We start from the raw sequence: 461,373 nt of genomic DNA, 5'->3' as shown, positions 1-461,373 counted from the left end.
GCGTTGTAGGTGGTGGGGCCCTTGCAGCCCATCTTGTAGAGGCAGTAGCCCTTGCGCGCGCCCTCGTCGTCGAAGGCCTCGACGAACTGGCCGGCGTCGAAATGCGGCCGCCGGTAGCATTTGTCGTGGATGCGCTGGCTGTAGAACATTTTCGGCCGGCCCTGCCGGTCAAGCTCGGGGAAGCGCTCGAAGGTCAGGATGTAGGTGATGACGGCCGTCATCACCTCGGCGATGGGCGGGCAGCCGGGCACCTTGATGATCGGCTTGTCCGGCAGGCCGGGAACCTTGTGGACGGGCGTCGCCCGCGTCGGGTTCGGCCGCGCCGCCTGCACGCAGCCCCATGAGGCGCAGGACCCCCAGGATATGATCGCCTTGGCGTTCTGGGCGGCGTATTTGAGCTGGTCGACAAAGGGCTTGCCGCCGATGATGCAGAACATACCGTCCTCGTTGAGGGGCGGATTGCCTTCGACGGCGAGGATGTAGTTGCCCTTGTACTGCTCGACCGTCTCGGTGACGATCGCCTCGGCCTGGTGGCCGGCCGCCGCCATGATCGTGTCGTCGTAATCGAGCGAAAGCATCGAGAGCACGACGTCCTTAGCGAGCGGGTGAGCCGAGCGGATGAAGCTCTCCGAGCAGCAGGTGCATTCGAGCCCGTGCAGCCAGAGCACCGGAATGCGCGGCTTCGATTCCATCGCGTAGGCGATCTTCGGCGCGAAGGCCGGGCCGAGGCCGAGCGACGCCGCCGTCAGGCGGCAGAATTTCAGGAAGCTTCGGCGGGTAATCCCTTGCCGCCGCATGACTTTATAGAAGGTCTCTTGCATCGGGCTCTCCTCCACGGGCAGCGGCATCCCTCGACACCGCTGGCACGAAGAGGCAAGCAAGTTTAATGCCGTAGCATGCAAGATTAATGATTTCAGTTATTTATGACTAAGATGCAGAATGCCGGCAGCACAGCGAGCCGGATGCCGCCGGCAAGCTGACTTACAAATTGCAAGGAACCTTCCACTGCCAATGTGCTCGGTCGGGCATCTAGACTTGCGGACTGTTCCGCGCGGGATAGAAGAAGCCTTCCATTGCCCACTTCCTCCGGGATCAATATGTTGACCCTGTTCCCTGATTCGCAATGTGAAACGAAGGCCTTTCTGTCAATTCATGCGGACCGTCAAGAGCACCTTGGCCAAGGGGATCTGGCCTTCAAGGACATGGCGCTCGACCCGCTGGCAACGGCGTTGCTGATACAAAGGCGTGAGTTCAAGCTCATTGAAACTAGCACAATCATCGCCCTCCGCGCGGCCATGAAGCCCGCGGCCCGGCACGCCAGGGTGAGCGGTCTTGCCCTGCCAGCCGCGACACGGTCGGTGGGCCTCTGGCTTCCTGGGCGCCAAAGCCCAACCGGGTCAGACAGGCTCGTGCCAAAGCAGTATTGCTGTCGATGACGATCAATCTCTTCGTAATGTTGAGGCTGGCGGCCACTACTGACAGGTCGGTGCAGCCAAGCAGGGCGGCATCGGCGCCGGCCAATCGGGCGAGATGCAGCGCGCACTCGGTCTCAATCGCCGCATCCGCGATCGAGCCAGCCTTGACGAGAGCGATCGCGTTGTCGATGCGCTCCTGAAACTCCGAGCCCACGGGAAGGCAGAGCTCAAATCCCGCCGCCGATATCCTGTTTTGATAGAAGCCCGAGACGAGCGTGCCGCGGGTTGCAAGGTTCACAATCCGCCCGTGGCCCAAACTGCGACGGATTTCCGTCACCGCGGCGTCGCCGATGTGGATGATCTCCGCACGCGAGTTCGCTGCCAGTCGACCGTACCAATGATGGGCGGTGTTGCACGGCATCGCGATGAAGGTGACGCCGAGCGCATTGAGCGTCGAGACCGCTGCTTGCAGGGGCGCCAGCGGCCCGTCATGGCCGGCAAGGATCGCTTCGGTCCTGTCTGGCAGTTGCGGCACGCTGAGGACGACGGCGGGCACATGCTCGTTGTCGCGGAGCGCCTCGGTCATCCGGGTCAGCTTGAAGTAAAAATCGGCCGAGGCAAGCGGTCCGAGACCGCCGATGATGCCGAGCCGTGGCCGGATGGTCTCGTCGATCATCGGACCGGCTCGGCTTCGAGCTGTTCGGATGCGCTCTCGGCAGGCTGCGCCGCCTCCCTGTGGCTGGGCGCGATCTGTGCCGTGCTCGCCGCCACAGCGGAGATGCTGGCCAGCGTCATGAACGTATCCACGGCTGCATCCGCCGCCAGGGCGAACGCCGAATCGAAGGGAAGCTTCAGATAGCCGCAGAAAATGGACTTCTGAGACAGGATGAGCAGGCCGCCCATACCGCCGGTCGTCAGTGTCACAAGCGCCGATCTCGATGCGCTGATCGGCGACCGTTCCGGCTACAAGCGAACAACCTCATATCCACCGATCCCGCACTCCCGTTCCAGCTGAGGCCGGAGCGCGCAACGTGCATCAGTGTCACCCACTGACCTCTTTGCTGAATGTATCACCCTGAGCGATCTGAGTTCGCAAAGAGTCCGTAAAGTTATGTGAAAGCTTTGCGACAACAGAAAGAATGGGGCCTTGGCTGAGTCAGCAAGTCGCGATTGGCGATGCGCGTGAACGCCGTTGCCGCGCTCATCTCGGACGAGGGCGGGGTCGGAGCCGCTTTGACGGCACCGGGAGCCGAGCCAAGCAGACGATAGTGATTCAGCTAATAAAGGTGCTCTGGTAGACTCGCCAATGGGAGCCAAGGACAGGAATCTCGTCGAATGGCGCGTTCGCTGTCGGCTTGCGAAATCAGCCACTGGGTAAATTCGAACCCGTGGGCAAGCACTGCACGCAACAACGTGGGGCCGTAGGTCACGATCAGGAATGCGACGGGCAGATTGATCGAGCCGTCCACCCGCGCAATTGCAAGCGCCGAACCGAGGAAGATTGGAAGCGTATAGGCGATGGCCACAATCGGGATCGTGGAAAAAGAGGCGGTCCGCCGACGATCATCTCAGCGCTCAAGCAGGTAATGACGACTTGAGCTGCGCTTGTTGCGCCGCTGAAGAACAGAACGGGAAGCGAGCCCCCACCAAGTTCCGAACAAGAAGGCGTTCCGGACCAGATTTTGCGTCGTGCGGCGGTACACCCGATTTTGGTTTTACCGACCGAAACGGATTTCGCTCTGAGGCCCACAATAGCAGCCGGCACGATGATGCCACTCGCCCATAGGATGGCATTAGTTGGTCGGCCGAGCCCCGAAGCGCCATGACCAGAATGGCTGCATTGAGTATGTTCGCAAACATGCCCAGAGGCGTGTTGCGAAGCACGATGCTGACCTGCTCCGCCCTAATTCGGCCGGCAAGCGGTTCAACTGTGGAAGGTCCGCCAACAAGTCGCAGATCTCCCGCCAGCAGGTCACCCAAGCTTACGGCGGCCCGACGCTGCATCACTCTTTCACTCCCCGCGCCAGAGCTCAACGCACCGTTGCTGGTGACCCAGTTCTCAAGATGAAACCGACTGTGTGCTAGTGAATTGTCCTCGCGGCGCTGTAGATGGCATAATGCCCTTTATGCGACTTCTTGAGCACAGAGCGTGAACAGCGAATGCCGCACGAGTTCCGCCCTCCGTCGGCGCCCATCGCGACAGCACGGAGACACTCGCCAGTGCCCAAACCTCTCAATGATGCGCGGGCGAAATTTTTGAGGACACACTTCGAAAGCCGGCCGCAAATATGGAGCACCAAAGATTCTTGTCCTCAAAGGTTCGCCCCTCATGCGTGCCAATGAGAGTAAATTAGTACTTATCGAAACTCGGATTGTAGTCCTGACTGGCGAACTCGCCCAGCACCGACCGGGCCGTTCGAAGCGCTTGGAGAGCGACGGGCGTGGCAATATCCATGGGCGAAGCGACCTCACCACTAAGCGTCGCGATGGTCCGGAGAAGGGCCGCCATCGCCTCGCATACGAGATCGAGCGTGTACTCATCTGCCCAGAAATCCCCGAACTCTCGCTTGCGCACCTCGCCATGCCACCTGGGATTCCGCATATAGGCAAGCGTCTCGCCGATTTTCGTCGGTACGCCATGTGCGATGTTGTGCCTTATGACGAAACCAGAGCGCGCTGCCGCACACCATACCTCAAGCAGCGTCCGCCCATCCCCGGAAGCCATACTGCCTGCGAATTGCTCCAACATTCCGATTAGATCGGAGCTCGGTCTTCCGTCGGTGTCCGGCTTGCTTCCGTTTGAATCAATTCCGTGCAGCTTCCATAGTGCGCGCTCTAGATAGTATTCGATCCCGCCGGCGAACGTGATGATCGCGGCGATTTTCTGGCCGATCGAAGGCGTAAGGCCGAACTTCTCCTGCAATTGGCCAGATCTGCCATATTTTGCCAGCGCGTCAGTCGTGCCGGCTAAGACGCCCCCTTTATCGCCGAGAACTTGTATGGTCGAGGGGACCCCACCTGCCAATCGCTGTTTCCGCGGTCATCCACGTTCGGCATCGAATTTTTCCAGCAGTGACGTCGCGAGGTCTGGTCCCTCCAGATAAAGGCCAATTTCATCCAGCAGATTATCCTGAAGACCCGACTGCGAACCCCAGTTCAAACTGCTGACGACGACATGATCGCTGTCCCAGGCCAGAAACTTCGCGTGCAGCTGCGGTTCGGGCACGCCGGTAAGATCGACAATGCCGTGGAGCCGTTCTCGGTGCTTCGTCACATGGCCGCGTTTCACTGGGCCAGAGCGGCGCGAATAGTAGATCTTGACATCGCTCAACCGCCGGCCCGCGACCTCGGCGGGGTCGAACAAAGCTGGCACCATGTTCGCACCGACCTTGTTCGTACAGCAGACGAAGCGTTGTTGCGCGTTGTGGGCCGCGGCGCGCAAGAGGCGTTCGTGGTCAGTGGCATGCAGGATTGTCAGTGTGGCGGCCGGCGCTTGCATCTCTTCAGACGTCGACAGCACGTTTCGCTGGCGCCGCAGTTCGGACGCGACAAACTGAAGCGCTTCCACAGACCGACTGGCACTGGAGAGTTTGGAGACAATCTCGCGGAGCACATCAAGCGCTGCCGCGACCGCGTTATGCTCTCTGAGTTCGGCCGAGACTTCAACGGCCGAGAACGGTGAGTGGAGCCAATTACACGACCCCATCAACACCACCGCACCATCATCGCCATCGTCAGCGATTAGGAACTTTGCATGGCTGTCGACCGGGTCCCGCTGCACCAGGAGATAGCCTCTGGTTAGCCTTGCGGCGGACAAGCGGAGATAGAGCTCCTGCATGGCCGCGGCGTGTTTGGCCCGATCGAGGGAGGTGCCAAAGAATAGGTGGCATCTCACGCCGCGCCTGCATGCATCTTCCAGTGCTCGCACGATGCGTTCCCGGCGATCCCTACCCTTTTCGTCAGATTGCGAAGCCACGAACGTGGAGAGCACGAATATATTGGACTTGGCAGCGCCGACAATCTTCTCGAAGCGCTGCAAATGTTGTTCGGCACCGACGACAAGCTGACCGGCGTCGAATCGAGTCTCGATGGGTATGGGATGCTCCGGCGGCGGTGTCGTGGTCTTCGGTAGAACACCGGTCTTGATCGTCGCTTTGAGGGCTTCGACGAGTTGGTCGCTTGCGCCTTGTGGGAACACGCCAGCTCCGACCTCATTGAGATCGAGAACGAGAAACTTTGCCTCGAGGAAGGAGCTGCTGGCCTGTACGCCACGCAGCCATTCGCCGGGCCTGAGCATGCCGACCATAAACTCGTTCACGCGCTGCATCATAGAGTAGTGCGTCTCAGGTGACTCGCCTTCCGGAAACCGGATGATTGCGCCCTTGGCGGGGAGCTTGGTGATGGAGATCGTATCGACGTCCCTCGTCCTGAAAACGGACAGTCCGACCTTCTCGTATACGACGCTAATGCCGATCTCGCGATCGACCGAGCGTTCAGGAAGTGGGCGCCCTGTGCGTATGAAGTCATGGCCAATGCTGCTGGTGACCAGAACCGGCTGTGGCGACAGCCGGACTTCGACAAGCCCGAACTGCATGAGCCGCGCGACGGTGGAGCCGACCACCTGCCGGGGAATCTTGAGCGTCTGGGAGACATGACTAATTGTTCCCGGACTTCGGTCTAGTGACAGCAGGATCATTTCCTCGACCGGACTCCAGCCCCAGGTTCGCTGGACGATACCGGGAGCCCGATAGTGCCACGCCGGAATGAAAATGTTGTTCATCGCGATAGCCTCCCATGCTCATCGACAGGGATGACGGAGGCACCTTTGCCGACGGACGGAAAGTCGGCTTCAGACAAGCGGGCGATTTCGTCGAGCATTGCCCGCAGAAAGCCGAGTTCGTCGTTCACCGCGTCAGGGTCAATCCCCTCCACCGCGTTCCTGATAAACTGTCGGCTAGTTGCCAGAACAAGCTTGTGCTTGGCCCGACTGAGCAACACGTTCAGGCGCTGAGGGTTCTTGATGAATCCTAGAGCTCTCGTGCCGACGAGGACGTTGTTGCGCACAAGGCTGGCGACGACAACATCGGCCTCACCGCCCTGGAAACTGTCGCTGGTGTAGACGAACTTTCCATCGTCTCGCGGGCTGGCGAAGCCAAACAGGGTGCCCGCGGCCATGTCGATCTGAGGCTTGAGCAGTCGTTCGAGGTGATTGACCTGCGCCAGATACGGAGACAGCACCACGAGCGTTGGTACTGGTTCGCCCTCGCGGATGATGGGACGCAGGTTCTTTAGGGCGGCTAGAACCGCCGTAGCCTCAACCTCGTTTCGATAGGAGCGCTTCGCCGTTTGCTCGAATGCCCGTCTTCTGACCACGCTCAGCGAGGGCACGTCCAGAATAACGACCGGTGAGGCGGGGAATCTTTCGGCGCATTCAACGACCGGCTCGCGAGCCTTCACGCGATCTGAAGACACCAGTAGGCTCTTGTAAAACGTGTTGGAAACTAGCTCGCATATGGCCGGGTGCATACGACTCTGCTCGCGCAACGTTTTGGCGATCATGCTGAGGCGCCCGGTGTCTCCAGCCCTGATTTCTTCTCGCGCGGCAATCGATTTGAAGGGTTCTTCGAGACGAGATGCGATGGCGAGAACGTCGCTGAGCAGGAATGGATCTTCCTTCAGCGCGTCGAGGGCAACCTCAACCTCGCCCGGAAGGTCGGAGATCGCGGCGAGTTTGTCTTTCGCATCACGCAGGAGCTCGCCAGCCCGGCTGGCATCGTAGAACTTCTGGCGATCCGCCGCGTCGAACGGAGACAGCTGATTGTGATCGCCGATCATCACTCTGCGGTTTCCGAGGAGCAAAGCACCGATCAGTTCCGCACCGTTGGCCCGCGCGGCTTCCTCGATGAAGACCCAGTCGAACTGCTCGCCGTCGGCGATCATCTCTTCAAGAATATATGACGACGTGGTTGCTAGCGTCACATCCGATGAGCGCAGCATCAGATTGTCGGTGTCACGCAGGGCGCGGTCCGCGATCGACTGCTCCGAGGTATCCACAGGTTTGAGCGCCTGGATGATCTGATTGAGCTGGTTCGTCATGATCGCGGCACTGGCTGGGTCCGGCTTCGACACGGAGCGCAACAAAGACTGCGAGCTCCGCCGAAGCGTGCTCTCCTTCTCGCTGGAGCGCGATCGCTCGACGCGAACGACGATGGTGGAGGTCGCAGGGAGGAATTTGCGAAGCTCGTCCTCCATGTGGACGAGTGTCTCATGATTCTGGGACGACACGAGGATTCGAGCATCGGGCGTTTGATGCAGGATGCTCTTCACGAGGTGTGAGATCAAAAAGGTCTTACCCACACCGGGAGGCCCGACAACCACATTAATAGATCTGCCGTCGACGATGGACTCCCATGCCTCGATCTTGGATCGCTCCATGTCCGCGTCGACCGGTGGCGGGCCGGGTGCCGCGGTGTCGTGCAATACCTCATCCATCGCAACCTGCGCTGGATCATCCAAAGCTCTCATAAGCTCGATATTGGACCTGGCTGCCACAATATTCTGCAGCCGTCGCCGGATCGCCCGTTCGGCGCCGGTGTCCTTGCGAGGGCGGAGGAAAAGCCGTTTTCCGGCTTGGATCGACAGATTGGTTCCGAAAGCGAACGCGGTTTTCCCTCCGACCAGGCCGCTGCCTTCGTAGCTGAGTTCAGGCACGCGTTCGCGGCCTGTCGCAAGGCGCGCCGTTTGTGACAGCGCCCAGTTTGCTTTTCCGTCGTCGTACTTGAGCTCGCGCCTAAGCGCCTCGGCTGCTGGCCGCAACCCCATCGTTTCGCGCTGAGCATCACGCCCTGCATCATCCCTGGGCGCCAGCCAGACGACGTTCGCCTCAGCGTTGGCCGGTGTGAGCACATCGACCGGATAGAGGCGAAACTGCTCCCTCAGCAGGGTGAAGGCTTCGAGGAGGATCAGAGCGAACCATATTGGAATATCGGTCGTCCCGTCGGCAGACCGGATGGGTTCCAGGGCGTCGCGCCAGCGCTTGGCGCCTGGCCCGAGGTTTTGGACCCGCTCTTCAGCGCTCGCTCGATTTCGGGAGAGATGCAATCGGTGGACGATGTCCACCGCGCCGTACATCCGTTCGTTTGGGCGACGCCGGTGCGCCTCTTCGATCATCCCAACAGAGACGCTCATGATGCGAATATGGTAGATCGCGAGATCCGTCATGAGGCGCGCCGTGTCCTGTCCGGCTGGGACGAGGCGGACGCCGGTCGTCAGCAGATCGTCGTTAACAAACTGCATGATCGCTGCCCCATCCGCTGCGGGTATTGTACCCGAAGAGAGGGCCGGAAAATCGCTCTGAACCACACCCCGCGAGGGATAGAGAACGAGCTCCCCCTCCGAGCTCGAGCCAATCCTATCGAGTTCGATGACGACAGCTCTCAACTCGTCGAGGACGACCGCACCGTCGAACAGTTGAAACTGCGGTGGACTCGCAAGCCTTTCCAGCATTCGGCGCTCGACTGAGAGGAGGGCCGGCGGGTTGTCACCGTCGAGGCCGAGAAGCGTGCCGGCGACTGCGGCCAGGTCGACCCAGTCTTGCCGAAACGAGATCACGGCAGAGGCGCGAAGCAGATGCCCGGACTCTTTGAGATCGCCATCCGAAATGTGGACGCATGCCTCAACGCCCCCGAGCCGATAGTCCGCACTGTCGCCTCGGTGTGAGAATATCGAATGCAGGCTGACGCCGCCGTGCACGATGCCGGCATCGTGACACAGCGCGACGGCTTCTGCGACGCGAACCATATTACGCCAGAAAACACCACGACTTGCGCTCGTCAGATAGCGCCCCTCCCTCCGGCGCTGTGATGCTCCGGAAATTGGGGGCCCGGGGTCCACCATGACGATGGCCAGCTCGTGCTGGTCTTCCGCAACTTCGAGAACCTCGACCAGAACGTCGCGCGCGCGCCGTGACGAGAGCACACGTCGAATTCGCCGCAGCCCGCGGGCGATAATTGCTCGCAGATCATCGTCGAGCGCAGAACCCGTCTTCTTGAACAGGCGCAGCAGGTACGCCTCGCCATCCGCAATGCCGACAGCAGTGCGCAGGTGAGAGTCCCACCCACCGGTCAACGGCGCAAACGAGTCTTCTGCGAATGTGAAACGTGAATCTAGCGGCGGGTTACTCTTCTTCTTGACTGCAGCCATATAGTTCGATCCCATGAATACTTACCGCTTAGCAGATTCGAGGGTGGTCTGCTGTTCGAGATCGCAACAAGCTGGGGATCATACCAAAAAGACGGGGCGTTGAGTTCGGCTTAAAGCGGTGGGGCCTCGGCTTGATGTCGGTTGCGCGAGTTCGCTAAGCAACAGCCTGTGGTAGGGGGTGTGCGTTGATGGTCTCCACGACAGTGGCTGCGAGAGGAAGATGCGTCCTTTCGGCTTCCCAGATCGATCCATATGCAGCGTGTACTCGACGGCCGCAAGCTGTCCACATTCTATGGCCACCCGGTTGCACCGCCGTGACCCGACTCCGTTTGATGGTAGTTGCTTCGGCGCTGTCCGTGCTGTCAGCGTGCGGCTCTGTGACTTTGCCTGCCGCGGTTCGGCTCTCCGACGGGACGTCGATGGTCGGGACGACGACGGCGGCCGTGTCCGGCGGAACCTTCAAGGTAGCCTCGGCTGACGGGTCGCTGAAATGCAGCGGCACCTACAATGCGTTGGACACAACACCCACCATTTCGGTCCCGGTCACCTGTTCCAACGGCAAATTCGGACGCGCCGTCGTAACGCGCGCTCCCGACGGGATGAGTGGATCCGGCTACGTCGAGACCTCGGACGGCCGAACTGGCCAAGTGGCATTTGGCAATAATGCCGATGCGGTTCTCGGACCTCTGGTGCCGACAAGCACCTCTGTTGCGCAATCCGGAGTCGCGGGAGCCGCGCCGCCGGGATCGGCCCAGCAAAACGTGGCCCTGCCCTCTCCCGGCGGCTACTCACCGTCCCTGGGCGGCTCTTCATCGGGATGCGTGTCCCCTAATCAGTTTGGGGCTGTCAGCTGCCTCACGGGCCTCCCGAAAACGAACTACGTTCGCGGGTATTTCCGCAAAAATGGGACCTACGTACGCTCCTATTATCGGAGCCATCGGTAAGCGGCCGCCAAACATGAAACCTACCGACCATTCCGTACGGGGAGACCGCGCCCTGGGCGCCGGCGACAAGGACAAGCTCGGGTTCCGCGAGGTAGCGAAACGGATTGCAGCCTCCTTGGTCGACCGGGCGTCGGAGGACGGGCTGGTCGTTGGACTGGAAGGGGCCTGGGGTTCCGGCAAGTCAAGCCTGCTCTATCTGGTCGGCGAAGAGCTTGAGAATTTACCGCTTGCCCAACGGCCGGCAGTTATCCATTTCAGACCCTGGCTGATCGGCAATCGGGATGCGCTAATCAGCAGCCTATTTACCGAACTGTCTAATCAACTGGATCAGGTTGCGCTGGACGCCGGCGATGCGACGCGCATATCTGCCAAAAAAGCCAAGAAAGCTGGCGACGCCCTCAGGCGTTTCATGTCCGGGTTGAGCAAGACAGGGGATCTGATTGAACTTGCCGGAGATGTTACCGGCGTTGGGCCGCTCAAGTACGTTGGCAAAGGTGTCAAGGCCATCTGGAGAGCCGTGGCCGGAAAAAAGGCGCCGCCGCAATTGGCCTCTCTCAAGGATGGGCTGGTTAAGTCGTTGCGCGATCTTGGTCACCGCTTCGTCGTGACTATTGATGACGTCGATCGATTAGAACCAGCCGAGATCATCGAGATCCTTCGCCTCGTCAAGTCCGTGATCGACCTGCCAAGTATTATCTACGTGCTTTGCTATGATAGCGACGTGCTCAGCCACAGCATCCAGGAAGCGGCCAGTGTGCAAGATGGCGGCGCGTTTTTGGAGAAGATCGTTCAGCTGACGGTCATGGTGCCCAGGCCGGAGACGTTTCAGCTGCGCCAGTGGTTTACGGAGGACCTCCAGCAGCTCGCTGCCGTAAAGGACGAAGACGAACGCGAGCGGCTTCGCCAGGTGATAGATTACGAAGGCGGGCGGCAACTGCGTACGCCCCGATCGGTGGTCCGGGCTCTGGACTCAGTCCGGTTTTTTTGGCCGCCCTTGCGCGAAATCGGCGCTGATCTGGCAGACCTCGTCTGGCTGCAATTGATCAAAGACGGGAATCCAAACCTGTATCGCTGGATTGAAGATTATTGCGGATCGGCCGCAGCGTTGGCCCTAGGGACGGCGCGCATCGAAGACGCGGAAAAGAACCACCAATCGGCGAAGCTGGAAGCGGCGGCCGGGGGAGCTGCGTTCGACGATCACGTATACCGGCATGTGTTTTCAACGCAGTTGCCGGGCCTCATACCCGACTTTTCCAAAGACGGTGCCCCATTCAAGCTGTTTGAAAGGGTGGATGACCGTTCGAGGGACACCGCGATTCAAAAGCGTCGCCTGGCAAGTCCCGATCACTACCGGCTCTATTTTGCCATGGCGAGTCCGTCACACGCCCTTACGCAGGCCGATTACGACGTCATGTGGCGCGCGCTAGCGTCCGATCCGGAGAAGACATCCGCGATGTTGTTAGCGTTGCACCGAGACAATGCGGCTGGATCGCTGAGCAAATGCGACCTGATGGTCGAGCGGATCAAGGGCGGCGCCTATGAAACTTTGGATGCCGGGCAATGCCGCAACCTGCTTATGGCCCTCGCCAACTCAATGGACGAAGCGTTCCGGCTTCGCCCGTTTGACGGGTTCGCATTCAGTTCCCTTTGGGACAGGACCCTCCCCCTGATCCGCCTTGTGTCTTCGCGCCTCGAAGCGGCCGAACGCGATCGCGTGACCGACGACATGTTTGCCACTGGCGCGGCCATCGGTTGGCTCACTTATGTCTTTAGGCGTGAGGTTTTCGCCCATGGCCGATACGGCGACCAGAGCCGCCCTGTTGGCGACCGGTTGTTAGTCACTGAGCACCAATTGGACGCCGCGACGGGCATCATGCTCAAGCGATATGCGGGAATGACCGTCGCGGAAATCCTGCGGTCTCGAAGCGCCCTCGACATCCTGTACGCTTGGCATCAGGCGGGGGATGAAGAAGGGCCGCGCCAAAAGTTGGCTGATCATATCAGATCAGATGAAGGGCTTTTGGAAGTCCTGAAGGGGCTCACATCAGAAATCAGCAGCAGTGACCGCGGGACATTCAAAATTCTGAAAAGACGGGATATTGAACCGTTTCTCGATTTCGAGGACATCATGCAGCGGCTGGGGGCGCTCAAGTCCAAACCGGAATTCAAAAAAACCGCAACCGATATTCAGGACCTGATCGAGGCCGGCAGCAGGTTCTAACCCTTTCGTCCGCCTTAAAACACGTCGACGTGTATGCCTTTGGATCGGTTTGGATGCCTAGCCATCCTTGCGGGTGGTCAGCACTCGTCTACGTTTACCAGTAAGGGTCGCACCCATCCCCAGACCGCGTCGGCCAGTTCGATACCCTCAAAATTCGCTTGAACTTCACCGCCGGCAGTCGAAAAACTCTAACAGTAAGGCTCATTTTTCTGGCAGAGAGAGTGGGAGCCATGTCGGAGCGCGAAATATGTCAGTTTATGCAATTTGGAATAACAAAGGGGGAGTTGGGAAAAGCTACCTGACTTTCCAGATCGCAGCAGAATACGCGCGTACCCACCCGAATGAGAAAGTACTTGTGATCGATTTATGCCCGCAATCGAATTCGTCTAGTATGCTTCTCGGTGGGATCATTGATGGCGAGAGACACTTGGATCAGATTGCCTTGACGGCGGCAGCCCGTCGTAAAACGATCGCGGGATACATCGAAGAAAGAATTTTAAGTCCTTATATGAGCCCGAATGTTGGAGCTTCATATGTATCCCAGGTGCGGCCTTTCAATGATGCAGTTCCAAGTAACCTATATCTGGTCGTCGGCGATGAGGAACTCGAGATTCAAGCCTCTCGTGTCGCGAATGCAACCACACCAGGGCCAGCCGACGCATGGCGAATCGTGCACTTTTGGATATCTGATCTCATAGCGGATATTCGCCGGTCTTGGGGCGTGCAAGATTCGACCGTCTTCATCGACTGCAACCCCAGCTTCACGGTCTACACAGAGCTTGCAATGTCAGCCTCGGACAATCTCATTATCCCCTTCTCAGCAGATGGATCTTCAAAGCGTGCGGTCAAGGCTGTGCTCGCGCTACTCTACGGAATCACCCGCATTGCTGGTGCTCCGCAGTCCCAGTTTTTCCTTGAATCCCAGCGCTGGAGAATGTCGATACCGCGTATCTACAGTTATGTGGGGAACAGACTGACGCAGATGAATTTAGGAGCTGCCGGCGCGTTCAAGACAGTTGTCAATGAGATCGGCGCCGAAATCTGGAACGTTTGGAAGAGCAACCCGAGCTTGTTCGCCATTCACCCGTCCGGCACACAAATTCCTTCCTCCCAGCGGGACTTTCGGCGCATGTTCCAGGCGGAAATCAACGATGCTAATACCGCCTCTGTGATTTCGGGAGCGCTTGGAATCCCGATTATGGGATTGCATGCCGGCACCAAGAATCTTGCCGGCAGAACCATTACAGTAAATCAGTCGCAGCTCGATCGGCAAAAACCTAACATCAGCGACTTTGTGAAAACGATAGTTTGAAGGGAACGTGACGCAGGCCCTGATCGGACAAGTTTGGTTTGGAAAGCGAGTTGCCCATTTTCGTTTGTGCGGCGATGGGCTTCTCTGATTCCGCGTAAGCCGACTGGCACGACAGCCAGGCAGACCGGTAGATTTCTCCAAAACGGATCTCTCACCTGGGCGACACCGACGTACGAGTTCGGCGGACAGCCCTTCCCTCACCGACTGAAAACGCGATTAGAGCTGGCGCTGAAAGACCTCGAAGGCATCCTTTATGCCGAGATCTTCCTCGGATCGTTCGGACCATCGGTCGGCTCCAGAGCCAAGATAGATCAACAACGATAGGGTCATGTCGTGATACTCAGAAAACACGGCCGACTCGAAGACTGGCTCTGTCGGATTCCATATTCCCGCGGCATGCTCGATTTCGGTGAGGCCACTGCGTCGGCCGAGCGCCGCCAGCGACGACTCGGGGACCTGAATTGTCATCTGCCTGGCTTTGAAGAAAACGCCTGATTTGAACAACGCCTCGCTGCCCCAAGACCAGTCGATGAATCCATCCCGACTAACCACCAGCATCGCGCGCCGCTTGGTATCCTTCAACCAATTGAGCACGGCTGCCGTCAACGATACCTCATACCTTTGGCGTAGCGGCTCGAATTGCGCGAGAGTTGGCCGCCGGAAATCCGCGGTTTGCAGTCGGAAGTCGTCAGGCGGCATGAGTACAAAGGAGGCAAAGCGGTTCGCCTCCGACTCCATCTGGCCATAAGCGGAATCCCAACCCCACATATCCCGGCGCGAGCAGTAGAATGGCTTTCCGCTGAGGTGGCGATGCGTGAGATAGTGGCCGAACTCATGGGCCTGGGAAAAATTGATACGGCCCTTGGATGCGTGCCCGGAGTCGAAGAAAATGGCCCACTCATTACGCTTGTCATTTGGAACGAGGGCGCCTTCAAACTTTCCTTGAAAATCCTGGCCTCGCACCAGCGTGATCGGTTCATTCGGAAAAACGTTTCGGGAATAGTCAGGAGCGATCTCCGCGATGCGAACAGGAAACCTTGGCTGCCCGAGTAGCTCTTTTCCCTGCTTGACATATGCCGATACGCGGGAGGCCCATCCGCCCCAAGTCGTCGGCATCTTCACTTCTTTTTGCTCCAGGTGTCGATCATATCCATGATCTTGCTCTTCGTGTCGTCGTCAAGGCGATTGAACTTGCGGAAAAAGGCTTCCTTGACCTGAGCGTCGTCAAATTCTGCCTTATCATCCGTGAGATAGTCAGTCGTCACATCGAGAACGCGAGCTATTTCCACCAATTTTTCAGCCGAGGGCTTCCGCTCGTCGCGATTCTCAAGTTCCCAAAGATAGCTTTTGCTGGCTCCGGAGAGTCGGGCGAGTTCGTCTAGGGAGTAGCCCTTGGCGGTTCGCAATCTTTTGAGCTTCTCGCGGAGCGTCGCCGGCATGCTTTGCAGATTCTCCCAGTGTTTTGAATGGTTTGCGTCGTTCGATGTATACCGCACGGAGACCTGCTTGACAACCGAACGATTCTGTTGTTCGATATGCAGAACAAAAACACACCTTGAAAGCGTATTTGGACGGCTCACGGAAGACCACACGGTAGCACGACTCCAGCACTGGAAGCGACGTGGCGGCAATCAAGGCCAGCATCATTTAGTTAGTCGAGATACCCGCCTGACGGCGAGGCAATAGTTAGGAGAACCACATGACTGAAAACGATCAAGCATCCAGCGGCGGAGTCAGCCAAGGTAAAGGCAACGCCTCCGCCGGGGACAAAGGTGACAATCAAGGGCATGGTGGAAACCAGGGACTCCAGTTTCACCTGATCGTCAATCGCGTCGAACATAACTGGGCGACGGAGACGATCACTGGCGCCGAGATCAGGCATTTGGCCGGCAGCCCGGCAGACTGGGTCGTGAATCAGATCGTACCAGGCCCGGGCGGAGATCCGGAAATCGGCGACGGTCAAGCTGTGCACCTTGACGAAAAGGCTCCGCCTCCCGGGCGCAAGCGGTTTACCACGCGCAAGCCTGCGACTTCTCCTGGCGCGTGAGCAAAACATGTTCCTGCCCGAAGATGATCAGATATACCTCGCGCAGAAATCGCTGCGGTACACGCTTCGAGAAGAGGCTGCGGGTCAGGATATCCGCAGGGGAATAGAGTTTCCCGAATTCGAAGTTCCGGCGAACCTCGCTCGAAAGGTGAACGGCCAGCCTGTTCCGGGTGGCCAGGTCCGCTTGCTAGTCCTCATCCCTCCGGGATATGCAAAAGTGAGGCTGGACAGCTGGTATGTGTCGCCAGGCCTCTTCCACCTGGACGGGCGTGAGGTCGACAGGGCTAACGGACAGCAGGTTCTGTTCGGGGAAAACTGGCAGTTTTGGTCGCGTCATTTGACTGACGGAGAATGGCGCGCCGACATCGACGGACTCGCAACCTACCTCCAATACATCCATTCGGGATTGCGGGCAGCATGACACATTTTAGCCTGCGGATGCTTGAAGACCACCGCCGACGGCTGCGAGAATTGCTGCTTTCCGATGAAAACGAGGCCGCGGCAATGGCGCTATGCGGCCGCTCGCGTATTCACAATCCCTGGAACGGCGAGGTTGACGAACGATTTGTCGTAAGGGAGGTGGTTGCAGTGCCACCCGAGGCATATCACGAGCGTCGACCGGATGGTTTCACGTGGTCGACCGCGCCGTTCTACGGGTTGCTCAAGAGGGCGGAGAGCCAGGATTTAGCAGTGGCGGTGTTTCACTCGCACCCCCGGGGTGTCCTGAAATTCTCGACGCATGATGACGAGTCGGATCAGGCTCTTTTTTCACTCGCTTTCAATCGCCTCGAAAGCCGGCGGCCGCATCTATCGGTTATCATGGATCGCGACGGAGCTTTCGTCGGGCGCGTGTTCGGCCCCGAACTTCGGCCTGAGATTTTCTCGGACATTGTGGTGATCGGCGAACGTTGGGATTTCGGTGCGGCAGTTGGGGATTCGAATACGGCAGAGTTGGACCGCCAACGTCGCGCTTTCGGTGCCCGGACGTCCGGCCAGCTAGCCAAGCTAAAGATAGGAATCGTCGGTCTGGGTGGCACTGGTTCCGCCGTGGCGGCCCTTGTATCGCGAATCGGCGCGCGGCACCTAGCGCTGATCGATCCGGATCGAGTCGAAGACACGAACCTTGGCCGTCTCCACTTTGCGACCCGCTATGATGCCAATCTAAGACGCCTGAAGGTCGACGTTGTCGGAGAGGGGATCGCTGAGTTGGGGCTGCCCACCAGCATCGTTCGTTTGCCGCACTTCGATTCCCACCCTGAGGCTCTGGCGGCGTTGCGCGCCTGCGACGTAGTTTTCGGTTGCACCGACGATCATCTTGGGCGGGAGGTGCTGAATCGGCTAGCCCATTTCTACTACGTTCCTGTTATCGATCTCGGGCTTCTGATCGAACCGAACGATCAGGGTGGCTACGACACCTTCGACGGACGTGTGACGGTTGTTCAACCAGGCTACCCATGTCAGACGTGCCGAGGCCTGATCAAGGATGAGCAGATGTTCCTGGACAGCCTGCGACGGGACGACGAACTTCTGGCCGCACGACAGCAAGCTGGGTATGTGACGGGCAACCCTGACCCCAACCCTGTCGTGGTGACCTTCACGACAGAGGTCGCTGCAATGGCCGTCAATGAACTCTTTCACCGCCTGAACGGATTTCGCGGGCCTGATGAGCATGCTTCCGAACGGGTGCGGTCTTTCAGATATCTGAAGGATTCGGACACGCTCCCACAGGGCAAGTCTAAACCCGAATGCAAGATCTGCGGCCGCCGGCATTACGATGGACGCGGCGACATGACACCGTTGCTGGATCTGGTGCTGTGATGAAGTTCCGACTGCCTCTATCGTGGGTCGAATGGCTTGGCGCGTGTCGTGTTTTGCAGCGCCCTCATTTTCTGGCGTGCGAAGTACCGGAGGCTCCTGACGTGCTCGCACCTGGGATGCTTTATCACGAGGTCCGCGACGGCTATCCCAAATGGGCCCACCTGGCATGTCCTCGCTGCGGCGAACATATCCAGCTACAGACGGCAGAGGCGCGGCAACGATGGACCTTGCGTATCGACTGGCTGAACCGCCCGACCGTTTCGCCTTCGATCTGGGAGACCCAGAGCTGCGGAGCTCACTTCTTCGTACGGAGCGGCCAGCTTTTGTGGACTGCTGACGACCGTCGTTAGCGAGGACGTGCCTCCGTGGCCGTGGAGTACAGCGGGATCGTGAGCAGAAGCGGCTACTGATCCGTTGAGGCTTGCTCGTCGAGGCCATTTCTTGGCAGCCAATTTTAAGCCGACCGGGCACCCACAACACCGTTCTATCCCGCCCGAGGCGTATGCTCAGGCCGCGTCGACGAACACCCTTGCCAAAGACATAGTTGTCGACGCGCCACTCGACACCACGCTTGCTCGAGCACGCCAAAGCGGCCAAGGTTACTTTGCGCCCTCTACGTGTTTGATGTCATGCCTCCAAGGCAATTGTTTAACAATCTGTTGCAAAATTTCACGCCCGGGACAGGCCTCGGCGAAACGCCGTTTTGTTTCTCAGACTTCGGGAGGAGAGGCCCGTCATCTCCGAAGTCGCGGCGCAGGTCGGCGGCCAGGTGATCCAATGACGCGTCCCCCAGTGAGCGTCGCTTTGTCTGTTCAAGATGTCGCGGCCAATGGCGCGAAAGCACAGGAAGCAGTGCTGCTCCCAGCGAAAACGTGCACGGCAGCTTGGCGTGGGTCCCAACTTTTGCCCTCCGTCGCGCTAGACGCTCGAGGTTACCTCCGGCGGACCGTCGGCATATCCACCGCAAAGGCGCTTCGCGCGCCATCATTTTACCTAACCCGATCCTCATCCCGATCGGAAAACGCGGGCATGACGTCGCCCGCCAAGAGCTTTTCTTTCGACAGCAGCCCGGCGTCCTCGAGCGCTTCGAAATCCGGCAGCTGGCGCAGCGTGTCGAGCCCGAACTGTGACAGGAAGTTTTTCGTCGTCACATAGGTGTAGGGCGCGCCCGGCTGCGGGCTGCGCGGTCCCGAGGCGATGAGGTCCTGCGCGCGCAACACGCCGATCAGGTCGCGCGACACCTCCTTGCCGAAGAAGCTCGACAGATCGGCGCGCGTGATCGGCTGGAAATAGGCGATGCACATGAGGACGAGGGCCTCCGACTGCGACAGCTCTTTGTCCCCTGCCCCGCAGGGGTGCCCAAGGCGGCGTGGATGGCGTCGCCAAAGAGTTTCTTGGTCCGGTGCTGCCAACCGCCGGCGACGGAAACCAACTCGTAGGGGCGGCCGGCGAGCTCGGCGCGGATGTCGTCGATGACCAGGTCGAGATTGCAGTTTTTTCCCACCACCCGCGCCAGCACGTCGCGCGGCACCGGTTCATTTGCCGCAAAGATCACCGCTTCGACGCGGCCCGTCCACTCGCGCCAGCGCAGTTCTGGCGGCAGGTGCTCGAGCTCGGTGTCCAGCAGCACCGGCTGTTCGTTCGGCTTGCGGCGGACGGAGGCTTGGCTCATCGCTACAGCCCAAACAGCCGGAAGGTCGGACGGCCGGAGAGCTCGCGCACGGCCCCGAGGTGCTGGAGGCGCTCGAACAGCCGCCGCGCCGCAAAGCGCGACAGGTTCTTTGTCACAAGCGATCCGGCCACGGCATCTTCATTCAGGAGCAAAACGATCACGTCGCCGGCTCCCTTGGCGCGCAGTTGGGGCGCCACCGCCAGCAGTTTTTCAGCGCGGCGCGACAACTCGGCCGCCAACCGACAAGCCTCGGCCGCTCCCTGAACCAGCGCGACGCAGACCGCGCGCTCAAAACCCTTTTGCCAGGGTCGGATGCGCGCGCCGCCGCCGGCCTCGGCGCGGAAGACCGGCCCAAAAGCCCGCGCTATCAACAGCGGCAACGGCCGAGGCCAGCGCAAGTCCCGCGCCAGCACCAGGTCGGCGAGCCACCAGGCAAACAGCTCGGCATCGGGCCGCATGGCGACGACGTGCGCGGCGATCGCCGCCGCCGCGAACGGCGCCGGGCGTTGGGAGCCCGCCAGTTGCTCGATCTGCGCGCAGAGGTCGGTGAGAGCCTCATTGTCCCAGGCGAGCCCGAGCATCTCGGTCACTTTTGCCAGCCGATCGGCGCTGATCGCCGGCGGCTGCAGCACCAACTGGCGCCAGGCGCCAAAAATGGTGCCGGCCGGACCCGGATCGGCGCCGGCCGGGCAAAGCTGCCAGGCATCGCGCAGCGCGGCTTCATCCTCGGCGCGGCCGGCGAGCCGCATCGAGGCGGCGGCACAGTCGAGCGCCAGCCGCTGGCGCCAGGCGCCGGCCCAAGCAGGTTGCGCGCGGGCAAGCGTGTCCAGCGAAGCCAGTGCGGCTCCCGCCTGGAAGGCGGCGGCCGCGTCACTGGGCGCGTCCCGGCCTAGCGCCCAGGCCGGAACGGTGGGCGGCGTGAGGACGGACGTAGCGATCGCTGGATCGAGGCGAATCATGCTTTCGAGGGTAAAGCGGCGGTGCGCTTTATGCCATCTCTTCCGTCTCAAAACGCACAGCCTGTCGCGCAACTAAAACGAATGATAATGTTGCCTTATCAGTCACTTAGCTTCCCGCCTCAACGCTGTGTCTGTGGCTGCGCACAGCCCCTTTCAATGTCAGATAGTCGAGAATTCACGTTCATCGAGCGGATCGGGCGGGACTGTGTAGTAGAAGTCGTCGGTTTCCGTCGGGTCGGACGGATGCGTCGAGCCAAGGAGGCGCGAGTCTGGAGCGATCGTTAATCGTCGTTCCAGCCTTCCGGCTTTAAATCGTAGATGCGGCGCGTGAGACGGTCCAAAGTGATTTGGTCTGCTCGTCTGCGGAGAGGATGTGTGGTCGCAATTGAGGGCTGTACCAGACTCCTCGAGGTTGCGTGATTGTTGACCACCAGTAAGCAAGCTACCGGTCACGCATATGGTCAAACAACTACCGTCTTCTGAACTCGACATATCCGGTCGGACCGGGCAGCCGGAGCCACTTCCCGTTCTGCCCCACCTTGCGTCGCGACCAGTCGTGCGAACTATACGCCGGTCGCAGTTGAAGGAAATCGTTCCGCTATCCGACACGACCATTTATGAGATGGAACAACGTGGCGAGTTCCCGCGACGGTTCAATCTCACCCCCCGCTGCGTCGTCTGGGACTTGGCAGAAGTCGAAGCTTGGATAGAGCAGCAGCGGAACGCATCATCTGCCGGCAGGACCCAGCTCTCCAATGCTCCCGACGTAAGACTGCGAAAGGCGAGACCTGTTAAGTCGGATCAAGAGTAATCGCCGCGTCCAAGGCCGGCTGAAGTGCGGGCGTGTGCTTCTTCCCTGCCGCCCACGTATCAATCATATCGGCCCATTTTGCAGCATTGGCGACGCTGCGGCTCATACTCGGCCCTGTTGTAGACACCACGTGATGAGCGGCTGTCTTCGTGAGCGAGGCATTTTTCGATCCAGTCCCGATTGAATCCGGTTTCGTTTAACAGCGTTGAGCCAGTGCGGCGTGCCGCGAGTGATTAGTTGAGCGCTGCCGCAATGAGGCCTTCACCTTCCGTGGCCTTGCCGCGGAAACTGGCCGAGCGCGGCTGAAGGTGGGTTTGGGCGTTCGTTCACGACGAGAAGCTCAGTATAAAGACGCTAGTAGTCACCGCCGAACAGAGGCGCCTCCGACATCGCGCGGCCGGCGTCAGCAATGGTTGAAGTATCGCCGACGGATCGACCCTTCCCGTCTGGTGTTCATCGATGAGACCTGGACCAAGACCAACATGGCGCCGTTGCGCGTCTGGGCGAACCGCACGAGGATACATCCGCTATCTCGATGTGTTCTATCCAAACAATCAATTACTCTCATTGTCCGATAAGGCATATGGATGAGTTTAATGGCGGACGTGGTGCTGTTTCATAAGGTGGATTCACAATGGAAAAGGTAATTTCAGGCGGCCAGGGTAGCAACAGTCTCTTTGGCAGCAATGGCGATGATCTAATGCTCGATCCGACGGGAGACGACTGGATCGATGGTGGTTTCGGCAACGACTCCATCTCTGCCGGCGAGGGCAATGACAGGGTATTCGGTGGCGTGGGCAATGACCGGGTCTTCGGCGACGAGGGTAACGACTACCTCTACGGCGACATGGGCCGCGATAAACCGCGCATTCTAGCTGCGAACATCCTCGGTGCGGATAACGACAAGCTCTACGGCGGCGCCGGCGACGACGCCCTCTTCGCGGGCGACGGTAGAGACAATCTGACGGGGGGTGCCGGTCAGGATACCTTCGTGTTCCAGTTCCACAACCCGCAGGGCGGGGTCGATAAAAACTTTGGGCCAAACCCTGACCACACCACCATTGTGGATTTTGACCCATCGCAGGATACTTTCACCTTCGATGCGGTAGGTCTTGGCAGCGATGGTGTTGAAGCTAATTTCGTTAATCACGCGACGCGTGGCAATCACGTGGACACCTTCTACAGCGGCCCCGCCAATGGCGCGAACGGGGAGCATGTCGTAGTGATCACTCATCACAGTTTTGCCGATGGCTCGGCCGCAGCCAAGGGTATCTCCGGCGAGGCTGCAGGCGATATCATTGCCTATTTCAATTATAACACCATGACGGCGGAACTGGGTTATGTTACCTCCGAGAACAACGTGGACGACTTCGCGCACCTTGGCAACGTGCAAAGCTTGCTCGACCTGGCCGACCTGAGCCTGACCGCGTCGGATTTCAGGTTCTGCTGATGCGGAAAACCACTTTGGCGCTCCAGACGCCGAGTCCGACAACCATTCCGTTCTCACCAAGCTTTTTCAACGCCAGCGTGTCCACGACGCCCTTGCACTGTTAATCCGCGATCGCGAGGCAACTTCTCATTGGCAAATGCTTGTCGAGTTGCTCCAGCCAGCTATTGGGGCCCATTGCGTCCCATCTTCAACACAGGTTGCCTTCAGTGCCCAGCAATGTTGTTACTCTGAAGAACGTTGCTCTGGCGAACCTGCATCAGGACGACTTCCACTACGTCGCCGCCTGAGAGTCTGAACTGGAACTCAGGTGACGGTGACGACGCAACTCAGGTCCGTCAAGCCGCCGCGAGCCACGCTTGCGGCAATTCTGGCATCGTTCAAACGGGCGTTCTCAGGCGTGGCCCTGATGAGCGGCGTGGTCAACGTGCTCGCACTGACTGGCTCGTTCTTCATGCTGCAGGTCTATGACCGCGTCATTCCGGGCCGCAGCGTGGCGACGCTTGTCGGGCTCGCCATCTTTGCGACGATGCTTTTCATTTTCCAGGGCATCCTCGAGTTGATCCGGTCGCGACTCCTGGTGCGCATCGGCATGGCGCTCGATCAGCGCATGAGCGGCACGGTCTACGCCGCCCTCATGCGCCTGCCGCTGCGCACCAAGCTGGCCGGCGACGGCCTGCAGTCGCTGCGCGATCTCGACCAGGTCCGGTCATTCCTCTCCAGCGCCGGGCCGACCGCGCTTTTCGATCTGCCGTGGATGCCGCTCTATCTCGGAATCTGCTTTCTCTTCCATTTCTGGATCGGCGTGACGGCCCTGGCCGGCGCCGTCATCCTGTTCGGGCTGACGCTGCTTGCCGAGGCCAGGACCCGGGAGCCGGCCAAGAAGGCAAACAGGCAGGCCGCAGCGCGCAACACGCTGGCCGAGGCGACGCGCCGCAATGTCGAGGCCCTGCAGGCGATGGGCTTCGGCTCGCGCATCGCCGAACGCTGGTCAGGCGTCAATGCCGACTATCTTGACACCAATGCGAAGGCCAGTGATCTGGCTGGCACGCTTGGGACGATATCGAAAATCCTGCGCATGATGTTGCAGTCGGCAATCCTGGCGATCGGCGCCTATCTCGTCATCCGTCAGGAAGCGACGGGCGGCATCATGATCGCCAGCTCGATCATGATGGGACGGGCGCTGGCGCCGATCGAACTCGCGATCGCGCATTGGAAGAGCTTTGTCAGCGCCAGGCAGGCATGGACCCGGCTTAGCCAGCTTTTGGCGTTGCTTCCCGAGACCTCGACAAGCGTTTCATTGCCGGCGCCGGCGTCCAACCTTGCCATTGAGAGCATCAGTGTCACGCTGCCGGATGAGCGCCGGCTGGTCGTTCAGGATGCGGTCTTCGCATTGGAGAAGGGGGAAGGTCTCGGCATTATCGGGCCGAGCGCCTCCGGCAAATCCTCGCTGGTTCGGGCAATTGCCGGAATATGGCAGCCGGCGCGCGGCACCGTCAGGCTGGATGGAGCGGCGCTCGATCAGTGGTCGCCAGACGAATTGGGCAAGCATATAGGCTACCTGCCGCAGGATGTGCAGCTGTTCGATGGCACGATTGCCGAAAACATAGCCCGCTTCGAGCCGCAGGCGCCGTCGGACAAAATATTGGCGGCCGCGCGCGCAGCGGGCGTACACGATCTGGTCATTCATCTGCCGGATGGCTACGAAACGCGGATCGGCGAAGCCGGCTCGACGCTCTCGGCCGGCCAGCGACAGCGGGTGGCGCTCGCGCGGGCTCTGTATGGCGACCCCTTTCTTGTCATTCTCGACGAACCGAATTCCAATCTCGATGCCGAGGGCGAAGCAGCACTGACGGAAGCGATTCAGGGGGTTCGGGCGCGCGGTGGCATTGCGGTCGTCGTAGCGCACCGGCCGAGCGCCTTGGCGAGTCTCGACCAGGTCCTGGTCATGGCGAATGGCCGAGTCCAGGCATTCGGGCCGAAGAACGAGGTCCTGAACAAGGTTACCCGAACGGAAGGCGTTCCCCCGAAAGGCGTGCCGATGGACGAAGAGACTGCATCCTGATGGCCACCGACGTTCAGGCAATCGAAAGAACCATTCACCGTTATTTGATTGGTGGGGTTGCGGCGTGCCTTCTTCTGGTCGGCGGCGGCGGAGGGCTCGCAGCCGTCACGGAGCTTTCCGGCGCGGTGATCGCGTCCGGCACGCTGGTAGTCGATTCCAGCGTCAAGAAGGTCCAGCATCCGACCGGGGGCGTGGTCGGGCAGATTCTCGTCCGAGAAGGCGACGCCGTCAGATCCGGCGACGTGTTGGTTCGCCTAGACGAAACCGTCACGCGCGCCAATCTGGCGATCGTCACCAGGGATCTGGATGAATTCGAGGCCCGCCTCGCGCGCCTCGAAGCCGAGCGGGATGGCCAGGAGAAGATTTCATTTCCCCCTTCGTTGACGTCACGCCCGGACAACCCTGCAAAAGCAAGCGCGATGGCCGGCGAGCAGTCGCTGTTTGAATTTCGCCGGCAGGCGCGAGCCGGCCAAAAGGCGCAGTTGGAGGAGCGCATCGCTCAGCTTTCCGAGGAAAGCTCCGGCCTTACCGAGCAGCGGGTCGCAAAGAGCCAGGAAATCGAATTGATCGGGATCGAGCTCGAGAGCGTCCGCAGCCTCTGGAGGCAGAAGCTCGTCTCGATCGATCGCCTGACCGCGCTCGAGCGGGATGCGGTTCGGCTCAAGGGCGAGCACGGTCAGCTCACCGCCTCAATTGCCCAGGCTAAGGGGCGCATTGTTGAAACTAGGCTGCAGATCATTCAGGTCGACCAGGATCTGCGCAAGGAAGTCGCGACCGAGCTTCGCGACGTCCAGAGCAAGATATCCGAATTCGTCGAGCGCAGGGTCTCGGCCGAGGATCAGCTGAAGCGTATCGATTTGCGCAGTCCGCAGGACGGCGTTGTGCATCAGCTTGCCGTCCACACCGTGGGCGGCGTGATCGCTCCTGGCGAAGTGGTCATGCTCATCGTACCGGTAGCGGATGACCTGACAGTCGAGGCGCGGATAGCTCCGCAAGATATCGATCAACTGAAGCTCGGCCAGGAAGCAGGGCTGAAATTCTCGGCGTTCAACCAACGCGTCACGCCTGAGCTCAACGGCAATGTCAAAGAGATAGCCGCGGACCTCAGTCTCGATGAGCGCAGCGGAGCAGGTTTTTACTCCGTCCGCATCGGTATCGCCCGCCCGGAGCTGAAGAAGCTGAAAGGCCTGACCCTGGCGCCGGGTATGCCGGTCGAGGTGTTCTTCTCGACAGGCAACCGCACAATGCTTTCCTATCTGGTCAAACCGTTGGCTGATCAGATCGACCGAGCCTTCAGGGAGGAGTAAATGGTGTGCTCGTCGTCGAAAGCGATTCTCGCTCCCGCTAGGTCCGACTGGGGACCGGTAACTTCTCCTGGGTCGAATACGGCTTGTTAGGCCCGACCAATCCATGAATCGCTTTGTTTCAAGGAGGCAATGGTGGCGATCGAGTGGACGATCACGATCGAGGGGAAGAACGAATTCGGCAACGTTTGTCGTGAGCAACTCCGGATTGGCAAGAGTCGGGAGCGCTTGTTCGACGGTGAGATCGGCTTCTCTATCGCAGAGGCCAAAAGTTATGGCTGCGCTGCGGATTGCGGTCATAAACCATGAGCAGAGACATACGCGCTTTTGCGTCGGATATGCCCGGACTGTCACACATTCCGGCCGGTTGAGGGTGAGCGTCACGAGCACCCACCTTGCCTGAAGGCTATGCACTGGCGAGATGGTGAAGCGGCCGGATTCCAGCCATTGCGAGTCCAGAACCATGCCGCTTCCGTCCCGAAAAGAAGGTGCAATCTGTCGCGGCCCTTGGGGCGGAAGACAAAGACGTCACCGCAGAAGGTCGGCGGCAAGAGCCGAGGTGACCAGGGTAACGAGGCCATTGATGCCACGGCGAAAGTCGACCGGCTGCGTTACCACCAAGATCTTTACGTCGCCGCCAAGCGCGCGAGACGGTACGAAGTGATTTGGTCTGCTCGTCTGTCGAGAGAAAGTGTGGTCGCAATTGAGGGCTGTACCAGACTCCTTGAGGTTGCGTGATTGTTGACCACCGGTAAGCAAGCTACCGGTCATGCATATGGTCAAACAGCTGCCGTCTTCTGAACTCGACATATCCGGTCGGACCGGGCAGCCGGAGCCACTTCCCGTGCTGCCCCACCTTGCGTCGCGTCCAGTCGTGCGAACTATACGCCGGTCGCAGTTGAGGGAAATCGTTCCGCTATCCGACACGACCATTTATGAGATGGAACAACGTGGCGAGTTCCCGCGACGGTTCAATCTCCCCCCGCTGCGTCGTCTGGGACTTGGCAGAAGTCGAAGCTTGGATAGAGCAGCAGCGGAACGCATCATCTGCCGGCAGGACCCAGCCTCCAATGCTCCCGACGTAGAGCGAAAGGCGAGACCTGTTAAGTCGGATCAAGAGTAATCGCCGCGCCCAAGGTCGGCTGAAGTGCGGGCGTGTGCTTCTTCCCTGCCGCCCACGTATCAATCATATCGGCCCATTCCTGCAGCATGTGGCGACGCTGCGGCTCATACTCGGCCCTGTTGTAGACACCACGTGATGAGCGGCTGTCTTCGTGAGCGAGGCATTTTTCGATCCAGTCCCGATTGAATCCGATTTCGTTTAGCAGCGTTGAGCCAGTGCGGCGTAGGTCGTGCACCGTGAAGGGCGCCAGCGGGAGGTCTTGCTTCTTTGCCCGGTCGACAATCGCCATGGTGACCCGGTTAAAGGTAGCGCGCGACATTGGCTCGTCGGCATCGTAGCGGGAGGGCAGTACATATTGCGAGTTCGACGCACATGTCTTGAGCGCTATCATGATGTCCAGGGACTGGCGCGACAGGTAGACGTTATGGGCCTTCTTTCGCTTCATCCGCTCTTTTGGAATGCGCCACACGGCGTTCTCAAAATCGACCTCGTCCCATGTTGCATCCAGCAGCTCGCTCTTTCGCACCATCGTAAGCAATATTAGCTTTAGGCCTAGACGAATGGTCGGCAGCGTCGGCACATTTTCCAACTCTTTGAGCATGATGCGGATTTCCGCAGGGGACAAAGCTCGGTCCTTCGGCTCGAACGTGGCTATCGAAGAAGGCCCCACCTCATCCGCGGGATTGGAGATCTTCTCGCCGTTCAGAATGACATAGCCGTAGATCTGCTTCACGATATCCCGGACATGGATCGCCGTTGCCGGCGCACCGCGGTTCTTCACCTTGGTGCAGAGTTCGCGCAAATCGTCAGGTGTGATTTCGGTTACAAGCCGCTTCTGCCAGATCGGCAAGATATCGCGATCGTAAATGACCTTGCGCATAGAGCGCGTGCTGTCCGCCATCGCAGCATTCTTGAACCAATCCTTACCGGCATCGCCAAAGGTTCCCACAGTTAGCCGACGCCGCTTAGCGCGCTGCTTTTCATGTGCAGGCGACTTCCCCTCGGCAACGAGCCTGCGAGCGTCGAGGCAACGGTCCCGCGCTTCTGACAGCGTGATGCCGCCCGCGCCGTAACGGCCCAGGGTCACAGTCTCTCGTCGGCCGTTTACCCGATAGTCGTATCGGAATGCGATTTGCCCGGCTGGAGAGACGGTCGCGTACATACCGTCACGATCGGCGACCTTGTAGATTTTATCTTTTGGTTTCAGTCGTTTGAGCGCGATGTCGGTCAGCATGAAGGAGCGAAACCCAGGATAATTTAAGTTACTTTGCACCCCAATTTTACCGTCAGCGATTTTACCGTCAACCCACGAATTAAGCTCTTCATTTTCAATATGTTGGGTGATATTTTCTGCGATAGCTTCCGGTTAGCGCTCTGACGGTATAGAGCATTGGCAGAGAAAGATTAGGAACCCATACCGTCAGGCTTACCGTCAAATGTTCTCGCTTGGAGGCGATCGATACCGATAGCCTCCGAGAGGAAAAATTATAAATTTCAGCTACTTAGGTTATCTCTTCGATAGGTGCCGAAAGCTAGAAAAGCATGCAGCTTCATTCCCACTCGATCGTGCCGGGCGGCTTCGACGTCACGTCGTAGACGACGCGGTTGATGCCTTTCACCTCGTTGATGATGCGGGTGGCGGCGGCGGCGAGGAAGTTCATGTCGTAGTGGTAGAAGTCGGCCGTCATGCCGTCGACGGAAGTCACGGCGCGCAGCGCGCAGACGAACTCGTAGGTGCGGCCGTCGCCCATCACGCCCACCGTCTGCACCGGAAGCAGCACCGCGAAGGCCTGCCAGATGGCGTCGTAGAGGCCGGCCTTGCGGATTTCGTCGAGATAGATGGCGTCGGCCTCGCGCAGGATCTCTAGCTTTTCGCGCGTGATGCCGCCCGGGCAGCGGATGGCAAGGCCAGGGCCCGGGAAGGGATGGCGGCCGATGAAGCTTTCGGGCAGGCCGAGCTCCTTGCCCAGCGCCCTCACCTCGTCCTTGAAGAGTTCGCGCAGCGGCTCGACCAGCTTCATGTTCATGCGCTCGGGCAAGCCGCCGACATTGTGGTGCGACTTGATCGTCACCGAAGGGCCGCCGGAGAAGGAGACGCTTTCGATGACGTCGGGATAGAGCGTGCCCTGGGCCAGGAAATCGGCGCCGCCGAGCTTCTTCGCCTCTTCCTCGAACACTTCGATGAACAGCCGGCCGATGGTCTTGCGCTTCTTTTCGGGATCGGCCTCGCCTTCCAGCGCCGAGATGAAGCGGTCCGAGGCGTCGACCAGGATCAGCGGCAGATTGTAGTGCTGGCGGAACATCTCCACCACGCCCTTGGCCTCGTCCTTGCGCATCAGGCCGTGGTCGACGAGGATGCAGGTCAGCTGATCGCCGACCGCCTCATGGATCAGAAGCGCGGCGACAGAAGAGTCGACGCCGCCCGAGAGCGCGCAGATGACCTTGCCCTTGCCGACCTGCTTGCGGATCGCCTCCACCGCGTGCTCGCGATAAGCGCGCATCGTCCAGTCGCCCTCGATGCCCGCGATGTTGTGGACGAAGTTCCGGAGCAGCCTGGCGCCGTCGGGCGTGTGCACCACTTCCGGGTGGAACATGATGCCGTACATCTTGCGCTCGATATCGCCGAAGATGGCGAAGGGCGAGCTTTCCGACTTGCCGAGCACCTTGAAGCCCGGCGGCAGTTCGATGACACGGTCGCCATGGCTCATCCACACCTGGTGACGCTGGCCGGGCGCCCACAGGCCCTCGAACAGCGGGCTCTCCTTCTCGATCTCAACGAAGGCGCGGCCGAACTCGCGATGGTTGGAGCTTTCCGCGACGCCGCCCATCTGCACGCAGAGCGCCATCTGGCCGTAGCAGATGCCGAGCACCGGCACGCCAGCGTCGAAGACGATCTGCGGCGCGCGCGGGCTGCCGATGTCGGTGGTCGAGGCCGGGCCGCCCGACAGGATCACGGCTTTCGGATTGATGCGCTTGAAGGCAGCTTCGGCCGATTGGAAGGGCACGATCTCGGAAAAGACGCCGGCCTCGCGGATGCGGCGGGCGATGAGCTGCGTGAACTGGCTGCCGAAATCGACAATCAGTACGGTGTCGGGATGATTGGCTGTCGTCGTCATGGCGAGCCTTTAAAGAAAGAAACGAGTCGGCGCAATGGGCTCCGCGCTGCGGCTTTCCGTCCTCTGAAGCATGTCTCCCGAAAGTGGGAACCGGTTTCGGGATAAAGACATGCGTAAAATCAAAAACCTATTAGGGCCTAACCGAGGCGAACCGCGCCGGATTCGATCGCCTGCTCCAGCAAGCCGACGGCCGCAGCCAGCTTCTCGTCGATCACATGCAGATACTCCGTCCAGTCGTTGACGTGCCTGAGATCGGCCGCGCCGTCGGAAATGCCGCGCAGCCCAATCAGCGGCACGCCGAACAGCTGGCAGGCGCGCAGACAGGCGAAGGTCTCCATGTCGACCATGTCGGCATCGATGGCGTCGTAGGCGGCGCCGGAAACGATCGCGCCGCCGGTCGAGAGCGAGGCGGTCTTGATGCCCGGAATAACGAAAGGCAGCGGTACCGTCACCGGCAGGTCGAGGAAAGGCGTCGCCCCCTTCTCGAAGCCGAGCGGCGAAGCGTCCATGTCGCGATAGCCCACCGACACGGCCTGGTAGATTTCGGCCTGCTCCAGCCTGCGGCTGCCGGCCGAGCCCAGCGAGACGATCAGGTCCGGCAACGCTCCCTCGGCCTTCAATGCCGCGAGTTCGGCGCCCAGCCGCACACCTGCCTCGACCGGGCCGACACCGGTCATCAGCGGCGTGAACAGGTTTTTCAGGTGCGGGCCGTATTCGGCCTCCACCGCCATCACGAAGAGAACGGATTTTCCGGACAGGCGCGACACTTCGACAGTCATGAAGCTTTACCCCTATTTTCTACGACGAACAGAAAGGAACAACGTGCCCTTGCCGCCTCCCGCCCCTGCGCGATGGCTCCGGCGTTCGTTGCTCGAAAGCCCATTTAGGGCCTTTCGTCCGCTGCGCTAACGGTTCCTCACCCTTCAATTCCGTCGCGGCCGACCACCGTCATCATCGTGCCGGTCATGGTGGCGATCAGCTTGGCCTCGCCGTCGGCTGCGAAGGCGTAAGCCTGGCCATCCGCGACGATGATGGTGCGTCCGGGCTTCGTCACGGAACCGCGGAACAGGAAGCGCTCGCCCCTGCCCGGCGCGAGCAGGTTCACCTTGAACTCGATGGTCAGCACGCCGGAATTCTCCGGCATCAGCGAGAATGCGGCATAGCCGCAGGCGGAGTCCAGCGCTGTGGAGATGACGCCGGCATGCAGGAAACCGTGCTGCTGGGTGAGCGCGGCCGAGTAAGGCATCTCGATCTCGATGATACCGGGCGTCACCACCGTCAACTCGGCGCCGATCGTCGCCATTGCCTTCTGCCGGGCGAAGGAGGCCCTGACGCGTTCCTCGAAATCGGGAGCGGGTACGATCTTGGCTGCCATGGAGCTTCGCCTCCTATTTGCTGGCGAAGCTTATTGCAGAGGCAGACAGGACAGGCAATCTCTTATGTTGCAGCGCAGCAAAAGCCCCGCATCCTCAACCATCCCTGCGCAAGGCGTGGAAATAGAAGCCGTCCGTGCCGCTCAGCGCCGGCGACAGCGAGATGCCGCCGTTACCGGCGATGCGCGCCGCCCCTTCATGGCCGGGGAAGCGGCTGTCCCAGAGCTGGCGGTGATCGACCGGCGCGAAGCCTTGATGGCGTTCGCGGAACGCCGCGACCTGCTCGCCGTTCTCGGCATCGAACACCGAACAGGTGATGTAGACCAGGAGGCCGCCCGGCCTGACGAAGGCCTGCGCGGTGTCGAGAATCGCCTGCTGCTCTCCCTTTCGGGCGTCGAGCTGCCTTTCCGTCAATCGCCATTTGGCGTCGGGCCGCCGCCGCCAGGTGCCGCTGCCGGTGCATGGCGCGTCTATCAGCACGAGGTCCATATGTCCGGTGAGCGGCGCAAGCTCCGCGGGCTTGCTGACGACCTGGACGTTGCGGTTGTGCGAACGGCGGATGCGCTCGAAGATCGGCGCCAGCCGCACCTTTTCCGCGTCATGGGCGAAGATCTGGCCCCGATTGTCCATCTCGGCCGACAGCGCCAGCGTCTTGCCGCCGGCGCCGGCGCAATAGTCGAGCACCTGCATGCCGGGCGCGGCGCCGGCAAGCGCCGCGGCAAGCTGCGAGCCCTCGTCCTGCACTTCGAACCAGCCTTTCTGGAAGGCGGGCTCGGCCTGCACGTTCGGATGCCTGCCGTCGCCGTCGATCGGCGGGATGCGGATACCGTTCGGCGCGATCGCCGCGGGCGCGGCGCCCGTGCCCCGTAGCTCTGCCAGCACCTTGGCGCGATCGGCCTGGAGCGTGTTGACCCTGAGATCCAGCGGCGGACGCTGGGCGAGCGCCGCGCCTTCCTCGACCCAGGCGTCGCCGTAGGCCTGCTCGAGCAGCGGCGCGCACCAGTCCGGAACATCGGCGCGCACCGCATCGGGCGCGTCGCCAAGCCTGCGCTCGGCCGCCGCCTTCAACTCGGACGCGCTGAGCAGCGGCGGCGCGAATTTGTCGCCGTCCAGCGCATCGTTGAGCGACTGCGCCGTCTGCCCCCACTCCAGCAAAAGCGCGCCAAAGCCGATGGCGCGCGGCGTGTCCTCGCCGAACAGCCAGCCGGCCGAGCGTTTGCGGCGCAGCGCGTCATAGACGATGTTGCCGATCGCGGCGCGATCGCCGCCGCCGGCGAAGCGATGCGACAGGCCCCAGTCGCGCAGGGCGTCGGCCACCGGCCGGTGGCGCCGGCCGATGTCTTCAAGAACCTCTATGGCCGCCGCCAGCCTTCCGCCCAGTCGCATCCCGTTTTCCGTAGCTGTTACAAATCGGTTCCAGCCCGCTCATAAAGCCTTTCCGGCCAGGATTGAAACAGTTCCGCTCGGTTTGCCGATGAAATGGCGTTTCAAGGCCGGACCATTTGGCCGAACGATTTTTCCGTCGCGGGAGCCGGAGTCAGGAAACAAGAACAATCGATCAGAACATGAAAGACTTCTAATGTTTTTGATTGGCGCCTGCAAGAAAGCCCGGCGGCTTAACCTCGCAGCTTTCCAAGTGTTTCCGGCAGGAATACTCTTCCGACGGTGATTCGCGACGCGGGAAACGCGGTTTCGACGGATCCTATGAGGAGAGGGCAATGAAGACTTATCTGGCAGAAGTTCTCGGCACGTTTTTGTTGGTGTTCATCGGCACGGCCTCCGTGGTCACGGGCGGTTTCGGCGGCGCGCTGCCGCTCGGACAGGAAGGCATCGGCCTGGCGTTCGGCATCGGCCTGATCGCCGCGGCCTACGCGATCGGCCCGATCTCGGGCGCGCATCTCAATCCGGCGGTGACGCTCGGCGTGTTCCTGTCAGGGCGGATGCCGGCCAAGGACGTCGTCCCCTACTGGATCGCGCAGATCATCGGCGCCATCATCGCCTCACTGGCGCTGTGGATCATCGTTTCGGGCCAAGCCGGCGGCCACACTGGTGGCTTCGGCGCCAATGGCTGGGACGAAACGAAATGGGGCATGAGCTCGGCCTTCCTGTGGGAGCTGATCGGCACCTTCACCTTCGTCACGGTGATCCTCGGCGTCACCAACGCCAAGCACACGACCGCCTTCGCCGGCCTAGTCATCGGCCTGACGCTGGCAGGCATCCACTTCGCCATGATCCCGGTAACCGGCACCTCGGTCAATCCGGCCCGCTCGATCGGCCCGGCGCTGTTTTCTGGCGGCGCCGCGCTCAGCCAACTCTGGCTGTTCATCGTCGCGCCGCTGATCGGCGGAGCGATCGCCGGCGTCGTCGCCAAGGCCGGCGTCTTCGAAAAGGACTGACAGCTCCGTAGAAACGCAAAAAAGGCGCGGGCATGACCCGCGCCTTTTCATTTGGGAGGTACGACCTTATTTCGCGATGTCGAAGCGGTCGGCGTTCATCACCTTCGTCCAGGCCTTGACGAAGTCCTTGACGAATTTCGCCTTGGCGTCGGCCGAGCCGTAGACCTCGGAGAGTGCGCGCAGCTGGGCGTGCGAGCCGAAGATCAGGTCGGCGCGGGTGCCGGTCCATTTCACCTGCTTCGTCTTTCGGTCGCGCGCTTCGTAGACCTCGTCCGAACCCGGCTCGGAACCAGCGGCCGGCTCCCAGACCGTCGCCATCGAGAGCAGGTTGACGAAGAAGTCGTTGGTGAGCTGACCCGGCCTGTCGGTGAAGACACCGTGCTTCGAGCCGCCGACATTGGCGCCGAGCACGCGCAGGCCGCCGACCAGCACCGTCATCTCCGGCGCCGTCAGCGTCAGCAACTGGGCGCGATCGACCAGCATCGCTTCGACGGACATCGGCAGCCTGCCGCGGGCATAGTTGCGGAAGCCGTCAACCTTCGGTTCCAGCGGCGCGAAGGAGGCGACATCCGTCTGCTCCTGCGAAGCGTCCATGCGGCCCGGCGTGAAGGGCACCTTGACCTCGTTGCCGCCGTCCTTCGCCGCCTTCTCGACCGCGGCGACGCCGCCAAGCACGATGAGGTCGGCGAGCGAGACCTTCTTGTCGCCGGTCTGAGCCGCATTGAACTCCTTCTGAATGGCTTCCAGCTTGGCGAGCACCTTGGCGAGCTGAGCCGGCTGGTTGACCTCCCAGTCCTTCTGCGGCGCCAGACGGATGCGGCCGCCATTGGCGCCGCCGCGCTTGTCCGAGCCGCGGAAGGTCGAGGCCGAAGCCCAGGCGGTCGAGACCAGTTCGGAGACCGAAAGGCCCGACGCCAGGATCTTGGCCTTGAGCGAGGCGATGTCGGCCTCGCTCACCAGCTCGTGGTCGATGGCCGGGATCGGATCCTGCCAGATCAGCTCTTCCTTCGGCACGAGCGGGCCGAGATAGCGCACAGCCGGGCCCATGTCGCGATGGGTGAGCTTGAACCAGGCGCGGGCGAAGGCGTCGGCGAACTGGTCCGGGTTCTGGTGGAACCGTCGCGAGATCTTCTCATAGGCAGGATCGAAACGCAGTGCGAGGTCGGTGGTGAGCATGGCGGGCGCGTGACGCTTGGAGGGATTGTGCGCGTCCGGAACCGTGCCGGCGCCGGCGCCGCCCTTCGGCGTCCACTGATGAGCGCCGGCCGGGCTCTTCGTCAGCTCCCATTCATAGTTGAAGAGGTTGTCGAAGAAGTTGTTGCTCCATTTGGTCGGCGTCGTCGTCCAGGTGACCTCGAGGCCGGAGGTGATGGCGTCGCCCGCAATGCCGGAAGCGTATTTGCTGGACCAGCCGAGGCCTTGCGCCTCGATGCCGGCGCCTTCCGGCTCAGCGCCCACCAGCGAGGCGTCGCCGGCGCCATGCGTCTTGCCGAAGGTGTGCCCGCCGGCGATCAGCGCCACGGTCTCCTCGTCGTTCATCGCCATGCGGCCGAAGGTTTCGCGGATGTCGCGCGCCGCCGCAACCGGATCCGGCTTGCCGTTCGGGCCTTCGGGGTTGACATAGATGAGGCCCATCTGGACGGCGCCGAGATGGCCGCGAAGCTCACGGTCGCCCGAATAGCGCTCGTCGCCGAGCCACTTGGTTTCAGAGCCCCAGTCCACGTCCTGCTCCGGCTCCCACACATCGGCGCGGCCGCCGGCGAAGCCGAAGGTCTTGAAGCCCATCGATTCCAGCGCAACGTTGCCGGTGAGGATCAGAAGATCGGCCCAGGAGATCTTGCGGCCGTATTTCTGCTTGACCGGCCACAGCAGCCGGCGCGCCTTGTCGAGGTTGGCGTTGTCCGGCCAGCTATTCAAAGGCGCGAAGCGCTGCTGACCGGCACCGGCGCCGCCGCGGCCGTCGCCGATGCGATAGGTGCCGGCGCTGTGCCATGCCATGCGGATGAAGAGCGGCCCGTAATGGCCGAAGTCGGCCGGCCACCAGTCCTGCGAATCCGTCATGACCTTGTGCAGGTCCGCGATCACCGCGTCGAGGTCGAGGGTGGCGAACTCCTTGGCGTAGTCGAAGTCTTCGTCCATCGGGTCCGACAGGTTCGACTGCTGGTGGAGAACGGAAAGATCGAGCTGGTTCGGCCACCAATCGCGGTTGGTCCGTCTGGATCCGTGCGCCACAGGGCATTTGCCAGCGCTGTTGTCGTCGGTTTTCGCATCCATCTTGGGGTCTCCCGATTCTGCCGAGGTTTTTGCCGAGGTTGATTTTGCCGAAATTTCCAGGGGCAGCCATTGGCCGCGCCAACCTGGAACGATTCCAGACTAGGCCGGCCAGCCGATAAAGACAAATTGCCTTTCCTGTTTCATTTGATAGGATTTTCTTATGATTGGCCTCACTGTCCGGCAGATGCAATATTTCGACGCGCTGGCGCAGACGCTGCATTTCGGCCGCGCGGCGAAGCTTGCCGGCGTCAGCCAGCCGGCCCTTTCCGCGCAGATCGCCGAGATGGAAGAGCGGCTGAACTGCCTGTTGTTCGAGCGCGGCGGCAAGACGGTGCGCATGACCGACGAGGCGCTTGCCTTGCAGCCGCGTATCGAACGCATTCTGGCCGACATACGTGACGTCGAGACGACGGCTCGGCGCGGCCGCCCGACAATGGAAGGACGCTTTCGGCTGGGCATCATCCCGACAGTCGCGCCTTACCTCCTGCCGCATGCGCTGCCGGAGCTGAGGAAGCACTACCCTTCCCTCCAGCTCGAACTGCGCGAGGCGGTGACCGCATCGCTGGTCGAGGACGCGACCTCAGGCCGACTCGACGCCTTCATCGCGGCCTTGCCGCTCGACCAGCCGGCGATCGTCACCGAAGAGCTTTTTCCCGACCGCTTCTTCCTCGCCGTGCCCGCCGGCGATCCGGCCTTCGCCTCGCCGCCGGTGCCGCCCGAAAGTCCCGCGTTGGAGCGGCTGATGCTCTTGGAGGAAGGCCACTGCCTGCGCGAGCAGGCTTTGGCAGTCTGCGGCAATGTGCGGCCGGTGGCGATGGCGAGCTACGGCGCGACGAGCCTGACGACGCTCCTGCAGATGGTGGCGCATGGGCTCGGCGTCACCTTGGTGCCGGAAATGGCGGCGAGCGCCGCCGGCGTCATGCCGGATCTGCGGATCGTGCCGTTCCAGGAGCCGATGCCGCAGCGCATGATCTGCATGGCCTGGCGCAAGAACAAGGTGCGTCAGGACGAGTGCGTGGAACTGGCGCGGATCATACGCGGGCTGGATCGGGCGGTGCTGGCGGCGTGAGCGCCTTTCGAGGCGCCTCACACATGATGGCCGGCCCGCGACAAGTTCACGGCACGAAGATGAGAAACACATAGGTGAAGAACACCACGACATGGACCATGCCGGTCAGGAAGGTCGTTCTTTCGGTGCTGAAGCTGACGCTGCATATGAAAAGCGCCAGAACCAGAAGCACGGCATCGGAGGCCGGAAGCCCCAGCGTCAGTCCCCTGCCCGTCAGCAGGCTGGCGGCCGCGACCGCCGGTATCGTCAAACCGATCGTTGCGCAGGCCGAGCCCATCGCGACGTTCAGGCTGCGCTGCAGCTCGTTCTTGAACGAGGCGCGGATCGCCGAGATGGCCTCCGGCATCAAAACCAGCGCCGCGATCAACGCGCCCACGATGCTGTCGGCCTGGGTCACCTGATAGGCGGCGAGCGCATCCTCCACGCTTGCGGCAACCTGCTCGGCGAGCAGGACTATGCCGATGAGCCCGCACATCAGCAGCAGGGCGCTCACGGAAACGCTTTCGTGGGCAGTTCGCACCGGAACATCGTGCGCCTGCCCCTGGACGAAATCCTCCCGATGCCGGACGGTCTGAGCGAACACGAAACTCGCATAGAGCAGCACCGAAAGAACGCTCACAAAACCGAGCTGAGCCGCCGAAAACGTGCCGGGATCCGTCGCCTGGGTGTAGGTCGGAAGAATAAGCGTCATCACGGTCAGCGCGACCAGGACCGACAGGTATGCGTTCGTGCCTTGCCGAAGGATCGCCTGCTTGCGGTAGCGCCAGCCGCCAAGCGTGAGACAGATGCCGACGACTCCTGTGGACGTAATCATCACTGTCGAGAAAACGGACTCGCGCGCCAGCGTCGGGTTGTTTTCTCCATGCAGCATCATGGAGACGATGATCGACACTTCGATTGCCGTCACCGCAAAAGTCAGCACCAAGGTTCCATAGGGCTCGCCCACGCGCCGGGCGACCGCCTCGGCATGGTCGAGCACCACGAAAATGGTGGTGAACATGATGGCGCTCGATAGCGCTCCAACGAATATCCTGGCGTTCAGTGATCCTTCGTCGACCGAAATGCCGCTGGCCCTGACAGCGAAAGCCATCGCCAGCGCGGCCAACGGCATCGTGTAGGAAGTGACCGACCGCCCGTAACCAGTCATCCAAGCCCCCTAGATCGTGATGGCGTTTCGTTGAATCGCCCTCACGATCTAACTCTTTGTTGGAGCATGATCTTTCTCCGAAAACCGGTTCCCACTTTTCGGGATCATGCTCTAGCACCGTTCAAAACACGACCGAGGACCGGGCACCATTTCTGGCGTCGACTATGTCGATGGCCTTGCGAACCGCCCCGCAGAATCTTTCCAGAAGTTCCGGCTCGTTCCCCAGTCGGCGGCGCAGCGAGAAGGGTACTTCCAGTTGCGCTCCCTTCCCCGTCGCTCCTCGGTTGACGATGTTCGAATCCTGGATGCCTGGAAAAGGATGGTTGTCCTTTTGCGTCTGGAAGCCAGCTTCCCGCAGACGCCAGGCTATCTCGGAAACCAAAGCGGCGTCCTTGCCGCCTAGGTAGGTTGTCGCAAGATCGTCGCGATCCTGTCGGCCGTGGATGGCGACGACGGTGGACTTCGTCCGCAACAGGTCCAGCGCGGCTTCCTCGTCGAAGTTCCTGGACGTTATGTGCAGCTCCCGGTTGCTCTCCGGCATCAGCCCTTCGAAGCAATACACGTCGAGATCGCCCCCGGCTATCGTCTCGGCGATCAGGGAGGTCCGGGGTTCGATCTTGCCGCCATGCGGGGCGATGACGATCGCGCCGCCGGTTCGCGCGCCGCGCCGGACGACTATGCGATAATCTATGCCTTCGATCTTGGCGGCTCTCAGCGCCGCGAAATTGGGAAACTCGTTGTCCATAAATGCCGCTTCACGCCGTCTTCTGCGCCACCAGCCCCAGTTCCTCCACCATCGCCGCGCGCATCAGGAATTTCTGCGGCTTGCCGGTCACCGTCATCGGCAGCTCGGTGCGGAAGCGGATGTAGCGCGGCACCTTGTAGTGCGCGATCTGACCGGCGCAGAAGGCCTTGACCTCCTGCTCGGTGGCGATCTGGTTGGGCTTCAGCACGATCCAGGCGCAGAGCTCCTCGCCATATTTGTCGTCGGGAATGCCGAAAACCTGCACTTCCTTGATCTTGGGATGGCGATACAGGAATTCCTCGACCTCGCGCGGATAGACGTTCTCGCCGCCGCGGATGACCATGTCCTTCACCCGGCCGACAATGTTGCAATAGCCCTCGGCGTCGATGGTCGCGAGGTCGCCGGTGTGCATCCAGCCGTCGGCGTCGATCGCCTCGCGGGTCTTTTCGGCGTCGTCCCAATAGCCCTTCATCACCGAATAGCCGCGCGTGCAGAGCTCGCCCGGCTCGCCGACCGCGACGATGGCGCCGTCGGCGGCGATCGCCTTCACCTCGACATGCGGATGGATGCGGCCGACGGTGGAGACGCGCTTTTCCAGCGGATCGTCGACACTGCTCTGGAAGGAGACCGGGCTGGTCTCGGTCATGCCGTAGGCGATGGTCACCTCAGACATATGCATCAGGGACACCACCTTCTTCATCACCTCGATCGGGCAAGGTGAGCCGGCCATGATGCCGGTGCGCAGGCTGGAGAGATCGAAGTTCGCAAAATCGGCGTGATCGAGCATGGCGACGAACATTGTCGGCACGCCGTAAAGCCCGGTGCAGCGCTCCTGCGCGACCGCTTTCAGCGTCGCGCCGGCATCGAAGCCCTCGCCGGGGAAAACCATGGTCGCGCCTTTCGACACGCAGCCCATCGTGCCCATCGACATGCCGAAGCAGTGGTAGAGCGGGACCGGGATGCAGAGCCGGTCGTCGACGGTGAGTTTTATGGACGAGGTGACGAAATTGCCGTTGTTGACGATGTTGGAATGCGTCAGGGTCGCGCCCTTCGGCGCGCCGGTCGTACCGCTGGTGAACTGGATGTTGATGGCCTCGCCCGGCTTCAGGCTCTCCGAGATGCGATCGAGGCTGTCGTGCTCGTCGCGGCCGGCCATGGCCAACACATCGCCGAAATTGAACATGCCGGGCGAGTTGTCGTCGCCCATGCGGATGACGATCTCCAGCGCCGGCAGTTTCTTGGCCTTGAGCTTGCCGGGCTCCGCCGCGGCGATCTCCGGCGCCAGCGTCTCGATCATGCCGAGATAGTCGGAGGTTTTGAACTGGGCGGCCGTGACCAGCGCCTTGCAGCCCACTTTGTTCAGCGCGTATTCCAGCTCGGTCAGCCGATAGGCCGGGTTGATGTTGACGAGGATCAGGCCGATGCGCGCGGTGGCGAACTGCGTCACCAGCCATTCCCAGCGGTTCGGCGACCAGATGCCGACGCGGTCGCCTTTTTCCAGCCCCAGCGCCAGAAAACCTGCGCCCAACGCGTCCACAGCATCCGACAGCTCGCTCCAGGTGAAGCGCTTGTCCTGCCCAACGAAGACTGCGGCGTCGAGCGTGGCGTATCTGCTCACCGTATCGGAAAACAGCTCCGGAATGGTCTTGTCGAGCAGAGGCACCGACCGGTCGCCCGATACATGCGCCTTGCCGCCAACCGGAGCAATGAAGCTGTTGCGCGTTTTGCGCAGATTGGTGGCGTTCATGAGCTCGTCGAGTTTGATCGCCATCGCCGTTCTCCTCCCGGGATAGGCCAGCCTATCAGCCGATGGGGATGGTGGAAATCCGTCAAAGGTCCCCCTCTTCTTGAGGCCTCTCAGGGAGGAGGGAGGACGCTCATCTTTACGGCGATGTCGCGCAAGACCGCTTCATCGGCCGCATCGCGCCGCTTCTTCGACGCCACCAGACAGGCCTGCGACTTCAGGATCGTGCCGTCGCCCAGCACCTTGAGGTGGTTGGCGCGCAGCGTCGAGCCGGTGGTGGTGATGTCGACGATGACGTCCGCAAGGCCGGCGGCCGGCGCGCCTTCGGTGGCGCCGAGGCTTTCGACGATGCGATAGACCTGGATACCGTGCTTGAGCGAAAAGAATTGCTGCGTCAGCCGCCAGTATTTGGTGGCGATCCTGAGCCGCCGGCCATGGCGCTGGCGGAAATCGGCGGCGACGTCGTCGAGGTCGGCCATGCTCTCGACATCGAGCCAGATGTCCGGCACGGCGACCACGACATCGGCATGGCCGAAGCCGAGCCGGGCGACGATCTCGGCGCGCGCTTCCCAGTCGGCGAGGTTCTCGCGCAAAAGGTCCTCGCCGGTGATGCCGAGATCGACCGCGCCCTGGCCGATCTCGCCGGCGATCTCGGATGCGGACAGGAAGGCCACCTCGACATTGTCGAGGCCGTCGATGCGGGCACGGTATTTGCGGTCGTCCTCGGGCAAGGTGACGGCCAGGCCGGCCTTGGCCAGCACCTCGAGGGACTGTTCCTTGAGTCGGCCCTTGGACGGGATCGCCAGCGTGATCATTTGGCGTTCTCCCGCAAGGCTTCGATACGGTCGAGCCAGACCGAGAAGCCGACGCCGGGAATCGGCTTCTTTGCCCCCAGCAGCGTCAGCAAGCGGTCGTAGCGGCCGCCGCCGGCCAGCGGCCGATCGCCATCCGCCGACGCGATCTCGAAGACGAGGCCGGTGTAGTAATCCAGCGGGCGGCCGAAGGCGGCATCGTAACGGATGTGCGCCATCGGCAGGCCATGCGCCTCGATCGCTTTGGCGCGGGCGGCGAAGTTCTCCAGCGCCGGCCCCAGCGACAGGCCGGCATCGGCGGCGAATTTTTCCAGCGCCGCGGTCGCGTCGCCGAGCGGGACGTCGATCTCGAGAAAGCCCTTCAACGCCGAGAAAGCCTCGTCGGACAGGCGCACGCTGCGCAGCTGCGCTTTCTCGATCAGCCGGCGCGCGATATCGGCCGGCGCGCGGCCGCCGGAAGCCGACAGCCCGGCCTCCTCCATGCGTTCGGCAATGTGCGCGGCGAGACCTTCCTGATCGGCGTCGAGCACCAGGAAGGCGACGGGACCGGAGAGCTGGCTGTTGCGTGGCGGATTGGCGAGATCGGCAAGGGCGGCCTCCAGCATCGGCGCCGAACCGAAGGCGCGGGCAAGGCGCATGCGCCAGCCGCGCGGCAAGCCCAGCGCCGCCAGCACCGCCTCGAACAGGGTCTGGTCGCCAAGCGTAATCGCCAGCGCCTTGCCTGGCAGCACCAGAGAAAGCAGCGCATGCGCGTCGGCCAGCGAGCGGGCATCGGCGGCGGCCGTATCGCGATCGCCGAGATCCTCGATGCCGGCCTGGAAGAACTCGTTGCCGCCGTCGCGGCGCTGGCGGAACACTTCGCCCAGATAGGAATAGCGGCGCGGCGTGCCGGCCTGGCTGGCGATGTGGTCGAGGCAGACGGGAATGGTGAATTCGGGCCTGAGGCACAGCGTCTTGCCGGTCTCGCTTTCGGTCAGGAAAATGCGGCGGCGCAGATCCTCACCCGCCATGTCGAGGAACGGATCGGCTGGCTGTAGGACTGCGACCTCGACCGCGTGGGTGTCGCGGACGGCGAAGAGTTTTGCGATGTCGGCGGCGATGGCGGGGCGGGTGGTCATGGACAGGTTGGGCGCGAGGCACCCCCCTCTGGCCTGCCGGCCATCTCCCCCGCAAGGGGGGAGATCAGCAGTTTCGGGCTCGGCGCCCATTCTCCAACGCTGGGGATTAGCGAAAGCGTGCGCGACATCCAATCTCCCCCCTTGCGGGGGAGATGTCCGGCAGGACAGAGGGGGGTGTTCAAGCGCCACCCTTCGCGCGATCGGCAGCCTGCGCCGCGAGTATCTTCTTCACCTCGCCAACCAGCTCACCCTCCGCCACCGTCACCTGCGCCGGGCGCGCGGCGCGCCATTCGGCATTGTCGGTGATCTCGGCCGACAGGCGGGCGCCTTCGATCAGGTCCTTGATCTGGACCTCGCCCCTGGCGCGCTCGTCGCCGCCCTGGATGACGGCGACCGGGCTGCCGCGGCGGTCGGCATATTTGAGCTGCGCCTTCATGCCCGCGCCGCCAAGATACATTTCGGCGCGGATGCCGGCGGCGCGAAGGTCGGCGACCATCTTCTGGTAGCGGCCAAGGCTTTCCGTATCCTTGTCCATGACGAGAACCACGACCGGCGCGACGACATCGGAGGTATCGAGCTTGCCGAGGTTCTTCAGGGCCGTCATCAGCCGGGAGACGCCGATGGAGAAGCCCGTCGCCGGCACCGGCTCGCCGCGGAAGCGCGAGACCAGCCCGTCATAACGGCCGCCGCCGCCGACAGAGCCGAAGCGCACGATCTGGCCCTCGTCGTTGGGGATCTCGGCCAGCAGTTCGGCCTCGAAAACAGGACCTGTGTAATATTCGAGGCCGCGCACGACGGAGCGATCCATCACGATGCGGTCTTCGCCGTAGCCAGCGGCTCTAACCAGCGCCTCGATCGTTGCAAGTTCGCCTACGCCTTCCTGATAGACAGCGTTGGCACTGACGCTTGCGTCCTGCGCGGCCTGCCCGTTCCTTGCCGTTGCCAAAAGAACCGCCTCGGCTTGGGTGTCGTTCAACCCAGCGCCCTTGGCGAAGTCGCCCTCGCCTTCCTTGCCGCCGTCCCAGCGTCCGGGACCGAGCAGAAGCCTGACGCCTTCCGGCCCGAGCTTGTCGAGCTTGTCGATGGCGCGCAGAACCGTCAGACGCCGGCCGGCATTTTCGTCGCCGCCAAGGCCGATGGCCTCCAGCACGCCGTCGAGCACCTTGCGGTTGTTGACGCGGATGACATAGTCGCCGCGCTTGATGCCGAGCGCCTCCATGACGTCGGCCATCATCATCGCCATCTCGGCGTCGGCGGCGACGCCCGGCGTGCCGATCGTGTCGGCGTCGAACTGCATGAACTGGCGGAAGCGGCCAGGGCCGGGCTTCTCGTTGCGGAACACCCAGCCGGAGCGGTAGCTGCGATAAGGCTTCGGCAGCTTGTCGAAGTTTTCGGCGACGAAACGCGCCGTCGGGGCGGTCAGGTCGTAGCGCAGCGACAGCCACTGGTCGTCGTCATCCTGGAAGGAGAACACGCCTTCGTTCGGCCGGTCCTGGTCGGGCAAGAATTTGCCCAAAGCATCGGTGTATTCGATCATCGGCTGGTCGACCGGCTCGAAGCCGTAAAGCTCATAGACCGAGCGGATGGTCGCCATCATCTTCTCGACGGCGCGGATGTCTTCGGCGCTGCGGTCGGCAAAACCGCGCGGCAAACGCGCTTTCGTCTTTTCCGGTTTGTCGGCCATGGAGGTTTCCAGTCAGCGGTGACTTACTTCGAGCGGGCGTTTCCTAAACGATGCCGCTTGGAGCGGCAAGGGTGGGCGCCTGAAACAAAACCACACCAAAACGAAACAATTCCGCCATCGGTGCGGCATGCTGCCGACACAATCCGCGACCATAAAGCGCGCCGAAACAAGGGGTTCGGGGCCATGGTGATGGCTGAAGATAGCATCGAGAGCGGCAAGCCCACCACCAGGCTGAGGCCTGCCGGCGGTTTCGCGCTCAAGCCGGCGCAGCAGCCGGCCGGGCCGTTCGAGGTTGCGGCCGAGGCGCGCAAGCCGACCATGCGCGACGCACTGGTGACCGGGCTGCTGGTGATCTATCCGGCCTTCGCAGCCGTGGCGGCGATCATTGCCGGGCTGTTCCTGGCCGGCGCCGGGAGCGTGTGACTTTCATCCAACGATCGGGGGATCATCATGCGGTTGCGATTTGCGGGCGCGCTTGCCGGCGCGCTTTTCTGTGGCATGCCCGTTGCCGCCAACGCATGCCAGCCGGGCGATGCCCGCCTGGTCGGCCACTATTACCTCAACGGCGTCATGGAAGTCGGTTCCGAGCTGCTGTTGAAGAAAGACGGCAGCTTCGAATTCGCGCTCGCCTATGGCGCCAACGACCAGTACGGCAAGGGCTGCTGGGTGAGGAAGGGCTCGACCGTCGAGGTCATCCCGGCCGGCCGCGGCTCCGCATCCACGCACCATACGCCCGACGATCGCGGCTTCAGCGGACTGGTGCTCACGGTGTCCGGCTCCAGGCTGGTCTGGGACATCAATGGCAGCGGCCATAAGGGCAGGTTCGAGAAGTAAGAGCTTACCCTCCCCCTTGTGGGGAGGGTCGACGCACAGCGTCGGGGTGGGGTCTGGAGAAGACTCTTTCTACCCCCACTCGCGCCTTCGGCGCGACCTCCCCACAAGGGGGAGGTAGAGGTACCGCTACTTCGGCCGCTTCAGCTTCTTGCGCTCGTTCTCCACCTCGGCGCGGCAGTAGCAGCCTTCGAGATGGTCGTTGACCAGGCCCATCGCCTGCATGAAGGCATAAACCGTGGTCGGGCCGACAAAGCTCCAGCCTCGCTTCTTCAACTCCTTCGAGATCCTGACCGACACCGCCGTCGTCGGATTGGCGCGCAGATGCGCGAGGTCGACGATTTCGGGACGCTCGTCCGGCCCCGGCTCGAACTTCCAGAACCAGGCGGCCAGCGAGCCGAATTCGTCGGCCATCTCGCGGGCGCGTTTGGCGTTGTTGATGGTCGAGACGATCTTGCCGCGATGCCGGATGATGCCGGCATTGCCGAGCAGGCGCTCGACATCTTCCTCGGTGAAGCGCGCCACCTTGTCGAAGTCGAAGCCGGCGAAGGCCTCGCGGAAATTCTCGCGCTTGCGCAGGATGGTCAGCCACGACAGCCCGGATTGGAACCCTTCCAGGCAGATCTTCTCGAACAGCCGGCGATCGTCCGTTACCGGCCGGCCCCATTCACGGTCGTGGTAATGGAGATAGTCCGGCAGGTTGCCGTGCCAGAAGCAGCGCGCCTTGCCGTCGGGGCCGTCGAGAATACCGGCATTTTCAGTCGCCATCGCTTGCAAAATCCATTCGTTAATGCGCTTCAGCGCAGCTTTACCGTGGCTTTACCAGATTCCTGAACCGGCCGGTAACCACACCAAAAGGTTTACTGGCAAGCGAGCATTTTACGCATTCCGATTCATGTTTTGCTTGCCGCTTAGCGCCAAGGATCGCGAAACCGAGGGCACCTTCTCCGCCCCGGATGAGTTCGATCAAGGTGCGTTCCGATGAAGACAGCGTTTTGTTCCCTGCTCGGTGCAGCGGCGATCCTTGCCGCCGGCACCACGACCTCGCTTGCCAATGACCGCTATGCCGACATGCCGCCGGTCATGGTGAGCCCCGACCTTTCGGCGCCCTGGGTGCTGCAGCTTGGCCATGCGCCAGGCATCGTGCGCCCAACCCGGCAGGCAACGCAGCAGCCGCTGCAGCGCCTGTTCCAGGCGCAGCCCGATCGGCAGAAGACGGCAACCGTGCAGCAGCCGGCCAGGCGCATGGTGATGCGGCCGCAGATCAACCCGATCTACCTGCCGCAGGAAGTCGCCTATGACGGACCGGCGAAGCCGGGCACCATCGTCATCGATACGCACCAGAATTTCCTCTATCTGGTCGAGAAGAACGGCAAGGCGCGGCGTTACGGCGTCGGCACCGGCAAGCCGGGCTTCGAATGGTCGGGCACACACAAGATCACCAACAAGCGCGAGTGGCCGGACTGGCGCCCGCCGGCGGAGATGATCAAGCGCGAGGCGGCCAAAGGCCGTTACCTGCCGACCTATCTCGCCGGCGGCATCGAGAACCCGCTCGGGGCGCGCGCGCTCTATCTCGGCACCACAGAATACCGCATCCACGGCACCAACCAGCCCTGGACGATCGGCGGCGCGGTGTCTTCCGGCTGCATCCGCATGCGCAATGAGGACGTCGTCGATCTTTACGAGCGCGTGAATGTCGGAACCACGGTCGAGGTGATATAGTCGCAGCGAATCAGCCGGTTAGACGGCGCAGCGCTTTTCTTCCGCTGCTGTTGCCGCCAAGTCATAGTGCGATCCCGCGGGATGTGCTTAAACCGGTGACAGAGTTTACGGGGGACGGGCCGTGTGGGGATACGGCCGGTCACAAAAGGGCAGCGCGGGCGACCGCGCTGCCCTTTTCGTTTTTGCGTTTTCCTTTGACGCGGGCGCGGCAAGTCGCTCCGAACGCAGGCGGATTCGCTTTCGGGGCTGATTTCCGGCCGTGCCTCTGCTATTGCAGTGCACAAATCTTGATACACACGCAATTCTGGACGCAACGCCGCTTAAGCCCTTGTCCTTGAATTGCCTTAGAAGTCAGAGGTGCCAACCATGACCCGGACCGACGACAGCCGCTACCTGAAAGGTGGCCCGGTCGCCCAGCGCATCATCGCTTCGGTGCGCGAAGACGCGGCGATCGCCACGGCTGAAGGTTTTCCGCCGAAGCTGGTCTCGATCACCGTCGGCGATACCGAAGCGGTCGACGTCTATGTCCGCAACCAGCGCGCCAAGGCCGGGCTTGCGGGCATCGGCTTCGAGGAGCGGCGTTTCGCCGCCGACATAACCGCCGGCGAGCTGGAAGCGGCGATCCACGGCCTCAACGCCGACCCGCGCGTCACCGGCATCATCATCCAACGCCCGGTGCCGGCGCATATCCCGATCAAGACGCTGCAGGCGGCGGTGCATCCGCTGAAGGATGTCGAGGGCATGCATCCGGCTTCGATCGGCAATATCGTCTACAACCAGCTCGACCTGGCGCCCTGCACGGCGGCGGCCTCGGTCGAGTTGCTCAAGGAAACCGGCCTCGAGCTCCAGGGGCTCGAAGTGGTCGTCGTTGGCCATTCCGAGATCGTCGGCAAACCGATCGCCTTCCTGCTCATGAGCGAAGGCGCGACGGTGACGGTCTGCCACCACATGACGCGCTCGGTGGCGGCGCATGCGCGGCGCGCGGACGCACTGTTCGTCGCCGTCGGCAAGCCCAGGCTGATCAAGGCCAACATGGTAAAGCCGGGCGCTGCCGTCATCGACATCGGCATCAATTCCGAGGTCGGACCCGACGGCGAAACCCATATCGTCGGCGACGTCGACACCGACAGCGTCAAGGAAGTGGCGTCCTGGATCACGCCGGTGCCGGGTGGCGTCGGCCCGCTGACGGTCGCGATCCTGTTGCGCAACACGATGGTGGCGCTCAACCGCCAGCGCGCGCTCTACCGCGCGACCTATGGCGTGCCGGATCAACTCGCAGCGGAGTAAGCGCGGCATTCCCCCTCACCCAGCCTCCGCTTCGCTCGGCTGACCTCTCCCCGAGGGGAGAGGAGACTCCCAGCGCCAGCGCCAACCTCTTCTCCCCGCGGGGAGAAGGTGGCCGCGAAGCGGCCGGATGAGGGGGCGCCGGCGACGAGGATTACTCCGCCGCCGCAAGCCCTCGCTCAGAAACACCCTCAGGCTTTGGGCCACCATAGGCCCAGTCGAGCAGTTTTATCGTATGCACCACCGGCAGTTTCGCCGCGGACGCAATCTGCGTGATGCAGCCGATATTGCCGGTGGCGACGATTTCGGCCCCGGTCGCCTCGATGTTCTTCACCTTGCGGTCGCGCAACTTGGCGGAGATTTCGGGCTGCAGGATGTTGTAGGTGCCGGCCGAGCCGCAGCACAGATGCCCCTCGCGCGGCTCACGCACGACAAAGCCAGCCCTGGCGAGAAGCTCCTTCGGCTGGCGCGTGATCTTCTGGCCATGCTGCATGGAGCAAGCGGAATGATAGGCGACGACCGTGCCCGGCTCGCGCACCGGCTCGGGAAGGTCGAGCACGGCGAGGTATTCGGTGACGTCCTTGGCCAGCGCCGAGACGCGCGCGGCCTTTTCCGCATAGGCCGGATCGAGGCGCAACATGAAGCCGTAATCCTTGATGGTCGTGCCGCAGCCGGAGGCGGTGATGATGATGGCGTCGAGCCCACCCCGGTCTATGGCGCGCGTCCAGGCGTCGACATTCCGCCTGGCCAAGGCAAGGGCCTGATCCTCGCGGCCCATGTGGTGAACAAGCGCGCCGCAGCAGCCCTCACCTTCCGGCACCACGACCTCGACGCCGAGCCTCGTCAGCAGGGAGATGGTGGTTTCGTTGATGGCCGGATCGAGAACGGACTGCGCGCAGCCGGTCAGGATGGCGACGCGGCCCCGTTTTGCCCCCTGCCCGGCATGCGTCCCCGGTTTCGCCATCGGCGATACCGGCGGGATCGCGGACGGCGCGAGCTTCAGCATCGCCGCGACCGGCTTCAACACCGGCAATTTCTCGAACAAGCCGATGAACGGCCGGCCCAGCCCGGCAAGCTTCAGCGCGGCGCGGAAGCGGGATGGGTAAGGCAGCACGGCAGCCAACACGGTACGGGTCAGCCGGTCGATCAGCGGACGCTTATAGGTCTCCTGGATATGAGCGCGGGCATGGTCGACCAGATGCATGTAGTTCACGCCCGAGGGGCATGTCGTCATGCAGGCGAGGCAGGAGAGGCAGCGGTCGATGTGGGTGACGATTTCCTTGTCGGCGGGCCGGCCGTTCTCCAACATATCCTTGATGAGGTAGATGCGGCCGCGCGGCGAATCCAGCTCATTGCCGAGCGTCACATAGGTGGGGCAGGTGGCGGTGCAGAAGCCGCAATGCACGCATTTGCGCAGGATCTTTTCCGATTCCGCGACATGCGGGTCGGCGAGCTGCGCGGCTGAGAAATTGGTCTGCATGTCGCGGTCCTAACCCATGCGGCCGGGATTGAGAATCTGCTTGGGATCGAACTCCGCCTTGAGCCGGGCCGAGAGCGCCGCCAAATGCGGCGGTTGCGGTTCGAACACCGGCAACACCGCGCGCTGCGGGGCGGAGGCGCGCACCAGCGTCGCGTGCCCGCCGCCATATTTGCGGATCAAGCCGCGCAGCAAATCAGCCTCCGGATCGTCCTCGCGCATCGAGAGCCACACCAGACCTCCCTGCCAGTCATAGAAGGCGTCAACGGCCGCCTGCATGCGCAGCGCCATCACCATATGATGCGCCTGCGACGGCGCCATCGAGACGCGCCAGACCGGCCGCGCGCCGCCATCGGCGAAGGGAACGCAGTCTCGGATGTCGCGCCAGATCGCTTCCGACGCCTCGCCGGCGATCTCTTCCAACGGTCCGGCCTTGCCGAGCAGTCGCTTAAGCGCTTCGATGCGATAGACGACCGAAGGACCAAATCCCTCGACGCGCAGCAGCGTGGCTGCATCGCTGCCATGCCTGCCGCCGGCGACCTTCGCGGCGATGCGCTCCGGCAGATGCGCGGCGCTCGATACCTCGGCGCTGGAGCCCAGCGCCAGCGCCATGGCGGTGACCGCCGCATCGTCGAGCAGGCCGCGGATGGCGAGCGTCACCTCGGTTTCGGCCGCCGGCAGCACCTTGAAGGTGACGTCGGTGAGCACGGCCAGCGTGCCCCAACTGTTCGCCATCAGCTTGGAAAGATCATAGCCGGTCACGTTCTTGACCACGCGGCCGCCCGACTTGAAGGCCTCGCCACGGCCAGAGACGGCGGCGACGCCGAGGATATGGTCGCGCGCGGCCCCCGCCTTGAGACGACGCGGGCCGGAGAGGTTCGAAGCCAGCACGCCACTGATGGTGCCCTTGCCTGGTTCGCCGCCGAGCAGAGGGCCGTAATCCATGGGTTCGAAGGCGAATTGCTGGCCGTTTTCGGCGAGCAGCTTTTCCAGGTCCGCGAGAGGGGTGCCAGCTTTAGCCGACAGGACCAGTTCGGCCGGCTCGTATAGGGTAACGCCGGTGAGCTTCGACAGGTCGAGCGTATGCTCGGTCTGCAGCGGACGGCCGATGCCGCGTTTGGAGCCGTGGCCGACGATTTCGAGCGGCGTTTCCTCGGCCACCACCCATTGGATGGTGGAGAGGACTTCGGCGGAAGAGGATGGGGTGAAGGTGGTCATATCTGGCTGGCAATCATTTGAGGACCGCATGAACCAGGGCCGCGAACACCCAAATCTTGTCTCTGTCAGGAGGTTCGTAGCTTTGAAGCTTGAGGCGGCCGTCTTGGGTAATACGTAGCAAATTCCAGCCATGTCTGGGGCCATCACGCTCGCGCTTCAACTGGAGGTATCCGCGTCCCACTAGCCAGCGCATATCTTCTGTGTATGGCGGCCAATTCCGGCGACCGACCCAAAGGCCATCCTTGTAGAAATCCTCAACTGCCCAGAGCAACGCCATGCGCCGACGTATCGCTGGCGGTGAAACGAGCGGGAATGCGGGTAGATTTCGCTGCCGCTCGATCGCCACCCGCCTTTCGACTACCCGCTGCTTCCAGGGCACCGGGCGATTTGCCCACTGTGCCGGTCCTGCCAAGCGGCCCATCTCAAAACCTCGGAATATCCGGAAACGCCATCTGCCCGCGATGCACGTGCATCCTCCCAAGCTCCGCGCACCGGCGCAGTTGCGGAAACACTTTTCCCGGGTTGAGCAGGTGGTTAGGGTCGAAGGCGCATTTGACGCGCATCTGCTGGTCGAGGTCGATCTGGTTGAACATCTCCGGCATCAAGTCGCGCTTCTCCACGCCGACGCCGTGCTCGCCGGTCAGGACGCCGCCGACCTCGACGCAAAGCCGCAATATGTCGGCGCCGAAGCTTTCGGCCTTGTCGAGCTCGCCCGGCACATTGGCGTCGTAGAGGATAAGCGGGTGCAGATTGCCATCGCCGGCGTGGAAGACATTGGCGACGCCGAGGCCGTATTTCTCCGAGAGATCACGCATGCCGGCGAGCACACGGGGCAGTTCCTTGCGCGGGATGGTGCCGTCCATGCAGTAATAATCGGGCGAGATGCGCCCGACGGCCGGGAAAGCCGCCTTTCGGCCGGCCCAGAAACTCAGCCGCTCCTGCTCGGACTGAGAGATGCGGCAAGTGGTGGAGCCGTTGCGATAGGCGATCGCCTCGACGAGGCCGATCAGGTGGTCGACCTCGACGCTCGGGCCGTCGAGCTCGACGATCAAGAGCGCCTCGACATCGAGCGGATAGCCGGCATGGACGAAATCCTCCGCCGCGTGGATGGCCGGGCGATCCATCATCTCCATGCCGCCCGGTATGATGCCGGCGCCGATAATGTCGGCGACGCATTGGCCGCCCTCCTCGCTGGTCGGAAAGCCTATCAGCAGTGCGCGCGCCGTGTCTGGCTTCTTCAGGATGCGGACGGTCACCTCGGTGACGACGCCGAGCAGGCCTTCCGAGCCGGTCATCACGCCGAGCAGGTCGTAGCCCTCCTGGTCGAGATGGCCTCCGCCGAGCCGCACCACCTCGCCATTCATCAGCACCATCTCGACGCCCAGCACATTGTTGGCGGTGAGCCCGTATTTCAGGCAGTGCACGCCGCCGGAATTCTCCGCGACATTGCCGCCGATCGAGCAGGCGATCTGGGAGGATGGATCGGGGGCGTAGTAAAAGCCCTCCTGCTCGACGGCGGTGGTGATGCCTAGATTGGTGACGCCCGGCTGGGCAACGACGATGCGGTTCGGGTAATCGATCGCCAGGATGCGGTTGAAGCGGCTCATGACCAGCAGCACCGCGTCTTCCAGCGGCAGCGCGCCGCCCGACAGCGAGGTGCCGGAGCCGCGCGGCACGACGCGGATATTGCGCTCGTTGCAGTATTTCAGCACGCGGGAAACCTGGGCGACCGTTTCCGGCAGCACCACAACCAGCGGCAGCTGCCGGTAGGCGGTCAAGCCGTCGCTTTCGAAGGCGCGCATCTCATTGGCCGCGTCGACGACCCCCTCGCCCGGCACGATGATGCGCATGTCGGCAACGATCTCGGCGCGCCGGCGCATCGTCTCGGCATCTGGCTTGGGCATGGCTAGGCCGGACATCGGTCATCTCGCTAGACTGGTCAAAATCTTTTACCAGCCTGGCGGTCTTGTTGCAAACGCTGCTTTGGTCGCATCGGGCGGTGAGCGTGACGCCAGGCTTCCGCAGCGGCAATCTGCCGCTGCCTTTCGCCATGCAGGAGAGGATTACTCGCCCGGATGCTTCGCCGGCTCGGAATGCATCTTGCGCACCCGGCGCACGCCCCACCAGACGAGCAGGATGGCGACCGGGACGGAGGCCGCGGTGACGACCTCGGGCGCGAAAGCGTGACCGAAGACCGAGGCGCCCTTGGCGACATAGCCGATGAGGCCGACGACATAATAGGAGACGGCGGCCACCGACAGGCCTTCGACGGTCTGCTGCAGGCGCAGCTGCAGCCGGGCGCGGTTGTTCATCGAGGCGAGCAGGTCACGGTTCTGCTTCTCGACATCGACATCGACCCAGGTGCGCAGCAGCGTGGTGGCGCGGGTGAGTTTGCGCGACAGGTTGGCCTGGCGCTCCTCGACCGAGCGGCAGGTGCGCATGGCCGGCGCCATGCGGCGCTGCAGGAAGCCGGCCCAGGTGTCGTAACCCTGCACCGGCTCCTCTTCCAGCGCCTCGAGTCTTTCGGTGACGATGCCGTCATAGGCGCGGCTGGCGCCGAAACGGTAGAGGCTGGACGCGGCGTCGGCCTCGAGTTCGGCGGCGAGCTCAGTCAGATCGGCGAGCAGCGTCTGGCTGTCGCGGGTCTCGACCGCCTTCATTTCCAGCGTGGTCTGCGCCAGGCGGTCCTCGATGCGGCGGGCGCGGCCGGACAGCGTCAACGCCATCGGCAGGCCGAGCATGGCGAGCGTGCGATAGGTCTCGATATCGATCAGCCTCTGCGACAAGGCGCCGGTGCTGGCCGGCGTCAGGCCGCGATCGAGCACCAGCATGCGGGTCAGGCCGTCGCCGTCCTGGCGGAAATCGGTGATGATGGCGGCGGCGCCCCGCTCGACCAGCGAATAGCACAGGCTGGTCGGATCGAAGCCGGCGATCAGCTTCTCGCTCGCCTGCGTCCATTTGCGGATTTCGAGGCGGATGCCGGAAATCACCGTGCCGGGCGGCGAGAAGCCGTTGCCGAAGGGCGAATCCTCCTGGGCCCGGCCGTTCTCGGCCAGCGGCCCTTCCCAGAGATAGGTCGAGAATTCCGTATGCCGCTCCCAGCGCAGCGTGCCCTTGCCCCATTTCATCGCATGGTGGCGGGCATTGCGCTCGGGCGCGGCGATGCCGAGCCGCCGGGACAGCTCGGCCAGCACGGCATGGTCGACCGCGGCGCCGCCCTCGGTCATGAAGGAAAGCTGGATGAGCACGCGCGGTTTTTCGATCAGCGGGTGCGGGCGCGCATGGACCTCGCCCAGCGCGCCAGGTCGCCCCTCATGCGCCGGGAAGCCCATCACGCTGCCCTGCGCGCGCGGCTGGAATTCGAGCTTCTCGTCCGACACGGCTGGTCCCCCTGGTTTCGACCCATCGTGCAATTCCGTCGTCTTGCGGCAATCGGCGGGACGCGTAAACAGCAAATATCGGCATCGAAGGACGTTGAGCCGCGGCAGGCGATGCGGTTGGGCGTGGGCGAATTGGATAAATAATTTGACCAGTTGGCGACGGAAGCTTTAATCTGGGCTACTTCCGTTCCGTTCCCCAGGCGTCCCTTTGAGCGACATTTTCTCCCGGATCGAGCATTCGCGCACCGCCGACGAGGTGGTGCAGCAGATAGAGAGCCTGATCCTCGAAGGCGTGCTGCGCACTGGCGACCGGCTGCCCGGCGAGCGCGAGCTGGCGCGCCAGTTCGACGTGTCGCGGCCGATCCTGCGCGACGCGCTGAAGGCGCTGGAGGCGCGCGGGTTGCTGACGACCAAGGCCGGCGGCGGCACGCATGTCGCCGACGTGATCGGCCAACTCTTCACCAAGCCGGTGACGGACCTTATCTCCACGAACCGCAAGGCGGTGACCGACTATCTGGAATACCGGCGCGAAGTCGAGGCGGTGGCGGCAGAGTATGCGGCGCGCCGGGCGACGCCGGAGGATCTCGCCCTGCTCGACCGCATCATGGCGCGCATGGACGAGGCGCACCGGACCGGAGACTTCGACGACGAGGCGGAGATCGACGTCGAGTTCCACCATGCGGTGTGCGAATGCGCGCACAACATCATCCTCTTGCACACGTTGCGCTCCTGCTACCGGCTGCTGTCGGAGGGCGTGTTCCAGAACCGGCTTCTGGTGTTCGGCGTGCCGGGGGCGCGCGAGGCGCTGCTCGAGCAGCACCGGTCAATCCATAACGCGATCAGGGCCGGCGACCCGATCGCGGCGCGCAAGGCGGCGATGGACCACATCAGCTATGTCGAACGCTCGATGGCGGAAGCCGAGCGCAGCGGTGACTGGCAGCGTGTGTCCAGGTTGCGCCTCAGGCAACGTTCGGACGCCGGCGACATCGCATCCACACGAAAACGCTCCTAAGCAATCTAGCAGGGACCACCATGAGCGACATCCTCACCATCGCCGATCTCAAGGACCTGGCACGCCGCAGGGTGCCGAAGATGTTCTTCGACTATGCCGATTCCGGCGCCTGGACGGAGAGCACCTACCGGGCCAACGAAGAGGATTTCGGCAAGATCAAATTCCGCCAGCGCGTGCTGGTCGACATGAGCAACCGCTCGCTGGAATCGACCATGATCGGGCAGACCGTGGCGATGCCGGTGGCGCTCGCGCCGACCGGGCTGACCGGCATGCAGCATGCCGACGGCGAGATGCTGGCGGCGCAGGCGGCGGAAGAGTTCGGCGTGCCGTTCACGCTGTCCACCATGAGCATCTGCTCGATCGAGGATGTCGCCTCCGTGACCAAGAAGCCGTTCTGGTTCCAGCTCTACGTGCTGCGCGACAAGGATTTCGTGCTCAACCTGATCGACCGCGCCAAGGCGGCAAAGTGTTCGGCGCTGGTGCTGACGCTCGATCTGCAGATCCTGGGGCAGCGCCACAAGGACGTGCGCAACGGGCTTTCGGCGCCGCCCAAAATGACGCTTGCCAACATCATCGACCTGGCGCTGAAGCCGCGCTGGTGTCTGGGCATCGCCGGCACGCCGCGCCGGACCTTCCGCAACATCGTCGGACACGCCAAGGGCGTGGGGGACGTCTCCTCGCTGTCGTCCTGGACGGCGGAGCAGTTCGATCCGCAGCTGTCGTGGAAGGATGTCGCCTGGATCAAGGAGCGCTGGGGCGGCAAGCTGATCCTGAAGGGCATCCTCGACACGGAGGATGCGTTGATGGCGGTCGAGACCGGCGCCGATGCGATCGTGGTCTCCAATCACGGCGGGCGCCAGCTCGACGGCGCCGCCTCGTCGATCTCGGTGCTGGAAGAGATCGCCGATGCGGTCGGCGACAGGATCGAAGTCCATATGGATGGCGGCATCCGCTCCGGCCAGGATGTGCTCAAGGCGCTCTGCCTTGGCGCCAAGGGCACCTATATCGGCAGACCCTTCCTCTATGGCCTCGGCGCGATGGGCAAGGACGGCGTCACCAAGGCGCTCGAGATCATCCGCAAGGAAATGGATGTCACGATGGCACTGTGCGGTAAGCGTTTGGTAACCGACATGGGCAAGGACCAGTTGCGACGCTAGGTCTTATTCACTGATCCGCCCTAGCTTTCCCGTGGTGAACCACACGGGAAAGACGTACGCCTTGACTGAAACCGGCATCCATTGCCTCGACGCGCGCGGTCCGGACGGCATGCGTCTCTATGCGATCGGCGACGTGCATGGCCGCCACGACCTGCTCGCCGCCATGCACCGGCGCATCGCGAGCGAACTGGAATATGCGCCCGCCTCCGACTGGCGCATCATCCATCTCGGCGACTATGTCGATCGCGGTCCTGACTCCAGAAGCGTCATCGACTTCCTGATCGAGGCGCGCAAGCGCGATGCGCGCAACCTGATGCTTGCCGGCAACCACGATATCGGCTTCCTTGATTTTCTCGACCACCCGAACCCGGACGGGCTGTTCATGAACTATGGCGGGATCCAGACCGCGGCGTCATACGGCGTGAAGCTCTCGACCGGCAGCGGTTGGTTCGGCAGGCCGGACGAGGCGCTGGCGCGCGGACATGCGGCATTGGTCGAAGCTGTGCCGCAAGCACATGTCGACTTCCTGCGCTCTCTGACGTTTGCAGCGACCTTCGGCGACTTCTTCTTCTGCCATGCCGGGATAAGGCCGGGCGTGCCGCTCGACCGCCAGAACCAGCAGGACCTGATCTGGATCCGCGACGCCTTCCACGACCATCCAGGGCTTTTTTCCAAGGTGATCGTGCACGGGCACACGCCCGTCCCGGAAGCCGAGGTGATGGCCAACCGCGTCAATGTCGACACGCTCGCCTGGAAATCGGGAACGCTGAGCGCGCTCGCCGTCAATGGCGGCGACAAACGCATCCTGACCGTCCAAGGCAAAGCGCTTTAGACGCGGTCCCGGCGCGGGCGAGCTTCCGATTTTGATTGGCTTAGTTCAGCGAGGCGGTGACGCCGTAGCCGTCGACGGCACGGTGATTGGTCGCTGCGTCGGCGGCATAAATGCCCAGGCCGCAGAGCACGATGGCAGACAGCATGACAAAAGACAGGAGAGCTGCTTTCACGGACGTCATCTCTGGTTAAGCTTTCTGCATCTGGGCACGAGGCGGTTACCAATGCGTTGAAACGATAAAATGCGTCTCAATGTTTCGACGATTTCGCGCTTCTAAGCAGATTCTGTATCGCCGGTGTGTCGGCTGGATCACACAAAAGGTTCATGGCGGTTGCACCGGCGATACAAAGCGCGCCCTCTTAGGCGAGCGGCCGGACACAAACCAAGGAAGAAGGGGGTTTTCCCCAGACGGAATCGGAACGGCGTGCCAAATATGCCACGCTGCGCTCGACCGGCTCGATAATCAGATGGTGGCCACCCAGGCGCGGGCAATCGCCAGCCCCGCGGCGTCGGCGCCCGGACCGTTGCGGGCCATCTCGTCGGCGAGCCGCTCGTTCCAGTCGGGATGACGCTCGGCGATCGTAGCCGCGAAGGACGTGCTCCAGTCGCGCACCATCGGCGTATCGGCCTCGAAGTGGAACTGGAAGCCATAGACGGCGCGGCCGAGGCGGAAGGCCTGGTTTTCCGCGATCGCGCTGCCGGCGAGCCGCACGGCATTTTCCGGCAGGCCGAACGTGTCGTCATGCCATTCGAAGATAGGGAATTTCTCGGGCAGCGCCGCCAGGACCGGATCCGATTTGGCGGCCGGCGTCAGCGAGACCTTGTGCCAGCCGAACTCGGTGGCGCCGCCGATGTGGTTGTCGCCGCCGAACGCGCGGGCAAGGAGCTGGCTGCCGAGGCAGATGCCGAGCACCGAGCGGTCCCTGTCGGCGAAATCGCGCGTCAGCTCGAGGAGCGCCGGGAAATAGGGATAGTCCTTGTCGGCCAGCGCATTCTGGCCGCCGCCCAGCAAGACCATCGCATCATGCCCGCCTGCATCCTGCGGCAACGGATCCCCTTGGTAAGGACGCCGCAGGTCGAGATCGGCGCCCGCCTCGGCCAGCGCGACACCGACCTGGCCGAGGCCGGTGTTGTCGTAGTTCTGGACCACCAGCACGCGCATCGAGAATCCTGCTGACATGAAAACGCTGGGGCGAGCGATATCATGCAGCCCGCATTTCAGCCAAGATGCGCATCGAGAGAGAAAGCTATGCCACTGCAGAACCGGGTCGACCCCTTCGGCGCCATCCATGCCGTGCCGGAGCGCGGCCTGTTCACGGGCAATCGCGGCATCATCCATGATCCGGAGACCAAGACGTTGCTGAGGAAACGCTGGGCCCTGCATGCCTGGATCATCTGCGCTTGCCGGTTTCGCGACGTGCGGCGCGAGCCGATGGGCCGCAATCGGCCCGGCGGCAAGGCCGGCTGGACGGAACTGTTCTTCCTCGACGAGGTGACGGCATTGGCCGCCGGCCACCGGCCCTGCTTCTTCTGCCGGCGTGAACGGGCGACCGATTTCGTCGGCCGCTTCGGCGAGGCGCTCGGCATTGACGTGCCGCGCGCGCCGATGGTCGACAAACGGCTGCACAAGGAGCGGCTGGCTTCGGGTGGGCAGCCGCCTGCCGTGTCCGCGGAAGACCTCAACGGCTTGCCTGACGGCTCGATGATAGCCAGCGGCGATACCGCCTATGCGACCCGCGCCGGCAAGGCACTCGAATGGTCATTCGCGGGCTATGCAGATCCCATCGCCTTCGATCGCTTCGCCGGTTCTTCACTGCGCCTGCTGACGCCAGCGACCACCATTGCGGTTTTGCGTCAAGGCTTTGCGCCGGTCTGGCATCCGACCGCTGATACTTGACGACAGTCAACGCCTCGCTCATCGCTAGGCAGATATTCGTGGGATGTCCCACGAATATCTGCTTAGGTTCCCTTGTTTTTCGCAGGTTCTAATCGCAAAACCGCAGGACCCCTTTTGCGGAACCTGCTTGGGCCATGCGCGCCAACTACAAAATGCAGCGGCTGTTCGTGCCGGACGATCTCGGGCCGGGCCTCGAATTCGATGCCGGCCAACAGCAAAGCCATTATCTCGCCCATGTGCTGCGGCTCGGCGAAGGCGCCGAGGTGCTGCTTTTCAACGGCCGCGACGGCGAATGGTCGGCTGCGATCGCCGCGAAGTCGAAGAAGGCGGTCCGGCTGAAGGTGCTGGAGTTGCAGCGGCCGCAGCCGCCGCTGCCCGATCTCGTCTACTGCTTCGCGCCGCTGAAGCAGGGCCGGCTCGATTATCTGGTGCAAAAGGCGGTCGAGATGGGGGCCGGCACACTGCAGCCGGTCATCACCCAGCACACGCAGGTGGCAAAGCCCGGCATCGACCGGCTGCGCGCCAACGTGGTGGAAGCGGCCGAGCAATGCGGCGTACTTGCGGTGCCGGAGATGCGCGAGGCGGAGAAGCTGGAGCGGCTTCTTGCCAATTGGGACAAGGAGCGGCGGCTGATCTTCTGCGACGAGGATGCCTCGACCAACAATCCGCTGCCGGCCCTGCAAGCGGTAAGGGAAAAGAAACTTGCGCTTCTGGTCGGACCTGAGGGCGGATTTTCCGAGGACGAGCGCAAGATGCTGAGGGCCTTGCCTTTCGTCACCGCCATCCCGCTCGGGCCGCGGATCCTGCGCGCCGACACCGCGGCGGTGGCGGCATTGGCGGTGATGCAGGCGACGGTCGGCGACTGGTGATCAAATCCTCTTGAGGCCTGGCTCAGGATTTTTTGCTTGATCGTCTGCCGGCATTTCGTCCATCTAGCGCCGGCGGCCGTCCGGCCACTGCAGCACCGCGCCTCCTTTTCGTGGGGCAATGGGCGCTGTAACACTTAAAAGACTTGCGCAGGACGTCCAGCGGAAATCGGTCCCGGTTTTCGGAGATCATGCGCACGGAGGGGCGAGATGGCGCGCGACACAACCGATACCCAGCCCATCGAAGGCATCGACGAACTGGTCGGCTACCTGGCCGCCGGCAACAAGCCGCGTGACAAATGGCGCATCGGCACCGAGCACGAGAAATTCCCCTTCTATGTCGACGGCAACGAGCCCGTGCCCTATGGCGGCGAGCGCGGCATCCGCGCCATCCTGGAAGGCATGCAGGAAAAGCTGGGCTGGGATCCGATCATGGATGCGGGCCGCATCATCGGCCTTGTCGAGCCGACCGGCCAGGGCGCGATCTCGCTGGAGCCCGGCGGCCAGTTCGAGCTTTCCGGCGCGCCGCTGGAGTCGATCCACCAGACCTGCCGCGAGGGCAACGCGCATCTGGCGCAGGTGCGCGAGATCGCCGAGCCGCTCGGCATCCGCTTCCTCGGCCTCGGCGGCAGCCCGAAATGGTCGCTGGCCGACACGCCGAAAATGCCGAAGTCTCGCTACGAGATCATGACGCGCTACATGCCGAAGGTCGGCACCAAGGGCCTCGACATGATGTACCGCACCTGCACGATCCAGGTGAATCTCGACTTCGAGAGCGAGACCGACATGCGCCGCAAGATGCAGGTGTCGCTGAAGCTGCAGCCGCTGTCGACGGCGCTGTTCGCCAACTCGCCCTTCACCGAGAGCCGGCCGAACGGGCTGCAGAGCTGGCGCGGCGACATCTGGCGCGATACCGACAACCAGCGCTCCGGCATGCTCGAATTCTGCTTCGCGCCGGATTTCGGCTTTGCCGACTATGTCGAATGGGCGCTCGACGTGCCGATGTATTTCGTCATCCGCGACGGTCACTATCACGATATGACGCGCTATACCTTCCGCCAGTTCATGGCGGGAGCTGCCCGCAACGAAGTCCCCGACGGCTTGCCGACGATGGGCGACTGGGCCAACCATCTCTCCACCCTGTTCCCCGACGTGCGGCTGAAGCGCTTCCTCGAGATGCGCGGCGCCGATGGCGGGCCGTGGCGGCGCATCTGCGCCCTGCCCGCCTTCTGGGTCGGGCTGCTCTATGACGAGCAGGCGCTGGACGCCGCCGAGGCGCTGACATCGAGCTGGACCTATGAGGAAGCACTGGCGATGCGCAACGCCGTGCCGGAGCTCGGCATCGCCACGCCGTTCCGCAACGCCACCTTGCGCGACGTCGCCCGCGACGTGCTCGCCATCTCGCGCATGGGCCTGAAGAACCGCTGCAAGAAGAACCGCGACGGCTATGACGAGACGTCGTTCCTCAACACGCTCGACGAGGTGGTGGCGCGCGGCACCACCAGTGCCGAAGAGATGCTGTCGGCCTACCACACGCGCTGGGGCGGCTCGATCGAGCCGGTGTTCATGGAATATGCCTATTAACCGTCAGGGATGCGTCGAGCGGTGGGCAGCAAAAGCCGCTTCAATCGGTGATGGAAAGGAACTAGGCTCCTCAGGAGGATATTCTCGGAGGAGAACCCGATGCCTTCCCTGTTCGACATTTTCACCCAGGCCCAGAACGGTGCCGGCATGCAGGCGCTGGCACAGCAATACGGGCTTTCGATGCAACAGGCCCAGGCCGCCGTGCAGGCGCTGCTGCCGGCCTTCTCGCAAGGGTTGCAGCGCAACACCGCCGATCCTTACGGGATGGGCGCGTTCTTGACCGCGATGGCGAGCGGCCAGCATGCCAAGTATTTCGAGGACGCCAGGAGGGCCTTTTCGCCGCAAGGCATCGATGAAGGCAACGGCATCCTCGGCCATCTGTTCGGCTCGAAGGAGCTGTCGCGGGCCGTGGCAGCCCAAGCTGCGCAGGCGACGGGATTGAGCCAGCAGGTGCTGCAACAGATGCTGCCGGCCCTGGCTTCGATGATGATGGGCGGACTGTTCAACCAGACCAACAACCAGATGCGGGCGGCCGGAGGCCTCGGCGGCAACAATCCGCTCGGCGAGATCATCGAGGAGATGATGCGGCAAAGCGGCGTCTCGCCGCCGCCGCAGCAACGCCAGGCGCCGCAGCCGGCGCCAAATCCCTACGGCGAGAACCCGCTCGGCAAAGTGCTGCAGGACATGTTCGGCGGCGGTGCGTCGCAGTCCCAACCCCAGAACCAGCCGCAGCAATCGCCCAATCCTTACGGCGAGAACCCGCTCGGCAAGGTGCTGCAGGACATGTTCGGCGGCGGCGCGGCGCAGCAGCCGCAGCAGACTCGGCCGCAACAGACGCAAAGCTCCTATGGCGACAATCCGCTGGGCAAGATCTTCGAGGAGATGCTGCGCCAAGGCGGCGGCGGTTTCGGCTTGCCCGGCGCGCAACCGGCACCGCAGCCGCAACAACGCCAGCCGCAGCAGAACGCGCCGCAACAGCCGCAGACCAACCCGAGCGGGCGGCCGCGAAATCCCTTCGACGACATCTTCGGGAAGATGTTCGAGACCGGCGCGCAGCAGCGCGACGAGTATCAAAAGGGCGTGGAGACGATCTTCGACCAGTTCAAGCGCGACATGGACCGACGTTAGGTTTCGCAACCTAGGATGTGTCGAGATTCAGGTCAGGCCGAGCCGGAGTCGAAGACGGGCGCGAAACGACCAAAATGCCGGCTTCCGAGAACCGGAGCGGAGCGTACTTAAGGACGTGAGCACCGGAAGCGCAGGAGGCCTGCATTTGCAGGCCGGCCTCACCTGAATATCGGCATATCTTAAAAAAATGCCCGGTCCTGGAGGAGAACCGGGCAATGTGCAGGCTGGCCGGCGGGGAACCGGCAGGGAGTGTGGGAGCCTGCATGAAGCTTGGTCGCGCCGAGCCGCGAAAAGGTTCAATGCGACCGGAAATTCAGGCAACGCGGGCGTTCAGGCCACCCGACGAGCGAGATCCTCGATCGTGTCGGCACGCTCGCTGGCGATGGCGCGCAGCTTCACGGTCGGGTCGCGGCCGAACGGCACGGCGACGGCAACATGGAGGTCGGCGCGCGTCAGGCCGATATCGGCAAGCTCGGCGTCCGACATCTCGCCCAGACGATAGAAGGCGCGGCGGTTTTTCCAGGCTACGTAGGCGTTGGCGAGAGCATTGAGCACGCGCGTCGCAACGGCCGGACGCGTGGTGATGCGCGGGGTCTCGGAAGCGAATTCGATCGTGGTCATGTCAGTCTCTCCTTCCAGGAGTCGAGCGGACGAAACCAGTCAATCGGCGCCTTGGGAGAAGCGCCATCGCGGTTTCGATTCGCTTAAGTGATGCATGTCGTCGCCCCAAAAGCGGGGCCACTTTTGGGCGACACGCAGTGCCTTCATGTGGACGATGCCAATTTGCCATCCTGCGATTGATTAATCCAACGAATGTTTTTAATCTGTAGCATCAACATCAATGATAGGTTGGACCGATGAAAGCGCCGCTCGACCTCGATCAGTTGCAGACCTTCATCTCAATCGCCGACACAGGAAGCTTCACCCGCGCGGCCGAAGAGGTGCACCGGACACAGTCGGCCGTGTCGATGCAGATGCGGCGGCTGGAGGAGCGGATCGGCAAGCCGCTGTTCGAAAAGGACGGCCGCACCAACAAGCTGACCGAGGAGGGCGACCGGCTGCTTTCCTATGCGCGGCGACTGATCTACCTCAACCGCGAGACCTTGGCCGCCTTCGACGACCAGCGGCTCGAAGGCACCATCCGCATCGGCACGCCGGACGACTATGCCGACCGCTTCCTGCCCGAGATCATGGCGCGCTTCTCGCGCTCCAACCCGCGGGTCGAGCTGACCGTCGTCTGCGAGCCGACGCCGGGGCTGGTCGAGCACATCAAGCGCGGCAATCTCGACCTGGCGCTGGTGACGCATAACGACACGCGCGGCCAGTCGGAAGTGGTTCGGCGCGAGCCGCTTTTGTGGGTGACCTCGGCCAACCACGCCACGCATGAGCAGGAAACCCTGCCGATGGCATTCGGCCGGCCGAACTGCATCTGGCGGCGCGCCGCCGTCGACGTGCTCGACCGGCAGAATCGCGACTACCGCGTGCTGTTCTCCAGCTTCTCGGCCACCGTGATCACCGCGGCCGTGCTTTCCGGCCTGGCGGTCTCGGTGCTGCCGGAATGCGCGCTCAGGCCCGGCATGCGCGTGCTCGGCGAGGCCGACGGGTTCGGCCAGTTGCCGGATTGCCGCATCGGCATCATGCGCGGTCAGACCTCGCAGCCGGAGATCGTCGACGCCTTGGCCCGCCACATCGCCGAGAGCCTCGACAATATTTCCGTGCCGGTCAGCGAAGAGGCTGGAAGTTTCGACTTCGCCGCGCTCGCCTTCGCCAAGATGAAGCGGGTCAAGGCGAACCAGATCATGCCTGGGTGGTAACGTCAGGCCCGAGCGACGGAACGCCCCTGATCGAGCGACGAGACACCCGGCAACGCAAGCAACTGGCCGGGCTCCAGGGGCGGCGACAGCAGGTAGCCCTGCAATTGGCGGCAACCCATGCCGACCAGCAGGTTCTTTTGCGCATCCGTCTCGACGCCTTCGGCGGTCACCTCGACCTTGAGCGCCAGCGCCAGTTCGATCAGCGTCTTCGCGATCGCGCGGGCGCTTTCGTCCTCGTCGAGCAAGCGCACAAAGGAGCGGTCGATCTTCAACTTATCGATCGCCTGGCGGCGCAGATAGCTGAGCGAAGAATAGCCGGTGCCGAAATCGTCGAGCACGATGCGCACGCCGGACTGGCGCAGCGCGGCAATCACCGTGCCGATCGTGTCATTGTGCTCGAGCAGCACGCTTTCGGTGGTCTCGAGCTGCAAGCGGGACGGATCAAGCCCGCTTTCCTCCAGGACTGCGGCGACCTGTTCGGCAAAGCCGGTATCGCGCAGTTGCATGGGGGAGACGTTCACCGCGATCCACGGTAATTCGGTTCCGGCGGCGAAGCGGCAGGCTTCGCTCAGCGACCATTTGCCCAAATCGCCAATGAGGCCGCGCTCCTCGGCGATGGCGATGAACTGCGCCGCCGGCAAGGCGCCATGCACTTCATGTCCCCAGCGGATCAGCGCCTCGGCCCCGAGAATCCGATGGCCATCGCTCGCGAAAACCGGCTGATAGGCGAGCTTTATGCCGCCATCCCCCTCAAGCGCCTTGCGAAGTTCGGATTCGACCTTGCGCTTGCGCAACAAAAGGTCGTCCATGTCGCCGGCGAACACCTCGTAGCGGCCGCGACCGTTCTTCTTGGCCTCGTAAAGCGCGATATCGGCCTTGCGCAACAGGTCATCCGCGTCGGTCTCCGATCCAGACGACAGCGCGATGCCGACGCTCGCGCTGACAAAGACCTGGTCGTCGATCAGCCGGAACGGCTCGCGCAGCTTCACGAGCAGCCTTTTGGCGATGTCCTCGGCACTGCCGACATCGGGAACGTCGAGCAGGATGATGGCGAACTCGTCGCCGCCGAGGCGGGCGACGGTGTCGACTTCGCGGATCGTGTGCCTGAGACGCGCCGCCGTCTGGCGCACCAGTTGGTCGCCGGCCGGATGGCCGAGCGTGTCGTTGATATGCTTGAAGCGGTCGAGATCGAGGTAAAGCAGCGCCACGCGCGTTCCGTCCTGGCTGGCGAAGAGCAGCGTGCGCCGCAAGCGGTCCTCGAACAGCGCCCGATTGGGCAGTCCGGTGAGCGTGTCGTGGAAGGCGAGATATTGCGCCTCGTCCTGGCTGGTCTGCAGCGCGGCCGAGGCGCGACGCAACCTGCGCAACAGGAAGACCAGCACGCCACCGGCCAGAAGCAGCGCGATCGCCAGGGCAGGAGCGATCTCGCGTACCATGGCGAGGCCAGGGCGCAGTTGATCCCAGCCGATATAGCCGAGGATGACGCCGCGCGAATCGACCAGCGGCACAGCGGCCGGGCCAACGGGCTCGGACAAAGGCACCAGGCGCGCGCCTTCGAGCAGGTACTTTCCGGCGATGTTGCCGGCGACCGCGTCGTTGATGAACTCGACCGAGATATGCAGATATTCGGTGCCGGGCGCCTGCCTGATCCTGTCAGAGCTCGGCACGAGCGGCGCGACGCTGACGATCGCCGGCCTGCCGTCGATGGGCACCAGATCCTCGGCCGCCATCTTCATAGGCTGGCCGTGCGCCTCGGTTTGCGGCGGTCCAGCCAGCATGCCGCGCAGTTTTCCGATGATGGGAAGAAGCGTGAGCTGGTCTTCGCCATAGGCGGATGTATCGACCACCTTGCCCTCGCGCATGGCGTGGATCGGACGGTCGGCGCTATCCAGAATGTAAATCCGGTTATGGCCGTAATAGGTGTACATCCAGACGCTGAGATTGTCGGCTATCCAGGCCTGGTTGCCGGCCTTTGCATTGACGACCGAATCGTCCCAGACTGAAACGCTTTCCTGCTCCCGCCCGACAGTCGCGATCTGGTCCTGCAGGCCGTCGGCGACGAACCTCTTCTGCCGTTCGAGCGAGGCGTTATCGGCCTGACTGGCGGCGTAGAAGCCGAAACCGACGACAATGGCCAAGGCGAAAGCCGCGAGCGTCAGCACGGTCAGCGTGACCTGACGCGTCAACGGGCTGCTGTTGTGGCGTGCGCTCATCGCGTCCCTGGCCGGCTCTCCTGGCGCGTCAGTCAAAGCAAATCGGGCTTAAAATCGCGTTATAATATTAGCGAGGTTTCTCCGCGCTTGACGCCGGCCGATAAGCGCTCCCCAATCGCCAAATGAGTGAAACAGCAACCGAATCACGCAGCAACGCCACCGAATACACGGTGAGCGAGATTTCCGGCGCGCTGAAGCGCACTGTCGAGGACGCCTTCGGCAATGTGCGGGTGCGCGGCGAGATTTCCGGCTATCGCGGCCCGCATTCGTCCGGCCACGCTTACTTCGCGTTGAAGGACGACCGCGCGCGGATCGACGCCGTGGTCTGGAAGACCACCATGGCGCGGCTGAAATTCCGCCCCGAGGAAGGCATGGAGGTGATCGCCAGCGGCAGGCTGACGACCTATCCCGGAAAATCCAATTACCAGATCGTCATCGACAATCTGGAGCCGGCGGGCGCCGGCGCGCTGATGGCGCTCTTGGAAGAGCGCAAGCGCAGGCTGCAGGCCGAAGGCCTGTTCGATGCAAGCCGCAAGCGGCGGCTGCCGTTCATGCCCAAAGTCATCGGCGTCGTCACCTCGCCGACCGGTTCGGTGATCCGCGACATCATCCATCGCATCAAGGACCGGTTTCCGCTCCATGTTCTGGTCTGGCCGGTGCGGGTCCAGGGCGAGACGACGGCCAAGGAAGTCACCGCGGCCGTCAACGGCTTCAACGCATTGACGTGGGACGGGCCCATCCGCCAGCCCGATCTTCTGATCGTCGCGCGCGGCGGCGGCAGCCTCGAGGACCTCTGGGGCTTCAACGACGAAGGGCTGGCGCGAGCGGTGGCGGCGTCCGCCATCCCGGTGATCTCGGCCGTCGGGCACGAGACCGATACGACCCTGATCGACTTCGTTGCCGATAGGCGCGCGCCGACGCCGACGGGCGCGGCCGAGATCGCCGTGCCGGTCAGGGCGGACCTGGAGGCCACCTTGGCCAGCCTGGGCGCGCGGCTCAACGCCTGCGCCTCGCGGCATCTGGAACGCAAGCGCCAGGCGGTGCGCGCTGCGGCACGCGCGCTCCCCTCGCCCGACCAGTTGCTGGCGCTGCCGCGCCGCCGTTTCGACGATGCGACCAGCCGGCTCGGCCGCGGGCTGACGGTGAATATCGAGCGCAAGCGGGCAACGCTGGAGCGGCAAAGGCTGACGCCGGGCACGCTTTCGCGGCGCTTGAACGAAGCGCGCACCCTGACCGGCCGCGACATCGCGCGAGCCCGCGCGGCGTTCTTCGCCATCGTGCGCGAGCGGCGCCAGCACTTCCAGCGCAATTCGACGCGCCTGTCACCGGCACCGATCGTGCGGCGGCAGAAGCTGCAGGCCGAGGCACTGGCCGGACTGTCGCGCAGGCAGGACCAGGCGCTGGCACGGCGGCTCGACCGGCTGCGCGCCGCGTTGACACAGGCCGACCGGCTGCTCGCGACGCTGTCGCACAAGGCCGTGCTGGCGCGCGGCTTCGCGCTGGTCAAGGATGCCGACGGCACCGTCATCAAACGGGTCGCTGAGCTGGCGCCGGGCGCGGCGCTGCAGCTTGAATTCGCGGACGGCACTGCCGAAGCCATCGCCACTTCCGGCAGCGCACGGCCGAAGCTTGCCACGAAGCCGACCGCCAAGGCCAAAGAGCCGGGCAATCAGGGTTCGTTGTTCTGAGGTCTGCATGAGCAATCACGACCCGCATCTTCGCACCCCGTCCGGCAAGCCGCGCCTGCGCGCCTTCGGCATCGCGCTCGACGGTACGCCGGGCCGTTTCAACGCCATCACCGACGTTCCGGGCGTGTCGGTGGGCTATACGACGCTGATTTCCGGCGACGGTCCGCTGCAGGTCGGCAAGGGACCGGTGCGTACCGGCGTCACCGCGATCCTGCCAAGGCCGGTCGAAGAGCTGGCGACACCGGCTTTCGCCGGCGTGTTCAGCCAGAACGGCAATGGCGAGCTGACGGGCACGCATATCATCGAGGAGACCGGCGCGTTCAACTTCCCGGTCACCATCACCAACACGCATTCCTGCGGCGTCACCCGCGACGCCACGCTGCGCTGGATGCACAAGGCGTTGCCGGCCGCGCTCGATACAGGCTGGGGCCTGCCGGTGGCGGCCGAGACCTATGACGGCTTCCTCAACGACATCAACGGCCATCATGTAAGCGCGGAACATGTGACAAGAGCGATCGACAGCGCCAGCGGCGGGGCCATCGAGGAAGGCAGCGTCGGCGGCGGCACCGGCATGATCACCTTCGGCTTCAAGGCCGGATCCGGCACCGCCTCGCGCGTCGTCGCATGGAAAGACAGGCGCTACATGCTGGGCGTGTTCGTGCAGTCGAATTTCGGCCAACGGCGCAATTTCACCATTCGTGGCCGGCGCATCGGGCAGGAGCTTGTCGAGCCGGCGATCCGCGAGGCGACGGCACGCGCCGAAAAGGGTTCGATCATCGCCGTCGTCGCTACCGACGCGCCGCTCCTGCCGCATCAGATGAAGCGGCTCGCCCGGCGCGTGCCGCTCGGCATCGCCATGACCGGCGGCTATGGCTATCACAGCTCGGGCGACATTTTTCTCGCCTTCTCGACCGGCAATCCCGAGGCGGCGCTTGGCGCTTCCGGGCGCATCGGACGCGCGGAGTTCATCCCGGACGTCGACATCGACCCGTTCTTCGAAGCGGTCGTGCAAGGCGTCGAGGAGGCGATCCTCAATGCATTGATCGCCAACGAGGATATGACCGGACGCGACGGCAATTTCGTGCCGGCGCTGCCGAAGGACCGGCTGAAGGAGATGTTCGGCTAAAGGATACCGCCGCCGGCCCGCGCCTGAGCATTTCACGGTTTCACGGAAACGGTGAAATGCTCTATTTCATTGTTTTACGCAATTCCGGGCGGAAAACCGCTCACATTTTTCCTGGAATTGCTCTAGGCTGGCAATTTATTCCGCAGCCTTGTCGGGTCGTGCTTCGCTGCCGCCCTCTTCGGCGGCCTCCTCGAGGCGCGACGCGATCAATTCCTGGATGTCGCCGACCTCTTCCTGGATGTCCTCGAGCAGAATGCCTGCCTCGGCGGCCTTGGCGCAGCATTCCTTGGCGAGGGTCTCTGCCTGCTTGTCGATCTTGATCGGCGAATGCTGGCATTGGACTTTCTCGCCAATCCATCCGCGCAAAAACTCGATCGCATGTTCACTCATATTGCTTTTTCCCTAGCGGCAAAGCCGGTTGGTAGCCATGAACGTCCGCCCCCCCGCACAGAAGGCATGCCCCATTCGAGCCGAGTCGGCCTCGACCGGCAAGACATCTTGCTCGTGAGACGCGGAGCCGAAGGAATGGAGAGGGTCGAGGTGCACGTTCAGATCATTGAGAATGATGGGATCGCTGGCCGGGAGCGATAGGCCGCTATTGTTGTTTTTGCTTGCTTTTTTCTAACTTTGACAGCGCATTTGTATCACAAACCGTATCGCGGTTTCCCGGTCGATGCCGCCCCGGCCTCAGCCGGAGCAGGCGCTATATAGTGGCATCCTCATGCAATGTCGACTCGGGCTCCGCCGTCCGGGCGGCTACCTCCCCAGAAGATTGCGCTCGACCGTCCTCAGATGCGTCAGCATGGCAGCGCTGGCGCCTTCGGAGTCGCGCGCCAGCAACGCATCCAGGACGAGCTGGTGCTCGCCGCAATAGGTGGCGCGGCGTTCCTCCGAGAAGGAACGCTTCTTCATCTCGAACCATGGCCGCTGATTGCGCAGGATGCGCATGAGATTGTGGATCTCCTTGAGGAAGTCGTTGCGCGAGCATGCGAAGATGCGGTGGTGGAATTCCGCGTCCCAGTGCTCAAAAGTGGGCATATCCTGCGACGCGCAGGCGATCTTGTGCGCCTCGCGCACGGCGTTCAATTCGCCGGCACTGGCGTTGGTCGCGGCGAAGGACGCCGCCGCCGGCTCCAGCAACTGCCTGATCTCCATCATGTCCGCGGGGCTGGTTCCTTCCATGCGCGCGACGGTCGCGGCCATGGAATCGGGGTTGCCCGCCGTCAAAAAGGTCCCGCGGCCCACATGGCGAACGACCGTGCCGTCATCCTCCAGCATGCTGACGGCGCGCCGCACCGTATTGCGCGCCACGCCGAACTCGCTGGCGAGGTCGCGCTCCGGCGGCATGCGGCCGTTCTCCAGCCACTCGCCCAGAGAAATGCGCTTCTTCAAGGCAATGGCGATATCGTTGGCAACCAGTTTAGGCATATTTGGCAGCTTATCTGATCCAATAGTGAACCATTTATAGCAGCTTTTCTTGCTCCCGTCCATCGTGCAAGTCGCAAGCATCTCAGCGTTCGCATGTCTCAGGCGTTGGAATATTTGATGAAACCAATCAGAATCCGGCTTGCGGCCTAAGCCAATTGGCGCTAGCGTGTTTCAAAAGAGCCGAAAATTGGCTCATAATTGGTTCACGGGAGGAACTTCATGCGGGTCGCGACTTTCTCGCTCGCCGGCGAAAGGCGGGTCGGCGTGGTCGATCTTGCCGCCCAGACCGTCGCCCCCTTCGACTTCCCCGTCGAGCGCGCCGCGGCCGGGTTGCTCGCGCTGATCGAGCGCAACGGAGCCGGGCTGCCGCGCACCCTTTCCCCGATCCCGCTGGCGAGCGTGGAGATCGAGGCGCCGATTCCACAGCCGCGCCGCAATATCTTCTGCGTCGGCAAGAACTATCACGAGCACGCGCACGAGTTTGCGCGCAGCGGCTTCGATTCCAGCGCCGGCGCCGGGGCGGTGCCGAAGCATCCGATCATCTTCTCGAAGGTGCCGGAATCGGTCGTCCCCAACCACGCCAGCGTGCTGATCGACTCCTCCGTGTCGACGGCGATCGACTATGAGGCGGAGCTTGCCGTCATCATCGGCAAGGGCGGCCGCGGCATCTCGAAGGAGGACGCCCTCGACCACGTCTGGGGCTATACGATCGTCAACGACGTCACGGCGCGCGACCTGCAAGGCAAATACAGCCAGTGGCTGATCGGCAAATCGCAGGACACGTTCTGTCCGATGGGTCCGTGGGCCGTCAGCAAGGACGAGTTCGACATCGCCAACGCCGGCATCCGCTGTTTCGTCAATGAGGACCTGCGCCAGGACTCCCGGATATCGCTGCTCATCTTCGATATACCGACGATCATCGCCACGCTCTCGCAAGGCATCACGCTGAAGCCCGGCGACATCATCGCCACCGGCACGCCCGTCGGGGTCGGCATCGGTTTCGATCCGCCCAGATATCTCAAGCCCGGCGACGTCGTGCGCATCGAGATCGACGGCATCGGCACGCTGGAGAACCGTTTCGTGGAGAGGCCGCAATGACGAGCGTGACTGTCGGCCAGGTCGTTGCGGAAGTAACCGGCGAAGGCGCGGCCGTGGTGATGATCCACGGCCTCGGCGGAACCTCGAACATGTTCCAGCCGCAGATGGGCGCGCTCTCCGGCTACCGCGTCATCCGGCTCGACCTGCCCGGCTCGGGCCGCTCGCCACGGCCGATCGAGCCGCTCACAATCGAGGGGATGAGCGAAGCCGTGATCCGCGCCATGGGCGGCATGGGTGTCGCGTCGGCGCATTTCGTAGGCCATTCGATGGGCACCATCGTGTGCCAGCAGATTGCCGCGACGCAGCCGGCGCTGGTAAAGTCGCTGACGCTGTTCGGCGCCCTGGCAGAACCCGGCGAGGCAACCCGGCAAGGGCTCGGCAACCGGGCGCGCCTGGCGCGTTCCGGCGGCATCGCCGACATCGCCGATCAGATCGTCGCCAACGCAATCTCGGCGCACACCAGGGAGACGTCGCCGGCGGCGGCGGCCTTCGTGCGGGAATCGATCACCCGTCAGGATCCCGAATCCTATGCCCGCACCTGTGAGGCGTTGGCGAAAGCCACGGCGGTCGATGCGCGCCGGATTTCGGCGCCGACCCTGCTCGTCACCGGCGATGCCGACACGGTCAATCCGCCGGGCGTCGCCCAGGCGCTTGCCGACAAGATCAAGGGAGCCGTATTCTCGTCGATCGATCGGTGCGGACACTGGGCCACGGTGGAAAGTCCGCGCGAGAGCAGCTCGAAGCTCGCCGATTTTTTGAGACGGGTTGATAGGTGAGGATTTCGCATCGGGCGTAATATTACGCGCTCGGCAAGTTGGGAGGCTTGTTATGGCAGACGAAAGCTGGGGCGGAAATGGGTCGGGAAGCACGCTCTTCACCAATGTGCGCGTGCTCGACGCCACGGGTGAATACCCCTACACCGGCGAAGTGCTGGTGCAGGGCAACCGCATCAAGCAGATCACCAAGGGCTCGTCGCGCTTCGGCGCCTCCTCGTCGTCTTCCTACGGCACCTCCGCGCCGGGGGGCGCCACCGTGATCGACGGCATGGGCGCGACGCTGATGCCCGGCATGATCGACGCGCATCTGCATCTGTCCTGGAACAACGCGCCCGGCATCGATCCCATCCAGATGATGGAGATCGAGGAGCACATGCTGGTCACCATGGAGATGGCCAAGCTGGTGCTCGATGCCGGCTTCACCGCAGGCCGGGGCGCTGCCGCCGCCAAGCCGCGGCTCGACGTCGTCGCCAAGAAATTCATCAACCAAGGCCGGTTTCCAGGCCCGCGTTACCTCGCGGCCGGTCCGGAGATCACCACGGTCGGCGGCCTCGGCGATTCCGCGCCCTCGCATATCCCGCATGAGGGCCTCAATCTCGGCATCGTCGTTTCCGGTCCGGAGGAAATCCGCCGCACGGTGCGCCAGTTGATCAAATACGGCGTCGATTCCATCAAGCTCAACCTCTCCGGCGAGAGCATCACCGGCATGGGCGCGGAGGAAACCCCGATGTCCGAGGAAGAAGTGGCGATGGCCGCTTCCGAGGCACGCTGCCGCAACAAGGTGTTGTCGGCGCATGCGCGCTCTTCCGGCTCGGTCAAGCAATGCATCCGCCACGGCATCCAGAACATCTACCACGCCTCCTTCGCCGACGAGGAAGCCCTCGACATGCTGGAGGCGGTCAAGGACAAGCACTTCGTCGCGCCCGGCATCGCCTGGCTGATCAATACCGCACGCCATGCCGAGCAATGGGGCATCAAGCCCGGCTCACCGCTCTCGCTCGAATATGAGCGCGAGCTGGAAATGTGCATCGATACGATGAAGAAGATGCACCGGCGCGGCATCCGCGTCCTGATCGGCGGTGACTACGGCTTCGCATGGACGCCGCAAGGCACCAACGCCAAGGACATCCAGACCTTCGTCGAAATGCTCGGCTTCTCGCCGATGGAGGCGATCCAGGCCGCGACCAAATATGGCGGCCAGATCATGGGCATGGGCGACGAGCTCGGCCTGATCAAGGAAGGCTATCTCGCCGACATCCTTCTGATCGACGGCGATCCGATCGCCGACGTGCGCATCCTGCAGGACAAGAACCGCATCCTCGCCATCATGAAGGACGGCAAGTTCCACAAGGCGCCGCGCATGAACGAGCAGCGACGGCGGCTGACCGCATGAGCATACTCGACCAGCCATCGTCCTCGTCGCTGTCTGGCGGCGGCGTGACGCGCCGCCAGGCCTGGGGCCTTGTCGGACTGCTCGCCGCAGCGATCGTCGCCTGGCTGGTCTTCGCCGTCTGGCCCCAATGGCTGAACGCGGTCCTGATCTCCAAGAAGGCTTTCGTCAGCGCCATCCTCAACGGCCTGACGCTGGCCGGCCTCTATTTCCTGGTCGCCAGCGGGTTCACGCTGATCTTCGGCCTGATGCGCAACATCAACCTGGCGCATGGCTCGCTCTACCTGCTTGGCGCCTATATCGGCTACGAGGTGACCAGCCGCACCGGTTATTGGCTGCTCGGCGTCGCGGCGGGTTTCGTGGTGCTGGCGATCATCGGCGTCGTCATGCAGGTTTTCGTCTTCCGCCGCCTGGAGGGCGACGATCTCAGGCAGACCCTCGTCACCATCGGCATCTCGATCGTCGCCGCCGACCTGATGCTGGCGGTGTGGGCCGGCGGCACCTACCAGATCGCCACGCCGGAATGGCTCGACGGCGCCTTGACCTTGCCGGTCATCACCGCGGTGCGCTCGAACGGCGCCTCCGTTTTCCTCACCTATCCGCTCTACCGGGTGGTGGTGCTGGCGGCGGCGATCGTCATCGGCGTCGGGCTCTGGCTGATGCTCAACAAGACGCGCGTCGGCATGATGATCCGCGCCGGCGTCGACGACCGCGCCATGCTGTCGGCGTCGGGCGTCAACGTGCATGCGGTGTTCGCCATCGTCTTCGCGGTCGGCGCCGGACTTGCGGGTTTTGCCGGCGTCGTCGGCGGGTCGGCCCTCTCCGTCGCGCCGGGCGAGGACGTGCGCTACCTGCTTGCCTCGCTGGTCGTGGTCATTGTCGGCGGCATGGGCTCCATCACCGGCGCGGCGATAGGCGCCCTGCTCATCGGGCTCGCCGAGCAGATCGGCCTCGTCTACTTCCCGACCTATGGCGTGGTGCTCACCTTCGTCATCATGGTGGTGACGCTGGCGGTGCGGCCGCAAGGCATCATGGGGAAGGCAAGATGAGCCTGGCCACTGCCGCCGACGGTGCGGCGCCGCAGCAGAACTGGCTGGACAAGATCGGCGCCGGTCACGTCATCCTTGCTGTCGCGCTCCTTGTCTATCCTCTGGTGGCGTCGGATTTCTTCCTGACGCAGATCGCCGGCTATTCGATGATCTTCGGCGTGCTTTCGCTGTCGCTGATGCTGCTGGCCGGCTATGGCGGAATGCTGAGCCTGGCGCAGATCACGGTCGCCGGGATCGCCGCCTACGCCGTCGCCATCCTCGGCAGCAACAATTCCAACGTGCTGGGCTTCGGTTGGCCGTGGTGGATCGTCGTTCCCTTCGCGGTCGCCGCGGCGGCGGTGTCGTCGGCGCTGATCGGCTGGATCTCGGTGCGCACGGAAGGCATCTACACGCTTATGATCACGCTGGCGATCGCGACGGCGACCTTCTACTTCGCCCAGCAGAATTACGCGATCTTCAACGGCCATTCCGGCTATGCCGGCATCCACGCGCCGGTGTTCTGGGGCGTCAACTGGCGGGACCCGAAGCCGTTCTACTACCTCTGTCTCGGCCTTGCGATGCTGTCCTACGCGGCGGTGCTCTACGGCTCCCGCTCCACCTTCGGCATGACCTTGCAGGCGATCCGCGACAACCCGCGCAGGATGCGGGCGCTCGGCTACCATGTCACTGCGCACAAGGTCTTCGCCTGGTTCCTGGCCGGCGTCCTTGCCGGGCTGGCGGGCGTGCTTCTGGTCTGGTTCAACGGACGCGTCTCGCCCGGCACGATCGGCGTCGACGTGGCGATCGACATCCTGATCATCGCCGTCATCGGCGGCCTGCGCCACCCGATCGGGCCGTTCGTCGGCGCGATCGTCGTCATACTGATGCAGACCTTCGCCATCGACATCGTCGGCGCCGAGCGTTTCAACACGCTGATCGGCCTGGTGTTTTTGGTGATCGTCTTCGTCTCGCCGGATGGAATTCTTGGGTTGTGGGGGAGGATCAAGCCACATCTTGCCCAGGAGTCCTTGCGCGCCGGTCCCTAGCGGCCGACGCAGGATGAGCACCGCAGATCAATCAATTCAATGGGAGGAACCGAGGATGCATAGACGTACATTGCTGGCCCTGGCACTGTTCACCGGGCTGACCGCGCCTTCGATGGCGCTCGCCGCCGACGACACCATCAAGATCGGCCTGCTCGCCACCTTCGAAGGACCGTTCACGGTGCTTGGCGAGGACGGCGAACGCGGCGCCATGACGGCGGTCGCCGAAACCAACGGCACCGTCGCCGGCAAGAAGATCGAGATCGTCAAGGGCTCCTCCGACGCCTCGCCCGACAGCGCCGTGCGCGCGGCGCGCAAGCTGGTCGAGCAGGACGGCGTGAAGGTGCTGGTCGGCCCGCTTTCGGGCGACGAGGGCCTCGCCGTCAAGGACTATGCCAAGACCAAGCCCGACGTGACGTTCATCAACGGCACCTCGGCCGCGCAGGACACGACGCTGCGCAATCCGGCCGAGAACTTCTTCCGCTTCTCCACCGACGGGGCGCAGTGGATGGCCGGCCTCGGCACCTATGCCTTCAACGACAAGGGCTACAAGAAGGTCGCCACCGTCGCCGAGGATTACTCCTTCCCCTACACGCAGGTCTTCGGCTTCATGGCCGAGTTCTGCAAGGCCGGCGGGCACGTACCGTCGAAATCCTGGGTGCCGATCGGCAACAAGGACTTCTCCTCCGTCATCGCGGCGATCCCCGAGGATGTCGACGCCATCTATGTGGCGCTCGGCGGCGCCGATGCCGTCAACTTCCTGACCCAATACCAGCAGGCCGGCGGCACGGCTCCGCTGATCGGCGGCTCGATCACCGTCGACCAGACCGTGCTGACCTCGAAAGGCAAGCTGCGCGACGTGCTGAAGGGCACGCCCTCGGCGGGCCCGACCGCCGACACCAATGACGCGCCGGCCTGGAAGTCGTTCGTCGCGGCCTATGCCAAGCAGCCGGGCGCCTTCCCCTCGCCGTCGCTCTTCGCCCACGGCTATTATGTGAACATGAAGGCGACGCTGCTGGCGCTCGATCAGGTCGGAGGCGACGTTTCCGACGGCGGCAAGAAACTGCGCGAGGCCTTGTCGAAACTGTCCTTCGACACGCCGACCGGAAAGGTGTCGCTCGACAAGAACCGCAACGCGATCGCCGACATCTTCCTGACCGAGGTCACCGAAGGTTCGGACGGCAACCTTCTGAACAAGCTGGTCAAGGTCGTGCCGCAGGTCAACCAGACGCTCGGCATTCCGGAGGACGAGTTCATGAAGCTCGGCGCGGTCAACCGCGACAATCCAAGCTGCCCGTAATCGCACGCGCCAAGAGCATCGTCAGTGACCGAAAACCTGGCCGCGAACCGTCTGCAGAGCTCCGGCGCCTACGCGCTGGAGCTCGATGGCGTGGCGCGGCATTTCGGGGCGCTGGTGGCGCTCTCGGGCATCGACATGAGGATCGCGGCCGGCGAACGGCGCGCGGTCCTCGGCTCCAACGGCGCAGGCAAGACCACGCTGTTCAACGCCGTGACCGGCGACTTCCTGCCGACCGCCGGACGCATCCGCTTCTTCGGGGAGGACATCACCGACCTGCCGCCGCATGAGCGCATCCGGCGCGGCCTGCGCCGCACCTATCAGATCTCGCAACTGTTCAAGGGCTTGTCGGTCCTCGACTCCATCTTTCTCGCCTGCCGGGGTGTCTCGCGCCGGCGCTTTTCGCTGCTGCGGCCGGCCGCCGACGACGTCAACATGGTGCAGGCGCGATCGATCCTCGAGGCGGTCCATCTCGAAGCTCATCGCGACGCGCTGGTGGCGACGCTGAGCCACGGCCAGCAGCGCCAGCTGGAAATCGCGCTGGCGCTCGCCGGCGCGCCGCGCTTCATCCTGTTCGACGAGCCGGCGGCGGGTCTTTCGCCGACCGAGCGGCGCGATCTCATCGCCATCCTCAACGCGCTGCCGAAGCATATCGGCTTTATCATCATCGAACACGATCTCGATGTCGCACTGCGCGTGGCGGACTATGTGTCGATGATGCATAACGGGCATCTGTTCAAGGAAGGCACGCCGCAGGAAATCGAGGCCGATCCGGAGGTCCAGCAGATCTATCTCGGAGGCAAGCATGGCTGAACGCTCCGCCGGCAAAAGCCCTAGGGCGGTGCTGAAGATAGAGGACCTGCAGGTCTTCTATGGCGAGAGCCATGCGCTGCAGGGGATTTCGCTGACGCTGGAGAGCGGCGTGCTCTCCGTGGTCGGCCGCAACGGCATGGGCAAATCGACGTTGTGCAACACCATCGTCGGATTAAAGCGCGCGCGCTCAGGCTCGATCCGCTTCGACGGCCGCGAGATCACCGCGCTCGAACCACACGAGATCCATCGCCTCGGCATCGGCTATGTCCCGCAAGGACGCCGCGTCTGGCCAAGCCTGACCGTCGACGAGCATCTGCGGCTGGCTGCCGGCAATCGGCGGGATGCGAGCTGGACCGTCGAGCGCGTCTACCAGACCTTCCCGCGCCTGGCGGAGCGCCGCCACAACGGCGGATCGCAGCTCTCGGGGGGCGAGCAGCAGATGCTCGCCATCTCGCGCGCGCTGCTCAGCGACCCAAAGCTCCTGGTGATGGACGAACCGACCGAAGGCCTGGCGCCAATCATCGTCGACCAGGTCGAAAAGATGCTGGTCGACCTTGCCGCGGACGGCGAGATGGCCGTGCTCGTCATCGAGCAGAATATCGGCGTGGCGACCGCCGTCTCCAGCCAGGTCGCGATCATGGTCAACGGTCGCATCAACCGGCTGATGGAAGCGGCAGCACTTGCCGCCGACCGCGACCTGCAGCAGCGGCTGCTCGGCGTTGGACGTCATGCCGAGGAAGCGCCCGTCACGCCAGCGGAAGCGGCCCAGGCAAAGGAGCAACTGGCGGCCGTCTATCGCGTCGACCGCGCGGCGGCCGGGTCGGACGAACCGGCGGTGCACGACGGCGTCTACCGTCCGGTCACCGAATTGCCCAACCGCTGGAACGTGCCTGTCACCGAACTGCGCCAGGCGGCCGTCTCGAAGAACTTGCCGCAGGAAGATCCTAAGAAGGTCTTCGCCATGCCGTTCGCCGAGCGCATCGGCAGAACGGTGCTGGTCGCCGGCACCTTCGACACCAAGGGCAAGGAGCTGCGCTTCATCGCCGAGCGCCTGAAGTCGCTCGGCGTTCCGGTCCGCACGGTCGACCTGTCGACATCGGGCAAACCGGCGAGCGCGGACGTGCCCGCCATGCAGGTGGCCGGCATGCACATCCGCGGGTCGTCCGCGGTCTTCACCGACGATCGCGGCGGCTCAGTCAGCGCCATGGCGGAGGCCTTCGCGCGCTGGATCGAACGGGAGCCGCGCATCGGCGGCGTCATCTCGGCCGGCGGCTCCGGCGGCACGACGCTGGCCACGGCCGGCATGCGGGTCCTGCCGGTCGGCATCCCCAAGCTGATGGTGTCGACGGTGGCGGCGGGCGACGTCGCCAAATATGTCGGCGGCGCCGACATCATGATGTTCCATTCCGTCGCCGACGTTCAGGGACTGAACTCCATCACCGAGCGGGTGCTTGCCAATGCGGCGCACGCCATGGCCGGCATGGTTGCGCAGTTGCCCAATGCCGAAGCGTGGGAAGCAAAACGCAAGCTCGCGCGGCCGGCGGTCGGCATCACCATGTTCGGCGTGACCACGCCGGCCGTGCAGGCAGTGACGAAGCGGCTTGAGGCCGACTATGACTGCCTCGTCTTCCACGCCACCGGCATCGGCGGGCGCGCCATGGAAAATCTCGGCGACTCGCGCCTGCTGTCGGCCTTCCTAGATCTCACCACGACCGAGGTGGCCGACATGATCGTCGGCGGCGTGTTCCCGGCGACCGAGGACCGCTTTGGTGCCGCCATCCGCAGCGGACTTCCCTATGTCGGATCGACGGGAGCGCTGGACATGGTCAATTTCGGTCCGCGCGAGACCGTGCCGGAGAAGTTCCGCGGCCGCAAGTTCGTCATCCACAATCCCAACGTCACGCTGATGCGCACGACGCGCGACGAGAACCGCGCTTTCGGCGAATGGATCGGCGCGCGGCTCAATGCCATGAACGGCCCAGTGCGCTTCCTGCTGCCCGAAGGCGGCGTCTCGATGCTCGACGCGCCCGGCCAACCCTTTCATGACCCGGAAGCCGACAACGCGCTGTTCGAAGCGATCGAAAAGACCGTTCGCCGGACGTCGCTGCGCCATGTCGAGCGGGTGCGCGCCCACATCAACGACACGGCTTTCGTCGATGCGGTGATCAGCGCTTTCCACGCGATCGGCCCGAAGCTGCAGAGGCGGGCATGACGAATTGGGCTTTACCTGACGGCGGACGGATCTTTCAATTGGCGCCTGGCGCCGGCCGGATTTTGTAGGGGAGAATAAATCATGGACGCGCAGAGCTTTGGCGCTTTCCTGTTGTGGCTGATCGTCGCCGCGGTCGTGGTGGTGATCGCCGTCTACATTCTGCGGTGGCTCTATCGCCGCTCGACGAAGGAGACGGCATTCGTGCGCACCGGCTTCCTGGGCGAGAAGGTGGTGGTGAATGGGGGCGCCTTCGTCATCCCCGTCCTGCATGAGATCACCCCGGTCAACATGAACGTGCTGCGCATCGAGGTGCGCCGAGAGGACGCGCTGGCGCTGATCACCAGGAATCGCATGCGCGTCGACCTCATCGCGGAGTTCTTCGTCCGGGTCGGCGCAAGCCGCGAGTTCGTCGCCGCCGCGGCGCAGACGCTCGGCCGCCGCACGTTGCAGCCCGACAGCCTGCGCGAATTGCTGGAAGGCAAGTTCGCCGGCGCCATGCGCACCGTCGCCGCGCAGATGACGCTGGAAGAGATGCATGAGCTGCGCGGCGACTATGCCGAGAAGGTCCGGGCGCTTGCCTCGGATTCGCTGGCCGCCAACGGGCTCGAGCTGGAAAGCGTCGCCATCGTCGATCTCGACCAGACCAGCCTTGAATATTTCGACCCGTCCAACGCCTTCGATGCGGAGGGCCTGACGCAGCTGACGGAATCCATCGAGACCCGCCGCCGCATGCGCAACGAGATCGAGCAGCGCACTTTGGTCGATATCCGCAACCAGAACCTCGACACGCAGCGCAAGGTGCTGGAGATCGAGCGCGATACCGAATATGCGCGCCTCGAACAGGAACGCGAAGTCGAGATACGGCGCGCCGCGCAGCGCTCCGAGCTCGCCAGGGAACGGGCCGTGCGCGACCAGGAGGCCGAACAGGCGCAGCTTTCCGCGCGCGAGGCGGTCGAGAAATCGCGCCTCGCCCAGGAACGCAGCATCACCGAGGAACGCATCCGCAGCGAGGAAGACACGCAACGCCGCGAGATCGCGCGCCGCCGCGCGCTCGACGAGGCCGAGATGAAGATGCGCGAATTGACCGAGCGCGAGCAGATCGCTCTCGGACTTGCGCTGGAGAAGGCGCGCATCGAGCGCGAGGGCGCGCAGAGCGGGCTTGAGATCGAACGCAAGAAGTCGCTCGAGATCGCCGAGCTCGAGCGCCAGATCGCTTTGGCCGAAAAGGCGCTCGAGGTGACCAGGGCGGAGGCGGAGAAGCGCCGCGCCGAGATCGTCGAGAACCAGGCGACCGAGACCGCGCGCATCGAGCAGGAACGCGCTATCGACGAGGTGCGGATCGACAGGGAGCGCCACCTCGAAGCGCTGCAGATCGCCAAGCGCCAGGCCTTCGAGGAAGCCGAGATCGCAGCGGCCGAGGAGGTGGAGCGGGCGCGCATCACCACCGAGCGCGGCATCGAGGAAGCCAAGCTCGTCAAGGAGCGCGAGCTGCGCCAGCTCGCCGTCGACCGCGACCAGAAGGTCGAGATCGCCGAAATCCAGAAGGCCATCGACATCGCCAAGAAGACGCAGGAACGCTCCTCCGCCATCGCCGCTTCGGAAGCCGTTCGCGCCAAGGCCGTCCAGGCCGAGGAACAGGCCCTGACCGCCCGCGAACGCGAGATCGCCGAGCGCCGCAAGCTGACCGACCTGATCGCCGCTCAACGCGAGGCGGAGCGCGAGGCCCTTCGTGTGACGGCCGCCGCCGAGGCCGAGATGAAGGCCGCGAAGAGCCTGGCGGAGGCGCAGAAGATCGCGGCCGTTGCCGCGGCGGAAGCGGAGAAGATCCATGCCCTTGCCGCCGCCCAGCGCTATGAGGTCGACGCGAACGGCCATCGCCAGATCAACGAGGCGGAGAACCTGCTCTCCAGCGAGGCGCGCGCCGGCCGCCTGCGCGGCAAGTTGCTCGATCACATGGAAGGCATCATCCGCGAGAGCGTCAAGCCGATGGAGAAGATCGACGGCATCAAGATCCTGCATGTCGACGGCATCAATGGCGGACCGGGCGGTAACCGCAACGTCACCGACGAGGTGATCGATTCGGCGCTGCGCTACCGGGTGCAGGCGCCGATGATCGACAATCTGATGAAGGAGATCGGCATCGAGGGCGGCTCGCTCGGACGGATGACGGATGTGTTGCGCGACGCCAAGGACATTTCGAACCTCGCCCGCGACAAGCGACAAGAAGGACATGGGAAGGGCAAGGCCAAGACCGCCAAGGACGATGATGACGACCGCGACCATTGAGGTGAGGAGCCCGTCGCGGACGGTTCGCGCCCTTCCTCTTCCCCGTCGATCGGGGGAGAGGTGTCGAGCGAAGCTCGACGGAGTGGGAGGCGATCCGGCGCGGCGCGAGACAATGCATACGCGCATGCTCACAGCCGGCTCCCAAGCATGACCAAGGTCTATGTCTCCTCGGTCATCCCGGCCCCGGCCGCGGACGTCTGGAAAATCGTGCGCGACTTCAACGGCTTGCCGGGCTGGGCGCCTTTCGTGGCCGAGAGCCGCATCGAGCAGAACGCGCATGCCGACCGGATCGGCTGCATCCGCAACTTCACGCTCAAGGACGGCGGACGCATCCGCGAAAAACTGCTGGCGCTGTCGGACTACGACCTATCCTGCAGCTATGCGATCCTGGAAAGCCCGATGCCGGTGGAGAACTATGTCGCCACCTTGTCGCTGACGCCGATAACCGACGGCAATTTGACCCTGGCCGAATGGCAGGCGGAGTTCGATTGCGCCCCCGGCCGCGAGGCGGCGCTGACGCAGCAGATCGGCAACGGCGTGTTCCAGGCCGCGTTCACCGCGCTGAAGCAGCGCTTCGGGCGCTGATCCGCCGCCAATGGTCGAGGTCCGCCAGAGCACGATCATCAATGCCCCGATCGAGGAGGTCTGGGCAATCCTGCGCGATTTCAACGGCCACGACCGCTGGCACCCGGCCATCGCGTCGAGCGAGATCGACGGCGGCGAGCCGGCCGACGCGGTCGGCGCCGTGCGTCATTTCCGCCTGGCAGACGGCGGAGAACTGCGCGAGCAGCTTCTGGCGCTCTCCGACAAGGATCGCCGGCTGAGCTACTGCCTGCTCGAAGCGCCGCTGCCGTTGATGGGCTATGTCGCGTCGATAAGGCTGAAGCCTGTGACCGACGGCAACGCCACCTTCTGGGAGTGGCGCTCCGAATTCCACCCGCCGGCACATCGCCGCGACGAGTTGGTGAAGCTGGTCGCCGAAGACATCTACCGCGCCGGCTTTGCCGCGATCCGCAATCTCCTCGGACGCCGAGACGTTCCCACGCCCGAGGCAAGGCCGGTGCCGGCAATCATGCCTCCGGGGCCGACAAGCGTCGCACCCCGCTCGATCCCAACGCCGTCGATCCTCGCACCGCCCTTGGGCGCGAAGGAAACGACGCGCGCGATCCTCGTCGAGCGCTATGGCGGGCCGGACGTGCTGCAGCTGAAGGACATCGCATTGCCGCCGCCGGCGCCCAACGAGGTGCGCATCCGCCATACGGCGATCGGCGTCAACTTCATCGACGTCTATTGCCGCACCGGCTTTTTCGATCTCCTGCAACCGCCCGGCGTGCCCGGCATGGAGGCGGCGGGTGTGATCGAGGCCATGGGTCCGGCGATCTCGGGCCTGTCGGTCGGCGATCGCGTCGCCTATGCCTGCCCGCCGGTCGGCGCTTATGCCGAGCGCCGCAACATGACGGCCGACCTCTTGGTGCGCCTGTCGGACGACATATCGGACGAGACCGCCGCCGCGAGCCTGCTGAAAGGCGTGTCGGCCAGCTTCCTGCTGCATGAAGTCCATGCGGTCCGGCCGGGCGAGGTCGTGCTCGTCCACGCCGCCGCCGGCGGCATCGGCCAGTTGCTGGTGCAATGGGCGCGCCATCTCGGCGCTACCGTGATCGCAACCGTGTCGAGCGACGACAAGGCGCGCATCGTGGAGCGCCTCGGCGCGCACCATATCATCGTCTACTCCCGCGAGGATTTCAGCGAGGCGGTCATACGGCTGACCGCCGGCGCGGGCGCCGACGTCATCTATGACGCCGTCGGCGCCGACACATTCGCCGGTTCACTTGCGGCCCTTGCGGTGCGTGGTCATCTGGTCAGCTTCGGCCAGGCATCGGGGCCGGTCGGCAGTTGGGACATCGACCGGTTCGCCTCCCGGTCGATCACCCTTTCGCGGCCCAATTACTCGCATTACACCGACACCCCTGAGAAGCTCGCGCCGCATGTCGACCGCTTCTTCGCGGCATTGCGCCAACGCGCCGTCAGGATTGCGCAGCCCGTGGCTTACAGCCTAGCCAAGGCAGCGGACGCCCACCGGGACCTGGAAGCCCGCCGGACCAGCGGTGCGCTCGTTTTGTTGCCGTAGCCGCGGATCGGGCTGCTCGCGCTTGTCAGACCGATGAGAAGCTGTTGACGCCGCTGCGCATCGGGTCCTCCGCTTCTCGAGCGGGCTCTCCGATTCCATTCGGCGGCAAAACCTAGAGCGTTCCATCGTTTCACGGAAACGGCGAACCGCTCTATCTCTTTGTTTTTACGCAATTCCGGACGGAAAACCGCTCACACTTTTCCTGGAATTGCTCTAATAGACGGCCTCATAGGCCTTGCATTGATCGAGCACGCTGCGGTCGCCCAGGAATTTCAGCTCGCCGAGCTTGTGGTCGCGGTAGACTTCGCAGAAGCCGGCGGGGAACCAGCCGCGCACGGTCCCGTTGGCCATCATCCGTTCGATTGCCTCACCGAGCGATTGCGGCAGCCGCGTGAAGCCGCGGGCGGCGAGCGCCGCGGGATCGAGCAGAGAGAGATCTTCCTGCGTGGCCTTCGGCGCCTCGAGCTTTTCAACGATGCCCTGCACGCCGGCATGAACGATGGCCGCGAGCGCCAGATGCGGCGACGCGGCGGCGTCGGCCGCGCGGAATTCGATGTTGTACTGCCTGGCGACGCCCTCCGGGTCGCGCGCCGTGGTCGGGCATATCCGCACCGACGCTTCCCGATCGCGGACACCGAGATTGTTGAAGGCGGCGCTCCAGCGATGCGGCGTCAGCCTGAGATAGGAAACCGATGACGGCGCCGTGAAGGCGACGATGCTGTCTAGATATTTCAGCACGCCAGCGACGAACGCTTGCGTGATCGCGGACATGCCGTGCGGACCATTCTCGTCATAGGTCGCGGGACGGCCGCTGGAATCCTCGAAACTGAGATGGATATGGACGCCATTGCCGACGCCGTCGGGATGGCGGATCGGGGTGAAGCTTGCCTCGTCGTCGAAGCGCCGCGCCGTGGCGCGGACCATCTCGCGCATGACAAGGCCGGCATCGGCCACGCGCACGCCGCGCTCCGGGCTGATCGTCACCTCGTACTGGCCGACGCCGTACTCCTTCATGACCGTGTCCGGTTTCAAGCCGGCCGCCTTGATCGCCGCCATCAGCGTTCCGGCGAATGCCGCCCGGTTGCGGTAGCCTTCCATCGAATAGGCGCCGCCGCCGTCGCCGGCCTTGAGGTGGAACTCGTGCTCGAAGGCGCCAACCAGCCGGACACCCGCAACGTCCTCCAGTTTCTTCAGCGCCGATTTCAGGATGGAGCGCGTGCAGCACTCCCAGGGAGCGCCGTCGAGGGTCAGGATGTCGCCGAGCATGAAGTCCTCCGCGGGGCTGCCGTCCTCGAAATCCACCGTCACGCGGCTGTTTTGGTCGGGCACCAGCAAGAGATCGCCGAGCGAGCCATAGGGGCTTTCGGCGATGGCATCGAAGCAGGTGATCTGCACGTTGGTGGGCGTCCAGCCCACGCCGCGCCCTGCCCGCTTCTCGAGGAGTTCGAGGGGAAATGCCTTGCCACGAACACGCCCCGAGACATCGCATGTCGCGACGAAGAGCAAGGGTTCCCTTATCATTTTGTCGGCTTCCTTTCCTTGTCCAGCCGCAAGGCGTCCCAGGCGCGGATGCGGCTGCTTGTGGAATTCCAATCGCGTTCGGAGATATGGGTGATCATCGCGTCCACCGTGACCATGGCGGCGATGTAGGTGTCCCATGCCGTTCCGTTGTCGATCGAGAGCGCGATGACCTCGGTCGCCTCGCTGGAGACCGGCGACAGCCATTTGTCGGTGAAGAGCAGGACCTCGATGCCACTCGCCTGCCTGGCTGTGCGCACGAGCTGCTCGAGGCGCGGCTGATAACGGCGAAAATCGAACACCACGAAGACGTCGCGCGCCTTCATCCGCAGGATGTATTCCGGCCAGACTTCCGGGTCGGGCGGGATGTGGAAGACGTCGCGCCGGATCTGGCGCAGGTGGCGCGAGAAATGCTGCGCCATGGGATCGCTGATGCGGCCGCCGATCAGATAGATCGCCCGCCTTTCGTCCGCCACCATGCCGCAGATGCGCTCGAACTGCACTTGCGTCAGCGCGGCGGGAACCGCGCGCACAATCTGGCTCGCGCGTTCGACATAGGCTTCGAGGAAGTTCGCGCCGTGCGAGCTCTTGCTGTGCAGCTCCACCGGCGAACGATGCCACTCCTTGAGCTCGCCGATCAGCTTATGCTGGAAATCCTGGTAGCCCTGGCAACCCAGCTTGGCGACAAAGCGCGTGATGGACGGCGCCGACACGCCCGTCTTGTCGGCGAGCGCCTGGATCGTCTGCAGCCCGGCAAACGGATAGTCCGCCAGCAGCGTCGAGGCGAGCTTGCGCTCGGCCGGCGTCAGCGCGCTCTCAAGCTCTTCGATTTGTGCCCTGAGTTCCATTCCCGCTTTCCTCCCATGCAGAAAAAATTTAGTCAATTGTCATTTTAGATTTGACATTGATGAAAAACTTTCATCATCCTGGCCCAAACGAAGAAGGCAGCATGAATATTTCCGATCAACCACGACCGACGCTTCTCGGCGCATCCGATCCCGCCCCCGTGGAGATCGTCAATCCCGCCGGCAGCGGCGACGTGCTCCTTGTCTGCGAACATGCCGGCCGAGAGATCCCAACCTGCCTGGGAGACCTCGGCATCGCGGCGAGCGAGATGGACAGGCATATCGCCTATGACATCGGTGCGCGCGATCTTGCCTTGATGCTCTCCGAGCGCCTCGATGCGCCTCTCGTCGCGCAGCGATACAGCCGGCTGGTCATCGATTGCAACAGGCCGACGGAGGCCGACGACTCCATCCCGCCGGTCAGCGACGGGACCGAAATACCGGCCAACAGGAACCTCGGCGCCCAGGAGCGGGCGCAGCGGGCGGCGGAGATCTTCGAGCCGTTCGACCGCGCGCTGGCGCGGGCGATCCGGGATCGCCGGCCGAAGGCTATCTTCGCGATCCACAGCTTCAATCCGGTGCTGCGGGGCGTGTCGAGGCCGTGGGACATCGGCTTGCTCTACCGGAAGGACGAGCGGACCTCCCCGGCGCTCAAACGATATCTCCTCGCGGCTGCGCCGTATCTTTCGATCGGCATGCAGGAGCCTTACTCGATCAGCGATCAATCCGATTGGTTCGTACCGGTGCATGGCGAGCGCAACGGCATCGCCCACAGCCTGATCGAGGTACGCAACGACCATATTTCGCACCCTGAAGGCGTGGCGCGTTTCGCTGGCCTTCTCGCGGGCGCGATCGACGATTTCATGAAGAAGGGCGACTAAGGAATGGAACTGACACGCAACGTTCCGCTGGTGCCGGAACAATCCTGCATCCTGTTCATCGATGTGCAGAATTTCTCGGCGCATCCGGACGGCGGCGAATTCAAGGACCTCGGCAAAGCCGAGTTCGAGGAAAAATACGGCTGGTTCTTCAAGCGCATCCAAAGCGAGACCATCCCGAACATGAAACGGCTGCTGGATGCCTTCCGCGCCGGCGGGATCGAGGTCATGCACACGACGATAGAAAGCCTGACCAAGGACGGCCGCGACCGCAGCCTCGATTACAAGATCACCGGCTTCCACGTGCCGAAGGGATCCTGGGACGGCAAGGTCATCGACGAGCTGGCGCCCGCCGAAGACGAGATCTGCCTTCCAAAGACCTCCTCCTCGGTCTTCGTCTCGACCCATATCGACTACATTCTGCGCAATCTCGGCGTGCGCCAGCTCGTCATATCCGGCCTCCTGACCGACCAGTGCGTGGAAAGTGCGATCCGCGACGCCTGCGACCTTGGATATCTCGTCACCCAGGTGACCGATGCCTGCGCGACCTATTCGCAGGAGCGCCACGACAATTCGCTCCGCACCATCAAGGGCTATTGCCGCCAGGTGACCACCGATCAGCTTCTCGATGAATTGAAGGGGCTCGCGAAATGAGCGACACGATTTCAGCCGTCTGGAAGGCCGTCGAAGAGGACCGGGACTATGTCGTCGGGCTGACCCGGGACATCGTGCGGATACCGTCCGTCAATCCGAAATTTCAGGCCGATCCCGCCATCAACCGCGAGGCCGACGTTCAGACCCGTCTCGCCGGCGAACTGGAAGCGCTGGGCTTCGGCGTCGACCGTTGGGACGTGTTTCCGGACAGGCCCAACCTGACAGGCGAATGGGCGGGCAGCGAGGAGAAAAGCCTTATTCTCTGCGGCCATGTCGACGTCGTGCCGGTGGGCGATCAGTCGAAGTGGAATTGCGATCCCTTCGGCGGCGACATCAGGGACGGCCGCATCTGGGGCCGCGGCGCGATCGACATGAAGGCCGGCGTCGCCGCCTGCGTGGCGGCGGCGCGCGCGGTCCGCAAGGCAGGCGTCAAGCTCGACGGACGGCTCGCCATCCACACCGTGGTCGACGAGGAGGCCGGCGGCTTCGGGGCAATGGACCTCGTCAAACGTTCGCGCCTGGCAAAGAGCGCCATTATCGCCGAGCCTACCTGGGGCAACATCGTGCCGGCCGAAGGCGGTCTCACTTGGGTGCGCGTGACGATTTTCGGCAAGCAGGCGCATGCCGGCTGGCGCTTCAACTCGATCTGGCCGCAGCCGCATGTCGAGGGCCGGCTCACGCCCGGCGTCAACGCGATCGAGCTCGCCACGCGCTTCCTGATGGCGCTGCGCGATTTCGAGACCTCGCGCTGCCGCGACAACTGGCATCCGCTGGTGCCAGCAGGCCTCGCCACGATCAATCCGGGCGTGATCCGCGGCGGCGCGGGCATGGGGCCGGACGGCACGCCGGCGATCATGACCAACGCGGCCATCATCCCCGACATCGTCACCATCGATCTCGACTACAAATTCATGCCGCAGGAGACGTTCGAGGACGTGAAGGCGGAGTTCGAGAACTTCGTCCACCATTTCGCCGCCTCCGACGCCTGGATGCGTGATCATCCGCCAGCGATCGAGTGGGATCTCTTCGGCCTCAATTTTCCGCCGATGAACACCCCGGTCGACGCACCGATCGTGCAATCGCTCAACAAGCGCGCCACGGAGGCGCAGGCCAAGGCGCCGGTGATCAAGGGTTTCGAGGCCGTCACCGATGCAGCGCATTACGCCGGCGCCGGTGTGGTGCCGGTGATCTACGGACCTGCCGGCGACGGCTTCCACGGCGACAATGAATGCGTGGAGATCGAAAGCCTGATCGAGACCACGAAGGTCATCGCCGCGGCCATCATCGACACGTGCGGCACCGCCTGACCTGCCGACCAACAAACCAACAAAGCAAAATATCAAGGGGTAACGAAATGATCACCAGACGCGTTCTTATGGGAGCAGTATCGATCGTGGCGCTCTTCGCCACATCCGCATTCGCCTATGCCGACACCGTGAAGCTCGGTGTGCTCGCGCCGCTCACCGGCCCGGCCGCCGCCGACGGCCAGGAAATAGTCAACGGCGCCAAGCTTGCCGTCGACGAGCTGAACGCCGCCGGTGGAATCGCCGGCCACACTTTCGAAGTCGTCGTGGCCGATGTCGGCGACGGCAATCCCGACAAGGTCGCGACCGCGGTCGAGCGGCTGCTCGGCGACCATGACATGGGCGGCGTGTTCACCAACTATGCCTCGAGCACCAATTTCGAGATCGAGATGATGGCCGAGCAGGAGATGGTCTACATGATCGCCGCCAACTCGCAGCAGACCCACGACATCATCGCGCCGAACCCCGAGAACTTCCCCACCATATGGTCGCTGACCCCGTCCTATGACGGCTACAACACCGAGATCGTCCCGGTGATCAAGGAACTGTCGGAGACGGGCAAGATCAAGCTGCCGAACAAGAAGGCCGCGATCATCTCGTCCGACAACCCTTATTCGAAGGGCATCGCGGAAGGCATGGCCAAGGCCTTCGGCGCCGACGGCTGGGAGATCACGCAGAACGATCTGGTGCCCTTCGGCGAAGTCAGCGACTGGCGCGCCTTCCTCGGCAAGATCCGCAAGGACCCGCCGGCGCTGCTGATCAACACGGACTATCTGTCGGCCAATGCCGCGACCTTCATGACCCAATTCATGGAGAATCCGACCGACAGCCTCGTCTTCATCCAATACGCGCCGTCGGTTCCGGAATTCCTGAAGCTGACCAAGGAGAAATCGTCCGGCGTGGTCTACAACATGCTGGGTGGCCTGCTTTTGTCGCCGAAGAACCCGCGCGCGCAGGAGGTGCTCGACAAGTACAAGGCGAAGTACAACATCGAACCCGGCGGCGCGGGCGCGCTGACCTATGAAGAGGTCATGATCTACGCCGACGCGCTGGCCAAGGTCGGCGACCCGGCCAAGCGCAAGGAAATCGGCGAACAGATCGGCAAGACCGACAAGCAGACCTCGATCGGACGCATCACCTTCGATCCGGCGACCCATCTGTCGGTGCAGAACACCGACGGCGTCCCGCTGCAGTTCTACCAGATCCAGGACGGCAAGCGCGTCCTCTTCTATCCAGGCAAATATGCGACCGGCGACTTCGTCCAGCCGGCCTGGATGAAGTGACACGGTCCGATGAACGACACGATCCTTGAGGTCGTCGACGCCAGCAAGCACTTCGCCGGGTTGAAGGCCGTCAACGGCGTGAGCTTCGGCGTCGCGCGCGGCGAGATTTTAGGTATTGCCGGTCCGAACGGCTCGGGCAAGAGCACGCTCTTCAATCTCATCACCGGTGTTCCTTTTGGCCCGACCTCCGGCGAGATACGCTTCCAGGGCCAGCGGATAGACCGCTGGCCCGCCCACCGCATCGCCCGTGCAGGCCTTGCCCGCACGTTCCAGAAGGATGCGGAATTCCCGGATCTGACGGCCGACGAGACCTTGCTCGTCTGCGGCACCTATAACGGCCAGCTCGGCCGCGCCGCGGCCAGGGCGCGTTCCGACGAGGTGCTTGGCCTCGTGGGGTTTGCCGACACGCGGCGCGGCATCCCCTCGCGCAACCTGTCGGTCTATGAAAAGAAGCAGCTCATGATCGCCTCGGGGCTAATGTCGCGCCCGGCAGTGCTGATGCTCGACGAGCCCGCGTCCGGCCTCACCAAGCCCGAGATCGAGAGCCTGGACAGGCTGCTCGTCGCGGTCAACGCCTCCGGCGTGACCGTGCTCTTGATCGAACACGTCCTCAGCCTGCTCCTTTCGATCTCCCGGCGGCTCATCGTCCTCAACCAGGGTTCGGTCCTGGCCGAGGGCAATCCGGCCGAGGTCGTCCGCAACGAGGCGGTGGTCACCGCCTATCTCGGAGGGCGCAAGCAATGATGCCCCTCCTCGACGTCAAGGACGTGCAAGCCGGCTATGGCGACATGCGCGTGCTGCACGGTCTTTCGCTGCACATCGGACCGCAGGAATCGATCGGGCTCTTCGGCCCCAACGGCCATGGCAAGACGACCTTGCTCAAGACCATTTCCAGCCTGGTGCGACCCACGGCAGGCTCGATCACCTTCGACGGCACCGACATTACCGGACGCAAGCCGCCGGCCATCGTCGAGGCCGGCCTGATCCATGCGCCGCAGGGCAACACGCTGTTCGGCAACATGCGCATCGCGGAGACGCTCGAACTGGCCGCCTTCAGCAATCGGGCAAGCAACGGCGCCGAGAAGCGCCTCGACGAGGTCTACGCCCTCTTCCCGCGCCTCGCCGAGCGCAAGACGCAGCTCGCCAAGACCTTGTCGGGCGGCGAGCGGCAGATGCTGTCGATCGGCTGCGCGCTGATGTGCGCGCCGCGCCTTCTGATGCTGGACGAGCCGACACTCGGCCTCTCTCCCCGCCTCAAGGAAGAGCTCGGCGCGGCGATCGGCGAGATTTCCAAACGTGGCGTGCCGCTCATCGTGGTCGAGCAGGACATCGAATTCCTCCTCTCCCTCACCGACCGCCTCTATCTGGTGGAGCATGGCGTCGTCATACGCGAGATCGACCGCGCGAGCGCGCCCGACCATCAGGAGGTCATGCGGCTCTATTTCGGCGAAGGAGGAACGCATTGATGGATACGCTCCTCGCCACGCTGGTCTCCGGCCTGGTGCTCGGCTCGCTCTATGCCCTGATGGCGAGCGGGCTCAGCCTGGTGTGGACGACGCTCGGCGTCTTCAACTTCGCGCATGGAGCGCTGATGATGGTCGGCGCCTTCATCGCCTGGACGGTGAGCGAAGCGGTCGGCGCCGGCCCTGTCGCGGGCGTCGTCGCCGGCACGCTCGGCGCCGGCCTTATCGGCATCGTCATCGAGCGGCTCGTCATCCGGCCGTTCTATGCCAGCCGCAACATGCTGCTCGTCACGGCCATGACGACGCTCGCCGTGACCATCATCCTCGAACGCGGCGCGCAGATGATCTGGGGGCCGCGCCTGAAGCAGCTTCCGCCTCTCGTCAACGGCGAGATCAGGCTGTTCGGCAATGCAATCTCCGCGCATGAAGCCTTGCTGCTGGTGGCGGCGCCCATCATTCTCGTCGCGCTGTGGCGCTTCACGGTCTCCAGCAAGATCGGACGCAGCCTGCGCGCCGTCGGCCAGAACCAGGATTCGGCGGCGCTGATCGGCGTCGACGTGCCGACCGCCTTCGCGCTCGCCTTCGCCATCTCGGCGGCGCTCGCGGGCCTCACCGGCGCGCTTCTCGGCTCGATCCGCTTCATCACCCCCGCCATGGGCAGCGAGCCGCTGACCAAGGCGATGATCGTCGTCATCTTCGGCGGTCTCGGCAGCCTCGGCTCGACGGCAGGTGCTGCCTATCTGATCGGCTTCATCGAGGCCTTCCTGGTGCTATGGGTCGGCCTCTACTGGACGCCGTTCGCGCTCTTCCTGCTGATGATCCTCGTCCTCCTGCTCAGGCCGAACGGAATATTCGGAAAGAGATGATGACCAGAAACCACCTCCTGCTGCTTGCGCTCTTCGTGGCTCTGGCTTTCGTGCCGCAGGTCTTCACCGACGGCTATGTCAGACACCTCTTCATCATCGCCTTCATCTACGCCATCATCGCGTCGAACTGGAACCTCAGCCTCGGTCATTGCGGCATCTTCAATTTCGGCCACATGACCTTCTTCGGCATCGGCGTCTACACGGCGGCCATCCTGACCAAGACCGCCGGCGTCAACCCCTGGCTTGCGATACCTGCCTGCGCGATCACGGCGGCGATCTCGGCCGTAATCATGGCGGCGCCGGTTGCCCGTCTGAAAGGCATCTATGTCGTGCTCGTCACCTTCGCGGTCAACCAGCTGATGATGCAGCTGGTGCTCAGCCAGGCCGACCTCACGGGCGGCGCCAAGGGCATGGTGCGCCTGCCCTTCCTCACCATCGGCGACTACAGCTTCATCCGCGACTACAAGCTCGGCTATTACTATCTGGCGCTGATCCTGCTCGGCCTGTCCACGGCCTTCCTGATCCTTGTCGCCGCTTCGCCTTTCGGCAAGTCGCTCAAGGCGGTGCGCGACGCCGAGGACTATGCGACCGCGCGCGGCATCTCGGTGGCGCGCACGCGAATTTCGGTGCTGGTGCTGAGCGCCATCTTCACCGGCATCGCCGGCGGCTTCTACACCGTCTATCTGCGCGTCGCCTCGCCCGAGGTCTTCGGCTTCGGAACGATGTCGCTGGTGCTCTCGATGGTGCTGATCGGCGGCATCAATAGCGTGCTCGGCCCGGTGATCGCCGCGCTGGCGCTCACTTTCGCCAGCGAAGCCATGGCGGGGATTGGCGGCTTCGAGGACGCGCGCTACATCGTGATCGCGGTCGCCATGATCCTGGTGCTGAGGCTTGCGCCGGGCGGCCTGATCCAGATCCTCGAAAGGCTGGCGCCGACGGCGCAAAAGCCCGCGACGCCGACGAGGAGCCCAGCCTGATCCGGGAGCAGCGATGGTCATGGGCCAAGAGGAGTTCGTCGTCGAGGGGCTGAGCTTCAAGCCAGCATCGTCTGTATCAAAATGCCGGGGCGGCCCGGCGACCCGCGCTGCTGACCCTGAAGCTCTTGCCGCAACGAGCCGCACAGGGTTCTTCGCAGCCGCGACGGTTCCGAATCGCCTATTCGGCAATATCCCTGATTTAGCGAAAAGCCGATGGTACCGTTGGCTGGGATCGTTGCATACCTGGTATATTGTTTTTATTTCATTTTTTGATCGCGGTCGCGTATTTGTATCACAAGTATTTGTATCACAATATGTTTCACAAATTGTAGCACGCTCTCCACTCAAGCGCCTGTCTGGGACGGCATGACAACGCGGTCGAGCTTCGTTGCGTCAATATTTGAGTGGAGCGGGCGGCTGTAACTCTCTCGAATTTCGAGATACGGCATCAGGGTGACGAAGGACCGAAATGAGGCCGAATGCGAAACGTCGGCTTTCGACCACCACGATTGAGCCGACCCTTGGTATCCGACACTGACGATCTGCCCCTGCGACTGCGATCGAATTCCGGAGCGGCAAAGCTGCTGGCCTGTTCGCAAATTTTGCCAGATGACAGCGAGGTGCGACGGTCATCTGCACCGCCTTTACTTGGTCGCTTCAATCTTGTCGATCGCAGCGCCGAAGCCTTTTAGCGAAACCGGAATGGTGACCGGTTTGCGCGTCACCGATTCCATGCCGATATTCAGCGTGGTTCCGGACCGCATCGCCTTGACCAGTTCCGCCGGCAGCGGCACCGCGGCATAGGCGCCATTCTGGTCGCTGGTCTGGATCGCGACGGTCGCCTTCTTGCCGCCGTCGATCTGGTACGAAGCACCCGAAGGCAGGAACAGCCCGTGCGGCAGGGCAAGCAGCATGGCAAACCCGACGGCGTCCTGCTGGCGGCGCACGGTCACGGTCAGCACCCGTTGGCCAGTCTTGGCTTCGGTCAGGTTCTGCGAGACCTGGCATTGCAGCTCTGTGCCGGTTGGCCCCGAGGAGCAGTTGACTGCCCAGGGATTTGCGTCCGTTGACTTCGTCGCGGTCGCCCTGGATTCTTCGGCCGTGGCAAGGCTCGTCAGCAAAAGAAGCGTACACAGGCCAACGGGCAGACGTCTCAACCACCCATATACATTAACATCCACTAATATACACTCCGATTGTCGCATTTTATCTTCAGGTTCTTGTAGCCGGCTCAGAGAAGCTGGAGTCGTTAGTGATAAACGCGGTGTTGCTCTACTACAACAGGACTCCGATTTTCTGTGTTAGTGCGGCATGTCGACCATTAATTGCCGTGCATTGCCGTGCAATACAATAGTATCCGCCATTCCTGTGAAAGAGAATGGCGGCAGCCGGGACAGGTAGATGCGCTCGCGCGTGGGGCTGACTGAACGTCGGAGGAAGACCGCCGAGCGTCAAACGCGGCTCGGCGGAGCGTTGGCTGCGTCCCACCGGTCAGGCATTTTGCTGCGCACCTCCGCGCTGACGACTGTCGCTCTCGCTCTGTCGAGCCTGGCCGCGCATGCCGAGGATGCCGGGCTGTGGCAGCCGCAGGTCCGCGCCATCATCGGCGCCAACAGCAACAGCGGCTATTCGGCGCTCGAAGGCTTCCTGCCGATCAGGCAGAACCTCGAATCGGTCCTGTTCCTCGACGTTCGCTCGAAATATGATTTCGACAACGGATTCGGCCAGGATGTCGGTTTGGGCGTCCGTCGCATCGTCAATCCGGATCTGATGATCGGCGGCTACGCCTATCTCAACGTCCAGAACGACGACAGCCACCAGTTCGTCGCCACCACGCTCGGCCTCGAGGCGATCACCTCGAAATACGACGCGCATGTCAACCTCTATCTACCGATCAGCAAGGACCGCGGCTCGAACGGCAGCGATTCGACTCTGTCGCTTGTCGGCAACCAGTTGCTCGAAGAGATATCGACGATCGACCATCGCACCTATCCCGCCTGGGGCATCGAGGGCGAGATCGGCGTCCAGGCGCCGATCGACCTGCCGGAAAACCAGTCTCTGCGCTTCGATGTCGGCGCCTATCATTTCGCCGATCCCGATGGCGACGACCATTCGATCACCGGCGCCAAGGCAGGGATCGAATACACAATCGGCGACGTCGTCGGCAAAGGCACGTCGCTGACCTTCACCGGCGAGGTGCGCAACGACAATCGCGACGACACCCAGTTCGCCGGCAGTATCCGGCTGACGGTGCCGTTCAACGTGCCCGGCAAGGGCGGTTCCGCCGATGACGATCTCGAGCCGGTCGCCACGGTCAACCCGGGCCTGCGCAAGCGCCTCAACGAGCGAGTGCGCGGCGATGTCGGTGTCAGGCTGGAGCACCAGGACAGGGTTTCCGACACGACGACGCGCGTGGCGATCAATGCCGCCACCAACGCGGCCTTCGGCCTGTTCTACTTCGCCGATGGCGGTCTGGCCGGCGCGGGTACTTTCGGGGATCCGACGACGCTGGACGACGCCGTCACCAAGGCGGGCGGCAACGGCTTTATCGTCGCGCTCGGCGGCAACGGCAATATCGCCACCGGCGGTGTCAATCTCGCCGCCGGCCAGACCGTCATCGGCGGCGGCGGCAGTGTCCAGGCGAAGCTCGCCGACGGCAGCATCGGCACCTACAATTTCGGCGGCAGCAACGGCACCATCCAAGGCACCAATGCCGCTAACCCCGTGATCACGCTGGCCAGCAACAACACGCTGAGCAACATCACCATAACCGGCGGCGGCGACGGCATCTTCGGCAACAACGTCGCCGGCACGAAGCTGACCGACGTGACGGTCGACGGCGTCGGCGGCAGCGGCGCCGACTTCACTGGCGACTCGCCCACTGTCAGCGCCTCGAACTTCACGTCGCAGAATAACGGTCTTGACGGCCTGCATATCGAAGGCAACGGCACCTACAACTTCACCGGCACGACGACGCTCAATGGCAACGCCGACGACGGCCTCGATATCACCGGACAAGGCACCTACACCTTCGCCACCGTCAATGCCCAGAACAACACCGATCGCGGCATAACGGTGCAGGGCACGTCGAGCGGCGGCAGCTTCACCACCACCGGCGGCGCAATTTCCGGCAATGGCGGCGCCGCCGTCTTCATCGACCCGATCACCGCCCATGTCGTGCTCGATTCCATCACCCAGAGCGGCGGCGTTTCGGGCGTCATTCTCGACCAGTTGTCGGGCAGCTTCACCGTCAACGGCGCCACGACCATCTCGAACACCACTGGTCCGGCGATCGCGATCAGCAATTCCCCGGCATCGATCCGCTTCGGCGACATCGCCATCACCAACCCTGGCGCCGACGGCATGTCGTTCAGCGGCGTCAACGCCACAGTGTTGGCCGGCAACATCGTCATTTCCGGGCTCGGCGCAGGTCAGGCCGGCCTCGATTTCTCGAACAGCCAGACCAATTTCACCGCGCAGTCGCTCAACATCAGCGCTCAGGGGCCGATTGCGGCCGGCTCGATCGGCATCGATCTCGCCAACACCACTGGCGACGCCTCGATCACCGTCACCAACGGCGGCAATATCTCCGGCGTCGACACCGGCGTTCGCCTGGGCATTGCGGGGTCGCTCGCCAATTCGGCCAATGCGGAGTTCACCTTCGGCGGCGGCTCGATCGCTGGCCAAACGGCATCGCTCGACGCGCGCGGGCTGAACCAGACGCTGGGTCACTATGCGTTCAGCTCGACTACGTTTAGCGGCGACCAACTCTTCGACCAGCAGAATGTGATCTTCGTCGGTGCCGCCGGATCGTCCGGTGACGGCTCTTCGACATCAAGCCTGCTCGCCATCGATGAGGCCGATCTTGATACCGACGCCAACGCCATCTTCGTACTGGTCAATGAAGGTTCGCCAATCGACATTGCCGGCGGCTTCTCGCTCAGCGCCGGACAGACGCTGGCCTCCTTCGGCAATGGTCGCACCTTCTCGCTGGGCGGCGTGCCGGTCAACGTTACCGGCGACAACATCCAGCATGACCAGGTCGTCTCGGATGCCGGCGGCGCGGCGACACTGACCAATTCCGGCGCCGGCGATGTCGTGACGGCGGGCAGCGGTAGCGCGCTGCTCGACTTCAACATTTCGGGCGGCAGCGCCGCGGGGATCCAGGCCACCGGCATTGCCGGCCTGACCGTCCAGGGCGTGTCGGTCAGTAATGTCGCGACCGGCCTCGTCCTGGATGGCGTGACCGGCACGGTGACGGTCGACGATCTCGACATCCAGAACGCGAGCCAGACCGGCATCGCGCTGGTGAATTCGAGCGCGACCGCCAATTTCACCGGCGCAACGTCTATCACCAATGCCGGCAATGTCGCCCTGTTCGCCAACAATTTCGATGGCAGCGCAACCTTCGACGATCTCGACATCAGCGGCGGCGGCCGAGGCGTGGCGATCTGGACCGGTTCGAGCGGAACGCTGACCTTCGGCGCCGCGAGTTCCATCACCAACACGGGCGATGTGGCCTTCAACATCAACAGTGCAACGCCCAACGTCACATATAACGGAACCATCAACCAGGCCACAGCGGCCAGCGCGGTGCGTATCAGTGGCATGACAGGCGGCACTGCCACCTTCGGCGGCAAGATCACGGCCAGCACCGGCGCGGCCAACGCGATCGATCTCGTCAACAATGTCGGCGGCACGATCAACTTTACCGGCGGCCTCGATCTGGCAGCCGATGGCGGCTTCGGCTTTAGCGCGGTCAATGGCGGCACGCTGACGGTTACGGGCTCCAGCAACACCGTGGAGACTGGTCTCGGGCCGGATGAGAAGGGCATCCAGATCGCCGGCATGACGATCGGCGCGGCCGGGGTGAACTTCTCCAGCGTCACCGTGGATGGCTCGGGCGGCGGTGTTTCGACCGGCATCGCCATCAGCAACACCGGCGGCGGCAACGTCACCTTTGGTGGCGTCGATCTGTACCGCGTCAGCGGCGTCGCCGTCAGCCTCAATGGCATCACCAGCGGCACCTACAGCTTCAATGGCACGACGAAGATCGACACCGTGGTGGGCGGAGGCCCCGGCTTGCTGGTTCAAGGCAGCGCAGCGACGGTCAGCGTCAACAATCTCGTCACCACCAATGTTGCCAGCGCCGATGTCAGCCTGACCAACAACACCGGCACGATCGGCATTGGCGGCACAATCACCAACAGCGGCACGGGCGACGGCGTGATCGTCTCCGGCGGCAGCGCGGCAGTCACGGTTTCGGCCGCTATCTCCAGTTCGGCGAGCGCGCCCGGCACGGCAGTCAAGGTGGATGGCATCACCGGCGGCTCGGTGGCCTTCAGCGGCCCGATCACCTCGACCGGGACCGGCACGGGCGTGTCGGTTTCGAACACCGCCGCCGGCAGCAGCGTCGGCTTCGGTTCGGTGACGGTATCGGGTGCTGCCGGCAGCGGCATCGACATATCAGGCAATGCCGGCTCGGTAGCTTTCACCGGCACGACCAGCGTGACGCTAGGCCCGACGGCCAACGCGACCGGCATCAATTTCAGCGGCACCAATGCCAATGTCGCCTTCGGCACGACCAATGTGATCATGGGCGCCGGCGCCAACCAGACCGGCATCGACTTCAGCGGCTCGTCCACGACGGCCGATTTCGGCCTGACAACGATCAATGGCACCGGCGATCTCACCTCGCGCGGCATCGACCTTTCGTCGACCACCGGCAACAAGACCATCACCTTCCTGCGCGGCTCCAGCATCAGCAATACCGGTGTCGGCGTCGAACTGTCGTCGGGCGGCACCACGGCAACCTCGGCTAACGCCAACTTCACCTTCGGTGACGGCACCTCGGCCGACGGGCGTCAGTCCTCCATCACTGCAGCGGCTGGCGGCTACACGGTCAACACGATCGGGCTCGATCCGACGCTCGGCAACTATGATTTCGACGACGTCGCCTTCACCGGCCAGGCCCACCTGGCGACCGCTGTCGGCGGCGTCATCATGGTGTCGCAGAACGGCGGCGTGATCACCGCCGGCACGGACGGGCTCAGCGCCGATGTGACCACCATTTCGGTGGCCGCTGCCGATGCCATGGTGGGTTCGCAGACCTTCGCCTTCGTTGGCACCGTCGACCTCAGTTCCACGCCTTTCACGCTCGATTCGGGCCAGTCGATCGACGGCTTCGGCAACGGCAACTCCATCCTCACCTCCGGCACGGTCCAGCCGATCAATGTCCAGGGCAATCTCGGCGCTACCGGTGGCAATGTCACCGGCGACGAGGGCGTGGTCACCGGAACCGGCGACTTGATGCATCTGCTGGGCAACAACCAGGTGAAGAACACTGCCTTTGATTTCAGCGGCGCCAGCGGCTCGGTCTTCCTTATCGACCAGAATGCTGCCGGGTTCGGCAACGCCGGCGGCATCTTCATCGATGGTGTTACGGTCAGCAACGTCGCGGCGGGCCAGACGGCGTTCAAGGTCGACAGCCTCACCACCAACCTGTCGATCACCAACAACAACATCAACGTTGCCGGCACATTGCTGAACGCCGATGGCGGCAATGGCAACATCACGCTCACGCACGGCGCCTTGCCGAACAGTGCGACCCCCGGCACGCTCGCGAGCGGCGGCATCTCGATCGCCAACCGCACCGGCGGCCTGGTCAACTTCACCGACAAGGTGACGGTTGGCGGCAATGGGGTTTCGCTTACCAACAACACCGGCGCCACCGCCAGCTTCGCCGATGTAGACATCACCACGAATGGCGCGACGGCATTCAGCGCTACCGGCGGCGGCACGGTCAATGTCACTACCGGGACGATAAACGCCACGGGCGCGCAAGCGGTGGCGCTCGACGGGATAACGGCCAATATCAACTTCGCCTCGACCGCCGCGTCCTTCAGCACTGGCAACGGCATCGACCTGCAGAACCTGACCGGCACGGCGGATTTCGGCATCGGCACGCTGACCAACACGGGTGCGGGCACGTCGTTCAATGTCGGCTCGGCCACCGCTGCCAGCGGCGGCAACGCGACCATTTCCTATGGCGGCACGATCGCCAGCAACGGTGTGGGCGCGGCCGTGTCGATCCAGAGCATGACCAGCGGTTCGGTAACCTTGTCGGGCAATTTGACCGACGGCCTTGCCGGCGCGGGCGGCAACATCGTCATTGCCGGCAACGACTCGGCCGCGATCACCTTCTCGGGCGCGACCAAGCAGATCAGCTCGGGCGCGACCGATGGTGTCGATATAGGCGTCGTCGGTGGCTACATATCGGGTACGCCGACCCCCAATACCAATTCCACTATCGACTTCACCAATGGTGGTCTCGATATAACGACGACAACCGGCGCCGGCTTCGTCGCCTTCGGAGATTTTGCGACCGGCACCATCACCGTCACCGGCACGGGCAACAAGATCAATTCCGGCGCCGATGGTCTTGTCCTGTCTGGCGCCAATGTCGGCGCTGGCGGCGTTACCTTCGACAGCGTCTCGGCCGTCTCCACGAATGCCGCCGCCGGTGTCCTGCTTGGGGGTATCAGCCTCGCCGGCGACGTCAACATTGGCGGCTTGAGGGATACCGGCTACATCGGCGCTTCGCTGAGCGGCCTGAGCGGCACCGGCGCGGTCAATTTCACCGGCACGACCGATCTCGACGTCAGCTACAGAGGCTTCGATATCAGCGGTCCGCAGGTCGGCACCATAAATATCGCCAATGTCGCCGGATCCACCCTGACCATCGATGGTGGCTCGGTCGGCATTGCGACGAACGGCCTCCAGGGCGGCACCATCAATGTCGGCGGCAACGGCGGCAGCGCCAGCATCGGCGCAACGACAAGCACCACCGGCTCGGCCATAAGCCTGAACGGCGGCAACAACCTCGTCCACGCGACGCTGAACTACAACGGTTCAATCAAGGTCGACACCGGCAGTGTCCTGCAGGCCGGCGGCGGCGACTGGACCGCGCTCAACATGAGCGGCTCGGTCGTTTCGACCACGGCGGCCGCGCCGGGGACGGCGGCTTTCACCTTCAGCGGCAACGCCAACGGCGTCTACAATATTTCGAGCACGATCGATCATACCGGCACGGGCGTCGGCGTCCTGTTCGACGGATCGTCCGAGGGAACGGCCACCTTCTCGAGCACCTCGAAGATCTTCGACACCAGCAGCGGCAGCAACGGCGCCATCGTCAAGGCGCCTAGCATCGGGCCGGGCGAAGGCACCGGCACGCTCAACTTCACCAATGGTGGCCTGGTCGTCACCACCTCAAGCGGCGCGGGATTCACCGCCAGCACCCTCGGCGCCGGTACCGTCAGCGTCAGCGGCGCCGGCAACATCATCACCACGGGAACCGGCACCGCGCTTGACCTCGCCAACGCGACGATCGGCGCCGGCGGCGTCACCTTCGGTACGATTTCGAGCAATGGCGCGGCAACCGGCATTTCGCTCAACAATGTCGGCGGCGGCGCGCTCGATCTCGGCGCGGTCGACCTGGAAGGCATCACCTCGCGCGGCGTCGACGTTTCCGGCACGCTCGGCTCGGCGTTGGATTTCGGCAGCCTGAAAATCGGCATTGCCGCCAGTGCTACCAATGCGGTCGGCCTCGACCTCAACGGCGCCGCGCTCGGTTCGAGCACCATCACGGCTGGCGACTTCGATGTCGATGGCGGCGGCTCGGCAGGCTCGATCGGCATCGACATGGCCGGCACGACCGGCACCGGCACTATCCAGCTCGGCGATACCGTCAACAACAATCCCGGTCCGGCGGGCCAGACCTCGACCATCGCCAATGTCGGCTACGGCGTCCAGTTCTCCAGCACGACCAACGCAAAGCTTGTCTTCGGTGACGGCCAGGGTCCGGCCGAATCGTCGATTGCCACCACCGGTGGCCAGGTCATCCACGCCACCGACGCCTTGCCGACCAATGGCGATTACAATTTCAACGACGTCAATTTCACCGGCGATACCTCGAACCTGGCCTCGATCCACGTCTATTACGTCGACCTCGACGGCAACATTTCGGGAACCGGTGACGGTAGTCTTGCCAATCCAGGCAGCCTTGCGCAGGCCCAGGCCTCGACGGCCAACGTCATCGTTCTGATCGACAAGAACGTCAACGGCAGCCAGGAAACCCTCGACCTGAGCGGCGGAACGTTCCAGCTCGATGACGGCCAAGTGCTGCTCGCCTTCAAGAGCGGCGATGCGGCCATCGATGTTTCCCAGCTCGGCGTCTCTGCCGGCAGCGGCGCGTCGGGGGTGTTCCATTTCACCACGGTGCAAAGCTCGACGATCGTCGATGCGCCGGCCGGCATCGACACGCTGCGGCCCGTGCTGCAGAGCAACAACGCCACCTCGGTGATCAACCTCGCGACCAGCGGCACAGGTATCTTTACCGGCGGCGTCGGAAACCTGATCATCCGCAACATCGGCAGCGGCGACGGCATCTTCGTCAATGCCACCTCGGCCTCCAGCTTCTTCCTCAGGGACAACGACATCGCCGCCGGCGGCAATGCGCTTGACTTCTCCACCACCGGCGCGCCGGCGAACACGTTGCTGCTGTCGATCGACGACAACACGCTGCAGTCGACCGGAGCGGCGTTGGCCGCGTCCTTCGCCGGCCAGAATATCGGCCCGACGAGCAACTCGATCGCTGTCAGGTCCTTCTCCGGCAACACGGTCACCGGCGGCACCGGCGGCGGCATCGCCTTCAGCAATGTCACGTTCGACTCAAACGGCGCCGGCGGCACCGTCAACGCTGGCACGCTGACCGTCGGCACGACGGGCGCGCGCGTGCAGGGCGACGGCCTGAACCTGACCAACACCAGCGGCACGCTCGACCTCGGCACCTTCACCGTCGCCAACAATGCCGGCACAGGCGTGCTTGTCGACACCAAGGGCGCGAGCACCATCTTCACGCTGAACAGCAGCGGCGGTTCGGTCGACACCACCAACGGCGCCGCCTTCAATCTCGATCCGCTGACGGTCAACATGACGGTGGCCAGCGTCAACGCCACCGGCGGGACGAACGGCATCATCTTCGATGGCGTGGCAGGCACCTTCACCGTCACCGGCGCGACGAGCGTCACCGGCACGACCGGCGCCGGCATCAGTGCGGTCAACACCAACACCGGCACCTTCAACTTCAGCACGGTGACCGTGAACAACACCGCGTCGATCGGCGGCGGCATCGGCTGGGCCAGCGGTACGCTTAATGTTGGCGGCCTTGCCAATATCGACACATCGAGCGGGGTTGGTGTCTCGCAGAGCGGCGGCACGACTGGCTTCACCGGCGGCATTACGATCGACACCACCGGCGGAACCGGGATTCTCGGGGTGGCCGGAACCATGAACATCGGCGCCACCGGCGGCAGCGAGACGGTGAATGCGGCCAACGGTCAGGCGATCAGCCTCGTCAGCATGGCCGCCAACGTCTCGCTTGATTCGACATCGTCCGGCGGCGGCACCTCCAATGTCGCCCTGAGCAACGTCACCGGCTCCGTCAATCTCGGCTCCGGCGCGCTGAGCGGCGCCCTCGGGTCGGCCTTCAATGTCAGCGGCGGCACGGCCGATATCAGCTATGGCGGCAGCATCGCCAAGACGACGTCCGGCAACGTCGTCATCATTTCAGGCCGTACCGCCGGAACGACCACATTGTCCGGCAATCTGAGCGCCACCGGCGGCGCGGACAACGGCATCCTGGTCAGCGGCAATAGCGGCGGCACGGTCAATTTCTCCGGCAGTACCAAGACGCTCAGCACCGGTGCCAACGCTGCGGTAAGCCTGACCAGCAATGCCGGCAGCACCGTCAATTTCAGCAATGGCGGCCTGGCGATCACCACCACCTCCGGCACCGGCTTCAATATCACCGGCGGAGGTACGTTCAGCGTCGGCACCGGCGCCAACGCCAACGCGATCTCGACTGGCACCGGCGTCGCGGTCAGTATGAACGCCGCGATAGTCGCGGCTGGCGGGGTCAATTTCGCGTCGACGAGCAATGGCTCCGGCGGCAGCAGCGGGGTCATTCTCACCAATGTCACCGGATCGGGAACGATCAATCTGGGCGCCGGCGGACTGGTGGGCGGCAGCGCCGCGGCCATCGCCGTTAGCGGCGGCAGCGCCAATCTGGTCTATTCGGGCAACGTCACCCAGGCAACCGCCGGCCAAGCCCTACTGTCGGTAGGGAGCGGTCACTCCGGTACGATCACCTTCAACACAGGCACGCTGTCCGCGACCAACGGTACCGGCCTGCAGTTCGACAACGCCGACGGGACCTACAATTTCAACGGCACGACGACGCTGAACGGCGGCGATGCCGGCATCGATATCGTGAATGGCTCGAGCGGCAATTTCACCTTCAACGCCAACACCTCGATCACCAACCCGAGCGGTGTCGGCTTCAATGTCAATGGCGGCGCCGGCACCATCACCTATGCCGGCACCATTTCGAAGACCACTGCGAACAACGTCGTTTCGATCCAGAACCGCACCGGCGGCACGACGACGCTGTCCGGATCGATCACTGCAACGGGCGGCCTCGCCAACGGCATCCTCGTCAACGCCAACAGCGGCGGCACGATCAATTTCTCGGGCAGCTCCAAGACGCTGTCCACCGGCGCCAGCACCGCCGTCAACCTGACCGGCAACACAGGCGCCACCATCAACTTCTCCGGCGGCGGGTTGGACATCGACACCACGTCCGGCGTGGGCTTCAACGCAACCGGTGGCGGCACGGTGACGGTCACAACCGGCGGCAGCCCAAATACAATCAACTCGAGCACGGGCACCGCGCTCAACGTCGCCAACACCACGATCGGCGCCCCGGGCCTGACCTTCAGGAGCATTTCGTCGAACGGCGCCGCCAACGGCATCGTGCTCAACAACACCGGCGCCAGCGGCGGACTGACCGTCACCGGCGACGGCGGGGGCACGAACAACGGCTCGGGCGGTACGATCCAGAATTCGACGGGCGACGGCGTCAGCCTCACCAACACCCAGGACGTCCATCTCGCCTATATGAACCTCACCAACAATCTGGGCGACGGCATCGGCGGCTCGAACATCAACGGCTTCGTGCTGAACCGCTTGAACATCTCCCTCAACGGCGACGACCCGGCGACGGACGAGTCCGGTATCAACATCACCAATCTGACCGGAACCGCTTCCAACGGCGCCCATGCGACGTCGATCAGCAATTCGGTGATCAGCAACAACAACGAATTCGAGATTCAGATCTCGAACAACTCCGGAACATTGACGAACCTGCAGCTCGTCAACAACACGATTTCTGCCAATGGTGTGGGTATAAATGGCAATGCCACCTCACCCCACGGCAATCTCGTCAATTTCCTGGGGCTGGGCTCGTCCGTTATGGGGCTGACGGTGACCGGTGGCACGTTCACCGGCAACACCGTTTCAGATGCAACCCATATCATTACGGGAACCGGCCTGTTCGCCAACTCGGGCGGCACCAGCATGACGGTGAATGTGTCCGGGGCTACGTTCACGAACAACAATGCGGGCGTGGACGTCTCGACCGATCCTGTTTCAACGTCGCTTACCTTCGACATCGAGAACAACACCTTCATCGGCCAGCGTTCGACCGCGATCAATCATTTCGACAACGGCAACGCGCCGTTCACCAGGACGGTCAGCGGCACGATCAAGAACAACATCATCGGCGACAACGCCGTCCTCAACTCGGGCTCTACCGTCGGAAGCGGCATCACGATCCAGAACGAAGGTGCCATCAACGGCAAGTATCTGATCGACGGCAACCAGATCTATCAGATCGCGACGGGTCCCGGCATCACCGTCAATGTCGGCCTTGGCGGTCAGGCCACGGGCGGCGGCGAGACCGATCTTACCATCACTAACAATGTCTTCGATCATATCAACGGCAGCCGTGCTATAACCATTCAGGACAACCAGGTTACCGACATCGCCAGTCCGCCCGGTGCCGGCCCGTTCCCGACCATCTGGCTCAACCTTCAGGGCAATTCCTTCTCGAACATCGCCGGGCAGGCCGGCAATGGCCAATATGTGCGTCTCAAACAGTCTTACGGCGTCTTCAAGGTAACGCAGTCGGCCGCAACTGCCGGCGCAAACGCGGGCGAGTTGGATGACGCAAACGGCATCAACGATCCGACCAAGTTCAGCACCAGCAGCACCAGCGGCAGCATCCAATACGGCCAAAGCGCCGCGCCCTTGCCGACCACCAACCCTCTACCTTGAACCGGACCCGGCTTTGTCACGGAAATCGGGTTTCAATAGAGAAAAGCTAAAAAAACGAGCTTGCAAAGTACTGAAATCGGTTGTTCTATAGAAGAAGAAAAATCTACTCCGATTAGCAGAAAAGTTTAAGCACTGATTGTATGCACACCGCAAGATAACTCTTGCGGATGGACTGACCGTGCTTGTCCATTGACGGGAGGGGCGGCGATGGCGGAACCATTTCTTTCCGAAATCAGGATCATGTCGTTCGGGTTTCCGCCGAAAGGTTGGGCTCTCTGCGATGGACAGCTTCTGCCCATCAACCAGAACCAGGGGCTGTTTTCGCTCCTCGGCACCACCTTCGGCGGTGACGGCCGGGTGAATTTCGCCTTGCCCGATTACCGGGGACGCATTCCAATCCATGTCGGCGGTAGTCATACGCTTGGCGAGCGAGGCGGCGAGCAGGCGCACACGCTTTCCATAAGCGAACTGCCCCAACATACGCATGTTGCGAATGCCTCAACCGCCCAAGGTAACTCCGCCAACCCGAATTTCGCGAATGTAGGCAACGTCCTGGCGAACGACCCAGGAAATGTCTACGGCCTCGCCAACAATCTGGCGGCACTGAACGCGGGAAGCGTGTCCAGCATCGGCGGCAGCCAGGCGCATCTCAACATGCAGCCCTTTCTGGCGCTCAGTTTCTGCATTGCCCTGCAGGGCATCTTCCCCTCGCCGACCTGAGGATTAGCGATCATGGCACAACCCTATGTTGGCGAAGTCCGCATGTTTGCCGGCAATTTCGCGCCGGCCGGCTGGATGTTTTGCGAGGGCCAGCTCTTGCCGATCTCGGAGAACGAGACGCTGTTCAATCTGATCGGCACCACCTATGGCGGCGACGGCGAAAGCACCTTCGCGCTGCCCGATCTGCGCGGCCGGGTCCCGCTCCACCAGGGCAACGGCTTCGTCCTCGCGGAAACCGGCGGTGCCGAAGAGATCACGCTGACGATCCAGCAGATTCCGGCGCATTCCCATCCGTTCTTGGGCAACATCGGCAACGGGTCGCAAGCTTCGCCGGCGAACAATGTCCTGGCAAGTTCGACCCTGGTTCAGCTCTACGCAGCGGAAACGGCCGACGCGATCATGGCGACATCGGCCATCTCCTCTGTCGGTGGCAACCAGCCGCACACGAATTTTCAGCCCTATCTCTGCGTCAATTTCATCATTTCGCTGTTCGGCATCTTCCCGTCGCAGACCTGAGAGAATCGCCATGGCCGATCCGTTCGTCGCTGAAATCCGCATTTTCCCGTTCAATTTTGCGCCCAAGGGCTGGGCGTGGTGCGACGGCCAGTTGTTGCCATTGTCGCAGAACACGGCGCTGTTTTCGCTCCTCGGCACCACATATGGCGGCAACGGCAAGTCGAACTTCGCCTTGCCCGACCTGCAAGGCCGCTCGCCGATGCATCCAGGTCAAGGCCCGGGACTCTCGCTGCATGATCTCGGCGAAACCGGCGGTACGGAAACCGTTTCCCTGATTGAATCTGAAATGCCGATGCACAACCATGCGATGCGCGCGACCGTCGAAAACGGAACGCAAGGCACTCTCACCCCCAACATCACGCTGGCGACATCCATTGGCGGGCAGGTATTTCAAAAGACCACCAATGCCAATTTGGTCGCCATGAACGCCAACGCGCTCGCTCCAGCCGGCGGCGACCAGCCGCACAACAATATGCAGCCTTATCTCACCTGTTATTTCTGCATCGCGCTGCAAGGCGTTTTCCCGCCGAGAAATTGACATCGCGCCAACAGGGCAGGACCGACATCATGGCCAAGGAAGCAGCACCAAAGTCCGAAGCGCCGAGCGCGAAGGCCGCGAGGCGGGCCAAAAGCAGCGCCGGCACCGCCCGCTCGCGGCGGCCCGGCGTCCCGCCGGTCTACCAGCACATGCCTGCAGGCACCTCCTTCTTCGAGCTGTCGCGGCTGATGGTCGTCGGCATCGATTACGCGGCCGGGCGGCTGATCCAGAAGGCGCAGACATCCCCCAACGGACCGTGGGCGCAAGACTGGTCTCCCATCGCGCCGGGCGCCTTCGCCACGATGACGGCGGGCCTGACCAAGGATGGCCGGGTCGCGATCATCGCCCAGATGGCGGGAAACCCTGCCCTCTATTTTATTAGCGAAGATCCGAACCAGGTCGGCCCGATCGAGAAATGGAATCCGCCAGTCAGCATAGGCGCGCCGCCCGGCGCGGTCCTCTATCAGAAGCTCACGATGGCGCGTGACGCCGATGGCCGTATCGAGATATTCGTGACCGACAATCTCGGCCGCATCTGGTGGATCTACCAGAATCCCGACGTCATCGTTCAGGTGCAGAAGACCGTCACGCCGCCCGGCAGCTCGACGCCGATCGTCGTCACCGTCGATGAGCTTGCGCCCCCCGCCAAGCCATGGAGCGACTGGATACAGCTCACCGGCCAGCTCGTGGCGGTGACGTCAATCCGCCAGGCAGACGGCCGCATAGCGCTGTTCGGCATTAACTCCGTCCTTGCTCTCTACCGCTGCCAGCAAGCCAAGGCTCAGGCGCTGACGGTCGCCGACTGGACGCCATGGATACAGATCGACGCCGGCTTCAAGTTCACGGAAATGGCGCCGATCGTGGGGCCTCTCGGCTCTACCAATCTCTTTGCGATGACGCAGCCGGGTCAAGTCCTGCACACCAAGCAGCAGCCGGCCGGCTCCGATACCTGGACCGCCTGGGCAACGCCAGGCTTCAGCAGGGTTCCGAGATACACGCTCTGCGCCGGTATCCAGGGCGACGGCGATATCATGCTGGTCGCTTCCGACCAGCAGCACGTTCACTCCTTCAATGCCCAATATGATGCGGCCACCCAGAATTGGTCGGGATGGCGTGACTTCAACGCTTCTGGCGCCAACACCCGATTGTCGCTCGACTACAATGCCGATGGCCGCCTTGCCTTGTTCTCGATGATGATCACAGGCGATGGCTCGAATGGCCTTTGGACAATCAATCAGATGGCAATGGACAGCTCCGAGTGGGAGTGGGGCTGGACGGCGCTGGCCACCAGCAACCTCAAACAGATCGCAGTGGTGCGCGATCTGACGCCGCCGGTCTGAGACCTCCCGGGCAGGGAATGGCAGCCGTTGAAATCTTCAGGCGTGCGCTAGCGGCCGAGCTTGTGCTGCGGCCTGAGACGGATGCCGATATACCGTTCCTGGGTGCGCTTTACGCATCGACGCGGATGGAGGAACTGGCCGTGACGGCATGGAGCGAGGCACAGAAAGCCGCGTTTCTCGACATGCAGTTCCAGGCGCAGCGCGCGCATTACCGGCGCCACTATCCGGAAGCGGATTGGCTGGTGGTGGAGCGTGGCGGCGAACGGATCGGCCGCCTCTATCTCGAGCGTTGGCCGAGCCAGCACCGCATCATCGACATCGCCCTTCGGCCCGAGCATTGCGGCAAGGGCTTCGGCACCGCTTTGCTCAACGACTTGATCGATGAGGCGGCCGCCGTCGGCAAGGCTGTCTCGATCCATGTCGAGAAGAACAATCCGGCATATCGTCTCTATTTGCGGCTCGGCTTCGAGGTCGTCGAGGACAAGGGTGTCTACGACCTGATGGCGCGGCCTGGCTTACCGGCCGGAACGGACGGTCAGTTGAAGACTGCCTCGTAGGTATAGCTCGTCTGGTCGCCGGAGATCGGCACGATGAAGATGTCATGGGCAAGCTCGCTGCCGACAAAGTGATAGGTCGCCTGTGGCAAAAGCATTTCGCGCGGGCCTTTGAACAGCAGCGAGAAGCCGCCGCCCTCGCGCGGGCTGTTGGCGATCCGCCTTACCGCGCTCAACTCCAGCGCGACCATCTTGCCATTCGTCTCGACGATGAATGTCTGGCCGACGGCCTGATCGAAATCCGCAACCGAAACCATTGTCGTCCGCCCTCGATCACTTGCTTCGGCTGCCAATTCCTGCGAGCCTCGTCTTGTCCATAGCGCGCCGATCATCGCTGGAAAAGTGCGCAGCGGATTTCCGTCCGGAATTGCTCTGGAAAGGAGTGAAGCGGCTCCAAGTTCTATCGGACGTGAACCATTCCAGCCATTGCGCCAACCCCTGCGCTGGCCTAAACCCCTCATAAGTGTCATGCTATCCATGGCTTTTGAAGCACCGCGCGGAGATACGAAGCATGGCCGAAGCCAACACCGAGAAGGCGCCGGCGCCGGGTGCGGCCAGCAATGCGCTGCCGCTGTTCTACTTGAAGCCGGAGGCGCTCAGCCCGATACGCCACGGCTCGCTCGGTTTGACTGCGCGCGCCGATTTCGGCTTTGCCCGCGCGGCGCATGCCATCCCCGTTGCGGCATCGGAAATGCCGGGCGCCATGCGCTCCTATCCGATCGTCTTCATCGGCCCTGCCAAGGCGCCGGTGATCATCACGGGGCTGCGCCAGAACGAAAACCTGTTCGTCGATGCCGACGGCGGCTGGACCGAGCCGCATTACATTCCGGCCTATGTGCGGCGTTATCCGTTCATCCTGGCGGACGAATCCGCCACCTCCGGCCGGCTGACGCTTTGCGTCGATCGGGCCAGCGACCGCGTCGTCGACCAGCTCGTGGCGCCGTTTCGTGACGATGCCGGCAAGCTCGCGCTGTTCTTCAACGGCACCGAACCGACCGAAGCGACCAGGCAGGCGCTCGCCTTCTGCAGCCAGTTCCAGAACGATTTCAACGCCACCCGCGCCATGGTCGAGAAGATCGACGCGCACGGCCTGTTCGCGCCGCGCCAGAGTAAGGTGACGCTGGAAGGCGGCGAGGTGCTGAATCTCACCGACTTCCAAGTGATCGACGAGCAGGCGCTCAACAAGCTGGCCGACGAAGCCTTCCTCGATCTGAGGAAATCAGGGGCTCTGGCGCTGGTCTATTGCCATCTCGCCTCCTCCAACAGCTGGTCGTCACTGGTCCACCAGGCGTCGATCCGCAAGCAGGGTTGGAAATGAGCGGCGACAATCCAGTCGTGTGACGGTACGCCGATGATCGTTGAGCGGCTGTGCGCCCTTTCGGGTGCGAGTGCCGAATCGGTGACTGCGTGCCAGGTCCGACAATGTGGTCGTCTCGATCAGATCGAGACGGCCAGAGATTTATGACAAATTGGTTGCGGGACGCGCAGCCACCAATGCACTGTGTTTCGCACCAAGAGTCACCTTTCTTGTGAAACCATTTCAGTCGCAAGGAAACAATCCGCCACCTGATGAGCACGGCACAATTCGCCGCCGCTTGACGGCGGGAACTTCAGCTTGAGAGAACCCCCAGGCCGCCGATACGCAGCTTCCTCTCGCAAGGTTCAGGCACAGATCACGCCATTTTCTTCAGCTCTGTACCTGTTCGGGCGCGCCGGAGAGAGTTTGTTAGTGCGCAATATGCGCGAGCAAACAGCAATCGACCGATGAGCCAGCCGCAGAACGTCACAATCGTCGAGGTGGGGCCTCGCGACGGCCTGCAGAACGAGAAGACGATTATTGCCAGTGACCGGAAGGTCGCCCTGATCGGGCTGCTGGCGGATGCCGGGCTTACGCGGATAGAGGCGACGGCATTCGTTTCGCCAAAATGGGTGCCGCAGATGGCCGACCATGACGAGGTCATGCGGAACGTCCCGCGCCGGCCCGGCCTGCTGCTCTCCGCGCTGGTGCCGAACGAAGAAGGCGCTGCGGCGGCGATCGCGGCCGGCGCCCAGGAACTCGCAGTGTTCGCCAGCGCGTCGGAGACTTTTGCGCAGAAGAACACCAACTGCACGATCGCGCAGAGCATCGAGCGGTTCAGGCCGGTGATGTCGCTTGCCGCCGCGCACGGGCTCTCCGTGAGAGGCTATGTCTCCTGCGCCATCGACTGCCCGTATGAGGGGGCCATCGAGCCGGAAGCGGTGAGAGATGTCTCCGAGCGCCTGATTGGCATCGGCTGCCGCGAGGTGGCCGTCGCGGATACGATCGGACGCGCGACCCCCGAAAGAGTCGATCGGATGCTGACCGAGGTTACCCGTGGCATTGCTGCCTCGTGCCTTGCCTGTCACTTCCACGACACGTCGGGCCAGGCCCTGGCGAACATCGACGTTGCCTTGGCCTTCGGCATCCGGATCTTCGACAGCGCTGTCGGCGGGCTGGGCGGCTGCCCCTATGCGCCGGGTGCGGCCGGCAATGTCGCCACGGAGGCCGTCGTCGCGCATGTGACGCGGCTCGGCTACGACACCGGAATCGATACCGGAAAGCTCGCGCATGCCCGCGCCCTGGCGCTGCGCCTGAAGGCCGGAGCGGGTTCGCGCGGCTGATCCATAGTTTTAGCGCATGATCCTAATGGACCGCGGCATACATGATTACCTCTTCCGTCGCGTTGCGGCGGTCCATTTCCTCCACGATCTTGCCCTGGCGCGCAATGAGGATCCGGTCCGACAGCGTGAGAATTTCCGGCAGGTAGGAGGAGATCACCGCGATCGCGATTCCCTGGTCGGCGAGCTGGTTGATGAAGGCGTGGATCTCGGCGATGGCGCCGACATCGACACCGCGCGTCGGCTCGTCGAAGATCACCAGCTTCGGCTTCTGCACCAGCGCCTTGGCAATCACGACCTTCTGCTGGTTGCCGCCTGACAGCTCGATGACCTTCGCATTGGGGTCGATGGCGCGGATGTTCAGACGCTTGCGCCAGTCTTCGGCGAGCGAGCGCGCCTGCTTCATCGATATGATGTTCAGGCCGCCATAGGGCTGGCCGCCGAGATAGCCCATATAGATATTCTCGGCGATGCTCATCGTCTCGAAAAAGCCCTCGGCCTTGCGCTCCTCGGTGACATAGACGATGCCGTCGCGGACGGCGGGCGCCGGCACCAGATAGCGCTTGGGCCGGCCGCCGATCTTGACTTCGCCGCCATGGAAGAAGTCGCGCTTGAGCACGCCGCTGACGACTTTCAGCGTCTCGGTGCGGCCGGATCCGACAAGGCCGAAGATGCCCGTCACCTGGCCGGCGTAAAGCGAGAAGGACGTGTTGCGGACCATGTTGCCCATCGACAGGTTCTCGACCGAAAGCACTTTTGGCCCGCGCGGACGCGGCGCGCGGCTCCGCGAAGCGCCGCTGTAGATCTCATCGGTGAGCGTGCGGCCGACCATCGCCTGGATGATCTTCTGGCGATCGAAGGCGGATGCCCTGTCGGATGCGACCAGCCTGCCGTCGCGCAGGACGGTGATGCGATCCGCCACCAGCAGCGCTTCCTCCAGCGCATGCGAGATGAAGATGATGGAGACCCCTTCTTCCTTCAGCTTCCTGATCAGCTTGAAGAAGTAGCTCTTCTCCTCGGGCGTCAGCGTCGCCGTCGGTTCGTCGAAGATGATCACCTTGGCCTTGTGGTGAACCGCCCGGGCGATCTCCACCATCTGTTTCTGGGCTGCGCCGAGCGAGCCGACGATCGCCGAGGGGTCGACATGGAAATTGAGCGACTGCAGGAATTGCTGCGCCGAGATATAGACGCCGCGCAGGCGATTGAGCGGCTTCTCCTTGCCGAGATAGATGTTCTGGGCCACCGTCATCGATGGCACCAGGCTGTTCTCCTGGTAGACCATGGCGATGCCTTTCGCGAGACCCTCGGCGGGGGTGTGGAGGCGTTCTTCCCGGCCATCGATGAACAGCCTGCCGCTGCTCAGCGGATAGACGCCCGCTATGACCTTGGTAAGCGTGGATTTGCCGGCGCCGTTTTCGCCAAGCAAAGCGTGTATCTCGCCAGGCAGCAGCTGGAAATCGACGTCCAGAAACGCCGGATTGCCGCGGAAATCCTTGGTTGCCGCCTTGAGTTCGACGATCGGTGTCATGGTACGGCATCCAAGGTGGAAACGATGTCCGGCTCGCTGGGATCGAGATGGTCGATGGCGATGATCTCGCCGCGGCCTTTCGAGGTCAAAAGCAGCCGCTCTGCCTGCTCCGCGCAGGAAGTTATGCCGTGGCGCTTGCCGTCGGCCCGGCTGTGCGCGCTCCAGATCGGCTGGAACTCATCGTCCAGCCTGATCACGAGCCCGTAGGAGCGCGTTGGCGCCCATGGCTTGTGGATACCAAGCCGGATGATCCCGCCCGCCTGCAGCGGCTCCTTGAAGCTATGGCCGCTCGATAGCGTGGGCGCGATCCAGTATTCGGGAGCGACCGTCTCCATCATCGTGCGCTTGTAGCGTTTTTCACGCAGCACGAACTCCTGTAGCTGAGAGCGCACAGCAAACAGGGTTAGCCAGTACCCTCCCCGGCTCGACGGACGGATGCGGCCCGGATAGGCAGGGAGGTCCACCAGCGGCGTTTCGCTGCCTTCACCGCGGATGCCGACCGTCAGCAGACGGTGCCGCCATGCCTCGCTGACGGCCACACGATCGCGACCGGCGATGCACACGCCGGAAGGATAGCCGAGGCCGCCCTGTATCACCGAAGCGTCGCGGGCACCGATATCGATCTTCAGCACACTGCCGCTGCGGCCGAGCTCCAGCAGGTCCCGCGCCCATTCGCCGACCGGATTGGCGCCCGAACCGTTGCAGACCACGAGCGTGTCTTCGTCGGCGAACACGCCGGCGGTCGGGCAATTGAGCCGTTGATTGCGAAGGCTGGCCGGCAGCCGCAGACCGTCATGCGGTCCGCCCGCGATCGCGATGCCCTGCCCGTCCAACCCGACGGCGATCGCGCCGCCGGCGGAGGCCGCCAGGAACGTGATGTCCGCCTCATAGGTCGCCCGCGTCGCGACGGAACCGTCGCTCGCGATTTCGACCAGGCTTCTGCCTGACGAGGCCAGGACGAGGTCGCCGGCCACCACCAGATTGTCGGCGTCCTTCAGCGTCGCGATGCCGGAGACCTGTTCGAGAAGATTGTTTGGCTTCAGCGCGCCGTCCATGACCGGCACCGTGATGGAATGCTCGCCGCGACCGCCCATGAACCGATCGACGACGACGCCTACGAAACGCGAGAGGCTCATGCGCGTGGTCCCCAATAGGCGGCCTGCGACGTCCATTCGGGATCGGCATCGGGCAATTTCAGCCGGCCGATCCTGTCGTTGTAGAGGCCGCCGAGATAGAGATGGCCCTTGTGCTCGCGCATCGACGTCACCATGGGATGGTTCTTGCCGCCAAGGTCCCAGTAGGATTCGACGATCTCGCCGTCGGGCCTGAACTTCAGCACGCAGCCGGTGTTGATGTTGGGGAACAGCCACTCGTCACGGGCAACCCGCTTGGCCATGCGCTTGCGCAGCGAGGGCATGCGCATGGCGAGGTCCAGCGCCGGCGACCGCATGCCGACAAGGGCCAGCCAGAAATTGCCGTCCGAGGCGCGATTGATGTTGTCGGGGTATCCGGGAAGGTTCGGGATCGTGATCTCGCGCTTGCCCTTGTTCGGCCCCGCGAACCAGTACCGGTTTATGCGGCATCCCCAGGTCTCGGCGAAGAAGAAGGACTCTCCGTCGCCCGCCATGCACACTCCGTTGGGGAACTGCAGGTCGCGCAGGATCGTCGTCGTCGACCGATCCCTCGGGTCGTAGCAGATCAGTCGTCCGTTGCCGCGGCTCTCCAGCGCATCGGTCGGCCAGTCATGCATGTCGTAGCGGATGGTCGCTTCGGAGAAGAAGATGCGGCCGTCCGGCGCGATGTCGAGATCGTCGGCGAGCTTGAGACGGGAATCGTCGATGACCGACAGGACGGTGCGCTTGGTCTCGTCGGTGAGCTTGGTCACCTTGCGGTCGGGCGAGACCTGATAAAGGCCCATGCCGCCGATGCAGACGTCGAGGTTGTCGTCGGCGTCGAACGCCATCCCCAGCGGGTGGCCGCCGATATGCACGAAAATCTCCCACCGCGCATAATCGGGCGCCAGGAAGCGCACAATGTCGCCATGGCGATTGGGGCAGTAGAGATTGTCCTGGCGGTCGAAGATGACGTCCTCTGGCCCCTCGATCTCGCCCTTGCCGATCAGCGTGACATCTTTCAGCCGGTCGTTGAGCGCGTAGGGGCTCCCCGATCCGGCGTCGGTGTCGGGCAGCTCGGGAAGGCGGAAATAGCTTGGCGACACATAGACCTTGTTGAGCAGCTTGTGCCTGTTCTTCAGCCAGCGCACGTCGATGGCCACGACGCAGAGCAGCACGATGCCGAGAATCATCGAGCTGATGCCGCCGGTGATGCCGATGCGCACCATGCTGTCGGTGAGGATGAGCACGACCACCGCGCCCAGCACCGACTTCACGACCGAGCCGCGGCCGCCGCCCAGGCTGTTGCCGCCGAGGACGGCCGCCGTCAGCGCAGCGATCTCGAGGCCGACCCCGGTATCCGAGCCGGCGCTGCCAAGACGCGCCGCGAAAAACACCCCGGCCAGCGACACCAGCACGCTCGACCAGACATAGGTCGAGAAGATGACGAACTTGACCTTCAGGCCGGCATTGTAGGCCGAGCGGCGGCTGCCGCCGACGGCGGTGATGTGCCAGCCCGTCCTGGCGCGCGTCAGCACCACGTGCCACAGCACGATGACGGCCAGGGCCACGAGGAAGGAGAACGGGATCCCGAAGACGCTGCCCTCGCCGATAAAGGCCCAGAGGTCGGAATCCGGGAACACCGCCGAGACGTCCACGGCATAGTGGAGCAGGATGATGTCGACGATCGAGCGGATGATGATCAGCGTGACAAGCGTCGTCAGGAACGCCCGGATGCGCAGATAGCCGATCAGGAAGCCGTTGACCGCGCCGCAGACGGCTCCGACCGCCAGCGTGGCAAGCACGGTCGCCCAAACCGGCCAGCCGAGCAGCGAGATGCAGATCAGGGCCGTGATGTTGGCAAGCGCAAAGACGCTGCCGACCGAAAGGTCGAGCCCGCCCGCGAGCAGCACGATGCCCATCGCGACGACGACCAGCGCGAACTCCGATAACTGACGCGACGTCTCGGTCACGCTGTCGAGCGTGAAGAAATGCGGGTTTTCCAGAAGGAAGAAACCGACCGTGAGAATCGTGGCAAAAACCGGAACGGCATTGTCGCTCCAGCGCTTCGACAGCACTTCGCCAAGCACCTTTTCAGGAAAATAACGAAAATAGAGGCGCTCGATCGCTTCCATCACAACGTCCCAATCAAATCCGGCCTGGGCCGGAGCCGCCGCCTCATCGCGCAGCGGCCCGGCCTGTTCCCTACTTCTTCAACTGATCGAGGTCCCAGCAGCTGTTCGCTGACATGGTGTCCTTGGTGATGAACTTGTTGGGGGTATAGAGCGCGAATTTGAGCGATCCTGCCGGCTCCTTCGACTGCAGCAAGACCTTGATGGTGTTGTTCAGGTCGCGGCCCTGCCCCTCGACGTCATAGGAGATGACCTCGTTGAACGTGCCGTTCTGCACGCCCTGGCACGCGGTCTTGTTCCCGCCGCCCGAGGTGATCAGGTAGATGTCCTTGCCCGACTCCTGAATGGCCGCGCCGGTGCCCGCATCCATGACATCCCAGAAGCCAATGATGCCGCAAAGATCCGGGTTCTGCTGGATCACCGTCTGGGCGATGCCATGCGCCTTGGACTGGTCCCAGTCGCCCGTTTGGCTGGAGACGATCTTGATATCGTCATGGCCCTTCAGCGTTTCGGTGATGGCATTGAGCTGGTAGACGCTGGCCGCCGCCGTTGCCGGACCTTGGATGATGGCGATCTTGCCGCTCTTGCCGCTGGCCTTGCCGCATTTCTCGATCATGCGGTTGGCGGCGTACTGGCCGATCCCGTACCAGTCGGCACCGACGAAGGCGTCGGTCTGATAGCTCGACTTCATGTTGACCTGGACGACCTTGATGCCCGAATCCTCGGCCTTCTTCAGGGTGCGGGCGTAGGACGCCACATCGAAATTCTGCACGACGATGATGTCCGGCTTCTCGGTGATCGCCTGGGTCAGCGCTCGCGTGCCGGTGTCGGTGCTCCAGTTGGCGTCGCGGATGTCGATCGTGTAGCCGAGCCGCTTGGCTTCCTTTTCCATGATCGCGGCCCAGCCTTCCGGCAGGTCGAAGCTCATCGACATCGGCACGAAGACCACTTTCTTGCCGGCAAGCGAATCGAGCGTCGGCTGCCTGAGCGCATCGGCCATGCCCTCCTGCGCCGTCGCGCAGCTCGTGGAAATGATGGCCGCCGTGAGCGCGGCCGCCGCGTATTTCAGGATCATCATCTCGGTTTCCTCCCATTCGATGACTGTCGGTTTCAGATGTCCCCTTGCTGCGATGTTTGTTCGTCTCGGGGGTTGAGAAAGGCGTCGATCACCAGGGCGAAGAGCAGCACCGTGCTCTTGAGCAGGTTCTGGACCGTGTAGGAGATGTTGAGGATGGTCATGCCGTTCAGCAGCAGGCCGATCAGCACCGTGCCGACCAGGATGTTGCGGACGCCGCCGCGCCCGCCGGTGAGGCCGATGCCGCCCAATATGACGACCAGAAGCACGTCGTATATCAGGGTGGAGTTGACCATGCGCATGTTCATGCTGGCCACGGAAGCCGCCGTCGCGCAGCCGGCCAGGAAGGCCATGGTGCTCGAGATCACATATTGCAGGATGATGATCGGCCGGACCGGTATGCCGGTGATCCGCGCCGTGGAGATGTTGTCTCCGATGCCGTAGATGAAGCGCCCGAGACCGGTTTTCCTAAGGAAGAGATAGAGCGCGGCCGAGCAGATCGCGAAGAGCCAGATCGGCATCGGGATGCCAAGCACGGCGCCGCGTCCGAGAAACAGGAACCAGTGCAGATTGTCGGGAATGTTGTTGACGTCGAGCGACGCGATAACCCCTCGCCCGAGGCCATAGACGATCGCCGACACCGCGAGGGTCGCAAAGATGGCCGGGATTTCCACATAGGCTATCAGGAAACCCATCACGATGGCGACGGCGACCGCGAAGGCCAGCCCGAGGGCCAGAGCGGTAGAGAACGCATAGCCATGGTTGGCAAGCACGATCGACAAAGTGAGCGAGACCGCCATCACCGCGACCAGGGAAAGGTCGACGCCGCGGCCGATGACCACCACCGCCATACCGAGGCTGAGCATGCCCAGCATGGCGACGTTCCGGATCAGGTTGAGGATGTTCTCCGGGCTGAGGAATCCATTGAGGGCGACCGAGAAATAGACAAACAGCAGCACCGCGACGACGAACACGATCAGTTCCTGGGTGAGGCCGATCCGGTGCCTGGTCTTCGTCGTCGCGCTCGGCGTCATTTTTTCTGATGCTGTTGCCACGGTCACTTGCCCTTGTTGGCGAAAGCCTCGAGTCCGCGTTTGGCGTCGTCGCTGGTGAAGGTGCGCTGGCCGAGCCGCGCTTCGTGCTGGAAAGCCTCGCCGAGCGGCAGGTGCTGCAATGTCAGCACCGCTTCCTTGATCGTCTGGATGGCTGTCGGGCTGAAGGAAGCTATGCGCTCGGCGATATCGCGCGACACGCGCTCGACCTCGCTGCTCGCCACGGCCTGGTTCGCGACGCCCCTGGCAAGCATGTCTGCCGCCGTGAACCGCCTTCCCGTCAACAGGATTTCCATCGCGTGCGCGTAGCCGATCTGGCGCACGAGGCGCACAAGCGTGCCGCCGGCGGGGACGAAGCCGTGGGCGGGTTCAGGCAGCTGGAAGACGGCATCCTCGGCCACGATCCGAATATCGGTGGCCAGCATCAGCTCGAAACCGCCGCCGATGCACAGGCCGCGAATGGCGCTTACCACCGGCTTGTAGAAACCGGCGGTCTTGATATGCGCCGGGTCCCAAGCGGAAATGTCGAAGCTGTCGGAAGCCAGCGCCGGAATGGACTCTCTCAGGTCGGCACCAACGCAGAACGCACGGTCTCCGGCTCCGGCGAGCACCGCCACCCGGATCCTGTCGTCGTCCCGCACCTCGTCGAAGGCGCGACCGAGATCCTCATACATGGCAAGGCTCAAGGCATTGAGCTTTTCCGGACGGTTGATCCGGATCGTGGCGATGTGCCCGTCGACGCCGAAATCGATCGCCATTCTAGATCGTCCCTTGCGATTTCATGGCGTCCAGCTCTTGCGGCGAAAGCCCAATCAGCCGCGCGAGAACGAGATCGTTGTGCTCACCGGGCGCAGGCGCCTTTTGCGGCGCCGCCTCGGCCATTTCGGAGAGCTTGATGGGCAGGCCGAACATGCCGAGAAGCTGCCGCCCGATCGGCACCTGAACGATCATGTTGCGGGCGGCGATATGCGGATCCTCGACGACCTCCGCGATGGTCTTGATGGCGCTCAGCGGCACCTTGTCGCCGGCGAGCTCCTCGAGTTCGGCCTTGGTGTAGCGGCTGAACCAACGATCGAGCAGCGGCTTGACCTTCGTTTCGGCGACGACCGGATCGAAGCGCTTCTCCATCGTGTCGATTTCGGGGTCCGTCGCCTTGTCCGGCTCGCCGAAGAGGCCGCAGGTGATCGTCCAGAACTTGTCGGTGTAGCCGCCGAAGAACACATAGCCGTCCTTGCACGGAAACTGTCCGTAGGGACGTACGAAAGGATGATCGTTGCCCAGCGGCGAGGCGATCTCTTTCCTCGCCGTATAACGGACGACGGCGTTCTCGGTCAGCGTCAGGACGGAATCCTGCTGCGAGACGTCGACCACCTGGCCGATCCCGGTCTTGTCGACCTGGCGCAGAGCGGCCAGCGTGCCGATCGCGGCATAGAGCGCCGCCGCGAGATCGCCGATGATCGTGCCGACCCGGACCGGCGGCCGATCCGGATAGCCGTTCATCGACCACAAGCCGCCAGCTGCCTGGCCGGTGTTGTCGTAAGCGGGTTTGGAGGAGTTGGGACCGGTGCGGCCGAAGCCGCTGATCGCGGTATAGATCAGGCGCGGGTTCTCGGCCTTGAGCGCCTCATAGCCGAGCCCGAGCTTGTCCATGGTGCCAGGCCGGAAGTTTTCGACCAGGACATCGGCCTTTCTCACCAGCCGCTTGAGCAGGGCCTTGCCTTCGGGCGACTTGAGATTGACGGTCAGGCCGAGCTTGTTCCGGTTGAACTGGGTGAAGAAGGCGCTGAGCTCGGAACCTTCTTCGCCGACAAAGGGCGGAAAGGTGCGCGCATAGTCCGGGTCTTCCGGATTCTCGATCTTGATCACCGACGCGCCGAGGTCCGCAAGCAGCATCGCGCAGAACGGTCCGGCGACCACGCGCGTAATGTCAAGGACGACGACCCCGGCGAGCGGGCCGCTCCGCACCGGAAAATCGCTATTGGGATCCACTTCACTCACGTCTTGGTTTCCAATGGCCTGATGCCGGACAGCTAAGCGGCGCTGATCATCGCACGCTAGTCGAGGCGACGGGTTCACCGCCATCGAGACGAAGGTTCATACCTTCTCCGCCCGCATTTCCTCGAGCAGTTCCCTTGCGCGATCGACGCGCACGTCGTGGCTGGCGGAGAGCGAGGACGCGACCTTGTCGATCTCGTCGCCGGTCGCCCCGGCCACGATGGCGATGTTGCGCGCGTGCAGCGCCATGTGCCCGCGCTGGATGCCTTCGGTCGCCAGCGCGCGAAGCGCTCCCATGTTCTGGGCAAGGCCGACCGCCACGGCCACCTCGGCCAGGGTCTGCGCGCTTTCCACGCCAAGGATCTTCAGGCAGGCGCGCGCTGCCGGGTGCGTCTTGGTCGCGCCGCCGACGAGTCCCAGCGCCATCGGCATCTCCAGCGTGCCGACGAGATGCCCTTCGGCGTCGAGCTCCCAGGTCGACAGGGACGTGTAGCGCCCGGAACGGGACGCCCACACATGCGCGCCGGCCTCGATGGCCCTCCAGTCGTTGCCCGTGGCCACGACGAGCGGATCGATGCCGTTCATGATCCCCTTGTTGTGCGTGGCGGCGCGATAGGGATCGACGATCGCAAGCGCGCACGCCTCGACGATGCCGCGCGCGATCCGGTCGCCCTTGTATTCCGCGGTCTCAAGCGTCTCGGGGGCGATCCTCACCATGGCGCGCGCGATGCGCAGGTCGGCGAAGTTGGACAGGATGCGCAGCCGCACGACCCCGCCGCTAATGGTTTCGATCATCGGCGCCACCGCTTCGGCCATCGTATTGACGGTGTTGGCGCCCATGGCGTCGCGCACGTCGACGATGAGATGGACCACGACCATCGGTCCGGCCGCCGTCTGATCGAACACATGGACCTCGACGTCGCGGCAGCCGCCGCCCAGCGAGACGAGCACCTTGTCCTTGACGTTGGCCGCCGCGATGATCGCGTCCCGCTCCTTCAGGATGCGCGCCCTGGCGCCATGCGGGTCGCGCAGCTCCAGGACCTGCACCTGAGCCCGCATGATGGGACCGGAACTGGAGGTGAAGAAGCCGCCGCTCTTTCTTGCCAACCGCGCCATGAAGGAAGCGGCCGCCACCACGGAAGGCTCCTCGACGGCCATGGGGACGAGATAGTCCCGCCCGTTCACGGTGAAGTTCGTGGCAACACCGATCGGTAGCTCGAAGGTGCCGATCACGTTCTCGATCATCCCGTCGGCGAGCGTCAGCGGCAGGCCACCCGGCCCGAAGGTCGCGCGCTCCACCTCGGTCAGGGCCACGGCATCGGCGACCCGGGCCAGACGCTGCGTCGGCGCAAGGTTGCGCAGATTTTCAAGCCGCGAATTGACGGAGGGGCGCACCGCGCCCTTCTGGGGATCTGTCACAAGCGCCTCCCACGCAATGTGTCATTTTCTTCTTGCGGCAAGATGGATCATTGTTACCATTCACATAAGGTACAGATTGAAGAAATTGTCTTAATCTGTACCCGCAAGAGGGACTCTGCAGATGGCTGCTTCAGGCGGCAGACAAGGCGCCGTCACCCTGGCGGAAAATGTGGCGGCACGGCTGATCGAGCAGATCCAGTCGGGGGATCGGGTTCCCGGCAGCAAATTGCCCTCGATTCGCAACGCCGCACGTGAATACGCCGTTTCGAAAAATACCGTTGTCGAGGCATATGAACGCCTCGCGGCCGGTGGATACATCCTCTCCAAGCCGCGGTCGGGCTTCCTGGTCGCCAAATCCGCGCAGCCGGGGGCCGGTCGGCCCAAGCATCTGTCGGAAGCGGTCGACATCGTGTCGCTGCTCAATGCTCAGTTGGAAGAGAGCTTCGAAATCAGGGTTGGCGACGGCCGCCCGCCCGCCTCGTGGACCGAGGAGTCCGAAATCCGGCGTCATCTCGGCCTCGTGGGCCGGGGGCCGTCCTCGAGCACGGACGGCTACGGCTCGGCATGGGGCTTCCCGCCGCTGCGGCAGCAGATCGCCAAGCGGCTCGAAAAGCAGCATATCCAGGCTTCCGAAAGGAACATCATCCTCACCTTTGGCGCCAACCACGCGCTCGACCTGGTGATCCGAGCCTTCCTGGCGCCGGGCGACGTCGTCCTGGTCGACGAGCCCGGCTATTACCCGCTGTTTGCAAAACTGAAGCTAGCCCAGGTCCGCGTCATCGGGGTCAGGCGGCTCCCCGACGGACCGGATGCCGAAGACTTTGCGAGCAAGGTCGCCACGGAGCGGCCTAAACTGTTCATCACGCAGTCGATCGGACACAACCCGACTGGGGGCAGCATCAGCCTGTCGGTCGCGCACTCGATCCTCACCATGGCAGCCAAGCACAATATTACGATCGTCGAGGACGATCCGTTCGCCGATCTGTCGCCGACACCGCCCAACAGGCTCGCCACGCTGGACCAGCTCAACCAGGTGATCTCGATCGGCACGTTTTCGAAAACTCTGTCGGCCAGCCTGCGTTCGGGCCACATTGCCGGTCATGCCGACAAGATCGCGGCCCTTGCCGAGCTCAAGATGCTGACGACCGTCAACAGTTCGGGCCATGTCGAGCGGCTGCTGCATCGGGTGGCATCGGAGGGGCATTACGATCGCCATCTGAAGCGCCTCGGCCAGCGGATCGAGGCCGCCGCCAATCGGGTCCATGGCACCCTCGCCCGGTCCGGCCATTCGATCTTCGCCGGGAATGGCGGGGGCTATTATCTCTATCTGATGCTGCCTCCGGGCATCAGCGATATCGAGCTGGCAAGGCTGGGAGCTCAGGAAGGGATATTCATCGCCCCCGGCAGCGTCTTTTGCCTGGACAAGCAGAACCCGATGGCAGCCGGCATCAGGATCAATGTCGCTCGCGCCGACGAGGATCGGTTCTTCGATTTCCTGCTGAGGAAGCTTTCCTAGAGGTCAGCGCCACGCCAAGCGCCTGCCATTGCGGCTTGTTGCGCGAGCGTGCTCGACAGGCCCGAGATCGAGCTTTGAGTTGGCGATCTCGCCTTTCGATGTCGGTCACCTGACGTCCCAGGTTGGTGACGCGCTCGCCGAGTTGAATTTCATTCGCTCAATAGTTTCGGCAAAAGCCTGCCGGGCGCGCACGCCCGGCTGGATGCTCCACCAGGCGCGAAACCAGGACTTTAGTCTCATGCGAGCGCGCATTGGTCCCAATCCAAGTTCTAGGTGAAACATTTGAGCCGCAACGTCATTGCTTGGCGTGTCGCCGATCTCGCCCCTGTCGACGGCTCTGCCGGTCCGTCCCCGGCCTTGGGCAAGGGGCACATCGATGGAGAATACTGAAATGAAGACGATGATCACCAATTCTGTCGCCGGCCTGCTGCTCTTGTCCGGCATCAGCGTCGCCATCGCGGATACGGTGGTTCTGGCACCTGAGCAGGAAACGACCATCCGCGAGTATGTGAAGAAGGAACCCCTTGCTTCCATCAAGTTGCCGGGCGTGGAGCTGAAGGTCGGCAGCACCGTGCCCGAAAAGGTCAAGCTCCATAAGGTGCCAAACGTCAAATACGAGTACACGGTGATCGACAATCGGACCGTGGTTGTCGACCCCGGCACCCATACGATCGTCAAAGTGCTGGACTAAACGGTCTTGTTCTGGCGGGAGCGCCGCTCCGGCGCCCCGTCAGCGCAGGAGGCCGTCCATATCGAAATCTTCCCAGCCTCTAAGGCGGGGTGCTTTGCCGATGCCTTCGTCAGCATGACTTTCGGCCTCACGGCCTTTCTTCTGCGCCCGCTTCAGAGCCGCCTTGGCGGCGGCGCGCCGGCGGTTCGCGGCGGCTGTCGCTGCATCTTCCTCGCGCCAGACGGTGACCAGATCGCGGTCGAGCACATCCTCGATGTGGCGCGGATTGAACACGTGGAAGGTGATCTTCCGAGCGCGGCCGCGCAGTTTGACCGTTCTGGTGCCTGCGCTCTGCAGCCGACCGTCCTTCAGCCAGCGGTGCCGCTCGCCGGGCGAGATGGTCAGGATGTCCTCGGCTTCGCGGGGGATGACAGGCAGGTCCTCAATGTCGCGCATGGCTTTGGACACGATCGCAGCCGCGCTTTCAACATCGGCATCCGAGTCCTCAGGAAGGCGCAAGGTAAGCACCCGGGATTCGATATGAAGCAGCTTCCTCAATGGTGGAGGAAGCCGCGCGCGGATCTCGAGGAAAATGCCCCTCGCCCGCATGGATGATCCGAGCGTCGCCGCGGGAGACAGCGGCCACTCTGCAATTAATGTTGCGGTCGGGTCGACCTTTCGGCGCGCAGGCATTCCAGAAAGATAGGGCGTCCAGACCGGGCATGCTACCCAGAGCCGGGCTCTTGCTTCCGTTGAAGGTCAGCGCTGGCACCGAAGCGAATTGCCGTTGGAACAAAGGCTGACGGGGCGCGTCGGCGGCGCCCTCGATGCTACTCAAGGTTGTCCCTGCCCGCCGCCGGACCCGTAAATGTTTCCGGTCGCGAAGCTTGCATCATCGGCCGCCAACTGGACGTAGATGGACGCGAGCTCCACGGGTTGGCCCGGCCGCTCCAGCGCGGTGGTGCTGCCGAATTTCTTGTACTTCTCCTCCGATGCGCCGCCGCTTATCTGTAGCGGTGTCCAGATTGGCCCAGGCGCTACACCGTTGACGCGAATACCCTTGGATCCGAGCTGCTTCGCCAGAGATTTGACGTAGTTCATCGTCGCGGCCTTGGTCTGGGCATAGTCATAGAGCTCTGGCGAAGGATCGTAAGCCTGCTCCGACGTCGTGCCGATTATGCAGGAACCTGGCTTCAGATGTGGCAGCGCCGCCTTAATGATCCAGAATGGCGCGTAGATGTTGGTCTTCATCGTGGCATCGAAATCCTCGCTCGTGATGTCGAGGATGGAAGGCTTCGCCTGCTGCCTGCCGGCATTGCAGACGACGATATCGAGCCCGCCGAGCTGCTGCACCGCATCCGCCACAAGTTTTTGGCAAAAAGCCTCCTCGCGCAAATCGCCAGGCAGAGCGACACCTGTCCGGCCGGCATCACGAACGAGCTGGATTACCTCCTGCGCATCCGGCTCTTCAGAAGGAAAATAGTTGATCGCGACATCCGCGCCCTCGCGCGCATAAGCTATGGCAGCGGCGCGGCCCATGCCGGAATCGCCCCCGGTGATCAAGGCCTTGCGTCCTGCCAGCCGGCCCGATCCCTTATAGCTGGTCTCTCCATGGTCGGGTTTGGGTTTCATGTCGCGCGCCAGACCGGGCCAGGGCTGGGTCTGGGCTTCGAATGGCGGCTTCGGGTACTTGGAGCGGGGGTCTTGCATCGCGGGTCCATTTTCCAAAGGTTTGATGTTTGTTTGCTGGGCGCTCGCCGGGGCCGCGACTCCAGCCGCTATTCCGACTCCTGCCGCAGCCATGACTTCGCGTCGTGACAATGCGTGTGGGTGGTCCTTGGTCATTCGAATTCTCCGAGCACGTGAAGCGCCCGAACCACACTGCGCGCATTAGGTTCCTTGCTTTCGCTCAGAGAGCCCGCGAAAGGCCTTTTCCGCCATTCACCTAAGAGAGGCCGTCGGCGGTGTCCCACGGCGGTTGGGGAGTGCAGAAGCGTGCCAGAGCACCTGAACTCAGGCGCGCTCTGACCTAACCGTTTCAACTAACAAAGATCCCGCAGGCAAGGGCCGCAACAACTCGCTCTCCGGCCTCGACAGATCGAGCCAAGCCTTCCAATTCTCAGGCTGAAGAACGACCACCTGCCTGTTGTGATACGGCGCGACATCAGGCCCGGGATCGGTCGTGAGCATAGTGAAGGTGGGAGGCTTGTTGCCAGCCGCCTCACGCCAGAGTCCGGCAATGGCCAGGAATGAAGCGCCGTTCAGAGTGAAGCGGTGTTTGGCTTTGGGATATTTCGTGCCCGTGAACTCGAAAAACGCCGACGCCGGCACGAGGCAGCGTTTGCTGTCAGCGAAACGGCGGCCTTCAGATCGGAAATTGAACACCGGTCCTCCCTTGGGTCCCGACGGCGGAAAGCCGAACGTCATCGATGCAAGTTCAACGGCACCGCCGGCTATGCGCATGATCGGAGCGAGATCGTTGATGCGGATGTCGTCAGCTTGGGGAAGATCGAGCTCGGTTTGATGGGACGGGACCTTCAGCGCCAGCAACTCCATCATCCGGCAGTACTCGGCCCAAGCGATATGCTGCTCGTAGTCGTTGCACATCTTGGACTCCGCGGCAGGAACTTGAGGAGCCGGCCCGCTTGTGATGCTGACACAGGATTTGCAGGCCGGGCCGCAAGGCAGGTCAGCTCTGGCTAGCCTGCCTTTTCAAGTTCGGCCGAAAGCCGGTCGGGATCAACCAGACCCCGTCGGAAAAGGCAGAGGATTTTCACCGCAACCTGTTCGCGATCGTCAGTCCGGATTATCTGGTACTTTGCGCAGTGGTCCTTGAGGACTTGTGTGAGGTTTGCCAACTCGGCTGAATCCGCCACGCCGTAAGCGGACATTGCCAACCCGCCGAACCGAGACACTCCAGAACCGCCACCGAACATACCCAGACCCCACTCGATACGGCAAAAGATACACCCAGAAAAAGTCAGCTGCGAGTCAATTTGGCTCAGACTGAGGTCCGATGCGCCGCAGCTTACAATTCCCAGTGCAAGCTTGAGACAAAGTTCGTGTGCTGAACGATTGTCGGTCACCTCGGATTCGCAAAGCATTTGTGTCGCGACCGATACGACCGATGGCAACGCCCATCACTGGTCGGGAACCACGCGGGGAGCCGGCCTTGTTTTAGATCGCCTGCTGCGCACGTTACCACCTTGCGCACCCGGAATACGTCCCCACCCGCCCGTCGGCCTCGGCCGGCGGCCTTTTGCTGATGTGAACGCAAACGCGACTATTCGGGAACTTTGAGAATTCGAAGGACATGGGGCCAGTCCACACGCGTCATCTGGTGCTATTGACGGACTTCGTAAGACCTGCCCATCGGCTCCCCTCAAATTTGATTGCGGGGCGTGCCCGATGCCGCTCACAATAAGCATGCCGCGACTTATCCTGACGCAGACAGCCAATAGAGAAGATCAGTCTTGCGGATGCCGACCAGGAAGGTTCCCCGGCGGGACGCAGAGGAGGTCAAGCGCCGGGAACCCGCGCTGCCGTTTGACGTTGTGTCGGTTCGGCGGAAGCGGCCGGAATTTGACCGCCGCTTGCCAGGCTTGAGGGGAAGAAAACATGGCCGACGATCACAGTGGGAGCACCAGACCAGCAAACGGCAATGATGACATTGAAGATTTGGGAGAGAAGCGGGTATCTACGGGGAGTGAGGGGCTGGACAACATTTTAGGTGGGGGGTTTGACCCCGACCGGATGTATCTTTACGAGGGCCGCCCCGGCACCGGCAAAACCACGATCGCGCTTCAATTTCTGCTCGAGGGTGTACGGCTGGGCGAGCGCGTGCTCTACGTAACCCTGTCCGAAAGCCAACGCGAACTCGCATTGGTGGCCAAACGCCACGGTTGGTCGCTCGATGGCATCGACATTTTCGAGTTGATCCCGCCGGAGACGTCGCTCGATCCCAATCGTGAACTGACCATCTTGCATCCGGCCGAAGTCGAACTCAGCGAGACCACAAACCTGGTGTTCGAAAAGGTTGCCGCCCTTGATCCTTCACGAGTGGTGTTTGACAGCTTGTCGGAGCTGCGTCTGCTCGCTCAGAACTCGCTGCGCTACCGGCGCCAGGTCCTTGCCCTCAAGCATTTTTTTGCGGCACGTCGTTGCACGGTCGTTTTGCTCGATGACCTTTCATCGGCGGACACGGATCTTCAATTGCACTCGATATGCCATGGGGTGATCAATCTGGAGCAACTCGCATTGGGCTACGGTGCGGAACGGCGTCGCATACGGGTTGTCAAGATGCGAGGCATTCAGTTCCGCGGCGGGTATCATGATTTCACGATCGTAAAAGGCGGGCTGAGAATATTCCCTCGACTGATAGCCGCGGAGCACCACAAGGAATTCGTGGTTGAAGCTGCGCCGAGCGGGAATGCCGAACTCGACAAGTTGCTCGGCGGTGGAATCGAGCGGGGTACCAATGCCTTGTTCATCGGCGCCGCCGGCGTCGGAAAATCCTCGCTCGCCTTGACCTTCGCCCTGGCCGCGGCGCAGCGGGGCGAGCATGCCGTGTATTTCGCCTTTGACGAGGGCCGCGGCACGATCGAGGCGCGTGCGCAGACATTGGGAATGCCGCTCGACCGAGCACTGGCGAACGGCACCATCAGGCTGCAGCAGATCGATCCGGCGGAGCTTTCTCCCGGCGAATTCGCCGCCGGCGTGCGAGCAAGCGTCGAGCGGGACAAGGCCAGGGTTGTCGTGATCGACAGCCTGAACGGCTATTTGAACGCGATGCCCGACGAGCGCTTCCTGATCCTGCAGATGCACGAGTTGCTGAGCTATCTCGGACAGCAGGGCGTAACGACCATCCTCATTCTCGCACAGCATGGTCTGGTTGGTCCGATGGATACCCCTCTGGACATCAGCTATCTAAGCGACGCCGTCCTCATGCTGCGCTATTTCGAATTCGGAGGTTCGGTCCGGCGTGCGCTCTCGGTCGTCAAGAAACGCAGCGGTAATCACGAGCATACCATCCGGGAATTTCAACTGACACCGAACGGCATAGCACTAGGTCCGCCCCTCACGCACTTCTCCGGGGTCTTCTCCGGAACACCGACCTATACCAGCGACAAGGAACTGCCGATGGTGCGCGGTGCCGACGAACACGCCTGAAATCGACGGCAGGGCGGTTCTTGTTCTCGCTCCAATCGGGCGGGATGGGCCAGCGACGGTCGAGATTTTGTCGCGCATCGGCATCCCAGCAGTCGTGTGTGCCGATTTTAGCACTTTGATCCAAAGACTCGGCCCACAATGTCTTGCCGTAATAGCCGCCGAAGAAGGTCTGTACGGCCGCGACCTCGGCGAATTGATCCGTTGGACAACAGACCAGCCGGTCTGGTCGGATCTTCCTTTCATCATTCTCACCAGCCACCTAACGCACCAGAGGGCCACGGCGTGGCGAGCCGAGCTGGTATCGTCGCTCGGAAATGTCACGCTGCTGGAGCGGCCGGTCGAGTCCATCACGCTTACGAGTTCGACCCGGGCAGCACTGCGTGGTCGCCAGCGCCAATACGAACTCAGAGAGTTGCTAAGCGAACTGGAGCACGGAAATGAGCGCTTCCGGCTGATCGTGGAGAATGCCAGAGACTATGCAATCATTCTAAGTGACCCGGACGATATCATCATCGACTGGCTTCCCGGCGCCGCCGCCGTTTTTGGTTGGAGCGCAGACGAAATGCTGGGAAAGCCGACCTCCTCGATCTTCACACCTGAAGATCAGGCACACGGTGTACCCAGACAGGAACTCAGCCGGGCGCGCGCTGAGGGTGTCGCTCCAAATGTCCGTTGGCACGAGACTAAGGACGGGCGTCGGGTTTTTCTCGACGGCCAGACCGTGGCACTTCGCAACGATGACGGAACAATTCGCGGCTTCATGAAGATCGGCAAGGACATAACCGAGCGCAAGCGCAACGAAGAGCGCCAGGCGGTCCTTACGGCTGAGTTGCAGCATCGCGTTCGCAATGTTCTTGCAACGGTCGCTTCGCTCGTCAGAAGGGGCGATACGACGGGCACGACTCAGGAATTTCGTGAACGGCTGAGTGGCCGAATTGCCGCCATGGCACGCACCCAGACTCTGCTTACACGAGGAGCCGGAGAAGGTGTTGACCTGGACAGCATCGTGCGCGACGAACTCCTGGCCCAAGCAGCCGATCCTTCGCGAGTTTCAGTCGATGGGCCTTCCATCATACTGATGCCAAAGGCGGCTGAAGTTCTAACACTGGCAATTCACGAATTGACAACAAACGCCGCCAAGTACGGCGCCATTGGAGCGCCGGAGGGCAAAGTCAATGTCCATTGGGCACACAAGCCGCAGGAAGGTCAGGACTGGCTGGAACTGACATGGCAAGAGAGCGGCGTCGAAACATCACCGGGTCGCCAGATGCGCAAAGGATTTGGGACCGAGCTAATCACCCGCCGCGTCCCGTTCGAGCTTAAGGGTTCCGGCCAGATGCAGCTTACCGAAAGCGGGCTTTTATGCCGAATTTCTTTTCCTCTGCAGCCGAGCGAAAGCGTGCTGCAGACCGACGTGCCCGCGGAGCACGGCGAGAAAAACAGGAGAGGTTCATGAGCTTCGACCTGCACGGCCGAGCAGTGTTGGTGGTCGAGGACGACTTTTACCTTGCCGACGACACTGGACAGATGCTCGAAAAGGCCGGGGCCGAAGTTCTGGGTCCTGTCAGCGCGGCCGAGGATGCTCTTTCGCTGCTGGAGCTTCAGAGGCCGGACTATGCCGTGGTGGACGTTAACCTCGGCGCTGGTCCCAGCTTCGCGCTGGCCTCCGCCCTTCAGGCGCGGGGAATACCTTTTGTCTTCCTTACCGGCTATGACTCCGACATCATACCGGCCAAGTTCAGGAGCGTCCCCTGTCTGCAAAAGCCGGTCGATCCTGAGAAAGTGCTGGTCGCGCTTTCAACTCTCGAAGTTGGTGGACGGAATCTCCCCTCAAGATAGGCGATGACACGGATCGCAACGTTCAACGTCAACGGTGTCAACGGCCGCCTGCCCGTTCTCCTGAAGTGGCTTGGCGAGACCCATTATGACGTGGTCTCCCTTCAGGAGTTGAAAACGTCCGACGACAAATTTCCGGTCGAGGCCATCCGAGGAGCAGGCTATGGAGCTGTCTGGCACGGCCAGAAATCCTACAACGGCGTAGCTATACTGGCGCGCGTGGGAAGGATCCAGTCGAGCGCCGCCGCGGCTTGCCGGGAGATCCCGACGATACGCACAGCCGCTATCTGGAGGCGGAGATCGACAACCTTGTTATCGGCTGCATCTATCTACCCAATGGCAATCCGGCACCGGGACCCAAGTTTGATTACAAACTTCGCTGGTTCGAACGTCTCCTGACCTACAGCAAATCGCTCATAGGCGAGCGCACGGTCCTCTGTGGCGATTACAATGTCGTCCCCGCTGAAATGGACGCCGTAGTGCCTGCGCGCTGGCTGGGCGATGCCGTCTTCTTCCCGGAAAGCAGGAACGCCTACGCTCGCATGCTGGGTCTGGGATGGGTAGACGCGATGCGCCGGATCTACCCGGGCAAGGGCATCTACACCTATTGGAATTTCTCCTATCGCGGAGGGTACGACCGAAGCTCCGGCCTGCGCATGGACCACTTGCTTGTAAGCCCATCGCTCGCGCAAACGATTGAAGCTGCAGGTGTCGATGTCGAGACCCGTGGGTGGGAAAAGCCCAGCGATCATGCACCCGCCTGGATCGAAGTGCGGGGGTAAAGCCGCTCACGCCTGAAATGCAGTCTTGCTGCGGAACTTCGCCTGCGTCATCCGGCGGCCACCGACGGACAGATCACCGACCCGTTATCTCGAAGAACCGCCGGCGGTCACTACGACCTTCTCGACGCGGCCGTTGCCATGAGGTGGAAGACTTCCTCGCCATCGGTCGGGAACGGCGGCCAGGTGCGTATTGATTTGAACGAGAGGTCCGCAAACGGGTTCTTCTGTTCCGGAAAGCCAAGATAGCGGTAATAGTCGCCATACAGCGTCCGGAGGTTTCGCATGTTGCGGTTGCCGGTCGACGCCGACCGGTCGCCCGGCCCCGGCGCGGACATTCAAAGGCTTACGGGAGAAGCCGATGGTACCGTTGGCTGGGCTCGAACCAGCGACCCCCAGATCCACAATCTGGTGCTCTAACCAACTGAGCTACAACGGCACGCGTGCCTGAGCTGGATCGAAGTGAAGCGTCTTTCTCCGTGATCCGCCCTGTCGTTCGGCGATGCGTCCAATACGGGCTATCGGATTCTAATTCAAGGGCCTTGATAAGGCAAAGACGCGTTTCCTCATCCGCCTTTCGTCAAGGCAAAAGAAAAGGCCGGCGGGAGGAGGTGCCGGCCTTTTCCTGTTACGAGCCAGCGGGAGGAGGTGCTGGCTGGTCACCCCGGAGACGGAGGGAGGAGGTTCCATCCCCGGGTATCTGTTATTCAACCCTATCGCACGACCATTTGTCTGACGAAATGCGACGTTTTGATGCATCGCAGGGTTGTACACGGAAATCAGGCAGCCTTGGCGTCCTTCATCGCCTTCTCGAAGGCGGTCTTGACCGGCTTGGAGACATCCTCGACCGCCTTGGTGGCGACGGTCTGGAACTCCTTGGCCTGTTCGACGGCCATTTCGACACGCTTGCGCAGGAACGCGGTCTGCAGTTCGACGACTTCCGAAAGGGTCTTGGCTCCGACCAGGGCTTCGAGGTGCGAGAAGCTGGCCTCGGCATTGGCGCGCAGCGCGGCGATGGCCTTCAGCGAAACGTCGCTGGAAACGGTCTTGGCGGTCTCGTAGGTCGACTCCAGGACCTTCTGGGTCTCCTCAGCACCGGTCTTCAGCTTGGCGTAGGCTTCCTTCGACTGCTCGACGCCCTTCTCGGCGAAGGCGCGGATCTGGTCGGTGGCCTTGGAAGCGTCGAAGCTGGGGAATTCGACGTTTTCGATGGTCTCTGCGGCAGTCTTGGCAGTGGTCTTGGACATTTTCCAACCTTTTTGGGGTAGCGGCTTTGACAGAAAGCCGTCTCGTTCATGTATGATGGCAATATACAGGATTTTTTGTGCATTGCAACATCTTTGTTGCACCGCACCATAAAATCTTCCCATACGTCAGCCATTGGGCGCGCCATCCCTTGGGCCGTTAACCAAGAGCCCAGAGATTTCGACCGATGCAAGCCTAGGCTTGTGGACCTCGGGGCCATGGGCTTTTATTAACAAAGCGTTAACTGAAATGCCCGCTCCGGAGGGTCGGCCAGCGCATGCCGCCTGAAAACTACTCTTTCCTCGACGTCGCCGTGCTCGATGCGGTGCGCCAGCGCTTTGCCGCAGGCGATGCCTTGGCCATTCTGTCGACCGACCTCGAACAGGTGATCTGGGCGAATGGTCCGGGAGCGTCGGTGTTCGGTTATCCGGATATCGAAGCCATCATCGGCGCCTCGGCGCAGCTGCCGCTGATCGCCCGGCGGCAGATCATGGCGACCAGCGGTTTTCCGGATATCGGCAGCGACCGCGCCATCACGGTGAGGCTCGCCACCGGCATGGCGAGCCGCGCCGTCGGCTTCCTGGCCAGCGCCGTGACGATGCCGGATGGCGAGAAGGCAATCCTGCTCGCGGTACCGGCGGCGCAGACCAGCTCACGCAGCGCCGGCGAGATCGCCGGCCGCGCCATAGGCGGTTTTACCGAGGCCGGGCATTTCATCGCCTTCGTCGATGCGCAAGGCGGTGTCGAAGCAGCCTCTGACGGCTTCGCGGCGCTCGGCATCGAGCCGCGGACATTGGCGGCCTTGGTCGCCGATGTGGCAAGCAGCGGCGACCGTGTCGTCAAGCGCCTGGTGCCCGGCGCCGATACCTCCTATCCGGCCGGCTTCGCGCGGCTCACGGACACCCGCCATCTGCTGGTTGTGATCGATGAGGATCAGCTCGGCGGCGACGACAGCGACCAAGAGGATCGATCGGCTGCCGGCCAGCGCGATCAGAGCAGCGATGAACGGGCCGCGGCGCCAGAGACCGTTAGCGCAACGCCGTCAGATGAAAGCCCGGCAATCGAGCCCGCGCTCCAGTCCGCTCCGGACAAGCCGCTGCCGGCCGCGGCGGCCGGCGAAGAGACCGAGCCGGCCCCAGACGATACCAATGGCGATGCGCGACCCGACACCGACAGCCGGACCTTCGTCGGCCAGCAGCCCACCGCCGATCATCAGGCCGGCGCCGCCGGGTCCAGCCGGGAGCCCGCCGATGCCGGCGCCGGCCAGCACGACCATTGGTACTTCAATGCCGGCAACGAGGATGCCGGGCATGCTCGCCCGGCGACGCCGGCTACGGACGCGCCGGCGAAGGACGCGCCGGCCGAAGACCAGGGACAGGATGGCGGCGAAACCACGACATCAGCCCATCCGCCCCGCGACATCGACCGCTCCGCGCCGCCGCTGCGCTTCGTCTGGCGCACCGACGCCGAAGGCAGGTTCAGCGCGCTGTCGCCCGAATTCGCCAACATCGTCGGTCAGCCCGCGGCCGATGTGATCGGCCGCCGCTTCAGGGATGTCGCCGCCACGTTCGGTCTCGATGCCTCGGGTGAGATCGCCGGCCTGCTCGACCGGCGCGATACATGGTCCGGCCGCTCGGTGCTGTGGCCGGTGTCGGGAACCGGTTTGAAGATCCCCGTCGATCTGGCGGCGCTGCCCGTCTACGGCCGCAGCCGCGCCTTCGAAGGTTTTCGCGGTTTCGGCGTCGCGCGCGTGGCCGACGCCGTGGTCGATCCCGAAGCGCTTGGCATGGCCCTGGTGCCGAATGCCGCCCCGACCGAGGCCACTTCCGGCGGTAGCGAACCGTCGGTCGGGCAACCGGCTGCGGAGCAGACGCCGCCGGAACAGCCAAAGCCCGAGGATCCGTTCCGGGGCGAAGTGCCGGCGCTGACCATCGTGCCGAAGCCGGAGCGCCGCTTCGCCGACAAGGTGATCAGGCTGGCCGAGCATCGCCAGCCGGCGAACGACAAGCAGCCGGGAAGCGACGCGCCGGCAAATCAACGGAGCCTGTCGATCCTCGAGCGCAGCGCCTTCCGCGAGATCGGCGAGCGGCTGCGCAGGGACAGTTCCGCCGAGGAACGCACCCCCGAAGCCGACAAGCAGCCCAATGCGGCCGCCATCGGTAAGGCAAGGGCGAAGGAACCGGCCGACGAAGCGAGGACCGACACAAACCAGCCGCCTGCGCCCGGCACGGCGGAGCGCGACGATTCCACTCGGGAAGCGAGCCCGGCATTCGCGCCGGAAGCCTTGGAAGCCGATGACGCGAAGGCCGATGCGGGGGCCACTGAGGCGCAGACCGAGGCCGAAGACCAGGAAGACCTGGCGAGGCTCGACGGCATCGATGGCGCCGCCGGGACGGACGATACCGGCCAAGCCGGGACGCCGGCCGCTTCCGGCTCGCTGCTCAACTATGGCGATGAGGACAAACCTGTCGGGGTAATCGGGCGCGCGCCGGTTTCCCAGCCCGAACAGGCGGAGGACGCCGAACATGCTACGGCGCAGCCGATCGCGGCCGGGCAGTCCGCACCGCCGGCGGCGGCCGACGACGACAGCATGACCGCCGACGATTTCCGCGATGCGCAGGACAATGAGGATTGGGCAGGCTCCGACGCGGATGCCGCCGAAGAGCAGCCGGAAGCGGCCGTGCCGGCGCGGCCGCGCCTCGACGTGCCGCCGCTCAAACTGTCGGGTTTCGTGCCATCGGCCTTTTCGACCGGAGAAGAAGCCAAGGCACCCGACACATCCATCCTCGCCAGGCTGCCGGTGCCGCTGCTCATCCATTCTGGCGACGTGCTGCACTATGCCAACGATGCCTTCCTCGAATTGACCGGCTACGACGCGCTGGACGACCTCGCGGATGCGGGGGGCCTGGGCGCGCTCTTCGCCGATCCCTATGCCGAGGACACCGCGGCAGATGAAAGCGACCACTCGCTGAAGCTCAAGACCCGCAACGGCCAGGAATTTCCCATCGACGCGCTGCTGCGCTCGGTGCCGTGGCGCGGCGGCAAGGCGCTGATGCTGGTGGTGCGGCGTTCCGGCGAGGACGACGCGGCCGCGCATTTCACCGCCGCCAATGACGAACCGGCGCTGCAGCCGGATGTGCCGGAACTGAAATCGCGCATCGCCGAAATGCGCACCATCATCGACACCGCCACCGACGGCGTCGTGCTGATCGGCCGCGACGGCAACATCCGCTCGATCAGCCGGCCCGCGGAAGCGCTGTTCGGTTTCGACAGCGACGAGGTGGCCGGCAAGCCCTTCGCCTCGCTGTTTGCCATAGAAAGCCAGCGCGCGGCGCGCGACTATCTCGCCGGCCTTTCGGAGCCGGGCGTCGCGAGCGTCTTGAACGACGGCCGCGAGGTCATCGGGCGCGAGGCGCAAGGGCGCTTCATCCCGCTGTTCATGACCATCGGCAGGCTGCCCAACGACAGCGGCTTCTGCGCCGTAGTGCGCGACATCACGCAATGGAAGCGGGCCGAGGAAGACCTGACGCAGGCGCGCGCGGTGGCCGAGCGCGCCTCCTCGCAGAAGACGGATTTCCTGGCCCGCATCAGCCACGAGATCCGGACGCCGCTCAACGCCATCATCGGCTTTTCCGAGCTGATGGTGGACGAGAAATTCGGCCCGATCACCAACGACCGCTATCGCGACTACCTGCGCGACATCAACCGGTCAGGCAACCATGTGCTCGACCTCGTCAACGACCTCCTCGACATCTCGAAGATCGAGGCCGGCCAGCAGGAGATGGATTACGAAGCGGTGTCGCTCAACGACACGCTGGCTGAGACGGTGGCGATGATGCAGCCGCAGGCTAATCGCGAACGCGTCATCATCCGCTCCAGCTTCGCCTCGCGGCTGCCGGAAGTTGTGGCCGATCTCAGGAGCGTGCGCCAGATCGCCCTCAACATCCTGTCGAACGCCATCCGCTACACCCAGGCCGGCGGCCAGGTGATCGTCTCGACCGCTTACGAGGCCTCGGGCGATGTCGTCATGCGCGTGCGCGACACCGGCATCGGCATGACCCAGGCCGAGATCGAGCAGGCGCTGAAGCCGTTCAAGCAGATCAATGCGCTGAAGCGCGGACGCGGCGACGGCACCGGCCTCGGCCTGCCGCTCACCAAGGCCATGGTGGAGGCGAACCGCGCCCGCTTCGCCATCACCTCGACGCCCGGCGAAGGAACCCTGGTCGAGGTCGCCTTCCCCTCGACCCGCGTGCTTGCCGAATAGATCGTCCTGGGCCAGTTTCTGCCAAAGAAAAAAGGCGTCCTGGAGGACGCCTTGAGAAATGGGATGCTGTCACAACGGGGGCTTGAGCTGAACCTCAGGGGACGAGGAACGGGATTTCTCCCTCAAGTTACACGCGACTATCGGGGTCGTCCCTTAACAAGTCCTTACCGGGGCCCAAAAAAATTTACGAATGTGTACCACCCATGAAATCTAGGTAAATTCGGCGGACATATTTCGTTAACCGTTAGCTCGCGAGCTGCGGCAGGTCGCGGAACAGCTCCAGCGCCTCCGGATTGGCGAGCGCTTCCTTGTTCTTGACGGCGCGGCCGTGGACCACGTCGCGCACCGCGAGCTCGGTGATCTTGCCGGACTTGGTGCGCGGAATGTCGGTGACGGCGACGATCCTGGCCGGCACGTGACGCGGGCTGGCGCCGGTGCGGATCCTGGCGCGGATGCGCTTTTCCAGGTCCTCGTCGAGGCCAACGCCGGCGGCGAGCCGCACGAACAGCACGACCCGGACATCATTGTCGAAATCCTGGCCGATGCAGAGCGCCTCGAGGATTTCCGGCATCTGCTCGACTTGGTTGTAGATCTCGGCCGTGCCGATCCTCACCCCGCCCGGATTGAGCGTGGCGTCCGAACGGCCATGAATGATCATGCCGCCATGGTCCGTCCATTCGGCGAAGTCGCCATGGCACCAGACATTGTCGAAACGCTCGAAATAGGCGGCGTGATATTTCTTGCCTTCGGGATCATTCCAGAAGCCGATCGGCATCGAAGGGAAGGCCTTGGTGCAGACGAGCTCGCCCTTCTCCTGCCGGACAGGCTTGCCGTCGTCGTCCCAGACGTCGACCGCCAGGCCAAGGCCAGGGCCTTGGATCTCGCCGGTCCAGACCGGCTCGGTCGGCACGCCGAGCACAAAGCAGGAGACGATGTCGGTGCCGCCCGAGATCGAGGCCAGATGCACGTCCTTCTTGATGCCGTCATAGACGAAGCGGAAATCCTCCGGCGACAGCGGCGAGCCGGTGGAGGAGATGGTGCGCACGCTCGACAGATCGTGGCTCGCGATCGGCTTCAGCCCGGCCTTGCGAACCGAATCGATGAACTTCGCCGAGGTGCCGAAATAGGTCATCTTCTCGGCATCGGCGAAATCGAACAGCACATTGCCGTCCGGGTAGAAAGGCGAGCCGTCATAGAGCAGCAGCGTCGCGCCGGAAGCGAGGCCCGAGACCAGCCAGTTCCACATCATCCAGCCGCAGGTGGTGAAATAGAACAGGCGATCGCCATCGAGCAGGCCGGCATGCAGCCGATGCTCCTTGACATGCTGGATCAGCGTGCCGCCGGCCGAATGAACGATGCATTTCGGGATGCCGGTCGTGCCCGAGGAAAACAGGATGTAGAGCGGATGCGCGAAGGGCAGCCGCTCGAAGCTGACGGTCTTCACCGCAAAGGGCGAGAGCGCGTCTTCGAACGCTGTCGCCTTGCCGATGGTGGCCGCGACGTCCTGAGAGGTGCCGAGATAATCGACGATCAGCACCTTGCGCAGCGTCGTAAGCTTGTCCGCGACGGCGCGGACCTTGTCGGCCACCTCGATCGCCTTGCCGTTGTACCAATAGCCGTCGGGCGCGATGAAGACGACCGGCTCGATCTGGCCGAAGCGGTCGAGAACGCCCTGCTCGCCGAAATCGGGAGAGCATGACGACCAGACCGCGCCGATCGAGCTTGCCGCCAGCATCGCGGCGATGGTTTCGGGCATGTTCGGCATCATGGCGGCGATGCGGTCGCCGGCCTTGACGCCGAGCGACAGGAAGAGCTGCTGCAGCCGCGACGTCAGCGCATGGAGCTCGTTCCAGGAGAGTCGGCGCTCGACCTTGTCCTCGCCGCGGAAGACGATGGCCTCGCCGCCACCGGTCTTCCGCAAAAGGTTCTCGGCGAAATTCAGCCTGGCATCGGGGAAGAAGCGGGCGCCGGGCATCCGCTCGCCGTCGACGAGGCCCCGCTCGCCCTTGTCGCCGACAAGCCCGCAGAAATCCCAGACCAGGCTCCAGAAGGCTTCGCGGTTGTCGATCGACCAGCGGTGGAGTTCGGCGTAGGAGGGAAACCCGGCGCCGGCTTGCGCTTCCGCAGCCTTGGTGAAAGCGGTGAGGGGGGCGGCATCAATCCGCTCCTGCGTCGGGCTCCACAAAGGTGTGTCGGCGGCCATAATCGCTCCTCCCAAAGCGCGTCGCGTTCGAGCCAGTTAAGCTCAACGTCGCCTATGCCATCATCCCAAAAACGGCGCGCGATTGCGGATCGGGATCGTGCAGCCCGCTTATGCATATTGCAGCGCAGCAGAGCAAGATTTTGTTCGGGCGAGCCATGGCTGCCGGTGCGCAAATGCCATCGCGAGGCCATAAAGACTTGAAAAGCGTCGGCGCTCGGTTACACCCGTCGGGCGATTTTATCGGCAATGAAAGCATACGGGGCGAAATGCCATCATCTCTGATCCGGCGCGGAGTGTGGGCGATCGGCGTTGCCGTGCTCATCATCGCGCTCGCGGTCGCGGCGCTGCCGCTGATTGCCTCGACCCGCATCGTGCGCGACCGCATCGCCTGGGAATTGAGCGCCTGGAGCGGATTCAGGGTCACGATCGACGGCTCGCCGCGCATCGAGGTGTGGCCGAAGTTCCGGGCGATCCTCAGCGACGTGACGCTGTCGCAATGGACCGAGACCGAAACGCCGCCGGTGGTCGAGGCCGACCGCGTCGAAGTCGATCTCTCAGCCATGGCCGCCCTGCAGGGCGACGTCGCCTTTTCGACCGCAAGGCTGGTGCGCCCGACGATCAGGGTGCAGCGCACGGCAAGCGGCTTCTATCTGCCGCCACTTCCGACCGGCGGGCGCATCACGCGCTCGATCGATACCGCGCGCGGCGTTGTCACCGCCAACCCGCAGAAGCCGGATCTCGGCAGATTGCCTTCCGATCCGTTCGGCACAGTCGAATTCCGCGATGGCCGCGTGGTGACTTCGGTCGACGGCAAGGACACCGAAATCCTGAGCAGCCTGAACGGCCAGGTCAACTGGGAAGCGATGAACAGCGACGCATCGCTGACCGCGACGGGAATCTGGCGCGGCGAGAGCGTGCAGCTCGATTTCTCCTCGGCGAAACCGCTGGTGCTGTTTGCCGGAGGGGCAGCCCCCGTCACCCTCTCCTTCAAGGCGGCGCCCGCGACGCTGTCGTTCGATGGAACGGCCTCGATGTCGGACAATGCCTATCTGGACGGCCAGGCAAAGTTCGCCGCGCCGTCGCTGCGGCGCGTGCTGGAATGGTCGCAGGCCGGCATCGCGCCAGGCGCTGCGATCGGCGCCGTCTCGATCGCCAGCAAGGTGAACGCCTCGGCGGGGCGTGCGAAATTCGAGAACACCACGGTCACGCTCAACAACAATCCGGGCATGGGAGCGCTGGATTTCTCCTTCGCCGAGGGGCGCCCGGTGATTGCCGGCACGCTCGCCTTCGACACGCTGGACCTCAGATCCTTCCTGTCGGCTTTCACGCCGGTCGCGCCCACCGGCCAGGACGGCCCCGGCGACATCGACACCAGCTTCGCCGACCGCATCAATCTGGACCTCAGGCTGTCGGCGGCGCACGCCACGGTCGGCCCGGTGCAGCTTGCCGACGTCGCGGCGACCGCGCAGGTCAAGAACGGCCTGGCCGTCTTCGACATATCCGACGCGTCGGCCTTCAACGGCAACATCCAGAGCAGCCTGCGCTTCGATCGCAAGCCGGAAGGCACGCAGGTCGAGATGCGGCTCCTGGCGTCGGATGTGGATACGGGTGCCTTTGCCACGGCCGCGGGAATGACGCGATTGGTGCCGGCCGGCACCGGGACGGTATCGGTCATCCTCAAGGGACCGGGCAAGGCCTGGAATTCGATCTTCGAGAATGCCGACGGATCGTTCTCGGCGACGTTCGGGCCGGGCACGATCAACGGGCTCGACCTGCCGGCATTCCTCAAGCGCAACCAGCAGGGCGGCTTCTTCGCGCTCGACGACGTCGCCAACGGTTCGCTGCCGATCGACGGGGCCGAGATCAAGGCAAGCATCTCGAAGGGCGTGGCGCGCCTGGACAAGGCCGAGATCAATGCGCAGAAATACAAGATCTGGCTGTCCGGCATTGCCTCCTATGTCGGACGCGGGCTGGCGCTCTCGGGCGGCGTGATGCCCAGCGGACAGCCGGCGCAGCAGTCCCAACAGGCCAACGGTCAAGCGGCCAGCCCGCCCGCGCCCCCGCCAAACCAGTCGCTGTTCTTCGTCGGCGGCAACTGGAGCGCGCCGTTCATCTCGCCGATCGCTCCCGGCGTCACGGGTCAATAAGTTCGGGGGCGCAAGGAGCGCCCCGCTCCTCATTCAACCGCGTTGCGCGGCCTGCTCGTCGAGCTGGCGCTGTATCTCGCGGCGCTTGTTGGCGATCGAGGCGATGATGACGCCGATCGCCACCACTGCGATCAGGATCGTGCAGGCGGCGTTGATTTCCGGGGTCACGCCGAGACGCACCTGGCTGTATATCTTCATCGGCAGCGTGGTGGCGCCGGGACCAGAGGTGAAGCTCGCGATGACCAGATCGTCCAGCGAGAGCGTGAAAGCCAGCATCCAGCCGGAGATGATCGCCGGCAGGATGACCGGCAAGGTGATCTGGAAGAAGGTCTTCACCGGCGGCGCGCCGAGATCCATCGCCGCCTCCTCCAGCGAGCGGTCGAAGGAGACCAGCCGCGACTGCACGACGACGGCGACGAAGCACATGGTGAAGGTGATGTGGGCGAGCGTCACCGTGAAGAAGCCGCGATCGAGGCCGACGGCGACGAAGAGCAAAAGCAGCGAGAGGCCGGTGATGACTTCCGGCATGACCAGCGGCGCGAACACCATGCCCGAGAAGAGCACCCGCCCCCTGAAGCGCGTGTAGCGCGTCAGCGTGATGGCGGCGAGCGTTCCGAGCACGGTCGCGACCGTTGCCGAGATGACGCCGACCCGCGCCGTGACCCATGTCGCGTCCATCAGGCCCTGGTTGTGGAACAGCGACACGTACCATTTGGTCGAGAAGCCACCCCAGACGGTGACGAGCTTGGATTCGTTGAAGGAAAAGACGATCAGAAGCACGATCGGCAGATAGAGGAAGGCAAAGCCCAGCACGATCGAGCTGATGTTGAAGCGGCTCCAGGTCGAGTTCATCTGCCCTGCTCCTGTGCCTTTGCCTGCGCCTGCTGGAAGAACATGATCGGTATGGTCAGCACCAAAAGCAGGATGACGGCCACCGCCGACGACACCGGCCAGTCGCGGTTGGAGAAGAACTCGTTCCAGAGCGTCTTGCCGATCATCAGCGTCTGCGAACCGCCGAGGAGGTCGGGAATGACGAACTCGCCGACGGCGGGGATGAACACCAGCAGGCAGCCGGCGACGACGCCGGGCAGCGACAGCGGGAAGGTGATCTTCCAGAAGGCGCCGGTCGGCGGACAGCCGAGATCCTGCGCGGCCTCGATCAGCGAATAATCCATCTTCTCCAGCGAGGAATAGAGCGGCAGCACCATGAAGGGCAGGTAGGAATAGACGATGCCGATGAAGATCGCGGTGTAGGTGTTGAGGATGACCAGCGGCTGGCTGATCAGGCCCGTGGCGAGCAGGACCTGATTGAGTAGCCCCTCGGGCTTCAGGATACCGATCCAGGCATAGACGCGGATCAGGAACGAGGTCCAGAAGGGCAGGATCACCAGCATCAGCAAGGTCGGGCGGATCGTGGCCGGCGCGCGCGCCATGCCATAGGCGATCGGATAGCCGACGATCAGCGTGAGTATCGTCGAGATCGCCGCGATGATCAGGCTCGTCACATAGGCATTGAAGTAGAGCGCATCCTGGGTGAGCCAGGTGTAGTTGTCGAAGTTGAGCTCGCGGAAGCCTGCAAAGAATCCCGAGACACCATCCTTGAAGTCGAGCACCGGCGTATAGGGCGGCATCGAGATCGCCGTCTGCGACAGCGAAATCTTGAAGACGATGATGAAGGGAATGAGGAAAAAGAACAGCAGCCAGAGATAGGGGATGATGATGACGAGGCGGTTGACGAAGCCCTTCGTCAGTCTCCCCGGCAATGTCGTGGTCTCGGTCGGTGGGGCGGCAGTCGCTGCGATATCGGTCATTTCAGCCCCTACCTCGTCAGCACAACGCCGGCGTCGGGTCGGAAGGAAACCCAGGCGCGGTCGTTCCAGGTGAGCGGATCCTCGGTGATGCGCGAAGCGTTCAGCGCGCTTGCCCGCACGATCTGACCGTCGTCCAGCTTGATGTGGTAGACGGTCATGTCGCCGAGATAGGCGACGTCATAAACCTCGCCTTGCAGCGCGTTGACGGCATCGGCCGGCTTTTTCGAGGAGACCTTGATCTTTTCCGGCCGGATTGCGAAGACGATGTCGGAGCCGGCGGCTGCGTTGCCGCCATTGTCGACGACGATCTGGGCGCCGGTCGCGCCGGTGATGCGCGTCGTGTTTGCCGTGTGCTCGGCGACCTTGCCCTCGAACATGTTCACATTGCCGACGAAATGCGCCACGAAACGCGAAGTCGGCGCCTCGTAGATCTCGGCGGGAGTCGCGACCTGCATCACCTCGCCCTTATCCATGATGGCGATGCGGTCGGCCATGGTCATGGCCTCTTCCTGGTCGTGCGTGACGACGACGAAGGTGAGGCCGAGTTCCTGCTGCAGATCCATCAGCTCGAACTGGGTTTCCTCGCGCAGCTTCTTGTCCAAGGCGCCGAGCGGCTCGTCGAGCAGCAGGACCTTCGGCCGCTTGGCGACGGAGCGGGCAAGCGCCACGCGCTGGCGCTGGCCGCCCGAGAGCTGGTGCGGTTTGCGCTTGGCGAACTGCTCGAGCTTGACGAGCTTCAGCATCTCGGCGACGCGCTTTTCGATATCGGGTCCGGGCATGCCTTCCTGCTTGAGGCCGAAGGCGATGTTCTTTTCCACCGTCATATGCGGGAACAGCGCGTAGGACTGGAACATCATGTTGACCGGACGTTTGTAGGGCGGGATGCCGCGCAGGTCCTGCCCGTCCAGCAGGATGCGGCCCGCCGTCGGCTCCTCGAAGCCGGCGAGCATCCTGAGCAGCGTCGACTTTCCGCAGCCGGAAGCGCCGAGAAGGGCGAAGAATTCGCGCTCGAAGATGGTCAGCGACAGATTGTTGACGGCGGTGAAGTCACCGAACTTCTTGGTGACCTTGTCGAACTGGATATATGGCTTGGCGTTCGGGTCGTTCCATGGCGCGAAATCCCTGCGGATGCTGCCAAGCGATTTCATGATCCCCACTCCGTTACTTTTCTGAATTCCCCAAAAGAAAGCGACCCCGGCAGTTGGCTGCCGGGGCCGCCTCTCTGTGCTTACTGGCCGGTGACGATTTTGGTCCAGGTGCGCGTGATGACGCGCTGCGTCTTGGGATCGTAGGGCTGAACGGTATAGAGTTTCTTCGTCGTCTCTTCGTCCGGGTAAACCGAAGGATCTTCGAGGATCGCTTTGTCGATGAACTGTTGCGAAGCCTTGTTGCCGTTGGCGTAGAGCACATAGTTCGACGACTTGGCGATGACTTCCGGCGTCATCATGTAGTTGATGAACTCGAGCGCGTCGGCGACGTGCGGCGCGTCCGCGGGGATCGCCATCTGATCGAACCACATCTGGGCGCCTTCCTTCGGCACCGAATAGCCGATCTCGACGCCCTGTTTGGCTTCCTCGGCGCGGTTGCGCGCCTGGAAGACGTCGCCCGACCAGCCGATCGCCAGACAGATGTCGCCGTTGGCCAAGGCGTTGATGTATTCGGACGAATGGAACTTGCGAATATAAGGCCGGACCTTGAGCAACGCTTCCTCGGCCTTGGCGATGTCGTCCGGCGAGGTGCTGTTGGGATCGAGGCCGAGATATTTCAGCGCCGCAGGAATGACGTCGGCGGGAGAATCCAGCACATAGACGCCGCAATCCTTCAGCTTGGCCAGCTTGTCCGGATTGAAGAAGACGTCCCAGCTGTCGATCTTGTCGGTGCCGAGCGCGGCCTGCACTTTCTTGACGTTGTAGCCGAGGCCGACCGTACCCCACATGTAGTTGACCGAATATTCGTTGCCCGGATCGTATTTGGCGGTGCGCTCGGAAATGACGTCCCACATATTGGAGAGATTGGGCAGCTTCGACTTGTCGAGCTTCTGGAACACGCCCGCCTGGATCTGGCGCGCCAGGAAGTTGGCGCTCGGCACGACGACGTCATAGCCGCTGCCGCCGGCGAGCAGTTTCGTCTCCAGTATCTCGTTGGAATCGAAGGTGTCGTAGACGACCTTGATGCCGGTCTTCTTGGTGAAGTCGTCGATGATCGAGCTGTCGATATAGTCCGACCAGTTATAGACGTTGACGACGCGGTCCTCGGCGTGGCCGCTTAGTGTGAAAAGCGTCAGAAATGCCGACGTCGCCGAAAGCAAAAGCGCTTTGCGGATCATGGTGTTCTCCTTTGGTGAGTGTTCCCTCGCCGGCTCGTCGCGACATGGCGGGGCGGCGTTGGTTTGAGACTATTGAGCTTTCCGGAGAGCGACAAGCGCGAACTGACCACGCCAGGCTCTATCATGGCATCAAGGTTCGAGGCGTCCCGGCCTCTCCGGCGAGGCGCCCGGGCGGCGTCAACGGCATGCACCGTGGCGTATTGAGAGCTATGACGATGCTGTCCGGTCCCGAGCAGGCCGGCGGAGACACTTGGCAAGATACGCCTGTCTTGTTGTTGCCGTAGTCGCAGCCTGCCCGCCCGGCGACTGGGTTGTCAATGGGGGGATGCTGCCTAAAGCGCGTCGCGCTGAAAGGGATTCAGGCGACGCGCTTCGAGTGTTGGTTTTGATGCATGTCGTTCTCCCAAAACCGCCGCGCAGTTTTGGGCGACATGCTGTTGTCTTGATGCATGTCGTTGCCCCAGAACCGCTGCACACTTCTGGGCGACATGCTGTTGTCTTGATGCATGTCGTTCTCCCAAAACCGCTGCGCACTTTTGGGCGACATGCTGTTGTCTTGATGCACGTCGTTACCCCAGAACCGCTGCACACTTCTGGGCGACATGCATTGGTCAATTGGGCGACGGCAAGCCGGTGACGCCGGGACGCGCCGGCCGCGCCTGGCGCTTGAATTCCAGGCCGATATGGATGAGCAGCGCCGTGACCACGACCGCGCCGCCGATGATGGTGCGCACCGACGGCACTTCGGAATGGACGAGCCAGACCCAAATTGGCCCAAGGATCGGCTCGAAGGTGCCGAGCAGCGCCGCGATCGCCGCCGGGACCAGCCGCGCGCCCATGGCGAAGAAGGCGAGGCCGACGCCAAGATTGACCACGCCGAAGGCGAAGAGGAAGCCCATGTCGCGTGCCGAGACCGCGAATGCCGAGGCCTGGGAAGCGGCGAAGGCGCCGGCGAGCAGCGCCGCAAGGCAATTGGCCGGCACCATGCGCACATGGGCGAAGCGCCGGGTGATCACGGTCGCGACGGAAAACATCACCGCGATCAGCAGCGCCAGCCCGTCGCCGATCGGTGAGACGGCGCCGCCCAGGGATTCGGAGACCATGATGGCGACCCCGGCGATGACGGCGGCAATCGCGACCCAGGTCGCCGGACCGACCCGTTCGCGAAACAGGAGCCAGGCAAGGAGGGCCGCAAGCAGCGGCACGCCGGCTTGCATCAGGAGGATGTTGGCAACAGTGGTGTAGGCAAGCGCCACCACGAAGCTGGTCGAGGCGGTGGCGAAGCAGAAGGCGACGCCAAGGCCGGGCAGGCCCATGTGCCGAAAGAGGTTCAGCGTGCCGCGCCAACCGTCGCGCCAAAGCATGAATGCGATGAGAAAGGCCACGGCCCAGAGCGAACGCCAGAACACCACGGTCCAGCTGTCGCCGACATGGATGAAACGAGCGATGGTGCCGCCGAAACTCCACATCAGCGCCGACAGGAAGACCAGGAGCATGCCGATCCGCTCCTCGCGCGGCGAGACGGCCGGCAAGGCGGTGGAGGACGGAGCGACGGAGGACGAGGCGGTACCGGTCATGGCGGATGGCTGTCAGCGAGTTGCGTTCGACATGATGCACCAGGGACGACAAAGAACTGCGTCTCAATCGCGTAGCGCAACAGCGCAAAACCGGCGTGATCCAGCATCCGGCGAAGCTTGGGGCACGTCGGCCCGGATCACCCTTGGAAATCGAAGGCGCTGAGACCCGTCACCATCTCGTCGAGGCCGAGCGGGCGCGTCACCGGCGGCTCGGCGCGCGCAAGGCAGCCGACGCGCTCGCAGAGCCTGCAGGCGGGGCCTACCAGCGTGGCGAAGCCTTGCCCGGGCTTGCCGGCGGCTCCGACCGGCAGCGCCGCGCCATAGACGATCTCGTCGCGGAAGCCGATGTCGCAGCCGAGCAGGAGCGCGGTGCGGCGCGGCCGTTCGGAGAAGGCCCCTTGCGGGCCTTCCAGCGTGCGGGCGATGCAAAGGAACTCGGCGCCATCGGGCATTTCCACCGCCTCGACCAGGATCTGGCCCGGCTGCGAGAAGGCCGCATGGACGGGAAGCTTGGGGCAGCCGCCGCCGAACCGGCTCTGCGGATAACCCTGGCTGCCGGCCTTGCGGAAGCGGTTGCCGGCGTTGTCGACCTCCAGCATGAAGAAGGGAACGGCCGAGGCGCCCGGCCGCTGCAGCATGGTCAGGCGATTTGCCGCCTGTTCGAAGGACACGCCGAAGCGGGAGCGCAAGACGTCGATGTCGTAGCGGGCGCGCAGGGCCGCGGCATGGAAAGCCTGATAGGGCATCATCAGTGCGTGCGCCGCGTAGCGGCCGAGTTCGAAGCGGGCGAGCCGCCGCGCCTCGTCGGTGCCGAGCTTCAACGCCTGGATCTCGCCGGCGACGGCCACCGACATGCGGATCAGGCTCGCCTCCATGGCGACTTCACGCAGCTGATCGAAAGGCGACAGCCGCTCGGACAGGAACAGACGCTGCGAATGACGGTCATAACGGCGGCGCCAGTTGGGCATGGTGGCGACCGGCAGCACCTTGACGACGATGCCGTGCTCCCGCCTCAGCCAGGCCTTCAGCGCGGCGAACAGATCGTCCCCGGGATCGAGGACCGATGTGAAAGCCTCGGCCTCCTCTTCCAGCGAGGCAAAGTGGTTCGGGCGCCGCTCGAACACATCGTGGACTTCATCGGCGGGCAGGCGCGCGCCGGACAGCGCGGTCGCCCTGCCCTCCTTGACCAGAAGCTGGTTGAGATCGGACAGGCGCTCGGCCTGCTCGCGGTAGGCGCGAAAGAGCTTCACCATCGCCGCCGAAGCATTCGGCGCCGTCTCGGCGAGATCGATCAGCTCCTGATCGCCAGGCAGCTCGCCGGCAAGAAGCGGATCGCTGAACGCTTCGCGCAAGGCCGCGATCGAGCCTTTTGTCTCTCCCTGAAGTTCGTGCGGATCGACCTTGTAGACCGAGGCAAGCTTGAGGATGAGCTGCACCGTCAGCGGCCGCTGGTTGCGCTCGATGAGGTTGAGATAGGAAGGCGAGATGCCCAGTCCCTCGGCCATCGCCGTCTGGGTCAGGCCCCTGGCGTTGCGCAGCCGGCGCAGCCGCGGCCCGGCGAAGATCTTCTGGTCGGCCATCCCCGCTGTCCTTGACAAGAATTTACATGATCATCGCGCCCGGCTGACGCTTCACGCTTTTACAATCGTGACAAATTTACAGGGAGAGTCTGTCAATGACAATACAGCTTTTCCTCTATTTTCCGAGACATTTGGCGGTTTTCCTAGGTGCCTTTCGCGTCGCAATGTAAATGATGTCACACGCAGACGTCGCAGGATATGCCTTTGCGATGCAGCGCTGACGCAGCCACCAAATGACCCGGAGTGATCAATGACCGATTTTTACAATCTCGTCCCCTCCGCGCCGGAAGGCCGTTTCGACGGCATCGAGCGCCCCTATTCGCCGGAGGATGTGAAGCGGTTGCGTGGCTCCGTGCAGATTCGCCAGACGCTGGCCGAGATGGGCGCGAACCGGCTGTGGAAGCTCATCCACGAGGAAGATTTCGTCAACGCGCTGGGCGCCATGTCGGGCAACCAGGCCATGCAGCAGGTCCGGGCCGGGCTGAAGGCGATCTATCTCTCGGGCTGGCAGGTCGCCGCGGACGCCAACACCGCCTCGGCGATGTATCCCGACCAGTCGCTTTACCCGGCCAATGCGGCGCCGGAACTCGTCAAGCGCATCAACCGCACGCTGCAGCGCGCCGACCAGATCGAGACGTCGGAAGGCAAGGGCCTTTCGGTCGACACGTGGTTCGCCCCCATCGTCGCGGACGCGGAGGCCGGCTTCGGCGGTCCGCTCAACGCCTTCGAGATCATGAAGGCTTTCATCGAGGCAGGGGCCGCCGGCGTCCACTACGAGGACCAGCTGGCGTCCGAAAAGAAGTGCGGCCATCTCGGCGGCAAGGTGCTGATCCCGACGTCGGCGCATATCCGCAACCTCAACGCGGCGCGCCTCGCGGCCGACGTGATGGGCACGCCAACGCTGGTCGTAGCGCGCACGGACGCGGAAGCGGCGAAGCTGTTGACCTCCGATATCGACGAGCGCGACCGGCCTTTTGTCGATTACGATGCAGGCCGCACGGTCGAGGGTTTCTACAATGTGCGGAACGGCATCGAGCCTTGCATCGCGCGCGCCGTCGCCTACGCGCCGCATGCCGACCTGATCTGGTGCGAAACCTCGAAGCCGGATCTGGCGCAGGCGCGGAAATTCGCCGAGGGCGTGCACAAGCACCATCCAGGCAAGCTGCTCGCTTACAACTGCTCGCCGTCTTTCAACTGGAAGAAGAATCTCGACGACGCGACGATCGCCAAGTTCCAGAAGGAGCTCGGCGCGATGGGTTACAAGTTCCAGTTCATCACGCTCGCCGGCTTCCACCAGTTGAACTTCGGCATGTTCGAGCTGGCGCGCGGCTACAAGGATCGCCAGATGGCGGCCTATTCGGAACTGCAGGAGGCCGAGTTCGCGGCGGAAGCCAACGGCTACACCGCGACCAAGCACCAGCGCGAGGTCGGCACGGGCTATTTCGACGCCGTGTCGATGGCGATCACCGGCGGCCAGTCTTCCACCACCGCCATGCATGAATCGACCGAGCACGCCCAGTTCAGGCCGGCGGCCGAGTAACGGATAACAATCAGAGGAAACGCCCGCAGGGCATTTGCATCGAGGAGAAGACCAATGGCATCGATAAGCCGCGTCAAGGAAAGGGCAGAAGAACAATCGAGCGCGATGAGCGTCGACCAGCAGGCGACGATCCGCATGCTCGCCAACGATCTGCACAGGCTCAACCAGTCGGTCATGAAGGCAGTCGAAGCCGGCGTCTCGGTGGAGCTGGTGCGTTCGGCCAGGCACCATGGCGGCGACGGCAACTGGGGAGACCTTTTGATCCCGGTGATCGTCACCCAGCAGAGCCACACTTGACGTAACGTCAACAGTCTCGGCGAGTGTCTCCCGCGCGCTATACGTTCGGGAGACTATCGCATTTTTTCGATTTGCCTTCGTCATCGAGAGGTACGACTTGCGCTGAATTCTGGAATTCTTGCTATATTTTCGACTTCGATCGTTTCAGCTTGACACCGGCCGCGATCTCACCCAATTGTGCCTCAGGTTTCAACCCTGCATTGAACCAGAGTGCCTACCCGCCGATGTGCCCCGCCGACCGTGACGACCGATCCGAAAGACACCCGAAACCGGTAGCCCGGACGGGCGCGATCGCGGCGGACCTTTCCAAAGTGCTCGTCGTCGGAAAATCATCGATCAACCGCGTCGTGGTGTCGAAAATCGTCGAGAAATCGGGACTGAAGCCTATTTCGGAACCGCCAGAGGCCGCCGAGAAGACGCTGACCGGCCAACTGCCCGGCGGCGTCATCCTGGACGGCGGCCCGGACAACAAGGATTGCGACCGGCTGATGTCGACCATCGACGCGCTGCGGCGCGCCTCCGGGAAGTCGCTGCCGGCAGTGATCCTGCTTTCAACCAGAAATGGCACCCCCGAAAGCCTTGGCCTGTCGAGCGTAGTCGATGCGGTGGTTGCCAAGCCGATCACGCCGGAAAGGCTGCAACCCGTGGTCGACCGCCTGGTCGGACGCGGCTAGAGCAATTCCAGAAAAAGCGCGCGCGGTTTTCCGCCCGGGACTGGATCGCAACAAGGAGATGGGGCGGTTCGCCGTTTCCGTGAACTGTGAACCGCTCCAGGCGTTCGGGACAGATTCGGCCGTCAGGCGATATTCCGAAAACTGTTCTCGAGGCTTAGTCAGTCCAGTTCGCCGCGTTCCCTCATTCCTTGCGCGACCTGACGGAAAAAGTCGAGGACAGCCGGATCGAACCAGAGGGATTCGGACCGCGCCTGCGCCTCGGCGAGCGTTTTGACATAGGCGTCGCGTATAAGCTCTTGCTCGGCCTGGGAGGCCGAACGCCTGATGCCGGCGGTACGGGATCGCACACGCCGAACGAACTCTTTGGCGGCTTCCGAATTGACGTCCCCCGCCGCCTTCAGCCGGCTGGCTTCCTCCATGAGAGCCTTCAGCGCGGCCTTGTGGGTGTCCCCATCATATTCCTTCTTTATTCCATCAAAGGTGCGGCTTGCCTGGCCAGTCGGGTCCTGCTCCGCGATCAGAGCTTCGAACCTTGCGAGGAATTTTTTTTTGTCGGTGGGTTGTTGCATGAGAGTCTCCTTGGGGAGGGTTGCCAACTCGTCCAGGGAAAGGTCTTGCCCCTCATCGATCCGACATAGCGCCACCTCGATAAGGCCGATCGCGCGCCCGATCTTGTCTTGTTGGGATTCCAGCGTTTCGCGTTGCAGCCGCAGAATATCCCGAAGCCGGGAATGATCCCCGACGAGCCTCTTGATCGATTTGAGCGGCAGGCCGAGATCGCGAAGCACGATGATCTGGTGCAGGCGGGCGATTTGAGATGGTCCGTATAGGCGCCATCTCGATTCGGCGCGGTGAGGGATAACGAGCCCCTCCCGCTCATAGACCCTGAGCGCCTTGGTGGTGACGCCGAGCCGCCGAGCTGTCTCGCCTGGGCCGAACCATTGCTCTTTTTCGCCGTCCATAGCCGACCTTCCGTTCCGGACCCTCGCTTCTGTAAGGGCGGCCCCAAGGTCCGATGCAAGGGGCTTGTCGGCCGGTTCGCTCACGCACGCCGGCCACTCACCACCTGAGCGTCGGCTCATGCGACGCCGCGAAGGTATGCCGGTCACCCATCGGGTTTCGCGCGGCCGGGATCATCGCCCTCGGGACTTATCAATCCGCCGCGGCGATGCGTTCGATCAATGCCGGCAGTTCGCTCAGGTCGGCGATCTGGCGGAAACGCGGCGCGGCCACCGGCGCCTCGGCATGCTCGGCCGCCCAGGTCAATTCATGCGGGACGTAGATGCCCCAGCCGCCGGCATCGATGGCAGGGACGACATCCGACTTCAGCGAGTTGCCGACCATCACGCTCTTTTGCGGTCCGTCGCCATGGCGGCTGAAGATGCGGGCATAGGTGGCGGCGCTCTTGTCGCTGACGATCTCGACGGCGTCGAAGAGCTCACCCAGTCCCGATTGCGCCAGCTTGCGCTCCTGGTCCATGAGGTCACCCTTGGTGATCAGCACCAGGCGGTAGCTGCCGGCAAGCTTCTCGACCGTCTCACGCGCGTGCGGCAGCGGCTCGATCGGATGGCTGAGCATGTCGCGGCCGGCAACCAGGATTTCCGCAATGGTCGAGCCCGGCACGCGGCCTTCCGTAACCTCGATCGCCGTCTCGATCATCGAGAGCGTGAAGCTCTTGATGCCGAAACCATAGAGGCCGAGATTGCGCTTTGCCGCGTCAAGCAGGGTCGCCGAAACCACGCTTGCCTCGCCATGCTCGGCAAGCATGGCGATGAAGCGCTGTTCGGTCATGCGGAAGAACTGCTCGTTCTGCCACAGCGTGTCGTCGGCATCGAATCCGATCGTGGTAAGAGCGGACATGGCCACCTCATCTTGCCGAAATGGAGATGTAAACGCGTTTGCCTAGTACTGCCAGCCGGTCCGTAAGGAGCGGCTCCTCGAGCACGCGCCTTGCGCCTCCCCTTCCCTTTCCCCGTGACGCCCGGCTATAGTCCGAAATCCGCAACACAATCTGGTGAATGATGCCGCCTGAGAAAAAGGAAGTCCGTCCGTCGAGCCGGGGGGGACGCGCCCGCACGCCTGCCTTCCTGAAAAACCAGCGCGGTGTGAAGAACTGGAAGGAAGCCAGCGCCTGGCTCGAATGGCGCGGCATCGAAGACATCGAATGCATCACGCCCGACCAGGCGGGCGTCGCCCGCGGCAAGATGATGCCGTCGAAGAAATTCACCTCCAACACCTCGCTGGCGCTGCCTTCGGCCGTATTCATGACGACGATCTCGGGCGGCTATCCCGAGGACGGCAATGGCTTCCACTATCCCGAAGATGACGGCGACCTGAAGCTTCTGCCCGATCTTTCGACGCTGACCGTCGTGCCCTGGGAAGAGGACCCGACGGCCGCGGTGATCTGCGATCTCGTCCACCAGGACGGCCGCTCGGTCGAGTTCACGCCGCGCAACGTCTTGAAGCGCGTGCTTGCGGCCTATGACGAGCGCGGCCTGAAGCCGGTGGTGGCGCCCGAGATCGAATTCTACCTGGTGCGCAAGAACCCCGATCCGGACTATCCGCTGACGCCGCCCGTCGGGCGCTCGGGACGGCCGATCGGCGGCGGCGCCGGCTATTCGATCGCCGGCGTCAACGAATTCGACGAACTGATCGACGACATCTACCATTTCTCGGAACGGCAGGGCCTGGAGATCGACACGCTGATCCATGAGGAGGGCGCCGGCCAGCTCGAGATCAATCTGCGCCACGGCAATCCGATCGAGCTTGCCGACCAGGTCTTTATGTTCAAGCGCACCATCCGCGAGGCGGCGCTGAAGCACGAGATCTATGCCACCTTCATGGCCAAGCCGATCCAGGGCCAGCCGGGCTCGGCCATGCACATCCACCAGTCGGTGGTCGACAAGAAGACCGGCAAGAACATCTTCTCGGCCGAGGACGGCTCCGAGACCGACGCGTTCTTCCATTTCATCGGCGGCATGCAGAAGCACGTGCCGAACGCGCTGGTGATGTTCGCGCCTTATGTGAATTCCTATCGCCGGCTGACGCAGCAGGCGTCGGCTCCGGTCAACAACAAATGGGGCTATGACAACCGCACCACCGCTTTCCGCGTGCCGCGTTCGGATCCGGCGGCGCGCCGCGTCGAGAACCGCATCCCATCGTCGGACGCCAATCCCTACCTGGCGCTGGCGGCGTCGCTGGCCTGCGGGCTGATCGGCATGATCAGGAAGGTCAAGGCGGAGCCTCCGGTGCTGACCACGGCCAATGCGGATGAGATCGACCTGCCGCGCAGTCTGCTGGAAGCGGTCGACCTGTTCGAGGGTGATAAGGAACTCGCGGCCATACTCGGCACATCCTTCGCCGCCACCTACGCGGCGATTAAACGGGCCGAATTCGAGACCTTCATGGAAGTGATCAGCCCCTGGGAGCGGGAGTATCTGCTGTTGAATGTGTGATGTAGGGGAGTAGGGGAGTAGGGGAGTAGGGGAGTAGGGGAGTAGGGGAGTAGGGGAGTAGGGACGATTGACCGAAAAAACAAGCTCCTACAAGGATTTGGTGGTCTGGCAGCAGGCGATGGATCTAGCTGTGTCGGTTTACAGCGCGACAAAATCCTGGCCCAAGGAGGAGCTTTATGGACTGACCAGCCAAGTGCGCCGCTCCGCGACTTCGGTCCCGTCAAATATAGCCGAGGGCTACGGCAGAGAGATTCGAGGTTCCTATCAGCAATTTCTCCGCATCGCTCAAGGATCGCTGAAGGACCATGCCCTACCAATCCCCCATCTCTCCCGGCCGCTCGTGGTACGAAGATACGGCCGGGCCTCGGCCCGAATACCCTTCGCTGGATGGTGACCGCCAATGCGACGTCGTCATTGTAGGCGGCGGCTTCACTGGCTTGTCGGCAGCCACGCATCTCGCAAAGGCCGGCGCAAATGTCGTGCTGATCGAGGCCTATCGTTTCGGCGACGGCGCGTCGGGGCGCAATGGCGGCCAGCTCGGCACCGGGCAGCGCGCCTGGGCGGAAGATTTGGAAGCCGAGTACGGCCTCTCCCGCGCCAGGGCGCTGTTCGACATGGCGGAAGAAGCCAAGTCGCATCTGCTCGACTTCGCCGCCGCCAACGCGATCGACATCGACTATATGCCGGGCCAATTGTCGGTGGCGCACAAGCGGCGCTATGTCGACGACTACAAGCGCCATGCCGAGATCATGGCGAGCCGCTTCGATTATCCGCATGTCAGCTTCATGGACGCGGCGGAAACGGCCGAGCGGCTGGGCTCGACACGCTATTTCGGTGGCACGCGCGACACCGGCACCGGACACATCCATCCGCTGAAGCTGGTGATCGGCACAGCGAAAGCGGCTGCGGCGGCCGGCGCGCATCTGTTCGAACAGACACCGTCCACCGGCATCGTTTCCAACGGCGGCAAGGTGACGGTCACGACGCCCAGGGGCACGCTCTCCGCCGACAAGTGCCTGGTCGCGGTCAACGCCTATGGCGGCAATCTGGAGCCGGTGAGCGCGGCGCATATCATGCCGATCGGCTCCTTCATCGGCGCGACCGTGCCACTGGGCTCAGATTCGAAAGTTTTGCCCGGCGGCGAGTCGGTCGACGATTCCCGCTTCGTGGTGCGCTATTTCCGCAAGTCGAAAGACGGCCGCCTGTTGTTCGGCGGCCGCGAGGTCTATGCGGTCAACGATCCGAAGGACATTCATATCCACATACGCAAGCAGATCGCCGAGCTATATCCGGCATTGAAGGATGTCGAGATCACGCATGGCTGGGGCGGCTATGTCGGCATCACGATGCCGAGAAAGCCGTTCGTGCGCGAGGTGATGCCGAAGGTGATCTCGATAGGCGGCTATTCCGGGCACGGCGTCATGCTGTCGAACTTCTTCGGCAAGCTCTATGCCGAGACCGTTGCCGGCAATCGCGACCGGCTGAAACTGATCGAGGATTTGAAAATCCCCGCCTTCCCGGGTGGCCGGCGATTTCGTGCGCCGCTCCTGTTTCTCGCCCTCAACTGGTTCGCGTTGCGCGACAGGATTTGAAGCTAGCTGCCGAGCCGAAACCGCCGAATCGACGCCGGCGGCTGCCGCGCGGCAGGTTGTGGAAGCCTTAACGGACGGCAGAATTTCGCAATTTGGCTCACTCATGCCATAATCAGCAGTGAAAGATGCAATTATGGGCGAAAATCCGGGGATTTCGCGGACCTTGTCCGCAATGATTTCGGGACCGATGCCGATCGAAGCCAATCGTCGCGGCAATGATCGAAAGAACGTCGGCCCGCTTGTTGGAGGTGGTTTGAGTGAACGGGCCCTTCAGTTTCGGCGTGCCGGAACGGCAGCGCTTTACAATGCAGTTCGGCTATAGCGTACGGCCATCCTTCTGGCAGAGGGTGCAGTCGAACGCGCATCTGGTTATTGCGGCGATCGGCACTGCCGCGCTGCTCGGCGTGGCCGCGGTGGCACTGTGGCTGTGTTTTCCGGGCAGTGACCGGCAAGTGGCCGCGGCAAACGCGGCGCAAACCGTTCCGACAATCCCGGTGAAAACCACGAAAATCGCTCCGGCTAAAGCAGCGGTCACCGTGGCTGCGGCAGCGCCACAAGCCGCGCGCAAGGCGGATGCGGTCACGCCCACGACGGCGGCTCGCGAAGCCAGCATTCCGGCGCTGGCGCCGAACAGCCCCCGCTGGACGGCTTCCGATGCTAAGATGCCGCCTTCGTCGACCGAGGACCGGCCGGCTCCGTCCAAGCAGACCGCCGACACCAACCCCACGCAATCGGCCGATACGGCCTTTGCCGAGGCCGATGCCGAGAACGACGCCTCGAATGCGCTGTCGCAGGTCGCGGGCGCTGCGAGCGAGACGTCGACCGCGGCGAAGAAGCCCGGCGACAAGATGGATGGCGCCCAAACCGCCGCCATCCCCGAAGCCAAGCCGCAGCTTCCCGATCCGCAACCGGCAGGGGCCGACGACTCGGCGCAAGCCAGGCCGAAAGCTCAAAAAGCCAGCGCGGCCGCAAACGGGCGGATTTTGCGAGCCGTGACCATGCGCTCCAGCCCGAAGAAAGGCGCAGCCGCAATCACCACGGTGCCGGCCAAGGCATCGGTGCAAGTGATGAATTGCAAGCAATGGTGCGAGATCGTCTATAACGGCAAGCACGGCTGGGTCTACAAAAGCTACGTCAAGACCGGCGCCTGAGGCCGTCTTGACTGCGGTGCGGAGCCGCGATGCCGTCAGCCGCCCAAGAGCCCACGCAGGCGCTGGCGCCGACGATCGTCTCTGCGCTTCTTGACGAACTCCCGATGCTCTTCGAAGGGCACTTCGAAAAGGCCGCAGTCTGGCAACCTTCCTTTTTTCCGCAAGCGGGGACCCAGCATTTGACGTCGTGTGTCCAGGCGAGCGCCAAACGCTCCATATGAAGGCTGGAAGAACTCTTGAGAAGGACGAGTTCGCCGGGAACCGCCGTGCGCCTGAGGTGATCTGAAACCTCTTTAGGCGTGCGCAGTTCGACGAACCGGCCGCTGTCGCGATCGGCTTGGCCAGCCTTCGAGCGATGCGCATGTTCCCCGACATAGATCACTTGGTCGGCAATGTTGCGCGCGCTTTGGTAGGCGCGCGCATATTTCGCGTTCGAGCCGGCAAAGTCCGATAGCTGGCCGAGCACGATTCGCTTTCGCCCGGCCCTTGATTTTGCCACCATGTCGAAGGCTAGCGACAGCGAATGCCACGGGGCTTTGGCGGTGTCGACGATGAAGTGTGGTCCTCCGTCCACGGCCAAAACGTTGCAGCGATTCGCCAACGGCTCGAATGTGGCGATCCTCTGCTCCACTATTTGCGCAGGTACGCCAAGTTCCAGTGCGGTGGCGGCCGCGGCGGCGGTTGGCAGCCAGAAATGCTCGCCTGGAAACGGGGTCTTGAGCTTCAGCGCTCCGCCCCTCCAGTGGAGCGTCAAGCCAAGCGTTCGCGGATACGCGGCGCTGATATCGGTGACGCGATAGTCGGACGTTTCCAACTCGCCGAACGTGACGAAGCGATGCGCAGCGCCCGACGCCATGGCCAGCACATTGGGATCGTCGGCATTGAGCACCGCAAGGCCGCCGGGCTCCAACGCCTCGACAAGAGCGCGCTTTTCGCGAGCGACGTTCTCCAGCGTTTTGAAACTGGAGAAATGCTCAAGCCGCACCATGGTGACAACAGCCACGTGCGGCTTGAGCATCTGCGCCATGGGCCTGATCGTATCGACGCCGAAGGCGCCCGCCTCGAAGACGACGTAGTCGACCTCGCCGCTCTCGTTCATGCGTTTGTAAAGCGTGCTGACCAGCGACTTTATCGTGTTGGCCAAGACTCGCGTGTAAACCCGCGCTTGGCCGGCCAGGATGTGCCCAAGCAGGCTCGCCGCAGTCGATTTTCCTGAGCTGCCGGTTACGCCGATAAAGATGGCCTTGCTTCGCGTCCGCGCGCGCTTTGCTCGATAAATCTTGAGACGGTGCCCGAGTTCTTCGCGAATTTTTCGCAGTCCGAATTTCATGGCCGCGCCCCAAGCCGGACAACCGTTATGCCTTTCGCCGGATCATCGAGTCAAACACGAGCTCCACATTCCATCACTTAAATACAGCGGCCGCCGTCGACCTCCAGCGCCACGCCGGTGATGAAGGCGGCTTCATCCGAGGCAAGCCACAGCGCCGCGTTGGCGATGTCGAGGGGCGTCGAGAGCCGGCCGAGCGGGATCGAGGCGCGGAACTTTTCGCGGATCTCAGGCGTGTCGGCGCCCATGAACTTCTCCAGCATGCCGGTTTCGCCAGCGACCGGACAGAGGCAGTTCACGCGGATGTTCCTCGGCGCCAGTTCGACCGCCATCGACTTGGTGGCGGTGATCGCCCAGCCCTTGGAGGCGTTGTACCAGGTCAGGCCGGGCCTCGGCCGAAGCCCCGCCGTCGAGGCCGTAGTCAGGATGACGCCGCCACCCTGCCGGTCCATGATCGGCACGACGGCGAGCGCGGCGTGGTAGATCGCCTTCATGTTGACCGCTGTGATCAGGTCGAAGGTTTCCTCGTCGACGGCGAGCATATCGCCGTTGCGGTGGGTGAAGCCCGCATTGTTGACCATGATGTCGATGCGGCCGAAGGCGCTTTTGGCGGCATAGATCATCGCGTCGAACTCGGAGCGCAGGGACACATCGGTCTGGGTCCAGATCGCGTTGGGACCGATCTCCTCGGCCACCCGCTCGGCGCCCTTGGCGTTGAGGTCGGCGACGACAACGCGCGCGCCCTCTTCGGCGAAACGCCTGGCCATGCCCTCCCCGAAGCCCGACGCAGCACCGGTGATTATGGCGACCTTGTTTTCCAGACGCATGGTTTTCCCGCTCATTGGATTTCCGCCGTTCTTGATTTCCGGCCGCCGCCCCGCAGCGATATTCTCCCTTAGCTTTCGTCACATTCGCGTTCTATGGTGCGGCCGCGACGGTTGCCGGAAGCCATGGCTTTACCGACAGGCCTATCGGCGGCGCAAGTGTCGGGGAACAGGTGGACCGATGCAACAGCAAGCGATTGGTCCTGCCTGTGACACCATGGCACTGGAAAATTTAAATCGATTAGAATATACCAACCACGCTGCCGGTATCCGGCATCAAATCGGACTGACCATGACCAGCCAGATCATCCCTGTCGATCCCTTCGACTTCATCATTTTCGGTGGCACCGGCGACCTGTCGGAGCGCAAGCTCCTGCCCTCGCTCTATTATCGCCAGCGCGACCATCAGTTCTCCGAACCGACGCGCATCATCGGCACCTCGCGCGCCAAGATGACCGACGCCGAGTTTCAGGCCTTCGCCAGGCAGGCAATTTCGTCCCACGTCAAGCCGGCCGATATCGACCAGAAGGAACTGGAAACCTTCCTCGCCAGGCTTTCCTATGTCCCGGCCGACGCCACCAGCGGCGCAGGCTTCGAGAAGCTGAAGAAGGCGATCGGCGATAGCGACCGCATCCGTGCCTTCTATCTCGCGGTGGCGCCGGCGCTGTTCGGCGATATCTCGCACCAGCTCAAGCAGAACAAGCTGATCACGCCGAACTCGCGCATCGTGCTGGAGAAGCCGATCGGCCGCGACCTGACCTCGGCGCGCGCGCTGAACGACGCGGTGGGCGACGATTTCCACGAAGGCCAGATCTTCCGCATCGACCATTATCTCGGCAAGGAAACCGTGCAGAACCTGATGGCGCTGCGCTTTGCCAACGCGCTCTACGAGCCGCTGTGGAACTCCGCCCATATCGACCACGTGCAGATCACGGTCGCCGAGACCGTCGGCCTCGAAGACCGCGTCACCTACTACGACAAGGCCGGCGCGCTGCGCGACATGGTGCAGAACCATATGCTGCAGCTGCTTTGCCTCGTCGCCATGGAAACGCCATCGTCGATGGACGCCGACGCCGTGCGCGACGAGAAGCTGAAGGTGCTCAGGGCATTGAAGCGCATCAACGGCAACGAAGCGCCCAAGCACACAGTGCGCGGCCAGTATCGCGCCGGCGCTTCGGCGGGCGGCCCCGTCAAGGGCTATGTCGAGGAACTCGGCAAGGACAGCGCCACCGAAACCTTCGTCGCCATCAGGGCCGAGATCGGCAACTGGCGCTGGGCCGGCGTTCCGTTCTATCTCCGGACCGGCAAAAGGCTGGCGAGCCGGGTTTCGGAGATCGTCATCGAGTTCAAGCCGATCCCCTTTTCGATCTTCGACGAGGGCGCCGGACCGATCTTCGCCAACCAGCTGGTGATCCGGCTGCAGCCTGACGAAGGCGTCAAGCAGTTCATCATGATCAAGGATCCGGGGCCGGGTGGCATGCGGCTGCGCCAGATCTCACTCGACATGAGCTTCGCGCAGTCTTTCGACGGGCGCGCGCCTGACGCCTATGAGCGGCTGATCATGGATGTGGTGCGCGGCAACCAGACACTGTTCATGCGCCGCGACGAAGTCGAGGCGGCGTGGAAATGGATCGACCCGATCCAGAACGCCTGGGAAAGCGCCAGGCAGGAGGCGCAGGGCTATACGGCCGGAACCTGGGGGCCGTCGGCCTCGATCGCTCTTATCGAACGCGACGGACGGACATGGCACGAGAGCAATTGAGCGAAGTCCGCTACGGCTGGAACGGCTTTGCCGACCGCCAGGACCTGGCGACGGCGCTTGCCGGCGAGATCGCGGACCGATTGACCAGCGCCATCGCGGAACGCGGCGCTGCGCTGCTCGCAGTATCCGGCGGCACCACGCCGGCGAAATTGTTCGCGGTGCTGTCGACCACGCCGATCGCCTGGGACAAGGTTACCGTGACGCTGGTCGACGAGCGCTTCGTGCCGCCGTCCTCGCCGCGCTCGAATGCCGGGCTGGTGGCGGCGAACCTGCTCCAGAACAAGGCCGCGGCGGCGCGCTTCGTGCCGCTCTACCATGAGGCGGCAAGCATCGAGGACGCCGCGGCGGCGGACAGCGAAGCGCTCAAGTCGCTTCTTTGGCCGCTCGACGTGGTGATCCTCGGCATGGGCGGTGATGGCCATACGGCGTCGTTCTTCCCGGATGCCGGCAATCTCGAGGAATTGCTCGATCCGGCCTCGCAGCGGATCGTGCTGCCGGTGCATGCGGCAAGCGGCGGCGAGCCACGGCTCACGCTGTCGATGGCGCGCATCGTCGCCGCCGGCTTCATCGCGCTCCATATCGAAGGCGAGGACAAGCGCGCCGCGTTCAACGGCGCGACAGGTCCCGGCGCGAAGAAGCCCATCCGCAGAGTGCTCGAGGCGGCGCCGCGACCGATAGAGGTGTTCTGGGCACCCTGATTTCAGATGAGGACTGCCCGGCGGCAGAGGGAGGACGTTGCCGGGCTCGGAAAGGACGGACCATGACAGCCAGACGCGATATCGAAGCCATCACGGAACGCATCCGCCACCGTTCGAAAGCCGGCCGCGAAGCCTATCTCGGCCGCATCGCGGCGGCCTCCAGCCGCACCGCCAATCGCGCGGTGCTGGGTTGCGGCAATCTCGCCCATGGTTTTGCCGTTTGCAGCCCATCGGAAAAGATCGCGCTCGGCGGCGATCGCGTGCCGAATCTCGGCATCATCACCTCCTACAACGATATGCTGTCGGCGCATCAGCCCTTCGAGACGTTCCCGGCGCTGATCAAGGAAGCCGCGCGGGAAGCGGGCGGCATCGCCCAGGTGGCGGGCGGCGTGCCGGCGATGTGCGACGGGGTCACGCAAGGCCAGCCCGGCATGGAGCTGTCGCTGTTCTCGCGCGACGTGATCGCGATGGCGGCGGCGATCGGCCTGTCGCACAACATGTTCGACGCGGCCGTCTTCCTCGGCGTGTGCGACAAGATCGTGCCCGGACTGGTGATCGCCGCGCTCACCTTCGGGCATCTGCCGGCCGTCTTCATCCCCGCCGGACCGATGACGACAGGGCTCGCGAACGACGAGAAGGCCAAGGTCCGGCAGCTCTATGCCGAAGGCAAGGTGGGCCGCGCCGAGCTGCTGGAAGCGGAGTCCAAGTCCTATCACGGGCCTGGCACCTGCACCTTCTACGGCACCGCCAATTCCAATCAGATGCTGATGGAGATCATGGGCCTGCACACGCCCGGCGCCTCCTTCGTCAATCCGGGCACGCCGCTGCGCGACGCGCTGACCAGGGAAGCGGCAAAGCGGGCGCTGGCGATCACCGCGCTCGGCAATGCCTATACGCCGGTCGGGCGCATGATCGACGAGCGTTCGATCGTCAACGGCGTCGTCGGCCTGCATGCCACCGGCGGCTCGACCAACCACACGATCCACCTGATCGCCATGGCCGCCGCCGCCGGCATCGCGCTCACCTGGCAGGACATTTCCGACCTGTCGGAAGCCGTGCCGCTGCTCGCCCGCGTCTATCCGAACGGGCTTGCCGACGTAAACCATTTCCATGCCGCCGGCGGCCTCGGCTTCCTGATCCGCGAGCTGCTCGACGAGGGCCTGCTGCACGAGGATGTGCAGACGGTGTGGGGCGAAGGGCTGCGGCCTTACGCGGTCGAGGCGCGGCTTGGCGACGACGGCAGCGTGGTGCGCGAGGCGGCGCCGCTCGTGAGCTGCGACGAGAAGGTGCTGGCGCCGGTGAAGAAGGCGTTCCAGCCGACCGGCGGCCTGAAGGTGCTTGGCGGCAATCTCGGCCATGCCGTCATCAAGACATCCGCCGTAAAACCGGAGCGCCGCGTCATCGAGGCGCCGGCCAAGGTGTTCGATAGCCAGCAGGCGCTGAACGATGCCTTCAAGGCCGGCCAACTCACCGGCGACTTCGTCGCCGTCATCCGCTTCCAGGGCCCGAAGGCCAACGGCATGCCGGAACTGCACAAGCTGACCACAGTGCTCGGCATCCTGCAGGACCGCGGCCAGCGCGTGGCGCTGGTGACCGACGGGCGCATGTCGGGCGCTTCCGGCAAGGTGCCGGCAGCGATCCATGTGACGCCGGAAGCGGTCGAGGACGGACCGATCGCCAGGATCCATGACGGCGACGTCATCCGGCTCGACGCCGATGCCGGCACGCTGGAGGTGCTGGTGCCGGGAACCGAATTCGCGCTGCGCCGCACGGCGGACGCCGACCTCATCGGCAACGAGTTCGGCTTCGGCCGCGAGCTGTTCGCCGGCTTCCGGCAACTGGTCGGACGCGCCGATCACGGGGCGGCGGCGTTCGGAAACGCCTGACATATTCTTCAACAGCTCTCAAAAAAGGGGCGGCCCGATGCCGCCCCTTTTCGACCGCCTGGCAGTAGCCTCTACTGAACGGTGATCTCGCTCCGCTCGCCGGCCTTGATCGTCACCGGCATTTCCCTGTCCTGGCCCTGGTCGGACGCGTGCCGCACGACCACATAGTCGCCGGCCGGTATCGTCTGCTGCCAGCTATCGCCATAGCTCAGGCCCAGTGACTTGCGCTTGCCCTCGATGTCCTTCTTCGACGAGAATACCTCGATCGAGTAGGCGCCAGGCGCCGACATCGCGAGCACGCCGGCGTCGAGTGTGACCTTGATGTCCTGGTTGTCGCCGGCCTTGATGCTGAAGGGCTGCTCGGCAATGGCAAGATCGAGGGTCGTGAGCGCGACATAGTCGTCCGGCGGCAGCCACAACTTGCTGTCGGGACCATAGGCGTGCTCGACGCTCTCGCGTGAACCGTCGATCTTCTTCTTAGCCTTGACGATTTCGAAGCTAACGCCGGAATTATCGGCCTTGTCGCCGCCTGCCGCGTAGAAGGCGTTGAGGACGGCGTGGCCGACGCCGACAACGACGTCCTTCTCGACCGTCTGTCCGGCAGCAAGCTGGATGGTCTCGGTTACCGTGCCGGCGCCGATCTGCACCGTCACCTTCTGCTCGCCGGCAGGCACCGTGACCTTGGAGTCACCGTAATGGGTGGTGCTGCCGCCCGGATAGGCGAAGTCGACGCGCGCCTCGCCGCTGATCTCCGATCCCTGGCTCGCATGCGGATGGATAACCAGCGTACCGGCGTTGAGCGTGAACAGCGGCTTGTAAACCTGACCAGCCTCTATTCTGATCTTCTGCTCGCTTCTTGCCTCGTCGTCGCGGCCGACGACGATATAGTCGCCCGGTTCCAGATTGGTTTTAAGCTCGCCATACTCGGTCATGACCTGGTCGCCGCGCGAGCCGTCAGCATTGGCCTTGTAAATTTCCCAGGCATTGCTGTTGTCGGATATCTCGGGGCCTCCCTCGGCCATGACCACGCTCGGCATGAAGTTAAATTCAGGCTTGGCGGTCTCGGGCGCCGGCGCGGGTGCCGGAGCCGGTTCGGGAACAGGCTGAGGAGTCGGAGCCGCGACGGTCTCGACCAGAGCTTCCTGCAGCGCCTTCTCGTCGGAGGCCTGGATGTATTTGCCGCCGGTGTTCTCGGCGAGACAGGCGATCTGCTTGCCCTCGTCGGCGGTCAGGCCGAAGCCGACGACATCGGCTCTGAAATCGACGCCGCTTTCCTTCAACTCCTTGCCGAGCGCGCAGGGATCGCCGCCGCAAGTCTCCAGCCCGTCGGTGATCAGCACCACCGTTGCCTTGTCCTCGGTATATTTGAGCGCCTCGGCGGCCTGCTTGACGGCTGCCGTGAGCGGCGTCTTGCCCAGGAATTTCATGCTGTCGGCCGCCGCCGAAATGGCGCTGGCGGAGCCGGCCTGCGGCGGCACGATCAGCTCGATGTCGTCGCAGCTGCCCTTTGTGCGATGGCCGTAGGCCATGAAGCCGATCTCGTCGTCGGCCGGAACCGACTGCAGCACCGTGCGCAGCGATTCACGCGCGATCTCCAGCTTCGGCTTGCCGTCGATCTGCGCCCACATGGAGCCCGACGCATCGAGGATAACGATGACCTTGTTGGCGGCAAAGCCGAAACTGGTCATCGACAAAAGGAGGACCGCCGCAGCGGCGCTCCGTATCAGTCCCGCCATGAAAATCTCCTGAGAGCAACCCTCGTCCGCGCTGCGGAAGCTATTTGAGGCGGGTCTTGGAAACAAGCCCGGCCGAGGGTGAAAGGCGGAGCGCTCTAATAAGTGGTGCGCCGCTCTTCCGATGGCGGGCGGCCGAACTGCAGCCGGTAGCTCTGCGCGAAATAGGAATGCGAGGTGAAGCCGGTGGCGATCGCCACGTCGAGGATCGGCATGTTGGTCTGGCGCAGCAACTCGCGCGCGCGTTCGAGCCTCAGCCGCATATAGTAGCGGCCGGGCGTCACGCTGAGGTGGCGCAGGAAAAGGCGCTCGACCTGGCGCACCGACAGGCCCGCCGACTTGGCGAGCTGCACCGCCGACAGCGGCTCGTCGAGATGGTCGGCCATCAATTCGACGATGCGCCTGAGCTTCTCCGACTTGCCGGTGAGGTCGCGCTCCGGTCCGACGCGCTGGCGGTCGCCGGCCGAGCGGATGCGCTCGTGCTGGAACTGGTTGGCGACGCCGTTGGCAAGGTTGGAGCCGAAATCGCCGCGCACGATCTCCAGCATCAGGTCGATCGAGGTGGTGCCGCCGGCGCAGGTGTAACGCTTGCGGTCTATCTCGAAGACGTTGCCGGTGCAGTTGATGTCGGGGAAGCGCTCCATGAAGCCGGCGCGGTTCTCCCAATGGATGGTGCAACGATAGCCGTCGAGCTGTCCCGCCTCGGCCAAAAGATAGGAGCCGACCGAAAGCGCGCCGAGCGCGTTGCCGCGGCGGCCCCAGCTGCGCAGGGCCGCCAGCACCTTGCTCTTGCCGGGGAACTCCGTGGTAAGGCCGACCGAGACGAACAGGATGTCGACCGGCGGCATGTCGGCAACCGAGTAGTCGATCTTCAGCGGCAAGCCGTTCGACGCCATGACCGCGTCGCCATCGGCCGAAATCGTCGTCCAGCCATAGAAGTCGCGGCCAAGCAGGCGGTTCGCCGAGCGGAAGCAGTCGATGGCCGCGGCAAGCGAGAACATCGAAAACTTGTCGACCAGCAGGAAGCCGAACTGACGGCCGCCCTGAACGGGATCGTTCGTGATCGGCCGTTCGACGGAAGCAGTCAGGTTCGGCAATGCCAGGGCTTTCTCAAATCAGAAGGACGGCCGCTTCAGCCCGGCCGCGAGGTAGGCGGAAGCTACAGTGTTCGCCATCAGCATGGCAATGGTCATCGGCCCGACGCCGCCGGGCACCGGCGTGATGGCGCCGGCAACCTTGGCCGTCTCGGCATAAGCGACATCGCCGACGAGGCGCGATTTGCCCTCCCCCTTCTCCGGCGCCGGGATGCGGTTGATCCCGACGTCGATCACGGTGGCGCCCGGCTTGACCCAATCGCCCTTGACCATTTCCGGGCGGCCGACGGCGGCGACCAGAATATCGGCGGTGCGTGCCAGCGCCGGCAGGTCCCTGGTGCGGCTATGCGCGATGGTCACCGTGCAGTTGGCGGCAAGCAGCAGATTGGCCATCGGCTTGCCGACAATGTTGGAGCGGCCGACGACGACGGCGTTGAGGCCGGACAGGTCCTTGCCGCGCACGCGCTCGATCAGAAGCATCGAGCCCGCCGGCGTGCAGGGAACGAAGGCCGTCTCGAGCTCGCCGGTGCCGAGCTTGCCGACATTGATGAAGTGGAAACCGTCGACGTCCTTCTCCGGCGCGATCGTCTGGATGACCTTGCCGGCGTCGATATGACCGGGAAGCGGCAATTGCACGAGGATGCCGTGGATCGACCTGTCGGCGTTGAGATCGCCGATGATCTTCAGCAATTGTTCCTCGGTGGTGTCGGCCGGCAGCGTATGCTGGAGCGAATGGAAGCCGCATTCCTTGGCGGTGCGCGATTTCGAGGCGACGTAGACCTGGCTTGCCGGGTCCTCGCCGACAATCACCACGGCAAGGCCGGGCTTGGTGGCTCCCTTGGCCGACAGCTCCGCGGTCAGAGCCTTGACCTTCGAAACCACGTCCCCGGCGACACTCTTTCCATCAATCACTTCGGCCATCACCAACCCTCAGCTTCGCTACGAGGCCGATGAATGGCCTCATTCCTCGATCGGCATTGTCGATCCACCAAGGCGAGATGCTTGCGGCCGAAATGCAGCGCGGCATTTTCACGAAAATTCGACAAGGCAATCCCGTCAAAACGTCGTCGGATGCCGTAAACCCGAAACCGGCCGCTTTTATCGGAGCGCGAGCCGTTTAGAAATATGGGCGCTTAGAAATAGCGGCGGCGCGCGCGGCTTTCGGTCAGCTCGCGCACCGCCTCGCGGAATTCGCGCAGGCTGGCGCGGATCTCGTCGATCTCACCCTGCTGGTCGGCGGCCGGACGGTTACCCTCGCCACCGGCCGGCGACTGCGGATCATAGGAGGCGGGCGATGCCACATGATGATCCTCATACGGATCGCTCCGGCCATGGTCCGGCCGATACGAATAGGAATAGCCCTGCTCGTATGGCGGCCGGACATTCTCCCGCGCTGATGGTTGAGCTCCAGGATAGCGCTCCTCCAGCGTAGGCGCACGCCAGACGCTTTCGGGCGGCACAGTGTCCAGATCCACCGTTTCAGTCGGCTCGCGGCGCACGAAATAGCGAACCGCCGAGGCCAGCGATCCGAAAAGCCCCGGACGGCCGGCGTCATTGGCCGGTACCGGCGGCGGTGGTGCTTTGGGTTCAGGGGCAGGCTGCGCCGCAGCCGTCATCAAAGGCGGCGCCGGGGGTGAAGCAGGCGGCGGTGTGTAGGATGCGGCCGGCGTCGGCGCGGATGACGGAGCCGGGGGCGGCGCGACGGGCGCGGCCGGGGGCGGCGCGACGGGCGCGGCCGGGGGCGGCGGGTTGAATGACCGGGCCGGAGGCGGAGCGGCAGGTGGGGCCGGCGGTGTCACGATCGGTGGCGGCGGTGCCGGCGGCGGAGCGGCCCTGTCGGAATTGTTTTCCACCCTGGGGCCACGCTCGTCGGCCCTGCGCCGCGCGCGGTTATCGGCTGTCTCGCGCAGGCTCGCATAGACGCCGCGCAGCCCGCCGAGGCCGATGCCGGCGAACAGGCCGGCGAACAGGCCCGCCAAGGCCATCACCGCGCGTGACGGCCCCTTGGCCTGCAGCGGCGCATAGGCCTCCGAGATGACGCTGATATTGGCGGTGTTGATGTCCTTCTGCTCGCCGGTTTCCTTGGCGCGCAGCAGGAATTGCTCGTAGACGGAGCGCTTGGCGGCCGCCTCGCGCTCCAGCTCGCGCAGCGAGACCAGATTGTTGTTGACGTCGCCGCTCTGCACCTTGGCCTGCGCCAGGCGCGAGGAAAGGTCCTGCTCGAGCTGGACGGAGCGCTTCAGGTCAACCTGCAGCGAAGACGCGATGCGCTGCAGCTCGGCGCTGATGCGCTCGCGCGCCCCGGCAAGCTGGGCGTTGAGCGCTTCGATCTCCGGATGGCGCGGCCCGAGCTTGACCTCGGCGCGGTCGGCTTCCTGCTTCAGCGCCGCATATTGCGAGCGCAGCTCGCTCATCATGTTGGAATTGATCTCTTCCGGCAACGTGCCGCTGAGCACCGAATTGACGTTGAGCGAGCGGGCCGAGGCGGCGCGGGCATTGAGCTCCAGCGTGCGGGCGCGGGCGACCGAAAGCTGCTCGTTGAGCTTCAGCATCTGGTCGTCGCTTATCAGGTGGCCCTGCGCGTCGACGAGGTCGTGCGTCGCCCTGAAATCCTCGACGGCGCGCTCGGCCGTCTCGACGCCCTTGCGCAATTCGTCGAGCCTGGCGGTGAGCTCGTCATTGGCGCGGCCCGCCGTGCTCGACTGGATCTCACTGGAAATCTGCTTGAACGCCTTGACCATGGTGTTGGCGATCAGGGCGGATTTCTCGGCGTTTTGCGTGGTGGCGCTGACCGAGACCACGAAGGTCTTGCCGCCACGCTCGACGTCGAGGCTTTCATACAGGTTGCCGACCGCAAGCGCGCGCTTGCGCGCTTCGTCCGCCGCGCCCGCATCCTGCCGGGACAGAATCGAGCGGAGCGTCGACATCAGGCCGAAGCCGCCACTGCCCTGGCCATTGAATTCAGGGTCGTTGGTGAGGTTGAGATCGGTGACGACCTTGTTGAGGACGGTGCCCGAAGTCAGGATGCGGACCTGGTTCTCGACGATGGCCAGCGTCGCATCCGAGGCGACCACGTTCTGCGTCAGGTCGCGGTCGGTGAGCTTGAGGTCGCGAGGGTCGACGATGACGTCGGTGGTGGCCTCATACTTCTTCGGCGTCGACAAGGCGATGGCGACACCGAGGGCCGCGCCCAGGATGGTCGTCGACAGGATCAGCGCCTTGGATCGCGTGATGCCGCGCACGACCTGCATCGGGTCGATCAGCGGTTTCCATTCCTCGGAATCGCCGCCGGCCGGGGATCGGCTCGTCCGGCGCGGTTCGGGGGCGGCTTGTGGCTGCTGGCTGTCCGACGGAGTTTCATGGAGCGGCACGGACGAATCGGACCGTGTTCTTCCGTGCCAGTCATCTTCGATGTCCACCGGCTCCGATACCGCTTGCACCTGATCCCGATCAAATTCGCCGGCATCGGCAGGCCGCCGGTTCAACTTCGCTTCGCGTTCGGAACGCGCGGCGCGATGGCGCGCGGCAGCGTCCTCGCGCCACGATGAATTGGCCCGGTCGCCGATCGAAACGGTGTTGTCGTCGCCACGCATGGCTTGGCCGAGCGCCAGCAGCGAGCGCTCGCGCCTCCAGTCATCACGGTTATCCCTGTCGACCATTGTCCTGGAACTTACTCTCTGGCGGCTTGGGCGCGGCGATCGGCCAATCGTTAAGCCACGCTAAACGGGCATAGGAAACAAACGGTTAATTTTGCGCCCAGGCCCGCACGGTTTCTCGCCTTGCCCGCGGCATTTCGGCACCGCCAGAACGCGGCGTTAAACTTTCCAACCTATCTATCGCCCCGAACATGACCCAGGCCAGCGACATGCCGCAAAGGCGGAGCTTCGCGCGGATCGGCCACTTCGTGGCCACCCGCCGGAAACTGGTATTCGACTATCTCTCGGCCATCAGCGGCGCCGGCGGCCGGCTGGTGTTTTCACTCGCCTATTTCATCGCCTTGGCCAACACGCTTTCGATCGCCGAGTTCGGCATGTTCGCGACCGCCTCGGCCGCCGGCATCATGCTGTCGCGCATCCTGGCCTTTGGCTTCATCTCCGCGCTCTACCGGACCGCCACGATCCGCCCCAACCTGATAGGCACCTTCACGGCCGGTTTCCTGCTTCTCGGCCTCTTGTCGCTGCCGCTTCTCGCCGCCGCATCCTATATCGTCTACCTGGTCTTCTTCGCCGGCACGATGCCCTTGTCGGCTTTCGCCGCCGTCGTCTTCGCCGAGGCGCTGTTGTGGCGGCCGGTCGAAGTGGCGCTGATCGTCAACAACGGGCTGGGCAAATTCGGGCGGGCGGCGGTGCTCGCCATCCTGGCGACGGCGCTCAGGGCAGCCGGCGCGATCGTGTTCATGCTTGCCGCGCAACACAGCATCGGCGTCTGGTCGCTGTTCTATATCGGCGCCAATGCCGCTTCGCTCGTCATCGCCTTCGTCTTCTTCTATCCGCGCCAGCGGCTGAGGCTGCGCAGCGAGCTCTATTTCCGGCGGCTCGCCGATTCCGTCTATGTCGCTGGGTCCGAGGTGTTGTTCTACCTGCAGATGGAGTTCGACAAGCTGCTGGTGCTGTCGATCGGCGGACCGCATCTCGCCGGCATCTACGCCATCATCATGCGGCTGGTCGATCTCACCGCGATCCCGATCCGGACCTTCTCGATGATGCTGGTGCAGCGCATGATGCGGGCGCCGGAGCTGCTGTCGCGGCTGGCGGTGAAGAGCGGCATCGAAGGCGGTGTGTTCCTGGTCTCGACGCTAGCGCTGCTGGCGCTCGGCATAATCCTGCACTTCTTCCCGAACGCGCTCGGCAAGAATGTCGCGGAGGCCGCACCTCTGGTGGCGCTCGCGGTCTGCGTGCCTGGGCTGCGCAATCTCGTCGAATACCAGGCCGAGCTTCTGTTCGCGCGCGGCCAGACGGCTGTCAGGGCGATCAATCTCGGCCTGCTCGCCGGATTGAAGGCGGTCCTGCTCACCTATGTGCTGACGACGATCCCCGACACGGCCAATCTGGTGCTGTCGCTCAACATCGTCTTCCTGCTGCTCTATCTCGCCTCGATGCTGCTGACTTATTCGGCGATGCGCCGGCCAGCGAAAGCCATCTAGATTGAGGTGAGGCCAGCTGAATGTCGGCCGGCTTACTCAAGCCCGATCAGGCGGCGGATGCGGCCGATATCGGTGCCGATGAAGGATTGCATGCCGATCGCCACCTGTTCGGGCGCCATGGTGTCGACGAAGCTGCGGAATTGGTCATCCGAGAGCGGCTCGCCGTTCCAGTGGACGCGGCAGAACTCCTCCGTCCCGTGGAAATGGCCGGCGCCTTCAAGCACGTCGTCGACATAGCGGCCATAGATCATGCATTCGGAGAACTGGCGCGCCGAGCCGACGACGCCGACCCAGTCGCGGCCATGCACCTTCTCGATGCGCTCGCACATCGCGTTGACGGTCTCGCGGCGCCAGGCGATCAGCGTCGAGATGTAGTCGTGGCTCGATGGATTGGCGGGATCGATGCCGAGTGCGGCACCGGCATTGCGCGACCAGATGCGATGCTCGTCATGGCCATCGTTCGGCAGCACGCCGTCGCGCCGGAACAGCCGCACCTTGCCCTCGCGCCAGAAGGCGTTCGCGTCGAACGGCTTCAGGAAGGCGACGTCGGAATCGCAGAAGACCAGCACGTCTTCCTTCGCATGGCCGGCGATGGCGATCCGGCGCAGCTGCTGCACATGCCAGCCGCGCAGCGGCTGTGTTTTGAGGCTCAGCCAGACACGGCGACGGAAGCCGCTCAGCGGATCGTCAATGACGCGCAGCCAGCGCGGCAACAGGTCCCGCTCGTCGACGACGCTGCGGCGGCTGCCTTCGAGCTGGCGAAACAGCGCGACGTCGCGATGTTCGGTCAGGATGTAGTGATGCGCCATGCCGGTGACGTGGCGGTCGATGGTTTCGCACAACAGCCGGCAGCGCTCGAAATCGGGCGCGTAGCTCGCGGTGACGATCGCGGCCAGGGGAGCGCGCGGCAGCGGTTCGATTGCGGTGGAGGTGTCCGGGACGAAACGGCTGTTCACCGGCGCGCCTCCGCCGGCCGCGGCCCGAGCGACAGCTTCTGCCTGACGACGCGCCACAGGAAGAGCGGATTGCCGACGATGTAGCGGCGCCACAAGCGGCCGGGCTCGATCCAGAGGCGGAACAGCCATTCGAGCCGCAGGCGGCGCAGCCACAGCGGCGCGCGCGGCACCGAGCCGCTCATGAAATCGAGCAACGCTCCGACGGCCACCGGCAGCGTGCAATGGCGGCTGTCGATGTGGCGCTCGATCCACAATTCCTGGCGCGGCACGCCCATGGCGACAAGCAGCACATCCGGCCGCAGGCTGGCGATGCGCTCGAGGATCGCCGGCTCCTCGGCAGCGGAGAAGAAGCCGTCATGGATGACGACGAAATTGTGCTGCATGGCGAGCGTCGACAGCTTCGCGCATGCCGCTTCGGCATTGGCGCGCGTCGTGCCGAGCAGCGCCACCGTCAGCGGATGCGACGAGGCCTGCAGGAAGGCCGGAATGAAGTCCGTGCCGTTGAGATTGCTCGGGAAAGGCGCGCCGTAAAGCAGCTTTGCCGCCATGTCGACGCCGATGCCATCGGGGAGGATCAGGAAGTTTTCCAGGGCCTCGGCGAACACCGGGTCGGTGCAGGCAAGGTTGGCATTATGGGCGTTGAGGAAGCTCACCTTGGTGAAGCGGCGCTCGTCGATCAGCCGGGTGAGCAGAGCGATGGCCTCGTCCCAGCGAATGGCCAACACCGGAATGCCCAGAATGGTCTTGAGCGTGTCGAAGCCGAAGGCGGCGCGCGCGGTGTGCATGTTCATGCGGCGACCTCCTGCCTGACGGCGCCGAGCTTCTCCAGGCCAAGCCCGATCGCCGCGTCGAGCGCCTTGAGCTGGCGGCGGTGGAAGGCGCTGCCATCGACATCGCGGACATTGGCGGCGGCCGCCTGGAGGGCGGCGGCGAAAGCGATCGGATCGTCGGTCACCACGCAATTGTCCGGACGATAGCCGATGCCGCGCAGCGAGCGGCTGGTGGCGACGGACGGGAGGCCGAGCTCGAAGGTCTCGATGGTCTTCAACTGCACCCCGCTGCCGGCGATGCTGATCAAGGGAATTACGGCGGCGCCGCGCACGAAGGCCTGCGCATCCGGAACCCTGCCGACGAAGGAAACGCCGGGATGCGGCGAGCTGACGCCGGAAGGCATGTTGCCGGCGATCCTGATGCGGAAATCCGGCTTCAGATGCGGCACGACCTTGGTCAGGAACCAGTCGAGGCCGATGCGGTTGGGCTGCCAGGTCCAGGTGCCGATCAGCGAGGCGTCGCAATCGATATGGCGCTTGGCCTTGCTTGCCGGCGCCTGCGCGCGGGTCACCAGCGGCAGCACCGCCGAGCGTGTGTCGGAGGCGACGCCGAGTGCCGCGCGATCTTCCTCGGCCAGCGTGAAGACAAAGCGCGCGGCGCTGCAGAGACGCTCTTCCATGACCTTGAGGAGTCTGGCCTCGCGGCGGAACATCCACCGCTGCAGCGCGCTGCCGGCCGCGGCCGCGTTCTCCTCGGCCGAGCGGTGCTCGACATTGTGCGCGACGAAGACGAATGGATGATCGGCGAGGACCTTCTCGAAGGCGCCGGCGAACTGCACCGAATTCAGGACATAGCCGTCGAAGGGACCGGCGCGATCGATCGCGGCGCGAACCTCGGCGTCGGAAACGACACGCAGTTTGGCGGACGAAAAGGTAAGGCCGGAGAGAACCGCCTTGCCCAGCCAGGTAAGTTTCCGCAAAGCCGAAGCGCTTTCGGTGCGGACCTCGATGGCGTCGAGCACGATGGTGTTTTGCGGATCGGAGGGAGCCTTGCCCGGCCAGATGAAGCCGATCACCGTCACGCGAACGCCGGCGCGCCGCAGCGCGTCGATGATCGCGGCGTTAGCGATCTCGTAGCCCGAGGCGAGCGCGCCATCAGGCACGACCGATGTGGCGAACAGCAGATGCATCTCACCTATCCTTGGCTGCAGCCGGTAGCAAAACGCGGTGAAGTCTTGATTAAATGGCACTGTCAAACGCCGAAGACCCGCCTTTTCCGACAGGCGGGCGAGAAGGTGATTAACGAAACGTTATCACCGCGATGCTATCGAAGCTCGAACCAACGCTGCTGGAAACGGATGATCCCTTTGCCGTCCGACGCTTCTGTATCGATCGCGGGACGGTCGCCGGGGCTTGCCGCCGAGGCCGTCGAGGCGGTCGTGACGCTGCCGACCTTCAAGCGGCCCAAGCAGGTGCTGGAAACCCTGGCTTCGCTCAAGGCGCAGCGGACCGGCCGGCGCTTCGCCGTCATCGTCATGGAGAACGAGGCCGAGGCGCGCGAGGGCGCCAAGGCGGTGCTGCCGCTCTTCGAAAGCGGCGAGATGCCTGGCCTTGTCATCATCGCGCATGAGCGCGGCAATTGCAGCGCCTACAATGCCGGCTGGCAGACGGCGATCCTGCAGTTTCCCAATTTTCGCCACCTGCTGGTCATCGATGACGACGAGATCGCCGAGCCCGACTGGCTGGAGCGTATGTGCAAGGCCGCCGAGACCCTTCACGCCGACATTATCGGCGGCCCGCAGGTACCCGTCTTTGCCGATGCCTCGCATGCCCGATGGGCCGACCACCCGGTCTTTGCCCCGCCCTACCGTCAAACGGGCCGCGTGCCGGCGCTCTATTCGTCCGGCAACCTGCTGGTAGGTCGGAACGTGCTCAAGGCGATGGGACCGCCCTTCCTCGACCTTCGGTTCAATTTCATGGGCGGCGGCGATTCCGACTTCCTCAGCCGTTCCGCGCAGAAAGGCTTCGTGCTCGGCTGGTGCGCCGAGGCAAGGGTCAACGAGACCGTGCCGGCCCGGCGCGTCGAGGCCGACTGGATCCGCGCCCGATCCCTGCGCAACGGCGTGATCTCGACGCTTGTCGAAAAGAAGAAGCGGGCCGGTACGCCGTTTGCCGGCCTCAAGGTTTTCATCAAAAGCTTGGCGCTGCTCGCCGCTTCGCCGTTGCGCGGCGCCGTCCGGCTGGCGCGCACCGGCTCGCTGACGAGCGGCCTCTATCCGGTCTATGTCGCGCTCGGCCGGGTGCTCGCCGAATTCGGATATGCCAATGAGCAGTACCGACAGCCTGAGAAGAATTGAGCGCGCGCCGCTCGGCGCCGCCTTCACCAGGGAAGGTGTGGCGACGGCTATCGCCGCGCTTTTGTTCACCGTCATCATGGTCTCGTTCCGGCCCTTCCAGCCGGCGGGCGCTGAACTGACCGGCGACGGCGGCGACATCGTCAACCAGCTCGGCTTCGGCTCGCTTGGCGCGATCTCCATCTTCTCGCTGCTCGCCTTCGCCGACCCGCGCGTGGTGCGCTCGCTGGTGAGCCCATCCTGGGCGCTGATGCTGGGCTTCTTCTTCCTGTCGGTGGTGCTCGCCACCGATCCGCCCGCGGCGATGCGCGCGGCCTCCTTCACCATGATCGGCATCATCACCATGGCGACGATCCTGGTGCTGCCGCGCGACGCCGAGGCCTTCGCGCGCGTGATCATCTTCACCGCCGTCGTGGTGATCGGCCTTTGCTATGTCGGCCTAGTCGTCTTCCCGCATGAGGCGCTGCACACCGCGGACTCGCAGGAGCCGGAGCATGCCGGTCTGTGGCGCGGCGTCTTCACCCACAAGAACATCGCCGGGCCGGTGATGGCCTGCTTCAGTTTCGCCGGGCTCTATCTGTTCCGGCGCAGCCAGCGCTGGTGGGGCGCCGGCATCTTCTGCGCGGCAATGATCTTCATGCTCCACACCGGCTCCAAGACGACCGCCGGGCTGGTGCCGTTCTCGATCATGATCGTCGTGCTGCCCAGCCTCATCGGCATGCGGCTGGGCACGCCGATCCTGTTCGCGCTGGCGATCGTCGCGACCGCCATCGGCACGCTCGGCATCGTCTTCATCGCGCCGGTGAAGCATCTGGCGGCGATCTATTTCCCCGACCTCACCTATACGGGACGCACGACGCTTTGGGAGTTCGCGGGCGACATGCTGGCGAAGAAACCGTGGACCGGCTACGGCTATGAAAGCTTCTGGGGGACGCCGCTTTTGCTCAACCAGGACCAGCCCTTCGACCGGCCCTGGGACATCCGCACCATCGTGCACGGCCATGACGGCTATCTCGACATCGCGGTGCTTATGGGCATCCCGGCGCTCTGCGTCGCAATATACACCTTCCTGGTCGCCCCCTTGCGCGACTACATGCGCATCCCGGCACGCAAGGAAAACATCTTCCTCGGCGATTTCTTCATGATGGTGGTGCTGTTCACGGCGCTGAACGCTTTCCTGGAAAGCTTCTTCTTCCACCGCGGCGATCCCGTCTGGCTGTTCTTCGTGCTGGGCGTGCTGGGCTTGAGACAAGTCTCGCTGCGGCCCATGCTGGTGCGCCGCCCTGGCTGATCGCTGGACGATAAGTCTCAACCGAACTGGACTTTTCCGCCGGCGCCCAAGCAGCTAAGGAATTCCATCTTTCGGAGGCTTTCATGACGATCAGGCTCGTTCTGGCCGGCTGCGGCAACATGGGGTACGCCATGCTCTCAGGCTGGCTGAAATCCGCCAAGCTCGAGCCGCAAGCGGTGTTCGTGGTCGAGCCCAATGCGGAACTGCGAAGCCGCGCCGAGCATCTCGGCTGCCGCACCGCGGCCGATGCCGCCGACATTCCGGCCGATGCCGTGCCCGACCTCGTCGTCATCGCGGTGAAACCGCAGGTGATCCGCGAGGTGACGGCGCAATACAAGCGCTTCGGCGACGGCAGGACCAGCTTTCTCAGCATCGCCGCCGGCACGCCGGTCGCGACCTTCGAGGAAATCCTGGGCGAGCTTGCACCGGTGATCCGCTGCATGCCGAACACGCCTGCCGCGATCGGCAAGGGCATGATGGTGGTGTTTTCCAATCCGCTGGTCTCCGACGACGTCCGGCGCTTCGTCCTTGAGCTGCTTTCGGCCAGCGGCGTCGTGACGACGATCGACGACGAGGGCTTGATGGATGCCGTTACGGCCGTCTCCGGCTCCGGGCCAGCCTATATCTTCCACTTCATCGAGGCGCTGACGGTCGCGGCCGAGAAGGCCGGCCTGCCGGCCGAGGCCGCCAAGCTGCTTGCTATGCAGACCGTCTTCGGCGCCGCCTCGCTCGCCGCCGAAGCGGACGAGGAGCCGGGCGTGCTGCGCCAGCAGGTGACCAGCCCCAACGGCACCACCGCCGCCGCGCTTGCCGTGCTGATGGGCGGCGACCGGCTGACGAAGCTCGTGACCGAAGCCGTGGAAGCCGCGCGGCTCAGGTCCATCGAGCTGGGCAAGTAGCACCCTACCCTATCCGACCAACGGCGTGCCTAGCCTGCTAAGGGCATTATTGACGATTGCCATGCCCCCTAACCGGTTTCCCCAAACAATCGGTGGGTTTCCCTTTGGCCCAAGGATTGCCGGTTGACTTTGGCATAGGCCACCCGGATAAAACTTTCGTTCGCTGACAAAAGCAAATGTTCATTCATTCGACTGAACCTGCTTGTCTGGTCAGCGAGTGGGGAGCGCCTTGGCCGGGAGGGCCGGGGCGTCGTTGAATTGCGGGCATCATCGCGCTTCGAGCCGAAGCCGATGCCCCTGGGGAGGTAGAATGGACACCATACTTGCAGGCTTAAAAGGCGCCATCGACACGCTCGGCGCGACAGTGCTTTTGCCGATCGTCATTTTCATCATCGCCGTGGTCCTTGGAGCCAAGGTCAGCAAGGCATTCCGCGCGGCCATCACGATCGGCGTCGCCTTCATCGGCATCAACCTCGTGCTCGGGCTGATGTTCACATCGATCGGCGATGTCGCCAAGGCGATCGTCACCAACACCGGGATCCATCGCGACATCATCGATGTCGGCTGGCCGTCCGCCGCCGCGATCGCCTTCGGCTCGTCGGTCGGCCTCTGGGTCATCCCGGTCGGCATCCTGGTCAACATCGCGCTTCTGTTGACGCGCATGACACGCACGCTCAATGTCGACGTCTGGAACTTCTGGCATTTCGCCTTCGTCGGCTCGCTGGTTGTCGCCGCCACCAACAACCTGGCCTACGGCATCATCATCGCCGCGCTTGTCGCGGCACTTGCCCTGCTCTTTGCCGACTGGTCGGCGCGCGCGGTGCAGCAGTTCTACGGCGTGCCCGGCATTTCGGTGCCGCATCTCGCCTCGGCGCAGATCCTACCGATCGCCATCATCCTCAACTGGATCATGGATCGAATCCCTGGGATCAACCGTATCAACATCAGCACCGAGACCATCGAGCGCCGCTTCGGCGTCTTCGGTGAGCCGGTGATACTCGGGCTGATCATCGGCCTGGTGCTCGGCCTGATCGCCTTCTACAACGCCGGCGACCTCGGCACGGTGCTGGCCAAGGTGCTCGGCACCGGCATGACGCTGGCGGCGGTGATGCTGCTTCTGCCGCGCATGGTGAAGATCCTGATGGAAGGCCTGCTCCCGGTTTCGGACGCCGCGCAGGAATTCGTGCGCAAGCGCACCGGCGACCGCGAGCTGCTGGTCGGGCTCGACTCCGCCATCCTGATCGGCCATCCGGCGGCGATCTCGTCGTCGCTGATCCTGGTGCCGATAGCCATCATCCTGTCGATCATCCTGCCCGGCAACCGTGTCATCCTGTTCGCCGACCTTGCCGTCATCCCCTTCATCGTCGCGATGACCGCGCCCCTGGTCAGGGGCAACGTCTTCCGCATGGTGGTGATCGGCACGGTGACGCTCGCCGTCGGCTTCTATGTCGCCAACGCACTGGCGCCGCTGTTCACGAGCGCTGCCGTCGCGTCGGGCTTCAAGCTGCCGGCGGATGCGCTGCAGATCACTTCGGTGGTCGACGGCTTCCTCTGGGTTCCCTATGTGATCATCGAAGCGATCCAGGCGCTCGGCGTGATCGGCATCGTCGTCATCGCGGTGGTCATCGCGGCGCTGTTCCTGTTCTACCGCCGCAATCCGCTCGGCTGGGAACGCGCCGCCGGTGCCGAGGACGAGCCGGCCGAAGGCGCTGCCTGAGCCAGCTTGAACTGAATGATCGTGCGCCCAAAGCCGAAGCGGCGGGCGCACGGTCCGCATCGAATGGAGTAGCCCTTGTCGAACAGCCTGATCCAACTGCTGGACCCCGAGGCGGTCGTCCTTGGCTCCGACGCCTCGACCAATGAGGAGATCATCCGCATCCTGGCCTCCAGGCTGGAGGCGCTGGGCTATGTCAAGAGCAGCTACGCCGACGCCGTCGTGCGACGCGAAATGACGATCCCGACAGGCCTGCCGCTGGAGCGTGCCGACAATGTCGCGGTACCGCATACCGACCCCGAACACGTGCTGAAGCCCGGGGTCGCGATGGGCACGCTCAAGCGGCCCGTCATCTTCGCCAATATGGAAGATCCCGACGAGAAGCTGCCGGTGGGCTTCGTCTTCCTGCTTGCCATCAATGACAAGGACAAGCAGATTGACACGCTGCAGACCGTCATGGCCACCATCCAGAACTCCGCGGCGCTGGATGGCTTGAGAACGGCCAGGACCTTCGAGGACGTCCGCGCCATTCTCGGCTGACAAAAGGGAAGAACATGTCCAGACAGAAAACCATTCTTTTTGCCTGCGGCACGGGTGTCGCGACCTCGACCGCGGTCAATGCCGCGGTGACCGAAGCGATGAAGAAGCGGGGCCTGACCTTCCACGCCCAGCAGGCCAAGGCCACGGAAGTGCCCGGACTGGCCGACAGCGTCGACTTCATCGTCGCCACCACGCCAATCTCGGCATCCGTGAAAAAGCCCGTGATCAAGGGGCTCGCCTTCCTGACCGGCATCGGCAAGGACAAGGCGCTGGACGAGATCGAGGCGGAGCTGCGCAAATAGAGCAATTCCAGGAAAAGTGTGAGCGGTTTTCCGTCCGGAATTGCGTCAAAACCGAGATAGAGCCGGCTCAGCCCGGCAGGGCTGGCGAGACGATCTTCGTTCCGTAGAGCATGTCGTCCTGCAGGCGGCGCAGGGCGTAGAGCCTCGTCGTCCGGTCCGGCGCGGCATTGTCCTCGGTCAGCAAACCGCCCTTCTTTACCGGCTTCAGCACCTTGCCGCCTTCAAGCAAGCCTACCGGGACCGCGTGACGGGCTCGGGCGTCGGTGACGGTCATGGTCCAGGAGCGGTAGCAGGTCTCGCCGATGGCATCGAAGGTCTCCCCCGCGGCCAGGTCGCGCTTGGCGACTGCGCAGACTTCCGCCACCGGCCTCGGCAGCGGCACCATGTCGGGCTTGCCGTAAAGCATGATGCGGGCGGCCGTGAGCGGCACCTCCAGCGAGGTCAGGTGATAAGGCCTAAACAGGCCGTAATACGGACCCTGACCGACATGCAGATCGTCCATGCGCTCGACCACCCGCGGATGCATCGCCTCGACGATGACGAAGACGCCGGGCGCCACGCCCTTGCCGATCGTGTAGTCGACCACGCCTTTCCTCGACAGGAGGCCGCCATCCTCTTTCGGGATCAGCACCCGAGCCAGTTGATTGCGATCGGCCTTGGGGCCGTGCATGCCCGGGACATCCGGGACCAAGCCGGTGGCATTGGCGATGGCGCACATCTCGACCATGGTCTTCGAGCCATCGACGAACTCGACCAGCATGCGCGGGTTCATGTTGCGGCGCGCCGCCTCCTCCCTGTAGTCGTCCGGGACGGCATCGTGATTGAGCGGATTGTTCTTGCCCTTGCCGGCCGCGACGACGCTCAGCCCAAGCGCCGAGGCGAACTCGATCAGTTCCATGCAGCTTGAGGGCTCATCGCCGGCGCCGACTGAGTAGACGACACCCAGCCGGTCGGCCTGCTGCTTCAGGTAGCAGCCGATGGTCACATCGGCCTCGACATTCATCATCACCAGATGCTTGCCATGCTCCATGGCCATCAAGTCGAAATCGGCCGCGACGCCCGGCTTGCCGGTGGCGTCGATGACGACGTCGATCAGCGGGTTGGTGACCAGCATCTCGTTCGAGGTGATGGCGATCCTGCCGCCTTCGATCGCCCGGGTGACCTTGGAATCGGTTTCGGCCTCTATCGCCCTCGCTTCATCGCCATAGGCGATGCGGATCGCTTCACGGGCCGTATGCGGGCGCCGCGTGGAAATGGCCGCGATCGAGATGCCCGGCATCAGCATGCCCTGCGTCACCAGATCGGTCCCCATCTCGCCCGAGCCGATGACGCCGATGCGCACCGGCCTGCCCTCGGCGGCGCGTCGGGCAAGATCGCGGGCAAGCCCGGTCAAGGCGATATTGGTCATGCGAGGAAACTCATGGCTTTTTGCTTCCGGCCCGAAATACAGGGAACGATCCGCGTTTGCCAATCAAACCAGGCTGAAATGGCGATTTCTTGCGCTTGCTTTGCAAGGCCGCAGCAGATTTCGCGGCAGCTTTTGCACGGCCGGCACGCGATTCGCCGTTTCTTTCAGACCATTAACCATTGCAGTGCGCTTTGAACGGGAAAAGCTCCGGCGGCCCGGCCGGTTTCTGTGCCATTTTTGCTACAGGCCTTGGTCCTAATGCCGGGAATCACACTTTTAAGGCGTGTCTAATCCATTATATGCTCACAACCGCGAAAAATCTGATAGATACTGGCTGAAAGCTCCGGTGGCAGGCTTGGGCAAATAGCGCCAACAAAAAAACAATGGCGCGGGGATAGTCACGGGGTAGAAATGACCAGGACGGGTAAAGTAACCGTCGGCTGGAGCTTTGCGCTTGCCGTCACGGTGTCGATGCTGGCTTGTGGGAATGCCAGCGCACTCACACTCAAAGAAGCCGTTGCGGTCGCAGTGGAATCCAATCCGGAGATTGGACAGGCGATCGAGAACCGCGAAGCGATCGAATTCGAACTGCGCCAGGCGAAAGGCCTTTATCTTCCCAGCGTCGATCTGGAAGCGTCGACCGGCGTTCGTCGCCTGGACAATGATACAAGGCGCGCGCTCGACGAGGATCACAAAGCCCTCTATCCGAACGAAGCCGACCTCACCGTCTCGCAGACGCTTTATGACAGCGGCGCGCGGCGTGCGGAACTGAACCGCCAGGCCTCGCGGGTCGACGGGGCCTCCTTCCGGGTTCTGGAACGGTCCGAATTCATCGGGCTCGCGGTGGTCCAGGACTATCTTGAATACATGCTGCAAGCCTCGATCGTTGCCGAGGCCAAGAAGAACCTCGGCTTCCATCAGTCCATCCTCGGCGATATCAAGCAAGGCATCGCGGGCGGCGCGCTCAACGAGGCCGACCGGCAGCAGGCAGAGGAACGCCTCTTTGCCGCCAAGGCGCGGATGCAGGAGGCGACCGAGGAACTCGAGGCTGCCAAGATCCGCTTCTTCAAGAATGTCGGCAAGCCGCTGATCAACCCATCGCGCCCGGCCGACGTATCGGCCGCCCTGCCGCGGTCGCTGGACGATGCGATCGGGCTCGCCAGGCAGAACAATCCGCGCGTCCATATGGCTAACAGCGATATCGACGCGGCGGCTTCGCTGGTCGATGCGGCGCGGGCGAAATACGGCCCGACGATCACCGCGGAAGGCGTTGCCCGGGGCGGCTATGACATCGATGGCGACAATGGCGACACGAGCGACCTGCAGGCCCGGGTGGTGCTGCGCTGGAACCTCTATCGCGGCGGCATCGACAAGGCCAACGAGCAGGAACAGATCCGCCGCACCAGCGAGCAGCGTCTTGCGATGCACCAGGTGCTGCGCGAGATCGAGGAAGCCGTCCGCACCTCATGGGACCGCCGCTTCCGCCAGGCGGATCTTGCAAGGACGCTGCGGCAGCAGGCAGCCACCAATGAAAAGCTCGTCGCTTCCTATCGCGAGCAGTTCAAGGTCGGGCAGCGCTCGCTGCTCGACGTGCTCGATGCCCAGAACACACGCTTCAACACCGCGACGCTGGCCGACACGTCGTCCTACGCATCGCTGTTTGCCGAGTACCGGCTGCTCGCCGCGACCGGGGAATTGCTGAAGACGCTCAACATCCAGCCGCCGAAGCAGGCCGCGGCGTATGCGCAGACCGAGTTCGGCGTGCCCGCAACGGCCGATACCGAGACCTACGCGCGCACGCCGTCGGAACAGAAGAACGATCTGCCGTTCGACATCCTCGCGCCGGTCAGGAAAAAGTAGCCGATGTAAGCATCGATCTTCGGTCCTTCGGGGCGGATCGTGAACCAGCAACCGAACATCCTGTCGCCCAAGGAGGCCTTCAAGGCCTGCTTCTGCGCGGTTGCGGCCTACCTCGGCCGGCCGAGCGCGGAAACAGTGCTGTTTGCAGGCGTGCCGATTTCGGAGACGCGCATCGAGCCGGATGAAATCCGCCATCTGGCCGAGCGCATCGGCCTGGAGGTCCAGGATTTCAGCCATCGGGATTTCCTGCGCGGCCGCTTCGACCTTCCGGCGATCGTCTTCCGCGCCAGCCAGTTGCCGATCGCACTGCTAGCGGAAATCGAGGGCGGGCAATATCTGACCGCGCCGCAGGAAAACGGCCGCACCACGATCGGCAGGGCCGAGCTTGCCGAAAGCTATATCAGCGGCGGCACGTCGTTTTCGATCACCTATGCCAACCAGGCCGAGGAGATGACGGTCGGCACGGCCGCGCGAATCGAAAGGCGCCACTGGCTGACCGGCACGATGGGGGCGTTCTGGCGCACCTATTCCAAGGTGGTGCTGTCGGCAGTCTTCATCAATCTGCTGGCGATCGCCTCGCCGATCTTCACCATGAACGTCTACGACCGCATCCTGCCGAACAAGGCGATCTCGACGCTTTGGGTGCTGGCGCTCGGCATCGGCGCGGCGATCCTGTTCGACCTGCTGCTCAAGACGGCCAGGGCGTCGCTGATCGACTATGCCGGCCGCAAGGCGGATCTGCGGATCTCCTATCTGCTGTTCGAGAAAGTGCTGAATTCCTCGCTTTCGGCGCGGCCCGGGTCGACGGGCGAATATGCAAACCGCGTCACGCAATACGAGTTCGTGCGCGAGTTCTTCACCTCGAACACGATCAGCGTCTTCATCGACACGATCTTCGTCTTCGTCTTCCTGGCTGTGATCTACGCCATCGGCGGCTGGCTGGTGATCATACCGGCGCTGGCCTTCGTCATTTCCGTCATTGTCGGGCTGGTCACGCAGCGGCGGATCGGCAAGCGGGTCGCCGCCTCGATGAACGAAGCCTCGCAGCGTCAGGCCCTTCTGGTCGAATCCATTTCCACGCTTGAGACGATCAAGTCGCTGCGCGCCGAAGCCTATCTCCTGCGCAAATGGGGCGAGCACTCGAAGAACGCGGCCAACACGTCGGAGAAGATCAAGGAGCTCTCGGCGGCGGCCGGCAACATCACCGGCGCCATCCAGCAATTCGTCACCGTCGCCCTGGTGGTTGCCGGCGCCTATGCGTTCTCGGAAGGCCAGGTCTCGACCGGCGCCATCATCGGCACCGTGATGCTCGCCGGCCGCGCCGTGGCGCCCCTCGGCCAGATCGCCATCACGCTTGCCCGGTTCCGGCAGGCGATGCTGTCGCTCAGGATCATCAACACGATCATGTCGCAGCCGGAGGACCGGCCCGACACGGTGGGTTTCGTCAACCGGCCGATCCGCAGCGGCGCGTTCGTCTTCAAGAATGTCGGCTTCGCCTATCCGGGCACGGAGAACGAGGTCCTGAGCGGCCTCAACATCGCGGTCAGGCCCGGCGAGCGCGTCGGCATCATCGGCCGCATCGGCTCCGGCAAGACCACGATGGGCCGGCTGATCGGCCGGCTCTTCCTGCCGACGTCGGGAGAGCTGCTTGTCGACGGCATCGACATCCGTCAGTACCATCCCTCGGAGGTCCGCGCCGCGGTCGGCATCGTCGCGCAGGCCGGCGACCTGTTTTCGGGAACCATCAAGGAGAACCTCCTGATGGCGGCGCCGGAAGCCACCGACGAGGAGATCATCGATGCCGCGAAGGCCGCGGGCGTCGACGACTTCGTCTCACGGCATCCGCGCGGCTACGACATGAATGTCGGCGAGCGGGGCACCAATCTGTCGGGCGGGCAAAGGCAGGCGGTGGCGATCGCGCGGCTGCTTCTGACCAAGCCGAAGATCGTCTTTCTGGACGAGCCGTCGGGTTCGATGGACCTCGCTTCGGAACGGCAGTTGATCAAGCAGCTCAAGGTGGCGTTCGACCGCAACACGACCCTGATCGTGTCGACCCATCGCTACAGCATGCTGGAGCTGGCCGACCGCCTCATCGTCATCGAGCAGGGCCGCGTCGTCGCCGACGGGCCGAAGGAACAAGTCATCCAGGCACTGCAGAAGGGCAGTGCCTGACCGGAACGCGTAGACATGCTTGCAAGGGAAGACCGGCCACCTCTTTTCGCCTCGGCCTCCGTCTATATCATCGGAGCGCTGTTCGTGTGCTTCACGGCCTGGGCATCCTTTGCCGAGGTCGACGAGATCGCGCGCGGCGAAGGCAAGGTGATACCCGCTTCGAAGACGCAGATCATCCAGGCCAGCGAGGCTGGCGTCGTACAAGAGATCGCGGTCCAGATCGGCCAGGTCGTCAAGAAGAACGACCTCATCATCCGTCTCGACAATTCGGGCAACACGTCGAGCCTGGGCGAAGAGAAGGCCAAGGCGCGAGCGCTGCAGGCGCGCATCGCGAGGCTGCAGTTCGAGCAGGGCGGCAATGTCGAAGGCTCGTTCCCCTGCCCCGAGGAAATCCAGAAGGTGGCGCCGGAGATCTGCGACAACGAGCAGAAGCTGCTCGTGGCGCGCCGCGACAATTTCGAGGTCAAGCTGTCGGTTCTCAAATCGCGTCTCGACCAGCGCGAGAAGGAGCTGGACGAGGCCACCGCCAATGCCGAGCGCCTGTCCAAGAGCCTGGCCGTGACCGACCAGGAAGCGGCGCTGGTGGAACCCATGGTCAAGAAAGGCCTGATGGCCAAGACCGAGCAGATCCGCGTCGAGCGGGAGCAGACCGACCTCCACGGACAACTGACCCTCGCCGGAGAGACGATCAAGAAGACGCAGGCGGCAATCACCGAGGCGCAGCTTCAGGTGAACGAGCTCGGCCTGCAATTGCAGCAGGAGGCGTTGAGCGACCTGACGCAGGCGCTCGCCGATCTTTCCGTGGTCGACGAGACCATCCGCGGCGCTACCGACAAGGTAGCGCGCACCGACATCCGCTCGCCTGTCGACGGCATCGTCAACACGCTCGACGTCAACACGCTCGGCGCCTTCGTGCAGCCGGGCGCGGTGGTGGCGGGCATCGTGCCGACCTCCGAGACGCTGCTGGTGGAAGCCCGGGTTTCGCCGCGCGACGTCGCCTTCATCCAGCCGGACCAGGAGGCGCTCATCAAGGTCACGGCCTATGATTTCTCGATCTTCGGCGGCATCGAGGGCAAGGTCTCCAACATCACCGCCGACAGTCTCGTCGACCAGAAGACGGGCGAACCCTATTACCAGGTGCGGGTCGCCACCGAGAAGTCGACGCTGACGAGGAACGGCAAGACCTATTCCATCATCCCCGGCATGATCTGCTCGGTCGATATCAAGACCGGCCGCAAGACGATCCTCAACTATCTTTTGAAGCCCATCAACAAGGCGCGCCAGGAGGCGATGAGTGAGCGATAGCGCCGCCGGCCCGGAGAGTTCGCGCGAGCGGCTGCTGCCGGCGCTCGCGGCCGAGGATTTCGGCCCGGAATTCCGCGTCGTGGCGCGCGGCGGCGTGCGCCGCGGCATCCGGCTCGAGCACGCCTTCTGGGTGTCGCTGAAGCAGATGGCGGAAAGCCGCAAATGCACGATCGGCATGCTGGTCGAGGAGATCGCCGAACAACATCCCGACCAGGGAAACCTCACCTCGGCGATCCGCGTCGCCTGCATGCGCGGCCTTGCCGAGGAGAGCATGGAGCTGCGCAAGCTCGCTTCGATCCGCACGATCAACGCGATCCTGGTCGCCTGCCCGTCACCCGCTTTCGCGCTGTCATCCTCCAAGAAGATCCTGGCCTTCAACACGCCGTTCCAGCAATTGGTCAGGCGCCAGCTGCCGAGCGCGCCCGGCGAGGATGGACGGCAGGATTTGAAGCTGGCACTCGACCTCAACGTTCCCGATATCTTCGCGCGGCTCGACGCTAATGGCGAAACACCCGTCACCAGCGGTTTCGTCATCGGCGCCGGCGAGCGCCGCTATCGCGGCCAGCTCAGCGCCGTGCGCGCACCCGTCACCGAGCCGGAACTTTTGATGGCCTTCGTCTTCAACGGGTAGTTCCTCAACACAGACGTTTTGACCGGTTGGTTAGTTGTGCGTTGGCAGATCCCCGGCCTTGGCGATTGGCCGAGACGCCTATCGCGATCGTCATCCACGGGCGGAGCAAGGGCGAGGTTCGGGAGACTTCAGCTCATCGCCGGCGTTTGCGCTTGCGCGACAACAGGCAGATGGGCAGCTTCCGCCGGAAACGTTTAGCCGCTTGGGGCTACTGCCTCAGATCCGAAGCCACTGACGTTTCCGGCGATCCTTCGCCCGGAGCGACCGTCGCGAAGCCGCCGGCAATGTCGGCCATCTGCGCGCCGGACTTCGACCCGTGAATCCAGGCGCGATCGGTACTGAAGGAATAAAGTGGAACATAGTCGGGCAGATCGCTGTCACGCATGACGGCGTTGCCGAGGCTGTCGAGGATGAAAGCGCCGCTTCCCGTGCTCACCGACAGCACGGCATGGAAGAACTTGCGGCGGCGGTCCTGGAGCACCACCAGCGACATGCTCTGCGCCGGGATGCCGGCCCTGAGCAACGCCGCCATCTTCAATATGGCGAAATCCTCGCAATCGCCGGCGCGATGCTCGAGGATCTCCGAGGGCTTCGCCCAATAGTCGAGCTTGCCGTAGACGACGCTGTCCTTGCGATAGGCGATCAGGCGATTGATGCTCGAGTTGACGAAGGACAGCTTCTCGCGAAAACCCTTGTCGGCGGCAATATTGACGATCTCGGCGAAAGCCGGGCTCTCATGGTCGCAGGGGCTGCCGGCGGTGCAATCGACGATGGCCTTGTAGACGGGAGCCCAGCGCGCCGCGACCGGGAAGTTGCGCATCGACAAGGCGACGGAGCCGAAGACACCGGGGATGATCGCGGCGGTTTGGATCGGGTCGATGCCGGGATCGGACGTGGCGGTCGAGCGCGCTCCGAGCGGATAAGGCGCCGTCGGCGCATAGCCCGCCGAAACGTCGGCGATTCGGTAGGCGGCGGCCGGCTGCCAGGGCTGCGGCCGGGCCAGCGAAACGCCGCCGAGGCTCGCCGGCGCGAGCACCTTTTGCAGGGCCGGATCCGCGGCCGAATTCGCGCCGGCTGACGATGGATTTGCCGAAACGGCAAGGCCGATGGCCAGCAAGACAACCTTGATCCCCGTCGTCCCCGGGGCCGCCTTTTGTATTTTCATAACGCCCACCTTTGACTGTGGACGCTACCAATCTTGTCTCAAATTATCGGAAAGGAAGGTGGGTAAAGTTTCGCGAATCACGCTATTCTGTTTTATTTCAAATTTTATTCAAATTTATACTTTCATTTACCGAGCTGGCGCCGTGCACCGCAACCAATTTCGCATTCCTCAAGATAGTGCATATGTGGATATATCATCACGATTTACCAAGTGTAAAAAATGCGATTCTCTACATATTCCAGTATATGAAATAGATTGAAGGTCTGTTGCAAAGTCCGGGCCTGACATGTCTCTTTCCGGGAAATGCCGGAGGGGCTTTTGCTATGACGACCAATATCGAATTCGACGCCGTTTCCAATTCCTGGGACGAGCACACCAGCACCGCTGAAAATCATATCTCGGGTGTCCAGGTCGCGCAGGCGACCACCGGACAGGCGGCGAGCGAGCCCGTGCCGGTCGATGTCGGCAGCGGCGCGCCGGCCGCCAACCAGCCGGCAGCCGATGCGAATGCTCCTGCCGCCAATGCCCCGGCTTCCAATGCCGCCCAAGGAAACGCACCGGCTGGAAACGCGCCGGCGAATGCCGCGGTTGCGAACGTTCCGCATGAATATCACGCCGAAGCCGGCAATGTCGTGAAGCTGCCGGCCAATGTCTCGATCGACAACATCAAGGTCGACGGCCACAACCTCGTGCTGGTGCAGCCCGACGGATCCGAGATCGTCATCAAGGACGGCGCGCTGAACGTGCCGACCTTCATCCTCGGCGATGTCGAGGTGCCGCGCGTGGCGCTGATCGCCGCGCTCGAGGCCAGCCACGTCGATGTCGCCTTCGGCGCCGACGGCTCGATCTCGGCCGGCGGCAACGGCTCGCCGAGCAGCGCGGGCGGAAATTTCGAACAGCCTGCCGGCGGCATCGGCGACGGCTTCGGCCTCACCGCGCTCCTGCCGCCGACGGACCTGGCGTTCGGCCAGCCGGAACATCGCGAGCTGTTTCCGGGGTTGGAACCGAACCACACGCCGACGATCCTCGACCTTACGCCTTCCGTCGAAGGCGGCGACACCACCGTCGACGAGAAGGGGCTGGAGACGGCCGGCGCGACGGGGTCCGGCGAAGCGGGCACTGACGCCGCAGTCGACAACGACCCCTCCGAGCACAACACCGGTACCTTCACCATCAACTCGCCAGATGGCATCAAGACGCTGACCATCAACGGCACCGATATCTCGGGCGCAGCCCTTGCCAACAGTGCCAACGTGCATGTCAACGTCACCACGCCGCTCGGCACGCTGACCATCACCGGATACGACGCCGCCACCGGCCAGGTGAGTTATACCTACACGCTAGAGCACAGCGATCAGCATCCGGACGGCAACGGAACCAATTCCGCCTTCGACAACATCACGGTGACGGTCACCGACGGCAACGGCGACGTCTCGCTTCCCGGCACGCTCTCGGTGCAGATCGTGGACGATGTGCCGACGGCGCACAATGATACGGATACGATCTTGGCCGGCCAGTACGGCGCAGCCAATGCGGCGACCGGCAACGTGATCACCGGCGCGGGCACGCTCGAAGGTACGACCAACGCCGACGTGCAGGGCGCGGACGGAGCGCATGTGAGCAACATCGCCAGCAACAACGTGCCGGCCAACAGCTCGTCGGTCGCCACCGACGGCAGCGACGCGACGGTCAACGGCCAGTACGGCATGCTGACGATCCACGCCGATGGCTCCTACAGCTATGTGCGCAATGCCGGCACGCCCGGTGGCGTCGAAGACAAGTTCACCTACACGCTGACCGATGGCGACAACGACAGCACGACCGCCACGTTGACGGTCCAGATCGGCGACTCCACGCCGACCGTCTCCATCCCGGCGGCGGGCGGCGACCACACCACCGTCTATGAAGCCGGCCTGCCGGCCCGCAGCGGCGAACCGGCCGGCTCCGGCGAGATCGCCGACGGCAATCCCAACAACAACTCCAACAGCTCCGAGACCACCTCGGGCACCATCGGCTTCACCTCGGCGGACGGCCTGTCGGCGATCTCGCTCGGCGGCCATGCGCTGACCACGGCCTCGCAGACCTTCCCCGAAGAGACGCTGGCCAACGGCACCAAGGGCCAATTGACGGCCTGGTACGACTACAGCGCCGCCACCGGCACCGGCACCATCCACTACACTTTCACCCTCACCGACAACACCTCGGGCGACAACACCAACGCCTCCTTCGCTGTCGTGGTCAAGGATGCCGATGGCGAAGCCGCGCCTGCCGGCAACCTGGTCATCAACGTCGTCGACGATGTGCCGACGGCGCACAATGATACGGATACGATCTTGGCCGGCCAGTACGGCGCAGCCAATGCGGCGACCGGCAACGTGATCACCGGCGCGGGCACGCTCGAAGGTACGACCAACGCCGACGTGCAGGGCGCGGACGGGGCGCATGTGAGCAACATCGCCAGCAACAACGTGCCGGCCAACAGCTCGTCGGTCGCCACCGACGGCAGCGACGCGACGGTCAACGGCCAGTACGGCATGCTGACGATCCACGCCGATGGCTCCTACAGCTATGTGCGCAATGCCGGCACGCCCGGTGGCGTCGAAGACAAGTTCACCTACACGCTGACCGATGGCGACAACGACAGCACGACCGCCACGTTGACGGTCCAGATCGGCGACTCCACGCCGACCGTCTCCATCCCGGCGGCGGGCGGCGACCACACCACCGTCTATGAAGCCGGCCTGCCGGCCCGCAGCGGCGAACCGGCCGGCTCCGGCGAGATCGCCGACGGCAATCCCAACAACAACTCCAACAGCTCCGAGACCACCTCGGGCACCATCGGCTTCACCTCGGCGGACGGCCTGTCGGCGATCTCGCTCGGCGGCCATGCGCTGACCACGGCCTCGCAGACCTTCCCCGAAGAGACGCTGGCCAACGGCACCAAGGGCCAATTGACGGCCTGGTACGACTACAGCGCCGCCACCGGCACCGGCACCATCCACTACACTTTCACCCTCACCGACAACACCTCGGGCGACAACACCAACGCCTCCTTCGCTGTCGTGGTCAAGGATGCCGATGGCGAAGCCGCGCCTGCCGGCAACCTGGTCATCAACGTCGTCGACGATGTGCCGACGGCGCACAATGATACGGATACGATCTTGGCCGGCCAGTACGGCGCAGCCAATGCGGCGACCGGCAACGTGATCACCGGCGCGGGCACGCTCGAAGGTACGACCAACGCCGACGTGCAGGGCGCGGACGGAGCGCATGTGAGCAACATCGCCAGCAACAACGTGCCGGCCAACAGCTCGTCGGTCGCCACCGACGGCAGCGACGCGACGGTCAACGGCCAGTACGGCATGCTGACGATCCACGCCGATGGCTCCTACAGCTATGTGCGCAATGCCGGCACGCCCGGTGGCGTCGAAGACAAGTTCACCTACACGCTGACCGATGGCGACAACGACAGCACGACCGCCACGTTGACGGTCCAGATCGGCGACTCCACGCCGACCGTCTCCATCCCGGCGGCGGGCGGCGACCACACCACCGTCTATGAAGCCGGCCTGCCGGCCCGCAGCGGCGAACCGGCCGGCTCCGGCGAGATCGCCGACGGCAATCCCAACAACAACTCCAACAGCTCCGAGACCACCTCGGGCACCATCGGCTTCACCTCGGCGGACGGCCTGTCGGCGATCTCGCTCGGCGGCCATGCGCTGACCACGGCCTCGCAGACCTTCCCCGAAGAGACGCTGGCCAACGGCACCAAGGGCCAATTGACGGCCTGGTACGACTACAGCGCCGCCACCGGCACCGGCACCATCCACTACACTTTCACCCTCACCGACAACACCTCGGGCGACAACACCAACGCCTCCTTCGCTGTCGTGGTCAAGGATGCCGATGGCGAAGCCGCGCCTGCCGGCAACCTGGTCATCAACGTCGTCGACGATGTGCCGACGGCGCACAATGATACGGATACGATCTTGGCCGGCCAGTACGGCGCAGCCAATGCGGCGACCGGCAACGTGATCACCGGCGCGGGCACGCTCGAAGGTACGACCAACGCCGACGTGCAGGGCGCGGACGGGGCGCATGTGAGCAACATCGCCAGCAACAACGTGCCGGCCAACAGCTCGTCGGTCGCCACCGACGGCAGCGACGCGACGGTCAACGGCCAGTACGGCATGCTGACGATCCACGCCGATGGCTCCTACAGCTATGTGCGCAATGCCGGCACGCCCGGTGGCGTCGAAGACAAGTTCACCTACACGCTGACCGATGGCGACAACGACAGCACGACCGCCACGTTGACGGTCCAGATCGGCGACTCCACGCCGACCGTCTCCATCCCGGCGGCGGGCGGCGACCACACCACCGTCTATGAAGCCGGCCTGCCGGCCCGCAGCGGCGAACCGGCCGGCTCCGGCGAGATCGCCGACGGCAATCCCAACAACAACTCCAACAGCTCCGAGACCACCTCGGGCACCATCGGCTTCACCTCGGCGGACGGCCTGTCGGCGATCTCGCTCGGCGGCCATGCGCTGACCACGGCCTCGCAGACCTTCCCCGAAGAGACGCTGGCCAACGGCACCAAGGGCCAATTGACGGCCTGGTACGACTACAGCGCCGCCACCGGCACCGGCACCATCCACTACACTTTCACCCTCACCGACAACACCTCGGGCGACAACACCAACGCCTCCTTCGCTGTCGTGGTCAAGGATGCCGATGGCGAAGCCGCGCCTGCCGGCAACCTGGTCATCAACGTCGTGGACGATGTGCCGACGGCGCACAATGATACGGATACGATCTTGGCCGGCCAGTACGGCGCAGCCAATGCGGCGACCGGCAACGTGATCACCGGCGCGGGCACGCTCGAAGGTACGACCAACGCCGACGTGCAGGGCGCGGACGGGGCGCATGTGAGCAACATCGCCAGCAACAACGTGCCGGCCAACAGCTCGTCGGTCGCCACCGACGGCAGCGACGCGACGGTCAACGGCCAGTACGGCATGCTGACGATCCACGCCGATGGCTCCTACAGCTATGTGCGCAATGCCGGCACGCCCGGTGGCGTCGAAGACAAGTTCACCTACACGCTGACCGATGGCGACAACGACAGCACGACCGCCACGTTGACGGTCCAGATCGGCGACTCCACGCCGACCGTCTCCATCCCGGCGGCGGGCGGCGACCACACCACCGTCTATGAAGCCGGCCTGCCGGCCCGCAGCGGCGAACCGGCCGGCTCCGGCGAGATCGCCGACGGCAATCCCAACAACAACTCCAACAGCTCCGAGACCACCTCGGGCACCATCGGCTTCACCTCGGCGGACGGCCTGTCGGCGATCTCGCTCGGCGGCCATGCGCTGACCACGGCCTCGCAGACCTTCCCCGAAGAGACGCTGGCCAACGGCACCAAGGGCCAATTGACGGCCTGGTACGACTACAGCGCCGCCACCGGCACCGGCACCATCCACTACACTTTCACCCTCACCGACAACACCTCGGGCGACAACACCAACGCCTCCTTCGCTGTCGTGGTCAAGGATGCCGATGGCGAAGCCGCGCCTGCCGGCAACCTGGTCATCAACGTCGTCGACGATGTGCCGACGGCGCACAATGATACGGATACGATCTTGGCCGGCCAGTACGGCGCAGCCAATGCGGCGACCGGCAACGTGATCACCGGCGCGGGCACGCTCGAAGGTACGACCAACGCCGACGTGCAGGGCGCGGACGGGGCGCATGTGAGCAACATCGCCAGCAACAACGTGCCGGCCAACAGCTCGTCGGTCGCCACCGACGGCAGCGACGCGACGGTCAACGGCCAGTACGGCATGCTGACGATCCACGCCGATGGCTCCTACAGCTATGTGCGCAATGCCGGCACGCCCGGTGGCGTCGAAGACAAGTTCACCTACACGCTGACCGATGGCGACAACGACAGCACGACCGCCACGTTGACGGTCCAGATCGGCGACTCCACGCCGACCGTCTCCATCCCGGCGGCGGGCGGCGACCACACCACCGTCTATGAAGCCGGCCTGCCGGCCCGCAGCGGCGAACCGGCCGGCTCCGGCGAGATCGCCGACGGCAATCCCAACAACAACTCCAACAGCTCCGAGACCACCTCGGGCACCATCGGCTTCACCTCGGCGGACGGCCTGTCGGCGATCTCGCTCGGCGGCCATGCGCTGACCACGGCCTCGCAGACCTTCCCCGAAGAGACGCTGGCCAACGGCACCAAGGGCCAATTGACGGCCTGGTACGACTACAGCGCCGCCACCGGCACCGGCACCATCCACTACACTTTCACCCTCACCGACAACACCTCGGGCGACAACACCAACGCCTCCTTCGCTGTCGTGGTCAAGGATGCCGATGGCGAAGCCGCGCCTGCCGGCAACCTGGTCATCAACGTCGTCGACGATGTGCCGACGGCGCACAATGATACGGATACGATCTTGGCCGGCCAGTACGGCGCAGCCAATGCGGCGACCGGCAACGTGATCACCGGCGCGGGCACGCTCGAAGGTACGACCAACGCCGACGTGCAGGGCGCGGACGGAGCGCATGTGAGCAACATCGCCAGCAACAACGTGCCGGCCAACAGCTCGTCGGTCGCCACCGACGGCAGCGACGCGACGGTCAACGGCCAGTACGGCATGCTGACGATCCACGCCGATGGCTCCTACAGCTATGTGCGCAATGCCGGCACGCCCGGTGGCGTCGAAGACAAGTTCACCTACACGCTGACCGATGGCGACAACGACAGCACGACCGCCACGTTGACGGTCCAGATCGGCGACTCCACGCCGCATATCACCAACCTTATGTCTTCGGCTGATGGCGGCGACGCCACGGTCTACGAGGCGGGCCTTGCGGCTCGTAATGGCGAACCTGCCGGCTCGGGCGAGCTCGCCGCCAGCGGCGGCAACGGCAACCTCGACCCAAGCGAGGCGGCAAACGGCGACTTCACGATCACGTCGGGCGACGGCGTCAAGTCGCTCGTCATCAACGGCGTGACCGTCATCCAGAACGGCGCCCTCACCGGCACACTCTCGGTCACGACGCCGGGAGGCAACACGCTGACCGTCACCGGCTATGACGCCAACACCGGCAAGGTGAGCTACACCTACACCCTTCTCGACAACGAGCAGCACGCCACCGGCAACGGTAACAACGCACTGTTCGACAACCTCACCGTCACGCTGACCGACCAGGACAACGAAACCGATACCGGCACGCTGTCGATCAAGATCGTCGACGACGTGCCAACCTTGGGGCCGATCGACCATGGCGTCGTGTCCGACCAGGCCGGGATCGTGCTGAATGGCTCACTGCATCTGGTGGCGGGAGCGGACGGGATTTCGTCGCTGACGATCTCCGGCACCCTGCCGTCGAACCTGACGCTCGATGGCACACATCATCTCCTCTACCAGACGGTCGGCAGCACGCTGACGGCTTATGCCGATATGAACAATAGCGGCACCGTCGACAGTGGTGACACGAAAGTGTTCACGCTCAACGCCAATGCAGGTACCGGAACCTATGAGTTCGATCTCCTGCAGCCGCTAACGACGATGAACAGTGTTTCCGGCTCGACGTCACATGGCGTCGGTCCAAGTCAGGAGCAAGCGCTGGTTTCTGGGACGACAGCCGTCGCGCTACTCTCCTCGTCGACCGGCGTCAATGGTTCGACGGCCGGTTGGGGCGCGGGCAACAACAACAACTTCGATGCCGGCGAAAACATGCGCTTCGATTTCACCGGAACGCATTCCCCAGCGCCTATCGCCGGCTTCAATCCTTCGGCGCCGCAATATGCAAATTTCGAGTTCTCGAACTATAAGTCCGGCGACCAGGTAACGTACACGATCCACTATACGGATAATACGACGAGCGGCACCGTCACTTTCGATCCATCGCAATATGCTGACGCGACGCACGAGTTGCAGCTTGGCCAAGCAGGGAAACTGATCGATTACATCGATTTCGTCGATGTTAAGGGTAGCGGAAAAGTGGATCTGGCGGGCGTAGCCTCAGTCAGCAACGTTTCCCAAGATCTCTCCTTCAACGTCACGGCAACCGACCACGATGGCGATACCGCGACAGGTGCGCTAACCCTTCATATCGAGGGTGGAAGCACGCTTGCAGGCACAACGCTGAATGATGTCCTCGTCGGCGGCGCTGGTAACGACATCCTGAGCGGCGGCGGCGGGACGAATACCATGACCGGCGGCGCAGGCGCCGACACGTTCAAGCTTGACCACCTCGATATCAAGGATCTGATCACCGACTACAGTGGCGCCGGCCCTGGTGGCCAGGGTGACAAGATCGATCTGACCGCGCTATTCGATATGGCACCGGGCGGCAATATAAATACATATGTGCATTATGATGCGAACACGAAGACGCTTGGCGTCGATGTCAACGGCGGCTCCAACTTCGTGGATGTCGCCGTGCTGCAGAACCAGCCGGCTGCCGGTACGATCAACATCCTCTATGATGACACAAACCATGTTCAGCATCCTGTCACCATTTAGCACTTATGCGCGGCCGCGCTTCCATGCTACACATTAGCAACGCGTGAATTCGCAATTCGGAGAGGGGTTTACATGAAACATTCCGCAAGATTTCTGGCATCAATCGCGGCGCTGTTCCTGGCCGGGTCGACGGGCTTCGCCGCCGATATCATCGGCGAGCCGGCGGTGAATTATTGCCGCACAGTTGGCACTTCGGACCTGGTGCTGACCGACAATATGGTCGAGCTCAAGGACCATGTGGTGAAGCTGATGGACGAATCGGTCGCCGTCGCCAACAGCCCGGAATGGATCAACTCGTCGCGTCCCGCCTTCGTCTGGGCCTCGGAAGCCAAGGTCGCCTGCGGCATGGCCTATGGCTACCTCAAGACGAACTACAAGGACGAAGACACGCTCAACAAATGCGAATGCTTCCACGACCGCATGGTCGAGTACATGCACTGAGCTGACGGGCGTGCGCCGCGCCGACCGTTTGCAATGATGGCGATGCAAGCCCGGGTGGAGGCGGATGCCTGCGCGGCCACGGCTGCGGCTGACGCGCATGCCGGCATGACGCGGGCGACCGATCTGCGGCGCAAGCGTTGGCGAGCCCTGGCCCTGGCCGTTGCGGCGGCGCTTTACGGATGTCAGTCCAAGAGCGGCGCGTCGGATGTGCTCGATCCGACGGCGATCGCCGCGCCCGCCGGCCAGGCGGGCGCCGCCGCCGCACCCGCCCAGCAGGCAAGCGTCGAGACCCCAAGCAGTCCGGCATCGGGCACTCCGGCCTTGGGCAGCCCGGCATCTGGCAGCGCGACTTCGGGCGGCCCGACCTCGGCCGCCGCCGCCAAGGCCCAGCTGACGCTCGGCACGGGGCCGACTAAGGTGGCCATGCTGCTGCCGCTTTCGGCGCCCGGAAGCACGGGCGAGAACGGCCGAAAGATGTATGACGGTGCACGCCTCGCGATGGCCGATCTCGGCGACAAGCTTCTGACGCTGACGATCGAGGACACGCGTGGCGACAGCGGCTACGCCAAGGACCTCGCGGTGAAGGCGATCACCTCGGGCACGGCGAAGGCGGTGATCGGGCCGTCCGAGCTTGCGGCCGCGCAGCACCTTGCCAAGCTCTCCGGCTCCAAGCGGCCGCCGGTGCTGGCGCTGGCCGACAATTTCGCCGGCGGCCCCGGCGTCTATTCGGTGCGGCTGAGCGAAGCCGACAGCGCCGCAGCGGGCGCGGCGGGAATCGCCGGCAAGGGCGCCAGGAAATTCGTGCTGATGGTGCCGGCGGGCGCCGACTCGAGCGCGGTCGAATCCCGGGTGGCAAACGCGCTCAGCATCTATGGCGCCACGCTTGCGGTGACGCTGCCCTATTCGCCGACGGACGGCGGCGCCAAGGTGGTGTCGGACATGAGCTCGCTGGTCGAGGCGCCCGACGCCGTGGTCGTCGCCTGCGGCGGCGGCAGCCCGACAGCGGTGCTTGCCGCGCTGAAGGCGAAAGGCATTCCAGGCAAGACGGTGACGCTGATCGGCACCGACCGCTGGCTCGAGCGGCCAGTGGATCCGCTCTACGAGGGCGCCTATATCGCGACGCTCGACGAGAGCGAGACCGGGCCGATCGCCGACCGCTTCAAGGCGACCTACAACTACCAGCCCGACGTCAACGTCGCCTATGCCTACGACATGGTGGCGCTGAGCGCGGGCATAGCGAGCGCGGCCGGCCCCGACGGCTTCAACAAGCAGGTGCTGGAGAACACGACCGGCTTCCGCGGCTCGACCGGCCTGTTCCGCTTCCGCAGCGACGGCTCGAGCCAGAGGTCGATGCCGTTCTTCAAGGTGGAGAAGGGGCGGCTGAAGCTGGTGGAGAAGCAGACGGCGGGGTTTTAAAATCTCTGGAGGCGGGGTTCGGTGGATTTTCTCAAGAAACTTCTCATTCTGGCTGTTGTCAGCGCGGTGGGCGCCGGCGTCGTTGCGCATCTCGAACGCCTGATGTTTGAGACGCCAAAGCCGGCGGCGTTTGGCGATCAACTGCCTCCTCCTGACGTCAAGAAAGCCCCGACGCCTAAATGGCAATGGCCAAGCGCCGGTTGAAGCTGATGGAGAGCAGACCGCGGGTTTTTGAGGACTATTCGGCGGGAACGTCGCCGTGATCACGATCGCTCGGGCGTCGGCGCGTCGAAAGCAAAGCGATCGCGAGTCTTGACCACTCGACGAAAGGCCATAGCGTCAACCTCACAACGTCGTTGCGCGGCACGCCTGTGGCACCCAAGGGGACGTTGCAGGGGCCGGGCACTCTGTAGGTGCCGAATATCCAATCAAAGAACGGAAAAACATTGGCAAGGTTCTTGCCGTAGGCAGCCGGCACATCGGCATGGTGCCAGCGATGGAAACGAGGCGATGCGACAAGCAAACGCAAGGGGCCGTGTCCCCAATCGACATCGATGTGCACATAGATATTGTGGAACAGGACGAGCAGGGCGCCAAAACCGATCGCGTCACGCGGCAAGCCTATCCAACTCAGCAAAAGGGTGTAAGAGACCAACATGACGAGATTCTCCAACGCGTGGACACGGTAAGTGGTCAAACCGTTGACGACCGGGTCGGAGTGATGAATCGCGTGCACGGGCCACAGCCACTTCATATGCATGAGGCGGTGGTTCCAGTAGTTGGCAAAATCGGCCGCCAGGATACCGAGGAAGCTAAGCAGCCACGTGGGAAGACCGGTCCAAACACTGCCTGGGATACTTGGTATGCCAAGCAGATCATAAGCTTGCTTCACGTCATCCGACAGCAGCCAAACTCCAGGAACCAGGAAAATATTTATGTGGAAGATCGCTAGCGACGCCGTTACGCTTTCTATCGCGCGCCTTGACAAGGACCGACGCCACCCTTTGCGAACGACATCGCATGCCAAGACGATGAGCAGAAAGGCGGCCACGAAGTAAAAACTGGGATTGCTAGCCAGTTCGCACCACGCTTCAAAGCGGGCGATGATGTACTCGCCGACGCTCTTCACCCCTGTTCCCCCAACTCCACGTTCCCCTCAGATCGCAGCAACGAAAATCTGAATCCAACCCCTAACGATCAATTTAGCTGCTCAAGAATTCCCGAACTGGTTGCCACCACCACGGCGTGATACATCTGGAACGCTATCGCGCAGATGGTAGCCGCCGAAATCGGCACGCCGAACGGCACGACGCCATCCTCGTCCATGTGCTGCACATATTGGCGGAACATGCCTGCTGGTAGGACGAAGGGATTCTTGATCACCGTCGCTGTGGCAATCGCGAAAACCAGCAGCAACACAGAAAACAGGGCTAGATTGCTTCCGCCAATCAGAAACGGCGTGACGCTCATCAGCTTGACATCGCCGGCACCAACCTTTCGCAAAAGCCAGAACGGAAAAAGCGCAATGAACAGCGCAAGACCGCCAAACGCGCTTATGCCCATCTCCAGCCATGAATGACTTTGCAATGATTGGAATTGAAGAGTTCCGAGGCCGAGGCAGAGAAGCAGCAGCACGTGACGGTTGGATATTCTCTGCGTCGTGAAATCCGTCCAGGCAATCCGCCCAAGCAGCAGAATCGCCAAGCCCTGGAACACAAGCGAAGCAGCGAGCAAAAGACTCATGAGCGCTCGATGTTCCGCACGCTTGACGACAGCAGCTTCAGATTGTTGGCCACGGTCGGATCGTTGGGTGCCAGTTCATAGGCCTTGAGGAAGTTGCTGCGCGCGTCCTGCAGTTTGCCGCGCAACAGATAGGAATAGCCGAGATTGTTGTAGTATTCCGGCGTCGCGCCGAGCAGCTTGAAGGCTCGGCCGTAGGCCATGTCGGAAAGATCAAAGCGACGGATGCGGTCGCAGGAAGCGGCCAAGCCCAACCAGGCGACGCCGTCATTGGGAGCCAGCCGCGTCGCCTTGTAGAACAAAGCGCCGGCATTGCCGTAGTTTTCGGAACGAAATTGGGTCTTGGCCTCTGTGACCGCTTGGTCCGACGCGTAGTAGTCGACGTCGCTGACCGTCTTCAGCCCGTCGAAGGCGTCGCCGAAGGCGGTGTAGTCGCCCTTGGCCGGCTCATTGGTGCGCACGACACCCCCCGTGGTGTCGTTGGTCTGGCAACCGGCCAGGAAGATCAGCAGGAGGCTGGTCGCGACTGCGAGGCGCTTTGTCATTGTGTGTCCCACGAGTCCCCGACTCTATTTTAGAACCTAATCATATAGCGAACTAGAAGAAAATGCCCTTCATGCGGATGAGCACCGGCAGCAAGATGACCATCATCACGACAGGGAAAATGCAGAGCCCCAGCGGGATCATCATTTTGACCGGCAATGCGTTGGCGCGCTCTTCCGCAGTCAGAATTCTTTGGCTGCGCATCTCGGCGCTGTAGACGCGCAAGGCATCGGTGAGGCTGGTGCCGAGTTCTTCCGACTGCCGGAATAGCACCGCCAACGCCTTGGCTTCATCAAGTCCGATACGGTCCGCCAATTCGCGCAAGGCTTCGCGAAGCGGCTTGCCTGCGCGCAATTGCAGATTCATGATCGAGAGTTGGATGCCCAGCCATTTATGGGTGCTGGCCATCTCCTGGCTCACACGCTCGACCGCCGCCTCGAGGCTCATGCCGGCATCGGCGCAAGTGATCATCATATCCATGAAGTCCGGGAAGGCGCGGCGATAGACCTGCTTTTGCGCGTTCTCGAAGCGATCAAGCATGATGCTCGGGATGACGATGCAGGCTAATCCGAACAGCGCCGACCCGGCGAGGGAAACGAATCCCGGTAGCCATGGGGGCAATATCCTCGACAGGAGAGCATATATAACCACAAACCCTATGGCGACGATTCCCAACCGGCAGAGCATGTAGATGAGAGGTGCGCTGGGGTGATAAAAGCCCGCTCGAAAGAGCTTGGCCTCCAGAGCGTCGGGCTCGTTGCGCTCCTTCTCCATCGATCTGAAATAGGCCTCGATCGGCTTTCGCGCCGCGGCCTTGGCGAGACTGTCTTGTCCGAGAATTGATCGGCGATCCACCGGCGTATCGCCGACCAGGCTATCCGTCACCAGCTTGCGCGTCTGCATGGCGGGCAGCAATACCAGCGCACCGAACAGAAACAGGGCTCCAGCAGCAGCGAAGACCGCGAGAGAGACGAGAAAGGTCAGATCGTCCGTATTCGAAAGCAAACTCACGGTCGCTCCTAGAAATCGAAAGTGACCATCCGATACATGATGTAGTCGCCGAGCAATGCCCAAGCCCCAAACGCCAGGAATACCGGCGGGATCAACGGACTGTCCCACACTTGGCCATAGTAGGAAGGCGCAACGAGCAACAAGATCAGAAACATGACGACAGGAAACAGCGAAATGAGCCACGCTGACGTGCGGCCCTCGGCCGAGAGCGCCCTGATCTTCAGTCTGAGTTTCTGCCTTTCGCGCAGCACGGATGAGAGGTTCGCAAGAATCTCGGTGAGGTTGCCTCCCGTCTTGCCTTGGATAGCGAGCGACACGGACAGCAGGTGCAAGCCTTCGAAGCCGACACGCTCTGACAGTTTCCGCACTGCCTGTTCCATGCTTAGTCCGAAAGTGATCTCGTCAGCGACGATGCCGAATTCCGTGCCAAGTGGGTCAGGTATCTCGCGCGCGACAAGACCTATTGCGACGGAAGCAGGATGACCTGCGCGCAGCGAACGAACGATCATGTCGAGGGCGTCGGGCAATTGCTTGGCGAATTTTTGAATCCGTTTGTTACGTGCCCGGCGCAGAACAAGAAGCGGCAACCCCAAGCCCACCACGAGAAAGATGATGACATCTACTGGCGCTGCAACGTGCAGGAAAAACCAAAGCAGCAACGCCATCGCGAGGCCAGCCAGCACAAACGAGGCGACGAAGGTCAAGGGGTTTCCGGTGACACCGGACTGGGTGTACAGCCGATTTAACCAAACGAACCCCGAGATGAAGTCTCCAGAGTCGGTCAGCCCGCGTTCGCGTAATAGGCTTTGCAATGTTTGCTCGGCCGGCGCGTCATTGGCGATAAGCCGGAGTCGATGATTGACCGCGACCCGACGCGAACGCCGGCTGGTCAGCGAAAGATAAAAGGTCTCCCCGGCAAGAATGACCGAGGCGGCCGCAACCACATAGATGAAATAAAGCAGCGCCTGTCCGGTCAGCATTACAGCGGCACCTGCGGGTTAAAAGCATCTTTGGCAAAATGAAGGCCAAGGGTGGCGGCCTCGCCGGCAAAGCGCGGCCGCACGCCGGTGGCGCGGAAATCGCCGATGATCGCGCCGTCGGCGGCAACATCGCGCCTGACATAGTGATAGATTTCCTGCAGTTGCACGATATTGCCTTCCATGCCGGTGATTTCGGAGATGGAGACGACACGCCGTCCGCCGTCCGAAAGGCGCTGCGTCTGGACGATAATGTCGATGGCGGACGCAATCTGCGCGCGGATCGATTCATGTGTCATCGGCAACCCGGCCATGCCAACCATCTGCTCAAGACGCGAGATGGCATCGCGCGGCGTGTTGGCATGGATCGTCGTCATCGACCCTTCGTGGCCGGTGTTCATGGCCTGCAGCATGTCGAAAGCTTCCTCCCCGCGCACCTCGCCGACGATGATGCGGTCGGGGCGCATGCGCAGCGCATTCTTCACCAGTTCGCGCTGGCGGATCTCGCCCTTGCCCTCGACATTGGGCGGGCGCGTTTCAAGTCGGCCGACATGCGGCTGCTGCAGCTGCAGTTCCGCCGCGTCTTCAATGGTGACCAGGCGTTCCTTCGAAGGGATATAGCTCGACAGCGCATTAAGCAGCGTGGTCTTGCCGCTGCCGGTGCCGCCCGAGACCAAGATCGACTTGCGCGCCTGCACGGCAATGCGCAGCATATCGATCATCGGCTGGCGGATCGAGTTGAACGCCATCAGGCGTTCCAGGGAATAAGGGTTCTTCGAGAATTTGCGGATCGAGACCAGCGGGCCGTCGACCGAGACCGGCCGCACCGCGATGTTGACGCGCGAGCCATCCGCCAGGCGCGCATCCGCCATAGGCGCTGATTCATCGACACGGCGTCCGATGGCCGACACGATCTTGTTGATGATGCGCAGCAGATGAGCCTCGTCACGAAAACGAATCGAGGTTTCCTCGATCGTACCGCGACGTTCTATAAAGACGCGCTCGTGGGTATTGATCATGATATCGGCAATCGAGTCGTCCTTGAGCAGCGGTTCGATCGGCCCCAGACCAAGCATCTCGTCGGCCGTGTCGCTGGTCAGTTGATCGAGCTCGCGGGCATTCAGGGGCACGTTCCTGCTGCGCACGAATTCGCGCACGATCGGCCGGATCTCATCCAGGATTTCGTCCTTCGACGCGGTTTCCAGCGCCGAAAGGTTGAAGCGATCGATGAGATGGCGATGCAGCTCGACCTTCAAGGTCAGGAAATCGAGGCCTTGCGGTTCGGCATCCGCCGTCGCAACCGTGGGTGTTCCGTTCGCAATCGCGACCACGGGTGCCGTCTGCTGCGCCCGCTGCTCATTCGGCCCTTTGATGAAGCGACCCAACATGCCGCTCTAGCCCCCTGCTTATCCCAGGATCGAAACTAAGCGTTAACCACGAGGGGCACAAGCAGCGCGGTGGCCGCAAATCGTGTATTACTTGCAACATAGTTAAAAAATCGATCCACGGAAAATCGTTTTACTTGAATTCGAAGCGGAGCGTCGGACCAATGTCCTAAGACCTTTGTCTTAGCACAATCTGATATGCGCTCTAACTTGCTAGATATAAACGTATATGTGCATATCCTAATGAACTAGGGCCAAGGCAGCACGGTGGCCAAATTGTGAATGAATGGTTAAGATGGCTTGAAAAATCAGCCGAATCAAGCGCTTGTCCAAATTAAAAATTCCTGAGGCTGAGTATTGAAAGGTTAAGCTTCCGTTAATCCGTTTGACACTGCTTTTTTACGCGACCTAGGATTGAACGTGACGGGGGATGCTTGGGTATGGGGTTCATCCTTGGCTCTGTCTCGTCGGGTTCAAACCTCCAAAGGGAGAAATTGGCATGAAGAAGCTCATGACGATGGCCCGGCAGTTCCGCGACGATGATAACGGCGCTGCTATGGTCGAATACTCGATTCTGATCGGCATCATCACCGCGGCTGTGATCGCGATCATCATCGGCGTTGGTATCTATGTGAAAGATCAGTGGACCACGCTGTGCACCAACCTGAAGACCGCGGATACCAAGGTGACCGGCTGCTGATCCAGAAATCGACCAGGCCCGGCGACGAACTTCGGGCCTGGTCAATTGGATCCCAAGGGAGAATTAGCATGAAGAAGCTCATGACCTTGGCCCGGCAGTTCCGTGACGACGACAACGGCGCTGCCATGGTCGAATACTCCATTCTGATCGGCATCATTACGGCAGCGGTGATCGCGATCATCATTGGTGTTGGTATTTACGTCAAAGATCAGTGGACCACGCTTTGCACCAATCTCAAGACTGGTGATGCGAACGTGACTGGCTGCTGATGCAGAAACAGGCCAGGCCCAGAGACGACCTCCGGGCCTGGCCGACTTGATGGCAAAGCAATCTCGGCCTGGGTGCCTGTTGGTGCCAGGTGGTTGTTTGAATGGGGCTGGGGGCAAATGCGCGCTAATACACTCATCATGATCGTGCTCGCCGGAATTTTCGGCGTGCTGGCAGTCGTGCTCGTCAATATCTGGCTTGCTGGCCAGCGCAATGCTTTGGCGCAGTCCAATGGTGTGCAGGCGAGCACAGTCGTGGTCGCGGCGGTGCCCCTGAAATTCGGCGACGCACTGAGCGCCGACAATCTGCGTGAGATTGCGTGGCCGGCTGGAGCCGTGCCTGCGGGCGCGTTCAAGACGGTAAAGGAGGCGACGGCCGGCGAAGGGGTGCGCCAGGCCCTGCAATCGATCAGTGCCAATGAGCCGGTTCTCGCCGCCAAGATCACCGGCCCAGGTCAACGGGCCACGCTGTCGGCGGTGCTCAGCGAAGGCATGAAGGCAGTTTCGATCCGCGTTAATGACGTGCTCGGTGTCGCTGGCTTTGTATTTCCCGGCGACCGGGTCGACGTGCTGTTGACCCGCAATGTCCGCAGTAACGACGGTGTAGACAAAAGTTTCGTCGACGTGCTGTTGCAGAGCGTCAAGGTGCTTGCGGTAGATCAGGTTGCCGATGAAAGCAAGGATGCCCCGCAGGTCGTGAAGGCTGTCACGGTCGAAGTCAGCACCAAGGATGCTCAGAAACTCACCTTGGCGGCGGGAGCCGGCCAGTTGTCGCTGGCTTTGCGTCAGGCTGCCGGCAGCAAGGGTGAGACTAATGAGAGAGTCACGCTGGCGGATCTGACGGGCGACACACCGGACGACGTCGCCAAGCGCCAAGCTGAATTAGACAAGCAGAAGGCCGATGAGGCCGCGCGTAAGCAGGCCGACGAGAAGATCGACGGGCTGGCCAAGGCGGTGGAACGGGTCGGCAGCCAGATCGACCAAATCAGCAAGACAAAGCCGGTCACTGTCGTCGCCGCCGCGCCTGAGGCGCAGCCGCAAGTGAAGGAAGTGATCAAGTACGTCCAGCCTGAACCGCCCAAGCTCGCGACAGTCAGCGTGTTTCGCGGCGTCAAGGCGGAGTCATATGAAGTGCCGCGACAAAACTGACGGGGTCAGCGCGGCGGGACTGCCACAGGCAGCAAACGGGGAGACGGGGAATGAAGCGGTCTTGGGTGAGGGTAGCGGCGGTCGCGCTATCCTTCTTGGTTGCACCGGCGATGCTTGGTCATCCGGCCAGCGCGGCGGACCGATTCATCGATGTGTCTAGTCCCTCGCTGCATCGAGTCTTCGTGCCGGTTTCCCAATCGGCCACGATCCAGGTGAACGCCACGCTGGGCGATATCGTGGTCGGCGACGAGAAGATCGCCGACGCGCAGCCGATGACCGACAAGACGCTCTACATCATCGGCAAAGCCGTCGGCACAACAACCGTCAATCTGTTTTCCGAAGACAAGCGCTCGCTGGGCGCCATCCAGATAGAGGTCGGCCAGGATGTCGGCGACATGGCGGCCGCGATCCGCCAGGTGGCGCCGAGGGCGCGCATCGAGATCGGCTCGATCAACGGCAAGGTGCGCCTGAGCGGCCACGTGAAGGACGCCGCAACTTTGGCGCAAATCGTCGAGGTGACGCAGCAATATGGGCCAGACGCCATCATCAACGCCGTGACGATCGACGACAGCGAGCAGGTCAACCTGTCGGTGCGCATCCTCGAGGCCAAGCGTAATGCGGGCCGCGACCTTGGTGTTTCGTTCAAAAGCACGAACAGCCGCGGCACGACAAAGGTCGGAACTGGCATTGCCGCGGTCGATGAAGATGGTGCGGTGCTCGGATCGGGGACTTTGCTCAGTGGACTACTGTCCAACTCCAGTCCGTTTGGCGCATTGCTCACGCGCGTTATCGATAGCAACATCAAGGTCGATATGTACATTGAGGCGCTCGAGTCCAAAGGGCTCGTGAGGCTGCTGGCCGAACCCAACCTCACCACGGTTTCCGGCGAAACGGCCAGCTTCAATGCCGGCGGCGAAGTACCAGTACGCAGCGTCAATTCGCAAGGCGAAGTCGAGATTCAATTCAAGCAGTTCGGCGTCAACTTGAATTTCACGCCGGTTGTCCTCGATGACGGCAAGATACATATCAAGCTTGCGCCGGAAGTGAGTGACCTGACGGGATTCACCCCCGCAGGCGACCCGATCTTTACCAATCGCAAGCTGACAACTGTGGTCGACCTGCGTGACGGCCAGAGCTTCGCGGTCGGCGGCCTGCTCTCCAGCAAGAATACCCGGCTGCAGGATCAGGTGCCGTGGCTCGGCCAGGTGCCGATCGTCGGGGCGCTTTTCCACAATTCGAGCACGCAGAAGGAAGAGACCGAACTTGTCGTCATCGTGACGCCGCATCTCGTGCGGCCGGTCAAGCCGGGCGAACAGTTGGCGACGCCTTTCGATAAGACAAGACCCGCCAATGACCCGGAGCTGATGCTGCTCGGCCAGCTCGAAGTCAGCAAGGACATGATCCGCATGTATGAGCATGGCGATGGTGTCACGGGGCCCTATGGCCACATGCTGGATGTCAAATCAAAGGACAAGCTGGTCTATGTCAAAAAATAAGCTCTTGCTCGTCCTTCTCGGCTCCAGCCTGCTCGCGGGCTGCGCCGCCGACTATCTGAACAATTACGACACGATGACGCTGGCATCTGGCGACTCGCAGAAGGCTAATCAGCTGCTGCAGACAGTCGACCCCTATAACCCGGCTTCCAACAACACGAAGATCGAAGGCGACGGCCCACGCTCCGTCGGTGTCGTCCAGAAATACAAACTTCCGCCAAGCACGTCCGCGCCGGCGACGAACATGACAGTCAATGTCGGGCCGTCGGTTGGGACGAGCACAGCAAACTGAGCAAAAAGGATGCGGGGGTCGCGCCGGGCGACGAGGGGCCGGCGCAGGACGAAAGAGAGTAAGGTCATGTTGGGGACCATACGCAGATTCTGGCGCGATCAGCGCGGCATGGCGCTCATCCTCGTCAGCGTCATGTTGCCCGCGATCATTGGCTTTTCGCTACTCGTCATCGATCTAAGCCGGGCGAACAACATGCATTTCGACCTGCAGAAAGGTGCGGACGCGTTCGCGATCGCCGCAGCAGCCGAACTTGATGGCAAATCGGATAGCATTACCAGAGCCGACCGCGCTCTAGCGACCCTGGTGGCCAACCAGTACTATTTCTCGAACTCCACAAATCCCGGCCCGCAGACCCTTGCGGCCGCTGGCGTGACAAGGCGATATCTTCGGACGATCCCGGCAACCAAAAACGGCGTGGCCGGCGACGCGCTGCCTCTCACCGATTTCATCACCGATGAAGTGACTGATGCCGCGAAGGCCCGATACGTACAGGTGGTGGTGACGCCCGTCGGCTACTCCGCACTCTTCCCTGCCTCATTCTTGAGTTCGTCCGCCACCAACAGCTTCACCATCACGGCCTCGGCGGTCGCGGGGTTTTCCTCGAGCGTCTGCGACTTCACGCCGATGTTTATCTGCAACCCATATTCCAGCATTCAGGCGCTCGGAAACACGTTGCGCGGCAACAGCCGGCCGATGGTCTATCTCAAGGCGCAGAGCGGCGGCGGCAGCGTTCAGTATGGTCCGGGTGACTATGGCTTCCTGAAGACCCCGGATGGTAGCCAGTCGACCCCTGATCTGACAAACATGTTTGCGTCGACCAAGCCGCTGTCCTGCTATAAAGACGATGGGGTCGAGACGGCGCCCGGCAACGTCCCGCCGGTGAACGACGGCATCAACGTCAGGTTCGACATCTATTCGAAGAACGGATTGAGCCCAACGACCTACCCACCAGCGCCCAATGTCCGCAAAGGCATGGTCACGCAGGTCGACAGCAAAGGCAACTGTTCATACGCGGCGCCGACGGCAGCCCAAGCAAGCCAATATATGGGACTTCCCCGCGATAACTGCCTGAATTCCGGTACGTGCGCATCGACTACCGGCTTTGCCAGGCTAGGGGATGGCGTGTGGAATCTTCCAGCATATTGGAGCGTCAACCACGGCACGAGCACGCTTCCATCCGATCTACCCTCGGACTCCAGCCGGTGGACTGTCTACAACTATGAGCTGAACCACCCCGGCTTGGCCAGCGGCCCGGAAGCTACCGCTCCCCAGTGCAACACAAACTGGCTCAACGACCCGAAGCGTAGGATGATCTACGTGGCCATCATCGACTGCGCAGCTAACAATGTGAAAGGATCCGGCGGCCCCTATCCCGTACAGGCCTTTGCGAGTGTGTTCGTCACGGAGCCAGCCGGCTCGCCCCCGGATGCCGATATTTATGGTGAGATCGTCGACATCACGACGAAAGCCGGGAATGGAACGCTCGATAACTTCCTGCGTGACGAAGTGCAACTCTACCGGTGATGGCTATGTTTCGGTCAATTGTCCGCAAGATCAGGAAATTCGGCAGAGACCAAGACGGCACGGTGCTCGTCGAGATGACGCTCGTGGCACCCGTAATGCTGCTTCTGTCGGCCGGTGTTTTCGAATTTGGCAATCTGATCCACGACAAACTTTTGGTGGAAGCGGGCCTGACCGACGCTGCCCGGTTCGGCGCTCGCTGCAACAGCCAGCTGTACACCGATTATGCAAGTTCAGGTTTTTCAGCGATCGACTGCGCCGATATGGCGACAAACATCGCGGTCTACGGCACGGCTTCGCTGACGGTCGTTAATGGCAATGTGACGAATACTCCGCGCGTCAGCGGCTGGCAAAAAGCGAATGTGACTGTGACCATAGGCGCCAGCAGTTCGTGCCATGACGCCGTCGCCGGCGGCGTTACCCAATACCGTTCGGTAACCCCGCAAGTGTGCATCGTCAGGGCGGCAGGTACCTATCCCTATAGCGGCGTAGGTATGCTGTCGCTTCTCAATATCGGTCCGATCACCCTGAGCGGCTACCATGAGGAGCGGTGGATCCGGTTCTGACGATGATGAGGGGCTTCGCAAATTCAGAACACGGCGCGGCCATGGTCGAGATGACCATAGTCGCGCCGATTCTGTTTGCGTTGACGCTTGGCTTCGTTGATTTCGGTTATGCCCTCTATCAATGGAACGGCGCGACAAAGGCCGTCCAGGTCGGCGCAAGACTTGCCTCGATTTCCGATCCCGTGGTGCCGGCAGCCGTACTTGCCGCCGCGGCGCCAACATCGGTGCCGGGAGCGCCGGTTGCGGCCGGCGCCTATGCCTCGTTCGTATGCAAATATACTGGCAGCACCGGTGCCTGCAACGGGACCTCCGCCAACTTCGACGCGAATGCTTTCAGCCGCATTTTCAGAGGCGATACGGCTGTCACCAACAACGATGCGTGCCCGGCCCTCACGGGGACTCAAAGGCCCGGGATGTGCCATTTCTTTCCCGGCCTGCTGAGAACCGACGTCGTCATCACCTACGCGGCAACAGGGCTCGGATACCAGACTAGGCTCGACGGCCCCGTGCCGACGATCACAGTCAATCTTCAGAACCGGACGTTCCACTTCTTCTTCCTGAGCGGGCTGATGGGGTTCGCCAACATCAACATGCCCTCCATGCTGAGCACGGTCACGGGCGAAGACATGAAGAGCACATCTCCATGAACGCCATCGACACCAGAGTTCTCCCGACCAAGCGCAAGCAGGTCGCCCTGTTTTCGGCGGATCCGAATTTCAAGCGCGACGTCACCACGCGGCTCGACGCGCTGGCGATCTATGACGTCAAGGTTTCGGACGCGGCGGAGTTCCTGAAGGGGCCGCCGGCCGACAGCCGGCCCGGCATCATCATCCTCGATCTCGGCAATGGCGAGCTGCTCGGCAATCCGGCGGTGGTCGAGGCGCGCGCGGCCTGGGCCTCGGTGCCGCTGATCGCGATCTCGGACGAGCTCACCTCCGAGCAGACGCGCGTTTTGGTGCGCATGAACGCGTCGGACTGGCTGCACAAGCCGCTCGACGCCAAGGAACTGCTCAACGCCGTTACCTTCCACGACACCGGCAACCAGGGCACCAAGAGCCGCATCATCACCTTCATCGCCGCCAGCGGCGGCGCCGGCGCCACCACGCTGGCGATCTCGGCGGCCGAGCACCTCGCCTCGAAGTCGGCCGAGCGGGCGGCCGCGGCCTGCCTCGTCGACCTCGATTTCCAGAGCGCCAATTGCGGCGCCTATCTCAACCAGTTCAACCAGTTCGATCTGACCGGCATCATCGGCCAGCCGGACCGGCTCGACGTCGAGCTGATGGACGTCATCAAATTGTCGCGGCCGTCCGGCCTCACGCTCTATTCCTTCGAGCGGCCGCAACTGCCGTTCGAGCCGCACGGCTCCGACTTCGTCTTCCGGCTGCTCGATCTCGTCGCCTACCGCTTCGACGACATCGTCATCGACCTGCCCAACATCGAGACGCCGTGGCACGAGTCGGTGCTCAGGACGAGCGACGAGATCTTCATCGTCTTCGAGCTCAACGTCGCCTCGCTGAGGCAAGGCAAGCGGCTCTACAAGAAGATCCGCGAATTGCGCGGCAACAAGGTGAGCATCACGCTGGTCGCCAACAAGCACAAGCGCAAATGGTTCGGCAATCACTTCTCGCGCAGCGAGCTGGAGAAGATCTTCAAGGCGCCGCACATCAAGTCGCTGGCGCTGGACAACGCGCTTCTGGCCGACGCGCTGAACCGCGCCATCCTGCCCTCGGAGGTGGACGGACGCGCGCGCTTCAACAAGGACCTGAAACGCATGTTCAAGGAACGGCTGGACAATGCCCAGCGCTAGGCGCTTCGCTGCGATGCATCTGGCCGGCGCCTGCCTCGCCGGGCTGACGCTGGTGTCTGCCTGCGGTTTGGCGGAAGCCGGATCGGGGCTGCCGCCGCTGCCCGCCATGGGCCCGAGCCTGCGCAAGGCGGTCGCCTTCCCGACCAACGAGCAGCCGGGCACCATCATCATCCGCAAAAACGAGAAGGCGCTCTATCTGGTGACCGCCCCGGGCCAGGCGCTGCGCTACCAGATCAGCGTCGGCCGCGACGGTTTCGGCTGGACCGGAACGGTCAAGGTCGCGTCCAAGACCGAATGGCCGGAATGGCGCCCGCCCAAGGAAATGCGCGCGCGCCAGCCGGAACTGCCGGCGATGGTGCCGGCCGGTCCTTACAATCCGCTCGGCGCCAGGGCGCTTTATCTTTCGCGCGACGGGCGCGACACGCTCTATCGCATCCATGGCACCAACGATCCCAAGGGCGTCGGTTTCGACGGCACGTCCGGATGCTTCCGGCTGACGAACACCGATGTGATCGATCTCTTCAAACGCGTCGCGGTGGGCGCAAAGGTGGTGGTTGAATGACGATGATCAGCGAGCCGGACGTTCCGGCAATCGAACTCGGTCACCGGGAAGCGGCTCCGGGAAAGCCCAGCCGGGCCAAGATGATCGGCGTCATCGCGGTCGGCGCGTTGCTCGTCACCGCCGTCAACGTGACGGCCGCGGTCTATCTCTATCGCGGCGTCAACGACCTTAAGACGATGGAGGCGCGGCTGGACCAGCTTAGCCAGTTCGAGCAGCGTATCGGCGCCCGCATCGACACCGTCAACAACGGTTTCCAGAGCCGGTTCGAGACGCTGGACCGCCAGCTGCAGGCGAATTTCGGCCAGATCAACGGCAATATCGCCAAGCTGGAGCAAGGCCAGCCGGTCGCGGCCAGCGAGCCGGCGATCAGCGCGCCCGAGCCGGCCATGCTCGACAACACCACGGTGGCGGATGCGTCAGCGGCTGATGAAAGCGGCGCCGATCCCGCCGCCGCGCAACCTTCGTTCAAGCGCAAGGTCGTGCCTCCCGGCCCCAATCCGTCCTATCAGCGCATCCAGCAGCCCGACGGCAAGGTCTATTACAAGAAGATCAACTGAGCCCGCGGATCGGCGCCTAAAGCGCATCGCGATCTTTCAGATTCGCTCTATGCGCTTTAGGTTTTGGTTTTACGCATGTCTTTATCCCGAAACCGGTTCCCACTTTCGGGAGACATGCTTTGGGCCAACCGGTTACAGATCGCGCTGCAGCGAAAGCAGGCGGACCGAACGGGCTTCGGCGCGCTGCCTCGCCTCACGCAGGAACGCGACATGGCAATAGGCGCAGGCCGCGAGACCGAGGCACAGCACCAGGCAGTTCTTCAGACTGAAGTCGAGCATGAGCGAGAAGTGCAGGCCGTTCGGTATGGTGAAGGCGGCAATGGTGCTTGCCGTTTCCGCACTGCTGCTCAGCGCCATCATCTTGCCGGCGAAGATCAGGGCGGCGTGATTGGCCAGGAAGAAGCAGGCGGACCTTTTTGCCTGGCAAATCATCCAGCAGGCGCCCGCCGCGAAAACGAGGATAGCGGCATCGGCGGCCATCGACCCGCCGAGATAGACATGCGCCTGCTGCCAGAACATGGTCGAGAACGGGCGCAGCTCGAGCCAGGCCTGCCATGCAGCGGGGCTCGCCGGATAGAAGCCGAGCAGCAGCGCCGCCACCCGCTCCGCCGCCAAGAGAAGCAGCATCAGGGCAGGAAAGGCAAAAAGCAGTATCGGCTTGCGCATCGTGTCATCCCCTCGACATCCGATGGCAGATTCTAGGCCGCATTGGTTGCGCGACACTTAACGCAACGCCTTGCTTTTCAAGGAATGTCGCTCATGTCTAATGTATGATCCGGTTCAACGGTCGGGGGGAGCCATGTCGGCAGGAGCTCACGGGTCGGGCTCGGGCGGCATCAACGACAGCCAGTGCGATCCCGAGGAGTGCCACGTGTGAGCCGGGCGAATCAGCCAAGCCGCCCGCTGCTGGCGTTCGCGCTCGGCAGCCTGGGGCTGCTTGCAGGCATGGTGATGATCGCCGAGGGCGGGCACTGGCTATCGCCAAATCCGCCTTCGATCGCGCCGGTCGAGGACACCGGCGACCCGAACCCGACCTCGCCTGCCCCGACGCATAACAGGCGACCAGGCCAGCCGGCGCGCAAGATCGCCGAGAACCTCATCGCGCCGCCGCCGCTCGATCCATCCGGGATCGAGCGCACCGAGCCGCGCCCTCCGCTTGGCGAGCTCGGGCTTGCAACAGCGCCGAAGACGCCGATGCCGCGGGATTGGCGCGAGACGCTGCTCTTCGGCCCGGTCGCGACATCCTCGGCGGTCTTCGAAGCCATGGGACGCAGGGTCGCCATCAGCGGCACGGTGAACATAGACCCCGACAGGACCTGCACGTTCGACGGCACCGCCTGGCCCTGCGGCCAACGGGCGCGAGCCGCCTTCAACGCCTGGCTGCGGGGCCGGGCGCTCAAATGCCTGCTGCCGCCGGATGCCGACCGTTTCGCAATCGCCGTGCCCTGCGCCCTCGGCAAGCAGGATGTCGGCGCCTGGCTGGTTTCCAATGGCTGGGCGATGGCCGCTCCCACCGGCGTTTACGGCAAGGCGGAAGCTGTGGCGAGAAATGCCCGGATGGGCATTTTCGGCCCACCGCAATAGCGCCGCCGCGGGAAGTCGGCGCCCGTTCCATCCCGGACCTGCGTGAAAGCAGAATGGTCGGGACGGTTCGGCACTTCTAAAACCTGGACCGATCCAACGGCACCCCATGTGCCGGATCCAGCGCCTGCCTTGGAGAAGATGCCGATTTGCATCAAATTGTACGCTTCCTTGAAACCGAAATCGTAACGGACCTCCTGTAAGCCATGCGTCGAACAGGAGATTGGCCCTTGACCACGAAAACACCGACCGCGCCGGCTCGGACATGGAAGCAGCTCATCTTGCTGGCCGTGCTTGGCACCGCTGTCTGCGTCGGCCTTTCGCTCGCGCTGAACTACCTGCTGCTTTTCAGCGACAGCCTGACGCCATTCGGGCGCGGGGCTGTCACGGCAATCATCGTGCCGATCGTCATCGGTCTGCCGCTGTTTGCCCTGGTCGGCTGGCAACAGATCGAGATCCGCCGCTACCGGCAGGAACTCACCAGGTCCGGCACCTATGACCAGCTGACCGGCTGCCTGAACGGCAAGGTGTTCACCTCGATGGTCGACAGGAGGGCGCAGAGGCCGGCCGGTCCGCGCTCGGGCGCCTTTCTGGTCATCCATCCAGAACATCTGGCATCGATCAACCTGCGGTTCGGCCTCGAATGGGGCGACGAGGCCTTGCGGCTGATCGCATCGGCCATCCGATCCGCGGTGCGCAAGGACGATCTGATCGGCAGGATCGGAACCTCGATGTTCGGCGTCTTCCTGCCGGGCGCGAGCGAAGCAGACGCCAGGGACGTCGGCGAGCGCATTCGCGGCACGGTCGGCGAAATCTATTTCGCGCCGAAGGGCGACAAGGACGTGCTTGCGATCAAGGTCGGCGGCGTCATATTCGAGCGTGAGCTGGATTTCGAGGACATGTTCCGCTTCGCGGAGGAAGGCATGGCCGAGGCCGCGGACGAAGCCGGCCTGCGGCTGTCGCATGTCACCAACTGAGCCGGCGCGGGAATCCAACGATCCTCGCGCGACAATTCCGCAGCGCATCATTCTTCAAAAGCGGCATGGTCGTTTATGCCTCAGATACCGCCCATGCAGAGATACTTCATCTCGAGGTAGTCCTCGAGGCCGTGGCGGGAACCTTCCCGCCCGATGCCTGACTGCTTGACCCCGCCGAAAGGCGCGGCTTCCGAGGACATGCGGCCGGTGTTGATGCCGACCATGCCATATTCCAGGGCTTCCGCCACACGCCAGACCCGCTTCAGGTTGGAGGCATAAAAATAGGCGGCTAGGCCGTAGATCGTGTCGTTGGCCTCACGCACGACCTGATCCGCATCCTCGAAGCGGATGACGGGGGCCAATGGCCCAAATGTCTCCTCCTGCGCCACCGCCATGGCGCCGGAGATACCGGTAAGGACGGTCGGCTGGAAAAAAGTACCGCCTGCGCCAATCCGGCCTCCGCCGCAGCGGATCGCGCCGCCCTTTCCCACGGCATCGGCAATGTGGGATTCGATCTTGGCCAAGGCGTGGCTATCGATCAGCGGGCCGATGGCGACGCCCGGATTGAAACCGTCACCGACCTGAAGCTGGCGAACCCGTCCGACGAATTTGTCGACGAACTCGTCATGAACGCCCGACTGCACGTAGAGGCGGTTGGCGGACACGCAAGTCTGGCCGGCATTGCGGAACTTCGCCTGGATCGCCCCGTCCACGGCAGCGTCGATGTCGGCGTCGTCGAAGACGATGAAAGGCGCATTGCCACCCAGTTCCAGGCTGACCTTCTTGATCTGGTCCGAACATTGGCGCATGAGCAGGCGTCCGACCTCGGTCGATCCGGTGAAGCTGATCTTGCGCACCTTGGGATTGTGGCAGAGCTCGCGCCCCACCGCGGCGCCCTCGGAGGCGTAGACGAGGTTCACGACACCGTCGGGAAAACCGGCCTCGGCGGCGAGCGCGAACATGGCGCCTGCGACGAGCGGCGTCTGCTCGGCGGGCTTCAGCACGATCGCGCAGCCCGCCGCCAGCGCCGGCGAGATCTTGCGCGCCACCATCGATGCGGGAAAGTTCCATGGCGTGATCGTGCCGACAACGCCGATCGGCTGCTTGATCACCAGCATGCGGCGATCCGTCGAGGGCGCCGAGATCGTCTCGCCGTAGATACGGTTGGCCTCCTCGGCGTACCATTGCAGATAAGCGGCCGCATGCGAGACTTCCGATCTGGCTTCGGCAAGCGGCTTGCCCATCTCGGCGGTGAGAATTGCGGCAAGGTCGTCGGTGTGGGTGACGATCAGTTGGTGCCACTGCCATAGCATTTCGCTGCGTTCCCGGGCAGTCAACGCCGCCCATTCGGCCTGGGCGGCATAAGCCTTGTCAATCGCCGCGCGCGTTTCCTCGACGCCCATGTCGGGGAGTTCCGCCAACAGCTCGCCGGTCGATGGATTGAAGACCTCAAACATACGCCCGCCAGCAGGCGCCCCAAGCGCCGGCACCCGGTCGATCGCGCCAAACAGGTCAGGGCAGTTCAAGTGGCGGGTCATCGGCAGGCGCAGGGGCAACACCGCTTTCCTTCTCGTCAGGCCGGCATATCGGAAACGCCACCATGTATTGCGCATGCGCCGGTTTCATAGGGCCTGGGAAGGATGGCGGTAGACCCACCTGCCTCCTCGAAATGCATCGGCGCGGCGCAGTTGAAATCGCGTTGGAAAGCTGGTGCTGCGAGAGAGGATTGAACTCTCGACCTCTCCCTTACCAAGGGAGTGCTCTACCACTGAGCTACCGCAGCCTGCGATGGCGGCGCTTCTGCCATATCGAACCGGCAAGCGCAAGGCCAAGAAAAACCCAAAGCGTCGCATGCGATTCTTGCCAACAAACATGCTGCTCGAGCTGCATGCGCGGCTGATCCACCGCCCGAATCCCGCCCGACCGCCAGCTTTCATGACATCGCCAGGCCAAAATGCTACCCTCTGCGGAATCGCGGCCGGCTGACACCGGCCAGGGATCAGATGATGAACGACAAGGCAAATCCACCGAAAAAGGGCGACGACGCGCGCAAGGAACGGCTGGCCGAGGCGCTGCGCGCCAATCTGCAGAAGCGCAAGGCGCAGATGCGGTCGCGGCGCGCGGGCGATGCCGATCAGCGGTCGGAAGGATTGCCGGCTGCTGGAAAAATGCACAGGGACTGACCAAATCAGCCATACTGCCAGGCCATGGTCGGTCCGGTTCCAGGAAATCCTATTTCTTGAACCAAGCCGGCCAATGGTCTAAGCCGGCATACTCAACCGATTGAAGCGGCCTGTTCGGGCCCGAGGGGACATTTTCTTATGGATCGCATCAGAATTGTCGGCGGCAACGAGCTGGCCGGTACCATTCCGATCTCGGGCGCCAAGAATGCGGCATTGCCGCTGATGATCGCCTCGCTGCTCACCGACGACACGCTGACGCTCGAAAACGTGCCGCATCTGGCCGATGTCGAGCAGTTGATCCGCATCCTCGGCAATCACGGCGTCGATTATTCCGTCAACGGCCGGCGCGAGAGCCAACAGAAAGGCTATTCGCGCACCATCAATTTTTCCGCCCGCAACATCGTCGACACCACCGCGCCTTACGAGCTGGTGTCGAAGATGCGCGCCTCGTTCTGGGTTATCGGCCCGTTGCTTGCCCGCATGGGCGAGGCCAAGGTGTCGCTGCCCGGCGGCTGCGCCATCGGCACGCGCCCGGTCGACCTGTTCCTTGAGGGCCTGCAGGCGCTGGACGCCGAGCTCGACGTCGACAATGGCTATGTCGTGGCCAAGACCCGGAACGGCCGCCTTCACGGCAATCGCTACGTGTTTCCAAAAGTGTCGGTCGGCGCCACCCACGTGCTGATGATGGCGGCCTCGCTCGCCAAGGGCGAGACGGTGCTGGAAAATGCCGCGCGCGAGCCGGAAATCGTCAATCTCGCCGAGTGCCTGATCGCCATGGGCGCCAAGATCCACGGCGCCGGCACCTCCACCATCACCATCCAGGGCGTCGAGGCGCTGTCGGGTGCCCGCGTGCGCGTCATTCCGGACCGCATCGAGACCGGAACCTATGCCATGGCGGTGGCGATGACAGGCGGCGACGTGATGCTGGAGGGCGCGCGGCCCGACCTGTTGCAGACGGCGCTCGACGTTCTCGTCGAGACCGGCGCCGAGATCACGCCGACCAATGAGGGCATCCGCGTCAAGCGCAACGGCGCCGGCATCGCACCGGTGGATGTGACGACGGCGCCCTTCCCCGCCTTCCCGACAGACCTGCAGGCGCAGTTCATGGGCCTGATGACGATGGCCAAGGGCAAATCGCGCATCACCGAGACGATCTTCGAGAACCGCTTCATGCATGTGCAGGAGCTCGCGCGGCTCGGCGCCCACATCACGCTTTCCGGCCAGACGGCGATCGTCGACGGCGTCGCCAAGCTCAAGGGCGCGCCCGTGATGGCGACCGACCTGCGCGCCTCGGTGTCGCTTGTCATCGCCGGCCTTGCGGCCGAAGGCGAGACCACGGTCAACCGCGTCTACCACCTCGACCGCGGCTTCGAGAGGCTGGAAGAGAAGCTCTCCGGCTGCGGCGCGGTGATCGAGCGGATTTCGGGCTGACGCGCACCGAACGCGCGCTCGAGACAAAATAAGCCTCGCATGCATTGGGGCGGCCAATTTTCAAAGCCGCCGCTGCCCCTCATCCGCCCTTCGGGCACCTTCTCCCGTGAACGGGGAGAAGGCCGCGACTGCAGCCTTGGCGTCTTTCCTGCCACGTTCGCGATTGGCGAAATTGCTGACGAAAGCGTCCCTTCTCCCCGTCACTAAACGGGAGAAGTGCCCGACCGGGCGATGAGGGGCAGCGCGAACCTGGCGTGGATTGCCCTTGGCTGCATCCGTGCCGAGGTTGCACGGACCGGAAAGACCGCCTAACAGAGGGCTGAAACCAACCTTCAGGTGCGCATTCCGCATGGCAGCTCTCAAGCTAATAGCGCTCGATGACCAGGATCTGAGCATCGTCTCGGCGCATGTCCAGGACGCCGTGATGAAGGTCTCCGACCTCGAATATCTGCCGGCGGCCAAGCGCTTCGTGCTGACCATGAACCGGTTCGTCTGGGAGGCGAAATCCGGCCTGTTCCGCCAGCACAACGAACGGCGGCAGAGCGTCCTGCATTTCGACCGCGTGCTCGGCGCCAAGACCAGCGGCATCCCGCGCGACAAGCCGGCCGAGGTACTGTCGCTGCTGGCGATAAGCTTCATCGCCATCAGCAAGCCGGCCGGCATCGTCGAATTGGTGTTTTCGGGCGGCGGCACCATCATGCTCGACGTCGAATGCGTCGAGGCGCGGCTTGCCGATGTCGGCGGCTCCTGGAAAGCCACTTCGCGACCCGTGCACAGGGGCTGACGATGGCCACTACGCTCCGCCAGCAGGACGCCGATTTCGAGCAGCGCTTTTCGGCCTTCCTCACCACCAAGCGCGAGGTGTCGGCCGATGTCGAGGCCGTGGTGCGCGACATCATCGCGCGCGTGCGCGCCGAGGGCGACAAGGCGCTGATCGACTACACGCTGAAGTTCGACAAGGCCGATCTCGGCGCGCTCGGCATCGCGGTGTCGAAGGACGACATCGCCAAGGCCTATGAATTGGCCGATCCGGCAACCGTCGAGGCGCTCAAATTCGCGCGCGATCGTATCCGCTCGCACCACGAGCGTCAGAAGCCGAAGGATGACCGCTATACGGATGGCGCCGGCGTCGAGCTCGGCTCGCGCTGGACGGCGATCGAAGCCGTGGGCCTTTACGTGCCGGGCGGCACGGCGAGCTACCCGAGCTCGGTGCTGATGAACGCCGTCCCGGCCAGTGTCGCCGGCGTCGAGCGCATCGTCATCGTCGTGCCAGCCACGGGCGGTGTCATCAATCCGCTGGTGCTGGTGGCCGCCGACCTTGCCGGCGTTTCGGAGATCTACCGCGTCGGCGGCGCGCAGGCCGTTGCGGCGCTCGCCTACGGTACCGAGACGATCAGGCCGGTCGCCAAGATCGTCGGCCCCGGCAATGCCTATGTCGCGGCGGCCAAGCGCCAGGTGTTCGGCACGGTCGGCATCGACATGATCGCCGGGCCGTCGGAAGTGCTGGTGGTGGCCGATGCCGACAACGATCCGGACTGGATCGCCGCCGACCTTTTGGCGCAGGCCGAGCACGACGTCTCGGCGCAGTCGATCCTGATCACCGACGATGCCAAATTCGGCAGAGCGGTCGAGCAGGCGGTCGAACGGCAGTTGAAAGTTCTGCCGCGCGGCGAGACGGCCGCGGCGAGCTGGCGCGATTTCGGCGCGGTCATCCTGGTGCCGAGTTTAGAGGCCTCAATGCCACTGGTCGACAGGATCGCGGCAGAGCATGTCGAGCTCGCCTTCGACGATGCCGAGGCATTCCTTGCCAGGATGCGCAACGCGGGCGCCGTATTCGTCGGCCGACATACGCCGGAAGTCATCGGCGATTATGTCGGCGGCTCCAACCACGTTCTGCCGACGGCCCGCTCGGCGCGCTTTTCCTCCGGGCTGTCGGTGCTCGATTTCGTCAAGCGCAGCTCAATCCTGAAGCTCGGCCCGGAGCAGCTCAAGGCGCTGGCGCCCGCCGCGATCGCGCTTGCCAAGGCCGAAGGGCTCGACGCGCATGCCCGCTCCGTCGCGATCAGGCTGAACATGTAGCGATGTCGGGCCGCAATCAAACCCGCGACAGGCTGATCGACGTCGAGCTCGACGAATCGATCGGACGTTCGACGCCCGACGTCGAGCACGAACGGGCCGTGGCGATCTTCGACCTCATCGAGGAGAACAGTTTTCGGCCGGTCAACGACGACGGCGCCGGTCCCTACAAGCTCAAGCTTTCGCTGGCCGAGTCCCGCCTGGTCTTTGCCGTCAGCCGCGAGAACGGCGCCGAGGTGGTCACCCACATCCTGTCGCTGACGCCGCTGAGGCGCATCGTCAAGGACTATTACCTGATCTGCGAAAGCTATTACGAGGCCATCCGCTCCTCGACGCCAAGCCATATCGAGGCGATCGACATGGGCCGGCGCGGCCTGCACAATGAAGGCTCGCAAACCCTGATGGACCGGCTCGCCGGCAAGATCGAGATCGACTTCGACACGGCGCGCCGGCTGTTCACGCTGGTCTGCGTGCTGCACTGGCGGGGCTAGATCAGGATGACGTTTCGTTGAATCGCCATCCTGATCCAGCGCTTTGTTGGCGCATGATCGTTTCCGAAAACCGGTTCCCACTTTTTGCGTGCGCTGACCTCCGGTTCGGGATCATGCTCTTTTGTTGGAGCATGATCTTCTCCGAAAACCGGTTCCCACTTTTCGGGATCATGCTCTTTTGTTGGGGCATGATCTTTCCCGAAAACCGGTTCCCACTTTTCGGGATCATGCTCTAGTGGCCGCCCTGCCTCACTCGATCCTGTTCTTGTGCGGCATGAATGCCGTACGCTCGCCGATCGCGGAACAATTGGCGCGCCGCATGCTGCCCGCCACCACCTTCGTCGCCTCTGCCGGCGTGCGCGCCGGCGAGCGCGATCCGTTCGTCGACGCGGTGCTTGCCGAAGACGGCCTCTCGCTTGGCGAGCGCCATCCGAGGACGCTCGAGGATCTGGAGGATGATTATTTCGACCTGATCGTGACGCTGGCGCCCGAGGCGCACCATGCGGCGCTCGAGCTCACCCGCTCGCTCGCCGTCGAGGTCGAATACTGGCCGATGCCCGACCCGACCGACACCGGCGGGACGCGCGAGCACATCATGGCCGCCTATCGCGACGTGCGCGAGCGGCTGAAGGCGCGCATAAGCCGACGTTTTCTGCTTCCGGAAGCAGAAAACGCGTCGGATTAAGCATGTTCACAAGCGGACGATTATCATATAGGTTCCGCCGCAAATTCCGGCTGGAGTCGGATGATTTCGGGTCTGTCCGACCCGAAATCATCCGACTCCAGATCAAGAGTAGAGCATGATGTCGTCCGAAAACCGCTTCGGCATCTTGCTCTGGGCGCCGGAGCGCAATCCAAGCAAAGGTATCGAATGCCGAAGGAAGAAGTCCTCGAATTTCCGGGCGTGGTCACGGAACTGCTGCCCAATGCGATGTTCAGGGTGAAGCTCGAAAACGAGCACGAGATCATCGCCCACACGGCCGGCCGCATGCGCAAGAACCGCATTCGCGTGCTGACCGGCGACAAGGTCCTGGTCGAGATGACGCCTTACGACCTGACCAAGGGCCGCATCACCTACCGTTTCAAGTAACAGCCTGGCTCCAACCGCGATGAGCACCCTGCAGAAGCTCGTGCTTGCCTCGGGTTCGCCGCGCCGCATCGAGCTGTTGCAGCAGGCCGGCATCGAGCCGGATCGCGTTCTTCCTGCCGATGTCGACGAGACGCCGTTGCGCGCCGAGCATCCGCGCTCGCTGGCCAAGCGCCTTTCCAAGGACAAGGCCGAGAAAGCGCTTATCTCGCTGAAAAGCGAGGACGACTATGCGCCAGCCTTCATCCTTGCCGCCGACACCGTTGTGGCGGTCGGGCGGCGCATCCTGCCCAAGGCCGAGACGATCGACGATGCCGTGAACTGCCTCGGCCTGCTTTCCGGCCGCTCGCACCGGGTCTATTCGGGCATTTGCCTGATCACGCCCGGCGGCAAGCTGCGCCAGCGGCTGGTGGAGACCAGGGTTCGCTTCAAGCGGCTGCCGCGCGAGGAGATCGAGGCTTATGTCGCATCAGGCGAATGGCGCGGCAAGGCCGGCGGCTACGCCGTGCAAGGATTGGCCGGTTCGTTCGTCGTCAAGCTGGTCGGCTCCTATACCAACGTGGTCGGCCTGCCGCTCTATGAGAGCGTGGCGCTGCTTTCCGGCGAAGGCTTCAAGGCCCACCAGAACTGGCACGTCGCGCGGCCATGAGCGTGGTCCACACATGAGCTCGGGCGATAAGATAACGCCGCTGAGGCCGAAGCGGCCCTGCCCCGAATGCGGCAAACCCTCCTCACGCGAGCATTATCCGTTCTGCTCCGCGCGCTGCAAGGACATCGACCTCAATCGCTGGCTGAAGGGCGCCTATGTCATCCCCGGCCGCGACGGCGAAGACGAAGAGGACGACGCACCCAAGCCAAGTCCCTCGCCCAAGGACGAGGATTGAGCGGCCGCCGTCGCCCGATCCAGGGATTTTTCTTTTCCGACAAAGCCGGCGCCTAAGCTAAGTGCCTGTTTTCAAGCAATTCAGAAGCTGGAAGGAGCAGCGCACTTTTCCGGGAATTGCGCATGTTTTTACGCAAATTCCCGGGCGGAAAACCGCTATGCACTTTTCCTGGAATTGCTCTGGACAGCCAAGATACCCGTGCTATAACCCACGCGCTTTCAAGGGCGCCGCCTGGTGCCTTCGTGAAACCCGGCAGGCGATCCCGTTAGCCGGCGCAGGCCCAGATAGCTCAGTTGGTAGAGCAGCGGACTGAAAATCCGCGTGTCGGTGGTTCGAATCCGCCTCTGGGCACCATCCCCTTTTCTCCCGCCATTCCCCTCCGCCGAAGCCTCGACGCTTCGGTCTCTGCAAGTCTCTGAATTTGCGTGCATTTTCGGCGCACAAGCGGCGGGCTGCAGCATAGGTCCAGCCGTCGGGAACAGGCTTCGGCGCCTCGCCTGTCGGTTCGACGGAAAGCAGAAGCTCCTGTCTCTGGGCAGCTATCCTGTCATTTCTCTCGCGGATGCCCGCCAAGCGCGGTGCGAAAGCGCCCGTCCACAGTGCACCGGTCAGGCAGGTACAGCACCTTCGGCTCCGCCGAGATAAAGCCGATGCAGTTCGTCCGGCGATTGCCGCAGCCTCGCGCAGTCGCCGTCATAGACGAGGCGGCCGCGGCGCATGACATAGGCGCGGTTGCCGATCGAGAGCGCGAGCGCCGCGAACTGCTCGACCAGCACCACGGCCAGGCCGTCATCGGCGAGCTTGCGCACCGCCGCCATCAGCCGCGTCACGATGACCGGAGCGAGGCCGGCGGACATCTCGTCGATCAGCAAGACTTTCGGCCGGGTGAGAAGCGCCCGCGCGATGACCAGCATCTGCTGCTCACCGCCGGACAGCAGGCTCGCCTTCACCGCGCGACGCTGCACCAGTTCGGGAAACAGCGCATAGGCTTCGGCGATGTCGGCGCCCGGATGCAGGCTGACGCGCAAATTCTCTTCCGTCGTCAGCTGGCGGAAGACGGTGCGGCCCTGCTCGACATGGGCGAGGCCTTCGCGCGAGCGGGCGCCGGGCCGTGCTTTCTGCAATTCCCGGCCGTCGATGGCGATGGTGCCGCCGGCGACCGGAATGATGCCCGAAAGGCCTTCGAGCAAGGTCGTCTTGCCGGCGCCATTGGCGCCGAGCACGACGCTGATCGCGCCGCTCTCCGCGATGAGATCGACCGAGGTGACGACCGGCAATTCGGCGCGGTTGATCGACAGGTTGGAAACGACGAGCCTGCTCATGCCGCCACGCTCTCTTCCTCGATGCCGAGATAGGCCTTCTTCACCGCCCGCTCGCTGAGGACCTTGGCCGGCGGACCGGATGCGATGACCTGGCCGAAGTCGAGCACGGTGACCTCCGAACAGACCGCGCGCACCAGGTCCATGTCATGCTCGACCAGGAGCACCGCCGAGCCGAACAGCTTTGGGATCTCGGCGATCCGCTGGCCGAGCCGCAGCGTCTCCTCGTGCGACTGGCCGGCGGCGGGCTCGTCGAGCAGCACGACGGCCGGGCGGGCCGCGACGACGCCCGCGACATCGAGCAGACGCCTGGTGCCGGCATCGACCGAAGCCACGAGCGTGTCGGGATGTGGACAGTCCAGCCAGTCGAGCACCGCTTTGGTCTCATTCGCCGACAGGCCCTTGGCTGCCAAGGCCAGATAGCCGCCGACGGTGAGCTCCGGCGCGATGCGGTTGGTCTGCCAGCTGCGGCGCACGCCTCCGCGGGCGCGCAGATGCGCCGGCACGCCCTCGAGCGGCCTGCCGCCCAGCCGCACGCTGCCCTGATAGGAGGACAGGAAGCCGGCGACCGCGTCGATGAAGGTCGACTTGCCGGCGCCGTTCGGGCCGATCAGCCCGGCCACCGTGCCGGCGGCAACGCTCAGGCTGACATTGTTCAGCGCGACGACGCTGCCATAGCGGACCGTGAGCCCCTCGATGCTAAGCGCAGGTCCGACGGGTCGTTCGATTGGTCCCGGCAATTCCGAGGCGGACGCGATGGCGGCTTTTGGCGCACGGGCCGGCAACAGCTTGCGGAACTGGCGGCGGAAGGTCTCGCTCATCGTCTCGCCGGTCGATAGCGCCTGCGTGGCACCGATGGCGAACAGCACGTTGCCGATGTCCTGCGGCCAGTCGAGACGACGCAGGATTTCCGGGAACATCACGACAAGCAGGCCGCCGATGATCGCGCCCTCGGCGAAATGCGCGCCGGTCATCACCGACACCGCGTAGAGCGAGAGCGACTGCATCATGCTGAAATTCTCGGCAACCAGCGTGCCGAGATAGCCGGCGAGCAGGCCGCCGGAAATGCCGGCGACGAAGGCGCTCAGCGCAAAAGCCGAGAGCTTGGCGGTGGCAATGCTGACGCCGTGAGCGGCTGCGGCGCGCTCCGAGTGGCGCACGGCCAGCCAGGATGCGCCGAGCCGCGAGCGGCTGATGACTTCGAGCGCCACGGCAATCGCCACATAGAACAGGAGCACGAAGATGAAATACCCTTCGTCGCTGTCGAACGGTTCCGGCCGCGGCACCTGCAGGAAGTCGGTCTGGCCGGGATACGTCATGGTGGCGAGGATGGTGTCGAAGGCGGTGGCGAAGGAGAGCGTGACGATGGCGAGGTTGATGCCGCGCAGCCTGAGCGCCGGCAGGCCGATGGCGACGCCGAACGGCACGGCCGCGAGACCGCCGATCAGGATCCACGTCGCCAGACTGCCCGGCGCCTCGGCGAGGTTGAGATAGCCGACCGTCCAGGCGCCGACGCCGGCGAAGGACATCTGGCAGAGCGCGATCATGCCGGTGCGGCCGGCGACGAGGCCGAGGCTCTGCAGCGCGACGCCGGTGATCAGCACCGAGGTGGCAAGGAACACCCAATAGGACGGCAGCAGGCCGGCATAGGCGACGCCGCCGGCAACGAGCGCCACGGCGATGAGGATCAACGAGGCCCGAAGACTAGCGCGCTTCATCCCAGCGGGCCTCCCTCTGCGACCAGAGGAGAACGGCAAGCACCACCAGGAACGGGATGGCGCTGCGATACTGGCTGACGCTGTCGATGGAGCTTGCCAGTCCCTCGACGATGCCGAGCGCGATGCCGCCGGCCAACGTCCACCAGAAGCTGCGGAAGACGCCGATGAGCGCCGCGGCCAATGCCGGCACGACAAGCAGGCTGAGCGTCATGAAGTTCGGTGAGCGCTGCGGCGCGATGATCATCAATGCGAACGTGGTGAAGGCGCCGGTCATGCCCCACACCAGCAGCGACAAAAGCTGCACGCGCACGCCGAGCAGTTCCGCCGCCATCGGCCGGTCGGCCAGCGCGCGCAGATTGAGGCCGACCTTGGTGCGGTTGAGAAAGAGGTCGGAGAGGATGGTGAACAGCACCGCCAGCCCGATGGTGAGCACCGAGGCGATGGTCACCTCGACGCCGGCGAGACGGAAAGCCGAGCCCGGAAACAACTCCGGCATGTTGTGCGGATGCTGGCCGCCGGTGAGGCGCAGCCCGACAGCGATCAGGCCGACGAGCAACGCCACCGTCACCGCCGCCTTGGTCGAAGCGCTCGCCTCGCCGAACCATCTGGTCATGATATAGCCGATCGCGACGCCGGTCGCCGTGCCGGCCGCTATCCCAGCCAGCACCGAGGGCCAGATCGGGAAACCGGCCTCGAACAGCGAGATCAGCACGAAGGTGCCGGCGGTGCCGATCGCCGCCCCGGTAAAGTTCACCACGGCGACGAGCCGGTAGGTGAAGACGGCGCAGACGCCGAGCAGGGCATACGTGCCCCCGGCCGTCAGTCCCGCCACGGCGGATGTGAGCAATGCGTTCATCTTTTTCCAATCTGGAAGGCGGGGCATCGGCCCGAATATCTGTCGAGGTCGGCGCCGCCCCTCATTGTCCTGCCCGACATTTCTCCCCCGAGCGGGAGAAGAGGCTGATCACGAGGGACAGCGCCGACACCCGGGAGGATCTCACTTGGCCTGCGGCAGCACGACCCAGTCCGGCGTCTCGACCTTCCAGGCACCGGCCTCAAGCTTCATCACCTTGGTGGCCTGCATCGGCGAATGCGTCTTGGCCTTGCCGAAGACGTAAGGCGAGCCGGCGAGCGGGTTGGTGAGCGGCTGCATGTCGTGCAATGCCTTGGCGACACTTTCGCGCGTGACCTCGCCGTCGATCGAGGCGACCACCTTGAGGAACAGCTCGGCCGCGAGGTAGCCGCCCTGCGAGAAGGCGGTGAGCGGCCGGTTTGCCTTCTGCATGTCGGCAATCCACTGCGCGTTGGCGGCTGAATTCTTCTCCGTATAGGGCTCCCATTCGGTGCCGACATAGATCGGCTGCTTGGTGTCGGCCAGCGCCTTGGCGACCTGCTCGGTGTAGCCTGGCGCCAGGAACAGCCAGCTGATGCCGGTGATCTTCTGCGCATCGACCGTCTTGATCAGCTGCACCACCTGCGGCTCGACCTGGTTGGTCAGAACCGCATCGCAGCCAGCGTCACGTGCCTTGATGACATAAGGCGTCAGATCGCCCTGGAAGGGCAGCGTCAGGTCGATCAGGTGGATCTTCTGGCCGCTGATCTTCTCCCAGTTTTCGATCGCCTTCTTGTAGGCCTCCTGCGTGCCGCCGATGATGATGAAGAAGGCGCAGAGCTTCTTCGTCTTCAGCTCACTGGTGGCGTAGTAGGCCATGGCCGTCGACAGCGTGTACGGGCCGACATTGACGGGCGCGACATTGGGCGAGGAGAAGCAGGCGGCGTCGACGCCGAGACCCTGCACCGATAGGATCTTCTTGCGGCTGTAGGTGGCGGAGTTGACGGCGCAGTCGAGCAGAGAGGCGGAGCCGACCAGGGCGACCGCTTCCTTGTTGTCGATCAGGTCGCGCGCGGCTTGCGCGGCAACCGCCGGGTCGGCCTTGTCGTCGGCGATCGTGTAGTCGATCTTGCAGCCATTGATGCCGCCCGCGGCGTTGACGGCATCGAAGGCGGCCTGCGTCGCCTTCGGCACTTCGGAGAAATCTGCCGGGCCGGTGACGGTCGACACGGCGCCGACCTTGATGGCGCCGTCCTTGCAGGTCGGGCCGGCGGCGGAAGCATGGCCGGTCATGGCGGCAAGGCCCAGGCCGGCAAATGCCGCTGCGAGCAGTCTCGATTTCCAATGCATGTTCATTCTCCCATTTTTGTCATTCGTTTCTTCTTTTCAGGCGGCGGCCAGTGCCGGCGGCGCGATGCTGGCGGCATCGATCGCCGCGAACTTCACCAGCGTGCGGGCGATGGTCTCGCGCTCGATGCCGCGGACGATGAACACCAGCCGGGTGCGTCGGTCTGCCGACGGCCAGCGATCGAGCCGCGCCGGCGGGTGGAAGACGTGCTGCACGCCATGCAGCACACGCGGTCGCTCGGGATCGTCGGTTGTGTGCACGATGCCCTTGAAGCGCAGCAGATCCTCGCCCTTCAGCGCCGCGACATAGTCCAGCCAGCGGGCGAAAGCGTCCCACTCCACCGGCTTGTCGATAATGAAGCTGAAGGACTGGATGCCGTGGTGCGTGTCGTGATGATGATCGTGACCATGGCGGCAATCAGATCCGCATTCATGGTCGTGGTGACCAGCCGCTTCGACCCGTATGGCGATGGTAGCCACGTCCGCCGCAGCATCAGCGGGCAGGCTCGCCAGCAGCTCGAGTTCGACTTCGCCATTGCGGGCAACGGTTTGCTCGACGGCTGGCGCCAGATGCTCAAGCCGATGCCGCAAACCGCCGAGTGCCTCGCTCGAGACGAGATCGGTCTTGGTGATCAGCAGCCGGTCGGCGACGGCGACCTGCTTGGCGGCTTCCGGGTGACGGCGAAGTGTGGCCGCGCCATTCACCGCATCGACCGTGGTGACGACACCGCCGATGCGAAAGCGAGCCGTGAGCTCGGATTCGGCCATCAGCGTGTGCAGGATCGGCGCCGGATCGGCGAGGCCGGTCGTTTCGACGATCACCTGAGAAAGCGGCGGCGTTTCGCCGGCCTGGCTCTTGCGGTCGAGCTCCTTCAGCGTGGCGACCAGATCGCCGCGCACCGTGCAGCAGACACAGCCATTGTCGAGGAGCGTGAACTGTTCTTCGCTGGCCTCGATCAGCAGATGGTCGAGCCCGACGGCGCCGAACTCGTTGACGATGACGGCGGCGCCTGCCAGCGATGGCTTGCGCAGCAGGCGGTTGAGCACCGTCGTCTTGCCGCTGCCCAGGAAGCCGGTGAGCACCGTCACCGGGATTCGCGCATCGCTTGCGCGATCAAGCGCGCTCATAGACCACTCTCCCCTCGAAATATGTCGTCAGAACTTTTGTGTCAGCGAGGTCCTCGGCCGGCGTTTCCAGCACGTTACGGTCGAGCACGATGAGGTCGGCCGATTTGCCGATCTCGATCGAACCGACCGTGTCGGCCAAGCCGATGGCGCGGGCCGAGTTGATGGTGAAGATTTCGAGCGCCGTGGCAACGTCGATCGCCTGCTCCGGCCAGAGCGCAGAGCCCGGAAACTCGCCGCTCGGGTTCCGGCGCGTCACCAGCCCTTCGATGCCGTCCCACGGATCGGGGTTCGGCATCACCGGCCAGTCGGAGCCGCCGGCCAGCAACGCGCCGGCGGCGAGCAGGTCCTTGTTCGGCCAGAAGCGCAGCGCGCGCGCCTCGCCCATCGTCTGCTTGTGGCCTTCGAGGAAGCTCGTCGGATACCACAGGAACGGCGAAAGGTCGGCGACGACGCCGAGCTCGGCGAAGCGTGCGATGTCGTCCGGCGCGATATAGCTCGCATGCGCGATGTGGTGCTTGAGCTTGGTCGGGCCGTTGAAGGAGCGCACGACGTCGATGGCGTCGAGCGCCTGGCTGACCGCGGCATCGCCGGCGCAATGGATCTTCACGCCGAGGCCGAGCTTCTCGCATTTGCCGACCCAGCGGATCAGCTCCGGCACGGTGACGATGGTCGAGCCGCGGAAGCAGCAGCCGAGCACCGGATCCTTGGTGTAGGGGTCGTGGAAGGCGGCAGTGCGGGCGCCCGGCACGCCGTCGAGGAAGATCTTCACGAAGTCCGGCTTGGCATGGACGCCTCGATACTGCTCACGGAGCGCGATCAACTCGTCGCCGGCAATGCCGAACATGAAGGAGGGCTCGACGGCGGGCATCGCCGACACCGACCATGCGGTGAGCTCACCACGGTCGTCGAGGCCTTTCAGCGCCGCGAGGATCGGCTGCATGGCGGCGGCGTCGAGGAAGGCGGTGACGCCGTACGAGTTGAGCGTCGCGATCGAGCGCGCCATCGCCGCGCGGTCCATCTCCTCGGTATAGTGGCCGGAATGCGCGATGGTGCGCTCGACGATGCCGGCGGCGGATTCGATCATCATGCCGGTCAGCGCGCCGGTCGCCGGGTCGCGGCCGATGGAGCCCTTCTCCGGATCCGACGAAGAAGCCGACAGGCCGGCCAAGCCAAGCGCCTGCGAGTTGACCCAGCGGTTGTGATAGGTGTCGTCGCGCAGCATCACCGGCCGGCCCTGGCTCACCCTATCGAGCGCCGCCAGTGCCTCCAGCCGGTCGAGCTTCGGCAACAGGTCGCTGCCCCATTGGCCGCCGATGATCCAGGAGCCTTCCGGCGCCTTGGCCGCCGCCTCGCCGACGCGCGCGATCAGCGTCTCGAAGCTCGCGGTCGGCGGAAAACGCAGCTCGAAAAGCTCGGCCTGGCCGCCCATCATCAGATGCGCATGCACGTCGACGATGCCCGGCATCATCATCGCGCCCTTGAGGTCGACGACGCGGGTAGCAGCGCCTGTCAACGCGGCGACATCGGCGCCTTCGCCGACCGCGACAATGCGCCCGCCCTTGACGGCGACGGCCGATGCCCAGGCCCGCTTGCGGTCGAGCGTGTAGATGCGGCCATTGGTGAAAACCAGGTCGGCACTTCTGTCGGGCATTCTCTTCTCCTCATCTCCCTCGACCGGCGCCCTCACGCCGGCCGAACGGACCAACTTCAAGTCACACCGCCCTGTTCTGCGTCGGCGCGCGGCCGCCACCATCCGCCACCAGCACCGCGCCGGTGACGAAGGACGCTTCGTCGGACGCCAGGAACAGGCAGCAGGAGGCGATCTCTTGCGGTTCGGCGACGCGGCGCAGCGCGATGCGATTGGTCAGCGCCGTGAATTCTTCTTCGGGCGTCGAGCCGTTGGCCCTTGCCGCCACCTTCATCTCATAGACGCTCATTGGCGTGCGCACCCAGCCGGGCGCCACCGCATTGGCTCGGATGCCGTCGACGCCATGCGCGAAGGCGAGCGAGCGGGTGTAGGAGACGAGTGCCGCCTTGCTCGCCGAATAGGCGGCGTTCTGGCCGCTGGCGTTGAAGGCGCCGACCGAGGCGATGTTGACGATTGCGCCGCCGCGTCGCTTGAGAAGCGGCAGCGCCGCGCGGCAGACCATCATCGAGCCGGTGACGTTGACGGCAAAACTCTTGGCCCAGGTCTCGTCGCTCAGCGTCTCCGGCTCGTCGAGGATCATGACGCCGGCAGCGTTGACGACGATGTCGAGGCGGCCGCCGCAGGCTTCGATGGCGCGGGCGATGTCGCGGGCATCGGTGATGTCGCCACGCACGGCGGTGCCGCCGCTGGCCCTTGCCGCTTCATCCAGCACGTCCTCGCCATGCCCGAAGGCGATAACCTTGGCGCCGTGGCGGCCGAATAATTCGGCGGTGGCGCGGCCCATGCCGGTGGCGGCACCCGTGACCAGAGCCGTGCGGCCTTCGAGGCGGCGGCTCATGCGAGCCCCCAATGCCGTTCGACGGCATAGCCGGTCTCCGGCAGGGTGGAGCCGCCATCGACGACGATGGTCTGGCCAGTGGTGTATTTCGCCTGTTCCGAAGCGAGATAGAGCATGGCATACGCGATGTCGTCGGCCTCGCCGAGCCTGCCTATGGGAATGAACTGCCCGAGCCTGTCCGCCACCTCCGGCTTGCTCATCGTGCCGCGCCCGGGCTTGGCGATGAAGCCGGGCTCGACGCCATTAACGGTGATACCGTCGCGGGCGAACTCGAAGGCGGCACCGCGTATGAAGGCGTTGGCGCCAGCCTTGGCCGCCGAATAGTGCGCGCCGCCGGCCATGGCGACCCGCGCCGAGACCGATGAGGTGACGAGGATGCGGCCAAAGCCATTGGCGCGCATCGCCGGGACGGCAGCCTGCGTCAGCCAGACGCAGGCTTTGAGGTTCACCGCAAGCGCCTCTTCCAGCTTGTCGTCGTCGAGTTCCTCGACCGAGGCCCAAGGACAGCCGCCCGCATTGTGGACGACGACGTCGAGCCGGCCGGATTTGCGCGCAACATCGCCGACCAGGGCGTGCAGCGCCGCGCGATCCAGGCCGGCAAGCGCGACGGCGCGTGCGGAGAGACCGCGCGCGGAGAGCCCGGCGGCAAGAGCCTCGGCGACATCGAGCGTTCGATTGGCGATAACGACCGATGCGCCGGCCTCGGCAAAGCGGGTGACGATGGCGGCACCGATGCCGCGCCCGCCGCCGGTCACCAGCGCCACCCTGCCCGTGAGGTCGAACGGGTTCGCCATGGCTCAGACGACGCCCGCGCCGCGAACGAGATCGACGAAAAGGCCGAAGACTTCCGTATGGCGATCGACATCGACAGGCGATGTCGCCGGGCACATGAGGAACATGGTGTGGAAGGGCGTCACCAATATGCCTTCGTTCATGTAGAAGGCATGCAGCAGCGTCTCCAGATCGCCGCGCCGGCCGGCAATGACATCGGCGCCGTTGCGCGGCGGCTTCGGCATGAACATGATCTCGGCTCGGGCGCCGACCTGCGTCACATGCCAGGGCAACCGGTTGGTTCGGATGATGCCCCACGCGGTTTCGGCAAGACGCGTTGCGTTGGCGATCATCCGCTCGAAATTGGCAGGCGTCAGCACCTCTTCCAGCACCGCGCGCATGGTGGCGATTGTGAGCGCGTTGCCCGCCAACGTGCCGCCGATGCCGAGATGCGCCGACTGGCGCACGCGCGGATTGACCATCGGCACGATCTTCCAAAGCCGCTCGGCGATTTCCCGCGAGACGCCGAAGATGCCGGCCGGAATGCCGCCCGCGATCGCCTTGCCGGCGACGAGCATGTCCGGCTCCAGCCCGTGCAGCGCGGTGTAGCCGCCCGGACCGCTGGAGATGGTATGCGTCTCATCGATGATGAGAACCGTGCCGGTGCGGCGGGTGATCTCGCGCAGGGCGGCATGAAAGTCGTCGGCGACCGGGATCATGCCGAAATTTGTCATCAGCGGCTCGGTCAGCACGCAGGCGACGTCGCCATGCGATAGCGCTTCCTCGAGCGCCGCGACATCGTTGAACTCAACCACCCGGGAGACGGCGGAATGGTCGACGCCGTTCGGGTGGATCATGTTGCGCATGCCGATCTTGCCGTCGCGGATCTCGACATGCGCCTCCTCGACGCCGCCGTGATAGCAGCCGGAAAAGACCAGTACTTTTGGGCGGCCGGTGATCATGCGCGCGATGCGGATGGCGCCGCGATTGGCGTCGGTGGCCGAGGTGGTAAGCGTCCAATAGGGCAGGCCGAAGCGGCGCGTGAGCTCGGCCCCGACCCACAGGCTGTCCTCGGTGGGCAGCATCATCGTCGTGCCGCTCTGCAACTGGCGGAGCGCGGCGCGGGTCACCGCCTCCGGCGCATGGCCGCACATTCCGCCGGTGTCGCCAAGCGCGAAGTCGACATAGTCGTGGCCGTCAATGTCAGTGATATGCGCGCCGCTTGCCGAAGCGGCGTAGACCGGGAAGCCGCCGGCCCAGCGCCGCATCCAGTGCGACGGCCCGCCATAAAGGAAGTGCTTTTTGCCTTCCTCCCATGCCGCCGCCGAGCGCGGATGCGCGGTGAGGAACCGCGCCTGCTCGCGGTTGAGCAGGTCCTCGATCATTGCTGGTTGCGAAGCGGTCTTGCTGGCGGCCGTCACGGCGCTGAGCTCTCCCTGGCGCGCCGAAATCCGGAGCGCTAATTGTTCCCAAGACGGTTCACTATTTGAACCAGTGTTTTGTATGTTATAGACACACTGACGGCAGGAATGGCTCCTGTCAAGTTAATTCACATGCGAAGTATCTCGGGGGAACGCGCGATGAGCACGGTGGGCAAGGCGGTGTCGCTGCTGGAGTTGTTCACGTTGCACGAACCGGAGATCGGGCTCTCCGACCTCGCCCGGCGCGCTGGTCTCGACAAGGCCACGGTCAGGCGGCTTCTGATGGCGCTTGCCGCACACCGGCTGATCGAGCAGGAACCGCGCAGCCGCCGCTATCGGCTGGGCGCCGGCCTGTCCCGGCTCGCCCGCATCCGCGACGCGCACTTCCCCTTCGTGCGGCTGGCTGCGCCGGTCGTCCGCGAGCTGTCGCAAGAAACCGGCGAGACCGTACATCTGTCCGAGTTCAGCGCCGGCGCGTTGCTCACCGTCCATGTCGAGCTTTCGGCCAAGGCCAATCGCGTCAATGTCGATATCGGCCAGGTGCTACCGCTGCATGGCACCGCGTCGGGGATCGCGTTCCTCGCCGCTTCGCGCCTGGAAGCGGTCGGCGCCTATCTGGAAAAGCCGCTGCAGGCCTTCACCTCGTTCACGGTGACGCAGCCGGACGAGCTGTTGAAAGTCATCGCGCTTGCCGCTTCGCGCGGCTATTCGCGCAGCGCCCAGGGCTATGAGGAAGGCGTGCACAGCATCGCGGCCGCCATCCTCGGCGCCGACGGCCAGCCGATCGGCACGCTGGCGGTGGCCTCGCCTGTCTCGCGCGTCACGGATGCGGTTGCCGCCAGCCAGGGCAAGGCGGCGATCGCAGCCGCGCGGCTGATCTCGGCACGGCTGATCGGCGAGGCATGACCCTCTCTGCCATTGCGCCGGAAATGGTCAGGCGCTGCCGCAGCGATTCCGGTGACGCCGCCCCCTCGCCAGACGTTCTCGTTGGGGCCGAATTCCTCGCCGTCAGACACCGTCCTCGTAAAGTTCGATCGGAAGTCCGTCGGGATCGGCGATGAAGGTGAACAATCTGCCTGTGTAGGGATCTGTTCGGATGGGCTCCACCTCAACGTCCCGCCGCCGGAGCAGCTCGGCAGTTGCCTCGACCGAGGCGACTGCGAACGCAAGATGTCTTAACCCGCAGGCCTCGGGCCTGCTGGGCCGGCCTGGCGGATTCGGGAAACTGAACAACTCGATCCGGATGGGGCCATGACGCAAATCGCATTTCCAGGACTGCCTTTCCGGGCGCCAGTTTTCGGCGAGAACGGCGAAACCGAGCTTGTCGATGTAGAACTGCTTCGACGCCTCATAGTCACTGCAGATGATTGCAACATGATGGACGGCCAGGAGCATCAAATGGGCCTCACGCGAGCTTCGATAAGGGCGACGCGGTAGACTCGCATCGGCCACGCCTTCGACGCAACCAGCTATCGGCACGGGCATCGAGCGGTCGGAGAAACGTACCGCGCCCCGGCCGCTTGCTAGAGCAACTCCAGGAAAGTGTGAGCGGTTTCCTCCCGAAAATTACTTAAAAAAACAGAGAGATAGAGTGGTCGCCATTTCCACGGCGAACCGCTCTAGCCGAGACTGATCCAGGCCGTCTTGAGGTCGGTGTACTTCTCGATGGCGTGAAGCGACTTGTCACGACCGAAGCCGGATTGCTTGAAGCCGCCCAGCGGCACCGTGATGTCGGCGCCGCCATAGGTGTTGACGTGGACGACGCCGGCATTGATGGCGCGCACCATGCGATGCGCGGTCGACAGGTTCGAGGTCCACACCGCCGACGCAAGGCCATAGACGGTGGCATTGGCGAGCCGCACCGCCTCTTCCTCGGTGTCGAAGCGCATGACCCCGAGCACCGGTCCGAACACTTCCTCGCGGGCGAGCTGCATTGTCTCGGTCACGTTCTCGAAGATCGTCGGCGCCATGTAGTTGCCGCCGGTCTCGGTCAGAATGCGTTCGCCGCCGGTGACAAGACGCGCGCCCTCCTCCGAAGCCTTGGCGACGAAACCGAGATTCTTGGTCAGTTGTTCGGCGCTCGACACCGCGCCGACATCGGAGCCGAGATCGAGCGGATCGCCGACCTTCAGCTTCGTGGTCGCTTTCAGAAGCTCGTCCATGAAGCGGTCGTAGACCGAAGCCTGGATCAGCAGCCGGGAGCCGGCGACGCAGACCTGCCCGGAATTGCGGAAGATGCCGTTGGCCGAGACGACCGCCGCCTGCTTCAAATCAGGCGCATCGGCGAAGACGATGTTGGGCGACTTGCCGCCAAGCTCGAGGAAGACACGCTTGAGGTTCGAGCGCGCCGAATATTCGAGCAGGCGGCGACCGACCGGACCGGAGCCGGTAAAGGCGATGGCGTCGACATCCATATGCAGGCCGAGCGCCTCGCCGGCGACCGAGCCGCGACCGGTGACGACGTTGAAGACGCCCTCGGGCAACCCGGCATCGGCGGCGAGTTCGGCCAGCCGCAGCAAGGTCAGCGAGGCGATCTCCGGCGGCTTGACGACGATGGAATTGCCGGCAGCGAGCGCCGGCGCGATCTTCCAGGCGCCGATCATCAGCGGAAAGTTCCAAGGCACGATGACGCCGACGACGCCGAGCGGTTCCTTGTGGATGAGGCCCAACACATTGTCGGCCGTCGGCGCGATCTCGCCATAGACCTTGTCTATCGCCTCGGCGTAGTAGCGGATGGTGCCGGCGGCCGACAGCGGTTCGGCCTTGTAGGCCATGCCGATCTCGGTGCCGTTGTCGCGCACGCCGAGCACGGCAAGCTCGAGCGCGTGCTTTTCGACCAGCTCGGCGAATTTCGTCAGGACCTTCTTGCGCAAGGCCGGCGCTGCGCGCGACCAGGAGCCTTTGGCGAACGCCTTGCGCGCCGAGGCCACCGCGCGATCGACATCGGCGGCGCCGCCATCGGCGATGCTGGCAAAGGGACGGCCGTCGATCGGCGAGATCACCTCAAGGCTGGCGCCGCTCTGCGCATCCACCGGGGCTCCATCGATGAACAGACGCCGCGCGCCGACCTCCGCCTTGCGCAGCGTGTCGATGGTATCCTGGTCGATCATGATCAGTTTGCTCCAAATTCTCTGGTGGGGCGGCGCGAACGCCGCCCTATCCGTCAGTCACCTGTCCATTAGTCGTTCAGCGGCTGGCCGAGCCGTTCGAAGGCAGCCGGATCCCGGCCCCTCAAGGCGCCTGCCAGCAGCAGGCCGACCACCGCCGCGATCAGCACCAGCGCCGGCAGGAACACGCCGAGGAAGCCGCCCGCGCCCGACAGGCTGCCGAAATTGATGACGATCAGGTAGATGATGATGACGAAGGCGATGAAGGTCAGCGCCGGCAGGATCGTGGTCTTCAGCCCGTTCTCCTGGGCGGACGGATTGGCGCGGAAATACATCACCACGGCAAGCGAGGCCATCGCCATCATGACGATGACGCCGAGCGTGGCGACGTTGGTGAGCCACGAGAACAGTGCCAGCACGGGATCGAGGCCGAGCACGGCGAATAGCCCGACCACGGTGGCCGCGAGCACGGTCTGAAGCACCGAGGCGACATGCGGGCTTTGATGCGCCGAATGCGTCACGCCGATCGACTGCGGCAAAAGCTTTTCGCGGCCGGCGACGTAGATGTAGCGGGCGACCGCGTTGTGAAAGGCCAGCACGCCGGCGAACAGGCTGGAGACGAAGAGGATGCTCATGGCGTGGGTGAGCAGCGTTCCGGCGTAACGGTCGGAGAGACCGAACAGGAAGGTGGTCGGGTCCTGCAAAGCCTGCAGCGACGGCACCAGCTTGTCGACGCCCGCGCCGACCGCCATCAGCCAGGCGGTGATCATGTAGAACAGGCCGATCAGGATGACGGAGAAATAGGTGGCGCGCGGAATGGTGACCTGCGGGTCGCGCGCCTCCTCGGCATAGATCGTAGTCGCCTCGAAACCGATGAAGGCGGCGAAGCAGAACAGGATGGCGATGGCCGGCGCGCCGCTGGTGATCTGGCTCCAGCTGAAGGGCGCGGACGACAGGCCGCTGTCGCCGCCGGTCTTGAGGATGGTGAGATCGAGGATCAGCACGACGATGTATTCGGCCAGCACCAGCACCGTCAGGATCTTGGCTGAAAGGTCGACCTGGCGGTAGCCGAGCACGGCGACGATGGCGATGGCGACGAAACTCCACACCCACCACGGCAGATTGATGCCCCAGCCGGCGAACAGGCCGGCGGTGGCCGCCCCCAGCAGGCCCATGACGCCGATTTGCATGGCGTTGTAGGAGAGGATCGCTATGAGCGCGACGGCGCCGCCGGCAAGGCCGCCGAGGCCGCGCGCCGCATAGGCGTAGAAGGCGCCTGCATTGCCGATGTGGCGCGACATGGCGACATAGCCGACCGCGAACAGAAGCAGCAGCAGCGTCACGATCAGATAGGTGCCGGCAAAGCCGGCGCCGTTGCCCATCAGCATGCCGAGCGGCGTTCCGCCGGCGACGGCCGTCAGTGGCGCGGCGGCCGAGATCACCATGAAGGTGATGGCGCCGACGCCAAGGCTGTTCTTCCTCAGCCGGTTCAGTTCACCGGCTTCAAGTGTGGTCATTTTTCCCTCCATTCCGCGCTGCGGAAACCAAGTGTCCCTGAGATGCCGAGGGCCTTCTGAGAGGGCCGATGTGCGTTTCATTATTTGCAACGACATTTCGATATTAGACTTGCAAAGGAATCGACTTGCTGTCAAGTTAATTCGCACGTTAAGTATCTGATGGAGGATCGGACACGAGATGAGCACGGTGGCCAAAGCCATTTCGCTGCTGGATTTGCTGGGCAGCGGCGCGCCCGAGGTGGCGCTTGCCGACCTCGCCAGGCGTGCCGGTTTCGACAAGGCGACGACTCGCCGCCTGCTGGTGTCCCTGAATGCGCACGGCCTGGTGGAACAGGACGAGACAACGCGCCTTTACCGGCTCGGCGCCGGCATCGCGCGGCTGGCGCTGATGCGCGAGGCGCAGTTTCCGTTCCTGCGCATGGCGGCACCGGTGGTCGAGGCGCTGGCGGCAGAGACCGGCGAAACCGTGCATCTCTCGGAATATTCGAAGCGCGGTCTGATCACCGTTCAAGTCATCGAATCGGCCAAGGCCAACCGGGTCAGCGTGCAGCTCGGCGATGTGCTGCCGATGCATGCGACGGCCTCTGGCATCGCTTTCCTGGCTTTTACCGAAGAGCGCATCCGCGAAGCCGTTCTCGCCGGGCCGCTGCCGGCATTCACCCCCCATACGATCGGCAAGGTGGAGACGCTCGTCGAGCACATCGCCGCAGCCCGCGCCCGCGGCCATTCGACCGGCTCGCAAGGCTATGAGGAAGGCGTGCTCAGCGTCGCCGCCCCAATCCTCGGCGCCGATGGTTTCGCCATCGGCGCCATCGCCATCGCCGCGCCCAGGGTCCGCATCCAGAAAGGCGACATCGAGCGCCACGGCGCGAGCGTCGCCGCGGCGGCGCGCGAGATCGGCGAGCGGCTGTTCGGCCGTCTGCCTGGCCAGAAGCGTGCCTGACAACCAACAGCGACTGCAGGGAGATTGACGTGGAGGAGAAACGCCGAATCCTGGTTATCGGCACCGGCGACACCAAGGCCGACGAGCTGTTGTTCATGCGCGAGCGCATTGAGGCCGTCGGCGGTATCGCCGTGATGATGGACGTCAGCGTGCTTGGCGATCCGCCTTACCGGCCGGAGCACGACCGGCATGCCGTGGCCAAGGCCGCCGATACGACGATCGAGGCGATCATCGCCAGCGGTGACGAGAACACCGCGATGACCTTGATGGCGCTCGGGGCCTCGCGGCTCGCGCGTTCGTTGCACGACAAAGGCAAGATCGACGGCTTCATCGCGCTGGGCGGCTCGATGGGCACCGACCTTGCGCTCGACGTGGCGCTGGCGCTGCCGCTCGGCGTGCCGAAATTCGTTGTCTCGACGATCGCCTATTCGCATCTCGTGCCGCCGGAGCGCATCGCCACCGACCTGATGATGATCCTGTGGGCCGGCGGTCTCTACGGCTTGAACAGCGCCTGCAAGGCGGTGCTGTCGCAGGCCAGCGGCGCCGTGGTCGGTGCCGCGCGGGCTGTCGTCAAACCCGACGCCCCGCAACCGAAGGTCGGCATGAGCTCGTTGGGCAAAAGCTGCTTGCAATATATGGTGACGCTGAAGCCGGAGCTGGAAAAGCGCGGCTATGAGGTGATCGTCTTCCACACGACCGGCATGGGCGGCCGCGCGCTGGAGGCGATCGCCGCGCAGAAAGGCTTCGTCGCGGTGCTCGACTTCAGCCTGCAGGAGCTCGCCAACCAGCTCACCGGCTCGGTGGTGAATTCAGGCAGCGACCGACTGGAGAATGCCGGGCGGCAAGGCATCCCGCAGATCGTCGCGCCCGGCGCCATAGACATGGTGGATTTCCCGACCTGGCAAGCGGTGCCGTCGCGCTTCACCGAGCGGCCCTATCATGCGCATAACCGGCTACTTGCCTCGGTGACTTCCGACGCCGCGACACGCCGGGAGATCGCGCGCGCCATCGGCGACAAACTCGCCGCGGCGACCGGCCCGACAGCCTTCATCCTCCCCGCCGGCGGCATCCAGCAATGGGACCAGGCAGGCGAGCCGCTCTACGAGCCGGAGGCGCTCGCGGCGTTTGTCGAAGAGATGCGAACGAGCGTGCCGAAGAATGCCGAGCTGCATGAGGTGGCTGGCCACATCAACGACGCCGCCTTCAGCGCAAAGGCGCTGGAGATCTTCGACCGCTGGGTGGCCGAAGGCATCGTGCCGCCCGGCGTGACCGGCAGGCGGGCGGCATGAGCGAAGTGAAACCGCAGGCGTTGGTGCTCGACTTCGGCGGCGTCGTCACCCGGACGCTGTTTGAGACGCATGCGCTGACCGAGCAGGCGCTTGGCCTCAAGCCCGGCACGCTCGGCTGGCGCGGGCCGTTCGACTCTGCCTCCGATGCGCTGTGGCGCTCGATGCAGGCCGGCGAGATCAGCGAGCGCGATTATTGGAAGACGCGCACGCGCGAAGTCGGCCGGTTGGTCGGCGAAGACTGGCAGGACATGTCGACCTTCGTGCAGCGGGCGCGTGGCGCCGATCCGCAGGCGGTGGTGCGACCGGAGGCCGAGCAAGCGATCCGCATCGCTCATGAAGGCGGTGTCCGGCTCGCCATCCTGTCCAACGAGCTCGACCTTTTCTACGGCTCGTCCTTCCGCGAACGCCTGCCGCTGCTTTCGCTGTTCGAGACGATCGTCGACGCGACCTATACGAAAATCCTCAAGCCCGACGTCCGCGCCTATGCGATGGTCGGCGAGGCGCTGGAGCTGCCGCTTTCGGCCTGCGTCTTCGTCGACGACCAGAAGCGCAATGTCGATGGCGCGGCCGCCGCCGGCATGCAAACCGTTCATTTCGACGTCGCCCGACCGGCGCAAAGCTATGCCGAGGCGCTCGGCCATTTCGGCCTGACGCTCTCCTGATTGCAAAACCGGAGTTTCTCCCGATGCGTGACATCAACTTCCTCACCGAAAACAACGCCAAGCCGATCTGGCATCCGATGGCGCATCCGGCCGAAATGCGGGCGAGCCCGCCGAAGATCATCATGAAGGGCGAGGGCGTCTCGGTGACCGATGCCGAGGGCCGCACGGTGCTAGATGCCGTCGGCGGGTTGTGGAACGTCAATCTCGGCTACAGCTGCGATCCGATCAAGAAAGCGATGACGGCGCAGCTCGATGCGCTGCCCTATTATTCCGGTTTTCGCGGCACCTCGACCGGACCGTCGATCGAGCTCGCCTACGAGCTGACGGAATGGTTCGCGCCGGAGGGCATGGTGCGCGCTTTCTTCACCTCCGGCGGCTCGGATTCGGTAGAGACGGCGCTGCGGCTCGCCCGGCAATACTGGAAGATTCGCGGCCAGGCCGACCGCACGAAATTCCTGGCGTTGAAGAAGGGTTATCACGGCACGCATTTCGGTGGTGCCTCGGTCAACGGCAATGCCAATTTCCGCCGCAACTACGAGCCGCTGCTGCCCGGCGTCTTCCACACGCCGGCGCCGATGACCTATCGCAACCCGTTCGACGAGACCGATCCGGCGAGGCTGGCGAAACTCTGCGCCAGGGCGATCGAGGAGGAGATCGCCTTCCAGGGCGCCGACACCATCGCGGCCTTCATCATGGAACCGGTGCTCGGCGCCGGCGGCGTCATCGTCCCGCATGAGAGTTTCATGCCGATGGTGCGGGCGATCTGCGACCGCCACGACATCCTGCTGATCGCCGACGAGGTGGTGACCGGCTTCGGACGCACCGGCGCCTGGTCAGGCTCGCGGCTCTCCGGCACGAAGCCGGATTTCATGACCATCGCCAAGGCGATCACATCGGGCTATTTCCCGCTCGGCGCGACATTGATCAGCGCCAAGGTCGCCGAGGTCTTCGAGGCCGACAAGACGAGCTTCGGCGCGATCGGCCATGGCTATACCTATTCGGGCCATCCGGTCGGCTGCGCGGCCGGGCTTGCGGCGCTCGCCGAAACCAAGCGGCTGGCCGTCAACGAGAATGCGGCCGCGCGCGGCATCGAGCTCGGCAAGGCGTTGGAGACGCTGAAGGCCAAGCACCAGCTGGTCGGCGATGTCCGTTACCAGGGCCTGATGGCCGCGCTCGAGCTGGTCTCGGACCGCGCCGGCAAGAAGCCGGTCGACAAGAGGACGATGGCTACCGTCGCGGACGGCGCCTACGAGGCCGGCGTCATGTTGCGTGTCTCCGGCAACAACATCATCCTGTCGCCGCCGCTGATCATCACGGGGGCAGATGTGGCTAAGATTGCGGAAGGGTTGGATGCGGGATTGGCCGCCGCCGCGGCGTAGGGAATAGGGATTAGGCAATAGGTAGTAGGGAAAACAGCACCTACTGCCTACTGCCTACTGCCTACTGCCTACTGCCTACTGCCTACTGCCTAACCGCTTTTTGCGCCACGCCGCCGGCGCCAGTCCAACCGCCTGCCGAAAGAAGCGCGAAAAATAGGCCGGATCATTGAAGCCCGTTTCGTAGGCGATGTCCTCGACGGTGCGTATGGTGAAGAGCAGCAAGCGCTTGGCTTCGACCAGGCGCCTTTCGCCGATCGCCTGGCGCACGCCTGAGCCCAGCACCTGATGCGCCGCCTTGTCGAGCAGATGGCGCGTGGTGCCGAGTTTCTCGACATAGCGCTCGACCGGCCAATCGTCGCGGAAATGCCGGTCGATCAACCGTCTGAGCCGGCCGCCAAGCGCCACGCTCGCCGGCACGGGGACCGCATGCGATTGCGCATCAAGACGGGCGATCTGCGACAGCGACACCGCGATCAGCGGCGGCAGGATCTTTTCCGCGCCGGCTTGAGCCTCGAGATATTCGGCCTGGATCATCTTGATAGTGTCGCTAAGCCGCTTCCACGGCGCCGCGTCACCTCGCCCCGTCACGAAGACGGGCTGGTCAAGCGCTAGGGCCGAGTGCTCGGCGACGGCTGCCAGCGCCGCATCAGCGACCGAAACCACGATGGCGTCGGTGCCCGGCTCGATGTCGAAGCCGTGCACCACGCCGCTCGGCATGAAACTCACCGTCGGTGCCAAAAAACTCCAGGTTTTGTCCTCGATCCGGTAGACGCCCTGCCCGCTCGTCCAGAAAGTGATCTGCGCCATTTGCGGGTGTTTGTGCGCCAGGACCTGGCCGCGATGCACGGAAGCGCGGGCCTGCACGGTCTCGACATGCAGGAAACCGACGTCGAGCACCCGGGCCGGCTCGCCGTAGACGAAAAATTCCGGGATGGCGGTCTGGCTCATGAGGTGCTCGAAAAAGTCCAAGCGGTTTTGCGCTTTCGTCCATAAACCATCAAGCGGCCTACGGCTACTCTCTAAGGATCCAAGGGAGGAACATGATGCGATCGGAAGATTTCCGGGCCGACAAATCGCGGCCGTTCACTGGCGCCGAATATCTGGCCAGCCTTCGCGACGGCCGCGAGGTCTACATCAATGGCGAACGGGTGGCGGATGTCACCAGCCATCCGGCGATGCGCAATTCGGTGCGGTCACTGGCGCGCCTTTACGAAGCGCTGCACGATCCCAATCAACAGCCGGTGCTCACCTCGCCTACCGACACCGGTTCGGGCGGCTACACCCACAAATACTTCCGTGTCGCGCACTCGCCCGCCGACCTCGCTGCGCAGCAGGGCGCGATCGCGCATTGGGCGCGCATGACCTATGGCTGGATGGGCCGCACCGCCGATTACAAGGCGGCGCTGATGAACACGCTCGGCGCCAACGCCGAATGGTACGGGCCGTTCAAGGACAATGCGCGCGCCTGGCACAAACGCGCCCAGGAAGCGGTCCTTTTCATGAACCACGCGATCGTCAATCCGCCGATTGACCGCCACAAGCCCGCCGAGCAGGTGAAGGACGTGTTCGTCCACATCACCAAGGAGAACGACGCCGGCATCTGGGTGTCGGGCGCCAAGGTGGTCGCGACGTCGTCGGCGCTCACCCACTACAATTTCCTGGCACAGAGTTCGGCGACGGTGACGGAGGACCCGTCGCTGTCGGTGATGTTCATCGTGCCGATGAACGCGCCGGGCATAAAGATGTTCTGCCGCGTCTCCTATGAGCAGACGGCGAACAGCGTCGGCCATCCCTTCGACTATCCGCTGTCCTCGCGCTTCGACGAGAACGACGCGATCCTGGTGCTCGACAACGTCTTCATCCCCTGGGAGGGCGTGCTGGTGCTGCGCGACGCGCAAAAAATCCTGTCCTTCCATCCGGCGTCGGGCTTCATGCATGGCTATTGCTTCCAGGGCTGCACGCGCTTTGCGGTGAAACTCGACTTCCTCGCCGGACTGCTCGCCAAGGCGCTGCGCGCCACCGGCGGCGATGCCTTCCGAGGCAACCAGGCGGCACTGGGCGAAGTGATCGCACTGCGCCACATGTTCTGGAGCTTTTCCAACGCGATGGCGCACAATCCGATCCCGTGGGCCAATGGCGCGGTGCTGCCCAATCTCGAGGCCGCGCTCGCCTACCGCACCTTCATGTCGGAAGCCTATCCGCGCGTCATCGACACGGTGCGCCGGGTGGTCGCGTCCGGCTTGATCTATCTCCCCTCCTCTGCACGCGACTTCGACAATCCGGAGATCGACCGCTATCTCGCGCAATATGTGCGCGGCTCGAACGACATGGGCCATGTCGAGCGCATCAAGATCATGAAGCTGTTATGGGATGCGACCGGCACCGAGTTCGGCGGCCGTCACGCGCTCTACGAGCTCAACTATGCCGGCGCGCCGGAAGAGGTGCGGCTGCAGGTGCTGAAAGGCGCCGAGCGTGGGGGCCGGTTGAAGCAAATGGAAGAACTCGTCGACCAGTGCATGGCCGATTACGACGAAAAGGGCTGGACCGGCGACACCTGGCTGCCGCCGCTCGCCGCCCAGCCCAATTGACGGGAGGCCGGCGATGGAGACGGCCATGACAACACAAGTCGCGAGGCTGGAATTCCGCGAGGCGATGGCCAGGGTCTGCGCGCCGGTCAACATCGTCACCACAGACGGTCCGGCCGGGCGCGGCGGCTTCACCGCGACCGCCATGTGCAGCGTCTCCGACGATCCGCCGACGCTGCTGGTCTGCATGAACGAACGCTCGGCGCAGACTGGCATGTTCCTCGCCAACCAACGCTTCTGCGTCAACGTGCTGACCCAGTCGCACATGCATCTGGCGGCAAAATTCGCCGGCGCGATCCGCGACATGGCCGAGCGCTATCGGGCCGCGCGCTGGCAGACCATGCCGTCCGGCATGCCGGCGCTGCTCGACGCCATCGTCAGCTTCGACTGCGAGATCGGCGCGGTGAACAAGGTCGGCACGCACAATGTGATGTTCGGCCGCGTCGTCGACATCCGCCACGGCAGCGACGAGGCGGCGCTGCTCTATGTGGGACGCAACTACATGCAGCCGAGCGCGCTGGGGAGCTTTGGCGGGTGAGGAACGGTCGCGAAGCGGACGAAAAGCCAATTGCTTGGCTTTTCGAGTGACGAACGCCCGGAGCCTGCGACGGGCCGGTCAATCTTACTCGGGAAGCGACTCCGACTGGATCAAGCTCTCCAGCATGTCCAGCAGGCGCTCGTGCTCCGCAGCGCCGTAGCGCTTCTCGATGGCGTCGTAGATGGCGACGCGCTCGGGCGCCAGTTCCTCGATCAAGGCCAGGCCGGCCGGGCTGATGGCGAGCAGCGCGCGGCGTCCGTCGTCCTTGACCTTGTTGCGGGTGATGAACTCGCGCTCCTCCATCGCCTTGATGATGCGGGTGAGGCTGGGCGGCAGGATCGAGGCGCGGTTGGCGAGCTCGGTCGCCTCCAGCGGCCCGGATTCGGCGAGAACGCGCAGCACGCGCCATTGCTGCTCGGTGATGTCATGGCGGGCGAGCATCGGCCGGAAATGCGCCATGATCACCTCGCGGGCGCGAAGCAGAGCCATGGGCAGGGAACGGCGGGTGCTGGGCGGTAGCAAAATCAGGTCTCCGAGAATTCCAGTCCGGTACGACTCGCAACAAGATCAGGGCCAGGATGGCAGCTATATCCGCGATTTTGTCGGGTGCGGCAATCCACCCGGAAGCTGCATACAGACAGAGAACGACGCTTGACATTCCGTCGTCAAGATGTAATTCACATGTTAACTACAAGACCGGTGCTGCCGGCGGAGGAAAACCTTGCCCCATATGGCGATCGAATATTCGGCGAATCTCGACGCGAAGGTCGACATGGGCGAGCTTTGCGCGCTGGTCTCGCGCACAGTCCTCGAAACCGGGCTGTTCGAACCCGGCGCGATCAGGGTGCGCGCCTTCCGCGCCGAGGCCTACGCGATCGCCGACCTTTTGCCTGAGAACGGTTTCATCGACATGAACTTCCGCATCGGCAAGGGCCGCAGCGCGGGGGAAAAGAAAAGCGCCGGCGAGGCGATCTTCGCGGCTGTCACGGATCACCTGGCAACGCTGTTCACGACGCCGCATTTCGCGCTGTCGCTGGATATCCGCGAGATCGACGCCGAGCTCAGCTGGAAGAAAAACGCCATCCATCCGCGACTGCGTGGCAAGTGATCTGGAACGGGAAAGAAATCATGGCGGCACTGGACGACAATCTGAGGAAGGCCGGGGCCTATCTGGAACGCTTCCGGAAGGGCGGCGTGCTCAACCAGATCGGCGGCGAAGCTGTGCCTGCCGCGGACGGCTCGACCTTCGAGACGCTTTCGCCCATCGACCTCAAGCCGATCGCCACGGTGGCGCGCGGCAAGGCCGCCGACATCGACCGCGCGGCGAAAGCGGCCAAGGCTGCCTTTAAGGACTGGGCGGCGATTTCGGGCGATTCGCGCAAGAAGCTGCTCCACAAAATCGCCGACGCCATCGTCGCGCGCGCCGAGGAGATCGCCTTCATCGAGTGCATGGACACCGGACAGTCGCTGAAATTCATGGCCAAGGCGGCATTGCGCGGCGCCGAGAACTTCCGCTTCTATGCCGACCGCGCGCCGGAAGCCCGTGACGGGCGTTCGCTGAGGGCGCCGAACCAGCTCAATCTGACGACGCGCGTGCCGATCGGTCCGGTCGGCGTGATCACGCCGTGGAACACGCCCTTCATGCTCTCGACCTGGAAGATCGCGCCGGCCTTGGCGGCGGGCTGCACGGTGGTGCACAAGCCGGCCGAACTGTCGCCGCTCACCGCCCGGCTGCTGGTCGAGATCGCCGAGGAGGCGGGCCTGCCCAAGGGCGTATGGAATCTCGTCAACGGCTTCGGCGAGGATGCGGGCCGGGCGCTGACCGAACACCCCGACATCAAGGCGATCGGCTTCGTCGGCGAGAGCCGGACCGGCTCGATGATCATGAAGCAGGGCGCCGAGACGCTGAAGCGCGTGCATTTCGAACTCGGCGGCAAGAACCCGGTCATCGTCTTCGCCGATGCCGACCTGGAGCGCGCCGCGGACGCCGCAGTTTTCATGATCTATTCGCTGAACGGCGAGCGCTGCACCTCGTCGTCGCGGCTCCTGGTCGAGGCTTCCGTGCACGACAAGTTCACCGATCTGGTGGCGGACAAGGCCAGGCGGATCAAGATCGGCCACCCGCTCGATCCGGAAACCGTGGTCGGGCCGCTGATCCATCCGGCGCACGAAGAAAAAGTGCTGTCTTATATCGAGATCGGCAAATCGGAGGGCGCGGTTGTCGCTGCCGGCGGCGGCAAGTTCGCGGGGCCGGGCGGCGGCTGCTATGTCAGCCCGACGCTGTTCGTCGGCGCCACCAACAAGATGCGCATCGCCCAGGAGGAAATCTTCGGGCCAGTGCTGACCGCCATTCCGTTCAAGGACGAGGCCGAGGCGCTGGCTCTGGCCAACGACACGCAATACGGGCTCACCGGCTATCTCTGGACCTCTGACGTCACCCGCGCGCTGCGCTTCACCGACGCGCTCGATGCCGGCATGATCTGGGTGAATTCGGAGAATGTCCGCCACCTGCCGACGCCGTTCGGCGGCGTGAAGAGCTCGGGCATCGGCCGCGACGGCGGCGACTGGTCGTTCGACTTCTATATGGAAACCAAGAACATCGCGTTCGCCACGGCGCCGCATTCCATCCAGAAACTCGGCGGCTGACCGGAGACATCAATGGCCCTGCCCCAACCCAAGCTCTACCCCGCCTTCAACATCGTGCGGCTCTCCCATGTCGAGCTTGCCGTCACCGATCTGGCGAAGTCCCGCGCCTTCTACGTCGATACGCTCGGCCTGCAGGTGACCGACGAGACCAGCGGCGCGATCTACCTGCGCGCCATGGAGGAACGCGGCCACCATTGCATCGTGTTGCGCAAGGCGGCGACACCCGAAGCGCGGGACCTCGGCTTCAAGGTTTTCTCCGACGATGACCTCGACAAGGCCGAGCAGTTCTTCAAGGGCAAGGGCCTGCCTCTGGAGTGGGTCGAGCGGCCTTACCAGTCGCGCACCTTCCGCACCCGCGATCCGCACGGCATCCCGCTCGAATTCTATTCCAGAATGGAGCGGCTGCCGCCGATCCACCAAAAGTACGCTTTATACAAAGGCGTGAAACCACTGCGCATCGACCATTTCAACTGCTTCTCGCCGAACGTCGATCAGTCGGTGGCCTTCTACAACGAGCTCGGCTTCCGCGTGACCGAGTACACCGAGGACGCCGAGACCGGGAGGCTGTGGGCGGCCTGGACGCACCGCAAGGGCGGCGTGCACGATATCGCCTTCACAAACGGCCTTGGCCCGCGGCTGCACCACGTCGCCTTCTGGGTGCCGACGCCACTCAACATCATCGACCTGCTCGACCTGATGGCGACCACCGGCTATGTCGGCAACATCGAGCGCGGCCCCGGACGGCACGGTATCTCCAACGCCTTCTTCCTCTACATCCGCGATCCGGACAACCATCGCATCGAGATCTATTGCTCGGACTACCAGACGGTCGATCCGGACCTCGAGCCGATCAAATGGGACCTGAAGGACCCGCAGCGCCAGACGCTGTGGGGTGCGCCGGCGCCGCGAAGCTGGTTCGAGGAAGGCAGCATGTTTGCGGGCGTCGAGCCGCGGAAATCCGATCTGGCGGCCTCGCCGATCGTGGCGCCCTAGGGGAATTTCAGCATGAGCGCGGGACGCCTCGCTACCTTCGCCGTCGGCGGCAAGAGGCGCTACGGCGCGATCACCGACAAGGGCGTCGTCGACCTTTCGGCGCGGCACGCGGAATGGACGACGTTGCGCGAGGTGATCGAGGCCGGCGCGCTCGTGAAACTTGCCGAGGAAGCGGAAGGGTTGGCAGCCGATTTCCGGGTCGAGGACATCGCCTACGAAATCCCGGTCCCCTCGCCGGAAAAGATCATCTGCGTCGGCGTCAACTATCCGGACCGCAATGAGGAGTACAAGGACGGGCAGACAGCGCCCTCGAACCCGTCGCTGTTCATCCGCTTTCCGCGTTCCTTCGTCGGCCATGGCGCGCCGCTGGTGCGGCCGCCGGAATCGCCGCAGCTCGACTATGAGGGCGAGATCGTCATCGTGATCGGCAAGGGCGGGCGCCGCATCGCCGAGGCCGACGCGCTCGGCCACATTGCAGCGCTGTCGCTGTGCAACGAAGGCACGATCCGCGACTGGGTGCGCCACGCCAAGTTCAACGTCACGCAGGGCAAGAATTTCGACCGAACGGGCTCCATCGGTCCCTGGCTGGTGCCGTTCACCGATGAGGCGCAAATCGCCGACATCAGCCTCACCACACGCGTCAATGGCGAGCTGCGCCAGCAGGATCGTACCGGCCGCATGATCTTTTCTTTCCGCAAGATCATCAACTACATCTCGACCTTCACGACGCTGGTGCCTGGCGATATCGTCGTCACCGGAACGCCGACCGGCGCCGGCGCCCGCTTCGACCCACCGGTGTGGCTGAAGCCGGGCGACGTGATCGACGTCGAGGCCGAGGGCATCGGGCTTCTGCGCAACGGTGTCGTCGACGAAGGGGCTGGCCGATGATGACCGACGCCGAAGTCGAGGACGCCGCCCGCAGGCTGTTCGACGCCGAGCGCGAGCGCCGCCAGATCAGGCTGCTCAGTCTCGATTTTCCGCAAGCGACGATGGACGACGCCTACCGGGTGCAGGCGGCGCTGGTGAAGCGCAAGGTCGCGTCCGGCCTCCATATCAAGGGCTGGAAGATCGGCCTGACCTCGAAAGCGATGCAGTCGGCGCTGAGCATCGACATCCCGGATTCGGGCGTCCTGTTCGACGACATGTTCTTCGAGGACGGCGGTTCTGTCCCCCCCGACCGCTTCATCCAGCCGCGAATCGAGGCCGAGATCGCCTTTGTCATGAAGGCGCCCCTCGCCGGTTCGGACATATCGATCGACGACGTGCTCGACGCCACCGACCACATCACGCCGGCGTTGGAGATCCTCGACACCCGCATCGAGCGGACGAACAGGGAGACGGGCAAGATCCGCACCTTCTTCGACACGATCTCGGATAATGCCGCCAATGCCGGTATCGTCGTCGGCGGTCGCGCGGCCGGCCCGCGCGAGGCGGACCTGCGTTGGATCGGCGCCATCGTGTCGCGCAACGGTCAGGTCGAGGAGACGGGCCTGGGCGCCGGCGTGCTCGACCATCCGGCCAAAGGCATTGTTTGGCTGGCCAACCGTCTGCATCGATACGGCATGCGGATCGAGGCCGGACAGGTCGTGCTCTCGGGTTCCTTCATCCGGCCGGTCGAATGCCGGCACGGCGACCAGATCGTCTCGGATTTCGGCTTGTTCGGAACGATCAGGCTTGCCTTTGCCGCTTAGAGCTCCGCTCTTTGAGCCGATCGCCTGTTTACGGGCGGCGCGGAATTTTGGTTCCTCTCGCTTGGACTAGACCATTTCACCGTTTCACGGAAAAGGTAAAATGCTCTATCTCCTTGTTTTTACGCAATTCCGGGCGGAAAACCGCTCACACTTTCCTGGAATTGCTCTAGATCACCGCTTCCTCCAGGAACGGCTCGTTGCGCGGGATCCGTTCATAGCAGAACGGCGATAGGTCGAGCGTCTGGAAGGCGCCGTGGATGATGAGTTCGGACACCGCCCGACCGACCGCCGGCGATTGCTGCAGGCCGTGGCCCGAGAAGCCGTTGGCGAACATGAAGTTCCTCACTTGCGGGTGGAAGCCGACGATGCCGTTGTGGTCGAGCATGTTGTATTCGTAGTGACCGGTCCAGCTGGTCTGGACCCTCAGCGCGTCGAAGGCCGGAATGCGATGCCAGAGCGCCGGCCAGATATACTCGTCGAATTCCTCGAAATGCATCTCGAAGTCGTCGTAGTCGGCCGGGCCGTCGCCCTGCGGCGTGTTGCCGGTGAGAAAGAGCTCGCCTTCGGGGCGTACGAATGTGCCTGAAAGATCGATGACGTTAGGCATCCGTCCAGGGATCGGATTGGCGCTGGCAAAGACGAAACTGTAGCGCTTGTAGGGCGCGACCGGAATGGACAGCCCGGCCATTGCCGCAACCTGCTGCGCGCGCGGACCCGCCGCGTTGACCAGCGTTCCGCAGGCGACCGTCTCGCCGGTCGCGAGCCGTGCCGAGACGACCCGCCCGTCAACGACATCCAATCCCGTCACGGCGTTGTCGATATATTCGACCCCGCTGGCACGGGCGGCGCGACGGAACCCGTTGAGAAGGCCCATGGAATCGAACCAACCCTCGTCGCGGGAACCCCAGGAACCGCCGCCGAGATCCTCGACATTGAGCCACGGAAAGCGCTCCTTCAGCGCGCCAGGCTCGAGGAAGACGGTGTGGGCGCCGAGGCTGCGCTGCAGCTCGACCCGCTCCTTCGCCGCGTCCACCCCCTCGGGCGAGCAACAATAGAGATATCCGTGTTCCTTGAAGCCGAGATCGGGGGCCGTCTCATTCGGATAGAACGGCGCCATCCGCTCCTGGAAGGTTCGGATGATCTCGATGCCGAACTGGCTGATCTTAACGTTGATCGGATTGGAATACTGCTGGCGGATGGCGCTGGTGGAGAGCGCCGTCGAGGAGAATTCGTAGCTCGAGTCGCGCTCGACAACGAGGATCGAGGCGTCATTGCCAAGCGCCTGGCTCAGCCAGTAGGCCGTCGACGAACCGACGACCGCGCCGCCGACGATGACGATATCATAAGCATTGCGCGACGGGGCCTTGTAGGGGGGGATCGCCACTTGTGTACTCCGCTCTACTGGTTGAACGATGCGATCAGGGCATCCGAGCCCCGCGCCAACAGGCCGAGGTCGGATCCGACCGCCACCATCGTGAAGCCATCGGCGAGATAGCGGTCGGCATCGGCTTTCACCGGAGCCAGGATGCCGCTGGCCTTGCCTGCCGATGCGGCGGCTTTGCGAACGGACGCAACCGCCTGCTGTACATGCGCGGCGCCGGGATTGCCCATCGCGCCCATATTCGTGGAAAGGTCGCCTGGCCCGACGAAGAGAACGTCGACACCTTCCACGGCGGCGATCTCTGCCGCATTGGCGACGCCGGCCTCATCCTCGATCTGCACGGCGAGAAGCTGCTGCTCGCGCGCCTTGGCATGATAGCCGGCGATGCGGCCGAAGGCATTGGCGCGGTGACCAACGGAAAAGCCGCGGAAGCCTCCGGGGGCGTAGGTCATGGCGGCAACGATCGCGCGCGACTGCTCGGCCGTGCGCACGTTCGGGATCATCAGGCTGCGCGCGCCGACATCCAGGGCCTGCTTCATGAGATTCGCATCGTCCGACGGCAGCCGCACCACCGTCTCGCAAGGGAATGCAGCCGCGACCTGCAGTTGCGCCATGATGCTGCGCAGATCGTTCGGGCTGTGCTCGCCGTCGATCAGCAGCCAGCCCGCTCCGGAGCCTGCCACCACCTCGGTGGTGAGCGCCGAGGCCAGCGAACACCAGATGCCGATATGAGCCCGGCCGGCCTGAACGGCCGCCTTCAGCGAATTGACACGCTCCTGCATTTTGCGATCGGCCTCCGGCGAAAAGAAGATGCATTGAAATTTGTATGATGTCCTATATCATACGTCCAACTTGAGCTGCAAGGCGCTCTGACGCAGAACGGGAGTTGCTTAATGAAAATCGGCTTCATCGGGCTTGGTGTCATGGGCGCTCCGATGGCTCGGCATCTCGCCGATGCCGGGCATGAGATCGTCACGGCCCTCAATCGCTCCCCTCTTCCAGAGGACCTGAAAGCAACGGTCGGCGCCTCCCCTGCCGAGGTGGCGCGGATGTCCGAGGTCGTCATCACCATGCTGCCCGATACGCCCGACGTTGAGCGCGTCCTGCTCGGGCGGAACGGCGTGCTGGAAGGGGTCTCGGCCGGCAAGCTGGTGATCGACATGAGCTCGATCAGCCCGATCGCCACCGCCGAGTTCGCGGCAAGGATCAGGGAAGCAGGCGCCGGCTATCTCGATGCGCCGGTCTCCGGCGGCGAGGTCGGAGCCAAGGCGGCCAGCCTCACGATCATGGTCGGCGGGCCGGCCGCCGAGTTCCAGCGGGCGCTGCCGATCTTCGAGAAGCTCGGCAAGAACATCACGCTGATTGGCGAAAATAACGGCGACGGGCAGACCTGCAAGATCGCCAACCAGATCATCGTGGCGCTCAACATCGAGGCGGTCGCCGAAGCGCTGGTCTTTGCCAGCAAGGCCGGTTGCGACCCGGCCAAGGTGCGCTCTGCGCTGATGGGCGGCTTTGCCTCTTCGCGCGTGCTCGAGGTGCATGGCGAACGCATGATCGCCCGCAGCTTCGCGCCGGGCTTCCGCATAAGGCTGCACCAGAAGGACCTCAATCTCGCGCTTGAAAGCGCCCGCACGCTCGGCGTGGCGCTGCCAAGCACGGCGCTGGCGCAGCAGCTGATGAACGCCTGTTCGGCAAAGGCGGGCGGCGCGGAGGCGGATCATTCGTCGCTCGTGCAGGCCCTCGAAACCCTGAGCGATCACGAACTGTCAAACGGAAAGGAATAACCGATGCGCGGAACCGGCAAGGCCGATGTCTTCGTCATGCTGGCCCATCCCGTGGGTCATGCGAAGAGCCCTGGAATCTTCAACGAGATCTTCGAGCAGAAAGGGCTCGACAGCCTGATGGTGCCGCTGAGCTGCCGTCCGGAGGATTTCGATACTTTCTGGGCCGGCATTACTGCAGCGGAAAATATCCGCGGCGTGATCATCTCGGTGCCCTACAAGGTGCCGGTCTTCCACAAATGCGCGGCCGCCCATGATCGCGCCGCGCGCGTGCAGAGCGCGAATTCCGTGCGCCGCGAGGCGGACGGCAGCTGGTATGCCGATAATTTCGACGGCGTGGGCTTCATCGAGGGGCTGAAGGCGGGCGGGCACCGGATCGCCGGCAGGCGCATCCTCCAGGTCGGCGCCGGCGGCGCGGGCGCCTCGCTGACCTACTGCCTTGCCGAGGAAGGCGCGGCGGAAATCCATTTGACCGATATCGACAGGGGACGCGCGCAAAAGCTCGCTTCGCTGGTCAACAAGTCCTTTCCCAACTGCCGCATCGAGGTCGGCGAAGCCGATCCATCCGGAATGGATATGGCGATCAATGCCACGCCATCCGGGCTGAAGGCCGGCGACCCATTGCCCATGGATGTGAGCAAGCTGACGCCGGACATGACCGTGGTCGACATCATCATGGAACCGGCCGAGACGCCGCTGCTCAAGGCGGCGAAGGCGATCGGCTGCCGCGTCCAGCCGGGACGCCCGATGATGGATTTCCAGGTCGAGGCCATGGCCGAATTCTTCGACATCGAGCGGAAGGACCGCCGCAATGGCTGACGCGATGACCGCCGTCGTCATCGGCGGCACGTCCGGCATCGGCCGCGCGATCGCGGAGCGCTTCGCCGGGGACGGCTATCAAGTGGTCGTCGCCGGCCGCGACACCATCCGTGGCAAGGAAGCGGCGAACGCATGCGAGAGCATGGGCGCGCCGGGCGCGCTCTTCGTCCAGACCGATGTCGCCGACCCCGCCTCGGTCGAAGCGCTGGCGCAAGCCGTCGGCGATGCCTTCGGTACGCCGCATGTCGTGGTCAACTGCGCCGGTATCCTGCAGAGCGGCAAGCACGTCCTCGACCAGGACCTCGCCGAGGACGAGTGGATGTGGCGCATCAACTACCGCGGCACGCTGCTTGGCTGCCAGGTGTTCGGGCGGTTGATGTCGGCCGCCGGGCGCGGCGCTATCCTCAATGTCGGCTCGCTCGCCTCCTTCGCGCCCCTGTCGCTGCCGGCCTACACGCCCGGCAAACATGCGGTCTTGGCGCTGACGCAAATGCTTGCGGCGGAGCTCGGCCCGCATGGCGTTCGCGTCAACGCCGTGGCGCCGGGCTACACGATGTCGGACGGGCTGAAGGCGAAGATCGCCAAGGGCGAACGCAATCCGGAAGCGATCCAGGCCACGACCGCGCTGCGCCGCTTCGTCGAGCCGCGCGATGTCGCCGAGGCGGCATTGTTCCTCTGCTCGGACCGAGCGGCCTCGATCACCGGCGTCACGCTTCCGGTCGATGCCGGCTGGCTCGTCCAGGCACCCTACGCGCAGTACTTGCAAGGCAATCCTATCCGGCAAACGCCGGCAATCTGAGAGGCATACCGTGGGCGATATCCAGCGCTTCGACTTCGACACCCGCATCCATCACGGCGTCATCCACAACGGCACGCTCTACCTCACCGGCCAGGTGGCGAAGCCAGGCCAGTCCGCGGCCGACCAGATGCGCGAGGTGCTCGGCAAGATCGACGTGCTGCTTGCCAAGGCCGGCACCGACAAGACCCGCATCCTCCACGTCCAGATGTGGCTGGACGACGTGCGCGATTTCGACGAGGTGAACACGGTGTGGGACGCCTGGATGCCGAAAGAGCATGCGCCGGCGCGCTCCTCCGGCGAGGGTCGGATGGCCAAGCCCGGCATGCTGGTCGAACTCATCGTCACCGCGGCGGTTTGAATGGTCTTGCCGGTTCGGGCATCATCCCGAATCTGAACTTGAACGGAAGAAGCTGAATGACGAAGCGCAAGCCGCTTTCCACCGTAGTGGCGGAGAGCCTGGCCGAAAAGATCCGCTCCGGTGAGTTGCAGCCCGGCGCGCAACTGCCGACCGAGGCGGAGCTTTGCGCCGAATATGATGTCAGCCGCACCGTCGTGCGCGAGGCGGTGGCGCGGCTGCGCTCGGAAGGCATGGTGGTGCCGCAGCAGGGACGCGGCATGTTCGTCAGCGAAACGCCGACCCCGCGCAATTTTTCGATTCCCGACGAGGCGCTGCGTACCTTGCCGGAAACCATCGCGCTGCTCGAATTGCGGTTGAGCGTCGAAGTGGAATCTGCGGGGCTCTGCGCGGAACGCCGCACCGACAAGGAAGCGCGCGATATCCGCGTGATGATGGATGATATCGACGCCCGGCACGCCGACCCCGCCGCCGTCCAGATTCATTACGACTACGACTTCCACCTCGCGATCGCCAAGGCGGCGCGCAACGAGTTCATCCACGGCTTCCTCGCCTATCTCGGACCGATGATCGTGCCGCGTTTCCAGCTCGGCTATGTGGTCGAGCCGGCGTTCAAGGACAGCTACTACGCGCGCATCCACGGCGAGCACAAAGCCATCGTCGACGCCATCGAAAGGCAGGACGCAGGCAAGGCCCGGCAAGCCATGCGCAAGCATCTGCAGAACAGCCTGGGGCGCGTGCGCGCGCTGGCCAAGGCATCGGGGATCGAGGCGACGGATGCCGAGCAAAAGGCCGCCGCGGCCTCGCTCTTCACGGGGATGAAAAGACCTTTGCCGACAGGGACATAGACCCCGAGCCTGAGTACGCAAACCGTCGCGCGGTTGCGAAAGCCATGTTTTGCTTGGCCTGGCGGCCGGCTTCTGCTCTCTCGCCGTTAAGGGCACTGTTTTTCTTTGGTTTGCAGCCTCGCGGATCGCGCGTGCGGCACGGAATGTTTCAGGCGCCGAAAACCGGTTCGAAAGTTTATCTTTCCTTTTTGCTGCTTTTCTTGGTTTCGCGGCATCGGCCCAAGCCGCAAACTGAGCATCAAGCAATCGGGGAAGCCCTACGTGACGACAGCCTTCATCACAGGTGCGACGAGCGGCATAGGGCGCGCCATGGCGGTCGCCTTGAGCGATGCCGGCTACGAGGTCTATGCGGTCGGTCGCAGCAAGGCGGCGCTTAAAGAACTGCAGGCCGAACGCCCAGGCATCGTGCCGATCGCCGTCGACGTCACCGATCGCGAAGCGCTGGAATCGGTGTTGGCTGGCCTCACCATCGACGTCTTGATCAACAATGCCGGCATCATGCCGCCGCTCGGCAACTTCGCCGACATGAAAATCGCCGACATCGACACCACGCTGGAGGTGAACCTCAGCGCGGCGATCCTGCTCACCCGGCTGGTCGTGCCGCAGATGCGCGAGCGGCAATCCGGGCACATATTGTTCACCGGCTCGGTCGCGGGCCACGCGGCATTCTCCAACATCGCCGTCTATGCGGCGACCAAGGCCGCCATCTCCGGTTTTGCCGGCGCGCTGCGCGCCGACCTCTCCCCATCCGGCATCCGCGTCACCGAGATCGTCGCCGGCCGTGTCGAAACGCAGCTCTACAACGACATCCTCGACACCAAGGCGCGCGAAGCCATGTACGCCAGCAAAGTGGTGCAGCCGGATGACGTGGCCACGATGGTCGTCGGCGTGCTCGCGCTCCCCGCATGGGCCGACGTTACCCGTTTCGACATCATGCCGACCTGGCCGACCTCGCCAAGCGGCACCAAGTAAGGAACACTGGAATGAAGGATCTTTCCGTTCTGATCGTCGGCGGCGGCGCCGGCCTCGGCGCCCTTCTCGCCCGCATGGCCGTGGAGGCCGGGGCGGCGAAGATCGGCATCATCGACATCAACAAGGAAGCCGCCGAGGGCGCGCTCGAACTGGCGAAAGCCAAGGGCCTGCCGACGGCAGCCGCGGCCTGCGACATCCAGGTCGGCCCGCAGTGCCACGCGGCATTCGATGCAATCGTCGCGAAGCTCGGGCGCGTCGACACGCTGATCAACTGCGCCGCGATCTACCCGCGCCGACCGCTGCTCGAAATCACCGACGCCGAGTGGGACGCCTCCAACGGCATCAACATCAAGGGCACCTACCACATGATGGTGGCGGCGGTTCGCCACATGCAGGCGCAGGAGCCGAAAGCCCAGGTGCGCGGCCGCATCGTCAACCTGACATCCGTCGACGCCTTCAAGGCGCATCCGCAGAACGCGCATTACGCGGCGACCAAGGCCGCCGTCGTCAGCCTGACGCGCTCCTTCGCTCATTACGTCGCCAAGGACGGGATCCTGGTGAATTCCGTCGCCCCCGCCGGCATGGCCACTGAGAAAGCGAAGGCGCTTGGCTTCCTCGAGGAACTGGCCAAGGCGAGTCCGCTCGGCCGCGGCGCCGAGCCGGCCGAAATCGCCGAATGGGTGCTCATGACCGGTGGGCCCAAGAACACCTACATGACCGGCGAAAACGTCATCGTTTCAGGCGGTTACATCTACGCCTGACCCTACGCCAGCCGCGCGCGGCTGACATCCGGCAGTGCATGACCGATGGAGTCTCGAACGAAAGGAGGCGGAATTCACCATGACCGGCAAGCTTCGCCTTCCCTCGCTCAACGCATTGCGCGTCTTCCACGCGGTCGTGCAGCACAAGAGCTTCCGACAGGCGGCGGATGAGCTCTTGGTGACGCCGCAAGCGGTCGGCCAGCAGATCAAGCTCCTGGAGGACACGCTGCAGGTGACGCTGTTCGAACGCAAGGGCCGATCGATCGAACTGACCGAGTCGGCGATCCTGCTCTCGCACTACGTCAAAGCCGGCTTCGACGAATTCTCCGAAGGCGTGCGACGCGTCACCAAGTCGAACTACCGCGACCGCATCAACCTCAACGCCAGCCCCTATTTCGCCACGCATTATCTGCTGCCGAGGCTTTCGCTTTTCCGCGAGATCCTGCCGGGCGCGGACCTTCGCCTGACCACGATGGTCGACCTGCCCGACTTCGGCCGCGACGACATCGACATGACCGTGCAGTGGGGCTACGGCAACTGGCCCGACTACGAAGTCACGCTGCTGGTGCCGGACCCGAAAATCATCTGCTGCACGCCGGCGATCGGCGAGAAGATCAGCTCGGCGCGAGACCTGACGAAATTCACGCTGCTCGACACGGTCAAATCGAAGCGCCTATGGCCGGACATCTTGCGGCACCTCGGCGTCGAGCTGTCTGACGGCGACCGCAGCATCAGCTTCGACGACGCGGCGACCATGCGCCGGGCGACCCTGCAAGGCATCGGCGTCGGCCTGGTGTCCGTCATCGACGCCGAGGAGGATTTCCGCTCCGGCGCGCTGGTCGCACCGATCGGCCGGGATGCCATTGCCGACATGAAGCCGGAGGAAGTTCCCGGCTTTTACCTCGTCGTCCCGCGCGGGCATCTGCGCGTGAAGGCAGTGGCCGCGCTTCATCGCTGGCTCGCCCAGCAGGATTGGCGAAGCGATCTCAAGATTTCCCCACCGAAACCGACCCCGCTCTCCGACTAGCAGGCGGGCTTTGAGACCGGGCTCCGCAAGGCATCTCGCGGGATCCAACAACAAGAAACGAAATAACCTCAACAGTGGAGACAACACATGAAAATGATCAAATGGGGGGCCGCGGCCATGGCCCTGGGCCTCGTTCATATGGCTGCGCCTGCCGAGGCCGCCGGCGGCAAGACGCTGGAGACCGTGAAGGCGCGGGGCGTGCTCAACTGCACAGGCCATGACGGCTCCTATCTCGGCTTCGCAGAGGTGGACGACAAGGGCAACTGGAAGGGCATGGACATCGACCTTTGCAAGGCGGTGGCGACCGCCGTGTTCGGCGATCCGGCGAAGCTGAAGGTCGTGCCGATCAGCTGGGCGCAGCGCTGGCCCTCGCTCCAGTCGGGCGACGTCGACATCATCATCAAGGCCTCCGGCGGCACGCTCAGCCGCGATACCGAGCTCGGCCTGCAATTCTCCAATTCCTATTATCTCGGCACGACCAAGGTGATGGCGCATAAGGAGCTCAACCTGAAGTCGCTCAAGGACGCCAATGGCGGCACGATATGCATCCCCGCCGGCACCTCGCAGGAACAGCAGGTCGCCGCGTATGCCCAGAAGCTCGGCATCAAGCTCGAGCCGGTGCTGATCGAAAAGACCGAGGAGCTCGAGCAGGCCTACTTCTCCGGCCGCTGCGATCTCTACGCGCAGTGGGGGCCGACGCTCGCCATCGCCCGCATCGCCAAGAGCAAGGTCGAGGACCATGTGATCCTGCCCGACGTGCTCGCCGTCGAGCCCGAAGTGATGATCATGCGCCAGGGCGACGACAATTGGGTCGACATCGCCAACTGGACGTTGAGCACCCTGATCTTCGCCGAGCAGGAAGGCATCACCTCCAAGAATGTCGACGAAATCAAGGCCAAGCCGACGTCGCCGCAGGTGGCGAAATTCCTCGGCGTCACGCCCGGCATGGGCAAGGGCCTCGGGCTTTCGGACGACTGGGCCTACAACGTCATCAAGAAGGTCGGCAATTACAGCGAGATCTTCGAGCGCGACCTCGGCAAGGACTCGCCCTACAAGATGGATCGCGAGCTGACCAATTTGTGGAACAATGGCGGTGTCCTGTTCCCGCTGGTGATCGATTGATCCGCTTGATGATCGACTGATCCGTTCCTAACCATCCGCTTTGCGCTCCGCCCGGCTGCCTGCCCGGCGGAGCCGGCGCCAATTCGGGAAGATCCTGATGGTCAGCCTGCTGAGAAATCAGAAGGTCCGCAACGCGCTGTTGCAGGCCCTTTACGTCGGCTCACTCGCCGCGATGGTCCTTGCCTGCGTGATGATCGCCAGGCGCAACCTCGCCGAGCAAGGCATAACCTCCGGCTTCGACTTCCTGTTCAAGTCGACGGGCTGGGACGTGAACTTCTCGCTGCTGCCCGCCACCGCCAACGATCCCTATTGGTGGTTCTTCCTCATCGGCATCGTAAACACGCTGTTCCTCGGCGCCACCGGGCTGATCCTGGCAACGATCGTCGGCACGATCGTCGGCCTGGCGCGGACCTCGTCCAATGAGCTGGCGCAGCTGCTCGGCCGAACTTATGTCGACATCTTCCGCAACATTCCGCTGATCCTGCAGGTCTTCTTCTGGTACGCGGTGATCACGCATCTGCCGACGCCGCGCGCCGCGCATGAAGCCTTCGGCATGCTGCTGACAAGCCGCGGGCTCTATGTGCCGGTCCCCAACGTCGGCGGCATCGCGTTTGCGGCGGCGATACTTGCCGTGATCGCGGCAATCGCGCTTCCGCTCTGGCTGGGCCGGACCTCACATCTGGGTCAACCATTCGGCGAGAGGGTCGGCATTCAACTCACCGCAGCTGCGACCGCGCTGGCCACCGCTGCCGTCATCCTCGCGCTCGGCCGCCTGCCGGACTTGCCGCTGCTCGACTTCCCCGCCTTGCAGGGCCTCAATCTCAAGGGAGGCATGCGCATTCCGCCGGAGTTTTCCGCGCTGGCAATCGCGATCGCCATCTATGGCGGCTCCTACATCGCCGAGATCGTGCGCGGCGGCTTCAAGGCTGTCGGCAAGGGCCAGATGGAGGCGGCGCTCTCGCTGGGCTTGAGCCCGTGGCGCGTCTTCACCCTGGTCAGGCTGCCGCTGGCGCTGCGCGCCATGCTGCCGATCCTCGCCAACCAGTATGTCTGGCTGATGAAGGCGACGACCATGGGCATCGCGGTGGGCTTCACCGATTTCTTCATGATCGTGGCGCTGACGATCAACCACTCGGGCCAGACGCTGGAGGCGATCGGCATTCTGATGAGCGGCTTCCTCGCCATCAATCTCAGCCTCGCCGCGGTGTTCAACCGCATCAACAAGGCCATCGCCCTCAAAGGCAATCAACTGAGGGGATGACAGAGATGGAGATGGTCGTTGTCGCTCCCCCTGCCCCCGGCAGGCTCGAAGACCTGAAGCGCCGCTTCTTCGCGACACCGCTTCAGGCGTTGCTGTCGCTGATATCCCTGACGATCATGGCCCTCATCGTCTGGAAGCTGCTCGACTGGGCCGTCTTCTCGGCCGTGTTCACCACGACCGGCGGGCCCGAGGCCTGCCAGGCGGCGGCCGGCGCCTGCTGGTCGGTCATCGCCGCGCGGTGGCGCATCATCCTGTTCGGCCTCTATCCCTTCGAGGAGCAATGGCGCTCCGCGCTCGCCTGCGTCAGCGTGGTGATCATGACGGTGCTGAGCTGCATGCCTGCCTTCTGGACCGGCCGCCGCATCGCCCTCGTCTGGGGCGCGGGAACAGGCCTCTACTACGTGCTGATGAAGGGCGGCGTGCTCGGCCTGCCCTATGTCGGCGAGGAGGCCTGGGGCGGGCTGGCGCTCACCCTCTTCATCTTCGTCACCACCTGCCTGATCGGCTTCCCGCTGGCGATCTGTCTGGCACTGCTGCGCCGCTCGGACCTGCCCTGGATATCGCGCACCACCGGTCTCATCATCGACGGGGTCCGCTCGCTGCCGCTGATCTCGATCCTGTTCATGTTTGCAGTCGTCCTGCCTTTCGCCCTGCCGCAGTGGCTGCAGGGCGACAAGCTCTACCGGGTGATCCTGGGCTCCGCCCTGTTCTTCTCCGCGTATCAGGCCGAGATCGTGCGCGGCGGCATGCAGGGTGTTCCCGCAGGACAGGAAGAAGCCGCCATGGCGCTCGGCATGAGCTATTGGCAGCGCATCGGCCGCATCCTCCTGCCGCAGGCGATGCGCAACGCGTTGCCGGCGACCATCAACCAGTTCGTCATCTCGTTCAAGGAGACCTCGCTGGTGGTGATCGTCGGCTTCTTCGAGATCCTGGCCTCCGGCAACGCCGCCTACGGCACCGGCGAATGGCGCTTCGCCTATGTCGAGGTCTATGCCTTCATCGCCTTCATCTATTTCGTCTTCGTCTTCAGCCTGTCCCGCTACGGCGCTTACCTCGAGCGCCGCATGGCGGTCGGCGAACGGTAGGAGGCCCGCATGGATTCCACGCTCCCGTCCGGCCCGGCCGTGCATATCGAAGGCCTCGACAAACATTACGGGTCGTTCCACGCGCTGCGGAAGATAAACCTCTCCGTCGGTCGCGGCGAAAAGATCGTCATCTGCGGTCCGTCAGGTTCCGGTAAATCCACTCTGATCCGCTGCATCAACCGGCTCGAACAGCATGATAGCGGCCGCATCGCCGTGCTCGGCACCGAGCTCAACGACGACGTCGCCAATATCGACGGGATCAGGCGGGAAGTCGGCATGGTGTTCCAGCACTTCAACCTGTTCCCGCATATGACGGTTCTGGAAAACTGCATGATTGCGCCGATGATCGTGCGCAAGCGGCCGCGCGCGGAAGCCGAGACGACGGCCAGACGCTTTCTGGAAAAGGTCCGAATCCCCGAGCAGGCGATGAAGTTCCCGAGCCAGCTTTCCGGCGGCCAGCAGCAGCGCGTCGCGATCGCCCGCGCGCTCTGCATGCAGCCGCAGATCATGCTGTTCGACGAGCCGACCTCGGCGCTCGACCCGGAGATGATCGCCGAGGTGCTGGACGTCATGGTGACGCTCGCTTCCGAGGGCATGACGATGATCTGCGTGACCCATGAAATGGGCTTCGCCCGCCGCGTCGCAGACCGGGTGATCTTCATGGACGCAGGCGAAATCGTCGAGGAGGCGCCGCCGGAGGCGTTCTTCACATCCTCCCGAAACGAGCGAACACGTCAGTTCCTGTCGCAGGTGCTGGGTCATTGAACGGCATCCCGAGAGATGCAAGGTTCCGCGCGGAGCACATCAGCAGGAATTTCAATGACCGACCCCATAGTCGCCTTGCGCGAGATACTCGGACCGAAAGGCTGGCTTTCGGACGATGATGCCCAACCCTACCAGCGCGATTGGCTCAACCGCTATGGCATCCGGCCCCTGGGCGTCGCCCGCCCCACCAACACCGCGGAGGTGACCGCGGTCGTCAAGGCCTGCCGGCAGGCAGGATTGGCGCTCGTGCCGCAAGGCGGCAACACAGGCCTGTGCGGCGGCGCCGTCGCCGAGCGGCCCGACGCGGTGATCGTCTCGCTGTCGCGCATGACGGCAATCGGCGAGCCGGATCCGGAGAGCGGCTCGATCGCGGTTGAGGCAGGCGTCGTGCTCGCCTCCCTCCACGAAGCGCTGGAGCCGCATGGCCTGATGTTCCCGATGCATCTGGGAGCCGAAGGCAGCGCCAGGATCGGCGGCCTGATCGGCACCAATGCCGGCGGCAGCCATGCGTTCCGGTACGGCATGATGCAGGACCTGGTCCTCGGCCTCGAGGTCGTGATGGCGGACGGCACGGTGTGGGACGGAATGCGCGCGGTGCAGAAGGACAATGCCGGCTATCAGCTGCGCAAGCTGTTCTGCGGTTCGGAAGGCACGCTCGGCATCGTGACGCGCGCGATCCTCAGGCTCTATCCCGCGCCAAAGCAGCAGGCGAGCGCGCTGCTGGTGATGTCCGACTTCGCCGCTGCCGTGTCGTTCGGCGCCTTCCTGCGTGGCGAAGCAGGAGAATTCCTGGCCGGCCTTGAATTCTTTTCGGATGTCGGCCTGACGCTCGCGCTCAAGCATCTGCCGGATCTTGCCTATCAGTTGGAGACGCGGGGCGACGTCTATCTGCTCGTCGAGATGGCGTCGGGCTCGACGCGCGTTCCCCTCGACGACATCCTGGCTTCGGCCCTGGAATGGGGCATGGAGCAAGGCCTGGTCGTCGATGGCGCGCTGGCCAATTCGGGCGCGCAGCGGGCGCAGTTCTGGCGCCTGCGCGAGGAACAACCGGAGGGGCAGCGGCTGGAAGGCGAGCAGTTGAAGCACGACATCTCCGTGCCGCCGGGCGCGATCGCGCGCTTCATCGAGGCGGGCGCGAAGCTATGCCACGACATTCTTCCGGGCGTGCGGATCAACCCGTTCGGCCATCTCGGCGACGGCAACATCCACTACAATCTGTCGCCGCCGGAGGGCCGCGCCGATTTCGATCGGAAGGCGGGGGCATTCGCCGAGGCGCTGGCCGCTTTGGCCACCGAGATGGGCGGTAGCTTCGCGGCCGAGCATGGGCTCGGCCGCGCCAAGATCGCCATGGCCGATCGGAATCGCAGTTCCAGCGAGCGCATCCTCATGGCGCAGCTCAAGCGCGCATTCGATCCGTCGGGCACGATGAACCCCGGTGTTCTGACGCGGATTTCATAGGAAAGAAAAACTTTCGAATGGACCGCATTTCTTGATTTCGCGTCGGCCGGCCGCGGTGCAGGTATGAATCCGAAAGGCAGGCTTGGTCCGCTTGCCGGCTTGAGAGGATGTCGAAGCATGGTCCGCAATGGCGGTCACCTTCTTGTGGAGTGCCTGATCGCCTTGGGCGCGACCAAGAGCTTCGGCGTTCCCGGCGAAAGCTATCTCGCCGTCCTCGACGCGCTGCACGATACCAAGGGCAAGCTGGACTATGTGCTTTGCCGCAATGAAGGCGGCGCGGCCTTCATGGCCTCGGCCTACGGCAAGCTGACCGGATCGCCGGGCATCTGCTTCGTCACCCGCGGTCCGGGCGTGACCAATGCCAGCATCGGCGTCCATACGGCCATGCAGGACAGTTCGCCGATGATCCTGTTCGTCGGCCAGGTCGGCACCGACATGAAGGGCCGGGAAGCCTTCCAGGAGATCGATTACCGGGCAGTGTATGGAACGGTCGCAAAATGGGCGGTCGAGATCGACGATGTCGCGCGCCTCCCGGAGATCGTGGCGCGGGCCTGGACGACGGCCTTGACTGGAAGGCCCGGCCCCGTCGTGGTCGCGCTGCCGGAAGACATGCTGACCACAGCGACCGAAGCCGCGCCGCTCAACGGTCCTGCTTCGATCTTCGAAGCCGCTCCCTCGCAGGACGCCATCGCGTCGGCGCTCGATATGCTCGCCTCGGCGGAGAGGCCGGTGCTGCTCATGGGCGGCGCCAACTGGACCGCGGATGGACGCGCCGCGCTCCAGGCTTTCGCCGAAGCTTCCGACATCCCGGCCGTTGCCGCCTTCCGCTACCAGGACCAGTTCGACAACCATTCGCCGGTCTTCGTCGGCGAAGCCGGCGTCGGCATGGTGCCGCATGTCAAGAGCCTGATCCGCGATGCGGACGTGATCCTCGCCGTCAATGTCCGCTTCGGCGAGATGACGACCGACGGTTACACGCTGCTCTCCGTGCCCGTGCCGCGCCAGAAGCTGATCCATGTACACGGCTCCGACCGCGAGATCGGCAAGATCTATGTGCCGGCGATCGGCATCCATGCCGGCCCGAATGCCTTCGCCAAGGCGCTGACGCCGGTGAAGGGTGGTTGGGTCGAGTGGCGCGCCGCGGCGCGCAAGGCCTATGAAGGCACGTTCGTGGCACCTGTGCAGCCCGGCCCGGTCGACATGGTGGCGGTCAGCGCCTGGCTGCGCGAGGCCTTGCCGGCCGACGTCATCCTCACCAACGGCGCCGGCAATTTCACGGTATGGCCGAACAAGTTCTTCAAGTTCGGGCCTAAGGCGCGGCTGCTTGCGCCGCAGTCCGGCGCCATGGGTTACGGCCTGCCGGCGGCGATTGCCGCCAAGGTTGCGTATCCGCAGCGCACGGTCGTCTGCTTTGCCGGCGACGGCGACTTCCAGATGAATTGCCAGGAACTCGGTACCGCCATGCAGGCGGGGGCGCAGCCGATCGTGCTGATCATCAACAACGGCATCTATGGCACCATCCGCGCGCATCAGGAGCGCAACTATCCGGCCCGCGTCTCCGGCACCTCGCTGGAGAACCCCGACTTCGTGGCGCTGGCCAAGGCTTACGGCTTCCACGCCGAGCGTGTCGAGGCGACACAGGATTTCGCCGCGGCATTCGAGCGGGCGCTGAAATCCGCGACCGGCGCCGTCCTCGACATCGCCATCTCGCCTGAAGCGCTGACGCCGCGCCAAACCCTCTCCCAGATGCGCGACGCCGCGCTCGCTTCCCAGAAGGCCAAGGCATGACTTCCAGATCAGACGATATCCGCCTTGGCGCCGACATCGGCGGCACCTTCACCGACATCGCCCTCGATGTCAGGGGAGAGATGTTCTCGACCAAGGTGCTGACCAATTATTCCGCGCCCGAACAGGCGATCCTCGACGGCATCGACGTGGTCATTCGCGATGCCGGCATTTCGGCCGCCGATATCGGCATCATCATCCACGGCACGACGCTCGCCACCAATGCGCTGATCGAACGCCGCGGCGCCAGGACGGCGCTGGTTACGACCGAAGGTTTTCGCGATGTGATCGAGATGCGGACGGAAAACCGCTTCGAGCAATACGATCTCAACCTGCAACTGCCCACGCCGCTGATCCCGCGCGAGGACCGTTTTACCGTCAAAGGCCGCATCGGCGCCGAAGGCCAGGAACTGCAGCCGCTCGACGAAGCAGCCCTGGAGGAAATCGCCGATCGCATCGCTGCCGGCAGTTTCGGCTCGGTGGCGGTCGGCTTCATCCATGCCTACGCCAATCCCGACCACGAGCGCCGCGCCCGTGAAATCCTTGCTCGCAAGCTCAGCATCCCGATTTCGATCAGCGCCGAAGTCTCGCCGCAGATGCGCGAGTTCGAGCGCTTCAACACGGTCGCAGCCAACGCCTATGTGCGGCCGCAGATGGCCGACTACCTCGCGCGCTTGCAGACACGGCTGAAGGACATAGGGGCCGAATGCCCGGTCTTCATGATCCATTCCGGCGGCGGCCTGATCTCGGTGGAGACCGCTTCGGAATTCCCGGTGCGGCTGGTCGAATCCGGCCCCGCCGGCGGTGCCATCTTCGCCGCCGACATCGCCCGGCGCTTCGGCCTGGAAAAGGTCGTCTCCTACGATATGGGCGGCACCACCGCAAAAATCTGCCTGATCGAGGATTTTGCGCCGCGCACGGCGCGGACCTTCGAGGTGGCGCGCACCTATCGCTTCTCGAAAGGGTCGGGCATGCCGATCTCCATCCCCGTCATCGAGATGATCGAGATCGGCGCCGGCGGCGGCTCCATCGCCTGGGTCGACGCCATGGGCCGGATCCAGACCGGGCCGGAAAGCGCGGGCTCGGAACCCGGCCCGGCCTGCTACGGCCGCGGCGGCAGACGCCCGGCGATCACCGACGCCGACCTGGTGCTGGGCAAGCTCGACCCCGACAATTTCGCCGGCGGCGCGATCAAGCTCGATACAGCCGCGTCGGAACAAGCGATCCTGCGCGATGTCGGCGAACGCCTGTCGCTCAACGCTCTCTCGACGGCCTTCGGCATCTGCGAGGTGGTGGACGAGAACATGGCGAATGCCGCTCGCGTTCACGCCGTCGAGAACGGCAAGAACATCTCCGACAATCTGATGATCGCCTTCGGCGGCGCCGCTCCGCTCCACGCGGCAAGGCTCTGCGAAAAGCTCGGCATCGACCAGTGCATCGTGCCGCGCGGCGCGGGCGTAGGCTCGGCGATCGGCTTCCTCAAGGCGCCGTTCGGCTACGAGGCGCTGGCCTCTAAGCTGACGCGCCTGTCGCGATTCAAGCCGGCCGAGGTCAACGCGCTGCTCGCCGATCTCAAGGCCTCCGCCGAAGGCTTTGTGCGGACCGGCTCCAGCGGCCGGATCGTCTGCGAGATCACCGCCTTCATGCGCTATGCCGGCCAGGGCTGGGAAATCCCCGTGCCGCTGGCGGACGAGCCGTTCGGCGACGATGCCGTCGCCAAGCTCAAGGATCTGTTCGAGACCAGTTATCAGCGCTTCTTCGGCCGCGCCATCGACGGGCTCGACGGGCTCGAGATCGAAATCGTCACCTGGTCGGTCAAGGCGACCGATGTGCGGCCCGCCGTCGAACGGCACGAGCTCACCACCGGCAAGAAGACCAGCAAGCCGACAACGACCCGCGAGGTGTTCGATCCGGTCAGCGGCGCGCCGCGCAGCTATGGCATCGTCGAGCGCGATACGCTCTGCACGGGCGATCGCATCGCGGGACCTGCCGTCATCGTCGAGCGCGAGACATCGACGGTCGTCACCACCAGCTTCGATGCCGTCATCCAGAGCGACGGCGCGATCCTTCTGACCCGCAAAGGCAGCCAGGCATGAGTGACCCAGGTAAGAACAGCATCGGCGAAATCCGCATGCAGGTCATGTGGAACCGGTTGATCTCGGTGGTCGAGGAGCAGGCGCTGACCTTGCTGCGCACCGCCTTCTCGACCTCGGTGCGCGAGTCCGGCGACCTGTCGGCGGGCGTGTTCGACCCACGCGGCCAGATGCTGGCGCAGGCGGTCACCGGCACGCCCGGCCACGTCAACACCATGGCCGAGGCCGTTCTGCATTTCATGAACGCGATCCCGCGCGAGCAGATGTTCGAGGGCGACACCTATGTCACCAACGATCCGTGGCTCGGCACCGGTCACCTGCACGACATCACCATGGTGTCGCCGTCCTTCCTGAACGGCGAGCTTGTCGCCTTCTTCGCCTGCACGGCGCATGTCGTCGATGTCGGCGGCCGCGGCTTCGGCGCGGACGGCAAGTCGGTCTATGAGGAAGGCATCCAGATCCCGATCATGAAGTTCGCGGAAAAGGGCAAGGTCAATCTCGATCTCGTTCGCATCCTGCGTGCCAATGTCCGCGAGCCCAACCAGGTGATCGGCGATTTCTATTCGCTTGCGGCCTGCAACGAGGTCGGCCATCGCCGCCTCATCGACATGATGAAGGAGATCGGCCTCGCCTCGCTCGACGGGCTCGGCGATTTCATCTTCTCGCGCACCCGCGACGCCATGCTCGAGCGCATCGAGGCGCTGCCCAAGGGAAGCTGGTCGAACGAGCTGGTGACCGACGGCTACGACGAGCCCGTGAAACTTGCAGCGACAGTTTCGGTTTGCGACGATCATGTCGAGGTCGATTTCACCGGCACCGACCCGATGAGCCGCTGGGGCATCAATTGCCCGATCATCTACAGCAAGGCCTATGCCTGCTACGCGCTGAAATGCATGGTGGCGCCCGACATCCCGAACAACGCGGCATCGCTTGCCTTCTTCACCGTGACATCACCGGTCAACATCCTCAACGCCGTGCGACCGGCGCCGGTGGCGCTCAGACACATCTTCGGCCACATGGTTCCCGACCTGGTGCTCGGCGCCTTCGCCAAGGCGCTGCCCGGAAAAATCCTTGCCGAAGGCGCCGGCGCGCTGTGGAACATCCATATCTCGGCGCGGCCCGTTGCCGGCGCGTCTGGCCGCCGAGCGGAAGTGCTGATGTTCAACTCCGGCGGCATGGGCGCCCGCCCCGAGCTCGACGGCCTCTCGGCGACGGCCTTCCCGTCGGGCGTGCACACGATGCCGATCGAGGCGACCGAGCACACCGGCCCGATCGTCATCTGGCGCAAGGAGCTGCGGCCCAATTCCGGCGGCGACGGCGAATTCCGCGGCGGCCTTGGACAGATCATCGAGATCGAGGCGACCGAAGGCCACGAGTTCGATTTCTCGGCCATGTTCGACCGCGTCAACCATCCGGCGCATGGGCGCGATGGCGGCAAGCCCGGCGTCGCCGGCGTCGTCAGGCTCGACGACGGCACGAGGATGCGCCCCAAGGGCTGGCAGCATGTGCCTGCGGGGCGCCGGCTGATCCTCGAACTGCCGGGCGGCGGCGGCTATGGCGATCCGGCCAGGCGCAGCGCCGCCGCGCGTGCCAACGACCGATCCAAGGGATACGTCACGGAGAACGACCGATGAGCTATGTTGCCTCGCGCCTGTCGGCGGTGAAGCCCTCGGCCTCGATGGCGGCCTCGCAGGCCGCCAAGGCGCTGCGCGCCAAGGGCGTCGACGTGATCGACCTCGGATTGGGCGAGCCCGATTTTCCGACGCCGCTCCACATCATCGACGCCGCCCATTTCGCCGCGAAGGCCGGCCAGACGCTCTACACCGCCGCAGCCGGCACGGCCGAAGTGCGCGAAGCGGTGGCCGGAAAATTCCGCCGCGAGAACGGGCTGGACTACACGGCCGACGACATCGTGGTGGCCAACGGCGCCAAGCAGATCATCTTCAACGCGTTGATGGCGACGCTGGAAATCGGCGACGAGGCGATCCTGCCGGCGCCCTATTTCGTCTCCTACCCCGAAATGGTGAAGCTGCTCGGCGGCACGCCGGTCGTCGTAGAATGCCCGGAAACCAGCGGGTTCCGGCTGACGCCGGAGCTGCTCCAAAAGGCGATCACGCCGAGGACGAAGTGGCTCTTCCTCAACATGCCGGGGAACCCGTCCGGCGCGGTCTATTCCGAGTCCGATCTCAAGGCGCTGGGCACTGTGCTGGCCAAGCATCCGCAGGTGTTGATCCTCTCCGACGAGATCTACGAGCACATCCTCTTCGACGGGCGCAAGTTCGTCTCCTTCGGCAAGGCCTGCCCCGAGCTCAGGGACCGCACGCTGATCGTCAACGGCGTCTCGAAATCCTATGCCATGACCGGGTGGCGTGTCGGCTATGCGGCCGGACCGGTGCCGCTTCTCAAGGCGATGTCGACGATCCAGAGCCAGTCCTGCACATCCGTGTGCTCGATCGCGCAGGCGGCGACCGTCGCCGCGCTCAACGGCCCGCAGGGCGAGGTCGCGCGTTTTCGCCAGGCTTTCGAGAGGCGCCGCGACCTGGTCGTCGACGGCATCAGCAAGATCAACGGACTGACGCTGTCGCCACCGGAGGGTGCCTTCTACGCCTATATCGGCTGCGCCAGCCTGATCGGCCGCAAGACGGCCAAGGGCGTCGTTCTGGAGGACGACGCGGCCGTAGCGAACTATCTTCTCAACGAAGGGAGGGTGGCGTCGGTGCCCGGCGTCGCCTATGGACTGTCACCCTATTTCCGCATCTCGACCGCAACCAGCGAAGAGGTGCTGACCGAAGCGATCGCGCGCATCAACGGCGCCGTCGCGCAAGTGGAGTAGAGAATGCCGCATTACGAACGTATTCTGATCACCGGCGCCGCCGGCCGGCTCGGCTCGCAGTTGCGCAAGGGACTGGTGCCGCTGGCCAAGACGATCCGCCTGGCGGGGCGTGAGCCGTTCGGCGATCTCGCGCCGCACGAAGAAGAAGCGGTGTTCGATCTCGCCGACATGGAGGCGACGATCGCGGCGACCAAGGACTGCGACGCGATCGTGCACTTCGGCGGCGCGCCGCTCGAATGCGCGTGGCAGACCATCCTCGATTCCAGCATCCGCGGCTCCTACCACATCTACGAAGGCGCCCGGAAACATGGGGTGAAGCGCGTCATCTACGCCTCCTCGGTCCACGCCATCGGCTATCACGAGATCGAGGCGCATATCGGCGTCGACGCGCCGGTGCGCCCCGACAGCCTCTATGGCGTGTCGAAGAATTTCGTCGAAAGCCTCAGTCGGCTCTATTGGGACAAGTTCGGCATCGAGACCGTGTGCCTGCGCATCTTCTCGTCCTTTCCCGAGCCGGCCGATCGGCGCATGCTGTGGTCATACCTCTCCTTCGCCGACTGCGTGCGGCTGGTCGAGGCATCGCTGACCGCGCCGCGTGTCGGCCACACGATCTCCTTCGGCATTTCCAACAACAAGCTGAAGATGGTCGACAACAGCGGCGCCGATCATCTCGGCTTCGTCCCGCAGGACAGCGCCGAACCTTTCCGCGCGGCCGTCGAAGCGAAAACGCCTGTTCCGGATCCGAACAAACCCTCGGTGAAATATCTCGGTGGCTGGTTCTGCGAGCTTGGCCACCCTGACGACAAGCCGACGTGACGTAGCCGGCGTCGCTTCACGTCGTCGCCATCCGGCTCAACATCACGAAACGACGGACGTCGACCGGACGTGCGACCAGATCGTCGAGGCGGCCGAACAGCGGCTTCAGATGCGGCATCGCCAGATGGCGGTCGAGATCGTCCTTCGAACGCCAGTTCTCATAGAACATGAACACGCAAGGGTCGGCCGGATCGACATGGAGATCGTAGTTGATGCAGCCCTCCTCGGCCCGGGTCGGCTCGACGAAGCCCGATAGGATCGCCTGCAATTCCTCGCGGGTTTCCGGCCTGGCGACGACAGTGCCGATCACCGTGTAGGGAACCGCCATGTCATTTCCTTCCCTGGCTGAGCGCGACGGCGAGGATGATGATGGCGCCGCGCGCGATCAGTTGCTGGCTGAACTCCAGACCCATCAGGATCAAGCCGTTGTTGATAAGCCCGATCATCAGCGCGCCGACGATTGTTCCGATCACCGTGCCGGACCCGCCGAACAGGCTGGTGCCGCCAAGCACCGCCGCGGCGATGACCGACAGTTCGTCGCCCTGGCCGAGCTGGAAGCGACCGGATTGCAGCCGCCCGGCATAAAGCATGCCGGCGAGAGCCGCCGCCATGGCGGAGATGATGAGGACGCGGAACTTGATCGACCTGGTGTCGATGCCTGAATAGCGCGCGGCGACCTCGCCGCCGCCGGTGGCCAGCACACGCCGGCCGAAGCTCGTTCGCCTCAGCACGATGTGACCGATGGCGCCCAGCACCAGCATCCAGATCAGCAGGACAGGCGCCGGCCCGATATTGCCGCCGCCAAAAATCCATGAATAGCTCTTCGATATGATCGGCACGGCGGCCGTATCGCTCATCCACATCGCGGTACCGGTGGCAATCCCCATCATCGCCAGCGTGGTGAGGAAGGATGGGATGCCGATGCGAGTCGTCAGGAGCCCGTTGAAGGTACCGACGACAGCGCCGGTGGCGAGGCCTGCAACGATGCCGGTCACCGGTCCACCGGCGTCGATCGCCATGGCCGTGGTCACCGAAGCCAGCCCCGCCACCGCCCCGACGGAGAGGTCGATCTCTCCAGCCGACAGCACATAGGTCATGGCAATCGCCATCACCGCGATCATCGCCGTCTGGCGCACGATGTTGAGCAGGTTGTTGGGATTGAGGAAGCCCTTGTCGAACAGCGTGATCGCGAACACGATGAAGATCACGACGAAGCCGATATAGATGATGTTCTGCCGCCAGTTGGAGAGACCGAGCCTTACGGGCAGCGAAGGGGCGGTGTCCCGGTCAGTGGACATGTGTTTCTCCCTCACTTTTGTTCAGCGCTTTCTGGATGACGATCTGCAGCTTGCGCTCCGCCGCCTGCAGCTGCGCGACCGGATCATCCTTCGGCGCCCACGGATCGTCGAGTTCGCCGCGGTCTATATCGTCCATGACGCGCCCGTCCGCGATGACGAGTATGCGGTCGCAAGCGGTCAACATCTCCGACAGTTCGGACGAGATCATGACGATGGCCTTGCCGATCTTGGCGAGTTCGCGCACCAGCATGATGATTTCCGACTTCGAACCGATGTCGATGCCGGAGGTTGGCTCGTCGAGGACAAGGATATCCGGCTCGGTCGAAAGCCATTTGCCGATGACGACCTTCTGCTGATTGCCGCCCGACAGCGTGCGCACCGCACTGTCGCGCGAAGCGGTCTTGATCCGCAGCCTTTCAATCTGGCTGTCGGACTGCTCGCGCAACTTGCTGTTCGACACGAAACCGTTGCGGCTCAATCGGTCGAGCGAGGCAAGCGCAATGTTGGAGGCGACCGAATGCTCGGCAATGACGCCTTGCCGCAACCGGTCCTCGGGCACCAGCGCGATGCCGGCCTCGATGGCATCGCTCGGGCTGGTGATCACCACCGGCTTGCCGGCGATGCGCATTTCTCCTTCGATGATCGGCTCGATGCCGGCAATGACCCGCGCGATCGCAGAGCGGCCGGAGCCGAGCAGTCCGGCAAGGCCCACCACCTCGCCGCTGCGGACGACGAAACTGGCATTCCTCGGCTTCGTCACGCCCGACACGTTGTCGAACTCCAGCAACGGCTTTCCTATGCGCGATCCGCCGCGGGCCACATCCGACAAGCCGCGTGAGCGTTTGCCGACAATGTGTTCGATCATCGTTTCGACCGGCAGGTCGGATAGCGGCGCGGTGACGACATGGCGGCCGTCGCGCAGGATGGTGGCGCGGTCCGCGATGCGGGCGATCTCGTCCATGCGGTGCGAGACATAGATGATGGCCACGCCATCCGACCTCAGCTTGCGCAGGAAGGCGAACAGCCGCTCGACATCGGACACGGCCAGCGCCGTCGATGGCTCGTCCAGAACCAGCACCTTCGCGTTCTGCGAGATCGCCTTGACGATCTCGGTCAATTGCCGCTGGCCGGCGCCGAGATCGCCGACGATCGCCTTCGGATCGACCTCGACCTCGAGCATGGCGAACAGATCCCGGGCACGCCGCTCGGCGGCGCGATCGTCGATCAGGCCGAACGCGCCCTTGGCTTCGCGGGTGAGAAACACGTTCTGCGCCACGGTCAATGTCGGGATCAGGCTCATCTCCTGGAAGATCATGGCGATGCCCGCCCGGCGCGAAGCCTCGGGCGAGGCTTCGCCGAGCGGCTTGCCGTCGACAAGGATGGTGCCGCTGTCGGGGGCATGCACGCCGTTCAGCACTTTGAGGATGGTCGACTTGCCGGCGCCATTGCCGCCAAGCAGGGCATGGATCTCACCCTTCTCCACCTGCAGGTCGACATCTACGAGCGCCTTGACGCCGCCGAAGGATTTGCTGACGCCCTTCATCTCCACCGCATGAACGGGCGTCCCCTCGATCATGGCCGGACCTTGACCCACTGGCCGCTCTCGCCGGATTCGATCAATGCGTCGGCGACCCGCTCCGTCTTGTAGCCGTCTTCGAAATTCGGCGACGGCTGCTTGCCTGACGCGATGGCCGAGAAGAAGTCGAAGCACTCGACGATCTTGGTCTCGGAATAACCGATGCCAAGCGCCGGGATTGGCCACAGGCCCGAACCATAGGGATGCGCCGGACCGGAATAGACAGTCCTGAACCCGCGCGCGTCGGCAGGATCATCGGCGAACATGACCTGCAATTCGTCGCGCCGTTCGTAGTTGAAGGCAATGGAGCCCTTGGTGCCGTGGATCTCGAAAGTGATGAAATTGTTGCGGCCATAGGCATTGCGGGTCGCCTCGAGCGAGCCGATGGTGCCGCCGGCGAATTTGAGCAGCGTCACCACCTCATCGTCGACATCGACCTCGGCCCGTTGCGCGCCGGTGTTCCTCTCAGCGGCGCCGAGCCTATCAAGATTGCCGCTCTGGACCGGACGCGTCTTGTTGTAGGTGCGCACCAGCGCGCTGACCTCTGCGATCTCGCCGACAAGGTAGCGGGCAAGATCGACAACATGCGTGCCGATGTCGCCGATCGAGCCGGAGCCGGCGATCTTCTTCTGGAAGCGCCAGGAGAGCGGGGAATCCGGATCCGCCGACCAATCCTGGAGATAGGTGCCGCGGAAGTTGAGAATCCTGCCGATGCGGCCCTCCTCTATGTATTGGCGGGCCAGCGCCACCGCAGGGGTGCGGCGATAGTTGAAGGCGACCATGTGAATGATGCCTGCCTTCTTCACCGCGTCGAGCATGGTCTTCGCCTCGTCGCCGCCGCGCGCCAGCGGCTTTTCGCAGATGATGTGCTTGCCGGCTTCCGCTGCGGCGATGGCGATTGCGGCATGGCTGTCGTTCGGTGTGACGATGTCGACGACGTCGATGTCCGGCCGCTTCACCACCGCGCGCCAGTCGGCGGACGATTCCTCGAAACCGTAGCGGCGGCGGCCTTCGTCGGCCAAGGCATCGGTGACGTCGACCACGACCTTGCGCACGGGAATGGCGGGCGCCGGCCAGAAGAACATCGGCATAGCCGCATAGGCCATTGCATGGGCCTTGCCCATGAAACCGCCGCCGATCATCGCCACGTTGAGCGTTCGGGTCATGAAAACCTCCAGATTGAGCTGAGAAGGAGCGGCCGGCGGGGAGCACGCCGGCCGCGGGGCCGCTACATGCTGCCCTTGATCTTGTCGGTGGCCTCGGCGTGATAGACGGCCTTCCAGCCTTCCAGCAGCGTGTCCTTGGTGACCGGCAGCGCCGGCAGGGCGACGAAAGCCGGCGCCTCCTTGCCGAGCAGGCCATAGCCGGCGAGCTTGGCCTCGGTGACGCCCTGGTCGAACGGACGCTGGGCGCCCAGCCCCTTCACGAAGCCGCCGCTTGCCATGTTGATGGCGACATTCTCGCCGAGATCGCAAGTGGTGATCACGAGGTCGTCGCGGCCGGCGGTGCGCGCCGCCGAGATCACGCCTTCGGCCGGCACGTCCCACACTGCCCAGATGCCGTTGATGGTCGGGTGCGAGGTGAGGATCGCGGACGCCGCCTTCTCGGCGTCGCCGGTGAAGTCCGGCCCGCCGATACCCTGCTCGGCGACGATCTTGATATCGGGATAGTTGTCGGCGATCGTCTTCTTGAAGCCGTCATAGCGCTGCCTGGTGACGAAGAAATCGGCGGCGTGGAAGACGAGGCCGATCTCGCCCTTGCCGCCCAGCGCCTTGGCCATCAGATGCGCGGCCGCGACACCGTTGCCGTAATTGTCGGCCGAGACCACGGAGACGTAGTCCTTGCCGGCGGCGAAGCCCGCCGGAACGTTGTCCATGAACACCAGCTTGGCACCCTTGTCGGCGGCAGCCTTGTAGGCCGATGCCGTGGCTGACGGATCGGTCGGGATCGACACGATGATCTTGGGGTTCTGCGCCATCACCGTCTCGAGGTCGGCGACCTGCTTTTCCGGCTTGAAGCCGGCATCGGTGGTAGCGATCACCTCGATGCCCATCTTGCCGAACTGGTCCTTGAGCCCTGCGATCTGCGCCCTCGACCAGTCGTTGCCGCCATAATGCATGACGATTGCGGCGGTTGCCTTCATGTCCTTGATCTTCGCCAGTTCCTCGTCCGTCAGCGTGACGGAGGCTGCCGGTGCCGGCGTCTCGCCGTTCGGACCCTTCGAAAGCACCGTCTTCTGCAGCTCCGCCAGCGCCGAATCCGGGTCGGCGAAGGCGGGCGCGGCGGCATAGAGACTGGTCGCCAGCAACGCCGTCGTGAAGACCGCGGTCATTGTCCTGAAACGTGTCATTAGGTTCCTCCCTGATGACGGGCGCGAGGCCCGATTGCTTAACGTGGCCCCATGGCCTTGTTGAGGTAGTCCATGCTCAGTACTGCTCCTTGCCTCGGATCCGCCCAGGCATCGAGTTCGGTGGTGATCCAACCGGAAAAACCGATGTCCTTAAGCGCCTCGACGATCGGCGCCATGTCGACGTCGCCGCGATCGAGCGGCGTGAAGGCGAAGGGATCGCGCTGCCAGCCTTTCAGGTGCACGTAGCTGATGCGATCCTTGAATTCGCGGATCTGCGCTGCCGGATCGCCGCCGGCCGCCGCTAGGTGCGCGGTGTCCGGACAGAAGTCGATCGCCGTGTGCCTGAAGATCTCGCGCACCTCTTCGGGGCCTTCCACGATGGTCGACAGATGCGGGTGGTAGTGCGCGCGCAGGCCCGTCTTGGCTCCGATATCGATGACCTTGTCGAGCGCCGCGCCGAGGCGCTTGAAATCGTCAGCTTGCCGGCCATTGGCGCGCTTGGCGCCGCCGCCGACCACCAGATGCTCGGCCCCAAGCTCCGCCGCCACCGCCGCGGCGCGCTCGATGCGAACGAGCTCCTCGCCGAGGATGTCGTCGAAGATGAAATTGGCGCCTGAATAGCCGGCGACGAGAACCACACCCGATTGATCCAAGACGGCACGCAAGTCCCCGATGCGCCCCTCATAGTCGAGGAGATTGCCGTCGAAGAGCTCCGTTCCGACATAGCCGGCCGCGCCGATCTCACGGATCGCCTGCTCCATGTCGCCGAAAGTGCGATAGGTGAGCTGGGTGATCGAGGTGACGCCAACGGCATTGCCGCCAAGCGGACCCCAGCAATTGGCATGATAGGCCAGTTTGACCGGCATCTGGTAACCTCCCATACGGCCGCGACCGGCAAGGCGGCGCGATTTTGCTGGCCGGAGGAAAATTCGGACGGCGCGTGGTGCGCTCAAAGCCCGCTTACCTCGGCCCTCCTCCTAGCCTCCCCCAATACTTATGCGCTCTTTTCCGCGCTCGTCAATTATTAAAATACAAAAGTCGGTCCACTTTTGTTGATAAACGACATAAGTTCCTACTTGATCCGTAAATGGGGCCACGTTACCCATGGCGAGCGACCACGGCTGACGAGCACCGCGGCAGATGAGGCGCCGGCAAGGACATGGACGAACGCAGCATCTCGAACGACGGACAGGCAGCCGTGCCACGCCGCGCCGCCGGCCGGCCGCGCGCCAGCGAATCCGCGCATGGCAGCCTGGCCCTGCTGCTCAACCTCGTGCGAAGCGGAGTGGCGACGACGCGCCAAGAACTGGAAGCCCAGTCGGAAATGGGGCGCGCCGTCGTCACCGACCGCCTCGCCACCCTTCTCAAGCTTGGGCTGATCGAGGAAGGGGAACTTGGTCCCGCCGTCGGCGGACGCGCGCCCCGTCACGTCCGCTTCCGCTCGCGCATGGGCATTATCCTTGCCGCCGTGCTCGACCATTCCTCGCTCGCGGTCGGGGTCTCGGATCTGACCGGACGTTTGCTGGCCGAGCATCACGAGGCCGTCGAGCTGGCGGCGGGACCCGAGCCTGTGGTGCAGCGGCTGGCGACGCTGTTCGCCTGGATGCTGGAGGAGCATGGCAGCGAAGGCGGCATCTGGGGCATCGGCCTCGCGGTGCCCGGAGCCGTCGAGAAGCCCGATGGCCAGCGCCTGTTCGCGCCGCCGCTGACCGCGTTCCAGAACTGGGATGGATTTCCTTTCGTCGAACAATTGGCCACGCTTGTCGGCGCGCCTGTGTGGGTGCGAAGCGGCGTCCAGACCATGACGATGGGCGAGTTGAAATCCGGGAGCGGCATCGGGCTGACGGACATGATCTTCGTCAAGCTCGGACGCTCCATCAGCGCGGGCGTCATCTCGGAAGGCTCGCTGCACCGTGGCGCGCAAGGTGCCGCCGGCATGATCGGCCACACTTTCGTGGAGGGTGGAAATCTCGAAGCGATCGCCGGCAGCGAGGCGCTGACACGCGAGGCCCGTCAGGCGGCTGACAGCGGCCGCAGCGCCTATCTGGCCGGTGTTCTGGCGCGCACCGGCGAAGTCACGGTGACCGATGCCGGCCATGGTGCCCAACTGGGCGACCCTTTCTGCATCGACCTGCTCGGCCGTTGCGGCCGCGCCGTTGGCGAAGTGCTGGCGCCGCTCGCCAATCTGCTGAACCCGTCGCTGATCGTGCTTGGCGGCCCGGTTGCCGAGACCGGAGACATCCTATTGGCGGCAGTGCGCGAGGCGGTCTATCGCCAGTCGCATCCCGTGGTGACGCGCGACCTGCGGATATTGCGCTCGCAAATGGGCGGCTCGGCCGGGCTGGTGGGAGCCGCGCAGGTGGTGGCCGAGGCGCTGTTCGATCCGAGGTTCCTGCAGGGCTGGATCACGCTCGGCTCGCCGCGTGAGCACCCGGAATTCAAGGATTTTCTCGCGCGCGCCGCGCTCGATACCGTTACCCGCCCGGCCAAGCCGCGCCCGCCGGGCGGCTCGCTTGCGTAGAACCTGCGATGGTGCGCCGCTGGCGCCTGGGGAGGATTGAGGAATGGCGATCACCGGGCTAGGACCGCATGGCGAACGAGCGGTTCCCGCCGATCAGGTCGGGCTGTCGGGCGCCGATGCCGATGCCGCGCGCAAACGCAAGTTTTCAGTGGCCGTCGTACTTCACACCACGATGAGCGACTGGGCCAAGGAGGAGCTCGCCGGCATTGTCGCCACGCTTGGCCGCTACGGCGCGGCGGTCGTCGAAGTCATCGACTGCGCCTTCGACGTCGAAAGGCAGGTCGCCGGACTGCAACGGCTCGCCACCGAACCGGTGGACGCCGTCATTTCCATCCCGATCGGCAGCGCCAGGGCGGCCGATGCGCATCGCGCGATCGCGGCGGCGGGAAAGAAGCTCCTGCTGCTCGACAATGCGCCGACCGGCATGCTGCCGGGCAAGGATTACGTGAGCGTCATTTCCACCGACAATTTCGGCCTCGGACAGATTGGAGCGGAACTGCTCGCGGCGCACGTGGCCCCAAGGGGCACGGTTGGCGTTCTTGCCTATGGGGTGGATTTCTTTGCCACGCACGAGCGCGAGATCGCTTTCCGCAAGTGGATGGCCACCCATCGGCCGGACCTGTCCCTGGTGCGCGGCAAGTTTGCCGATGTGACGCAGGCCAGGGCAGCGACCGCCGGCCTGCTGCAGGGAAATCCAGATCTGGCCGGCCTGTTCGCTGTTTGGGACGTGCCGGCGGCTGGCGCCATCGCCGCGATCCGCGATGCGGGAAAGACGATCCCGATCACCACCGTCGACCTTGGCAATGACGTGGCGGCGGACCTTGCCGCCGGCGGCCTCATCAAGGGCATCGCCGCGCAGTTGCCCTACGACCAGGGCGTCGCGGTCGGCATCGCGACGATCCTCGGTCTTCTCGAGCGGCAACCGCCACCCTGGATCGCCCTGCCTGGACTTGGTGTTACGGCCAGCAATGTGGTGGAGGCCTATCAGGTCGTCTGGCGCGCACCGGCCCCTGCCGCCCTGCTCAGGGCCCGCAAGCCGCGAAGGAACATGCCTTGACGGCAAGAGGCGAGCACTAGCTCGCGGCGATGGTCTCGCTTTGACCATTGCGTTCCAGAACGATCTCGATTACGTTATTGAACGATCGTTCAACAGTGTATTCGAGACGCCGCGATGCCGTGCAACCCTCGTTACGAAATCCTGTTCGAGCCGGTAAGAATAGGGCCCGTCACCGCGCCGAACCGCTTCTATCAGGTGCCGCATGCAAGCGGGATGACCAACGCGTTGCCGCGCGTCCGCGCGGCGTTCCGCGAAGCCAAGGCGGAAGGCGGATGGGGCGTGATCTGCACGGGGGCCTGCTCGATCGATCCGACTTCGGACGACGCGCCGCTGCCTTTCGCGACGCTATGGGACCACAACGACATCCGCGCTCACGCGCTGATGACGGAGGCCGTGCACCGCCATGGATCGCTTGCCGGCGTGGAGCTATGGCATGGCGGCGCGTCGGTGATGAACAGGACGAGCCGCCTGCCGCCGCTGTCGCCGTCCGGCATTCCGTGGATGGCCACGCATGTCGGCTTCATGGGCAATCTGCGGCCGAAGACGATGGACAAGGCCGATATCAAGGAGGTGCTGAGATGCCAGGCCGAAGCGGCATGCAGGGCGCGCACGGCCGGCTTCGATGTCGTCTATGTTTATGCCGGGATGGGCTATCTCGGCTACGAGTTCCTGCTGCCGGAATACAATCATCGCGTCGATGAATATGGCGGCTCGATCGGGAACCGTGTCCGCTTCGTGCGCGAGATGATCGAGGTGACGAAGGATGCGGTGGGCAAGGATTGCGGTGTCGCGCTTCGTGTGAGCCTCGAGGAACTGCGCGGCCGGCCGGGGCGCAACCAGCCCTCGGAGGCGCATGAGCTGATCGAACTTCTGGCCGACCTGCCCGACCTGTTCGACGTGAAGATGGACTCAAGCCCGACGGATTGCTCGGCGTCGCGCTTCACCGGCGAAGGCAGCCACGAGCCGGTGATCGATTTCGTCAAGTCGCTGACGAAGAAGCCCGTGGTCGGCGTTGGGCGCTTCACCTCGCCGGACACGATGGTGTCGCAGATCCGACGCGGTGTGCTCGACTTCATCGGGGGCGCGCGACCCTCGATCGCCGATCCTTTCCTGCCAGCCAAGATTCGCGAGGGCCGCGAGGCCGAGATCCGCGAATGCATCGGCTGCAACATCTGCATTTCGAGCTGGCATGACGGCGTGCCGGTGCGTTGCACCCAGAATCCGACCGCCGGCGAAGAATGGCGGCGCGGCTGGCACCCCGAGCGCGCCGGACGCGCCGACAGACCCGAACGCATCCTCGTCGTCGGCGGCGGACCGGCCGGGCTCGAATGCGCCATGACCCTCGGCCGCCGCGGCCATGAGGTGGTGCTTGCCGACGCCGGCCGCAGCTTCGGCGGACGGCTGAGCTTCGAGAAGACATTGCCAGGATTGTCGGCCTGGAACCGTGTCGTCGAGTACCGCCTCGGCCGCATCAGCGAGATGAACAATGTCTCGCTCTATCCCGAGAGCACGCTCGGCGCCGACGAGATCATCGACCTGGCGCCGGAGCGCGTGGTGCTGGCGACCGGCGCGCGCTGGACGAACATGCTCTATTCCTCGATGGAGATCCCCGTCGGCCGGCTCGACCATGCGTGCGTGCTCACGCCCGACGACATCGCCGCCGGCAAGCTCCCCGAAGGGCCGACGCTGGTCTTCGATTTCGACAATTACTACATGGGCGGCATCCTCACCGAGCATCTGGCCGCCCAAGGCATCGCGGTCAGCTATGCGACACCGTCCGGCCAAGCGTCGGCATGGACCATCATGACCAACGAACTGCCGCTGGTGCACCGGGCGCTGGCACGCCGCAACGTACCGGTGACGACGCTGCATCTGCTGAAATCCTTCGATGGCGAGACGGCGACGCTGGCGCATCTGTTCACCGGCGAAGAGACCCGCATGGCGTGCCGCTCGGTGCTGATCGTCGGGCTGCGATTGCCGCGAAACGAGTTGTTCGAAGCGCTGACCGAACGGGCGGACGCGCTAGCGGCGGCGGGCACCCAGAGCGTCGATCGCATCGGCGACACGTTGGCGCCCGGCGCCATTGCCCATGCGGTGCATAGCGGCCACAAGCTGGCGCGCGAGATCGGCGCGGGGCTTCGCTGGCGGCCTTACCGCCGCGACACGCCGATCGTCGATGCGGCAGCGGATTTCGAGATGCGAACGGCAGCCGAATAGATCAATACAGAAAAGGCGTGAAGCGGTTTTCCGTTCGGAGTTGCGTCAGACAGGGAGGTCCAGAAAGCCATGGAGCGTATCGCCGCACGTCGCAGGCCCGGCCGCCCGCAGCGCGAGATCGGCGGCATCGCGCAGCGACCGTGGAAGCAGCTGACGCGGCCCTACGCGCCGATCGAAGTCCTGTCGGCCGACCAGGTGCAGGCAATCCATGAGATGGGACTCACTATCCTGGAGGAGATCGGCATGCGCGTGCTGCAGCCGCGGGCGCGCCAGCTCTACCGTGCCGCGGGCTGCACCGTCGACGAAGGCGAGATGCGCGTGCGCTTCGATCGCGCCATAGTGATGGAGCGCGTCGCCATGGCGCCGCCATCATTCGAACTGCGCGCCCGCAACCCTGAGAAGAACGTCAAGGTCGGCGGGCGGCACTGCATCCTGTCGTCGGTCGGCGGGCCGGCCTATGTCATGGACAATGACCGCGGCCGCCGTCCCGGCACCTATGCCGAGATGCGCGACTATCTGAAGCTCATCCAGTCGTTCAACGTGCTGCATCAGGAAGGCGGGGGGCCGTTCGAGCCGCTCGACCTGCACCAGAACACCCGCCACCTCGACCTCTACTATGCCGAGATCACCTTGCTCGACAAAAACTGGCAGCCGCAGGCGCTGGGTCATGGCCGCGCCATCGACGCGCTGGAAATGGTGGCGATTTCGCTCGGCACGACGCGCGAAAACCTGGCGCAGGAGATGCCGGTGTTCACCGGGATTATCAACACCAACTCACCGCTGCAGCTCGACGAGCCGATGGCCGAAGGGCTGATCGCGCTGGCTGAGCACGGTCAGGTCAACGTCGTCACGCCGTTCACGCTGGCCGGAGCAATGAGCCCGGTGACGCTTGCCGGCGCGCTGTCGCAGCAGCATGCCGAGGCGCTGGCCGGCATCGTGCTGGCGCAGATCGTTCGACCGGGCGTTCCGGTGATGTATGGCGGCTTCACCTCTAATGTCGACATGAAAACCGGAGCGCCCGCCTTCGGTACGCCGGAATACACGCAAGCCGCGCAGATCACCGGGCAGCTCTGCCGGCTGATCGGCGTGCCGTTCCGCTCCAGCAACGTCACCGCCGCCAATGCGGTCGACGCGCAGGCCGCCTATGAGAGTGCGATGTCCTTGTGGGGCTGCCTGATGGGCGGCGCCAATCTGGTTCTGCACGCGGCCGGCTGGCTCGGCGGCGGGCTGACCGCGTCGTTCGAGAAACTGGTGATCGATGCCGAGATGCTGCAGATGATGTCGGCCTATTTCGATCCGCCCGTCGTCGACATCGACACGCTGGCGCTGGACGCGGTGCGAGAGGTCGGCCCGGCCGGGCATTTCTTCGGTGCCGCGCATACCATGCAGCGCTACGAGCGCGCCTTCTATTCGCCGCTGGTGTCCAACTGGGACAATTACGACACCTGGATGGAACGCGGCCAGATCACCGCGCGGGAACGGGCCAACGTGATCTGGAAGCGCATGGTCGCCGAATATGAGCAGCCGCCAATCGACCCCGGTATCGACGAGGCGTTGCGCGACTATATGGAGCGCCGCAAGCGCGAGGGAGGCTCGCCATTGAACTGAGTCAGGCGTCCCGCAAGGGCCCGACCTGCGCCTCGAGCATCTCGAAGCCGGCGGCCTCGGCCGCCTGCGGCGTCACCACGCTTTCGTCGAGACACCATTCGAGCCAGAGCCCGTCGACCAGCGCGATGAAATTGCGCGCCAGCGCGGGCGCATCGACCTGTCTGTCGCGCTTGACCGCAACCGCAGCGATATCCTCGGCAAGTTCCGCGCGGTAGGCGTCGTAGAGCTCGCGATGCGCCGCCTTGAGTCGCGGGTTGACGGCGATCTCACCCCACAGGGACAGCCAGATCAGCAGGTTCTCGCGGCTGAAATATTCCGGCGCGAAGTTGGACCGCACCAGGGCGGCCAGCGCGGCCTCGGGCGGCCAGCCGAACGCCTCGGCGCGGCGGCGCTTGGCTTCGTCGATCTGGTTGTTGACGCTGGCGTAGAGCGAGGATTTGTAGACCTCGACCAGAAGCCCATCGAGGCTTTCGAAGTGATGGTTGATCAGACCGCGCGAGACGCCGGCCTCCTTGCAGATGCGATCTATGGTGAAGGCGCCGATGCCGCCGACGGACAGGCACCGCGTCGCCGCCTCGATCAGCATGGAGCGGCGCACGTCGGCCTGTTCGCGGCTGAAGCGCGGCGCCTTCTTCGCGCCGCGCTTCGTTTTTGCGGCTTCCGGTTGGGCTTGCGTCATGCAACCCAGCTAATCGATTGCGCCGATCCTGTCCATCAAGCGTTCACGCCGTCTTCTTGAACAGCACAGGATTGGGGTGGCCGTCCGGATAGATGACGGGTTCGAACGCGGTCTTATGGATGGCGACCAGCGGCTGGTGACAGATGAAGACGAACCCACCCGACTGTTCCATCAGATCCTCCATGCGGTTGGACAATGCGATGCGCTTGGCCTCGTCGCTTTCGGCAACCAGTTGCTGATAGCTGGTCTCGAATTCGGGACTGTCGAAGCCGGACCAGTTGTAGGCGCCGATCTGGTCGGGGCGGAACCAGACCAGGTTCTCGGACGGATCGACGCCGCCGGCGAAATCCATCAGCGCCAGGTCGATGTTCTTGTAGCCGTCGCCTTGCGTCTTGTCGCCGACGCCCCAGAAAGCGGCTTCGTCGTAAGGCTGGATCTCGACCTTGATGCCGGCCTGCTCGAGGCTTGCCTGGATGATCTGCGCGGTCGCGGTGCGGATGGAATCGTTCATCACCGTCAACGTCAACGACAAGTCGCTGACGCCTGCCTCGGTGAGCAACGCGGCGGACTTCTCATAATCAGGCGCCGCGATCAGATTGCTTGGGCGCGCGAATTTCGTGCCGGGCTGGACGACACCGGTGGAGCGCTTGGTGAGGTCGTCATAGACGCCGGTGAGTATCTGCCCGACATCGACGCCATACTGCACGGCTTGCCGCACCTTCAGATCCTTGAGGCGCGGGCTCAGCATGTTGATCGTCAGCCAGACATAGCGGGTCGACTGCGCCTCGATCAGGCTGGTGTTGGCGGGCGGTTTGGCCTTGACAGCCTTGGTCGCCGAAATGGCGATCTTGGTGTAGTCGAAGGCATCGGCCTCGTAGGCCAGTTGCGCCGCCTGATCGTCGGCGACGACATAGATCTCGACCTTGCCGAAATCGGGCTTCGGTCCCGGCCAGTCCGGATTGGCGGTCAGCGTCACCTTCTGCTTCTGCTGCCAGTCCGAGAAGAGATAAGGACCGCAGGTCGCCGGGGGCTCGGTGGTGAATTTGCCGCCCGCCTTCTCGGTGCCGGCCCGGCTGATGATGTGGCCACCATAGTAAGGCAGGCTGGTGACGAAGATCGGCTGGTAAGGATCCTTGAGGTGGATGATGCCGGATCCGGCGTCGACGACCTCGACACGGTCCAGCTTTTCGAACTGATAAGCCCAAGGCGACGACAGCTTCGGATCGGCTATGCGCTCGTAGGAGAATTTCACGTCTTCGGCGGTGACCGGGCCAAGGCCGTTCGACCATTTCAGCCCATCGATCAGGGTGAAGGCGATGGTCTTCGGATCCTTCAGCTCGAGTTTCTCCGCGCCCCAGAGCGACCACGGCGAACCTTGCCTGAGATCGCCGAGCCGGTTCAGCGACACATAGATGCCACGCATCATGACGTCTTCGATGCCGCCGATCATGAAGGCGGGATCAAGCGTCTGCAGGTCGCCTTCCATGCGGATGCGAAGCGTGTCGCCGGCCGCCGACCAGGCAAATCCTGGTTTCACCGTCAGGCCGGCGCCCAACACGCCGGCGACTTTCAGGAATGCACGTCTGTCCATGGTCCATTTCGTCATCTCAGTTTCCCCTTTGGTTTGCGGAAGCGCGTGAGACGGCTTTCCGTTCTTGCCCGCCGGTCTGCAGCGGGAAATGGCAGCGCACCATGCGATCGGCGCCCACCGGCCGGTAGAGCGGCGCTTCGGTCTTGCAGCGGGATTGCACGAGCGGACAGCGCGTATGGAATTCGCAGCCGGAAGGCCGGCGGAACACGCTCGGGATTTCGCCGGTAATGGCAAGATTGTGGCTGCGCCGGCGTGGATCGGGGATCGGCTCGGACCGGATCAGCGTAGCGGTGTAGGGATGCAACGGAGCGGAGAAGACCTCTTGCGTCGGTCCTGTCTCGACAAGCCGGCCGAGATACATGATGGCGAGCCGGTCGCTGACATGGCGGATCATCGCCAGATTGTGGGTGACGATCATGGTGGCGAAGCCGAGCTCGCGCTTGAGCTCGGCGATCAGGTTGAGCACATCGCCCTGCACCGAGACATCCAGCCCGGCGGTCGGCTCGTCGGCAAGCAGCAGATCCGGCTTCATCGCAAGCGCCCGCGCGACGCCGACGCGACGCGCCTGCCCGCCCGACAGTTCATGCGGAAAGCGGTCGACGAAGGAGGCCGGCAAGCCAACCAGCGCCAGCAGGGCTTTCGCGGCCGCGCGCCGGTCCGGCGTTGGCAGCCCCTGGATGACCTGCGGTTCGGTGAGCAGTGTGCCGACACGCAGGCGCGGGCTGAGCGAGGCGACCGGATCCTGGAACATCATCGCCGAGCGCCGGCGCATGGCGCGAAAGTCGGACCGGGTCGCGATCTCCCTCCCCTCGAAGACGATGCGGCCGGCGGCAGCCTGGACCAGGCCGAGGATGGTGCGGGCGAGCGTCGTCTTGCCGGAGCCGGATTCGCCGACCAGCCCAAGCGTCTCGGCCGGCATCAGCGACAGCGTGACGCCGTCGACGACATTGAAGCCCGGCAGCGGGAACGGATTGATCAGCCGGTCGAGCAAGCTGCTGCGAACGAAGCTGACCGACAGGTCCTCGACGGCAAGCAGCGGGCTCATGGCGTCACCGCATGGCAGCGGGCAGCATGGCATGCGGTGAGCTTCACCAGCGGCGGCGCGATGGTCTTGCATGGCGCGAAGGCCCTGCTACAGCGCTGCGCGTAAACGCATCCCGGTGGTGGTTGGGTCAGGCTCGGCAATGAGCCGGGAATGGTCGGCAGCCTGTCCAGCCGATCATGGAAGCGGGCGGGATCGCATGCGAGCAGCGCCTGAGTATAGGGATGGCGCGGATCGTGGAAGATCGCATCGACCTCGCCGCCCTCGACCACCTCGCCGGCATACATGACATAGACACGATCGCAGAGCTCGGCGATGACACCGAGATGATGCGAGACGACGATGATGATGCCGTTATATTCGCGTCTCAGCTCTCGCAGCAGATGGATGATCTGCGCCTCCATGGTGACGTCGAGCGCGGTCGTCGGCTCGTCGGCGATGAGCAGGCCGGGATCAGTGAGCAAGGCGGCGGCGATCGCCACGCGCTGGCGCATGCCGCCGGAAAGCTCGTGCGGGTAACTCCGCATGCGCCGTTCGGCATCGGCGATGCCGACGCGACCGAGCATGGCGGCGATGCGCGCCCGCTTTTGCGCGCGGCTGAGATCCTTGCGGTGGTGCTGGAAGTCGACGAGCTGGTCGCCGATGGTCAGCACCGGGTTGAACGCCGTCATCGGGTCCTGGCTGACCAGCGCGATCTCATCGCCGCGCAGCAGCCGCTGGCGATGCGCGTCGAGCTTTGCCAGGTCGACGCCGTCGTAACGGATCGCCCCGTCGATGCGGGCGTTGGCCGGCAACAGATTGGCCAGAGCGGTGACCAGCGTGGACTTGCCGCAGCCGCTCTCGCCGACAAGGCCGATGACCTCGCCGGGATGCGCTTCGATATCCACATGGCGAAGGGCGTGCACGCTACCCTGCGGCGTCTCATAGCAGACGCTTAGACCGCTGGCGACAAGCGAGCCGCTCATGCCGGCCTCCGCAGTTGCAGGCGCGGGTCGAGATAGTCGCGCAGGCCCTCGCCGAGAAAGGTGAAGCCGAGCGTCGCCAGCACCAGCGGCAGGCCGCCGAAGATCACCATGAACGGTGCCGAGCGGATGCTGGTATAGCCGTCATAGAGAATCGAGCCCCAGGACGGCGTCGGCGGGCGCACGCCCAGGCCGAGGAAGCTCAAGCCGGCTTCGACCATGATGACGACCGGAATGTCCATCGACAAAAGGATGATCAGCGGCCCGACGACGTTGGGCAGGAGGTGGATGAAGACGATTCGTGCCGCACTCGCGTCGAGCAGACGCTCGGCAAGGACGTAGTCGCTGTTCTTCAGCGCCAGCGTCTGGGCCCGGATCAGCCGCGCGTAGCTTGGAAACGACGTGGCGGCGATGACGATGATCAGCGTGCCGGTACCGGCGCCGAGCACGGTGATGATGGCAAGCGCGAACATGATCATCGGCAGCGAATTCATGCTGTCGAAGCTGAGCACCAGGATGGCGTCGAGCCAGCGCGGACCGTAGCCGGCGATGAGGCCGAGCAGCAGGCCGATGGCGCCGGCTATGGCCACCGAGACCATGGCGATGGTGAGCGCCGTGCGCGCGCCATAGATGACGCGCGACAAGAGATCGCGGCCGAGATGGTCGGTGCCGAACCAGTGATCCGCCGATGGCGGCTGCAGCTTGTGCACCACGTCGATCTTGACCGGCGAATAGGACGCCAGCCAGGGCGCGAAGATCGCGGTGACAAGGAATCCGGCGACCAGGATCAGCGCGACGCGGGTGGAGCGGTCGGCGAGCAATGCGCGCAGCAGCACAAGCCGTTGTCGATCGGGCGTGGATGGAGAAGCCTCAGCCACGGAAGACATCACGGACCCTCGGATCGAGCCGCGCGATGAGAAGATCGGCGGCGATGGTGATGGAGACGTAGATTGCGGTCATGATCAGCACCGTGCCCATGACGACCGGATAGTTGCGGGTGCTGACGGCGTCGGTGATCAGCTTGCCGATGCCGGGCCTGGCGAACACCGCCTCGACGAAGACGGCGCTGGACAGGATACTGCCGAGGCCGACCGCGACCAGCGAGATGGTCGGGATGATGGCGATGCGCAGCGCGTATTTGGAGACGATCTTCCACTCCGGCAGGCCGAAGGAACGCGCAGTACGGATGTGCGGCTCGCCCATCACCTCCATCATCGAGGCACGCACCATGCGGGCGATGTAGCCGATCCAGCCGAGGGCGATCGCCGCGGCCGGCATGACCAGCGCCCTGGCCTGACTGAGCACATCGCCGGCCTCGCCTGCCCCGATGGCCGGCAGCCAGCGCAGCGTGACGGCAAACAGGAGCAGCGAGTAGATGGCGACGACGAAGGACGGCACGGCGATGACGCCGACCGAGAGCACGCCGATGGCGGCATCGGCGCCCGTGCCGGGCCGCATCACCGACAGGCAACCGAGCGGCACGCCGATCAGCAGCGCCACGGCGAGCGCCGTCAGCCCCAGGACAAGCGTGTTCGGCAACGCTTCCAGGACCAGTGTGGAAACGGGCCGGTTCGACCAGACATCGTAGCCGAGATTGCCGGTCAGCGCGTTGCGGAAGAATTCGACGATCTGCCACCAGACCGGCTGGTCGAGCCCCATGCGCTCGATCAGCAGCCGCTTCAGCTCCGGCGTGGCGCGCGGACCGAGCGCCACGGTCGCGGGATCGCCCGGGACCAGGAAGACGGCCGCATACATGGCGACCATGACGAGGACGAGGATCAGGAGACCGAGACCGATGCGCTTCACTGCATATGCGAGCATGGCCTCCCCTCTCTCCTCAGGCGAAATCGCGCCTGATGCGCCGTGTCGCCGAGGCGCTGTGGACGAGCTTGCCCCGTTCCCGGGCTTCAAGACGCCAACTCAGGTCGAAATGCGTTTCATCCGCCGTCAGCTCCGTCACCGCCCTCGCTTCGGTATCGGCATCGGCGCTGGCGATCGCCCATCGATATTCGGTGACGAGCTTTGCCGAGAGGGGATAGCCGCTGCTGATGCTCATCGTGTCGCTGTTGGCGGAAGACACGGTGATGGCGCGATCGTCATAGCGCCTGCTTCCATGGTCCGAGGTCAAGGCGATGATCTGCAGGCCCGAGCCGACATCCTCGGTGACGATACGACGGTCGAAGCCTTCGTCCAGCGTCGTGGTCGGGACGGGCGGCGCGGTTTCGGCCGGTGCGAAGCGGACGTCGCGGTCGCGCGGCGACGGGGGCCGTACCGGAAGAACCAGCTTGCTTTCGCCGCTCGCGACCGACAGCAGCGAAAGTTTCGGTTGCGGCCACAGGATCGGCCAATGCTGGTTGGCCAGGGCCAACCGGACGCGGTGCCCCTTGGGTACGGCGCGGGCGAAATCGTTGAGTTTGAGCCTGACGCGGAACGGCGTTCCGACCGGACAGGGCATCGGATGCTCGTGGCTGTCGCGATGGCTGAGGTTGAGCACGCCGTAGGTCATCAGCGCCGAGGTGCCGTCGGGATAGACGTCGCAGAGACGGGCGGCAAGGTTGACATGCGGCTGGTCGACGCTGACGAGCAGATCAAGCTCGGGCGCGCCGAGCAGGGTCAGGTCATCTTCGAGCGGCAAAGTGTCGAAGCACAGCGCCAGGCCGTCCTCGCGGCGCTGATCGATGGGCATGTCGGGGCACGAGCCACCGTAGCCGCCCCAGCGGCCGCAGTCGCGGCCGGCGGTGGCGGGAGAGCATACCGACAGCGTGGCGCCAGGCGCCGGTTGGCCGCTCAGTGCGGCGGCGTTCAGATGCAGGACGCGGCGCTCGACACGTGGCGACGGCCATTGGTCCTCGGCCGCCCAACTGCCGGCATGATCCGGAAGGTAGAAAGGCCGCGGCCGCTCCTCGCCGGTGATCCAGACCCGGTAGAGCGGCTCGTCCATGATGCCTGTGTCTTCGCCGCAAAGCCAATGACGCCACCAGCGCAGCGCCTCCTGCAGATAGCCGATCAGCGGACCTGGCGCGCCGCGACAGGGATAGGCATGCGACCACGGTCCGACGATGCCGAGCTTCGGTCCCGGCAAATGTTCCAGCAAGCGCGGCACGAAGTTCGAATAGCTGTCCTCCCAACCGCAGACGGCCATGACGGCGCATTCGATCGCGGCATGATCCTCGCATACCGAACCCTGCCGCCAATAGTCGTCGCGACGCTGGTGTGCGAGCCAGATTTCCGACAGCGAGCGTGTCGCTTCCAGTCGGCCCATCCACATGGCCCGCCAGGCGTCGCCAACAATCTGCGGGTCGGGCGCCATCGCCTTCTTCACCAGCATGAAGTTCGACCACATCTCCTGCTCGGTGAGCAGAGCGCCGCCCATATAGTGGATGTCGTCGGCGTAGCGATCGTCGGTGGCGCAGTTGACGATGATGGCCTTCAGCGCCGTCGGCCGGCGCGCCGCGACCTGCAGGGCGTTGAAGCCGCCCCAGGAAACGCCGGTCATGCCGACATTGCCGTTGCACCAGGACTGCGCCGCCAGATGGGCGATGATCTCGCAGGCGTCCTCCTGCTCGCGCGGCAGATATTCATCGGCCAGATCGCCATCGGAATCGCCGGAGCCGCGGATGTCTATGCGGGCGCAGGCGATGCCGTGGCCGGCAAGCCAGGGATGGATGTCGACGTCACGGGCAACAGTGCCGTCGCGGCGCCGGTAAGGCACCATTTCGACCACCACGGGCACCTTGGCGTCAGTGCGCGGGCGCCACACTGTGGCGGCGATTCGCGTGCCGTCAGCCAGCACGATCCAATAAGGATCGACGGTTTCGACGGCAAAGGGAAACTCGGTCCGTACCACTGCGGTGCTCGTCAATGCCTTGTTGAACGTTCGTACAACAAGAGCATTCCGGACGCAATCCCGTTTGAGCCATTTGCGATCCAGGGCACAGAGAAAATTCATTCAGCTGGCCCGGCCGCACTCCAGGAATGCGATCAGGTGGCAGGTGCTCTGGCGTCTGCGATGAGGCGCAAAGCTGCCATTTGCGACCTTGGCTGCAGAGGTCGGCTTAGCGTGCGCGCAGCCGCCTGCACAAACCGTCTCGGGCTATGCCAATCTTCTCGGCAATCGCGCGACAACGGTTTGCGCAACGCACGGCACCGGCAACGATCCTATCTGGCCGTGCGTTTTGCCGTTGCAGGTTGTGGCCGCGGCGAACGACGATCGCCGGGCGACAACCAGCATTTCGGATCGTGGTCACAATACCTACGATGCGGCTTGACCAAATTTCCCTGTCTTGCGGGCCGCTTGCGGCGAGGCATAGAGCTGTGACGGCGCCGTCCAGGCTTCGTCGCCGTCCCTGCGCTCGCCGGTGATCAGGGTGCGCATCTGCGAAAGATAGGTCTCTATGAAAAAGGCGGTCTGCGATTCCAGCGGCGTGTAAGGCCCCGGACGATAGGCGCGCGAGGCGATCCCATCAGCGTTGTCTTCCGTGATCTTCTTGTCTTGAACGGTCGTCACGTCCCACATCCATGAAATCTTGTCGACGTCGAGCGACGGGTCGGCGTCCTTGTCGACCAGCCATGTCAGGATCACGTCGGTCTCGTTGGCGTTGCGCGGGATCATCTGGAACATGGTCAGATAGTCGTTGGGGGCGCTGAGGAACGAAAGCCGGCCGATCCGGAAGCCGTTTTCGCCGCCGTCGAACTTGCCACGTCCGCCCATCAGGCATGAGACGGGCTGACCATCGTCGGAAAGCGTGAGACGGCCCGAGCCGATCGGCTTGCGATGCATGGCGAAGGGCATCGTGTCCAGGCCGCCGGGCTCCCACACGCCCTTGTGGAACTCGGCGTCGCCGATGACGCTGTGCCAGGCGTCGATCTCCTGCTTCCATTCAGCGGCGTTGTAGCCGTCGCGCATGGCGGTCACCTTCACATGGCCGTTGACGCGGAAATATTCGGGGTGGGCCGGGCGGCAGTGGTAGCACTCGAGGAAATTCTCCAGGACCAGCTTCCAGTTCGCCTTGGTCAGGTAATTCTTGCGCGCGACGATACGCGCGTCGGCGACCCCGTTCTCGCGCAGAAGATCGGTCAGGCCGGCCGCCGCCGGCTCGATGTCGGGCAGGCTGGAGGGGTCGAGGCCGCACATCACCAGGCCACCGATCACCTTGGTCGGGACCTTGTGCAGCCCGAGGCTGTCGCCGTCGACGCCTTCGGGCAGGTCGCGCCGGGTCTGCAGCTCACCGGTCAGCCGGAAGGACCAGGCATGGTAGGGGCAGACCAGCAGCTTGCCGCGGCCATCCTTGACGCATAACCGCGAGCCGCGATGGGTGCAGACGTTGTAGTAAGCGGCAATGTCATCCTCGCCATCGCCATGACGAGCGACGATGATCTCCTCGTCGAACAATTGACGGATGATGTAGCTGCCCTTCTCCGCCACCTCGCTGGCATGGGCAACGATGACCCATTGGCGAGGGAACCACAATTCGCGCTCGAGCGCGAAGATATCCGGGTCGAGATAGAAGGCCTGCTGCAGGGACCAGTCCTTGCGGTGCTCGTCGATCAATCTGACCACGCGCGCGCGATCGAGGCCGGACAACGTCTTGTCGTTTGCATACATGGCGGACTCCGGGGGACGGGCTCCAGGGCTGGCTAATGCCTTTTGATCAGGCTTGCAGCGAATTGCGACCCTGATCAACCATGGATTTGGCAGGCTTCCATCTCAAAAAGTCATGCAATACTCTTGCCTTCGATGAAGACGCTCAAAGCCTCGCTTCCCTTGCTCAATGCCATGGTCGCATTCGAAGCGACCGCGCGACGCGGCAACCTGACGGCCGCAGCCGAGGAGCTCGCCATCGCGCAATCGGCCGTCTCGCGCCACATCGCCAATCTGGAAAAGCGGCTCGCGATCGACCTTCTGGCGCGCAAGGGCAACCGCGTCTCGCTGACCGAAAACGGCGCCGCGCTGGCGGAGGCGATCCGGGACGGGCTGGGCACGATCCGCGACGCCGTCGCGCGGCTGCAGGAGGCCGATCGCGGTTCCCTCGTCATCGCCAGCGGCTACGACCTCGTCCAGGCGTGGCTGATGCCGCGCTTCGATCTTGTGACCTCGCTCGTCACCCATGGCCGTGTCACGCTGCTGACCTCCAGCAATCCCGACGATTTCGGCCGGCCAGAGGTGGGGATTTCGATACGTTTCGGGCGCCCCGAGCTTTGGCCCGGCTTCGTCGCCCGCAAGCTGTTCGACGGGGAGTGGTTTCCCGTCTGCTCGCCGGGCTTACTCGAACGGCACCCTGCTCTGGCCTCGGAGGATCCGGCAACCTTCCTCGACGTGCCGCTGCTGCATCTCGCCGCTCCCGAAGACGCGATCGACAATTGGAGATCCTGGATCGGCACCGGCCGGAGCCTGCGCGGACCGACATTCTCCAGCTACCTGTCGATGATGCATGAGGCGATAGCCGGCCGCGGCGCGGCGCTGGCCTGGGCCGGCTTCGTCGAGGAGCAGCTGAAGCTCGGGCAATTGGTGCGGTTGACCAAAACTCCGCGCCGCCATGCCGACGCGTTCTACATCCTCACCCGAAGGAAGGCGACGCCAACCGAACAGATGGTGGCGCAGGCTTTGCTCGACAGCGCAACGGCCCGCTGACCTTCGTCAGCTACTCCGCCGCGGTGGCGAAACGCCTGGCGCCGTGGCGCGCGCTCCACGCGGGCATCGAGGCCTCGACATCTTCCTCGCTCGGGAAGGCGTCGCGCGCGTAGCGGTCGATCCTGAACCGAGCCGGATCGACCAGGCGCGGCGTATCCAGCAGGATCTCGGTCGCCAGCCTGCCGAGGCCCGGTCCATGGCTGACGCCGGTCTCGTTGTCGCCACCCGCGACGACGATGTTCGCGTGGCCCGGCACATGCCCGACCATCAAGCCGACATCGGGCGTATAGCAGGGAATGCCCTGCGACCAGTTCGCGACCTTCGAGCCGCGAAGCGGCGGGAAGACGTCCTGCAGCTTCTCCATCTGGTGGTCGACCATGGACTGCATCAGCTCGCGGTTGTGCGGCTGGCCGGGTTCGAGGTCGCTCTCCTCCAGGCGATGCATCGGCGTGTAGTGGCTGCCCGTGCCCCACATGATGGCGCCGAAGGTCTCCCGCAGCCAAAGCCTGAGCTCGCGGCATTGGATGGTCGGCAGCGTCGAAGGCAAGCCTCGGTCGTCGGTGACCACCCGCGTGGCCAGCACCCGCAGCAGCGGCAGGCGCCAGTCGAGGCCGGCGAGGACCTCGTTGTTCCAGGCGCCCGCCGCCACGACCGCGCCGTCGGCCTCGATGATGTCGTGGTCGGTCTTGAGCGTGACCTTGCCGCCGACGTCGTTGATCTTCCGCACCCTGGTCCTGTCGCGCGCGACGCCGCCGAGCTTCTTGATCTCGTTCACCAGCACGCCGAGCGCTAGCTTGGTGTCGAGTTGGATGCCGTGCGGATTGTAGGCGCCGGAGTGAACCTTCGCCGGATCGACCAGCCCGCCCATCTTCTCGCCGATCCGCGCGGCGTTGAGATCCTGCATCTCCTTCGGCGCATAGGGCGAGCTGAGCACAGGCATGACGAAATCCTCGCGCCCTTGCGGCGTGAGCGCCATGATCAGCGTGCCGTTCGGCCGGTAGCCGATCTCGGTGCCGAGCTCGCTCAGCATCCGGTAGAAGTCGAGGCCGTATTGTTGCAGGCGAAGGCCCTCCTCGCCGGCCGGGATCATGCCGGCCGACCAATGCGAGACGAAGCCGGCGCCGGCGCTGGTCGTTGCCGCGCCGGGCTCGGTCGCTTCTACGAGCGTCACGGTCTTCACGCCCGATTTCAAGAGGTGATAGGCGGTGGAGCAGCCGATGATGCCGCCACCCACGACCACGATATGCTTGCTGTTGGTTGCTGCCGGCATTTGTCTTCCTCCTCAGATCGTCGCGGCCGCAGGACCGCCAACATAGGTGTCGAGCCACCAGACGATGCGGGCGGCTGTGTCGATATATTCCGGATAACCGCGCAGGCTGTGGCCGGCATTCGGATAGATCGCGAGCGCGCTTGGCGAGCCTGAGCGCAGCGCGGCGAAATGGCACTCCAGCGCCTGCCCTGGCGGCGTGCTCTTGTCGATGCCGCCGGCCATGACCAGCGTCGGCACGCTCTTGAGCTGCCTGTGGAAAGCGGGGCTGCGGGTGAAATAGGCGCCGCCTTCCTCCCATGGCGAGGATTCCAGCATCAGCGCGTCGAATTCCGGTATCTGCGTCGTGCGATGCTGGCTGTACCAGTCGCCGACGGGGGAGATCGGAATGGCGGCGGCGAAGCGGTCGCTGCGCGTCGGCAGCCATGCGGACATGAAGCCGCCATAGCTGGTGCCGGTGACGGCGACACGGTCCGGATCGACCAGGCCTTTTCGCACCAGGGCATCGATGCCGCTCAAGATGTCGTCGGCATCGGCGCCGCCCATGTCGCCCTGCACCGCGCGGGCAAAGGCGTCCCCACGTCCCGTGCTGCCCCTCGGATTGGGGAAGAAAATCGTCCAGCCGCGCGCGACCAGAAGGGGAGCCGAACGCATTCGGGCCATCCAGCGGTTGCGATGGGACGAGATCGGACCGCCATGGATGTCGACCAGCAGCGGCGTCGGCCCGGCCGCCGCCGACGGGCGGACAAGCCAACCCTGGATTTCCAGCCCGTCCGCGGCACGCCAGGAAAACGGCTCGGCCTTGCCGCGGCCGGCCATCGTGGATCGCGCGTCGGCCGACGCGAGAGACGCGATCTGCCGCAGTTCGCCGTCGGCGACCTCGGCAAGGAACGGCGCCCGGTCGTAAGCCTCCGCGATGAAGAGCGAGCCCGCGGCGCCGACCGGCACGCTGGAGGGCGCCCACTCGCCGCAGGTCAATTCGGTCGACGACCAGCGTTCGGTCACCCCCGCGCCGGAGGCATCGCAATCGGCCACCACCGTCTCGTGGCCGCGGATGCCCGCCATATGCAGGCTGGTGGCGGAGCGCCATTCGATCGACGTGACGTCGATCGAATTGGTCGGGACGATGGCAACTTCGCCGCCCGCCGGATCGAGGATCGACAGCTGCCCGGCAACGAGGCCGCGGTCGCTGCAGAAGGCCTGGATGAAGGCGATGCGAGCACCGTCGGGCGAGCCGCGCGGAACGCCGATCTGGTCGCGCGGCGTGTGAAGAAGACTCACGGATCCCGACTTCGCATCGATGAGCGAAAGCTTCGCCGCATACCAGCTGCCCTCGACATGGTCATCGCTGGTCACGGCAGCGATCTTGTCGGCGCCGCACCAGCTCGCCTCCCAGACATTGACGGGCGCCGATGTGAGCGGCTCAGGTTTGGCCCTCGTGTCCCAGAGCCAAATCCGGCGCCAAAGATCCTCGCCCTCGCCCCAACCGATTTCGGGCAGCCACGCGGGCGCATCCGTCTTCTGCTTCTGCGCATAGCCGCCGTGAATTCCTGCCAGATCCGCGCCGGCGCCGGCAACGACCAGCAGCAGCTTCTGGCCGTCGGGCGACCAGTCGATCAGCTCGATCCGGCCGGGCACATCCGCCACCGCGATGCCTTCGCCGGCGGACCAGATCTCGATACAGTCGACGCCCGGCTCTCCACCGGCGTAAGCGACCGCCAGGACCTGCCCGTCCGGCGCAAGGCTGATTTGCCTGGTCTCCGCATCGTTGAGCCGTTGAGGAGAGCGATCGCCACGTCGCATTTGGTAGAGACGGCTGACCGGCGCACGGTCGAGGCCGCCCTCGAAGCTCTGGCCGATGAAAAACACCGCCTCGTTGGAGGCATGACCACAAAGAGAGCGGGCCGCGAAGACGTGCCCGTTCAGCCCGAACAGGGCGGCATAGAGGCCCTGCGCCTCAGCGAATTCCGCGGCGGAGCGGAAATCCCGGGACATCCGGCCGGCAACCGGCGCGTCCTCAGATCCGGAATTCCGCGTCCTGCTCATCTCGACTCCCAGCATCGCGCTCAACCGGGCGCCATCGCCGCGGCAAGATCACAGAGCCAACCATAACGGCCGTCGACGCATTGTCTAGACACCAGTGTACATTAGATTGGACCAGCGACCGATGAGCGGTTGACCCGCCCCGATCGGGATGCGCAGATTTCGAAGGCGACGAAACAATCCGGATACAGAAGCGATGAGCCTTGACGACAAAGTCCGGTCGATCCTGACGAGCGAAGTCATCTGGGACGCGCATTCCGGCTTCATGCCCGACCCGGCCGCGGATCTGAACAATCTGCGGATCTGGCGCGACGCCGGCGTCGATTATCTTTCCATCGATGTCGGCTTCGATCTCCTGCCCTGGGAAAAGACGGTCGCCACGCTTGCCTGTTTCCGGCACTGGATCCTGGCGCGCCCGGCCGACTACGCGCTCGTCTCGTCGACCGACGAAATTCTCGCCGCGAAGGCGCAAGGCAAGCTGGCGGTCACCTTCGATATCGAAGGCATGAACGCGCTGAACGGCCGGGTCGAGATGGTCGCGTTCTACCATCGCCTCGGCGTCAGACAGATGCTGTTCGCCTACAACCGCAACAACCTCGCGGGCGGAGGGTGCCACGACGAGGACAAGGGCCTCACAGCGTTCGGCCGGCAGGTGATCGACGAGATGAACCGTCTCGGCATGTTCGTGGACGTAACCCATACGGGCTATCGCACCACGATGGAGGTGATGGAATATACGGACCGTCCCGTTATCTTCTCGCACTCCAATCCGAAGGCGCTCTGCGCCCATGGGCGCAACATCACCGACGAGCAGATCAAGGCCTGCGCCCGAACCGGCGGCATCATCGGCGTCGTCGGCCTCAACCGCTTCCTGGGCGAGGGCCGCACCGATTCCAAACGGCTGGCCGATCACGTCGAATATCTCATCGACCTCGCCGGCCCGCGCCATGTCGGCATCGGGCTCGACTATGCTTTCCCGGTCGAGGTCGAAGGCATCGAGGACATCATCTCCAGCAATCCGCATTTCTGGCCGAAGAACGAATATCCGGAAGGCAAGACCACCTACTCGAGCCCGGGTCAGATGAAAGAACTCATCGAGGTCCTGCTTCGGCGCGGCCAGCCGGAGCGCACGGTTCGCGACGTGATGGGCGGCAACTTCATGCGGCTGGCGCGCGAGATCTGGAAATAGCCCCCGGAACAACCGTCGCGCCGATCGATCAATGGCTGGAACAAGCCTCCGGCTTCGCGATATATGATGTATTTTTTTCACTAGACATATGTGTATAGCCGGGGCAGGCTAACCAAAATGGAGCCGTCGACAGGTCTCCGGCAAGCCGCGAAGCGCGCAACATAACCAAGAGGGGTAGAGGATGACGAAGGCCGCGAACATCAACATGACACGCCGTGGGATGCTGGCCGGCGCCGGGGCGCTCGGCCTCGCCTCGCTGATCTACTCCACCAAACGCTCGCAGGCGGCGGCGTCCGTCCTCAGGGTGCGCTCATATGGCGATATCCAGACGCTCGATCCGGCCTTTCGGCTTGCCGCGCCCGAAGGCGACATCACCAATGTCATTTTCGCCGGCCTGGTCGTCGCCACGCCGGGCGACAGCTGGGGCTGGAAGCCGATGGCCGTGGAAAAGATCGAGCAGCTCGATCCGCTCACCATCGCCTTCAAGCTGCGCGACAATATCGGCTTCACCGACGGTTTCGGCCAGATGACGGCGGAGGACGTGAAGTTCTCGATCGAGCGCCTCGCCGATCCCGCCAACAAGTCCCCCTATGCGGGCGACTGGGCGACGCTCAAGGAAGTCGAGGTCAAGGACAAGCTCTCGGGCATCATCCATCTGAGCAAAGCATTCGCGCCGCTGTGGACCTCGACCTTGCCGACGCCGTCGAGCACGATCCTGTCCAAGCGCGCCGTGACCGAGGCCGGGGGCAAGCTCGGCGTGAAGCCCGTGGCGCAGTCGGGCCCCTATCTGCTCAAGGAATGGACGCCCAAGCAGCGCACCGTGCTCGTTCGCAACCCGGACTGGAAATACGAGCAGGGCGGCTACGACGAGATCCACGTCCACCCGATCGAGGACGAAAAGACCGCCGAGCTCGGCTATGAGGCGGGCGACCTCGACTATACCTGGACGTCCGTGTCCTCGATCAAGCGGCTGAAGGAAACGCCGCCGGCCGACACCGTCGTGGTCGAGAAGCCATCGCTCGCCTTCGTCTGGCTCGGCATGAACCAGATCGCGGCGCCCTTCGACAATCCGGACCTGCGCCGCGCCGTCCAATACGGCGTCGACCGCAAGGCCGTGGTGGACGCAGCCTATTTCGGCGCCGCCGCCACGTCCACCGGCATCATCGCGCCCGGCCTGATCGGCCATCGCGAGAAGAACCTCTACGAATATGATCCGGACAAGGCGCGCGAGCTGGTCAACAAGGCCGGCGCCAGCGGCCTCACCGTCACGCTCGACATCCTCAACAAGGCGGAGCGCCTGTCGGCGGCGCAGGTCGTGCAGGCCAATCTGCAGGACATCGGCATCAACGTTGAAATCAAGCAGAACGACAGCGGCACGTTCTGGACGCTGGGGTCGAAGCAAAACCCTTACTACAAGAAGCTCCAGATGGTGCTGTCGCGCTTCTCGATGCAGCCTGATCCGAGCTGGGCGACGGAGTGGTACACGACCAGCCAGATCGGCGAGTGGAATTGGGAGCAGTTCAGCAACGCCGAATTCGACAAGCTGGTCACCGAAGGCAAGATCGAGCTCGACCCGGCCAAGCGCGATGTCATGTACAAGAAGATGCAGGACCTGATGGAGGAGAGCGGCTGCTACGTCTTCCTCACCCATGAGGTCACCGGCGTGATGTACCGCAAGAGTGTGGCGGCCGGCCTCAAGCCGAACGGCGAGCCCTGCTTCGCGGACTTCAAACCTGCCTGACGTGATGGAAGACCACGGCACGGCGCGGGTCGGATTGGCCGGCTCCTGAGATGCTCCGCTATTCGCTGAAACGACTGGGCCTGGGCATCATCATCGTGAGCGTTGCGATGGTGATGCTGTTTGCCATGATCTATGTGATCCCGGGCGATCCGGCATCGGTGGCGCTCGGGCCGCGCGCCACGCCCGAGATGGTCCAGGCACTGCGCAGCCGCATGGGGCTGGACCAGCCGATCTGGATCCAGTTCCTCAGATTCTATTTCTCCGCGCTGCGCGGCGACCTGGGCACCGAGGTGCTGTCCGGGCGACCGGTGCTCGACGTCGTGTTCGAGCAGTTGCCCTACACGCTTGCGCTGATCGCGGGCGCGATCTCGTGGTCCGTGCTGCTCGGCATTCCGCTGGGCTGCATCGCGGCGGTGCGGCGCGGCGGCTTCGTCGATCGCGTCATCGGCGTGCTCTCGGTCGCGGTGATCGCGGTGCCGTCCTTCGTCATCGCGATCTATTCCCTGCTGATCTTCGCCGTCGCCCTGCAGTGGCTGCCGGCCATCGGCGCCGGCGAACCCGGCAATCTGGCCAGCCAATTGAAGCATCTTGCCTTGCCGTCACTCGCGATCGGCGTCGGCTGGGTCGGCTACATCGCGCGCATGGTGCGTGCTTCCATGCTGGAAACGCTGGAAGCCAGCCACATCCGCACCGCCCGCGCTTTCGGCCTGACCGACCGGCGCATCACCTATTCCTATGCCTTGCGCATCGCCATCCTGCCGACCGTCACGCTGCTCGGCGTCGGCATCGGCAATATGGTGTCTTCGGCCGTCTTCGCCGAGATCGTCTTTGCCCGCCCCGGCATCGGCAAGCTGGTCTACGAGGCGATCTCGGTGCGCAATTATCCGGTCGTCACCGGCGCCGTGCTGGTGACGACCGCTTTCTTCGTCGTCGTGAACGCTCTCGCCGACATCCTCATTGGTGCGTTGGACCCCCGTGTCAGAACAAGCTTTGATTGAGCGGCAGCCGCGCGTGCGCATCGGCAAGGCTGGCCGCGTGCTTCGGCGCATCCTTCGCGAGCCGCTCGGCGCGTTCGGTCTCACCCTGGTCGTGATCGTCGTTCTGTCGGCTCTCTTCGCCGACGTGCTCACCAGCTATCCACCAACCAAACTCGCCCCCGCCGAGCGTTTCGCGCCCGCAAGCCTGCAGCACCTGCTCGGCACGGATCATCTCGGACGCGACCTGTTCTCGCGCGTGCTCCATGGCGGCCGTATCGCGCTCGCCATTGCGCTTGGCGCGACCGGCCTGTCGCTCATCGGCGGCATCGTGCTCGGGCTCATCGCCGGCTACGGGCCGCGCTGGCTCGACAATCTGATGCTCCTGCTCTTCGATGCCATCAAGAGCTTCCCGACCGTGATGCTGGCGCTGACACTGGTCACGCTGACCGGACCGTCGCTGCTCGCCGTGCTGATCGTGGTCGTGCTGGTCAATGTGCCCGGCTATGCCCGTATCATCAGGACACAGACGTTGGTCCTGAAGTCGGCCGAGCATGTCATGGCGGCGCGCTCGATGGGCGCGAGCACCGCACGAATCCTCACCGTCCACATATTGCCCAACGTCATCGGCCCGATCCTCATCCTCGCATCGATGGACATCCCGGTCGTCGTGGCGATCGAGGCGGGCCTAAGCTTTCTCGGCCTCGGCGTCAGACCGCCTCTGCCAAGCTGGGGCGCGATCCTGAACGACGGCTTCGTCAACATCCGCGATTCATACTGGATCGTGGTCGCCGGCGGCCTGCCGATCATCCTCACAACGCTCGGCTTCACCTTCCTCGGCGAGACCTTGCGCGACGTTTTCGACCCCAGGCTGAAGAGGCGCGAATGACCGTCCTCGACGTCAAGGACCTCAGCGTCGACTTCGCCACCGAAGCAGGCACGTTGCAGGCGCTGCGCAAGGTGAGCCTGGAGGTGCCGGCGAACCGGATCGTCGGCGTCGTCGGCGAGTCGGGCTGCGGAAAGTCGACGCTGATCAACGCCGTTCTCGGCCTGCTTGCCGACAATGGCACGGTCACGGCGGGCCAGATCCTGTTCGAGGGCAAAAGCGATCTCGTCCATCTCGACGGCAATGGCATGCGGGCGCTGCGCGGCCAGAAGATCGCGACCGTCTTCCAGGACCCGATGGGAGCGCTGAACCCGGTGCTTTCGGTGGGCAAGCAGATGCGCGACATCCAGTACCGCTCCGGCCTGCCGCGCAAGGCAAAGGACGCGCTCTCGGTCGAGATGCTGCGCAAGGTCCGTATCCCCGATCCCGAGCGCCGGCTGGCGCAGTTTCCGCACGAATTCTCGGGCGGCATGAAGCAGCGCATCGCCATCGCCATGGCGCTGCTGATGCGGCCCTCGCTGCTCATCGCCGACGAGCCGACGACGGCCCTCGACGCCACGCTCGAAGTCGCCATCATCGAGTTGCTCAAGGACCTGCAGAAGCAGATCGGCTGCTCCGTGCTGTTCATCTCGCATCATCTCGGCGTCATAGCCGAGCTGTGCGACGAGATGATCGTCATGTATGCCGGCGAAGTGGTCGAACGCGGCTCGACCCGCGACATCTTCCACAACCCGCGCCATCCCTACACGAAGAAGCTGCTCGCTTGCGATCCGGCAAGGCTCTCGCGACGCGAGTCGCGGCTGCCCACCATTCCCGGTACGCTGCCGGACCTGCGCAACCGTCCCAAGGGCTGCGTTTTCCAGTCACGCTGCGAACTCGCGGACGATGCCTGCGCCACGATGCCGCCCGATAGCGCGCTGAGCGCGTCTCACGTCGCGCGGTGCTGGCATACCGACGAGACGGCCGGAGCGGCCGCATGACGACAGAACCCCTGCTTTCGGTTTCCGATCTTCGGGTACGCTTCCGCGTCGGCGGCATGATGAGCGCGCTCACCGGCCGGCGGACAGAAATCGAAGCCGTCTCCGGTGTCGGCTTTACGCTGGAGCGCGGCCAGACGCTTGCGCTGGTCGGCGAATCCGGATCGGGCAAGACCACGCTGGCGCGCGCCGTCGACGGCCTGCAGCCGGCCGCGAGCGGCTCGATCCGCTTCGAGGGCCGCGAGTTGCGCGACCTGCCGAAGAAGGACTGGAAGCCGCTCCGGTGCAAGATGTCGATGATGTTCCAGGATCCGGTCGGCTCGCTGTCGCCGCGCCTCAGCGTTCGCTCGCTGCTGGCGGAGCCGTTCGCCATCCACGGCCTGTCCGGCCGCAGCCTCGAAGCCGAGGTGGAGCGCCTGCTCGCCCTTGTCGGACTTCCGCGCGATTTCGCTGATCGCTATCCGCACCAGCTCTCCGGCGGCCAGGCACGTCGTGTCGGCGTCGCAAGAGCCGTGGCTCTGGATCCGGTGCTGATCATCGCCGACGAACCAACAGCCGGGCTCGACGTATCGATCCAGGGCGAGGTGCTCAACCTGCTCAACGACCTGCGCGACCGCATGGGTCTGTCGATGCTCATCATCACGCACAATCTGCACGTCGTGCGCCAGATCGCTGACCGGATGGCGGTGATGTATCTCGGACGATTCGTGGAGGAAGGCGAGACCGAGGCGATTTTCCGGGCGCCGCATCATCCCTACACGGCGGCGCTGCTGTCCGCGAACCCCGAGCCCGATCCGGACAAGGTGCATAACCGCATCGCGCTGCCGGCCGAAGTGCCGTCGCTGCTCGACAGGCCTTCGGGATGCGAGTTCCACACACGCTGCCCGTTCGCGCAAGATATCTGCACGACGCAGGCGCCGACCTCTTCCGCAGCCGGCTCGAGCCGGCTCACCTGTCACTTCCCGCTCAATGCCGGCCCGAGCGCCGTCAAGGCAACCGCTGCAAGCTAAGAGAAGGTCCGTCCGATGAAAGACATCCGCGTGGTCACCGATTTCCCGCGCAAGGTCCGCGAGATCGAGAACCTGTGGATCCCGATGCCGGACGGCGTGAAGCTCGCCGCGCGCATCTGGCTACCACAGGACGCCGAAGCCGATCCGGTGCCGGCCATCCTCGAATACCTGCCCTACCGCAAGCGCGACGGAACGGTGGAGCGCGATGCGCTCACCCATCCTTATTTCGCCGGCCACGGCTATGCCGGCGTGCGTGTCGACATGCGCGGCACCGGCGACAGCGAAGGCGTCTGCAAGGGCGAATATCTGAAGCAGGAACAGGACGATTGTCTCGCCGTCATCGAATGGCTGGCGAAGCAGCCCTGGTGCTCGGGCGCGGTCGGCATGATCGGCATCAGCTGGGGCGGCTTCAACGGGCTCCAGGTTGCCGCCCGCCGCCCGCCGGCGCTGAAGGCGGTGATCTCGCTCTGCTCCACCGACGACCGTTACAACGACGACGTCCACTATCTCGGCGGCGCGCAGATGTGCGACAATCTGATGTGGGGCACGACCGCCTGGGCGATCGCCATGACGCCGCCCGATCCGCTGATCGTCGGCGACCGTTGGCGCGAGCTGTGGGAGGGGCGCCTCGAAGGCAACGGCATCTGGATGCAGGACTGGTTCGAGCACCAGCGCCGCGACGACTTCTACAAGCACGGCTCGATCTGCGAGGATTACGCGGACGTCGAGATCCCGGTCTATGCGGTCGGCGGCTGGGCGGACGGTTATCCGAACCCGATCTTCCGTATGCTTGAACATCTGCCGGGTATCCGCAAGGGACTGATCGGCCCGTGGGGCCACAAATACCCGCACTTCGCCATGCCCGGGCCGCGCATGGGCTTCCTCCAGGAATGCCTGCGCTGGTGGGACCAGTATCTCAAGGGCATCGACACAGGCATCGCCGACGAACCTATGCTGCGCGCCTGGATGCAGGAACCGGCGGCACCGGCCGCGATCTATGACGAGCGTCCCGGGCGCTGGGTGGCCGAGCCGTCCTGGCCGGGACCTGGCGTCGGCGAATATACGCTCGCGCTCTCGCCCGGCAAACTTGCCGAGGACGCCGGCAGCGACGACGTGCTGACGATCCGCTCGCCCTCCACGGCGGGGCTCTCGTCCGGCGCGTGGTGTGGCTACGGCGTGCTGCCGACCTTGCCGGTCGACCAGCGCATGGAAGCCGGCAATGCGCTCGTCTTCGAGACCGAGCCGCTGAAGGAAGCCGTGGAGATCCTCGGCTTCCCGGAATTCGAGGTGAAGCTCGCCTCGGACAAACCGGTCGCGCTGATCTCGGCGACCCTGTCATTGGTGCTGGAAGACGGTGCCGCCTCGCGCGTCAGCTACGGCATCCTCAATCTCACCCACAGGCATGACGATCTCGATCTCAAGCCGATGACACCGGGCGAGGCCGAGACGGTGCGCCTCAAATTGCGCTGCTGCGGCCAGCGCTTCGAGAAGGGCCAGCGCATCCGGCTCGCCATCGCCACCGGGCATTGGCCGATCGTCTTCCCGGGACCGGAGAACGCGACGCTGTCGATCCATTGTGCCGGAAGCAGGCTGATCCTGCCGGTGCGCAAGCCGCAGCCGCTCGACAAGACGCTCCCGGAATTCAAGGGACCGGAAAGCGCCACGCCGATGGCTCAGGAGGTGATCAAGGCGGGCGAGCCTTTCCGGCGCGAGGTAACCACGGACCAGATCACCGGGGAATCCACCTACACGATCGTCAGCGACGCGGGAACGGTGCACCATCCCCACACCGGCATGACCCTGTCGCAGCGACAGACCGAGATCTTCACCGTCCATCCGGACGATCCGAACTCTGCGCGCGGAACCGTGACCTGGGACAAGACCTATTCGCGCGGCGACTGGAACGCTCGCGTTTCGGTATCCGCCACGGTGCGTGCGTTGCGCGATGTCTGGCGCATGGAAACGCATCTCGTCGCGCGCGCCGGTGATGAGGTCGTGGTCGATCGCGAGGAGGTCAAGGAATTTCCACGAGACCTGAATTGACGTGGTCGCGGGCGGGGGACCGGTCAGCCGGGGCTTTTCAGCAGCATCTTTTCGGCGAAGGCCTCGACCTCCCCTGCGCGAGGTTCCTTGCCGGTATGCGTGAGCAGGTAGGCCGGGGTCAAGAAAAGACGGTTGCTTACCGGCTCGACGATCTCGAGCGAGTAATAGCCGATCTGCGTGAAATAGAGCACGCGCGCCCGCACGAACGCTTCCGTCTCGGCATAACCGTGCCGTGAGAACATCGCCCGTATGGCGTCGACCCGCGTGTCGTCTTCCTCGTTGACGATCCGATGCACTTCGGCGGACTGGCGCGACCAGGCGCGCACGGCGAAATCCAGCCGCGGATTGAACAGCTTCTCATCCAGCCAGCACTCGAAGACATTGAGCACCGCCTGCGTGATCGACGTGGCCGGCCGTCCGGCCTGCTCGACGATGAAACGGGTGTTGTTGTTGCGCCAGTAGTCCAGCAATTGGTCGAGCAGGTCCTGGCGGCTCTCGAAGTACCAGTAGAAACTGGAACGCGAGACGTTCAGCTTCTGCCCGAGCGCAAGCACGCGCACGGCTTCCACGCCCTCGGAGATCAACGTCTCCAGCGCGAGGCTCATCCAGTCCTCGCGCGTCACCTTGGTGTTGCCGATCAGACCGGACCGCCGCACGACTTCATCAGCATTGGAATCGGAGAGCATAGCGTACCGGCCAAGTTTGAACGCCGGCTAGATAGACCTGAAACCACCACGCTACAACACTTGCACCTGTTCGAGCCACTCCCAGAGATAGGGAGCAAGGCCCCGGTCGACGTGGAGACGCACCCGATCGGGGGTGCCGAACCGGTAGAAGAGAACGCCGACGCCGGCGAAAAGAATCGAAGCCGAGCGGCTTGCCGCTGCCGGATCGAGCGCCGTGCCCCTGGCGATCAGGCGCTCCACATCCGACCCCTCGATCTCGAACACGTGGAGTCCGGCATCCATGACCGTGGCCGCGAAACCGGCCGCGTGCCAACCGGCGGCAACGGGGAACGGCTGTTCGCCGACGGCAAGGAGGCGGTCGCGCGCGATCCGCACCATGTATCTGTCGCCGCTGGCGATTGCGCCGGCGCCTACGCCTTCGCCGGCGAGCCTTGACGCCTTCGACCAGGCAGCGAGGTCGCCGCTGACCAGAAGCTGGTTCAGCCCGCCAACCGTCCGCACGCTGACGCTGCCTTTGCTGAGCGTGGCGCTCGCCCAGTCGGGCGCCGCCGGCCATTTTTCGGCAAGGTTACGCATGGAGCCGCCTCCCCTCCGGATCGAAGGCGCAGGGCGCGACAATCGTCGCCCGCCGCACGACACCCAGGTGTTGAACGTCGATGGTTTCGCCGTGCCGCGCCGCTCCCCGCTCGATGAGCGCGAGCGCAACCGGGCGTCCCAGGGTCGGGCTCCGGTAGCTGGAGGTGACGAAGCCGATGCTTCTGAGCCGGCCGTCGCGCTTCTCGACGCCATGCGCGCCGGTCGCCAGCGGCGCCTCGCCTTCGCGCAGCGCAAGGCCGACGAGCTGATTGCGGTCCGTGCTGTTTGCCGCTTCCGTGAAAAGCGAGCGCCGGCCGACGAACTCGCTGGCGCGTTTGGTCCGCGGTCCGGCGACGCCGAGATCGTGCGGCATTGTGGTTCCGTCGGTGTCCTTGCCGATGACGATGTAGCCCTTCTCGGCGCGCAGGATCATCAGCGATTCGAGCCCAAGCAGCACGGCGTCGAAGGCGCGGCCCTCCTGCCGCATCCTTGCCCAGAGCGCCTCCGCCCGATCGGCTCGGATTGAGATCTCGTAGCTGCGGTCGCCGGTGAAGGAGACACGCGCGATGCGCACCTCGTCTCCGGCAAAGCGGCCAGCGGCGACCGCCATGTGCGGCAGGCTGGCGTCATCCAGTGCCGCGCCCAGATCGAGCGCTTCGACGACCTGGCGCGCATTCGGACCCGACACCGTCAAGGTGGCGTATTGCGCGGTGGCGTTGTGGATATAGACCGCATCGCGGCCAAAGCGGTCCTGCCGCCACTCCTCGAGGCGCGCGTGGACCGCGGCGACATGCGAGGACGAGCAGGAGACGATGAAGCGATGCTCGTCGAGACGAACCAGGACGCCGTCATCGAAGACGACGCCATTTTCAGACAGCATGAAGCCGTAGCGGCAATGGCCCGGCTTCAGGGTCGACATGGTGTTGTAATAGATGAAGTCGACAAACTCGGCCGCGCGCGGGCCGATCACCTCGATCTTGCCCAGCGTCGAGCCGTCGAAGAGCGCCACGGATTGCCGGGCCCGCCGCGCCTCGTCCTGGATCGAGGCACCGGCTTCACCGCCACCATAGTAGGCAGGCCTCAGCCATCCGCCATATTCCTGGAACACGGCGCCTGCGGCGCGATGGTTTGCCTCCAGCGGCAGACGGCGGACCGGAGCGTGCATGCTGCCCCGGCGCGCTCCCGCAAGGCTGGCGAACGGGACAGGCGTGAAGGGCGGCCGGTAGGTCGTGGTGCCGACTTCCGCCATGCCGCGCCCGGTGATGTCCGCCAGCAGCGCTAACCCATTCAAGTTCGAGGTCTTGCCCTGGTCGGTCGCCATGCCGAGCGTGGTGTAGCGCTTCAGGTGCTCGACCGAGACGAAGTTCTCCCGCGCCGCCAGCTCGACATCCTTGGCGGTGACGTCGCTCTGGTAGTCGATCCAGACGCGACCCCTGGCCTTGGGCTTCGGCCACAGGCTGACGACGCCAAGCGTTGCTTCCGCTCCCGTACCGCGAGGCGCGGCCGACGACGAGCCGAAGTCGCCAACGGCCGCGACGCCGCCGGCCAAGGCCTCCGAAAGCGAGACCGTGCCGGCCACGGCGCCGGCGACGCCGATCCCGTCGATGGTTTCGCCGGGAATGAAGGCCGCCAGCTGATCGCTCCAGGCGAGCTTGCCTTTCGCCTGCGAGAACAGGTGCACGGTGGGTGTCCAGCCGCCGGAGACGAGAACGCAGTCGGCGGCAAGCACCGTGCTATCGTCCAGCAGGACACCCTGGACGGCGTTGCGACCGCGCGCCGCCGTGATGGTACGACCCGCCAGGACGCGAATACCGCCCTTCGCTTGCGCAGCGTCGTCGCGCCGGCAGTCGACCACCGTCACCGAAGCGCCGGCCGCGGCCAACGCCGAGGCCGGCTCATAGGCGCTGTCGTTGTTGGTCGCGACGACGATTTCCCGGCCGACAAGCACGCCATGCCGGCGCAGATAGCTGAGCGCGGCATCAGCGGACAGGATTCCGGGCAGGTCGTTGTTGGCGAACGGCACGGGCCGTTCGATCGCGCCCGTCGCAAGCACGATGCGGCGGGGCCGCACACGCCACAGCGTGTCCGGCCGGCCGTCGGAGTGGCGTTGGTTGAGCGCGACCAGATTGTGGTCGTAGAGGCCGAAAGCGGTCGTCTCGCTCAGCACCAGCTGGCCGCCATCCTTCAGCCTGGCAACCGTCGCCTCGACCCACGCCCTACCCTCGATGCCATCGACTTCGCCGGCGCGATGGCGCAGCGACCCGCCGGGATGCGCCCGGTCGTCGGCCAGCACGACCGAGTGCCCAGCCGCCGCCGCGCTGGCTGCCGCGGCAAGGCCGGCCGGCCCGGCGCCGACCACAAGGACATCGCAATGATGGTTGACCTGGTCCGAGACCTGACGCGGCTGCCAGTCTGGATCGACGACGCCAAGTCCTGCCATGGCGCGGATGCGCGGCTCGAACAGGTGCCAGTCCGGCCACATGAAGGTCTTGTAGTAGAAGGCGGCGGGCAGGAAGCGCGCAAAGCGATCCAGAACGGCGTTGCGGTCGTTCTCGGCCGTCGGCGAAGCGTTGACGCTCCTGACCTTCGTGCCTTCCACGGCTTTTACGGTCGTGGCGCGGGCATTCGGCACGCCGCCCGCCGCGCTCTCGACATCGACCAACGCGTTGGGCTCTTCGACGCCGGAGCCCCAGATGCCGCGCGGGCGATGATATTTGAAGCTACGGCCGACGATTGCCTGGCCACTCGCGAGCAAGGCGGAGGCGATCGTGTCGCCCGCGAAACCCTGCACGCGCCTGCCGTCAAAGGTGAAGCTCAGCGGATGGTCGCGATCGATGTCGCTGCCACCGGTTGCGAGACGGGAAGCGCTCATCGTCCGTGCTCCGCTTCGCCAAGCACGGACGAGCCGGACACCTTGTGATTGACGCTGTCGCGGCTCATCGCGAAGAACTCGCCGCAGGTCAGATGCACCCAGATCTCGCGGGCCGGTCCTTTCGGATTGTCGCGCATATGGAGATAACCGGCCCAGCGCTCGGCGGTCACATCACTGCCGTCTGGCCTCAGATTGCCGGCCTCGCCGCCATAATGGAATTCGCTTTCTTCGCGCGGCCCGCAGAAGGGGCAGGGAAAGAGCTGCATTTTGTTCTAAACCTTCAATGGGCAATGCCGGAGCCGGCGGCCTCGTCGATCAGACGGCCGCGGGCGAAGCGGTCGAGATCGAAGGGACGGCTGATGTCGTGATGCCTGCCGGTGGCAAGCAGATGGGCAAGCAGCGTGCCGCCGGCGGGAATCGCCTTGAAGCCGCCCGTGCCCCAGCCGCAGTTGAGGAACAGGCCGGGCAGCGGCGACTCGCCGATGATGGGCGAAGAATCCGGGACGACGTCGACGATGCCGGCCCATTGCCGCATCATCTTCAACTGGCCGAAGATCGGGAACATCTCGAGCATGCCGGCGATTACGCCTTCCAGCACCGGCAGGTTGCCGCGCTGGCCGTAGGACGGGATGCGGTCAAGCGCGCCGCCGATCACCAGTTCACCCTTATCCGACTGGCTGACATAGACGCCCGTGTCCGGCGAGATCACCACCGTGTCGATGATCGGCTTGACCGGTTCGGACACGCAGGCCTGCAGCGCGTAGGAATTGACCGGCAGCCGGAAACCGGCTTTCGCCGCCAGCACCGACGAATGACCGGCGACCGCCATGCCCGTACGCTCGGCCCGGATAGCGCCGCGCGAGGTGACGACGCCGCGGCAGCGCCCGTTCTCGATGATGAAGTCGGTGATCTCGCAGTTCTGGATGATGTCGACGCCGAGACGGCTCGCCGCACGCGCATAGCCCCAGGCGACGGCGTCGTGGCGGGCGGTGCCGCCGCTCGGCTGCCAGGTGCCGCCATAGACGGGGAAGCGTGTGTCCGGGCTGAAATTGTAGATCGGCACGACGCGCCGCACATCCTCGACCGAGAACAGTTCGCAGTCGATGCCGTTGACCTGGATGGCGTTGACCGACCGCGCGGCGGTTTCCATTCCCGCTTCGCTGTGCGCGAGGGTGAGGATGCCGCGCGCCGAAAACATCACATTGTAGTTCAGGTCCGTCGACAACGTCTTGTAGAGGCTGTGAGCCAGCCCGTAGATCGCCGCGCTTTCAGGGTAGAAGTAGTTCGACCGCACCACCGTGGTGTTGCGGCCGGTATTGCCGCCGCCGATCCAGCCCTTCTCGAGCAGCGCGACATTGGTGACGCCGTGATTCTTCGCCAGGTAATAGGCGGTGGCAAGCCCGTGCCCACCGCCGCCGATGATGATCGCGTCGTAGCGCGGTTTCGGGTCGGGAGAGCGCCAGGCCTTTTCCCAGCCGGTCTGGCCGGCGATGCCTTCCTTGAAGAGCGAAAGCGCCGAGTACTGCCTCGTCATGCGCGCAAACCGTCGTCGCAGGCCGGAGACGTCGCTCCACCGCAAGGACCTGGCCGCCGTGTCCCCAGCTCGAACATGTGCATCGATTGCCCCTTATACCTGCTTTGCTGTTGGTGCCGAACATCCCAAAGCAAAGCCGAGCGCACATCTAGCGCGAATGTACACCTGTGTCCATTCAAAGCGTATGACGGGCTTCAACGCCTTTCACAGATTTCGAAGATGTTCGATCCTGCAGGCGCCGGCTCGCTCGTCAGAGCCACTCCGGCACGCGCTCGGTGGAGTGAAGCGAAAGCGCCCGCAAGCAGGGCTCCCGGAGGCTGGAGCTCTTTGGTTGCGCCCGGCTCTCCTTGCAGGTTTCCGGTCTGGATATCAGGCGACCGCGTCGGCGCCATGCCGGCTTGTTGCTTCGGCGGCCTGCAGGAAAGCGGCGAGCTTTTCGTTGAAGATCGCCGGCTTCAGCAGGAAGGGCGCGTGCTTGCCGCCTTGGATGTCGTCCGGCTCGCCGGTCCACTGCTCAAGCTTCAATTCCCGGAAATACTGATGGTTCAGGAACGGATCGTCCGAGCCGTTCAGGATGGCGAACGGCACCGCACTCGAACGCAGGAACCGCATCTGTCGCGGCCAGTCGACGATCTGGAGCTTGCCCAGCGTGTAGGCGCGGGCGCGCCCGTCGGTCCTTCGCACGGCTCGGTGGAAGTGAAGCGTCTCCGCCGTCTTCGGGCCGGTCGTCGAAGCGGCGAAGTCGCGGCTCTCGGCCGGCGACAGGAAGGTCTTGCTCGCAAGAACGAAATGGCTGGTCGCGTCATAGGCGCGGCCGACATCTTCCGGAACGACCCTGAGCGGCGGCGTGCCCGAAATGGCAAGCGCCCGCACGGGATAGCCGCGGGCCGCGAGCTCGATGGCGATATACCCGCCCAGCGACCATCCGAACACAAAAGGGTTTGCCGCGCCGAGCGCCTTCAGCACGTCTTCGGCGACGTCGGCGAAGGCCTCGACGCTATAGTCCTTTTCCGGATCGGCATTGTCGGACACGCCATGGCCCGGCAGGTCGAAGGAGATGACCCGATAGCGGTCGCGGAGCGCCTTGAACTGGTTGGCGAACACCTCCTTGGCGGAGGAGTTGCCGTGGACGAGGAGAAGCGCCGGCTTGTCGCCGCCGGTGTCCGCAACGGCGATCCTGCCATGGCGGGTGGCGACCATCGTCTCACGCGCTCCGGTCATCGCTTCACGTTGGGCGAGACCGAAGCGGCGGCGCAGCCTGGCCGTCGTCTGCGAGCGCGCCACGTCGAGCGCTTCGCGAAGCGTCTGCAGCAATGCCCACAGCCCGCCCGGATAGAAGATCAGGATGACGATCAGCAACAGCGACATGATGATGTTGCGCCAGGCGCCGTAGGCGGCGAAGACCTCCGACACCATGGTCACGAAGAAGGCCGCAAGGATAGGGCCCCAGATCGTTCCGGCGCCGCCGAGCAAAAGCATCGAGAGCAGCAGGCCGAGCAGCCCGAGGCCGAAATTGTCGGGAGAGGCAACCCGCATGTAGGAGCCGTAGAAGCCGCCGGCCACGCCGCTCAGCGCCGCGCTCACCGTCAGCGTGAACAGCCGGGTGCGCGTTTCGGACATGCCGCGCGAGATGGCGTAATATTTGTGGTCGCGCATGGCCACGATGGCGCGGCCGAAACGCGAGCGGGTGATCTTGTAGAGGATGATGGTGGAGGCCACCAGCATCAGCAGGGCCAGGTAATAATAACCGACCTTGCCGCCGCGGTTGAAGCGGTAGCCGAAGAGCTCGAGCGCCGGCAGGCTCACCATGCCCGACGTGCCGCCGGTTATGTCGGATTGGCTGATGATGATCTGGTAGAGCACCTGTGAGGCGGCGATGGTCACCAGGATGATGTAGATGCCTGAAAGCCTCAGGATGGGCAGCGTTATGAGAGCCGCGACAAGCCCCGCGGCGATACCGGCGAAGGCTATGCCCAGCCATGGCGACAGGCCGAGGGTCTGGCCGACGAGTCCGAACGCATAGGTGCCAATGGTAAAGAGCGCGACATGGGCGAAATTGAACAGGCCGCCATACCCAAGGCTAAGGTCCCAGCTCGAGGCGACGATGCCGAACACGAAGGCCAGCACCAGGAGATGCCGCAGATACATGCTCGATGAAAGCAGCGGCACGAGCGCAAGCACGGCCAGGACGATCAGGACCGGGATCAGCCCGGAACTGCGGGCGAAGGACGGGCTGTACCGCATCAGACGGATTTCCTGTATCGGCCAAACAGGCCTTCTGGCTTGGCGACAAGCACGACGATCATGATGGCGAAAAGCACCGTCGGGCTCCAGTAGAGGCCGACGAGGTAGGTCATGACCGCCTCGAGCAAGCCAACGATGAAGGCCGCGTAGATCGGGCCGGTGAAGCGCGCGATGCCGCCGAAGATCACCACGATCAGCGCTTTCATCAGCGGGTCGGAGCCCATCGAGGGGTTCATGAAGCGGGTGGAGCCGATCAGGATGCCGGCCAGTGCCGCCAGCGCCGCCGACAGGCCGAAGGCGATCGCGTAGAGCCGCTCGACATCGATGCCCATGAGTTGCGCCGCCTCACGGTTCTGCGCCACGGCGCGCATGGCGCGGCCAAGCGGCGCGCGCTGCAGGAACACGCCGAGCGCCGCCAGGATGACCAGCGCCAGCGCCACCACCGCCATCTCGTTGCGGGATATGGTGATGCCGAGCATCGACATGTCGCCGCCGAGCAGCGGAGAGAGCTGCTTGTTGCGCGGCCCCCAGACGAGATTGATGACGTTTTCCAGGATGGTGGCGCCCGCGAGCGTGGTGATGACGGATTTCACCACGATGTCCGGGTTTCGTTCGAAAGGCTTGATGAGGAGATAGTAGACCAGCATACCGATGACGAACATGCCGATGATGGAGACCGCCGCCCCGGCCAGCAGGCCGGCGCCCGAGGCCTCGGTGCTGGCGATCTGCCAGGCAATATAGGCGCCGAGCGCAATGAACGTGCCGTGGGCGAAATTGAAGATGCCGAGCGTCGTCCACACGAGCGCCAGCCCGGTCGCCATCAGCGCATAGAGCGCGCCCAGCACGATGCCGCCAAGCAGGATCAGGTTAAGCGTCTCAAGGGTCAATGGTGATCCTCGCCGAACATCAGGTTCATGATCTCTTCATGCGTCGGCATGTCGGCCTTCTCGATGCGGCGCGAGATGCGGCCGTGGTCGAACAGGTAGAGCGTGTCGATCAGCTCCTCGAGGAAGGCGATGTCCTGATCGACCACGATCAGCGGCACGCCGGATTCCCGGATGGTCTGGATCGCCGAAGCGAGTTCCCCGCGCAGCTTGGGCGACAGTCCCAGCGTCGGCTCGTCGAGGATGAGTAGCTTCGGCGCCGCCATCAGCCCGACGCCGATGGCCACCATCTGGCGCTCGCCGCCCGAAAGGAAGCGTATCTTGTGGCCGAGCCGCTCGTGCACCCGGGGAAAGAGCCGGAAGACCTTGTCCAGCGTCTCCGCCGCATTGGCGCGCCCGCGGGAGGCATAGGGTGCGATCGACAGCGTTTCGGCGACGGTCATGTCCGGAAACAGCAGGTTTCCCTGCGGGACATGGATCAGCCCGGCGCGCGCCACCGCTTTCGGATCCATCCGGCGCCGGGTTATGGCGTCGTAGTTGAAATTGCGCCAGCGCCTGCTGCCGCGCGCGCCCGGACGGTTGAGCTGGACACCGTCGAAGAAAATGTCCCCATCCCACGGATCGATGATACCGGACAGGGTCCTCAGGAAGGTCGTCTTGCCGTGGCCGTTCGGGCCGAACAACCCCACGCTGGCGCCCTGCACCAGCGAAAGGTCGATCTTGCGGAAGATCTGCAGCGGCTCGTAGCCGCCATCGAGGCCCCTGACATCGAGGAGAAGCGTGTCCGTCATCGTGCCTGCCCCAGATAGGCTTCGACCACTTTCGGATCGGCAACGACTTCGGAGGGGAGCCCCTGGGCGATCACCCGGCCCTGGTCGAGGACGATAAGCCGGTCACAGACGGCCATCAGCAGCGGCAGGACGTGCTCGATGAGCAGGATGGCGATGCCGCGCCGGCGCAGCCCGAGAATGAGCGCCTTCATATGTTCGATCTCGCCGGGCGTCAGGCTCGACGCCGGCTCGTCGAGCAAAAGCACGCGCGGCGACATGGCCAGGGCGCTGGCTATCATCAGTATCTTGCGGAAGAAGATGGGGAGCGTTGCGGTCGGCGCATTGTGCAGGGTCTGGGGAAAGCCCACCATGTCGAGCACCCCGATCGCAGCGGCCTCATTCTCTTTCTGCCCCTGCCGCTTGCCACTATGCTCGATGGCCACCAGCACGTTGTCGATAGCGCTCAGCGAGGTGAAGATGCTTTCGCGCTGGAAGGTGCGGGCGATGCCGGAACGGCTCACCTCCTCCGGGGCCACGTTCTGGATTTCCCTGCCATCGAAAACGACGCGACCGCTGTCGGCCGGAAAGGGGATGTTGGTCAGTATGTTGAACAGTGTGCTCTTGCCGCTGCCGTTCGGCCCGGCGACGCCGAGTATTTCGTTCTCGGCCAGCGCAAAGCTGACGCCCCCCACGGCGCGCAAGCCGCCGAAGGACTTGGTGAGATTTTCGGCCGTAAGGATCATGCGAAGACTGCTTTGACGAAAGCGGAGCGCTGTTGGGCTTCGGCGCCGGGAAAAAGCGCCGGCGCGACAGGTCGCGCCGGCACATCGAACATTTCGGGTGCCGACCGGAAGGCTTCTGCTACTGCTTGATCCAAGGCGGAAGCTTGAAATCGCCAGTCGCGTATTTCTTCGGCCCGATCAGGAAGCGCTTGCCGTCCCAGATCTGGTAGAAGGTCACCGGAATGTGGTTCTCGTCCTGCACGGCAAGATGAGTCGCCTGGTCGAATTCGACCGGCCCCGGCGCGGCGTCGACCTTGGTTTCGCCGAGCGCCTTGCCGATCGCGTCGTGATCCTTGGGATCGCCGACCTTCTCCAGCGCCGCGAAATACATCTCCGCCTCTTCGTAGAGGGCCGAGCCGTAGACGCCGGAGGCGACCTTGAACTTGTCCTGGTATTTCTTCAGCACTTCCTGTCCGCGCGGCCAGCCGGGCGAGTCGATGGCGCCGCCGATCAGGTTGTAGAGGACGCCGTTCGACTGTTCCTTGGTCAGGTCGACGAATTCGGGCACCGACGGCGCGTATTGCAGGAACACCAGGCTCTGGGTCGGCTGTTCCAGGAACTGTTTCAGAAACAGGGCGGAGTTCGAGGGCTGATAATCGGTGTTGACCACGAGGTCGGGCGGGTCCTGCCGCACCTTGGCAAGGATGGCGCGCCAGTCGTTGACGGGGCCGAACGGCACCATCTCATCCACGGTCACGGTCCAGCCGGCGGCGGAGAAGGACTTCTTCATGCCTTCCGAGATGACCTTGGAATAAGGATTGTCGGACGAGATCATCGCCAGCTTCTTGCCCGCCGGCTTGAACTTGCCGTCGGCGATCAGCCCTTCCACCAGCGGAAGCACGTCCGTCTCGTAGCCCTTGTAGGACGGCGACAGCGACCAGCAGCAATTGTAGTTGCCCGGGTCCTTGCTCACGATGCCGGCAAACGAACCGGACGGGCCGGACGAGATGTAGGGCATGTTGGCGTCGGCGAAGAGATCGACCTCGAAGAGCGACAGGCTCGCATAGCCGGTCAGCACGACCTGCACGCCTTCCGTGTTGATGAGGCGCTGCGCCGCGCTGCTGACATTGTCGGGCGATCCGTCCTTGACGTCCGCCGAGACGATCTCGAACGTGTGGCCGGCCACGCCGCCCTTGGCGTTCCGCTCGTCGACGGCGAGTTCCACGCCCTTGACGAAGTCCGCGCCGTCGGAGGCCGAAGGTCCGGAAAGCGGCGCGAGCACGCCGATCTTGACGACGTCGGCAGCCGCCGCGCCCATTGCCGTGCCCAGGGCCGACGCGCTTAGCGCGCCGACAAGAAGCAATTGTCTCAGTAGTCCCCTCTGCATGAGATCATTCCCCATTTTTGCGATGTTCAGTCTTCGCGGCAGGCCCTTTTCAGGCATGACGCGCATGGTCAATCAGCCGGTCGACGAAGCCGACACAACGTTCGAGCTGCTCGACGGCGATCCATTCGTCGGTTATGTGCGCTTCGCTGTCGCGCCCCGGACCGCAGATGATGGTCGACATGCCGGCGGACTGGAAGATGCCGGCTTCGGACCCATAGTTCACGGCCGTCACCTCGTTGCGGCCGGCAAAACGTTTGGCAAGCGTTTCGGCGTGCGAGCCCGCGTCGGGAATGAAGGGCGGAACGTCATAGGCGATATTGGTCACCACGGCGGAGCCGGCGAAGCCTTCCTTCATGGCCGGAACGACCTTGCTGTCGCTGAACGCCCGAAACCTGTTCACCAGCGTCTCCAGCACGCCGCTGCGTGTGGCGCGGATGTCCCACTGGAAGGCACAATCGCCCGGTATGGCGTTGCGCGCCGTGCCGCCCTGGACGACGCCGACGCTCACCGTCGTGTAGGGCACCTCGAACGGCGAGTCGGCCTCGGGGGCAGAACGAAGTTCGTTCGCGTAGGAGCGCAATTCTCCCATCAGGTCCATGGCGTGGAAGATGGCGTTCACGCCGAGGTCGGGGCGAGACGAATGGCAGGCCTTGCCTGTCACCGTGGTGAGCAGGCCGGCGCTTCCCTTATGGCCGCCGACAACGCCCATGCCGGTCGGCTCGCCGACGAAGACGGCAAGCTGCGGCGGCAAGGTCTTCGCCATGTGCTCGATGATGCCGTGCACGCCCAGGCATCCGACCTCCTCGTCATAGGACCAGGCCAGATGGATGGGGGCGGCAAGCGGCTTCTCCAGCATGGCGGGTACGCCGGCCAGCGCGCAGGCGATGAAACCCTTCATGTCCGACGTGCCGCGGCCATAGAGCCTGTCGCCGTCACGCCACATGTTGAACGGGTCGCGCGACCACTCCTGCCCCTCGACCGGGACGACATCGGTATGGCCGCTCAGCACATAGCCCGGACGGTCGGCCGGCCCGATCGTGGCGAGCAGGTTGGCCTTGGTGCCGGTCGCGTCGGGGATGATGACGCTCTGCACCCCGAAACCGGCAAGGTAGGCCTTGATGAAGTCGATCGCCTCCAGATTCGACCGGCTGCTGACGGTGTTGAACCCGACCAGCCGGCCCAAGAGTTCGATCGCGGAAGAATGTGTCATTATCAGTCCTGGTTCGCCGGTTCGAAACAGCGGTGATTGCCGGTCACAGCCGGTAAAAGCGCTTGGCGTTGTCGTGGAACAATCGCGATTGCTCCTGAGGCGACAGGACGGCGGCGATCTTCTTGAAGGTGTCGTAGATCTGGTCGAAGCTCATCTGGATCTTCGAGACCGGATAATCCGTGCCGAACATGCTGCGCTCGGTGCCGAAACAGTCGATGCAATGCATGGCGACGTCGCGAACGCTTTCCAGCGTCCAGTTGTGGTCGTAGGCGCCCGGGTTCGAAATCTTGATGGCGATGTTGGGACAGGCGCAGATGTGCTTCAGGCCGTCGCGCCAGCGCTGCATGCCTTCCGGATCGCGGTCGATCGGGCTGCCGCAATGATTGATGATGATCTGCAGGCCGGGAAGCGCCTCGGCGATCTCCCGCACGACGCCGGCCTGGTAGGGATACATCATCAGCTCGAGATTGAGCCCATGCTCCTGCAGCCGGGCGATATCGCGGCGCCACTGCGGGTTGCGCCCGAGCTCGGGATCGGTCACGAAGCATTTCTTGGGGTCCGGGTGCCAGCTCAAAATACCCCGGATGCCGGTCATCCGGTCGAACGCCGCCTGTCTCGCGATGGCGTCCGCCGCCTCCGGCTTGCCCAGCGAAGCGCCGCCCACGTAACGCGAGGCCACGCCCTTCGACTTGTCCAGGGTTTCCAGCCAGCGGGTCTCCCCCACCGGATCGCCGGCCCACAACGCCTCGATATGCACCGTGGCGACGATATTATGGCCGCTGGAATCGCGGACATAATCGTCCACCAGATAATTGGTGGCGATCTCGGAAAGACCGGCTACCGCCTGCACGGAAGGGTCCGTGGGCAGCAGCCATGGATGCTTGCCCATGGAAAGGTCCCACAGGTGATGGTGCGAATCGATGATCGGTCCCGAATACATGAATACTCCCGGTGTGGAGACGCGGCCAAACCGGGAAGGTCAGCGTTCACGACTCCTACCGGAACCCGCATGCTAACCGTCCCTGTCCGGTCCGCAACTCAAGCAGTCATAGTGATTGCAACAAAAATGCCGGTATTGTCTTTCCGGGACACGATTTCGCAGAAAGGACTCCACCGGCATCCATCTCAGTCGACAGCGACCGACCAGCCATGCCTGTCGGGCACGGTCCCGGCATGCAGGCCCGTCAGGTGCTCGAACAGCTTCGCCGCCACCGGCCCCGTCCGGCCGCCGTTGACGACGATCTTTTCGCCGCGCCAGGCGAGCTCACCCACGGGAGAGATCACGGCGGCCGTGCCGACGCCCCACATCTCCTCCAGCGTGCCGGCCCTCGATGCCGCCACGACGTCCTCGATGTCGATGGGCGCCTCGGCCACCTCCATGCCCCAGTCGCGCATGAGCGTGAGCACGCTGTGGCGCGTGATGCCCGGCAGGATCGAATCGCTCAATGGCGGCGTGAGAATGCGGCCGCCGATCTTCACCATGATGTTCATGGTGCCGACCTCCTCCAGATAGCGGCGCTGGACGCTGTCCAGCCACAAAACCTGGCTGAAGCCGGCCGCGGCGGCCTCGCGGCCCACCTTGAGGCTGGCGGCATAGTTGGCGCCGGCCTTGGCCGAGCCGATCGCGCCCTTGGCCGCGCGCACGCGCGTCTCGGAGACGAGGATGCGGACCGGGCCGGCGCCCTCCGAGTAGTAAGAGCCGACGGGGCAGAGGAAGATGAGATAGGTGTAGGTGCTGGAAGGCCGCACCACCATGTAGCCCTCGGTCCCCACCATGGTCTGGCGCACATAGATGGCGTTGCCACGCTTGGCCGGCACCCAGTCGCGATCAAGATCGATCAACTTGCGCATCGCGGCAAGCACGAGGTCGGGATCGACCGCCGGCATACACAGCTCGCCGGCGCTGCGGTTGAGGCGCGCGATATGGGCCTGCGGCCGGAAAAGATGGACCGAGCCGTCCTCTCGGCGATAGCCCTTGGACCCGTCGAAGATCGACTGGGCATATTGGATGACGGAGGATGAGGGGTGGAGTTGCAGCGGGCCGAACGGCACGATGCGCGGGTCGTGCCAGCCACGTCCTTCCGTATACTCCATCTGGAACATGTGGTCGGAGAAGTAATCGCCGAAGCTCGCCTTGAGGTCTTGCGGGAGGGGCTTGCGCGCCGCGGCGCGCGTGACGGGAATGTCATGCATGATGCTATGGATATCCTGATTGTCGATGAGGGCCGCGGGCCGTGCCCGCGCAACCGCGGTGTCGCTCAGGCCGGGGACGCCAGATGGCCCAGGCAGTCGCCGGCCTCCACCAGCGAGAAGGTGCGGATGCAGACGGCGAAACCGCCATGCCTGAAATGAACGGACACCGGCTCGGCCCAGGGATTGTCCAGATCGTAGATCAGACCGGCAAGCGCGCCGGCCGGCACCTCGTCGCCGAGCGCGAAGCGCGGCTCGAAGAAGCCCCGGCGCGGCGCGAAGGCATAGAGGCCCGGATCGTCCATCACCAGCCGGCGCACCTTTCCGCGCCGCTTCGGCAAAGGTGTTGCGGGCGCCAATACCTTCAGATGCGACAGCACCGAGCGAAGGCCGTTCTCAACCACGGCCAACCCTTCGATGTTGACCGTCGAGCCGCCGCCGAACTCTCCAGTGACGAAGAAGACGTTGTTCTGGTGCGCATAGTTGCCGATGACGCGGTCTTCGCCGCTCAACGCCCGGATGCTGTCGAAATAGACCACGTTCGGCGGGTCGAAGGCGTCGATGAATTCTTCCAGACGCTCCTTTTGCGCGGGATCGGACCAGCGCGGCGCGAGCAGCGTCGGCAGATATTGCAGCGAGCTGCCGCCGGCGTGGAAATCGACCAGATAGTCCGAGCGAGGCAGCAGCTCGGTGGTCACGTAATGCGCGATCATCTCCGTCGCCGTGCCGTTGCGCTTGCCGGGGAAGGTGCGATTGAGGTTGATGTCGTCGATGGGCGAGGTGCGGGTGCCGGCGACGAAGGCCGGATAGTTGACCGCTGGGACGACGATCAGCCGTCCCGAAAGCCGGGAAAGGTCGAGCTCGCGAACGAGCCGCGCCAGCGCGATCGGACCCTCATATTCGTCGCCATGGACGCCGCCCGTCAAAAGGACCGTCGGGCCATGACCGTTCTTCGCCGCCGCGATGGGGATGGCGATGTGGCCATAGGCGGAGCGATGCACGGAATGCGGCAGCCGCAGCGTGCCCGTCTGCAGGCCGTCGCGATCGAAGTCGATATTCGTTCCGATCATGGACTTGTCGTCGCTCATCGCATCTCTCCCATGCTTCTTCCGCATCGACCGGCAAGCGTAGGGCGAGCGAGAACGGCAAGTCTTGCGCAATAGGGCCTAAAGCGCGTCGCGAATCCTTCAGATTCGTTCCATGCGCTTTAGTTATTGATTTTATGCATGTCTTTGTCCCGAAACCGGTCCCCACTTTCGGGAGACATGCACCGATCTTTCGCAGATCGGCCATGGCCGGCGTCCGTGCGGGCCGGCCTGTCCCTTCAGACGAGCTCGCGCCGCCAGCGCATCGGCGTCAGGCCGGTCGCCTTGCGGAAACTGGTGGTAAAATGGCTCTGGTCGGCGAAACCGCAGGTGAGCGCGACATCGGCCAGTTGCAGCTTCTGTTTCCTCAGCAGATCCTTGGCGCGCTCGACGCGCCGGAGCACGATGAAATTGTGCGGGGTCTGGCCCGTGGACTGGCGGAACATGCGCGTGAAATGCCGCACGCTCCACCCAGCCAAACGGGCGAGGTCGGCGAGCGCGATTTCCTCCTGCAGATGGGCGTCTATGTACTCGCAGACACGCCGCCATTCGCGGGAGGAGAAGGCGCCGGTCGCCGGATGGGGAGTCCCGGCTTTCGCAAGGATGAGAACCTGGCAGATCAGCGCAAGCACCATGCTGTCCACCAGCATGCGGCCGAGCGGACCGTCCGGATCGCCGAGCGTCCAAAGCTGCTGAAGAAGCGTGGTCACAACGGTGTTGGGCGCCGTGGATCCGGACAGCGGCTCGAGCGCCGATGACAGGTCGTCGGGACATTCCGGGCCGAGCAGGTTTCTGACATGGTCGACCGGCACCGCCAGGATGACCAGCTTGCGGGGACCGCCGACGCGCCAACGGCTCTCGACATTGGGCGGCACCACGATGAGATCCCCGGTTCGGGACTTTCCCCCTGCCCACCCGGCCCCCATGTTCCAGTCGTAGGAACAGGCCGGCGCCGACAGCGGCGTCGATATGACGACTTCCTCGACGGCCGGGTCGGCAAGCTCATGCCGTCCCTGCTCGACCAGTATCATGCTGTAGCGTCCGGTGCCCTCGATGGTGCGATGCTGCTGGGGGAAGGCGGAATAGGAAGACTTGCGGTAGAACTCCGCATAATTCTCATACGCTTCCCGCGCGACCTGCGCATTCTCGGTCCTCATGACCGGCCTCCAAGGAACCAAACTTCGCTTCGCAAATTCGACCCGAAGCGCATCGGCGTTTCAAGGAAAACTCGCATTGCCCCGCTCGCGTTAGTAGCATGAACTTTTCCGGGGGTCGCAAGACGCCACCCCCGGACCGCGCTCCAAGCTTTTGTTTATGCATGTCGTTATCCCAGAACCGCTGCACCTTCTGGGCGACATGCAACGCACTTTGCCGGCTCAACGGCCTGGTCGCTCAGACGAGCGGATCGGGAGCCGCGCTTTCGCCGCGACCCTGCTGCAGGATCATCCGTCCGCGGTCAGAAGAGGCGCGGCGGAACTTCGACGCCGCCTGATAGTCGGTGTCGTTGTACCAGGCCCGGGCTGTGGCCTCGTCCGGAAACTCGAGGATGACCATGCGGTCGGTGAAGGTCTCGCCCTCGCAGGTGGTCACCGGATCGCCGCGCGTCAGGAACTTCCCGCCGTATTTCTTCAGCGTGGCGGGGGTGAGCGCGGTGTATTTCTTGTACGTCTCGGGGTCGTTGACCCTCATCGTGCAGATCATATAGGCGGCCATGGATTCCTCGCAGCTTTTCGATCGAGCTTATAGCCTTATCAAAGCGCGTTCACGACAAATTTCGTTTGCCATTATCGATTTTGCGCGTACAACCGCCAAGTTTCGATGAAATCGTAGCTGAAAGCGCCATGGTTCCACTGGACGCCATCGACCATCGCATCCTGCGCGAGCTGCGGCAGGACGGCCGCGTCTCGACGGTGGATCTGGCCGAGCGCGTCGGCCTTTCGCCCACGCCCTGCGCACGCCGGCTGAAGCGGCTCGAGGAGACGGGCGTGATCCAGGGCTACGCGGCCCGCATCAATCCGGCGGCGCTGGGCCTGGGGGTGTGCGTGATGGTCTCCGTGCGCCTGGGGCAGCAAGGTCCGGAGGGGGCCGGCCAGTTTCTGGATGAAGTGGCGAAACACCCGGAGATTACCGAATGCCTGTTGGTGACGGGAAACATCGACTACCTGCTGCGGGTATGGGTGAAGGACATTGCGGCGCTTCGGGAATTCATCAGCAACGTGCTGCAATCGATTCCATCGGTGGCCGAGACGTCGACGATGGTGGTGCTCAATCCCGACGAGACCAATCTCTAGGGAAACGCTGATGCGGAAAACATCGTCCTTAGCGGTCCACAGCTTACGACAAAATTGATCCGGCAATCGGTTAGTGAACCGTCGGACGGGAATGGAGGATCTGACATGGCATTCGATATCATTGGTGCGGCGCAAGCGCTGGTGCGCGCCCATCGGGACAACACGCAGTTCGTGACGATCGAGGGATTGTCGGACCTTGCCTCCGCCTACAAGGTGCAGGACGCCTATGTCGGGGCGATCATCGGCGACGACCGCATAGCCGGCTACAAGATCGGCCTGACCTCGCGCAGCATGCAGAGCATGTGCGGGATCGACCATCCCGTCGCCGGCACTGTCTTCGGGCGCCGCGTGATGCACAGCGGAGCCAAGCTCTCGCTGACCGGTTACGGCCATCTCGGCGTGGAATTCGAGATCTGCGCCCGGCTCGGCCGCGATCTTGCGCCGCGCGCCGCACCCTATACACGCAGCGAGGTCGCCGCGGCGGTCGACGGCGTCTGCGCGGCGGTCGAAGTAGTGGACGATCGCCACGCCGATTATTCGGTGCTGGATGTCCGCTCGCTGGTAGCCGATAATTCGTGGAATGCCGGCGTGGTGCTGGGCGATTTCGTCGCCCCGCCCGAAGCGCTCGAGAAAGTCGAGGCGGTCGTCTATCAGGACGGTGTCGAGATCGGCAGAGGGGTCGGCGCCGATGCGCTCGGGCACCCCTATGAGCCGCTGGCCTGGCTGGCCGACCATCTCGGCGCTTCCGGCAGAGGCATGAAGGCGGGCGACATCGTCATGACGGGCAGCATCGTGCGCACGCGCTTCCCCGACAAGGCGTTTTCCTATCGGTTCGACATTGCCGGTCTTGGCAGTGTCGAGGTCAGCGGCGCCTGAGCGCGGCATCATCGGAGAGGACGGATGGATCTTGGATTGAAGGGCAGGAACGCGCTCGTGCTGGGCGCTTCAAAGGGGTTAGGCCGCGCCGTGGCCAAGGAGTTGCTGGATGAGGGCGCGCGCGTGGCGATCTGTGCCCGCACCGCCGCGGCGCTGGAGCAGACGGCCCGCGAGATCGGCGCGACGGCGCTCGTCTGCGACCTCGCGAAGCCGGGCGCGGCTACGGAACTAGTGGAGCGGACCAAGGCGACGCTCGGTGCCCCGGATATCGTGGTGGTCAACACCGGCGGGCCGCCCACCGCACCCTTCGACGAGATCACCATCGAGCAATGGCGCGCCGCGTTCGACAATCTGTTCATGAGCGCGGTGGAGATCGTGCGGGCGGTGCTGCCTTCGATGCGCGAGAAGAAATGGGGCCGCGTGCTGTTCGTGACCTCCATCGCCGCGAAGGAGCCGATCAACCGCTTCGCCCTCTCCAACTCGCTGCGCGCCGGCATCCACGGACTGATCAACACGTTGAGCAAGGAAGAAGCGGCGAACGGCATCACTTTCAACGCGCTGATGCCGGGCTATACGCTGACCGAGAGGCTGGCGGACGCGAAGCTCGACCTGGAGAAGGTGAGCCAGGCGATACCCGCCAGGCGCATCGGCCGTCCCGAGGAATTTGCGGCGCTGGCCGCCTTCCTCGCCTCCGACCGCGCCTCCTACATCACCGGCCAGGCCGTCGCCTGCGACGGCGGCGCGCTCTGGTCGATCTGACGGCGGCTTCCCTCACGGTCGGGGTCTATTCGAACGAATAGGTAAATCCTTCCGGCGACGCACCCACCGTGACCTTCGCCATCTTCTTGCCCTCGAGCGAGCGGTTGAGCACGCCGCGGCTGAGTTCCGGCAGCAGCGTGTTGGTGAGGATGGCGTCGATCATGCGGCCGCCGGATTCGATTTCGGTGCAGCGCGCCTTGACCAGATCCATCACGCCGTCGCCGATCACCAGCTCGGCGTCGTTCGTGGCCTTGAGGCGGCGCGCGATCTTGCCGAACTGATGCCTGGCGATCGCCTCGATCATGGTATCCGACAACGGGTAATAGGGTATCGTGACGACGCGGCCGAGGAAGGCGGCCGGGAAGACTTTCAGCAGCGGGGCGCGCAGCGCGGTGTCGAGATCGTCGATGCCGGCACGCACCGTACCGTTCTTCGTGCGATCCATGATGACTTCGGAACCGACATTCGAGGTGAGCAGGATCAGCGTGTTCTTGAAATCGATGCGGCGGCCTTCGCTGTCGTCCATCATGCCCTTGTCGAAGACCTGGAAGAAGATCTCGTGCACGTCGGGATGCGCCTTCTCGACCTCGTCGAGCAGGATCACCGAATAGGGTTTCCTGCGCACCGCCTCGGTGAGGATGCCGCCCTTGCCGTAACCGACATAGCCGGGCGGCGCGCCTTTCAGCGTCGAGACGGTGTGGGCTTCCTGGAACTCCGACATGTTGATCGAGATCAGGTTCTGCTCGCCGCCGTAAAGCGTCTCTGCAAGCGCCAGCGCGGTCTCGGTCTTTCCTACGCCGGAAGGGCCGCAAAGCAGGAACACGCCGACCGGCTTTTCCGGCGCGCCGAGGCCGGCGCGGCTGGTCTGCACGCGCCTGGCGATCATCTCCATCGCATGATCCTGGCCGACCACGCGCTCGGACAGGGTCGCGGCGAGCTTCAGCGCCTTTTCGGTCTGGCTGGAGAGCATGCGCCCGGTCGGAATGCCTGTCCAATCCTGCACGACGGCGGCGATCGCATTGCGGTCGACCGACGGGAGGATGAGCGGAGACTCGCCCTGCGCTGTGGCCAATTCCGCCATCAGTTCACGCAGCCGCGCGAGGTCGGCGGCGGCTTCACCCTCCGGCTCGACGGTCGCTGTTTCGGCCTTCGCGGCTTTAGCCGACTTGGCCTTCGAGCCTTTGGTCTTCTTGATCTCTTCAGCCGTGCTCTCGCTAGTCTTGCTATCGGGAGTTTTTTGCTCAGGCACCTTAGCCGCACCCTCCGAACTCGCCGTGTCCGCGGCGGCCTCTTCGCCCGCCGCCTCGTCGAGCGGCACGCCTTCGCCACGCAATCTCGCGCGCAAATCGAGTATCTCGGTGACCAGCGCCTTTTCCCGGTTCCAACGCGCTTGGGCTGCGGCCAAGGTCGTCTCGGTTTCCGCCAGCCCGGCATCGACGCGGGCCTGCCGGTCGGCGACGTCGATGCCGATCGCCGCCTCGCGGCCGATAATGCCGCTCTCGACCTCCAGCGCCTGACGGCGGCGCAATATGTCCTCGACCTCGGCCGGCGTCGCATGCTGCGAGACCGCGACGCGGGCACAGGCGGTGTCGAGCAGGCTGACCGCCTTGTCCGGTAGCTGCCTGGCCGGGATGTAACGATGCGAAAGCGAGACCGCCGCCTCGATCGCCTCGTCCAGGATCTGCACCTTGTGGTGCTGCTCCAGGACGCCGGCGACGCCGCGCAGCATCAGCACGGCCACCGCTTCCGAGGGCTCGTCGATCTTGACCACCTGGAAGCGACGGGTGAGCGCCGGGTCCTTCTCGATATGCTGCTTGTATTCGGCCCAGGTCGTGGCGGCGATGGTGCGCAGTTCGCCGCGCGCCAGCGCCGGCTTAAGAAGATTGGCCGCATCGCCGGTGCCCGCGGCACCTCCGGCGCCGATCAGCGTATGCGCCTCGTCGATGAACAGGATGATCGGCACTTCGGAGGCCTGCACCTCGTCGATGACGGCCTTCAGCCGCTTCTCGAACTCGCCCTTGACGCTGGCGCCCGCCTGCATCAGCCCGACATCGAGCATGCGCACGCTGACGTTCTGCAATGCCGGCGGCACGTCGCCCTGGGCGATGCGGAGCGCAAAGCCCTCGACCACCGCCGTCTTGCCGACGCCGGCCTCGCCGGTGAGGATCGGGTTGTTTTGCCGGCGTCGCATCAGGATGTCGACGATCTGCCTGATCTCCGGATCGCGGCCGACGACGGGATCGATTTTGCCGTCACGGGCGCGCTGGGTGAGGTCGGTCGCGTATTTCGCCAGCGCCGAATCCCCGCCCGGACCGCGCTTCACCGGCGTCTCGGTAGAAGCGGCAGCGGGAGGTGAGCCGGCTTCGAGCGAGCCTTCTGTGACATCGGCGAAGCGGGAAATCACTCCCTCGGCGTCGATCTTGTCGAACTCGGCGCTGATCTTGGAAACCAGACCTTCCAGAGCCGGCGTCTTCAGGCAGGCAAGCAGGATATGGGCGCTGCGGACCTCTTCGACGCCGAACTCCAGCGTCGCCAGGTTCCAACCTTCCTGGATGGCGTGGAAGATATGGTCGGAGAATTCCTCCACGGAGGTGGCGCCATAGGGCAGCTTATCGATGGCGCGGGTCATGTCGGCCGTCAGCCGGCTGACATCCAACCCGGCGTCGGCGACGATCATCTGCACATCCGAGCGCTCGGAGAGCACCAGTTGCTGGATGAAATGGGCAAGCTCGACATAGGGGTTGCCGCGCAGCTTGGCCGTGTCGGCCGCGGCCTTGAAGGCGCGCACCCCCGTGGCGTTGAGCTTGGCGACCAGTTCCTTACGCTTGAAGCTCTGCGATGACCGGCGCTGTTCCATCGAACCTGCTCCCGCAACCTGCCGACCGTACCCTGCCATATAAGCGGCTGCTTGACAAAGCCGTGTGACGGATACGGCCTCTGGACCTACCCGGGCGGCACCGCCCGGTTACACAAGCCTTGCAAACTCGTGGCCAACAAACACGATTGCTGTCCAGGCTATGCGAGCCATTTCACATACCGGGTCCGGCAATCGCGCAATGGGTTTCGCCGAAGAGAACGGTCGCGTTTAGCTTCCGTTAGTTTTTGCGCAGATGCTCAATTGTCGTCGCATGAGGCCAGTGATAACGTTACGTCACATAGGGGTCTCAGGGCCGCTGGCTGGGGGTTAGTGTGATTGATCTCGCACTCTGGCTGAATCCTCTGAACGGTGAGAATCCGTCGGGAGAGGACTTGCGCAACGACCCGGCCTTTCACGAGCTGGAGCGCCTGACCGAGCCCCAGCTCAAGGTCGTTCACGACGGCAACGGCAAGCCGACGTCGCAATCCAGTCCGGTCGATTGGGCGGCGGTGCTCGAAAGGGCCGAAGAGTTGCGCTCCCGCGGCCGGGACCTGCGCCTGCTGGTCATCGTCGTGCGTGCCCTGGCCGGCGAGGAAGGGCTGGCCGGCCTCGCCCAGGGCCTGACGCTCATCGCGAGGACCTTCGACCAGCATTGGGACACGATGCATCCGGCATTGCGGGCAAACGCGCCGCCGCGCGACGCCGCCTTGCGCCGCATCAACGCGCTGCTCGATCTCCAGAACGCCCAGGAAGGCCTGCTGGCGAACCTGCGGGGAACCGTTTTCTTTTCGCCGCGCCAGGTGGGGCCGATCAGTGGGCGCGACCTGGAACAGGGCGCGCTCGACGAGCGCGTCATGCTGCAGGAAGCTGCGTCGGGACTGAACGCCGCCGAAAAGGCGGCATTGGCGAGCGCGCACAACCAGTTGCTGAATCGCGTGCGCGCCGGATGCGCGGCGCAAATCGATCAAGCCGGCGAGGCGATGATCTCGCTGCTGGCCGACGCGCGTGCCGCGATCGCCGCCCTCGACGCCGTGGACGCCGCACTCAACGCCCGCATCGAAGGCCATGGCGCCACCGTCCCGGAATTGAAGAAGTTCCTGCAGCGTTTGCTGACGACGCTGGAGCGGAATTCCGGCGCCGGCGCCACGGCGAACGGCGCTGCGAAGCCCGCTCCGCAGGCGGCAGCAGAGCCAGCAACGCCCGCCCGCAACGGTCATGGAGCCGAGACGATGGCAAGTGTGGCAAGCCCCGTGGAAGCGAGCGCCGGTCTACCGGAGCGCATCAACTCGCGCGACGAAGTCGTCAAATGCCTGGATCTCGTCGTCGCCTTCTACGACCGTACCGAGCCATCCAGCCCCATCCCGCATCTCGCCCGGCGCGTGCGCCGGATGGTGCACATGGATTTCGTGGAACTGATGGAAGATCTCGCCCCGTCAGGGCTGAAGGAATTCCGGCTGCTTGCCGGTGTCGCCGATCCCAAGAAGCCGGCCCAGAAGGATGAAAGGTAACCAGCATGCCAGCAGAGAGCAAAGCGAAGGTCATCGAAAGAAACCGCGCGCCGCGCGTGCAGATCGCCTACGACGTCGAAACCTATGGCAGCCCGACGACGATCGAGCTGCCGTTCGTGATGGCCGTGATGGCCGACCTTGCCGGCGCGTCGCAGACCAAGGAAGCGTCGAAGTCGGTCCTCGACCGCAACTTCGTCGAAACTGATGCCAACCGTTTCCCGAAATTCATGGAAGCGATGGGGCCACGCGTGAAGGCGAGGGTGAAGAACACGCTGCCGCAGGCAGAAGGCCAGGAACGGGACGAAGAGCTCGCCATCGACCTCACCTTCTCCAAAATGGGCGACTTCGCGCCGGACAAGATCGCCGAGCAGGTCCCGCAACTGGCCGAGATCCTGAAGATGCGCCGCCAGCTCGAGGAGCTGCTGGGCTTCATGGACGGCCGCGTCGACGCCGAAAAGCGCATCGCGCAGCTTCTGAACAACGAGCCGCTGCTGAGCAAGATCGCCAGCCAGGCGATGGATGACGGCAAGGGCGAGGAGTAAGTCATGGCCGAACAGCAAAAGACCGCAACCGCCACCGCCGAGGCGGAAGCCATCGATCTCGGCGAGTTCAGCGGACTCCTTGAAAAGGATTTCAAGGTCAAGAAGGATGACAGCGAGAAGCTGCAACAGCTGGTGCGCAACCTGGCTTTGGCCGCGCAATCGCGCTCCGAGACGACGACGATCTCGTCCAACGCGATCAAGTCGATCAAGTCGCTGATCGCCGGCATCGACAAGATGCTGACGACGCAGGTCAACGAGATCCTGCACGCGCCGGAAGTGCGCGAGATGGAAGGCACCTGGCGCGGCCTCTGGTACCTCGTCAACAACACCGAGACGGATACCAAGCTCAAGATCCGGGTGATGAACATCTCCAAGGACCAGCTGGCCGACACGCTGGAAGACTATGAAGGCCAGATGTGGGACCAGAGCCCGATCTTCAAGAAGGTCTACACGGACGAATATTCGATGCTGGGCGGCGAGCCGATCGGCTGCATCATCGGCGCCTACGAGTTCTCCAACCATCCGCGCGACGTAAGCCTGCTGCGCAACATTTCCGGCATCTGCGCCTCCGCGCACACGCCGTTCATAGCCGCCGCTTCGCCGCGGCTGTTCCGCATGGACAGCTGGCAGGAACTGCCGAACCCGCAGGACCTGCAGATGATCGTCAACAATCCGGCATACGCCTCCTGGCAGTCGCTGCGCGAAAGCGAGGATGCCCGCTATATCGGGCTTACCATGCCGCGCGTGCTGGCGCGCCTGCCCTACGGCTCCGAGACCGTTCCGGTGAAGGGCTTCACCTTCGAGGAGGAAGTGGGCGGCGACCACAACAAATATGTCTGGATGAACGCCGCCTTCCCGATGGGCGTCAACATCAACCGCAGCCACAAGCTCTATGGCTGGGGCACGCAGATCCGCGGCGTCGAGAACGGCGGCACGGTGCTCAACCTGCCGGTGCACGCCTTCCCGACCGACGACGGGTCGATCGCGATGAAATGCCCGACCGAGGTCGCCATCGACGACCGGCGCGAGGCGGAACTGGCGAAGCTCGGCCTGATGCCGATCCTGCACCGCAAGAACACCGATCTCGCTGCCTTCATCGGCGCGCATTCGCTGCAGGACGACGAGACGCGCGCCGGGCGCCTGGTCGATCCGGACGCGCAGTCGAACGAGCGGCTCAGCGCCAACCTACCCTATCTCTTCCCGGTCTCGCGCTTCGCGCACTACCTCAAGGCGATCGCGCGCGACAAGATCGGCTCGTTCAAGGAGCGCGCCGACATGGAGATCTGGTTGACCGAATGGATCAACCGGTACGTGCTGGCCAATCCAGCCTTTGCCGACGACAAGGCGCGCGCCAAGCGCCCGCTCGCCGCGGCCGAGGTCCAGGTCGACAGCGTCGAAGGCCGGCCCGGTTACTACAATGCCCGTTTCTATCTGCGCCCGCACTACCAGCTGGAAGGCATCAACGCCTCGCTGCGGCTGGTGTCGGAGCTGCCGTCGGTGAAGGGCTGAACTCGTAAAGTCATCTTGTTTCGTAGCGGTGGAGAAAGACAATGCCAGACAGAACCGATGCGCCTTCGATGAAGATCGACGGCTTCCTGAAAGTCCCGGACATCAAGGGTCCGAGCAAGCGCGACGGCCATGAGGACGAGATCGAGATCCATGGCGTCGATTACAAGATGATCGCGCCCTACGATCCGAATTCGCTGTCGCGGCGCGGCCGCGTGTCGATGGGTATGATCAAATTCTTCAAGCACTACGACAAGTCGTCGCCCTACCTGAAGAAGGCACTGTTCGAGAACAAGGCGCTCGACGAGGTGGTGTTCTCGGCCCGCCGCACCATCGACGGCGAGACGAGCGACTATCTGGTGGTGACGCTCACCGACGCCTCGATCATGGAATACGACATGCGGCAGGCGCACGACGAGCCAGACCTGATCGAGGAAGAGGTCAGCTTCGCCTACAAGAAGATCAAGTTCGTCTACGACAAGGACGACGAGATCGAAATGGACGTCTATGTCGGCAAGTGAGGCCAAGCGGCCGGGCGCGAAGGCGCAGCTCGCCGGCAGCTCTCGTGCAAAGCGCGAGGCGGTCCAGCCCTCCCTCTGGGACCGCCTCGTCAACGATCTGCCCGGGCTGACGTCGGAGATCGACGGGCTGCGCCGCCTGCTGGATGAAGAGCTCGGCGCCGAGCGCGTCGAGGCTCTTCTTGCCGGCAGCGCGCGTGCCATCGATGCCGATCCCGACCTTACATCCGAGCAGAAACGGCGCCTGCACCGGCTGGTGTTCCAGACCGAGCATCGCGCCGAAATCGAAAGCCGCGGCGTGGTGGTGTCGGCGCGCGTTCTGCGCGAAGCCGTCCGGCGCGACATCGAGGCGCTGTTCAACACCGAGCGCTTCGAGTCCGTGCCGATGCTTTCCGATGCCGAGCACGAACAGCCCCTGGATGAGCTACCGTCGCTCGCCGATTTTCCGGAAGTGCGCCGCAGCGTCGTCAATTACGGTGTGCCCTCCTTCTCCGGCCGATCGTCGCGGGATTTCGACCGCGATACCCTGGCGCGTGAGATCCGCGCGGTGCTCGCCACTTTCGAGCCGCGTCTCAAGGAGAGCGCCACGACCGTCAACGTCACGCTCGGCGACAAGAGCGTCGGCCTCAAGATCGAGATCGACGCCGTGCTGATCATGACGCCGACGCCGGAGCGCATGCGGCTGCGCACCACGATCAATCTCGACAACGGCCTGGCGCGAACCGAATTCCGGGAGACCTGAGATGGATCGGGTCTTCGTGGAGTATTACGAAGAGGAACTGACCCATATCCGGGCGCTGGCCGCGGAATTCGCCGACATGCATCCGGCGGTCGCCCGCAACCTTTCCCTCGACACCGTCCCCTGCCCCGATCCCTATGTCGAACGGCTGCTCGACGGTGTGGCCTTCCTTGCAGCGCGCACGCGGCTCAAGGTCGACGCGGAGCGCTCGCGCTTTTCGCGCGCCGTGCTCGACGTTCTCTATCCGGACCTGGTGTCGCCGGCACCCGCGACGGCGATGGCCGTGCTGAAACCTGGACAGCAGGTGCAGTCGATGATCGCCGGCCACGCGGTCGCGCGCGGCACGCGGCTGGTCTCCGGCCTGCATCCGGGATTGTCGACACGGTCGACCTTCACCACCGCGCAAGAGGTCATGCTGTGGCCGATCGCGATCACCTCGGTCAGCTATTTCCAGGACCGCAGCGCGCTGGCCGCCGCCGGCATCGCGCAGGTCGGCGGCGTGCGCGGCGAAGCGGCGTTCCGCATCACGCTCGCGCGGACCGGCAAAGGCAAGCTCAGCGAATTGTCGCTCGACCGCCTGGACCTTTATTTCGCGGGACGCAGCAAGGCGCCGCTCCTCTTCGACGCGATCTTCGGCGCCTGCTCGGCCGCCCTGGCGCGGGCGGAAGGCAAGACCGATCCTCTCACGGCGCTGCCCGAACCCGAGATGATCGGGATCCATGACGATGAAGCGCTGATGCCGCGCACACGCCCGACCTTCGAGGGGTACCGGCTGCTGCGCGAATATTTCATGATCCCGGAGCGCTTCCATTATGTACGCGTCCCCGGCCTGCAACCTGTGGTGCGCAAGTGCGATGCGGGATTGGAGATCATCTTCCTGTTCCGGCGCCCGGTGCCGGAACTCGCCGATGTGACGGTGGCCGATTTCGAACTTTTCGCGACGCCGATCATCAATCTCTTCGAACGCGAGTGCAACGTCATCGAGATCGACCCGCGCCGGACGCGCCAGGTGCTCCATGCCGACCGCACGCGGGCGCGCGACTTCGAGATCTTCCGCGTCACCCGCGTTGAGGACGCCGATGCCGAAGGCAGCGATGCGGTCATTCCCGAATTGTTCAGCCTGGGGCAGAACCGCGGCAGCGGCTGGGTCTATTCAACGGAGCGGCGTCCGCGCCGGGCAACGGAGGACGAACGGCGCGACGGCCTGACCCGCACCTCCTACACCGGCGACGATGTCTTCATCGCGGTCTCGCGCCCGGCGGGAAGCCCGGCAAACCGGCCGCCCAAGCGGCTCGACGTCATGGCGCTCTGCACCAACCGCGACCTGCCGATCCTGGACGACACGCCGACGCTGACGCTGGAGACCGCCGATCCGGTGGAAGCGGTGCGGCTGCTCGGCGCGCTGCGGCCGCCGCAGCCGGCGATCCCGGCAGCGCTCCCGGCCGGCGCGGAAGGCGAATCCCGCGCCGACAATCTCGCCTGGCGCCTGGTGGCGCAGCTCTCGCTCAATTTCCTCAGCCTCGCCAAGGAAGGCCGCGGCGTCGATCCGCTGCATGCCTTGCTCGACCTCTACGCCGATCGCGGCGATCCGAGCCTTGCCCGCAATGTGCATTCGATCACCCGCATCGACTCGCGCCCAGTGATCGAGCGGCTGCAGATCGACGGGCCGATGTGCTTCGGGCGCGGCACGGAAGTGACATTGCATGTCGACCAGTCGGTGCTGGCGGGCCAGAGCACGTTGTTGCTTTCGGCCTTGCTGGCGCGGCTGTTCGCCCGTCATGCCGGGATAAACGGTTTCGTGCGGACGCGTACGCGGCTGCTGCAGAAGCAGGAGGATGTGCCATGGCCGATGACGCCCGGCAATCGCTACCTGATCTAGCGCGGCCGGCCCCGACCGAGGCGGAGCCGCTGTCGGAAGGGTATGACTTCTTCGAGCTGTTGCGCCGGCTGGAGCAGCGGCGCGGACTGTTCGGGCATTCCGGGACGGCGGAGCGCGAGCCGGCAAGGCTCGGCCAACATGTGCGCCTGAGCTTCACGGCCCGGGATGTCGTCAAATTCCAGGATGCCGGGGACAAGGCTCCGGCAAGGGTGACCGTCGCCAATCTCGGCCTGCTCGGGCCGGAAGGGCCGATGCCGCTGCATCTGACACGCTGGGTGCTCGACCGGCTGTCGCAGCGCTGGTTCACCGGCGCCGAAGCCGAGCAGACCAGCGACACGACCTTCGTCGATTTCGTCAACATCCTCCAGCACCGCATGATTGCGCTCTATTACCGCGCATGGGCGGACGCGCATCCGGCGGTACAGGTCGAACGTTCGGTCGGCGGGCGCGTGCGCGCCATGCTGGAGGCCATGGCCGGCATCGGGCTTCCCGGCACGCGGGACCCCGAGCTGGACACCGTGCGGCTGCGCCAAGCCGGATCGCTGGCCAACCAGGTCGACGGCGCCGAGCGGCTGACGCTGTTTCTCGCCACCGCCTTCAAGGTGCCTGTTGAGATAAAGGAATTCGTCGCCGCCTGGATCACCATTCCGAAGGCGCTGCAGAGCCGCATCGGCAAGGCTTATGCGTCGCTCGGCGGTGGCGCGACGATCGGGCCGCGCGTCTTCAGCCGCCAAAGCCGGATCGAGTTGCGCGTCGGCCCGCTCGGCCTCGACGATTTCAAGTCCTTCCTGCCCGGCGAACGGCGGCTTGCCCTGTTCAAGAAGGCGGTGCGCGACATGATCGGCGAGGCCCTCGACGTCGATCTCAGGATCGTTCTCGCGCGCGACGCAGTGCCCGCGCCGAAGATGGGGGCCATCCAGCTCGGCCGGACGTCCTGGCTTTCGCGCCCGGCCGAAAAGGGCGACGCCGACGATCTCAGGTTGCGCACCATCGTCGGCTGGCGGCCGGACATGGCGGAGGCAGCCGCATGAGCCTGCTGCTGACCCTGGAACAAGGCCCGCGCTCGCAGGTGGTCAGGCAAACCCGGCTGGACGAGGGCGAGCTGGTGATCGGGCGCAGCGCCGATGCCGGCTGGCAGATCGACGATCCGGACATGTTCGTCTCGCGCGCCCATTGCAAGATCAGCGGCGGCCGCGACGGCTATTACGTCACCGACACGTCGAGCAGCGGATTGTTCATCGACGATTCCGACAGCCCGCTCGGCACCGGCAGGTCGACACGCCTGCGGAGCGGCATGCGTCTGCGCATGGGCGACTACGTGCTTCATGTCGAGGTGCAGCCCAGCGCCGGCCATACCTCGATCGGTCAGGCGCCGATCGCCAACGCCGCGCCGGCATGGTCGTCGCCGCAGGCGCGGACGCCTGCCAGCCTCGGCGGCGACGACTTCTTCTCGGCCAAGATCGAGGAGGAGCCGCAGCGGCCGCGCCCGGCAGGACTGCCCGATCCGTTCGAGCAGCCCGTGCCCGGAGCCTACGATCGCGCCTCCAACCAGCGCAGCTCGCCGGCCTTTGACGACCCGTTCAGCCTCGATCCGGTGGCGACACCGGCCTCCAACGAAGAGCACGCCGCCGACCGGCCGGACCCATTCGGCTTCGGTGACATGCCATCGCGCAGCGATATGCCCGAGCCTGCGTCGAAACCGTCCGGTTTCGACGATTTCAGCTTCGGGCCAGCCGCGACGCCTGCTTCCGGCCACGGCGCCGATCCAACCGATCGCGTCGAGCAGCCCGCCGAGAAGCCGAAGGCCGCCCGCCCTTGGGAGATGCCTCCTGCCCCGCCATTTCGCCCCGTTTCCGCGCCAAGGCCGTCACGTCCGACGCAGCCGGCGCCGAGCGACATGGCGCTGCGCGCGGCATTCCTGCGCGGCATGGGCGTCGAGGAGGCCGATTTTCCCGGGCGCGATCCGATCGCCGAAATGGAGAAGTTCGGGCGCGAATACAGGCTGATGCTCGACGGCCTGATGCAGCTCTTGCGGAAGCGAGCCGAGGAGAAGGGCAGCGCGCGCGTCGCCCAGACTGTGGTCGGATCTTCGGAAGTCAACCCGCTCAAATTCCTGCCGACGGTCGAGGATGTCATCGTCACCATCATCGCCGAACGCAGCCCCGGCTTTCTCTCCGGCGAGGCGGCGATCAGCGATGCGGTCAAGGATCTCGCGCAGCATCACGTGCGCGCCTGGCGCGGCGTGCAGGCGGCGCTTCGGCGCATGATCGACCGTTTCGATCCGGCCGTGATCGAGGAAGAGCTCAAGTCCAATTCCGCGATCGGCAATCTGCTCGCTGGCGGGCGGAACGCCAAGCTGTGGGAGCTCTACCAGAAACGCCATCGCGATATCGCCCAGAGCGCGGAATCGAGCTTCCTGGGCGAGATCGGCGCGGACTTCAGGGACGCCTATGAAGAGGAGTAGGGACATGATCGACAGACGCGAATTCATCGTTGCCATCGGCGCCACGGGGCTGCTTGCGGCTTGCCAGAGCGGCCCGCCGAAGCCATCGGTGATCTCGGTCAACGTGACCGGCGGCGCCGGCATGAATCCGGGACCGGGCGGCGGCGACAGGCCGGTGACCGTGCTGGTGATGCGGCTTGCCAGCACCGGCAAGTTCAATTCGGCCGATTATTTCGCGCTACAGGGGGGCGCCAGTGGGGCGCTGGGGGCCGATCTGATCGGCATGGACACGATCTCGGTGGCACCGGGCAAGACGGCGGCAAAGACCATCACGGTCGAGCCGAACGCCACGGCGCTCGGCTTCGTGGCGCTGATCCGCGAACCGGGCGGCCGCAACTGGCGCACGACCAAGTCGGTTTCGCCAGGGTCGAAATTCACCATCAATGTCAGCCTCGGCAAGGGCGGCATCTCCGCCTAGCGAACCGACGACAGGGCAGTGCAGAGAGCAGTGGCATGAGCGACGCAAACAGGGTGCTGTGGTCCGAGGGACTCTTCTTGAGGACCCAGCACTTCCAGCAGCAGGACCGGTTCTTCGAGGGGATGGTGCGCGGCGCGTTGCAGGCCGGCCAGCTCCACACGTTCGGCTTCCAGCAGCTGACGCTCGACCAGTCTCTGCTCGACGCCGGCCAGGTGTCGATCGTGTCCGCCCGGGGCATCTTCCCGGACGGCACGCCTTTCTCCATCCCGGAGCTGATGGACGCGCCAAAGCCATTGCCGGTGACGGCCGACACCGGCGCCGGACCGGTGCTGCTCGCCCTGCCGCTGGAGCCGCCCGGCGGCGTCGGGTTCGATCCGGCGCATGCCGCGTCGACAGGTGCGCGCTATCGCGGCAAGATTGTCCCGGTGCGCGATGCCGTGCAGGGCGGCGCCGATCCGGAAGACATCGAAATCGCCCGGCCGCAAGCGGTGCTTCTGGCCCCCGGCAAGTCGGTTGGCGGCTACACGGCGCTGCCGATCGCCGATGTCATGGGCGTGCGCGCCGATGGCGGCGTCTCGCTCGACCAGGCCTTCCTGCCGCCGACGCTGATCACCGGCGCCGTGCACTGGTACCGGCAATTGCTGCAGGAGGTCGTCACCGGCCTCGACCAGATCGCCGAGGCGCATGGCAAGATGGTGATGGGCGGTGCCGGCCGCAGCGTCGAGGACCTCTTGATGCTGCATCTCGCCAACGCCGCGCGGCCACGTCTTGCCCACATGCTGGCGCAGGATGTCTTCCATCCGGCCGAGCTCTACCTCGAGCTTGCCGGCCTCGCCGGCGAGATGGCCACCTACGGCTCGAGCTCGCGGCGGCTCGGCGAATTGCCGGCCTACGACCACATGGCGCCCGGCCCCGCCTATATGGCGCTTGCCGACGCATTGCGTTCGCTGATCCTCAGCCTGCGCTACATCGAGCCGAAGTCGCGTGCGCTGCCGGTCATGCGTCACGCGACCAATGTCTGGAAGGTGCGCATCGACAATCCGAAGCTGCTTGTCGCCAGCCGCATCGTCATCCGCGTCGGCTCCGAGCTTTCGGAAGACGCACTGCGCAAGATCTTCGTCAACCAGGCGACGGTCGGCTCGGCGGACCAATTCGAGGGCCTGTGGAAGTCGCGCCTGCCGGGCATTCCGCTGAAGCCGCTACATTCGCAGCCGCGCGAGATCCCCTATGACGGCGACCGTCTGTGCCTGGAGCTCGACCAGAAGAGCGAGCATTGGGCCTCGCTGCTCGATGCCCCCGGCTTCGTCATCGGCGTTTCCGGCGTGCTGCCCAGCGAGCCGCAGGTCGACTGCTATTCGGTGAACAGGTGAGGCCATGAGCCGGGATGATCCTTTCGGACTGTCGGAGGATCGCGAGCGCACACGCATCCGGCTGACGGGCGCCACGCCCCGGCCGATGGCGCCGCTGGCGCCTGGCGCGCCGGTCAAGCGGGCGCGTTCCCACCCCAACACGCTCATCAACATCTTCGCGCCGTTGCTCGAATTCGCGCCCGAGCTCGAGAGCGCGGTGGCGCCGGAGAACCCGGAAGTGATGCGCACGCGCCTGCTCGACGAGTTGGTACGGGCGCGCGACGCCGCTGTTGCCGCGGGCTCATCGCTGGAGCGCGCCGACCAGGCGGCCTGGGCCGTGGCGGCCCTGCTCGACGATCTCGCGCTCAACACGCCGTGGGGCGGCGCCAGCGCCTGGCCGCGCCAGCCGCTTGTGGTGATGCTGCGCGGCGACGTCGATGCCGGTACCCAGTTCTTCACCCGCCTGGACGAGTTGGAGCGCCATCCCAATCGCGACCGCGAAATGCTGGAGCTGCAATATTACTGCCTGGCGCTCGGGTTCCGTGGCAAGTACCGGGTGCCCGGCCGGGCCGGCGACCGTTCGCTCAATGCCGTGCGCGTAGCGGCGGCACGCTTCCTGCGCAATGCCGACGCCGAGGACGCGCCGCTGTCGCCGAACTGGAAGGGCGTGGTCGCCTCCGACGAACCGCAGCGCTTCATCGTACCGATCTGGGTGATGGCGCTTGCCGCGGTCGTCGTCGCCGCTGCCGCCTATATCGGCCTGTCGATGGGATTGAGCAGCCAGGCGGTCGAGCTCTCCGCGCTGGTGCGCACGCTGCCGCCGGCCTCGCGCGGCGACATCACCCGCGCCGCGCCCAAGCAGGATGCACCCGCGCCCGAGCCCCAACCGGTCGACTTCGCCCTGCTGCCGGAATTCAAGGCCGAAGCGCCGGACAATCTCAAGGGGGCGCTCAGCGGCACCGAGAGCGTCTCGCTGGCCAAGCTTATCATCCAGTCCTCCAATCCCGAGCTCTTCCAATCCTCCCGACCGACACTGACCGAGGGCTATGAGCCGCTGATCGCGTCGATCGCCAAGGTGATCCTGGAAAACAAGGAGCTGATCGGAAAAATCACCGTCGTCGGCCATACTGACAATGTGCGCCTGCAAAAGTCGAATCCGCTGGCCAGCAACCAGCGCCTATCGGAAGCGCGCGCCGAAACCATAGCCAAGCTTCTGGTGCAAGCCGGCGTGTCGCAGGAGAGCATCTCTTCCGAGGGTCGCGCCGAAACCGATCCGGTAGCCGACAATTCCACTCGGGAAGGCCGCGCGCTCAACCGGCGCGTCGAGGTCCTGGTCGAGAAGAGGCTCTGAGATGTTCATCCTGCGCTTCCTCTGGGCGGTCTTCACCTCGCGTTTTCTCTGGACGCTGATCGGCATCGCGCTGCTTTCGCTGCTGATCTGGGTGTTCGGCCCGATCGTGCAGGTCGGCCCTTATGCGCCGTTCGAATCCGACAATGTGCGCATCGCCATCATCGCCGGGCTGATCATCCTGTGGCTGGTCTGGCTGATCATCGCGCAGCGCCGCGCGATCCGCGCCAACCGCATGTTCGTCGCGGAGATCGCAGCGCCAGTTCAGGAAAAGCAGCTCACGCCCGGAGAAGAGAGCGTCGCGGCCGTCGGCGCCAAGTTCGGCGAGGTGATGGCCGAGCTCAAGCGGCGCAAGCTCGGCGGCCGGAAATTCCTGCGCGAGATGCCCTGGTATGTCATCGTCGGGCCACCGGCCACCGGCAAGACCACGGCACTGCGCCAGTCGGGCCTCAATTTCCCGATCGACCTGACCGACGACCTGCAAGGTGTCGGCGGCACGCGCAACTGCGACTGGTTCTTCTCCGAGAACGCGGTGCTGATCGACACCGCGGGCCGCTACGTCCAGCAGGAAAGCCAGCCGGATGTCGACGCGGCGGAGTGGCTCGGTTTCCTCGACCTTTTGAAGAAGCACCGGGGCCGGCGCGCGCTGAACGGCATCATCGTCGCGCTGTCGATCGACGTGCTGTCGGAAGGCGACGAGGCGATCAAGGCGCAGGGCCGGAAAATCCGCCGTCGGCTGGCGGAGTTGAACGACCGGCTCGAGATCCGCCTGCCCGTCTACCTTATGCTGACCAAGGCCGACCTAATCAAAGGCTTCGAGCCCTATTTCGGCGGCTTGTCGACGACGGCGCGCGAGCAGGTGTGGGGAACCACTTTCCCGCTCGACGCCCGCGTCAACGCCGGCACGGTCCAGGCGGAGCTTGCTAAGCTTGCCGCCGAGCTGGAGCGGCGGCTGGTGCCGCGGCTGGAAGACGAGGACAAGCTTGGCCAGCGCGCCGAGATCTTCCGCTTCCCGGCGCAGCTTGCCAGCCTGTCGGAACCGATCCAGGTGCTGGTCGAGGCGATGTTCGGCGAAAGCCGCTATGAGGAGGCCGCCTGGCTGCGCGGCCTCTATCTGACCTCGGCGACGCAGGAAGGCGCGCCGATCGACCGGCTGACCGCGGCGCTGTCGTCATCCTTCGGGCTGCCGCCGCGCCGCGCCATGCCGGCGGCGCGTGTCGAGAAGCGCAGCTTCTTCCTGCGCAACCTGCTCACCGAAGTCATCTTCAAGGAAGCCGGCCTCGGCACATTCGATCCGCTGGCGCAGCGTCGCCGCACCTGGATCTGGCGAGGGGCGGCGGCCGCCTGCGCGCTCGCGGCCCTGCTCGCCGGCGGGCTGTTCACCTGGTCCTATCTCGACAACCGCAATGCGATCACCGAACAGGCGGGCCAATTCGAGGCGCTGCAGCAGCCGCTGACCGACGTCGCGGCGATGCCGGCCGCGGTCGAGCAGCCGACCATGGACGGTGCGTTGGCGGCGATGGACGCGGTGGCGGCGGCGCGTACGGCGCCACCGGATGCGGTCCACAATCTGCTCGGCCCGACCGCTTCGGCCGAGCTGGTGCGCGCGCAGACCGACACTTATGAGCACGCCCTGCGCAACGTGCTCGAGCCGCATATGGTCGCGCTGCTGGAGGCCACGATGTGGCGGCAGATCCGCGATCCGGATTTCATGCTCGGCGCGCTGAAGACCTACCGCATGATGACCGGCCTGTCGCAGATGGACACCGATTTCGTCCAGAACTGGTGGGTGAACAGCCTGCCGCAATTCGCGCCCGCGCCGCCCTTCCCGACCGCGGACGCCGAAGAGCATCAGCTTGCCGCGATCCGCCGCATGGCGGTCGACGACAGCTACATCGCGCCGGACAAGGAACTGGTCGCCGAGGCGCTGAAGACGGTGTGCACGATATCGCTGCCGGAGCGCGCCTACAAGCAGCTTCTGGCAGACCCGGAAGTGGCGGCGGTCAAGGAATGGGTGCCGGCGAATTTCGCCGGACCGAACGGCGCCAAGGTGTTCGCGCGCCGCTCCGACAAGACGCTGCGCGTCGGCGTTCCGGGCCCCTACACTTATGCCGGCTTCCATGACGCCATTCTCGACCGCGTCGAGGACGTCGCCGGCCAGGCGGCGCTCGACCGCGCCGTGTTCGCCGGCGGCTGTTCGGAGAATTCGGAGACCTCGGTCTCGGCGCTGTCCGAAGACATCCTGAAGCTCTATTACGACGACTATATCGCGCAGTGGGACTCCTTTCTGCGCGACATGCGGCTGGCACCGCTGACCGACCTCAACGTCGCCAGCGAGAACCTCAAGGATCTTTCCAGCGCCGACTCCGCGCTGAAGCGCTTGCTGACCGCGGTGGTGCAGGAGACCGACCTGACCCGCTCCGACGACGCGTCGGCCAACGACAAGAACGGCGCCAACACCGGCTCGAAGCTTTTGAGCAAGCTCGGCAAATTGGGCAAGGTGGTGAAGACGGGAGCGAAATTGCTGCCTCGCGCGGGCTCGGCCGACCAGGTCGACATGACCGGCAGCCTGGTGGCCGAGCATTTCAAGCCGCTCAAGGGGACGATCGCCCAGGTCGACGGCCAGCCGCCGGCGCTCGACGCCGCCGTCGTGGCGCTGACGGCGCTGTCCAATGTACTGCAGACGGTGACCGCCAATCCCGATCCGCAGGACGCCATCAAGAAGCAGGGTGGCCTGGCCGAGCTGACAGGCGCGGTCGCGAGGCAAGCGCAGATCCTGCCCTCGCCGATCAACGATTGGCTGGGCGGCATTGCCGGCGACACAAGCGGTCTGTCGCAGAAGGCGGTCACCAACGAGCTCAACGCCATCTGGCGCGCCGACATCCTGCCCTTCTGCCAGGCGGCGCTCAACAACCGCTATCCATTCAGCCCGGACAGCGCGGTCGACGTCAATGTGCGCGACTTCCAGCGCCTGTTCGGACCGACCGGGCTGATCGATGCCTTCACCAACGACCATTTGATCAACTATGTCGACACCGCCAGCGAGCCGTGGAAATGGCGCGCCGATTTCGGTCTCGATCCGGCGGCGCTGGCGGCCTTCGAGCAGGCGCGCCACATCCGCGACGATCTGTTCCCCGGCGGCACCGGGCCGGTGATGAATTTCACCCTGGAGCCGAAGGACCTGTCGCCCAACGTGGCGCGGGTGACGCTCAACCTCGATGGCCAGAACCTCGTCTATTACAACAACGCGACGAGGCCGCAGCCGATGACATGGCCCGGCAAGGATGGCACGGGCGTGATATCGCTCGCCTTCCAGCCGGTCGACGGCTCGCCCGAGGTGATGCTCAACGAGACCGGCAGCTGGGCGTGGCTGAGAATGCTGCGCGGTGGCCGCTTCAATGCGACCAAGCTCACCGACGTCTACAGCCTGCGGCTCGGCACCAAGGGGATGTGGGCCGATTTCGAGCTCAAGGCGGCCAGCGTCGAGAACCCCTACACGCTCGAAATGTTCAAGAAGTTCACATGTCCGCCGCAGATCTGATCCTGCCCGGCTTCTACGGCAAGATGCCCGCCGCCGGCGATTTCGTGACCCGCCGGCTGCCGGGCGATTTCGTGCGCGTGTGGGACCGCTGGCTGGCGCAACACATCGTGCCGCTGTTCGGGCTCGAAGCCTGGCCGACGGGCACAGCGCTGCGCTTCCTCAGCGGCCCTGGCGCCTTCGGCGCCGCGGCGGGCATCGTGCTGCAGGGCGCCGATCGGGTCGGCCGGCGCTTCCCGCTCAGCGTCGTCGCCCGGCTTCCGGAGGCGCCGCTGAAGCTTGCCTATTGCGATGGATGGTTCGATGGCATCGAGAGCGCAGCCTTCACCGCGCAGCGGGCGGAGCTGACGCCCGACGAGTTGGATGCCGCGCTGGCCGCCTTGCCCGTTCCGCTTGTCGGTGGCGAAGGCGACGTCATCGGCGACCTCGTCATGTGGACGGCGCATACGGATATTTTCGACGTCGATCCGCAGGCGCCGCTGCCGACGCTGGAGCAGATCTTCGCCGCGAGCTGGGAGACCAGCTGATGAGGGTCTGGAACCAGACTGGCTATCCTCACGAATTCACGACGGCGACCGATGTTTCGGGCCACGACTGGCTGGTCGTGGTGGTGAAAGGCACATTCGACTTCCCAACGAAGTCCGGCGAAGCGGCACAAAGATCGACGGACCAGGTTCCGCTGGTGATGGCTGACACGCACACGGGCATTCCCGGACATTCGGCTACATTGTGGGAGACGGATTTCGCTTTCCGCAAGCCGCGCTGCGATGTCATCGCCAACGGCTTTGCCTATGCGCCAAACGGCAGGCCAGCCGAACGTGTGCCGGTCGGTCTCAAGATCGGCAATTGGTCAAAGCTGTTCGAGGTCGTCGGCCATCGTGAATGGCGCTCCATGGGACCGGTGTTTGGCGCCACGTCGCCGCTGCCCTTCCTGAAACTGCCGATTTCCTACGATGTCGCATGGGGAGGCGTCGACGGGCTGGACCCCGAGGACAAGCTGCCTGCCAGCTACAAATCCAACCCCGTCGGCACCGGCTGGTCGCGAACCAAGAATCAACGCCTGATTCCTGGCTTGCGGCTGCCGAACACGCAGGCCATAGGCGAGGAAGTCCGCTCTCCCTTCGGCGACTACAGACCGATGAGCTTCGGGCCGATGGGCAGGGGCTGGCCAGGACGTATCGAATATGGCGGCACCTACGATGACAACTGGACGAACAACATCTTTCCGTTCCTGCCGCCGGATTTCGATGACCGCTATTTCCAGATGGCTCCTCCAGACCAGCAGATCGACCCGCCAAAAGGTGGCGAGGACGTGCAACTGGTAAACCTGACGCCGGATGGGCGAGTGAACTTCCGCCTGCCGCAGACTGCGCTGCCCATGGCGCTGTTCAACGGTCAAAGGAAGTCTCTCGACGCCAACGTCTATCCGGACACGATCCTTTTCGATCCGGAGAATCGCCGCTTCTCATTGGTCTGGCGGGTGTCGCAGCGACTTCACCGAACCATCCTGGACTTTTCCGAATGCTGGATCGGGCCGCCGACCGAAGCGATGGCGCGGGCACATGCCACGGGTCGCGTTTATTCCCGTTCCGATGAAAAGATGTTTGCGCAGGAGATCGAGACGAGGTGAAGCCGGCGCTCGATATCCTTTCGGTAGGCATGGTCACGGCGGTTGGCCTTGACGCGCAATCGGCTTGCGCAGCGATCCGGGCCGGGATCGACGGCTTTCAGGAAACGCGTTTCAAGGACGAGAACGGCGAGTGGTTGATCGGTGCGCCCGTTCCGCTGCCTCGCAACTGGGTCGGCGAGAAACGAATGGCGCATCTCGCCGCCGGCGCCATTGTCGAGGCATTCCAAGAGGTTCCGGAGGCGAGAGGTCAAACTGCGCTGATCCTTTGTGTGGCGGAGGAAGACCGTCCGGGCCGGCCGATGGGAAGCACGCTGCGTCTGCTCGACCGCATATCGGCGATCACTGAAGTCGAGAAACATTCGCGATCACGGGTAATCGCCCACGGTCGACCGTCCGGACACGTGGCGCTCGACTACGCACGCCGGATGATTGCATCGGGCGAAACACCATATGTGATGATTGTCGGCGTCGACAGCTATCTTACCACTTTGGCCACGCGGCACTATCTTAGCGAACGTCGACACCTCACGCCCGACAATCCAAATGGGTTTATTCCTGGCGAAGCGGCGGCGGCGATCCTGTGCGGCCCGCCGAGGCATGGCGGATTTCGGCTGATTGGACTGGGTCTTTCGCGCGAGCCGGCCTCTATCTACAACAAACAGGACTTGCCGCTCAGGGCAGATGGAATGACGGCGGCCTATCGCCATGCGCTGGGTGAAAGCGGGATAGAGATGAACCGCCTTGGCTACCGGATCTCGGACCTCATCGGCGAGCAATATTGGTTCAAGCAAACGGCGCTGGCATCGATACGACTGGTGCGCAATCCTTGTCCGCCCCAGGATTTGTGGTCACCTGCGGAGACGCTTGGCAACATTGGTGCGGCGGTGACACCCCTGATGGTAGGGATGGCATTTATGGCGGCAAGAAAGAACTATGCGACAGGCAACCCCGTGCTTGTCGAAGCTTCCAACGACGTCGGCGCCTGTGGAGCCGCCGTGCTGGTCGCGAGGGCTGCGCGGTGACGGTCTTTGCCAATGGACTGGAGGTAGCCGCGAAGGCCCAGGGCAACAAGGTTATCGCGGCATTTCCAGACGTTTGTTTCACGCCGCCCGAAAATCCCGCGACACCGCCGGGAGTGCCAATCCCGTATCCGTCGTTTGGAACGGACTCCGATACCGAGAACGGGACCGGAACCGTCAAAATTGGCGGCGAGAACATCACCCAAAAGGACAAGTCGGATTACAGCAAGACCACGGGCACCGAAGCAGGAAGCGCGGCCAAAAAAGGCGTCATCTCATCCACCAACACCAACAAGGAGTACGCGCGGGCGTGGTCAAGCAACGTAAAGGCGGACGGTCTTCCGGTCAGCAGATTCACTGATATCTCGACCAACAATCATACAAGCAGTCAGGTCGGAAACACGCCTCCGCAGCCCAAGGTGGGGCAACCAGGACCAGGCAGCGGATCGGCGCCGAAGACGAAATGCCCTTGTTGCGGGGCAATTCCGGCGCATGCCAACCAGGTTTCAGCAAGCGGCGAAATGTGCGAGCAGACAACTGAAAATGAGTACTATAACGACCGCATGGAGAAGGCTGATGCCAAGATCCAGCAGATCGAGGAAGATTTCGCCGCCGGGAAATTGTCAAAAGAAACCCATGCCGCAGCCTGGGGCCAGTACCAGAAAAGAAAAAAGGCTCGAAAGACCATAGCCGATGCGAGGGCTTCTGGCTCGAAATGCAAGAACCTTCATGATCCGCCCGATAAAGATTGCGGAATTCATTTCAAAGGCACGAGAAGTTATTCCGAGATAATCAAAGCTGAGGATCCCGCGGAACTTGCGAACATCGAAGCAAAGGCGAATGCTAAATATACGGATCCAAAGGAAATTAAGGCCGCTATACACAAGGACGTAAAGAAGCATGTACGCGAGACAATTCTTGGCTTCAAAGGCGCAAAGAAAAACGACATTAAAAGGCGAGATGGCCCGGGTCAGGTCAATCACAAGACCCCCCTGGACGCCGGCGGGTGTCCGACCTCACCCGACAATTTGATTTCAGACGGCGCACTGCCACCGGAGTGCAAGGAAATCGACACCGCCCAAACAACACTGCAAGACATATCGGATTGACAATGGCTTTCTCGTCGCTTGGAAAACTCTTTCACTTCAAAACAAGTGATTTTCGCGGCGCCCGCACGGAAAGCGGAGGATTGCTTCTGGACATATTCGAAAGAAGCAGGGCGGGGAACTTCTCGAGTTCGTCCATGTTCCCCAGCATATTTGAACTCTCACCTTCAATCGACACCGCGATTTCGGCTTTTACCCTGATGCCCTATGTCACCCCGGGCAGCACTCTGCTGGAAATTGCGAGCCCAATCCGCCTCTCTCTGCGGGATGACGGCCAGATGCTCGAGTGGCTCTGTATTGCTTTGACCAAAAGCGGCCTTCTGAGGCCGATCGAGTTGGCCGTCGCAATTTACCAACAAGGTCCCTCGAACTTTGCCGATTCAGATCTTCCTTATCAACTTTCCATAGCGTTGGAATCTTCGGTCAGCGACATCTTCTATGGCCCGCGCATGGTTCCAGGCACCATCGACGAATTCGACCCGGATCGCGCCCAGTACGAAGTCGCAGAATATACGCAATTGGTAATGTCACGGATCGACGAAATCAGGAAAAGATACCCCAGCCATGCCAGCGTATCGTTTCTGCATGGTCAGCCGATCAACCTAGCCGAGACCGCACTCAATTTGTTGAATTCGATGGCGAAGGCGCACGACAATGAAGATGTGGTCGTCGCACGCGATGCCATTGAGGCATTTACGGGATTCGACCTTTCGGATTTCTATCGGAAAAGCCAGTTGGACCGAATAGCCGCCGCGGCGGCGCTGGAGCGCCTATTCGACGAAGTCGACCTTTATCAATTCAAACCGGGTGTACGCCATTTCTTCGGCAAACCGATTCCAGACTGATCGGCAATTCGGCACCGTGCTATTTGCCGGCGCGGGCAAGGAATTTCCTCACCTTATCGAGATCGAGATCGAGGATACGAATTTCGGTTTTGCTCGACAGCATGCGCAAGACAAAGAGTTCGCCTGCCTCGGGAAATTCGTCATGGCACTGCTGAGCAATCTCCTGGCCCACTCTTCCGGCAACGCGCAGCCCATCGAGATGAGCTTCCAGCCGCTCGACCAACCTGGCCATCCGATCATCGTCCATCTCAGGGTTCTTGCCAGGATGCAACAGATTGTAGTCGTAGACCGTCCACAGAAAGGCTGCCATTTCGGCATGCTGGCGGACAATCTCTCGCAGGACTGGCGCAGACATCAGTTCAGGTTCACCGAGCCGCCCCGAATACGGTTCGCCGCACTTGCGTGACTCGTCACATAGGTGCCGCGAATGGTGATCCGACCGTCTTTTTCCATGGTGATCACGGCCTTGCCACAGCGCAGTTCGATGCGCTCCTCGCCTGTGATTCTCACCCGCTCGCCATCGCGGACGACATGAGGGTTGGCCGATTTTCCCTTCGGTTCGACGATGCGTCCGACAATTAGCGGCTGACGAAGGTCGCCCCCTTGAAACAACAGGGCAACTTCGGAGCCAATCATATCGGAGTTCAACTCGGCGAGGCTGCGGGCCGGAAGAGCTGTTTCTTGGGGGTTGCCCGGAAAAACAACGAGTGGCCCGTCCTCGCCAAAGCCGAGAAAAATTCCAATTACGACGCCTTCGATTCGTTCGACGATCTTTGCCACTGACGATCCCTCAGTTCTGCTTGATTTCCGAACCCTTCATGACGATGTCGCCCGATGCCTTGGCGAATATCTTGCCGCTTGCAGTTATCGTTATGTCATTGCCCTTGATGCCAATCGTTCCATCCTTCTTCATAATGATGGAAGCATCTCCGCACTTGATGGTGATTTCGTCACCTGCATCGATGACCAACTTCTTGCCGACACCAATCGAACCGTTCTCGCCAATGGTGATTCCACTGCCTTTGGCTATTTTGAGTGCATGGGCGCCGCCGATATCGGTAATGTCATCGGCCGCTATCTTGGCAGTCCGAGCCTTGCCTATCTCTGTTGCCTGCCCGCCGCCGATATTGACGCTCTGGTTGCTTGCTATGTCAACGCCCTGATTGGCGCCGATATTCCAGCTGTCATTGGCTCCTATGTCGTGGCTCTGACTGATCCCAACGCTCACCGAGCGGCTCGCGCCGATGGTGTTTGTCTGCGTGGCGCCCACCGTCCTCGCTTCCGCTGCCCCCACCGTATCCACGCGCGCCACACCCACCGTGACCGTCTGATTGAGCCCCACGGTCTGCGAATGGTTGGCGTCGATGTTCTCGGTCGAGTTGGCGACGACGTGGATCGTCTCGTTGGCCATAACCGTCAGCGACCGGTTCGCACCCACTGTCTCAGTGTCGTTCGAGCCGATGTTGGTGGTCTGGTCGACGCCGATCTTGACCGTCTTGTTGTTGCCCACGTCCTCGTCGAGATTGTGGCCGACGGAGTGCTTGGCGTCGTGGTCGATGCGGTCGGACTGGTCGTGCTGCACCGTCTTGTTGCGGTCGTGCTTGATCAGCAGGTGGTGATCTTTCTGCGCCTGGAAATTGACCAGCTCGGAGCCGGCCTTGTCCTCGAACATCAGTTCGTTGTAGCCGCCGCCACCTTTCGAGGAATTCGACTTCCATCCGGATTGCGTGGCGTTGCCCGGCAGCCCGTAGGGCGGCATCTGCGAAGCGTTGTAGACGCGGCCGGTGATGATCGGCAGGTCCGGATCGCCTTCTATGAAATCGACGATGACCTCCTGGCCGATGCGCGGAATTTGGATGAAGCCCCAGTTGCTGCCGGCCCAGGTCTGCGAGACGCGCACGAAGCAGGATGAGTTCTGGTCCTTCTTGCCGAGCCGGTCCCAATGGAACTGGACCTTCACCCGGGCGTATTTGTCGGTGAAGATCTCCTCGCCCGAAGGCCCGACGACCGTTGCCGTCTGGGGGCCGCGCATGATCGGCCGCGGCGTGATGCGCGGCGGCCGGTAGGGCAGCTTGGTCGGCGCCACGCCGAGCACCACCTTGAAATTCTCGCTGTGGGCCTCGTTCTGCGTCCGGTAGCCCGGATCGAACAGCCGGTATTCGGCGCTGACCACCAGATAGTCCTGGTTCTGGTCGTCGCGCGGAAAGCTTTCGAGCGTGAACTTGCAACCGGAAAAAAGGCCGCGCACGGTGCCCACCGCCGTGCTGTGCTGGTGCACCGCCTGGAGTTCCTCGCGGCGGATCCCGGCGATCTTGTCGCCGCGGCCGACATCGAGATGCGCGCCGGGCTGGCGATAGTTCTCGCCAGAGGCCTCCTTATGGGCGAAAGGCTGGGCGGATTTCGCCATCAGATCGGCACCGGGCTTCTCGAAATCATAGTCCGTATGCGCATAGGCGCCCGGCCGCACCGCGCTGCCTGGAATCCATTCGGTGATGTATTCGACATCGCGCCGGGAGGCCTGGCCCTCGAAGTTGTAGAGCACCTTCTCATAACCGGGCGCCGGCTTCAGCTTGCTCATCGCGTCGCAGAGGATGAGCGTGTGCTTGCCTTCGTCATGCTCGAAGAAATAGAAGATGCCCTCGTGCTCGAGCAGCCGCTGCACGAAATCAAGGTCGCTCTCGTCATACTGGACGCAGTACTCGCGCTGGGGATAGGAACCCTGCAGCCGCTTCTCGAATTTGGCGATGCCGTATTTCGAGAAGATCTTCTCGACGATCTCCACCGCCGTCATATTCTGGAAGATGCGGCAATCGGTGGTGTTACCGAGGAACCAGAGCCATGGCCTGACGGTCGCCTCGTAGAAGGCCAGCCGGTCCTCGATGCGGGTCAGCTTGAAATCCGACACGAGGCCGCTGAACCAGCGCTTCGGATCGGATTCGCCTTCGACCGAGACGACACCACCCAGCATCTTCAACGGGTCGATGTCACGGTTCTTCGAGACGAAGCCGACCGTATAGGCGAAACAGCGGCTGATCTCATCGCGGCCGATGAGATGGGTGAAGGTCAGGTCGGCGCCAGCCGGCGTCTGTACAACCGTGGCACGTTCGTTCGGCATGGGTGGTGCCCCTCCTCGACGCGGCCGCCAGTGTGATGGTTTGAAGCCCCCGCTCTATTAACTGCATCACGTTCGGGAGCGCTCGAGTTCACCGCACCGTACCGAGGTCAGCCTAGCACATGTTTGAGGGAGGCCAAATAACAGCGATAGCTAAACCGCGCGCGCACACTGGTGTGAAACGCTCCTCTCCCGCTCCGCTTGCAAGCTGCTAGAATACCGAAGCAATTCCGGGAAAGCGCCCGTGGCTTTCCGCCTGGAATTGCACGAAAGATAAGCATTTGTTGACCAAGTTCGGCGACGCTTCCGGATGTTCATCTCTCTCCAGATCAGCAATGTCGACAGGCTGCCGGCCGGGACCGCCGCCAGCTATGCCGCTCGCGACCGCAGCTTCGAGATCGGCCGCGAGAATTGCGACTGGACGTTGTCCGATCCGGACAAGTTCATCTCGGGCCGGCACTGCGAGGTCCGCTACCAGGCGGGTTCGTTCTGGCTCTACGACCTTTCGCGCAACGGCACTTTCGTCAATGGTTCCAACCAGCGCATGGCCGGGCCGCACCGGCTGGCCCAGGGCGACCGGCTGCTGATCGGCCGTTATGTCGTCGGCGTCTCGATCGAAGAGGAACGCGCCGCGAGCGGATATCCGCAGACCAGGACCGGATCGACGCAGCGCGAGCTGCCGCCCTCGACCGGCCGGCCCCTGGATTCCGGCCAAGAGCCGTTCTTCAGTCCGGCGGGACAGCGCTCCGCCGGAGCGGCGTCTGTCTCGACGTCCTCGGCGCTGCAGCCAGGGCCGGCGGTCCCGCCCAGCCGGCCGGCGGAAGCGGACGCTATATTGCGCGAGATAGCTAAAGCGGCCGGCATGCCGCCGGACATGCTGCAGGCGCGCGACCCGCATGACGTCGCGGCCGAGATCGGCGCGGTGCTGAGGATCACGGTCGAGCAACTGTCCCTGCTGCTCAAGGCGCGCGCGGCGGCAAAGGTGCTCGCCAAGAGCGCGCACCGCACGATGATCGGCGCCGAGGACAATAACCCGCTGAAATTCGTGCCGGGCACCGACGACATATTGGAGATCATGTTCGCCAAGCGCAGGGCCGGCTATCTCGATGCCAGGCACAGCGTCGAGGACGCGTTCCACGATCTGAAGTCGCATGAGATCGCGACCTACGCCGCCATGCAGACCGCACTGTCGCGGCTGCTCGACGATCTGTCGCCGGAAGCGATCGCCAAGAAGATCCCGCCCGCGTCCTTCTCGTCCAGAAAGAGCCAGGCCTGGGATGCCCTCGTCGCGACATGGCGGACGATGGAAGACAAGCATGAGAACGGCATGCTGGATGTCTTCCTCGCCTATTTCGCCGAAGCCTACGCCAAGGCCGACAAGCAGAAATAGCCGCACGGGCACTGGCGCATTTCACCGTTTCACGGTGACGGTGAAATGCGCCATCTTCTTGTTTTCACACAATTCCGGACGGAAAACCGCTCACACTTTTCCTGGAATTGCTCTGACCGCGTCCGCCGTATGTGACCGGCCTCATAGAAGAAGCCGCCTCTTCGAGCATGGTGCTTCCGGATTCAATCCGCGGCCCGTTTCAATTGGGTATCCGGGCGACTAGAATGCACAGGGACGCCGGCCCGGCGGGCAAGGCGGCGAGGCTTGGGGCGTGTGCAGCAATGTCATGTTTCGGCGAGATGAGCCTTTCCATGCGGCCCGCCGCCGAGGCTCAGCCTGAGATGCGTTCCCCCGGCCGAAGACATGCCCGTTGCAGCGGGAAGGCGGGGCGCCCCCGATGAGCTCGAAGGACGATCCTTCCAAGCCGGCGGACAAGACCGTCATCCGCGCGCCGCGGCCGAAGCAGAAGCCGCTTGCGGCCTCCGAGAGGTCCGGTCCGGAAGGCGCTCGGCCAACCCCATCGCCCTCCCGCGAAGCGACGGTGTTCGATCCCGGCGGCGGCCGGCAGATGCCCACCGGCTGGTCGTCCGGAACCGTGCTCTTCCAAGGGCCAACCCCGGGAACAGCCGCGAATGCGGCGCCGGGTGTGCGGCAGGATGCCCTGTTCGATGCCACGAGTGGCGTGAAATACACCGCGGCCAATCCGATCCTCGCCGCGGCGGCGCCGCTGCTGATGCTTCTCGGCCAATTGCGGCTGATGCCGGTCGACCGGCAAGCCGCACCCTTGGCAGAGCATATCGCCGATGCGATCGAGACCTTCGACCTTGCAATCGCGAAGGCAGGCGTAGCCGAGCAAGACGCACGGATCGCCAAATTCGCCCTTTGCGAAACCGCCGACGACCTTGTCGGCAATTTGCCTTGGCCGAGCAAGGACAGCTGGCTTCGGCACAGCCTGGTGGCGCGGTTCTTCCACACCCAACCGACCGGCGCCGGCTTCTACGAAGCGCTGAACAACATTCTCGCCAGGCCGGAAGCGCATTACGACCTGCTCGAGCTGATGCATGCCTGCCTGTCGCTCGGCTTCGAGGGCCAGTATCGGGGGCTGGCCAAGGAGCGAAACACGCTCGAACGCGTCCGGCGCGACGTCTACGACACGCTGCGCTACTTCAAACCGCGCGCCGGCGAAGACATCTCGCCACGCTGGCAAGGCATGGCGGCGGCGCTGCCGAAGCCGAGGGCACGGCTGCCGCTCTGGGCGGTCGCGGCCGCCGCGGCGACGCTGGTGACGGCGGTTTTTTTCGGGTTGCGGGTGCTGATCACCGATGAAGGCGACGCGACCGCGGGCGAGTTGCTGGCGCTCAATCCATCGACGCCCGTCACCATCGAGCGCGCCAGCGTGGCGGCGCCCACTGAGCCGGCGCAAGCCAGCCCGCCGCCGCCCGCGGCTCCGGATACCGCCCAGATCGACCGCATCCGCGCCGCACTTGCCAAGGAGATCGCAGGCGGCGGGCTGAGCGTCGGCGAGAAGGGCGCATTCATCGTGGTCGAGATCAACAACCAGCTTTTGTTTGCATCGGGCCAGGCGGACCTGAAGCCGCAGTTCCAGCCGGTCGCGGCCGATCTCGCCGCCGCGCTCGACGCCGAACCCGGACCGATCAACATCATCGGCCACACCGACAATGTGAAACCGAAGAAGTCGAGCCAGTTCAAATCGAATTTCGACCTCTCGGTAGCCCGTGCCAAGGCCGTGGAGGCGATGATGGCCAAACAGTTGAACGATCCGTCGCGGCTCAGTGCCGACGGCAAGGGTGAGGATGAACCGATCGCCGACAATGGCACGGCTGACGGCCGCGCCAGGAACCGCCGCGTCGACGTGATGATACCGAGACAGGCGACCTTGCAGACCGGCGCGGCAGAGAGCGGCGACTGATGCGCTGGCTGCTGCGGATCTTCAGCGTGCTCGCGCTTGCCGGTTTCTCGGCGGCGGTCTGGTATGCCGGGCCGCTGATCCGTTTCGCCGATACGCGCCCGCTTGGTCCGGTGTGGCCCAGGGCCACGATCATCGGCGTCACCGTCGCGGTGCTTGCGCTGTTCTACGGGGTCCGCTTCTGGCAGCGGCGCAAGGCGCAGAAGGCGCTCGAAACGGCCATGGCGCGCAGCGACGAGCGCAACGACGATGCCCAGGTGCTCGAAGCGCGCATGAGCGAAGCGATCGCGACGCTGAAGCGGACGAGCGGCAAGCGCAACTTCCTCTATGACATTCCCTGGTACATCATCATCGGCCCGCCCGGCGCCGGCAAGACGACGGCGCTGGTCAATTCCGGGCTGAAATTCCCGCTTGCCGGCTCCGGCAGCGCGCAGCCGGTGGCCGGCGTCGGCGGCACGCGGTCCTGCGACTGGTGGTTCACGGACGAAGCGGTGCTGATCGATACGGCCGGCCGCTACACGACGCAGGAGTCGGACCGCGAGCGCGACAAGGCAAGCTGGCTGACGTTCCTGGGATTGCTCAAGAAGCACCGCACCAGGCAACCGATCAACGGCGTGATCCTCGCCATCAGCCTTTCGGATCTCATAGGCTTCGACGACCGGCAGCTCGACGCGCATGTCACCGAGATCAGGAGCCGCCTGCGCGAGTTGCATGAGACGCTCAAGATCCAGTTCCCGGTCTATCTGCTCTTCACCAAAGCCGATCTCGTTGCCGGCTTCATGGATTATTTCGGCGATTTCGACGAGGCGCGCCGGCGCAAGGTGTGGGGTGCGACATTCCAGACCGCGGACCGCACCAAGAACATGGCCGGCGAAGCGCCGGCGGAATTCGACGGACTGGCCAAGCGGCTCGCCGAGGAAGTCGCCGACCGCCTGCAGGAAGAGGCCGACCCCGTGGCGCGGATCGCGCTGTTCGGTTTTCCGGCGCAGTTCGGCGCGCTGAAGAGCCGGACAATTCAGTTCGTCGGCAGCCTGTTCGACACCTCGCGCAGCCAGGTCAATGTGAGCCTGCGCGGGCTCTATTTCTCGTCGGGCACCCAGGAAGGCACGCCCTTCGACCAGGTGCTGGGCGCGATCGGCCGCAGTTTCGGCAGCGCTTCGCAGGCGCATCTTTCCGGCGCCGGCAAGAGCTTCTTCCTGCACGACCTGCTGACCGAGGTGATCTTCCCGGAATCGGGCTGGGTCTCCTTCGACAGGGCGGCCGAGCGGCGTATCCGGCTCGCAAGGTTCGGCGGCCTGGCGGCGATCGCGCTGGCAGCCTCGGCGGCGCTCGGCGTGCTGGGCCTCAACTTCTTCGCCAACAGGGAGCTGATCGCCTCCACCAGGCAAGCCATGGCGCATTATCGCGACAGCGCCGACAGCCTGCTGAAGAGCACGACGGTGACCGACGTCGACCTCGAAAACGTCATCGGCCCGCTCGACCAATTGCGCAACCTGCCCGCCGGCTTCGAAAATGGCGACCAGGGAAAGCCGATCGAGGAGACGTTCGGCCTCAGCCAACGCGCGCGGCTGCTGTCGGCCTCCAAGACCGCCTACCGACAGGCGCTGGAGCGGACCTTTCGCTCGCGGCTGCTGGTGCAGGCCGAGCGGACGATCCAGGCCAGGATGGCCGATCCGGTCGCGCTCTACGAGCCGCTCAAGATCTACCTGATGCTGGGCGGCAAGGCGCCGAAGGTCGACGACGAGCTGATCGTCTCGTGGATGAAGCAGGACTGGGAGGAGAACCGCTACCCCGGCGAGAACAACCGCGAGGGCCGCGCGCAGCTCGAAAAGCATCTGCGCGCCATGCTTGCGCTCGACGACGCCTATGATCCAACCTTCGCGCTGAACCAGCCGCTGGTCGAAGCCGCGCAGCGCTCGCTCGGCCGCATGAGCCTCGCCGACCGCGCTTCGGCGCAGATCAAGTCGGCGGTCTACGCGGCAGGGCTGCAGGATTTCTCGATCGCCGCGAAGGCCGGTCCGGAAGCGCAGCTGCTGTTCGAGCGCACGGATGGCAGCGACCTCGCCGATCTTGAAGTCCCCGGCCTTTACACGCGCGCCGGGTTCAATCGCTTTTTCCTGCCGCAGCTCTCGCGCATCGCGCAGATGCTCGTCGACGACCGCTGGGTGCTCGGCGGCGGCGGCGAGCAGGGCGGCATCGACCAGGATCTGCCCAAGCTCGGTCCCGAGCTTATCGATCGCTACGGCAAGGAATTCGCCGCCGCCTGGAACGGCGTGCTCGACCAGTTGAAGCTCAAGACGATGCTGAAGGACAAGCCGCAATATCTGACGCTTTCCGCAGTGGCCGCGCCGGACTCGCCTCTCGACCAGCTCTTCACCGCGATCGCCGACGAAACGGCGCTGACCAAGGACAGCGCCGCCGAGGGCGATATCGCGACGGCGCAGCAGGACGCCGCCAACATGGCCAAGGGCCTCGCCCGCATCGGCCTGCAGATCGCCGGCGGCAAGTCGCAAAGCCGCGCCGGCGCGAGTTCGGCCGTCACGCAGAATGCCGGCGCGAGCGTCGAGGCGCAGTTCCGCTCGTTCCAGGCATTAGTCAGCGGCAACCCCGGACGGCGGCCGCTCGATGCGCTGACGCAGAACTTCCACGACATCTTCCAGAGCCTCAAGCTCGCCGCCGACGTCCCCACGCAGACCGAACGGGTCAACGCCAATTTGCAGCTGCAGATCTCAACGCTGCGCGCCAATGTCTCGCGCCTGCCCAAGCCGCTGGCGCGCATGGTCAATTCCGCGGCGGACGAGCTCGAAGGCAATGTCGCCAAGGCCTCCGTCGCCAACCTCAACCAGGCCCTCGACCAGACGGTGACGCGCGCCTGTGAAGCGGCGGTCAATGGCCGCTACCCCTTCACTCGCGACAGCATCGACGATATCTCGATGGCGGATTTCACCAAGCTGTTCGCGCCGGGCGGCCTGATGGATCGTTTCTTCGCGCAGAACCTTGCGCCGCTGATCGACATGACCGGCCAGGAATGGACCTGGAAGCAGGACGCGCGTTCCAGTAAGGATCTTGCAAAATCGACCTTGAAGGCGTTCCAGGCGGCGGCGGAAATCCGCAGCGCCTTCTTCCCTTCCGGCGGCTCGGCGCCCTCGGTCTCGATCACCATCACACCCACGTCGCTGAACAGCGAAGTCGACAGTGCCGTGCTCAACGTCGACGGGCAGACGGTCCAGAGCGCCCAAGCCGGCAACGCGCCGAGCATCGTGACATGGCCGAGCGGCGCCGCGTCCGGATCGGCGAGCCTCAGCCTCACGCCGGAAATGCCTGGACGCGAGTCCGCGCTCAAATTCGACGGGCCGTGGGCGTTGAAGCGGCTTTTCGACAAAGCGACCGTCACCGGCGACGGCGCCAGCACAGAAGCGCGTTTCGTGATCGGCGGACGCGACGTCGCCTACACGATCCAGGCTGGCTCTGGTGCCAATCCCCTGCTGCTGCCTGCTTTGTCCGGTTTCAGCTGTCCGAAGGCGTTCTGAGATGACTGGATCGCGCCTTCATTTCGATACTCTAATGTACATGCTTGTGGCAGAGTGGCCTGGGCACGCGGCCCATGGCTGGTCACAGAGGACGCTCGCTGAGCGCTTGGTGGCAAATTGAGCACTGTCGCCCTCCCCATCGACAGCTTCGGCGTCAGCCACCAGGGCTGCGTGCGCGACCACAACGAGGACAATTACCTCATCGAACCGCAGACCGGGCTCTGGGTGGTGGCCGACGGCATGGGCGGCCATGAGGCCGGCGAAGTTGCCTCGGCCAGCATCGTCGACCACCTGGCGACAATCGGCATTGCGAGCTCCGCGCCGGACCTTCGCGCCCGCTTCGAGGATAGGCTCAGCCGCGCCAACGCCGAGATCCGCGACATATCGCGCTCGCGCGGCATCACCATCGGCTCCACTTTCGCGGCCCTGCTTGCCATGGATGGACGCTTCGCTTGCCTGTGGGCCGGCGACAGCCGCATCTATCTCGTGCGCAACGGCTCGATCTTCCAGGTTTCGAAAGACCACACCGAGGTGCAGGAACTGCTCGACCGCGGCATGATCAGCGCCGAGGAAGCGCGCAACTGGCCGCGCCGCAACGTGATCACGCATGCGGTCGGCGTCAGCGACGAGCTCGAGATCGATTTCCAGCAGGGCGAGCTGAAGGCGGGTGACGTTTTCGTCCTCGGCACCGACGGACTGACCGCGCATGTCAGCGATGCCGAGATCGAGGCCTCGGTCAGGTCCGCCACGCCGCGGGTGGCCTGCCAGACCCTCCTGGACATGGTGCTGGCGCGCGGCGGCACCGACAATGTGACCATCGTACTCGTGAAGATCGGCAGCGGGCATAGCGGCGCGCACCATTCGGATCGGTCCGGAGCGGAGGCCCTGCCCCGATGAGCGACGACGACAAGACGCGGATAGCGGCGAACGTCACCTATGCGGGCGTCGGCACGCAGCTCAGCGGCATCTACGAGCTCGACGAGAGGATCGCCTCCGGCGGCATGGGCGAAGTCTACCGCGGCCACAACATCCAGACCGGCGACCATGTGGCGATCAAGATCGTGCTGCCCGAATTCGCCCGCGACCAGACGATCCTGTCGCTGTTCCGCAAGGAAGCATCGATCCTCAACCATCTCTCGCATGACGCGGTGGTGCGCTACCACGTGTTCACGATCGATACGGGGATCGGCCGCCCGTATCTCGCGATGGAGTTCGTGGACGGCCAATCGCTGTTCGACATCATGCGGCGCGGGCCGATTCCAGCAGAGGATGTGCGCCGGCTTTGCCACCGCCTCGCCTCTGGCTTGAGCGCCGTGCACCAGGCGGGCGCCGTGCACCGGGATCTCTCGCCGGACAACATTATCCTGCCCGGCGGCCGGGTCGAGCGCGCCAAGATCATCGATTTCGGCATCGCGCGCTCGGCAACCGTCGGCGGCGAGACGCTGATCGGCGGCAAATTCGCCGGCAAATACAATTACGTGTCGCCGGAGCAGCTTGGCCTCTATGGCGGCGAAGTCAGCGAACAATCCGACATCTACAGCCTCGGCCTGGTGCTGGCCGCGGCGCTGCGCGGAAAGCCGCTCGACATGAGCGGCTCGCAATATGAGGTCATCGAGAAACGCCGGACCGTGCCGGACCTGTCGGATATCGATCCCGATTTCCAGGAGCTCATCGAAGCCATGCTGCAGCCGGATCCGCGCGACCGGCCGGCGAGCATGGCCGAGATCGCCCGGGCAACGCGCGGCGAGGATCTCGAGCCGACATTGCCGCCGCCGGTGCCGTTCGGCGCGCGCGAACGCTCCGGCCTGCCGCGCGCCGGCTGGACGGCGACGCCGGATCCCAAACCCCAGACGCCAGCGCATCAAGGCGAACCCCGCTTCGTCGAGCATGTGCGCCCGGCATATCTGTCGGAGCCACGGCCAGCGCCACCAGCCCCTCCGGCCAGCGCGACCGGGCCGGCTGCGCCCAAAAAGGCTTCGCGGATGCCCGCCATCGCCGGCGGCGTCGCGGCGCTCGCTATCCTGGCGGCGGCCGGCTTCTATTTCAGCGGCGTGTTGGCGCCCGCACCGGTGGCGGAAACACCCAAGCCGCTGACGCCGAAGCCGGCCGCCGAAGCCGCCAAACCAGTGGCCGAAGCGCAGCAACCGGAAAAGCCGAAAGCTCAGTCACAGGCGTCGGCCGCGCCTCAGCCGGAAGCACCCAAACCTGACACTGCGAAGCCATCCGCCCAATCTGATGCGGAGGCCAAGACGCCGGTCGAGCAACCGATGCCGCCTGCCGCTCAGCCGGAGAGCGAGGCCAAAAGCCAGACGCCTCAGGTCGAGACCAAACCGGTGCAGCCCCCGGCGCAACAGTCGCCTGCGCCGGCTCCCGCACCAACGGAAAGCCAAAAACCCGCGCAGCCGGCAAGCGAGCCGGCGATCAAGGCGCCGGAACCGAGCCAGGCGGCTGAGAGCAAGCCGGCGCAGGAGGCAAATCCGCCGGCGGCCAAGTCCAGCGTGAAAGACCTCGTGGACAAGCTTTCCAAGCTGCCCAAGCCGGCTGCTTCCCCGCCCCCGACGTCGCAAAGCCAGGCATCGGCGCAACCAGCCCCTCAGCCGGCCAAGCCGAAGGCGCAGCCCCCGACAGCCAGCCAGCCGGAAACGCCGACCACGCCAGCAAAACCAGCGCAGCAACCGCAGACCCCGGCAGCCAAGCAACCCGGCACCGATGTCGCCATCAATGTGCCGAAGCCGGCGCTTCCATCAGCGGAAGACGACATGGCCAAGTGGAATGACCAGCGCTCCTGGGTGCGCGATTTCAGCGGCGGCAATTGCTTCTACGCGAACGTGACCTCGGGACCCGGCGCCGCCCCGACGATCGAGGGATACGCAACGGCGGTCCAGCCCTTCGAGCAGTTGCTCAATGACTTCCAGTCGAGGTTCCATATCGAGCCGGACATCAGCGTGCGCCTCATCACCTTGCCTCAATGCGGCGTGCCCACTTTCCTCCGCTTCCTCGACCGTAGCTCGGCGGCGAAGCCGCAGCTCGTGCTGGACCGGACATCGATCCCGGACGGCGCGCCGGTCAGCGGCGCGCTCTATACGGGCGGCGGGCTCGTCTCGAACATCATGCTGATCGACCATAAGGGCGTTGCCTTCAACCTCAACGACCGCATGGTGCCGCAAACCGATAAGGTGACCTTCAACATCCCGATCGGTCTCGCCGCCACCGACAAGGCGACCGGCAAGGCGGTGCCGCAGATCATGCTGGTGATCACCGGGCCCAAGGACATCCAGGCCGCCATGTTCTCCAGGCCGACGCCGGCCTCGGAGCTGCTGCCCAGGATCCTCGAGGAGATCGAGGCCGACGGATCGCAGTTCTCCGCCACGGCCACCTATTTCCGGCTTGGCGGATAGCATGAACCGATGGACCTTCGCATCCCGCGTATCTTGAGCCGGCCTTCGCCACGCAAGCAGCGTAGCCGGCCCCGATCGCCGTTCCCGGGCCGCATGACGCTTGCGGCGCTGTTCGGAGCGGCGCTGTTCTCGATCCTTTCGCCCGGCATGGCGCGTGCCGAATTCACCGTCTGCAACCAGACGCTCGACGTCGTCAACCTTGCCGTCGGACAGAAGGTCGACAATGCCGACCAGACCGACGGCTGGTGGACGATCGGCGCCAACCAATGCGTCAACGTCATCCGCGAGGAGCTGACAAACCGCTACATCTATCTCTACGCGACGGACGTCTTCGGCCACGCGATCCTCAACGGGTCGACGGAGATGTGCATCGACCGGAGGCGCTTCTCGATCCGCGGCATCGAGGAATGCTGGCAGCGCGGCCATATCGCGGCGCGCTTCGTCGAGGTCGATACGCAGGAGCAGGTGCGCTGGACCTATTTCCTGACCGGAAGCAGCCCGTGACGCACACGATCGACACGAGCTTCAAGCAGAAGAAGCTGGCGCGCCTGGCCGAGCGGCGGCGCAAGCTCTGGCGCTGGGCGCTTGCCGGCCTTGCCGCGCTCGCCGTCGTCGCTTCAGCCACCGGCTTCTATCTGACCTGGGACTATTGGTCGTTCGGCGACGAGGACGAGGAGTTGCATCCGGTCGAAGGCATGGAAGACGTGCCGCCCGACGCCTCGGTCTATGTGCCGGCGATCATCGACCTCGCCGGCGATCCGATGTGGATCACGCTGGCGCCCGACGCCGAGACCGCGACGAAGGGCAAGACCGTCGCGCGCCCGGCCGAGCTCGACAGTTCGGGCGCCTCGCCGCAGATCGAGATCCTCTCCGACGTGATGCTGAGCGCCAGCGAGAAGTTCATGACGACGATCCCGTCGACGCAGGAGGATTTCGCGTTCTTCCAGGCGCAGCGGCAGGCCGCGCCGAAGCCTTCGGCGATGGCGCCGGGCGACGGGCAACCGGCCCTGTCCGCTCCGGCCGCGGCGCCGGACGATCAACAGGGCGACCTCGAGAACGACTTGCAGGCGGCGCCCGACGAGGGCGACGCCGGCTCGGCGCCCAAGGCGGACGCCGACGATCCCGAAGCCGGCTGGGGCGAGACCATCGATCAGGGCGAAGCGGCGCTCCCGGCCTTCAAGAAAACCGCGATCGAGAACAACACGACCGTCGCGACCGTCACCAGCGAATATCAGCGCTTCGAGGCGACCGAGGACACGTTCGTGAAGATCCTCAACGACCGCAGCCTGGAGAGCGTGGCGCTGGATGCCCATTTCTCCGCCGACGACGCGAAGCTTGCGAGCGAGGCGCTGAAGTCGCTGTTCAACCGCGACGGGCTGGAGTCCGGCTTTGTCGTGGCCATGCGCGGGTTCCGGCCGAACCGCGAGACGACGACCATGTCGCTGATGCAGGTCTCCGTCTATGCGAGGAACGTCTATGTCGGCACGCTGACGCGCAATGCGGCCGGCGCCTTCGTGTCGGGCGTCGACCCCTGGGTCCGCGAGGATCTGTTCAACTATTCCGGCGCCTCGGACCAGGGCGGGCCGAAACGGCAGTATCGCCTGCTCGACGCGATCTATTCGACCGCCGCGCGCAACAAGGTGCCGACCAGCGTCATCGGCGAGGCGATCATGTATCTGTCGCGCGGGCAGGACCTCAACGCCTTCGCCAGCGAGGACCAGCGCCTGGTGCTGATCTATTCGCAGACGCCGCGCGGCCAAAGCGAGATCTCCGGGCGGGTGCTCTATGTCGGCGTCCAAGGCACGGACAGGAGCCTCGACTGTTTCGTCTTCCAGCAGAGCGACGGCCAATATGCCTGCGTGACCGGCGACGATCAGGTCCGCTCACTCACCGTCACCAACGGCATGGTCACGCCGGTCGCCGGGGTGATGACCTCGACCTTCGGCCCGCGCAAGCATCCGATCCTCGGCACGGTTCGTATCCACAAGGGCGTCGACTGGGCGGCGCCGGTCGGCACGCCGGTGATGGCCGCTTTCGACGGCGAGATCTCCTTCCAGGGCGACGGCGGCAGCTACGGCAATCTGGTGAAGATCACGCATGCCAATGGCCGCGAGACGCGCTACGCGCATATGCAGAAATTCGCCATCGCCAGCGGCGTCGGCACCAAGGTGAAGGCCGGCGACGTCATCGGCTATATCGGCACAACAGGGCTTTCGACCGGACCGCATCTGCATTTCGAACTCTATCAGAACGGCGAGGCGATCGATCCGCTGGGCACGGTCACCACGGTCGCCACCGCCGTGTCCGTCAGTTCCGGCGGCTCCGGCGATGCCGCCGTCGAGACGCTGACCGACCGGATCGTGCATGTCGAAAGCGGCGGCAGCGCGCGGGCCAAGAACCCGCTTTCCTCAGCGACGGGCGCCGGCCAGTTCATCTCCAAGACCTGGATCCGGATGATGAACACCTATCGGCCCGACCTTGCCCGGTCGCTTTCGACGGCCGATCTGCTGGCGCTTCGCTACGACGCGACGCTGTCGCGCGAAATGGTGCGCAACCTCGCGCGCGAAGGAGAAGCCTATCTGCGCGCCCGCGGCCATCAGATCACCGCCGGCCGCCTCTATCTTTGCCATTTCCTGGGGATGGAAGGCGCAGCCCAGGTCCTGGCGGCGCCCGGCTCGACGCAGCTGAGCGCGGTGCTCGGGTCGGCCGTCATCCAGGCCAACCCGTTCCTCACCGGCAAGACCGCTAGCTACGTCGTCGACTGGGCCGAGCGTAAAATGGGGCAGAAGGTGCCGCGCGTGGTGACCGACCAGCCGACGACGACCACGACCGAAGTCCGGCAAACCTCCCCGGAATTCGAGAAATACAAGCAGGCGATCACCGCGCTGATAGGCTCCATCCAGGACACGCTGAAACCCGGCTAGGCCCACAGGGAGCGCTGCCGTCCGCCACGTCGTGATGAGCCGGCCGACGACAGCGCCGGCGGCCTATTCGGTCCTGATCCGCATTTCCACGCGGCGGTTGACCGGATCGTAGGGATTGGCGACACGCGGGTGCGACTTGCCGAGGCCGATCGCTTCGAGCCGCGCCGATTCAACACCGTTGGCTTCGAGGAAGGCGGCTACCGATTGCGCCCTTCGCTGCGACAGGTCCTGATTGTAGCGATCCGTGCCGGTCGCATCGGTGTGGCCCTCGACGACGAAGCTGAACGTGCTCAGCCGGTTGTCCTTCAGCGCCTTGGCGAACTCGTCCAGCTCCGCGCGCGCTGTCTGGTCGAGCTGGGCCGAATCCAGGGCGAAATTGATCATCATGTCGAGGCCGGCCTTCTGGGGCGGCGCCTCGCTCTTCTCGGCCTTGCTCTTGCACTCTTCCTCGGTGCCGACGCAGATGCCGCGTGAGGCGCCAAGATTGCCTTGGCCGGCGAAGAATTTCACGATGTCTTCCGATTTCTGAAGCGGATCGGCGTAAACGTGCGCTGAAAAAAGCACGGCCGCCAATGCCAAGGCTGAACTGCCCCACCGCATGACCGTCACTCCTGTTAGAACGGGCCTGTTTGAACGGGTTTTCGCTGGCGCCGACTATATCAAATCCCGAAACGATTGTCTGTGAACAAGCGCACGTTGCCAACGGGCGCGGCCTGTTAAAGGTTAAGGCTTGACCGGCACCTGGCCGCGGGTTTCAGTGCTGTTTGTGCCGGTGCTGGGGTGTGGCGGCCATGGCCAATGAACTCGGATACAGAACGGCGAAGGATCTGTTTCTCGCCTGTCCCGCGATCGCCCGGGACATGAAATCGCCGGCTGCCGCCCAACCCCCGCTGGAATTCTGCCGCGCTTTGCTCGCCGGGCGTGTGCCGGAGGAAGCCGTCACGTTCTGCGCCTACCTGCTGCCCGAGCGCGCCGCGGTCTGGTGGGGGCATGAATGCCTGAGCAATCTCGCCGAGCTCCTTGCCGCAAGTGATCTCGAACTGCTGGCGCTCGTCAGCGACTGGGTGAGCGAACCTGGCAATCCTCGCCATCGGGCGGCGCTGAGCAGCGCCGTCGATCCGTCGCCGGCCACGCCGGCTGCATGGATCGCCCTGTCGGCGGCCTGGCGTGACCCGGCCTTCGACATGCTGTCGACCGGATTTCCCGCCGCTCACGCCGTCAACGCCGGCATCCTGGCAGGTCTCGCCCGCGTCTCGACCGCGGACCGCTTTGGTGTGCTTTCCGCCTTCGTCGAGATGGGCATCCAGATGGTGGAGATGGAAGCGCAACGACCATCGGTCTACGCGTATTAGAGCAGTCCGGCAATCATTTGCAGCCGCCTTGCGCCCATCTGGCCAAAGCGACCTTGAAGCGGGTGCCGAGCGGATGCTGCAGGCGCAGGACGGAGACATCGTTGGCGGCGAAATTCTTGGCCTGATCGCACAGGCGCGTCTCGTTCCACTGGTGACAGCCATCGCAGTGCTTGCCTTGCCAGACCGATTTGTCGAGGCCTTCGACCGGGCTGAAAAGCGGCTCCCCCGTGATCAACTGGGCTATGCTCTTGCCGTCGATCGCCGGGTCGCCGAACTTGACCGGGCGATCGAAAAGGATCGGCCCGTCCGTCGCCAGCTTCGGGATCTTTTCGCGCAACGCATTGAGGGCAAGCTGGTCGTCGGCCTGACCGGGCGCAGCGCCGGTATTGCGCGTCTCGGAACCGGCTTCGGCCTGTGGCGGATTCGCCTCGCCGACGATCAGCGGCGCGTTGAGATCGACCTTGTGCAGCACCACCTCGGTGGTCAGCGAGACGTTGATCCAAGGGCGCTGCTTGCCGGCGGTCGCCTTGAAGACGTCGCTGGTCACCCTGTTCATGGCTTCGGTGATGGAGACGTTGGATTCGCCGATATGCTGGAGCAGCGCCGTGGTGAAAGGCGAGTGATCGCCCGAACCGTCATAGGCCAGCTGGTTCGGGCTGGCGGCGAAAGCGACCAGCGTGCCGGCGCCGCCATTCTCGATCGGGATTTCGGCAAGGCCGCTGCTTGCGCCTTTTATGCCGGCGCTCTTCGCGAGCACGTCGGCAAGCGGGTTGTCCCGGCACGCATCCAGGAACACCAGCCTTATGCTGGTCTCACGCGACATCTGGCGCAGGACGAAATCGACCGATACGGCCTCGAAGTCGAGCGAGGTCTCGTCCTCGAGCGCGGCGTCGACCGGCAGCAGATAGTTCTTGCCCGAAACCTGCAGGCCATGGCCAGCATAGAAGAAAAGCGCGATGTCGGCGCCCCGCACCTGCTTTGCGAACTGCGCGACCGTGGCCTGCGTCTGCTGCTTGGTGAGGTCGAAGCCGGAAACCACCTCGAAGCCGAGGTCCTTGAGCCGCTCGGCCATGGCTTGGCCATCCCGCGCCGGATTGGCAAGGGCCGCCGCGTGCTGATATTGCGAGTTGCCGAGCACCAGCGCGACGCGTCGCTCGGCGCTTGCGCCCGTCAACGTCAAGAGCAGGGCAAGCGCCACAAGCCCCGCGGCGCGAAACATGCCAATGCAAAAGGCGATCGGAGCGGAACTCACCGCCACCTCAGTTGGCGAGCTTCGTGGCGGAGAATTCGATCCGCCGGTTGAGCGCCTTGTTCTTGGGCGTGTCGTTGGCCGCGACCGGCTTGTCCTCGCCATAGCCGGCGGAGCTTAGCTGGCTGCGCGGAACGCCGTCGGCAATCAGCGCGTCGGCGACCGCCTTGGCCCGCCGTTCGGAGAGCGCCTTGTTCGCCTCGGGCGATCCGTCGGAATCGGTGTAGCCCGACACCTCGACCTTGAGCGTCGGGCATTTGCCGACAACGCCCTCGACCTCCGCCAGCAGCGGGCGGCTCTTCGCGTCGAGCCTTGCGCTTGCCTGGCGGAAATAGATGGCGCCGGTGCGCGAGAGCACGGCAAACCTGTTGAGGCACTCCTCGTCGGTGAAATTGGCTTTCGCCGCATCGGTGGCGACGGGACCGACCTCGGCGGTCGATGCCGCAACGGTCTGCACGGCGGCCGGCTTGCCGCCGTCGGCGTTGAAAACGAAATCGAACGACACCGATGCGGTCGGCACGATATTGGTCACATTGGCGGCCTGCTGCAATTTGTCGATGTTGGGCAAGAGCCCGAAGTCCTCGACATGGACGGCGACGGGCGCCTCCGAGGCGACGGAGACCTGTGTGTCGCTGATCATGGTGACGACGACGCTCGCCTCCAGATCCTTGGTGACGCCATGCAGGTTGAGGTGGAACGGCAACGTCGTCTTGACGCGGCGCTTGGTCGGCAGGTCGGCGAATGCCGCCGGGTCCACCTTCGCCGTCACCTCGGCCGTCGGATAGGTGAAGGTCTCGAAGAACAGGAAGCGCATGCGCACGTTGCGCAGATCGACGCCGGTGTCGACGGAATTGAGGTCGAAGCTGATTTTGGCATCACCGGCGGAACTCAGCGTGCCGGTGATGTTCCTGATCTTGTTGGTCTCGACGATCGTGTTCTTCTTGACCGACTGATAAGTGAGCACCGAGGCGGACGGATCGAGCGTCCAGTTCGGCGCGGCGCTCGCGGTCCCCAATCCGAAGACCAGCAGCCCCAGCAGCGTGGAAAGGATAGAGCCTAAAGCTACGACCTTGGCGTGCAGCTTTTGCCAGAATGCAACGACTTCGAACATGGAACGCCCCCGCCAGGACAACCCGATCTCGATACCGGCACGTGGCGGGAGCATAGAGCACTTGCCCCGGCTTGGCGAGCGGTTACGGCGGGCTGCGAGAAAGCGACTACAATCATCATGCGTCGGGAAGCACGAGTGTCGGGCGATGTCACCACCCGCCACCACCGCCGCCACCATTGCCGCCGCCTCCCAGCGGCGCGATGACAGGTGTGGTTTCGTTTTTGACCGGCTTAATCAGTTTCTTGCCAGTCACTTTCTTCTGCTTGACCACCTTCGGCGTCGTCGTCACGCCAGTGTGCTTGGTACGGTGTTTTGTTACCGGCGCCGACTCGATGCTGGGCGCCACGGTCGTGCATCCCCCGACCGCAAGTGATAAAAATGCTGCGATGATCGCCTTCTTCAATGGCCCGCCCACCGTTGCCTCCTTGTTGATCAGAACAGGTCCCTACGCGGATTGGCTTGCTCCCAGACGGCTCTGGCCGTCTTGATCAACTGGTCGTCGACCGAGCCGCCCGCCGGGATTTTCGATTTGAGCTCGGAACGCAGCTGCTTCAGCGCGGCCGACTTCGGCTTGGCGCCGAACCGCGCCAGCGTCGTTCGCGCGCTCGGCAACTCGTTGCGGAGATCGAGTCCTGCCGCGAACGCCAGATACCGGACGGCGATGGCCTGGTCGGATTTCTCGCCCTTCTGCATTTCGATGGCCGCGCGATCATATGCTGCCGAATAGTCGCCGCGGTCTGTCGCCAGCTCGAACAGCCTCTGCGCCTCGACAAGGTTCTTGTCGACGCCGTCACCATCCCGGTACATGCGCGCAAGACTGCCGGGCGCATAGGGCTGGCCAAGGTCCATCGCCTTCTGGAACAGCGCCTGCGCCTGCTTCGGATCCTTCCCGACGCCGCGTCCGCTGAGATAATTGCGGCCGAGAATGTTCATCGAATACATATCCTGTCGCTCCACGCCCGCTTTGAGGAAGGCCACGGCACGCGCCGGGTCGGCAGGCACGCCATTGCGCCCTTCGGTGAAGATCGCGGCGAGATCGTTCATGGCGTAGGTATGCCCCATTGCCGCTGCCTTGAGCAGCAGGTCGAGGCCCTTGCCGGTATCGCGCTCAACGCCGAGACCGTTGAACAGAGCGCGGCCCCAGGCGGTCATCCCATAGGGGTCTCCTTTATCCGAGGCCTTCGCATAAAAACTGTTGGCCTTGCTTGGGTCCACTGCCGTGCCTATTCCGGAAGAGGCGATATAACCCAGCTCGAATATGGCTCGGACATGCCCCAAGTCGGCAGCGTGCTGGATCGCCTTCTTCGCCTCATCGACCTTGCCAGCGGCGAGCAGCGCGCGACCGAGCTCGTAGTGGAAGCGCGCGACATCGGGATAGGCTTTCACAGCCGCCTGGCAGGCTTCCACCGCGCCGGCGCCGATTTCGTTCGGCAACAGGCCGGGGACGACGCCCTGCAGGTCCAACGGTTCGCCTGCCTGCGTGTCGCAGGGATCGACGCTCGGCGAGAGCTTCATCGTCGCCGGCTTCGGCGACGTGTTATCGGCCGTGATCTCAAAGCCGACGATCAACGGTTTTGCCGCGCCGATCTGCGGTTCGTAGCGCAGTTGATCGACTTCACTGGCCATCAGGCTGGATTGCGGCGACAAGGTCCGGTCCGGCAGGGACAGCGTGCCGGTTGCCGGATAGCTCGCGAGCTTCACGCTTACAGCGGGGTCCTTGGTCGGGACATTCAGCTTCAGCGGCACCGGGCCGACGCCGACAGGAATCTTGACGTCGCGGTTCTCGATCGCCTCGGCGGCGCCGGCGATGTGGATGCCGCGCTCCGCCACCTCCTGTTTCTGCTCCGACTCCAGCGAGGCCACGAGTTGCTTGCCCGCGGCACCCTCGCCATTCTTGACCCGGAACACCAGTATGCCTTGCGATCCGCCGCCCCACTCGTCATGCGTGGCGTAGGCCAGCATGTCGACCTGGTCCTCGGCGTCAGCGCCCTTCGGCACGTCCATAGCGAGCCGCGGCAGATCCTTGCCCTCGATCGGCTCGCCCGTCGCGACAGGCTTGCCGTCCAGGACCAGACGTCCCAGCGCCGGCGGCCTTTCGATGCTGATGGTGACCGCGCCGCCATCGACATCGACCGGCACCGGCAGGTCGAGCGCGACCGGTCCGACGCCCGACGGCACGGTCTTTTCCAGCACGGGCGGCAAAGCCGGCCGGCTGGCGCGGCGCACCAGCACCACCTCGTCGATCAGCGAGGAATTCTCCCACGGAACCTGCGCGCCCTTGGTGGCCTCGACCACGTCGCGGCGCACGGCAGCCATCACCGAGCGTATCTCCTGGTTCGGCGCCAGCGCGCGGCGGGAGAAAGCGGATGAAAACGGGCTGAGATCGCCGGATCCGTCATAGGCGACAGCGCCGGGTTCCGTGGCGAAGGCGATCAGCGTGTTCAGTGAACTCTTCACCTGGGCAAGGCCGGTGCCGCCGGCCGCGATCAACTGGTCGCGCAGCCAGTAATCCTTGCGCGGGAACGGATTGTTGCGGCAGGCGTCGAGGATGATCACCTGGATCTTCGATTTGGCGCGCAATTGCTGCAGGACGTCGTCGAGCTTGACCGCCTGGACCTCGATGTCGGCCGCGCCCTTGAGCGACGCGTCTACCGGGATCAGGAAATTCTCGCCGCCGATCTGAAAGCCATGACCGGAATAATAGACGACCGCCAGATCCGCGCCGTCGGCCGCCGCGAGATAATTGCGGAATTCCTTCTCGAACTGGAGCTTGGTGAGGTCCTTGGCGACGAACACATCGAAGCCGGCCAGCCGGAAGGTGTTCGACACATCCTCGGCATCCTTGTCGGGATTCTTGAGCGCCGGGATTTCGCGGTATTGCGAATTGCCGATGACAAGGGCAACCCTTCGATCCGCGCAGGCCTGCGCCGTCGTGAAGGCCACGAGGATCAAGGCTGCAATCAGCGCGCAGCATCGCAGCATGGCAAAATCCCTAACTGCTATCACCTGTCGGCCACAAGAACGCAGCTTGCGACATCGTGGTCTGTTAAAGACTTCACAATCTGCCGAGACGGCAAGGAACCGCGCCTGCGACGGCAAGGCAGGTCGCATATCCAATAAATTGCTAAAATAACCCAGAGGCCCAAGCGCCGCAATGACCTGGGCACGACCAAATCTACGGCACGGTCCGCGCTGTCGGGCGCACATCCATCCAGACGGACTACGAGATGCGCAGGCTCCATGGCGGCGGGCTCGCGGCGAAGCTCGCCCCCAAGACAGTCTTCTTCAGCCTTGCCGAGTGGAAATCCACGCGCTGACGGAGCGTATGCTCGAGCGCCTGAGATCCTGGATGGCGGCTGCGCCAAGCAGGGCGACACCTGAGGTCGAGGGTGGCGCGATCAATGGCTGACCGCGCCGGGCGCGCTTTCCGCGTCAGGCGCCGCTCCACATTGCGTCCGGCACCACCACCAGCTTGCCAACGAAGTCCTTGCCCATGAAATCGGTCTGGGCGCGGTGGAAATCCGACAGCTTGTAGACGCCGCCGACCAACGGCTTGATCTTTCCTTCCTCGATGTAGCGCACGATGCGGCGGAAATCGGCGCGCGTGCCCTGGCTGGAACCGTGGAGCTGGAGCTGCTTCAGATACATGGTGCGCAGATCGAGCTGCACGACCGGCCCCGCAATGGCGCCGGCCGTGGTGTAGCGGCCCTCGGGACGCAGGATGCGCAAAAGGTCGTTGAAGATGGCACCACCGACGAGGTCAGCGACCACGTCGATGGGCTCGCCGCCGGTCGCTTCGTTGACGGCGGTAAGCAGATCGGCGACGCCGCGCGTGATCACCCTCTCGGCGCCGATGTCGAGCACCGCCTGCTCCTTGCCCTTGCCGACGACGGCATAGGGAATGGCGCCGCGCGCCCGTGCCAGTTGCACGATGCCGGAGCCGACGCCGCCTGAGGCGCCGGTGACCAGCACCCGTTCGCCCGCCTTCAGCGCCGCACGTTCCAGCATCTGCTCGCCGGTGAGATAGGCGCAGCAGAAGGTGGCCAGCTCGACATCACTCAGCTCGGTGTCGACGACATGCGCGTTCTCGGCCGGCAGCGCCTGGTATTCGGCATAGCCGCCATCGCGGCCATGGCCCATATAGTCGATGTCGGCCAGCGAATCGTCGTCGCGGTTGTAGATCGAGAAGTCGACCATGACCCGCTCGCCGATGCGGTTCGCTGGCACGCCGTCTCCGACGGCGACGATCGTGCCCACCGTGTCGGTGCCCTGGATGCGCGGAAAGGTCAGTGTGTTGCCTTGCCGGCGCCAGGTCGACACCGCCGCGGCATCCTCCTCGGTGCCGTAGGCGCCCTGGCGCACCCAGACATCGGTGTTGTTCATGCCGCAGGCGCTGACCTTGACCAGCACTTCGCCGGCGGCAGGTGCCGGCACTTTCACATCGGTGCGGTAGACGAGCTTCTCCAGGCCGCCATGGCCGGTAAGCTGCACAGCGGCCATGGTGGCGGGAACGGTTGTGGTCATGGCATTCATGTCGCTTCTCAGATGCTTGCCAACACGCTGTTCACGGCGTCGGCCGTTTTGGCGACGACGATGTCGGCTTCCTCGCGCGTCAGGCAGAGCGGCGGCGCGAAGCCGAGGATGTCGCCCTGCGGCATGGCGCGACCGATGACGCCGCTGGCGGCCAGCGTCGTGGCGATCTGCGGCCCAACCTTCAGTGCCGGATCGAAGAAGACGCGGTCGTCGCGATCCTTCACGAACTCGATCGCGGCCAGCATGCCGTCGCCGCGCACCTCGCCGACATTTTTGTGACCGCCGACGGCCTTGGCCAGTTCGGCGCGGAAATAGGCGCCGGTTTCCCCGACATTCCGCACCAGGTCCATCTCGTCGATCAGCTCGAGATTGGCGACGCCCGCGGCAACGCAGATCGGGTGCGCCGAATAGGTCCAGCCATGGCCAAGCGAGCCCAGCTTGTCGGAGCCCTTGACCAGCACCTGCCAGACCTTGTCGGAGACGATGACGCCGGAGAGCGGCGCATAGGCCGAGGTGAGGCCCTTGGCGATGGTGATGAGATCCGGCTTGATGCCGTAATGGTCGGAGCCGAACATGGTGCCGAGACGACCAAAGCCGGTCACCACCTCGTCGGCGACGAGCAGCACGTCATGTTTGTCGAGCACGGCCTGGATTTTCTGCCAATAGCCGGCCGGCGGCGGCACGATGCCGCCGGTGCCGAGGATCGGCTCGCCAATGAAGGCGGCGACGGTGTCGGGGCCTTCGGCAAGGATCATTTCCTCAAGCTTATCGGCGCAATGTTGCGAGAACTGCTCTTCGGTCATCGAGCGGTCGGCGCGGCGGAAATAATAGGGCGCCTCGGTGTGCAGGATCGGCGCGCGCGGCAGGTCGAAGGCATTGTGGAACAATTCGAGACCGGTCAGCGATCCGGTCATGATGCCCGAGCCGTGATAGCCGCGCCAGCGCGAGATGATCTTCTTTTTTTCAGGCCGGCCGAGGACGTTGTTGTAGTACCAGATCAGCTTGATGTTGGTTTCGTTGGCGTCGGAACCGGAGAGACCGAAATAGACACGGCTCATGCCTTTCGGCGCGCGGTCGATGATCATCTTGGCGAGCGTGATCGAGGCCTCGGTGCCGTGGCCGACATAGGCGTGGTAATAGGCGAGGTTCTTGGCCTGCTCGGCGATCGCGTCGGCGATCTTCTGGCGGCCATAGCCGACATTGACGCAATAGAGACCCGCAAAGGCGTCGATGCTCTTCCTGCCGGTGTTGTCCCAGACGGTGACGCCTTCGCCGCCGGCCATGATGCGGGCCGGCGACTCGCCCCGCGCATGCGTACCCATATGCGTCGAGGGATGGAAGAAGTGGTCGCGATCCCAAGCGGAGAGTTCGTTGGACTGTTCGAGCATTTTATAACTCCTGAAAATTCCGGAATGGCCTAGGCCACGTCGAGGCAAAGGTATTTCAGATCGGTGAAAGCTTCGAGCCCGTGGCGCGAACCTTCGCGGCCGATGCCCGATTGCTTGACGCCGCCGAACGGGATCGGCGCACCGGTGATCTTGACCCGGTTGATCGCGACCATGCCGTACTCCAAGGCGCGGCCCATGCGCGCCTGCCGGGCGCCGTTGTCGGTGACGACATAGGCGACCAGGCCATATTCCGTGGCGTTGGCGCGGGCGACGACTTCCGCCTCGTCGTCGAACGGCGTCACCGCGGCGACCGGGCCGAATGTCTCCTCGCGCATGATCAGCGCTTCGTCCGGCACGTCGACGAGCAGCGTCGGCTGGTAGAACAGCGGGCCGGCGGCGTGACGCCTGCCGCCGGCCAGGCAGCGCGCGCCGTGGGTGAGCGCATCGGCGACTTGCTCCTCGACCTTCTTGACCGCGCGCTCATGCATCAGCGGCCCGATATCGGCGTCCGCGGATAGCCCGTTGCCGGTGCGGAGCTGCTCGACGCGGCGCGCGAAGGCGGCGCAGAAGCGGTCGAAAATCGGCCGCTGCACATAGATGCGGTTGGCGGCGAGGCAATCCTGCCCGGAGGTGGCGAATTTGGCATCGAGCGCGATAGTCACCGCCTTGTCGAGGTCGGCGTCGTCGAAGACGATCAGCGGCGCATGGCCGCCGAGCTCCATGATCAGCCGTTTCATCGTCGGCGCGCTCTGCGCGGCGATCAGCCGGCCGACTTCGGTGGAGCCGGTGAAGCTCATCGCGCGAACCCGCGCATCGGCGCACATCGCGCCGACGATGGTGCGCGCGTCGCCGGTGACGACGTTGAAGACGCCGGCCGGCAGCCCGGCGCGCTCGCCAAGCTCGGCCAGCGCCAAAGCCGAGAGCGGCGTTTCCGAGGACGGATGCGCCACCACCGTGCAGCCTGCGGCGAGCGCAGCGGCTGCCTTGCGGGTGAGCATGGCGGACGGAAAATTCCACGGCGTGACGACGCCGACCACGCCGAGCGGCTCGCGGCGCACCGACATCTCGGCATTCGGCAGATGGCTGGTGACGCTCTCGGCGTTGAGGCGTTTCGCTTCCTCGGCATACCACTCGACGAAGGAAGCGGCGTAGTCGATCTCGCCAAGCGCTTCCTTCAGCGGCTTGCCCTGTTCGAGTGTCATCAGCAGCGCCAGATCGTCCTTGGCGGCGATGATCAGATCGAACCATTTTCTTAAGCTTTTCGAGCGCTCCTGCGGCAGCGCCGAGCGCCAGGCCGGAAACGCGCGGGATGCAGCGTTGATTGCTGTCGTCGTCTGGGCGGCATCGAGCGCGGCCACAAAGGCGACCGTAGCGCCGGTGGCCGGATCGGTGACCTCAAAACTTGCCGCCGCTTCGCTGGCCGTCCAATGGCCATCGACGTAAGCGAGCGCGCGCAGCAGGCGGCGATCGGCGAGGCGGTCGAGCGCTTCATGGTGGTTGGTGCGGGCAAAATGCGCGGACATCAGTCGAGTCTCCCGGTGCCGAGGCGATAGGGAGAGACTAGTCGCGCGATCGAGACAAAGAGGCTGTTTCGGCAAGCTGACAGAGAGAGATTGTCTCTATTGGCCGGCGAACGTAGACGATCTGTCTAGACGCGGCTGAGCGGGGTTTCCCCTCACCCGGATTGCCAACCGAATTGCGAAGGGCAATTCGGGGCAATCCGACCTCTCCCCGAGGGGAGAGGAGTTGCTCAGTGCCGGCGCCGACCTCTTCTCCCCTCAGAGAGAAGGTGGACGCGAAGCGGCCGGATGAGGGGCCTCGCTGACCCCTCATCCTTGCTCCGGCAGCAGGTCGGCCACCGGCAGCACCGTCTCGTCCTTGACCGTCTTGGTGACGATGTAGGTGAAGTAGCGGTCGATGCCGATCTCGCGCTCAAGCAAGCCGTCGACCAGCCGCTGATAGGCATCGATGTCGCGCGCCATCACCTTCAGTACGTAATCCACGCCGCCGCCTACCGACCAGCAGGCGACGATCTCCGGAACATCGCGCACGACACGCTCGAAGCGGTCGAAATCCGCCTGGCGGTGGTTGGAGAGCGTCACCTCCATCAGCACCGTCGCCACCGGCGCGATGACGCGCATGGCGATCGCGGCGTGATAGCCGGAGACGATGCCGGCCTTTTCCAGCTTGCGCAGCCGCATCCAGCACGGCGTCGGCGACAGGCCGACCTTCTCCGCCAGCGCCAGCTTGGTAATGCGCCCGTCGCGCTGGATGGCGTCGAGAATCCTGAGGTCGATCGGGTCGAGTTTCGCTGCCGCCATGCGGGATCCGCCTTTCGTTGCGGACACCATGACGATGCATTATTTCGATTGTCAATTGCACTGATTTCGATCTCTAATAAGTCATGACATTATGGCAGCCTGATCCTGCTCTCATCCGCCGGCCCGCCTATCTCTCGCTGGCCGATCAGTTCGCGCGCGCCATCCATGACGGGCGGCTGGCCAACGGCACGCAGTTGCCGACGCACCGCCGGCTGGCGGACGACCTGAAGCTTTCGGTGCAGACCGTCAGCCGCGCCTACGAGGAATTGATCCGCCGCGGGCTGATTTCCGGCGAGGTCGGCCGCGGCAGCTTCGTGCAGACGCAGCGCCGCGAGCCCGAGCCGCCCTACCTTCCGGAGCGGCTGGGCGAGGTTATCGACCTTTCCATCCTGAAGCCGGTCTGCGAGCCGATGCATCTGGAAAAACTGAAGCAGGCGCTGGGCTGGCTTTCCGAGAACCTGCCGTCGAGCTCGGCGCTGTCGTTCCGGCCGAACATGGTATTCCCGCGCCATCGCGCGGTCGCGGTCGAATGGCTGAAGCTTTGTGGGCTGGAGGCGTCGCCGCAGAATATCAGCCTGACCAACGGCGCCACCGCCGGCATGACGGTGGCTCTGATGAGCGTGGCGCCGCCCGGCTCGACGGTCGCAACCGAGGCGATCGGCCACCACACGCTGATCCCGCTTGCGCGCTATCTCGGCTTCAACCTCGAAGGCCTGCCGATCGACGGCAACGGGCTGATCCCGGAAGCGCTCGACGAGGCTTGCCGTCTGTCGGACATACGCGCCGTGTTCGTCCAGCCGTCGGTGATCAACCCGACGGCGACTCTGATGGATGCTGCCCGGCGCGAGCAGATCGCGGCGGTCGCGCGCAAGCACGATATCGCCATCATAGAGAACGACGTGCTGGGCCCGCTGGTCGAAGGCCGGCCGCCAGCCGTTGCCGCCTTTGCGCCGGAGCGCACGCTCTACGTCACCTCCTTCACCAAGATCACCGTGCCCGGCCTGCGCATCGGCTATCTGGCGGTGCCGGACCGCTATGTCGCGGCCGTCGCCAACCGCCACCTCGTCTCGAACTGGATGGCGACGCCAATGGTGGCGGAGATCGCCACGCGCTGGGTGAATGACGGCACGGCCATGGAGCTGGTCAACTGGCAGCGCCATGCGTTGAAGAGGCGCCAGGAGATTGCCGCCGAAATGCTAGTCGGCGTCGACTATCGCGTCCATCGCGACGGGCTGCATCTGTGGCTCGAGCTGCCGGGCGATCGGGCCGAGGAGAGCTTCGTCGCGCAGGCACGCCTGCGTGGGGTGGCGATCGCGCCGGGAACCTCGTTCCGCATCGCCGATACGCCCTGGCGCCCAGCCGTGCGCATCTCGCTCGGATCGACCACGGAGGGGGAACTGCGGGCCGGCTTGAGCGTTGTCGCCAAACTGCTGCTCGGCGATCCGGAGCATCTCCTGCTCGCCATCTGATGCACAAAGGGAGCGCAGATTGCCCTGAAATTGTGCCGCGCCGGAAATATTGTCATGATATTATTTTCCCGATTGACATGATTTGGTACGTTTCGCATCGTTAAAGGCATAGGCTCCTCCAGAACGGGGAAATGGATTGCCCGCGCCCATCATCAAGGTCGATGCGATTTCAAAGAGCTTCGGCGCCTTCAAGGTGCTGGACGGCCTGTCGATGCAAGTCATGCCGGGCGAGAAGCTGGCGCTGATCGGCCCGTCCGGCTCCGGCAAGACGACGATCCTGCGCATCCTGATGACGCTGGAGAAGATCGACGGCGGCCACATCCAGGTCGACGGCGAGCAGCTTTACCACATGGAGCGTAACGGCCAATTGTTGGCGGCCGACGAGCGGCATCTGGCCAGGATGCGCCAGAAGATCGGCATGGTGTTCCAGCTCTTCAATCTCTTTCCGCACAAATGCGTCATGGACAATGTGACCCTGGCGCCGATGCTGACCAAAGGCGTCGCGCGCGCCGCCGCCGAGAAGCGGGCGATGGAACTGCTCGACATGGTGGGCCTCGCGGACAAGGCGAAGGCGATGCCGGCGCAGCTCTCCGGCGGCCAGAAGCAGCGCGTGGCGATCGCAAGGGCGCTGGCTCTTTCGCCCAAGATCATGCTGTTCGACGAGGTCACCTCGGCGCTCGACCCGGAACTGGTCGAGGAGGTGCTCAACGTCATGCGCAAGCTCGCCGCCGAGACCGACATGACGATGCTTCTGGTCACCCACGAGATGGGCTTCGCCCACGACTTCGCCGACCGCGTGCTGTTCTTCGACCGCGGCCGGATCGTCGAGGAGGGCAAGCCCGATGAGATTTTCCGCCATCCCAAGCAGGAAAGAACGCAGAGCTTCCTGAAGAAGATCATCGCGGCCGGACATCGCGTCTGACCGCAATGCCCAAGGGCGGCCAAGCCGCCCCGAAGACCAGAAACGGGGCGGCGGGAAGGCCGCACCGAACAAGCAAACCAAGAACAGAAACAAGGAGTTGGGAACGATGAAGAAACTTGGCATTCTGGCTGGCGTCGCCGGCCTCGCGGTCAGCACGATGCTGCTCGCCTCCGGCGCGCGGTCAGCCGACGACGCAAAGCTCGAGCAGCTCAAGCAGCAGGGCTTCGCCCGCGTCGCCATCGCCAACGAGCCGCCCTATACGGCTGTGGCCGCCGACGGTAAGGTCTCGGGCGCAGCGCCGGACGTGGCGCGCGAGATCTTCAAGCGTCTCGGCGTCAACGACATCGTGGCGTCCATCTCCGAATATGGCGCCATGATCCCCGGCCTGCAGGCGGGCCGCTTCGACGTCGTGACCGCCGGCCTGTTCATGAAGCCGGAGCGCTGCGCGGCGGTTGCCTACTCAGAGCCGGTGCTTTGCGACGCCGAGGCCCTGCTGGTGAAGAAGGGCAATCCAAAGGGCTTCAAGAGCTATGCCGACATCGCCAAGGACACTTCGGCGACCATTGGCGCGCCGGGCGGCGGCACCGAGGAGAAGCTGGCGCTCAACGCCGGCGTGCCGCGCGATCGCGTTATCGTCGTGCCGGACGGCCAGAGCGGCCTGAAGATGGTGCAGGACGGCCGCATCGACGCCTATTCGCTCCCGGTTCTGTCGATCAACGACCTGATGAAGAAGGCCAATGATCCGAACCTCGAAGTGATCGCGCCGGTGCAGGGCGCGCCGGTCTATTGCGACGGCGCCGCCTTCAAGAAGGGCGATGAGGCGCTGCGCGACGCCTATGACGTCGAGCTCGCCAAGATGAAGAAGTCCGGCGAGTTCGCCAAGATTATCGAGCCCTACGGCTTCTCGGCCGCGGCCGCGATGTCGACGACGCGCGAGAAGCTCTGCTCGGCGAAGTAGTGCTCCTTTGCCTTCTCCCCGCTTGCGGGGAGAAGGTGGCCCGAAGGGCCGGATGAGGGGCGGCGCCAGCATTTCAAGGTTAGCGCTGCCTCATCTGCCTGCCGGCATCTTCTCCCCGTTGAACGGGGAGAAGGGCTGTCGCGGCCGCCTCGCATTACGGCAACGTAAGGAAACGTCGATCTTCATGACCCAGTGGTCCGGCTATCTCGGCCTGATATTGCAGGGAGCGCTTGTCACCATCGAGCTGACGCTGATGGGGTCGGTGCTTGCGCTGATCATGGCCTTCCTGGCCGGCATGGGGCGCGTGTCGCGCTTCTTCATCCTGCGCGCGATCGCCACGGCCTATATCGAATTCTTCCGCGGCACCTCGATCTTCGTGCAGCTGTTCTGGGCCTATTTCGTGCTGCCTTTCGCCGGCCTGTCGCTGACGCCCTTGCAGGCCGGCGTGCTGGCGCTGGGCCTGAATGTCGGCGCCTATGCGGCGGAGGTGGTGCGCGGCGCCATCCTGTCGGTCGGCCGCGAGCAATACGAGGCCTGCACGGCGCTCAATCTCGGCCGCTGGCAAGGCATGCGCCATGTGATCCTGCCGCAGGCGCTGCTGGTCATGCTGCCAACCTTCGGCAACAACGCGATCGAGCTGCTCAAGGCGACCTCGGTCGTCTCGCTGATCTCGCTCGCCGACCTGACCTTCCAAGCGCAAGTTGTGCGCTCGCAGACCGGCAGCACGCTGATGCCATTCCTGTCGGTCCTCATCATCTATTTCGCGCTCGCGCTGATCATCTCCTGGGGTGTGCGCACGCTGGAGCGCCGCATGGCGCGCGGTCTCGATGGAGTGCGCGTCTGATGGACTGGGCCAAGTAATGGATTGGGATTGGAACTTCGTCTGGGAGATCATGCCGACCCTGATCCAGGGCGTGAAGATCACCATTCTGGCGACCATCCTGGGTTCCATCCTGGCGGCGATCGTGGGGCTCGCGATCGCGCTGGCGCGGCGCTCGGAAAACCGGATCGTCGCGCGCAGCGTCGGCTGGTTCGCGGAGTTCATCCGCGGCACGCCGCTCCTGGTGCAGCTCTATTTCATCTTCTACGTGCTGCCCGATATCGGCATCCTGCTGCCGCCGCTGGTGGCGGGCGTGATCGGGCTTGGCCTGCACTATGGGACCTACACCGCCGAGGTCTATCGCGCCGGCATCGACAATGTGCCGCGCGGCCAGTGGGAAGCGGCCAAGGCCTGCAATCTCAACGGTCGGCACACCTGGACGCATATCATCCTGCCGCAAGCGATTCCGCCGATGATCCCGGCTTTGGCCAATTATTTCATCGCCATGTTCAAGGAGACGCCGCTGCTTTCGGCGATCACGGTGCTGGAGCTGATGAACCAGGCTAAGAGCGTCGCCAATACCTATTATCGCTACATCGAGCCGATGACGCTGGTCGGCGCCTTCTTCCTCGTCATCAGCCTCTGCTCCGTCGTGCTGCTGCGCTGGCTGGAGCATCGCTACGGCAGGATCGAAAGATGAAAATCATGAAAGCATTGCCCGAGATCCGCCTCGAAACGGCGCGCCCCGCGCTGGACGCGCGTCCGCTGGAAAAGCGCGTCGGACTGATTGCGCTTGCGACGGACCATACGAGCGAAGTGGACTTCCGCCGCATGGTGGCGAGCGAGCGGATCGGCGTCTATGTCGCGCGCATCCCCTATGCCAATCCGACGACGCCGGAGAATCTGCGCAAGATGCAGCCGTCGCTTTCGGCGGGCGCGGCGCTGATCCTGCCGGACGAGCCGCTCGATGCCGTGTGCTATTCCTGCACGTCGGCCTCCGTGGTGATCGGCGATGCAGAGATCGAAGCTGCCATCCAAGCGGCCAAGCCCGGTGTGCCAGTGGTCACGCCGCCGATGGCCGGGATGCGCGGGCTCAATGCTTTTGGCGTGAAGCGCATCAGCATCCTCACGCCCTATACCGTAGAGACCAGCCGGCCTATGGCCGCCTATTTCGCGGCGCATGGCTTCGATATCCAGAGCTTCTCCTGCCTCGGCTTCGAGGACGACCGCGAGATGGCGCGGATCACGCCTTCGTCTCTGGTCGAGATGGCGCGCAAGGTCACGCATCCGCAGGCCGATGCGCTGTTCGTATCCTGCACCGCGCTGCGCGCCGCGCTCGCGGTTTCTGGCATGGAAGAGGCGATCGGGCGTCCGGTCGTCACCAGCAACCAGGCCAGCGCCTGGAACTGCCTGCGGCTTTGCGGCGACGACACGCCGCGACCCGAGTTCGGCCGGCTGTGGACGAAGCCGCTGGCGCAGTGAACGAAATGCCCGTAATCGAAATGGCTGTCCAGCTTCAGCATATTCGCGCCGCGCGCGAGCGCATTGCCGGCAAGGTCGAGCGGACACCCTGTGTGGCGTCGCAAAGCCTGTCGGAGCGGACCGGGTGTCCGGTTCATCTCAAGCTGGAGCATCACCAGACCACCGGCGCCTTCAAGCTGCGCGGCGCCTCCAACGCGATCGCGGCATTGAGCGCCGACGAAAAATCGCGCGGCGTCATCGCCGCCTCGACCGGCAATCACGGAAGGGCGCTCGCCCATGCAGCGAAGCTCGAAGGCATCCGCGCGGTGATCTGCATGTCGAAGCTGGTGCCGGAAAACAAGCTCGAAGCCAGCCGCCGTCTCGGCGCGGATGTCCGCATTGTCGGCAACAGCCAGGACGACGCGCAGCAGGAAGTCGACAGGCTGGTCGCGGAGGAAGGACTGGTCATGCTGCCGCCCTTCGACCATCCCGATATTATCGCCGGGCAGGGCACGCTCGGGCTGGAAATCATGGAGCAGGTTCCGGATGCGGCAAGCGTGCTGGTGCCGCTCTCAGGCGGCGGGCTGGCGGCTGGCGTGGCGGCGGCGGTCAAAGGCGTGAGCCCGCGCACCAAAGTTATCGGCATCTCGATGGCGCGCGGCGCCGCGATGAAGGCAAGCCTCGACGCCGGCCGTCCAGTGCAGGTCGAGGAACTGCCGACGCTGGCAGACTCCCTCGGCGGCGGCATCGGCCTCGACAATCGGCTGACCTTCGCCATGTGCCGGAACCTGCTCGACGACGTGATCCTGCTTGCCGAGGACGAGATCGCCGCCGGCATCCGCCATGCCTATGAGCAGGAGCGCGAGATCGTCGAAGGCGCGGGCGCCGTCGGCATAGGCGCGCTGCTTGCCGGGAAGGCCAGTGTGAGCGGCCCGACCGTCCTCATCCTCTCCGGCCGTAACGTCGACATGGACCTGCACCGCCGCATCGTCTGCGGCGAGGCAATCGCGGAGCGCGCAGCATGAGCCGGATGACTATCCTCACCGAGGCGGAGCTACGCAAGATCGTGACGCTCGATCTGGAAGCGGTCGCCTGCGTCGAAAACGCTTTTCGCGCCTTGGCCACGCTGCCGGTGGCGATGCCGCCAATCTTGAGGCTCGACATACCCGAGCATCGTGGCGAGGTCGACGTGAAGACAGCCTATGTGCCCGGCATCGATGGTTTCGCGATCAAGATCAGCCCCGGCTTCTTCGACAATCCGAAGCTTGGCCTGCCCAGCGTCAACGGCATGATGGTGCTGCTGTCGGCGAAGACCGGCCTGATCGAGGCGCTGCTGCTCGACAATGGCTATCTGACCGACATCCGCACGGCGGCCGCCGGCGCGGCCGCTGCCAGGCATCTGTCGCGCCAAGACTCCAAGATAGCGGCGATCTTCGGCGCCGGCGTGCAGGCCGGCCTGCAGCTCGAAGCGCTGCGCCTCGTGAGGCCGATCGAGGAAGCGCGGATCTGGGCGCGCGACGCCGCCAAGGCTGAAGCCACAGCCGCGCGCTTGCGCGAGAGACTGGGCATCGCGGTGCGTGCCGAGCCGGATGCGGCGAACGCGGCGGCCGGCGCCGACATCATCGTCACCACGACCCCTTCGACCGAACCGCTGATCAAAGCCGGTTTCGTCTCTGCCGGCCAGCATATCACCGCGATGGGCTCGGATGCCGAGCACAAGAACGAGATCGCTCCGGCGATCCTGCGCATGGCCGATCTCTATGCCGCTGACAGCGCCAAGCAGACGCGGCGTCTCGGCGAGCTCCATCACGCCATCGAAGCTGCGGTTTTTGCCGCCGACGCGGAGGTGACGGAGCTCGGCGAGATCATCGCCGCCAGCAAGCCTGGCCGGCGCTCGGCCAGCGACATCACCATCGCCGACCTCACCGGCACCGGCGTGCAGGACACCGCGATCGCCACTTTGGCCCGTGACCGCGCGCGAGCGGCGAACGCCGGAACGATTTTCGAGAGCTAGTACCGGCCGCAAGGCCCAACAAACGAGGACCAAGAACGATGCAGCCAAATTTGAAATTCTCGCGGAGCGAATTTGCCGATCGCCTCGCCAAGACGCGGAAAGCCATGGAGGTGAAGGGCGTCGATCTGCTGATCGTCAGCGATCCCTCCAACATGGCCTGGCTGACCGGCTATGACGGCTGGTCCTTCTACGTGCATCAGGCGGTCATCGTGCCGCCTTCGGGCGAGCCGGTCTGGTACGGACGCGGCCAGGACGCCAACGGCGCCAAGCGCACCGCTTATCTCGCGCACGACAACATCATCGGCTACGCCGACCACTATGTGCAGTCGACCGAGCGGCATCCGATGGATTACCTCGCCAGCGTGCTGGCAGAACGCGGCTGGGACAAGCTCAGCATCGGCGTCGAGATGGACAATTACTGGTTCTCCGCCGCTGCCTTCGCGGCACTGCAGAAGCACCTGCCCAACGTCCGCTTCGCCGACGCCACCGCGCTTGTGAACTGGCAGCGCGCCGTGAAGAGCCCTACCGAAATCGAGTACATGCGCAACGCCGCCCGGATCGTCGAGGCGATGCATCAGCGAATCGTCGACAAGATAGAGGTCGGCATGCGCAAATGCGATCTCGTCGCCGAGATCTACGACGCCGGCACGCGCGGCGTCGCCGGCATCGGCGGCGACTATCCGGCAATCGTGCCGCTGCTGCCGTCGGGGGCGGACGCCTCGGCGCCGCATCTCACCTGGGACGACAAGCCGATGAAGGCGAACGAAGGCACGTTCTTCGAGATCGCCGGCTGCTACAACCGCTACCATTGCCCGCTGTCGCGCACCGTGTTCCTCGGCAAGCCGACGCAGGCCTTCCTCGATGCCGAGAAGGCGACGCTGGAAGGCATGGAGGCGGGGCTGGCCGCCGCCAAGCCCGGGAATGCCTGCGAGGACATCGCCAACGCCTTCTTCGCAGTGCTCAAAAAGTACGGCATCGTGAAGGACAACCGGACCGGCTACTCGATCGGTCTGTCCTATCCGCCGGACTGGGGCGAGCGCACCATGAGCCTGCGCCCCGGCGACCGCACCGAACTCAAGCCCGGCATGACCTTCCACTTCATGACCGGTCTCTGGCTGGAGACGATGGGACTGGAGATCACGGAGTCCATCCTCATCACCGACACCGGCGTCGAGTGCCTGGCCAACGTGCCGCGCAAGCTGTTCGTGAAGGACTGAGCGATGTCGGCTTTGCGTCCCTCGCCGATCGCGCCGACCGTCGACTTCGAGCGCGACGGCGTCCAGCACGGCTTCCTGCGCCTGCCCTACAGCCGCGACGATTCCGCATGGGGCTCGGTGATGATCCCGATCTGTGTGGTGCGCAACGGCAAGGGCCCGACGGCGCTGCTGACAGGCGGCAATCACGGCGACGAATATGAGGGCCCATTGGCGCTCTACGAACTCGCCCGCACGCTCGATCCGAAAAATGTGTCCGGCACGGTCATCATCGTGCCGGCGATGAACTACCCCGCCTTTCGGGCCGGCACGCGTACCTCGCCGATCGACAAGGGCAACATGAATCGCTCTTTTCCCGGCCGTCCCGACGGCACGGTGACGGAGAAGATCGCCGACTATTTCCAGCGTGAATTGCTGCCGCGCGCGGACATCGTCTTCGACTTCCATTCCGGCGGCAAGACGCTGGACTTCGTACCCTTCTGCGCCGCGCATACGCTGCCGGACAAGGCACAGGAGAAGAAGGCCTTCGCCGCCGTCGAGGCCTTCTCGGCGCCGTTCTCGATGCGCATGACCGAGATCGACGCGGTCGGCATGTATGACACGGCCGCCGAGGAGATGGGCAAGGTCTTCGTCACCACGGAGCTCGGCGGCGGCGGGACCTCGCGGGCCGAGACGGTGCGGATTGCCCGGCGCGGCATCCTCAACGTGCTGCGTCATTCAGGTATCGTCGATGGTGCGGTTGAGAAGACTCGAACAAAATGGCTGGACATGCCGTCGGGCGATTGCTTCGCCTTCGCCGAGGATGACGGCATGATCGAGACCACGGTCGATCTCGGCGACCCCGTGGACGAGGGCCAGGTGGTCGCGCGCATCCATCCGGTCGGCCGCACCGGACAGGCGCCGCAGGAGATCAGGGCCAGGATGTCGGGGCTGCTCGCCGCGCGTCACTTCCCCGGCCTTGTCAAGGCCGGCGACTGCGTGTCGGTGCTTGGCGTGGCCGTTCAGGGATAATCCTGGTCACCTCTATTGCACCACGCGCTTCTCGAGCTTGCGGGCGAGCGTGCGCCGGTGCAGGCCGAGCCGGCGCGCGGTCTCGGAGATGTTGAAGCCGGTCTCGACCAGCGTTTCGTGGATGCGCTCCCATTCGAGGTTCTTGATCGAAGTGGGGCGGCTGGTGAGCGGCACCGAAACATCGCCCTCGGCGCGGCCGAAGGCGGCTTCGATGTCGTCGGTGTTGGCGGGCTTGGCCAGATAGTGGCAGGCGCCGAGCTTGATCGCCTCGACCGCCGTGGCGATGCTGGCAAACCCCGTCAACACGACGATCCGCGTCGACGGGTTGCGAGCGCTGAGCAGCTTGACGCATTCGAGCCCCGATCCCGCTCCGAGCTTGAGATCGACGACGGCACAGGCCGGGACGGCCGTCTCCAGCGCGACCAGCAGCGCCTCCCGATCGTGGCAGACCACGACCTCGTAGTCGCGCTTCTCAAAGGAGCGCTTGAGCGTGCGCGCGAAAGTCGCGTCGTCCTCGACAATGAACAAGGATCGATCAGGTTTCACGATCGCCTCCATCGGTCAGCGCCGCCAGCGGCAGCGAAAGGGTAACGCAGGCGCCCTTCGCCATGTTGTGCGCCGAAACGTCGCCGCCGAGCTTGCGCACGACATTGAACACCAGGAACAGGCCCAGGCCACCGCCAGGCCGCCCCTTGCTCGACATATAGGGCTGGCCGAGCCCGGCCAGAATATCCTTGTCGAAACCCGGTCCGCGATCCTCGACGGAGAGCACCAGCTTCTCGTCCTGCCGCTCGGCAGTGATGCCTACCCAATGGTGCGATGCTTCCTGCGCATTGTCGAGCACGTTGAAGATCACTTGTTTCAGTGCGGTGTCGGACACGATCTGCTCGTCCGGCTCGAAACCGTTGCCATAGTCCAGCTTCAAGGGCTGGCGGCTGACGCGCCATTCCTGGACCAGATCGTCTAGGAACCGGCGGATCGTGGTGCGGATGGTGCCCTCGCCCCGCGCCTGGCCGGAGGACATCAGGATGCCGGTGACGATGCTCTTGCAGCGCTCGATCTGCGCCTGCATCTCGACCACGTCCTCGGAAAGCTCGCGGTTACGCTTGACGCCCTGCATCTGCCGCCAGTCGGACAGGATGACCGAAATGGTGGAGAGCGGCGTACCCAGTTCATGCGCGGCGCCTGAGGCGAGCAGGCCCATGCGCACGATGTGGTCTTCCTCGGCTGAGCGCTGGCGCAGGTCGGCGAGATAGGCGTCACGCTCGCGCAGATTGCGGTTGATGCGCGTCATGAAGATCACGATCAGCCCGGCCGCCAGCACGAAGCAGATGAACATGCCGCGCAGATGCAGCGCCAGAAGATCGCTGCCGCCGTGATGCGGGATGGCGATCGGCTGGAAGACGAAGATGAGGAAGACGAAACAGGCCGAGGCCGCCACCACGAGGATCCACGTCGACCACGGCGCCAGCAGCGCGGCGCCGAGCGTGATCTGCAGGAGGTAGAGCGACACGAACGGATTCGAGGCGCCGCCGCTCAGGTAAAGCTGGGTGGTCAGCGCCGCCATGTCGAAGATCAGCGCGACGAAGAGCTGCGCGTTGGAGATGCGGCGATTGCCGCGCAGGGCGAGCAGGCTGAAGATGTTGAGCCCGACAAGGAACAGCACGACGCCGGCCATCTCGGTGAGTGGCAGCGGGATGGCGAGCCAGTATTGCGTCACCAGGATGGTCAGCACCTGCCCCGCCACCGCCAGCCAGCGCAACTGGATGAGGAGGAGCAGATTCTTCCTGTTCGTGACGTCGGCGTTCGAGGCCGAGCCTCCCTGGCCCGGGGGCGGAACCGTCAGGACCGGCTTGTCGTGATGAAATCGCGCGATCGAAATGTTCATCTTGGCGCCTTCCGCTGGCCGCGGCCGGCGACGATCGGCCTGGCAAGCGCCATCGCCAACATCGCGGCCAAGGCAAACCAGGTCAAAGCGTAGACCAGATGGGCGTTGCGAAACTTGACGACGGTGAGCCCGCCGCGCGGCCAGCTATCGGGGCCTAACAGCCCGGCATCGACGAAATAGGGCGCGACATCGGTCAGACCGCGCGCCTTGGCGATTGCCGCGACGTCGCGCGAATACCAGCGATCAGCCGCCGGCTCGTTGCTGCGCAGGAAACCGCCGCCGGGTTCGCTGATGCGCAACAGCCCGTCAACCGATGCCGGCGAGGTGAGCGCGGCATTCTCCCGCTCGAACTCCGCCTTGCGCTCCTGCGGAACGAAGCCCCGGTTGACGAGAACCGTGAAACCGCGGTCGCTGCGCATCGGCGTCAGCACCCAATAGCCGCCGCCAAGCTCGGTCACTGCCTGCACCAGCGTGTTGGCGCCCTGGAACTGCCCGGCCAACCGCACATGGCGGTATTCAAAGCCGGCCGCATCGATATCGGCCCATGTCGAGGGACCCGGCGCATCGACGACGGAAGCATGGATGCGCTGGTCGACGCGGGCGATGAGATCGAGCTTCCAGACCCGCCTTTCCAGCTGCCAGATGCCGAGCCCGAGAAACACCAAAACGCCGAGGAACCCGAGCAGCACAAGCAAAAACCGTGACGCGGAGCCCTTTGACGGCTCGGCGTGAGAGGCAATATCTGCCCGGGCGATCATGTCTTTTGCCTCGAAACTGGCCCTTCCCGCGCCCGACACGCCCACGCCCGAAATGGGGCTCATGGCATCTCCCGCATCTCGTGGAGTCCCGGCATCATGTTGGCGTTGAGGTGATACATCACCCACAGCGAGCCGCTCAGCACGATGACGACGAGGATCACCGTGAAGATGAGCGCCAGCATCGACCATCCGCCTTCCGAGGCGGGGTTCATGTGCAGGAAGAAGACCATGTGCACCACGATCTGCACCACCGCGAAGGCCATGATGATGATGGCCGTGGCCTGCTTGTTGTCGATGGCGCCGGTCATGACCATCCAGAACGGGATGGCGGTGAGCACCACCGACAGGGCGAAGCCGATCAGATAGCCCTTCAGCGACCCGTGCGCGGCGCCGCCATGCGTGTGGTCGTGATCGGCATGATCATGAGCGCTCATCTGAGCATCCCCATCAGATAGACGAAGGTGAAGACGCCGATCCAGACGACGTCGAGGAAGTGCCAGAACATGGAGAGGCACATCAGCCGGCGACGGTTGGCCTCGATGAGGCCGTATCGGGCGACCTGCACCATCAGCGTCAGCATCCAGACGATGCCGAAGGTGACGTGCAGGCCGTGGGTGCCCACCAGCGTGAAGAAGGATGACAGGAAGGCGCTGCGCTGCGGCGTCGCGCCCTCGTGGATCATATGCGCGAACTCGTAGAGCTCGATGGAGAGGAACGCCAGGCCGAACAGCATGGTCACGGCGAGCCAGGCTTGCGTTGCGCCGACGCGGCCCTTGTCCATGGTCAGCATGGCAAAGCCATAGGTGATCGAGGACAAGAGCAGCATGGTGGTGTTGACCGCCACCAGGCCGAGGTCGAACAGGTCCTTCGGCGCCGGACCCGCGGCGTAATTGCCGCCGAGCACGCCAAATGCCGCGAACAGCATGGCGAAGATCAGGCAGTCGCTCATCAAATAGAGCCAGAAGCCGAGCATGGTGCTGCCGCCTTCGGCGTGCGCGTGCTCTTCTTCCAGGTGGAAGACCGGCTCGGCGCCGGCCGTGATCGCCGTCGATGCCATGCTCAAGCCCTAGCCCCCTGAGCGGCGAGGAGCGCCGTCCTCGCTTCCTCCGTTTGGGCGACCTCGGCCGCCGGGATGTCGAAGTCGCGATGATAGTTGAAGGTATGGCCGATCGCGGTGGCGATCAGGCAGACGAAGCTCAGCGCCGCCAGCCACCACATGTACCAGATCAGCCCGAAGCCGAGCGCGACGCTGAACACAGCCAAGATGACGCCGGTGCCGGTGTTCTTCGGCATGTGGATCGGCTTGAAGCCGGAGATCGGGCGCCGATAGCCGGCCTTCTTCATGTCCCACCAGGCATCGTTGTCGCGGATGATGGGGGTGAAGGCAAAATTGTAGGCCGGCGGCGGCGAGGAGGTCGACCATTCGAGCGTGCGGCCGTCCCAGGGATCGCCGGTCAGGTCGACCAGTTCCGCGCGCTTGCGGATGGAGACGAAGATCTGGACCAGGAAGGCGGCGATGCCGGCGGCGATCAGCACCGCGCCGAATGCGGCGATGACGAACCATATCTGCAGCGAGGGATCGTCGAAGACGCGCATACGGCGCGTCACGCCCATCAGGCCGAGGATATAGAGCGGCATGAAGGCGAACCAGAAGCCGAGCACCCAGCACCAGAACGAAACCTTGCCCCAGAACGGATCGAGCCTGAAGCCGAAGGCCTTGGGCCACCAATAGGCGATGCCGGCGAACAGGCCGAACAGCACGCCGCCGATGATGACGTTATGGAAATGCGCGATCAGAAACAGGCTGTTGTGCAGCACGAAGTCGGCCGGCGGCACGGCAAGCAGCACGCCGGTCATGCCGCCGACGACGAAGGTGAGCATGAAGGCCAGCGTCCACATCATCGGCAGTTCGAAGCGGATGCGGCCGCGATACATGGTGAACAGCCAGTTGAACATCTTCGCGCCCGTTGGGATCGAGATGATCATGGTGGTGATGCCGAAGAAGGAGTTGACGCTGGCGCCGGAGCCCATGGTGAAGAAGTGGTGCAGCCAAACCAGGTAGGACAGGATGGTGATGACCACCGTGGCGTAGACCATCGAGGTGTAGCCGAACAGGCGCTTGCCGGAGAAGGTCGAGGTGACCTCGGAGAAGACGCCGAACAGCGGCAGGATGAGGATGTAGACTTCCGGGTGACCCCATATCCAGATGAGGTTCACATACATCATCGGGTTGCCGCCGAAGTCGTTGGTGAAGAAGTTGGTGCCGACATAGCGGTCGAGCGCCAAAAGCGTCAGCACCGCCGTCAGCACCGGGAAGGATGCGACGATCAGCACGTTGGTGCAGAGCGAGGTCCAGGTGAACACGGGCATGCGCATCATCGTCATGCCGGGGGCGCGCATCTTGATGATGGTGCAGATCAGGTTGATGCCCGACAAGGTCGTGCCGACGCCCGCCACCTGCAGCGCCCATATGTAATAATCGACGCCGACATCGGGACTGTAGTTGATGCCGGAGAGCGGCGGATAGGCCAGCCAGCCGGTGCGGGCGAACTCGCCGACGAACAGCGAGGCCATGACCAGGATGGCGCCGCCGACCGTCATCCAGAAGCTGAAATTGTTGAGGAAGGGGAAGGAGACGTCGCGCGCGCCGATCTGCAGCGGCACGACGAAGTTCATCAGACCGGTGACGAAGGGCATCGCCACGAAGAAGATCATGATCACGCCATGGGCGGTGAAGATCTGGTCGTAGTGATGGGCGTTGAGATAGCCTTCCGAACCGTTGAAGGCGATCGCCTGCTGCAGGCGCATCATGATGGCGTCGGAGAAGCCGCGCAGAAGCATGACGAGGCCGAGCACCATATACATGATGCCGATTTTCTTGTGGTCGACGCTGGTGAACCATTCGCGCCACAGGTAGCCCCAAAGCTTGAAATAGGTGACCGCGCCGAGAAGAGCCAAACCGCCGAGCGCCACCACGACGAAGGTGCCGACGACGATCGGCTCGTGCAGCGGCAGCGACTCCAGGGTGAGGCGGCCGAAGATGAATTTGGTCAGCGTCTCAGGCATTCGCCATCCCTCACAATTCGAAGCGCAGCAGGCCGAGCGACGGCGTCTCGGCGTCGGCACGGCGGCTGCCGGCGCCGGGTGCCAGCAGGCCGACGCCGCGCAGCGGGGACAGGTCCCTGAGCGGCCAAGCCTTGTCATCGGCATCCCGGGCCGCGCGGGAAGCGGCGGCCGCCTCCTCCGCCGTGCAGATGCTTGCGACATAGGACGGGCCGTTGCCGAATACCGCCCCACGCCGGGCAAGCTTGTCATACTGCAGCGGCAGGGTGTTGCGCACGCCGGCAAGGCCAAGGCCGCCCCTGGCGTCGATCGACATCATCTCGTTCATGCACATCTTGCCGCGCTCGACGCACAGATTGAGGATCGCGCCATAGAGGTCGGGATCGACGGAGGCATAGTGGCGGACCGGCTCGTTCTCGCTCGGACGTTCGAGCGCGAGATAGGTCTCGCGGCTGAGCGTGGCCTGCGCGCTCTTGGCCTGGGCCACCCAGTCAGCGAAGGCCTGGTCGGTGAGGCCGTGGAACGCAAAGCGCATGCCGGAGAAGCCCGCGCCGCTGTAATTGGCCGAGAAGCCGGTATAGGTGCCTGGACGGTTGATGACCGCGTGCAGCTTCGTCTCCATGGCAGGCATGGCGTAGATCTGCCCGGCAAGGGCGGGAATGTAGAAGGAATTCATCACCGTGGACGAGGTGATGCGGAAGTCGATCGGCTGGTTGACCGGAGCGGCCAGCTCGTTGACGGAGGCGATGCCGTAGTCCGGATAGATGAAGAGCCACTTCCAGTCGAGCGCGACGACCTCGACCTTGAGCGGCTTGTGGTTCTGTGTGACCGGCTGTCCAGCCTCGATCCGGTCGATGCGCCGGTAGGGATCGAGAAGATGGGTACCCAGCCAGGTGAGCGCACCCAGGCAGATGATGACGAGCAGCGGTGCTGCCCAGATCACCAGCTCCAGCTTGGTCGAATGGTCCCAGTCGGGCGTGTAGGTCGCCGTCGTGCTCGATTGCCGGTAACGCCAGGCAAAGAACACGGTCAGCGCCATGACGGGCACGATGATGAGCAGCATCAAAAGGGTCGAGACGACGAGCAGGTCGCGCTGCTGTGCCGCCACGTCGCCCGCGGGCGACAGCACGACGAAGTCGCAGCCGCTCAGCAGCACGGCCAGCGGAAAAAGAAGCAAGGCTCCGGATCGTTTCATCAAACGCTGCCCTCGATGGGCCTGCAGCAGGTCTTTGCAGGTTGCGATGCGATATGGACCAACGGCTACTGCCGCCGGCTGCGCAACGACATTGGACAATTTGTCCAATGCCCAGTCGGAGCAGCTTTGACGAAACTGGCCACGCACCATGGGATGACAATCGCATCTCGGACCGGGCGCGCCCGGTCCGAACTCGTTGGCAACGGACAAGATGGCTGAAACTTCGACTGCCGGAACTGACAGCAGGCTGATCGGCTCGCATCACGGCCAGGTCAGCGCCGGCGATATCGCGGTCGGCGTAATCATCGGCAGGACGTCGGAATTCTTCGATTTCTTCGTCTATGCGATCGCTTCCGTGATCGTGTTCCCCAAGCTTGTATTTCCAACGCACGATCCGCTGGTCGGGACGCTTTACTCTTTCGCCATTTTCGCGCTGGCCTTCATCGCGCGTCCGTTCGGCACCGTGCTGTTCATGGCGATCGACCGCGCCTACGGCCGCGGCGCCAAGCTGACGATCGCGCTGTTCCTGCTCGGCACCTCGACCGTCGCCATGGCGTTCCTGCCGTCCTATGAAGATGTCGGCGCGGTCGCCGCCTGGCTGCTGGCGCTGACCCGGTTCCTGCAGGGCCTTGCGCTTGGCGGGACCTGGGACGGGCTGCCCTCGCTTTTGGCGCTGAACGCACCGCAGAACCGGCGCGGCATCTATGCCATGATCCCGCAGCTCGGCGCGCCGATCGGGCTCATCGTGGCAAGCTCGCTGTTTGCCTTCTTCGTCGCCAACCTCTCGGCCGAAGACTTCTTCGCCTGGGGCTGGCGCTATCCGTTCTTCGTCGCCTTCGCCATCAACGTCGTGGCGCTGTTTGCCAGGCTGCGCATCGTGGTGACGCCCGAGTTCTCGAAACTCTACGAGAGCGGCGACCTGCAGCCGACCCGCATCAGGGACATGATCGGCACCGAAGGCCGCAACGTCGTCGTCGGCGCCTTCGCGCCGCTGGCGAGCTTCGCCCTGTTCCACATGGTGACGGTGTTCCCGCTGTCCTGGGTGTTCCTGTTCACCAATGAGGGTCCCGAGCGCTTCCTGGTGATCGAGGCGGTAAGCGCGCTGTTCGGCATCGCGGCGATCGTCGCATCGGGTCCGCTGGCCGACCGTGTCGGGCGCCGCGCCCTGCTCGGCGGCGGCGCCGTGGCCATCGCCGCATTCAGCGGCTTTGCCCCGCAGCTTCTCAATGGCGGCACCGTCGGCGAGACGGTGTTCATGGTGCTGGGCTTCATCCTGCTGGGCCTGAGCTTCGGACAATCTTCGGGCGTCGTCGCGTCGAGCTTCTCGCGCCGGCACCGCTATACCGGCTCGGCGGTGACGTCGGACCTCGCCTGGATGTTCGGCGCCGGCTTCGCGCCGCTTGCAGCGCTGCTGCTGGCCGGCACTTTCGGCCTCATCGCCGCCGGCGCCTATCTGCTTTCGGGCGCCGCCTGCACGCTGATCGCGCTCTGGATCGACAGGCAGTTACGCCAGGCCGACTAACGATCAGCGAGCCCGGTTTGCTGAGATCAGACCTGGTAGAAATCCCGATACCATTCCACGAAGCGCGGAACGCCGATCTCGATCGGGATCCTAGGCTTGAAGCCGGTCACCTCTTCGAGCGAGGTCACATCGGCGAAAGTTGCCGGCACGTCGCCCGGCTGCAGCGGCATCATGTTGCGGATTGCCTTCTTCCCAAGCGCTTCTTCCAGCACGTCGATCAGCCGGCTGAGCTCGATGGGCGAGCTGTCGCCGATGTTGTGGATCCTGAACGGCGCATTGCTTGTCGCGGGATCGGGTGCCGCACTTGTCCAATCGGGATTGGGCGTCGCGGGATGCTGCATGACGCGGACCAGCCCCTCGACGATGTCGTCGATATAGGTGAAATCGCGCTGCATGTTGCCATGGTTGAAGACGTCGATCGGCTGGCCGGCGAGGATGGCCTTGGTGAAGATGAACAAGGCCATGTCGGGCCGTCCCCACGGACCGTAGACGGTGAAGAAGCGCAAGCCCGTCGTCGGCAGCCCGAACAGGTGGCTGTAGGTGTGGGCCATCAGCTCGTTCGCCTTCTTGCTGGCGGCATAGAGGCTGAGGGGATGGTCGGCGGAATCGTGCACGGAGAAAGGCATGCGCGCGCTGCCGCCATAGATCGAGCTAGACGATGCATAGACGAGGTGGCCAACCGCGGCCTGCCGGCACCCTTCCAGGATGTTGAGGAAGCCGTTGAGATTGCTTTGCGCATAGACGTGCGGATTGATCAGCGAATAGCGGACTCCCGCCTGCGCGGCGAGATTGACGACGATCTCCGGCGCCGCCGAGGCAAAGACCGCCGAGATGCCATCGCGGTCGGCGAGATCGGCATGCTCGAACCGAAAGTTCGCGAACCCTTTCAGCCGCTCCAGCCGCGCTTGCTTCAGGGCGACGTCGTAATACTCGTTCATGGAATCGAGGCCGACAACCTGCCGGCCTTCGGCGAGCAGCCTGCGGCAAAGGTGAAAACCTATGAAGCCGGCCGCGCCGGTGATCAGGATAGGCCTGCTCGACGTCAATACATGCCCCAAATGCTGTAGCCGCCCCTTCACGGGCCGACTGGTTGCCGACGGCCCGCCGGCCAACGCAACCCAAAACAATCATGGCTGCAGGGTTCGGGCACGTCTGGATATCCCAGCCGATCGAAACTTGCGCCTTTTTATGGCAGGCGGGCGCCGAATTCAACGTACCTGTCTCGGGCCGCCGCGACGCAGCCTCCCTGTTATTGCGGCGGCAGTGAGGCCAGCGGCTGCAGCGTCTTCAGCATGGCAACCAGCTGGCTCTGCTGATGGGTGCCGGTTTTCTGGAAGACGCGCTCGAGATATGTGCGGGCGGATTTGACGGTAATGCCGCCCCGTGCGGCCGTCTCCGCCAAGGTGAGGCCGGCGGAAAGATCGGCCGCCAGCCGCGCCTCCGCCGGCGTCAGATCGAACAAGGCGTTGAGCAGGCTCGCCGAAGGCACGAGCGCGCTCGGCTTGACGGGCGTGGCCACTACCAGGATGTCGGCGTTGCCGAAGATGTCGTGCGCCGAGCGCCGCAGCGGCAACAGATGGACGACGAACGGCGCCTCGCCGCCGATCCCGGGGACGGGGATGGATCCGACCGCATTGTCCGCCCGGTTCATGCCGGTCACGGCCAGCTGGAACAGCCGGTTGGCGTCGCGATCGGCTATTGCCAATCCGCCATAGGCGACAGGCAGGAAGGCCGTGTCGAGCCTGTCCAGATGCGGGTTGGTCGCCATGACGCGACCGTTGGCCGACAGCACGGCGGCCGGCAACCCAAGCAGGTCGAGGGCCGAGGTGGCGGCCGCCGCCCTCTCGACCCGCAGCCGGCCGGCGACAAGGCTGGCGCGGGCCAGGTGAGGCCGCAATGCGTCGAGCTCGTCGACCTCGCCTTGGGCGAAGCCGCCATCCCTGATCCATTTCTGGAAGACGAAAGTCGCCAGCTCTCCCGTCGGCATCGGGATCGCCGTGCACAGATGCGCGCCGATGCCGAACTCCCTCAGCATGATGCGGGCGGGATCGCGCTCGATCTCATCGGGGCTCAAGAAGTCGTCGACGCGCACGAAGCTCGCCGGCTGCAGGCCGCACATCTTCTGTACGCTGTCGCAGAACTTCCAGAAATCGCCCTTGATGAACTCGTCGAACAGCGGCCGCAGATTGTCGAGCGTCGTTCCGCGCGGCGGGCCGTCGTCGCTGAAGAAGAAGACCTGAGCGCTGGCCGCGTTCGACAGGTCGCTCGCTTTCCGGAGCACCGCGCTCCATCGCTCCGGAACGAAGGCCGCCTCGTATATGGTTTCGATCAGGTCGATCATGGCCGCCATTGAGAACGGTGCTGGGACAACGATGCTGGCCGGGCAGGCCCGGGACAGCCCAGTATCCAACAAGGGAAATGCGATCTCAAGCCAACGCTGATATGCGAGCGGGATCAGCGGTCGGACGCGTCCATGCGAAATGAGATTGCGCGCATCGCCCAGATCGGGAATTTGGTTTTCTTGGTGATCTCCCTTCCTTGGGGCAAACTGCTGGCGGGCTGTCAGGAGGAGAAATGAGAGCACGCGCGGCGACGGTCGGAGACCTGGAAAGTGTCTTCCGAGAGCTGTCCAAGCGAATGTCGGACGAGTATGTGGCGGCCGGCAAGGACAGCAAAAGCGCCTATGACAATCTGATGATGAACCTGAAGGAAGGCCGGGCGCATGCGCTCGTCGAGGAAGACAGGGCAGTGGCGATCATCGCCTGGCACGAAAACGGGGACGCCGCCGACACGCTGTTTGCGGCGCAGGAGGATTTCTTCAACGCCGCGACCGTCCGCTTCTGCAAGCGGCACATCCGGCATGTCCAGGCGCTTGCCGGCAACCTTCCCATACATTCGCGCAGCTGGCTGGACCGGCCGGACGTCGCGAAATGGTTCCGCGTGATCGGCTATGTCGACCGAGGGCGGGAGGACGGTGCCCACCTGTTCGAGCTGCCACCGGCCGCCAATGGCTGACAAAGCACCACCGCCCTGAAATCCGGGCGCTTGCGCGAAAATCCGATTGGAAAGATTGTAGGCGCGGGTAGCCGGGCGAGCCGGCATGCCGGACCGGAATGGCTGCTGGAAATCGGGATGCTTCGCGTCTACCTGGCCTTTGTCGCCATCGCCTCCTTGACGGGCCCGTCGGCGGCGGAGCCGCGCGCGTCCCATCTTTTCGACCGCCCCGACCTCGCATCGGCCTATTCCGGCCAATCCGATCTCATCACCGCCTATACGACCGGCATGGCGCGCTACCGGCTTCAATATGCGGGCCAAGGGGCGCAGGCCGGTCTGGCCGCGCCGCTCGAGCCTCGCCTGTTGCGGCCTGAATTCCAGCAACGGACATGGCGTTCGGCGGACGGCAGCCTGCTCCAAGGTTTCGTCGGCAAGGGCGGTTTCCGGCTGACCACAGGCAACTGCGTGACCCGCATCTGCATGGCCAGCGAGTGCAGCGAGGCCGGCTGGCCGCTCTATGCCTGCAGCGACGGGCGCAGGCGCAGGATGTCGGTCAAAAGCTTCGTGACGGCAACATTCGACGGCGTCTCCTACCGGAGGCTGAGCGCGCCGGCGTCGGGCGAATGACATCGCGAAGCCGGCATCGCCATATGGCGCATCGAGTGGGTGCTAATTTAGGTTGCGGCACTGAAGCCCAGGCTTAATATCCACGCATGGGGTCTCCCTCAGTTCCGTTCAAGCTCGTTTTCGTGACCGGCTGCATGAGAAGCGGCACATCACTGCTGCACAGATTGATTTCCACATCACCCGACACAGGTGAAAGGCTCGCCCCGGCGCGCTTGATCGTGGACATTCTGCAACTCTACATACGCTACGGCGGTGAAGACAGCGCGTTTGCAGCGGACTATCTTCAATCGCCCGACGCGCTTTTGGGCGAGACGCGCCGGTTCCTCTACGCCCGCCTCCATGACGCCTGGCTTCATTCCGGCAAGCCGCAATGCCTCGTGCTGCGAACCGTCGAGGTCGCGCCGATGTTGCCGCTGGTCGCCCAATTGCTGCCGGAGGCAAAATTCGCAATCTCCGTCCGCGAGCCGAAGGACACGATCACATCGATCCTCACCGTGGGCGCCAAGCAACGGCTCCTGGGACGCAGGACGCTTGCTTCCGCGGGCAGCGTCGCCCGGCTCTGCAAAACCTATAATCGGGCATATTTGCCGGCCCTCAGAATGCATCGCACGAACGGGCAGTTCCGCGACAGAGCCGTGTTCGTGCGCTACGAGGATGCGGTCGCCGATCCTGCCGCCGCGCTCGCCAAGGTCTGGCAGAGTTTCGGACTGCAGCCTGGCGACGGGATCTTGACGGCCGACCCGGCCAAACGCGCCAGCCTCAGGGAACTGCTGACCCATCGCTACTGGCGCTCATACCGCACCGAGCTGTCGGAGGCGCCAGTTTCGGCGCGAAGCATTGGCACCTACAGATCGGCGCTCACGGCATCGGACATCTGGAATGTTAACTGGCGATGCCGCATACTGCGCCGGGCGTTTGGGTACGCAGAGCACTGGGTGGGGGATTTGCGAGATCGACAGGCCAGCTACGAAGTCCGTTAGCGGGACGGCGTCAAGAGCGAAACAAGGCCAGGATTCGACCACGTCGGAAACCGTCGCGGTCGGTGCGCTCGATTCATGCCTTCGGGACGGGATGTTCAGCCTTTACGAACGTCACTACGCCGCAGCCGACCGCGGGCGGTTCGAACACGATCTGGCCGAGAAAGACTCCGTCGTCCTCGTGTGGTCGGGCGCTGGTGACGTAATCGGCTTCTCGACCATCCTGGTCGGCAGGCAAGAGGTGGACGAGGTTGAGATCAACTATCTGTTCTCAGGCGACACGGTCCTGGACGCCTCGCGATGGGGAGACCCCGTGCTGCTGCGGGCATGGTTCCGGGCGGCAGGGGCGATCAAAGCCGGTCTCGGCAACCGTCAGCTCTTCTGGTTTCCGATTGTCAAGGGCGATCGGACCTATCGCATCCTTCCCAATTTCTTCCGAACCTATTTTCCGGCTGCCGATACAGAGATCGCGCCGGAATTGAAACGTATCCGTGACCGGATCGCCGGCGCCCGCTACGGCCGGCTCTTCGACCCGTCGACTGGATTGATCGACTTCGGCGAGTCGCAGGGGCATTTGCGCGAGCAGTGGGCCGACGCCGAGCATAGAGCCCCGCGCAACCGGCATGCGGCCTTCTTCCTCGAGGCAAACCCGCTCTACCATCGCGGCATCGAGCTGGCGTGCATCGCCGAATTCGACCTCTCAAACCTCAAGCGTTATGGCGCATCATGTTTCGCCGAGGGCATGGTGCATGGCCGCTAGCTGCCGAAAAGCTTTCCCGGAAGGCTCATCTTCCCGGTCACGCGGCCAACCGCAGGACAAGGCGGTCGAGTCCGCGGAACGATGCATTGTCCAGCCATTTCGCCCCTCCTTCCACGGGCTCGATGGCGGACCAGCGTTCGAGCGCGGCAGCCAAGACCGCCCGAGCCTCCATTTCGGCCAGCGCACGACCGATGCAGACATGCGGTCCGCGGCCGAAGGCGAGGTTCTGCCCGACCGGCCTGCGCAGATCGAAGCGGTCGGCTTCGGCAAATCGCCGCGGATCGCGATTTGCCGCCCCTGGAAGCAGGACGACGAGCGTGTCCTTGGCCAGCCTTTGCCCGCCGAGTTCGATCGTCTCTGTCGGCCAGCGGCAGATTTTCTGAATTGGCGTTTCCAGCCTGAGCGTTTCGGCAATGGCATTGGTCACAAGCTTCGGCTCGTCACGTACCGTGGCCAACTGATCCGGGGCCCAGGCCAGATGGTAGAACAGGTGGCTGATGAGATGCACCGTCGTCTCGTGGCCGGCAAAGGCAAGCAGAGCCAGGTTGGCGCCTGCGACATCCAGCCCGACCTTGCCGACGAGATCCGGCAAGCCTGCGAGCAGCATCGGCAATTCGCGGCCTTTGAGGAGCCTTGCGGCGTGCGCCGTGAAATAGGCCGACATTTCATCGACCGCATTGGTCGTCTCATCGAAAGCGGTGCCGAACCCGCCATCGAGCAATTCGCGCGCCGCCATCGACCAGGCGCGCAGCCGCGGGATGTCGGCAGCCGGCACGCCCAGCAGGCGCGCAATGACGCTTTCGGGAACCGCGCGGGCAAAAGCCGGAACGATGTCGAGGTCACCGTCGGAGACAGTAGTGCAGTGCAGTTCGACGGCCTGGTCGACATAGGGCTTCAAGGCGGCCGGGCCGCCGCTGGCAAATGGTTTCTGGAATGCGGCCCGGATTGCGGCGTGGGTGGAACCTTCCTGGTAGATCAGCCAGTTGCGCAACGCCGAGTCCGACGCGACGCCGCTCGCCGGCGGCAGATGCGACATGCGCGGGTCGGTCAGGCAGGCGGCGACGAGATCGAAATGCGAGACATAGACATCGCCCCACGGCGCCCCCCATACGGGCGCTTCACGACGCATCGCATCGTAAAGGGCATAGAGGTCGCCGGAAGCGCCGAACGAACCGGAGCGTATGCCTGCCCAGCGGCTTTCACCATGCATGGACAGGTCCACGTCTATGCCCCGACCGCAGCGCGGCTCGCTTTATGAACATCCTGCCCCCAAGCCCCGGTTGTGGCCCCGGCCCCGTCTATTACCTTTGCGCTGAGGAGCACGCATACACCATCGGCGTGTTCCTCGAATATTATGCAACCCCGCTCAATGGGCTATTGCGCATACTCCCTTATGAGCAGCTCTGCAATCTCGGCCTCGTGGCGCCCGGGCCTTTCATATTCACCGATTTCGAAAGGCTGTCGCCCAGTCAGATGCAAATGGCGACGGCGCTCCATCACAGGATTGCAGCCCAGCATCCGGCGCTACCGCTGCTCAACAATCCGGCGGCGGCGCTCGGCCGCTTCGAACTTCTTAAGCGACTGAAGGCCGCCGGCCTCAACCGCTTCGACGTCTACCGCATCGGAGAGCGCGAAACGATAGGCCGCTTTCCGGTGTTCCTGCGCTGGGCAAGCCAGCACGTGGCGCCCCTGTCCGGTCTGCTTCACAACGCGGACGATCTGACGAAGGCCATTGCCCGCCTGCCCGCAGAAATCCGCGGCGACCCCGATCTCATGATCGTCGAATTCGGCGCCGCGCCTTCGGCCGACGGACAATACCGGAAATATTCGGCATTTCGCGTCGGAGAGGCAGTTTACGCCCAGCACTGCTTCATCAGCTCAGACTGGTATGTGAAATATTCGAACGCCAAGCTCAGTGCAGCCGAGCGGGCGGAGCATCACGACTATGTCCGCGAGAACCCTCATGCGGAACGACTGAAAGCCATCTTCGATCTGGCGCGCATCGAATACGGCCGCATCGATTATGGTCTGGTCGATGGGCAGATCCAGACATTCGAGATCAACAGCAACCCGACGGTGAACTCGCGGCCGCCGTGGTGGGATGCTAAGGCGAATTATGCCTTCTACGCAGACCTTCACAGCCAAGCCATGCTGGGATTGACCAGACCGTCTTCCGGCCCGCCTGTACGGATCGCGCATGGATCTCGAAACGCGGACGACGTGCATAGGCAAGCAGCCCGTCGCGTGCGGCGGCGCATCCGCAAGCTCTATTTCAGGCGAAGCATCTCGCTGCGGAGCTTGAAGACGCGCCTAAGAACGCTCCTCGGCAGGAACAGCTGAAATGCCTGCCAGCGATCGAACAGTTGCGATGATGTCACCGTACGTGGCATCCGTTCGCAATTGAGTTCGAAAGCAGAATCGTTGGCACGCCCATCCGACAATGTTCGACGCTCCGTCGTCGCCAAGGTCAGCCTCGCCCGAGCGCTCTCCAAGCTCGGCTTCTGCTCGCGCGCGCAGGCGGAGCGTCTCGTCGCCGAGGGGCGCGTGCGGGTCGGCGGCAAGGTGGCGCGCGACCCTTCGCTTTGGGTCGACCTCGACCGCGACCGGATCACCGTCGACGGCGAGCGCGTCGTTGCCGAGCGCAAGGTCTATCTGATGCTCAACAAGCCGCGCGGGCTGGTCACGACCCGCGACGACCCCGAAGGCCGCGGTACGGTCTACGACTGCCTGGAAGGGCTCGACCTGCCGTTCGTGTCGCCGGTCGGCCGGCTCGACAAGGCGAGCGAAGGGCTGCTTTTGCTGAGCAACGACACGCGTTGGGCGAACGGTTTGCTCGATCCCGCCTCGCATGTCGCCAAGACCTATCATGTGCAGATCGCGGCCGTGCCCGACGAGGAAATGCTGGAACGCTTTCGTAAGGGCGCCCTGGTCGATGGGGAGTTGCTCAGGGCAAGCTCGATCGCGCCGTTGCGCAGCGGCGGGCGGACGGCCTGGCTGGAGATCGTGCTCGACGAAGGGCGCAACCGGCAGATCCGCAGACTGCTCAACGCTTTCGACATCGAGGTGCTGCGGCTGATCAGGGTGGCGATCGGCGGATTGCGGCTCGGCGAGCTCGCCAAAGGCAAGGCGCGGCATCTGACGAGCGAAGAGCTGGCGATACTTGCGGCGTAAGGCGCGAGGCGTCCCCCTCACCCGAATTGCGAAGGGCAATTCGGGGCAATCCGACCTCTCCCCGAGGGAAGAGGAGACGGTTGGCGCGGACCTTCCTCTTCTCCCCGCCGGGGAGAAGGTGGCCGCGAAGCGGCCGGATGAGGGGGGAGCCCGCGCTCGCTATTTCTGGTTCCACCTCCGGATGATCGGCTCGGTCAGATCGTGTTCGTAACCGAGAATGCTCAGGCTCGCCGTGTCGAGGACAAAATGCTCGCCGCCTTCCGGCAACAGGCCGACCCAGCGTGCCGCGAAGACACGCAGGAAATGCGAGCTGGAGAAAATGAGCACATTGCCGGCAACCGCGCGCAGCGCGGCTATGATCGCATCGGCGCGCGCGCCGACATCGGCCGCCGTCTCGCCGTCCGGGCAGCCGTCGCGAAACAACTGCCAGCCGGGGCGCTTCGACAGTATCTCCTTGGTCGTCACGCCTTCATAGGCGCCGTAATCCCATTCCTGCAGGTCCGGCTTCTTGACCGCGCGCTCGCCGAAGCCGGCGAGCCGGCAGGTGTCGAAGGCGCGCTGCGAAGGACTCGACCAGACCGCCTGGAACGTCAGCCCCTTGAGACGGTCGGCGACGCCGCGCGCCGCCTCCTCGCCTTTCGCCGTCAGCGGGATATCGGTGCGGCCGGTGTGCCTGCCCGAGGCGCTCCATTCGGTCTCGCCGTGACGGACAAGATAGATCTCGGGATACGCGCTGCTCATCGACCGCCCTCTCGACTGAGTGTTTCGCCGGGAATCCGGCCGGCGCAGCCTATGCGGCTGCCAGCGAAAAGAACAGGCCGCGACGGAGCCGCGACCTGTTCGGCCAGCACAGGCTTGGGCGGATGCCCGGTGCTGCCTGTCACTCCGCCGGCTGCAGCCCGCCCGACAGCGCGAGATCGGCCTCCTCCGGCAACTGGCCCGCCATGGCGGCGGCGAATTGCTTCTGGTCGAGCTCGCCTTCCCAGCGCGCCACAACGATGGTCGCGACCGCGTTGCCGACGAAGTTGGTCAGCGCGCGGCATTCCGACATGAAGCGGTCGACGCCGAGGATCAGCGCCATGCCGGCGACCGGCACCGAGGGCACCACTGAGAGCGTGGCGGCCAGGGTGATGAAGCCGGCGCCGGTGATGCCTGCGGCGCCTTTGGAACTCAGCATGGCGACGAGCAGGAGCAGGATCTGGTCGCCGAAGGTGAGCGGCGTGTCGGTCGCCTGAGCGATGAACAGTGCGGCCAGCGTCATGTAGATGTTGGTGCCGTCGAGATTGAAGGAATAGCCCGTCGGGATGACAAGACCGACGACCGAGCGGTTGCAGCCGGCGCGCTCCATCTTGGCCATCAGTCCTGGAAGCGCGGCTTCCGACGAAGAAGTGCCGAGCACCAGCAGCAGCTCTTCCTTGATGTAGCGGATCAGCGCCAGGATGGAGAAGCCGTTGTACCATGCGACGGCGCCGAGCACGACGAGCACGAAGAGCAGCGACGTCAGATAGAAGGTGCCGATCAGGAAGGCGAGGTTGGCGATCGCGCCGATGCCGTATTTGCCGACGGTGAAGGCCATGGCGCCGAAGGCGCCGATGGGAGCCGCCTTCATCAGGATGGCGACGAGGCGGAAGACCGGCGCGGTGAGCGCCTGCAGGAAATCGACCACGGGGCGGCCACGGTCGCCGACCAGCGCCAGCGCGATGCCGAACAGCACCGAGAAGAACAGCACCTGCAGAATGTCGCCCTGGGCAAAGGCGCCGGTGATGGTGTCGGGGATGATGTTCATCAGGAAGCCGACGACCGTCGTGTCATGGGCCTTCTCGGCGAAGGTCGCCACTTTCGACGGGTCGAGCGTCGCCGGATTGATGTGCATGCCGGCGCCGGGCTGGATGACGTTCGACACGACGAGGCCGACGACGAGCGCCAATGTCGAGAAGACGAGGAAATAGATCATCGCCTTGCCGGCGACGCGGCCAACCTTGTGCAGGTCCGAAACACCGGCGATGCCGGTCGCTACGGTGAGGAAGATCACCGGCGCGATCACCATTTTGACCAGCTTGATGAAGGCATCGCCAAGCGGTTTCAGCGAGGCGCCCAGATCGGGATAGAAATGGCCAAGCAGGATGCCGGCGGCGATCGCCACCAGGACCTGCACATAGAGATGCCGGTAAAAAGGAACCTTGCCGCGCGGTTCGGCGGCAGCGATTGCTGTCTGCATGATGTCCTCCGTTCGACCCCCCGATCGAGACGCTCGACCTCCCTGGGGGCTGTTGACCTCCACAGCCTTGCGGCTGCTGCCGATGCATGTGCAACGCGCATGCCAGACGACGCCCGAAGCCGCGAAATGTTGATTTTGTTGGCTTTTTTCGAACCGACGAAAGGCAGCTTCGAGAGCGTCCGTGCGGATATCCGCATAGGTCGAATTGCGCCTTGTGCGAAAACATGCACAGATGCGGCATGCTGCAACGCCCTGCCGCTGCCCTCGCCCCAACGCCCGAACTGCTTGCCGGGCGGGCGCGGCGCGCCTGGCTGCTGTTTACGGCGGTGGCGCTGGCGATCATCGCGGCAGCGCTCTACGGCGCAGGTCTCTATGGCCGCTCGACCGAGATCGAAGCGCTGGCAACGCAAGGGCGCACGGACGCCAACCTCAAGGTGGCGCTGCTGCGCGCGGTGCTGGAAAACCCGCGTGCGCTGCCGCTGCTTCTCTCCGAGGACCAGCAGGTGCATGACGCATTGAGCGAACGCAGCCCAGCCGCGATCGACGTGCTCAACCGCAAGCTCGAAGGGTTGGTTTCCGGCACCAAGGCCTCGGTGCTCTACGTCACCGGCACGGACGGCCTGGCGATCGCTTCCAGCAACTGGCGCGAGCCGGTGAGCTTCGTCGGCAACGACTATGGTTTTCGCGCCTATTTCTCGGGCGCGATGCAGACGGGCACGGCTGAGTATTTCGCGCTCGGCAACACCAGCAAGCGTCCCGGCCTCTACATCTCGCGCCGCGTCGACGGCGCCTCGGGGCCGCTCGGCGTCGTCGTGGTCAAAATGGAGTTCGATCAGCTCGAGTCCGACTGGCACGAGGCCAACCGCCCGGCCTATGTCAGCGATGCGCATGGCGTGGTGCTGATCACCAGCGTGCCCTCCTGGCGCTTCATGACGATAGCGCCGCTGGCTGCTCCGGTCGCGGTCGACATCCGCGGCAGCCAGCAATTCGGCGATGCGCCGCTGGTGCCCTTGCCGGTCACGAAACCGCAACCGCTGAGTTCCGACGTCGCGCTGGTCCATGCCATCACGCCCGGCGGCAGCGACGCGGAATATCTGCGGCTCTCGACCGCGGTGCCGTCGACGCCCTGGCGGCTCGACTATCTCGTTCCGGCCGAAGCACCGATAGCCGCAGCGCAGCGCGAGATGCGGCTGCTGGTGCTCGGCGTCTTCGTGCCGCTGATCGCCTTTGCCGCCTATCTGTTGTGGCGCCGGCAGTCCGGCCAGATGCGCATCGCCGCCGAGCAGGCAGCGCGCGCCGAGCTCGAGCGCCGGGTCGTGGAGCGCACACGGGACCTCAGCCTGGCGCGCGACCGGCTGCAGGCCGAGATCGCCGACCACCGCAGCACGGAGGCGAGACTGCAGGTGATGCAGCAGGAGCTGGTGCAGGCGAACCGTCTTGCCACCCTTGGTCAGGTCGCCGCCGGCGTCGCGCATGAAATCAACCAGCCGGTGGCGACGATCCGCGCCTATGCCGACAATGCGCGCGTCTTCCTGGAGCGCAAGCAAAGCGCCTCGGCCGAGGAGAACCTTGGCGCCATCGCCGCGCTGACCGAGCGCATCGGCTCGATCACCGAGGAACTGAAAGCTTTCGCCCGCAAAGGCCGCACCGCCGCCGAGCCCATCGAATTGCGCGGCGTGATCGAAGGCGCCGTGGTGCTGCTCAGGAGCCGCTTCGCCGGCCGGCTGGACGCGCTGGCGATCACGCTGCCGCCGCCGGCGCTGAAAGTGATGGGCAACCGGCTGCGGCTGGAGCAGGTGCTGATCAACCTGTTCCAGAACGCGCTGGAGGCGCTTGAAGGCCGCGACGGCGCGCGGGTCGAAGTCTCCGCGACCGAAACCGCCGAAGACGTAGCGCTGGTCGTTTCCGACAACGGGCCGGGGATCCCGCCCGCGATCCTGAAATCGCTGTTCACACCCTTCAACACCTCGAAGGAAAAGGGTCTTGGCCTCGGCTTGGTCATCGCCAAGGACATCGTCGCCGACTATGGCGGGCGCATCGAGGTCTCGAGCAGCGGCCAGGGCACGCGCTTCACCGTCCATCTTTCGAAAGCCGGTGCAGCATGACCAAGAACGATCCCGCACCGGTGATCCTGATCGACGACGACAGCGACCTGCTCAAGGCGACAAGGCAGACGCTGGAATTGGCCGGCTTCGCGGTGTCGGCTTACGCGGTGGCGCGGGACGCTTTGGCGACGCTCGACAGGAACTTCGCCGGCGTGGTTGTCTCGGACATCCGCATGCCGGAGATCGACGGGCTGCAGCTTTTCGACCGCGTCCTGCATCTCGATCCCGACATTCCCGTCATTCTGATCACGGGGCACGGCGACATCGCCATGGCGGTCAAGGCGATCAAGGACGGCGCCTATGACTTCATCACCAAGCCCTTCGCCGCCGACCGGCTGGCGCAAAGTGTGTGGCGCGCGGCGGAGAAGCGCCGGCTGGTGATGGAAAACCGCGCCTTGCGCGAGGCGGCCGAACAGGCGCAGGAAGGATTGCCGCTGATCGGCCAGACGCCGGCGATGGAGCGGCTGCGCCGAACGCTCAGGCAGATCGCCGACACCGATGTCGACGTGCTGGTGACCGGCGAGACCGGCTCCGGCAAGGAGGTGGTGGCGACCCTGCTGCACCACTGGAGCCGCCGCGCCAAGGGCAATTTCGTGGCGCTCAATTGCGGCACGCTGCCGGAGACGGTCATCGAAAGCGAGTTGTTCGGACACGAGGCCGGCGCCTTCACCGGCGCGCAGAAGAAGCGCGTCGGCCGTATCGAGCATTCGAGCGGCGGCACGCTGTTCCTCGACGAGATCGAAAGCATGCCGGCCGCGACGCAGGTGCAGATGCTGCGCGTGCTCGAAATGCGCGAGGTGACGCCGCTCGGCACCAATGAGGTGCGCCCGGTTGACCTGAGGGTGGTCGCGGCGGCCAAGGTCGATCTCGGCGATGCCAGCCAGCGCGGCAATTTTCGCGAGGACCTCTATTACCGGCTCAATGTGGTGACGCTTTCCATTCCGCCGCTGCGCGAAAGGCGGGACGACGTGCCGCTGCTGTTCGGCTACTTCGCCGAGCGGGCCGCCGCCCGCTTCCGGCGCACCGTGCCGGCGATCTCCACGACGGTCCAGCGTCACCTCAAGGAGCACGACTGGCCGGGCAATGTGCGCGAACTCGCCCATTTCGCCGAACGCTTCGTGCTCGGGCTCGATCAAGTCGGCGAAACGCCTTCCCCTGCGGCAATGGAAAGCGACGCCGCGATGCCGTTGCCCGAACGGCTCGATCGCTACGAGGCCGAGATCATCCGCGAGACACTTGGTCGCAACGACGGCGACGTGCGCCGCACCATCGAGGCACTCGGCATCCCGCGCAAGACCTTCTACGACAAGCTGCAGCGGCACGGCATCGTGCGCAGTGATTTTTCCAGGTAGATCAAGGCCGGAAATGGGGCATGAGGTCGCCCGAAAACCACTTCACCCCTTTCGGCGTCATGCCTGGAACCGCTACGCCGCTACGCCGTTGAAATCGACCGGGAAACCGTGGCACGCGGGCATCAGCCGGACGGCGAATGCATCGCCGCGGCGGCTTTGCCGGGTTGCGCTCGGCAGGCGTTGATGGTTTGTTGCCGCCCAGCGGAGAATGAACGATGCGCGAATCCCTCGGTCAAGACGAATACGGCTCGACCAGCCCTTTCGACCCGGACGACCTGCCCAATCTCAATGCGATGGGGCCGGCGATGGGCAGCGGCAATGATTTCGAGAAATATGCCGTCGCCGTCATCATCGTCTTCGGCGCGCTGATCATCGGCGGGCTGATGGCCGCCTCCATGTCCTTCGGCCATCGCAACGGCTTCCTGTTCGCGCTCGGCGGCGCCACGGCGGCCTGGATTTCCGGCAATGCGCTGTTGCTCGACCGGCCGCGCATCTATGCTCTTTTCGTCGCCATCGCCGCCGTCATGCTGATCGCCTCGACCATCACGCTGGTGACCTGATCAGACAATACAGTTGGTGTGCGATAACCAACCTAGGCCCCTCCGCATCAGATGGCCTCGGATAGCGCCCCGGGCGCTTCGGCCTCCCATTCGACCACGTCGGCCTTGATCGGATGGTAAAGCATGGCCCGTTGCGTGAATGCGCTGTCGTCTTCGTGAAAATAAGCCATCATCGATGGGCGCCAGACGAACGTCCCCGGACTGAGATGGGGGTCCTTCGCCGCATTCACATAGTTTCGTTTCCTGCGGCGCCAGGGTACGAACGGCCCGGTCCCGCCGATATCCTCGATCCTCAGGCCATGAACGCGCGCAATGCTCGGTACGAGGAATTCGTAGTGCCCACTCCACTCGCCTGTCGAGAGCGCCGCTTCGTAGACATCAATCAAGCGCCTCGAAACGCGCATGATGGGCATAAATGCCCTCGTGAAACGTGATTTCGGGCACGGTCCATTTGCGTAGCCCCAGAATGTCCAGCGCGGATCGCGGCGGCGCGTATTGAGCGTCGTCGCCAGCAAGTCCGCGCCATTGTTTGAAAACTGTTGGAAAAAATCGGGCCACCGGCCGGCAAAGTCGACATCATACTCAAGAATCCAGACGAATTCCCGATTTGCGGACTTCGCCAAAGGGAAGAGGACGATGTCCATATAGCCCATCGACAAGTGCCCGTTATCCACGGCCTGACGTACGCGCGGGGAGGTCCGGTCGATCTCGAATTCTCCTCGTCCGGCGGCGAGGTCATCCACCGTCCACGGATTATAGGCGAACTGCCAGTCGATGATTTCCTCGGTTTCGCGGCAGAGACGGTCAAAATGAGCCCGTATTCGATGGTTCAGCACATGCGTTATGAATATCCCTGCCTGCCGGCCACCTGCCGATGGGCTGGGCAACGGCCGCTGACCCGAGAGGAAACGAAACGGATTCATCGACGGACTATCCTGCGGAAAAGCCGCGTCCATCCCTTGATCGCCTCCGCGGGTGCAGGCCGCCCAGCATGGAGCCGAAGGGCCAAGGCCGATACGTCGGAATCGTCCAACGGGGTAAATTCATAAAGGGCTGGATCGAAATCCTCGTAGAGATACTGATACTTCAACAATTCGAACGCTCCCGGCTCCTTCTTCTCGTAGAATTCAAGTTTGCCGGCACGCTGCTCGCGGCTTCGCACAACCCAGTCGAAATGGTAGATGTGGCACTCCGAAGGCGCGTATAGGACGTCGGATTCATTGAACGAGAAGCCCGGCGTGTGGATTTTTTTCTTGAATTTTACGGAATCGACGAGGAACCCTCTAAACTGAAAGTCGTGCGGCGGCAAATTGGGCAATTTCGCAGCGACGACAGGCCTGGAATCGATAACGGCTACGGCCTGGCGTGGGACGGCGACCACTGGCTTATTTGTCGGCGCTGCAACACCGCGTAGCCAAGCCAGCAAGGCACGCGAGGGGAATTCATCGTCGTCCAGCCGGAAAATACGCCTTGCCCGTGAAACGGCTGCAATCTTCGGCAGAATGCCTTCCACATAAGACCGCCCCCACCTGACGGATAGCTTGGTGGCCAGGTCAACTTCACGAATCACATCTTCTATATATCGCGGCGATGAACGGCTATCGACGAAATACCGAACTTCAATCCCGAGCCGTCGATATTCTTCCGCAATGATCAGACTGTGCGGCGCTCCGTCACGCGTAGGAACCACCAAAGAAAAACTTTCACTCATTCATCGACCGCCACTATAGTGCCGGCCTGGGGCCTTGGCATGTTTAGGCATAAAGGGACATCGTCCGCTACTTTGCCTTCTAGCGATTTGTCATTAATCTTCAATGGCCTGAGCCGTCGTGAGTGCCGGCGGGTCGCATTCCCTACCCGGGCAGCGACAACACCGCCGCTGCGGGCAGTCGGGTGGCGCCGGCCAAGGCGGCGGCCACTGCCACGTTAAATGGCCTGACCAATTCATAGGCCCTGAGCTAGAGCAATTCCAAGGGAAAGTGTGAGCGGTTTTCCGTCTGGAATTGCGTAAGAACAAAGAGATAGAGCGGTTCGCCGTTTCGGTGAAACGGCGAACCGCGCTAATATCCCAACGCCTCGCCGGCAGCCGCGCGGCTGTCTATGGCGCCGTTGTAGCGGGCGCCGCCGCCCTTCTCGACCTCGCTGAGGTTCTTGCCGCCGACAAGGATGCCGGCTGCCTGACCCCAGGTCTCGTCGCTCAGGTCGAGGTGGTAGCCCATGCCGGCAAGCAGCCGCTCCGTGTCCAGCGACAGCCCGAAAGGCTCGACATAGATCGTATCCGGCAGCCATTGATGGTGGATGCGCGGCGCGTCGATCGCCTGTTGGATGTCCATGCCGTGGTCGATGGCGTTGACGATTGCCTCCAGCGTGATGGTGATGATGCGCGAGCCGCCCGGACTGCCGATGACCATGAACGGCTTGCCGTCCTTCGTCACGATGGTCGGGCTCATCGAGGACAAGGGTGTCTTCTTCGGCTGGATGGCGTTGGCCTCGCCCTGGACCAGGCCGTAGAGGTTGGGCACGCCGGGCTTCTGGGTGAAATCGTCCATCTCGTTGTTGAGCAGGATGCCGGTGCCGTCGGCGACGACGCCGGCGCCGAAGGAGCCGTTCAGCGTATAGGTGACCGCCACCGCGTTGCCGTCCTTGTCGATGATCGAATAATGCGTGGTTTCCTGCGACTCGCCGAAACCCTTCGGCATCAGTTCCTTCGACACGCCGGCGCGAAACGGGTCGACCTTGTCGCGTATGTCCTTGGCATAGTTCTTGTCGAGCAGCTTCGAGACCGGATTGTCGACGAAATCCGGATCGCCCAGCGCCGAATTGCGGTCGACATAGGCATGGCGCATGGCTTCGACCATGACATGAACCGTCTCGGCCGATCCGGCGCCGAGATAGGACAGCGGATAACCTTCGAGCACGTTGAGGATTTCGCAGATGATCACGCCGCCCGAACTCGGCGGCGGCGAGGAGATGATCTCGTAGCCGCGATAGGAACAGGTCACCGGCTTCAATTGGCGCACCGCGTATTGCTCGAAATCGCCCTTGGCGAGGATGCCGCCCTTGGCGGCGCTTGCCTTGACGATGGCATCGGCAATCGCCCCCTTGTAGAAGGCATCCGGCCCCTTTTCCGAGATCGCAGACAGCGAGGCGGCGAGGTCAGGCTGAACCAGCGTCTCGCCGATGCCGTAGGGCTTGCCGTCCTTTTTCAGGAAGATGGCCGCCGTCGCCGGGTCCTTCGCCAGCCGGTCGGCGCTGTCGGCGAACGACGCGGCGTCGCCCTGGTTGAGGACGAAGCCGTCCCTGGCATAGGCAATCGCCGGCGCCATCAGATCCTGTCTCGAGAGCGTGCCGTATTTCTCGCGCGCCATCTCGAAGCCGGCGACCGAGCCGGGCACGCCGACGGCGAGGTAGCCGTCGAGGCTGGCGCCTTTTACCGGATTGCCTTGTTTGTCGAGATACATGGTTTTCGTCGCTGCAAGCGGCGCGCGCTCGCGGAAATCGAGGAAGGTCGTGCGGCCGTCCTTCATGCGCACGGTCATGAAGCCGCCGCCACCGATATTGCCTGCATTGGGATAGACCACGGCGAGCGCATAGCCGACGGCAACCGCCGCATCGACGGCGTTGCCACCTTTCTTCAGCACATCGACACCGACTTCCGTGGCAAGGTGCTGGGCCGTCACCACCATGCCATGCTCGCCCTTGGCGGGAGCGGGCGACGCTGCGAAAGCGGTGATCGGCGGCGCGACGGTGAGTGCAAGCGAAAGGGTGACGCCGATCAGCGTCCGACGGGTCAAGGGCATGGCGGTGCTCCTGGCGTTGGGGACGCCTAGGAAAGACCGTGTCGACAGCCCTGTCCACCGCCAACGGCGCTGGGCCAGATCAAATCGGATGTCTGCCCGTCAGACGATGCCGCCGCCGCCGCTTGCAACAGCCGGGCGCTCCGCAGCGACCTTCGCGCGGTATCCGGCCTCGCGATAGGCGGCGACCGGTTCGATGGCGCCGCCGGTCCTAAGCCGCGCCATGGCGAGGATCGGCTCGACATCGGTGCGGTAGGCCATTTTTAGCGTCTGGGTCGCCATCAGCGCGTCATTGGCTTCCTGAAAACCTTCCAGCGCCTTGCGGTCGACCAGCAGCGCCTGCGCATAGGCGCGCTGCACCTCGACCGCCGACAGCATCAGGCTTTCGATCGGATCGGTGACGTTGTGGCTCTGGTCGAGCATATGCGCAGGGTTGAAGCCTTTAGCGCCTGAAAGCTCGGCATCGACCAGCTCGTTGAAGACGAGGAACAGCCGGTAGGGATCGATCGAGCCGGCATCGAGGTCGTCGTCGCCATATTTGGAATCGTTGAAATGGAAGCCGCCGAGTTTGCCGAACTGGATCAGCCGCGACACGATCATCTCGATGTTGACGTTGGGCGCGTGGTGGCCGAGGTCGACAAGACAGAAGGCCTTGTCACCGAGCTCCCTGGCGATGATGTAATTCGTGCCCCAGTCCTGCACGACGGTGGAATAGAAGGCCGGCTCATACATCTTGTGCTCGGTGAACAGCCGCCAGTCGTCCGGCAGGCTGGCATAGACTTCGCGCATAGCGTCGAGATAGCGCTCGAAGGCCTTTGCGAAATTGACCTGGCCGGGGAAGTTCGAGCCGTCGCCGATCCACACCGTCAGCGCCTTGGAGCCCAGAGTCTTGCCGATCTCGATGCATTCGAGATTGTGCTCGACCGCCTGCCGGCGCGTGCCGGCGTCGGGATGTGACAGCGAGCCGAATTTGTAGGACAGCTTCTGATCCCGTGCGTCGGAAAAGGTGTTGGAATTCATGGCGTCGAAGCCGAGGCCGAAGCGGGACGCCGCCTGCTTCAGCCGGTTCGGATCGGCCTTGTCCCATGGGATGTGCAGCGAGACGGTCGGCGTCGCCTGCGTCAGTTGGGCAATGACGGCGCAGTCCTCGATCTTGTCGAAGATGTCGCGCGGCTCGCCAGCACCCGGAAAGCGGGCGAAGCGCGTGCCGCCGGTGCCGACGCCCCAGGATGGGATCGCGACGCCGAATTTCTCGACCTTGTCGCGGATGGTATCGATGGCGATGCCGCGGCGGTCGAGGCGCTCGCCGAGGGCAGCGTAGTCGCGTTCGAGATCGACCTTGCGCGCGGCGTTGTGCTTGGCGACGAGGTCGGCCGAGATGATGACTTCAGACAATGCAATTCCTCCCAGAATTCGTTCGGCTGGCGCCGCCCCTCATCCGCCCTTCGGGCACCTTCTCCCCGTAAATGGGGAGAAGGGAAAGCGCAGCTAGCGCGTAAAACTTTGCGCGTTGCCGGCGTCGACGTTGACGATGTTGCCGGTCGATTTGGCCGACATGTCGGAGGCGAAGAAATAGATCGCCTCGGCGATGTCTTCCGGGAAGACCGAGCGCTTCAGCATCGAGCGCGAGCGGTAATGCTCCTCGAGGTCGTCGGTCGACATCTTGTAGGCTGCGGCGCGCTGTTCCTTCCACTCGCCGGTCCAGATCTTGGAACCGCGCAGGACGGCGTCCGGATTGACGACGTTGACCCTGATCTGCGCCTCCGCGCCCTCCAGTGCCAGGCAGCGAGCCAAGTGGATCTCGGCGGCCTTGGCGGTGCAATAGGCGGACGCATTCGGCGAAGCGGCGAGGCCGTTCTTGGAAGCGACGAAGACGACGTTGCCGCCGATCTTCTGGGCACGGAACAGGCGGAAGGCTTCGCGCGAGACGAGGAAATAGCCGGTGGACAGGATGTCCATATTCTTGTTCCACAACGCCAGCGTCGTCTCCTCGATCGGCGCCGAGGAGGCGAGGCCGGCATTCGACACAAGAATGTCGATGCCGCCGAACTCGACCGCCGTTTCGGCGAAGCCCGAAAGCACCTGGTCCTCGGAGGTAACATCGATCCGCACCGGACGGACAAAGTCTTTGCCGAATGCCTTCGACAGCTCTTCATTGGCGCTGGCGAGCGCCGCCTCGTCGATGTCGGCGAGCACCACGCAGGCGCCTTCGCGCAGCAGCCGGTTGGCGGTGGCGCGGCCGATGCCGCCGGCGCCGCCGGTGACCAAGGCGATTTGACCTGCGAGCGCCTTCGGCTTCGGCAGGCGCTGGAGCTTGGCCTCCTCGAGCTGCCAGTATTCGATGTCGAAGGCTTCCTGCGCCGGCAGGCCGACATAGGACGAAACCGTCGAAGCGCCGCGCATGACATTGATGGCGTTGACATAGAACTCGCCCGAGATGCGCGCCGTCGCCTTGTCGCCGGCGAAGGTGAACATGCCGACGCCGGGCATCAAGTAGACCACGGCATTGGGATCGCGAATGGCCGGTGAGTCCGGGTGCTTGCAGGCGTCGTAGTAAGCCTGGTAGCCGACGCGGTATTCGGCGATGTCGTCGGCCAGCCGCGCGATGACGGCGTCGACATCCGGCTTTGCCGGATCGAACTCGATGACCAGCGGCCGGATCTTGGTGCGCAGGAAATGATCGGGGCAGGAGGTGCCAAGCGCCGCCAGCGGGCGCAGGTCTTTCGAATTGACGAATTCGAGCACCGCCGGCTGGTCGTCGAAATGGCCGAGCTTGTGGCTCGTCTGCGAGATCAGGCCGCGGATCCTGGGCATGAGCTTGGCGGCGATGGCACGACGTGCCGGCGCGTCGAGCGCCTTCACCGCTTCGCCACCGAAGATCGCCTTGCCCTCAGACTTACGTTCGAACCAGTCGATCGCCTGGTTGATCACCGAGATCGTCGTCTCATAGCACTCCTTCGGCGTGTCGCCCCAAGTGAACAGGCCATGGCTTTCGAGCACCACGCCCTTGGCCTCCGGGTTTTCCAGGCAGAATTTCTCCAGCCACAGACCGAGCTCGAAGCCCGGCCGCTTCCACGGCAGCCAGCCGATGGTATCGCCAAAGATCTCCTTGGTGATCGCCTTGGAATCCTTGGCAGCGGCGATGGCGATGATGGCGTCGGGATGCATATGGTCGACGCAAGCCTTCGGCACATAAGCATGCAGCGGCGTGTCGATCGAGGCCGCGCGCGGATTGAGGTTGAAGGTGCAGTGGGGCAGATAGCCCACCATCTCATCCTCATGCTCGACGCCGCGATAAAGAGCTTTGATAGCGCGCAGCTTGTCCATGTAGAGGGTGGCGAAACCGTCAAGCTTGATCGAGGCGCTGTCGCCGCCAGAGCCCTTGACCCAGAGCACCTCGACCTCCTCGCCGGTCAGCGGATCCTTCTGCCAGACCTTGGACGAGGTGTTGCCGCCGCCGTAATTGGTGACGCGCTTGTCGGAACCCAGCGTGTTCGATCGATAGACCAGGAGCTCGGGACCGCTCATCCCTTCGGCCTTTGCATCGTCCCAGAGGTTGGCGAGGCGCGAGCCGGAGCGCTTGTCGAGCATAGGTATCCTCCCTTGGAGCGCGAGCGCCGCGCTCCTCTTTTCTCGCGGCGAATGTCTACGCAAGCGCCCCGCTTGTCAATCAGAAACGATCAAGATCGATCATATTGCACTGCACAATGAAATTATATGATCGGAAATGATTGACACTGCGCGTTTTCTAGTGCCTGATGCCTGGGCTGGGAGGAACCATGCACGAAAAAGAACGCCACAGGATCATTCTGTCCGCCGTCCAGGAAAAGCCGGTGGTGACGGTGCAGGAGATGGTCGAGCTGACGGACTCGTCCGAGGCGACGATCCGGCGCGATATCGCGGCGCTGCATGTTCAAAAACGCCTGCGCCGGGTGCGCGGCGGCGCCGAGGCGATCTCGCCGCCGCAGTTCATCGGCCTCGCCGGCCGGCCCTTCTCCGTCAACGAGACGCTGAACGCCGCGCAGAAGCGGGCGATCGCGCGGGAAGCGGTCAACCTTTGCACGGACGGCGAGCCGATCATCATCAATGGCGGCACCACCACCTTCCAGATGGTGCATTTCCTGACCGGCCGCCGCATGCCGATCTTCACCAATTCCTTCCCGATCGCCGAGCACCTGCTCAAGCATTCGAAGAACACGGTGATGCTGTCGGGCGGCACGATCTACCGCGAGCAGAACATCATCCTGTCGCCCTTCGACAATGACGTGACGCGCAATTTCTATGCGCGGCGCATGTTCATGGGTGCGCAAGGGCTGGGGCCGCTCGGGCTGATGGAAGGCGACCCGCTCTTGATCCAGGCGGAGCAGAAATTGATCGACCAGGCCGACGAGCTGGTGGTGCTGGTCGATTCCTCGAAATTCCGCATGCGCTCCAGCCTGATCCTGTGCGGGCTGTCGCGCATCGCGACCGTGATCACCGATGACGGCATCGAGGACCGCGAGGCCAAGATGCTGGAAACAGCGGGCGTGGCGCTGATCGTCGCCCGCAGACAGTCAAGCGACAAGGAAGAATCTTCACTGCAGGCCTGAGGGAACTCGCGCTCGCAGCGGCGATGGAATGCAACGCTCAAGGGAGGATATTCGATGAGCTTTTTGAAGAAACTGCTGGTTACGGCGGCCTTTTCCGCCGCCATGTTCGTCAATGCCGCCTATGCCGAGAACGTCAAGATCGCGCTGGTGGTGAAGTCGCTCGGCAACGGCTTCTTCGACGCCGCCAACAAGGGCGCCGAGGAAGCCGCCAAGGAATTGGGCGATGTCGACGTCATCTACACCGGCCCGACCAAGGCTACCGCCGAGGCGCAGATCGAAGTGATCAACTCGCTGATCGCGCAGAAGGTCAACGCCATTGCCGTGTCGGCCAATGACGCCGACGCGCTGGTGCCGGTGCTGAAGAAGGCGATGGAGCGCGGCATCACCGTGATCTCGTGGGACTCCGGCGTCGCCAAGGAAGGCCGCCAGCTTCACCTCAACCCGTCCGACACCAACCTGATCGGCGAGACCATCATCAAGCTCGCCGCCGACTATCTGCCGGAGGGCGGCGACGTCGCGATCCTCTCGGCCTCCTCGACCGCGACCAACCAGAACGCCTGGATCGAAGCGGCCAAGAAGGTGCTGCCGGAGAAGTTCCCGAAGATCAAGCTGGTCGCCACCGTCTATGGCGATGACGACTCGGCCAAGAGCACCGACGAAGCCAAGGGTCTCTTGAAGTCCTACCCGAACCTCAAGGCGATCATCGCGCCGACCACAGTTGGTGTTGTAGCGGCTGCGCAGGTCGTCACGGACGAGAACCTGATCGGCAAGGTGAATGTCACAGGTCTTGCCCTGCCTTCCGAGTTCAAGAAGTTCATCGACAACGGCGCTTCGCAGGCTGTTGCTCTCTGGAACCCGATCGACCTCGGCTATTCGGCGATCTACCTCGCGCATGACCTGGCGGTGAAGAAGGAAGAGGCCAAGCCCGGCGCCACACTGTCGATCGGCCGCGTCGGCAAGGTGACGCTCGACGACACCAACTCGGCCGCGATGGCTCCGCCCTTCCAGTTCGACAAGACCAACATCGAGAAGTTCTCCAAGATCTATTGATCTCGGACTGACGGCGCTGCCCCTCATCCGGCCGCTTCGCGGCCACCTTCTCCCCGGTGGGGAGAAGAGCCTGGAGCCAAGCTCGCAAGCTCCTCTCCCCTCGGGGAGAGGTCGACCGAGCGAAGCGGAGGTCGGGTGAGGGGAGTCAACACTGAGTGTAGACGGGCTTGATACGATTATGGATACGACGGCCCATCACGGCAAAGTAGAGGCGCGGCCCCCAGCCTCGGCGCCCCGCCTGACGCTCTCCGGCATTTCCAAAAGTTTCCCGGGCGTGCGCGCCCTGCACAATGTCAGCCTGTCGCTCTACCCCGGGCAGGTGACGGCGCTGATCGGCGAGAACGGCGCCGGCAAGTCGACGCTGGTCAAGATCATGACCGGTATCTACCAGCCCGATTCCGGGGAGATCGCCATCGACGGCCAGGCAACGACCCTGCCCACCGCGCACGCCGCCTTCGGCCACGGCATCACCGCCATCCATCAGGAAACGGTTCTGTTCGACGACCTCTCGGTCGCCGAGAACATCTTCCTCGGCCATGCGCCGCGCACCCGCTTCGGCACCATCGACTGGCGCACCATGCGCAGGAATGCGCGCGAGGTGCTGGAGACGATGCGCGCCGGCCATATCGACGCCGACGCGCGGCTGAAGGATCTCGGAATCGCCAACAAGCATCTGGTGGCGGTCGCCCGCGCCATGTCGATCGATGCGCGCATCGTCATCATGGACGAGCCGACCGCGGCGCTGTCGATGAAGGAGATCGAGGAGCTTTTCCTGCTGATCGAATTCCTGAAGAGCGAAGGCAAGGCGGTGCTCTTCATCAGCCACAAGTTCGACGAGATCTACCGCATCGCCGACCGCTACACCGTCTTCCGTGACGGCGAGATGGTCGGCGAAGGCCTCCTCAAGCACACCGGCCAGAACGAGATCGTGCGCATGATGGTCGGCCGCAACGTCGACCATATCTTCCCGCAACGCGAGCCGAAGATCGGCGCGCCGGTGCTGTCGGTCTCCGGCCTGTCGCATCCGACCGAATTCGACGACATCGGCTTCGAATTGCGCAAGGGCGAGATCCTCGGCTTCTACGGCCTGGTCGGCGCCGGTCGCAGCGAGGTGATGCAGGCGATCGCCGGGATCACCCGCACCAGTCGAGGCGCGATTTCGCTGGACGGCCGGACCATCGCGCCGAAATCGGCGGCGGATTCGATCGAGGCCGGCATCGTCTATGTGCCGGAAGAGCGTGGCAAGCAGGGCGTGGTGATCGGCCTGCCGATCTTCCAGAACGTGTCGCTGCCATCGCTCAAGCGCACCTCGAAATCAGGCGTGCTGAGGCTCGCGGAAGAGTTCGCGCTCGCCCGCTCCTATACCGAGCGGCTCGACCTGCGCGCCTCATCGCTCAGCCAGGACGTCGGCACGCTGTCCGGCGGCAACCAGCAGAAGGTGGTCATCGCCAAGTGGCTGGCGACGGCGCCTAAAGTCATTATCCTCGACGAGCCGACCAAAGGCATCGACATCGGCTCCAAGGCCGCCGTGCATGGCTTCATGGCCGAGCTGGTCGCGCAGGGGCTTTCGGTGATCATGGTTTCGTCGGAACTGCCCGAGATCCTCGGCATGTCCGACCGCGTGGTGGTCATGCGCGAAGGCCGCATCGCGGCCACCTACGACAACAAGGGCTTGGATGCCGAGACGCTGGTTCGGACGGCAGCGGGGATCGCGGCATGAAGAACTTCCTCAAATACCGCGAGATCTGGCTGCTCGCCGGCATCGTCGTGCTGATCGGACTGATCTCGACGCGCTTCCCCGGCTTCGCCGATCCGGCGAATCTGCGGCAGGTGTTCAACGACACGTCGATCCTGATGATCCTGGCGTTAGGACAGATGGTGGTGATCCTGACGCGCTCGATCGATCTCTCGATGGCGTCCAACCTGTGTTTCACCGGCATGGTGGTGGCGATGCTCAACGCCGCGCATCCGGCGATCCCGATCCCGGTGCTCATCATGATCGCTCTCGCCGTCGGGCTGGTGCTGGGCGCCATCAACGGCTTCCTGGTGTGGCGGCTGAACATCCCCTCGATCGTGGTGACGTTGGGCACGCTCACCATCTATCGCGGCGCCACCTTCGTCGTCTCCGGCGGCGCCTGGGTCAATGCCGACCAGATGAGCCCGGACTTCATCAATTTCCAGCGCGCCGCCTTCCTCGGCATCCCGGTGCTGTCCTGGATCGCGATCATCGTGATCGGGCTGTTCTTCCTGGTGATGACGCGCACCCAAATCGGCCGCTCGATCTACGCCATCGGCGTCAACCCGACCGCATCGGTCTATGCAGGCATCGATGTCGGCCGGACAAAATTCATCGTCTTTTGCATTTCCGGCATGATCGGCGGGCTCGCCGGCTATCTGTGGATCTCGCGCTATGTGATCGCCTCGGTCGAGGTCGCGAACGGCTATGAGCTCAACATCATCGCCGCCTGCGTCATCGGCGGCATCTCGATCGCCGGCGGCATCGGCTCCGTCGGCGGCGCGGTGCTGGGCGCGCTGTTCCTCGGCATCATCTCCAACGCCCTGCCGGTCATCAACATTTCCCCCTTCTGGCAGATGGCGATCTCGGGCAGCGCCATCATCCTGGCCGTGGTGCTCAACGCGCGCGGCGAGCGCCGGCAAGGCCGCATCATCCTGAGAAAGGCGGAAGCGGCATGACCGACACCCCTGCCCCGCGCCACATCCCCGACCGGCTCGACAAGCCGCTTTCCTCGGCGATCTTCTCCTGGGAGGCGCTGCTGGTCGTCATCGCGGTCGCCATCTTCGCGGTGAACAGTTTTGCTTCGCCCTATTTCCTCGATCCGTGGTCGCTGTCGGACCTGACCTTCAACTTCACCGAAAAAGGGCTGATCGCGCTTGCGATGGCGCTGCTGATCATTTCGGGCGAGATCGACCTCTCCGTCGCCGCGATCGTGGCTTTAGCCTCGACGATGATGGGCATGGCCGTGCAGGCCGGCGCCGGCACGCCGGTGCTGGTGCTAATCGGCATTGCCGTCGGCCTCGCCTGCGGCGCCTTCAACGGACTGCTGGTCACGCGGCTCGGTCTGCCGTCCATCGTCGTCACCATCGGCACGATGAGCCTGTTCCGCGGTATCGCCTTCATCATCCTCGGCGACCAGGCCTACAAAGGCTATCCGGAGAGTTTCGCGTTCTTCGGCCAGGGTTATGTCTGGTGGGTTTTCTCGTTCGAGCTGGCGCTGTTCCTCGTCGCGGCGCTGATCTACTGGTTCGTGCTGCACCGCACGAGCTTCGGCCGCAGGGTCTTCGCCATCGGCAACAATCCGGTCGCCTGCCAGTTTTCCGGCGTTCGCGTCGACCGTATAAAATTCATCCTGTTCTGCCTGACCGGGCTGATGTCGGGCATCGCCTCGGTGCTGATCACCTCGCGGCTCGGCTCGACGCGGCCGTCGATCGCGCAGGGCTACGAGCTCGAAGCCATCACCATGGTTGTTCTCGGTGGCGTCTCGATCCTCGGCGGCGCGGGCAGCATCCTCGGCGTCGTGCTCGCCGCCTTCATCATGGGACTGGTGACCTTCGGCCTCGGCCTGCTCAACGTGCCCGGCATCGTCATGTCGATCTTCATCGGCCTGCTTTTGATCATCGTCATCGCCCTGCCGATCGTTTGGCGGCGGCTGCGCGAAGGACGCTTCGCCTGATGGAGAAATATGCCTTCAAGATGAAGCTCAACCCCGGCATGAAGGCCGAATACAAGCGCCGCCATGACGAGATCTGGCCGGAGCTGGTCGCGCTGCTGAGAGAGGCCGGCGTTTCCGACTATTCGATCCATCTCGACGAGGACACCAACATCCTGTTCGGCGTGCTGTGGCGAAGCAGCGACCACGGCATGGCGGACCTGCCGAAGCACCCGGTGATGCAGCGCTGGTGGGCTTATATGGGCGACCTCATGGAGACCAAACCCGACAACGAGCCGGTGGCGGTGCCGCTGGAAACAATGTTCCATATGGCATGATCGTCGCCGTCATCGATATCGGCAAGACCAACGCCAAGGTGGCGCTGGTCGATCTCGCGACACTGAGCGAGATCGCGCTGCGCCGTATCGCCAACGCGCCGGTGCGGCAGGCGTCCTACCCGCATCACGATGTCGAGGCGCTGTGGACTTTCATCCTGAACAGCCTCGCCGATCTCAACCGCGAACGGCGCATCGATGCGATCTCGATCACCACGCATGGCGCGACCGGCGCGCTGGTCGATGGCGCCGGCGAACTGGTGCTACCGGTGCTCGATTACGAATTCGATGGACCCGACGAGCTTGCGGCCGACTATGACGCCACACGTCCCCCCTTCGCCGAGACCGGCACGCCGCGGTTGCCGATCGGCCTCAATCTCGGCGCGCAGTTCTTATGGCAGCAGAAGCGTTTTCCGGTGGAATTCGCCAAGGCAGCCGTGATGCTGATGTACCCGCAATATTGGGCGCTGCGGCTGACCGGTATTGCCGCCAATGAAGTGACATCTCTCGGCTGCCACACCGATCTGTGGAACCCCTGGATGTCCGATTACTCCTCGCTGGTGGACAGAATGGGTTGGCGCCGGTTGATGGCGCCGGTGCGGCCGGCCAGGGACCGGCTTGGCCCGATCCTGCCGGCGATCGCCGCGCGGACAGGACTGGGCCCACAGACGCCCGTATCCTGCGGCCTGCACGATTCCAACGCCTCGCTGCTGCCGCATCTGCTGTCCGACGCGCCGCCCTTCTCCGTCGTCTCGACCGGCACTTGGGTGGTGTCGATGGCGGTAGGCGGCCGAAAGGTCGAGCTGGATGCGGCGCGCGACACGCTGGTCAATGTCAGCGCGTTCGGCGATCCGGTGCCGTCGGCGCGCTTCATGGGCGGACGCGAGTTTTCGCTGCTGACCGAGGGCCAGCCGCAGGAATGGAGCGAGGCCGATATCGCCGCCGTGCTGGCGCGCCAGATCTTGCTGCTGCCATCCACCCAACAGGGCTCCGGGCCATTCCCGCATCGCGCCGCGCAATGGCATAACGCCGGCGATCTGAGCTCCGGCCAGCGCTTTGCCGCCGTCTCGTTCTATCTGGCCCTGATGACCGCGACCTGCCTCGAGCTGATCGGCGGCGACGGGCCGACGACGGTCGAGGGACCGTTCGCGCGCAACCGGCTGTTCGTCCGCATGCTGGCGGCAGCGACGCAGCGGCCGGTCATCGCATCGGAGACCTCGACCGGAACCAGCATCGGCGCGGCCTTGTTAGCCTCAGATCGCGTCATCGTGATGAGCAAGGGTGAGCGCACAGAACCACCGACCGATCAGTCCTGGGGCGAATATGCTCGGGCCTGGTGGCGCTCTATTTGACAGGTTGGCGCTGCCCCTCATTGCCCTGCCGGGCATTTCTCCCCGTATAGTGACGGGGAGAAGGACGCCGTCACCCGCGATTTCGCCAATTTCAACGTCGCAGAAATGGGTGCCGGCGTGGCTACAGCTCTCTTCTCCCCGTTTCAAGGGGCAGAAGGTGCCGGCAGGCGGATGAGGGGCAGCGACGACCTCGGCAAGACCTTTCAGCGCGCTGTCCCGTACAGCAATCCGTTGGGATCGATCTGCGGCTTCCTGCCGGCGACGACATCCGACAGGAACTGCCCCGAGCCGCAGGCCATGGTCCAGCCGACATGGCCGTGGCCGGTATCGAGATAGAGGTTGCTGTATTTCGCCTGGCCAATGACCGGCACGGAATTCGGCATCATCGGCCTCAGGCCGGCCCACAGCAGCGCCTTCTTCTCGTCGAAAGCGCCAGGGAAAAGATCCTTGCCGGTTTCCAGGATGGTCCTGAAATCGCTGGGCTTGAAGCTGCGGTCGAAGCCGGTGAATTCGGCCGTCGAGGACATGCGCAGGCGATTGCCGAGCCTGGAATAGCCGATCAGCCGGTCCTCATCGGCGCCGCCCATGGTCGGCCCCTTGCTTTCGTCCTCCAACGGGATCGTCGCCGTATAACCCTTCACCGGATAGACCGGCAGGTCGACGCCGTAGCGGCGGCCGAGCAAACCGCTTTCCGGCCCCATGGAAATGACGACCGCGTCGCCGGTGACCGGGCCTGCCGAGGTCATGACGGCGCGCACCCGGTCGCCCTCGATGTCGAGGCCCCGGACCGTCGTGCCGAACAGGAATTTGACGCCGAGCTTCTCGGCGGCATAGGCGGCGAGATTGTCGGTGAATCGCTTCGAATCGCCGGTCTGATCGATCGGCGAATAGATGCCACCCGCGATCTTCTCCTTCACGCCGGCAAGCCCTGGCTCCAGCTCGACCAGGCGCTCGCGGCCGACGATCTCGATCGGCAGGCCGTGCTCGCCGAGATAGCGGTAATTGTCGGTGCCGGTGTCGAGGCTCTTTTGCGACCGGAAGAAGTAGAGAATGCCCTTCTTGCGCTCGTCGTAATGGATGCCGGTTTCCTCCGACAGCTGATTGATGCACGCGCGGGAATGGAGCGCGAGCCTGAGCTTGATGTCGGTGTTGGCGCGCAGCCGCGTCACCGTGCATTCGCGCAGGAAGCGCAGGCTCCAGGCATAGAAATAGGGATCGAGGCGCAGCCTGACCTTGATGCCGAGATCGTGGTTCCAAAGCGCGCGCAAAAAGGTCTTCAGCGCGGCGGGCGAGGCCCAGGCGGTGGCGTCGCCCGGCGACACCAGCCCGGCATTCGACTGACTGGTGCCCCGCGCCGCCGCTTCGTGGCGCTCGATCACCGTCACCTCGTGACCGTCCCTTGCCAGATAATAGGCGGCCGCCGTGCCAACCACGCCGGCGCCGAGAACCAGGACCTTCATGCCATCCCCTCAGCATCGAACAGGGCATCGTGCTTGGACGACGCCCTCAACGATCCCATAGCGCGTCTCGGTGCGCCGGACGAGCCCTTGGCCCAACGAGTGGACTTTTTGTCTTGACGCAATTCGGGACGGAAAACCGCGACGCACTTTTCCTGGAATTGCTCAGTTTCGAACGGAGTTCTTGGTCGTCAGAATGCGCTCCCAGGCCAGCGCATCGTTGACGATCAGATCGAGATCGTCGCGCTGCGGCGTCCAACCGAGTTCCTTGCGGGCAAGCTCGGAATTGGCGACCACGGCGGCGGCGTCGCCCGGCCGACGATCCCCCATGCGCACATCGAAATCATGGCCGAAGGCGCGGCGCACACTGTCGATCACCTCGAGCACGGAGTAGCCATGGCTGTAGCCGCAATTGGCGACAAGGCTCTTCCCCCCGGCGCGCAGCCGCTGCAGCGCCAGCCGGTGCGCGGCGGCGAGATCGCTGACATGGATATAATCGCGCATGCAGGTGCCGTCCGGCGTCGGATAGTCGGTGCCGAAGACCTGCATGAAGGGGCGCTTGCCGAGCGCGGTCTCGCAGGCGACCTTGATCAGATGCGTGGCGCCGGGCGTCGACTGTCCGGTGCGGCCCTTGGGGTCGGCGCCGGCGACGTTGAAATAACGCAGCGCCGTGTAGCGGATGTCATGCGCCAAGCCCGCGTCGCGCAGCATCCATTCACTCATCAGCTTGGAGAGGCCGTAAGGCGATTCCGGCGCAAGGCGGGCATCCTCGCGCACCGGTTCCAGCCCCGCGCCGCCATAGACGGCGGCGGTGGAGGAGAAGATGAAATGCGGCACGCCCTCGCGCACGGCGGTTTCGATCAGCGTGCGGGTCTTGCAGGTGTTGTTCTCGTAATAGCCGAGCGGGTCGGCGACCGATTCCGGCACCACGATCGAGCCGGCGAAGTGGATGATGGCATCGACCTTGTTGTCGCGGATGATCCGGCCGACCAGGTCGCGGTCGGCGACATCGCCGACGACGAGCTTCGCCTCGGGCGCCACCGCCCATTCGAAGCCGGTGGAAAGCCGGTCGAGCACCACGACGCTCTCGCCGGCGTCGAGCAGCTCCCAGACCATGTGGCTGCCGATATAGCCGGCACCGCCCGTCACCAAAACCGTCATCATCTACCTCGCCGATCAAGATTTATCGGAAACCGTCTCAACAGCCACCGTGCTGGAAACCCCGCCGCAAGCCCGTTAGTGCGAATGTCGTTCGCCCAAACGCTGTGCACTTTTGGGCGATATGCATTGGCCTCCCTATAATGTTAAGTCCGTAACAGTTCCTCCCGTCCGAGGCATCGTACTGAAACAAAACTGCTTCAAACAGCCGGGAATAGGCCACGATCCGGCGTCGTTAGGAACCGGGCAAGGGCGTGGCATTTTGACCGGTTGGACGCGGTGGACGCGGCATGGGGCAGTGACTATGATCCGCCGCGAAATTGGGAAGTCGACATGAATTACCAGCGGTTCTTCGAGGATGCGATCGACCAGCTCCACGCCGAGCGTCGCTACCGTGTCTTCGCCGATCTCGAGCGCATGGTGGGCAAGTTCCCGCGCGCCATCTGGCGTTCCAACGGCCGCGCCCAGGAAATCACCGTCTGGTGTTCCAACGACTATCTCGGCATGGGCCAGAACGAGGATGTGATCGCCGCCTTCCAGACAGCGGCCGGCAAGATGGGCTCGGGCGCCGGCGGCACCCGCAACATTTCCGGCACCTCCAATCCGCTGGTCGAGCTCGAGCAGGAGCTCGCCGACCTGCATGACAAGGAAGCCGCCCTCGTCTTCACCTCCGGCTTCGTTTCCAACGAAGCCTCGATCTCGACCATTGCCCGGCTTTTGCCCAACTGCCTCATCATCTCGGACGAGCTCAACCATGCCTCGATGATCGAAGGCGTGCGCCGCTCGGGCGCGGAAAAGAAGATCTTCCGCCACAACGACGTCGCGCATCTGGAAAGCCTGCTGCAGGCGGCCGGCCGTGAGCGCGCCAAGCTGATCGTCTTCGAAAGCGTCTATTCGATGGATGGCGACATCGCGCCTATCAAGCAGATCGTCGAGCTGGCCGAACGCTACAATGCCATGACCTATATCGACGAGGTCCATGCGGTGGGCATGTACGGGCCGCGCGGCGGCGGCATCACCGAGCGCGAAGGCCTGGCCGACCGCATCGACATCATCCAGGGCACGCTGGCCAAGGCCTTCGGCACGCTGGGCGGCTACATCACCGGCACCAGCGCCGTCATCGACGCGGTGCGCTCCTATGCGCCGGGCTTCATCTTCACCACCGCGCTGCCGCCGGCAATCGCCGCCGCCACCACCGCCTCGATCCGCCATCTCAAGCGCTCGCAGGCCGAGCGCGACGCGCAGCAGCGCCAGGCGGCGCGCACCAAAGAGGTGCTTGCCGCGGCCGGGCTGCCGGTGATGGAATCGGCCACCCACATCGTGCCGGTGCTGGTCGGCGATCCCGAGCTTTGCAAGATGGCGAGCGACCGGCTGCTTGGCGTGCACGGCATCTACATCCAGCCGATCAACTATCCGACGGTTCCGCGCGGCACCGAGCGGCTGCGCATCACGCCCACACCGTTCCATTCGGACGCGCTGATCGCCGAACTGCAGGACGCGCTGGTCGAGACCTGGGATGCGCTGGGCATTCCCTATGCCAGCTCCGGCCGCCCCGCCGTCGCCAAGACCGACCGCATCATTCCGCTGCTGGTGCCGAAGTCAGGCGGGTGACTTGCAACTGTCGGGGCGCTGGCCGCGCTCCGCTTATTGCTGTTCTCCAACGCTGCGCCGCTCCTAAGTCACGGCATGGATCCTAGGGTCTCCGCGACGTCGCTTCGCGACTGCTTCGCCCTAGGATGACGACGTCCATTTTGCCAGCCGATATTCGCAAACGTTGGAGATTGTCCAAGGCCGTTCCCCCCGTCGTCATTCTAGGGCGGGGCAAGGAGCGAAGCGACGCGCGCAGACCCTAGAATCGATGCCGTTACGTCTGCCTGAGAACGAAGCGGTGCAGAAAAAAAGTTCGCAAACAAACACTTCCCGTCCGATTGCGACCTCACAGGGCCTTCATCCATTTCGCCAGGCGATGCGCCGCGTCCTCGAGCTGATCGAGGCGGCGGTGGAAGCATAGTCTGAGGAAGGCCTCGCCGCCGGGACCGAAGGCAGTGCCGGGCGCGAGGCCGACATTGGCGTTGTCGACGATGTCGAAGGCGGCTTTTCGAGCATCGGTGAGGCCGTCGACCCTGAAGAACAGGTAGAAGGCGCCCTGCGGAACGGTGAAACGCGCCTTGCCGGTTTCGCCGAGAATGCCGCAGACGAGGTCGCGCGCGGCATGCGCGCGCTCCACCTGTTCGGCGATGAAGCCGTCGCCCTCGTCGAGGGCTGCGACCGCGCCGCGCTGCATGAACTGCGCGACGCCCGAGGTCGAGTACTGGATCAGGTTCTCGAACACCTGCTGCAAGGCGGGATGGGTCTTGATCCAGCCGACCCGCCAGCCGGTCATCGCCCAGTTCTTGGAGAAGCTGTTGACGAACAGGATGCGGTCCTCGGGCGTGGCGACGTCGAGGAAGGACGGCGCGCGGCCATGGCCGTAGTGGAACAGCGAATAGATCTCGTCGGCGATGATCCACAGGCCCTTCTGGCGGGCGAGATCGAGGATCGCCTGGAGCGTCTCCTTGTCGGCGGTCCAGCCGGTCGGATTGGACGGCGTGTTGATGAACAGCAGCTTCGTGCGCGGCGTGATCGCCGAGGCGATCTTATCGACGTCGCAGGACCAGCCATTGCCGGACTGGTCGAGCGTGACCGGCACCGGCACGGCGCCGGCCACACCGGCGGCCGCGGCGAAATTCGGCCAGGCAGGCGAGAGGTAGATCACCTCGTCGCCGCTGCCGGCGATCGCGTCGATGGCCAGCTGGATGGCATGCATGCCGGATCCGGTGACGATGAACTCCTCCTCGGCGAAGGTCTTGCCGAAATGCCTGGCGTAGTAGCGGGCGAGCGCCTGCCTGAGCGCGGGGATGCCCTTCTGCCAGGTGTAGAACGTCTCGCCGTCGGCTAGCCCCTTGGCGGCGGCATCGCTGATGAAGGAAGGCGTCGGCAGGTCGCCCTCGCCGGCCCAGAGCGGAATCAGGCCTTCGCGCAGACGCCCATGATTGATGACGGCGACGATGCCGCTTTCGGGTGCGGCGCGGGCTTCCGTGCGCAATGTCTCGATAAGGGTCATGGGCAAAATCCGGATTCGTCAGGTCAGCGCTCTTACCAGATCGCCGAACGGAAAACCCCGGCCGCGGGCGGCCGGGGTTTTGGTCCAGAGCACCCCCTCTGCGTCATCTCCTGGCGAGCAGGTCGCGGATTTCCGTCAGGAGCTGCACGTCGGCCGGCGGCGGGGCCGCGGGAGCGGCTGGCTTTTCTCGTTCCAGCCGCTTGCGCAGATTGTTCACCGCCTTGACCATCAGGAAGATGATGAAGGCCAGGATCAGGAAATTCAGCACCACGGTGATGAAGGAGCCGTAGGCGAAGACGGCGCCTTCTTTCTTGGCCTCGGCCAGCGTGGCCGAATGGACGTTCGAGGACAGCCCGAAGAAGTAATTGTTGAAGTCCAGCCCGCCGAAGATCGCGCCGACGATCGGCATGATAATGTCGTTGACGAGCGAATCGACGATCTTGCCGAAGGCCGCGCCGATGATGACGCCGACGGCCAAGTCCATCACATTGCCCTTGGAGATGAATTCCTGGAATTCTTTCAGCATTCGACCCTCCTTGCATGACGACCGTACTGCCGCCTCACCAGTGTCCTTCGGCGCCGGCCCGCGTCCACCATAACAAAAACCCCCAGTTGCAAAACCGGAAAAACGGCGAAAGCACCGGTTTGTGTTTTCATAAACTCATCAAGCACATATGCGCCGAAAGCCGCGATGGACTTAGGCCCCAAGCTGTGATTGCGTCTGGCTGAGCTGGGTCGGAGACCGGCTCTAGAACAAAATAGAGCATGATGTCGCCCGAAAACCGGTTCACACTTTTCGGCATCATGCTCCAGGGAGGAAGAGCGGACCGTGCAGGGCTGGTTCGTCGTCATCATCGCGATCGCCTATGTGACGCTGCTTTTCGCCATCGCCAGCGTAGGCGACCGCCGCTCGGTGGCAGCCGGGCTCGGACGGGCGCGGCCCTTCATCTATGCGCTCAGCCTCGCCATCTACTGCACCTCCTGGACCTTCTTCGGCTCGGTCGGCCTGTCCTCCGAGCGTGGCCTCGAATTCCTCGGCATCTATACCGGCCCGGTGCTGGTCTTCGTGTTCGGCTTCCCGCTGCTCAACCGCATGATCCGGCTGGCAAAGAGCGAGAAGATCACCTCGATCGCGGATTTCCTCGGCGCCCGCTACGGCAAGAGCTTCACCGTCGCGGCGATCGCGACGCTGATCGCAACCGTCGGCGCCGTGCCTTATATCGCGCTGCAGCTCAAAGCGATCTCCGGCTCCGTCAGCCTGATGGTCGAGCATTATACCGGCTCGCCGCCCAGCTTCGATCCTTTTGTCAGCGATATTTCGCTGGTGGTGGCGATGCTTTTGGCGCTGTTCGCGGTGCTGTTCGGCACACGCCATGCCGACGCCACGGAACATCAGGACGGACTGGTTCTGGCGGTGGCGGTCGAGACCGTGGTCAAGCTCGCCGCATTCATCGCCATCGGCCTGATGGTGACTTTTCTCATCTTCGGCGGCCCCGGCGACATGATGACGGCGCTCTCTGGCAACGGCCAGGTGCGCAAGGCGATGGGCTATAATACCTCTCTAGCCACATGGCTGGTCCTGACGACCTTGAGCGGCTTTGCCGTGCTGATGCTGCCGCGCCAGTTCTACGTCACCATCGTCGAGAACCGCAGCGAGGCGGAGCTGCGCACGGCGACCTGGGTGTTCCCGCTCTACCTCGTGGCGATCAACCTCTTCGTGCTGCCGATCGCCTTTGCCGGTCTGTCGCTGGTTGGTCCCAAGACCAGCAGCGACCTCTATGTTTTGTCTCTGCCGCTGCTCAGCGGGCATGACCTGCTGGCGATGGCCGCCTTCGTCGGCGGCCTGTCGGCGGCGACCGCCATGGTGATCGTCGAGAGCGTTGCGCTGTCGATCATGATCTCCAACGATCTCGTCATCCCGCTGTTCGTGCGCCGCGTGCTCAAGACCAGTTCCTCGGAGAACGAGGACTGGTCGACGCTGATCCTCAATGTGCGCCGCGCCTCGATCTTCATCATGCTGTTCATCGCCTTCCTCTATTACCGCGAGAGCACCAACAGCGCGCGGCTGTCCTCGATCGGCCTGATGTCGTTTGCCGCAATCGCGCAATTCGCGCCGGCGCTGATCGGCGGCCTGATCTGGCGCCGCGCCAATGGTCGGGGTGCCGCGCTGGGCATGGTCGCCGGCATTGCCGTCTGGGGCTATACGCTGCTGCTCCCTTCGCTCGTCGGCCCCTCTGCCGACATCGTCGTCCATGGCCTGTTCGGCTTCGAGGCGCTGAGGCCGCAGGCGCTGTTCGGCACCGTCGGCGAGCCGCTGAATCACGGCGTGCTGTGGAGCCTCTCGGTCAACGCGCTGTTCTTCGTGCTCGGCTCTCTCTCACGCGCGTCCGTGCCGCTGGAGCGCATCCAGGCGGCGATCTTCGTGCCGCGCGAGGCCGGCCCGATGCCCAGCCTGCGCCGCTTCCGCACCGCCGTCACCGTCAACGACCTGAAGGATACGATTTCGCGCTATCTTGGCGTCGAGCGCACCGAGCGTTCGTTCCAATCCTTCGAGAGGGACGCGAAAATCTCCCTGCTCGGCACCGAGCAGGCCAGCATGGATGTCATCCGCTTCTCGGAGCAACTGCTGGCGAGCGCCGTCGGCTCGTCCTCGGCGCGGCTGATCCTGTCGCTGCTCTTCCGCCGCAACGACCGCGATTCCAAGGATGCCTTCAAGCTGCTCGACGACGCCACCGAGGCACTGCAGCACAATCGCGACCTCTTACAGATCGCGCTCGACCAGATGGAACAGGGCATCACCGTCTTCGATCGCGATTTCCGTCTGATCTGCTGGAACCGGCAATACCGGCTGCTGTTCGACCTGCCGGACGAGACGGGCCAGGTCGGCGTCTCGCTCGACAGGATCCTTCATCATCTCGCCGAGCGCGGCGACATCACCGCCGACCAGCGCGTGACGATGCTCAACCGGCTGACCAGTTTCGCCGGCCCGTGGCAGATGGAGCTGAAGACCAGCGGCCGCATCCTGGAACTGCGCTCCAACCCGATGCCCGACGGCGGCATCGTCGCCACCTATGCCGACATTTCCGGCCGCGTCGAACAGGATTTGGCGCTGAAGCGGGCCAATGAATCGCTGGAGCAGCGGGTCAAGACCCGCACCATCGAGCTCACCCGCGTCAACGAGGAGCTGGCGCAGGCGCAGATGCTGGCCGAGGAAGCCAATCTCGGCAAGACGCGCTTCCTCGCCGCCGCCGGCCACGACATCCTGCAACCGCTGAACGCCGCCCGGCTTTATTGCTCGTCGCTGATCGAGAAGGCAGGCAAGGGACCAGCCGGCAAGGCCGCGATGAACATCGAGTCCTCGCTGGAATCGGTCGAGACCATCCTCGGTGCCGTGCTCGATATCTCGCGGCTCGACGCCGGCGCCATGAAGCCCGAAAACACCGCTTTCAGCCTCGGCGGGCTGCTCGGCCAGATCGGCAACGATTTCCGACCGCTCGCCGCCGAAAAGAAGCTTGATCTGAAAATCATCCCGTCCTCGCTTGGCGTCATGACCGACCGCAATTTGTTGCGCCGGCTGGTCCAGAACCTGGTGTCGAACGCAATCAAATACACGCGCGAGGGCCGCATCCTGGTCGGCGTGCGGCGGCGCGGCGAGCTGGCGGAGATCCAGGTGATCGACACCGGCATCGGCATTGCCGGTGACAAGCTCAACACCGTCTTCCACGAGTTCACGCGTCTCGAGGAAGGCGTGCGAGAAGCCGAGGGCCTTGGCCTCGGCCTCTCCATCGTCGACCGCATCGCGCGGGTGTTGCGGCTCGAAATCCGCATCTACTCCAACCCCGGCAAGGGCACGCGCTTTTCCGTCATCCTCCCGGTCGCGGAGGTCGCGGCGCCGCCGCGCGAAGCCGGCAAGGCGCCGGCCCGCTCCGCCTCGACGCTTGCCGGGCTCAATGTGCTTTGCATCGACAATGACGCGCGCATCCTCGACGGCATGCGGCTGCTGCTCGAAGGGTGGGGCTGCCATGTCGAGACGGCTTCGGGATCGAGCGAGCTCCTGAGGCCCGGCGCGCCCAAGCCCGACCTCGTGCTGGCCGACTATCATCTCGACCGCGGCACCGGGCTCGACGCGATCGCCACGCTGCGCGCCGCCTACGGCCAGGATCTGCCTTGCGTGCTCGTCACCGCCGACCGCTCCAGCGAGGTGCGCGCGGCCGCCGGCCGGCTCGACATTCCGGTGATCAACAAGCCGCTGAAGCCGGCCGTGCTGCGCTCGATGATGGCGCGCGTTAGGCCGCTGGCGCCAGCAGCCGAGTGATCAGCCGACCGGTTGCAGCGGGTCGCCGCCGATCTTCGACAGCTGGATGACCGCCTGGGTGCGGCTGTCGACGCCGAGCTTCTGCAAGATGGCCGAGACATGCGCCTTGATGGTCGCTTCGGACACGCCGAGCTCATAGGCGATCTGTTTGTTGAGCAGGCCCTCCGCCAGCATGCCGAGCACCCGCGTCTGCTGCGGCGTCAGCGCCTGCAGGCGCTTGATCAGGTCGGAGATCTCCGGGTCGCGCTCGATGCCGAGCTCGATGCCGGCGGGCGCCGCGATATCACCGGCAAGCACCGCCTGCACGGCGGCGCGGATCTCCTCCATGCTGGCCGATTTGGAGATGAAGCCGGAAGCGCCTAGATCAAGCGCGCGGCGGATGGTGACCGGATCGTCATGCGCCGACACCACCACCAGCGGCACCGCCGGATGGATGCCGCGCAGCGCAATCAGGCCGGAGAGGCCGCTGGCGCCCGGCATCGACAGGTCGAGCAGCACCATGTCGATGTCCTCATTGGCCAGCACCAGCGCCTTGGCGCTTTCGAAATCTCCCGCCTCATGGATGGCGGCAACGTCGCCGATGCCGGCAAGCGCCTCCTTCAGCGCGCCGCGAAAAAGCGGATGGTCGTCGGCAATGACGAAGGTGTGGCCCGACGGCAAATAGTCCTCCCCCGATCCCATCATCATTTTCGTGCTTCTTGCGGGGACCGGAATGATTATGCGGCGGCGCGGCGCGTTTTCAAGCGGCAAAGGCTGCGCGTGGAGTTTTCCCCAGCGGTTCGGCTCTCGTTCCGTGCAATTCCAGACGGAAAACCGCCGTGCACGTTTCCGGAATCGCGCCCGGTTCAGGTCTTCTGGTTCAGCTTGCCGCCGTCGCCGTCTTCCTTGTCCATGTCCTTGACGATGTCCTTGAAGGTCCGGAAGAACTGCTGCATGTAGCCCATCGTCTTGTTGAAATCCTCCTGGCTCGGCAGTTGCGATTCCAGCCGCGCGGAGAGCGAATTCTCAAGCTTGGCGACGCGCGCGTCGAGCGCCTTGACCGAATTGTCCAGGCGGTCGATCTCGTCCTGGTAGGCGGCGCGCTCGTCCGCGGCCATCTTGCAGACGAGCTGACCGGTGCGCTCCTCGCAGATCGACATGGCCCCGGTTCTTGTGTCCATGCGGACATAGCCGTTGGCCGACTTCTCCAAACGGTAGTGATCAGTCTCCTCGGAATAGGCGGAAGCGGCAACCAGCGAGCAAAGCGCCGCGGGGATCAGGATGTGCTGCAGACGCATATCGTCCTCCATGAGCCAGTGAAGGCGGGCTATCACAGGTTTGCGCCGGAAATGGGGAAGAGTCGAGCTTCAAGCCTTCCCCGCACCTTCGGTTCGGACTATAGCGCGAGAATGTCTCAGATTATCTACAAGATCGCGCCCGAGGCGCTGTGGCGCGAAGCCGAAAAGAACGGGCGCTTCACCGGCGCGCCGATCGACATCGCTGACGGCTTCATCCATTTCTCCACCGCCGGCCAGGTCCGGGAGACGGCGGCCAAGCATTTCGCCGGCCAGACGGACCTGCTGCTGATCGCTATCGACGGGGCCAAGCTGGGCGATGCGCTGAGATACGAGGTGTCGCGCGGCGGTGCCCTGTTTCCGCATCTCTATGCCCCGCTGACCCTCGATGCCGTCCTCTGGGCCAAGCCGCTGCCGTTCGGCGTAGGCGGCCACGAATTCCCGGCGCTGGAGGGCGAATGAGCGCGCTCGACCGGGTCGGCCAGAAGCTGCTTTTCTCCTTCGATCCGGAAACCGCGCATGGCCTTTCGATCGCGGCGTTGCGGTGCGGGCTTCCGGTTGGCGCGACGGCGCCGCGCGACGCGCGGCTCAAGATCAGTCTTTGCGGCCTCGACTTCCCGAACCCACTCGGCATGGCGGCCGGCTACGACAAGAACGCCGAAGTGCCTGACGCCCTGCTTGGGCTTGGCTTCGGCTTCGCCGAGGTCGGCACCATCACGCCGCTGCCGCAATCCGGCAACCCGAAGCCGCGCATCTTCCGCCTGACGGCGGACGAAGCGGTGATCAACCGGCTTGGCTTCAACAATGAAGGCCATGCGGCCGCCGAAAAGCGGCTTGCCGCGCGCAAGGGGCGGCCGGGCATCGTCGGCGTCAACATCGGCGCCAACAAGGACAGCGCCGACCGCATCGGCGACTATGAGCGCGGCGTCGCCCGCTTCGCGCCCTATGCGAGCTATCTGACGGTCAACATTTCCTCGCCCAACACCCCGGGCCTGCGCAACATGCAGGCGCGCGAGCAGCTTGGCGAATTATTGTCGCGGGTGATGGCCGCGCGCGCCGCGGCTGCTGCCCGGCCGCCTGTCTTCCTCAAGATCGCGCCGGACCTCGTCGAAGCAGAGCTCGAAGATATCGCCGCCGAGGTCGCCGAGAAGAAGATAGACGGCGTCATCGTCTCAAACACGACGCTGGCGCGGACCGGATTGCGCAGCGGCGGCGCGGCGAATGAAACCGGCGGTCTCTCGGGAAAGCCATTGTTCGAGCGTTCGACCGCGGTTCTCGCGCGGATGCGCAAACTGCTTGGGCCGAGCATGGCCATCGTCGGCGTCGGCGGCGTCAACTCCACCGAGACGGCGCTGGAGAAAATCCGCGCCGGAGCCGATCTTGTCCAGCTCTATACCGGCATGGTCTATGCCGGGCCGGCACTGCCGGGGCGCATCGTTGCCGGCATGGCCCGGTTGGTGGAGAGGGAGCGGCTCAGATCCATCGCGGAGCTGCGCGACACCGGCTGCGCAGGCTGGTCCGAACGACTCTGACGCGTTTCCCCAGCATCAGGAGGACGGAAGATGGCCGAGGTTCTGAGTTCCGCCGTGGACGCGATCGGTGGAACACCACTGGTCCGGCTCGACAGGCTGACGGCGCAGGCAGGCGTCGACGGCGCAATCCTCGCCAAGCTGGAATATCTTAATCCGGGCTTTTCCAAGAAGGATCGCGCGGCGCTTGGAATCATCGAGGAGGCGGAAAGATCCGGCGCCATCAAGCCTGGACAAACGGTGGTCGAGCTTACCTCCGGAAATATGGGAACGGGGCTCGCGATCATCTGCGCCGTCAGGGGTTATCCTTTCGTCGCGGTGATGTCGAAGGGCAACTCCGAAGAGCGCGCCCGCATGATGGCGGCGCTCGGTGCGGAAGTGATCCTCGTGGACCAGTTGCCAGGATCGGTGCCGGGGCAGGTCTCGGGCGGCGATCTGGCGCTTGTCGAGCAGGCCGCCAGAGCGGTGGCGGCGGAACGAGGCGCCTACCGCGCCGACCAGTTCCATCGCGACGGGAACTGGCTCGCGCATTATCGCGGGACCGGACCGGAAATCTGGGACGCCAGCCATGGCGCCGTCGACGCATTCGTCGACTTCATCGGCTCGGGCGGCACCTATGCCGGGGTGGCGAGGGCGCTCAAGGGACGCAATCCTCTGATCAAATGCTTCATCGTCGAGCCTGAGGGCGCCGCGGCCGCGGCGGGCGAGACGGTCACCCAACCCGAACACCCCATTCAAGGCGGCGGCTACGCCATGCCGGACCTGGCGTTCCTGAAAGACGCGCCCATCGATGGCTATCTCCAGGTCTCCGGCGACGAGGCTCGCGAGACCACGCGCCTGCTGGCGCGCAGCGAAGGTATCTTCGCCGGTTTCTCGTCCGGGGCGAATGTGGCTGCCGCGCTGAGCCTGCTGCGGGGCGATCAATCAGGCAAGACGATCGCCGTCGTGATTTGCGACTCCGGGCTGAAATACCTTTCGACCGATCTCTGGAGCTGAGAAACGCCAACGCCCGGCCGGAGCCGAACAAATCGCTGCTAAAACGCCGTGCGCACCCTGAGCCTCAGCACCGCAAGCAAGCTCACTCCGCGCATCAGCAGGAAGACATGCAACGACGCCCACAGGCCGTTGTTGCCGAAGGCCGGTGCCAGGGTAAGCAGCGCGGCGCAGAAGACGAGGAACGACAACAGCATCATGTTGCGCATGTCTCGCGACCAGGTGGCGCCGATGAAGACCCCGTCCATCTGGAAGGCGAGCACGCCGCTCAGCGCCGTGAAGGCCGCCCAGGGCAGATAGGTGTCGGCGACCGCGCGGACCTCCGGCGACGTCGTCACCAGTGCCACCAGGCTGGTGCCGGCCGTCAGCAGGATAAGCGTGGCGATACCGGCGAGGCCAAAACCCCAGATCAGCGTCAGCCGCACCGCCTGTCGGAACGGGGCAGGCGCATGCGCGCCGATGGCGCGGCCGGCAAGCTGCTCGGCGGCGGTGGCGAAGCCGTCGAGGAAATAGCCGGCGATGAGGAAGAAATTCATCAAGACCGCGTTGGCGGCGAGCGTCACCGTGCCGAACTGCGCGCCCTGCCTGGTGAACAGCGCGAAGGCGGCGAGCAGCGAGAAAGAGCGGATCATGATGTCGCGGTTGAGCGACAGCATGCGCCGGTAGGCCGGCAAATCCAGGATACGCCGGCGCGACGGCCGCTCCAGCTTGCGGAAACGGTTGAGCACGATTGCCAGGCCGAGCAGCATGGCCAGGAACTCGCCCGTGACCGTCGCCCAGGCGACGCCGGCGACGCCCCAGCCGAGCTCGAGGCCGAGCAGGAAGCAGAGCACGATGTTGATGCCGTTGAGCACCGCCTGCAGCGTCAGCCCGAGCCCGCCTTCGCCGCGTCCCAGCACGTAGCCCAGTATGGCGTAGTTGATCAGCGAGAAGGGCGCCGCCAGCAGCCTGATGCGGATATAGACCGACATGGCCGCGCTGACGCGCGGCTCGGCACCCATGAACCATTGGCCGGCGACGGCAAAGAGCGGGGCAAGTGCCGCAAGGATGACGCCCGCGACGACCGCGATCAGCACGGCGCGCCAGAGCACCGCCTGTTCCTCCAGTGCATCGCCGCGTCCGAAGGCCTGGGCGACGAGGCCGGTGGTGCCCGAACGCAGGAAGTTGAAGGTGGTGAAGACGACGTCGAAGACCAGCGATCCCGCCGCCAGGCCGCCAAGCAGGGCCGCGTCGCCGAACTGGCCCACAACCGCGGTGTCGACGATGCCGAGCAGCGGCGTCGTCAGATAGGCAAGCGTCATCGGCACGGCGATCGCCAGCACCGAGCGGTTGGTGACGACGAAGGACCTGGCGTTGGCTTGAGTCGCGTCCAAGGGGATTGCCGCCTGTTCGATTGAGGCTTGATCGAGAACCCGATGTGCCCCAGTTTGCCGGCGTCACGCAACCACATCCGCCGGACTGCCAACCGAATTTCTGTTGTTTTTACGCAATTCCGGACGGAAAACCGTTTCACACTTTTCCTGGAATTGCTCCACGCTGGCGCAGCCCCCGATCCATGCCGCTGCAGATCGTCCATCACCCCGACTATGACGCCGGCTTCGCCGTCAACCATCGCTTTCCGATGAGCAAATATCCGCTTCTGATGGAGGCCTTGCGCATGCGCGGGCTGGCCGTACCCGGCGCACTTTCGCTGCCGGAGCCGGCGCTGGCCGCACGGCTGAAGCTCGCGCACGCGGCCGACTATGTCGACCAGGTGATCGCGTGCCGGGTGCCGGAGAAGATAGAGCGCGAGATCGGCTTTCCCATCGGTCCGCGCGTGTCGCTCAGGGCGCAACTCGCCACCGCCGGCACCGTGCTGGCGGCCAGGCTGGCGCTGAAACACGGCATCGCCTGCAACGCCGCCGGCGGCAGCCATCACGCCAGGCGGGCGCAAGGCGCCGGCTTCTGCACCTTCAACGATGTCGCCGTCGCCTCGCTGGCGCTGCTGGCCGAGGGCGCCGTCAAAAATGTGCTGGTCGTCGATCTTGACGTGCATCAGGGCGACGGCACGGCCGACATCCTGAAGGACGAGCCGCGCGCGTTCACCTTTTCCATGCATGGCGAGCGCAACTACCCGGCGCGCAAGATTGCTTCCGACCTCGACGTCGCACTGCCGGACGGCACCGGCGATGATGCCTATCTCGAGCGGCTCGCCGCCATCCTGCCGCAACTATCCGGGGAAAGACGCTGGGATATCGTCTTCTACAATGCCGGCGTGGATGTGCATGCCGAGGACAGGCTGGGGCGGCTGGCGCTGACCGACGAAGGCCTCAGCGCCCGCGAAGACATGGTCATCGGCCATTTCCGCAAACAGGGCGTGCCGCTGTGCGGCGTCATCGGCGGCGGCTATTCGACCGATGTGCCGGCGCTGGCCGCGCGCCACGCCATTCTCTTCGAGGTGGCCGCGCGATATGCGTGATCCTGGCCTGGCTATTTCCTGTAGCTGGCGATCCGGAGCAGGATGAACACAGGAACGACGATCGCGGCGCCGAGCAGGATATAGTCCAGGAAGCGGTCTATGGCGTGGAAGCCGAGATTCCACAGATCCACGAAGAACTGGCGGATACCGTAAAAGACGTCCATCGGCGACCAGCCGAAGGCATGCATGACGAGACCGACGAGGAAGGAGACCACGAGCAGCTTCAGGAACACCCTGAGCGGCGTGTCGCCAAGAAATCGCGTCAGTGCGGACAAGGCCATTCTCCGGTTCGAGCCGCCCGATTCGGCGGCGCGACATCAGAGATACGCACTCGACTGTCTCCCATCAAGCCGACGGCATGTGAGAGGAGCCGGCGTCGTCAGCCGCCGGCCGGCAAGCTGGAAAGCTCCAGCAACTGGCTGAGCGGAGAACCGGCGGGGATAGGACGGCCGCCGAGCCGCTCCTTGAGCGAGTTGTCGCAGAGATGGATGCAGAGCGTGCGCGCGGTCACGATGTCGGCGAGCGAAAGGCCAGGGTCGAGCAACAGCGAGACCTGCGCGTAGTGCACCGGATAGAAGACATCGATGGTCGAGGCGTGGTCGATGACGCCGGCCTTGCCGGCAAAATAGGTCATCGCACAGGGCCCAAGCATGCCCCATCCATAATGCGAGATATCGATCGGCAGGCCTATCGCCTTGCGCCAATGGTAGCGTCGGCGCTTGCGACCGCCGAGCCACGGGGCAATGAAATAGGGATCGTCCACCATCTTCAGCGCCTCACGCAGCATGTCGCTGTCCGCGGGCAGTTTCAGCACGGCGCCGTTGAGCTCGGTGTCGGTCTGGTAGCCGAAGATGTAAGCAGCCTGCGGGATCGGCTTCAGGCAGTAGACATCGCAGTCGACATAGAGTCCCATCCCGGCCTCGAGGATCTTCAACCGGTAGAGATTGGAGAACAATGAAGGGCTGCCGTTGGATCGATAGGTAACGATGCGTTCCCTCGGCATCAGCCGCGAAGCGTCGAAAGTCTCGACGCCCTCGGGCACATTGCCTGGGACATCATAACAATGAAGAAGCACCCGGTGCCCGGCGAGCAGGAATGAACGCAGGCAGGCGGCATGGATTTCGCCTAGCGCGTCGCCGATCCACAGGGCGTTTACGACCGGCTCCATCGGTGTCATGCGGCACACCCGGCCAGGATCGCGCTCGCCTGGGCAGTGAATTCGCCGACGATCCTTTGCGGTGATCGCAGCTCGCGCATGGCGTCGCGATAGGCCGCCGCCCGATTTTCAAGCCCTAAGATCGGCTCGCGCAGATCGCTCAACAAGTCCCGCGCGTGGGCCGTGTGCGGTCGAAAACATCGCTTTGCGGCCGCGCTGAGAGAGTTCGCCGGCACACCGACGGGTACCGAACCGGCATAAGCGCATTCGACATATTTCATCAATTCGACATTGAAGCGGGTGCCGCAGAGGAAGAAATGCGTGAAACGAGCGGCGAGAGCGACAAAACGGTCATGGGTGATGTCGTGCCGCGGCGGCTTACCCTGTTCGGGATAGCCTGGATGCTCCAGATCATGGACGAGGTATCTCAGCAGCGGAGACCAGCGCCGCTTGCGGCGCAAGGCGTAGCGGACCGGATAGAGGTCTCGTGAATTGGCGCCCGACAGGAAGAGCCTGCGGCTGCGGCCTCGAAGAGAGGCATCGGTTTCTCGCGCGATATCATAGGCAAACGGAAGACGGGCGACACCGGACCGCGTGAGCCGCCTGATGAAAGCCAGGAACGGACCTTCCGGGTCGTAGGTCGTGGCGTAGTGGACGCCGGGAAGGTCGGCGCAATCGAAGATGAAGCGGACGTTTGGGTTGAGCGTGTCCGGCATGTCGGGGTCGCTGACCCTAAAGAAGATCGGCGCCCGGCTCTTCGAAGGGTGGTCGAGGTAACGCCTGAGGCGCGCCACGTCTGCCTGCTCGAGGCGGTTGTCGACGACACCGATGTCGAAATCGCCACCATCTAGCCCGCTGATCGGCCTGGCTTCCCAGCCGAGCGGCCGCGCAAAAGCCGGGCCGACGCCCGGATAGATCGCTTTTTTGTAAGGATGAGTATCGGAATGGAAATAGATGATCCGCAACGCGATGCCCCAGACCGCTGCGCGGGCACTGCTGCCTGACCGGCAGTGTCCTCCGCGGCAAGCGAAACCCCCGCATTTTGTAATTCATGTCGAGAGGTTCGGGCAATGCCGCCCATGCTTTCCGTCACTACAGCGCCAGCTCGTCCGTCGACGCAGTCGCCAGCGGTTCCGCTTTGCGGATTGCCTGCAGCCCGGGCCTCATGGTAACGAGGGCTCGCGCGGGTATGATGTAATGGTAGCCTGTCAGCTTCCCAAGCTGAACGCGCGGGTTCGATTCCCGCTACCCGCTCCAGCCTTTCAACCTGCTTGCTCGAGTGCCGTGGTGCACTGTTGCGCGACATCCGGCAGAGTGTCTTCAAACGCGAGATCGGGTCTAGCACCGATCGTGCAAGACCCGATCTACGTCGCTCAATCCTTAGCCGGCGCCTGAACTACAGCCACATATTGATCCAGTAGCGCTCGCGCCAGCAACGACGGCGCCAGCGGCCATGACGCCAGACGCGGCGGCAGACATGCCTCCAGCCGCGCCGGCGGCGACGCCGGCGATGGCGCCAGCGCCAATGTCCGTAACCTCCATGATGATGACGATGGTGGGAGACCAGTTCCACCTCGGCCTGATCGTCGTCCCCCTCGAACTCAGCCATGTCCGGTTTGTCGAGCTCGTCCAGAATTCCGTTGCCGGCGGGAATACCGGCAACGGCCTTGCCGGGTCCGGCCAGGCTCGCCAGTGCCGCCGCCCCCGCAACGCCAAGCATTCCAGTCAGAAACAATCGACGTTCCATCAAAACCTCCCGAGCTGTTGAGCATCGGCAGCTCTTTCCCTCACCCGCAACGGGCTCCAGCGAGCGGCCGATCGGTTTGAACGTACAAGTAGCATTGTCGTTCCATCACCCCACTTCGCGCAAGATGAAGTCGTGCAACATTTTCGCCGCGGGCGAGAGCACGCGGTTCTTGACCGTAATCAGGCTGTAGGGCCGGACCTCGATGTCGAACTCGGTCTGGACGACGTCGATGGCGCCAGCCAGCCCGTCGCCGCCTTGAATGAACTTGGCGACCTGGATCGAGACCGGCGCGATGGCGTCGGACTGCGCCACCATCACCAAGGTGAGCAGCAGCGATGAGGTGTTGAGGATGCGGTCAGGCAGCGGAATGTCGCGGTTCAAAAAGTTGCTTTCCATCGCCTGGCGAAGCGGCGAGCCGCCAGACTGGAAGACCCAGTCATAGCCGGAGGTCTCCTCCAGCCGCACCATCTTGCCGCTCGCCAGGGGGTGGCCGCGGCGCACGATGAGGCAGGCCTTCTCGACGCCGATGACGCGCGATTCGAATAGCCGCGGATTGAGGTCGTCGGGGATGCGGGCGATGATAAAATCGTGGCGCGAGGCGATCAGCTCGCGCGCGAGCACGTTCGAGGTCTCGACCTGCATGGTGATCTCGATGCGCGGGTAGATGCGGCGGATCTCACGGATCGCGGGCACGGCCAATTCGATCGCCGGCGCCGTTACCGCGCCGAGGAACACCGCACCGCCCTTGCCGGCCTTGAGCTCGGCAATCTCGCGGTCGGCCTCGCGCATCTCGAGCAGGATTGAGCGGGCGCGGCGAGCAAGCGCGAGGCCATAGGGAGTCAGCGTCACGCCGCGCGGCAGCCGCTCGCACAACTTAACGTCGAGCACCGCCTCCATCTCGGCGATCATGCGCGAGGCGGCCGGCTGCGAGATATTCATGACCTGGGCGGCGGCGCTCACTCTTCCGTGATCGTCGAGCGCGGTGATCATGCGCATGTGGCGAAGGCTGAGGCCGCTGCGCAGCAGCGTCTCGCCATCTCCCGGCAATTTCTCGTAACTCACTGAAATCGCGTCAGGATCGCGCAATGCCGCCATGAATCGAAGCCTCTCCAGCGGGTTTCTATCTGCCCTTTAAGCTATATCAGTTTCGGTATAGCAACCAGCAAAGATCGCATTTGACAGTTATGTCAAAGGGACCCAACCTTCGTGCGTTCCGAGGCGCAGGGGTCGGCGGCGAGCAAATTCGTATCGATTGAAACTGCGTTTCGGAGCCGATTGGGAGGATACCGGAGATCGATAAAGCCGACAGTGGCGCGACAGCGCACCTGTTCGACTGCGCGGCCCGCGAAGCCCCGAGGTGTCGCGTCCATCAACCAGGGAGAGTAATCGTGAAGATCATCAAGACGCTGGCCGCCGTGGCGGCCCTTGGCATTGCCGCCATGAGCTATTCGGCGCACGCCGCCGACAAGGGCCTCATCGGCGTGCTGATGCCGACCAAGACCTCGCAGCGCTGGATCAACGACGGCGATGCCGTCAAGTCCCAGCTCGAGAAGCTCGGCTACACGGTCGATCTGCAATATGCGCAGGACGATATCCCGAACCAGCTCAGCCAGCTGGAAAACGAAATCACCAAGGGCCCGAAGGCGCTGATCATCGCTTCGATCGACGGCACCACCATGGCCGACGCGCTGCAGAAGGCCAACGACGCCGGCGTCGTCGTCGTCGCCTATGACCGCCTGATCAAGAAGACCCCGAATGTCGACTACTACACCACCTTCGACAATTTCGGCGTCGGCGTGATTCAGGCGAACTCGCTGGTCAAGGGCCTCAAGGAGCGCTTCCCGAACACCAAGCCTTGGAACGTCGAGCTGTTCGGCGGCTCGCCGGACGACAACAACGCCTTCTTCTTCTACAACGGCGCGATGTCGGTCCTGCAGCCGCTGATCGACAATGGCACGATCAAGATCAAGTCCGGCCAGATGGGCATGGACAAGGTCGGCACGCTGCGCTGGCTCGCCGCCACCGCGCAGGCCCGCATGGACAATTTGCTTTCGGCCAACTACTCGGACGGCAGCCGCGTCGATGGCGTCCTGTCGCCCTATGACGGCCTGTCGCGCGGCATCACCGCCTCGCTGCGCGCCGTCGGCTACGGCACGGCGTCACAGCCCTGGCCGATCGTGACCGGCCAGGACGCCGAGACCGCCTCGGTCAAGCTGATCATCTCGGGCGAGCAGTATTCGACGGTGTTCAAGGACACCCGCGAGCTGGCCAAGTCTACCGTGGAACTGGTCGACAAGGTGCTCTCCGGCGGCAAGCCTGAGGGCCTCGACACCAAGACCTACAACAACGACGTCAAGGTCGTTCCCTCGATCCTCCTGACGCCGGTCGAGGTCGACAAGTCGAACTATCAGAAGCTGGTCGTCGACTCGGGCTACATCAAGGCCGAAGAGCTGAAGTAATCCAGTCTTAAAGGAAGGGGTCCTGCGCGGCCGCAGGACCCCTTTTCGTTCAGAAACGACCCCGGTATTGTTTTTGCCGGCTTCTGTGGCGCCGCACGCCGCAGTATGTTGATTTCGCGCATGAGCCCTTCCGGAGCCGGTTTGGAGCCATGCGCCCCAGGGAGCAGATCCTGATGGCCTCGACGATTTTGGAGATGCGCGACATCACCAAGACGTTCCCCGGCGTGAAGGCGTTGTCGAACGTCAACCTCAGCGTCGAGGAAGGTGAGATCCACGCCATCGTCGGCGAGAACGGCGCCGGCAAGTCGACGCTGATGAAGGTGCTGTCGGGCGTCTACCCTTCCGGAACCTATGATGGCCAGATCATCTTTCGCGGCCAGGAATGCCATTTCAAGGGCATCCACGACAGTGAGCATATCGGCATCGTCATCATCCACCAGGAGCTTGCCCTGGTGCCGATGCTGTCGATCACCGAAAACATCTTCCTCGGCAACGAGCATGCCAGCTACGGCGTCATCGACTGGGACGCCAACGAGGCGCGCACGGCGGCCCTGCTCAAGAAAGTCGGGCTCAACGAGGATCCCAAGACGCTGATCACCAATATCGGCGTCGGCAAGCAGCAGTTGGTCGAGATCGCCAAGGCGCTGAGCAAGGAAGTGAAGCTCTTGATCCTCGACGAGCCGACGGCGTCGCTCAGCGAAAAGGACAGCCAGGCGCTGCTCGACCTGCTGCTCGAGTTCAAGCGCCAGGGCATGACCTCGATCCTGATCTCACACAAGCTCAACGAGGTGAGCCGCGTCGCCGACCACGTCACCGTGATACGCGACGGGCGCACCATCGAGACTCTGCCGAGACAGGACATCTCGGAAGACCGCATCATCACCTCGATGGTCGGGCGCTCGCTCGACGACCGCTATCCGCCGCGCGAGCCGCAGATCGGCGAGGTCATCTTCGAAGTCAAGAACTGGTCGGTCTACCACCCGATCCATGCCGAACGGCAGGTGATCAAGAACGTCAACCTCAACGTGCGCAAGGGCGAGGTGGTGGGCATTGCCGGGCTGATGGGCGCGGGTCGCACCGAATTCGCGATGAGCCTGTTCGGCCGCTCCTATGGCCGGCACATCACCGGCGAGGTTCTGCTCAGGGGCAAACCGCTCGACCTGTCATCGGTGAGCAAGGCGGTGGAAAACCGGATCGCCTATGTCACCGAGGACCGCAAGACCTATGGCCTCAACCTCATCGACCACATCAAGCACAACGTGACTTTGGCCAACCTTTCCGGCGTTTCCAGCCGCGGCGTCATCGACGACATGCGCGAGATGAGCGTCGCCAACGACTACCGCAAGAAGACCAACATCCGCGCCTCCAGCGTCTATCAGCTGACCGGAAATCTTTCGGGCGGCAACCAGCAGAAGGTGGTGCTGTCGAAATGGCTGTTCGCCGATCCGGAAGTGCTGATCCTCGACGAGCCGACCCGCGGCATTGACGTCGGCGCCAAGTACGAAATCTATACGATCATCGCCCGCCTCGCCGCCGAGGGCAAAGCGATCATCGTCATCTCGTCGGAAATGCCCGAATTGCTTGGCATCACCGACCGCATCTATGTGATGAACGAAGGGCGCATCGTCGGCGAAATGGCGGCAAGCGACGCCAGCCAGGAAAAAATCATGCGCGCCATCGTTCGGGGAGAAGGAAAAAAAGCATCATGAGCACAGAAAGCGCTCCCGCACCGCAGAGCGGCACAGCCGAGGACGTCAAGCAGGGTCCGCGCATCGCCGTCTCGGCGCTGACGACGAACCTGCGCGAATACGGCCTGATCATCGCGCTGATCGTCATCATGCTGTTCTTCCAGTACACGACGTCGGGAACGCTGTTCAAACCGGTCAACCTCTCGAACCTGGTGCAGCAGAACTCGTTCATCATCGTCATGGCGCTCGGCATGCTCCTGGTGATCGTCGCCGGCTATATCGACCTCAGCGTGGGGTCGGTGGCGGGCTTCATCGGCGCGCTCGCGGCGATGATGATGGTGATCTGGCCGCTCGGGATATTCTCCAATCCGCTGGTGGTGTCGATCGTCTGCCTGATCGTCGGCGCGCTGATCGGCGCGGCGCAAGGCTACTGGATCGCCTATCACAAGATACCGAGCTTCATCGTGACGCTTGCCGGCATGCTGATCTTCCGCGGCATCTGCCAGGCGCTGCTCGGCGGCGGCTCTTCGGTCGGCCCGCTGCCGGACAGCTTCAAGGCGCTGAGCTCGGGCTTCATTCCGGACGTCATCGGCCCGCTGACGCTCATTCCGCCGACGGTCAATGCCGCCGGCAAGACCATCGTCGGAAGCGGCTTGACCCTGCACATGACGACGATCGTGCTCGGCCTGATCGCGGTTCTCGCCTACGCCTATTTCGGCTTCCGGACGCGGCGCAAGCGCGAGCGCCACGGCTATGAGGCGGAGCCCTTCCCGCTGTTCGTCATCAAGACGCTGGTCGGCAGCGCGCTTGCGCTGTTCCTGGTCTTCCAGTTCGCCAGCTATAGAGGCCTGCCGGTCGTGCTCTTGGTCATGGGCGTGCTGATCTCGCTGTTCGTCTTCGTCACCAAGCGCATGACCATCGGCCGCCGCATCTATGCGATGGGCGGCAACGCCAAGGCCGCGCAGCTCTCGGGCATCAACACCGAAAGGCTGACGCTACTCGTCTTCATCAACATGGGCGTCCTGTCGGCGCTGGGCGGCCTGATCATCGCGGCGCGCCTCGGCCAGGCCGTGCCGGCGGCGGGCCTCGGCTCGGAGCTCGACGTCATCGCGGCCGTGTTCATAGGCGGCGCCTCGGCAATGGGCGGCGTCGGACAGGTGATCGGCGCCGTGGTCGGCGGCTTCATCATGGGCGTGATGAACAACGGCATGTCGATCATGGGCGTCAATGTCGACTGGCAGCAGGTGGTCAAAGGCCTGGTGCTGCTCGGCGCCGTCATCTTCGACGTCTACAACAAGAACAAGGCTTAAGGGCCGGAGCAAAGTTCAGGAGGCATACGGGTTTCAGATCGCGAAGCTGCCGGCAACCCGTCGGCGTCAAGAAGTCCCGATAAGGACCAGGCTCGCGAGCGCAATCCGGACGAAGAATTTCAACCGTGGCGTGGACCGCTCCACGCTGCGCCGGTTTAGGTTTGCCCGCAGGCAGCCGATAGAAATGAGAGAGGATTGAACATGCTGATCTCCCAGATCCTCGACGACGCCGAGACGATCCGCGTCGTCGCCCGCAATGGCGGCGGCAAGACAAGGGTCATCAACGGCGCGCGCAGCGTCTATTCCCTGGCGATGGAGGCAGCGCGCACCGGCACGGGACTCGAAGCGCTGATCGAGCGCAAGGGTTACGGCGAGACGGTCGATCTCGATGCCGCCTATAAGAGGGGCCGGCTGGTCTCGCCGATCAACCATCCGGACCCGGCACATCTGCATCTCACCGGCACCGGGCTGACGCATCTCGGTTCAGCGGCGACGCGCGATTCCATGCACAAGAAGCTCAGCGAAGGCGGCGAGGAGGAACTCACCGATTCCATGAAGATGTTCCGCATGGGGCTGGAAGGCGGCAAGCCGGCCAAGGGCCAGGTCGGCGTGCAGCCCGAATGGTTCTACAAGGGCAACGGCACGATGGCGGTGGCGCCTGGCGCGACGCTGATGTCGCCGGCCTTCGCCCAGGACGGCGGCGAGGAGCCGGAAATCGCCGGCATCTATGTCATCGGCGATGACGGGGCGCCGTTCCGGGTCGGCTTCACGCTGTCGAACGAGTTTTCCGACCACGTCACGGAGCGGGTGAACTATCTGTTCCTCGCCCATTCCAAGCTGCGCAACGCCTCGTTCGGCCCCGAGATCCTGATCGGTGAGCTGCCGGCCGACATTCGCGGCGCATCGCGCATCTGGCGCGACGGCAAGCTGCTCTGGGAAAAGCCGTTCCTGTCGGGCGAAGCGAACATGTCGCACACCATCGCCAATCTCGAGCACCACCATTTCAAATATTCGGCCTTCCGCCAGCCGGGCGACGTGCATGTGCATATGTTCGGCACTGCGACGCTTTCCTTCGCCGATGGCATCCGAACAGAGGCCGGCGATACGTTCGAGATCGAGGCGCCCGATTTCGGGCTGCCGCTGCGCAATCCGCTGGAGATCGAAAAGCCGGTGAAGGTGGCGGTCAAGGCGCTGTAGCGCCAGGCTGGGAAACAAATGGGCCGGAAACGGATCGGCATCTTGTTGTTGGGCTGGGCGATCGCCCTCGCTTGCATGTCCTCCACGGCTTATAGCGCCGGGAAATGCAGCCCGGAGTCCTACAGCCGGGCCCGATCGGCGATGACGAGCCGGCTTCTAGTCACCGGTTATTCGAAAGCGCAAGTGAGCTTTCTGATGCGCAATACAGATCGTATGACGTTCGCTTTGCGCGCCGACAGGCTGAACGACAAGGCTAAAGCCTGCGGCATCGACTCGGCGCGGGCCTATGTGCTCGAACGCCTGGACAAACAGTTGTTTCCGGTAGGGTCAGGCTCAAGCTCTCCACCTGATCAGACGAAGCTGACCCCAGGATTTTGGGGCAGAAAACACCTGACTGTTCGGGAGCTGCTCTTCATCGGCCACTTTCACGCCTGCTTGGGCGCAGCGAAAGAGTTTCTGTTTCGCGGCTGACCTCCCGCGCCAGATCTCCGCAGAACTCACCGCGCCGCCCTGAAATGCTTCGAGAGCTTCAGGCCCTGCGCCTGGTAGTTCGAGCCGAGATCGGTGCCGTAAAGCGCCTGCGGGGGCTTCAGCATGTGCTCGTAGACGAGGCGGCCGACGATCTGGCCGTGGTCGAGGATGAACGGCACCTCGTGACTGCGCACTTCGAGCACCGCGCGGCTGCCGCTGCCGCCCGCGGCGGAATGGCCGAAGCCCGGATCGAAGAAGCCGGCATAGTGGACGCGGAATTCGCCGACCAGCGGATCGAAGGGGGTCATCTCGGCGGCGTAGAGCGGCGGAACATGGACCGCTTCCCGGCTCACCAGGATGTAGAATTCGTCCGGATCGAGAACCAACTCGCCGGCGCCGCTCTTATAGATCGGCTCCCAGAAATCGACGACGTCCTGCGCGGCGCGCTTGTCGACGTCGACCAGGCCGGTGTGGTGCTTGCCGCGATAGCCGACAAGGCCGTCCTTGTCGCCGTCGAGGTCGATGGAGAGCGCGATGCCGCCGCCGGAAATGTTGGGCGGCTCGGTGGCGACCAGCATCTCGGCGCGATGAAGGTCGCGCAGCTCGCTCTCCGAGAGCACCGCATTGCCGGTGCGGAAGCGTATCTGCGACAGGCGCGAGCCGGCGCGCACGACGATCGGGAAGGTGCGCGGGCTGACTTCGAGATAGAGCGGGCCGTGATAGCCGGCGGCGATCTTGTCGAACTCGTGGCCGCGATCGGTCATGACGCGGGTGAAGATGTCGAGCCGGCCGGTCGAGCTCTTGGGATTGGCTGAGGCCGAAACCTCGCCTGGCAATGCCAGGCTTTCAAGCAAAGGCACGATGTAGACGCAGCCGGTTTCCAGCACCGCGCCCCGGGTGAGGTCGATCTCGTGCAGCTTCAGCCGTTCCAGCTTGTCGGCGACCAGGTGATCGGGCCCCGGCAAGAAGGAGGCGCGCACGCGATAGGCCTTGTCGCCGAGCCTGAGATCGAGGCTGGCCGGCTGGATCTGGTCGGCGTCCAGCGCGC

387 protein-coding genes, 4 tRNA genes and 6 pseudogenes (2 of these 397 cut by a window edge) are annotated in these 461,373 nt (G+C 64.1%); 221 read left to right on the top strand and 176 right to left on the bottom strand.

Features of this window, described 5'->3' with window-relative positions; translation table 11 throughout:
- From MJ8_RS06490 to MJ8_RS06460, 7 genes are all read right to left on the bottom strand, one after another.
- Window positions 1-821: the 5' portion of a hydrogenase small subunit gene (locus MJ8_RS06490; RefSeq protein WP_201413616.1), read on the bottom strand. The gene continues 256 nt to the left of window position 1, outside the view; the window shows 821 of its 1,077 coding nt (coding positions 1-821); it begins with the start codon at window positions 819-821; its stop codon lies beyond the left edge, outside the window.
- 454 nt (window positions 822-1,275) lie between these two features.
- Entirely contained in the window at window positions 1,276-2,091 is an 816-nt protein-coding gene (locus MJ8_RS06485) for an aspartate/glutamate racemase family protein (protein ID WP_201413615.1), read from the bottom strand.
- Window positions 2,088-2,339 (bottom strand): hypothetical protein, encoded by a 252-nt coding sequence (locus tag MJ8_RS06480; protein WP_225248155.1) that lies wholly within the window; start codon window positions 2,337-2,339, stop codon window positions 2,088-2,090. Before MJ8_RS06480 ends, MJ8_RS06485 begins: the two co-directional genes overlap by 4 nt.
- A gap of 353 nt (window positions 2,340-2,692) precedes the next feature.
- Window positions 2,693-2,941 carry a hypothetical protein gene (locus tag MJ8_RS32150; RefSeq protein ID WP_225248154.1) on the bottom strand — a complete coding sequence of 83 codons (249 nt, stop codon included), beginning with the start codon at window positions 2,939-2,941 and terminating at the stop codon, window positions 2,693-2,695.
- 824 nt (window positions 2,942-3,765) lie between these two features.
- Window positions 3,766-4,440 carry a hypothetical protein gene (locus MJ8_RS06470; RefSeq protein ID WP_201413614.1) on the bottom strand — a complete coding sequence of 225 codons (675 nt, stop codon included), beginning with the start codon at window positions 4,438-4,440 and terminating at the stop codon, window positions 3,766-3,768.
- A gap of 15 nt (window positions 4,441-4,455) precedes the next feature.
- Entirely contained in the window at window positions 4,456-6,195 is a 1,740-nt protein-coding gene (locus MJ8_RS06465; RefSeq protein ID WP_201413613.1) for a phospholipase D-like domain-containing protein, read from the bottom strand.
- Window positions 6,192-9,617 (bottom strand): DEAD/DEAH box helicase, encoded by a 3,426-nt coding sequence (locus MJ8_RS06460; RefSeq protein ID WP_412177095.1) that lies wholly within the window; start codon window positions 9,615-9,617, stop codon window positions 6,192-6,194. Before MJ8_RS06460 ends, MJ8_RS06465 begins: the two co-directional genes overlap by 4 nt.
- Before the next feature lie 957 nt (window positions 9,618-10,574).
- Between MJ8_RS06460 and MJ8_RS06455 the strand changes: the two genes are divergently transcribed.
- Together MJ8_RS06455 and MJ8_RS06450 are read left to right on the top strand one after the other, a co-directional pair.
- The gene (locus tag MJ8_RS06455; RefSeq protein WP_201413612.1) at window positions 10,575-12,782 is read left to right on the top strand and encodes a P-loop NTPase fold protein; all 2,208 of its coding nucleotides are present in this window, start codon (window positions 10,575-10,577) and stop codon (window positions 12,780-12,782) included.
- A gap of 247 nt (window positions 12,783-13,029) precedes the next feature.
- Window positions 13,030-14,094: a ParA family protein gene (locus MJ8_RS06450; RefSeq protein WP_201413611.1), complete on the top strand. Its 1,065-nt coding sequence runs from the start codon at window positions 13,030-13,032 to the stop codon at window positions 14,092-14,094.
- 216 nt (window positions 14,095-14,310) lie between these two features.
- Here MJ8_RS06450 and MJ8_RS06445 read toward each other — a convergent pair whose 3' ends face one another.
- Both MJ8_RS06445 and MJ8_RS06440 read right to left on the bottom strand, forming a co-directional pair.
- Entirely contained in the window at window positions 14,311-15,210 is a 900-nt protein-coding gene (locus MJ8_RS06445) for an ImmA/IrrE family metallo-endopeptidase (RefSeq protein WP_225248288.1), read from the bottom strand.
- Window positions 15,211-15,212: 2 nt separating this feature from the next.
- A complete protein-coding gene (locus tag MJ8_RS06440) occupies window positions 15,213-15,533 on the bottom strand; it encodes a helix-turn-helix domain-containing protein (protein WP_201413609.1) in 321 nt (106 codons plus the stop codon).
- 260 nt (window positions 15,534-15,793) lie between these two features.
- On the opposite strand from MJ8_RS06440, the gene MJ8_RS06435 reads away from it, so the two are divergent.
- From MJ8_RS06435 to MJ8_RS32635, 4 genes are read left to right on the top strand one after another with little or no spacing between them, the layout of a single operon-like run.
- Window positions 15,794-16,141, top strand: a complete 348-nt coding sequence (locus tag MJ8_RS06435) for a multiubiquitin domain-containing protein (RefSeq protein ID WP_201413608.1) — start codon at window positions 15,794-15,796, stop codon at window positions 16,139-16,141.
- A 7-nt stretch (window positions 16,142-16,148) separates the two neighbouring features.
- Window positions 16,149-16,562: an E2/UBC family protein gene (locus tag MJ8_RS06430; RefSeq protein WP_201413607.1), complete on the top strand. Its 414-nt coding sequence runs from the start codon at window positions 16,149-16,151 to the stop codon at window positions 16,560-16,562.
- The gene (locus MJ8_RS06425) at window positions 16,559-17,959 is read left to right on the top strand and encodes a HesA/MoeB/ThiF family protein (protein ID WP_201413606.1); all 1,401 of its coding nucleotides are present in this window, start codon (window positions 16,559-16,561) and stop codon (window positions 17,957-17,959) included. Before MJ8_RS06430 ends, MJ8_RS06425 begins: the two co-directional genes overlap by 4 nt.
- Window positions 17,887-18,309, top strand: coding sequence for a DUF6527 family protein (locus MJ8_RS32635; RefSeq protein ID WP_318528207.1), 423 nt, complete (start codon window positions 17,887-17,889; stop codon window positions 18,307-18,309). The genes MJ8_RS06425 and MJ8_RS32635 overlap by 73 nt, the downstream gene beginning before the upstream one ends.
- Window positions 18,310-18,948: 639 nt before the next feature.
- Here MJ8_RS32635 and scpB read toward each other — a convergent pair.
- Window positions 18,949-19,631, bottom strand: a pseudogene (gene scpB / locus MJ8_RS06420) (SMC-Scp complex subunit ScpB).
- Window positions 19,632-19,633: 2 nt separating this feature from the next.
- Window positions 19,634-20,590, bottom strand: a complete 957-nt coding sequence (locus tag MJ8_RS06415) for a DUF1403 family protein (RefSeq protein ID WP_201413605.1) — start codon at window positions 20,588-20,590, stop codon at window positions 19,634-19,636.
- A gap of 556 nt (window positions 20,591-21,146) precedes the next feature.
- Here MJ8_RS06415 and MJ8_RS06410 point away from each other — a divergent pair.
- A complete protein-coding gene (locus MJ8_RS06410; protein WP_225248287.1) occupies window positions 21,147-21,401 on the top strand; it encodes a helix-turn-helix transcriptional regulator in 255 nt (84 codons plus the stop codon).
- Here MJ8_RS06410 and MJ8_RS32140 read toward each other — a convergent pair.
- Window positions 21,382-21,622, bottom strand: a pseudogene (locus tag MJ8_RS32140) (integrase); the annotation flags it as partial. The gene MJ8_RS06410 and the pseudogene MJ8_RS32140 sit on opposite strands and share 20 nt — an antisense overlap.
- A 12-nt stretch (window positions 21,623-21,634) precedes the next feature.
- On the opposite strand from MJ8_RS32140, the pseudogene MJ8_RS32705 reads away from it, so the two are divergent.
- The 5 genes and pseudogenes from MJ8_RS32705 to MJ8_RS06390 form a co-directional block, all read left to right on the top strand.
- A pseudogene (locus MJ8_RS32705) lies at window positions 21,635-21,913 on the top strand (IS630 family transposase); the annotation flags it as partial.
- 122 nt (window positions 21,914-22,035) lie between these two features.
- Complete coding sequence (locus MJ8_RS06405) at window positions 22,036-22,851, top strand: calcium-binding protein (RefSeq protein WP_201413603.1); 816 nt, start codon at window positions 22,036-22,038, stop codon at window positions 22,849-22,851.
- Window positions 22,852-23,257: 406 nt separating this feature from the next.
- A complete protein-coding gene (locus tag MJ8_RS06400; RefSeq protein ID WP_412177107.1) occupies window positions 23,258-24,913 on the top strand; it encodes a type I secretion system permease/ATPase in 1,656 nt (551 codons plus the stop codon).
- Window positions 24,913-26,220, top strand: coding sequence for an HlyD family type I secretion periplasmic adaptor subunit (locus MJ8_RS06395; protein WP_201413602.1), 1,308 nt, complete (start codon window positions 24,913-24,915; stop codon window positions 26,218-26,220). Before MJ8_RS06400 ends, MJ8_RS06395 begins: the two co-directional genes overlap by 1 nt.
- Before the next feature lie 129 nt (window positions 26,221-26,349).
- Window positions 26,350-26,526 (top strand): hypothetical protein, encoded by a 177-nt coding sequence (locus MJ8_RS06390; protein ID WP_201413601.1) that lies wholly within the window; start codon window positions 26,350-26,352, stop codon window positions 26,524-26,526.
- 102 nt (window positions 26,527-26,628) lie between these two features.
- Here MJ8_RS06390 and tnpB read toward each other — a convergent pair.
- The 6 genes and pseudogenes from tnpB to MJ8_RS06360 all read right to left on the bottom strand — a co-directional run.
- Window positions 26,629-26,841 (bottom strand): annotated as a pseudogene (gene tnpB, locus MJ8_RS32130) (IS66 family insertion sequence element accessory protein TnpB); the annotation flags it as partial.
- A 479-nt stretch (window positions 26,842-27,320) separates the two neighbouring features.
- Window positions 27,321-28,574 (bottom strand): tyrosine-type recombinase/integrase, encoded by a 1,254-nt coding sequence (locus MJ8_RS06380; RefSeq protein ID WP_201413600.1) that lies wholly within the window; start codon window positions 28,572-28,574, stop codon window positions 27,321-27,323.
- 316 nt (window positions 28,575-28,890) lie between these two features.
- Window positions 28,891-30,456, bottom strand: a complete 1,566-nt coding sequence (gene guaA / locus MJ8_RS06375) for a glutamine-hydrolyzing GMP synthase (protein WP_201413599.1) — start codon at window positions 30,454-30,456, stop codon at window positions 28,891-28,893.
- 137 nt (window positions 30,457-30,593) lie between these two features.
- The gene (locus MJ8_RS06370) at window positions 30,594-31,235 is read right to left on the bottom strand and encodes a 5'-methylthioadenosine/S-adenosylhomocysteine nucleosidase (protein ID WP_201413598.1); all 642 of its coding nucleotides are present in this window, start codon (window positions 31,233-31,235) and stop codon (window positions 30,594-30,596) included.
- A 137-nt stretch (window positions 31,236-31,372) separates the two neighbouring features.
- Window positions 31,373-31,831: a PaaI family thioesterase gene (locus MJ8_RS06365; protein WP_040990706.1), complete on the bottom strand. Its 459-nt coding sequence runs from the start codon at window positions 31,829-31,831 to the stop codon at window positions 31,373-31,375.
- A 94-nt stretch (window positions 31,832-31,925) separates the two neighbouring features.
- Window positions 31,926-33,215: an RsmB/NOP family class I SAM-dependent RNA methyltransferase gene (locus tag MJ8_RS06360; RefSeq protein ID WP_201413597.1), complete on the bottom strand. Its 1,290-nt coding sequence runs from the start codon at window positions 33,213-33,215 to the stop codon at window positions 31,926-31,928.
- Window positions 33,216-33,547: 332 nt separating this feature from the next.
- Here MJ8_RS06360 and MJ8_RS06355 point away from each other — a divergent pair, with 332 nt between their 5' ends.
- A complete protein-coding gene (locus MJ8_RS06355; RefSeq protein ID WP_201413596.1) occupies window positions 33,548-34,225 on the top strand; it encodes an MIP family channel protein in 678 nt (225 codons plus the stop codon).
- A gap of 66 nt (window positions 34,226-34,291) precedes the next feature.
- On the opposite strand, the gene katG is transcribed toward MJ8_RS06355, so the two are convergent.
- Window positions 34,292-36,499: a catalase/peroxidase HPI gene (katG, locus tag MJ8_RS06350; protein ID WP_201413595.1), complete on the bottom strand. Its 2,208-nt coding sequence runs from the start codon at window positions 36,497-36,499 to the stop codon at window positions 34,292-34,294.
- 160 nt (window positions 36,500-36,659) lie between these two features.
- Here katG and MJ8_RS06345 point away from each other — a divergent pair, with 160 nt between their 5' ends.
- Window positions 36,660-37,568 carry a hydrogen peroxide-inducible genes activator gene (locus tag MJ8_RS06345; RefSeq protein ID WP_201413594.1) on the top strand — a complete coding sequence of 303 codons (909 nt, stop codon included), beginning with the start codon at window positions 36,660-36,662 and terminating at the stop codon, window positions 37,566-37,568.
- Window positions 37,569-37,614: 46 nt separating this feature from the next.
- Here MJ8_RS06345 and MJ8_RS06340 read toward each other — a convergent pair whose 3' ends face one another.
- From MJ8_RS06340 to hisS, 6 genes are all read right to left on the bottom strand, one after another.
- Complete coding sequence (locus MJ8_RS06340; protein WP_225248286.1) at window positions 37,615-38,679, bottom strand: calcium:proton antiporter; 1,065 nt, start codon at window positions 38,677-38,679, stop codon at window positions 37,615-37,617.
- A gap of 157 nt (window positions 38,680-38,836) precedes the next feature.
- Entirely contained in the window at window positions 38,837-39,460 is a 624-nt protein-coding gene (locus tag MJ8_RS06335) for a poly-gamma-glutamate hydrolase family protein (RefSeq protein ID WP_201413592.1), read from the bottom strand.
- Between the two features lie 10 nt (window positions 39,461-39,470).
- Window positions 39,471-41,231: an AMP-binding protein gene (locus tag MJ8_RS06330; protein WP_201413591.1), complete on the bottom strand. Its 1,761-nt coding sequence runs from the start codon at window positions 41,229-41,231 to the stop codon at window positions 39,471-39,473.
- A gap of 86 nt (window positions 41,232-41,317) precedes the next feature.
- Window positions 41,318-42,019: an ATP phosphoribosyltransferase gene (gene hisG / locus MJ8_RS06325; RefSeq protein WP_201413590.1), complete on the bottom strand. Its 702-nt coding sequence runs from the start codon at window positions 42,017-42,019 to the stop codon at window positions 41,318-41,320.
- The gene (locus MJ8_RS06320) at window positions 42,016-43,134 is read right to left on the bottom strand and encodes an ATP phosphoribosyltransferase regulatory subunit (RefSeq protein WP_201413589.1); all 1,119 of its coding nucleotides are present in this window, start codon (window positions 43,132-43,134) and stop codon (window positions 42,016-42,018) included. Before MJ8_RS06320 ends, hisG begins: the two co-directional genes overlap by 4 nt.
- Window positions 43,135-43,312: 178 nt before the next feature.
- A complete protein-coding gene (hisS, locus tag MJ8_RS06315; protein WP_201413588.1) occupies window positions 43,313-44,818 on the bottom strand; it encodes a histidine--tRNA ligase in 1,506 nt (501 codons plus the stop codon).
- A 189-nt stretch (window positions 44,819-45,007) separates the two neighbouring features.
- On the opposite strand from hisS, the gene MJ8_RS06310 reads away from it, so the two are divergent.
- Both MJ8_RS06310 and MJ8_RS06305 read left to right on the top strand, forming a co-directional pair.
- Window positions 45,008-45,241: a hypothetical protein gene (locus MJ8_RS06310; RefSeq protein WP_225248152.1), complete on the top strand. Its 234-nt coding sequence runs from the start codon at window positions 45,008-45,010 to the stop codon at window positions 45,239-45,241.
- Between the two features lie 27 nt (window positions 45,242-45,268).
- On the top strand, window positions 45,269-45,652 hold the full coding sequence (locus MJ8_RS06305; protein WP_201413586.1) for a hypothetical protein: 384 nt from the start codon (window positions 45,269-45,271) through the stop codon (window positions 45,650-45,652).
- A gap of 126 nt (window positions 45,653-45,778) precedes the next feature.
- Here the strand turns inward: MJ8_RS06305 and MJ8_RS06300 are convergent, their stop codons facing one another.
- Window positions 45,779-46,417 (bottom strand): DNA-3-methyladenine glycosylase I, encoded by a 639-nt coding sequence (locus MJ8_RS06300; protein WP_201413585.1) that lies wholly within the window; start codon window positions 46,415-46,417, stop codon window positions 45,779-45,781.
- Window positions 46,418-46,630: 213 nt separating this feature from the next.
- Here MJ8_RS06300 and MJ8_RS06295 point away from each other — a divergent pair, with 213 nt between their 5' ends.
- Together MJ8_RS06295 and MJ8_RS06290 are read left to right on the top strand one after the other, a co-directional pair.
- Window positions 46,631-47,371, top strand: coding sequence for a L,D-transpeptidase (locus MJ8_RS06295; RefSeq protein ID WP_201413584.1), 741 nt, complete (start codon window positions 46,631-46,633; stop codon window positions 47,369-47,371).
- A 366-nt stretch (window positions 47,372-47,737) separates the two neighbouring features.
- On the top strand, window positions 47,738-48,658 hold the full coding sequence (locus MJ8_RS06290) for a bifunctional 5,10-methylenetetrahydrofolate dehydrogenase/5,10-methenyltetrahydrofolate cyclohydrolase (protein ID WP_201413583.1): 921 nt from the start codon (window positions 47,738-47,740) through the stop codon (window positions 48,656-48,658).
- Window positions 48,659-48,809: 151 nt separating this feature from the next.
- On the opposite strand, the gene glcF is transcribed toward MJ8_RS06290, so the two are convergent.
- The 4 genes from glcF to MJ8_RS06270 form a co-directional block, all read right to left on the bottom strand.
- Complete coding sequence (glcF, locus tag MJ8_RS06285) at window positions 48,810-50,135, bottom strand: glycolate oxidase subunit GlcF (protein ID WP_201413582.1); 1,326 nt, start codon at window positions 50,133-50,135, stop codon at window positions 48,810-48,812.
- A 9-nt stretch (window positions 50,136-50,144) separates the two neighbouring features.
- A complete protein-coding gene (locus MJ8_RS06280) occupies window positions 50,145-51,350 on the bottom strand; it encodes an FAD-binding protein (RefSeq protein WP_201413581.1) in 1,206 nt (401 codons plus the stop codon).
- 422 nt (window positions 51,351-51,772) lie between these two features.
- Window positions 51,773-53,269: an FAD-linked oxidase C-terminal domain-containing protein gene (locus MJ8_RS06275; RefSeq protein ID WP_201413580.1), complete on the bottom strand. Its 1,497-nt coding sequence runs from the start codon at window positions 53,267-53,269 to the stop codon at window positions 51,773-51,775.
- Window positions 53,270-53,413: 144 nt separating this feature from the next.
- Complete coding sequence (locus MJ8_RS06270; RefSeq protein WP_412177106.1) at window positions 53,414-54,682, bottom strand: DUF3422 family protein; 1,269 nt, start codon at window positions 54,680-54,682, stop codon at window positions 53,414-53,416.
- Between the two features lie 256 nt (window positions 54,683-54,938).
- Between MJ8_RS06270 and MJ8_RS06265 the strand changes: the two genes are divergently transcribed.
- From MJ8_RS06265 to MJ8_RS06255, 3 genes are all read left to right on the top strand, one after another.
- Window positions 54,939-55,742, top strand: coding sequence for an FCD domain-containing protein (locus tag MJ8_RS06265; protein WP_201413578.1), 804 nt, complete (start codon window positions 54,939-54,941; stop codon window positions 55,740-55,742).
- A 20-nt stretch (window positions 55,743-55,762) separates the two neighbouring features.
- Window positions 55,763-56,899 (top strand): alpha-hydroxy acid oxidase, encoded by a 1,137-nt coding sequence (locus tag MJ8_RS06260; protein ID WP_201413577.1) that lies wholly within the window; start codon window positions 55,763-55,765, stop codon window positions 56,897-56,899.
- A gap of 61 nt (window positions 56,900-56,960) precedes the next feature.
- Entirely contained in the window at window positions 56,961-57,731 is a 771-nt protein-coding gene (locus MJ8_RS06255) for a metallophosphoesterase (RefSeq protein WP_201413576.1), read from the top strand.
- 40 nt (window positions 57,732-57,771) lie between these two features.
- On the opposite strand, the gene MJ8_RS32525 is transcribed toward MJ8_RS06255, so the two are convergent.
- Window positions 57,772-57,903 carry a hypothetical protein gene (locus MJ8_RS32525; RefSeq protein WP_263481599.1) on the bottom strand — a complete coding sequence of 44 codons (132 nt, stop codon included), beginning with the start codon at window positions 57,901-57,903 and terminating at the stop codon, window positions 57,772-57,774.
- A gap of 291 nt (window positions 57,904-58,194) precedes the next feature.
- Window positions 58,195-58,893 (bottom strand): type 1 glutamine amidotransferase, encoded by a 699-nt coding sequence (locus tag MJ8_RS06250; protein WP_201415326.1) that lies wholly within the window; start codon window positions 58,891-58,893, stop codon window positions 58,195-58,197.
- A gap of 87 nt (window positions 58,894-58,980) precedes the next feature.
- Between MJ8_RS06250 and MJ8_RS06245 the strand changes: the two genes are divergently transcribed.
- The 4 genes from MJ8_RS06245 (at window position 58,981) to MJ8_RS06230 (ending at window position 63,206) form a co-directional block, all read left to right on the top strand.
- Window positions 58,981-59,628, top strand: a complete 648-nt coding sequence (locus MJ8_RS06245) for a hypothetical protein (RefSeq protein ID WP_201413575.1) — start codon at window positions 58,981-58,983, stop codon at window positions 59,626-59,628.
- 134 nt (window positions 59,629-59,762) lie between these two features.
- Entirely contained in the window at window positions 59,763-60,497 is a 735-nt protein-coding gene (locus tag MJ8_RS06240; RefSeq protein WP_201413574.1) for a 16S rRNA (uracil(1498)-N(3))-methyltransferase, read from the top strand.
- 207 nt (window positions 60,498-60,704) lie between these two features.
- On the top strand, window positions 60,705-62,078 hold the full coding sequence (locus MJ8_RS06235; protein WP_201413573.1) for a glutamate--cysteine ligase: 1,374 nt from the start codon (window positions 60,705-60,707) through the stop codon (window positions 62,076-62,078).
- A gap of 99 nt (window positions 62,079-62,177) precedes the next feature.
- Window positions 62,178-63,206 carry a DUF937 domain-containing protein gene (locus tag MJ8_RS06230; protein ID WP_201413572.1) on the top strand — a complete coding sequence of 343 codons (1,029 nt, stop codon included), beginning with the start codon at window positions 62,178-62,180 and terminating at the stop codon, window positions 63,204-63,206.
- Between the two features lie 330 nt (window positions 63,207-63,536).
- Here MJ8_RS06230 and MJ8_RS06225 read toward each other — a convergent pair whose 3' ends face one another.
- A complete protein-coding gene (locus MJ8_RS06225) occupies window positions 63,537-63,827 on the bottom strand; it encodes a DUF1127 domain-containing protein (RefSeq protein WP_201413571.1) in 291 nt (96 codons plus the stop codon).
- 236 nt (window positions 63,828-64,063) lie between these two features.
- Between MJ8_RS06225 and MJ8_RS06220 the strand changes: the two genes are divergently transcribed.
- Window positions 64,064-65,020 (top strand): LysR substrate-binding domain-containing protein, encoded by a 957-nt coding sequence (locus MJ8_RS06220; protein WP_042640974.1) that lies wholly within the window; start codon window positions 64,064-64,066, stop codon window positions 65,018-65,020.
- A gap of 2 nt (window positions 65,021-65,022) precedes the next feature.
- Here MJ8_RS06220 and MJ8_RS06215 read toward each other — a convergent pair whose 3' ends face one another.
- The gene (locus MJ8_RS06215; protein ID WP_201413570.1) at window positions 65,023-67,233 is read right to left on the bottom strand and encodes an EAL domain-containing protein; all 2,211 of its coding nucleotides are present in this window, start codon (window positions 67,231-67,233) and stop codon (window positions 65,023-65,025) included.
- A gap of 122 nt (window positions 67,234-67,355) precedes the next feature.
- Here MJ8_RS06215 and xseA point away from each other — a divergent pair, with 122 nt between their 5' ends.
- Together xseA and MJ8_RS06205 are read left to right on the top strand one after the other, a co-directional pair.
- Window positions 67,356-68,921 carry an exodeoxyribonuclease VII large subunit gene (gene xseA / locus MJ8_RS06210; RefSeq protein WP_201413569.1) on the top strand — a complete coding sequence of 522 codons (1,566 nt, stop codon included), beginning with the start codon at window positions 67,356-67,358 and terminating at the stop codon, window positions 68,919-68,921.
- A gap of 7 nt (window positions 68,922-68,928) precedes the next feature.
- A complete protein-coding gene (locus MJ8_RS06205; protein WP_201413568.1) occupies window positions 68,929-70,047 on the top strand; it encodes a P1 family peptidase in 1,119 nt (372 codons plus the stop codon).
- Between the two features lie 135 nt (window positions 70,048-70,182).
- On the opposite strand, the gene MJ8_RS06200 is transcribed toward MJ8_RS06205, so the two are convergent.
- Together MJ8_RS06200 and MJ8_RS06195 are read right to left on the bottom strand one after the other, a co-directional pair.
- A complete protein-coding gene (locus tag MJ8_RS06200) occupies window positions 70,183-70,437 on the bottom strand; it encodes a DUF768 domain-containing protein (RefSeq protein ID WP_201413567.1) in 255 nt (84 codons plus the stop codon).
- Between the two features lie 366 nt (window positions 70,438-70,803).
- Complete coding sequence (locus MJ8_RS06195) at window positions 70,804-71,475, bottom strand: FadR/GntR family transcriptional regulator (RefSeq protein ID WP_201413566.1); 672 nt, start codon at window positions 71,473-71,475, stop codon at window positions 70,804-70,806.
- Between the two features lie 219 nt (window positions 71,476-71,694).
- Here MJ8_RS06195 and MJ8_RS06190 point away from each other — a divergent pair, with 219 nt between their 5' ends.
- From MJ8_RS06190 to MJ8_RS06140, 11 genes are all read left to right on the top strand, one after another.
- On the top strand, window positions 71,695-72,573 hold the full coding sequence (locus MJ8_RS06190; protein ID WP_201413565.1) for a fumarylacetoacetate hydrolase family protein: 879 nt from the start codon (window positions 71,695-71,697) through the stop codon (window positions 72,571-72,573).
- Complete coding sequence (locus MJ8_RS06185) at window positions 72,570-73,349, top strand: alpha/beta fold hydrolase (RefSeq protein ID WP_201413564.1); 780 nt, start codon at window positions 72,570-72,572, stop codon at window positions 73,347-73,349. Before MJ8_RS06190 ends, MJ8_RS06185 begins: the two co-directional genes overlap by 4 nt.
- 52 nt (window positions 73,350-73,401) lie before the next feature.
- Window positions 73,402-74,742, top strand: coding sequence for a metal-dependent hydrolase family protein (locus MJ8_RS06180; RefSeq protein ID WP_201413563.1), 1,341 nt, complete (start codon window positions 73,402-73,404; stop codon window positions 74,740-74,742).
- Window positions 74,739-75,788 (top strand): branched-chain amino acid ABC transporter permease, encoded by a 1,050-nt coding sequence (locus MJ8_RS06175; RefSeq protein WP_225248151.1) that lies wholly within the window; start codon window positions 74,739-74,741, stop codon window positions 75,786-75,788. Before MJ8_RS06180 ends, MJ8_RS06175 begins: the two co-directional genes overlap by 4 nt.
- Complete coding sequence (locus tag MJ8_RS06170) at window positions 75,785-76,813, top strand: branched-chain amino acid ABC transporter permease (protein ID WP_201413562.1); 1,029 nt, start codon at window positions 75,785-75,787, stop codon at window positions 76,811-76,813. The genes MJ8_RS06175 and MJ8_RS06170 overlap by 4 nt, the downstream gene beginning before the upstream one ends.
- A 55-nt stretch (window positions 76,814-76,868) precedes the next feature.
- Window positions 76,869-78,110, top strand: a complete 1,242-nt coding sequence (locus MJ8_RS06165; protein WP_201413561.1) for an ABC transporter substrate-binding protein — start codon at window positions 76,869-76,871, stop codon at window positions 78,108-78,110.
- 24 nt (window positions 78,111-78,134) lie between these two features.
- Entirely contained in the window at window positions 78,135-78,920 is a 786-nt protein-coding gene (locus tag MJ8_RS06160) for an ABC transporter ATP-binding protein (RefSeq protein WP_201413560.1), read from the top strand.
- Window positions 78,913-81,132 carry an ABC transporter permease gene (locus MJ8_RS06155; RefSeq protein WP_201413559.1) on the top strand — a complete coding sequence of 740 codons (2,220 nt, stop codon included), beginning with the start codon at window positions 78,913-78,915 and terminating at the stop codon, window positions 81,130-81,132. Before MJ8_RS06160 ends, MJ8_RS06155 begins: the two co-directional genes overlap by 8 nt.
- 81 nt (window positions 81,133-81,213) lie before the next feature.
- Window positions 81,214-83,418 (top strand): flotillin family protein, encoded by a 2,205-nt coding sequence (locus MJ8_RS06150; protein WP_201413558.1) that lies wholly within the window; start codon window positions 81,214-81,216, stop codon window positions 83,416-83,418.
- Window positions 83,419-83,565: 147 nt separating this feature from the next.
- Window positions 83,566-84,003, top strand: a complete 438-nt coding sequence (locus MJ8_RS06145; RefSeq protein WP_201413557.1) for an SRPBCC family protein — start codon at window positions 83,566-83,568, stop codon at window positions 84,001-84,003.
- Window positions 84,004-84,013: 10 nt separating this feature from the next.
- A complete protein-coding gene (locus tag MJ8_RS06140) occupies window positions 84,014-85,546 on the top strand; it encodes an SRPBCC family protein (protein ID WP_201413556.1) in 1,533 nt (510 codons plus the stop codon).
- Window positions 85,547-85,759: 213 nt separating this feature from the next.
- On the opposite strand, the gene MJ8_RS06135 is transcribed toward MJ8_RS06140, so the two are convergent.
- Entirely contained in the window at window positions 85,760-87,067 is a 1,308-nt protein-coding gene (locus MJ8_RS06135) for a glutamine synthetase family protein (protein WP_201413555.1), read from the bottom strand.
- The gene (locus tag MJ8_RS06130) at window positions 87,064-87,912 is read right to left on the bottom strand and encodes a MurR/RpiR family transcriptional regulator (RefSeq protein WP_201413554.1); all 849 of its coding nucleotides are present in this window, start codon (window positions 87,910-87,912) and stop codon (window positions 87,064-87,066) included. Before MJ8_RS06130 ends, MJ8_RS06135 begins: the two co-directional genes overlap by 4 nt.
- A 101-nt stretch (window positions 87,913-88,013) precedes the next feature.
- Between MJ8_RS06130 and MJ8_RS06125 the strand changes: the two genes are divergently transcribed.
- From MJ8_RS06125 to MJ8_RS06085, 9 genes are read left to right on the top strand one after another with little or no spacing between them, the layout of a single operon-like run.
- Complete coding sequence (locus MJ8_RS06125; RefSeq protein ID WP_201413553.1) at window positions 88,014-88,790, top strand: N-formylglutamate amidohydrolase; 777 nt, start codon at window positions 88,014-88,016, stop codon at window positions 88,788-88,790.
- Between the two features lie 3 nt (window positions 88,791-88,793).
- Window positions 88,794-89,441 (top strand): isochorismatase family cysteine hydrolase, encoded by a 648-nt coding sequence (locus MJ8_RS06120; RefSeq protein ID WP_201413552.1) that lies wholly within the window; start codon window positions 88,794-88,796, stop codon window positions 89,439-89,441.
- Entirely contained in the window at window positions 89,438-90,748 is a 1,311-nt protein-coding gene (locus tag MJ8_RS06115) for a M20 family metallopeptidase (protein WP_201413551.1), read from the top strand. The genes MJ8_RS06120 and MJ8_RS06115 overlap by 4 nt, the downstream gene beginning before the upstream one ends.
- Before the next feature lie 47 nt (window positions 90,749-90,795).
- Entirely contained in the window at window positions 90,796-92,028 is a 1,233-nt protein-coding gene (locus MJ8_RS06110) for an ABC transporter substrate-binding protein (protein ID WP_201413550.1), read from the top strand.
- Between the two features lie 9 nt (window positions 92,029-92,037).
- Window positions 92,038-92,772: an ABC transporter ATP-binding protein gene (locus tag MJ8_RS06105; RefSeq protein ID WP_201413549.1), complete on the top strand. Its 735-nt coding sequence runs from the start codon at window positions 92,038-92,040 to the stop codon at window positions 92,770-92,772.
- Window positions 92,769-93,494 carry an ABC transporter ATP-binding protein gene (locus MJ8_RS06100; RefSeq protein WP_201413548.1) on the top strand — a complete coding sequence of 242 codons (726 nt, stop codon included), beginning with the start codon at window positions 92,769-92,771 and terminating at the stop codon, window positions 93,492-93,494. The genes MJ8_RS06105 and MJ8_RS06100 overlap by 4 nt, the downstream gene beginning before the upstream one ends.
- The gene (locus MJ8_RS06095) at window positions 93,494-94,357 is read left to right on the top strand and encodes a branched-chain amino acid ABC transporter permease (RefSeq protein ID WP_201413547.1); all 864 of its coding nucleotides are present in this window, start codon (window positions 93,494-93,496) and stop codon (window positions 94,355-94,357) included. The genes MJ8_RS06100 and MJ8_RS06095 overlap by 1 nt, the downstream gene beginning before the upstream one ends.
- On the top strand, window positions 94,357-95,334 hold the full coding sequence (locus MJ8_RS06090) for a branched-chain amino acid ABC transporter permease (RefSeq protein WP_201413546.1): 978 nt from the start codon (window positions 94,357-94,359) through the stop codon (window positions 95,332-95,334). Before MJ8_RS06095 ends, MJ8_RS06090 begins: the two co-directional genes overlap by 1 nt.
- A 13-nt stretch (window positions 95,335-95,347) precedes the next feature.
- Window positions 95,348-95,704 (top strand): hypothetical protein, encoded by a 357-nt coding sequence (locus MJ8_RS06085; protein ID WP_201413545.1) that lies wholly within the window; start codon window positions 95,348-95,350, stop codon window positions 95,702-95,704.
- 274 nt (window positions 95,705-95,978) lie between these two features.
- On the opposite strand, the gene MJ8_RS06080 is transcribed toward MJ8_RS06085, so the two are convergent.
- Window positions 95,979-96,491, bottom strand: a complete 513-nt coding sequence (locus MJ8_RS06080) for an invasion associated locus B family protein (protein ID WP_225248150.1) — start codon at window positions 96,489-96,491, stop codon at window positions 95,979-95,981.
- A 343-nt stretch (window positions 96,492-96,834) separates the two neighbouring features.
- On the opposite strand from MJ8_RS06080, the gene MJ8_RS06075 reads away from it, so the two are divergent.
- The 6 genes from MJ8_RS06075 to MJ8_RS06050 all read left to right on the top strand — a co-directional run bounded on the left by MJ8_RS06075 (window position 96,835) and on the right by MJ8_RS06050 (window position 112,238).
- A complete protein-coding gene (locus tag MJ8_RS06075) occupies window positions 96,835-108,567 on the top strand; it encodes a hypothetical protein (RefSeq protein ID WP_225248149.1) in 11,733 nt (3,910 codons plus the stop codon).
- Window positions 108,568-108,774: 207 nt separating this feature from the next.
- On the top strand, window positions 108,775-109,287 hold the full coding sequence (locus MJ8_RS06070; protein ID WP_201413542.1) for a phage tail protein: 513 nt from the start codon (window positions 108,775-108,777) through the stop codon (window positions 109,285-109,287).
- 12 nt (window positions 109,288-109,299) lie between these two features.
- Complete coding sequence (locus tag MJ8_RS06065; protein ID WP_201413541.1) at window positions 109,300-109,803, top strand: phage tail protein; 504 nt, start codon at window positions 109,300-109,302, stop codon at window positions 109,801-109,803.
- A gap of 10 nt (window positions 109,804-109,813) precedes the next feature.
- Window positions 109,814-110,341: a phage tail protein gene (locus tag MJ8_RS06060; RefSeq protein WP_201413540.1), complete on the top strand. Its 528-nt coding sequence runs from the start codon at window positions 109,814-109,816 to the stop codon at window positions 110,339-110,341.
- Window positions 110,342-110,370: 29 nt separating this feature from the next.
- The gene (locus MJ8_RS06055; RefSeq protein ID WP_201413539.1) at window positions 110,371-111,681 is read left to right on the top strand and encodes a hypothetical protein; all 1,311 of its coding nucleotides are present in this window, start codon (window positions 110,371-110,373) and stop codon (window positions 111,679-111,681) included.
- Window positions 111,682-111,698: 17 nt separating this feature from the next.
- Window positions 111,699-112,238, top strand: coding sequence for a GNAT family N-acetyltransferase (locus MJ8_RS06050; RefSeq protein ID WP_201413538.1), 540 nt, complete (start codon window positions 111,699-111,701; stop codon window positions 112,236-112,238).
- Here the strand turns inward: MJ8_RS06050 and MJ8_RS06045 are convergent.
- Window positions 112,217-112,492 (bottom strand): DUF6916 family protein, encoded by a 276-nt coding sequence (locus MJ8_RS06045; RefSeq protein ID WP_201413537.1) that lies wholly within the window; start codon window positions 112,490-112,492, stop codon window positions 112,217-112,219. The genes MJ8_RS06050 and MJ8_RS06045 overlap by 22 nt on opposite strands.
- A gap of 254 nt (window positions 112,493-112,746) precedes the next feature.
- Here MJ8_RS06045 and MJ8_RS06040 point away from each other — a divergent pair, with 254 nt between their 5' ends.
- Together MJ8_RS06040 and MJ8_RS06035 are read left to right on the top strand one after the other, a co-directional pair.
- Window positions 112,747-113,553 carry a SapC family protein gene (locus tag MJ8_RS06040; RefSeq protein WP_201413536.1) on the top strand — a complete coding sequence of 269 codons (807 nt, stop codon included), beginning with the start codon at window positions 112,747-112,749 and terminating at the stop codon, window positions 113,551-113,553.
- A 446-nt stretch (window positions 113,554-113,999) separates the two neighbouring features.
- Window positions 114,000-114,875 carry a hydroxymethylglutaryl-CoA lyase gene (locus tag MJ8_RS06035; RefSeq protein ID WP_201413535.1) on the top strand — a complete coding sequence of 292 codons (876 nt, stop codon included), beginning with the start codon at window positions 114,000-114,002 and terminating at the stop codon, window positions 114,873-114,875.
- Between the two features lie 22 nt (window positions 114,876-114,897).
- Here the strand turns inward: MJ8_RS06035 and MJ8_RS06030 are convergent, their stop codons facing one another.
- From MJ8_RS06030 to MJ8_RS05995, 8 genes are all read right to left on the bottom strand, one after another.
- Complete coding sequence (locus MJ8_RS06030) at window positions 114,898-116,400, bottom strand: sugar ABC transporter ATP-binding protein (RefSeq protein WP_201413534.1); 1,503 nt, start codon at window positions 116,398-116,400, stop codon at window positions 114,898-114,900.
- Window positions 116,397-117,455 carry a hypothetical protein gene (locus MJ8_RS06025; protein ID WP_225248148.1) on the bottom strand — a complete coding sequence of 353 codons (1,059 nt, stop codon included), beginning with the start codon at window positions 117,453-117,455 and terminating at the stop codon, window positions 116,397-116,399. Before MJ8_RS06025 ends, MJ8_RS06030 begins: the two co-directional genes overlap by 4 nt.
- A 77-nt stretch (window positions 117,456-117,532) precedes the next feature.
- Window positions 117,533-119,647, bottom strand: a complete 2,115-nt coding sequence (locus MJ8_RS06020) for an ABC transporter permease (protein ID WP_201413532.1) — start codon at window positions 119,645-119,647, stop codon at window positions 117,533-117,535.
- Window positions 119,648-119,717: 70 nt separating this feature from the next.
- Window positions 119,718-120,722: a sugar ABC transporter substrate-binding protein gene (locus tag MJ8_RS06015; RefSeq protein ID WP_201413531.1), complete on the bottom strand. Its 1,005-nt coding sequence runs from the start codon at window positions 120,720-120,722 to the stop codon at window positions 119,718-119,720.
- Window positions 120,723-120,754: 32 nt separating this feature from the next.
- Window positions 120,755-121,753 (bottom strand): ABC transporter permease, encoded by a 999-nt coding sequence (locus MJ8_RS06010; protein ID WP_201413530.1) that lies wholly within the window; start codon window positions 121,751-121,753, stop codon window positions 120,755-120,757.
- 23 nt (window positions 121,754-121,776) lie between these two features.
- Window positions 121,777-122,529: an enoyl-CoA hydratase/isomerase family protein gene (locus tag MJ8_RS06005; protein WP_201413529.1), complete on the bottom strand. Its 753-nt coding sequence runs from the start codon at window positions 122,527-122,529 to the stop codon at window positions 121,777-121,779.
- 1 nt (window position 122,530) lies between these two features.
- Window positions 122,531-123,769: a CaiB/BaiF CoA transferase family protein gene (locus MJ8_RS06000; RefSeq protein ID WP_201413528.1), complete on the bottom strand. Its 1,239-nt coding sequence runs from the start codon at window positions 123,767-123,769 to the stop codon at window positions 122,531-122,533.
- 96 nt (window positions 123,770-123,865) lie between these two features.
- Complete coding sequence (locus tag MJ8_RS05995) at window positions 123,866-125,185, bottom strand: hydroxymethylglutaryl-CoA reductase, degradative (RefSeq protein ID WP_201413527.1); 1,320 nt, start codon at window positions 125,183-125,185, stop codon at window positions 123,866-123,868.
- Window positions 125,186-125,306: 121 nt separating this feature from the next.
- Between MJ8_RS05995 and MJ8_RS05990 the strand changes: the two genes are divergently transcribed.
- Together MJ8_RS05990 and MJ8_RS05985 are read left to right on the top strand one after the other, a co-directional pair.
- Window positions 125,307-126,701 carry a PLP-dependent aminotransferase family protein gene (locus MJ8_RS05990; RefSeq protein ID WP_201413526.1) on the top strand — a complete coding sequence of 465 codons (1,395 nt, stop codon included), beginning with the start codon at window positions 125,307-125,309 and terminating at the stop codon, window positions 126,699-126,701.
- A gap of 376 nt (window positions 126,702-127,077) precedes the next feature.
- Window positions 127,078-127,392 (top strand): DUF1236 domain-containing protein, encoded by a 315-nt coding sequence (locus MJ8_RS05985; protein WP_412177094.1) that lies wholly within the window; start codon window positions 127,078-127,080, stop codon window positions 127,390-127,392.
- 39 nt (window positions 127,393-127,431) lie between these two features.
- On the opposite strand, the gene MJ8_RS05980 is transcribed toward MJ8_RS05985, so the two are convergent.
- The 4 genes from MJ8_RS05980 to MJ8_RS05965 form a co-directional block, all read right to left on the bottom strand.
- Window positions 127,432-128,064 (bottom strand): hypothetical protein, encoded by a 633-nt coding sequence (locus tag MJ8_RS05980; RefSeq protein ID WP_201413525.1) that lies wholly within the window; start codon window positions 128,062-128,064, stop codon window positions 127,432-127,434.
- Between the two features lie 141 nt (window positions 128,065-128,205).
- Window positions 128,206-129,081: an SDR family oxidoreductase gene (locus MJ8_RS05975; RefSeq protein WP_225248285.1), complete on the bottom strand. Its 876-nt coding sequence runs from the start codon at window positions 129,079-129,081 to the stop codon at window positions 128,206-128,208.
- A 303-nt stretch (window positions 129,082-129,384) separates the two neighbouring features.
- A complete protein-coding gene (locus MJ8_RS05970; protein WP_201413523.1) occupies window positions 129,385-129,978 on the bottom strand; it encodes an SOS response-associated peptidase in 594 nt (197 codons plus the stop codon).
- A gap of 92 nt (window positions 129,979-130,070) precedes the next feature.
- Entirely contained in the window at window positions 130,071-130,457 is a 387-nt protein-coding gene (locus tag MJ8_RS05965; protein ID WP_201413522.1) for a hypothetical protein, read from the bottom strand.
- A gap of 532 nt (window positions 130,458-130,989) precedes the next feature.
- Here MJ8_RS05965 and MJ8_RS05960 point away from each other — a divergent pair.
- The 4 genes and pseudogenes from MJ8_RS05960 (at window position 130,990) to xth (ending at window position 135,158) form a co-directional block, all read left to right on the top strand.
- On the top strand, window positions 130,990-132,540 hold the full coding sequence (locus tag MJ8_RS05960; protein ID WP_201413521.1) for an ATPase domain-containing protein: 1,551 nt from the start codon (window positions 130,990-130,992) through the stop codon (window positions 132,538-132,540).
- Window positions 132,521-133,996, top strand: a complete 1,476-nt coding sequence (locus MJ8_RS05955) for a sensor histidine kinase (protein WP_201413520.1) — start codon at window positions 132,521-132,523, stop codon at window positions 133,994-133,996. The genes MJ8_RS05960 and MJ8_RS05955 overlap by 20 nt, the downstream gene beginning before the upstream one ends.
- Window positions 133,993-134,379 carry a response regulator gene (locus MJ8_RS05950; RefSeq protein ID WP_201413519.1) on the top strand — a complete coding sequence of 129 codons (387 nt, stop codon included), beginning with the start codon at window positions 133,993-133,995 and terminating at the stop codon, window positions 134,377-134,379. The genes MJ8_RS05955 and MJ8_RS05950 overlap by 4 nt, the downstream gene beginning before the upstream one ends.
- 3 nt (window positions 134,380-134,382) lie before the next feature.
- A pseudogene (xth, locus tag MJ8_RS05945) lies at window positions 134,383-135,158 on the top strand (exodeoxyribonuclease III).
- Between the two features lie 110 nt (window positions 135,159-135,268).
- On the opposite strand, the gene MJ8_RS05940 reads toward xth, so the two are convergent.
- The 3 genes from MJ8_RS05940 to MJ8_RS05930 form a co-directional block, all read right to left on the bottom strand.
- A complete protein-coding gene (locus MJ8_RS05940) occupies window positions 135,269-135,493 on the bottom strand; it encodes a hypothetical protein (RefSeq protein WP_201413518.1) in 225 nt (74 codons plus the stop codon).
- 24 nt (window positions 135,494-135,517) lie between these two features.
- Window positions 135,518-135,594, bottom strand: a tRNA-His gene (locus MJ8_RS05935).
- A 340-nt stretch (window positions 135,595-135,934) separates the two neighbouring features.
- The gene (locus MJ8_RS05930; RefSeq protein ID WP_201413517.1) at window positions 135,935-136,402 is read right to left on the bottom strand and encodes a phasin; all 468 of its coding nucleotides are present in this window, start codon (window positions 136,400-136,402) and stop codon (window positions 135,935-135,937) included.
- A 275-nt stretch (window positions 136,403-136,677) separates the two neighbouring features.
- Here MJ8_RS05930 and MJ8_RS05925 point away from each other — a divergent pair, with 275 nt between their 5' ends.
- Window positions 136,678-140,664: a PAS domain S-box protein gene (locus MJ8_RS05925; protein ID WP_201413516.1), complete on the top strand. Its 3,987-nt coding sequence runs from the start codon at window positions 136,678-136,680 to the stop codon at window positions 140,662-140,664.
- 244 nt (window positions 140,665-140,908) lie between these two features.
- On the opposite strand, the gene MJ8_RS05920 is transcribed toward MJ8_RS05925, so the two are convergent.
- Window positions 140,909-142,867, bottom strand: coding sequence for an acetoacetate--CoA ligase (locus MJ8_RS05920; protein ID WP_201413515.1), 1,959 nt, complete (start codon window positions 142,865-142,867; stop codon window positions 140,909-140,911).
- A gap of 266 nt (window positions 142,868-143,133) precedes the next feature.
- Here MJ8_RS05920 and MJ8_RS05915 point away from each other — a divergent pair, with 266 nt between their 5' ends.
- On the top strand, window positions 143,134-145,014 hold the full coding sequence (locus tag MJ8_RS05915; protein ID WP_201413514.1) for an AsmA family protein: 1,881 nt from the start codon (window positions 143,134-143,136) through the stop codon (window positions 145,012-145,014).
- A 33-nt stretch (window positions 145,015-145,047) separates the two neighbouring features.
- On the opposite strand, the gene MJ8_RS05910 is transcribed toward MJ8_RS05915, so the two are convergent.
- The 7 genes from MJ8_RS05910 to MJ8_RS05880 all read right to left on the bottom strand — a co-directional run bounded on the left by MJ8_RS05910 (window position 145,048) and on the right by MJ8_RS05880 (window position 152,308).
- Window positions 145,048-145,866: an ABC transporter permease gene (locus MJ8_RS05910; RefSeq protein WP_201413513.1), complete on the bottom strand. Its 819-nt coding sequence runs from the start codon at window positions 145,864-145,866 to the stop codon at window positions 145,048-145,050.
- Entirely contained in the window at window positions 145,863-146,825 is a 963-nt protein-coding gene (locus MJ8_RS05905; protein ID WP_201413512.1) for an ABC transporter permease subunit, read from the bottom strand. The genes MJ8_RS05910 and MJ8_RS05905 overlap by 4 nt, the downstream gene beginning before the upstream one ends.
- An 8-nt stretch (window positions 146,826-146,833) precedes the next feature.
- Entirely contained in the window at window positions 146,834-147,973 is a 1,140-nt protein-coding gene (locus MJ8_RS05900) for an ABC transporter ATP-binding protein (protein WP_201413511.1), read from the bottom strand.
- Between the two features lie 80 nt (window positions 147,974-148,053).
- The gene (locus MJ8_RS05895) at window positions 148,054-149,151 is read right to left on the bottom strand and encodes a polyamine ABC transporter substrate-binding protein (protein ID WP_201413510.1); all 1,098 of its coding nucleotides are present in this window, start codon (window positions 149,149-149,151) and stop codon (window positions 148,054-148,056) included.
- Between the two features lie 358 nt (window positions 149,152-149,509).
- Window positions 149,510-149,659: a hypothetical protein gene (locus MJ8_RS05890; RefSeq protein WP_201413509.1), complete on the bottom strand. Its 150-nt coding sequence runs from the start codon at window positions 149,657-149,659 to the stop codon at window positions 149,510-149,512.
- A 103-nt stretch (window positions 149,660-149,762) separates the two neighbouring features.
- Window positions 149,763-150,728: a DMT family transporter gene (locus MJ8_RS05885; protein ID WP_225248147.1), complete on the bottom strand. Its 966-nt coding sequence runs from the start codon at window positions 150,726-150,728 to the stop codon at window positions 149,763-149,765.
- A 137-nt stretch (window positions 150,729-150,865) separates the two neighbouring features.
- Window positions 150,866-152,308: a helix-turn-helix domain-containing protein gene (locus MJ8_RS05880; RefSeq protein WP_201413508.1), complete on the bottom strand. Its 1,443-nt coding sequence runs from the start codon at window positions 152,306-152,308 to the stop codon at window positions 150,866-150,868.
- Between the two features lie 250 nt (window positions 152,309-152,558).
- Between MJ8_RS05880 and aceA the strand changes: the two genes are divergently transcribed.
- From aceA to MJ8_RS05865, 3 genes are all read left to right on the top strand, one after another.
- The gene (aceA, locus tag MJ8_RS05875; RefSeq protein ID WP_201413507.1) at window positions 152,559-153,848 is read left to right on the top strand and encodes an isocitrate lyase; all 1,290 of its coding nucleotides are present in this window, start codon (window positions 152,559-152,561) and stop codon (window positions 153,846-153,848) included.
- A gap of 54 nt (window positions 153,849-153,902) precedes the next feature.
- Window positions 153,903-154,145, top strand: a complete 243-nt coding sequence (locus tag MJ8_RS05870) for a hypothetical protein (RefSeq protein WP_027168360.1) — start codon at window positions 153,903-153,905, stop codon at window positions 154,143-154,145.
- Window positions 154,146-154,369: 224 nt separating this feature from the next.
- A complete protein-coding gene (locus tag MJ8_RS05865; RefSeq protein WP_201415322.1) occupies window positions 154,370-154,819 on the top strand; it encodes a response regulator in 450 nt (149 codons plus the stop codon).
- 158 nt (window positions 154,820-154,977) lie between these two features.
- On the opposite strand, the gene MJ8_RS05860 is transcribed toward MJ8_RS05865, so the two are convergent.
- Window positions 154,978-155,781, bottom strand: a complete 804-nt coding sequence (locus MJ8_RS05860; RefSeq protein ID WP_201413506.1) for a MerR family transcriptional regulator — start codon at window positions 155,779-155,781, stop codon at window positions 154,978-154,980.
- Window positions 155,782-155,971: 190 nt separating this feature from the next.
- Window positions 155,972-156,679, bottom strand: coding sequence for an HAD family hydrolase (locus tag MJ8_RS05855; protein ID WP_201413505.1), 708 nt, complete (start codon window positions 156,677-156,679; stop codon window positions 155,972-155,974).
- 158 nt (window positions 156,680-156,837) lie between these two features.
- On the opposite strand from MJ8_RS05855, the gene MJ8_RS05850 reads away from it, so the two are divergent.
- The 4 genes and pseudogenes from MJ8_RS05850 (at window position 156,838) to MJ8_RS05835 (ending at window position 161,017) form a co-directional block, all read left to right on the top strand.
- The gene (locus MJ8_RS05850; protein WP_412177093.1) at window positions 156,838-158,274 is read left to right on the top strand and encodes a glutamine synthetase family protein; all 1,437 of its coding nucleotides are present in this window, start codon (window positions 156,838-156,840) and stop codon (window positions 158,272-158,274) included.
- 118 nt (window positions 158,275-158,392) lie between these two features.
- Window positions 158,393-158,578, top strand: a pseudogene (locus MJ8_RS05845) (four helix bundle protein); the annotation flags it as partial.
- A 1-nt stretch (window position 158,579) separates the two neighbouring features.
- Entirely contained in the window at window positions 158,580-159,866 is a 1,287-nt protein-coding gene (locus MJ8_RS05840) for an NAD(P)/FAD-dependent oxidoreductase (RefSeq protein WP_201413502.1), read from the top strand.
- A 257-nt stretch (window positions 159,867-160,123) separates the two neighbouring features.
- Window positions 160,124-161,017, top strand: a complete 894-nt coding sequence (locus tag MJ8_RS05835) for an SH3 domain-containing protein (protein ID WP_201413501.1) — start codon at window positions 160,124-160,126, stop codon at window positions 161,015-161,017.
- Here the strand turns inward: MJ8_RS05835 and MJ8_RS05830 are convergent.
- Both MJ8_RS05830 and MJ8_RS05825 read right to left on the bottom strand, forming a co-directional pair.
- Complete coding sequence (locus tag MJ8_RS05830) at window positions 161,001-162,347, bottom strand: Mur ligase family protein (protein ID WP_225248146.1); 1,347 nt, start codon at window positions 162,345-162,347, stop codon at window positions 161,001-161,003. The two genes, MJ8_RS05835 and MJ8_RS05830, sit on opposite strands and share 17 nt — an antisense overlap.
- 77 nt (window positions 162,348-162,424) lie before the next feature.
- The gene (locus MJ8_RS05825; RefSeq protein WP_201415321.1) at window positions 162,425-163,171 is read right to left on the bottom strand and encodes an SDR family oxidoreductase; all 747 of its coding nucleotides are present in this window, start codon (window positions 163,169-163,171) and stop codon (window positions 162,425-162,427) included.
- A gap of 289 nt (window positions 163,172-163,460) precedes the next feature.
- Here MJ8_RS05825 and zwf point away from each other — a divergent pair, with 289 nt between their 5' ends.
- From zwf to edd, 3 genes are all read left to right on the top strand, one after another.
- Entirely contained in the window at window positions 163,461-164,930 is a 1,470-nt protein-coding gene (gene zwf, locus MJ8_RS05820; protein WP_201413500.1) for a glucose-6-phosphate dehydrogenase, read from the top strand.
- Complete coding sequence (pgl, locus tag MJ8_RS05815) at window positions 164,912-165,628, top strand: 6-phosphogluconolactonase (protein ID WP_201413499.1); 717 nt, start codon at window positions 164,912-164,914, stop codon at window positions 165,626-165,628. The genes zwf and pgl overlap by 19 nt, the downstream gene beginning before the upstream one ends.
- 62 nt (window positions 165,629-165,690) lie before the next feature.
- Entirely contained in the window at window positions 165,691-167,514 is a 1,824-nt protein-coding gene (gene edd / locus MJ8_RS05810; RefSeq protein WP_201413498.1) for a phosphogluconate dehydratase, read from the top strand.
- Window positions 167,515-167,585: 71 nt separating this feature from the next.
- On the opposite strand, the gene MJ8_RS05805 is transcribed toward edd, so the two are convergent.
- The 4 genes from MJ8_RS05805 to MJ8_RS05790 all read right to left on the bottom strand — a co-directional run bounded on the left by MJ8_RS05805 (window position 167,586) and on the right by MJ8_RS05790 (window position 174,000).
- A complete protein-coding gene (locus tag MJ8_RS05805; RefSeq protein WP_201413497.1) occupies window positions 167,586-169,250 on the bottom strand; it encodes a vWA domain-containing protein in 1,665 nt (554 codons plus the stop codon).
- Between the two features lie 95 nt (window positions 169,251-169,345).
- Window positions 169,346-170,344, bottom strand: coding sequence for a GlxA family transcriptional regulator (locus MJ8_RS05800; RefSeq protein WP_201413496.1), 999 nt, complete (start codon window positions 170,342-170,344; stop codon window positions 169,346-169,348).
- A gap of 18 nt (window positions 170,345-170,362) precedes the next feature.
- A complete protein-coding gene (gene folD / locus MJ8_RS05795) occupies window positions 170,363-171,262 on the bottom strand; it encodes a bifunctional methylenetetrahydrofolate dehydrogenase/methenyltetrahydrofolate cyclohydrolase FolD (RefSeq protein ID WP_201413495.1) in 900 nt (299 codons plus the stop codon).
- Window positions 171,263-171,474: 212 nt separating this feature from the next.
- On the bottom strand, window positions 171,475-174,000 hold the full coding sequence (locus tag MJ8_RS05790; protein ID WP_201413494.1) for a GumC family protein: 2,526 nt from the start codon (window positions 173,998-174,000) through the stop codon (window positions 171,475-171,477).
- Window positions 174,001-174,188: 188 nt separating this feature from the next.
- Here MJ8_RS05790 and MJ8_RS05785 point away from each other — a divergent pair, with 188 nt between their 5' ends.
- Window positions 174,189-175,484: a lipopolysaccharide biosynthesis protein gene (locus tag MJ8_RS05785; RefSeq protein WP_201413493.1), complete on the top strand. Its 1,296-nt coding sequence runs from the start codon at window positions 174,189-174,191 to the stop codon at window positions 175,482-175,484.
- Window positions 175,485-175,516: 32 nt separating this feature from the next.
- On the opposite strand, the gene MJ8_RS05780 is transcribed toward MJ8_RS05785, so the two are convergent.
- Genes MJ8_RS05780 through MJ8_RS05770 form a run of 3 tightly spaced genes read right to left on the bottom strand, consistent with a single transcriptional unit; the run spans window position 175,517 to window position 178,400 of the window.
- Window positions 175,517-176,440 (bottom strand): DUF6492 family protein, encoded by a 924-nt coding sequence (locus MJ8_RS05780; protein WP_201413492.1) that lies wholly within the window; start codon window positions 176,438-176,440, stop codon window positions 175,517-175,519.
- Window positions 176,437-177,231: a WecB/TagA/CpsF family glycosyltransferase gene (locus MJ8_RS05775; protein ID WP_201413491.1), complete on the bottom strand. Its 795-nt coding sequence runs from the start codon at window positions 177,229-177,231 to the stop codon at window positions 176,437-176,439. The genes MJ8_RS05780 and MJ8_RS05775 overlap by 4 nt, the downstream gene beginning before the upstream one ends.
- The gene (locus MJ8_RS05770) at window positions 177,228-178,400 is read right to left on the bottom strand and encodes a glycosyltransferase (protein ID WP_201413490.1); all 1,173 of its coding nucleotides are present in this window, start codon (window positions 178,398-178,400) and stop codon (window positions 177,228-177,230) included. Before MJ8_RS05770 ends, MJ8_RS05775 begins: the two co-directional genes overlap by 4 nt.
- Window positions 178,401-178,568: 168 nt before the next feature.
- Here MJ8_RS05770 and MJ8_RS05765 point away from each other — a divergent pair, with 168 nt between their 5' ends.
- The 6 genes from MJ8_RS05765 (at window position 178,569) to MJ8_RS05740 (ending at window position 184,310) form a co-directional block, all read left to right on the top strand.
- Window positions 178,569-179,567 carry a glycosyltransferase family 2 protein gene (locus MJ8_RS05765; protein WP_201413489.1) on the top strand — a complete coding sequence of 333 codons (999 nt, stop codon included), beginning with the start codon at window positions 178,569-178,571 and terminating at the stop codon, window positions 179,565-179,567.
- A complete protein-coding gene (locus tag MJ8_RS05760) occupies window positions 179,536-180,855 on the top strand; it encodes an O-antigen ligase family protein (RefSeq protein ID WP_201413488.1) in 1,320 nt (439 codons plus the stop codon). Before MJ8_RS05765 ends, MJ8_RS05760 begins: the two co-directional genes overlap by 32 nt.
- 83 nt (window positions 180,856-180,938) lie before the next feature.
- Window positions 180,939-181,754: a pyrroline-5-carboxylate reductase gene (gene proC / locus MJ8_RS05755; RefSeq protein ID WP_201413487.1), complete on the top strand. Its 816-nt coding sequence runs from the start codon at window positions 180,939-180,941 to the stop codon at window positions 181,752-181,754.
- 310 nt (window positions 181,755-182,064) lie between these two features.
- Window positions 182,065-183,471 (top strand): PTS galactitol transporter subunit IIC, encoded by a 1,407-nt coding sequence (locus tag MJ8_RS05750; RefSeq protein ID WP_201413486.1) that lies wholly within the window; start codon window positions 182,065-182,067, stop codon window positions 183,469-183,471.
- Window positions 183,472-183,546: 75 nt separating this feature from the next.
- Window positions 183,547-184,008 (top strand): PTS sugar transporter subunit IIA, encoded by a 462-nt coding sequence (locus tag MJ8_RS05745; RefSeq protein ID WP_201413485.1) that lies wholly within the window; start codon window positions 183,547-183,549, stop codon window positions 184,006-184,008.
- Window positions 184,009-184,022: 14 nt separating this feature from the next.
- Complete coding sequence (locus MJ8_RS05740) at window positions 184,023-184,310, top strand: PTS sugar transporter subunit IIB (RefSeq protein WP_040988125.1); 288 nt, start codon at window positions 184,023-184,025, stop codon at window positions 184,308-184,310.
- A 67-nt stretch (window positions 184,311-184,377) separates the two neighbouring features.
- On the opposite strand, the gene MJ8_RS05735 is transcribed toward MJ8_RS05740, so the two are convergent.
- Window positions 184,378-185,718, bottom strand: a complete 1,341-nt coding sequence (locus tag MJ8_RS05735) for an NAD(P)H-dependent oxidoreductase (RefSeq protein ID WP_201413484.1) — start codon at window positions 185,716-185,718, stop codon at window positions 184,378-184,380.
- 411 nt (window positions 185,719-186,129) lie between these two features.
- On the opposite strand from MJ8_RS05735, the gene MJ8_RS05730 reads away from it, so the two are divergent.
- Genes MJ8_RS05730 through MJ8_RS05715 form a run of 4 tightly spaced genes read left to right on the top strand, consistent with a single transcriptional unit; the run spans window position 186,130 to window position 191,686 of the window.
- Complete coding sequence (locus MJ8_RS05730) at window positions 186,130-187,578, top strand: TolC family outer membrane protein (protein WP_201413483.1); 1,449 nt, start codon at window positions 186,130-186,132, stop codon at window positions 187,576-187,578.
- Between the two features lie 39 nt (window positions 187,579-187,617).
- Window positions 187,618-189,750, top strand: a complete 2,133-nt coding sequence (locus tag MJ8_RS05725; protein WP_201413482.1) for a type I secretion system permease/ATPase — start codon at window positions 187,618-187,620, stop codon at window positions 189,748-189,750.
- Window positions 189,751-189,765: 15 nt separating this feature from the next.
- Window positions 189,766-191,055 carry an HlyD family type I secretion periplasmic adaptor subunit gene (locus tag MJ8_RS05720; RefSeq protein ID WP_201413481.1) on the top strand — a complete coding sequence of 430 codons (1,290 nt, stop codon included), beginning with the start codon at window positions 189,766-189,768 and terminating at the stop codon, window positions 191,053-191,055.
- Window positions 191,045-191,686 carry a ribbon-helix-helix domain-containing protein gene (locus MJ8_RS05715; RefSeq protein ID WP_201413480.1) on the top strand — a complete coding sequence of 214 codons (642 nt, stop codon included), beginning with the start codon at window positions 191,045-191,047 and terminating at the stop codon, window positions 191,684-191,686. Before MJ8_RS05720 ends, MJ8_RS05715 begins: the two co-directional genes overlap by 11 nt.
- A gap of 208 nt (window positions 191,687-191,894) precedes the next feature.
- On the opposite strand, the gene MJ8_RS05710 is transcribed toward MJ8_RS05715, so the two are convergent.
- Window positions 191,895-192,851 carry a transglutaminase-like cysteine peptidase gene (locus MJ8_RS05710; RefSeq protein ID WP_201413479.1) on the bottom strand — a complete coding sequence of 319 codons (957 nt, stop codon included), beginning with the start codon at window positions 192,849-192,851 and terminating at the stop codon, window positions 191,895-191,897.
- A 323-nt stretch (window positions 192,852-193,174) separates the two neighbouring features.
- Here MJ8_RS05710 and MJ8_RS05705 point away from each other — a divergent pair, with 323 nt between their 5' ends.
- From MJ8_RS05705 to MJ8_RS05690, 4 genes are all read left to right on the top strand, one after another.
- Window positions 193,175-201,403, top strand: coding sequence for an Ig-like domain-containing protein (locus tag MJ8_RS05705; protein WP_201413478.1), 8,229 nt, complete (start codon window positions 193,175-193,177; stop codon window positions 201,401-201,403).
- Between the two features lie 72 nt (window positions 201,404-201,475).
- Window positions 201,476-201,844, top strand: a complete 369-nt coding sequence (locus MJ8_RS05700; RefSeq protein ID WP_201413477.1) for a hypothetical protein — start codon at window positions 201,476-201,478, stop codon at window positions 201,842-201,844.
- 105 nt (window positions 201,845-201,949) lie between these two features.
- Entirely contained in the window at window positions 201,950-203,260 is a 1,311-nt protein-coding gene (locus MJ8_RS05695) for an ABC transporter substrate-binding protein (protein WP_201415320.1), read from the top strand.
- Window positions 203,261-203,281: 21 nt separating this feature from the next.
- A complete protein-coding gene (locus tag MJ8_RS05690; RefSeq protein ID WP_201413476.1) occupies window positions 203,282-203,464 on the top strand; it encodes a hypothetical protein in 183 nt (60 codons plus the stop codon).
- A 34-nt stretch (window positions 203,465-203,498) separates the two neighbouring features.
- Here MJ8_RS05690 and MJ8_RS05685 read toward each other — a convergent pair whose 3' ends face one another.
- The 6 genes from MJ8_RS05685 to MJ8_RS05660 all read right to left on the bottom strand — a co-directional run bounded on the left by MJ8_RS05685 (window position 203,499) and on the right by MJ8_RS05660 (window position 208,919).
- Entirely contained in the window at window positions 203,499-204,389 is an 891-nt protein-coding gene (locus MJ8_RS05685) for a sterol desaturase family protein (protein WP_201413475.1), read from the bottom strand.
- Window positions 204,390-204,457: 68 nt separating this feature from the next.
- Window positions 204,458-205,003, bottom strand: coding sequence for a prepilin peptidase (locus tag MJ8_RS05680; RefSeq protein WP_201413474.1), 546 nt, complete (start codon window positions 205,001-205,003; stop codon window positions 204,458-204,460).
- Entirely contained in the window at window positions 205,000-205,545 is a 546-nt protein-coding gene (locus MJ8_RS05675; RefSeq protein ID WP_201413473.1) for a tetratricopeptide repeat protein, read from the bottom strand. Before MJ8_RS05675 ends, MJ8_RS05680 begins: the two co-directional genes overlap by 4 nt.
- 52 nt (window positions 205,546-205,597) lie before the next feature.
- Window positions 205,598-206,548: a type II secretion system F family protein gene (locus MJ8_RS05670; protein WP_201415319.1), complete on the bottom strand. Its 951-nt coding sequence runs from the start codon at window positions 206,546-206,548 to the stop codon at window positions 205,598-205,600.
- Between the two features lie 14 nt (window positions 206,549-206,562).
- Window positions 206,563-207,534: a type II secretion system F family protein gene (locus MJ8_RS05665; RefSeq protein ID WP_201413472.1), complete on the bottom strand. Its 972-nt coding sequence runs from the start codon at window positions 207,532-207,534 to the stop codon at window positions 206,563-206,565.
- Window positions 207,534-208,919, bottom strand: a complete 1,386-nt coding sequence (locus MJ8_RS05660; RefSeq protein WP_201413471.1) for a CpaF family protein — start codon at window positions 208,917-208,919, stop codon at window positions 207,534-207,536. The genes MJ8_RS05665 and MJ8_RS05660 overlap by 1 nt, the downstream gene beginning before the upstream one ends.
- Before the next feature lie 496 nt (window positions 208,920-209,415).
- Here MJ8_RS05660 and MJ8_RS05655 point away from each other — a divergent pair, with 496 nt between their 5' ends.
- The 11 genes from MJ8_RS05655 (at window position 209,416) to MJ8_RS05605 (ending at window position 217,829) form a co-directional block, all read left to right on the top strand.
- On the top strand, window positions 209,416-209,616 hold the full coding sequence (locus MJ8_RS05655) for a Flp family type IVb pilin (RefSeq protein WP_140801881.1): 201 nt from the start codon (window positions 209,416-209,418) through the stop codon (window positions 209,614-209,616).
- 68 nt (window positions 209,617-209,684) lie between these two features.
- A complete protein-coding gene (locus tag MJ8_RS05650; protein WP_201413470.1) occupies window positions 209,685-209,885 on the top strand; it encodes a Flp family type IVb pilin in 201 nt (66 codons plus the stop codon).
- A gap of 138 nt (window positions 209,886-210,023) precedes the next feature.
- Entirely contained in the window at window positions 210,024-211,031 is a 1,008-nt protein-coding gene (gene cpaB, locus MJ8_RS05645) for a Flp pilus assembly protein CpaB (protein WP_263649640.1), read from the top strand.
- A gap of 182 nt (window positions 211,032-211,213) precedes the next feature.
- Entirely contained in the window at window positions 211,214-212,527 is a 1,314-nt protein-coding gene (locus tag MJ8_RS05640) for a type II and III secretion system protein family protein (protein ID WP_263649639.1), read from the top strand.
- Window positions 212,514-212,816, top strand: coding sequence for a hypothetical protein (locus MJ8_RS05635; protein ID WP_201413467.1), 303 nt, complete (start codon window positions 212,514-212,516; stop codon window positions 212,814-212,816). The genes MJ8_RS05640 and MJ8_RS05635 overlap by 14 nt, the downstream gene beginning before the upstream one ends.
- Before the next feature lie 66 nt (window positions 212,817-212,882).
- Window positions 212,883-214,340: a pilus assembly protein TadG-related protein gene (locus MJ8_RS05630; protein WP_201413466.1), complete on the top strand. Its 1,458-nt coding sequence runs from the start codon at window positions 212,883-212,885 to the stop codon at window positions 214,338-214,340.
- A gap of 5 nt (window positions 214,341-214,345) precedes the next feature.
- Window positions 214,346-214,903 (top strand): TadE/TadG family type IV pilus assembly protein, encoded by a 558-nt coding sequence (locus tag MJ8_RS05625; protein ID WP_225248144.1) that lies wholly within the window; start codon window positions 214,346-214,348, stop codon window positions 214,901-214,903.
- Entirely contained in the window at window positions 214,888-215,550 is a 663-nt protein-coding gene (locus MJ8_RS05620; protein ID WP_225248143.1) for a TadE/TadG family type IV pilus assembly protein, read from the top strand. The genes MJ8_RS05625 and MJ8_RS05620 overlap by 16 nt, the downstream gene beginning before the upstream one ends.
- Complete coding sequence (locus MJ8_RS05615; RefSeq protein ID WP_201413464.1) at window positions 215,547-216,710, top strand: AAA family ATPase; 1,164 nt, start codon at window positions 215,547-215,549, stop codon at window positions 216,708-216,710. Before MJ8_RS05620 ends, MJ8_RS05615 begins: the two co-directional genes overlap by 4 nt.
- On the top strand, window positions 216,697-217,272 hold the full coding sequence (locus MJ8_RS05610; protein WP_201413463.1) for a L,D-transpeptidase: 576 nt from the start codon (window positions 216,697-216,699) through the stop codon (window positions 217,270-217,272). Before MJ8_RS05615 ends, MJ8_RS05610 begins: the two co-directional genes overlap by 14 nt.
- A complete protein-coding gene (locus MJ8_RS05605) occupies window positions 217,269-217,829 on the top strand; it encodes a hypothetical protein (RefSeq protein WP_201413462.1) in 561 nt (186 codons plus the stop codon). Before MJ8_RS05610 ends, MJ8_RS05605 begins: the two co-directional genes overlap by 4 nt.
- 132 nt (window positions 217,830-217,961) lie before the next feature.
- On the opposite strand, the gene MJ8_RS05600 is transcribed toward MJ8_RS05605, so the two are convergent.
- Entirely contained in the window at window positions 217,962-218,495 is a 534-nt protein-coding gene (locus MJ8_RS05600; RefSeq protein WP_201413461.1) for a hypothetical protein, read from the bottom strand.
- Between the two features lie 207 nt (window positions 218,496-218,702).
- Here MJ8_RS05600 and MJ8_RS05595 point away from each other — a divergent pair, with 207 nt between their 5' ends.
- Window positions 218,703-219,413 (top strand): thermonuclease family protein, encoded by a 711-nt coding sequence (locus MJ8_RS05595; RefSeq protein ID WP_225248142.1) that lies wholly within the window; start codon window positions 218,703-218,705, stop codon window positions 219,411-219,413.
- A 227-nt stretch (window positions 219,414-219,640) separates the two neighbouring features.
- A complete protein-coding gene (locus tag MJ8_RS05590) occupies window positions 219,641-220,387 on the top strand; it encodes a GGDEF domain-containing protein (RefSeq protein WP_225248141.1) in 747 nt (248 codons plus the stop codon).
- An 80-nt stretch (window positions 220,388-220,467) separates the two neighbouring features.
- On the opposite strand, the gene MJ8_RS05585 is transcribed toward MJ8_RS05590, so the two are convergent.
- Both MJ8_RS05585 and MJ8_RS05580 read right to left on the bottom strand, forming a co-directional pair.
- Window positions 220,468-221,925: an NAD-dependent succinate-semialdehyde dehydrogenase gene (locus MJ8_RS05585; protein ID WP_201415316.1), complete on the bottom strand. Its 1,458-nt coding sequence runs from the start codon at window positions 221,923-221,925 to the stop codon at window positions 220,468-220,470.
- A gap of 170 nt (window positions 221,926-222,095) precedes the next feature.
- Window positions 222,096-222,170: transfer RNA gene (locus MJ8_RS05580), tRNA-Thr, on the bottom strand.
- 223 nt (window positions 222,171-222,393) lie between these two features.
- Between MJ8_RS05580 and MJ8_RS05575 the strand changes: the two genes are divergently transcribed.
- The 10 genes from MJ8_RS05575 (at window position 222,394) to MJ8_RS05530 (ending at window position 228,893) form a co-directional block, all read left to right on the top strand.
- On the top strand, window positions 222,394-222,570 hold the full coding sequence (locus MJ8_RS05575; protein WP_201413459.1) for a hypothetical protein: 177 nt from the start codon (window positions 222,394-222,396) through the stop codon (window positions 222,568-222,570).
- Window positions 222,571-222,708: 138 nt separating this feature from the next.
- The gene (gene murA, locus MJ8_RS05570) at window positions 222,709-224,001 is read left to right on the top strand and encodes a UDP-N-acetylglucosamine 1-carboxyvinyltransferase (RefSeq protein ID WP_040989427.1); all 1,293 of its coding nucleotides are present in this window, start codon (window positions 222,709-222,711) and stop codon (window positions 223,999-224,001) included.
- Between the two features lie 349 nt (window positions 224,002-224,350).
- Window positions 224,351-224,785 carry a DUF2948 family protein gene (locus MJ8_RS05565; RefSeq protein ID WP_201413458.1) on the top strand — a complete coding sequence of 145 codons (435 nt, stop codon included), beginning with the start codon at window positions 224,351-224,353 and terminating at the stop codon, window positions 224,783-224,785.
- 2 nt (window positions 224,786-224,787) lie between these two features.
- On the top strand, window positions 224,788-226,080 hold the full coding sequence (gene hisD / locus MJ8_RS05560) for a histidinol dehydrogenase (RefSeq protein ID WP_201413457.1): 1,293 nt from the start codon (window positions 224,788-224,790) through the stop codon (window positions 226,078-226,080).
- Between the two features lie 2 nt (window positions 226,081-226,082).
- Window positions 226,083-226,568, top strand: a complete 486-nt coding sequence (locus MJ8_RS05555) for a UPF0262 family protein (protein WP_201413456.1) — start codon at window positions 226,083-226,085, stop codon at window positions 226,566-226,568.
- 274 nt (window positions 226,569-226,842) lie between these two features.
- Window positions 226,843-227,253 (top strand): low molecular weight phosphatase family protein, encoded by a 411-nt coding sequence (locus MJ8_RS05550; RefSeq protein ID WP_263649693.1) that lies wholly within the window; start codon window positions 226,843-226,845, stop codon window positions 227,251-227,253.
- Between the two features lie 186 nt (window positions 227,254-227,439).
- Window positions 227,440-227,658: a translation initiation factor IF-1 gene (infA, locus tag MJ8_RS05545; RefSeq protein WP_006200926.1), complete on the top strand. Its 219-nt coding sequence runs from the start codon at window positions 227,440-227,442 to the stop codon at window positions 227,656-227,658.
- 19 nt (window positions 227,659-227,677) lie between these two features.
- On the top strand, window positions 227,678-228,304 hold the full coding sequence (locus MJ8_RS05540) for a Maf-like protein (RefSeq protein WP_201413455.1): 627 nt from the start codon (window positions 227,678-227,680) through the stop codon (window positions 228,302-228,304).
- A gap of 13 nt (window positions 228,305-228,317) precedes the next feature.
- On the top strand, window positions 228,318-228,539 hold the full coding sequence (yacG, locus tag MJ8_RS05535; RefSeq protein WP_201413454.1) for a DNA gyrase inhibitor YacG: 222 nt from the start codon (window positions 228,318-228,320) through the stop codon (window positions 228,537-228,539).
- Window positions 228,540-228,817: 278 nt separating this feature from the next.
- Window positions 228,818-228,893 (top strand) — tRNA-Phe (locus MJ8_RS05530).
- A gap of 254 nt (window positions 228,894-229,147) precedes the next feature.
- Here MJ8_RS05530 and MJ8_RS05525 read toward each other — a convergent pair.
- The 9 genes from MJ8_RS05525 to MJ8_RS05485 form a co-directional block, all read right to left on the bottom strand.
- The gene (locus MJ8_RS05525; protein WP_201413453.1) at window positions 229,148-229,861 is read right to left on the bottom strand and encodes an ABC transporter ATP-binding protein; all 714 of its coding nucleotides are present in this window, start codon (window positions 229,859-229,861) and stop codon (window positions 229,148-229,150) included.
- Window positions 229,858-231,576 (bottom strand): ABC transporter permease subunit, encoded by a 1,719-nt coding sequence (locus tag MJ8_RS05520; RefSeq protein ID WP_201413452.1) that lies wholly within the window; start codon window positions 231,574-231,576, stop codon window positions 229,858-229,860. Before MJ8_RS05520 ends, MJ8_RS05525 begins: the two co-directional genes overlap by 4 nt.
- Window positions 231,563-232,432: a branched-chain amino acid ABC transporter permease gene (locus MJ8_RS05515; RefSeq protein ID WP_201413451.1), complete on the bottom strand. Its 870-nt coding sequence runs from the start codon at window positions 232,430-232,432 to the stop codon at window positions 231,563-231,565. The genes MJ8_RS05520 and MJ8_RS05515 overlap by 14 nt, the downstream gene beginning before the upstream one ends.
- A gap of 141 nt (window positions 232,433-232,573) precedes the next feature.
- Window positions 232,574-233,758 (bottom strand): ABC transporter substrate-binding protein, encoded by a 1,185-nt coding sequence (locus MJ8_RS05510; RefSeq protein WP_225248138.1) that lies wholly within the window; start codon window positions 233,756-233,758, stop codon window positions 232,574-232,576.
- Window positions 233,759-233,794: 36 nt separating this feature from the next.
- Window positions 233,795-234,883: a CobW family GTP-binding protein gene (locus tag MJ8_RS05505; RefSeq protein WP_201413449.1), complete on the bottom strand. Its 1,089-nt coding sequence runs from the start codon at window positions 234,881-234,883 to the stop codon at window positions 233,795-233,797.
- Complete coding sequence (locus tag MJ8_RS05500; RefSeq protein ID WP_201413448.1) at window positions 234,870-236,534, bottom strand: amidohydrolase; 1,665 nt, start codon at window positions 236,532-236,534, stop codon at window positions 234,870-234,872. Before MJ8_RS05500 ends, MJ8_RS05505 begins: the two co-directional genes overlap by 14 nt.
- Before the next feature lie 61 nt (window positions 236,535-236,595).
- Window positions 236,596-237,369: an SDR family NAD(P)-dependent oxidoreductase gene (locus MJ8_RS05495; protein WP_201413447.1), complete on the bottom strand. Its 774-nt coding sequence runs from the start codon at window positions 237,367-237,369 to the stop codon at window positions 236,596-236,598.
- Window positions 237,366-238,163 carry an SDR family oxidoreductase gene (locus MJ8_RS05490; protein WP_201413446.1) on the bottom strand — a complete coding sequence of 266 codons (798 nt, stop codon included), beginning with the start codon at window positions 238,161-238,163 and terminating at the stop codon, window positions 237,366-237,368. The genes MJ8_RS05495 and MJ8_RS05490 overlap by 4 nt, the downstream gene beginning before the upstream one ends.
- Window positions 238,164-238,166: 3 nt before the next feature.
- The gene (locus MJ8_RS05485; protein ID WP_225248137.1) at window positions 238,167-239,561 is read right to left on the bottom strand and encodes a transaminase; all 1,395 of its coding nucleotides are present in this window, start codon (window positions 239,559-239,561) and stop codon (window positions 238,167-238,169) included.
- Window positions 239,562-239,720: 159 nt separating this feature from the next.
- Between MJ8_RS05485 and MJ8_RS05480 the strand changes: the two genes are divergently transcribed.
- On the top strand, window positions 239,721-240,467 hold the full coding sequence (locus MJ8_RS05480; RefSeq protein ID WP_201413445.1) for an IclR family transcriptional regulator: 747 nt from the start codon (window positions 239,721-239,723) through the stop codon (window positions 240,465-240,467).
- A 102-nt stretch (window positions 240,468-240,569) separates the two neighbouring features.
- Here the strand turns inward: MJ8_RS05480 and MJ8_RS05475 are convergent, their stop codons facing one another.
- The 3 genes from MJ8_RS05475 to MJ8_RS05465 form a co-directional block, all read right to left on the bottom strand.
- On the bottom strand, window positions 240,570-240,956 hold the full coding sequence (locus MJ8_RS05475) for a VOC family protein (RefSeq protein ID WP_201413444.1): 387 nt from the start codon (window positions 240,954-240,956) through the stop codon (window positions 240,570-240,572).
- A gap of 224 nt (window positions 240,957-241,180) precedes the next feature.
- Window positions 241,181-242,671 (bottom strand): aldehyde dehydrogenase, encoded by a 1,491-nt coding sequence (locus MJ8_RS05470; RefSeq protein ID WP_201413443.1) that lies wholly within the window; start codon window positions 242,669-242,671, stop codon window positions 241,181-241,183.
- Between the two features lie 68 nt (window positions 242,672-242,739).
- The gene (locus tag MJ8_RS05465) at window positions 242,740-244,197 is read right to left on the bottom strand and encodes an APC family permease (RefSeq protein WP_201413442.1); all 1,458 of its coding nucleotides are present in this window, start codon (window positions 244,195-244,197) and stop codon (window positions 242,740-242,742) included.
- 166 nt (window positions 244,198-244,363) lie between these two features.
- Here MJ8_RS05465 and MJ8_RS05460 point away from each other — a divergent pair, with 166 nt between their 5' ends.
- From MJ8_RS05460 to MJ8_RS05445, 4 genes are read left to right on the top strand one after another with little or no spacing between them, the layout of a single operon-like run.
- The gene (locus MJ8_RS05460; RefSeq protein WP_201413441.1) at window positions 244,364-245,128 is read left to right on the top strand and encodes an IclR family transcriptional regulator; all 765 of its coding nucleotides are present in this window, start codon (window positions 244,364-244,366) and stop codon (window positions 245,126-245,128) included.
- A gap of 29 nt (window positions 245,129-245,157) precedes the next feature.
- Window positions 245,158-246,417, top strand: a complete 1,260-nt coding sequence (locus tag MJ8_RS05455) for a Tm-1-like ATP-binding domain-containing protein (protein ID WP_201413440.1) — start codon at window positions 245,158-245,160, stop codon at window positions 246,415-246,417.
- Entirely contained in the window at window positions 246,414-247,079 is a 666-nt protein-coding gene (locus MJ8_RS05450; protein WP_201413439.1) for an HAD family hydrolase, read from the top strand. Before MJ8_RS05455 ends, MJ8_RS05450 begins: the two co-directional genes overlap by 4 nt.
- A gap of 23 nt (window positions 247,080-247,102) precedes the next feature.
- A complete protein-coding gene (locus MJ8_RS05445; protein ID WP_201413438.1) occupies window positions 247,103-248,458 on the top strand; it encodes an aminotransferase class III-fold pyridoxal phosphate-dependent enzyme in 1,356 nt (451 codons plus the stop codon).
- 75 nt (window positions 248,459-248,533) lie between these two features.
- Here the strand turns inward: MJ8_RS05445 and MJ8_RS05440 are convergent, their stop codons facing one another.
- Entirely contained in the window at window positions 248,534-249,406 is an 873-nt protein-coding gene (locus MJ8_RS05440; RefSeq protein WP_201413437.1) for a helix-turn-helix domain-containing protein, read from the bottom strand.
- A 95-nt stretch (window positions 249,407-249,501) separates the two neighbouring features.
- Between MJ8_RS05440 and MJ8_RS05435 the strand changes: the two genes are divergently transcribed.
- Window positions 249,502-251,046 carry a 4-hydroxyphenylacetate 3-hydroxylase N-terminal domain-containing protein gene (locus MJ8_RS05435; protein WP_201415313.1) on the top strand — a complete coding sequence of 515 codons (1,545 nt, stop codon included), beginning with the start codon at window positions 249,502-249,504 and terminating at the stop codon, window positions 251,044-251,046.
- 25 nt (window positions 251,047-251,071) lie between these two features.
- Window positions 251,072-251,581, top strand: a complete 510-nt coding sequence (locus tag MJ8_RS05430; protein ID WP_201413436.1) for a flavin reductase — start codon at window positions 251,072-251,074, stop codon at window positions 251,579-251,581.
- Between the two features lie 84 nt (window positions 251,582-251,665).
- Here MJ8_RS05430 and hpaR read toward each other — a convergent pair whose 3' ends face one another.
- Window positions 251,666-252,070, bottom strand: a complete 405-nt coding sequence (gene hpaR, locus MJ8_RS05425) for a homoprotocatechuate degradation operon regulator HpaR (protein WP_225248136.1) — start codon at window positions 252,068-252,070, stop codon at window positions 251,666-251,668.
- Between the two features lie 232 nt (window positions 252,071-252,302).
- Between hpaR and MJ8_RS05420 the strand changes: the two genes are divergently transcribed.
- From MJ8_RS05420 to hpaH, 5 genes are read left to right on the top strand one after another with little or no spacing between them, the layout of a single operon-like run.
- Window positions 252,303-252,689: a 5-carboxymethyl-2-hydroxymuconate Delta-isomerase gene (locus MJ8_RS05420; RefSeq protein ID WP_201413435.1), complete on the top strand. Its 387-nt coding sequence runs from the start codon at window positions 252,303-252,305 to the stop codon at window positions 252,687-252,689.
- Between the two features lie 20 nt (window positions 252,690-252,709).
- On the top strand, window positions 252,710-254,227 hold the full coding sequence (gene hpaE / locus MJ8_RS05415; protein ID WP_201413434.1) for a 5-carboxymethyl-2-hydroxymuconate semialdehyde dehydrogenase: 1,518 nt from the start codon (window positions 252,710-252,712) through the stop codon (window positions 254,225-254,227).
- A gap of 12 nt (window positions 254,228-254,239) precedes the next feature.
- Complete coding sequence (gene hpaD, locus MJ8_RS05410; RefSeq protein ID WP_201413433.1) at window positions 254,240-255,220, top strand: 3,4-dihydroxyphenylacetate 2,3-dioxygenase; 981 nt, start codon at window positions 254,240-254,242, stop codon at window positions 255,218-255,220.
- 12 nt (window positions 255,221-255,232) lie between these two features.
- A complete protein-coding gene (locus tag MJ8_RS05405) occupies window positions 255,233-256,108 on the top strand; it encodes a fumarylacetoacetate hydrolase family protein (RefSeq protein ID WP_201413432.1) in 876 nt (291 codons plus the stop codon).
- Complete coding sequence (gene hpaH / locus MJ8_RS05400; RefSeq protein ID WP_201413431.1) at window positions 256,105-256,911, top strand: 2-oxo-hept-4-ene-1,7-dioate hydratase; 807 nt, start codon at window positions 256,105-256,107, stop codon at window positions 256,909-256,911. The genes MJ8_RS05405 and hpaH overlap by 4 nt, the downstream gene beginning before the upstream one ends.
- Before the next feature lie 166 nt (window positions 256,912-257,077).
- Here the strand turns inward: hpaH and MJ8_RS05395 are convergent, their stop codons facing one another.
- Window positions 257,078-258,295, bottom strand: coding sequence for an NAD(P)/FAD-dependent oxidoreductase (locus MJ8_RS05395; RefSeq protein WP_201413430.1), 1,218 nt, complete (start codon window positions 258,293-258,295; stop codon window positions 257,078-257,080).
- Window positions 258,296-258,309: 14 nt separating this feature from the next.
- Entirely contained in the window at window positions 258,310-259,074 is a 765-nt protein-coding gene (locus tag MJ8_RS05390; RefSeq protein WP_201413429.1) for an HpcH/HpaI aldolase family protein, read from the bottom strand.
- A 111-nt stretch (window positions 259,075-259,185) separates the two neighbouring features.
- Here MJ8_RS05390 and MJ8_RS05385 point away from each other — a divergent pair, with 111 nt between their 5' ends.
- From MJ8_RS05385 to MJ8_RS05300, 18 genes are all read left to right on the top strand, one after another.
- Complete coding sequence (locus MJ8_RS05385; protein ID WP_201413428.1) at window positions 259,186-260,076, top strand: 2-hydroxy-3-oxopropionate reductase; 891 nt, start codon at window positions 259,186-259,188, stop codon at window positions 260,074-260,076.
- Between the two features lie 3 nt (window positions 260,077-260,079).
- Complete coding sequence (locus MJ8_RS05380; protein WP_201413427.1) at window positions 260,080-260,892, top strand: shikimate dehydrogenase family protein; 813 nt, start codon at window positions 260,080-260,082, stop codon at window positions 260,890-260,892.
- Window positions 260,885-261,691: an SDR family NAD(P)-dependent oxidoreductase gene (locus MJ8_RS05375; protein WP_201413426.1), complete on the top strand. Its 807-nt coding sequence runs from the start codon at window positions 260,885-260,887 to the stop codon at window positions 261,689-261,691. Before MJ8_RS05380 ends, MJ8_RS05375 begins: the two co-directional genes overlap by 8 nt.
- 10 nt (window positions 261,692-261,701) lie before the next feature.
- Window positions 261,702-262,049, top strand: coding sequence for a RidA family protein (locus MJ8_RS05370; protein WP_201413425.1), 348 nt, complete (start codon window positions 261,702-261,704; stop codon window positions 262,047-262,049).
- Window positions 262,050-262,105: 56 nt separating this feature from the next.
- A complete protein-coding gene (locus tag MJ8_RS05365; protein ID WP_201413424.1) occupies window positions 262,106-262,894 on the top strand; it encodes a FadR/GntR family transcriptional regulator in 789 nt (262 codons plus the stop codon).
- A gap of 261 nt (window positions 262,895-263,155) precedes the next feature.
- Window positions 263,156-263,866, top strand: coding sequence for an SDR family oxidoreductase (locus MJ8_RS05360; protein ID WP_201413423.1), 711 nt, complete (start codon window positions 263,156-263,158; stop codon window positions 263,864-263,866).
- Between the two features lie 11 nt (window positions 263,867-263,877).
- Window positions 263,878-264,627, top strand: a complete 750-nt coding sequence (locus MJ8_RS05355) for an SDR family NAD(P)-dependent oxidoreductase (RefSeq protein WP_201413422.1) — start codon at window positions 263,878-263,880, stop codon at window positions 264,625-264,627.
- A gap of 79 nt (window positions 264,628-264,706) precedes the next feature.
- Window positions 264,707-265,654, top strand: a complete 948-nt coding sequence (locus MJ8_RS05350; RefSeq protein ID WP_201413421.1) for a LysR substrate-binding domain-containing protein — start codon at window positions 264,707-264,709, stop codon at window positions 265,652-265,654.
- An 87-nt stretch (window positions 265,655-265,741) separates the two neighbouring features.
- Window positions 265,742-266,776 (top strand): amino acid ABC transporter substrate-binding protein, encoded by a 1,035-nt coding sequence (locus MJ8_RS05345; protein ID WP_201413420.1) that lies wholly within the window; start codon window positions 265,742-265,744, stop codon window positions 266,774-266,776.
- 97 nt (window positions 266,777-266,873) lie between these two features.
- Entirely contained in the window at window positions 266,874-268,037 is a 1,164-nt protein-coding gene (locus MJ8_RS05340) for an ABC transporter permease subunit (RefSeq protein ID WP_201413419.1), read from the top strand.
- A gap of 5 nt (window positions 268,038-268,042) precedes the next feature.
- Window positions 268,043-269,122, top strand: coding sequence for an amino acid ABC transporter permease (locus tag MJ8_RS05335; protein ID WP_201413418.1), 1,080 nt, complete (start codon window positions 268,043-268,045; stop codon window positions 269,120-269,122).
- A 9-nt stretch (window positions 269,123-269,131) separates the two neighbouring features.
- The gene (locus MJ8_RS05330; protein WP_201413417.1) at window positions 269,132-269,887 is read left to right on the top strand and encodes an amino acid ABC transporter ATP-binding protein; all 756 of its coding nucleotides are present in this window, start codon (window positions 269,132-269,134) and stop codon (window positions 269,885-269,887) included.
- Window positions 269,888-269,941: 54 nt separating this feature from the next.
- A complete protein-coding gene (locus MJ8_RS05325; RefSeq protein ID WP_201413416.1) occupies window positions 269,942-271,345 on the top strand; it encodes an FAD-binding oxidoreductase in 1,404 nt (467 codons plus the stop codon).
- A gap of 117 nt (window positions 271,346-271,462) precedes the next feature.
- Window positions 271,463-273,133, top strand: coding sequence for a thiamine pyrophosphate-binding protein (locus MJ8_RS05320; protein ID WP_201413415.1), 1,671 nt, complete (start codon window positions 271,463-271,465; stop codon window positions 273,131-273,133).
- Entirely contained in the window at window positions 273,130-275,226 is a 2,097-nt protein-coding gene (locus MJ8_RS05315; RefSeq protein WP_201413414.1) for a hydantoinase/oxoprolinase family protein, read from the top strand. The genes MJ8_RS05320 and MJ8_RS05315 overlap by 4 nt, the downstream gene beginning before the upstream one ends.
- Entirely contained in the window at window positions 275,223-276,857 is a 1,635-nt protein-coding gene (locus MJ8_RS05310) for a hydantoinase B/oxoprolinase family protein (RefSeq protein ID WP_201413413.1), read from the top strand. The genes MJ8_RS05315 and MJ8_RS05310 overlap by 4 nt, the downstream gene beginning before the upstream one ends.
- Window positions 276,854-278,056, top strand: a complete 1,203-nt coding sequence (locus MJ8_RS05305) for a pyridoxal phosphate-dependent aminotransferase (protein WP_201413412.1) — start codon at window positions 276,854-276,856, stop codon at window positions 278,054-278,056. Before MJ8_RS05310 ends, MJ8_RS05305 begins: the two co-directional genes overlap by 4 nt.
- A 3-nt stretch (window positions 278,057-278,059) precedes the next feature.
- Window positions 278,060-278,872 (top strand): NAD-dependent epimerase/dehydratase family protein, encoded by an 813-nt coding sequence (locus tag MJ8_RS05300; protein WP_201413411.1) that lies wholly within the window; start codon window positions 278,060-278,062, stop codon window positions 278,870-278,872.
- A 16-nt stretch (window positions 278,873-278,888) separates the two neighbouring features.
- Here the strand turns inward: MJ8_RS05300 and MJ8_RS05295 are convergent, their stop codons facing one another.
- From MJ8_RS05295 to MJ8_RS05270, 6 genes are all read right to left on the bottom strand, one after another.
- Window positions 278,889-279,200: a putative quinol monooxygenase gene (locus MJ8_RS05295; protein ID WP_201413410.1), complete on the bottom strand. Its 312-nt coding sequence runs from the start codon at window positions 279,198-279,200 to the stop codon at window positions 278,889-278,891.
- Window position 279,201: 1 nt separating this feature from the next.
- Window positions 279,202-280,170, bottom strand: coding sequence for an ABC transporter permease (locus MJ8_RS05290; RefSeq protein ID WP_201413409.1), 969 nt, complete (start codon window positions 280,168-280,170; stop codon window positions 279,202-279,204).
- Window positions 280,160-281,764 carry a sugar ABC transporter ATP-binding protein gene (locus MJ8_RS05285; protein ID WP_318528205.1) on the bottom strand — a complete coding sequence of 535 codons (1,605 nt, stop codon included), beginning with the start codon at window positions 281,762-281,764 and terminating at the stop codon, window positions 280,160-280,162. Before MJ8_RS05285 ends, MJ8_RS05290 begins: the two co-directional genes overlap by 11 nt.
- Entirely contained in the window at window positions 281,743-282,912 is a 1,170-nt protein-coding gene (locus MJ8_RS05280; RefSeq protein ID WP_201413407.1) for a Gfo/Idh/MocA family protein, read from the bottom strand. Before MJ8_RS05280 ends, MJ8_RS05285 begins: the two co-directional genes overlap by 22 nt.
- A 62-nt stretch (window positions 282,913-282,974) precedes the next feature.
- A complete protein-coding gene (locus tag MJ8_RS05275; protein ID WP_412177105.1) occupies window positions 282,975-284,078 on the bottom strand; it encodes a substrate-binding domain-containing protein in 1,104 nt (367 codons plus the stop codon).
- A gap of 56 nt (window positions 284,079-284,134) precedes the next feature.
- Entirely contained in the window at window positions 284,135-284,962 is an 828-nt protein-coding gene (locus tag MJ8_RS05270; protein WP_225248135.1) for a sugar phosphate isomerase/epimerase family protein, read from the bottom strand.
- Between the two features lie 293 nt (window positions 284,963-285,255).
- Between MJ8_RS05270 and MJ8_RS05265 the strand changes: the two genes are divergently transcribed.
- The 4 genes from MJ8_RS05265 to MJ8_RS05250 all read left to right on the top strand — a co-directional run bounded on the left by MJ8_RS05265 (window position 285,256) and on the right by MJ8_RS05250 (window position 291,499).
- Window positions 285,256-286,617, top strand: coding sequence for an ROK family protein (locus tag MJ8_RS05265; protein ID WP_201413404.1), 1,362 nt, complete (start codon window positions 285,256-285,258; stop codon window positions 286,615-286,617).
- Window positions 286,618-286,660: 43 nt separating this feature from the next.
- Window positions 286,661-287,674, top strand: coding sequence for a substrate-binding domain-containing protein (locus MJ8_RS05260; protein ID WP_201413403.1), 1,014 nt, complete (start codon window positions 286,661-286,663; stop codon window positions 287,672-287,674).
- A 114-nt stretch (window positions 287,675-287,788) separates the two neighbouring features.
- Complete coding sequence (locus tag MJ8_RS05255; RefSeq protein WP_201413402.1) at window positions 287,789-289,891, top strand: FAD-dependent oxidoreductase; 2,103 nt, start codon at window positions 287,789-287,791, stop codon at window positions 289,889-289,891.
- A gap of 69 nt (window positions 289,892-289,960) precedes the next feature.
- Window positions 289,961-291,499, top strand: coding sequence for a trimethylamine methyltransferase family protein (locus MJ8_RS05250; RefSeq protein WP_201413401.1), 1,539 nt, complete (start codon window positions 289,961-289,963; stop codon window positions 291,497-291,499).
- A 1-nt stretch (window position 291,500) separates the two neighbouring features.
- Here the strand turns inward: MJ8_RS05250 and MJ8_RS05245 are convergent, their stop codons facing one another.
- The 8 genes from MJ8_RS05245 to MJ8_RS05210 all read right to left on the bottom strand — a co-directional run bounded on the left by MJ8_RS05245 (window position 291,501) and on the right by MJ8_RS05210 (window position 301,378).
- Entirely contained in the window at window positions 291,501-292,178 is a 678-nt protein-coding gene (locus tag MJ8_RS05245; RefSeq protein WP_201413400.1) for a TetR/AcrR family transcriptional regulator, read from the bottom strand.
- Between the two features lie 43 nt (window positions 292,179-292,221).
- Complete coding sequence (locus MJ8_RS05240) at window positions 292,222-293,769, bottom strand: ABC transporter substrate-binding protein (RefSeq protein ID WP_225248134.1); 1,548 nt, start codon at window positions 293,767-293,769, stop codon at window positions 292,222-292,224.
- Between the two features lie 16 nt (window positions 293,770-293,785).
- Window positions 293,786-294,814: an ABC transporter ATP-binding protein gene (locus MJ8_RS05235; RefSeq protein ID WP_201413398.1), complete on the bottom strand. Its 1,029-nt coding sequence runs from the start codon at window positions 294,812-294,814 to the stop codon at window positions 293,786-293,788.
- Window positions 294,811-295,776 (bottom strand): ABC transporter ATP-binding protein, encoded by a 966-nt coding sequence (locus MJ8_RS05230; protein WP_201413397.1) that lies wholly within the window; start codon window positions 295,774-295,776, stop codon window positions 294,811-294,813. The genes MJ8_RS05235 and MJ8_RS05230 overlap by 4 nt, the downstream gene beginning before the upstream one ends.
- A complete protein-coding gene (locus MJ8_RS05225) occupies window positions 295,773-296,660 on the bottom strand; it encodes an ABC transporter permease (RefSeq protein ID WP_225248133.1) in 888 nt (295 codons plus the stop codon). The genes MJ8_RS05230 and MJ8_RS05225 overlap by 4 nt, the downstream gene beginning before the upstream one ends.
- Window positions 296,644-297,594: an ABC transporter permease gene (locus MJ8_RS05220; RefSeq protein WP_201413395.1), complete on the bottom strand. Its 951-nt coding sequence runs from the start codon at window positions 297,592-297,594 to the stop codon at window positions 296,644-296,646. The genes MJ8_RS05225 and MJ8_RS05220 overlap by 17 nt, the downstream gene beginning before the upstream one ends.
- 16 nt (window positions 297,595-297,610) lie before the next feature.
- A complete protein-coding gene (locus MJ8_RS05215; protein ID WP_201413394.1) occupies window positions 297,611-299,620 on the bottom strand; it encodes a CocE/NonD family hydrolase in 2,010 nt (669 codons plus the stop codon).
- 405 nt (window positions 299,621-300,025) lie between these two features.
- A complete protein-coding gene (locus MJ8_RS05210; protein WP_201413393.1) occupies window positions 300,026-301,378 on the bottom strand; it encodes an aromatic ring-hydroxylating oxygenase subunit alpha in 1,353 nt (450 codons plus the stop codon).
- A 132-nt stretch (window positions 301,379-301,510) separates the two neighbouring features.
- Here MJ8_RS05210 and MJ8_RS05205 point away from each other — a divergent pair, with 132 nt between their 5' ends.
- Window positions 301,511-302,404 carry a LysR family transcriptional regulator gene (locus MJ8_RS05205; RefSeq protein ID WP_201413392.1) on the top strand — a complete coding sequence of 298 codons (894 nt, stop codon included), beginning with the start codon at window positions 301,511-301,513 and terminating at the stop codon, window positions 302,402-302,404.
- Window positions 302,405-302,414: 10 nt separating this feature from the next.
- Here MJ8_RS05205 and MJ8_RS05200 read toward each other — a convergent pair whose 3' ends face one another.
- Both MJ8_RS05200 and MJ8_RS05195 read right to left on the bottom strand, forming a co-directional pair.
- Window positions 302,415-303,674, bottom strand: a complete 1,260-nt coding sequence (locus tag MJ8_RS05200; RefSeq protein ID WP_201413391.1) for an NAD(P)/FAD-dependent oxidoreductase — start codon at window positions 303,672-303,674, stop codon at window positions 302,415-302,417.
- 12 nt (window positions 303,675-303,686) lie between these two features.
- Entirely contained in the window at window positions 303,687-305,717 is a 2,031-nt protein-coding gene (locus tag MJ8_RS05195; protein ID WP_201413390.1) for a prolyl oligopeptidase family serine peptidase, read from the bottom strand.
- A gap of 193 nt (window positions 305,718-305,910) precedes the next feature.
- Between MJ8_RS05195 and MJ8_RS05190 the strand changes: the two genes are divergently transcribed.
- The 7 genes from MJ8_RS05190 (at window position 305,911) to MJ8_RS05160 (ending at window position 314,534) form a co-directional block, all read left to right on the top strand.
- Window positions 305,911-306,903, top strand: a complete 993-nt coding sequence (locus tag MJ8_RS05190; protein WP_201413389.1) for a dipeptidase — start codon at window positions 305,911-305,913, stop codon at window positions 306,901-306,903.
- A gap of 181 nt (window positions 306,904-307,084) precedes the next feature.
- Window positions 307,085-308,644, top strand: coding sequence for an ABC transporter substrate-binding protein (locus MJ8_RS05185; RefSeq protein ID WP_201413388.1), 1,560 nt, complete (start codon window positions 307,085-307,087; stop codon window positions 308,642-308,644).
- A 50-nt stretch (window positions 308,645-308,694) separates the two neighbouring features.
- A complete protein-coding gene (locus MJ8_RS05180) occupies window positions 308,695-309,642 on the top strand; it encodes an ABC transporter permease (RefSeq protein ID WP_201413387.1) in 948 nt (315 codons plus the stop codon).
- Window positions 309,635-310,507, top strand: coding sequence for an ABC transporter permease (locus tag MJ8_RS05175; protein ID WP_225248132.1), 873 nt, complete (start codon window positions 309,635-309,637; stop codon window positions 310,505-310,507). Before MJ8_RS05180 ends, MJ8_RS05175 begins: the two co-directional genes overlap by 8 nt.
- Window positions 310,504-311,484 (top strand): ABC transporter ATP-binding protein, encoded by a 981-nt coding sequence (locus MJ8_RS05170; RefSeq protein WP_201413386.1) that lies wholly within the window; start codon window positions 310,504-310,506, stop codon window positions 311,482-311,484. The genes MJ8_RS05175 and MJ8_RS05170 overlap by 4 nt, the downstream gene beginning before the upstream one ends.
- Entirely contained in the window at window positions 311,481-312,491 is a 1,011-nt protein-coding gene (locus tag MJ8_RS05165; protein ID WP_201413385.1) for an ABC transporter ATP-binding protein, read from the top strand. The genes MJ8_RS05170 and MJ8_RS05165 overlap by 4 nt, the downstream gene beginning before the upstream one ends.
- Window positions 312,492-312,506: 15 nt before the next feature.
- Window positions 312,507-314,534 (top strand): CocE/NonD family hydrolase, encoded by a 2,028-nt coding sequence (locus MJ8_RS05160; RefSeq protein WP_201413384.1) that lies wholly within the window; start codon window positions 312,507-312,509, stop codon window positions 314,532-314,534.
- Window positions 314,535-314,557: 23 nt separating this feature from the next.
- Here the strand turns inward: MJ8_RS05160 and MJ8_RS05155 are convergent, their stop codons facing one another.
- From MJ8_RS05155 to MJ8_RS05080, 16 genes are all read right to left on the bottom strand, one after another.
- On the bottom strand, window positions 314,558-315,220 hold the full coding sequence (locus tag MJ8_RS05155; RefSeq protein WP_201413383.1) for a TetR/AcrR family transcriptional regulator: 663 nt from the start codon (window positions 315,218-315,220) through the stop codon (window positions 314,558-314,560).
- A gap of 51 nt (window positions 315,221-315,271) precedes the next feature.
- On the bottom strand, window positions 315,272-315,796 hold the full coding sequence (locus MJ8_RS05150) for a hypothetical protein (RefSeq protein WP_201413382.1): 525 nt from the start codon (window positions 315,794-315,796) through the stop codon (window positions 315,272-315,274).
- Window positions 315,789-318,668: a sarcosine oxidase subunit alpha family protein gene (locus tag MJ8_RS05145; protein WP_201413381.1), complete on the bottom strand. Its 2,880-nt coding sequence runs from the start codon at window positions 318,666-318,668 to the stop codon at window positions 315,789-315,791. Before MJ8_RS05145 ends, MJ8_RS05150 begins: the two co-directional genes overlap by 8 nt.
- Entirely contained in the window at window positions 318,665-318,934 is a 270-nt protein-coding gene (locus MJ8_RS05140) for a sarcosine oxidase subunit delta (protein ID WP_201413380.1), read from the bottom strand. Before MJ8_RS05140 ends, MJ8_RS05145 begins: the two co-directional genes overlap by 4 nt.
- Before the next feature lie 14 nt (window positions 318,935-318,948).
- Window positions 318,949-320,202: a sarcosine oxidase subunit beta family protein gene (locus MJ8_RS05135; RefSeq protein WP_201413379.1), complete on the bottom strand. Its 1,254-nt coding sequence runs from the start codon at window positions 320,200-320,202 to the stop codon at window positions 318,949-318,951.
- 369 nt (window positions 320,203-320,571) lie between these two features.
- Entirely contained in the window at window positions 320,572-322,446 is a 1,875-nt protein-coding gene (locus tag MJ8_RS05130) for an alpha/beta fold hydrolase (protein ID WP_201413378.1), read from the bottom strand.
- Window positions 322,446-323,333: a branched-chain amino acid ABC transporter permease gene (locus MJ8_RS05125; RefSeq protein WP_201413377.1), complete on the bottom strand. Its 888-nt coding sequence runs from the start codon at window positions 323,331-323,333 to the stop codon at window positions 322,446-322,448. The genes MJ8_RS05130 and MJ8_RS05125 overlap by 1 nt, the downstream gene beginning before the upstream one ends.
- Entirely contained in the window at window positions 323,330-324,121 is a 792-nt protein-coding gene (locus MJ8_RS05120; protein WP_201413376.1) for an ABC transporter ATP-binding protein, read from the bottom strand. Before MJ8_RS05120 ends, MJ8_RS05125 begins: the two co-directional genes overlap by 4 nt.
- Complete coding sequence (locus MJ8_RS05115) at window positions 324,118-324,843, bottom strand: ABC transporter ATP-binding protein (RefSeq protein ID WP_201413375.1); 726 nt, start codon at window positions 324,841-324,843, stop codon at window positions 324,118-324,120. The genes MJ8_RS05120 and MJ8_RS05115 overlap by 4 nt, the downstream gene beginning before the upstream one ends.
- A 118-nt stretch (window positions 324,844-324,961) precedes the next feature.
- On the bottom strand, window positions 324,962-326,209 hold the full coding sequence (locus MJ8_RS05110) for an ABC transporter substrate-binding protein (RefSeq protein ID WP_201413374.1): 1,248 nt from the start codon (window positions 326,207-326,209) through the stop codon (window positions 324,962-324,964).
- Between the two features lie 49 nt (window positions 326,210-326,258).
- On the bottom strand, window positions 326,259-327,419 hold the full coding sequence (gene argE / locus MJ8_RS05105; protein ID WP_225248131.1) for an acetylornithine deacetylase: 1,161 nt from the start codon (window positions 327,417-327,419) through the stop codon (window positions 326,259-326,261).
- Between the two features lie 43 nt (window positions 327,420-327,462).
- The gene (locus MJ8_RS05100) at window positions 327,463-328,359 is read right to left on the bottom strand and encodes an amidohydrolase family protein (protein WP_201413373.1); all 897 of its coding nucleotides are present in this window, start codon (window positions 328,357-328,359) and stop codon (window positions 327,463-327,465) included.
- A gap of 185 nt (window positions 328,360-328,544) precedes the next feature.
- The gene (locus tag MJ8_RS05095; protein ID WP_201413372.1) at window positions 328,545-329,612 is read right to left on the bottom strand and encodes a branched-chain amino acid aminotransferase; all 1,068 of its coding nucleotides are present in this window, start codon (window positions 329,610-329,612) and stop codon (window positions 328,545-328,547) included.
- A gap of 65 nt (window positions 329,613-329,677) precedes the next feature.
- On the bottom strand, window positions 329,678-330,697 hold the full coding sequence (locus tag MJ8_RS05090) for a succinylglutamate desuccinylase/aspartoacylase family protein (protein WP_201413371.1): 1,020 nt from the start codon (window positions 330,695-330,697) through the stop codon (window positions 329,678-329,680).
- A gap of 236 nt (window positions 330,698-330,933) precedes the next feature.
- A complete protein-coding gene (locus MJ8_RS05085) occupies window positions 330,934-331,851 on the bottom strand; it encodes a helix-turn-helix domain-containing protein (protein ID WP_201413370.1) in 918 nt (305 codons plus the stop codon).
- 235 nt (window positions 331,852-332,086) lie between these two features.
- A complete protein-coding gene (locus MJ8_RS05080) occupies window positions 332,087-332,407 on the bottom strand; it encodes a DUF1330 domain-containing protein (RefSeq protein ID WP_201413369.1) in 321 nt (106 codons plus the stop codon).
- Between the two features lie 128 nt (window positions 332,408-332,535).
- Between MJ8_RS05080 and MJ8_RS05075 the strand changes: the two genes are divergently transcribed.
- The 3 genes from MJ8_RS05075 to MJ8_RS05065 all read left to right on the top strand — a co-directional run bounded on the left by MJ8_RS05075 (window position 332,536) and on the right by MJ8_RS05065 (window position 334,620).
- Window positions 332,536-332,985, top strand: a complete 450-nt coding sequence (locus MJ8_RS05075) for an Lrp/AsnC family transcriptional regulator (RefSeq protein WP_201413368.1) — start codon at window positions 332,536-332,538, stop codon at window positions 332,983-332,985.
- Window positions 332,986-333,090: 105 nt separating this feature from the next.
- The gene (locus MJ8_RS05070; RefSeq protein WP_201413367.1) at window positions 333,091-333,861 is read left to right on the top strand and encodes a 2-keto-4-pentenoate hydratase; all 771 of its coding nucleotides are present in this window, start codon (window positions 333,091-333,093) and stop codon (window positions 333,859-333,861) included.
- Between the two features lie 24 nt (window positions 333,862-333,885).
- Window positions 333,886-334,620: an SDR family oxidoreductase gene (locus tag MJ8_RS05065; protein WP_201413366.1), complete on the top strand. Its 735-nt coding sequence runs from the start codon at window positions 333,886-333,888 to the stop codon at window positions 334,618-334,620.
- 25 nt (window positions 334,621-334,645) lie between these two features.
- On the opposite strand, the gene MJ8_RS05060 is transcribed toward MJ8_RS05065, so the two are convergent.
- Window positions 334,646-337,477: an ATP-dependent Clp protease ATP-binding subunit gene (locus tag MJ8_RS05060; RefSeq protein ID WP_201413365.1), complete on the bottom strand. Its 2,832-nt coding sequence runs from the start codon at window positions 337,475-337,477 to the stop codon at window positions 334,646-334,648.
- 332 nt (window positions 337,478-337,809) lie between these two features.
- Here MJ8_RS05060 and tssA point away from each other — a divergent pair, with 332 nt between their 5' ends.
- The 17 genes from tssA to MJ8_RS04975 all read left to right on the top strand — a co-directional run bounded on the left by tssA (window position 337,810) and on the right by MJ8_RS04975 (window position 357,925).
- Entirely contained in the window at window positions 337,810-338,985 is a 1,176-nt protein-coding gene (gene tssA, locus MJ8_RS05055; RefSeq protein ID WP_201413364.1) for a type VI secretion system protein TssA, read from the top strand.
- 5 nt (window positions 338,986-338,990) lie between these two features.
- Complete coding sequence (gene tssB, locus MJ8_RS05050; RefSeq protein ID WP_040985731.1) at window positions 338,991-339,527, top strand: type VI secretion system contractile sheath small subunit; 537 nt, start codon at window positions 338,991-338,993, stop codon at window positions 339,525-339,527.
- A gap of 3 nt (window positions 339,528-339,530) precedes the next feature.
- On the top strand, window positions 339,531-341,036 hold the full coding sequence (tssC, locus tag MJ8_RS05045; protein WP_201413363.1) for a type VI secretion system contractile sheath large subunit: 1,506 nt from the start codon (window positions 339,531-339,533) through the stop codon (window positions 341,034-341,036).
- A gap of 68 nt (window positions 341,037-341,104) precedes the next feature.
- Window positions 341,105-341,554 carry an Hcp family type VI secretion system effector gene (locus MJ8_RS05040; RefSeq protein WP_201415310.1) on the top strand — a complete coding sequence of 150 codons (450 nt, stop codon included), beginning with the start codon at window positions 341,105-341,107 and terminating at the stop codon, window positions 341,552-341,554.
- On the top strand, window positions 341,541-342,293 hold the full coding sequence (gene tssE / locus MJ8_RS05035; RefSeq protein WP_201413362.1) for a type VI secretion system baseplate subunit TssE: 753 nt from the start codon (window positions 341,541-341,543) through the stop codon (window positions 342,291-342,293). Before MJ8_RS05040 ends, tssE begins: the two co-directional genes overlap by 14 nt.
- 1 nt (window position 342,294) lies before the next feature.
- Complete coding sequence (gene tssF / locus MJ8_RS05030; protein WP_201413361.1) at window positions 342,295-344,169, top strand: type VI secretion system baseplate subunit TssF; 1,875 nt, start codon at window positions 342,295-342,297, stop codon at window positions 344,167-344,169.
- The gene (gene tssG, locus MJ8_RS05025) at window positions 344,133-345,200 is read left to right on the top strand and encodes a type VI secretion system baseplate subunit TssG (protein WP_201413360.1); all 1,068 of its coding nucleotides are present in this window, start codon (window positions 344,133-344,135) and stop codon (window positions 345,198-345,200) included. The genes tssF and tssG overlap by 37 nt, the downstream gene beginning before the upstream one ends.
- Window positions 345,197-346,633, top strand: coding sequence for a type VI secretion system-associated FHA domain protein TagH (gene tagH / locus MJ8_RS05020; protein ID WP_201413359.1), 1,437 nt, complete (start codon window positions 345,197-345,199; stop codon window positions 346,631-346,633). Before tssG ends, tagH (MJ8_RS05020) begins: the two co-directional genes overlap by 4 nt.
- A gap of 4 nt (window positions 346,634-346,637) precedes the next feature.
- Window positions 346,638-347,090 (top strand): type VI secretion system lipoprotein TssJ, encoded by a 453-nt coding sequence (gene tssJ, locus MJ8_RS05015; RefSeq protein WP_201413358.1) that lies wholly within the window; start codon window positions 346,638-346,640, stop codon window positions 347,088-347,090.
- Between the two features lie 35 nt (window positions 347,091-347,125).
- On the top strand, window positions 347,126-348,460 hold the full coding sequence (tssK, locus tag MJ8_RS05010; RefSeq protein ID WP_201413357.1) for a type VI secretion system baseplate subunit TssK: 1,335 nt from the start codon (window positions 347,126-347,128) through the stop codon (window positions 348,458-348,460).
- Between the two features lie 4 nt (window positions 348,461-348,464).
- Entirely contained in the window at window positions 348,465-349,790 is a 1,326-nt protein-coding gene (gene tssL / locus MJ8_RS05005; protein ID WP_201413356.1) for a type VI secretion system protein TssL, long form, read from the top strand.
- 1 nt (window position 349,791) lies between these two features.
- Complete coding sequence (gene tssM, locus MJ8_RS05000; protein ID WP_201413355.1) at window positions 349,792-353,328, top strand: type VI secretion system membrane subunit TssM; 3,537 nt, start codon at window positions 349,792-349,794, stop codon at window positions 353,326-353,328.
- Entirely contained in the window at window positions 353,310-353,852 is a 543-nt protein-coding gene (gene tagF, locus MJ8_RS04995) for a type VI secretion system-associated protein TagF (RefSeq protein WP_201413354.1), read from the top strand. The genes tssM (MJ8_RS05000) and tagF overlap by 19 nt, the downstream gene beginning before the upstream one ends.
- On the top strand, window positions 353,852-354,955 hold the full coding sequence (locus MJ8_RS04990) for a DUF2169 domain-containing protein (protein ID WP_201415309.1): 1,104 nt from the start codon (window positions 353,852-353,854) through the stop codon (window positions 354,953-354,955). Before tagF ends, MJ8_RS04990 begins: the two co-directional genes overlap by 1 nt.
- Window positions 354,952-355,977 (top strand): 3-oxoacyl-ACP synthase, encoded by a 1,026-nt coding sequence (locus MJ8_RS04985; protein WP_201413353.1) that lies wholly within the window; start codon window positions 354,952-354,954, stop codon window positions 355,975-355,977. Before MJ8_RS04990 ends, MJ8_RS04985 begins: the two co-directional genes overlap by 4 nt.
- Window positions 355,974-357,083 carry a DUF4150 domain-containing protein gene (locus tag MJ8_RS04980; protein WP_201413352.1) on the top strand — a complete coding sequence of 370 codons (1,110 nt, stop codon included), beginning with the start codon at window positions 355,974-355,976 and terminating at the stop codon, window positions 357,081-357,083. Before MJ8_RS04985 ends, MJ8_RS04980 begins: the two co-directional genes overlap by 4 nt.
- Before the next feature lie 2 nt (window positions 357,084-357,085).
- Window positions 357,086-357,925 carry a hypothetical protein gene (locus MJ8_RS04975; protein ID WP_201413351.1) on the top strand — a complete coding sequence of 280 codons (840 nt, stop codon included), beginning with the start codon at window positions 357,086-357,088 and terminating at the stop codon, window positions 357,923-357,925.
- Window positions 357,926-357,944: 19 nt separating this feature from the next.
- On the opposite strand, the gene MJ8_RS04970 is transcribed toward MJ8_RS04975, so the two are convergent.
- Genes MJ8_RS04970 through tssI form a run of 3 tightly spaced genes read right to left on the bottom strand, consistent with a single transcriptional unit; the run spans window position 357,945 to window position 361,040 of the window.
- Window positions 357,945-358,235: a hypothetical protein gene (locus MJ8_RS04970; RefSeq protein ID WP_412177092.1), complete on the bottom strand. Its 291-nt coding sequence runs from the start codon at window positions 358,233-358,235 to the stop codon at window positions 357,945-357,947.
- A 44-nt stretch (window positions 358,236-358,279) separates the two neighbouring features.
- A complete protein-coding gene (locus MJ8_RS04965) occupies window positions 358,280-358,705 on the bottom strand; it encodes a DUF6484 domain-containing protein (protein WP_201413350.1) in 426 nt (141 codons plus the stop codon).
- A gap of 10 nt (window positions 358,706-358,715) precedes the next feature.
- Complete coding sequence (gene tssI / locus MJ8_RS04960) at window positions 358,716-361,040, bottom strand: type VI secretion system tip protein VgrG (protein ID WP_201413349.1); 2,325 nt, start codon at window positions 361,038-361,040, stop codon at window positions 358,716-358,718.
- Window positions 361,041-361,347: 307 nt separating this feature from the next.
- On the opposite strand from tssI, the gene tagH (MJ8_RS04955) reads away from it, so the two are divergent.
- The 7 genes from tagH (MJ8_RS04955) to MJ8_RS04925 all read left to right on the top strand — a co-directional run bounded on the left by tagH (MJ8_RS04955) (window position 361,348) and on the right by MJ8_RS04925 (window position 374,206).
- A complete protein-coding gene (tagH, locus tag MJ8_RS04955) occupies window positions 361,348-362,427 on the top strand; it encodes a type VI secretion system-associated FHA domain protein TagH (RefSeq protein ID WP_201413348.1) in 1,080 nt (359 codons plus the stop codon).
- A gap of 397 nt (window positions 362,428-362,824) precedes the next feature.
- A complete protein-coding gene (gene tssL, locus MJ8_RS04950) occupies window positions 362,825-364,357 on the top strand; it encodes a type VI secretion system protein TssL, long form (protein ID WP_201413347.1) in 1,533 nt (510 codons plus the stop codon).
- Window positions 364,357-367,884 carry a type VI secretion system membrane subunit TssM gene (gene tssM / locus MJ8_RS04945; protein ID WP_201413346.1) on the top strand — a complete coding sequence of 1,176 codons (3,528 nt, stop codon included), beginning with the start codon at window positions 364,357-364,359 and terminating at the stop codon, window positions 367,882-367,884. Before tssL (MJ8_RS04950) ends, tssM (MJ8_RS04945) begins: the two co-directional genes overlap by 1 nt.
- Before the next feature lie 117 nt (window positions 367,885-368,001).
- Window positions 368,002-368,781 carry a PP2C family protein-serine/threonine phosphatase gene (locus MJ8_RS04940; protein WP_201413345.1) on the top strand — a complete coding sequence of 260 codons (780 nt, stop codon included), beginning with the start codon at window positions 368,002-368,004 and terminating at the stop codon, window positions 368,779-368,781.
- Window positions 368,778-371,282 (top strand): serine/threonine-protein kinase, encoded by a 2,505-nt coding sequence (locus tag MJ8_RS04935; RefSeq protein WP_201413344.1) that lies wholly within the window; start codon window positions 368,778-368,780, stop codon window positions 371,280-371,282. Before MJ8_RS04940 ends, MJ8_RS04935 begins: the two co-directional genes overlap by 4 nt.
- Window positions 371,283-371,291: 9 nt before the next feature.
- Window positions 371,292-371,786 carry a DUF1036 domain-containing protein gene (locus tag MJ8_RS04930; RefSeq protein ID WP_201413343.1) on the top strand — a complete coding sequence of 165 codons (495 nt, stop codon included), beginning with the start codon at window positions 371,292-371,294 and terminating at the stop codon, window positions 371,784-371,786.
- Window positions 371,783-374,206, top strand: a complete 2,424-nt coding sequence (locus tag MJ8_RS04925) for a M23 family metallopeptidase (RefSeq protein WP_201413342.1) — start codon at window positions 371,783-371,785, stop codon at window positions 374,204-374,206. The genes MJ8_RS04930 and MJ8_RS04925 overlap by 4 nt, the downstream gene beginning before the upstream one ends.
- Before the next feature lie 63 nt (window positions 374,207-374,269).
- On the opposite strand, the gene MJ8_RS04920 is transcribed toward MJ8_RS04925, so the two are convergent.
- Window positions 374,270-374,806, bottom strand: a complete 537-nt coding sequence (locus MJ8_RS04920) for an OmpA family protein (RefSeq protein WP_201413341.1) — start codon at window positions 374,804-374,806, stop codon at window positions 374,270-374,272.
- Window positions 374,807-374,997: 191 nt separating this feature from the next.
- Here MJ8_RS04920 and MJ8_RS04915 point away from each other — a divergent pair, with 191 nt between their 5' ends.
- Window positions 374,998-375,558 carry a DUF6931 family protein gene (locus MJ8_RS04915; protein WP_225248130.1) on the top strand — a complete coding sequence of 187 codons (561 nt, stop codon included), beginning with the start codon at window positions 374,998-375,000 and terminating at the stop codon, window positions 375,556-375,558.
- 13 nt (window positions 375,559-375,571) lie between these two features.
- Here the strand turns inward: MJ8_RS04915 and MJ8_RS04910 are convergent, their stop codons facing one another.
- From MJ8_RS04910 to MJ8_RS04875, 8 genes are all read right to left on the bottom strand, one after another.
- Window positions 375,572-376,777: a caspase family protein gene (locus MJ8_RS04910; protein ID WP_225248129.1), complete on the bottom strand. Its 1,206-nt coding sequence runs from the start codon at window positions 376,775-376,777 to the stop codon at window positions 375,572-375,574.
- Between the two features lie 40 nt (window positions 376,778-376,817).
- Complete coding sequence (locus tag MJ8_RS04905; RefSeq protein WP_201413339.1) at window positions 376,818-377,918, bottom strand: OmpA family protein; 1,101 nt, start codon at window positions 377,916-377,918, stop codon at window positions 376,818-376,820.
- Window positions 377,919-378,066: 148 nt separating this feature from the next.
- Window positions 378,067-378,321, bottom strand: a complete 255-nt coding sequence (locus tag MJ8_RS04900) for a hypothetical protein (protein ID WP_225248128.1) — start codon at window positions 378,319-378,321, stop codon at window positions 378,067-378,069.
- Window positions 378,322-378,350: 29 nt separating this feature from the next.
- Window positions 378,351-380,900, bottom strand: coding sequence for a caspase family protein (locus MJ8_RS04895; protein WP_201413337.1), 2,550 nt, complete (start codon window positions 380,898-380,900; stop codon window positions 378,351-378,353).
- A gap of 450 nt (window positions 380,901-381,350) precedes the next feature.
- On the bottom strand, window positions 381,351-382,451 hold the full coding sequence (locus MJ8_RS04890; RefSeq protein ID WP_201413336.1) for an alcohol dehydrogenase family protein: 1,101 nt from the start codon (window positions 382,449-382,451) through the stop codon (window positions 381,351-381,353).
- 8 nt (window positions 382,452-382,459) lie between these two features.
- Complete coding sequence (locus MJ8_RS04885) at window positions 382,460-383,839, bottom strand: aspartate aminotransferase family protein (RefSeq protein ID WP_201413335.1); 1,380 nt, start codon at window positions 383,837-383,839, stop codon at window positions 382,460-382,462.
- Between the two features lie 29 nt (window positions 383,840-383,868).
- Window positions 383,869-385,362, bottom strand: coding sequence for an NAD-dependent succinate-semialdehyde dehydrogenase (locus tag MJ8_RS04880; RefSeq protein WP_201413334.1), 1,494 nt, complete (start codon window positions 385,360-385,362; stop codon window positions 383,869-383,871).
- A gap of 306 nt (window positions 385,363-385,668) precedes the next feature.
- Entirely contained in the window at window positions 385,669-386,160 is a 492-nt protein-coding gene (locus MJ8_RS04875; RefSeq protein ID WP_201413333.1) for an Lrp/AsnC family transcriptional regulator, read from the bottom strand.
- Between the two features lie 83 nt (window positions 386,161-386,243).
- Between MJ8_RS04875 and MJ8_RS04870 the strand changes: the two genes are divergently transcribed.
- The 10 genes from MJ8_RS04870 to doeB all read left to right on the top strand — a co-directional run bounded on the left by MJ8_RS04870 (window position 386,244) and on the right by doeB (window position 396,029).
- Entirely contained in the window at window positions 386,244-387,629 is a 1,386-nt protein-coding gene (locus MJ8_RS04870; RefSeq protein ID WP_201413332.1) for a PLP-dependent aminotransferase family protein, read from the top strand.
- Window positions 387,630-387,765: 136 nt separating this feature from the next.
- Window positions 387,766-388,551, top strand: a complete 786-nt coding sequence (gene ehuA / locus MJ8_RS04865) for an ectoine/hydroxyectoine ABC transporter ATP-binding protein EhuA (protein ID WP_140748852.1) — start codon at window positions 387,766-387,768, stop codon at window positions 388,549-388,551.
- Window positions 388,552-388,708: 157 nt separating this feature from the next.
- On the top strand, window positions 388,709-389,509 hold the full coding sequence (ehuB, locus tag MJ8_RS04860; protein ID WP_263649692.1) for an ectoine/hydroxyectoine ABC transporter substrate-binding protein EhuB: 801 nt from the start codon (window positions 388,709-388,711) through the stop codon (window positions 389,507-389,509).
- Window positions 389,510-389,693: 184 nt separating this feature from the next.
- A complete protein-coding gene (gene ehuC / locus MJ8_RS04855) occupies window positions 389,694-390,353 on the top strand; it encodes an ectoine/hydroxyectoine ABC transporter permease subunit EhuC (protein ID WP_042638468.1) in 660 nt (219 codons plus the stop codon).
- A 16-nt stretch (window positions 390,354-390,369) separates the two neighbouring features.
- A complete protein-coding gene (gene ehuD, locus MJ8_RS04850; protein WP_140748861.1) occupies window positions 390,370-391,029 on the top strand; it encodes an ectoine/hydroxyectoine ABC transporter permease subunit EhuD in 660 nt (219 codons plus the stop codon).
- Window positions 391,030-391,034: 5 nt separating this feature from the next.
- Window positions 391,035-391,811, top strand: coding sequence for an ectoine utilization protein EutA (gene eutA / locus MJ8_RS04845; RefSeq protein ID WP_201415306.1), 777 nt, complete (start codon window positions 391,035-391,037; stop codon window positions 391,809-391,811).
- Between the two features lie 5 nt (window positions 391,812-391,816).
- Window positions 391,817-392,815 carry a hydroxyectoine utilization dehydratase EutB gene (eutB, locus tag MJ8_RS04840; protein ID WP_225248127.1) on the top strand — a complete coding sequence of 333 codons (999 nt, stop codon included), beginning with the start codon at window positions 391,817-391,819 and terminating at the stop codon, window positions 392,813-392,815.
- A complete protein-coding gene (locus MJ8_RS04835; RefSeq protein WP_201413330.1) occupies window positions 392,812-393,804 on the top strand; it encodes a cyclodeaminase in 993 nt (330 codons plus the stop codon). Before eutB ends, MJ8_RS04835 begins: the two co-directional genes overlap by 4 nt.
- A gap of 38 nt (window positions 393,805-393,842) precedes the next feature.
- A complete protein-coding gene (gene doeA, locus MJ8_RS04830; protein ID WP_201413329.1) occupies window positions 393,843-395,021 on the top strand; it encodes an ectoine hydrolase DoeA in 1,179 nt (392 codons plus the stop codon).
- Window positions 395,022-395,024: 3 nt separating this feature from the next.
- Entirely contained in the window at window positions 395,025-396,029 is a 1,005-nt protein-coding gene (doeB, locus tag MJ8_RS04825) for a N(2)-acetyl-L-2,4-diaminobutanoate deacetylase DoeB (protein ID WP_201413328.1), read from the top strand.
- Window positions 396,030-396,041: 12 nt separating this feature from the next.
- Here doeB and MJ8_RS04820 read toward each other — a convergent pair whose 3' ends face one another.
- Genes MJ8_RS04820 through cyoA form a run of 7 tightly spaced genes read right to left on the bottom strand, consistent with a single transcriptional unit; the run spans window position 396,042 to window position 402,933 of the window.
- Complete coding sequence (locus tag MJ8_RS04820) at window positions 396,042-396,575, bottom strand: response regulator transcription factor (protein WP_201413327.1); 534 nt, start codon at window positions 396,573-396,575, stop codon at window positions 396,042-396,044.
- Window positions 396,565-397,917 carry an ATP-binding protein gene (locus MJ8_RS04815; RefSeq protein WP_201413326.1) on the bottom strand — a complete coding sequence of 451 codons (1,353 nt, stop codon included), beginning with the start codon at window positions 397,915-397,917 and terminating at the stop codon, window positions 396,565-396,567. The genes MJ8_RS04820 and MJ8_RS04815 overlap by 11 nt, the downstream gene beginning before the upstream one ends.
- Window positions 397,914-398,738: an SURF1 family protein gene (locus MJ8_RS04810; protein WP_201413325.1), complete on the bottom strand. Its 825-nt coding sequence runs from the start codon at window positions 398,736-398,738 to the stop codon at window positions 397,914-397,916. The genes MJ8_RS04815 and MJ8_RS04810 overlap by 4 nt, the downstream gene beginning before the upstream one ends.
- Complete coding sequence (cyoD, locus tag MJ8_RS04805; RefSeq protein ID WP_201413324.1) at window positions 398,735-399,109, bottom strand: cytochrome o ubiquinol oxidase subunit IV; 375 nt, start codon at window positions 399,107-399,109, stop codon at window positions 398,735-398,737. The genes MJ8_RS04810 and cyoD overlap by 4 nt, the downstream gene beginning before the upstream one ends.
- Entirely contained in the window at window positions 399,106-399,732 is a 627-nt protein-coding gene (cyoC, locus tag MJ8_RS04800; RefSeq protein WP_201415304.1) for a cytochrome o ubiquinol oxidase subunit III, read from the bottom strand. The genes cyoD and cyoC overlap by 4 nt, the downstream gene beginning before the upstream one ends.
- 2 nt (window positions 399,733-399,734) lie before the next feature.
- On the bottom strand, window positions 399,735-401,741 hold the full coding sequence (gene cyoB / locus MJ8_RS04795) for a cytochrome o ubiquinol oxidase subunit I (protein ID WP_201413323.1): 2,007 nt from the start codon (window positions 401,739-401,741) through the stop codon (window positions 399,735-399,737).
- A 10-nt stretch (window positions 401,742-401,751) separates the two neighbouring features.
- Complete coding sequence (gene cyoA, locus MJ8_RS04790; protein ID WP_201413322.1) at window positions 401,752-402,933, bottom strand: ubiquinol oxidase subunit II; 1,182 nt, start codon at window positions 402,931-402,933, stop codon at window positions 401,752-401,754.
- 211 nt (window positions 402,934-403,144) lie between these two features.
- Here cyoA and MJ8_RS04785 point away from each other — a divergent pair, with 211 nt between their 5' ends.
- Window positions 403,145-404,455 carry an MFS transporter gene (locus tag MJ8_RS04785; RefSeq protein ID WP_201413321.1) on the top strand — a complete coding sequence of 437 codons (1,311 nt, stop codon included), beginning with the start codon at window positions 403,145-403,147 and terminating at the stop codon, window positions 404,453-404,455.
- A 26-nt stretch (window positions 404,456-404,481) separates the two neighbouring features.
- Here the strand turns inward: MJ8_RS04785 and MJ8_RS04780 are convergent, their stop codons facing one another.
- The gene (locus tag MJ8_RS04780) at window positions 404,482-405,501 is read right to left on the bottom strand and encodes an NAD-dependent epimerase (protein ID WP_201413320.1); all 1,020 of its coding nucleotides are present in this window, start codon (window positions 405,499-405,501) and stop codon (window positions 404,482-404,484) included.
- 203 nt (window positions 405,502-405,704) lie between these two features.
- On the bottom strand, window positions 405,705-406,805 hold the full coding sequence (locus tag MJ8_RS04775) for a helix-turn-helix transcriptional regulator (protein WP_225248126.1): 1,101 nt from the start codon (window positions 406,803-406,805) through the stop codon (window positions 405,705-405,707).
- A gap of 224 nt (window positions 406,806-407,029) precedes the next feature.
- Here MJ8_RS04775 and MJ8_RS04770 point away from each other — a divergent pair, with 224 nt between their 5' ends.
- The 4 genes from MJ8_RS04770 (at window position 407,030) to MJ8_RS04755 (ending at window position 409,813) form a co-directional block, all read left to right on the top strand.
- Window positions 407,030-407,470, top strand: coding sequence for a hypothetical protein (locus tag MJ8_RS04770; RefSeq protein ID WP_201413319.1), 441 nt, complete (start codon window positions 407,030-407,032; stop codon window positions 407,468-407,470).
- Between the two features lie 117 nt (window positions 407,471-407,587).
- Window positions 407,588-408,076, top strand: a complete 489-nt coding sequence (locus MJ8_RS04765; RefSeq protein WP_225248125.1) for a hypothetical protein — start codon at window positions 407,588-407,590, stop codon at window positions 408,074-408,076.
- Window positions 408,077-408,210: 134 nt separating this feature from the next.
- The gene (locus MJ8_RS04760) at window positions 408,211-409,056 is read left to right on the top strand and encodes a sulfotransferase (RefSeq protein WP_201413318.1); all 846 of its coding nucleotides are present in this window, start codon (window positions 408,211-408,213) and stop codon (window positions 409,054-409,056) included.
- Complete coding sequence (locus MJ8_RS04755; RefSeq protein WP_201413317.1) at window positions 408,956-409,813, top strand: hypothetical protein; 858 nt, start codon at window positions 408,956-408,958, stop codon at window positions 409,811-409,813. The genes MJ8_RS04760 and MJ8_RS04755 overlap by 101 nt, the downstream gene beginning before the upstream one ends.
- Before the next feature lie 37 nt (window positions 409,814-409,850).
- Here MJ8_RS04755 and MJ8_RS04750 read toward each other — a convergent pair whose 3' ends face one another.
- Window positions 409,851-411,023, bottom strand: a complete 1,173-nt coding sequence (locus MJ8_RS04750; RefSeq protein WP_201413316.1) for a cytochrome P450 — start codon at window positions 411,021-411,023, stop codon at window positions 409,851-409,853.
- A 44-nt stretch (window positions 411,024-411,067) separates the two neighbouring features.
- Here MJ8_RS04750 and MJ8_RS04745 point away from each other — a divergent pair, with 44 nt between their 5' ends.
- On the top strand, window positions 411,068-412,153 hold the full coding sequence (locus MJ8_RS04745) for a hypothetical protein (RefSeq protein WP_201413315.1): 1,086 nt from the start codon (window positions 411,068-411,070) through the stop codon (window positions 412,151-412,153).
- A gap of 81 nt (window positions 412,154-412,234) precedes the next feature.
- Window positions 412,235-412,984: a pseudouridine synthase gene (locus tag MJ8_RS04740; protein WP_201413314.1), complete on the top strand. Its 750-nt coding sequence runs from the start codon at window positions 412,235-412,237 to the stop codon at window positions 412,982-412,984.
- 159 nt (window positions 412,985-413,143) lie between these two features.
- Here the strand turns inward: MJ8_RS04740 and MJ8_RS04735 are convergent, their stop codons facing one another.
- Window positions 413,144-413,725 carry a histidine phosphatase family protein gene (locus MJ8_RS04735; RefSeq protein WP_201413313.1) on the bottom strand — a complete coding sequence of 194 codons (582 nt, stop codon included), beginning with the start codon at window positions 413,723-413,725 and terminating at the stop codon, window positions 413,144-413,146.
- A 139-nt stretch (window positions 413,726-413,864) separates the two neighbouring features.
- A complete protein-coding gene (locus tag MJ8_RS04730) occupies window positions 413,865-415,202 on the bottom strand; it encodes a dicarboxylate/amino acid:cation symporter (protein ID WP_201413312.1) in 1,338 nt (445 codons plus the stop codon).
- A 239-nt stretch (window positions 415,203-415,441) separates the two neighbouring features.
- Between MJ8_RS04730 and MJ8_RS04725 the strand changes: the two genes are divergently transcribed.
- From MJ8_RS04725 to MJ8_RS04715, 3 genes are all read left to right on the top strand, one after another.
- Complete coding sequence (locus tag MJ8_RS04725; protein WP_225248123.1) at window positions 415,442-417,307, top strand: sensor histidine kinase; 1,866 nt, start codon at window positions 415,442-415,444, stop codon at window positions 417,305-417,307.
- Window positions 417,304-418,659, top strand: a complete 1,356-nt coding sequence (locus MJ8_RS04720) for a sigma-54-dependent transcriptional regulator (protein ID WP_201413310.1) — start codon at window positions 417,304-417,306, stop codon at window positions 418,657-418,659. Before MJ8_RS04725 ends, MJ8_RS04720 begins: the two co-directional genes overlap by 4 nt.
- Before the next feature lie 215 nt (window positions 418,660-418,874).
- Window positions 418,875-419,219 (top strand): hypothetical protein, encoded by a 345-nt coding sequence (locus MJ8_RS04715; protein WP_116390159.1) that lies wholly within the window; start codon window positions 418,875-418,877, stop codon window positions 419,217-419,219.
- A gap of 47 nt (window positions 419,220-419,266) precedes the next feature.
- Here MJ8_RS04715 and MJ8_RS04710 read toward each other — a convergent pair whose 3' ends face one another.
- The 5 genes from MJ8_RS04710 to MJ8_RS04690 form a co-directional block, all read right to left on the bottom strand.
- Window positions 419,267-420,175 carry a hypothetical protein gene (locus MJ8_RS04710; protein ID WP_201413309.1) on the bottom strand — a complete coding sequence of 303 codons (909 nt, stop codon included), beginning with the start codon at window positions 420,173-420,175 and terminating at the stop codon, window positions 419,267-419,269.
- Complete coding sequence (locus MJ8_RS04705; protein ID WP_201413308.1) at window positions 420,139-420,930, bottom strand: hypothetical protein; 792 nt, start codon at window positions 420,928-420,930, stop codon at window positions 420,139-420,141. The genes MJ8_RS04710 and MJ8_RS04705 overlap by 37 nt, the downstream gene beginning before the upstream one ends.
- A gap of 349 nt (window positions 420,931-421,279) precedes the next feature.
- Window positions 421,280-423,019: a gamma-glutamyltransferase gene (ggt, locus tag MJ8_RS04700; protein ID WP_201413307.1), complete on the bottom strand. Its 1,740-nt coding sequence runs from the start codon at window positions 423,017-423,019 to the stop codon at window positions 421,280-421,282.
- 99 nt (window positions 423,020-423,118) lie between these two features.
- On the bottom strand, window positions 423,119-424,411 hold the full coding sequence (gene rhaI, locus MJ8_RS04695) for an L-rhamnose catabolism isomerase (protein WP_201413306.1): 1,293 nt from the start codon (window positions 424,409-424,411) through the stop codon (window positions 423,119-423,121).
- A 93-nt stretch (window positions 424,412-424,504) separates the two neighbouring features.
- A complete protein-coding gene (locus MJ8_RS04690; protein WP_201413305.1) occupies window positions 424,505-426,607 on the bottom strand; it encodes a bifunctional rhamnulose-1-phosphate aldolase/short-chain dehydrogenase in 2,103 nt (700 codons plus the stop codon).
- Window positions 426,608-426,795: 188 nt separating this feature from the next.
- Here MJ8_RS04690 and MJ8_RS04685 point away from each other — a divergent pair, with 188 nt between their 5' ends.
- From MJ8_RS04685 to MJ8_RS04655, 7 genes are all read left to right on the top strand, one after another.
- Complete coding sequence (locus MJ8_RS04685) at window positions 426,796-427,605, top strand: DeoR/GlpR family DNA-binding transcription regulator (protein WP_128259638.1); 810 nt, start codon at window positions 426,796-426,798, stop codon at window positions 427,603-427,605.
- A 54-nt stretch (window positions 427,606-427,659) separates the two neighbouring features.
- A complete protein-coding gene (gene rhaS, locus MJ8_RS04680; protein WP_201413304.1) occupies window positions 427,660-428,655 on the top strand; it encodes a rhamnose ABC transporter substrate-binding protein in 996 nt (331 codons plus the stop codon).
- A 178-nt stretch (window positions 428,656-428,833) separates the two neighbouring features.
- Window positions 428,834-430,375: a sugar ABC transporter ATP-binding protein gene (locus MJ8_RS04675; RefSeq protein WP_201413303.1), complete on the top strand. Its 1,542-nt coding sequence runs from the start codon at window positions 428,834-428,836 to the stop codon at window positions 430,373-430,375.
- The gene (locus MJ8_RS04670) at window positions 430,372-431,349 is read left to right on the top strand and encodes an ABC transporter permease (protein ID WP_201413302.1); all 978 of its coding nucleotides are present in this window, start codon (window positions 430,372-430,374) and stop codon (window positions 431,347-431,349) included. The genes MJ8_RS04675 and MJ8_RS04670 overlap by 4 nt, the downstream gene beginning before the upstream one ends.
- Window positions 431,346-432,347, top strand: a complete 1,002-nt coding sequence (locus MJ8_RS04665) for an ABC transporter permease (RefSeq protein WP_041006495.1) — start codon at window positions 431,346-431,348, stop codon at window positions 432,345-432,347. Before MJ8_RS04670 ends, MJ8_RS04665 begins: the two co-directional genes overlap by 4 nt.
- Complete coding sequence (rhaM, locus tag MJ8_RS04660; RefSeq protein WP_201413301.1) at window positions 432,347-432,661, top strand: L-rhamnose mutarotase; 315 nt, start codon at window positions 432,347-432,349, stop codon at window positions 432,659-432,661. Before MJ8_RS04665 ends, rhaM begins: the two co-directional genes overlap by 1 nt.
- Window positions 432,658-434,010 carry an FGGY-family carbohydrate kinase gene (locus MJ8_RS04655; RefSeq protein ID WP_201413300.1) on the top strand — a complete coding sequence of 451 codons (1,353 nt, stop codon included), beginning with the start codon at window positions 432,658-432,660 and terminating at the stop codon, window positions 434,008-434,010. Before rhaM ends, MJ8_RS04655 begins: the two co-directional genes overlap by 4 nt.
- Window positions 434,011-434,213: 203 nt before the next feature.
- Here MJ8_RS04655 and MJ8_RS04650 read toward each other — a convergent pair whose 3' ends face one another.
- Together MJ8_RS04650 and galE are read right to left on the bottom strand one after the other, a co-directional pair.
- Window positions 434,214-435,470: a D-amino acid dehydrogenase gene (locus tag MJ8_RS04650; protein ID WP_201413299.1), complete on the bottom strand. Its 1,257-nt coding sequence runs from the start codon at window positions 435,468-435,470 to the stop codon at window positions 434,214-434,216.
- Window positions 435,471-435,632: 162 nt separating this feature from the next.
- The gene (gene galE, locus MJ8_RS04645; RefSeq protein WP_201415301.1) at window positions 435,633-436,628 is read right to left on the bottom strand and encodes a UDP-glucose 4-epimerase GalE; all 996 of its coding nucleotides are present in this window, start codon (window positions 436,626-436,628) and stop codon (window positions 435,633-435,635) included.
- A gap of 330 nt (window positions 436,629-436,958) precedes the next feature.
- On the opposite strand from galE, the gene hemA reads away from it, so the two are divergent.
- Window positions 436,959-438,236, top strand: coding sequence for a 5-aminolevulinate synthase (gene hemA / locus MJ8_RS04640; protein ID WP_201413298.1), 1,278 nt, complete (start codon window positions 436,959-436,961; stop codon window positions 438,234-438,236).
- A gap of 325 nt (window positions 438,237-438,561) precedes the next feature.
- Here the strand turns inward: hemA and MJ8_RS04635 are convergent, their stop codons facing one another.
- Both MJ8_RS04635 and mscL read right to left on the bottom strand, forming a co-directional pair.
- Entirely contained in the window at window positions 438,562-439,728 is a 1,167-nt protein-coding gene (locus MJ8_RS04635) for a pyridoxal phosphate-dependent aminotransferase (RefSeq protein ID WP_201413297.1), read from the bottom strand.
- 103 nt (window positions 439,729-439,831) lie between these two features.
- Window positions 439,832-440,254, bottom strand: a complete 423-nt coding sequence (gene mscL, locus MJ8_RS04630) for a large conductance mechanosensitive channel protein MscL (RefSeq protein WP_201413296.1) — start codon at window positions 440,252-440,254, stop codon at window positions 439,832-439,834.
- Between the two features lie 303 nt (window positions 440,255-440,557).
- On the opposite strand from mscL, the gene MJ8_RS04625 reads away from it, so the two are divergent.
- Complete coding sequence (locus tag MJ8_RS04625) at window positions 440,558-444,043, top strand: PAS-domain containing protein (RefSeq protein ID WP_201413295.1); 3,486 nt, start codon at window positions 440,558-440,560, stop codon at window positions 444,041-444,043.
- On the opposite strand, the gene MJ8_RS04620 is transcribed toward MJ8_RS04625, so the two are convergent.
- On the bottom strand, window positions 444,044-444,703 hold the full coding sequence (locus tag MJ8_RS04620; RefSeq protein WP_201415300.1) for a response regulator transcription factor: 660 nt from the start codon (window positions 444,701-444,703) through the stop codon (window positions 444,044-444,046).
- 185 nt (window positions 444,704-444,888) lie between these two features.
- Window positions 444,889-445,320 carry a hypothetical protein gene (locus MJ8_RS04615; protein ID WP_140748950.1) on the bottom strand — a complete coding sequence of 144 codons (432 nt, stop codon included), beginning with the start codon at window positions 445,318-445,320 and terminating at the stop codon, window positions 444,889-444,891.
- 111 nt (window positions 445,321-445,431) lie between these two features.
- Between MJ8_RS04615 and MJ8_RS04610 the strand changes: the two genes are divergently transcribed.
- From MJ8_RS04610 to MJ8_RS04600, 3 genes are read left to right on the top strand one after another with little or no spacing between them, the layout of a single operon-like run.
- Window positions 445,432-445,779, top strand: a complete 348-nt coding sequence (locus tag MJ8_RS04610) for a DUF952 domain-containing protein (RefSeq protein WP_201413294.1) — start codon at window positions 445,432-445,434, stop codon at window positions 445,777-445,779.
- Window positions 445,776-446,849, top strand: a complete 1,074-nt coding sequence (locus tag MJ8_RS04605) for a quinone-dependent dihydroorotate dehydrogenase (RefSeq protein ID WP_201413293.1) — start codon at window positions 445,776-445,778, stop codon at window positions 446,847-446,849. Before MJ8_RS04610 ends, MJ8_RS04605 begins: the two co-directional genes overlap by 4 nt.
- 30 nt (window positions 446,850-446,879) lie before the next feature.
- Window positions 446,880-447,842 carry a PLP-dependent cysteine synthase family protein gene (locus MJ8_RS04600; RefSeq protein WP_201413292.1) on the top strand — a complete coding sequence of 321 codons (963 nt, stop codon included), beginning with the start codon at window positions 446,880-446,882 and terminating at the stop codon, window positions 447,840-447,842.
- 38 nt (window positions 447,843-447,880) lie between these two features.
- Here the strand turns inward: MJ8_RS04600 and MJ8_RS04595 are convergent, their stop codons facing one another.
- The gene (locus MJ8_RS04595) at window positions 447,881-449,212 is read right to left on the bottom strand and encodes an MATE family efflux transporter (RefSeq protein WP_412177091.1); all 1,332 of its coding nucleotides are present in this window, start codon (window positions 449,210-449,212) and stop codon (window positions 447,881-447,883) included.
- A gap of 182 nt (window positions 449,213-449,394) precedes the next feature.
- Here MJ8_RS04595 and MJ8_RS04590 point away from each other — a divergent pair, with 182 nt between their 5' ends.
- Window positions 449,395-450,297: a histone deacetylase gene (locus MJ8_RS04590; RefSeq protein ID WP_201413291.1), complete on the top strand. Its 903-nt coding sequence runs from the start codon at window positions 449,395-449,397 to the stop codon at window positions 450,295-450,297.
- A gap of 11 nt (window positions 450,298-450,308) precedes the next feature.
- Here MJ8_RS04590 and MJ8_RS04585 read toward each other — a convergent pair whose 3' ends face one another.
- The 3 genes from MJ8_RS04585 to MJ8_RS04575 all read right to left on the bottom strand — a co-directional run bounded on the left by MJ8_RS04585 (window position 450,309) and on the right by MJ8_RS04575 (window position 452,169).
- Window positions 450,309-450,578, bottom strand: a complete 270-nt coding sequence (locus MJ8_RS04585; RefSeq protein ID WP_201413290.1) for a DUF6460 domain-containing protein — start codon at window positions 450,576-450,578, stop codon at window positions 450,309-450,311.
- Between the two features lie 98 nt (window positions 450,579-450,676).
- A complete protein-coding gene (locus MJ8_RS04580) occupies window positions 450,677-451,465 on the bottom strand; it encodes a hypothetical protein (protein ID WP_201413289.1) in 789 nt (262 codons plus the stop codon).
- A 5-nt stretch (window positions 451,466-451,470) separates the two neighbouring features.
- Window positions 451,471-452,169, bottom strand: a complete 699-nt coding sequence (locus tag MJ8_RS04575; RefSeq protein ID WP_201413288.1) for a hypothetical protein — start codon at window positions 452,167-452,169, stop codon at window positions 451,471-451,473.
- Between the two features lie 467 nt (window positions 452,170-452,636).
- Between MJ8_RS04575 and MJ8_RS04570 the strand changes: the two genes are divergently transcribed.
- Window positions 452,637-452,710, top strand: a tRNA-Gly gene (locus MJ8_RS04570).
- A gap of 139 nt (window positions 452,711-452,849) precedes the next feature.
- Here MJ8_RS04570 and MJ8_RS04565 read toward each other — a convergent pair.
- Together MJ8_RS04565 and MJ8_RS04560 are read right to left on the bottom strand one after the other, a co-directional pair.
- Window positions 452,850-453,200 carry a protamine-2 (modular protein) gene (locus tag MJ8_RS04565; RefSeq protein WP_201413287.1) on the bottom strand — a complete coding sequence of 117 codons (351 nt, stop codon included), beginning with the start codon at window positions 453,198-453,200 and terminating at the stop codon, window positions 452,850-452,852.
- Window positions 453,201-453,305: 105 nt separating this feature from the next.
- Window positions 453,306-454,295 (bottom strand): LysR family transcriptional regulator, encoded by a 990-nt coding sequence (locus MJ8_RS04560; RefSeq protein WP_201413286.1) that lies wholly within the window; start codon window positions 454,293-454,295, stop codon window positions 453,306-453,308.
- Window positions 454,296-454,588: 293 nt separating this feature from the next.
- On the opposite strand from MJ8_RS04560, the gene chvE reads away from it, so the two are divergent.
- From chvE to MJ8_RS04535, 5 genes are all read left to right on the top strand, one after another.
- The gene (gene chvE, locus MJ8_RS04555; protein ID WP_201413285.1) at window positions 454,589-455,659 is read left to right on the top strand and encodes a multiple monosaccharide ABC transporter substrate-binding protein; all 1,071 of its coding nucleotides are present in this window, start codon (window positions 454,589-454,591) and stop codon (window positions 455,657-455,659) included.
- A gap of 173 nt (window positions 455,660-455,832) precedes the next feature.
- On the top strand, window positions 455,833-457,368 hold the full coding sequence (mmsA, locus tag MJ8_RS04550) for a multiple monosaccharide ABC transporter ATP-binding protein (protein WP_201413284.1): 1,536 nt from the start codon (window positions 455,833-455,835) through the stop codon (window positions 457,366-457,368).
- Window positions 457,365-458,657: a multiple monosaccharide ABC transporter permease gene (gene mmsB, locus MJ8_RS04545; protein ID WP_040985858.1), complete on the top strand. Its 1,293-nt coding sequence runs from the start codon at window positions 457,365-457,367 to the stop codon at window positions 458,655-458,657. Before mmsA ends, mmsB begins: the two co-directional genes overlap by 4 nt.
- Window positions 458,658-458,858: 201 nt before the next feature.
- Window positions 458,859-459,854: an AraD1 family protein gene (araD1, locus tag MJ8_RS04540; protein ID WP_201413283.1), complete on the top strand. Its 996-nt coding sequence runs from the start codon at window positions 458,859-458,861 to the stop codon at window positions 459,852-459,854.
- 18 nt (window positions 459,855-459,872) lie between these two features.
- Window positions 459,873-460,325, top strand: a complete 453-nt coding sequence (locus MJ8_RS04535) for a hypothetical protein (protein ID WP_201413282.1) — start codon at window positions 459,873-459,875, stop codon at window positions 460,323-460,325.
- 26 nt (window positions 460,326-460,351) lie between these two features.
- Here MJ8_RS04535 and MJ8_RS04530 read toward each other — a convergent pair whose 3' ends face one another.
- A protein-coding gene (locus MJ8_RS04530; RefSeq protein ID WP_201413281.1) for a 2'-deoxycytidine 5'-triphosphate deaminase crosses the window boundary here: on the bottom strand, window positions 460,352-461,373 show its 3' portion. The gene runs 73 nt beyond the window's last position; 1,022 of the gene's 1,095 nt are visible here — the last part of the coding sequence; the start codon falls outside the window, past its right edge — the gene reads right to left on this strand; the stop codon is at window positions 460,352-460,354.

This window comes from Mesorhizobium sp. J8 (assembly GCF_016591715.1).
Classification (GTDB): domain Bacteria; phylum Pseudomonadota; class Alphaproteobacteria; order Rhizobiales; family Rhizobiaceae; genus Mesorhizobium.
The sequence above is the reverse complement of the archived record's forward strand: the minus strand, read 5'-3'. Positions and strand labels throughout refer to the sequence as shown.

Excerpts from the sequence above, each read along its gene's own strand:
- cpaB (WP_263649640.1), top strand. The coding sequence starts at position 210,024 with ATGATCGTGCTCGCCGGAATTTTCGGCGTGCTGGCAGTCGTGCTCGTC.
- MJ8_RS05280 (WP_201413407.1), bottom strand. The coding sequence starts at position 282,912 with ATGACCCGAACGCTCAACGTGGCGATGATCGGCGGCGGTTTCATGGGC.
- MJ8_RS06270 (WP_412177106.1), bottom strand. The coding sequence starts at position 54,682 with ATGGGCTTCCCGGCGCATGAGGGGCGACCTGGCGCGCTGGGCGAGGTC.
- MJ8_RS05450 (WP_201413439.1), top strand. The coding sequence starts at position 246,414 with ATGAGCGAAGTGAAACCGCAGGCGTTGGTGCTCGACTTCGGCGGCGTC.
- MJ8_RS05920 (WP_201413515.1), bottom strand. The coding sequence starts at position 142,867 with ATGGCCGCCGACACACCTTTGTGGAGCCCGACGCAGGAGCGGATTGAT.
- MJ8_RS06360 (WP_201413597.1), bottom strand. The coding sequence starts at position 33,215 with ATGCGACTGGGCGGAAGGCTGGCGGCGGCCATAGAGGTTCTTGAAGAC.
- MJ8_RS05855 (WP_201413505.1), bottom strand. The coding sequence starts at position 156,679 with ATGTCCGCTCTTACCACGATCGGATTCGATGCCGACGACACGCTGTGG.
- MJ8_RS06155 (WP_201413559.1), top strand. The coding sequence starts at position 78,913 with ATGGCTGAACGCTCCGCCGGCAAAAGCCCTAGGGCGGTGCTGAAGATA.
- MJ8_RS04600 (WP_201413292.1), top strand. The coding sequence starts at position 446,880 with ATGGCCGAGGTTCTGAGTTCCGCCGTGGACGCGATCGGTGGAACACCA.
- MJ8_RS06355 (WP_201413596.1), top strand. The coding sequence starts at position 33,548 with ATGAAGACTTATCTGGCAGAAGTTCTCGGCACGTTTTTGTTGGTGTTC.
- cyoA (WP_201413322.1), bottom strand. The coding sequence starts at position 402,933 with ATGAAACGATCCGGAGCCTTGCTTCTTTTTCCGCTGGCCGTGCTGCTG.
- MJ8_RS05760 (WP_201413488.1), top strand. The coding sequence starts at position 179,536 with ATGAGCAGTACCGACAGCCTGAGAAGAATTGAGCGCGCGCCGCTCGGC.
- MJ8_RS06205 (WP_201413568.1), top strand. The coding sequence starts at position 68,929 with ATGAGCAATCACGACCCGCATCTTCGCACCCCGTCCGGCAAGCCGCGC.
- MJ8_RS05100 (WP_201413373.1), bottom strand. The coding sequence starts at position 328,359 with ATGTATTCGGGACCGATCATCGATTCGCACCATCACCTGTGGGACCTT.
- MJ8_RS04605 (WP_201413293.1), top strand. The coding sequence starts at position 445,776 with ATGAGCGCGCTCGACCGGGTCGGCCAGAAGCTGCTTTTCTCCTTCGAT.
- MJ8_RS05870 (WP_027168360.1), top strand. The coding sequence starts at position 153,903 with ATGGCATCGATAAGCCGCGTCAAGGAAAGGGCAGAAGAACAATCGAGC.
- glcF (WP_201413582.1), bottom strand. The coding sequence starts at position 50,135 with ATGCAGACCAATTTCTCAGCCGCGCAGCTCGCCGACCCGCATGTCGCG.
- MJ8_RS04725 (WP_225248123.1), top strand. The coding sequence starts at position 415,442 with ATGCTGCAACGCCCTGCCGCTGCCCTCGCCCCAACGCCCGAACTGCTT.
- MJ8_RS05300 (WP_201413411.1), top strand. The coding sequence starts at position 278,060 with ATGCCGCATTACGAACGTATTCTGATCACCGGCGCCGCCGGCCGGCTC.
- hemA (WP_201413298.1), top strand. The coding sequence starts at position 436,959 with ATGAATTACCAGCGGTTCTTCGAGGATGCGATCGACCAGCTCCACGCC.
- MJ8_RS05305 (WP_201413412.1), top strand. The coding sequence starts at position 276,854 with ATGAGCTATGTTGCCTCGCGCCTGTCGGCGGTGAAGCCCTCGGCCTCG.
- MJ8_RS05110 (WP_201413374.1), bottom strand. The coding sequence starts at position 326,209 with ATGCAGAGGGGACTACTGAGACAATTGCTTCTTGTCGGCGCGCTAAGC.
- MJ8_RS05830 (WP_225248146.1), bottom strand. The coding sequence starts at position 162,347 with ATGAAATTCGGACTGCGAAAAATTCGCGAAGAACTCGGGCACCGTCTC.
- MJ8_RS05880 (WP_201413508.1), bottom strand. The coding sequence starts at position 152,308 with ATGGCCGACCAGAAGATCTTCGCCGGGCCGCGGCTGCGCCGGCTGCGC.
- mscL (WP_201413296.1), bottom strand. The coding sequence starts at position 440,254 with ATGCTGAAAGAATTCCAGGAATTCATCTCCAAGGGCAATGTGATGGAC.
- MJ8_RS04815 (WP_201413326.1), bottom strand. The coding sequence starts at position 397,917 with ATGAACATTTCGATCGCGCGATTTCATCACGACAAGCCGGTCCTGACG.
- folD (WP_201413495.1), bottom strand. The coding sequence starts at position 171,262 with ATGGCCGAAGTGATTGATGGAAAGAGTGTCGCCGGGGACGTGGTTTCG.
- MJ8_RS05475 (WP_201413444.1), bottom strand. The coding sequence starts at position 240,956 with ATGCTCCTGGCCGTCCATCATGTTGCAATCATCTGCAGTGACTATGAG.
- cyoD (WP_201413324.1), bottom strand. The coding sequence starts at position 399,109 with ATGAGCGCTCATGATCATGCCGATCACGACCACACGCATGGCGGCGCC.
- MJ8_RS05585 (WP_201415316.1), bottom strand. The coding sequence starts at position 221,925 with ATGACCCGCCACTTGAACTGCCCTGACCTGTTTGGCGCGATCGACCGG.
- MJ8_RS05355 (WP_201413422.1), top strand. The coding sequence starts at position 263,878 with ATGAAGGATCTTTCCGTTCTGATCGTCGGCGGCGGCGCCGGCCTCGGC.
- MJ8_RS06165 (WP_201413561.1), top strand. The coding sequence starts at position 76,869 with ATGCATAGACGTACATTGCTGGCCCTGGCACTGTTCACCGGGCTGACC.
- MJ8_RS05895 (WP_201413510.1), bottom strand. The coding sequence starts at position 149,151 with ATGATCCGCAAAGCGCTTTTGCTTTCGGCGACGTCGGCATTTCTGACG.
- infA (WP_006200926.1), top strand. The coding sequence starts at position 227,440 with ATGCCGAAGGAAGAAGTCCTCGAATTTCCGGGCGTGGTCACGGAACTG.
- MJ8_RS06390 (WP_201413601.1), top strand. The coding sequence starts at position 26,350 with ATGGTGGCGATCGAGTGGACGATCACGATCGAGGGGAAGAACGAATTC.
- MJ8_RS05680 (WP_201413474.1), bottom strand. The coding sequence starts at position 205,003 with ATGAGTCTTTTGCTCGCTGCTTCGCTTGTGTTCCAGGGCTTGGCGATT.
- MJ8_RS05985 (WP_412177094.1), top strand. The coding sequence starts at position 127,078 with ATGGAGAATACTGAAATGAAGACGATGATCACCAATTCTGTCGCCGGC.
- MJ8_RS05910 (WP_201413513.1), bottom strand. The coding sequence starts at position 145,866 with ATGAACTCGACCTGGAGCCGCTTCAACATCAGCTCGATCGTGCTGGGC.
- MJ8_RS05365 (WP_201413424.1), top strand. The coding sequence starts at position 262,106 with ATGACGAAGCGCAAGCCGCTTTCCACCGTAGTGGCGGAGAGCCTGGCC.
- MJ8_RS05765 (WP_201413489.1), top strand. The coding sequence starts at position 178,569 with ATGATCCCTTTGCCGTCCGACGCTTCTGTATCGATCGCGGGACGGTCG.
- MJ8_RS05825 (WP_201415321.1), bottom strand. The coding sequence starts at position 163,171 with ATGCGTCTGGAAAACAAGGTCGCCATAATCACCGGTGCTGCGTCGGGC.
- MJ8_RS04715 (WP_116390159.1), top strand. The coding sequence starts at position 418,875 with ATGCGCGAATCCCTCGGTCAAGACGAATACGGCTCGACCAGCCCTTTC.
- MJ8_RS05375 (WP_201413426.1), top strand. The coding sequence starts at position 260,885 with ATGGCTGACGCGATGACCGCCGTCGTCATCGGCGGCACGTCCGGCATC.
- argE (WP_225248131.1), bottom strand. The coding sequence starts at position 327,419 with ATGACACATTCTTCCGCGATCGAACTCTTGGGCCGGCTGGTCGGGTTC.
- aceA (WP_201413507.1), top strand. The coding sequence starts at position 152,559 with ATGACCGATTTTTACAATCTCGTCCCCTCCGCGCCGGAAGGCCGTTTC.
- MJ8_RS06185 (WP_201413564.1), top strand. The coding sequence starts at position 72,570 with ATGACGAGCGTGACTGTCGGCCAGGTCGTTGCGGAAGTAACCGGCGAA.
- MJ8_RS04870 (WP_201413332.1), top strand. The coding sequence starts at position 386,244 with ATGACATTATGGCAGCCTGATCCTGCTCTCATCCGCCGGCCCGCCTAT.
- MJ8_RS05980 (WP_201413525.1), bottom strand. The coding sequence starts at position 128,064 with ATGCCTGCGCGCCGAAAGGTCGACCCGACCGCAACATTAATTGCAGAG.
- MJ8_RS04670 (WP_201413302.1), top strand. The coding sequence starts at position 430,372 with ATGAAGAACTTCCTCAAATACCGCGAGATCTGGCTGCTCGCCGGCATC.
- MJ8_RS05605 (WP_201413462.1), top strand. The coding sequence starts at position 217,269 with ATGACGATGATCAGCGAGCCGGACGTTCCGGCAATCGAACTCGGTCAC.
- tssL (WP_201413356.1), top strand. The coding sequence starts at position 348,465 with ATGAGCCGGGATGATCCTTTCGGACTGTCGGAGGATCGCGAGCGCACA.
- MJ8_RS06090 (WP_201413546.1), top strand. The coding sequence starts at position 94,357 with ATGACCAGAAACCACCTCCTGCTGCTTGCGCTCTTCGTGGCTCTGGCT.
- MJ8_RS06460 (WP_412177095.1), bottom strand. The coding sequence starts at position 9,617 with ATGGCTGCAGTCAAGAAGAAGAGTAACCCGCCGCTAGATTCACGTTTC.
- hisG (WP_201413590.1), bottom strand. The coding sequence starts at position 42,019 with ATGATCACGCTGGCGATCCCGTCCAAGGGCCGACTCAAGGAACAGTCC.
- MJ8_RS05240 (WP_225248134.1), bottom strand. The coding sequence starts at position 293,769 with ATGGACAGACGTGCATTCCTGAAAGTCGCCGGCGTGTTGGGCGCCGGC.
- murA (WP_040989427.1), top strand. The coding sequence starts at position 222,709 with ATGGATCGCATCAGAATTGTCGGCGGCAACGAGCTGGCCGGTACCATT.
- MJ8_RS05675 (WP_201413473.1), bottom strand. The coding sequence starts at position 205,545 with ATGACAAAGCGCCTCGCAGTCGCGACCAGCCTCCTGCTGATCTTCCTG.
- MJ8_RS05405 (WP_201413432.1), top strand. The coding sequence starts at position 255,233 with ATGAGCGCGGGACGCCTCGCTACCTTCGCCGTCGGCGGCAAGAGGCGC.
- MJ8_RS05460 (WP_201413441.1), top strand. The coding sequence starts at position 244,364 with ATGAGCACGGTGGCCAAAGCCATTTCGCTGCTGGATTTGCTGGGCAGC.
- MJ8_RS05155 (WP_201413383.1), bottom strand. The coding sequence starts at position 315,220 with ATGCTCTCCGATTCCAATGCTGATGAAGTCGTGCGGCGGTCCGGTCTG.
- MJ8_RS05635 (WP_201413467.1), top strand. The coding sequence starts at position 212,514 with ATGTCAAAAAATAAGCTCTTGCTCGTCCTTCTCGGCTCCAGCCTGCTC.
- MJ8_RS06170 (WP_201413562.1), top strand. The coding sequence starts at position 75,785 with ATGAGCCTGGCCACTGCCGCCGACGGTGCGGCGCCGCAGCAGAACTGG.
- MJ8_RS05550 (WP_263649693.1), top strand. The coding sequence starts at position 226,843 with ATGAATGCCGTACGCTCGCCGATCGCGGAACAATTGGCGCGCCGCATG.
- MJ8_RS05120 (WP_201413376.1), bottom strand. The coding sequence starts at position 324,121 with ATGACGGACACGCTTCTCCTCGATGTCAGGGGCCTCGATGGCGGCTAC.
- tssM (WP_201413346.1), top strand. The coding sequence starts at position 364,357 with ATGCGCTGGCTGCTGCGGATCTTCAGCGTGCTCGCGCTTGCCGGTTTC.
- MJ8_RS05080 (WP_201413369.1), bottom strand. The coding sequence starts at position 332,407 with ATGGCCGCCTATATGATCTGCACGATGAGGGTCAACGACCCCGAGACG.
- hpaR (WP_225248136.1), bottom strand. The coding sequence starts at position 252,070 with ATGGCTCTGCTTCGCGCCCGCGAGGTGATCATGGCGCATTTCCGGCCG.
- MJ8_RS05890 (WP_201413509.1), bottom strand. The coding sequence starts at position 149,659 with ATGCATCAAGACAACAGCATGTCGCCCAGAAGTGTGCAGCGGTTCTGG.
- MJ8_RS05650 (WP_201413470.1), top strand. The coding sequence starts at position 209,685 with ATGAAGAAGCTCATGACCTTGGCCCGGCAGTTCCGTGACGACGACAAC.
- MJ8_RS05750 (WP_201413486.1), top strand. The coding sequence starts at position 182,065 with ATGGACACCATACTTGCAGGCTTAAAAGGCGCCATCGACACGCTCGGC.
- MJ8_RS06020 (WP_201413532.1), bottom strand. The coding sequence starts at position 119,647 with ATGGAAGCGATCGAGCGCCTCTATTTTCGTTATTTTCCTGAAAAGGTG.
- MJ8_RS06280 (WP_201413581.1), bottom strand. The coding sequence starts at position 51,350 with ATGACCACCTTCACCCCATCCTCTTCCGCCGAAGTCCTCTCCACCATC.
- MJ8_RS05495 (WP_201413447.1), bottom strand. The coding sequence starts at position 237,369 with ATGAGCCGCCGCCTCGAAGGCCGCACGGCTCTGGTCACGGGTGCCGCC.
- MJ8_RS05615 (WP_201413464.1), top strand. The coding sequence starts at position 215,547 with ATGAACGCCATCGACACCAGAGTTCTCCCGACCAAGCGCAAGCAGGTC.
- MJ8_RS05695 (WP_201415320.1), top strand. The coding sequence starts at position 201,950 with ATGACGCGGGCGACCGATCTGCGGCGCAAGCGTTGGCGAGCCCTGGCC.
- MJ8_RS04720 (WP_201413310.1), top strand. The coding sequence starts at position 417,304 with ATGACCAAGAACGATCCCGCACCGGTGATCCTGATCGACGACGACAGC.
- MJ8_RS05230 (WP_201413397.1), bottom strand. The coding sequence starts at position 295,776 with ATGAGCGGCTCGCTTGTCGCCAGCGGTCTAAGCGTCTGCTATGAGACG.
- MJ8_RS05775 (WP_201413491.1), bottom strand. The coding sequence starts at position 177,231 with ATGAACATGCACACCGCGCGCGCCGCCTTCGGCTTCGACACGCTCAAG.
- mmsB (WP_040985858.1), top strand. The coding sequence starts at position 457,365 with ATGAGCACAGAAAGCGCTCCCGCACCGCAGAGCGGCACAGCCGAGGAC.
- MJ8_RS05740 (WP_040988125.1), top strand. The coding sequence starts at position 184,023 with ATGTCCAGACAGAAAACCATTCTTTTTGCCTGCGGCACGGGTGTCGCG.
- MJ8_RS05950 (WP_201413519.1), top strand. The coding sequence starts at position 133,993 with ATGAGCTTCGACCTGCACGGCCGAGCAGTGTTGGTGGTCGAGGACGAC.
- MJ8_RS05270 (WP_225248135.1), bottom strand. The coding sequence starts at position 284,962 with ATGCCGGTCAAACTGGCCTATCATGCCAATTGCTGGGGTCCGCTTGGC.
- MJ8_RS04875 (WP_201413333.1), bottom strand. The coding sequence starts at position 386,160 with ATGGCGGCAGCGAAACTCGACCCGATCGACCTCAGGATTCTCGACGCC.
- MJ8_RS06425 (WP_201413606.1), top strand. The coding sequence starts at position 16,559 with ATGACACATTTTAGCCTGCGGATGCTTGAAGACCACCGCCGACGGCTG.
- MJ8_RS06015 (WP_201413531.1), bottom strand. The coding sequence starts at position 120,722 with ATGATGATCCTGAAATACGCGGCGGCCGCGCTCACGGCGGCCATCATT.
- MJ8_RS05700 (WP_201413477.1), top strand. The coding sequence starts at position 201,476 with ATGAAACATTCCGCAAGATTTCTGGCATCAATCGCGGCGCTGTTCCTG.
- MJ8_RS04690 (WP_201413305.1), bottom strand. The coding sequence starts at position 426,607 with ATGCTCGACAAGCGCTCCGGCTCGCGCCTCGCCAACCTCTGGGACGAT.
- MJ8_RS05310 (WP_201413413.1), top strand. The coding sequence starts at position 275,223 with ATGAGTGACCCAGGTAAGAACAGCATCGGCGAAATCCGCATGCAGGTC.
- hpaD (WP_201413433.1), top strand. The coding sequence starts at position 254,240 with ATGGCCCTGCCCCAACCCAAGCTCTACCCCGCCTTCAACATCGTGCGG.
- MJ8_RS05275 (WP_412177105.1), bottom strand. The coding sequence starts at position 284,078 with ATGACCGCGGTCTTCACGACGGCGTTGCTGGCGACCAGTCTCTATGCC.
- MJ8_RS05385 (WP_201413428.1), top strand. The coding sequence starts at position 259,186 with ATGAAAATCGGCTTCATCGGGCTTGGTGTCATGGGCGCTCCGATGGCT.
- MJ8_RS04650 (WP_201413299.1), bottom strand. The coding sequence starts at position 435,470 with ATGAAGGTCCTGGTTCTCGGCGCCGGCGTGGTTGGCACGGCGGCCGCC.
- tssJ (WP_201413358.1), top strand. The coding sequence starts at position 346,638 with ATGATCGACAGACGCGAATTCATCGTTGCCATCGGCGCCACGGGGCTG.
- MJ8_RS05705 (WP_201413478.1), top strand. The coding sequence starts at position 193,175 with ATGACGACCAATATCGAATTCGACGCCGTTTCCAATTCCTGGGACGAG.
- tssL (WP_201413347.1), top strand. The coding sequence starts at position 362,825 with ATGAGCTCGAAGGACGATCCTTCCAAGCCGGCGGACAAGACCGTCATC.
- MJ8_RS05850 (WP_412177093.1), top strand. The coding sequence starts at position 156,838 with ATGATGCCGCCTGAGAAAAAGGAAGTCCGTCCGTCGAGCCGGGGGGGA.
- MJ8_RS05710 (WP_201413479.1), bottom strand. The coding sequence starts at position 192,851 with ATGAAAATACAAAAGGCGGCCCCGGGGACGACGGGGATCAAGGTTGTC.
- MJ8_RS04905 (WP_201413339.1), bottom strand. The coding sequence starts at position 377,918 with ATGTTCGAAGTCGTTGCATTCTGGCAAAAGCTGCACGCCAAGGTCGTA.
- MJ8_RS06100 (WP_201413548.1), top strand. The coding sequence starts at position 92,769 with ATGATGCCCCTCCTCGACGTCAAGGACGTGCAAGCCGGCTATGGCGAC.
- MJ8_RS05170 (WP_201413386.1), top strand. The coding sequence starts at position 310,504 with ATGACCGTCCTCGACGTCAAGGACCTCAGCGTCGACTTCGCCACCGAA.
- MJ8_RS06140 (WP_201413556.1), top strand. The coding sequence starts at position 84,014 with ATGGTCGAGGTCCGCCAGAGCACGATCATCAATGCCCCGATCGAGGAG.
- MJ8_RS05730 (WP_201413483.1), top strand. The coding sequence starts at position 186,130 with ATGACCAGGACGGGTAAAGTAACCGTCGGCTGGAGCTTTGCGCTTGCC.
- MJ8_RS05625 (WP_225248144.1), top strand. The coding sequence starts at position 214,346 with ATGTTTCGGTCAATTGTCCGCAAGATCAGGAAATTCGGCAGAGACCAA.
- MJ8_RS05520 (WP_201413452.1), bottom strand. The coding sequence starts at position 231,576 with ATGAAGCGCGCTAGTCTTCGGGCCTCGTTGATCCTCATCGCCGTGGCG.
- MJ8_RS05145 (WP_201413381.1), bottom strand. The coding sequence starts at position 318,668 with ATGAGCGCTTCCCGTCTCGCAACCGGTGGCAGCGACATCGATCGCGAC.
- ehuB (WP_263649692.1), top strand. The coding sequence starts at position 388,709 with ATGCTGCTCGCCTCCGGCGCGCGGTCAGCCGACGACGCAAAGCTCGAG.
- xseA (WP_201413569.1), top strand. The coding sequence starts at position 67,356 with ATGAGTGAAACAGCAACCGAATCACGCAGCAACGCCACCGAATACACG.
- MJ8_RS06180 (WP_201413563.1), top strand. The coding sequence starts at position 73,402 with ATGGCAGACGAAAGCTGGGGCGGAAATGGGTCGGGAAGCACGCTCTTC.
- MJ8_RS04610 (WP_201413294.1), top strand. The coding sequence starts at position 445,432 with ATGTCTCAGATTATCTACAAGATCGCGCCCGAGGCGCTGTGGCGCGAA.
- MJ8_RS04635 (WP_201413297.1), bottom strand. The coding sequence starts at position 439,728 with ATGACCCTTATCGAGACATTGCGCACGGAAGCCCGCGCCGCACCCGAA.
- MJ8_RS05555 (WP_201413456.1), top strand. The coding sequence starts at position 226,083 with ATGTCGGGCCGCAATCAAACCCGCGACAGGCTGATCGACGTCGAGCTC.
- MJ8_RS05130 (WP_201413378.1), bottom strand. The coding sequence starts at position 322,446 with ATGCGGTACAGCCCGTCCTTCGCCCGCAGTTCCGGGCTGATCCCGGTC.
- MJ8_RS04975 (WP_201413351.1), top strand. The coding sequence starts at position 357,086 with ATGGCTTTCTCGTCGCTTGGAAAACTCTTTCACTTCAAAACAAGTGAT.
- MJ8_RS06340 (WP_225248286.1), bottom strand. The coding sequence starts at position 38,679 with ATGCCGTTGGCCGCGCTGGCGATGGCTTTCGCTGTCAGGGCCAGCGGC.
- MJ8_RS04710 (WP_201413309.1), bottom strand. The coding sequence starts at position 420,175 with ATGGACGCGGCTTTTCCGCAGGATAGTCCGTCGATGAATCCGTTTCGT.
- tssK (WP_201413357.1), top strand. The coding sequence starts at position 347,126 with ATGAGCGACGCAAACAGGGTGCTGTGGTCCGAGGGACTCTTCTTGAGG.
- MJ8_RS05930 (WP_201413517.1), bottom strand. The coding sequence starts at position 136,402 with ATGTCCAAGACCACTGCCAAGACTGCCGCAGAGACCATCGAAAACGTC.
- MJ8_RS06040 (WP_201413536.1), top strand. The coding sequence starts at position 112,747 with ATGGCCGAAGCCAACACCGAGAAGGCGCCGGCGCCGGGTGCGGCCAGC.
- MJ8_RS05540 (WP_201413455.1), top strand. The coding sequence starts at position 227,678 with ATGAGCACCCTGCAGAAGCTCGTGCTTGCCTCGGGTTCGCCGCGCCGC.
- MJ8_RS04665 (WP_041006495.1), top strand. The coding sequence starts at position 431,346 with ATGACCGACACCCCTGCCCCGCGCCACATCCCCGACCGGCTCGACAAG.
- MJ8_RS05905 (WP_201413512.1), bottom strand. The coding sequence starts at position 146,825 with ATGACCGATATCGCAGCGACTGCCGCCCCACCGACCGAGACCACGACA.
- MJ8_RS06245 (WP_201413575.1), top strand. The coding sequence starts at position 58,981 with ATGCCACTGCAGAACCGGGTCGACCCCTTCGGCGCCATCCATGCCGTG.
- MJ8_RS06200 (WP_201413567.1), bottom strand. The coding sequence starts at position 70,437 with ATGAGTGAACATGCGATCGAGTTTTTGCGCGGATGGATTGGCGAGAAA.
- MJ8_RS04685 (WP_128259638.1), top strand. The coding sequence starts at position 426,796 with ATGCACGAAAAAGAACGCCACAGGATCATTCTGTCCGCCGTCCAGGAA.
- ehuC (WP_042638468.1), top strand. The coding sequence starts at position 389,694 with ATGACCCAGTGGTCCGGCTATCTCGGCCTGATATTGCAGGGAGCGCTT.
- MJ8_RS04915 (WP_225248130.1), top strand. The coding sequence starts at position 374,998 with ATGGCCAATGAACTCGGATACAGAACGGCGAAGGATCTGTTTCTCGCC.
- zwf (WP_201413500.1), top strand. The coding sequence starts at position 163,461 with ATGACCAGCCAGATCATCCCTGTCGATCCCTTCGACTTCATCATTTTC.
- yacG (WP_201413454.1), top strand. The coding sequence starts at position 228,318 with ATGAGCTCGGGCGATAAGATAACGCCGCTGAGGCCGAAGCGGCCCTGC.
- MJ8_RS05265 (WP_201413404.1), top strand. The coding sequence starts at position 285,256 with ATGGACGAACGCAGCATCTCGAACGACGGACAGGCAGCCGTGCCACGC.
- MJ8_RS05785 (WP_201413493.1), top strand. The coding sequence starts at position 174,189 with ATGACCCAGGCCAGCGACATGCCGCAAAGGCGGAGCTTCGCGCGGATC.
- MJ8_RS05245 (WP_201413400.1), bottom strand. The coding sequence starts at position 292,178 with ATGACGCAAGCCCAACCGGAAGCCGCAAAAACGAAGCGCGGCGCGAAG.
- MJ8_RS05165 (WP_201413385.1), top strand. The coding sequence starts at position 311,481 with ATGACGACAGAACCCCTGCTTTCGGTTTCCGATCTTCGGGTACGCTTC.
- MJ8_RS06030 (WP_201413534.1), bottom strand. The coding sequence starts at position 116,400 with ATGACACCGATCGTCGAACTCAAGGCGGCAACCAAGGATTTCCGCGGC.
- MJ8_RS06440 (WP_201413609.1), bottom strand. The coding sequence starts at position 15,533 with ATGCCGGCGACGCTCCGCGAGAAGCTCAAAAGATTGCGAACCGCCAAG.
- MJ8_RS06400 (WP_412177107.1), top strand. The coding sequence starts at position 23,258 with ATGAGCGGCGTGGTCAACGTGCTCGCACTGACTGGCTCGTTCTTCATG.
- MJ8_RS06065 (WP_201413541.1), top strand. The coding sequence starts at position 109,300 with ATGGCACAACCCTATGTTGGCGAAGTCCGCATGTTTGCCGGCAATTTC.
- MJ8_RS06175 (WP_225248151.1), top strand. The coding sequence starts at position 74,739 with ATGAGCATACTCGACCAGCCATCGTCCTCGTCGCTGTCTGGCGGCGGC.
- MJ8_RS05065 (WP_201413366.1), top strand. The coding sequence starts at position 333,886 with ATGGATCTTGGATTGAAGGGCAGGAACGCGCTCGTGCTGGGCGCTTCA.
- MJ8_RS05440 (WP_201413437.1), bottom strand. The coding sequence starts at position 249,406 with ATGAGCCAGACCGCCATCCCGGAATTTTTCGTCTACGGCGAGCCGGCC.
- MJ8_RS05505 (WP_201413449.1), bottom strand. The coding sequence starts at position 234,883 with ATGAGCGCGCTTGATCGCGCAAGCGATGCGCGAATCCCGGTGACGGTG.
- MJ8_RS05915 (WP_201413514.1), top strand. The coding sequence starts at position 143,134 with ATGCCATCATCTCTGATCCGGCGCGGAGTGTGGGCGATCGGCGTTGCC.
- MJ8_RS06045 (WP_201413537.1), bottom strand. The coding sequence starts at position 112,492 with ATGGTTTCGGTTGCGGATTTCGATCAGGCCGTCGGCCAGACATTCATC.
- MJ8_RS04755 (WP_201413317.1), top strand. The coding sequence starts at position 408,956 with ATGTTAACTGGCGATGCCGCATACTGCGCCGGGCGTTTGGGTACGCAG.
- MJ8_RS05480 (WP_201413445.1), top strand. The coding sequence starts at position 239,721 with ATGAGCACGGTGGGCAAGGCGGTGTCGCTGCTGGAGTTGTTCACGTTG.
- MJ8_RS05180 (WP_201413387.1), top strand. The coding sequence starts at position 308,695 with ATGCTCCGCTATTCGCTGAAACGACTGGGCCTGGGCATCATCATCGTG.
- MJ8_RS04580 (WP_201413289.1), bottom strand. The coding sequence starts at position 451,465 with ATGGAGCCGGTCGTAAACGCCCTGTGGATCGGCGACGCGCTAGGCGAA.
- ehuD (WP_140748861.1), top strand. The coding sequence starts at position 390,370 with ATGGATTGGGATTGGAACTTCGTCTGGGAGATCATGCCGACCCTGATC.
- MJ8_RS04615 (WP_140748950.1), bottom strand. The coding sequence starts at position 445,320 with ATGCGTCTGCAGCACATCCTGATCCCCGCGGCGCTTTGCTCGCTGGTT.
- MJ8_RS06085 (WP_201413545.1), top strand. The coding sequence starts at position 95,348 with ATGGTCATGGGCCAAGAGGAGTTCGTCGTCGAGGGGCTGAGCTTCAAG.
- rhaS (WP_201413304.1), top strand. The coding sequence starts at position 427,660 with ATGAGCTTTTTGAAGAAACTGCTGGTTACGGCGGCCTTTTCCGCCGCC.
- hisD (WP_201413457.1), top strand. The coding sequence starts at position 224,788 with ATGGCCACTACGCTCCGCCAGCAGGACGCCGATTTCGAGCAGCGCTTT.
- MJ8_RS04585 (WP_201413290.1), bottom strand. The coding sequence starts at position 450,578 with ATGGCCTTGTCCGCACTGACGCGATTTCTTGGCGACACGCCGCTCAGG.
- tssB (WP_040985731.1), top strand. The coding sequence starts at position 338,991 with ATGCCAGCAGAGAGCAAAGCGAAGGTCATCGAAAGAAACCGCGCGCCG.
- MJ8_RS04655 (WP_201413300.1), top strand. The coding sequence starts at position 432,658 with ATGATCGTCGCCGTCATCGATATCGGCAAGACCAACGCCAAGGTGGCG.
- MJ8_RS06380 (WP_201413600.1), bottom strand. The coding sequence starts at position 28,574 with ATGCTGACCGACATCGCGCTCAAACGACTGAAACCAAAAGATAAAATC.
- MJ8_RS05770 (WP_201413490.1), bottom strand. The coding sequence starts at position 178,400 with ATGCATCTGCTGTTCGCCACATCGGTCGTGCCTGATGGCGCGCTCGCC.
- MJ8_RS06450 (WP_201413611.1), top strand. The coding sequence starts at position 13,030 with ATGTCAGTTTATGCAATTTGGAATAACAAAGGGGGAGTTGGGAAAAGC.
- guaA (WP_201413599.1), bottom strand. The coding sequence starts at position 30,456 with ATGACGACGACAGCCAATCATCCCGACACCGTACTGATTGTCGATTTC.
- MJ8_RS05210 (WP_201413393.1), bottom strand. The coding sequence starts at position 301,378 with ATGTATGCAAACGACAAGACGTTGTCCGGCCTCGATCGCGCGCGCGTG.
- MJ8_RS06330 (WP_201413591.1), bottom strand. The coding sequence starts at position 41,231 with ATGGCGATCAAACTCGACGAGCTCATGAACGCCACCAATCTGCGCAAA.
- MJ8_RS05075 (WP_201413368.1), top strand. The coding sequence starts at position 332,536 with ATGGTTCCACTGGACGCCATCGACCATCGCATCCTGCGCGAGCTGCGG.
- MJ8_RS06260 (WP_201413577.1), top strand. The coding sequence starts at position 55,763 with ATGAGCGACATCCTCACCATCGCCGATCTCAAGGACCTGGCACGCCGC.
- MJ8_RS05225 (WP_225248133.1), bottom strand. The coding sequence starts at position 296,660 with ATGTCTTCCGTGGCTGAGGCTTCTCCATCCACGCCCGATCGACAACGG.
- MJ8_RS04730 (WP_201413312.1), bottom strand. The coding sequence starts at position 415,202 with ATGCAGACAGCAATCGCTGCCGCCGAACCGCGCGGCAAGGTTCCTTTT.
- MJ8_RS06150 (WP_201413558.1), top strand. The coding sequence starts at position 81,214 with ATGGACGCGCAGAGCTTTGGCGCTTTCCTGTTGTGGCTGATCGTCGCC.
- mmsA (WP_201413284.1), top strand. The coding sequence starts at position 455,833 with ATGGCCTCGACGATTTTGGAGATGCGCGACATCACCAAGACGTTCCCC.
- MJ8_RS06300 (WP_201413585.1), bottom strand. The coding sequence starts at position 46,417 with ATGGCGACTGAAAATGCCGGTATTCTCGACGGCCCCGACGGCAAGGCG.
- araD1 (WP_201413283.1), top strand. The coding sequence starts at position 458,859 with ATGCTGATCTCCCAGATCCTCGACGACGCCGAGACGATCCGCGTCGTC.
- MJ8_RS06115 (WP_201413551.1), top strand. The coding sequence starts at position 89,438 with ATGAGCGACACGATTTCAGCCGTCTGGAAGGCCGTCGAAGAGGACCGG.
- MJ8_RS06105 (WP_201413549.1), top strand. The coding sequence starts at position 92,038 with ATGAACGACACGATCCTTGAGGTCGTCGACGCCAGCAAGCACTTCGCC.
- MJ8_RS06365 (WP_040990706.1), bottom strand. The coding sequence starts at position 31,831 with ATGGCAGCCAAGATCGTACCCGCTCCCGATTTCGAGGAACGCGTCAGG.
- MJ8_RS06465 (WP_201413613.1), bottom strand. The coding sequence starts at position 6,195 with ATGAACAACATTTTCATTCCGGCGTGGCACTATCGGGCTCCCGGTATC.
- MJ8_RS06110 (WP_201413550.1), top strand. The coding sequence starts at position 90,796 with ATGATCACCAGACGCGTTCTTATGGGAGCAGTATCGATCGTGGCGCTC.
- MJ8_RS05330 (WP_201413417.1), top strand. The coding sequence starts at position 269,132 with ATGGATTCCACGCTCCCGTCCGGCCCGGCCGTGCATATCGAAGGCCTC.
- MJ8_RS05655 (WP_140801881.1), top strand. The coding sequence starts at position 209,416 with ATGAAGAAGCTCATGACGATGGCCCGGCAGTTCCGCGACGATGATAAC.
- MJ8_RS05525 (WP_201413453.1), bottom strand. The coding sequence starts at position 229,861 with ATGAGCAGGCTCGTCGTTTCCAACCTGTCGATCAACCGCGCCGAATTG.
- cyoC (WP_201415304.1), bottom strand. The coding sequence starts at position 399,732 with ATGGCATCGACGGCGATCACGGCCGGCGCCGAGCCGGTCTTCCACCTG.
- MJ8_RS05435 (WP_201415313.1), top strand. The coding sequence starts at position 249,502 with ATGCGATCGGAAGATTTCCGGGCCGACAAATCGCGGCCGTTCACTGGC.
- MJ8_RS05095 (WP_201413372.1), bottom strand. The coding sequence starts at position 329,612 with ATGCATGACATTCCCGTCACGCGCGCCGCGGCGCGCAAGCCCCTCCCG.
- MJ8_RS06240 (WP_201413574.1), top strand. The coding sequence starts at position 59,763 with ATGCGCGCCAACTACAAAATGCAGCGGCTGTTCGTGCCGGACGATCTC.
- rhaM (WP_201413301.1), top strand. The coding sequence starts at position 432,347 with ATGGAGAAATATGCCTTCAAGATGAAGCTCAACCCCGGCATGAAGGCC.
- MJ8_RS06295 (WP_201413584.1), top strand. The coding sequence starts at position 46,631 with ATGAAGACAGCGTTTTGTTCCCTGCTCGGTGCAGCGGCGATCCTTGCC.
- MJ8_RS32635 (WP_318528207.1), top strand. The coding sequence starts at position 17,887 with ATGCAAGATCTGCGGCCGCCGGCATTACGATGGACGCGGCGACATGAC.
- MJ8_RS05630 (WP_201413466.1), top strand. The coding sequence starts at position 212,883 with ATGTTGGGGACCATACGCAGATTCTGGCGCGATCAGCGCGGCATGGCG.
- MJ8_RS05575 (WP_201413459.1), top strand. The coding sequence starts at position 222,394 with ATGAACGACAAGGCAAATCCACCGAAAAAGGGCGACGACGCGCGCAAG.
- MJ8_RS06125 (WP_201413553.1), top strand. The coding sequence starts at position 88,014 with ATGAATATTTCCGATCAACCACGACCGACGCTTCTCGGCGCATCCGAT.
- MJ8_RS04535 (WP_201413282.1), top strand. The coding sequence starts at position 459,873 with ATGGGCCGGAAACGGATCGGCATCTTGTTGTTGGGCTGGGCGATCGCC.
- MJ8_RS04935 (WP_201413344.1), top strand. The coding sequence starts at position 368,778 with ATGAGCGACGACGACAAGACGCGGATAGCGGCGAACGTCACCTATGCG.
- MJ8_RS05195 (WP_201413390.1), bottom strand. The coding sequence starts at position 305,717 with ATGAGCAGGACGCGGAATTCCGGATCTGAGGACGCGCCGGTTGCCGGC.
- tagH (WP_201413348.1), top strand. The coding sequence starts at position 361,348 with ATGTTCATCTCTCTCCAGATCAGCAATGTCGACAGGCTGCCGGCCGGG.
- MJ8_RS05900 (WP_201413511.1), bottom strand. The coding sequence starts at position 147,973 with ATGAAATCGCTTGGCAGCATCCGCAGGGATTTCGCGCCATGGAACGAC.
- tssE (WP_201413362.1), top strand. The coding sequence starts at position 341,541 with ATGTCGGCAAGTGAGGCCAAGCGGCCGGGCGCGAAGGCGCAGCTCGCC.
- MJ8_RS05115 (WP_201413375.1), bottom strand. The coding sequence starts at position 324,843 with ATGATCCTTACGGCCGAAAATCTCACCAAGTCCTTCGGCGGCTTGCGC.
- MJ8_RS06130 (WP_201413554.1), bottom strand. The coding sequence starts at position 87,912 with ATGGAACTCAGGGCACAAATCGAAGAGCTTGAGAGCGCGCTGACGCCG.
- MJ8_RS06405 (WP_201413603.1), top strand. The coding sequence starts at position 22,036 with ATGGAAAAGGTAATTTCAGGCGGCCAGGGTAGCAACAGTCTCTTTGGC.
- MJ8_RS05490 (WP_201413446.1), bottom strand. The coding sequence starts at position 238,163 with ATGGCGAACCCGTTCGACCTCACGGGCAGGGTGGCGCTGGTGACCGGC.
- MJ8_RS05070 (WP_201413367.1), top strand. The coding sequence starts at position 333,091 with ATGGCATTCGATATCATTGGTGCGGCGCAAGCGCTGGTGCGCGCCCAT.
- MJ8_RS06395 (WP_201413602.1), top strand. The coding sequence starts at position 24,913 with ATGGCCACCGACGTTCAGGCAATCGAAAGAACCATTCACCGTTATTTG.
- MJ8_RS04590 (WP_201413291.1), top strand. The coding sequence starts at position 449,395 with ATGCCGCTGCAGATCGTCCATCACCCCGACTATGACGCCGGCTTCGCC.
- MJ8_RS06290 (WP_201413583.1), top strand. The coding sequence starts at position 47,738 with ATGACCCGGACCGACGACAGCCGCTACCTGAAAGGTGGCCCGGTCGCC.
- MJ8_RS04910 (WP_225248129.1), bottom strand. The coding sequence starts at position 376,777 with ATGTTTCGCGCCGCGGGGCTTGTGGCGCTTGCCCTGCTCTTGACGTTG.
- MJ8_RS05150 (WP_201413382.1), bottom strand. The coding sequence starts at position 315,796 with ATGCGTAACCTTGCCGAAAAATGGCCGGCGGCGCCCGACTGGGCGAGC.
- MJ8_RS05160 (WP_201413384.1), top strand. The coding sequence starts at position 312,507 with ATGAAAGACATCCGCGTGGTCACCGATTTCCCGCGCAAGGTCCGCGAG.
- MJ8_RS04880 (WP_201413334.1), bottom strand. The coding sequence starts at position 385,362 with ATGTCCGCGCATTTTGCCCGCACCAACCACCATGAAGCGCTCGACCGC.
- MJ8_RS06190 (WP_201413565.1), top strand. The coding sequence starts at position 71,695 with ATGCGGGTCGCGACTTTCTCGCTCGCCGGCGAAAGGCGGGTCGGCGTG.
- MJ8_RS06445 (WP_225248288.1), bottom strand. The coding sequence starts at position 15,210 with ATGCCGACGACTTGGGGCGGATGGGCCTCCCGCGTATCGGCATATGTC.
- MJ8_RS05200 (WP_201413391.1), bottom strand. The coding sequence starts at position 303,674 with ATGCCGGCAGCAACCAACAGCAAGCATATCGTGGTCGTGGGTGGCGGC.
- doeB (WP_201413328.1), top strand. The coding sequence starts at position 395,025 with ATGTCGGCTTTGCGTCCCTCGCCGATCGCGCCGACCGTCGACTTCGAG.
- MJ8_RS05500 (WP_201413448.1), bottom strand. The coding sequence starts at position 236,534 with ATGCCCGACAGAAGTGCCGACCTGGTTTTCACCAATGGCCGCATCTAC.
- MJ8_RS04810 (WP_201413325.1), bottom strand. The coding sequence starts at position 398,738 with ATGAGCCCCATTTCGGGCGTGGGCGTGTCGGGCGCGGGAAGGGCCAGT.
- MJ8_RS05840 (WP_201413502.1), top strand. The coding sequence starts at position 158,580 with ATGCCCTACCAATCCCCCATCTCTCCCGGCCGCTCGTGGTACGAAGAT.
- MJ8_RS05260 (WP_201413403.1), top strand. The coding sequence starts at position 286,661 with ATGGCGATCACCGGGCTAGGACCGCATGGCGAACGAGCGGTTCCCGCC.
- MJ8_RS06230 (WP_201413572.1), top strand. The coding sequence starts at position 62,178 with ATGCCTTCCCTGTTCGACATTTTCACCCAGGCCCAGAACGGTGCCGGC.
- MJ8_RS06235 (WP_201413573.1), top strand. The coding sequence starts at position 60,705 with ATGGCGCGCGACACAACCGATACCCAGCCCATCGAAGGCATCGACGAA.
- MJ8_RS06095 (WP_201413547.1), top strand. The coding sequence starts at position 93,494 with ATGGATACGCTCCTCGCCACGCTGGTCTCCGGCCTGGTGCTCGGCTCG.
- MJ8_RS06430 (WP_201413607.1), top strand. The coding sequence starts at position 16,149 with ATGTTCCTGCCCGAAGATGATCAGATATACCTCGCGCAGAAATCGCTG.
- MJ8_RS06025 (WP_225248148.1), bottom strand. The coding sequence starts at position 117,455 with ATGGACGGCGCGCTGAAGCCAAACAATCTTCTCGAACAGGTCTCCGGC.
- MJ8_RS05345 (WP_201413420.1), top strand. The coding sequence starts at position 265,742 with ATGAAAATGATCAAATGGGGGGCCGCGGCCATGGCCCTGGGCCTCGTT.
- MJ8_RS05220 (WP_201413395.1), bottom strand. The coding sequence starts at position 297,594 with ATGCTCGCATATGCAGTGAAGCGCATCGGTCTCGGTCTCCTGATCCTC.
- tssG (WP_201413360.1), top strand. The coding sequence starts at position 344,133 with ATGGCCGATGACGCCCGGCAATCGCTACCTGATCTAGCGCGGCCGGCC.
- tssF (WP_201413361.1), top strand. The coding sequence starts at position 342,295 with ATGGATCGGGTCTTCGTGGAGTATTACGAAGAGGAACTGACCCATATC.
- MJ8_RS05190 (WP_201413389.1), top strand. The coding sequence starts at position 305,911 with ATGAGCCTTGACGACAAAGTCCGGTCGATCCTGACGAGCGAAGTCATC.
- MJ8_RS05470 (WP_201413443.1), bottom strand. The coding sequence starts at position 242,671 with ATGATCGACCAGGATACCATCGACACGCTGCGCAAGGCGGAGGTCGGC.
- MJ8_RS04835 (WP_201413330.1), top strand. The coding sequence starts at position 392,812 with ATGAGCCGGATGACTATCCTCACCGAGGCGGAGCTACGCAAGATCGTG.
- MJ8_RS04765 (WP_225248125.1), top strand. The coding sequence starts at position 407,588 with ATGCTTCGCGTCTACCTGGCCTTTGTCGCCATCGCCTCCTTGACGGGC.
- tagF (WP_201413354.1), top strand. The coding sequence starts at position 353,310 with ATGTCCGCCGCAGATCTGATCCTGCCCGGCTTCTACGGCAAGATGCCC.
- MJ8_RS06010 (WP_201413530.1), bottom strand. The coding sequence starts at position 121,753 with ATGACGCCGAGCGCGACGACGAAGACCAGGCACCGGATCGGCCTCACC.
- MJ8_RS05430 (WP_201413436.1), top strand. The coding sequence starts at position 251,072 with ATGACAACACAAGTCGCGAGGCTGGAATTCCGCGAGGCGATGGCCAGG.
- MJ8_RS06370 (WP_201413598.1), bottom strand. The coding sequence starts at position 31,235 with ATGACTGTCGAAGTGTCGCGCCTGTCCGGAAAATCCGTTCTCTTCGTG.
- eutA (WP_201415306.1), top strand. The coding sequence starts at position 391,035 with ATGAAAGCATTGCCCGAGATCCGCCTCGAAACGGCGCGCCCCGCGCTG.
- MJ8_RS05325 (WP_201413416.1), top strand. The coding sequence starts at position 269,942 with ATGACCGACCCCATAGTCGCCTTGCGCGAGATACTCGGACCGAAAGGC.
- edd (WP_201413498.1), top strand. The coding sequence starts at position 165,691 with ATGACAGCCAGACGCGATATCGAAGCCATCACGGAACGCATCCGCCAC.
- MJ8_RS05925 (WP_201413516.1), top strand. The coding sequence starts at position 136,678 with ATGCCGCCTGAAAACTACTCTTTCCTCGACGTCGCCGTGCTCGATGCG.
- MJ8_RS05185 (WP_201413388.1), top strand. The coding sequence starts at position 307,085 with ATGACGAAGGCCGCGAACATCAACATGACACGCCGTGGGATGCTGGCC.
- MJ8_RS05040 (WP_201415310.1), top strand. The coding sequence starts at position 341,105 with ATGAAGATCGACGGCTTCCTGAAAGTCCCGGACATCAAGGGTCCGAGC.
- galE (WP_201415301.1), bottom strand. The coding sequence starts at position 436,628 with ATGACGGTTTTGGTGACGGGCGGTGCCGGCTATATCGGCAGCCACATG.
- MJ8_RS06485 (WP_201413615.1), bottom strand. The coding sequence starts at position 2,091 with ATGATCGACGAGACCATCCGGCCACGGCTCGGCATCATCGGCGGTCTC.
- MJ8_RS05990 (WP_201413526.1), top strand. The coding sequence starts at position 125,307 with ATGGCTGCTTCAGGCGGCAGACAAGGCGCCGTCACCCTGGCGGAAAAT.
- MJ8_RS06055 (WP_201413539.1), top strand. The coding sequence starts at position 110,371 with ATGGCCAAGGAAGCAGCACCAAAGTCCGAAGCGCCGAGCGCGAAGGCC.
- MJ8_RS05135 (WP_201413379.1), bottom strand. The coding sequence starts at position 320,202 with ATGACGAGGCAGTACTCGGCGCTTTCGCTCTTCAAGGAAGGCATCGCC.
- pgl (WP_201413499.1), top strand. The coding sequence starts at position 164,912 with ATGGCACGAGAGCAATTGAGCGAAGTCCGCTACGGCTGGAACGGCTTT.
- MJ8_RS05235 (WP_201413398.1), bottom strand. The coding sequence starts at position 294,814 with ATGAGCCCGCTGCTTGCCGTCGAGGACCTGTCGGTCAGCTTCGTTCGC.
- MJ8_RS05350 (WP_201413421.1), top strand. The coding sequence starts at position 264,707 with ATGACCGGCAAGCTTCGCCTTCCCTCGCTCAACGCATTGCGCGTCTTC.
- MJ8_RS05720 (WP_201413481.1), top strand. The coding sequence starts at position 189,766 with ATGCTTGCAAGGGAAGACCGGCCACCTCTTTTCGCCTCGGCCTCCGTC.
- MJ8_RS05805 (WP_201413497.1), bottom strand. The coding sequence starts at position 169,250 with ATGGCGGGACTGATACGGAGCGCCGCTGCGGCGGTCCTCCTTTTGTCG.
- MJ8_RS05665 (WP_201413472.1), bottom strand. The coding sequence starts at position 207,534 with ATGCTGACCGGACAGGCGCTGCTTTATTTCATCTATGTGGTTGCGGCC.
- MJ8_RS05335 (WP_201413418.1), top strand. The coding sequence starts at position 268,043 with ATGGAGATGGTCGTTGTCGCTCCCCCTGCCCCCGGCAGGCTCGAAGAC.
- hisS (WP_201413588.1), bottom strand. The coding sequence starts at position 44,818 with ATGGCCGACAAACCGGAAAAGACGAAAGCGCGTTTGCCGCGCGGTTTT.
- MJ8_RS06220 (WP_042640974.1), top strand. The coding sequence starts at position 64,064 with ATGAAAGCGCCGCTCGACCTCGATCAGTTGCAGACCTTCATCTCAATC.
- eutB (WP_225248127.1), top strand. The coding sequence starts at position 391,817 with ATGCCCGTAATCGAAATGGCTGTCCAGCTTCAGCATATTCGCGCCGCG.
- MJ8_RS05600 (WP_201413461.1), bottom strand. The coding sequence starts at position 218,495 with ATGCGCAAGCCGATACTGCTTTTTGCCTTTCCTGCCCTGATGCTGCTT.
- MJ8_RS05205 (WP_201413392.1), top strand. The coding sequence starts at position 301,511 with ATGAAGACGCTCAAAGCCTCGCTTCCCTTGCTCAATGCCATGGTCGCA.
- MJ8_RS06225 (WP_201413571.1), bottom strand. The coding sequence starts at position 63,827 with ATGACCACGATCGAATTCGCTTCCGAGACCCCGCGCATCACCACGCGT.
- ggt (WP_201413307.1), bottom strand. The coding sequence starts at position 423,019 with ATGCCCTTGACCCGTCGGACGCTGATCGGCGTCACCCTTTCGCTTGCA.
- MJ8_RS04885 (WP_201413335.1), bottom strand. The coding sequence starts at position 383,839 with ATGCTCGAACAGTCCAACGAACTCTCCGCTTGGGATCGCGACCACTTC.
- MJ8_RS05250 (WP_201413401.1), top strand. The coding sequence starts at position 289,961 with ATGGAGCGTATCGCCGCACGTCGCAGGCCCGGCCGCCCGCAGCGCGAG.
- cyoB (WP_201413323.1), bottom strand. The coding sequence starts at position 401,741 with ATGCCTGAGACGCTGACCAAATTCATCTTCGGCCGCCTCACCCTGGAG.
- MJ8_RS06455 (WP_201413612.1), top strand. The coding sequence starts at position 10,575 with ATGAAACCTACCGACCATTCCGTACGGGGAGACCGCGCCCTGGGCGCC.
- MJ8_RS05735 (WP_201413484.1), bottom strand. The coding sequence starts at position 185,718 with ATGACCAATATCGCCTTGACCGGGCTTGCCCGCGATCTTGCCCGACGC.
- MJ8_RS05660 (WP_201413471.1), bottom strand. The coding sequence starts at position 208,919 with ATGTTGGGTCGCTTCATCAAAGGGCCGAATGAGCAGCGGGCGCAGCAG.
- MJ8_RS06310 (WP_225248152.1), top strand. The coding sequence starts at position 45,008 with ATGGCTGAAGATAGCATCGAGAGCGGCAAGCCCACCACCAGGCTGAGG.
- MJ8_RS05960 (WP_201413521.1), top strand. The coding sequence starts at position 130,990 with ATGGCCGACGATCACAGTGGGAGCACCAGACCAGCAAACGGCAATGAT.
- MJ8_RS06005 (WP_201413529.1), bottom strand. The coding sequence starts at position 122,529 with ATGGCGATCGATTTCGGCGTCGACGGGCACATCGCCACGATCCGGATC.
- MJ8_RS06435 (WP_201413608.1), top strand. The coding sequence starts at position 15,794 with ATGACTGAAAACGATCAAGCATCCAGCGGCGGAGTCAGCCAAGGTAAA.
- MJ8_RS05515 (WP_201413451.1), bottom strand. The coding sequence starts at position 232,432 with ATGAACGCATTGCTCACATCCGCCGTGGCGGGACTGACGGCCGGGGGC.
- MJ8_RS04760 (WP_201413318.1), top strand. The coding sequence starts at position 408,211 with ATGAGAAGCGGCACATCACTGCTGCACAGATTGATTTCCACATCACCC.
- MJ8_RS05090 (WP_201413371.1), bottom strand. The coding sequence starts at position 330,697 with ATGAGCGACGACAAGTCCATGATCGGAACGAATATCGACTTCGATCGC.
- MJ8_RS04770 (WP_201413319.1), top strand. The coding sequence starts at position 407,030 with ATGAGAGCACGCGCGGCGACGGTCGGAGACCTGGAAAGTGTCTTCCGA.
- MJ8_RS05085 (WP_201413370.1), bottom strand. The coding sequence starts at position 331,851 with ATGAGGACCGAGAATGCGCAGGTCGCGCGGGAAGCGTATGAGAATTAT.
- MJ8_RS05970 (WP_201413523.1), bottom strand. The coding sequence starts at position 129,978 with ATGTGCAACGACTACGAGCAGCATATCGCTTGGGCCGAGTACTGCCGG.
- MJ8_RS05445 (WP_201413438.1), top strand. The coding sequence starts at position 247,103 with ATGCGTGACATCAACTTCCTCACCGAAAACAACGCCAAGCCGATCTGG.
- MJ8_RS06335 (WP_201413592.1), bottom strand. The coding sequence starts at position 39,460 with ATGGACAACGAGTTTCCCAATTTCGCGGCGCTGAGAGCCGCCAAGATC.
- MJ8_RS04565 (WP_201413287.1), bottom strand. The coding sequence starts at position 453,200 with ATGGAACGTCGATTGTTTCTGACTGGAATGCTTGGCGTTGCGGGGGCG.
- MJ8_RS06345 (WP_201413594.1), top strand. The coding sequence starts at position 36,660 with ATGATTGGCCTCACTGTCCGGCAGATGCAATATTTCGACGCGCTGGCG.
- MJ8_RS05290 (WP_201413409.1), bottom strand. The coding sequence starts at position 280,170 with ATGTCCACTGACCGGGACACCGCCCCTTCGCTGCCCGTAAGGCTCGGT.
- MJ8_RS05380 (WP_201413427.1), top strand. The coding sequence starts at position 260,080 with ATGCGCGGAACCGGCAAGGCCGATGTCTTCGTCATGCTGGCCCATCCC.
- MJ8_RS05295 (WP_201413410.1), bottom strand. The coding sequence starts at position 279,200 with ATGGCGGTTCCCTACACGGTGATCGGCACTGTCGTCGCCAGGCCGGAA.
- tssI (WP_201413349.1), bottom strand. The coding sequence starts at position 361,040 with ATGCCGAACGAACGTGCCACGGTTGTACAGACGCCGGCTGGCGCCGAC.
- MJ8_RS04675 (WP_201413303.1), top strand. The coding sequence starts at position 428,834 with ATGGATACGACGGCCCATCACGGCAAAGTAGAGGCGCGGCCCCCAGCC.
- hpaH (WP_201413431.1), top strand. The coding sequence starts at position 256,105 with ATGATGACCGACGCCGAAGTCGAGGACGCCGCCCGCAGGCTGTTCGAC.
- hpaE (WP_201413434.1), top strand. The coding sequence starts at position 252,710 with ATGGCGGCACTGGACGACAATCTGAGGAAGGCCGGGGCCTATCTGGAA.
- MJ8_RS05860 (WP_201413506.1), bottom strand. The coding sequence starts at position 155,781 with ATGGACGGCGAAAAAGAGCAATGGTTCGGCCCAGGCGAGACAGCTCGG.
- MJ8_RS04575 (WP_201413288.1), bottom strand. The coding sequence starts at position 452,169 with ATGCCGGACACGCTCAACCCAAACGTCCGCTTCATCTTCGATTGCGCC.
- MJ8_RS04785 (WP_201413321.1), top strand. The coding sequence starts at position 403,145 with ATGGCTGAAACTTCGACTGCCGGAACTGACAGCAGGCTGATCGGCTCG.
- MJ8_RS06305 (WP_201413586.1), top strand. The coding sequence starts at position 45,269 with ATGCGGTTGCGATTTGCGGGCGCGCTTGCCGGCGCGCTTTTCTGTGGC.
- tssC (WP_201413363.1), top strand. The coding sequence starts at position 339,531 with ATGGCCGAACAGCAAAAGACCGCAACCGCCACCGCCGAGGCGGAAGCC.
- MJ8_RS05465 (WP_201413442.1), bottom strand. The coding sequence starts at position 244,197 with ATGGAGGGAAAAATGACCACACTTGAAGCCGGTGAACTGAACCGGCTG.
- MJ8_RS06320 (WP_201413589.1), bottom strand. The coding sequence starts at position 43,134 with ATGACCACCCGCCCCGCCATCGCCGCCGACATCGCAAAACTCTTCGCC.
- MJ8_RS05940 (WP_201413518.1), bottom strand. The coding sequence starts at position 135,493 with ATGTCCGCGCCGGGGCCGGGCGACCGGTCGGCGTCGACCGGCAACCGC.
- MJ8_RS05865 (WP_201415322.1), top strand. The coding sequence starts at position 154,370 with ATGTGCCCCGCCGACCGTGACGACCGATCCGAAAGACACCCGAAACCG.
- MJ8_RS04990 (WP_201415309.1), top strand. The coding sequence starts at position 353,852 with ATGAGGGTCTGGAACCAGACTGGCTATCCTCACGAATTCACGACGGCG.
- MJ8_RS05565 (WP_201413458.1), top strand. The coding sequence starts at position 224,351 with ATGGCAGCTCTCAAGCTAATAGCGCTCGATGACCAGGATCTGAGCATC.
- MJ8_RS04745 (WP_201413315.1), top strand. The coding sequence starts at position 411,068 with ATGAACATCCTGCCCCCAAGCCCCGGTTGTGGCCCCGGCCCCGTCTAT.
- MJ8_RS04930 (WP_201413343.1), top strand. The coding sequence starts at position 371,292 with ATGGACCTTCGCATCCCGCGTATCTTGAGCCGGCCTTCGCCACGCAAG.
- MJ8_RS05320 (WP_201413415.1), top strand. The coding sequence starts at position 271,463 with ATGGTCCGCAATGGCGGTCACCTTCTTGTGGAGTGCCTGATCGCCTTG.
- MJ8_RS06275 (WP_201413580.1), bottom strand. The coding sequence starts at position 53,269 with ATGTCCGGCCTAGCCATGCCCAAGCCAGATGCCGAGACGATGCGCCGG.
- MJ8_RS06250 (WP_201415326.1), bottom strand. The coding sequence starts at position 58,893 with ATGCGCGTGCTGGTGGTCCAGAACTACGACAACACCGGCCTCGGCCAG.
- MJ8_RS05885 (WP_225248147.1), bottom strand. The coding sequence starts at position 150,728 with ATGACCGGTACCGCCTCGTCCTCCGTCGCTCCGTCCTCCACCGCCTTG.
- proC (WP_201413487.1), top strand. The coding sequence starts at position 180,939 with ATGACGATCAGGCTCGTTCTGGCCGGCTGCGGCAACATGGGGTACGCC.
- MJ8_RS06050 (WP_201413538.1), top strand. The coding sequence starts at position 111,699 with ATGGCAGCCGTTGAAATCTTCAGGCGTGCGCTAGCGGCCGAGCTTGTG.
- MJ8_RS05390 (WP_201413429.1), bottom strand. The coding sequence starts at position 259,074 with ATGCAGGAGCGTGTCAATTCGCTGAAGGCGGCCGTTCAGGCCGGCCGG.
- MJ8_RS06145 (WP_201413557.1), top strand. The coding sequence starts at position 83,566 with ATGACCAAGGTCTATGTCTCCTCGGTCATCCCGGCCCCGGCCGCGGAC.
- MJ8_RS06195 (WP_201413566.1), bottom strand. The coding sequence starts at position 71,475 with ATGCCTAAACTGGTTGCCAACGATATCGCCATTGCCTTGAAGAAGCGC.
- MJ8_RS06135 (WP_201413555.1), bottom strand. The coding sequence starts at position 87,067 with ATGATAAGGGAACCCTTGCTCTTCGTCGCGACATGCGATGTCTCGGGG.
- MJ8_RS05510 (WP_225248138.1), bottom strand. The coding sequence starts at position 233,758 with ATGCATTGGAAATCGAGACTGCTCGCAGCGGCATTTGCCGGCCTGGGC.
- MJ8_RS04775 (WP_225248126.1), bottom strand. The coding sequence starts at position 406,805 with ATGGCGGCCATGATCGACCTGATCGAAACCATATACGAGGCGGCCTTC.
- katG (WP_201413595.1), bottom strand. The coding sequence starts at position 36,499 with ATGGATGCGAAAACCGACGACAACAGCGCTGGCAAATGCCCTGTGGCG.
- MJ8_RS05975 (WP_225248285.1), bottom strand. The coding sequence starts at position 129,081 with ATGCAAGACCCCCGCTCCAAGTACCCGAAGCCGCCATTCGAAGCCCAG.
- MJ8_RS06120 (WP_201413552.1), top strand. The coding sequence starts at position 88,794 with ATGGAACTGACACGCAACGTTCCGCTGGTGCCGGAACAATCCTGCATC.
- doeA (WP_201413329.1), top strand. The coding sequence starts at position 393,843 with ATGCAGCCAAATTTGAAATTCTCGCGGAGCGAATTTGCCGATCGCCTC.
- MJ8_RS06415 (WP_201413605.1), bottom strand. The coding sequence starts at position 20,590 with ATGATTCGCCTCGATCCAGCGATCGCTACGTCCGTCCTCACGCCGCCC.
- MJ8_RS04970 (WP_412177092.1), bottom strand. The coding sequence starts at position 358,235 with ATGGCAGCCTTTCTGTGGACGGTCTACGACTACAATCTGTTGCATCCT.
- MJ8_RS05255 (WP_201413402.1), top strand. The coding sequence starts at position 287,789 with ATGCCGTGCAACCCTCGTTACGAAATCCTGTTCGAGCCGGTAAGAATA.
- MJ8_RS04750 (WP_201413316.1), bottom strand. The coding sequence starts at position 411,023 with ATGCATGGTGAAAGCCGCTGGGCAGGCATACGCTCCGGTTCGTTCGGC.
- MJ8_RS05060 (WP_201413365.1), bottom strand. The coding sequence starts at position 337,477 with ATGGAACAGCGCCGGTCATCGCAGAGCTTCAAGCGTAAGGAACTGGTC.
- MJ8_RS04920 (WP_201413341.1), bottom strand. The coding sequence starts at position 374,806 with ATGCGGTGGGGCAGTTCAGCCTTGGCATTGGCGGCCGTGCTTTTTTCA.
- MJ8_RS06070 (WP_201413542.1), top strand. The coding sequence starts at position 108,775 with ATGGCGGAACCATTTCTTTCCGAAATCAGGATCATGTCGTTCGGGTTT.
- MJ8_RS06060 (WP_201413540.1), top strand. The coding sequence starts at position 109,814 with ATGGCCGATCCGTTCGTCGCTGAAATCCGCATTTTCCCGTTCAATTTT.
- MJ8_RS04735 (WP_201413313.1), bottom strand. The coding sequence starts at position 413,725 with ATGAGCAGCGCGTATCCCGAGATCTATCTTGTCCGTCACGGCGAGACC.
- MJ8_RS06215 (WP_201413570.1), bottom strand. The coding sequence starts at position 67,233 with ATGAGCGCACGCCACAACAGCAGCCCGTTGACGCGTCAGGTCACGCTG.
- MJ8_RS04895 (WP_201413337.1), bottom strand. The coding sequence starts at position 380,900 with ATGCTGCGATGCTGCGCGCTGATTGCAGCCTTGATCCTCGTGGCCTTC.
- tssM (WP_201413355.1), top strand. The coding sequence starts at position 349,792 with ATGTTCATCCTGCGCTTCCTCTGGGCGGTCTTCACCTCGCGTTTTCTC.
- MJ8_RS05790 (WP_201413494.1), bottom strand. The coding sequence starts at position 174,000 with ATGGTCGACAGGGATAACCGTGATGACTGGAGGCGCGAGCGCTCGCTG.
- MJ8_RS04705 (WP_201413308.1), bottom strand. The coding sequence starts at position 420,930 with ATGAGTGAAAGTTTTTCTTTGGTGGTTCCTACGCGTGACGGAGCGCCG.
- MJ8_RS06035 (WP_201413535.1), top strand. The coding sequence starts at position 114,000 with ATGAGCCAGCCGCAGAACGTCACAATCGTCGAGGTGGGGCCTCGCGAC.
- tagH (WP_201413359.1), top strand. The coding sequence starts at position 345,197 with ATGAGCCTGCTGCTGACCCTGGAACAAGGCCCGCGCTCGCAGGTGGTC.
- MJ8_RS05610 (WP_201413463.1), top strand. The coding sequence starts at position 216,697 with ATGCCCAGCGCTAGGCGCTTCGCTGCGATGCATCTGGCCGGCGCCTGC.
- MJ8_RS05315 (WP_201413414.1), top strand. The coding sequence starts at position 273,130 with ATGACTTCCAGATCAGACGATATCCGCCTTGGCGCCGACATCGGCGGC.
- MJ8_RS04890 (WP_201413336.1), bottom strand. The coding sequence starts at position 382,451 with ATGAATGCCATGACCACAACCGTTCCCGCCACCATGGCCGCTGTGCAG.
- MJ8_RS05140 (WP_201413380.1), bottom strand. The coding sequence starts at position 318,934 with ATGCAGCTCTTTCCCTGCCCCTTCTGCGGGCCGCGCGAAGAAAGCGAA.
- MJ8_RS04560 (WP_201413286.1), bottom strand. The coding sequence starts at position 454,295 with ATGGCGGCATTGCGCGATCCTGACGCGATTTCAGTGAGTTACGAGAAA.
- MJ8_RS05340 (WP_201413419.1), top strand. The coding sequence starts at position 266,874 with ATGGTCAGCCTGCTGAGAAATCAGAAGGTCCGCAACGCGCTGTTGCAG.